Annotated in this window: 406 protein-coding genes, 13 pseudogenes and 1 riboswitch (2 of these 420 running past the window's edge); of the genes and pseudogenes, 211 read left to right on the top strand and 208 right to left on the bottom strand. The window is 59.4% G+C overall.

Annotation, left to right across the window (positions count from 1 at the left end):
* The 7 genes from uca to KQ933_RS33580 all read right to left on the bottom strand — a co-directional run.
* Positions 1-3499, bottom strand: partial view of an urea carboxylase gene (uca, locus tag KQ933_RS26300; protein WP_216760730.1) — the 5' portion only. Its footprint begins 41 nt before the window's first position; only the first 3499 of its 3540 coding nucleotides appear in the window; its start codon is at positions 3497-3499; its stop codon lies beyond the left edge, outside the window.
* Between the two features lie 2 nt (positions 3500-3501).
* Positions 3502-4152 (bottom strand): urea amidolyase associated protein UAAP2, encoded by a 651-nt coding sequence (locus KQ933_RS26295; protein WP_216760729.1) that lies wholly within the window; start codon positions 4150-4152, stop codon positions 3502-3504.
* 10 nt (positions 4153-4162) lie between these two features.
* A complete protein-coding gene (locus tag KQ933_RS26290) occupies positions 4163-4984 on the bottom strand; it encodes an urea amidolyase associated protein UAAP1 (protein WP_216760728.1) in 822 nt (273 codons plus the stop codon).
* Complete coding sequence (locus KQ933_RS26285; protein WP_216760727.1) at positions 4981-5805, bottom strand: ATP-binding cassette domain-containing protein; 825 nt, start codon at positions 5803-5805, stop codon at positions 4981-4983. The genes KQ933_RS26290 and KQ933_RS26285 overlap by 4 nt, the downstream gene beginning before the upstream one ends.
* Positions 5802-6620 carry an ABC transporter permease gene (locus KQ933_RS26280; protein ID WP_216760726.1) on the bottom strand — a complete coding sequence of 273 codons (819 nt, stop codon included), beginning with the start codon at positions 6618-6620 and terminating at the stop codon, positions 5802-5804. The genes KQ933_RS26285 and KQ933_RS26280 overlap by 4 nt, the downstream gene beginning before the upstream one ends.
* A 61-nt stretch (positions 6621-6681) precedes the next feature.
* The gene (locus KQ933_RS26275; protein WP_216760725.1) at positions 6682-7755 is read right to left on the bottom strand and encodes a putative urea ABC transporter substrate-binding protein; all 1074 of its coding nucleotides are present in this window, start codon (positions 7753-7755) and stop codon (positions 6682-6684) included.
* A 74-nt stretch (positions 7756-7829) separates the two neighbouring features.
* A riboswitch (guanidine-I (ykkC/yxkD leader) is annotated at positions 7830-7941 on the bottom strand.
* Positions 7942-8160: 219 nt separating this feature from the next.
* Positions 8161-8466 (bottom strand): hypothetical protein, encoded by a 306-nt coding sequence (locus tag KQ933_RS33580; RefSeq protein ID WP_253958430.1) that lies wholly within the window; start codon positions 8464-8466, stop codon positions 8161-8163.
* A 326-nt stretch (positions 8467-8792) separates the two neighbouring features.
* Between KQ933_RS33580 and KQ933_RS26270 the strand changes: the two genes are divergently transcribed.
* Positions 8793-9086 carry a DUF2934 domain-containing protein gene (locus KQ933_RS26270; RefSeq protein ID WP_216760724.1) on the top strand — a complete coding sequence of 98 codons (294 nt, stop codon included), beginning with the start codon at positions 8793-8795 and terminating at the stop codon, positions 9084-9086.
* A 114-nt stretch (positions 9087-9200) separates the two neighbouring features.
* Here the strand turns inward: KQ933_RS26270 and KQ933_RS26265 are convergent, their stop codons facing one another.
* Positions 9201-9404 carry a cold-shock protein gene (locus KQ933_RS26265; protein ID WP_216760723.1) on the bottom strand — a complete coding sequence of 68 codons (204 nt, stop codon included), beginning with the start codon at positions 9402-9404 and terminating at the stop codon, positions 9201-9203.
* Between the two features lie 109 nt (positions 9405-9513).
* On the opposite strand from KQ933_RS26265, the pseudogene KQ933_RS26260 reads away from it, so the two are divergent.
* Positions 9514-9720 (top strand): annotated as a pseudogene (locus KQ933_RS26260) (amino acid permease); the annotation flags it as partial.
* Positions 9721-9826: 106 nt separating this feature from the next.
* Here the strand turns inward: KQ933_RS26260 and KQ933_RS26255 are convergent.
* From KQ933_RS26255 to KQ933_RS26225, 7 genes are read right to left on the bottom strand one after another with little or no spacing between them, the layout of a single operon-like run.
* Positions 9827-10597: an SDR family NAD(P)-dependent oxidoreductase gene (locus KQ933_RS26255; RefSeq protein WP_216760722.1), complete on the bottom strand. Its 771-nt coding sequence runs from the start codon at positions 10595-10597 to the stop codon at positions 9827-9829.
* A 16-nt stretch (positions 10598-10613) separates the two neighbouring features.
* Complete coding sequence (locus KQ933_RS26250) at positions 10614-11588, bottom strand: NAD(P)-dependent oxidoreductase (protein WP_216760721.1); 975 nt, start codon at positions 11586-11588, stop codon at positions 10614-10616.
* On the bottom strand, positions 11585-12265 hold the full coding sequence (locus KQ933_RS26245; RefSeq protein WP_216760720.1) for an amino acid ABC transporter permease: 681 nt from the start codon (positions 12263-12265) through the stop codon (positions 11585-11587). Before KQ933_RS26245 ends, KQ933_RS26250 begins: the two co-directional genes overlap by 4 nt.
* Positions 12266-12274: 9 nt before the next feature.
* Complete coding sequence (locus KQ933_RS26240) at positions 12275-12946, bottom strand: amino acid ABC transporter permease (RefSeq protein WP_216760719.1); 672 nt, start codon at positions 12944-12946, stop codon at positions 12275-12277.
* Between the two features lie 51 nt (positions 12947-12997).
* Positions 12998-13861: an ABC transporter substrate-binding protein gene (locus KQ933_RS26235; protein WP_216760718.1), complete on the bottom strand. Its 864-nt coding sequence runs from the start codon at positions 13859-13861 to the stop codon at positions 12998-13000.
* 30 nt (positions 13862-13891) lie between these two features.
* Positions 13892-14800, bottom strand: a complete 909-nt coding sequence (locus KQ933_RS26230) for a polysaccharide deacetylase family protein (protein ID WP_216760717.1) — start codon at positions 14798-14800, stop codon at positions 13892-13894.
* Between the two features lie 2 nt (positions 14801-14802).
* Positions 14803-15282 (bottom strand): ureidoglycolate lyase, encoded by a 480-nt coding sequence (locus KQ933_RS26225; RefSeq protein WP_216760716.1) that lies wholly within the window; start codon positions 15280-15282, stop codon positions 14803-14805.
* Positions 15283-15471: 189 nt separating this feature from the next.
* On the opposite strand from KQ933_RS26225, the gene KQ933_RS26220 reads away from it, so the two are divergent.
* From KQ933_RS26220 to KQ933_RS26150, 15 genes are all read left to right on the top strand, one after another.
* On the top strand, positions 15472-16137 hold the full coding sequence (locus KQ933_RS26220) for a GntR family transcriptional regulator (protein ID WP_216760715.1): 666 nt from the start codon (positions 15472-15474) through the stop codon (positions 16135-16137).
* A 65-nt stretch (positions 16138-16202) separates the two neighbouring features.
* Positions 16203-17207, top strand: coding sequence for a GlxA family transcriptional regulator (locus KQ933_RS26215; RefSeq protein ID WP_216760714.1), 1005 nt, complete (start codon positions 16203-16205; stop codon positions 17205-17207).
* Positions 17208-17391: 184 nt separating this feature from the next.
* Positions 17392-19074, top strand: coding sequence for an ABC transporter substrate-binding protein (locus KQ933_RS26210; protein WP_253958424.1), 1683 nt, complete (start codon positions 17392-17394; stop codon positions 19072-19074).
* A gap of 67 nt (positions 19075-19141) precedes the next feature.
* Positions 19142-20155 carry an ABC transporter permease gene (locus KQ933_RS26205; protein WP_216760712.1) on the top strand — a complete coding sequence of 338 codons (1014 nt, stop codon included), beginning with the start codon at positions 19142-19144 and terminating at the stop codon, positions 20153-20155.
* Positions 20156-20157: 2 nt separating this feature from the next.
* Positions 20158-21030, top strand: a complete 873-nt coding sequence (locus KQ933_RS26200) for an ABC transporter permease (RefSeq protein WP_216760711.1) — start codon at positions 20158-20160, stop codon at positions 21028-21030.
* The gene (locus KQ933_RS26195; RefSeq protein ID WP_216760710.1) at positions 21027-23117 is read left to right on the top strand and encodes an ABC transporter ATP-binding protein; all 2091 of its coding nucleotides are present in this window, start codon (positions 21027-21029) and stop codon (positions 23115-23117) included. Before KQ933_RS26200 ends, KQ933_RS26195 begins: the two co-directional genes overlap by 4 nt.
* Before the next feature lie 3 nt (positions 23118-23120).
* Positions 23121-24383, top strand: coding sequence for an MFS transporter (locus KQ933_RS26190; protein ID WP_216760709.1), 1263 nt, complete (start codon positions 23121-23123; stop codon positions 24381-24383).
* Entirely contained in the window at positions 24383-25813 is a 1431-nt protein-coding gene (gene hydA, locus KQ933_RS26185) for a dihydropyrimidinase (protein WP_216760819.1), read from the top strand. Before KQ933_RS26190 ends, hydA begins: the two co-directional genes overlap by 1 nt.
* The gene (locus KQ933_RS26180; RefSeq protein ID WP_216760708.1) at positions 25810-26571 is read left to right on the top strand and encodes an SDR family NAD(P)-dependent oxidoreductase; all 762 of its coding nucleotides are present in this window, start codon (positions 25810-25812) and stop codon (positions 26569-26571) included. The genes hydA and KQ933_RS26180 overlap by 4 nt, the downstream gene beginning before the upstream one ends.
* 35 nt (positions 26572-26606) lie before the next feature.
* Positions 26607-27647 (top strand): NAD(P)-dependent oxidoreductase, encoded by a 1041-nt coding sequence (locus tag KQ933_RS26175; protein WP_216760707.1) that lies wholly within the window; start codon positions 26607-26609, stop codon positions 27645-27647.
* The gene (locus KQ933_RS26170) at positions 27644-28552 is read left to right on the top strand and encodes an allantoinase PuuE (protein WP_216760706.1); all 909 of its coding nucleotides are present in this window, start codon (positions 27644-27646) and stop codon (positions 28550-28552) included. Before KQ933_RS26175 ends, KQ933_RS26170 begins: the two co-directional genes overlap by 4 nt.
* Positions 28545-30236 carry a thiamine pyrophosphate-requiring protein gene (locus tag KQ933_RS26165; protein ID WP_216760705.1) on the top strand — a complete coding sequence of 564 codons (1692 nt, stop codon included), beginning with the start codon at positions 28545-28547 and terminating at the stop codon, positions 30234-30236. Before KQ933_RS26170 ends, KQ933_RS26165 begins: the two co-directional genes overlap by 8 nt.
* Before the next feature lie 14 nt (positions 30237-30250).
* Entirely contained in the window at positions 30251-31585 is a 1335-nt protein-coding gene (locus KQ933_RS26160; RefSeq protein WP_216760704.1) for a dihydroorotase family protein, read from the top strand.
* Positions 31586-31595: 10 nt separating this feature from the next.
* The gene (locus KQ933_RS26155) at positions 31596-32369 is read left to right on the top strand and encodes an SDR family NAD(P)-dependent oxidoreductase (RefSeq protein ID WP_216760703.1); all 774 of its coding nucleotides are present in this window, start codon (positions 31596-31598) and stop codon (positions 32367-32369) included.
* A 45-nt stretch (positions 32370-32414) separates the two neighbouring features.
* Positions 32415-33200 (top strand): SDR family oxidoreductase, encoded by a 786-nt coding sequence (locus KQ933_RS26150; RefSeq protein ID WP_216760702.1) that lies wholly within the window; start codon positions 32415-32417, stop codon positions 33198-33200.
* A 129-nt stretch (positions 33201-33329) separates the two neighbouring features.
* Here the strand turns inward: KQ933_RS26150 and betC are convergent, their stop codons facing one another.
* Positions 33330-34844 carry a choline-sulfatase gene (betC, locus tag KQ933_RS26145; protein WP_216760701.1) on the bottom strand — a complete coding sequence of 505 codons (1515 nt, stop codon included), beginning with the start codon at positions 34842-34844 and terminating at the stop codon, positions 33330-33332.
* A 410-nt stretch (positions 34845-35254) separates the two neighbouring features.
* Between betC and KQ933_RS26140 the strand changes: the two genes are divergently transcribed.
* Positions 35255-36169 (top strand): alpha/beta hydrolase, encoded by a 915-nt coding sequence (locus KQ933_RS26140; protein ID WP_216760700.1) that lies wholly within the window; start codon positions 35255-35257, stop codon positions 36167-36169.
* Positions 36170-36172: 3 nt separating this feature from the next.
* On the opposite strand, the gene KQ933_RS26135 is transcribed toward KQ933_RS26140, so the two are convergent.
* The 10 genes from KQ933_RS26135 to KQ933_RS26090 form a co-directional block, all read right to left on the bottom strand.
* Entirely contained in the window at positions 36173-38176 is a 2004-nt protein-coding gene (locus KQ933_RS26135) for a CocE/NonD family hydrolase (RefSeq protein ID WP_216760699.1), read from the bottom strand.
* A gap of 57 nt (positions 38177-38233) precedes the next feature.
* Positions 38234-39865 carry an ABC transporter ATP-binding protein gene (locus KQ933_RS26130; protein ID WP_216760698.1) on the bottom strand — a complete coding sequence of 544 codons (1632 nt, stop codon included), beginning with the start codon at positions 39863-39865 and terminating at the stop codon, positions 38234-38236.
* Positions 39858-40685 (bottom strand): ABC transporter permease, encoded by an 828-nt coding sequence (locus tag KQ933_RS26125; protein WP_216760697.1) that lies wholly within the window; start codon positions 40683-40685, stop codon positions 39858-39860. The genes KQ933_RS26130 and KQ933_RS26125 overlap by 8 nt, the downstream gene beginning before the upstream one ends.
* A complete protein-coding gene (locus KQ933_RS26120) occupies positions 40682-41689 on the bottom strand; it encodes an ABC transporter permease (protein ID WP_216760696.1) in 1008 nt (335 codons plus the stop codon). Before KQ933_RS26120 ends, KQ933_RS26125 begins: the two co-directional genes overlap by 4 nt.
* A gap of 91 nt (positions 41690-41780) precedes the next feature.
* Complete coding sequence (locus tag KQ933_RS26115; protein ID WP_216760695.1) at positions 41781-43370, bottom strand: ABC transporter substrate-binding protein; 1590 nt, start codon at positions 43368-43370, stop codon at positions 41781-41783.
* A 119-nt stretch (positions 43371-43489) separates the two neighbouring features.
* Entirely contained in the window at positions 43490-44272 is a 783-nt protein-coding gene (locus tag KQ933_RS26110) for a carnitinyl-CoA dehydratase (RefSeq protein WP_216760694.1), read from the bottom strand.
* A 6-nt stretch (positions 44273-44278) separates the two neighbouring features.
* Positions 44279-46333 (bottom strand): acetate--CoA ligase family protein, encoded by a 2055-nt coding sequence (locus KQ933_RS26105; RefSeq protein WP_216760693.1) that lies wholly within the window; start codon positions 46331-46333, stop codon positions 44279-44281.
* Positions 46334-46336: 3 nt separating this feature from the next.
* Positions 46337-47497 (bottom strand): acyl-CoA dehydrogenase family protein, encoded by a 1161-nt coding sequence (locus KQ933_RS26100; protein WP_216760817.1) that lies wholly within the window; start codon positions 47495-47497, stop codon positions 46337-46339.
* Positions 47498-47507: 10 nt separating this feature from the next.
* Positions 47508-48998 (bottom strand): carnitine 3-dehydrogenase, encoded by a 1491-nt coding sequence (locus KQ933_RS26095; RefSeq protein WP_216760692.1) that lies wholly within the window; start codon positions 48996-48998, stop codon positions 47508-47510.
* 7 nt (positions 48999-49005) lie between these two features.
* Complete coding sequence (locus tag KQ933_RS26090) at positions 49006-49908, bottom strand: 3-keto-5-aminohexanoate cleavage protein (RefSeq protein ID WP_216760691.1); 903 nt, start codon at positions 49906-49908, stop codon at positions 49006-49008.
* Positions 49909-50012: 104 nt separating this feature from the next.
* On the opposite strand from KQ933_RS26090, the gene KQ933_RS26085 reads away from it, so the two are divergent.
* Positions 50013-51011 carry a GlxA family transcriptional regulator gene (locus KQ933_RS26085; RefSeq protein ID WP_253958429.1) on the top strand — a complete coding sequence of 333 codons (999 nt, stop codon included), beginning with the start codon at positions 50013-50015 and terminating at the stop codon, positions 51009-51011.
* On the opposite strand, the gene KQ933_RS26080 is transcribed toward KQ933_RS26085, so the two are convergent.
* Positions 50986-51861 carry a LysR family transcriptional regulator gene (locus KQ933_RS26080; RefSeq protein ID WP_216760689.1) on the bottom strand — a complete coding sequence of 292 codons (876 nt, stop codon included), beginning with the start codon at positions 51859-51861 and terminating at the stop codon, positions 50986-50988. The two genes, KQ933_RS26085 and KQ933_RS26080, sit on opposite strands and share 26 nt — an antisense overlap.
* A 114-nt stretch (positions 51862-51975) precedes the next feature.
* Between KQ933_RS26080 and KQ933_RS26075 the strand changes: the two genes are divergently transcribed.
* Together KQ933_RS26075 and KQ933_RS26070 are read left to right on the top strand one after the other, a co-directional pair.
* Positions 51976-52881: a DMT family transporter gene (locus KQ933_RS26075; RefSeq protein WP_216760688.1), complete on the top strand. Its 906-nt coding sequence runs from the start codon at positions 51976-51978 to the stop codon at positions 52879-52881.
* 89 nt (positions 52882-52970) lie between these two features.
* A complete protein-coding gene (locus KQ933_RS26070; protein ID WP_216760687.1) occupies positions 52971-55013 on the top strand; it encodes an NADH:flavin oxidoreductase in 2043 nt (680 codons plus the stop codon).
* Positions 55014-55159: 146 nt separating this feature from the next.
* On the opposite strand, the gene KQ933_RS26065 is transcribed toward KQ933_RS26070, so the two are convergent.
* From KQ933_RS26065 to KQ933_RS26040, 6 genes are all read right to left on the bottom strand, one after another.
* Entirely contained in the window at positions 55160-55906 is a 747-nt protein-coding gene (locus KQ933_RS26065) for a ribonuclease activity regulator RraA (protein ID WP_216760686.1), read from the bottom strand.
* Positions 55907-55927: 21 nt separating this feature from the next.
* Positions 55928-57091 carry a mandelate racemase/muconate lactonizing enzyme family protein gene (locus KQ933_RS26060; protein WP_216760685.1) on the bottom strand — a complete coding sequence of 388 codons (1164 nt, stop codon included), beginning with the start codon at positions 57089-57091 and terminating at the stop codon, positions 55928-55930.
* 33 nt (positions 57092-57124) lie between these two features.
* Positions 57125-58222, bottom strand: a complete 1098-nt coding sequence (locus tag KQ933_RS26055) for an ABC transporter ATP-binding protein (RefSeq protein ID WP_216760684.1) — start codon at positions 58220-58222, stop codon at positions 57125-57127.
* An 11-nt stretch (positions 58223-58233) separates the two neighbouring features.
* Positions 58234-59124, bottom strand: coding sequence for a carbohydrate ABC transporter permease (locus KQ933_RS26050; protein WP_216760683.1), 891 nt, complete (start codon positions 59122-59124; stop codon positions 58234-58236).
* Positions 59121-60077: a carbohydrate ABC transporter permease gene (locus KQ933_RS26045; protein WP_216760816.1), complete on the bottom strand. Its 957-nt coding sequence runs from the start codon at positions 60075-60077 to the stop codon at positions 59121-59123. The genes KQ933_RS26050 and KQ933_RS26045 overlap by 4 nt, the downstream gene beginning before the upstream one ends.
* 79 nt (positions 60078-60156) lie before the next feature.
* Positions 60157-61635 carry a sugar ABC transporter substrate-binding protein gene (locus tag KQ933_RS26040; RefSeq protein ID WP_216760682.1) on the bottom strand — a complete coding sequence of 493 codons (1479 nt, stop codon included), beginning with the start codon at positions 61633-61635 and terminating at the stop codon, positions 60157-60159.
* 204 nt (positions 61636-61839) lie between these two features.
* Here KQ933_RS26040 and KQ933_RS26035 point away from each other — a divergent pair, with 204 nt between their 5' ends.
* The 6 genes from KQ933_RS26035 (at position 61840) to KQ933_RS26010 (ending at position 67904) form a co-directional block, all read left to right on the top strand.
* Complete coding sequence (locus tag KQ933_RS26035) at positions 61840-62550, top strand: GntR family transcriptional regulator (RefSeq protein WP_216760681.1); 711 nt, start codon at positions 61840-61842, stop codon at positions 62548-62550.
* Between the two features lie 54 nt (positions 62551-62604).
* The gene (locus KQ933_RS26030; protein ID WP_216760680.1) at positions 62605-63771 is read left to right on the top strand and encodes a mandelate racemase/muconate lactonizing enzyme family protein; all 1167 of its coding nucleotides are present in this window, start codon (positions 62605-62607) and stop codon (positions 63769-63771) included.
* 55 nt (positions 63772-63826) lie between these two features.
* Positions 63827-65188, top strand: coding sequence for a mandelate racemase/muconate lactonizing enzyme family protein (locus KQ933_RS26025; RefSeq protein ID WP_216760679.1), 1362 nt, complete (start codon positions 63827-63829; stop codon positions 65186-65188).
* An 18-nt stretch (positions 65189-65206) separates the two neighbouring features.
* The gene (locus tag KQ933_RS26020; protein ID WP_216760678.1) at positions 65207-66406 is read left to right on the top strand and encodes a mandelate racemase/muconate lactonizing enzyme family protein; all 1200 of its coding nucleotides are present in this window, start codon (positions 65207-65209) and stop codon (positions 66404-66406) included.
* A gap of 387 nt (positions 66407-66793) precedes the next feature.
* Positions 66794-67249 carry a transposase gene (locus KQ933_RS26015; protein WP_216760677.1) on the top strand — a complete coding sequence of 152 codons (456 nt, stop codon included), beginning with the start codon at positions 66794-66796 and terminating at the stop codon, positions 67247-67249.
* Between the two features lie 82 nt (positions 67250-67331).
* Complete coding sequence (locus tag KQ933_RS26010) at positions 67332-67904, top strand: hypothetical protein (RefSeq protein WP_216760676.1); 573 nt, start codon at positions 67332-67334, stop codon at positions 67902-67904.
* Here KQ933_RS26010 and KQ933_RS26005 read toward each other — a convergent pair.
* Positions 67853-68431 (bottom strand): ParB/Srx family N-terminal domain-containing protein, encoded by a 579-nt coding sequence (locus KQ933_RS26005; RefSeq protein ID WP_216760675.1) that lies wholly within the window; start codon positions 68429-68431, stop codon positions 67853-67855. The two genes, KQ933_RS26010 and KQ933_RS26005, sit on opposite strands and share 52 nt — an antisense overlap.
* Positions 68432-68756: 325 nt before the next feature.
* On the opposite strand from KQ933_RS26005, the gene KQ933_RS26000 reads away from it, so the two are divergent.
* From KQ933_RS26000 to KQ933_RS25955, 10 genes and pseudogenes are all read left to right on the top strand, one after another.
* A complete protein-coding gene (locus tag KQ933_RS26000; RefSeq protein WP_216760674.1) occupies positions 68757-69023 on the top strand; it encodes a hypothetical protein in 267 nt (88 codons plus the stop codon).
* Between the two features lie 26 nt (positions 69024-69049).
* On the top strand, positions 69050-69190 hold the full coding sequence (locus KQ933_RS25995) for a hypothetical protein (RefSeq protein ID WP_216760673.1): 141 nt from the start codon (positions 69050-69052) through the stop codon (positions 69188-69190).
* Between the two features lie 760 nt (positions 69191-69950).
* On the top strand, positions 69951-71033 hold the full coding sequence (locus tag KQ933_RS25990) for a hypothetical protein (RefSeq protein WP_216760672.1): 1083 nt from the start codon (positions 69951-69953) through the stop codon (positions 71031-71033).
* On the top strand, positions 71033-71389 hold the full coding sequence (locus KQ933_RS25985; protein ID WP_216760671.1) for a hypothetical protein: 357 nt from the start codon (positions 71033-71035) through the stop codon (positions 71387-71389). The genes KQ933_RS25990 and KQ933_RS25985 overlap by 1 nt, the downstream gene beginning before the upstream one ends.
* Positions 71390-71768: 379 nt before the next feature.
* A pseudogene (locus tag KQ933_RS25980) lies at positions 71769-71998 on the top strand (ISNCY family transposase); the annotation flags it as partial.
* A 131-nt stretch (positions 71999-72129) separates the two neighbouring features.
* A complete protein-coding gene (locus KQ933_RS25975) occupies positions 72130-73287 on the top strand; it encodes a Gfo/Idh/MocA family protein (protein ID WP_216760670.1) in 1158 nt (385 codons plus the stop codon).
* A gap of 13 nt (positions 73288-73300) precedes the next feature.
* Positions 73301-74185, top strand: a complete 885-nt coding sequence (locus tag KQ933_RS25970) for a carbohydrate ABC transporter permease (RefSeq protein WP_216760669.1) — start codon at positions 73301-73303, stop codon at positions 74183-74185.
* On the top strand, positions 74182-75042 hold the full coding sequence (locus tag KQ933_RS25965; protein WP_216760668.1) for a carbohydrate ABC transporter permease: 861 nt from the start codon (positions 74182-74184) through the stop codon (positions 75040-75042). Before KQ933_RS25970 ends, KQ933_RS25965 begins: the two co-directional genes overlap by 4 nt.
* Before the next feature lie 39 nt (positions 75043-75081).
* The gene (locus KQ933_RS25960; RefSeq protein ID WP_216760667.1) at positions 75082-76311 is read left to right on the top strand and encodes an ABC transporter substrate-binding protein; all 1230 of its coding nucleotides are present in this window, start codon (positions 75082-75084) and stop codon (positions 76309-76311) included.
* Positions 76312-76397: 86 nt separating this feature from the next.
* Positions 76398-77531, top strand: a complete 1134-nt coding sequence (locus KQ933_RS25955; protein WP_216760666.1) for an ABC transporter ATP-binding protein — start codon at positions 76398-76400, stop codon at positions 77529-77531.
* Between the two features lie 16 nt (positions 77532-77547).
* Here the strand turns inward: KQ933_RS25955 and KQ933_RS25950 are convergent, their stop codons facing one another.
* From KQ933_RS25950 to KQ933_RS25940, 3 genes are read right to left on the bottom strand one after another with little or no spacing between them, the layout of a single operon-like run.
* Positions 77548-78648: a D-TA family PLP-dependent enzyme gene (locus tag KQ933_RS25950; protein WP_216760665.1), complete on the bottom strand. Its 1101-nt coding sequence runs from the start codon at positions 78646-78648 to the stop codon at positions 77548-77550.
* A gap of 1 nt (position 78649) precedes the next feature.
* Positions 78650-80125, bottom strand: coding sequence for a M81 family metallopeptidase (locus KQ933_RS25945; protein ID WP_216760664.1), 1476 nt, complete (start codon positions 80123-80125; stop codon positions 78650-78652).
* 30 nt (positions 80126-80155) lie between these two features.
* Positions 80156-80641: a hypothetical protein gene (locus tag KQ933_RS25940; RefSeq protein WP_216760663.1), complete on the bottom strand. Its 486-nt coding sequence runs from the start codon at positions 80639-80641 to the stop codon at positions 80156-80158.
* 111 nt (positions 80642-80752) lie between these two features.
* On the opposite strand from KQ933_RS25940, the gene KQ933_RS25935 reads away from it, so the two are divergent.
* The 5 genes from KQ933_RS25935 to KQ933_RS25915 all read left to right on the top strand — a co-directional run bounded on the left by KQ933_RS25935 (position 80753) and on the right by KQ933_RS25915 (position 86217).
* Positions 80753-81139, top strand: a complete 387-nt coding sequence (locus tag KQ933_RS25935; protein ID WP_216760662.1) for a RidA family protein — start codon at positions 80753-80755, stop codon at positions 81137-81139.
* Positions 81140-81164: 25 nt separating this feature from the next.
* Positions 81165-82028: a MurR/RpiR family transcriptional regulator gene (locus KQ933_RS25930; protein ID WP_037108795.1), complete on the top strand. Its 864-nt coding sequence runs from the start codon at positions 81165-81167 to the stop codon at positions 82026-82028.
* A 19-nt stretch (positions 82029-82047) separates the two neighbouring features.
* Positions 82048-82824: an SDR family oxidoreductase gene (locus KQ933_RS25925; protein ID WP_216760661.1), complete on the top strand. Its 777-nt coding sequence runs from the start codon at positions 82048-82050 to the stop codon at positions 82822-82824.
* A 31-nt stretch (positions 82825-82855) separates the two neighbouring features.
* On the top strand, positions 82856-84772 hold the full coding sequence (locus KQ933_RS25920; protein ID WP_216760660.1) for a beta-N-acetylhexosaminidase: 1917 nt from the start codon (positions 82856-82858) through the stop codon (positions 84770-84772).
* A 251-nt stretch (positions 84773-85023) separates the two neighbouring features.
* Positions 85024-86217 carry an MFS transporter gene (locus tag KQ933_RS25915; protein WP_216760659.1) on the top strand — a complete coding sequence of 398 codons (1194 nt, stop codon included), beginning with the start codon at positions 85024-85026 and terminating at the stop codon, positions 86215-86217.
* A gap of 64 nt (positions 86218-86281) precedes the next feature.
* Here KQ933_RS25915 and KQ933_RS25910 read toward each other — a convergent pair whose 3' ends face one another.
* Positions 86282-88087 (bottom strand): hypothetical protein, encoded by a 1806-nt coding sequence (locus tag KQ933_RS25910; protein ID WP_216760658.1) that lies wholly within the window; start codon positions 88085-88087, stop codon positions 86282-86284.
* 263 nt (positions 88088-88350) lie between these two features.
* Between KQ933_RS25910 and KQ933_RS25905 the strand changes: the two genes are divergently transcribed.
* On the top strand, positions 88351-88818 hold the full coding sequence (locus KQ933_RS25905) for a hypothetical protein (protein ID WP_216760657.1): 468 nt from the start codon (positions 88351-88353) through the stop codon (positions 88816-88818).
* Positions 88819-89319: 501 nt separating this feature from the next.
* Here the strand turns inward: KQ933_RS25905 and KQ933_RS25900 are convergent.
* From KQ933_RS25900 to KQ933_RS25890, 3 genes are read right to left on the bottom strand one after another with little or no spacing between them, the layout of a single operon-like run.
* The gene (locus tag KQ933_RS25900) at positions 89320-90258 is read right to left on the bottom strand and encodes a DUF2950 family protein (RefSeq protein ID WP_216760656.1); all 939 of its coding nucleotides are present in this window, start codon (positions 90256-90258) and stop codon (positions 89320-89322) included.
* Positions 90259-90287: 29 nt separating this feature from the next.
* Positions 90288-91682 carry a DUF3300 domain-containing protein gene (locus KQ933_RS25895; protein ID WP_216760815.1) on the bottom strand — a complete coding sequence of 465 codons (1395 nt, stop codon included), beginning with the start codon at positions 91680-91682 and terminating at the stop codon, positions 90288-90290.
* A gap of 41 nt (positions 91683-91723) precedes the next feature.
* A complete protein-coding gene (locus KQ933_RS25890; RefSeq protein WP_216760655.1) occupies positions 91724-92038 on the bottom strand; it encodes a hypothetical protein in 315 nt (104 codons plus the stop codon).
* Between the two features lie 325 nt (positions 92039-92363).
* Here KQ933_RS25890 and KQ933_RS25885 point away from each other — a divergent pair.
* From KQ933_RS25885 to KQ933_RS25870, 4 genes and pseudogenes are all read left to right on the top strand, one after another.
* A pseudogene (locus KQ933_RS25885) lies at positions 92364-92474 on the top strand (DUF3302 domain-containing protein); the annotation flags it as partial.
* Between the two features lie 63 nt (positions 92475-92537).
* Positions 92538-94253, top strand: coding sequence for a SulP family inorganic anion transporter (locus KQ933_RS25880; RefSeq protein WP_216760654.1), 1716 nt, complete (start codon positions 92538-92540; stop codon positions 94251-94253).
* A gap of 20 nt (positions 94254-94273) precedes the next feature.
* Entirely contained in the window at positions 94274-95113 is an 840-nt protein-coding gene (gene ppk2, locus KQ933_RS25875; protein WP_216760653.1) for a polyphosphate kinase 2, read from the top strand.
* A 33-nt stretch (positions 95114-95146) separates the two neighbouring features.
* Entirely contained in the window at positions 95147-96265 is a 1119-nt protein-coding gene (locus KQ933_RS25870) for an AI-2E family transporter (RefSeq protein ID WP_216760652.1), read from the top strand.
* A gap of 12 nt (positions 96266-96277) precedes the next feature.
* On the opposite strand, the gene KQ933_RS25865 is transcribed toward KQ933_RS25870, so the two are convergent.
* Together KQ933_RS25865 and KQ933_RS25860 are read right to left on the bottom strand one after the other, a co-directional pair.
* On the bottom strand, positions 96278-96514 hold the full coding sequence (locus tag KQ933_RS25865) for a hypothetical protein (RefSeq protein ID WP_183732881.1): 237 nt from the start codon (positions 96512-96514) through the stop codon (positions 96278-96280).
* A gap of 141 nt (positions 96515-96655) precedes the next feature.
* On the bottom strand, positions 96656-96862 hold the full coding sequence (locus KQ933_RS25860) for a hypothetical protein (protein ID WP_216760651.1): 207 nt from the start codon (positions 96860-96862) through the stop codon (positions 96656-96658).
* 447 nt (positions 96863-97309) lie between these two features.
* Between KQ933_RS25860 and KQ933_RS25855 the strand changes: the two genes are divergently transcribed.
* From KQ933_RS25855 to KQ933_RS25845, 3 genes are all read left to right on the top strand, one after another.
* Positions 97310-98533, top strand: coding sequence for a sensor histidine kinase (locus KQ933_RS25855; RefSeq protein ID WP_216760650.1), 1224 nt, complete (start codon positions 97310-97312; stop codon positions 98531-98533).
* The gene (locus tag KQ933_RS25850) at positions 98523-99194 is read left to right on the top strand and encodes a response regulator transcription factor (RefSeq protein WP_216760649.1); all 672 of its coding nucleotides are present in this window, start codon (positions 98523-98525) and stop codon (positions 99192-99194) included. Before KQ933_RS25855 ends, KQ933_RS25850 begins: the two co-directional genes overlap by 11 nt.
* Before the next feature lie 85 nt (positions 99195-99279).
* Complete coding sequence (locus KQ933_RS25845; RefSeq protein ID WP_216760648.1) at positions 99280-101058, top strand: hypothetical protein; 1779 nt, start codon at positions 99280-99282, stop codon at positions 101056-101058.
* A gap of 6 nt (positions 101059-101064) precedes the next feature.
* On the opposite strand, the gene KQ933_RS25840 is transcribed toward KQ933_RS25845, so the two are convergent.
* Complete coding sequence (locus KQ933_RS25840) at positions 101065-102030, bottom strand: hypothetical protein (protein ID WP_216760647.1); 966 nt, start codon at positions 102028-102030, stop codon at positions 101065-101067.
* Between the two features lie 159 nt (positions 102031-102189).
* Between KQ933_RS25840 and KQ933_RS25835 the strand changes: the two genes are divergently transcribed.
* The 7 genes and pseudogenes from KQ933_RS25835 to KQ933_RS25805 all read left to right on the top strand — a co-directional run bounded on the left by KQ933_RS25835 (position 102190) and on the right by KQ933_RS25805 (position 108313).
* Complete coding sequence (locus tag KQ933_RS25835) at positions 102190-102834, top strand: helix-turn-helix domain-containing protein (protein ID WP_216760646.1); 645 nt, start codon at positions 102190-102192, stop codon at positions 102832-102834.
* 49 nt (positions 102835-102883) lie between these two features.
* A complete protein-coding gene (locus KQ933_RS25830) occupies positions 102884-103231 on the top strand; it encodes a hypothetical protein (RefSeq protein ID WP_216760645.1) in 348 nt (115 codons plus the stop codon).
* Positions 103232-103472: 241 nt separating this feature from the next.
* A pseudogene (locus KQ933_RS33855) lies at positions 103473-103942 on the top strand (enolase C-terminal domain-like protein); the annotation flags it as partial.
* A 208-nt stretch (positions 103943-104150) separates the two neighbouring features.
* Positions 104151-105026: a carbohydrate ABC transporter permease gene (locus KQ933_RS25820; protein ID WP_216760643.1), complete on the top strand. Its 876-nt coding sequence runs from the start codon at positions 104151-104153 to the stop codon at positions 105024-105026.
* A complete protein-coding gene (locus KQ933_RS25815; protein WP_216760642.1) occupies positions 105023-105931 on the top strand; it encodes a carbohydrate ABC transporter permease in 909 nt (302 codons plus the stop codon). The genes KQ933_RS25820 and KQ933_RS25815 overlap by 4 nt, the downstream gene beginning before the upstream one ends.
* A 4-nt stretch (positions 105932-105935) precedes the next feature.
* Positions 105936-107039: an ABC transporter ATP-binding protein gene (locus tag KQ933_RS25810; protein WP_216760641.1), complete on the top strand. Its 1104-nt coding sequence runs from the start codon at positions 105936-105938 to the stop codon at positions 107037-107039.
* 26 nt (positions 107040-107065) lie between these two features.
* Positions 107066-108313 carry an ABC transporter substrate-binding protein gene (locus KQ933_RS25805; protein WP_216760640.1) on the top strand — a complete coding sequence of 416 codons (1248 nt, stop codon included), beginning with the start codon at positions 107066-107068 and terminating at the stop codon, positions 108311-108313.
* A gap of 77 nt (positions 108314-108390) precedes the next feature.
* On the opposite strand, the gene KQ933_RS25800 is transcribed toward KQ933_RS25805, so the two are convergent.
* Entirely contained in the window at positions 108391-108834 is a 444-nt protein-coding gene (locus tag KQ933_RS25800; protein ID WP_216760639.1) for a VOC family protein, read from the bottom strand.
* 3 nt (positions 108835-108837) lie between these two features.
* Complete coding sequence (locus KQ933_RS25795; RefSeq protein WP_216760638.1) at positions 108838-109272, bottom strand: VOC family protein; 435 nt, start codon at positions 109270-109272, stop codon at positions 108838-108840.
* A gap of 258 nt (positions 109273-109530) precedes the next feature.
* Here KQ933_RS25795 and KQ933_RS25790 point away from each other — a divergent pair, with 258 nt between their 5' ends.
* Positions 109531-110391, top strand: a complete 861-nt coding sequence (locus tag KQ933_RS25790; RefSeq protein ID WP_216760637.1) for an IclR family transcriptional regulator — start codon at positions 109531-109533, stop codon at positions 110389-110391.
* A 116-nt stretch (positions 110392-110507) separates the two neighbouring features.
* Here the strand turns inward: KQ933_RS25790 and KQ933_RS25785 are convergent, their stop codons facing one another.
* The 3 genes from KQ933_RS25785 to KQ933_RS25775 all read right to left on the bottom strand — a co-directional run bounded on the left by KQ933_RS25785 (position 110508) and on the right by KQ933_RS25775 (position 113836).
* The gene (locus KQ933_RS25785; protein WP_216760636.1) at positions 110508-111632 is read right to left on the bottom strand and encodes a Gfo/Idh/MocA family protein; all 1125 of its coding nucleotides are present in this window, start codon (positions 111630-111632) and stop codon (positions 110508-110510) included.
* 9 nt (positions 111633-111641) lie between these two features.
* Positions 111642-112571: a sugar phosphate isomerase/epimerase gene (locus KQ933_RS25780; RefSeq protein ID WP_216760635.1), complete on the bottom strand. Its 930-nt coding sequence runs from the start codon at positions 112569-112571 to the stop codon at positions 111642-111644.
* Between the two features lie 206 nt (positions 112572-112777).
* A complete protein-coding gene (locus KQ933_RS25775) occupies positions 112778-113836 on the bottom strand; it encodes a substrate-binding domain-containing protein (RefSeq protein WP_216760634.1) in 1059 nt (352 codons plus the stop codon).
* 208 nt (positions 113837-114044) lie between these two features.
* Between KQ933_RS25775 and KQ933_RS25770 the strand changes: the two genes are divergently transcribed.
* A complete protein-coding gene (locus KQ933_RS25770; RefSeq protein ID WP_216760633.1) occupies positions 114045-114974 on the top strand; it encodes an aldo/keto reductase family oxidoreductase in 930 nt (309 codons plus the stop codon).
* A 94-nt stretch (positions 114975-115068) separates the two neighbouring features.
* Here KQ933_RS25770 and KQ933_RS25765 read toward each other — a convergent pair whose 3' ends face one another.
* From KQ933_RS25765 to KQ933_RS25735, 7 genes are all read right to left on the bottom strand, one after another.
* The gene (locus KQ933_RS25765; protein ID WP_216760632.1) at positions 115069-115812 is read right to left on the bottom strand and encodes a tyrosine-protein phosphatase; all 744 of its coding nucleotides are present in this window, start codon (positions 115810-115812) and stop codon (positions 115069-115071) included.
* A 2-nt stretch (positions 115813-115814) separates the two neighbouring features.
* Positions 115815-116675, bottom strand: a complete 861-nt coding sequence (locus KQ933_RS25760; RefSeq protein ID WP_216760631.1) for a carbohydrate ABC transporter permease — start codon at positions 116673-116675, stop codon at positions 115815-115817.
* Entirely contained in the window at positions 116665-117618 is a 954-nt protein-coding gene (locus KQ933_RS25755) for a carbohydrate ABC transporter permease (protein WP_216760630.1), read from the bottom strand. The genes KQ933_RS25760 and KQ933_RS25755 overlap by 11 nt, the downstream gene beginning before the upstream one ends.
* A gap of 79 nt (positions 117619-117697) precedes the next feature.
* Complete coding sequence (locus KQ933_RS25750; protein ID WP_216760629.1) at positions 117698-118993, bottom strand: ABC transporter substrate-binding protein; 1296 nt, start codon at positions 118991-118993, stop codon at positions 117698-117700.
* A gap of 16 nt (positions 118994-119009) precedes the next feature.
* Positions 119010-119852: a metallophosphoesterase gene (locus KQ933_RS25745; protein WP_216760628.1), complete on the bottom strand. Its 843-nt coding sequence runs from the start codon at positions 119850-119852 to the stop codon at positions 119010-119012.
* A gap of 110 nt (positions 119853-119962) precedes the next feature.
* Positions 119963-120604, bottom strand: coding sequence for a TetR/AcrR family transcriptional regulator (locus KQ933_RS25740; RefSeq protein ID WP_216760627.1), 642 nt, complete (start codon positions 120602-120604; stop codon positions 119963-119965).
* Between the two features lie 108 nt (positions 120605-120712).
* Entirely contained in the window at positions 120713-122437 is a 1725-nt protein-coding gene (locus tag KQ933_RS25735; RefSeq protein ID WP_183732905.1) for a penicillin-binding protein 2, read from the bottom strand.
* Between the two features lie 371 nt (positions 122438-122808).
* Between KQ933_RS25735 and KQ933_RS25730 the strand changes: the two genes are divergently transcribed.
* Positions 122809-122982, top strand: coding sequence for a hypothetical protein (locus tag KQ933_RS25730; RefSeq protein ID WP_183732908.1), 174 nt, complete (start codon positions 122809-122811; stop codon positions 122980-122982).
* Positions 122983-123024: 42 nt separating this feature from the next.
* Here the strand turns inward: KQ933_RS25730 and KQ933_RS25725 are convergent, their stop codons facing one another.
* The 6 genes from KQ933_RS25725 to KQ933_RS25700 all read right to left on the bottom strand — a co-directional run bounded on the left by KQ933_RS25725 (position 123025) and on the right by KQ933_RS25700 (position 131397).
* Positions 123025-124335 (bottom strand): HlyD family type I secretion periplasmic adaptor subunit, encoded by a 1311-nt coding sequence (locus tag KQ933_RS25725; RefSeq protein WP_216760626.1) that lies wholly within the window; start codon positions 124333-124335, stop codon positions 123025-123027.
* Entirely contained in the window at positions 124322-126169 is a 1848-nt protein-coding gene (locus KQ933_RS25720; protein WP_253958423.1) for a type I secretion system permease/ATPase, read from the bottom strand. Before KQ933_RS25720 ends, KQ933_RS25725 begins: the two co-directional genes overlap by 14 nt.
* A gap of 7 nt (positions 126170-126176) precedes the next feature.
* Entirely contained in the window at positions 126177-126914 is a 738-nt protein-coding gene (locus tag KQ933_RS25715) for a heme acquisition protein HasA (protein WP_216760625.1), read from the bottom strand.
* A gap of 75 nt (positions 126915-126989) precedes the next feature.
* Positions 126990-129389: a TonB-dependent receptor gene (locus KQ933_RS25710; protein WP_253958422.1), complete on the bottom strand. Its 2400-nt coding sequence runs from the start codon at positions 129387-129389 to the stop codon at positions 126990-126992.
* 374 nt (positions 129390-129763) lie between these two features.
* The gene (locus KQ933_RS25705) at positions 129764-130780 is read right to left on the bottom strand and encodes a FecR family protein (protein ID WP_216760624.1); all 1017 of its coding nucleotides are present in this window, start codon (positions 130778-130780) and stop codon (positions 129764-129766) included.
* 116 nt (positions 130781-130896) lie between these two features.
* Positions 130897-131397, bottom strand: coding sequence for an RNA polymerase sigma factor (locus tag KQ933_RS25700; protein ID WP_113296500.1), 501 nt, complete (start codon positions 131395-131397; stop codon positions 130897-130899).
* A gap of 419 nt (positions 131398-131816) precedes the next feature.
* On the opposite strand from KQ933_RS25700, the gene KQ933_RS25695 reads away from it, so the two are divergent.
* The 4 genes from KQ933_RS25695 (at position 131817) to KQ933_RS25680 (ending at position 136196) form a co-directional block, all read left to right on the top strand.
* Positions 131817-132488 carry a L,D-transpeptidase gene (locus tag KQ933_RS25695; protein ID WP_216760623.1) on the top strand — a complete coding sequence of 224 codons (672 nt, stop codon included), beginning with the start codon at positions 131817-131819 and terminating at the stop codon, positions 132486-132488.
* A complete protein-coding gene (locus KQ933_RS25690; protein ID WP_216760622.1) occupies positions 132485-133030 on the top strand; it encodes an OmpA family protein in 546 nt (181 codons plus the stop codon). The genes KQ933_RS25695 and KQ933_RS25690 overlap by 4 nt, the downstream gene beginning before the upstream one ends.
* 285 nt (positions 133031-133315) lie before the next feature.
* On the top strand, positions 133316-134629 hold the full coding sequence (locus KQ933_RS25685) for a polysaccharide biosynthesis/export family protein (protein ID WP_216760621.1): 1314 nt from the start codon (positions 133316-133318) through the stop codon (positions 134627-134629).
* Between the two features lie 58 nt (positions 134630-134687).
* Positions 134688-136196, top strand: coding sequence for an O-antigen translocase (locus KQ933_RS25680; RefSeq protein ID WP_216760620.1), 1509 nt, complete (start codon positions 134688-134690; stop codon positions 136194-136196).
* Positions 136197-136254: 58 nt separating this feature from the next.
* On the opposite strand, the gene KQ933_RS25675 is transcribed toward KQ933_RS25680, so the two are convergent.
* From KQ933_RS25675 to KQ933_RS25650, 6 genes are read right to left on the bottom strand one after another with little or no spacing between them, the layout of a single operon-like run.
* Positions 136255-137472, bottom strand: a complete 1218-nt coding sequence (locus tag KQ933_RS25675) for a DegT/DnrJ/EryC1/StrS aminotransferase family protein (RefSeq protein WP_216760619.1) — start codon at positions 137470-137472, stop codon at positions 136255-136257.
* Entirely contained in the window at positions 137469-138440 is a 972-nt protein-coding gene (locus KQ933_RS25670) for an NAD-dependent epimerase/dehydratase family protein (RefSeq protein ID WP_216760618.1), read from the bottom strand. The genes KQ933_RS25675 and KQ933_RS25670 overlap by 4 nt, the downstream gene beginning before the upstream one ends.
* Positions 138437-139156 carry a DapH/DapD/GlmU-related protein gene (locus KQ933_RS25665; RefSeq protein WP_216760617.1) on the bottom strand — a complete coding sequence of 240 codons (720 nt, stop codon included), beginning with the start codon at positions 139154-139156 and terminating at the stop codon, positions 138437-138439. Before KQ933_RS25665 ends, KQ933_RS25670 begins: the two co-directional genes overlap by 4 nt.
* Entirely contained in the window at positions 139146-140249 is a 1104-nt protein-coding gene (locus KQ933_RS25660) for a DegT/DnrJ/EryC1/StrS aminotransferase family protein (RefSeq protein WP_216760616.1), read from the bottom strand. The genes KQ933_RS25665 and KQ933_RS25660 overlap by 11 nt, the downstream gene beginning before the upstream one ends.
* Complete coding sequence (locus KQ933_RS25655) at positions 140246-141283, bottom strand: Gfo/Idh/MocA family protein (RefSeq protein WP_216760615.1); 1038 nt, start codon at positions 141281-141283, stop codon at positions 140246-140248. Before KQ933_RS25655 ends, KQ933_RS25660 begins: the two co-directional genes overlap by 4 nt.
* Positions 141280-141786, bottom strand: coding sequence for an acyltransferase (locus tag KQ933_RS25650; protein WP_216760614.1), 507 nt, complete (start codon positions 141784-141786; stop codon positions 141280-141282). Before KQ933_RS25650 ends, KQ933_RS25655 begins: the two co-directional genes overlap by 4 nt.
* A 555-nt stretch (positions 141787-142341) precedes the next feature.
* Between KQ933_RS25650 and KQ933_RS25645 the strand changes: the two genes are divergently transcribed.
* A complete protein-coding gene (locus KQ933_RS25645; protein WP_216760613.1) occupies positions 142342-143163 on the top strand; it encodes a response regulator transcription factor in 822 nt (273 codons plus the stop codon).
* A 367-nt stretch (positions 143164-143530) separates the two neighbouring features.
* On the opposite strand, the gene KQ933_RS25640 is transcribed toward KQ933_RS25645, so the two are convergent.
* From KQ933_RS25640 to KQ933_RS25625, 4 genes are all read right to left on the bottom strand, one after another.
* The gene (locus KQ933_RS25640; RefSeq protein WP_216760612.1) at positions 143531-144712 is read right to left on the bottom strand and encodes a glycosyltransferase family 4 protein; all 1182 of its coding nucleotides are present in this window, start codon (positions 144710-144712) and stop codon (positions 143531-143533) included.
* A gap of 157 nt (positions 144713-144869) precedes the next feature.
* Positions 144870-145922, bottom strand: coding sequence for a UDP-glucuronic acid decarboxylase family protein (locus tag KQ933_RS25635; RefSeq protein ID WP_216760611.1), 1053 nt, complete (start codon positions 145920-145922; stop codon positions 144870-144872).
* A gap of 44 nt (positions 145923-145966) precedes the next feature.
* A complete protein-coding gene (locus KQ933_RS25630) occupies positions 145967-147463 on the bottom strand; it encodes a sugar transferase (protein WP_216760610.1) in 1497 nt (498 codons plus the stop codon).
* 15 nt (positions 147464-147478) lie between these two features.
* The gene (locus tag KQ933_RS25625) at positions 147479-148336 is read right to left on the bottom strand and encodes a WecB/TagA/CpsF family glycosyltransferase (RefSeq protein WP_216760609.1); all 858 of its coding nucleotides are present in this window, start codon (positions 148334-148336) and stop codon (positions 147479-147481) included.
* Between the two features lie 297 nt (positions 148337-148633).
* Between KQ933_RS25625 and KQ933_RS25620 the strand changes: the two genes are divergently transcribed.
* Positions 148634-149545, top strand: coding sequence for a phytanoyl-CoA dioxygenase family protein (locus KQ933_RS25620; protein WP_216760608.1), 912 nt, complete (start codon positions 148634-148636; stop codon positions 149543-149545).
* A gap of 115 nt (positions 149546-149660) precedes the next feature.
* Here the strand turns inward: KQ933_RS25620 and KQ933_RS25615 are convergent, their stop codons facing one another.
* Positions 149661-151781, bottom strand: coding sequence for a nitrous oxide reductase family maturation protein NosD (locus KQ933_RS25615; RefSeq protein ID WP_216760607.1), 2121 nt, complete (start codon positions 151779-151781; stop codon positions 149661-149663).
* Positions 151778-153094: an O-antigen ligase gene (locus tag KQ933_RS25610; protein ID WP_216760606.1), complete on the bottom strand. Its 1317-nt coding sequence runs from the start codon at positions 153092-153094 to the stop codon at positions 151778-151780. The genes KQ933_RS25615 and KQ933_RS25610 overlap by 4 nt, the downstream gene beginning before the upstream one ends.
* Positions 153095-153732: 638 nt before the next feature.
* Here KQ933_RS25610 and KQ933_RS25605 point away from each other — a divergent pair.
* The 6 genes from KQ933_RS25605 to KQ933_RS25580 all read left to right on the top strand — a co-directional run bounded on the left by KQ933_RS25605 (position 153733) and on the right by KQ933_RS25580 (position 161284).
* Positions 153733-154683, top strand: a complete 951-nt coding sequence (locus KQ933_RS25605) for a glycosyltransferase (protein ID WP_216760605.1) — start codon at positions 153733-153735, stop codon at positions 154681-154683.
* On the top strand, positions 154680-155780 hold the full coding sequence (locus tag KQ933_RS25600) for a glycosyltransferase family 4 protein (RefSeq protein WP_216760604.1): 1101 nt from the start codon (positions 154680-154682) through the stop codon (positions 155778-155780). Before KQ933_RS25605 ends, KQ933_RS25600 begins: the two co-directional genes overlap by 4 nt.
* Positions 155774-156904, top strand: a complete 1131-nt coding sequence (locus KQ933_RS25595; protein ID WP_216760603.1) for a glycosyltransferase family 4 protein — start codon at positions 155774-155776, stop codon at positions 156902-156904. Before KQ933_RS25600 ends, KQ933_RS25595 begins: the two co-directional genes overlap by 7 nt.
* Positions 156901-159111 (top strand): polysaccharide biosynthesis tyrosine autokinase, encoded by a 2211-nt coding sequence (locus KQ933_RS25590; RefSeq protein ID WP_216760602.1) that lies wholly within the window; start codon positions 156901-156903, stop codon positions 159109-159111. The genes KQ933_RS25595 and KQ933_RS25590 overlap by 4 nt, the downstream gene beginning before the upstream one ends.
* Before the next feature lie 105 nt (positions 159112-159216).
* Entirely contained in the window at positions 159217-160320 is a 1104-nt protein-coding gene (gene gmd, locus KQ933_RS25585; RefSeq protein WP_216760601.1) for a GDP-mannose 4,6-dehydratase, read from the top strand.
* Positions 160313-161284 carry a GDP-L-fucose synthase gene (locus KQ933_RS25580; RefSeq protein ID WP_216760600.1) on the top strand — a complete coding sequence of 324 codons (972 nt, stop codon included), beginning with the start codon at positions 160313-160315 and terminating at the stop codon, positions 161282-161284. The genes gmd and KQ933_RS25580 overlap by 8 nt, the downstream gene beginning before the upstream one ends.
* A 98-nt stretch (positions 161285-161382) precedes the next feature.
* Here the strand turns inward: KQ933_RS25580 and KQ933_RS25575 are convergent, their stop codons facing one another.
* On the bottom strand, positions 161383-162498 hold the full coding sequence (locus tag KQ933_RS25575; protein ID WP_216755657.1) for an IS630 family transposase: 1116 nt from the start codon (positions 162496-162498) through the stop codon (positions 161383-161385).
* 40 nt (positions 162499-162538) lie between these two features.
* Between KQ933_RS25575 and KQ933_RS25570 the strand changes: the two genes are divergently transcribed.
* Complete coding sequence (locus KQ933_RS25570) at positions 162539-162811, top strand: LexA family transcriptional regulator (RefSeq protein ID WP_216755658.1); 273 nt, start codon at positions 162539-162541, stop codon at positions 162809-162811.
* 31 nt (positions 162812-162842) lie between these two features.
* Here KQ933_RS25570 and KQ933_RS25565 read toward each other — a convergent pair whose 3' ends face one another.
* The gene (locus KQ933_RS25565) at positions 162843-164642 is read right to left on the bottom strand and encodes a GGDEF domain-containing protein (protein WP_216760599.1); all 1800 of its coding nucleotides are present in this window, start codon (positions 164640-164642) and stop codon (positions 162843-162845) included.
* A gap of 372 nt (positions 164643-165014) precedes the next feature.
* On the opposite strand from KQ933_RS25565, the gene KQ933_RS25560 reads away from it, so the two are divergent.
* Entirely contained in the window at positions 165015-165392 is a 378-nt protein-coding gene (locus tag KQ933_RS25560) for a hypothetical protein (protein ID WP_216760598.1), read from the top strand.
* Between the two features lie 104 nt (positions 165393-165496).
* On the opposite strand, the gene KQ933_RS25555 is transcribed toward KQ933_RS25560, so the two are convergent.
* From KQ933_RS25555 to KQ933_RS25545, 3 genes are all read right to left on the bottom strand, one after another.
* Entirely contained in the window at positions 165497-165883 is a 387-nt protein-coding gene (locus tag KQ933_RS25555) for a hypothetical protein (RefSeq protein ID WP_253958421.1), read from the bottom strand.
* 9 nt (positions 165884-165892) lie between these two features.
* Positions 165893-166471 (bottom strand): DUF309 domain-containing protein, encoded by a 579-nt coding sequence (locus tag KQ933_RS25550; protein ID WP_253958420.1) that lies wholly within the window; start codon positions 166469-166471, stop codon positions 165893-165895.
* A 110-nt stretch (positions 166472-166581) separates the two neighbouring features.
* Positions 166582-167502 carry an MYG1 family protein gene (locus KQ933_RS25545; RefSeq protein ID WP_216760597.1) on the bottom strand — a complete coding sequence of 307 codons (921 nt, stop codon included), beginning with the start codon at positions 167500-167502 and terminating at the stop codon, positions 166582-166584.
* Between the two features lie 398 nt (positions 167503-167900).
* Here KQ933_RS25545 and KQ933_RS25540 point away from each other — a divergent pair, with 398 nt between their 5' ends.
* Together KQ933_RS25540 and KQ933_RS25535 are read left to right on the top strand one after the other, a co-directional pair.
* Positions 167901-168179, top strand: a complete 279-nt coding sequence (locus KQ933_RS25540) for a DUF4167 domain-containing protein (RefSeq protein WP_216760596.1) — start codon at positions 167901-167903, stop codon at positions 168177-168179.
* 8 nt (positions 168180-168187) lie between these two features.
* Positions 168188-169213 (top strand): fatty acid desaturase, encoded by a 1026-nt coding sequence (locus KQ933_RS25535; protein WP_216760595.1) that lies wholly within the window; start codon positions 168188-168190, stop codon positions 169211-169213.
* 22 nt (positions 169214-169235) lie between these two features.
* On the opposite strand, the gene KQ933_RS25530 is transcribed toward KQ933_RS25535, so the two are convergent.
* Complete coding sequence (locus KQ933_RS25530) at positions 169236-170039, bottom strand: helix-turn-helix transcriptional regulator (RefSeq protein WP_216760594.1); 804 nt, start codon at positions 170037-170039, stop codon at positions 169236-169238.
* A 191-nt stretch (positions 170040-170230) separates the two neighbouring features.
* On the opposite strand from KQ933_RS25530, the gene KQ933_RS25525 reads away from it, so the two are divergent.
* From KQ933_RS25525 to KQ933_RS25505, 5 genes are all read left to right on the top strand, one after another.
* Complete coding sequence (locus KQ933_RS25525) at positions 170231-171322, top strand: ABC transporter ATP-binding protein (RefSeq protein ID WP_216760593.1); 1092 nt, start codon at positions 170231-170233, stop codon at positions 171320-171322.
* Positions 171323-171344: 22 nt separating this feature from the next.
* Positions 171345-172508 (top strand): spermidine/putrescine ABC transporter substrate-binding protein, encoded by a 1164-nt coding sequence (locus tag KQ933_RS25520; protein WP_216760592.1) that lies wholly within the window; start codon positions 171345-171347, stop codon positions 172506-172508.
* A gap of 80 nt (positions 172509-172588) precedes the next feature.
* Positions 172589-173455 (top strand): ABC transporter permease, encoded by an 867-nt coding sequence (locus KQ933_RS25515; RefSeq protein WP_216760591.1) that lies wholly within the window; start codon positions 172589-172591, stop codon positions 173453-173455.
* Entirely contained in the window at positions 173455-174267 is an 813-nt protein-coding gene (locus tag KQ933_RS25510) for an ABC transporter permease (protein ID WP_216760590.1), read from the top strand. Before KQ933_RS25515 ends, KQ933_RS25510 begins: the two co-directional genes overlap by 1 nt.
* 13 nt (positions 174268-174280) lie before the next feature.
* The gene (locus tag KQ933_RS25505) at positions 174281-175042 is read left to right on the top strand and encodes an SDR family NAD(P)-dependent oxidoreductase (protein WP_216760589.1); all 762 of its coding nucleotides are present in this window, start codon (positions 174281-174283) and stop codon (positions 175040-175042) included.
* 4 nt (positions 175043-175046) lie between these two features.
* On the opposite strand, the gene KQ933_RS25500 is transcribed toward KQ933_RS25505, so the two are convergent.
* The 7 genes from KQ933_RS25500 to KQ933_RS25470 all read right to left on the bottom strand — a co-directional run bounded on the left by KQ933_RS25500 (position 175047) and on the right by KQ933_RS25470 (position 182028).
* Positions 175047-176081 carry an L-idonate 5-dehydrogenase gene (locus tag KQ933_RS25500; RefSeq protein WP_216760588.1) on the bottom strand — a complete coding sequence of 345 codons (1035 nt, stop codon included), beginning with the start codon at positions 176079-176081 and terminating at the stop codon, positions 175047-175049.
* 9 nt (positions 176082-176090) lie between these two features.
* A complete protein-coding gene (locus KQ933_RS25495; protein WP_216760587.1) occupies positions 176091-177497 on the bottom strand; it encodes a TRAP transporter large permease in 1407 nt (468 codons plus the stop codon).
* Positions 177498-177501: 4 nt separating this feature from the next.
* Positions 177502-178074: a TRAP transporter small permease gene (locus tag KQ933_RS25490; protein WP_216760810.1), complete on the bottom strand. Its 573-nt coding sequence runs from the start codon at positions 178072-178074 to the stop codon at positions 177502-177504.
* Positions 178075-178135: 61 nt separating this feature from the next.
* Positions 178136-179110 (bottom strand): sialic acid TRAP transporter substrate-binding protein SiaP, encoded by a 975-nt coding sequence (locus KQ933_RS25485; RefSeq protein WP_216760586.1) that lies wholly within the window; start codon positions 179108-179110, stop codon positions 178136-178138.
* A gap of 23 nt (positions 179111-179133) precedes the next feature.
* The gene (locus KQ933_RS25480; RefSeq protein WP_216760585.1) at positions 179134-179892 is read right to left on the bottom strand and encodes a FadR/GntR family transcriptional regulator; all 759 of its coding nucleotides are present in this window, start codon (positions 179890-179892) and stop codon (positions 179134-179136) included.
* A 107-nt stretch (positions 179893-179999) separates the two neighbouring features.
* Complete coding sequence (locus KQ933_RS25475; RefSeq protein ID WP_253958419.1) at positions 180000-181073, bottom strand: Ldh family oxidoreductase; 1074 nt, start codon at positions 181071-181073, stop codon at positions 180000-180002.
* A 100-nt stretch (positions 181074-181173) separates the two neighbouring features.
* Positions 181174-182028 (bottom strand): helix-turn-helix domain-containing protein, encoded by an 855-nt coding sequence (locus KQ933_RS25470; RefSeq protein ID WP_216760583.1) that lies wholly within the window; start codon positions 182026-182028, stop codon positions 181174-181176.
* Positions 182029-182132: 104 nt separating this feature from the next.
* On the opposite strand from KQ933_RS25470, the gene KQ933_RS25465 reads away from it, so the two are divergent.
* From KQ933_RS25465 to KQ933_RS25425, 9 genes are all read left to right on the top strand, one after another.
* Entirely contained in the window at positions 182133-183449 is a 1317-nt protein-coding gene (locus tag KQ933_RS25465; protein ID WP_216760582.1) for an alpha-glucosidase/alpha-galactosidase, read from the top strand.
* Positions 183450-183654: 205 nt separating this feature from the next.
* Complete coding sequence (locus KQ933_RS25460) at positions 183655-184449, top strand: DeoR/GlpR family DNA-binding transcription regulator (protein WP_183733063.1); 795 nt, start codon at positions 183655-183657, stop codon at positions 184447-184449.
* A complete protein-coding gene (locus tag KQ933_RS25455) occupies positions 184446-185408 on the top strand; it encodes an N-acetylglucosamine kinase (RefSeq protein WP_216760581.1) in 963 nt (320 codons plus the stop codon). Before KQ933_RS25460 ends, KQ933_RS25455 begins: the two co-directional genes overlap by 4 nt.
* 27 nt (positions 185409-185435) lie before the next feature.
* Positions 185436-186692, top strand: a complete 1257-nt coding sequence (locus KQ933_RS25450) for a sugar ABC transporter substrate-binding protein (protein WP_216760580.1) — start codon at positions 185436-185438, stop codon at positions 186690-186692.
* Positions 186689-187606 (top strand): carbohydrate ABC transporter permease, encoded by a 918-nt coding sequence (locus KQ933_RS25445; protein WP_216760579.1) that lies wholly within the window; start codon positions 186689-186691, stop codon positions 187604-187606. Before KQ933_RS25450 ends, KQ933_RS25445 begins: the two co-directional genes overlap by 4 nt.
* Positions 187606-188463: a carbohydrate ABC transporter permease gene (locus tag KQ933_RS25440; protein ID WP_216760578.1), complete on the top strand. Its 858-nt coding sequence runs from the start codon at positions 187606-187608 to the stop codon at positions 188461-188463. Before KQ933_RS25445 ends, KQ933_RS25440 begins: the two co-directional genes overlap by 1 nt.
* An 11-nt stretch (positions 188464-188474) precedes the next feature.
* Positions 188475-189431, top strand: coding sequence for an SIS domain-containing protein (locus tag KQ933_RS25435; RefSeq protein ID WP_216760577.1), 957 nt, complete (start codon positions 188475-188477; stop codon positions 189429-189431).
* Positions 189428-190729, top strand: coding sequence for a D-tagatose-bisphosphate aldolase, class II, non-catalytic subunit (locus KQ933_RS25430; RefSeq protein ID WP_216760576.1), 1302 nt, complete (start codon positions 189428-189430; stop codon positions 190727-190729). Before KQ933_RS25435 ends, KQ933_RS25430 begins: the two co-directional genes overlap by 4 nt.
* Positions 190730-190805: 76 nt before the next feature.
* A complete protein-coding gene (locus KQ933_RS25425; protein ID WP_216760575.1) occupies positions 190806-191876 on the top strand; it encodes an ABC transporter ATP-binding protein in 1071 nt (356 codons plus the stop codon).
* Between the two features lie 14 nt (positions 191877-191890).
* Here the strand turns inward: KQ933_RS25425 and KQ933_RS25420 are convergent.
* Both KQ933_RS25420 and KQ933_RS25415 read right to left on the bottom strand, forming a co-directional pair.
* Positions 191891-192100 (bottom strand): annotated as a pseudogene (locus tag KQ933_RS25420) (DUF2934 domain-containing protein); the annotation flags it as partial.
* Between the two features lie 361 nt (positions 192101-192461).
* A pseudogene (locus tag KQ933_RS25415) lies at positions 192462-193235 on the bottom strand (siderophore-interacting protein).
* Positions 193236-193554: 319 nt separating this feature from the next.
* On the opposite strand from KQ933_RS25415, the gene KQ933_RS25410 reads away from it, so the two are divergent.
* From KQ933_RS25410 to KQ933_RS25400, 3 genes are all read left to right on the top strand, one after another.
* Positions 193555-193818: a DUF982 domain-containing protein gene (locus KQ933_RS25410; protein ID WP_183725293.1), complete on the top strand. Its 264-nt coding sequence runs from the start codon at positions 193555-193557 to the stop codon at positions 193816-193818.
* A 109-nt stretch (positions 193819-193927) separates the two neighbouring features.
* Positions 193928-194833 carry a lytic transglycosylase domain-containing protein gene (locus KQ933_RS25405; protein ID WP_253958418.1) on the top strand — a complete coding sequence of 302 codons (906 nt, stop codon included), beginning with the start codon at positions 193928-193930 and terminating at the stop codon, positions 194831-194833.
* Positions 194834-194915: 82 nt separating this feature from the next.
* On the top strand, positions 194916-195083 hold the full coding sequence (locus KQ933_RS25400; RefSeq protein WP_216760574.1) for a hypothetical protein: 168 nt from the start codon (positions 194916-194918) through the stop codon (positions 195081-195083).
* Here KQ933_RS25400 and KQ933_RS25395 read toward each other — a convergent pair.
* Genes KQ933_RS25395 through KQ933_RS25375 form a run of 5 tightly spaced genes read right to left on the bottom strand, consistent with a single transcriptional unit; the run spans position 195080 to position 200019 of the window.
* Positions 195080-196144, bottom strand: coding sequence for a DUF2218 domain-containing protein (locus KQ933_RS25395; protein ID WP_216760573.1), 1065 nt, complete (start codon positions 196142-196144; stop codon positions 195080-195082). The genes KQ933_RS25400 and KQ933_RS25395 overlap by 4 nt on opposite strands.
* Positions 196141-196983, bottom strand: coding sequence for an ABC transporter ATP-binding protein (locus KQ933_RS25390; RefSeq protein WP_216760572.1), 843 nt, complete (start codon positions 196981-196983; stop codon positions 196141-196143). Before KQ933_RS25390 ends, KQ933_RS25395 begins: the two co-directional genes overlap by 4 nt.
* Positions 196980-198020 carry an iron chelate uptake ABC transporter family permease subunit gene (locus KQ933_RS25385; protein ID WP_216760571.1) on the bottom strand — a complete coding sequence of 347 codons (1041 nt, stop codon included), beginning with the start codon at positions 198018-198020 and terminating at the stop codon, positions 196980-196982. Before KQ933_RS25385 ends, KQ933_RS25390 begins: the two co-directional genes overlap by 4 nt.
* On the bottom strand, positions 198017-199060 hold the full coding sequence (locus tag KQ933_RS25380) for an iron ABC transporter permease (protein ID WP_216760570.1): 1044 nt from the start codon (positions 199058-199060) through the stop codon (positions 198017-198019). Before KQ933_RS25380 ends, KQ933_RS25385 begins: the two co-directional genes overlap by 4 nt.
* Complete coding sequence (locus KQ933_RS25375) at positions 199057-200019, bottom strand: iron-siderophore ABC transporter substrate-binding protein (RefSeq protein ID WP_253958428.1); 963 nt, start codon at positions 200017-200019, stop codon at positions 199057-199059. Before KQ933_RS25375 ends, KQ933_RS25380 begins: the two co-directional genes overlap by 4 nt.
* Positions 200020-200399: 380 nt before the next feature.
* Between KQ933_RS25375 and KQ933_RS25370 the strand changes: the two genes are divergently transcribed.
* Positions 200400-202529: a TonB-dependent siderophore receptor gene (locus tag KQ933_RS25370; protein WP_216760568.1), complete on the top strand. Its 2130-nt coding sequence runs from the start codon at positions 200400-200402 to the stop codon at positions 202527-202529.
* Between the two features lie 37 nt (positions 202530-202566).
* Here the strand turns inward: KQ933_RS25370 and KQ933_RS25365 are convergent, their stop codons facing one another.
* Both KQ933_RS25365 and KQ933_RS25360 read right to left on the bottom strand, forming a co-directional pair.
* Positions 202567-203463, bottom strand: coding sequence for an AraC family transcriptional regulator (locus KQ933_RS25365; protein WP_216760567.1), 897 nt, complete (start codon positions 203461-203463; stop codon positions 202567-202569).
* A 493-nt stretch (positions 203464-203956) separates the two neighbouring features.
* Complete coding sequence (locus KQ933_RS25360; RefSeq protein WP_113184802.1) at positions 203957-204103, bottom strand: DUF1127 domain-containing protein; 147 nt, start codon at positions 204101-204103, stop codon at positions 203957-203959.
* A gap of 648 nt (positions 204104-204751) precedes the next feature.
* Between KQ933_RS25360 and KQ933_RS25355 the strand changes: the two genes are divergently transcribed.
* Positions 204752-205681 carry a TIGR03571 family LLM class oxidoreductase gene (locus KQ933_RS25355; protein WP_216760566.1) on the top strand — a complete coding sequence of 310 codons (930 nt, stop codon included), beginning with the start codon at positions 204752-204754 and terminating at the stop codon, positions 205679-205681.
* A 4-nt stretch (positions 205682-205685) separates the two neighbouring features.
* On the opposite strand, the gene KQ933_RS25350 is transcribed toward KQ933_RS25355, so the two are convergent.
* Positions 205686-206462, bottom strand: coding sequence for a DUF1194 domain-containing protein (locus KQ933_RS25350; RefSeq protein ID WP_216760565.1), 777 nt, complete (start codon positions 206460-206462; stop codon positions 205686-205688).
* Between the two features lie 228 nt (positions 206463-206690).
* Here KQ933_RS25350 and KQ933_RS25345 point away from each other — a divergent pair, with 228 nt between their 5' ends.
* Positions 206691-206933: a DUF6074 family protein gene (locus tag KQ933_RS25345; RefSeq protein WP_216760564.1), complete on the top strand. Its 243-nt coding sequence runs from the start codon at positions 206691-206693 to the stop codon at positions 206931-206933.
* A gap of 6 nt (positions 206934-206939) precedes the next feature.
* Here KQ933_RS25345 and KQ933_RS25340 read toward each other — a convergent pair whose 3' ends face one another.
* Entirely contained in the window at positions 206940-207242 is a 303-nt protein-coding gene (locus tag KQ933_RS25340; RefSeq protein ID WP_216760563.1) for a hypothetical protein, read from the bottom strand.
* Positions 207243-207670: 428 nt separating this feature from the next.
* Between KQ933_RS25340 and KQ933_RS25335 the strand changes: the two genes are divergently transcribed.
* From KQ933_RS25335 to KQ933_RS25325, 3 genes are all read left to right on the top strand, one after another.
* Positions 207671-208702 carry an HlyD family secretion protein gene (locus KQ933_RS25335; protein ID WP_216760808.1) on the top strand — a complete coding sequence of 344 codons (1032 nt, stop codon included), beginning with the start codon at positions 207671-207673 and terminating at the stop codon, positions 208700-208702.
* A gap of 1 nt (position 208703) precedes the next feature.
* Positions 208704-210314: a DHA2 family efflux MFS transporter permease subunit gene (locus KQ933_RS25330; RefSeq protein WP_216760562.1), complete on the top strand. Its 1611-nt coding sequence runs from the start codon at positions 208704-208706 to the stop codon at positions 210312-210314.
* Between the two features lie 106 nt (positions 210315-210420).
* Positions 210421-210612 (top strand): hypothetical protein, encoded by a 192-nt coding sequence (locus KQ933_RS25325; protein ID WP_216760561.1) that lies wholly within the window; start codon positions 210421-210423, stop codon positions 210610-210612.
* Between the two features lie 57 nt (positions 210613-210669).
* Here KQ933_RS25325 and KQ933_RS25320 read toward each other — a convergent pair whose 3' ends face one another.
* From KQ933_RS25320 to KQ933_RS25295, 6 genes are all read right to left on the bottom strand, one after another.
* Positions 210670-211740 carry an ABC transporter ATP-binding protein gene (locus KQ933_RS25320; RefSeq protein ID WP_216760560.1) on the bottom strand — a complete coding sequence of 357 codons (1071 nt, stop codon included), beginning with the start codon at positions 211738-211740 and terminating at the stop codon, positions 210670-210672.
* Positions 211737-212564 carry a carbohydrate ABC transporter permease gene (locus tag KQ933_RS25315; RefSeq protein ID WP_216760559.1) on the bottom strand — a complete coding sequence of 276 codons (828 nt, stop codon included), beginning with the start codon at positions 212562-212564 and terminating at the stop codon, positions 211737-211739. The genes KQ933_RS25320 and KQ933_RS25315 overlap by 4 nt, the downstream gene beginning before the upstream one ends.
* The gene (locus KQ933_RS25310) at positions 212561-213463 is read right to left on the bottom strand and encodes a carbohydrate ABC transporter permease (RefSeq protein ID WP_183725325.1); all 903 of its coding nucleotides are present in this window, start codon (positions 213461-213463) and stop codon (positions 212561-212563) included. Before KQ933_RS25310 ends, KQ933_RS25315 begins: the two co-directional genes overlap by 4 nt.
* Before the next feature lie 104 nt (positions 213464-213567).
* Positions 213568-214800 (bottom strand): sugar ABC transporter substrate-binding protein, encoded by a 1233-nt coding sequence (locus KQ933_RS25305; protein WP_216760558.1) that lies wholly within the window; start codon positions 214798-214800, stop codon positions 213568-213570.
* Positions 214801-214866: 66 nt separating this feature from the next.
* On the bottom strand, positions 214867-215769 hold the full coding sequence (locus KQ933_RS25300) for a sugar phosphate isomerase/epimerase (protein WP_216760557.1): 903 nt from the start codon (positions 215767-215769) through the stop codon (positions 214867-214869).
* Between the two features lie 11 nt (positions 215770-215780).
* Entirely contained in the window at positions 215781-216815 is a 1035-nt protein-coding gene (locus KQ933_RS25295) for a Gfo/Idh/MocA family protein (protein ID WP_216760556.1), read from the bottom strand.
* A 284-nt stretch (positions 216816-217099) separates the two neighbouring features.
* Between KQ933_RS25295 and KQ933_RS25290 the strand changes: the two genes are divergently transcribed.
* Positions 217100-218140, top strand: a complete 1041-nt coding sequence (locus KQ933_RS25290) for a substrate-binding domain-containing protein (protein WP_216760555.1) — start codon at positions 217100-217102, stop codon at positions 218138-218140.
* Between the two features lie 77 nt (positions 218141-218217).
* Here the strand turns inward: KQ933_RS25290 and KQ933_RS25285 are convergent, their stop codons facing one another.
* The 4 genes from KQ933_RS25285 to KQ933_RS25270 all read right to left on the bottom strand — a co-directional run bounded on the left by KQ933_RS25285 (position 218218) and on the right by KQ933_RS25270 (position 223900).
* On the bottom strand, positions 218218-219180 hold the full coding sequence (locus KQ933_RS25285; protein ID WP_216760554.1) for a rhizobiocin: 963 nt from the start codon (positions 219178-219180) through the stop codon (positions 218218-218220).
* A 181-nt stretch (positions 219181-219361) separates the two neighbouring features.
* A complete protein-coding gene (locus tag KQ933_RS25280; protein WP_216760553.1) occupies positions 219362-220666 on the bottom strand; it encodes an HlyD family type I secretion periplasmic adaptor subunit in 1305 nt (434 codons plus the stop codon).
* Between the two features lie 10 nt (positions 220667-220676).
* Positions 220677-222350, bottom strand: a complete 1674-nt coding sequence (locus tag KQ933_RS25275; protein ID WP_253958427.1) for a type I secretion system permease/ATPase — start codon at positions 222348-222350, stop codon at positions 220677-220679.
* Between the two features lie 362 nt (positions 222351-222712).
* Positions 222713-223900 carry an IS701 family transposase gene (locus tag KQ933_RS25270; RefSeq protein WP_216755009.1) on the bottom strand — a complete coding sequence of 396 codons (1188 nt, stop codon included), beginning with the start codon at positions 223898-223900 and terminating at the stop codon, positions 222713-222715.
* Between the two features lie 335 nt (positions 223901-224235).
* Between KQ933_RS25270 and KQ933_RS25265 the strand changes: the two genes are divergently transcribed.
* The 7 genes from KQ933_RS25265 to KQ933_RS25235 all read left to right on the top strand — a co-directional run bounded on the left by KQ933_RS25265 (position 224236) and on the right by KQ933_RS25235 (position 230834).
* Positions 224236-225495 (top strand): ABC transporter substrate-binding protein, encoded by a 1260-nt coding sequence (locus tag KQ933_RS25265; RefSeq protein ID WP_216760552.1) that lies wholly within the window; start codon positions 224236-224238, stop codon positions 225493-225495.
* A gap of 61 nt (positions 225496-225556) precedes the next feature.
* Positions 225557-226426 (top strand): carbohydrate ABC transporter permease, encoded by an 870-nt coding sequence (locus tag KQ933_RS25260; protein ID WP_216760551.1) that lies wholly within the window; start codon positions 225557-225559, stop codon positions 226424-226426.
* Positions 226416-227225 (top strand): carbohydrate ABC transporter permease, encoded by an 810-nt coding sequence (locus KQ933_RS25255; RefSeq protein ID WP_216760550.1) that lies wholly within the window; start codon positions 226416-226418, stop codon positions 227223-227225. Before KQ933_RS25260 ends, KQ933_RS25255 begins: the two co-directional genes overlap by 11 nt.
* Before the next feature lie 24 nt (positions 227226-227249).
* Complete coding sequence (locus KQ933_RS25250; RefSeq protein WP_216760549.1) at positions 227250-227999, top strand: glycerophosphodiester phosphodiesterase family protein; 750 nt, start codon at positions 227250-227252, stop codon at positions 227997-227999.
* Positions 227996-229036, top strand: a complete 1041-nt coding sequence (locus tag KQ933_RS25245) for an ABC transporter ATP-binding protein (RefSeq protein WP_216760548.1) — start codon at positions 227996-227998, stop codon at positions 229034-229036. The genes KQ933_RS25250 and KQ933_RS25245 overlap by 4 nt, the downstream gene beginning before the upstream one ends.
* Before the next feature lie 56 nt (positions 229037-229092).
* On the top strand, positions 229093-229980 hold the full coding sequence (locus KQ933_RS25240; RefSeq protein ID WP_216760547.1) for a MurR/RpiR family transcriptional regulator: 888 nt from the start codon (positions 229093-229095) through the stop codon (positions 229978-229980).
* Positions 229981-230201: 221 nt separating this feature from the next.
* A complete protein-coding gene (locus KQ933_RS25235; RefSeq protein ID WP_216760546.1) occupies positions 230202-230834 on the top strand; it encodes a bifunctional 2-polyprenyl-6-hydroxyphenol methylase/3-demethylubiquinol 3-O-methyltransferase UbiG in 633 nt (210 codons plus the stop codon).
* A 165-nt stretch (positions 230835-230999) separates the two neighbouring features.
* On the opposite strand, the gene minE is transcribed toward KQ933_RS25235, so the two are convergent.
* The 3 genes from minE to minC are packed head-to-tail and all read right to left on the bottom strand — an operon-like array spanning position 231000 to position 232842.
* Positions 231000-231257, bottom strand: a complete 258-nt coding sequence (minE, locus tag KQ933_RS25230; RefSeq protein WP_216760545.1) for a cell division topological specificity factor MinE — start codon at positions 231255-231257, stop codon at positions 231000-231002.
* The gene (minD, locus tag KQ933_RS25225) at positions 231254-232069 is read right to left on the bottom strand and encodes a septum site-determining protein MinD (protein WP_216760544.1); all 816 of its coding nucleotides are present in this window, start codon (positions 232067-232069) and stop codon (positions 231254-231256) included. Before minD ends, minE begins: the two co-directional genes overlap by 4 nt.
* 29 nt (positions 232070-232098) lie before the next feature.
* Positions 232099-232842, bottom strand: a complete 744-nt coding sequence (minC, locus tag KQ933_RS25220; RefSeq protein ID WP_216760543.1) for a septum site-determining protein MinC — start codon at positions 232840-232842, stop codon at positions 232099-232101.
* Between the two features lie 268 nt (positions 232843-233110).
* Between minC and KQ933_RS33575 the strand changes: the two are divergent.
* From KQ933_RS33575 to KQ933_RS25210, 3 genes and pseudogenes are all read left to right on the top strand, one after another.
* Positions 233111-233315: pseudogene (locus KQ933_RS33575) on the top strand (transposase); the annotation flags it as partial.
* Positions 233316-233457: 142 nt separating this feature from the next.
* Complete coding sequence (locus KQ933_RS25215) at positions 233458-233649, top strand: hypothetical protein (RefSeq protein WP_216760542.1); 192 nt, start codon at positions 233458-233460, stop codon at positions 233647-233649.
* Positions 233650-234285: 636 nt separating this feature from the next.
* Positions 234286-235068 carry a metallophosphoesterase family protein gene (locus tag KQ933_RS25210; protein ID WP_253958417.1) on the top strand — a complete coding sequence of 261 codons (783 nt, stop codon included), beginning with the start codon at positions 234286-234288 and terminating at the stop codon, positions 235066-235068.
* Positions 235069-235088: 20 nt separating this feature from the next.
* Here the strand turns inward: KQ933_RS25210 and KQ933_RS25205 are convergent, their stop codons facing one another.
* From KQ933_RS25205 to KQ933_RS25190, 4 genes are all read right to left on the bottom strand, one after another.
* Positions 235089-235742 carry a hypothetical protein gene (locus KQ933_RS25205; RefSeq protein ID WP_216760541.1) on the bottom strand — a complete coding sequence of 218 codons (654 nt, stop codon included), beginning with the start codon at positions 235740-235742 and terminating at the stop codon, positions 235089-235091.
* Positions 235743-235914: 172 nt separating this feature from the next.
* A complete protein-coding gene (locus KQ933_RS25200) occupies positions 235915-236526 on the bottom strand; it encodes a hypothetical protein (RefSeq protein ID WP_216760540.1) in 612 nt (203 codons plus the stop codon).
* Positions 236527-236634: 108 nt separating this feature from the next.
* A complete protein-coding gene (locus tag KQ933_RS25195) occupies positions 236635-237834 on the bottom strand; it encodes a polysaccharide biosynthesis/export family protein (protein WP_216760539.1) in 1200 nt (399 codons plus the stop codon).
* A 244-nt stretch (positions 237835-238078) separates the two neighbouring features.
* A complete protein-coding gene (locus tag KQ933_RS25190) occupies positions 238079-239554 on the bottom strand; it encodes an O-antigen ligase (protein WP_216760538.1) in 1476 nt (491 codons plus the stop codon).
* Between the two features lie 226 nt (positions 239555-239780).
* Here KQ933_RS25190 and KQ933_RS25185 point away from each other — a divergent pair, with 226 nt between their 5' ends.
* Positions 239781-240380: a transglutaminase-like cysteine peptidase gene (locus KQ933_RS25185; RefSeq protein WP_216760537.1), complete on the top strand. Its 600-nt coding sequence runs from the start codon at positions 239781-239783 to the stop codon at positions 240378-240380.
* Positions 240381-240550: 170 nt separating this feature from the next.
* Here KQ933_RS25185 and KQ933_RS25180 read toward each other — a convergent pair whose 3' ends face one another.
* From KQ933_RS25180 to KQ933_RS25105, 16 genes are all read right to left on the bottom strand, one after another.
* The gene (locus KQ933_RS25180; RefSeq protein ID WP_216760536.1) at positions 240551-242803 is read right to left on the bottom strand and encodes a polysaccharide biosynthesis tyrosine autokinase; all 2253 of its coding nucleotides are present in this window, start codon (positions 242801-242803) and stop codon (positions 240551-240553) included.
* Between the two features lie 149 nt (positions 242804-242952).
* Positions 242953-243423, bottom strand: a complete 471-nt coding sequence (locus tag KQ933_RS25175; protein WP_216760535.1) for a glycosyltransferase — start codon at positions 243421-243423, stop codon at positions 242953-242955.
* The gene (locus tag KQ933_RS25170) at positions 243420-243896 is read right to left on the bottom strand and encodes a glucuronosyltransferase (protein WP_216760534.1); all 477 of its coding nucleotides are present in this window, start codon (positions 243894-243896) and stop codon (positions 243420-243422) included. Before KQ933_RS25170 ends, KQ933_RS25175 begins: the two co-directional genes overlap by 4 nt.
* Positions 243897-243898: 2 nt before the next feature.
* On the bottom strand, positions 243899-245230 hold the full coding sequence (locus KQ933_RS25165) for an O-antigen ligase family protein (RefSeq protein ID WP_253958416.1): 1332 nt from the start codon (positions 245228-245230) through the stop codon (positions 243899-243901).
* 11 nt (positions 245231-245241) lie between these two features.
* Positions 245242-246240, bottom strand: coding sequence for a glycosyltransferase (locus KQ933_RS25160; protein WP_253958415.1), 999 nt, complete (start codon positions 246238-246240; stop codon positions 245242-245244).
* A gap of 1 nt (position 246241) precedes the next feature.
* A complete protein-coding gene (locus KQ933_RS25155; RefSeq protein WP_216760804.1) occupies positions 246242-247141 on the bottom strand; it encodes a glycosyltransferase family 2 protein in 900 nt (299 codons plus the stop codon).
* A 10-nt stretch (positions 247142-247151) separates the two neighbouring features.
* Positions 247152-248057: a glycosyltransferase family 2 protein gene (locus KQ933_RS25150; protein WP_216760532.1), complete on the bottom strand. Its 906-nt coding sequence runs from the start codon at positions 248055-248057 to the stop codon at positions 247152-247154.
* Between the two features lie 15 nt (positions 248058-248072).
* On the bottom strand, positions 248073-249053 hold the full coding sequence (locus tag KQ933_RS25145; RefSeq protein ID WP_216760531.1) for a glycosyltransferase family 2 protein: 981 nt from the start codon (positions 249051-249053) through the stop codon (positions 248073-248075).
* Positions 249043-250590: a lipopolysaccharide biosynthesis protein gene (locus tag KQ933_RS25140; RefSeq protein ID WP_216760530.1), complete on the bottom strand. Its 1548-nt coding sequence runs from the start codon at positions 250588-250590 to the stop codon at positions 249043-249045. The genes KQ933_RS25145 and KQ933_RS25140 overlap by 11 nt, the downstream gene beginning before the upstream one ends.
* A 122-nt stretch (positions 250591-250712) precedes the next feature.
* Positions 250713-251726 (bottom strand): polysaccharide pyruvyl transferase family protein, encoded by a 1014-nt coding sequence (locus KQ933_RS25135; protein ID WP_216760529.1) that lies wholly within the window; start codon positions 251724-251726, stop codon positions 250713-250715.
* Positions 251723-252697 (bottom strand): glycosyltransferase family 2 protein, encoded by a 975-nt coding sequence (locus tag KQ933_RS25130; RefSeq protein WP_216760528.1) that lies wholly within the window; start codon positions 252695-252697, stop codon positions 251723-251725. Before KQ933_RS25130 ends, KQ933_RS25135 begins: the two co-directional genes overlap by 4 nt.
* Before the next feature lie 30 nt (positions 252698-252727).
* The gene (locus KQ933_RS25125; RefSeq protein ID WP_216760527.1) at positions 252728-254041 is read right to left on the bottom strand and encodes a glycosyltransferase; all 1314 of its coding nucleotides are present in this window, start codon (positions 254039-254041) and stop codon (positions 252728-252730) included.
* A gap of 83 nt (positions 254042-254124) precedes the next feature.
* A complete protein-coding gene (locus tag KQ933_RS25120) occupies positions 254125-254592 on the bottom strand; it encodes a DapH/DapD/GlmU-related protein (RefSeq protein ID WP_216760803.1) in 468 nt (155 codons plus the stop codon).
* Entirely contained in the window at positions 254592-255743 is a 1152-nt protein-coding gene (locus KQ933_RS25115; protein WP_216760526.1) for a glycosyltransferase, read from the bottom strand. Before KQ933_RS25115 ends, KQ933_RS25120 begins: the two co-directional genes overlap by 1 nt.
* Positions 255744-255775: 32 nt before the next feature.
* Positions 255776-256906 (bottom strand): endo-1,4-beta-xylanase, encoded by a 1131-nt coding sequence (locus KQ933_RS25110; RefSeq protein ID WP_253958414.1) that lies wholly within the window; start codon positions 256904-256906, stop codon positions 255776-255778.
* A 33-nt stretch (positions 256907-256939) separates the two neighbouring features.
* Entirely contained in the window at positions 256940-257545 is a 606-nt protein-coding gene (locus KQ933_RS25105) for an SGNH/GDSL hydrolase family protein (RefSeq protein ID WP_253958426.1), read from the bottom strand.
* 479 nt (positions 257546-258024) lie between these two features.
* Between KQ933_RS25105 and KQ933_RS25100 the strand changes: the two genes are divergently transcribed.
* On the top strand, positions 258025-260304 hold the full coding sequence (locus tag KQ933_RS25100) for a polysaccharide biosynthesis tyrosine autokinase (protein ID WP_216760524.1): 2280 nt from the start codon (positions 258025-258027) through the stop codon (positions 260302-260304).
* Positions 260305-260366: 62 nt separating this feature from the next.
* On the opposite strand, the gene KQ933_RS25095 is transcribed toward KQ933_RS25100, so the two are convergent.
* From KQ933_RS25095 to ung, 3 genes are all read right to left on the bottom strand, one after another.
* Positions 260367-260975, bottom strand: a complete 609-nt coding sequence (locus KQ933_RS25095; protein ID WP_216760523.1) for an alpha/beta hydrolase — start codon at positions 260973-260975, stop codon at positions 260367-260369.
* 14 nt (positions 260976-260989) lie between these two features.
* The gene (locus KQ933_RS25090) at positions 260990-261922 is read right to left on the bottom strand and encodes a VOC family protein (protein ID WP_216760522.1); all 933 of its coding nucleotides are present in this window, start codon (positions 261920-261922) and stop codon (positions 260990-260992) included.
* Between the two features lie 129 nt (positions 261923-262051).
* Positions 262052-262744 (bottom strand): uracil-DNA glycosylase, encoded by a 693-nt coding sequence (gene ung / locus KQ933_RS25085; protein ID WP_216760521.1) that lies wholly within the window; start codon positions 262742-262744, stop codon positions 262052-262054.
* 289 nt (positions 262745-263033) lie between these two features.
* Between ung and KQ933_RS25080 the strand changes: the two genes are divergently transcribed.
* From KQ933_RS25080 to KQ933_RS25055, 6 genes are all read left to right on the top strand, one after another.
* On the top strand, positions 263034-264458 hold the full coding sequence (locus tag KQ933_RS25080) for a phosphomannomutase (RefSeq protein WP_216760520.1): 1425 nt from the start codon (positions 263034-263036) through the stop codon (positions 264456-264458).
* Between the two features lie 43 nt (positions 264459-264501).
* Positions 264502-265929, top strand: a complete 1428-nt coding sequence (locus KQ933_RS25075; protein WP_216760519.1) for a mannose-1-phosphate guanylyltransferase/mannose-6-phosphate isomerase — start codon at positions 264502-264504, stop codon at positions 265927-265929.
* 84 nt (positions 265930-266013) lie between these two features.
* The gene (locus tag KQ933_RS25070) at positions 266014-267330 is read left to right on the top strand and encodes a UDP-glucose/GDP-mannose dehydrogenase family protein (protein WP_216760518.1); all 1317 of its coding nucleotides are present in this window, start codon (positions 266014-266016) and stop codon (positions 267328-267330) included.
* A 580-nt stretch (positions 267331-267910) separates the two neighbouring features.
* Positions 267911-268540: a class I SAM-dependent methyltransferase gene (locus tag KQ933_RS25065; RefSeq protein WP_253958413.1), complete on the top strand. Its 630-nt coding sequence runs from the start codon at positions 267911-267913 to the stop codon at positions 268538-268540.
* Positions 268537-269166, top strand: a complete 630-nt coding sequence (locus KQ933_RS25060) for an alpha/beta family hydrolase (RefSeq protein WP_216760517.1) — start codon at positions 268537-268539, stop codon at positions 269164-269166. Before KQ933_RS25065 ends, KQ933_RS25060 begins: the two co-directional genes overlap by 4 nt.
* A 192-nt stretch (positions 269167-269358) precedes the next feature.
* The gene (locus KQ933_RS25055; RefSeq protein ID WP_216760516.1) at positions 269359-270627 is read left to right on the top strand and encodes an acyltransferase; all 1269 of its coding nucleotides are present in this window, start codon (positions 269359-269361) and stop codon (positions 270625-270627) included.
* A gap of 64 nt (positions 270628-270691) precedes the next feature.
* Here the strand turns inward: KQ933_RS25055 and KQ933_RS25050 are convergent, their stop codons facing one another.
* Positions 270692-270886, bottom strand: coding sequence for a hypothetical protein (locus KQ933_RS25050; RefSeq protein WP_216760800.1), 195 nt, complete (start codon positions 270884-270886; stop codon positions 270692-270694).
* A 357-nt stretch (positions 270887-271243) separates the two neighbouring features.
* Positions 271244-272263, bottom strand: coding sequence for a LacI family DNA-binding transcriptional regulator (locus tag KQ933_RS25045; protein ID WP_216760515.1), 1020 nt, complete (start codon positions 272261-272263; stop codon positions 271244-271246).
* 140 nt (positions 272264-272403) lie between these two features.
* Here KQ933_RS25045 and KQ933_RS25040 point away from each other — a divergent pair, with 140 nt between their 5' ends.
* The 5 genes from KQ933_RS25040 to KQ933_RS25020 all read left to right on the top strand — a co-directional run bounded on the left by KQ933_RS25040 (position 272404) and on the right by KQ933_RS25020 (position 278819).
* Positions 272404-274737 (top strand): alpha-L-rhamnosidase, encoded by a 2334-nt coding sequence (locus KQ933_RS25040; RefSeq protein ID WP_216760514.1) that lies wholly within the window; start codon positions 272404-272406, stop codon positions 274735-274737.
* A gap of 75 nt (positions 274738-274812) precedes the next feature.
* A complete protein-coding gene (locus tag KQ933_RS25035) occupies positions 274813-276087 on the top strand; it encodes an ABC transporter substrate-binding protein (protein ID WP_216760513.1) in 1275 nt (424 codons plus the stop codon).
* Between the two features lie 63 nt (positions 276088-276150).
* Positions 276151-277014: a carbohydrate ABC transporter permease gene (locus KQ933_RS25030; protein WP_216760512.1), complete on the top strand. Its 864-nt coding sequence runs from the start codon at positions 276151-276153 to the stop codon at positions 277012-277014.
* Complete coding sequence (locus KQ933_RS25025) at positions 277011-277835, top strand: carbohydrate ABC transporter permease (RefSeq protein WP_216760511.1); 825 nt, start codon at positions 277011-277013, stop codon at positions 277833-277835. The genes KQ933_RS25030 and KQ933_RS25025 overlap by 4 nt, the downstream gene beginning before the upstream one ends.
* 3 nt (positions 277836-277838) lie before the next feature.
* The gene (locus tag KQ933_RS25020) at positions 277839-278819 is read left to right on the top strand and encodes an ABC transporter ATP-binding protein (RefSeq protein ID WP_216760510.1); all 981 of its coding nucleotides are present in this window, start codon (positions 277839-277841) and stop codon (positions 278817-278819) included.
* 2 nt (positions 278820-278821) lie between these two features.
* Here the strand turns inward: KQ933_RS25020 and KQ933_RS25015 are convergent, their stop codons facing one another.
* On the bottom strand, positions 278822-279106 hold the full coding sequence (locus tag KQ933_RS25015; RefSeq protein ID WP_216760509.1) for an acylphosphatase: 285 nt from the start codon (positions 279104-279106) through the stop codon (positions 278822-278824).
* A gap of 207 nt (positions 279107-279313) precedes the next feature.
* The gene (locus KQ933_RS25010; protein WP_253958412.1) at positions 279314-280147 is read right to left on the bottom strand and encodes a helix-turn-helix domain-containing protein; all 834 of its coding nucleotides are present in this window, start codon (positions 280145-280147) and stop codon (positions 279314-279316) included.
* 160 nt (positions 280148-280307) lie between these two features.
* Here KQ933_RS25010 and KQ933_RS25005 point away from each other — a divergent pair, with 160 nt between their 5' ends.
* From KQ933_RS25005 to KQ933_RS24975, 7 genes are all read left to right on the top strand, one after another.
* Complete coding sequence (locus KQ933_RS25005) at positions 280308-281582, top strand: extracellular solute-binding protein (protein ID WP_216760507.1); 1275 nt, start codon at positions 280308-280310, stop codon at positions 281580-281582.
* Between the two features lie 80 nt (positions 281583-281662).
* Positions 281663-282523, top strand: coding sequence for a carbohydrate ABC transporter permease (locus tag KQ933_RS25000; RefSeq protein WP_216760506.1), 861 nt, complete (start codon positions 281663-281665; stop codon positions 282521-282523).
* Positions 282520-283356: a carbohydrate ABC transporter permease gene (locus KQ933_RS24995; protein ID WP_216760505.1), complete on the top strand. Its 837-nt coding sequence runs from the start codon at positions 282520-282522 to the stop codon at positions 283354-283356. Before KQ933_RS25000 ends, KQ933_RS24995 begins: the two co-directional genes overlap by 4 nt.
* Before the next feature lie 11 nt (positions 283357-283367).
* Positions 283368-284453 (top strand): ABC transporter ATP-binding protein, encoded by a 1086-nt coding sequence (locus KQ933_RS24990; protein ID WP_216760504.1) that lies wholly within the window; start codon positions 283368-283370, stop codon positions 284451-284453.
* A 36-nt stretch (positions 284454-284489) separates the two neighbouring features.
* Complete coding sequence (locus tag KQ933_RS24985) at positions 284490-286493, top strand: aldo/keto reductase (protein ID WP_216760503.1); 2004 nt, start codon at positions 284490-284492, stop codon at positions 286491-286493.
* 170 nt (positions 286494-286663) lie between these two features.
* Complete coding sequence (locus KQ933_RS24980) at positions 286664-286882, top strand: hypothetical protein (RefSeq protein WP_216760502.1); 219 nt, start codon at positions 286664-286666, stop codon at positions 286880-286882.
* A gap of 64 nt (positions 286883-286946) precedes the next feature.
* Positions 286947-287321, top strand: a complete 375-nt coding sequence (locus KQ933_RS24975; protein ID WP_216760501.1) for a hypothetical protein — start codon at positions 286947-286949, stop codon at positions 287319-287321.
* A 113-nt stretch (positions 287322-287434) separates the two neighbouring features.
* On the opposite strand, the gene KQ933_RS24970 is transcribed toward KQ933_RS24975, so the two are convergent.
* Positions 287435-289663, bottom strand: a complete 2229-nt coding sequence (locus KQ933_RS24970; protein WP_216760500.1) for a methyl-accepting chemotaxis protein — start codon at positions 289661-289663, stop codon at positions 287435-287437.
* A 161-nt stretch (positions 289664-289824) separates the two neighbouring features.
* Here KQ933_RS24970 and KQ933_RS24965 point away from each other — a divergent pair, with 161 nt between their 5' ends.
* Complete coding sequence (locus KQ933_RS24965; RefSeq protein ID WP_216760499.1) at positions 289825-290145, top strand: hypothetical protein; 321 nt, start codon at positions 289825-289827, stop codon at positions 290143-290145.
* A gap of 39 nt (positions 290146-290184) precedes the next feature.
* Positions 290185-291375, top strand: a complete 1191-nt coding sequence (locus tag KQ933_RS24960) for an MFS transporter (RefSeq protein ID WP_216760498.1) — start codon at positions 290185-290187, stop codon at positions 291373-291375.
* 24 nt (positions 291376-291399) lie between these two features.
* Here the strand turns inward: KQ933_RS24960 and KQ933_RS24955 are convergent, their stop codons facing one another.
* On the bottom strand, positions 291400-292413 hold the full coding sequence (locus tag KQ933_RS24955; protein WP_216760799.1) for a LacI family DNA-binding transcriptional regulator: 1014 nt from the start codon (positions 292411-292413) through the stop codon (positions 291400-291402).
* A 180-nt stretch (positions 292414-292593) separates the two neighbouring features.
* On the opposite strand from KQ933_RS24955, the gene KQ933_RS24950 reads away from it, so the two are divergent.
* The 5 genes from KQ933_RS24950 (at position 292594) to KQ933_RS24930 (ending at position 298777) form a co-directional block, all read left to right on the top strand.
* Positions 292594-293838 carry a sugar ABC transporter substrate-binding protein gene (locus KQ933_RS24950; RefSeq protein WP_216760497.1) on the top strand — a complete coding sequence of 415 codons (1245 nt, stop codon included), beginning with the start codon at positions 292594-292596 and terminating at the stop codon, positions 293836-293838.
* A gap of 80 nt (positions 293839-293918) precedes the next feature.
* On the top strand, positions 293919-294839 hold the full coding sequence (locus tag KQ933_RS24945; protein WP_216760496.1) for a carbohydrate ABC transporter permease: 921 nt from the start codon (positions 293919-293921) through the stop codon (positions 294837-294839).
* Positions 294839-295708 (top strand): carbohydrate ABC transporter permease, encoded by an 870-nt coding sequence (locus tag KQ933_RS24940; RefSeq protein ID WP_216760495.1) that lies wholly within the window; start codon positions 294839-294841, stop codon positions 295706-295708. The genes KQ933_RS24945 and KQ933_RS24940 overlap by 1 nt, the downstream gene beginning before the upstream one ends.
* Before the next feature lie 29 nt (positions 295709-295737).
* On the top strand, positions 295738-297669 hold the full coding sequence (locus KQ933_RS24935) for a glycoside hydrolase family 127 protein (RefSeq protein WP_216760494.1): 1932 nt from the start codon (positions 295738-295740) through the stop codon (positions 297667-297669).
* A gap of 10 nt (positions 297670-297679) precedes the next feature.
* On the top strand, positions 297680-298777 hold the full coding sequence (locus KQ933_RS24930) for an ABC transporter ATP-binding protein (protein ID WP_216760493.1): 1098 nt from the start codon (positions 297680-297682) through the stop codon (positions 298775-298777).
* Between the two features lie 45 nt (positions 298778-298822).
* Here KQ933_RS24930 and KQ933_RS24925 read toward each other — a convergent pair whose 3' ends face one another.
* A complete protein-coding gene (locus KQ933_RS24925; protein ID WP_216760492.1) occupies positions 298823-300121 on the bottom strand; it encodes a S9 family peptidase in 1299 nt (432 codons plus the stop codon).
* Positions 300122-300217: 96 nt separating this feature from the next.
* Between KQ933_RS24925 and KQ933_RS24920 the strand changes: the two genes are divergently transcribed.
* The 3 genes from KQ933_RS24920 (at position 300218) to KQ933_RS24910 (ending at position 303954) form a co-directional block, all read left to right on the top strand.
* Positions 300218-301363, top strand: coding sequence for a Xaa-Pro peptidase family protein (locus KQ933_RS24920; RefSeq protein WP_216760491.1), 1146 nt, complete (start codon positions 300218-300220; stop codon positions 301361-301363).
* Between the two features lie 280 nt (positions 301364-301643).
* Entirely contained in the window at positions 301644-302828 is a 1185-nt protein-coding gene (locus KQ933_RS24915) for an alpha-D-ribose 1-methylphosphonate 5-triphosphate diphosphatase (RefSeq protein WP_216760798.1), read from the top strand.
* A gap of 166 nt (positions 302829-302994) precedes the next feature.
* A complete protein-coding gene (locus KQ933_RS24910; RefSeq protein ID WP_216760490.1) occupies positions 302995-303954 on the top strand; it encodes a S1C family serine protease in 960 nt (319 codons plus the stop codon).
* Between the two features lie 292 nt (positions 303955-304246).
* Here the strand turns inward: KQ933_RS24910 and KQ933_RS24905 are convergent, their stop codons facing one another.
* From KQ933_RS24905 to KQ933_RS24885, 5 genes are all read right to left on the bottom strand, one after another.
* Complete coding sequence (locus KQ933_RS24905) at positions 304247-304663, bottom strand: organic hydroperoxide resistance protein (RefSeq protein WP_216760489.1); 417 nt, start codon at positions 304661-304663, stop codon at positions 304247-304249.
* A 159-nt stretch (positions 304664-304822) separates the two neighbouring features.
* Positions 304823-306148, bottom strand: a complete 1326-nt coding sequence (locus KQ933_RS24900; protein ID WP_216760488.1) for an ATP-binding protein — start codon at positions 306146-306148, stop codon at positions 304823-304825.
* The gene (locus tag KQ933_RS24895; protein WP_216760487.1) at positions 306145-306885 is read right to left on the bottom strand and encodes a response regulator; all 741 of its coding nucleotides are present in this window, start codon (positions 306883-306885) and stop codon (positions 306145-306147) included. The genes KQ933_RS24900 and KQ933_RS24895 overlap by 4 nt, the downstream gene beginning before the upstream one ends.
* Before the next feature lie 140 nt (positions 306886-307025).
* Positions 307026-308069 (bottom strand): alpha/beta fold hydrolase, encoded by a 1044-nt coding sequence (locus KQ933_RS24890; protein ID WP_216760486.1) that lies wholly within the window; start codon positions 308067-308069, stop codon positions 307026-307028.
* A gap of 137 nt (positions 308070-308206) precedes the next feature.
* On the bottom strand, positions 308207-308575 hold the full coding sequence (locus KQ933_RS24885) for a DUF488 domain-containing protein (protein WP_216760485.1): 369 nt from the start codon (positions 308573-308575) through the stop codon (positions 308207-308209).
* A gap of 232 nt (positions 308576-308807) precedes the next feature.
* On the opposite strand from KQ933_RS24885, the gene KQ933_RS24880 reads away from it, so the two are divergent.
* On the top strand, positions 308808-310583 hold the full coding sequence (locus KQ933_RS24880; RefSeq protein ID WP_216760484.1) for a cytochrome c biogenesis protein DipZ: 1776 nt from the start codon (positions 308808-308810) through the stop codon (positions 310581-310583).
* A pseudogene (locus tag KQ933_RS24875) lies at positions 310583-310819 on the top strand (alpha/beta hydrolase); the annotation flags it as partial. The gene KQ933_RS24880 and the pseudogene KQ933_RS24875, both read left to right, overlap by 1 nt.
* 71 nt (positions 310820-310890) lie before the next feature.
* Here KQ933_RS24875 and dhaL (KQ933_RS24870) read toward each other — a convergent pair.
* From dhaL (KQ933_RS24870) to KQ933_RS24835, 8 genes are all read right to left on the bottom strand, one after another.
* Complete coding sequence (dhaL, locus tag KQ933_RS24870; RefSeq protein ID WP_216760483.1) at positions 310891-311547, bottom strand: dihydroxyacetone kinase subunit DhaL; 657 nt, start codon at positions 311545-311547, stop codon at positions 310891-310893.
* Between the two features lie 55 nt (positions 311548-311602).
* Complete coding sequence (locus KQ933_RS24865; protein WP_216760482.1) at positions 311603-313693, bottom strand: bifunctional sugar-binding transcriptional regulator/dihydroxyacetone kinase subunit DhaK; 2091 nt, start codon at positions 313691-313693, stop codon at positions 311603-311605.
* A 151-nt stretch (positions 313694-313844) separates the two neighbouring features.
* The gene (gene dhaL / locus KQ933_RS24860; protein WP_216760481.1) at positions 313845-314492 is read right to left on the bottom strand and encodes a dihydroxyacetone kinase subunit DhaL; all 648 of its coding nucleotides are present in this window, start codon (positions 314490-314492) and stop codon (positions 313845-313847) included.
* Between the two features lie 15 nt (positions 314493-314507).
* Positions 314508-315503: a dihydroxyacetone kinase subunit DhaK gene (locus KQ933_RS24855; protein WP_216760480.1), complete on the bottom strand. Its 996-nt coding sequence runs from the start codon at positions 315501-315503 to the stop codon at positions 314508-314510.
* Between the two features lie 22 nt (positions 315504-315525).
* Positions 315526-316296: an SDR family oxidoreductase gene (locus KQ933_RS24850; protein ID WP_216760479.1), complete on the bottom strand. Its 771-nt coding sequence runs from the start codon at positions 316294-316296 to the stop codon at positions 315526-315528.
* 60 nt (positions 316297-316356) lie between these two features.
* A complete protein-coding gene (locus KQ933_RS24845; RefSeq protein WP_216760478.1) occupies positions 316357-317343 on the bottom strand; it encodes a substrate-binding domain-containing protein in 987 nt (328 codons plus the stop codon).
* Between the two features lie 95 nt (positions 317344-317438).
* Positions 317439-318443: an ABC transporter permease gene (locus KQ933_RS24840; protein ID WP_216760477.1), complete on the bottom strand. Its 1005-nt coding sequence runs from the start codon at positions 318441-318443 to the stop codon at positions 317439-317441.
* A 40-nt stretch (positions 318444-318483) separates the two neighbouring features.
* Positions 318484-319962 (bottom strand): sugar ABC transporter ATP-binding protein, encoded by a 1479-nt coding sequence (locus KQ933_RS24835; RefSeq protein WP_216760476.1) that lies wholly within the window; start codon positions 319960-319962, stop codon positions 318484-318486.
* Positions 319963-320204: 242 nt separating this feature from the next.
* Between KQ933_RS24835 and KQ933_RS24830 the strand changes: the two are divergent.
* Positions 320205-320498, top strand: a pseudogene (locus tag KQ933_RS24830) (hypothetical protein).
* A gap of 6 nt (positions 320499-320504) precedes the next feature.
* Here KQ933_RS24830 and KQ933_RS24825 read toward each other — a convergent pair.
* The 4 genes from KQ933_RS24825 to KQ933_RS24810 form a co-directional block, all read right to left on the bottom strand.
* Positions 320505-321488 carry an ABC transporter permease gene (locus KQ933_RS24825; protein ID WP_216760475.1) on the bottom strand — a complete coding sequence of 328 codons (984 nt, stop codon included), beginning with the start codon at positions 321486-321488 and terminating at the stop codon, positions 320505-320507.
* The gene (locus tag KQ933_RS24820) at positions 321485-322480 is read right to left on the bottom strand and encodes an ABC transporter permease (protein WP_216760474.1); all 996 of its coding nucleotides are present in this window, start codon (positions 322478-322480) and stop codon (positions 321485-321487) included. Before KQ933_RS24820 ends, KQ933_RS24825 begins: the two co-directional genes overlap by 4 nt.
* Complete coding sequence (locus KQ933_RS24815; protein ID WP_216760473.1) at positions 322477-324015, bottom strand: sugar ABC transporter ATP-binding protein; 1539 nt, start codon at positions 324013-324015, stop codon at positions 322477-322479. The genes KQ933_RS24820 and KQ933_RS24815 overlap by 4 nt, the downstream gene beginning before the upstream one ends.
* Before the next feature lie 78 nt (positions 324016-324093).
* Positions 324094-325233 carry a sugar ABC transporter substrate-binding protein gene (locus KQ933_RS24810; protein WP_216760472.1) on the bottom strand — a complete coding sequence of 380 codons (1140 nt, stop codon included), beginning with the start codon at positions 325231-325233 and terminating at the stop codon, positions 324094-324096.
* Between the two features lie 235 nt (positions 325234-325468).
* On the opposite strand from KQ933_RS24810, the gene KQ933_RS24805 reads away from it, so the two are divergent.
* Positions 325469-326491: a LacI family DNA-binding transcriptional regulator gene (locus tag KQ933_RS24805; protein ID WP_216760471.1), complete on the top strand. Its 1023-nt coding sequence runs from the start codon at positions 325469-325471 to the stop codon at positions 326489-326491.
* Here the strand turns inward: KQ933_RS24805 and KQ933_RS24800 are convergent.
* Positions 326488-328791, bottom strand: a complete 2304-nt coding sequence (locus KQ933_RS24800; RefSeq protein WP_216760470.1) for an FdhF/YdeP family oxidoreductase — start codon at positions 328789-328791, stop codon at positions 326488-326490. The two genes, KQ933_RS24805 and KQ933_RS24800, sit on opposite strands and share 4 nt — an antisense overlap.
* Before the next feature lie 250 nt (positions 328792-329041).
* Between KQ933_RS24800 and KQ933_RS24795 the strand changes: the two genes are divergently transcribed.
* From KQ933_RS24795 to cysG, 9 genes are all read left to right on the top strand, one after another.
* Positions 329042-329629, top strand: coding sequence for an ANTAR domain-containing response regulator (locus tag KQ933_RS24795; protein ID WP_007816832.1), 588 nt, complete (start codon positions 329042-329044; stop codon positions 329627-329629).
* A 46-nt stretch (positions 329630-329675) separates the two neighbouring features.
* Positions 329676-330950, top strand: coding sequence for a CmpA/NrtA family ABC transporter substrate-binding protein (locus tag KQ933_RS24790; RefSeq protein WP_216760797.1), 1275 nt, complete (start codon positions 329676-329678; stop codon positions 330948-330950).
* 361 nt (positions 330951-331311) lie between these two features.
* Complete coding sequence (locus tag KQ933_RS24785; RefSeq protein ID WP_216760469.1) at positions 331312-332610, top strand: CmpA/NrtA family ABC transporter substrate-binding protein; 1299 nt, start codon at positions 331312-331314, stop codon at positions 332608-332610.
* A gap of 59 nt (positions 332611-332669) precedes the next feature.
* Entirely contained in the window at positions 332670-333560 is an 891-nt protein-coding gene (ntrB, locus tag KQ933_RS24780; protein WP_216760468.1) for a nitrate ABC transporter permease, read from the top strand.
* A gap of 11 nt (positions 333561-333571) precedes the next feature.
* Entirely contained in the window at positions 333572-334369 is a 798-nt protein-coding gene (locus tag KQ933_RS24775) for an ABC transporter ATP-binding protein (protein WP_007816841.1), read from the top strand.
* 3 nt (positions 334370-334372) lie between these two features.
* Positions 334373-336823, top strand: a complete 2451-nt coding sequence (gene nirB / locus KQ933_RS24770) for a nitrite reductase large subunit NirB (RefSeq protein WP_216760467.1) — start codon at positions 334373-334375, stop codon at positions 336821-336823.
* 11 nt (positions 336824-336834) lie between these two features.
* Positions 336835-337164 (top strand): nitrite reductase small subunit NirD, encoded by a 330-nt coding sequence (nirD, locus tag KQ933_RS24765; RefSeq protein WP_216760466.1) that lies wholly within the window; start codon positions 336835-336837, stop codon positions 337162-337164.
* Complete coding sequence (locus tag KQ933_RS24760; protein ID WP_216760796.1) at positions 337164-339821, top strand: nitrate reductase; 2658 nt, start codon at positions 337164-337166, stop codon at positions 339819-339821. Before nirD ends, KQ933_RS24760 begins: the two co-directional genes overlap by 1 nt.
* Complete coding sequence (cysG, locus tag KQ933_RS24755; RefSeq protein WP_216760465.1) at positions 339793-341268, top strand: siroheme synthase CysG; 1476 nt, start codon at positions 339793-339795, stop codon at positions 341266-341268. The genes KQ933_RS24760 and cysG overlap by 29 nt, the downstream gene beginning before the upstream one ends.
* Before the next feature lie 41 nt (positions 341269-341309).
* On the opposite strand, the gene KQ933_RS24750 is transcribed toward cysG, so the two are convergent.
* Positions 341310-342197: an AraC family transcriptional regulator gene (locus tag KQ933_RS24750; RefSeq protein ID WP_216760464.1), complete on the bottom strand. Its 888-nt coding sequence runs from the start codon at positions 342195-342197 to the stop codon at positions 341310-341312.
* A gap of 220 nt (positions 342198-342417) precedes the next feature.
* Here KQ933_RS24750 and KQ933_RS24745 point away from each other — a divergent pair, with 220 nt between their 5' ends.
* From KQ933_RS24745 to KQ933_RS24705, 9 genes are all read left to right on the top strand, one after another.
* A complete protein-coding gene (locus KQ933_RS24745; RefSeq protein WP_216760463.1) occupies positions 342418-343173 on the top strand; it encodes an SDR family NAD(P)-dependent oxidoreductase in 756 nt (251 codons plus the stop codon).
* 294 nt (positions 343174-343467) lie between these two features.
* Positions 343468-346755 carry a cellobiose phosphorylase gene (locus KQ933_RS24740; protein ID WP_216760462.1) on the top strand — a complete coding sequence of 1096 codons (3288 nt, stop codon included), beginning with the start codon at positions 343468-343470 and terminating at the stop codon, positions 346753-346755.
* A 308-nt stretch (positions 346756-347063) separates the two neighbouring features.
* The gene (locus tag KQ933_RS24735; RefSeq protein WP_216760461.1) at positions 347064-348371 is read left to right on the top strand and encodes an ABC transporter substrate-binding protein; all 1308 of its coding nucleotides are present in this window, start codon (positions 347064-347066) and stop codon (positions 348369-348371) included.
* Positions 348371-349330, top strand: coding sequence for a carbohydrate ABC transporter permease (locus KQ933_RS24730; RefSeq protein WP_216760460.1), 960 nt, complete (start codon positions 348371-348373; stop codon positions 349328-349330). Before KQ933_RS24735 ends, KQ933_RS24730 begins: the two co-directional genes overlap by 1 nt.
* A complete protein-coding gene (locus KQ933_RS24725; RefSeq protein WP_216760459.1) occupies positions 349327-350148 on the top strand; it encodes a carbohydrate ABC transporter permease in 822 nt (273 codons plus the stop codon). Before KQ933_RS24730 ends, KQ933_RS24725 begins: the two co-directional genes overlap by 4 nt.
* 4 nt (positions 350149-350152) lie before the next feature.
* A complete protein-coding gene (locus tag KQ933_RS24720; protein WP_216760458.1) occupies positions 350153-352204 on the top strand; it encodes an alpha-L-fucosidase in 2052 nt (683 codons plus the stop codon).
* A gap of 140 nt (positions 352205-352344) precedes the next feature.
* On the top strand, positions 352345-353379 hold the full coding sequence (locus KQ933_RS24715; RefSeq protein ID WP_216760457.1) for a LacI family DNA-binding transcriptional regulator: 1035 nt from the start codon (positions 352345-352347) through the stop codon (positions 353377-353379).
* Positions 353380-353416: 37 nt separating this feature from the next.
* On the top strand, positions 353417-354514 hold the full coding sequence (locus KQ933_RS24710) for an ABC transporter ATP-binding protein (protein ID WP_216760456.1): 1098 nt from the start codon (positions 353417-353419) through the stop codon (positions 354512-354514).
* 2 nt (positions 354515-354516) lie between these two features.
* Positions 354517-356754, top strand: a complete 2238-nt coding sequence (locus tag KQ933_RS24705) for a glycoside hydrolase N-terminal domain-containing protein (protein WP_216760455.1) — start codon at positions 354517-354519, stop codon at positions 356752-356754.
* Between the two features lie 21 nt (positions 356755-356775).
* Here KQ933_RS24705 and KQ933_RS33570 read toward each other — a convergent pair.
* Positions 356776-356880, bottom strand: a pseudogene (locus KQ933_RS33570) (LLM class flavin-dependent oxidoreductase); the annotation flags it as partial.
* A 426-nt stretch (positions 356881-357306) separates the two neighbouring features.
* Between KQ933_RS33570 and KQ933_RS24700 the strand changes: the two are divergent.
* From KQ933_RS24700 to KQ933_RS24665, 8 genes are all read left to right on the top strand, one after another.
* Positions 357307-358440: a transporter substrate-binding protein gene (locus KQ933_RS24700; RefSeq protein WP_216760454.1), complete on the top strand. Its 1134-nt coding sequence runs from the start codon at positions 357307-357309 to the stop codon at positions 358438-358440.
* On the top strand, positions 358437-359018 hold the full coding sequence (locus KQ933_RS24695; protein ID WP_216760453.1) for an ANTAR domain-containing response regulator: 582 nt from the start codon (positions 358437-358439) through the stop codon (positions 359016-359018). Before KQ933_RS24700 ends, KQ933_RS24695 begins: the two co-directional genes overlap by 4 nt.
* Positions 359018-359866, top strand: a complete 849-nt coding sequence (locus KQ933_RS24690) for an ABC transporter permease (RefSeq protein ID WP_216760452.1) — start codon at positions 359018-359020, stop codon at positions 359864-359866. Before KQ933_RS24695 ends, KQ933_RS24690 begins: the two co-directional genes overlap by 1 nt.
* Positions 359866-360786, top strand: a complete 921-nt coding sequence (locus KQ933_RS24685; protein WP_216760451.1) for an ABC transporter permease — start codon at positions 359866-359868, stop codon at positions 360784-360786. Before KQ933_RS24690 ends, KQ933_RS24685 begins: the two co-directional genes overlap by 1 nt.
* Before the next feature lie 25 nt (positions 360787-360811).
* Entirely contained in the window at positions 360812-362431 is a 1620-nt protein-coding gene (locus tag KQ933_RS24680; protein WP_216760450.1) for an ABC transporter substrate-binding protein, read from the top strand.
* A 66-nt stretch (positions 362432-362497) separates the two neighbouring features.
* Complete coding sequence (locus tag KQ933_RS24675; RefSeq protein ID WP_216760449.1) at positions 362498-363442, top strand: acetamidase/formamidase family protein; 945 nt, start codon at positions 362498-362500, stop codon at positions 363440-363442.
* Positions 363439-365115, top strand: a complete 1677-nt coding sequence (locus KQ933_RS24670; protein ID WP_216760448.1) for an ABC transporter ATP-binding protein — start codon at positions 363439-363441, stop codon at positions 365113-365115. The genes KQ933_RS24675 and KQ933_RS24670 overlap by 4 nt, the downstream gene beginning before the upstream one ends.
* Positions 365116-365628: 513 nt before the next feature.
* Positions 365629-366696 (top strand): porin, encoded by a 1068-nt coding sequence (locus KQ933_RS24665; protein WP_216760447.1) that lies wholly within the window; start codon positions 365629-365631, stop codon positions 366694-366696.
* Positions 366697-367089: 393 nt separating this feature from the next.
* On the opposite strand, the gene KQ933_RS24660 is transcribed toward KQ933_RS24665, so the two are convergent.
* Positions 367090-367464 carry a DoxX family protein gene (locus KQ933_RS24660; protein ID WP_216760446.1) on the bottom strand — a complete coding sequence of 125 codons (375 nt, stop codon included), beginning with the start codon at positions 367462-367464 and terminating at the stop codon, positions 367090-367092.
* A gap of 174 nt (positions 367465-367638) precedes the next feature.
* Positions 367639-368262 carry a GntR family transcriptional regulator gene (locus KQ933_RS24655; RefSeq protein WP_253958425.1) on the bottom strand — a complete coding sequence of 208 codons (624 nt, stop codon included), beginning with the start codon at positions 368260-368262 and terminating at the stop codon, positions 367639-367641.
* Positions 368263-368648: 386 nt separating this feature from the next.
* Between KQ933_RS24655 and KQ933_RS24650 the strand changes: the two genes are divergently transcribed.
* Genes KQ933_RS24650 through KQ933_RS24615 form a run of 8 tightly spaced genes read left to right on the top strand, consistent with a single transcriptional unit; the run spans position 368649 to position 376178 of the window.
* The gene (locus KQ933_RS24650) at positions 368649-369776 is read left to right on the top strand and encodes a BMP family ABC transporter substrate-binding protein (RefSeq protein WP_216760444.1); all 1128 of its coding nucleotides are present in this window, start codon (positions 368649-368651) and stop codon (positions 369774-369776) included.
* A gap of 19 nt (positions 369777-369795) precedes the next feature.
* Positions 369796-370926 (top strand): ABC transporter permease, encoded by a 1131-nt coding sequence (locus tag KQ933_RS24645; protein ID WP_216760443.1) that lies wholly within the window; start codon positions 369796-369798, stop codon positions 370924-370926.
* Positions 370926-371852, top strand: coding sequence for an ABC transporter permease (locus tag KQ933_RS24640; protein WP_216760442.1), 927 nt, complete (start codon positions 370926-370928; stop codon positions 371850-371852). The genes KQ933_RS24645 and KQ933_RS24640 overlap by 1 nt, the downstream gene beginning before the upstream one ends.
* Before the next feature lie 34 nt (positions 371853-371886).
* A complete protein-coding gene (locus KQ933_RS24635) occupies positions 371887-372903 on the top strand; it encodes a formamidase (protein ID WP_216760441.1) in 1017 nt (338 codons plus the stop codon).
* 12 nt (positions 372904-372915) lie between these two features.
* On the top strand, positions 372916-373617 hold the full coding sequence (locus tag KQ933_RS24630) for a cysteine hydrolase family protein (protein WP_216760440.1): 702 nt from the start codon (positions 372916-372918) through the stop codon (positions 373615-373617).
* Positions 373614-375164 (top strand): ABC transporter ATP-binding protein, encoded by a 1551-nt coding sequence (locus KQ933_RS24625; protein WP_216760439.1) that lies wholly within the window; start codon positions 373614-373616, stop codon positions 375162-375164. Before KQ933_RS24630 ends, KQ933_RS24625 begins: the two co-directional genes overlap by 4 nt.
* Positions 375164-375832 (top strand): cysteine hydrolase family protein, encoded by a 669-nt coding sequence (locus KQ933_RS24620; protein WP_216760438.1) that lies wholly within the window; start codon positions 375164-375166, stop codon positions 375830-375832. The genes KQ933_RS24625 and KQ933_RS24620 overlap by 1 nt, the downstream gene beginning before the upstream one ends.
* The gene (locus KQ933_RS24615; protein ID WP_216760437.1) at positions 375825-376178 is read left to right on the top strand and encodes a cupin domain-containing protein; all 354 of its coding nucleotides are present in this window, start codon (positions 375825-375827) and stop codon (positions 376176-376178) included. Before KQ933_RS24620 ends, KQ933_RS24615 begins: the two co-directional genes overlap by 8 nt.
* A 74-nt stretch (positions 376179-376252) precedes the next feature.
* On the opposite strand, the gene KQ933_RS24610 is transcribed toward KQ933_RS24615, so the two are convergent.
* From KQ933_RS24610 to KQ933_RS24600, 3 genes and pseudogenes are all read right to left on the bottom strand, one after another.
* Positions 376253-377251 carry a TRAP transporter substrate-binding protein gene (locus tag KQ933_RS24610; protein WP_216760436.1) on the bottom strand — a complete coding sequence of 333 codons (999 nt, stop codon included), beginning with the start codon at positions 377249-377251 and terminating at the stop codon, positions 376253-376255.
* Positions 377252-377268: 17 nt separating this feature from the next.
* The gene (locus KQ933_RS24605) at positions 377269-379098 is read right to left on the bottom strand and encodes a TRAP transporter large permease subunit (RefSeq protein ID WP_216760435.1); all 1830 of its coding nucleotides are present in this window, start codon (positions 379096-379098) and stop codon (positions 377269-377271) included.
* A gap of 24 nt (positions 379099-379122) precedes the next feature.
* A pseudogene (locus tag KQ933_RS24600) lies at positions 379123-379356 on the bottom strand (alkanesulfonate monooxygenase); the annotation flags it as partial.
* On the opposite strand from KQ933_RS24600, the gene KQ933_RS33565 reads away from it, so the two are divergent.
* Both KQ933_RS33565 and KQ933_RS33560 read left to right on the top strand, forming a co-directional pair.
* Positions 379340-379612 (top strand): hypothetical protein, encoded by a 273-nt coding sequence (locus KQ933_RS33565; RefSeq protein WP_253958463.1) that lies wholly within the window; start codon positions 379340-379342, stop codon positions 379610-379612. The pseudogene KQ933_RS24600 and the gene KQ933_RS33565 sit on opposite strands and share 17 nt — an antisense overlap.
* Before the next feature lie 60 nt (positions 379613-379672).
* Positions 379673-379762 carry a hypothetical protein gene (locus tag KQ933_RS33560; protein ID WP_253958411.1) on the top strand — a complete coding sequence of 30 codons (90 nt, stop codon included), beginning with the start codon at positions 379673-379675 and terminating at the stop codon, positions 379760-379762.
* 69 nt (positions 379763-379831) lie between these two features.
* Here KQ933_RS33560 and KQ933_RS24590 read toward each other — a convergent pair whose 3' ends face one another.
* The 6 genes from KQ933_RS24590 to KQ933_RS24565 form a co-directional block, all read right to left on the bottom strand.
* Positions 379832-380263, bottom strand: a complete 432-nt coding sequence (locus KQ933_RS24590) for a hypothetical protein (protein WP_216760434.1) — start codon at positions 380261-380263, stop codon at positions 379832-379834.
* Between the two features lie 123 nt (positions 380264-380386).
* Positions 380387-381952, bottom strand: a complete 1566-nt coding sequence (locus KQ933_RS24585; RefSeq protein WP_216760433.1) for a SpoVR family protein — start codon at positions 381950-381952, stop codon at positions 380387-380389.
* Complete coding sequence (locus KQ933_RS24580; protein WP_216760432.1) at positions 381949-383226, bottom strand: YeaH/YhbH family protein; 1278 nt, start codon at positions 383224-383226, stop codon at positions 381949-381951. Before KQ933_RS24580 ends, KQ933_RS24585 begins: the two co-directional genes overlap by 4 nt.
* 37 nt (positions 383227-383263) lie before the next feature.
* Positions 383264-385207 carry a PrkA family serine protein kinase gene (locus KQ933_RS24575; protein WP_216760431.1) on the bottom strand — a complete coding sequence of 648 codons (1944 nt, stop codon included), beginning with the start codon at positions 385205-385207 and terminating at the stop codon, positions 383264-383266.
* Positions 385208-386004: 797 nt separating this feature from the next.
* Entirely contained in the window at positions 386005-387372 is a 1368-nt protein-coding gene (locus tag KQ933_RS24570) for a sigma-54 dependent transcriptional regulator (RefSeq protein WP_216760430.1), read from the bottom strand.
* Positions 387369-389249, bottom strand: coding sequence for a sensor histidine kinase (locus KQ933_RS24565; protein WP_216760429.1), 1881 nt, complete (start codon positions 389247-389249; stop codon positions 387369-387371). The genes KQ933_RS24570 and KQ933_RS24565 overlap by 4 nt, the downstream gene beginning before the upstream one ends.
* A 207-nt stretch (positions 389250-389456) precedes the next feature.
* Here KQ933_RS24565 and KQ933_RS24560 point away from each other — a divergent pair, with 207 nt between their 5' ends.
* On the top strand, positions 389457-390791 hold the full coding sequence (locus KQ933_RS24560; protein ID WP_216760428.1) for a dicarboxylate/amino acid:cation symporter: 1335 nt from the start codon (positions 389457-389459) through the stop codon (positions 390789-390791).
* A gap of 101 nt (positions 390792-390892) precedes the next feature.
* Here KQ933_RS24560 and KQ933_RS24555 read toward each other — a convergent pair whose 3' ends face one another.
* The 4 genes from KQ933_RS24555 to KQ933_RS24540 form a co-directional block, all read right to left on the bottom strand.
* A complete protein-coding gene (locus KQ933_RS24555) occupies positions 390893-391966 on the bottom strand; it encodes an ABC transporter ATP-binding protein (protein ID WP_216760427.1) in 1074 nt (357 codons plus the stop codon).
* A 24-nt stretch (positions 391967-391990) separates the two neighbouring features.
* Positions 391991-392839, bottom strand: coding sequence for a carbohydrate ABC transporter permease (locus tag KQ933_RS24550; protein ID WP_216760426.1), 849 nt, complete (start codon positions 392837-392839; stop codon positions 391991-391993).
* Positions 392832-393770: a carbohydrate ABC transporter permease gene (locus KQ933_RS24545; RefSeq protein ID WP_216760425.1), complete on the bottom strand. Its 939-nt coding sequence runs from the start codon at positions 393768-393770 to the stop codon at positions 392832-392834. The genes KQ933_RS24550 and KQ933_RS24545 overlap by 8 nt, the downstream gene beginning before the upstream one ends.
* An 82-nt stretch (positions 393771-393852) precedes the next feature.
* A complete protein-coding gene (locus tag KQ933_RS24540; RefSeq protein WP_216760424.1) occupies positions 393853-395157 on the bottom strand; it encodes an extracellular solute-binding protein in 1305 nt (434 codons plus the stop codon).
* Positions 395158-395361: 204 nt separating this feature from the next.
* Here KQ933_RS24540 and KQ933_RS24535 point away from each other — a divergent pair, with 204 nt between their 5' ends.
* The 5 genes from KQ933_RS24535 (at position 395362) to KQ933_RS24515 (ending at position 398991) form a co-directional block, all read left to right on the top strand.
* Complete coding sequence (locus KQ933_RS24535; protein WP_216760423.1) at positions 395362-396561, top strand: ROK family transcriptional regulator; 1200 nt, start codon at positions 395362-395364, stop codon at positions 396559-396561.
* A 31-nt stretch (positions 396562-396592) separates the two neighbouring features.
* A complete protein-coding gene (locus KQ933_RS24530; protein WP_216760422.1) occupies positions 396593-397696 on the top strand; it encodes a Gfo/Idh/MocA family protein in 1104 nt (367 codons plus the stop codon).
* Positions 397697-397715: 19 nt separating this feature from the next.
* A complete protein-coding gene (locus tag KQ933_RS24525; RefSeq protein ID WP_216760421.1) occupies positions 397716-398357 on the top strand; it encodes a ThuA domain-containing protein in 642 nt (213 codons plus the stop codon).
* Between the two features lie 133 nt (positions 398358-398490).
* Positions 398491-398643, top strand: a complete 153-nt coding sequence (locus tag KQ933_RS24520; RefSeq protein ID WP_216760420.1) for a hypothetical protein — start codon at positions 398491-398493, stop codon at positions 398641-398643.
* A gap of 18 nt (positions 398644-398661) precedes the next feature.
* Positions 398662-398991, top strand: a complete 330-nt coding sequence (locus KQ933_RS24515; RefSeq protein ID WP_216760419.1) for a DUF6665 family protein — start codon at positions 398662-398664, stop codon at positions 398989-398991.
* Between the two features lie 91 nt (positions 398992-399082).
* Here KQ933_RS24515 and KQ933_RS24510 read toward each other — a convergent pair whose 3' ends face one another.
* Positions 399083-400411, bottom strand: a complete 1329-nt coding sequence (locus KQ933_RS24510) for an LLM class flavin-dependent oxidoreductase (RefSeq protein ID WP_216760418.1) — start codon at positions 400409-400411, stop codon at positions 399083-399085.
* Positions 400412-400790: 379 nt separating this feature from the next.
* Here KQ933_RS24510 and KQ933_RS24505 point away from each other — a divergent pair, with 379 nt between their 5' ends.
* The 7 genes from KQ933_RS24505 to KQ933_RS24475 all read left to right on the top strand — a co-directional run bounded on the left by KQ933_RS24505 (position 400791) and on the right by KQ933_RS24475 (position 408025).
* Positions 400791-402401 (top strand): ABC transporter substrate-binding protein, encoded by a 1611-nt coding sequence (locus KQ933_RS24505; RefSeq protein ID WP_216760417.1) that lies wholly within the window; start codon positions 400791-400793, stop codon positions 402399-402401.
* 40 nt (positions 402402-402441) lie between these two features.
* The gene (locus KQ933_RS24500; RefSeq protein ID WP_216760416.1) at positions 402442-403431 is read left to right on the top strand and encodes an ABC transporter permease; all 990 of its coding nucleotides are present in this window, start codon (positions 402442-402444) and stop codon (positions 403429-403431) included.
* Positions 403428-404258, top strand: a complete 831-nt coding sequence (locus KQ933_RS24495) for an ABC transporter permease (protein ID WP_216760415.1) — start codon at positions 403428-403430, stop codon at positions 404256-404258. Before KQ933_RS24500 ends, KQ933_RS24495 begins: the two co-directional genes overlap by 4 nt.
* Complete coding sequence (locus tag KQ933_RS24490; RefSeq protein ID WP_216760414.1) at positions 404255-405037, top strand: ABC transporter ATP-binding protein; 783 nt, start codon at positions 404255-404257, stop codon at positions 405035-405037. Before KQ933_RS24495 ends, KQ933_RS24490 begins: the two co-directional genes overlap by 4 nt.
* Entirely contained in the window at positions 405034-405813 is a 780-nt protein-coding gene (locus KQ933_RS24485) for an ABC transporter ATP-binding protein (RefSeq protein ID WP_216760413.1), read from the top strand. The genes KQ933_RS24490 and KQ933_RS24485 overlap by 4 nt, the downstream gene beginning before the upstream one ends.
* Positions 405814-405825: 12 nt before the next feature.
* On the top strand, positions 405826-406914 hold the full coding sequence (locus KQ933_RS24480) for an alanine--glyoxylate aminotransferase family protein (protein WP_216760412.1): 1089 nt from the start codon (positions 405826-405828) through the stop codon (positions 406912-406914).
* A gap of 256 nt (positions 406915-407170) precedes the next feature.
* Positions 407171-408025 (top strand): glycerophosphodiester phosphodiesterase family protein, encoded by an 855-nt coding sequence (locus KQ933_RS24475; protein WP_216760411.1) that lies wholly within the window; start codon positions 407171-407173, stop codon positions 408023-408025.
* On the opposite strand, the gene KQ933_RS24470 is transcribed toward KQ933_RS24475, so the two are convergent.
* From KQ933_RS24470 to KQ933_RS24440, 7 genes are all read right to left on the bottom strand, one after another.
* Entirely contained in the window at positions 408026-408841 is an 816-nt protein-coding gene (locus KQ933_RS24470) for an inositol monophosphatase family protein (protein WP_216760410.1), read from the bottom strand. It lies immediately after the preceding gene.
* Positions 408841-409848: a LacI family DNA-binding transcriptional regulator gene (locus KQ933_RS24465; RefSeq protein ID WP_216760409.1), complete on the bottom strand. Its 1008-nt coding sequence runs from the start codon at positions 409846-409848 to the stop codon at positions 408841-408843. The genes KQ933_RS24470 and KQ933_RS24465 overlap by 1 nt, the downstream gene beginning before the upstream one ends.
* A complete protein-coding gene (locus KQ933_RS24460) occupies positions 409832-410605 on the bottom strand; it encodes a glycerophosphodiester phosphodiesterase (protein WP_216760408.1) in 774 nt (257 codons plus the stop codon). Before KQ933_RS24460 ends, KQ933_RS24465 begins: the two co-directional genes overlap by 17 nt.
* A 3-nt stretch (positions 410606-410608) precedes the next feature.
* Positions 410609-411658, bottom strand: coding sequence for an ABC transporter ATP-binding protein (locus KQ933_RS24455; RefSeq protein ID WP_216760407.1), 1050 nt, complete (start codon positions 411656-411658; stop codon positions 410609-410611).
* Positions 411658-412500 carry a carbohydrate ABC transporter permease gene (locus KQ933_RS24450; RefSeq protein WP_216760406.1) on the bottom strand — a complete coding sequence of 281 codons (843 nt, stop codon included), beginning with the start codon at positions 412498-412500 and terminating at the stop codon, positions 411658-411660. The genes KQ933_RS24455 and KQ933_RS24450 overlap by 1 nt, the downstream gene beginning before the upstream one ends.
* Before the next feature lie 2 nt (positions 412501-412502).
* Positions 412503-413804 carry a carbohydrate ABC transporter permease gene (locus KQ933_RS24445; RefSeq protein ID WP_216760405.1) on the bottom strand — a complete coding sequence of 434 codons (1302 nt, stop codon included), beginning with the start codon at positions 413802-413804 and terminating at the stop codon, positions 412503-412505.
* 63 nt (positions 413805-413867) lie between these two features.
* Positions 413868-415214 (bottom strand): extracellular solute-binding protein, encoded by a 1347-nt coding sequence (locus KQ933_RS24440; RefSeq protein WP_216760404.1) that lies wholly within the window; start codon positions 415212-415214, stop codon positions 413868-413870.
* A 580-nt stretch (positions 415215-415794) separates the two neighbouring features.
* Here KQ933_RS24440 and KQ933_RS24435 point away from each other — a divergent pair.
* A complete protein-coding gene (locus tag KQ933_RS24435; RefSeq protein ID WP_216760403.1) occupies positions 415795-415983 on the top strand; it encodes a hypothetical protein in 189 nt (62 codons plus the stop codon).
* Positions 415984-416080: 97 nt separating this feature from the next.
* Here KQ933_RS24435 and KQ933_RS24430 read toward each other — a convergent pair.
* Positions 416081-416257 (bottom strand): annotated as a pseudogene (locus tag KQ933_RS24430) (sugar phosphate isomerase/epimerase); the annotation flags it as partial.
* Positions 416258-416453: 196 nt separating this feature from the next.
* Between KQ933_RS24430 and KQ933_RS24425 the strand changes: the two are divergent.
* Positions 416454-416912: a YbaK/EbsC family protein gene (locus tag KQ933_RS24425; protein WP_216760402.1), complete on the top strand. Its 459-nt coding sequence runs from the start codon at positions 416454-416456 to the stop codon at positions 416910-416912.
* Between the two features lie 80 nt (positions 416913-416992).
* Positions 416993-418006 (top strand): Tim44 domain-containing protein, encoded by a 1014-nt coding sequence (locus KQ933_RS24420; RefSeq protein ID WP_216760401.1) that lies wholly within the window; start codon positions 416993-416995, stop codon positions 418004-418006.
* Here the strand turns inward: KQ933_RS24420 and KQ933_RS24415 are convergent.
* Positions 418003-419034 carry a hydroxyacid dehydrogenase gene (locus KQ933_RS24415; protein WP_216760400.1) on the bottom strand — a complete coding sequence of 344 codons (1032 nt, stop codon included), beginning with the start codon at positions 419032-419034 and terminating at the stop codon, positions 418003-418005. The two genes, KQ933_RS24420 and KQ933_RS24415, sit on opposite strands and share 4 nt — an antisense overlap.
* Positions 419035-419279: 245 nt before the next feature.
* Between KQ933_RS24415 and KQ933_RS24410 the strand changes: the two genes are divergently transcribed.
* The 7 genes from KQ933_RS24410 to cydX all read left to right on the top strand — a co-directional run bounded on the left by KQ933_RS24410 (position 419280) and on the right by cydX (position 427060).
* On the top strand, positions 419280-419879 hold the full coding sequence (locus tag KQ933_RS24410) for a HupE/UreJ family protein (protein WP_216760399.1): 600 nt from the start codon (positions 419280-419282) through the stop codon (positions 419877-419879).
* Positions 419880-420131: 252 nt separating this feature from the next.
* Positions 420132-420707 (top strand): GbsR/MarR family transcriptional regulator, encoded by a 576-nt coding sequence (locus KQ933_RS24405; RefSeq protein ID WP_216760398.1) that lies wholly within the window; start codon positions 420132-420134, stop codon positions 420705-420707.
* 4 nt (positions 420708-420711) lie between these two features.
* Positions 420712-422418 (top strand): thiol reductant ABC exporter subunit CydD, encoded by a 1707-nt coding sequence (gene cydD / locus KQ933_RS24400; RefSeq protein ID WP_216760397.1) that lies wholly within the window; start codon positions 420712-420714, stop codon positions 422416-422418.
* A complete protein-coding gene (locus KQ933_RS24395; protein WP_216760396.1) occupies positions 422415-424106 on the top strand; it encodes an amino acid ABC transporter ATP-binding/permease protein in 1692 nt (563 codons plus the stop codon). The genes cydD and KQ933_RS24395 overlap by 4 nt, the downstream gene beginning before the upstream one ends.
* A gap of 77 nt (positions 424107-424183) precedes the next feature.
* Positions 424184-425764 (top strand): cytochrome ubiquinol oxidase subunit I, encoded by a 1581-nt coding sequence (locus tag KQ933_RS24390; protein WP_216760395.1) that lies wholly within the window; start codon positions 424184-424186, stop codon positions 425762-425764.
* Between the two features lie 6 nt (positions 425765-425770).
* On the top strand, positions 425771-426925 hold the full coding sequence (gene cydB / locus KQ933_RS24385) for a cytochrome d ubiquinol oxidase subunit II (protein WP_216760394.1): 1155 nt from the start codon (positions 425771-425773) through the stop codon (positions 426923-426925).
* A 12-nt stretch (positions 426926-426937) separates the two neighbouring features.
* Positions 426938-427060, top strand: a complete 123-nt coding sequence (gene cydX, locus KQ933_RS24380; protein ID WP_183748231.1) for a cytochrome bd-I oxidase subunit CydX — start codon at positions 426938-426940, stop codon at positions 427058-427060.
* Positions 427061-427124: 64 nt separating this feature from the next.
* Here the strand turns inward: cydX and KQ933_RS24375 are convergent, their stop codons facing one another.
* The 3 genes from KQ933_RS24375 to KQ933_RS24365 are packed head-to-tail and all read right to left on the bottom strand — an operon-like array spanning position 427125 to position 429664.
* Positions 427125-427535, bottom strand: a complete 411-nt coding sequence (locus KQ933_RS24375; protein ID WP_216760393.1) for a VOC family protein — start codon at positions 427533-427535, stop codon at positions 427125-427127.
* A 10-nt stretch (positions 427536-427545) separates the two neighbouring features.
* Positions 427546-428643 (bottom strand): Gfo/Idh/MocA family protein, encoded by a 1098-nt coding sequence (locus tag KQ933_RS24370; protein ID WP_216760392.1) that lies wholly within the window; start codon positions 428641-428643, stop codon positions 427546-427548.
* Positions 428644-428653: 10 nt separating this feature from the next.
* Complete coding sequence (locus KQ933_RS24365) at positions 428654-429664, bottom strand: Gfo/Idh/MocA family protein (protein WP_216760391.1); 1011 nt, start codon at positions 429662-429664, stop codon at positions 428654-428656.
* A 369-nt stretch (positions 429665-430033) separates the two neighbouring features.
* Here KQ933_RS24365 and KQ933_RS24360 point away from each other — a divergent pair, with 369 nt between their 5' ends.
* Complete coding sequence (locus tag KQ933_RS24360; protein ID WP_216760390.1) at positions 430034-431194, top strand: fumarylacetoacetate hydrolase family protein; 1161 nt, start codon at positions 430034-430036, stop codon at positions 431192-431194.
* A gap of 1 nt (position 431195) precedes the next feature.
* On the opposite strand, the gene scpA is transcribed toward KQ933_RS24360, so the two are convergent.
* The gene (gene scpA / locus KQ933_RS24355) at positions 431196-433331 is read right to left on the bottom strand and encodes a methylmalonyl-CoA mutase (protein ID WP_216760389.1); all 2136 of its coding nucleotides are present in this window, start codon (positions 433329-433331) and stop codon (positions 431196-431198) included.
* Between the two features lie 117 nt (positions 433332-433448).
* On the opposite strand from scpA, the gene KQ933_RS24350 reads away from it, so the two are divergent.
* Entirely contained in the window at positions 433449-434804 is a 1356-nt protein-coding gene (locus KQ933_RS24350; RefSeq protein ID WP_216760388.1) for an LLM class flavin-dependent oxidoreductase, read from the top strand.
* A gap of 98 nt (positions 434805-434902) precedes the next feature.
* Here the strand turns inward: KQ933_RS24350 and KQ933_RS24345 are convergent, their stop codons facing one another.
* The 5 genes from KQ933_RS24345 to KQ933_RS24325 all read right to left on the bottom strand — a co-directional run bounded on the left by KQ933_RS24345 (position 434903) and on the right by KQ933_RS24325 (position 439759).
* The gene (locus KQ933_RS24345; protein WP_216760387.1) at positions 434903-435562 is read right to left on the bottom strand and encodes a methionine ABC transporter permease; all 660 of its coding nucleotides are present in this window, start codon (positions 435560-435562) and stop codon (positions 434903-434905) included.
* Positions 435543-436625: a methionine ABC transporter ATP-binding protein gene (locus KQ933_RS24340; RefSeq protein ID WP_216760386.1), complete on the bottom strand. Its 1083-nt coding sequence runs from the start codon at positions 436623-436625 to the stop codon at positions 435543-435545. Before KQ933_RS24340 ends, KQ933_RS24345 begins: the two co-directional genes overlap by 20 nt.
* 87 nt (positions 436626-436712) lie before the next feature.
* Positions 436713-437549 (bottom strand): MetQ/NlpA family lipoprotein, encoded by an 837-nt coding sequence (locus KQ933_RS24335; RefSeq protein ID WP_216760385.1) that lies wholly within the window; start codon positions 437547-437549, stop codon positions 436713-436715.
* A 239-nt stretch (positions 437550-437788) separates the two neighbouring features.
* A complete protein-coding gene (msuE, locus tag KQ933_RS24330; protein WP_216760384.1) occupies positions 437789-438349 on the bottom strand; it encodes an FMN reductase in 561 nt (186 codons plus the stop codon).
* 207 nt (positions 438350-438556) lie between these two features.
* Positions 438557-439759: an MFS transporter gene (locus tag KQ933_RS24325; protein ID WP_216760383.1), complete on the bottom strand. Its 1203-nt coding sequence runs from the start codon at positions 439757-439759 to the stop codon at positions 438557-438559.
* A gap of 392 nt (positions 439760-440151) precedes the next feature.
* Here KQ933_RS24325 and KQ933_RS24320 point away from each other — a divergent pair, with 392 nt between their 5' ends.
* Positions 440152-440610 (top strand): helix-turn-helix domain-containing protein, encoded by a 459-nt coding sequence (locus KQ933_RS24320; RefSeq protein WP_216760382.1) that lies wholly within the window; start codon positions 440152-440154, stop codon positions 440608-440610.
* 130 nt (positions 440611-440740) lie between these two features.
* On the opposite strand, the gene KQ933_RS24315 is transcribed toward KQ933_RS24320, so the two are convergent.
* From KQ933_RS24315 to KQ933_RS24290, 6 genes are read right to left on the bottom strand one after another with little or no spacing between them, the layout of a single operon-like run.
* Positions 440741-441754: an ABC transporter ATP-binding protein gene (locus KQ933_RS24315; protein ID WP_216760381.1), complete on the bottom strand. Its 1014-nt coding sequence runs from the start codon at positions 441752-441754 to the stop codon at positions 440741-440743.
* A complete protein-coding gene (locus KQ933_RS24310) occupies positions 441751-442743 on the bottom strand; it encodes an ABC transporter ATP-binding protein (protein ID WP_216760380.1) in 993 nt (330 codons plus the stop codon). The genes KQ933_RS24315 and KQ933_RS24310 overlap by 4 nt, the downstream gene beginning before the upstream one ends.
* Positions 442740-443594, bottom strand: a complete 855-nt coding sequence (locus KQ933_RS24305) for an ABC transporter permease (RefSeq protein ID WP_216760379.1) — start codon at positions 443592-443594, stop codon at positions 442740-442742. Before KQ933_RS24305 ends, KQ933_RS24310 begins: the two co-directional genes overlap by 4 nt.
* Before the next feature lie 50 nt (positions 443595-443644).
* A complete protein-coding gene (locus tag KQ933_RS24300; RefSeq protein ID WP_216760378.1) occupies positions 443645-444583 on the bottom strand; it encodes an ABC transporter permease in 939 nt (312 codons plus the stop codon).
* Positions 444584-444615: 32 nt separating this feature from the next.
* Complete coding sequence (locus KQ933_RS24295; protein ID WP_216760377.1) at positions 444616-446214, bottom strand: ABC transporter substrate-binding protein; 1599 nt, start codon at positions 446212-446214, stop codon at positions 444616-444618.
* A gap of 27 nt (positions 446215-446241) precedes the next feature.
* Positions 446242-447348, bottom strand: coding sequence for a mandelate racemase/muconate lactonizing enzyme family protein (locus KQ933_RS24290; RefSeq protein WP_216760376.1), 1107 nt, complete (start codon positions 447346-447348; stop codon positions 446242-446244).
* Between the two features lie 342 nt (positions 447349-447690).
* Between KQ933_RS24290 and KQ933_RS24285 the strand changes: the two genes are divergently transcribed.
* Positions 447691-448758, top strand: coding sequence for a LacI family DNA-binding transcriptional regulator (locus tag KQ933_RS24285; RefSeq protein ID WP_216760375.1), 1068 nt, complete (start codon positions 447691-447693; stop codon positions 448756-448758).
* 18 nt (positions 448759-448776) lie between these two features.
* Here KQ933_RS24285 and lpdA read toward each other — a convergent pair whose 3' ends face one another.
* From lpdA to KQ933_RS24250, 7 genes are read right to left on the bottom strand one after another with little or no spacing between them, the layout of a single operon-like run.
* Positions 448777-450174 (bottom strand): dihydrolipoyl dehydrogenase, encoded by a 1398-nt coding sequence (lpdA, locus tag KQ933_RS24280; RefSeq protein WP_216760374.1) that lies wholly within the window; start codon positions 450172-450174, stop codon positions 448777-448779.
* Positions 450175-450177: 3 nt separating this feature from the next.
* Positions 450178-451419 (bottom strand): dihydrolipoamide acetyltransferase family protein, encoded by a 1242-nt coding sequence (locus KQ933_RS24275; protein WP_216760373.1) that lies wholly within the window; start codon positions 451417-451419, stop codon positions 450178-450180.
* 3 nt (positions 451420-451422) lie between these two features.
* A complete protein-coding gene (locus KQ933_RS24270; protein WP_216760372.1) occupies positions 451423-452436 on the bottom strand; it encodes an alpha-ketoacid dehydrogenase subunit beta in 1014 nt (337 codons plus the stop codon).
* A 1-nt stretch (position 452437) separates the two neighbouring features.
* Complete coding sequence (locus KQ933_RS24265; RefSeq protein WP_216760371.1) at positions 452438-453670, bottom strand: 3-methyl-2-oxobutanoate dehydrogenase (2-methylpropanoyl-transferring) subunit alpha; 1233 nt, start codon at positions 453668-453670, stop codon at positions 452438-452440.
* 59 nt (positions 453671-453729) lie between these two features.
* Positions 453730-454857, bottom strand: a complete 1128-nt coding sequence (locus KQ933_RS24260; protein ID WP_216760370.1) for an acyl-CoA dehydrogenase family protein — start codon at positions 454855-454857, stop codon at positions 453730-453732.
* Between the two features lie 16 nt (positions 454858-454873).
* Positions 454874-456061: an acetyl-CoA C-acyltransferase gene (locus tag KQ933_RS24255; protein ID WP_216760369.1), complete on the bottom strand. Its 1188-nt coding sequence runs from the start codon at positions 456059-456061 to the stop codon at positions 454874-454876.
* Between the two features lie 23 nt (positions 456062-456084).
* On the bottom strand, positions 456085-456852 hold the full coding sequence (locus KQ933_RS24250) for a 3-hydroxyacyl-CoA dehydrogenase (protein WP_216760368.1): 768 nt from the start codon (positions 456850-456852) through the stop codon (positions 456085-456087).
* Positions 456853-456933: 81 nt separating this feature from the next.
* Between KQ933_RS24250 and KQ933_RS24245 the strand changes: the two are divergent.
* The 4 genes and pseudogenes from KQ933_RS24245 to KQ933_RS24230 all read left to right on the top strand — a co-directional run.
* Positions 456934-458012: pseudogene (locus tag KQ933_RS24245) on the top strand (AraC family transcriptional regulator).
* Positions 458013-458077: 65 nt separating this feature from the next.
* A complete protein-coding gene (locus KQ933_RS24240) occupies positions 458078-459223 on the top strand; it encodes an isovaleryl-CoA dehydrogenase (RefSeq protein WP_216760366.1) in 1146 nt (381 codons plus the stop codon).
* Positions 459220-460830 carry a carboxyl transferase domain-containing protein gene (locus tag KQ933_RS24235; RefSeq protein WP_216760365.1) on the top strand — a complete coding sequence of 537 codons (1611 nt, stop codon included), beginning with the start codon at positions 459220-459222 and terminating at the stop codon, positions 460828-460830. The genes KQ933_RS24240 and KQ933_RS24235 overlap by 4 nt, the downstream gene beginning before the upstream one ends.
* Positions 460831-460839: 9 nt before the next feature.
* Positions 460840-461373, top strand: the beginning of a protein-coding gene (locus KQ933_RS24230; protein WP_216760364.1) for a biotin carboxylase N-terminal domain-containing protein. It continues 1332 nt past the right edge of the window; the window shows 534 of its 1866 coding nt (coding positions 1-534); its start codon is at positions 460840-460842; its stop codon lies beyond the right edge, outside the window.

The raw sequence follows: 461373 nt of genomic DNA, 5'->3' as shown, positions 1-461373 counted from the left end.
CGTTTCGTCCGGGCCCGGCGCGCAGGTCGCGGACACGGCCCGGCGCATGTGCGGTGACGTTGATTTCCATTTTCATGGATTCGATGATGGCAAGCGTGTCGCCGGCCGCGACCGGTACGCCCGGCTCGACCAGCAGTTTCCAGATATTGCCGGGTACGGCGCTGGCCACGCCGAAGCATCCCTCGGGAATATCCCCGTCCAGGCTTTCGACTGAGCCTTCGTCAGCGACGAAGCTGTCGAGGCCCGCCTCCTTCCAGCGTTGGCGCTCGGCATCGAAGGCCGCCTGCTGTCTCGTCTTGAAGCTGCCGATCGAGGCGGTATTCGCCAGCAGTTCGCTCTCATAGGCCGCATAGGAGAATTCCGTTTCCTCGATCGTGACGGGGTAGCCGCCATGCGGGAAGGCGCCGCGGGCTTCCGCCAGCTCCTGGTGGCTGACCGGGAAGAAGCGGATCTGATCGAAGTAATCGAGCAGCCACGGCTTGTCCTTGGCAAAGACCGGCGTCTGCCGCCACGTATTCCACATCTGGATGGTGCGGCCGAAGAGCTGGTAACCGCCAGGGCCTTCCATGCCATAGATGCACATATAGGCGCCGCCGATACCGACGGCATTTTCCGGTGTCCATGTGCGGGCCGGATTATATTTGGTCGTTACGAGCCGATGGCGCGGATCGATCGGAGTGGCGACCGGCGCGCCGAGATAGACGTCGCCGAGGCCGAGCACCAGGTAGCTGGCATCGAAGACGACATCGCGCACCGCCTGTTCATCCGCAAGACCATTGATGCGGCGGATGAACTCGATATTGGACGGGCACCATGGCGCGTTCGGCCGCACGAGCTCCTGATACTTGCGCATGGCAAGTTCCGCGTCCGGATCGTTCCAGGATAGCGGCAGATGCACGATGCGGCTCGGCACTTTGACGTCCTGGGCTGCCGGCAGGCCCGCCTCGATCTCGGCGAGCAAGCCAAGCAGGCGCTTGCGGGTCAAATTCGTACCGTCATAGTGAATCTGCAGCGAGCGGATGCCTGGCGTGAGATCGATAATCCCTGGCAGACGCGCTTTCGATACGGCCTGCATCAGGAGATGAACCCTGAGCCGCAGAGCGATATCGAGCGTCATCGGCCCATACTCGACCAGCAGGTTGTCGTCACCCTGCCGGCGGTAGACGACGGAGACGGGTCCATCGTCACGGTGGCCGACGATCGGTGTGCCCGCCTCCTCCTTGGCCCGATGCACCGCCGGGCCGGCAATCGGATCCTCAGAACGTGAAACGGGATGGAAGCGGATGCGGTCGCCCGGTTTGAACTGCCCCATCTTCCACTGCTCGTCGCGGGCGATCACCGCAGGGCAGACGAATCCACCGAGGCTCGGTCCGTCCGGACCCAGGATGATCGGCATGTCGCCGGTAAAATCGATCGCGCCGATGGCATAGGCGTTGTCATGCAGATTTGAGGGATGAAGGCCTGCCTCTCCACCGTCGCTACGTGCCCATTTCGGCGCCGGGCCGATCAGGCGCACGCCGGTGCGGGCGCTGTTGAAATGCACCTCGTAGCTCGTCGAAAACAGCGTCTCGATATCGCCGTCCTCAAAGAAATCGGGGGCACCATGCGGGCCATAGACAACGCCGACATCCCATTCACGGGTCAATTCTGCCGGCTCCGTCGCCGGTTTCGGCGGCCCGACAGCAACCTCTCTGGCAAGATGCAGTACATGGCCAGTCTTCAGCGTACCTGTAGCGTTGCCCCCGAACTGGCCGAGGCCGAAGGTGGCGCGTGAACCGAGCACGGCGGGAGCGGCAAAACCGCCTGCCACAGCCAGATAGGCCCGCTGCCCCGGCCCATCGATGCTGCCGATTGAGAGGATCTGGCCGGCGCGGATAATCACGGCTTCGCCATGCGGCAATTTCGCGCCATCAACGCTTATTGCCATTCTGGCACCGGCGAGCGCCACCACCGTATCGGTATGGAATTTCAGCACCGGACCGGAAACCGTCAGTTCCAGCGCCGCAACCATATCACCGTTGCCGACGAGGCGGTTGGCATGGCGGAACGAGCGCTCGTCCATCGGACCGCTCGGCGGCACGCCGACATGCCACAGGCCGAGGCGACCCGGCAGTTCCTGGATACTCGACTGCGCGCCCGGCGTAAGCACCTCGATGACCTCGGGTACGAAGGAAAAGTCACGCAACGCCGTTGTTGCCACCTTGCCGCTGGCGAGTAGATCCGAACCGGCGATGGCGCGAAGGTAATCCAGGTTGGTCTCGATGCCCGATATCGATGTGCTCGAAAGCGCGGCCTTCAGCTTCTCGATCGCTGCTGGGCGATCCTGAGCAGAGACGATGATCTTGGCGAGCATTGGATCGTAGAAAGGCGTCACCTCCGTGCCCGTCTCGACCCAACCGTCGATACGTGCATCATCAGGGAATGACACCTCCGTCAGCAGCCCGGCGCTTGGGCGGAAATCTGCATGCGGCATCTCCGCATAGACGCGCACCTCGATCGCTGCACCCTTCGGCTGCAGGGTCTCTGTGCCGGAGAGTACGTCTTCGCCCGCCGCTTGGCGGATCATCCATTCAACGAGATCTATGCCGAAGACGGCTTCCGTTACCGGATGCTCGACCTGCAGGCGAGTGTTGACCTCAAGGAAAAAGAACTCCTCACGCACGGGGTCGTAAATGAATTCGACGGTGCCGGCGGATTCGTAGGAGACCGACGAACCGAGATCGACGGCTGCCTTGTGCAGGCGAGCGCGGATTGCTGCGGAAAGACCGGGGGCAGGGGTCTCCTCGACCACCTTTTGATTCCGCCGCTGCAGCGAGCAGTCGCGCTCGCCGAGCGCGATGACCGTGCCTTTCCCGTCGCCGAAGATCTGCACTTCAACATGGCGGGCTTCGGCTACAAAACGTTCGATATAGACACGCGCATCACCGAAGCTCGCCCGCGCGGTTCGCTGCACGCTTTCGAACGAGGCCTTGAGGCTTTCCGGATCACCACAGAGCTGCATGCCGATGCCGCCGCCGCCTGCCGTGCTTTTCAGCATGACAGGATAGCCGATCGCTTCTGCAGCAGAGAGTGCTTCGTCGGTGCTCGATAGCAAGCCGGTACCGGGCAGGAGCGGCACACCGCTCGCCTTGGCGAGTTCGCGGGCCGTGTGCTTGAGTCCGAAGGCTGAGAGATGCTCGGGTCGCGGGCCGATGAAGGCGATGCCTTCAGCGGCCAGACGCTCGGCAAAGCCGATATTTTCCGACAGGAAGCCATAGCCGGGATGCACCGCCTCGGCACCGGTCGCCTTGCAGGCGGCAATCACGGCATCGACGTTGAGATAGCTTTCGCTGGCCGGCGCCGGGCCGAGGCGAACAGCTTCATCGGCCATCACGGCAGGCTTTGCGAAACGGTCGGCATCGGAATAGACGGCGACGGAAGCAATTCCCATGCGCCTCAGGGTCTTGATGACCCGGATGGCGATTTCGCCCCGGTTTGCGATCAGGACTTTCTTGAACATCCTCAGTCCTCGCCATCCCAGATCAGCACGCGGATCGGCGTCGGATCGAAGCCGTTGCACGGGTTGTTGATTTGCGGGCAGTTGGAGATGACACAGAGCACGTCCATCTCGGCGACGAGTTCGACATAATCGCCCGGCGCGGAGATGCCGTCGACGATCGTCATCTCGCCATTCGGCTTGATCGGCACGTTCATGAAGAAATTGATGTTCGGGACGATGTCGCGCTTGCCCATGCCGTGTTTCGAAACTTCGAGGACGAAGTTGTCGCGGCAGGCGTGCAGGTATTTCGTGCCATGGCCGAAGCGCACCGTATTGCTCTCGCAGGAGCAGGCGCCGGCCGACGTGTCATGACGGCCGCAGCTGTCTGCCGTCATGGTGAGCATGACATTGCCTTCGTTCGACATGATCTTCGTGCCGATGCCGACATAGGCGGCACCTTGCATGCGCATCGTATCCTGGTTGGAATAGCGCTCGGAAAAATCACCGGCACGATAGAAGAGCGTGTCGATAGCCTGTTGGCCGTAACTGTCCTCGATGCGGATCGTCTGGCCCTTGCGCACGATGCCGGACCATGGGGCTTCTGCTGGAATGAAGTGATCCTGCGCGGCATTTTCTATGGCGCGGGCTGGGGAGGTCTGGATGAAATCGGACATCGTCTTCTCCTCAGGCCTGCATCAAGGCGTTGTTTTCGAAGCCGCGCACGGCTTCAGCGGTTGCCGTCCGGCAAAGATCATCCGTGGCCGGAACCGCGGCCTTGTAGCGCGTAACGACGACCGGCTTCGGCTGATAGGCCGGTTCGGGATCAAGCGGATGCGGGCAATTGGAAAAGCCGACCAGCATGTCCATTTCTGCTCGCAGCTCCACATAGTCACCGCTGTTGGAGAGCTTCTTCTGCCAGCCGAAGCCACCGTCCTCGGTAAGGCGAACGGGTGCGAAGAGATTGAGGATGCCGGGTATGTCGCGGCGGTCAAGGCCGAGCTTGCCGGCGACGAGGACGAGGTTGTCACGAGTATTGCGCGTCTTCTCGCCGGGATATTTGTCTGCATTCGAGACGGCCGTCGAGCCACCCATCAGGCAGTCATGGGCACCGGAACTGTCCTCGATCATCGAGAACATGACGCGGCCCATGTCGGAGAAGATCACACGCCCCTTGCCGAGCGCCGTCGTCCACTGGACCTTGGCGGTATCGACCAGATTAATGCGCTCGCTGGTATCGGCCGCGTTCCAGGCGACGAGCGCTACCGTGGAATTGCCCTCTGCCTGATCGATGCGGATTGCTTCACCGCGTAGGAGCTTCGTGGACCAGTACCAACCGCCCGGAATGGTCTCCTGATGAACGATGGCGGCGGCATCGATGGCCGGCGCCGGCAGCGGGCTTGGGCCGGGCAGTGCCTTGGGGGCAAATTCCAGCCCCTTCTTCTGATGTTCATCGTAGCGCGCGCGGTTGGCGGCGATCTCTTCGGGCGAACGTCTCATATGCATCATAGCATCTCTCCTGACGGTGCCAGGTCGTCCCGGCCGTGCCCCAGGGAAGCGACCGGGCCGTCCCGGTCGGGGCTGAAAATCGATGACTGGCCGGCAAGGCGCGGTGGCCAGATGGAAATGTCCTTGGTGATGGTGGCGCCGTAACGCTCCTTCTCCTCCGGCCGGTCGCGGCGGCGTTCGAAGGCGACGACTCGGCTCGCAAGGGTGAAGGCTTCGCGCATGTCGTGCGTGACGATGACGACGGTCATCTGCGTCTCGTGCCAGAGCCGTTTCATCAACATGTGGATCTCGGCGCGGATGCCGGGATCGAGCGCGCCGAAAGGCTCGTCGAGCAGCAGCACCTTCGGCTTCATGATCAGCGCCTGGGCCAGCGCAAGGCGCTGCTGCATGCCTCCGGAAAGCTGGGCCGGATATTTGCCTTCGGAACCGGCGAGACCGACCTCGGCAATCAGCCGGCGCGCGTCTTCCAACGCGTTGCGGCGGGCTGCACCGAAGAGCCTCGCCCTGTAGCGTGCGGCGGTCAATTCCTTGCCGAGCAGCACATTGCCGAGCACGGTCAGGTGCGGGAAGACGGAATAGCGCTGGAAGACGACTCCACGATCTGGCCCAGGTTCCGGTGGCAGCGGCTCACCGTCGAGCAGGATCTTGCCCTTCGTCGGCCGTTCCTGACCAAGCAGCATGCGCAGAAATGTGGACTTGCCGCAGCCGGAAGGGCCGACCAGAGCGACGAAGGCCCGCGAGGCGACGGTCAGCGACACGTCCTCGAGCACGATCTGGTCTCCATATTCCTTCCAGACCTTTTCGATCTTCAGCTCGCTCATGCCTGCCTCTCCAGTTCCGACCAGGGGAAGACGGCGATGCGCAGGCGGTCGAGTAGATAATTCATCACGACGGCAAGCAGGGTGATCCAGACCACATAGGGAAAGATGATATCCATCGAGAGATAGCGGCGGACGAGGAAGATGCGGTAACCGAGGCCGGAATCCGAGGAGATCGCCTCCGCCGCGATCAGAAACAGCCATGCCGGGCCGAGCTGCAATCTGAGGCAGGTTATCAGCCGCGGCAGAATCTGCGGCAGCACGACACGCAGGCCGATCTGCCATGAGGAGCCGCCGAGCGTCTCGGCCTTGACGATCTGTTCGCGGGGCAGCTCCAGCGCCTTCAGTGCCAGGTCGCGGATCATCGTCGGCGCGACGCCGATCACGATGAGGGCAATCTTCGAGGTTTCGCCGAGCCCCATGACGATGAAGAGGATAGGCAGGAGTGCCAGCGGCGGCACCATGGAGATGACGGCAACGAAAGGGGAAAGCAGCGCTCTCAGATAAGGCAGCATGCCGATCAGCATGCCGACGACGAGCGCAATTGCGGTGGAGATCCCGAGGCCGGAGAGCAGCCGGATCAGGCTTGCTCCCGTATCCGACCAGAGCAGATATTCGCCTGTGCGCTGGTCGGCAACGAAGGCCAGGCGGTTGATCGCATCGGCAAAGCCAGCAAGGCTTGGCAGAAGCTTGTCATTGGCGTTATCCGCCAGTCGCGCGGCCGAACCGAACGCATAGGCGACGACGAGCAGCACGAATGGCAACGTCATCAAGGCAAACTGTGCGCCCCGGCTCGGCCTCGTGTTGATCCAACGCATGGGAAATGCTCCGCTGGTGAAGGAAAGGGACGGCGCGTGTGGGCCGCGCCGCCTGCTGCAATCAGAGCGAACCGTCGGCTGCGGCCTTCATGTAGGTTTCGGTGAAACGCAGCTTCACGTTGCCCGTGTCACCCAGCACCTTGCCGTCGGGCATTTCAATGCCGATGACATCGGCAGACGGGGCGCCGTTGCCGAGCAGACCCTTTTCGAAGAGGAAGGCGCGGACGAGGTCCATGGTCTTCGGCAGGCTCGGCGAGGCGGTGAATGCAACTGCATCAGCCGGCTTGTCGAAGAGCTTGGTGGCGGCGAGCTGGGCTTCGTAGCCGGCAAGATCGGTGCCGGATGCCGAACCCATGGCCTCGCGGGCTGCCTTGCCCTCAGCGGTGTCGGCCCTCAGCAGAGCGGCCGTCTCATACCAGATGCCGGCAAGCGCCTTGCCGAAATTCGGATTGTCTTTCAGTACGCCGGTATTGGCGACCATCAGGTCGATGATCTCGCCCGGCACCTGCGAGCTGTCGAAAACCTTCTTGGCGGTGGGATCTTCAAGGATGGAGGAGACCAGCGGGTTCCAGGTGACGACGGCGGTGACATCGGGCGTCTTGTAGGCGGCGACCATGTCGGCGTCTGAGGTATTGACCACCTTCACGTCCCGCTCCGTCAGTTTGATGCTTTCGAGCGCACGGGCCAGCAGGTAGTGCGAGACGGAGAATTCGACGAGGTTGACGTTTTGGCCCTTGATATCGGTGAGGTTCGCCTTGTCTTTCAGAATGACGGCATCATTGCCGTTCGAGAAGTCGCCGACAATGACCGCTGTCGTATCGACGCCGCCGGCGGCGGGGATCGACAGGCCGTCCATATTTGTCAGGGTCACGGCATCGAAGGCGCCGGCCGTGTACTGGTTCATTGACTCCACATAATCGTTGAACTGCGTGACATCGATCTTGATGCCGTATTTGTCGGCCCATTTCTTGACGATGCCGTGGTCAGCTGCATAGCCCCAGGGCATCCAGCCGACATAGATCGACCATGCGACCTTGAATTCGGTCTTCTGCTCGGCCTCGGCGATGGAGCCGAACCCGAGCGCCAGCGACACAGAGAGCGCGGTTACGGAAAGGATTTTCGAAAAAGTCTGCATTGAAATTCCCCTTTTGCTTTTCTTCAAAAGGGATCGGCAATGACCATCGTGCCGCCAATCCCTTGGCTTACGAGGTCTCCCGGGCTTTTGTCCCGCCGTGCACCCGGCGGGATTTCTCCCCCGCCGGTGGTGGCTCTCGGACCAGCCGCGCTCTCTAAGAGCGCCGGAACCCTAGCCACCAACTCTGCCTTTCTCAAAGCAAACACCATGCCAGGTGGTGTATCTATTTGATTTTATAGAGCTGACGTATGTTGCGCACTGGCAAGTGCCGAAAAAGTGCATACTAATGCCTATAAAATAGGCAATGTGCTGGGTGCGTCAGCGATATGCGTAAAAATTAACATTCCTAGAAAGTTGGCGGCTATGAAAAAATTGAGCTAGGAGATAATTCATTCGTTTGGCGATCTATGGGATATCTCTCGACTCCAGTTCCGGGCAGCTTGGCTCGTTTCCGAAGGTGATCTCCTTGCGATCTCCGTTAATCGTCAGCCCCCTGAAGGTCAGCACATTCTCGTCACGATAGACGATCTCGCTTCGGTAAATGCCCGCGCGTATCGCTCTGTTTCTGGCTCGACTGACGTTGCACTGCCCGATCGGCGGTGACACATGCCAATTGGACGTACCTTGCGTGTCGGTTTGCCATCCCTGAGCTGAAGCCAGCGTGGAACTGATGAGTAACGCAGATGCTGAAAGCAAAAATTTGGACGACAATCGAGATTTCACGACGTTACTCCGAGGCGATTCAGCTACCGATGCCTCTGCTATTATCTGAAATTGCTTGCTAGATCATCCAACGGCGCGCCAATCGGCTTTGACTTCTCAAGAGATGGTGAACAACGGCATTCGCAATCTGCAAATTGCGACGCCGGCCCGGAGAGTAGCCATCACCAACTGATCGCCGGCGCGGTCAGCGAGCCGGAGAACGAAGGCATGACCGCGCTGCCAACTATTCGCTGCCGGAAATGCGCGGTGGCACTTGCCTCTGATATGAGCCGCACCATGTGAGTGGTCTTAAGGTCTAGCTCAGGGAGGAACGGATGGCAGTGAACGAAGACCGTCTCAGACAACGCGCCTATGAGATCTGGGAGCAGGAGGGCCGGCCCCACGGGGAGGACATGAAGCACTGGCTGCAGGCATTTCAAGAAATCGCCGCGAGCACCGAAGCCAATGGTCAGCCGGTCAAGAAACCCCGGTCGAAGAAGGCTGGTAAGGCGGAGGTCGCTCCTAAGGTAAAAGCCGCAAGCAAGTCCAAAGGCGGTGCCCAGAGCGTTCCGACGACGGCTCCGCCGCCGAAGTCAACTAAGATTGCCACAGGCGTTACCAAGCACTAACCGGGCTGCTTCCTGGCGGTCCATGCAACCTGGTTGGATGGGTTGAAAAAGCGGGGCGCGTCGATGAGCGCCCTGCGATGAGTTCTGATTGTCGAAAAGGAGATTCCGCGCAGTTTAGAGCGGTCTGACGTTTTCGGCCTTCGACTTGCCAGTCTTCCGATCCTGGCCGATATCGAAGGACACGTTCTGGCCTTCCTTCAGTGCATCGCCGTATTGCAATGCGGACACGTGCACGAAAACGTCAGCTCCACCGTCGTCAGGTGTGATGAAGCCGAAACCCTTGTCGTTGTTGAAAAACTTTACTTTGCCAGTCGGCATGAGAATCCTCGTGTGCTTGCGGTTCAATCGCGCCTGCAATCTAGCGATTAGCTGTCGCGCGATCAACCCGATCTACCAGCGATGCAGAAGAGCCTCTTTGGCCGGCACCCTCGGCGCCGGCGCCAAGGTCTGGGGCGATGCCAATGCGCTCTGGGTCGGCTTCATCTTCGCAGCCCTCATCCTGCCGGTTTTCGCTTACCGCCTCTATGCGCGCGACGGCGGCAAGTTCCCCGCCGGCACTATAGAAGACCTCGCCCTCGCCGGCGGCCTCGCCATCGTGCTGATCGCCAACTGGATCTTCCAGCTGCCAGCGTAATGACTTCGTCTTCGGGACGTAATCCCCGTCGTGTGTAACGGGCAGTCCTCGCGTTTATGAGCGCGAGGAGTGCAAAATTGATAGGTCCTTCAGCGCAGGCACGCGTTCAGGCTGCCATCCAGCCGCCATCGACGAGCAAATTGTGCCCGGTAATGTACCTCGCCTCGTCACTGGCCAGGAACAATGCCGCATTGGCGACGTCGGAAGGCCGTCCCAGACGGGTCATCGGCGTTCGCCTGTGCGAGTAGTCCAGCATGTCAGGGGCTACAGCGCGTCCCGACTTGCCCGTCAGGATCTTTCCAGGGGCGACCGCGTTGCAGATGATGTTGTCCTTGGCGTAGTCGGCGGCAATCTGCTTTGTCATATAAACGAGGCCTGCCTTGCTGACGCCATAAGCGAAATCGCCGGGCGCCGAAATCATACCGTGCTGCGATGAGATATTGATGATGCGTCCGCGGGCCTCGTTGACGACATCCTGCTTGAGCATGATGCGGACCGCTGCCCGGCTGCAGAGGAAGGCGCCTTTCAGGTTGACATCCATGACGCGGTCCCAATCGGCTTCCTCGGTTTCGGCAAGCGGCGCTGGCGCATGGATCGCGGCATTGTTGACAAGGATGTCGAGCCGGCCGAAACGGGCCGCACTTTGTGCAAATACGTGTTCCACCTCGTCCGTCCTGGCGATGTCGGCCCTGATGAACATCGCATTCGAGCTGATGGCAAGAAGAGCGTCGAGCACCGGCGGGCCGCCCTCGACGACATCCGAGGTGATGTCGACGGCAACGATGTTGGCCCCTTCCTCGCAAAATCTGCGGGCGATCGAACGCCCGATACCCGAGGATGCGCCGGTGATGACGACGGTCTTGTTGTTCAGCCGCATGGCCTAGCCTCGCTTCTCATAGAGGGATACCGATTGCCGCAAGCCAGGACCGATAGTCATCAGCGGCAGTACGACCCGAAAAACGCGGATGGAAACCGACATCCCTGCCAATGCGGGCAATATCGAGTGCCGCGCGATCCTTCGCCAATCCGAATACCACATTGGGCTTTTCGGCCCCGCTGGCGATGTGCCATCCATGCGCCCAGGGCGCCGTTTCCAGCTGTTCGCACCAGTCGGCGACATCCGTCATCGATCCTCCGCCCAGATTATAGAGGCCGTTGCCCAGATGATCGGCGAGCAGCAGGGCCACAAGACCCAGTCCGGCATCGCGACTGTAGAGCCAGTCGCCGGTGAGCCGGCGTGGAAGCACGACATGCTCGCCTCGCCGCCAAAGGTCAACGACCTGGGCGTGCGGGCTCAGAAGCGGCCGCAGGCCCGTCTTGTATTCCCAGGGACCATAGACTGGTCCGAGCCGGGCGATCGTCAGATCGATGTCATAGAGGCCGGCAAGGCGGCGTGCTGCATCTTCGGCGGCAAGCTTGGTGATGCCGTAAAGGCTCTGCGGCGCCGGTACGGCCTCGTTTTCCCGATACGTGGCGCTTGCGGGCGGGATCTCGCCGTAGACCGCGACGCTGCTGGCGAGCAACACCTTCGGACGCCGCTTCAGTCGCGATAGTGCACGCATCAAGTTGGTCGTGCCGCCGATGTTCACGGCAACGATGGATGATGGATCGTCCATTTCGGCAGCCTGATCCGGCGTCACGGCGGCGAGATGAACGACCGCTTCTGGCTCCGTCGCGGCGAGCAGCGCTTCCAGCGCCTTGCCGTCGGTAATGTCGCCGCGGTGGAACGGTGGCCAACCCAGGACGCCAGCAAAGGCTTCCGGCATCGGATCCCGTCCGAACAGCACGACCTCTCGGCCGGCTGCTTGCAATGTCTCGGCAAGGGCAAGTCCGACGAAGCCTGTACCGCCGGTGATAATGACGCTCATCGATGGTTTCTCCCGATGATGGCGCGCCGCTCCATGCGGGAAACCCAATGAGAGAATGGCCACAGCATGATGAAGAAGATCACTGCTGCGGCCGTCAGCGGCGTCGGATTATAGGTCTGCTCCTGAGCGACGCGCGCTGAACGCAGAAGCTCCGGAAGTGCGACCATGGAGGCGATCGACGTCGTCTTGACGAGTTCGAGTGAATTGCTGGCGAGTGGCGCAAGCACCTTTCGAAGCACCTGGGGAAGGATGATCAGCATCATCGTATGGCCACGATGCAGGCCGAGGGCGGCCGCCGCCTCATGCTGCCCTCTATTTATCGACTGCAGCCCGGCACGAAAGATCTCGCCGAAATAGCCGGTATTGTTGATCACGAGCGCCACGACGACGGCGGTGAAATTTCCGAGCGTGATCCCGAAGAAAGGTAGGCTGTAGAAGATGAGGATCAGCAGGACGATGACAGGGAAGGATCGCAGCAGATCGATCAATACGATCACGACGCGACGGGTGAGCGAGCCGCCGAAGCTGTAGAGGATCGCAACGGCAAGGCCGGTCATGATCGACAGGGGCAGGGTGACGAGCGCCAGAAGGACGGTCAGCTCAAGGCCTTGCAGAAGCAGAGGATAGATCTGCAGGAAGGAGGCGGGGCTTGCAAAATTCTGAAGAAAGAGATCCATGGCTGCGCCTCACTGCGATCGGGAAAAACGCTTTTCCAGGACCCGGCTCAGCCAGACCAGCGGAATGAAGAACGCAAGATAGAAGCCGGCGGCAAGCGTCAAAGGCGAGGGATTGGCGTGGATCGACATGGCGCTTTGTGCGCTTCCCAGCGCTTCGGGAAGCGAAACGGCAGCGCCGAGCGCCGTGCCCTTGGTGATGGCGATGGCCCTGTTGGTGACGAGCGGAATGGCAAGACGGATCGCCTGCGGGAGGATCACCAGCCGCATGGTGACGAAACGGGAGATGCCCAGGGCCTGCGCTGCCTCCCATTGCCCCTTCGGCACCGCCATGATGGTCGCCCAGAAGATCTCGGCCGAAAAGGCGGCAAGCACTGCTGCAAGTGCGAGCGCAGTGGCGAGAAAGGGGGAGAGAACCACGCCCATATAAGGCAGGCCGAAATAGATGAATATGATGATGACCAACTGCGGCAGCGTCCGGAAGACCTCGACATAGATCGTGACCAGCGCGTTGAGGATGCGATTATGGGTGGAGCGAAGAAGCGCGAAAAACAGCCCAGTCGTCACGCCGATGACGATGACGCAGACCGCAACTTCGACCGTAACCAGAAAACCGCTGAAGACGTCAGGCAGCGCCTGCGCCATGATCGCGCGGTTGAAGTAGTTCTCAAGGATCTGATCCATCTACTCCTCGCAAGGAAACCCGACGCGGCAGCCGCCGCGCCGGTATTCAGGTCAATTGCAAGTCAGATCATGGGGCTTTTCATCATAGCCCTTGAAGCCCGGAGCGCCGTATCCGGGATAGATCGTCGTCAGCGACGTTCCGTCTGCCGGCTTTTCGCCGTACCATTTTTCGTAGAGCTGAGCCATCGTACCGTCTTTCTTGAGGCACTCGATGGCTGCCTCGACCTTGTCGCGATAGGCTTCGTCACCATAGCGGAAGGCATAGCCGAAGTTGCGCCCGTTGAAGTCCTTGAAGCCGACTTCGATCGCCGGGTTCTTGCTTGCGGCGTAGACGGTCGTCGGAATCTCGTTCAAGGCGGTGAAGGCCCGGCGGGTGATGACGGCCTGCACCGAGTCTGGGAAAGTCTCGTAGCGCTGCACTTCGAAGCCGTATTTTCCGGCATTCTCGGTCGCCCAAGTATCGGAGATCGTGCCGCGGTTGACGGCGACCGTCTTGCCTTTCAGCCCGTCGAAGCCATCGAGCTTCGTGCCCTTGGCGACGATGAAACCATTGCCCGTCGCAAAGAAGGGCTCGGTGTAGAGCATTTTTTCCGACCGCTCCTGGGTGATATTGAGCGGGTTGACGGTGAACTCGATCCGCTTCGAAAACAGCGCTGCAAACAAGCCGGAAAAATTGATGTCCTGGATGTCGACCGAAGGCCGGTCGATCTTTTTCGAGATCGCGTTGATGAGATCGACACCGAAACCTTCGGGGCCGTTGGCGCCGCGCACCATCCAGGGTGCGACGCCGAAATCCGAACCGACGACCAGAGGCTGGTCCTGCGGGTGATCGTCGGCAAGAGCGGGTGCGCCGGAAAACCCGATGGTTGCAAGCGCGGTCAGAAGTGCGATTGAGCTGATTGTTCTTATTGTCATTGCATTCCCCTTTTCTTCCGTTGGTGTTGATTATGACGGCTGGTGGTAGCGGTGCCAGTGCCTGGCAATGTCGGCGCGGCGGCAGATCCAGACGCCGTCGTGGCGAGAGACATGATCGAGAAAGCGCTGCAGCCCGGCGGCCCGACCGGGATGCCCGGCGATGCGCAAGTGCAGGCCGACCGACATCATTTTCGGCGCGTGTCGGCCCTCGGCATACAGGAAGTCGAATGCGTCGCGCAGGAACTGGAAGAACTGGTCGGCGGTCGCCATTGCACCGCGCATAAACTTGGCGTCGTTGTTTGTAAGACTGTAGGGAACGATTAGGTGGTTACGGTCGCCGACCCTGACCCAATAAGGCAGCTCCTCGTTGTAAGCGTCGCTGTCGTAGGAGAATCCACCATGTTCGACCAGCAGCTCGCGCGTATTGACGCTTGGACCGTATCGGCAATACCAGCCTTCCGGCGCCGTGCCGATCGAGCTCCTGATGCTTTGCGCGGTTCTGGCAATACGCGCGCGCTCCTCGTCCAGCGAAAGGCCGCGATGGTGCTCCCAGCGCCAGCCATGCGCGCAGACGTCGAACCGGCTCGCGCGCAGATAACCGGCGATCTCGGGATTTCGTTCGAGCGCCAAGGCGCATGCCATGACGGTCGCCGGCAGACTGCGCTCTTCCAGCAATCCCGCCAGCCGCCAGAATCCGACGCGGCTTCCATATTCGAACATCGATTCTGCGGCGAGATCACGGCCCGCAAACGAGCCTGAACCGCCTTCGGTCAGCGCAGCCTCGCTGGATGCATCGCCGTCTGGGATGGAAGGCTCGGAGCCTTCCTCGACGTTTAGGACGATGTTCAGCGCCAGACGGGCACCGTTCGGCCATTTGGGATCGTAGCCTTTTGCGCCGTAGCCGACAAAATCCCGCGTCAGGTGCCTCACAGGTTCCATCCCTAGGCCTCCCGCTTGATCGCGATAGGGGTCGGCAATTCGTAGAACTCGTCGTTCGCTGCCTTGTCGGTGATCCCCATCGTCACGAAAAACTCTGCAGGCGCGGTGAGGGCGGAAAGCGGGGCGTGCCAGACGTTACGCCTGTAGATCACGCCCTGACCGGGACCTGCCTCATAGGCATGGATTTGATCGAGGTTGGGGCTTCCGTCGGAATTACTCGGGCAAATGACGACGAGGAAGCGAGTATCGCGCAGCGGAACGAACGCCTGATCGGAAAAGGGATGCCGTTCCAGGAACCTGACCTGCGCCGGAAGGTCTGTCGCCTCGACCACCTTCGACACCCAGAAAGCCCGGCGCATATCGCCATGATCATGTGTGAAGTCGATCGAAAGGGCTCGCCTGCGCTGATCGCCTCGATGCTCGATGACATCGCCGAAATCCGAGAAATCGGCCTGATTAAGCAATTGGACAATCCTGCTCACATCAACTCCATATAAATCCCACTGGGATACCACTGGGGCACGGCGTGAAGTTAGCGACAAAAAAATATCTTTGTAAAGCGCAAATCCCGGAGACGAGCGATGAATAAACCAGCGGGATCCCGCTGGGATTGCATGGCGTGGTTTCATCGTCTATGAGAAGATGGGCGAGGAAATTCTCAAGGACGGAAAGTGGCGGACGAAACAAACCTCCCTGCGGGACGTGATCAGACAAAAATCTCCGAGCAGGCCTATCAATACCTGAGAAGCCTGATCCTCGCCCGTGAGCTCGGTCCCGGCGATGTGTTCACCGAGCGAAAACTTGCCGAACAAATCAATGCGTCACGCACGCCGTTGAGAGCGGCGATCAACCGCCTTGTCGGTGAAGGGCTGGTATCGCGTCTGTCGAATGGCAGCATCGTCATCAGGCAGGTGGCGATCGAAGAGTTGATGGAGATCCTCGTAATCCGCCGCCTTCTCGAAGGCGAGGCTGCTGCACAAGCTGCTCATCGCAGCACGCCCGGCAGTGTCGATGCCATATTGGAAAAGAGCCGGGCGATCGCCGCTGATCCGAGCTTGGACTTCGATCCGTTCTGGGAATATGACGACGAATTCCATCTGTTCATCGCGGATGCCAGCGGCAAGCCGCTGCTGGCGCAACATATCCGCAACCTTCGCGACAAAGCCCGGATGGCCCACGTCGTTCGCATGGAAAAGAATTTCGAGCAGCAGGCGCTTGAACACATTGCTGTCCTGGAGGCGGTTGCCGACAAGAAGCCCGAAGAGGCGCGTCAGGCCATGGCGATCCATATCGACCGCGTGCGCGAGCGCTTCATGCGCTGGCTGTTTACCGATTAGCCGCTCGCTGGGAAGCATCGGGAGATCCGACCGGCACCGATCGAGCGATGCGATGGAGCTTGTCGATGACGGAGCAAAGCTATTCACTGAAACAGCTGGCGCAGGGCCAACGCCCGATCCGGATCGGCTTTTACCTTGTGCCGGACTTCCCGCTCATGACCTTTGCCGCGGCGCTCGATTCGCTCAGACAGGGCAATCGTCTGGTGAAGCGAAAGGCGTTCGAGTGGATGATCCTGTCGGCCGATGGAAACCGCGTCAATTCGAGCAGTGGTCTCGGCTTCGACGCCGATGCGCCGATTGCCAGGGCGCCACGCTGCGACGTCGTCATCCTCTGCGCCGGCATCAATTATGCCGATGCCTATGATGCCAATGTCTTTGCCTGGCTGAGGCGCCTTCATTCCGAGGGCTGTGTACTTGGAGCCGTGAGTACCGCGGTCTTTTTCCTTGCCAAGGCCGGCCTGTTGGAGGGACGGCGTTGCGCTGTTCACTGGGAGTCGCTTGCAAGCTTCCGCAGCGAGTTTCCAAACTGTCTTGCCACGGACGACATTTTCGCGATCGACGGCCGTTTTCTGACCTCATCGGGCGGCACCGTCACGCTCGACATGATGCTCTACCTCATTGCCGCCGTCGAAGGCCGGGAACTCGCATCGCTGATTTCGGACCAGTTCAATCACGCACGCATCAGACGCCAAGACGACGTCCAGCGCATGTCGCCGGAAGACCGGTTCGGCATCAGGAACGCCAAGCTTGCCTTTGCGGTCCGCCGCATGGAGGCAAGTCTCGGCGATCCGCTCGACATTTCCGATCTCGCCGACAGCGTGGCATTGTCGCTGCGGCAGCTCGAACGGCTTTTTCATGCCAATCTCGGCAAGAGCCCGAGCAGTTTCTATATCGAGCTTCGCATGACCCGCGCCCGTGAGCTCTTGACCTATACGGAGCTTTCGGTCGGCGAGATCGCCGAGATCTGCGGCTATCAGTCGGCCTCGCATTTCGGCCGCTCATACCGGACACGCTTTGGCGAGAGCCCGGCAGCAGCCCGAAAGGCGGGCAGGGAGGTAACCATCACCTGAACAATGTCGGTTCACGCAGAAAACATGTCGGTTCACTGCATGTCACAGACATTCATCCCGTTCTAATTTTTAGGGAGACGGATGGATGACGGGCAAAAAGCCCGCTGCGGCTGGTTCTGGGAGCAAAGCTTGCCAGGCGGCCCGACCAACAAGAATTGGGAACAGTTAAAGCGCGAACCTGGAGATGACTACCGTGGACAAGACACAGCATTCCTATATCCCGACACTAGTCGAAGAAATGTCATCCGGCACGATCGGCCGACGCGACTTCCTGCGCAAGGCGACGTTGCTTGGCCTGTCAGCGGCAGCCGCCTATTCCATGGCCGGTGTTGCCATGCCTGGCGCCGGTGCGCAGGCCGAGGACATGCCCAAGGGCGGAAACCTGCGCATCGGCATGCGCTGCATGGAAATCAAGGATCCGCATCTGGCAGATTTCGCGGAAAAATCCAACGTTATCCGCCAGGTCTGCGAATATCTGACCTTTACCGACCGTAACAACATCACCCATCCCTATCTTCTGGAAAAGTGGGAGGCGAGCGACGACCTGAAAACCTGGACTCTCCACATCCGCAAGGACGTCAAGTGGCGCAAGGGCGGCAAGCCGCTGACGGCTGACGACGTCGTCTGGAACCTGAAGCGCGTCAGTGATCCGAACGTCGGCTCCTCGGTGCTCGGTCTCTTCACCGGCTATCTCGTGCAGGAATACGAGACAGGCGAGAAGGACGAAAAGGGCAATGCGAAGAAGTCGAGCAAGCTCTGGGCCGACAACGCGATCGAGAAGGTCGACGACTACACTGTGCGCCTGAACTGCTTCGCGCCGCAGATCGCCGTACCCGAGCATCTCTACCACTATCCGATGTTCATTCTCGATCCGGCCGATAACGGCGCCTTCGGCCCCGACGCCAACGGCACCGGTCCGTTCGAAATGACCGAATATACGGTCGGCAAGGGTGCCAAATACAAGGCGCGAACCGATTATTGGGGCACGGGTCCCTATCTCGACACCTTCGAATATGTCGACCTCGGCGACAATCCGGGCGCCGGTATCGCGGCGATGGCCTCCAAACAGGTCGATGGTCTGTCGGAAGCCGACGCCGTACAGATCAATTCGATGAAGAATTTCCCGCATGTCGCCGTCTACCAGGTCGAGACGACCCAGACCGTGGTCGCGCGCATGCACCCGGATATCGAGCAGTTCAAGGACAAGCGCGTGCGCCAGGCCATGCGTTATGCCATCGATCGCGACAAGGTGATCCAGACCGCCCTTCTCGGTGCCGGCGCGCCAGCCGAAGACCATCACGTGGCGCCGTCACATCCCGAATACGCCGCCCTTCCCAAATATCCGCGCGATATCGAAAAGGCCAAGAAACTGCTTGCCGATGCCGGTTATCCCGACGGCTTCGAATTCGACATGGTGACGCGCCCCGATCCGATCTGGGAACTCAACACCGCCCAGGTGCTTGCCCAGCAGTTCGCCGACATCGGCGTCAAGATCAACATCAAGGCGCTGCCGAGCGCCCAATATTGGGAAGTCTGGACGACGGCGCCTTTCAGCCTGACCGCCTGGGGCCACCGCCCGCTGGCGATCATGACGCTGTCTCTTGCCTACCGGTCGAATGCTGCATGGAACGAATCGAACTATTCCAATCCGGATTTCGATAAGCTCCTGACCGAGGCCGAGGGCATCCTCGATCCGAAGGAGCGCAGCAAGGTCATGGCCAAGATCGAGGCGATCATGCAGGATGACGGTCCGATCGTTCAGCCGTTCTGGCGAGTCTTCTCGACCGTCATGGACAAGAAGGTCAAGGGCTTCGAACTCCATCCTTCGCAATATATCTTCGCGCATCAATACGCGATCTCGGCCTAATCTTAAGCCGGAATCCGGCCGCGCTTGCGCGGTCGGGTGCCGGCGCAGACCTCGGATACCTTGGGCTATGGCGAATTTTCTCCTCCGACGACTGGCGATGATGATCCTGACGATGCTGTGCGCCTCGTTTCTCGTCTTTGCCGTCTGCGAATTTACGCCGGGCAGCGTGGCACGCAAATCGCTCGGTCCCTTCGCAACCCAGCAGCAGGTCGATCTGCTCACCGAGAAGCTCAAGGCAAACGATCCGCTTCTCGTGCGCTATGGCCGCTGGCTCGGCGTGCTTGTCGGCGCCATTCCCGATCCGCTTCAGGATCCTGCCACCGGCCTGAACTTCAAGGATCCGCGCGGTGCCCAGTATTTTGGCAATTTCGGCTATTCGACCTTGAACAAGCTTCCGGTCAACGACGTCATCTGGGATCGGCTTGGCAACACGGCGATCCTCGCAGGTCTTGCTTTCCTGCTGATCGTTCCGCTGTCGATCGTCTTCGGCGTCCTGTCGGGGCTCAGGGAAGGCGGCGTGCTCGACCGCACGCTCTCGGTTATCTGCATCACCTTCACCTCCATCCCGGAATTTGCTTCAGGCGTTTTCCTGGTGACACTTTTCGTCATCCTCTGGCCGATCCTGCCCGGAACGAGCCCGCTCAACAGCGATGGTGGATGGGCGGTTCCCTACCAGTTCGTCCTGCCGGTCGCTGTCCTTGTCATCTACGATTTCGGCTATGTCGCCCGCATGATCCGGGTCTCGATGATCGGCGTCATGGAACGGCCCTATATCCGCACGGCCATCCTCAAAGGCATGAGCACCCGCCGCATGGTGCTTTCCCATGCGCTGCGCAATGCGATGATCGCGCCGTTCACCGTGCTTCTCCTGCAGATCAACTTTCTGATCAGCGGCGTCGTGGTCACCGAACTCGTCTTTGCCTATCCGGGTTTCGGACGCCTCATCCTCGAAGCGAGCCTCTTTGGCGACATGGCCACGCTCGAGGCCGCCACGCTCATCACCGTCGCCGTCGCCGTCGTCACGCAGCTGCTCGGCGACCTTGGCTACATGCTGCTCGATCCTCGCATCCGGGTGAGATAATCATGGCCTTACAGGACGTTATTGCTCAAGTTACAGCACCCGCCAAACGCACCGCCCGTCCGAGCTGGATGCGTATTCTCCATTCGCGCACGGCACTTGTCGGTCTCGCACTCGTGCTCTTCTGGGTTTTGGCGGCACTTCTGGCGCCAATTTTGCCCTTGCCGTCGCCGACGGATTCCGACGTCATGGCCATGGCCAACCCCTATCCGTCGGCCGCCCACTGGCTTGGAACGGACATTCTCGGGCGCGATGTGCTGGCGCGGCTGATCTTCGGTGCCCGCACCGTGCTCTCCGTTGCGCCGCTGTCGGTTGCCGTGGCGATGGTCGTCGGCATCACGATCGGCATGATCGCCGGCTATTGCGGCGGCTGGATCGATGCCCTGATCAGCCGTTTCTCGGACATCATCCTGGCCTTCCCGGTCCTCGTCATCTACGTCATCCTGATCGCCAATATCGGGCCGTCGGTGTTCAATATCGTCATCGCGACGACGATCGCTTCGGCACCCGGCATTGGCCGCATCACCCGCGGCCTCGTGCTCGGCCTGAAGGAACAGGAATATATCTCGGCGGCGAAATTGCGCGGCGAGAGCACGATCTACATCATGCTCGTCGAGCTTCTGCCGAACTGCCGCAGCCTGCTCATCGTCGATGCCTGTCTGCGCATCGGTTACACGATCATCACCATCGGCATCCTCGGTTTCCTCGGGCTCGGCCTGCCGCCGCCGAACCCGGATTGGGGCGGCATGGTCAAGGAGAGCGTCACCGTTCTCAACGTCTGGCCGCACATGTCGCTTATTCCCTCCTTTGCTCTCGTCACCCTGGTCCTCGGCTTCAATCTCCTGGCCGACGGTATGCGGGAGGCCTGGAAGCCATGAACATTCTCGCCTCCCATCTTCAAGGAGCGGCCATGTCCATCACGCCCATGACCGATCAGGCACCCGTCCTCGATATCAGGAACCTGCGCATCGAGTTTCGCGGCAAGTCCGAGACGGTGGTCGCCATTCCCGACCTGTCCTTTTGCGTCAAGCCGGGCGAAAGTTATGGCCTTGTCGGTGAATCGGGCTGCGGCAAGAGCACGACGGCCATGGCGATCATGGGGTACCTCGGCAATACCGGCGTGATCGCCAATGGCAGCATCCGCTTCAATGGCAAGGAACTCGTCGGCGCCTCGGCCAGGGATCTGCGCTCGATCCGGGGGCGTCAGGTCGCCATGGTCTACCAGGACCCGATGAGCGCGCTGAACCCGGTCAAGACGATCGGAGCCCAGCTTGCCGAAGTGCCGCTCCTGCATCTCGGCGCTACGAAGGCCGAGGCGATCGCCATGGCCGAGGCGATGCTCGCCGATGTGCGCCTTCCCGATCCAGGCGACATGCTCAAGCGCTACCCGCACCAGCTGTCGGGTGGTCAACAGCAGCGCGTCGTCATCGCCATGGCGCTGCTTGCCAAACCTTCGCTCCTGCTTCTCGACGAGCCCACCACCGGCCTCGACGTGACCGTCGAAGCAGCGGTCATCGATCTCATAGCGGAGCTTCGCCAGCGCTATTCCACAAGCCTGCTCTTCATCTCCCACAATCTCGGCCTGATTGCCGAAAGCTGTGATCGCCTCGGCATCATGTATTCCGGCGAGATGGTCGAGGAGGGGACGACGGGCGAGGTATTCCGTCGGCCCCGACACCCCTATACTCGTGGCCTGATCGATTGCATTCCCGACATTGCCAGCGACAAGCGCAGCCGCGCGCTCGCCGCCATTCCCGGCCATATCCCGCTCCCCTCGGAGCGGCCCGTCGGCTGTCTCTTCGCTCCGCGCTGCGCCAGTTTTTCTGCCGGGCAGTGCGATCAGCTAGGATTGAGGCTCGAGGAGGCGGATGAGGGTCATCTGGTGCGCTGCCCGCGCTGGCAGGAGATCCCCGATGTGTCGCAGGCGCCGGCGCCCCGGCACAATGAACGTGGCGAGCCTGAGACCGCGATTGCGCTGTCCGAGGTCAGCCGGCTCTACGCAATCGGCTATCAGAAGACAGTCAAGGCCAATGAAGCGATCTCCTTCGATGCGGCCAGGGCCGAGATCGTCGCGCTTGTCGGCGAATCGGGTTGCGGCAAGTCGACGCTCGCACGCATCGTCACCGGGCTCGACAAGGCAACGTCTGGTGAGATCCGCATGGCGGGTGACAATATCGCCGAGCTGCAGGCTCGTGAGCGGCCCCGCAAGATGCTGCAGCAGATCCAGATGATCTTCCAAAACCCGGACAGCACGCTCAACCCGTCGCATCCGGCGGCATTTTCGATCCGCCGCTCGATCAAGAAATTCGGCATCCGCAAAGGCAAGGCCGAGATCGAGAAGAGGGTGCAGGAGCTTCTGGAAATGGTGCGTCTGTCACCTGCCGTCGCCGATCGCAAGCCGAGCCAGCTGTCGGGCGGCCAGAAGCAGCGTATCGCGATTGCGCGTGCATTCGCGGCCGATCCCAGCCTGATCGTCGCCGACGAACCGGTTTCCGCGCTCGACGTCTCGGTCCAGGCCGCCATCGTCACGCTGCTCCTCGACATCCAGCGGGAAAAACACGCGACGATGCTGTTCATCAGCCATGACTTGTCACTTGTGCGCCACGTCGCCGACAAGGTCGTGGTCATGTATCTCGGCAAGATCATGGAGCAGGGGAGGGTCGAGGAAGTCTTTGGTGAAGGCGCGCATCCCTATACGGAAGCGTTGCTGTCGGCGATCCGCAGCCCCCATCCGGACGAGGCGCCGCGCGAGCGGATCCGGCTTTCAGGTGAAACGCCGAGCCCGATCAACGTGCCGGCTGGCTGCCGCTTTGCAACGCGCTGCCACCGCAAGGTCGGCTCGATCTGCGATACCGTTGCCCCACCGTTGCGCAGGATGTCTGATACGCACGAAATTGCCTGCCACATCGACGAGGACGAGCTTGCAGCCCGTCCCTCGGTGCTGGTGCGCCCGGGAAAGGCGTGAGCAATGGTCCCTCCCGATAATGCGGTTGCCGGCCTCCAGCCGAAGACGGCAAGGTTTCGTGCGATCCTGCATGTCATGGCGAGCATCCTAATCGTCGCAACCGGCAACTCGCTTCTAACGACGACCGTCTCGTTGCATCTGAGCGACCCGGCGATCGATCCCCAGGTCGTGCAGCTCTTGCTGACGGCGTTCCCCATAGGCTTTCTCGCCGGATGCCTGTCTGCGCGCCTGCTGGTCGGCCGCTACGGCCACGAGCGCGCCTTTCTGGCTGTCGCCGCACTCGCAGCATTCGGTGCCTGCGGCTACATGCTGACGCAGGCACCAGCTGTCTGGTTCTGCCTGCGTCTGATCAACGGCTTTGCCATCGCCACGCTCTTCGTCGTCGCCGAGAGCTGGATCAACCTCTATGCTGACCAGAAGAACCGCGGAGCCTATTTCTCCCTCTACATGCTGATGACCTCGCTTGCGACCCTGTCTGCGCAATTACTCGTCGAGGCCACCGGACCGGGTTCTCCGCATCTGTTTGAGATCGTGCTCGGCGTCATCCTATGCGGGCTAGCCTACGCCCGCCTTGTCGGCGCACCCTGGCCAGCCTTGCGCGTGTCGGCGGCTGCAGAAACAGAGGGGACGGGAAGCGTCCAGTTGAGGCATTGCTTCGGCGTCTGGCAGCTGGCAGCCCTCGCGCCGGTCACCGTCGTCGGCGTGTTTCAGGCCGGCATGACGAACATGAATGTCTACACGATGACACCGATCTATGCCGAACGCGTCGGGATCGATGCGGCTTCGGCCGTCACGCTGGTGACGGCCTTCAGCCTCGGCGGCATGCTCGCGCAAGCGCCCGTCGGATGGCTTTCGGACCGCATCGACCGGCGCATCCTGCTGCTCGTTCAAGGCCTGGTCGCAGCCGGGCTCTGCGCCGCGATCGCCTGGCCCGGCTCGCATCCGCAGATCCTGCTTCTCGGACTGTTCTTCGCCTACGGGTCCGTCGCGCTGACAATCTACCCGGTCGCCATCGCCTATGCCAATTCGCAGCTCGACAGCCGCCACATGGTCTCGGCGTCCGGAGGGCTGCTGCTCCTTTATTCGATCGGTAACATCATGACACCCGGGGCTGCTGCAGGGCTGATGGACCGGTTTGCCCCGCAGGCGCTCTTCCTGCTACTCGGCGGCGGCGCATTTCTTGTCGCCGTCGCCGCCTGCCTCAACCTGTCGCGCCAGCGATCGGGCGGCACCAAACTCTGCCTCGAACCGGGAGGATGCGAATGATGTCCGAACACCCCTTTGATCTCGTTATCCGAGGCGGTCGTGTCGTGCTGCCTGATGCGACGAAGCAGATCGACATCGGCATTCGCGACGGGCTGATCGTTGCTCTCGATGAGGATCTTGGAGAAGCCAATCGCGAGGTCCGGGCCGAAGGCCGCCTCGTCCTGCCCGGCGGCGTCGACACACATTGCCACATGGACCAGCAGCCATGGGAGGGGAAGTCGACGGCCGACGATTTCAATACAGGCACGCTCTCGGCCCTTTGCGGCGGCACGACCACCGTCGTGCCCTTCGCCATGCAGATGCGCGGCCAGTCGCTGCGCGCGATCGTCGAGGACTACCATGAGCGCGCCGGCCCGAAGGCCCGTATCGATTATGGCTTTCACCTGATTGTCGGCGACCCGTCCGCCGAGGTCCTACGAGAAGAGATCCCCGGCCTGATCGCCAAGGGATGCACGTCGATCAAGATCTATCTGACCTATGACGGCCTAAAGCTCGACGACTACGAGGTACTGAACGTTCTCGATCTTGCCCGCGCTCAAGGCGCGATGGTGATGGTGCATGCCGAAAACGATGCCTGCATCCGCTGGCTGACGGAAAAATTCATCGCAGCACGCAAGACGCAGCTTCGCTATCATGAAAAGGCGCATTCGGAAATCGGCGACCGGGAGGCGACCTTCCGGGCGATCAGCCTTTCCGAGCTGATCGAGACGCCCATTCTCGTCAGCCACGTCGCGGCCGGCGGGGCCGTCGAGGAAATCCGCCGGGCCAAGGCACGTGGCCTGCCGATCTATGCGGAGACCTGCCCGCAATATCTTTTCCTGTCGGCAGACGATATCGACACGCATGACCTGTCGGGCGCCAAATGCGTCTGCACACCGCCACCGCGCGATAAATCCAACCAGCCCGCCATCTGGACCGGCATCCTGGACGGGACGCTTGAGGTTTTCACCTCCGACCACTCGCCCTGGCACTATGCGGACAAGATTGCCGGCGGCCCCAATACGCCTTTTCACCGGATCCCGAACGGCATTCCGGGCATCGAGACGCGCCTGCCGCTGCTGTTTTCGGCCGGTGTCAACGGTGGCCGGATGTCGCTTCAGAAATTTGCGGATCTGACGGCCGGCGCACCGGCCAGGCTTTTCGGCCTTCATCCCCGCAAGGGCCGCATTGCTCTCGGCGCCGATGCCGACCTCGCGATTTGGGATGCGGCCCGCTCGGTGACGATCACCAATTCGGCCCTGCACCACAATACCGATTACACACCCTATGAAGGGCAGACCATCAAGGGCTGGCCGATCATGACGATCTCGCGCGGCGATATCGTCTGGGACGACGGCAAGGTGCTCGCCGAGCCGGGCCGCGGGCAATTCATCGCGCGCGAACGTCCCTTCCCGCCGCAGCAGGCGCTTTCGAAGGTTCTCGCGTCATGAGCGGCTCCGCAGCCCGCCTTGGCGGCAAGGTCATGCTCATCACCGGAGCGGCAAGCGGTATCGGCACGGCAATCGCCCGGCGCTGTGTCGCCGAAGGCGCTTCGGTGATCTGCCTCGACCAAGCGAGCGCAGATGTTCTGGCGCTCGCCGAGGCGCTCGGCCGATCGGCGATCGGCGCCGCATGCGACGTGACCGACGCCCGGTCCGTCAAGGCAGCCGTCGAGATCGGGTTGGCGCGCTTCGGCCGCCTCGACGGGTTGGTGCACAACGCGGCAGCACCCTCGCGCGACGGCACCGTGATCGACCTTGCCGAGCAACAGTGGCAGCTGGAAATCGGCGTCAGCCTGACGGGCGCTTTTCTCGTCAGCAAATACGCGCTGCCGGCGATGATTGCGGCAGGCGGGGGTTCGGTCGTCTTCATCGCCTCGCAATTTGCCCATGTCGCCGTCGGCAAGGCGGTTGCCTATTGCGCGGCCAAGGCCGGGCTCGTGCATTTTGCCAAAGCGATGGCGGTCGATCACGCGGCCGACGGTATTCGCGTCAATTCCCTGTCGCCCGGTGCGGTCGCCACGCCGCGGCTGTTGCAGCGCTTTCCCGACCTCGACGCCGCCGGTGCTGCGCTCGGCCCGGCCCATCTTCTCGGCCGCATCGCTCAGCCGGATGAGATTGCCGCGTCTGCTGCCTTTCTCCTTTCGGCGGATGCTTCCTTCGTCACCGGCACCGATCTACTCGTGGACGGCGGCTATGCGACGCGCTGACATGCTGTTGTTGAGACCTTCGAACGGATCTTGAAATGACCCTACTGGTGACCGGCGGAACCGGATTTGTCATGAGCGTGCTTGCAAGAACGTGGCTGGAGCGTGACCCGACGGCGCGTGTCGTCATTCTCGACCGGGCCGGTCTTGATGCCATGGCGGAACGCTATTTTGCACCGGTGCGAGACCGGCTCGGCGTGATTACCGCCGATATCTGCGATCCGGCAGAGTGGCAGGCTGCCCTTGACATGTATGATATAACCCATGTCGTGCATGGCGCGACCGTCACACCGATCTCGCGCGGCAGTGCGGCGGAAGCCAGGCTCCAGCCGGAAGCGGAAGATCCCGCACGCATCATCGACGTCAATTTCATGGGCTCGGTGCGCATCCTGGAATGGGCTCGCACGCACAAGGGGCTGAAGCGTTTCGTCTATGTCAGCTCCGGTTCGGTCTACCGCCATCACGGACCCGACTGGAGCGGCGAACCGCTGCCGGAGGACGGTTATGTCGCGCCGCTGACGCTTTACGGCATTTCCAAATTCGCCGCCGAGATGGTCGTCAACCGCTATGCCGATCTTTTCGGGTTGTCGGCAGTCTCCGTCAGGCTTGCCTCGGTCTACGGGCCGATGGACCGCGCAACCGGCAGTCGCAACTTCCGCCATGTGCCGAACCGCGTCGCCCATATGGCGCTCACCGGCGAGGTTATAAGGCCTAATAGCCTGGAGCCGGTCGGCGACTATGTCCATTCGGCCGATGTCGCCGACGCGATCATGGCGCTGCTCTCGGCCGAGCGCCTGCACTATCGCCATTACAATATCGGCAGCGGGGAAACCGCGACGATCGGCGACGTGATCAACTGGGCAAGCGAACGCTCGCCTGGACTTCAGGTTGAGATCAGCCCCGTCGAGACGGCGAATATCATCCAGGACGTCGCTTTGAAGGACGGTATGTGGGGCGCCTACGACATCGCCCGCATCGTCCGCGATACCGCCTGGCGACCACGGCCCGCCAGGCAGGCATTCCACGACTACATGGACTGGATCAAGGACAACGAGATGCAGGGGGAGGAAAGACAATGAGCGTTTCCGCCAACGACCAGACGCGCGATTTCGTCGGCTATGGACCGATGCCACCATCCATCACCTGGCCTGGTGGCGTCAGGCTCGCGATCAACCTCGTCCTGAACTATGAGGAAGGCGCGGAATATTCCTGGCTGGACGACGGTCGTAACGACAATTGGGGCGAATACAATATCCCCAACAGCCCACCGGTCCGCGATCTCGGGACAGAGACCCATTTCGAATATGGCAGCCGCGCGGGCGTCTGGCGCCTGGCGCGTCTCTTTGACCGCTACGAGATCCCCGTGACGGTCTCGGCCTGTGCTGTGGCGCTCCAGAAAAACCCAGCAGTCGTTGAATGGATGGCAGCGCGCGGCCACGACCTCCTCGGACACGGCCTGCGCTGGAGCGAATATTCCACCATGCCGCGGGATGAGGAGGAGCGTCAGCTCCACGAGGCGATCGCGCTTTACAAGGAGCTTACCGGCAAACGGCCGCTCGGCTGGAACTGCCGCTCGTTTCCGAGCGTCAATACGCGCGACCTGATCGTCGAGGAGGGCGGGTTCCTCTATTATTCAGATCCTTGCAACGACGATCTTCCCTATTTTCTCGATCATCAGGGAACGCGCCTTCTTGTCGTGCCCTATTCGAAGACCTTGAACGATAGCCGCTATCTGATCGCACCGGGCTACAGCAATCCGCGCGACTTTGCCGAGGATTGCCGCTCGGCCATCGACTACATGATTGGCGAGGCCGAGGAGACGGGCGGGCGTATGCTGACGATTGGGGTGCATGCCCGCTGGATGGGACAACCCAATCGCGCGTCCGGCCTGCGTGACGTCATCGAACACGTCAGGAAAACGCCCGGTGCTGCCTTCATGCGGCGCGAGGACATTGCCCGCTACTGGATCGAACATCATGGCTGACGGCACGCATGCAATGGCCAATGACGACCTTCTGGCGAAGACGACAAGGATGAGCGGCGCCGACTATGTCGCAGGGGTCCTTAAGGAAGAAGGCGTCAAGCAGATCATCGGTTTTCCGGCAAGCGAGCTTTTCGATGCCTCGGCAGCACTCGACATTCCGCCGCTGATTGCCCGCACCCAGCGCGTTGCCGTCAATATCGCCGAAGGATATGCGCGCGCCACCGCCGGCAAGGAGCTCGCGGTCGTGACCGTCCAGTATGGTCCTGGCGCGGAAAGCGCATTTGCTGGCATTGCCCAGGCCTTTAACGACCGCGTGCCGATGCTGTTCCTGCCGACCGGCTATCCGCGCGGCTCGGAGGCGGTCTCTCCAAATTTCGAATCCCGCCGCAATTTTCGTCACATCACCAAATGGTGCGAGGCGGCAACACAGGTCACCCACTTGCCGAAGCTGATGCACGCGGCGATATCACGTGTCAGAAATGGGCCGCCGGCACCTGTCCTGCTCGAGCTGCCGGTCGATCTTCTGGCCGAAAGCCTCGACGCGCAGCCCTCCGATCACCGGCGCCCGCGCCGCAGCGTGCCACAGGCCAATGATGGTGAAGTGGCCGCTCTCGTCGAAACCCTGCTTGCGGCGGAAAACCCGATCATCTTGGCAGGGCAGGGGATCCTGTCGGCGTCGGCGACAAGAGATTTGGTCGAGTTTGCCGAACTTCTCCGCATCCCCGTCATGACGACGCCAAACGGCAAGAGTGGTTTTCCGGAGGACCACCCGCTGGCGCTAGGGACAGCCGGTCGGGCACGCCCGGCCCCCGTCGATCATTTTCTCGACAAGGCCGACGTGGTGCTTGCGCTCGGCAGCAGCCTGACGCGCTCCTATTACATCCTGCCCGTCCCGGACGATAAAATCATCCTGCAGGTAACGCTCGACGAGGCCGACCTCGGCAAGGACTACGCAGTCGCGCAAGGGGTGATCGGCGACGTCGGCTCGGTCCTCAAACAGATGATCGCCCATATCCGGCAGGAAGGCCTGGAGCTTGGCAAACGTCCCGACCCGACAGCGGAAATTGCTGAGGTGCGTGCGGCCTTCATGGCGAGATGGATGCCCCTGTTGACGTCGGAGAGCCGGCCGATTTCGCCCTATCGGGTGGTCTGGGAGTTGATGCAGGCGCTCGATCCGGTAACCTCGATCGTCACTCATGACGCCGGCAATCCGCGTGACCAGTTCTGCCCTTTTTATGTGGCGAGCGTGCCCGGCAGTTATATCGGCTGGGGCAAGACGACCCAGCTCGGCAGCGGCCTCGGCTTTGCGATCGGCGCCAAGCTCGCGCGGCCCGAGGCCACGGTCGTCAATCTGATGGGGGAATCCGCGTTCGGCATGGTCGGCATCGATTTCGAGACGGCTGTGCGCTGCGACCTGCCGGTGCTGACGATCGTCCTGCGCAACAATGTGCTCGGGGGCTACGCGAAAAGCATGCCGGTCGCGACGGAAAAATATGGCGCCAACCGGATAACCGGCAGTTATGCACCGATCGCCGAGGCGCTCGGCGGCTACGGGGCTTGCGTCAGCGAACCCGAAGACCTGCGCCCGGCGCTGCTTGACGCCCTCGACCGGGTCAAAGGCGGACAGGCATCCCTTCTGGAAGTCATCACCCATGAAGAGCCGCGTCTTGCGGGCTTGTGGTAGAGCGGGAGGCCGGCATGTTCGACCTACTGATCACCGGCGGGACGCTGATCAATGCCAACGGGCAAATATGCGCTGATATCGGCATCCGCAACGGCAGGATTGCTGCCCTGCTTGCTCCCGGCGACACCGCGATGGCGCGCTCCTTTGTCGATGCGAGCGGAATGCAGCTTCTGCCGGGGCTGATCGATGCCCATGCGCATCTGCGCGAACCCGGCCTGACGCAGAAGGAGGATTTTGAGAGCGGTACGCGTGCGGCAGCGCTTGGTGGCGTCACCACCATCCTCGACATGCCGACCGACGATCCATGGACGGCAACTGCCGCGCAACTGTCGCAGAAGATGGCGAGCGCTGCCGGACGGCTGAACGTCGATGTCGGATTTCAGGCCGTCGTCTCGAAGAGCAATCAGGCGCTGGAGGAACTGTTGCCGCTTTCGCCCGTCTCGCTGGAGCTATTCACGGCCGACGTGCCGAAGGAGTTTCGCTTCGATAGTCTCCACGCCGTGACTGAAATGCTGCGCCGGCTGGCGAAAGCCGGTCCGGTAATCGGCATTTCCCCGGGTGATCAGTCAATTCTGGAGGCAAGTGCAGGGCGGGGCGGAAAGGGCATTTCGGCCTTTCTCGATAGCAGGCCGCCGCTCGCGGAAGCCGGCGGCATTGCCCGTGCGGTTCTGGCTGCAGCAGAAACCGGTGCCCCTGTGCACGTGCGCCAGATCAATTCGAAACGCGGGATCGAAGTCTGGCGCCGGCTTCGCGATCTCGCTGACGTTTCCGTCGAAACGACCCCGCAGAACCTCTACTTCACGGCCGATGACTATGCGGGTCAGGCTGGTGCAGACCTCAAGGGATCGCCGCCCTTTCGCGACCGAGGAGATGTCGAGGCGCTGCGGCATGCGCTTTCGGAAGGATTGATCACCATCATGGCGACCGATCATGCCCCGCATGCCAGGGCCGAGAAGTCCGCTACCTATCCAGCCTTTGCCGATATTCCGGGCGGAATGCCGGGCCTGCAGACGCTGCTCTTCGTCATGCTCGATCTGGTGGCCGAGAAGCTGATCGATCTTTCGGCGCTTGTACGCCTTTGCGCCTACAATCCGGCCCGGCGCTTCGGGCTCGGCGGCTCGAAAGGATCGATTGCCGTCGGTTGCGATGCCGACATTCTCGTCGTCGACCTCAATCGCTCGACTTCGATCTCCAATGCCGATCAGGCGACCCGTGCCGGCTATACGCCCTTCAAAGGCCGGCGCACCGTCGGATACCTGACGGACGTCTTCCTGCGCGGCGAACGCATCGTGCGCGACGGTGCCCTTCTTTTGCCCAACCGCGGCCAAATCGTCCGTCATGCCGCCTGAAGGAATGTCCATGCCCATGTTGAACGAAAAGGTTGCCATCGTATCGGGTGCGAGTTCCGGTCTCGGGCGCGCGATCGCACTTCGCTACGCCGCGGAAGGTGCAGCGGTCGTGCTTGCCGATATCACCGAGATGCCGGTCGAAGGCGGCGAGCCGACGCTCTCCCTTATCCGCGCAGCCGGCGGCAAGGGGATCTTCGTCAAGACCGATATCTCCCTTTGGACTGAGGTCGATAGACTGGTTGCCGATACAGTCACCAATTTCGGCCGTCTCGATATCCTGGTCAATAATGCTGCGATCTACACCTCGACGAACCTTTTGGAGACGACGGCGCAGCAATGGGAACGGGTAATCGCGGTCAACGTCACCGGATTTTTCTACTGCTGCAAGCGGGCGGTCCAGCAATTCTTGACGCAGGAACCGGTCGCGGAAGCACGTGGCCGCATCATCAACATCTCGTCGCAACACGGCATGGTCGCCTGCCCCGGTGATTTTCCCTATGGCGTCAGTAAGGGGGCGATCGTCCAGATGACCCGGCAGATTGCCGTCGATCACGCTCACTCAGGTATCGTCTGCAATGCGATCGCCCCCGGCAAGATCATCACCGGCAAGCCGGGTGTCGCCAACGATCGTGACGCCCTCGACTATTCGCGCCGGCGCACCCCCTGGCCGCGGCTCGGCGAGCCGCGCGACGTTGCAGACGCGGCAGTTTTTCTCGCCAGCGACATGGCGAGCTACATCACCGGTGTCAATCTGATGGTCGACGGCGGCTGGATGGCCGGCTGATCGGGCGTCGAAAAAATCGACGATAATGGAAAGGAAAAACAGACCATGGATTTGGAATTGAAAGGCAAGACGGCTCTTGTTCTGGGGGCAGGCGGTGGGCTTGGTGGAGCGATAGCGAAAACGCTTGCCGCCGAGGGCGCACAGATTGCGGTCGCCGACATTAACGCGGAAGCGGCCGAAAAGACGGTTGCCGACATCCGCACGGCCGGCGGCTCGGCGATGGCTCTGGCGTGGGATCTCGCCAATCTCGATGTGATCGCACCCAATCTCGCTGCCATCGAAAAGCAACTCGGTTCGGTCGACGTCCTCGTCAACATTACCGGCGGCCCGCCGCCGACGCTCGTTGCCGGCCAGAGTGCTGACAGCTGGCGCAAATATTTCGACAGCATGGTACTGTCGATCATTGCCATCAGCGATGCCGTTCTTCCGAAGATGCGTGAAAAGAAGTGGGGCCGCATCATCACCTCGACATCCTCGGGCGTCGTTGCGCCCATTCCGAATCTCGGACTTTCCAACGCCTTGCGCATGTCGCTCCTCGGCTGGTCGAAAACGCTCGCAGGCGAAGTCGGCCGCGATGGCGTGACGGTCAATGTCGTGCTGCCTGGTCGTGTGGCCACGCAACGCATTACCTTCCTCGACGAGCAGAAGGCAAAGCGGGAGGGCAAGGCCGTCGAAGAAATCTCGGCGGCAAGCACCGCGTCAATCCCCGTTGGCCGCTACGGCGATCCTCAAGAATATGCCGATGTCGTCGTCTTCATGGCGAGCGCGCGCGCTTCCTATATGACAGGCTCTGTCATCAGGGTCGATGGTGGCCTCATCGCCAGCGTGTGAGACGGCAGCTAGGTGACGCCCACGACGTGGGGACCGTCGGCCCATGGAGGAGGAGCCTGAAAGCGACGACCGCTCAGGAGCCGGAGCGAAGGGGCAGTGTCCGGGCGTCGCGATTGTTCCTCCTGACCGTCATTCGCCGCGAGGAAATCGCTGGTTCTCCTCCAAGACGTTCAGATCCATATGATTGCGCATGTATCGCTCGGCGGCCTTCTGCAGAGGTTGATAGTCCCACGGATAGTAGGACCCTTCCCGCAAGGCGGGATAGACGACCCACCGACGGGCCTGACTTTCTCGGATCTGCGCATCAAAGCTTGATAGATTCCACCGGAGATGGACTTGAGAAAGCAGGGCGTCCAGCGTTTCCGCATAGTCTGGATCACCTGCGAGATTGGAGAGTTCGTGGGGATCGGCAAGGAGGTCAAAGAGCAAAGGCGGGTCCTTTTCGCAGACCGTCAGTTTGAAACGGTCGGCGCGAATGGCCACAAGCGGTGCAATCGATCCTTCAGCGGCATATTCCATCAGGACCGGACCATGTGCCTTGCTGCCGTGCAGGAGCTGTGCCAGATCCTCGCCATCCGTCCACTGGGCAATCGTAGAAATATCAAGCCCGGCAAGCCCGGCAAGCGTAGGCGTGACATCAAGCGTGGAGACGGGCTGATCGATTAGGCCAGGCTGCCAGCCCGGCGCCGATATCATCAGTGGCACGCGCGCGGAACCGTCGAAGAAGCACATCTTGAACCAGAGACCGCGTTCGCCCAGCATGTCGCCGTGGTCGGAGACGAACAGGATGGCGGTGTCCTCCCGCATCCGTGTGCGCTCCAATACGTCAAGGATCTCTCCGACCTTCTCGTCGATGTAGGAGATATTGGCGAAATAGCCGCGCCTTGCTTTGCGGATCTGCTCTGCAGTGATGTCGAAGGCCTTGTAGTCGCAGGCTTCCAGCAAGCGCTTCGAATGCGGATCCATCTCCTCGAACGGCAGGGCCGAAACGGTCGGGTCAAGGGCCGGGCAATCCTCATAGAGATCCCAGAATTTGCGCCTGGCGACATAGGGATCGTGAGGGTGGGTGAAACTGACGGTCAGGCACCAGGGACGCTCGTCTAGTCGCCGCGACAGGTCGTAGAGCTTGCGGGTTGCGTTATAGGCGACCTCGTCGTCATATTCGAGCTGGTTGGTGATTTCCGCAATGCCGGCGCCGGTCACCGATCCAAGATTATGGTACCACCAGTCGATGCGTTCACCGGGCTTGCGATAATCGGGAGTCCAGCCGAAATCGGCCGGGTAGATATCCGTCGTCAGACGTTCTTCGAAACCGTGCAGTTGGTCGGGTCCGACGAAATGCATCTTGCCCGACAGGCTAGTGTGATAGCCGGCTGCCCTGAGATGATGCGCATAGGTCGGAATGTCGGAGGCAAATTCGGCCGCATTGTCATAGACCCGCGTCCGGCTCGGCAATTGGCCCGACATGAAGGAGGCGCGCGCCGGCGCGCACAAAGGGCTTGCCGTGTAGCTGTTGGCGAAGCGGACCGAACGGGCAGCGAGTGCCTTGAGATGCGGCGCATGCAGGAAATCGGCCGGCCCGTCTGGAAACAGTGTACCGTTCAGTTGGTCGACCATAATGATGAGAATATTGGGACGGGCCATGATATTCGATGCTGCTCACGTTGGGGGGTGAAAAGAGGCTACGGATGTGTCCGCCACCAGTTCGCCTGAGAGAACCGGCTATCACCGATGGGTCCTAGTCTGGCTCGGCGAGCGCCGATCAGATCCATTATCCCTTTCAGAAGCGGCACTGGTCGTCGCATGAGTGATCCTCCGGGCGGCGTGGGTCGCGGTTATCGCTTCACGATAACCAGCTTGATGATTGCACGCTATCGCCTTGCCGACATCGGTTGTTCCGGGCGCTCACGCCGGCCTGTTTTTCGGGGGCGGACTTGCCGGCGACACCAGGGGTCGCAGCAAGACAGGCGTCGTGGCGGAGCGCGTGCATGATGCAGTATCGGCGAGCTTGTCGGCACCTCGACAGCATCTTGCGAGCACGCGGAAGGATCTTTATGTCGATCGACCGACCGATGCCCACAGAAGAGAGCATTTTAGAATTCCTTGATATTTGCGAAGGCTTTTATCCGCCGGATGCGGCCGAGGCATCGATCGAGCAGCAACGTCAATGGTATGACGCGCTCTGTGCGCGGTTTGACCATGCGCTGCCGCAGGGGATGGTCTATGCCGATGGCATGGTGCTGCGGATACCGATCCGCCGCTATCGGCCAAGGACAATAACCACCTCAACCGTTCTCCTCTATCTTCATGGCGGCGGCTTTGTTGTCGGCTCGCTCGAAAGCCATCACTCGATCTGCGCTGAAATCGCCGATTTTGCCGGCGCCGAACTCGTTTCCGTCGATTACCGGCTGGCGCCGGAGTTTCGCTGGCCGGCGCAGAGCGAGGATTGCTTCCTTGTCTTGAAGCATCTGCTGTCGTCCGCCGGTAGCAAGGTCGTCATCATCGGCGATAGCGCTGGCGCCAATCTGGCGGCGGGGCTCGCCATCAGGGCGCTGGAGGAGGCCCTGCCTGGTATCGCCGGCCAGATCCTCGTCTATCCGGCGCTGGGTGGCGACCTGCAGAAGGGTTCCTATGTTGAAATGGCAAATGCGCCGGGCCTGACCACGGCTGACGTCGCCTACTATCGCAGCGTTCTGCAGGCACCGCTGCGCCATCCTGTCGCCGCGCCGCTTCACGCGGTATCGGTCGAAGGGCTTGCGCCTGCCTTCATCACAGTGGCGAGGTTCGATCCGTTGCGAGACGACGGACGAGCCTACGCTGCCCGGCTTGCGGAGGCCGGCGTAGAGGTCTGGTTCCGGGAGGAACCGCAGATGGTGCATGCGTGGCTGCGCGCGCGCCACATGAGCGAAGGTGCCCGGGCAGGCTTCAAGGCGGTATGCGAGGCGGCGCGGCTCTTCGCATCGCGCTGACGGCTACATCAGATCACGGGCGATTGCCGTCTCGCCAAAATCCTTCTCAAAGATCTTTATCCCGCCTTCATGGGCGATCACTGAGGCGGCGATGATCCAGTGTGTTGCCGTGCAACGGATTGATGCTGTCGCAACCGTTGTGACGGACCAGCCAGGACGCTGCATGTCGCAGGTCCAGGTGGATCGGCCCGTCATCGATAGCGGATCGTTCGGCGCGATTGACCAGGTTTCCTCGCGAAACTGCCGAGTGGAAAGACCGGTGCGGGGATGCTCGAAAAGGCCGGTATCCTCATGGATTTCATAGCGCGTGACGCCGGCCTGGAGATCGCGCACCACCTGCCGTTTTGTGGAGGCGGGTGCGTGTTCGATATATTTCGGCAGGGGATCGGGATTGTCGGGTTGCTTGATGTCGATGATCTCATGCGCGCCGAGCATGGGCAAAGCTAGACCGATGGAGGCGATGTCGATCGTCAGCCCCGGATCTTCCGGCGGTGGCAGCACCATCGGCCAATAGGCCGTTGATAGCGACAGGCGGATACGGTGCCCCTTGCGGAAACGATAGCCGCAGGCATCGAGCGTGATGGTAATGGTTGTCAGTTCCCCCTTGTTCAGCGGCTCCGGTGCAGCATTGCCATTGCGATGAGCGAGATTGAGCACGCCAAAGGAGACGCGCGTTGCCGTGCCGTCTGGATGGACATCGACGAGCCTTGCGCAGAGATTGGCGGTTTCGGCGTCGCATCTGAGCGTCAATGTGACGGCCGGGCGTCCGAGATAATCATGGTCCTCGACCAGCGGAGCGGTCTGGAAGGTCAGCGATCCGGCGTCATCGAGGCGCTGGTCGATCGCCAGTTCCGCATCCGGCTTCAGAGTGAACCATTCGCCCGAGGCCGTGCCCGTATCGAGCGGCGAGCGCAGATAAACGGGATGTTCCGGCGCATGTGGGATCGGCATGCCTTCCATCAAGGAGCCGAACTGCTCGACATAGAAGCACTGCATGTCCGGCTGCTGCCAACTGCGCTTGGCGATCCAGAATCCGGGGTCGAATTCGCGGCGCATGGCGGGCTTTATGGCATCGAGAATATAGGCGCGTAAGGATGGCATGGTCTCGGCGCCGTTTCGCTCGCCGCGCAGCCAGCGGTTCCACCAGGCGGTGGCCTCGCCATGAAAATCGACCCGCGGCTTCGGCCAGGCGAAATGCGGATACTTGTGGATCCATGGGCCGATCAACGCCTTCGCCTTCTCGCCGAGACCCTCGACGGCGAGCAGCGGCGTGTTGCGATAGCCATCCGCCCAGCCGGCGATGACGATGGCGGGAATATCGAAGCCCGCGAAATCTTCGCAGATTGACCCATGCCGCCAGAAATCATCACGGCGCTGATGCTCCAGCCATTCTTCCATGAAGAAGGGTTCCTGCTCCAGGCGCTGCCACCACATATCGCGCCAGTCGTCGCCGACGATGCCCGGATCCGGCGGGCGGGACTGGTAGGCAAGCATGGTCGCCGCCCAGGAGAGCTGGGCGGAGAGATGGCAGCCGTTCTTGTAGTGGATGTCATCATTATAGCGGTCGACCGTGGAAGCGATTGAAATCACCGCCTTTAGCGCCGGGGGCTTCAGGGCTGCGACCTGCAGGCAGTTGAAGCCGCCCCAGGAAATACCCATCATGCCGACCGAGCCGTTCGACCAGGGTTGCGCTGCGATCCAGGCGATCAGCTCGCAGGCGTTGGCAAGCTCGAGCTCGGTATATTCGCCATCGATGATGCCGCTGGATTCGCCGGAGCCTCTGATGTCGACACGAACGCCGGCAATCCCGGCTGCAGCGAAGACCGGGTAGGTGGATTCATCACGCGGGCTTGTCCCGTCGCGCTTGCGATAGGGGAGGAATTCGAAGACGGCCGGCACGGGATCCTTCTCCGCGCCATCGGGCATCCAGATGCGTGCGGCGAGCCGCGTGCCGTCCTTCAAGGTGATCCACTGATTTTCGACGGTCGTGAAGGAGCGTTGGCTCATGGTTTTTCCTGGAGGCAATCATAGAGCCGGTCGAAAGCGGCCGGCGGCGTTGAAGGGTCAGTTGCCGGCACTTTCCATCCGTCGGGTGGTCAGCACCTTTTCAAGCCAGCCGATCTCCATTTCCGGAACGGATTTCAGCAGCAGGTCGGTGTAGTCGTCGAAGGGCGGCGAGAGCGCCTTCGACTTCGGTCCGAAACGCACGAGCCTGCCGCGATGCATGACTGCGACACTGTCGGCAATGGCCCTGACGATGGCGATGTCGTGGGTGATGAAGATGTAGGAGAGCTTTTCCTCTTCCTGCAGCTTCAGCAGCAGCTTCAGGATGCCTTCGGCAACCAGCGGGTCGAGGGCCGAGGTCGGCTCGTCGCAGAGGATGAGTTCCGGCTTGGCCGCGAGCGCGCGTGCGATGGCGACGCGCTGCTTCTGGCCGCCCGAGAGCTCTGCCGGGTAGCGGTTCAGGAAGCCGTTGCCCATCTCGATCTGGTCGAGCAATTCCTTCACGCGGTCCGTCTTCGCAGCTCCCCTAAGGCCATAGTAGAAGGTCAGCGGCCGACCGATGATGTCACGCACGGTCTGACGCGGGTTCATCGCCGTGTCAGCCATCTGGTAGATGAGCTGGATGCGGCGGAGATCATCGCGCGGCCTGTGTCGGACGTCGGGTGTCAATAGCTTGCCGGCAAAAGAGACCCTCCCTGATGTGGGTGACAAGAGCCCGGTGACGACGCGGGCGAGCGTCGATTTTCCAGAGCCCGATTCACCGACGATCGCCAATGTCTGTCCCATCGGCACGTGCAGACTGACATCGTTCAGAACCTTGAAGCCATTGGAATATTCCGCGCTGACGTTTTCGATCTTCAGCAGCGCATCGGACTGATCGACCGCTTCGTCCCTCAGCGTCTGGCGGACGTTGACGAGCGCGCGGGTATAGTCCTCCCGCGGCGCTTCGATGATCTGCTGTACACTGCCGTATTCCACTGTCTTTCCATGGCGCAGCACCATGATGTCGTCGGATATCTGGGCGACGACGGCGAGATCATGAGTGATATAGAGGGCCGCCGTATGGGTTGCCTCGATCGCATGCTTGATTGCCGCCAGCACATCGATCTGGGTGGTGACGTCAAGTGCCGTCGTCGGTTCGTCGAAGACGATCAGTTCCGGGTTGGAGCAGAGCGCCATGGCCGTCATGGCGCGCTGCAGCTGGCCGCCCGAGACCTGGTGGGGGAAACGTTCGCCAAAACTTTCGGGATGGGGAAGGCCAAGCACCTGAAACAGGTAGAGCGCTCGCTTTTTCGCCTCCTGTCTGCTCATGAGCCTGTGTTTGACGGAAGCCTCGATCACCTGGTCGCCGAGCCGGTGGGCGGGATTGAAGGCGGCGGCGGCTGACTGTGCGACGTAGCAGACACGGGCACCGCGGATCTGCCTGATGCCATTCCTGTCGAGGGCAAGGATATTGTCGCCATCGAGCCTCACCTCTCCGCCGGTGATCTCGGCACCGCCTCGGCCATAGGCAAGTGCCGAGAGCCCGATTGTCGACTTGCCGGCCCCGGACTCTCCGATCAGTCCGAGCACCCGGCCTTTCTGCAAATCAAAGGAAACGCCGTCGACGATGGTCACGCGTTTCGGCGCTTCACCCGGCGGATAGCTGGTGGCTTCGATCTTGAGATTGCGGACGGAAAGAAGATCAGGCATCGCCACGCCCTCCCTTGAGGCTCGAGGTTCGTTTCAAAAGCCAGTCGACGACGAGGTTGACGCAGACGGCGAGGATGGCGATCGCGCTGCCCGGCACCAGCGCTGCCGAAATGCCGAAGATGATGCCGTCCTTATTGTCCTTGACCATCCCGCCCCAGTCGGCCGATGGCGGCTGGATGCCGAGGCCGAGGAAGGACAATGTCGAGAGAAACAGAATCGAAAAAGCAAAACGCAGGCCAAACTCGGCCAGCAGCGGTGTCAGCGTATTCGGCAGGATCTCCCGGAAGATGATCCAGAGCTTTCCTTCGCCGCGAAGTTTGGCCGCCTCGACGAATTCCATGACAGCGACATCGAGCGCCACAGCACGGCCGAGACGATAGACACGTGTCGAATCGAGGATCGCCATGACGAGGATCAGGACGATGATGTTCTGTGGCAGGACGGCGAGCACCACAAGCGCGAAGATCAGCGTCGGGATCGACATCATCAGGTCGTTGAAGCGCGAGAAGACCATGTCGATCAGCCCGCGCGAGACGGCTGCCGTAAAGCTCAGGATGACGCCGAGCGAAAAGGAGATGACCGTTGCCGCAAGCGCCACGAAAAGCGTCGTGCGCGCGCCGTGGATCAGCCGGGAGAGGATGTCGCGGCCGAGATTGTCGAGGCCGAAGACATATTGCGCGTCGGGCATCTGCCAGACACTGCCGACGACCTCGGTCTCCCCGTAGGGAGCAATCAAAGGTGCAAAGAGCGCGAAGATGAAGGCGACGGCGATGCCGATCATGCCGATCCAGGCGGTGATGGGGATGTCTCTCAATCTCATCTTGGATGCCTCAGCCGGGGGTTGGCAATGATGGCGAGAATATCGGCCAGCATGTTGAGGAAGATATAGACGGCGGCAAAGATCAGGCCGCAGGCCTGCACCACCGGCATGTCGCGCACCGTCACGGCATCGACCATATACTGGCCCATGCCGGGATAGACGAAGACCACCTCGACGACGACCACCCCGACCACCAGATAGGCAAGGTTCAGCGCCACGACGTTGATGATCGGCGCAAGCGCGTTCGGTGCGGCATGCTTGACGATCGAGCGAAACGCCGAAAGGCCCTTCAGCTCTGCCGTCTCCATATAGGCCGACGACATGACCGAGAGGATTGCGGCCCGCGTCATGCGCATCATGTGGGCAAGCACGACGAGCACGAGGGTCGCCGTCGGCAGGGCAATCGCCTTCAAGCGATCGGCAAACCCCATGCTTTCGTAGACGGTTGCGGGAAAGGTGGCGACGCCGAACTTCACCGCGAAAAACATGATCAGCAGGTAGCCGATGAAGAATTCCGGTAATGAAATCGCCGCAAGCGAAATGATGTTGATGATCTTGTCCGGCAGGCGGCCCCGGAAATGTACCGAAACCATGCCGAGCCCGACGGCAAGCGGCACGGAAATCAGTGCAGCAAAGCCCGCCAGAAACAGCGAATTGCCGAGCCGCTTGCCGATCTGTTCGCTGACGGAATTCTTGCTGGCCCAGGATGTGCCGAAATCCCCTTGCACGGCATTGCCTAGCCACTCGATGTATCGCGTCGTCACCGGCCGGTCGAGGCCGAGATCCTTGCGGATATTGGCAACTGCCTGCGGCGTTGCCGACTGGCCGAGATAAGTCGTGGCGAAATCGCCGGGAAGGGCTTCCAGGCCGCCGAAAATGAGGATGGAGACGGCAAAGAGCAGGATGATGCTGAGCACGAAGCGCTCGAGAATAAGGGCAAGCAGCGGAAAACGCTGCCGGAACCTGAGACCGGGCAGGATATTGCCTGAGGTCGGACTGGACATGGTGATGGCCTCGCGCTGAAACGTCAGGAGGACCGCGGGTTTTGTCCCACGGTCCCAGCTTGCCTGGAGATTGGAAGGCAGACGCCCGGCGTCAGGCCTCCAGCCAGACGCGGGTTGCGACATAGCCGTTCGACATGTCGTTGCCGATGTCGTGGACATAGCCCTTGACCTGCTTGGTGGAGGCGTTCACGAAGTCGTTGAACATCGGCAGGATGACGCCACCCTCGTCGCGGACCATCATCGCCATGGCGCGATAGAGCTCCTTGCGCTTGGATTCATCAAGTTCGGAGCGGGCCTGCAGCAACAGCTTGTCGAAGTCAGGGCGCTTGAAGCGGGTGTCGTTCCAGTCGGCCGTCGAGAGATAGGCGGTGGAATACATCTGGTCCTGCGTCGGGCGGCCGCCCCAGTAGGAGGTCGAGAAGGGCTGGACGTTCCAGACGTTGGTCCAGTAACCGTCGCCCGGCTCACGCTTGACCTCGATCTCGATGCCGGCCTTCTTGCAGCTTTCCTGATAGAGGACGGCCGCGTCGACGCCGCCGGGGAAAGCGACTTCGGACGTGCGCAGAAGGACCGAGCCGCTATGGCCCGATTTCTTGTAGTGGAAGGCCGCCTTGTCGGGATCGTAGACGCGCTGCTCGATGCCTTCGGGGAAAAGCGCATAGGTACTGTTGATCGGGAAGTCGTTGCCGACCTTGCCGTAACCGCCGAGGATCTTCTCCACCATGGTCTCGCGGTCCATGGCGTATTTGAGCGCGAGACGCAGGTCGTTGTTGTCGAACGGCGCCTTGTCGCAATGCATGATGAAAACATAGTGGCCGCGCCCGGCAGTCGAAAGGATCTCGACATTCGGAGCACGCTTCAAGAGGTTGACGGTCTTCGGATCGACACGGTTGATGTAATGCACCTGGCCGGACGACAGCGCGGCGATGCGCGCCGTGGCGTCGTTCATGCCGATGATTTCGATGGAATCGACATAACCGCGGTCGGTGCGCCAGTCGTCCTTGTTCTTCTCGAAGGTGGCGCGCACGCCCGCCTCGAAGTTCGTCAACTTATAGGGACCCGTGCCGATCGAGGCGAGAGGATCGTCGTTACCGCCATTTGGCTGAATGACCAGATGATAGTCGGTCAACAGCAGCGGCATATCGGCATTGCCTTCGGAAAGCGTCAGCACGAGATTGCCGCCGTCCGCCTTGATTTCCTTGATCGAGCCGAGAACACCGAGCGCGCCGGATTCCGACGCCTTGTCGGTATGACGCTTAAGGGTCGCAACCACGTCATCGATCGTCAGTTCCTTGCCATTGTGGAACTTGACGCCCTTGCGGATCTTGAAGGTCCAGGTTGCCGCATCCTTCGACGGTTCCCAGGATTCAGCAAGCGCCGGTACGGCGGCGCCCGTCAGTGGATCGGATTCGACCAGCATGTCGCCCCAGCAGCGACCGACGCAGAACATGAATTGCGACAGAAATTTCGCCGGGTCCTTGGAATCGGTTGCAGCTCCGCCCTCCAGGCCAAGCTTCAGATGACCGCCGCGCTTCGGCTCGGCGGCTCTAGCACTTTCGGTAAAGAGCTTGTCGGCAACGGCAAGCGTCAGGCCGGCTGCCATGGCACGTCCCAGGAATTCGCGGCGGCTGAGGCCGCCGGCTGTCACCCGACTTGCAAGATATTTCGTGTAGTCGTTCATTCCCCTTCTCCTTCTTATGCTGCGTTGACTTCGATTTTTGGGCATGGTCCCGAACGGTTTCCTCTTCCGTTCGAGGTGCCCGCACGCTTGCGGGAAGATGATGCTGTTGTCGCCGCCTGTTACCGTCCTTTCCAGTTGGGGCTTCTTTTTTCGGCGAAAGCCCGTGCGCCTTCCAATTGGTCCTCGCTCGAATAAAGCTGGTCAACCGTTGCAAACTGCCGTTTGGTGATCTTGTTCATGGCAGTCTGGAAGGTCGAACCCTCCGATTCACGCACGATTTCCTTGATGGCCGCATAGACAAGCGGCGGCCCGCTTTCGAGCAGGCGGGCGAGATCCCAAGCCCGCTCCATCAGCCTGTCCGCTGGCAGGATTTCGTTGACGAAACCCCAGCGATGCGCCTCCTGGACGTCAAGCCAGCGGCCGGTCAAAAGCATGTCCATGGCGATGTGATAGGGGATGCGCTTCGGAAGCTTCACCGAGGCGGCGTCGGCAACCGTGCCGGAGCGGATTTCCGGAAGGGCGAAGGTCGCATGTTCGGCGGCGAGGATCAGGTCGGCCGCTAGCGCGATCTCCAGTCCGCCTCCACAACAGATGCCGTTGACGGCGCAGATGACAGGCTTGTTGAGATCGCGCAGCTCCTGCAACCCGCCGAAACCGCCAACACCATAATCGCCGTCGACCGCGTCGCCTGCTGCGGCAGCCTTCAGGTCCCATCCGGCACAGAAGAATTTCTCGCCTGCACCGGAGATGATTGCCACGCGCAGCGATGGATCGTCGCGGAAATCACGGAATATCAGTCCCATGGTGCGGCTGGTAGCAAGATCGATTGCGTTCGCCTTCGGCCGGTCGATGATGACTTCCAGCACTGCGCCAACCTGTCGGGTGCGAATGGGGTCGCTCAACCTATGCTACCTCCTCCGCCGGATCAGGGCATCGACTGCGGCCACGCCGTGACCTTCAGGAAGAACCATCAATGGATTAATGTCCAGTTCCTCCAGCCGTGCCGCATTCATTACGACATAATCTGCCGCCCGTGCGACAGCCGTTACGGTCGCTTCGAGGTCTCCTTTCGGACGCCCGCGATATCCCTCGATCAATTTTCCGATCTTCAGGCGTGAAATTGCCTCGGAAATTTCCGACCTCGTCGTCGGCAGCGGCAAAATGACGGAATCCTCCAGCAATTCGACGAAAATTCCGCCGGCGCCGAGCGTTAGCGATAATCCGAAGACCGGGTCGCGAGAGGCGCCGACGATCAGCTCGGCGACGGGCCGGTCGATCATCTGCTCGACCAGAAAACCGCGTGTCGCAGTCATCTTTGATGCGGCATCCGATACTGCCTTGGCATCCTTCAGGTTGAGTGCGACGGCGCCTGCTTCGGTCTTGTGCGGGACGCCAAGAGCTTTCAGGACAACAGGAAAGCCGAGCCGCGCGGCACAATCTGCCGCCTGAAGCGGCGAGCTTGCAACTCGGCCTTTGGGGATCCGAAGGCCGGCGAGATCGAGTTCGGTCTTTGCATCAGCCTCCGTTAGTGTTTCGATTGCGCCTTCGACTGGCGCCACATTGAGAAGCGGCAGGGAAGGCGGCTTGCGCCAGGCATGGCCGATGCCGGCTGCGATTTCTGCGGCAATCAGGGTTTCATCAATACCGCAGAAGGGGACGACGCCTTCAGCGATCAGACGGTCGGCGACGGCCTCCGGCATGTTTTCGGGGAGGGTCGCCATGATCCCGGCAAGCGCGCCTGTCGCAGACGCCGCAGCGGTGACCGCGTCAACCGTCGTCACCCAATCTGCCGCCTCGCATCGATCGCCGCGCGGAAAATCGAGGACGACGAGATTGAGGTCGTAGCTACCTTCGAACATGGCGGTGAAAGCCTCTGTCTGACGCGCGAGATCGCCCCACACGAACGTGTGGTAATCGAGCGGATTGGAGAGCGTCACCATGTCGCCGAGGATCTTTCTCAGGCGCGGCAGTTGCTTTTGTTCGAGATCTCGGAACGTGACAGCGCGTCCGATCGCAGCATCCGACATCAGCGAGGCTTCGCCACCCGAGCAACTCATCGAGGAGATCGAGGCACCTTGCAGCGGGCCTGCGACATGCAGGAGTTTCAGCGTTTCAAGCAGCGCCGGCAACGTCTCGACGCGGCCGAGGCCGAGGCGGGCATGCACCGCATCGGCCACGGCATCGCCGCCGGCAAGGGATGCTGTGTGGGAGAGCGTTGCCTGTCTTGCCTGTTCGGACTTGCCGACTTTCAAAACAACAACAGGCTTCTTCGTCAGGCGAGCTGTGGCGGCAAGGCGCTCAAGCGCGGTCTTGTCGCCAAAGCCTTCAACGTGGAGGCCGAGTGCCGTCACGCGCGGATCTTCAAGCAGGCCGCAGGCGAGATCGCAGAGCGAGGTTTGCGCCTGGTTGCCTGACGTCACGACATAGGCGATCGGCAGGCCGCGTGTCTGCATGGTCAGGTTGAGCGCTATGTTCGACGATTGGGTCAGGATCGCCACGCCGCGTTCGACGCGCTTCATGCCGTGCTGATCGGGCCAGAGCAGCGCGCCGTCGAGGCCGTTGATGAAGCCGTAGCAGTTTGGTCCAAGGATCGGCATGTCGCCCGCGGCGCCAACCAGCGCCCATTGCAGGTCACTGCCATCTGCGAGCTCCGCCACAGCTTCGCTGAAGCCGGAGGCATAACAGACCGCACCGCCGGCACCCGCTGCCGACAGGCTGCGCACGATCTCGATGGTCAATATCCTGTTGACCCCGACGAAGGCCGCGTCTGGTGGCGACGGCAGGTCGGAAACGCTTCTGTAGCACCGCCGCCCGAGGACCTCGTCGAGCGTCGGGTGAACGGGCCAGAGCTCACCCGCAAACCCCATCCGGTCGCACTGCTCGATCACCCGACGCGCTTCCCGGCCGCCGAAGACGGCGATCGTTTGCGGTCTGAACAGGCGATCGAGCGTGCGTGCTGGCATCGGCTACGCTCCCAGAGGCCGCAGGAGATCGCGGCTGATGATGTGGCGCTGGATTTCCGACGTGCCGTCCCAGATGCGTTCGACGCGCGCATCCCGCCAGAAGCGGGCAAGCGGCAGATCGTCCATCAGGCCCATTCCGCCATAGATCTGGATCGCTTCATCGGTGACGCGGGCAAGCATTTCGGAGGCGTAAAGCTTGGCCGAAGCGATTTCGCGATCGGAAGTCAGGCCTGCATCCAGCCGCCATGCCGCCGAGAGTGTCAGCCATTCGGCTGCGTCGATCTCGGTGATCATGTCGGCAAGCTTGAAGGAGACCCCCTGGTTGGCGCCGATCGGCCTGCCGAACTGCTTGCGCTCGGCAGCATAGGAAAGCGCCATGTCAAAGACGCGACGTGCCCGGCCGACGCAGGTGGCGGCGACAGTCAGCCGCGTGCCGTAGAGCCATTGATTGGCGAGTTCGAAACCGCGATGCACCTCTCCCAGCACTTGGGAGGCCGGAATCCGGCAATCGGCAAAGCTCAGGGTGCAGTTGCGATAGCCGCGGTGGGAGACGGAATCGTAACCCTTGAGGATTTCGAAGCCTGGCGTGCCGCGATCGACCAGAAACGCGGTGATCTTCTTCTTGAGACCTCTCGATGTTTCCTCCTCACCGGTTGCGGCAAAGACGATGATGAAATCGGCGACATCGGCATGCGAGATGAAATGCTTGGTGCCATTGAGAACGAAATCGCCGCCGTCGCTGCGAGCGGTGCATTTCATGCCGCGCATATCAGAACCGGCATCGGGCTCGGTAATCGCCAGCGCGTCGATCTTTTCTCCGCGGACGGCAGGAAGCAAATAGCGTTCGCGCTGCTCGCCCTCGCAGGCCATCAGAATGCCGGAGGGACGGCCGAAAAAGACCGTCAGCGCCATGGAGCCGTGGCCAAGTTCCCGCTCGACCAGCGTGAAGGTGACATGATCGAGGCCGGCGCCGCCTGCTTCTTCGGGGAAATTGCAGGCGTAGAAGCCGAGTTCGATGCATTTGCGCCTGATCTCCGCTGCGAGATCCGGCGGGACGGCACCTGTGCGCTCGACTTCGTTCTCATGCGGATGGATTTCGGTTTCGACGAAGCCGCGGACCGTCTCGACGATCATTTCCTGTTCTTCGCTGAGGCCGAAATCCATGTCGATCTCCCTATCGTTTCTGGCCGACATGGCGGCCAACCCCATCGGGGGGAGGCAGCTTTGCGTGAGCCGCGGCAATAGCATTCGCCTTGTCGAGTACGGCGGCAGGTGCCGGGGTCGCCTTGGCGGCTTCGGTATCGACATGCAGCAGCATCTGCTCGGCAGTGGCGAGCACGGCGCCGCTCTCATTGTCGCGGATCGTGTGGAAGAGGTGCAGCCGCTTGTCGTCGACTGCGAGGATCTGGCAAGTCGAATGGATCGCCTGCCCGAGTTTTGCTTCGCCAAGATGGCGGATATGGGTCTCGACCGTATAGTAGCTCTGTCCGGCCTCGACATAGGCAAGATCGACCCCGATCAGGCGCAAAAGCGCGTCGGACGTATCGCCGAAAACCTGCAGGTAGCGATGCTCTGTCATATGGCCGTTATAGTCGACCCAGGCTGGGCTCACCTTCGTCTCGACGAGCTTGAGGGGGCCTGCAGGATCAGCAGCAATGGTTTTCCCGCCGCCTGCGGCCCAGAGGGACCGTTCAAAATCCTTCAGCAACTCGCCGGCACCCCAGCCCTTGCCGTTGTTTCCGGTCTTCAGCGCCTGCAGGATGCCGACGAGATTTTCGTCGCGGATGCGCTCCAGTGCGCGGATTGAAAGGCCGGCAGCCTGTTCGTCGGACTGTTTTCCGATCTTCTCGATCAGCGCGTCGTCGAGATCGACGACATCGGTCAGCTTCGTCCAGGGCCAGGCAAGGCATGGCCCGAACTGGGCGAGGAAATGGCGCATTCCGGCCTCGCCCCCGGCGATGCGATAGGTCTGGAACAGGCCCATCTGCGCCCAGCGCAGTCCGAAAGAATAGCGGATGACGTCATCGAGCGTCTCGACGGTGCAGATATCGTCATGGATGAGCCAGAGCGCCTCGCGCCAGAGCGCTTCGAGCAGTCGGTCGCCGACGAAGGCCTCGATCTCCTTGGCAATATGAACGCCTTTCATGCCGATTGGAGCCAGGCGCTCCATCGCTGTCTCGATAGTCGCTTTCGAGGTCTTCTCGCCGCCGACGATTTCCACCAATGGCAGCAGGTAGACGGGATTGTAGGGATGGGCAACGAAGAGGCGCTCGGGATGCTTCATGTCGCGCTGCAGGTCGCTCGGCAGCAGGCCGGAGGTGGATGAGCCGATCAGCGCGTCTGGTCGTGCCGCAGCATCGATTTCCGTCAAGACGCGGCGCTTGAGGTCGAGCCGTTCCGGTACGCTTTCCTGGATCCAGTCCGCACCGGAGACGGCCTCTTGCAGCGACGTTTCGAAGGTAAGCCGGCCGCGCGGCGGCAACGGCGCGCCGGTCAGCATGGCATAGGCTTTTTCCGCATTGGCAAGGACTTCGCTGACGATGCGGCTTGCTTCCGGATGCGGATCGAAGACGCTGACATCGATGCCGGCAAGCAGAAAACGTGCAATCCATCCGCCGCCGATGACGCCGCCGCCGATACAGGCCGCTTTGGTAATCCTTGTCATGTCGTCCTCAGCGCTTCGTCAGATTCAGTTTCCTGCGGACGTCCTCAGGACCGATGATCCTGGCACCCATGCCTTCGACAACCTGCACGGCCTTTTCGACGAGCTGCGCATTGGTGGCGAGAGCGCCCTTGCCGATATAGAGATTATCCTCCAGGCCAACGCGGACATTGCCGCCCGCCAGAACCGCGGCAGCCGGATAGGCCATGGCGTTGCGACCGATCGAAAAGGCCGAGAAGGTCCAGCTGTCGGGCACGTTGTTGACCATGGCCATGAAGGTATTGAGGTCGTCTGGAGCACCCCAGGGAATGCCCATGCAGAGCTGGATCAGCACCGGATCTTCGATCAGGCCCTCTTCGGCGAGCTGTTTTGCAAACCAAAGATGCCCTGTGTCGAAGGCCTCAATCTCAGGGCGCACGCCGAGATCGGTCATCTTCTTCGCCATTGCCCGCAGCATGGCGGGCGTGTTGGTCATGACGTAATCGCCGAGATTGAAGTTCATCGTGCCGCAGTCGAGCGTGCAGATTTCGGGCAGGCATTCGGCGACATGGCTAACCCGCTCGGTTGCCCCTGCCATGTCCGTTCCAGCCGCCTTCAGGGGAAGCGGGCTTTCGACATCGCCGAAAATCAGGTCACCGCCCATGCCGGCCGTCAGGTTCAGCACCACGTCGACATCGGCCGATCGGATGCGGTCGGTGACCTCCCTGTAGAGGTCGTTGCGGCGGCTTGCGGCACCGGTTTCCGGATCGCGGACATGGCAGTGAACGACTGCCGCCCCAGCCTTGGCGGCATCGATCGCGGAGGCCGCGATCTGCTTGGGAGTAATGGGAACGTGGCTGGATTTCGAAACCGTATCGCCGGCACCGGTGACGGCACAGGTGATGAAGACATCGCGGTTCATCGCAAGAGGCATGTTTGTTGTTCTCCCTCGTCTTGAGGCCATTACGCGCCAGGATGAGCGAGGATGCTTTGCATTTTCGGAATCGATCGATACATTATCGGAACAGCAAGGAGTGACTGTGGGAGGGGACTGTGCTGGAGCGATCGACGGAACGGCTCGACATCGATCTTCTCGTCCTGCCGGACACCAATCTCATCCTCATTGCCTCCGTCATCGAACCGCTGCGCGGGGCAAACCGCATCTCCGGCAGCGAGCTCTATCGCTGGCACATCTTCACGCCTGATGGAGAAGCTGTTCCGACAACCAGCCACATTTCCATACCGGCTCAGGGGACGTTCCAGACGACGGCATCGGACACGCCGCTCTTCGTGCTGGCGAGCTACAACTGGCGGCAAAGCGCAACTGCTTCCCTGAAGATGCAGTTATCGCAGGCGGCACGTCACCGGACGATGATCGCCGGCATCGAATCCGGCACCTGGCTGCTTGCCGAAGCATGCCTGCTCGACGGCTTGTCGGCGACCGTGCATTGGGAGGATTACGAGGACTTCGCGCTCGCCTATCCGCAGGTGGCGGCCGTCAAGGACCGGTTCGTCATCGACGGCAAGCGGTTGACGACATCAGGCTCGCTGCCGACCGTCGACCTGATGCTGGAGATCATCCGGCGGCGCCAGAGCTATTCGCTGGCGCTCGAGGTCAGCCGGCTGTTCCGCTACGAGCAGCCATCCTTTCATGCCGACGAGGCGCTGTCGGCAGGCTTGCGCATGGATGATCCGCGGGTGGCCCACGCCGTGCGGCTGATGGAGGACAATATCGAGCAGCCGATCGTGCTGGCGCGTCTTGCCCGCAGGGTCGGGATCAGCGCCCGGCACCTGCAGGATCTCTTCCAGGCCTCGATCGGTGCGCCGCCCCATATCCACTATCTTGCGCTCAGATTGAACGCGGCGCGGCGCAAGGTGATCGAGACGACGGCGTCCTTCGCCGATATTGCGGCCGCAACCGGCTTCAATTCGGCCTCCGCCTTCGCGCGAAGCTATCGGGCAAGCTATTCCGAAAGCCCGTCGGAAACGCGGCGACGGCTGCGGCGTCCGGTCAGGCCATCGGAGGCCCGGCCATAGGCTGGAAGGCGTCGCGGACCATCTCGGCAAGCTCGCGAACCGCTTCGCTCGACCGGAAGGTGTTGCGACGCAGCACAACCTTGGAGGAATCGACCGGCGGAAAACCGTCCTCCGTCGTCAGTTCCCGGCAGCCGGGCGGGATGTTGCTGCGCGACAGCGTGGTGACGGCAAGACCGGCGGTCACGGCGTTCTTCAGCCCGGAGCTGGTGTCGGCAATGAAGGCGACCCGGTAGTTGCGTCCGAGCTGGTGCAGCGACTTCAATGCAAACTCGCGACACCAGCTCGAGTCTCTATAGGTGGCGATTGGCAGCGGATCGATGTCGTGCAGCCGGTGGACGATCGAGGTCACCCAGACGGTCGGGTCGATGCAGAGCACCTCGCCACTCATCTGATCGCTCCAGTCGAAGACGACGGCGAGATCGAGCTCGTCGCGTTCCAGGGCGGCGATGTTGCGGACAGTATAATCGCAGGAGATCGTGACCTCGACGGCCGGATGACGCACGGCGAAGGCTGCAAGTGCTGCGGGCAGCACGGTCTGGCTATATTCCTCGGGAATGCCGATGCGAACCGGTCCGCCGAGCGGTTTGCTGCGGATCGTCGCCGCTGCCTCGCTCAGGAGATCGATGACACGGCGGGCATAGGGGACGAGCTGGACGCCCTGACGTGTCAGCACCACCCCTCGGGCGCCGCGTTCGAACAATGTTTCGCCGATCGTGTCTTCGAGCTTCTTCATCGCCGCGCTGATCGCAGACTGCGTTCTGCCGACGCGTTGTGCGGCCGCCGAAAAATTGGTGGTCTCGACGACGACGAGGAAGGTCCGGAGTAGATCACTCTCGATGGGTTCGCGCATGGACAGCCATAGAAAAAATCGATGGCATCCATCTCTACTATTCGTTTGTCTGATGTCAATCGCGGGTGCAGAAAGGAGGTGCGTTCGACTTTTCCTCCTTCGAGACTAACTTGCGTGACCATTGACCATTCGGCCAGGCATCTCGGTGCCGGCGAGCGCGAGAAGGGCATCCTTCTCGTCATCGGGGCGACACTTGCCTGGAGCGCCAGCGGGGTCTACTCGCGGCTCCTGACGACAGATGTCTGGACGGCGATCGCCTGGCGTTCGCTGTTCGGCGGGCTGTTCCTGGTGATCCCCTGCCTGTTCCTCGAAGGCGGGATATCACGAAAGCAATGGCGTTCGGTCCTGCATCCGTCCGGCCTGGCGATGATTGTCTGCCAGACCGTCAGTCAGGGCTGCTTCATCGGGGCGCTCTATATGACCAGCGTCGCGAATGTGACAATGATCTATTCGACGGCACCCTTCATCGCCGCCCTGTTCGGATGGATCATCCTGAAAGAGGGCGTCGGACGGCGCACGCTGATTGCCGGGGGCATTTCTCTTCTGGGTGTCGTGGTCATCGTCGCCTCGTCGATCGGCGGTGGCACCGGGATCGGCGACCTCTTGGCGCTTGGCATGACGGTCTCCTTCGCCCTCGTCATCATCATCCCGCGCATCAATCCCGAGGTTCCGAGCCTGCCGCCGACTGTTGTCAGCGCCTTCCTGACACTCGTCATCTTCGCTCCATTCGGCTCGGTCGGCTCGCTTGATCTTCACAACTGGATCGTGCTTGCTGCTTTCGGTGCGACCAATTTTTCGCTGGCGCTTGTGCTTTTCCTGGCTGGGGCCAGACGCATGCCGCCGGCCGAAGCTGCGCTGATAGGGACGATGGAGATCGTGCTGACCCCGTTCTGGGTCTGGCTTCTGTTTTCCGAGCAACCGCCTGTCGCCACCTTCTTCGGCGGCGTCATCATCTTCGTAGCCGTTCTCTGGCATACCGCCGTCGACCTCAGCCGCAGCCGGCGGGCGCATGCCGGCTAGAAAGCGCCGCCGATCGGATCGTCATTTCAGGCGGCATGGGTCAGAATAGCGGTTCGATTGCCACTCCCACCCAAGCAACGAGTGCGGACATGTCCTCCAAAGATCCCCTGCTGCAGCCTTTCCAACTCAAGCACCTGACGCTGAAAAACCGCGTCATGTCGACCGCTCACGAGCCGGCCTATTCGGAAAACGGCATGCCGACGGATCGCTACAGGCTTTATCACAGGGAAAAGGCGAGAGGCGGCATCGCACTGACCATGACGGCAGGATCGGCGGTCGTCTCGCACGACTCTCCGCCATCCTTCGGCAATCTCCATGCCTACCGCGACGAGATCGTGCCGTGGTTGAAGAGACTTGCCGACGACTGTCATGAGTTCGGTGCGGCGGTCATGATCCAGCTTACGCATCTTGGCCGCCGCACAAGCTGGAACAAGGGCGACTGGCTGCCCGTCCTGGCGGCTTCGCCGATCCGCGAGCCGGCGCACCGGGCCTTCCCGAAAGAGGTGGAAGACTGGGACATCGAGCGTATCGTGGCCGATTATGCAAGAGCCGCGCAGCGCATGCAGGAAGCCGGCCTCGACGGTATCGAGATCGAAGCTTACGGCCATCTGCTCGATGGCTTCTGGTCGCCGGCAACCAACCGGCGTGAGGACGAATTTGGCGGCTCGCTCGACAATCGTATGCGTTTTTCTGTCATGGTCACGCAGGCGGTTCGCAAGGCGGTCGGGCCGGATTTCATCGTTGGCATGCGTCTCGTCGCAGACGAGGACTGGGAGAAGGGCTTGTCGCGACAGGAAGGCATAGAGATTGCATCACGATTTGCCCGATCCGGCGAAATCGATTTTCTCAACATCATTCGCGGCCATATCGACAGTGACGTTGCGCTCAACGAGGTCATCCCGATCCAGGGCATGGCATCTGCCCCGCATCTCGATTTTGCCGGCGAGGTGAGGGCGATCACCAAGTTTCCGGTCTTTCATGCCGCGCGCATCGGTGATGTAGCAACAGCCCGTCATGCGATCGCCGAGGGAAAGCTCGACATGGTTGGCATGACACGCGCCCATATCGCCGACCCGTATATCGTGCGCAAGATCGAGAGCGGCGAGGAGGCACGCATCCGGCCCTGCGTCGGCGCCACCTACTGCCTCGACCGGATCTACGAAGGCGGGGAGGCACTCTGTATCCACAATGCCGCGACCGGCCGCGAGGGACAGATCCCGCATGAGATCCAAAAGGCCGAGGTTCACCGCAAGGCCGTCGTGGTCGGTGCGGGACCGGCCGGCCTCGAGGCCGCCCGTGTGCTCGCCGAGCGCGGGCATGTGGTCGATGTCCTGGAAGCGACGGGAAAAGCCGGCGGACAGGTCAATCTACTCGTCCGCAATGTCAGACGCAAGGAGATGATAGGCATCATCGACTGGCGGCTGGCGGAACTCGAGCGGCTGGGTGTTCGCATGCATTATGATATCTATGCGGAGGCAAGCGATGTCCTTGCTCTTGAACCCGACCTCGTTGTCATTGCGACCGGCGGCATTGCGCAGCAGCCCGAACTCGTTGCAGGCGATGAACTCGTGACCTCTTCCTGGGACATCCTTTCAGGCGGCGTCAGGATTGCGGATGCGGTCCTGCTCTTCGATGACAATGGCGGACATCCGGGCATGTCGGCCGCCGAAGTGATCGCCAGAAGCGGCGCCGAGCTCGAGATTGTGTCACCCGAACGCTTTTTCGCGCCCGATATGGGAGGCATGAACCACGTGCCCTATGCCCGTACCTTCGCAGAACGGAACGTCAGGGTCACCATCAACACGCGGCTCAAATCCGTCCGGCGCGACGGCAATGCTCTTGTCGCCGCACTCGGATCGGATTTTGCAGACGGCGCACAATGGGAGCGGCGCGTCTCTCAGGTCGTTGTAGAGCATGGCACGCTTGCCAATGATGGGCTTTATCTCGAGCTGAAGCCGCTTTCGCGAAATCTTGGAGCCGTGGATTATGCCGCCTTGATCAATCGTCGGGCGCCATTGCCGAAGCTCGGTCGTCAGGGGCGTTTCGATCTCGTGCGAATCGGCGATGCGGTTTCCAGCCGCAACATCCATGCTGCCGTTTATGACGCTCTGAGATTATGTTCGTTGTTTTGACCTCTCGGCAATTGCCCTGCGTTTGTTCGACATGACCGGATGGAGTCATGTGATCGCCAGGACTGGACCATCGACGCTACGCGCCCGGGGCGATTTCCTTATCGACCGTATAAGATCGATTTGTGGTTGGTAGGGTAATCCCTTGGCTAAGTCTTTCCCGAGCGGTTAATTTTGCACCATTCTTCGTACTCTCCGCGGGCATCGTCATGCAGCGGATAGTAGCGCTGCAACGACCCGCCCCCCATGAGCTTCATGCGCGAGAACTCCTCCCAATCGTGATGCTTTTGCGATTCTTCGATCACCTTCGAGGCCATTGCGACTGGAAGCACCACCACCCCGTCATCGTCGGCGACGATGATGTCTCCGGGGATGACCGTGACACCGCCGCAGGCAATCGGAACGTTGACGGCGTTGGGATAAATGCTGGTCTGCACATGGTAGTTGGGTGTCCAGCCGCGCAGCCAGAGGGCGAGATCTAGCTTCTCGACATTGGGCCGATCGCGCATGCAGCCATCGATCACGATGCCGGCGCCGCCTCTACCCTTGAAATAGGTCGACATCATGTCGCCGAAGACGCCCGAGCTCATATCGGCCCGCGCGTCGACCACGACCACATCCCCCTCCTGCGCGTGATAGAGCACGTGCCGGTGCAACTGCGTCTCCGGATCTGCATATTCTCCCTCGGTGAAAAGATCCGGCCGCTGCGGCATGAATTGAAGCGTCAGCGCCGGGCCGACGATCGACTTGCCGCGGCTCTGCGATACCGGGCCGACCATATGCGGATTGCGGAAGCCCATGTGGCCGAGCGTACCTGCAATGGTCGCGGCGCCGATCTCCTTCAGCGCATCGATCAGCTCTCTGGGCGGTCGCGTAATATCGGGCGTATGCGTCATTTTAAGCTCCGGTGGATGAAACTACCAGTTTGTGACAGAACCGTCGCGGCGCTTCAGGTGAGGCGCTTCCCAGAAACGAAAGCTCTCCGCCTTGACAGCTTCTTCGTTGACCTCGACGCCGAGCCCCGGCAGGTCGCTCACCGGATAGTCAGGGCCGTCGAGCCGTGGTTGCACGGGGAAGAAGTCGGAATTGTCGAAGCCGAGCTTTGCTTCTGGCACCCTGGTCTCGAGCCAGGCGAAATTCGGCACCGCAGCAGCAAGATGGATGGTGGCGGCCGTGCAGACCGGGCCAAGGGGATTGTGCGGCATCAGGTCGACATAGTGCGCCTCGCTCCAGCCAGCGACCTTCATCGCTTCAGTGAGCCCGCCAACGTTGCAGACATCGAGCCGGTTGAACTGATGGATGCCGCGCTCGATATAGGGCAGGAACTGCCACTTGCTGGCAAATTCCTCGCCAATGGCGAAGGGGACGTCAGTCATCCTGCGCAGGGATTCGTAGGCTTCAGGTGTCTCGTCTCGTATCGGCTCCTCGAGGAAATCAAGCACGCCACGGCCGAGCTTGTTGCAGAAGCTCGCCGCCTCTGCCACCGACAATCGATGATGATAGTCGATGCCGAGGACGACGTCGTCGCCGAGCGCCTCGCGCGCCTTGTTCAGCATCCGTGCGGTGGGCCCGATCGACTCGCGCGGCTCGAAGATGTCGTTACTGCTTTGACCGATTGGGAAGAAGCGGATCGCCTGCCACCCTTGTACACGGAGTTCGCGGGCTCGTTCGATGGCAACATCGCCCTCGGCCTCGTCGCCGGTCGAGGCGAAGGTCGGAATGCGGTCGCGCTGCTTGCCGCCCAAGAGTTCGTAGGCCGGCACGCCCAGCGCCTTGCCCTTGATGTCGTGAAGCGCAATGTCGATCGCGGAAATCGCCGCCTGCAGAACGCGCCCGCCTTCGAAATATTGGCTGCGATAAATCTCCTGCCAGATCCGGCCAATCTGCATGGGGTCGCGGCCGATGAGGAACTCGCGATAGTGCTCGATCGCGCCGGTCACAGCCTTCTCGCGGCCGCTCAAACCGCTCTCGCCCCAGCCGAAGATGCCATTGTCGGTCTCCACCTTGACCAGCATCTGGTTGCGCGTTCCTACCCATACTGGATAGGGCTTGATCGCCGTGATTTTAAGTTTCGCAGTCATCCACGCCCTCGTTTCACGCGCATCCGCCTGGTCTCAGTTGGCCTTGAGCGCCATTTCCGTTTCGCCGTCGAACAGATGCATCCGCTCCTGATCGAACTCGAGCCAAATCTGTTCGTCGGGCGTGACGGCAATGGTCGGCGGCACGCTGACATTGACGATGGCGCCGGAGAGAAACGCCTGTACGAAGGTGACGTCTCCGGTCGGCTCCACCGTGTAGGCCTTGGCAGGGACGCTTCCAGGCACCGCACTTTTATGTAGCTTGATCGTCGAGTGGCGCGCGCCGAGCACGACTTTCTTGGTGGATGACCCTGCGACCTTCTGGGCGTTTTCTGGCGAAAGTTCGAGGCGCCAGCCCTCCGCGCTGGTCAACACGGTCTCGCCGCCTGCCGTTGACACCTCCAATGGGACGAGGCTCATCGCCGGGCTGCCGACGAAGCTGGCGACGAACATGTTCACCGGATGGGCAAAGACCTGCGCCGGAGTATCGTATTGCTGCAGGTAGCCTCCGTTCATCACCGCCATCCTGTCAGCCATGGTTACGGCTTCGAGCTGGTCGTGCGTCACGTAGATGATCGTCGCCTTGAGGTCCTGGTGGAAGCGCTTGATCTCCGAGCGCATCTGCACGCGCAGCTTTGCGTCGAGGTTGGAGAGCGGCTCATCCATCAGGAATACTGCCGGATCGCGAACGAGGGCACGGCCGAGCGCGACACGCTGCTGTTGGCCGCCCGAAAGTTCGCGTGGCTTGCGTTCGAGCAGCTGCGTCATGTCCAGCACGCGCGCTGCTTCCCTGACCTTCTTGTCGATCTCGTCTCGCGGCAGTTTGCGCATCTGCAGCGGGAAGGCCAGATTTTTGTAGACAGATTTCTGCGGATAGAGCGCATAGTTCTGGAACACCATTGCGATGTCCCGGTCCTTGGGGTCGAGGTCGTTGACCACCCGGTCGCCGATGACGATGTCCCCAGATGTGATGGGGATAAGCCCTGCCACAAGATTGAGCGTGGTTGTCTTCCCGCAGCCTGAAGGGCCGACAAGCGCAACGAATTCGCCGTCGTTGACCGTCAGCGAAACATCGTTGACAGCTTTGAAGGCGCCATAGGTCTTGACCAGATCTTTGAGGACCACGTGGGCCACAGGCAACTCCCCTAGTGCTTGACTGCGCCTTCGGTAAGGGCGCGTACGAAGTATCGTTGAAGAACGAGGAACAGGACCACGACGGGCACGCTCATCATGAAGCTTGCCGCCATCAGGCCCGGAAAGTCCGTCGTGTTTTCCGAGAAGAAGCGCTGGATGCCGACCGGCAGCGTCAATTGCTCGTTCTTGGAGAGGAAGGTGTAGGCGTAGATGTACTCGTTCCACGCACCGATGAAGGAATAGATCGCCGTGGCGATGATTCCTGGCGCCGAGAGCGGCATCACGATCAGGACAAAGGCCTGGAACCGCGTTGCCCCGTCGATGCGTGCGGCCTGCTCGAGCTGCACCGGGATGTTGTCGTAGAAGCCCTTCAGGAGCCAGATTGCCAGCGGCAGGCCGAATGTGAGGTAGGTGAGGACAAGCGACCCATGCGTATTCACCAGCCCGATCGCGCGCATCAGGATGAAGAGCGGCACGAGAAAGATCACTGCCGGGAACATGTTGCGAAGCAGGACGGCGAAGAACAGAAAGTTCCGGCCCGGGAATTTGAAGCGCGAAAACGCGTAGGCCGCAGGAACTGCGACGATCACCGAAAGGATGGTCGTGGCAGTGGAGACGAAAAGGCTGTTCCAGAAGAAGCGCAGGAAGTCCTGGCCGACGCTGTTTTGCGGATCGAGCAGCTTCTGGTAGCTGTCGAGGGTCGGTTGGTCCGGCCACCATTGCGGCGGGAATTGCATGGCGGCGAAGCCGGACTTGATCGAGGTGATCAGCATCCAGATCATCGGTAGCGCAGTGTAAAGGAGCATGAACACAAGGAAGATGCGTCCACCCCACCGCCATCCATCGATGCGTGTACGGCGACGCGCCTGATCTCGATGAGCAGTCTCGGCAATCGCGCTCATTCGCTTCCATCCTTTTCGTTGCCGCTCAGCGCACGGACGTAGAAGTAGCCGAGCGACATCAGGATCAGGAACAGCAGCACCGAATAGGCTGATGCCACCCCCCAGCGCTGGCGGCCGAAGGCGAGTTCATAAATGTGAGTGATCCAGATATGCGATGCATTCGACGGCCCGCCGCCGGTCATGATCCAGGGGATGATGAAGGAATTGAAATTGGCCACTGCAAGCAGAAGAACCGTCACCGTCGAGACGTTTCTTAAGTGCGGAAAGGTGACGTGCCAGAACCGCTGCCACGCATTGGCTCCGTCGACTTTCGCGGCGCGCAGCAACTGGTCGGGAACCGTCTGCAGGCCAGCCATCATCATGATCATGGCAAACGGAAACTCTCGCCAGATATTGACGACGATCAGCGAGGGCAGCACCGTGCTGACGCTGTCGATGAAGTTTGGCGGCCGATCGGCCAATCCGAGGCCGACCAGCACCGCGCCGATGATTCCGAAGTCCGAATGGTAGATCCACTTCCAGATATAGGACGCGGCGACCGCGCTGATGACCCAGGGAATGATCAGGATGGCGCGCAGGATGCCGCGGCCGACAAAGTCGCCATGGAGCGCGAGCGCGCAGGCAAACCCCAAGACAAATGAGATGAACGTGGATCCCAGTGTCCAGATAAGAGTGTTGGAGGTGACCTTCCAGAACACCGGACTTGTGAGGATGGCGGTGTAGTTGTCGAGGCCGACAAAAATCTTGTCCCGAAGCTGCAGGCCAGGCGGTGTATTGAAGAACGACAGCTCGATCGTATAATAGATAGGGTAGGCGATGACGATGAGCATGACGGCGATCGAAGGAAGCACATACGCATAGTCAGCGCGATGCTCCCAAATCTTTCGCAGCACGCCGGACCTGTCGGGTTGCAGTCCTCGGCGCGCATCGGCCTTATCAGTCAAGATCGTCACTGTGCCTGCCCTCGTTCTTCGGAAGAAACCGGCTGCAATCTCGGCGCAGCCGGTCAGATCGATCGTGGTCAGGCTTGGACTAGAGACCGCCATCCATCAGGTCTTTGACCTTTTTGGCCGCGTCGTCCGCTGCTTGGTCGACGGACATGGCTCCGGTCAGGGCATTCTGCAGCATGTCCGGTACGATGATATTCATGATCTCGGGCGACTGTGGCAGCGCCGGGAAGGGGATGCCATACGGCAGCATCGAGGTCGTGACATCGAGGAACTTGATGCTGTCAAGACGCTCCTTCATCCATTTGGTCTTGAAGCCATTAAGGTTTCCCGGGTTAGAGCCGGCATAGGCCATCTTCAGTGACCATTCGGGGCTCGTCCACATGCAGATGATAGCCTTTGCAGCCGGCTCGTCTACCTTGCCGCCCTCGACATATTCGGGCTTCAAGATGTGAATGTTGGAGCCGCCAAACACGACGGCACGCTTGCCGTCGGGGCCTGTCGGAATCAGGCCGTAGCGCATATTGTCGATGACGGTCTGCGCTTTTTCCTTGTCGCTGCCCGTCGTCTTCTTCTGTAGGTCGAGCATGACGTTATAGTCGGACGGGTGCGAGATCATCATGCCGAGCTGGCCAGCGAGAAAGAGGGGCTGGTTATCTGCCTGCTGATTGGTGAGCGCCGAGACCGGAACCGACTTGTCGCGAACATACATATCGTAGGAGGCCTGCAATGCCGCCTTGCTCTGCGGGCTGTTGAGCTCGACTTCCTTATAGGTCGGGTTGGCGGCAGCTTCGTCGAAGACGCCGCCGCCATAGGCCCACAGCTGCGGCATGAAACGGTACGGTGTATTACCGGCATTCTTGCGCGCCACGAGGCCGTAACCGGCAATGCCGAGCCTGTCGTGGATCTGCTTGGAATATTTGACGACGTCGTCCCAGGTTGCCGGAGCCTTGTCCGGATCGAGGCCTGCACGCTTGAAGATGTCGGCGTTCCAGATGAACGCCATCGTCTCATTATTGGTTGGGATGCCGTAGGTCACCCCCTCCCAGGTTACGGCCTTCATCGCACCGGGCCAGAAGTCGTCGGTCGAATACCCGATATCTTCGGGTTTGAGCGGTTCCAGATAGCCCTTAGAGGCGAATTCGGTGCCACCAAGGATTTGCAGGCGCACCGCCATGGGCGCTGCATTGCCCAGAAGCGCAGTCCGGAACTTGTCCAGAAGGTCATTATAGGTGAGGGCTTGTTCCTCAAGCTGGATGTTTGGATAGGTTTTGCGGAAGGTCTCGAAGAAGTCCTTGTAATACTGGCGCAGGAGGTCGGGGTCGCCCTCGAACACGCCCTGATACCAGAAAGTCAGTCGCCCCTTATAGTCGAGCGGAGTGACCTTGGCGCAATCGCCGGCCGTGTCAAAATCCTGTGTGCCGGCGATGGAGCGGACATATTCCGGCGACCACTTGCTCAGGTCGACCGGCGCACCCAGCGCAGACACGGACATCAACGATACCATCAAAGCAGTCGACACAGTGCCGCGCAAAACGGCACAGCCGAGTGAAATCCTCGTCATAGGTACCTCCCAGGTTCTCTCCCATGCCGCTCTGTGTCGAGGCGAGCGGTCTTCTCCCCGGTCGCAGGACTTCTCCTAATGTATCCCTTCGACCTGATCATACGTTTTCAGATCACAGATTGCCTGTCAATGAGAGAAATCGTACATTGTTTATGGAAAATTTGCGTGATATCCGAACAGTATGTGTATTTATTGGGGACAGTCTTGGCCGAAACAAGTGATTTCAGGGCGCAGCCACCCGAAGGGATCGACGCTATCGGGGCCTCCAGCGAGGGCGCCTCGCTTTATCAGCTGATCAGGGAAGACATCATCGAGGGTCGACTCGCGGCCAACGAGCGGCTTGTTGTCACGGATCTCGCCCGGCGCCACGGCACTTCAACCAACCCCGTGCGCGAGGCTCTGCAACTGTTGCGCGGGGAGGGCTTTGTCACCTTCGTTCCCAACCGCGGAGCGCGCGTGAGGCCCATAGATCAGGATTTCGTTCGGGACATCTACGAGATCGGCGTCCTGATCGAGCCGGCATTGACGAAATGGTTCGTGAATATGGCCACCGTCGAGGACATTGCTGAACTCGAACGCATCCAGGGCCTGATTGAAGAGAACAACTTCGCCGACCCGTTCAGGCACAGCGAGCTGGACACCGCCTTTCATACCGTCATGTACCAGAAGCACTACAACCGCCATGCCGCCGAGCTTTGGTGGAAGCATCGCGAAGTGCTGCGAGCCGTGAGCCGACGTTTCGACTTCACGCTCGCCCGGCGTGCCGCGATCCTCAGCGAGCATCGCGAGCTCATCGCGCATGTAAAAGCGGGACATGCGAACGAGGCAGCCGACCTCATTGCACGCCATGTCGAGGGCTCCGGCCGGCACATCCTCGAACATATGCGCGCGCGTAACGCCGCTCGGGCAGGATAGAATCCATCACCCTTAATATCGTTATCCCCACCACTTCAGTTAAAGGCAGTTGAGATGAAAATCACCAGCGTTCGGCCGTGGCTTATCAAATCCGATGCTTCTTATTGGGGGGAGTTCCTGTTCGTCGAAGTGACGACCGACGAGGGGGTGAGCGGCTGGGGCGAGATCACCACCACGACAAGGCTCGCCAATCGCGCCCTCTGTACGATCCTGCGGCAGATCGGCACCGCTATTGCCGGCGAAGACCCGGCGCGGATCGAGTATCTGTGGCACAAGATATTCCGCAGCTTCACCTACATGGGCAGTCGCGGCGCCGCAGTCGAATGCATAAGCGCCATCGACATCGCCCTCTGGGACATCCGCGGCAAAGTCCTTGGCAAGCCGATCTACGAACTGCTGGGCGGACCGGTGCGCGATGAAATTTCGCTCTACACCCATCCCGACCAGCGCAAGTTTACCAGCAAGGAGGCTGTGGTCCGGGAAATTCGAGACATCGTCGAGTCAGGCCACACTGCACTCAAGTTCGATCCCTTTCCCCACCAGGGCCGCACCGCCGGCGGACAGGCTCGCGAGCAGCGGGATGGCTATCTCGATGGCAGCATGACTCGCAAGGACGAGCGCGAAGCCGCCGAGCTTACCGCCCTGATCCGCGAAACGGCGGGGCCTGACATCGACATCCTCATCGATGCCCATGGCCGTTTCGACGTTCCGACCGCCATCCGCCTTTGCCGGAGCCTCGAGGAAGCCGGTCAGATCGACTGGTTTGAGGAGCCCTGTCCACCGGAGAGCCTCAACGCTCTCAAGCAGGTCCGTGAGAAGGTCAGCGCCGCTATCTCGTGGGGCGAGCGCGGCCACACGAAGTGGGATTTCGTGCCGGTGCTCGAAAACAAGCTCGCCGACTATATCATGCCTGATGTCACCTGGACCGGCGGCATTACCGAACTCAAGAAGATATCTGCCCTTTGCGAAGCCTACTACATTCCGGTCTCGCCGCATGACGCCGCAGGGCCGATCAACGTGGTTGCGGGAGCGCAGGTGATGATGACCGTTCCAAATTTCTACAAACTCGAAACGTCGGAATGGAATCTGGGCAAATATGATCACCTCATCGACAGACCACTCGATGTCTCGAACGGCAGCCTCAAGCTTACCTCCAAGCCCGGTCTCGGCGTCGAAATGAACCGCGACTATCTTCAAGATCACGAGATAGAGCTGGATTAGCTCGCCACGCTCGACGCCACCCCAAAGTGCCCTCCCACCAGAACGAGGATAAATCATGCTAGAGGCAGATGGAGCCGACGAAGCGCTCAATCGGGTGAATACGCATTCCAGGCCGTCCGATCTTCGCATCACCGACATGCGGGTGGCCGAAATCGTCGGCGCGCCGTTCACCTCAGTGCTACTCAAGATATACACCAACCAGGGCATCGTCGGGCTGGGCGAGGTGCGCGACGGTGCCAGCGCCACCTATGCGCTGATGCTGAAGAGCCGGTTGCTTGGCGAAAACCCTTGCGACATTGATCGCCTGTTTCGCCGGATCAAGCAGTTCGGCGGGCACGGGCGGCAAGGCGGCGGCGTGTCGGCGGTTGAAATCGCCTTGTGGGATCTTGCCGGCAAGGCCTATGGCGTTCCCATCTACCAGATGCTCGGCGGCCGGTTTCGGGACAAAGTGCGCGTCTATTGCGATACCGACGCCACCGTACCGAGCGGTACCGAGACCGGCAAGCGCCTCAGAGAACGCATGGCGCTCGGATACACCTTTCTCAAGATGGATCTGGGGCTGATGCAGATCGCGGATGTGCCCGGTGCGGTAGTGTTTCCGGCCGGCTCTCTGGAAGGATACCGCGACGATCCCCGTCGCGGGCCACTGAAGACCATTGAAGAGCGGCGACGCCGCAACGCAGCGTACGATTTGCACAATGTCCAGCACCCGTTTACCGGCCTGCATTTTTCCGACAAGGGCCTCGACCTGCTAGAGCAATATATCGCCGAGGTTCGTGAGGTCATCGGCATGGATGTGCCGCTTGCCATCGACCATATCGGCCATATCTCGATGCAGAACGGCATTCGCCTTGCCAGGCGAATTGAAAAATACGTGCCAGCCTGGCTCGAGGATGTGATCCCGTGGCAGTATACCGAGCAATACCGACAACTCCAGGACGCCACCACGGTGCCGATCTGCACCGGTGAGGATATATACCTGAAGGAGGGCTTCGAGCCTCTGCTCAACAGCGGCGGCGTCTCCGTTATCCACCCTGACCTGCTCACCAGCGGGGGCATCCTGGAGACCAAGAAGATCGGCGACATGGCGCAGGACCATGGCGTCGCCATGGCCATTCACATGGCGGAAAGTCCAATCGCCGCAATGGCCGCCGCACATGTCGCGACCGCGACCGAAAATTTCATGGCGCTCGAATACCATTCTGCCGATGTCGACTGGTGGGACGATATCGTCACGGGCCTTCCGAGGCCCCTGGTGAAGGACGGCTTTATCACCGTTTCGGACAAGCCGGGGCTCGGGATCGACGACATCGTCGACGAGGTGATCTCGCAGCATTTGCAGCCGGGTGTCACCGGCATTTGGCGGCCTACGGATCATTGGGACGACGAGTATTCCTGGGATCGCACCTGGAGCTGAGGTAAAAAAGGAACGAAGATGAAGATCACCGATCTCCGTTGCGCCGTCATCGGCAAGCACCCGATCGTGCGCATCGTGACCGACGAGGGCCTCTATGGCTTGGGCGAAGTCGAATTCACCAAGACCTATCTCAAGCCCTTTGTGCTGCATTTCCGCGAGGCGCTCATCGGCGAGGACCCGACCGACGTCGAAAGAGTCATGCTGAAGATCCGCCAACGCGGCTCTTTCAAGCCGTACGGCGCGGCGGTGAGCGCTATTGAGCATGCGCTGTGGGATATTGCCGGCAAGGCGGCGGGCGTACCCGTCTATAAACTGCTCGGCGGCAAGGTGCGGGACAAGGTGCGCGTCTACAACGGCTCGGTCCGCCAGAAACGCACGGGTGACCGGCCGGAGGATTACGCCGCTGACGTCAAATGGATGATGGAGCAGCCGCAGAACTTCTTCATGGTCAAGCAAGGAATCTCGTTCCACTCCAACATGAAGGATACCATTGAGGGCTTCCACTACGGCGTGACCCAGAAGAAGGCCGGCTATCACGGCGCCATGGATCAAGGCGTGATCAGCGAGCGCGGTTTCAATCACATGCTCGACTGCGTGATCGCGATGAAGGAAGTGCTGGGCGATAAAGTCAGTCTGGCGCTCGACTGCGGCCCGGGCTGGATGCTGCCCGATGCGATCAGGTTCGCTCGCGCGGTCGAGAAATACAATCTGATGTGGCTCGAGGATATGCTCACTGGCGACTACGTGCCGTGGGTCAATCCGCAGGCCTATCGGGAATTGACGACCTCCACCTCGACGCCAATCCACACGGGTGAGCAGATCTACCTGCGGCACAATTTCAAGGAACTGATCGAGACGCAGGCGGTACGCGTCATCGGCCCCGATCCAGCCGACATTGGCGGTATTGCCGAGCTCAAATGGGTCGCCGAGCACGCCTACATGCACTCGATCCTGATGGCACCGCACGGCACGGCCAACGGACTGCTGGGCCTCGGCGCGTTGATCAATGTCTGCGCCACGTTGCCGGCAAATTACATTGCGTTCGAATATCCGACCGCCTCCGACCCCTGGTGGGAGGATCTGGTAATCGGCTTGCCGTCGCAGATCGTGAAGGACAGCATGGTAGACCTACTGGAAGCGCCTGGCCTGGGCCTCGATATCGACGCTGAAGGAGCCAGGAGATACCTCAGCGAAGAGGATGCGGGCTTCTTCGACTGAAACCTCCCTCCCAATGTGGTCGTCGACATCACGATCGGCAGCGTTTCCGGCGGAGATGCGGCGGCAGGCGACCGTTGAAATCATGGTACAGTGCTTCGCGCGACCGGGGAGGTCTCGATCTTCAACCGAGCGGGCGGCGGAAAGTGTCCTCGGCACCGTTCATCGTGGGGCCGTTTGCCTGGACTGCAGGACAGCACGATAGTTCGTCATGCCGACACACTGACCCGCGAGACTCCGATGCGATCCATAACCTATGACGCTACAGAAAGGTCATCTGTTACAGGTCCTTCAGCGGATCCAATTTGATCGTGGGCGGCCTGTGAAGCGGCGACGTTGACTCCTGCAGCGACCTGGCCGAAAACGCTCGGAACAATATGAGGATCATCGATGGCTGACGACGAATTCCCAACATCGCTTGCTAGCACCGCCACAAAGCCTGAAGCGGAGAAGACCGCAACTGCCGTTGGTGCACAACGCTCAAATTCCAAGAAGAAAGGGGGGAAGGCTGACACGGTCGCTCAAAAGACGGCAAAGCCCAAGTCACGCGGTTTGAGCGACGAAGAAAAGCTCGTGAAGATCAAGCAGGTCGAAGCTGCCGTTGCCGGTGGCACGACATTGAAGGATGCCGTGAGTGCCGCGGCTATATCCGATCAGACCTACTACACATGGAAGAAAGCCTTTGCTGCGGCGAGTGGTGAGGCTCCCTCAGGTATGGTCGCATTTGACGATGAACTCGCCGAGTTCACCGAGCTTGAGGAAGAAAATCGTAGGCTGCGCACGCTGCTTGCCGAAAAACTTCGTGCCGAAAACGCCGCGTTGCGCAAGCGGCTGGGCATGAGTTAGACCAAGACACCAAATTTCAGATGACACAATCAATGATCCAGTGGTCACCGCGCTGCTGCAATCGATATGCATTGGATGAGCGATGAAGACACCACGGCGCAACTTCGTGGTCGAATACAAGACAAACCGGCGACAAGCCCAAACAAGGCCTCCATCCATTTGGGGCAATCTTGATCTGCAGGCGGTCGCGCGGCAGGTAGAGGCCGATGGCATCTTGGTTGATGCGGCTGCGCTCGATCCGCATCTCGCCAACAGCGGCAGAGCTCCGATCGCGGCGATTGCTCCTTCGCAGCATCCCCAAGCGCCAGTCGAGGACCATGCTCTCACTTCAATCGAACAGACGGTAGCTAGTAACGACGGTGTATCCCAGGAAGAGCTGCCACAGGAGCTTCCGACCATTGAGGCACAAACGGTGCGCGATTACGCACGGAATGCCGGTGAGGAGACCCGTTCTTCGATGCGCGATGAGCGCGTGTCCATTCAGGAGCGGACCGTCGTCGAAGGTAGCTCCGAAGTCTCCGCTCACCGCAATGGCGAGGACGACCTTGATGCGATCGAGAAAGAAAATCGCCGATTGAAGACTCTGATGATCATCAAGCTTCGTCAAGAAAATGCCGAGCTGAGATCGATGCTGAAGCGGTTCGACGCCGAGTAAAGATTATCTGAATACTGGTCTATGGGTCTGCGCTTGGTCGGAGCGACTGACGATCTTTCCTTTTTTCGCGTCGCCTTCCGGCAGTGCCAGCCTCCGTGTTTCGGGCCTCCTGTCGTGCCGAAGCGTACGGCGATATCGGCGGGCGCATGCCCCTCCTCGACGAGCGCAGAGAAGGCCGCCAATTCATCGGCGGGGTTCATCGCCTCGCGGATCGTGTTTTCGGCAAGACTGATTTCCATCGCCTCTCCAGCGTCGCGCAGCCAGCGTTCGACTGGAAGGTCGGCTGCGACATCTCCTGCCTCGACAAGCAGACGCAGGGCCGCAAGCCGCCGTCCGCCGGCGATGATGAAATAGCGTCCATTTTTCCCTGCACGCACCATCGAGTTTTGCAAGAGCCCGTTGGCCTTGATGCTGACGGCAAGCTCCCTGATGCCGCTCTCCGTATAGGTACGACGAACATTCTTCGGATCGGGATCGAACTTGCCCAGTCCGATCGCGATGCTTCCGGTCGACTTATTCACGCCCATTTTCGATTCCTCTCTTGATCTTCCGCGAAGCGGCTCGCCTGCGGAGCAGGAGCCTCGCTCCTGTACCGCGAGCTCGTGCGGAACAGCGCGGAAGAGGGGACAAGCGGACAAATCGGAGGGGCACATGCCGCCGGTCCTGCAGCGGCTCGAGCCGCGAAGGATGGGGAGACCGATTTTCCGCTTGTCGGGGAGAGGGGGGGAGCGCCCCTTTCCCCTTGGGACGGCCTTTGACCGCGCATGGTCTCAGCGAGCGATCGACGAGACAGAGCTGGACTGCGCTTAGTCCTTGCCGGCAGGCGACCGGTCCTGGCAACGGGGTTGCGCTTTGTCCCCGCGCCGCTCATGCCCACCCGTCGGGACAGGTCAGGCAGGGCGGCCAGCGGCACGCCAGCGGATTCTTGCCAAGGTCCTCGCTGATCGGACAAGCACCGTCATTGAGCAAGCGCCGCTGCATGTCGATCTGCAGCCGATGATCCTTGAAGTCGAGGCCGGCCTCGACCGCCTCGAACGCGCGCGTGCGGCGGTCACCTCGGATCCCGACATCCTTTCAGGAGAACCGGCCCTGACCGGAACGCGTATCCGCTCGGACTGATCGCGCTGAACACGGCCGCAGGCGTCATGACGCTCGAGCTGCAACGTAGGCTTCTTCTTGCGCTGGAAACGCTGGAAGGGAAGGAGCGTTGGAACGAGGTTCTGGAGATTTCAGTCACGGCCGACCGAACGTTCACTGTGGATCGGTACGACTTGCCTTCCATCTGAGTGGCATTCGCCTTCATAAGGCGTCAACGCTCTCTTACGTTGGAAAAACTGCGCACCTTTTGAACGCAGCCAATACCGTGATATTTGAACCGGATTGTGTCCGGCCTGACGCGTCGTGCATAGCGTCGCTCCAGACCCGTAACATGGAAGAATTTGTAAAACCGGAGTAAAGACCGGATTGAAAGCGCTGAAAACGCAAGCTTTTTACCGGATATTAGGAAGGATCTCCCGGATCAAACCTGCGATAGCGCCGGATCGTCTTTTCCTATGCAACTTACGAGCTGATTTCTTAGAATTTTGTTCCAGTTCCGTGCCCACTCGTGCGCGCGCGGTGCATCGGAAAGCGGCCCTCCGTTTGGGCCTTGGCAGCGATCACGGCTCCCGAGTGAGGACTTAGTCCGCAACTCGCCCCATCGCGGAAATGTCAAAGCTTGGGGGAATTATGCGACCACGACCTCTGCGCTTCGCGAGAGGGTCAGATCACCAAGCTGAAACTCATCAAGCGGCAGATGTACGGGCGCGGGAAGCTCGATTTCCTTGAGGCACGTATCGTGGGAGCGCCCTGATGTCATCGAGATTGCGTCAGACCCAATATTGGACGCCGATAAGGGGTCAGTCTTGTGCGCCGGTTGACATCACAAGATTCCGAAACTTCCCTCAAACGTAGTAGGCGGGCAAGTTGTGTGCGCAACGGTTTGAATATATTCTTTCCACGTCGCAATTCGTATGACTTCATCCAGTGATGTTAGAGGGAGTTGCTATGTATGATGCTCTACTAGCGCGATCATGTGAAAAGAAGATCGTTACCGCAGTCCTCTCAGTTGGCATTGCCGCACTTGTGACAGCCCTGCCGTTGCCGGTCGCTGCGCAAGTTCCATCCTTGAAGGCCGGATGTCCCGCAATCGGGCTGCAGCAAGGAATGGTGAACACGACGTCAGAGTTGCAGACGTTCAGTGCCGACCACTTCAGTTATCAAATGGAGTTGGCATCGGCTTTTTCAGCCAGAACGGCGAACCAGAGCACAACGTATTGCATGCTGTATGAGGCTGAGAACTTCTCAGCCAAGACTGGCTCGCTGCCTAATAACGGCCGAGTGGATATTTTCTATTGGGATGTTGTGGACTGGTCCATCGAGAAGCTGGAGTCTGGCTCGTCGTATCGGCAATCGCTTTATCAGACAGATGACGGGAAGCAGGTGCCCAGCATCCAGAGCACAACCGTCTATGCTTTCAAAAATTCCTCCTTTGCAGTCAACGCGTACAAGGCTGCGGCCCTTAAGCGCAGTAAGTCGCTCATCAGCACATTAGTTGCACTCAAGGCAAATGAGATTCAGACGCCTTCGAGTCCAGCCGATATGGAAAGTGTCGTTGCCCAGGGGGAGCCCACGGCTTTGGCGGAAGCGCCGATCACTCCCGTCGGCGCGGTTTGGGCAAGTGGGGATGCCGAACTATCAGTTGCGACGGTCGTTCATCCTAATTTGCCTTCAGGAACCATCGAAATCCTAGTTGAGAAGGGAAAGGGTTCGCAGTTTAAGCAAGTACTCATTCCGTATGCACGGGCCCTCGCCACAGCAAAGGAAACGAGTAGTATCCCCGCTCTGATTGGCGAATTCAGAAACTCCCCGATCGATTTTTCTGGCGGAGACATGACGAGCTACGCTTCCGTAGCGGAAATTGATGTTAAGTCCATGAATACGAGCCTGTACCCGATTAAGCAGCCGGTGGTTCTTACGTTGCCAACGGGCGGGAGGACATGTTTTCTTGCCGCAACATTCTCTCCGGTGCCTATGCCAAGAGAGCTGCAGACCTGCAATCCTCGAATCGTCTTCGGCATAGGTGATTGATGTGGGACAAGGTGCTGGGGTGGGGCCAACTGATCTTCTCACAGATCCCCGGACTCGTCGCGATTTTCATCGATCGCCGATGGTCGCTCTATCAGCCTGGCATTTACAAAGGCTATGAGGCCTTTCTCCTTCTTCCGTTCTTCGTTGCGGTTGTATCCACATGGAGTGTTCGGGTTTACAAGCGAAAAGCTATGTGGGGATTGGTGCCCGCTTTCGCTCTCATTTTTTGCACCGTTTACTGGATCTTCCGCAATGTTGACATCACCAACCCGATCCACACACTAAACTGGGCGCTATCGTATTGCTTGGTCGCGCTTCTGTTTGCATCGTTCTACGGTCTTGTCGCGGGGCCGTGAGGTTGACGGGCAAATTCGGCAGCCAGGCGCCACTAAACGAGTGGGAATAAATTCGCGTAGTAGATACCGATCCGGCTCTAGTTTCGGTTTTTTAGCGTTTCGTTCCTATAAATCCGGTCTTTGGTCCGGCGGTACAGAATTCCACGCAAACTATTCCCCTATGAGTTCCATAACGTATGTTATGCGATGTTCATGTGTAGCGGCTATTTAGTAATGCGACAGTTGGGCCAGTTAGAGATGCGACAGTCTCGCCTCTCGATGCACTGGTCAAAGCCAACGTTGGGAGCAAGGATGACGACCTTCAGCCTGGTCGAGATCAGGAGCGGTCGGAGTCGTCATGTCCTGTTTGATCACCATGTCGCAGAAAGAATTGCAATCTCGCTTTGCCGGATCGGAGAATACGTTCGACTATCTGCATGCGACGAAGGCGTATCTGCAGCAATGGGGCAGCCGCTGGCCTTCTGTAGCGACAAGCACGGCGTCTTTCGCTCCACCCATGCGCCAGAGAAAGACCGGACGCGCGGCCTGACGCAATTTGGCCGGCCGCTTTATGAGCTGAACATAGACATTATCTGCGCCAACATTTCGCGGGCCAAGAGCCGGGTGGAACATCGCCCACCAGCCAATCGTTGATGAAAATTAATTTCATCAATCCCCTTTGAAACCCGTTTCCAGTTGACGGCCTTCATTTTTTGTCCCAACCTGAAGAAAATAAATTACGAATTGGGAACATTGCTCGCATGAAAGTGGGAATCATAGGGCTGGGATTCCGGCTCGGGTATCTTGGCTATGTCTTCAAGGCTATCGACAGCAGCTTCGAGATCGTCGGTTACGTCGATCCGGACCCCGCAGGACTTCCCGGACTGACGGAAAAGGGCGTCTCTGTCGGCAAGGCTTATGGTTCGCCGCAAGAGCTCCTTGCTTCAGAAAAGCTCGATCTCTTGATGATCGGCTCTCCCAATCACATGCATCTCGATCATATCCGCCTCGGTCTCGAGGCTGGTCTTAAGGTCTTCTGCGAAAAGCCGATCGTGACGACGATCGCCGAGAGCATCGAACTTGCCCATCTGATGGCGAAGTTCGGCCATGAGCGGCTGATGGTCGGTCTCGTGCTGCGCTACTCCCCCCTTTATAAGGATCTGCGTGCCATCCAGGCCGAGGGCAAGCTCGGGCATATCGTTTCCATCGAAGCCTCCGAGCATATCGAGCCCTATCACGGCGCATTCTTCATGCGCGACTGGCGCCGCTACGAGCGCTATTCCGGCAGTTTCATGCTGGAAAAATGCTGCCACGACCTCGACCTCTATAATGGTGTGGTCGGCGCCCGTCCCGAACGTGTTGCAAGCTTCGGCGGCCGCAAGAGCTTTATCCCCGCCAACGACCCGGCGCGCGAAGGGATCAACGATCTGGAACTCTTCCACAGCAAGCCGAGCGGCTGGATGGGCTCGGACAAGGTGTTCGACAGCGATGCCGACATCATCGATTACCAGGTGGCGATCGTCGAATACGCAAATGGCGTCGGCATGAATTTTCATACCAACCTGAATGTTCCGGACCAGTTCCGCCGCTTCGCCATCATGGGCTCGCGCGGCATGGCTGAAGGCGACTTCGTCCGCGGTTATCTCGATGTCCACGAGCAGCTGACCGGCAACAAGATCGTCGGAAACAAATATGCCGCGACCGAGTTGTCGCAGCATTACGGCGCCGACGAGCAGATGGCGGCCGATATTCTGCAGAGCGTGCGCACCGGTTCGGAACTCCCGGTCTCCACGCTCAACGCGTTGGAGGCGGGTATTCTCGCCCTCGCCATGGACGAGGCTCGCATGAAGAAGGCCGTAATCGACCTTCGTCCCATATGGGACCGGTTCGACGAGGCGCTACACGCCAGAGCGGCCTGAGGAGAACGGCAAGATGAGTGCTCAGAAAAGTGCCGTCATCTTCGCCTGGATCCTTCTCCTTCCGGCTGTCCTCTACGTCACTGTGATCGTTGCCTATCCGCTACTCGACACCTTCATCCTGTCGTTCACTGACGCATCGCTGAAGAAGACCACCAACTGGGTGGGCTGGGTCAACTACGGCAAGATCTTCAATTCGACCTTCGCCGAGGTCATCATCCGGACCTTCATCTGGACGTTTTTCTCTGTCTCGATCAAGATGATCATCGGCGTCTTCGGCGCCACCATGCTGAACGCCGCCGTGCCCGGCCGCGCGCTCTTTCGCGTATTGACAATGCCACCATGGATCGTTCCGATGGCAATCGGCATCTTCATGTGGGGCTGGATGTATAATGGCCAGTTCGGGATGATTTCCGGCATGCTTCAGCGCTTTGGCCTCGTCTCCGGCCCAGTCGCCTTCCTTGCCGAAGGGTCGACTGCCTTCTGGGCGACGATCATCACCGATGTATGGATCGGCGTTCCGATGGTGACGCTCTATATGCTGGCCGCCATGCAGGCAATCCCGCAGGATCTCTATGAGGCAGCCTGGACGGATGGCGCCGGGCGCTTCTATCGTTTCCGTCGCATCACTCTGCCGCTGATCGTGCCCTCGATGATCACTATGTCGATGCTGTCGCTGATCTCCACTTTCAACTCCTTCGACATTATCTGGATCCTGACGCGGGGCGGCCCGAGCGGCGAGACCACGACGATGATCATCGATACCTATCGCACGGCGATCGGTTCGAACAAATATGGCGAAGGCGCCGCGCGCGCCGTGCTGATCTGCATCTTCCTTTCGATCTTCTGCGTCTGCTACTTCCGCATTACCAGCCACCTTGCTTCCGGAGACAAGCGATGAAGACACCCCATCTGCTGATCAATCGGTACAAATGGTATGAAGTCGTCGGCATCTATGCCGGTATCCTGGTGTTCCTCACCTTCGTTCTCGCCCCCTTCGTCGAGGGTTTTCTCGTCTCGCTGAAACCTCTGAGCCAGCTGTTTTCTTCCCCCTACCGGTTCATTCCCGAAAACGGCTCGTTTGAGGCCTACCGGACGATGTGGGTCAGCGTACCGGGCTTTGCACGATACATCTTCAATTCCTTCTTTATCTCGACCGTCGTCACCACCGCTGTGCTGATCCTCGTCGTTCCGGCTTCCTATGCCTTCGCGCGCTTCGAGTTCAAAGGCGCCGGGCTGCTGCTCGGCGCGTTCTTGGCGGTCAACATGTTTTCGGGCGCTGTATTGCTCATTCCTCTCTTCCGGCTGATGCGCTCCTTCGGCCTCTTGAATACCTATTTCGCCATCATGGTCCCGGGCATCGCCTTCCTGATCCCCTCGGCGATCTGGCTACTTCGCACCTATATGATGCGCATTCCGAGGGAATTGGATGAAGCGGCCTTTGTCGACGGCGCCAGCCATTTCTACACGCTGCGGCGCGTCATCCTGCCGATCGCCATGCCCGGCGTTACAGTGGTGGCGATCACCACCTTCATCGGATCCTACGCCCAGCAGTTCATCTACGCCCTGACCTTCAACTCCAAGACCGAATTCGCACCGCTGCCAGTTGGACTCTTCGCCTATTTCGGCCGTCAGGAAGTCGTTTGGAATGAGCTGATGGCCGCAAGTTTCGTTGGCATCGCGCCAGCAATGATCGTGATTTTCTTCCTTCAACGGTATCTCGTCAGCGGTCTGACCGCCGGCGCGGTGAAACAGTAAGACAAGACCAGAACCACCAGAGAAAACGGGAGCTAAAAAGTGACAATCCAATTCAAGACCGGGCTCATGGCCCTCGCCCTGCTCGGCTCCACCGCGCTCGGTACCATGACTGCTCATGCCGCTGACCAGGAAATCAGCTGGATCTATTGCGGCGACAAGATCGACCCCATCCATGAGAAGTACATCAAGGAATGGGAAGGCAAAAATGCCGGCTGGAAGGTCAAGCCGGAAGTTGTCGGCTGGGAACAGTGCCAGGACAAGGCGACGACGCTTGCTGCAGCAGGCACGCCGGTCGGCATGGCCTATGTTGGCTCGCGTACGCTCAAGGAATTCGCCCAGAACGAGTTGATCGTTCCGGTGCCCATGACCGACGAAGAGAAGAAAAGCTATTATCCCAACATCGTCGATACCGTCACCTTTAACGATACGCAGTGGGGCGTGCCGGTCGCATTCTCGACCAAGGCCCTCTACTGGAACAAGGACCTCTTCAAGCAGGCCGGCCTCGACCCGGAAACGCCGCCCAAGACCTGGGCCGAAGAAATCGCCGATGCCAAAGCCATCAAGGAAAAGACCGGTATCGCAGGCTACGGTCTTCCGGCCAAGACTTTCGACAACACCATGCATCAGTTCATGCATTGGGTTTACACGAATAACGGTAAGGTCATCGATGGCGACAAGATCGTCATGGACAGCCCGGAAGTGCTGGCTGCCCTGCAGGCCTACAAGGACATCATCCCCTACTCCGTCGAAGGCGCAACCGCCTACGAACAAAATGAAATCCGTGCCATTTTCCTCGACGGCAAGGTCGGCATGATACAGGCAGGTTCGGGCGCTGCTGCCCGCCTGAAAGACACCAAGATCAACTGGGGCGTCGCAGCGCTGCCGCTCGGACCTTCGGCCAAGGGTGAAGGCACGCTGCTGATTACCGACAGCCTCGTCGTATTCAAGGGCACGGGGGTCGAAGAAAAGGCGGCGGAATTTGCCAAGTACATCACCTCGCCGGGTCCGCAGGGTGAATACGAGCTCCAGGGCGGTGCGGGCCTCACCCCGCTGCGTCCGTCCGCCAAGGTCGACGAATTCGTCAAGGCCGACCCGTCGTGGAAGCCGTTCATCGACGGCATCGCCTTCGGTGGTCCCGAGCCGCTTTTCACCGATTACAAGGGCTTCCAGAATTCGATGATCGAGATGGTCCAGTCCGTCGTCACCGGCAAGGCCGAGCCTGAAGCCGCTCTGAAGAAGGCGGCCGGCGAGATCGAGGCCTTCAAGTAAATCGACGTCGAGGATCGCAGGTCGACGATCTGCGATCCTCGACGACCAAACTCTTGCGCATTCAGGCCGGGACCGGAGACAGATTTTTGGGACAGCTTCAGCTCAACAAGGTTCAGAAATTCTATGGCGACTACGAAGTTCTGAAAGGCGTCGAACTCGACGTCAGGGACGGCGAGTTCGTCGTCTTCGTCGGGCCTTCGGGATGCGGCAAGTCCACCCTCCTGCGCATGATCGCAGGTCTTGATGCGACGAGCAAAGGCGACATCATCATCAATGGCGTCAGGGTCAACGACCTGCCGCCGGTCAAGCGCGGCATCGCCATGGTCTTCCAGTCCTATGCGCTCTACCCGCACATGACGGTTTTCGAAAATATCGCCTTCCCTCTTCGTGTGGAAAAGATGGAGGAGGAAAAGCTCAAGGCCAAGGTCGAGAATGCCGCTCGTATCCTGCATCTCGAAACGCGGCTGCAGCAGAAACCCGGCATGCTCTCGGGCGGACAGCGCCAGCGCGTCGCGATCGGCCGCGCCATCGTCCGCGAGCCAAAGATCTTCCTGTTCGACGAGCCTCTTTCCAACCTTGATGCAGCCCTTCGCGCCGACATGCGCATCGAACTCGCCAAGCTGCACCGGCAGTTGAAGGCGACGATGATCTATGTGACCCACGACCAGGTGGAAGCCATGACGATGGCCGACCGCATCGTCGTCCTGGATGCCGGCAATATTTCACAGACCGGTGCGCCGCTCGAGCTCTACCATAAGCCCGCCAACCAGTTCGTCGCCGGCTTCATCGGCAATCCGAAAATGAATTTCCTGCCCGTGACCTGCACGTCGGCAAGCGAGGCAGGCGTCACCGTCGACTATCGCGGCCAGATGGCAACCCTGCCCGTAAAGCCGCGTGACGGTATGGTCGGTAAGATGATGACACTCGGTATCCGGCCGGAACATATCCAGCTCAGTTCCGGCGATATTTCGCTGACGGTTACGCCCAGCGTCATCGAGCGGCTTGGCGCGAACACCGTGGCCTATGCGGCGCTCGGCAGCGAAACGGAAAACTTCTGCGCCATGCTGCCCGGCAGTGTCGGTATCCGCACAGAGGCGCCGGTTGCCGTCGGCATCAACGCCGCGGATTGCCATCTCTTTGACGAGGACGGTGTCGCCTTCGAACGCCGCGTCGAACTCACCGATATCGACATGAGCCTGCTGGCTCCGGCAACGGCGTGAAGGGTCGATTGATCAGCTACCAGACAAATCCGCGCGCGGCGACGGCCTCGACGCGCGTGACGATGCCGTTGCGATGGAAGACCATCGTATCGAACAGGTTCGAAACCACGCATGTGTGGTTCGGGATGATGGAGAGCTTTTCGCCGATCTGAGGCCGTGCACCGGTACAGGCCGAAAGGTCGATAACGCCATGCTCTTCGGAGAGGCTGGCTATCTTCGCCTCGGGATATCCGACGACGAGGCCGAAATCGGTAAAGCCCTGAAGATCGGAGGTCAGCGCCTTCGAACCTGCATCGATAACGGCGCGGTCGGCATTCGGCCGTGACACCACTGTTGCCAAAACGTGCATCGCGCAATCGTCTTGCGTGCAATGTCCCATCCGGATCATCTGCCGGTCATTGTAGATATAGGTCCCGGCCCGGTGTTCGGTCGCCGACTTGACCAGGTGCGCTTGAAAGAGACTGGGTGTTCCGCCGTTGCTGACGATCGGACAGGCGATACCCTCTGCCGCTAATTGCTTCAATGTAGCCTGGATGAAGGCTTCGACGGCATCAGCCGACTGCGGCTTCGGATAGGTGAGGATACCACCGAATGACAGCCCGTCGGCGGCAAGGATACGTCTGGCGAGCGAGACCGCCTGCTCGGGTGTCTGCACACCGCAGCGCGCGCCGCCGGTGTCGCATTCCACGAGGACGGTGAGCGGTTTGCGGCCGGAAAAATGTGCAGACAGCCCGTCGACCGTGACTTGGCTGTCGGCGACGACCTTGAGACCGGAAATGCGATCGTTCAGCGCTGCGAGCCGTTCGAGCTTCGGGGCTCCGATAATATTGAAGGTGATCAGGATGTCTTCGAAACCGGCTTCGGCAAAGACCTCTGCCTCTGTCACCTTCTGGCAATTGATGCCCTTGGCGCCGGCCGCGACTTGCGCGGCTGCAAGTGCGGGTATCTTGTGCGTCTTGATATGCGGGCGGAAATTCAGCCCGTGCTCGTCCATGTAGGACTGAACCCTTGATATGTTGGCGGCCAGCTTGTCCTCGTCGATGATCGGGCGCGGCGTGGAAAGATCGGTGATCCTGTCTCCAGCCTTCGCGACCACGGCGAACCGGTTGTCATGCATCTCAGGCAGCTCCGCGTTCGGTTCCATGAGGGTCGGCCACGATCGGCCAGATGGTCTTCGGTGCCCGGCGATAGCGGGTCGTCGCCGGATTGTTGGGATAGGGAGTTCCCGCCGAACAGTACAGGATTTCAGCGGCGATCTTCGAGAAGGATGCGAAGAAATGGTTGGTCGATTTGATCACCAGGATCTTCTGCCTGGTCGGATCGATGCCCATCACGGAAAACAGGCTCGGATCGAAGCTCTGCGCCCGTGTCGAATTCAGGATGATGTCGATACCATCAAGCACGATAAGCGCCGCATCGCCGAAGGGGGCGAGGCTCTCGCCGAACTGCATCTCGGCGTTCTTCACCAGTTTGACGACCCTCACCATGCCATCGACGGGATTGCCGGTTCCGGGCGCCGATTTCGCGCCGAAGCGCAGCGGAATTTCAGCCCCCTCGCCTGCGGCAAAACAAATCTGAACGGCGACCGGATCCCAGATCGTGCCGACAGCAGCACTTGCCACACCGCGGGCCAGAAGCTCCTCGACAATGACAGTGGCATCGCCAGCCGTCCCACCGCCCGGATTGTCCCATACATCGGCAATGACGACCGGCCAGGCTTCGGCAGCCATCGCCCGGGAGACGGCTTCCTTCTCGTCGATCTGCGGCACCATGAAAGTGCCGCGCTTGGAAAATAGCTCCATGCCAAGCTCGCGCGCCAGGGCCGCACCCTTTTGCGGATTGTTGTCGGTGACGACAAGCAGCTTGGTCCCCATCTCCGGCACATCGCCGACCATGAAGCCGTGGACCACGGAGATCGACAGGATTTCAGGATCTTCCTTCTCGATCCGCATGATCTTGTCGACGAAGGAACGCATTGGATCGCGTGAGGTCGGGAAGACATCGATCATCCGGCAGTCGAATATCGAATTAACAGGCTTTACCCTGCCCTCAAGCGCGTCGACGGCGATGTGCCAGAGATCCTCGGCGCGGTCGACGAAATCCGTATGCGGAAATTCCTTGAAATAGACTGCGAAATTCAGCGCTTCGAGACGCTTCCTGGTCAAATGGCTATGTGGGTCGAGCTCGGCGCAGATCAGCACATCAGCCCCGACGATGTCGCGGATGCGGGTCAGGAGGTCGCCTTCCGTGTCCTCATATCCTGCAGCCACCATTGCCCCATGCAGGCCCATAACCACGGCATCGACAGGCATTGCGGCACGGAGCTGGTCGAGGATTTCGTCTCGCAGCCCTTCGTAGGCCTGGCGGTTGACGAGGCCGGCTGGGTCTGCCCAGGCTGCCGTGCCTTCGATCAGCTCCCAGCCCTTCTCAGCGGCGACACGGCGACCGACAGTGATCGGCGCGGTGCAGAGTGTGGGCGTTTCCGGATGCTGGCCGGGCGGGGCATAAAGAGACGCCTCGAACGCGCGGCGGTCCACACAGATCGGGGAAAACGTATTGGTTTCGGTCGCCAGTGCTGCCGTGAAAATACGCAAATGAGTTGGCCTCGTTTTTGCGGTCCCGCCTCAACCCATTGGGTTCGGCAGGTAGCCTGTAAATCCGCAGATCTTCCATCGTCCTTCGTGGAGCCTGCAATAATAGAGCGTCTGCCACTGCATGATATCGCGGGTGCCATCGCTCTTGGTGAGACTTCCGTCGAACTTCTTGCGGACAAGCGCCATGTCGCCCTCGATCTCGATGTCCTCGAGCGTCGTGGTGGTGAAGATCGCCGTTCGGGTGTCCTCGGCAAAGCTCTGCGTCGCAAAATCCTTTGCCTGTCTCAGCCACTCGTCGCGATAGGCGCTGAGTGCGGGGAATGCCAGGCGCCACTTGTCAGGGTTGACCTCTTTGCGGCCATCGATGCCGATGAAACCTTCCTCGACGAAATCATCTTCGACCATCGACCAGTCGGCTGCCAGAAATGCATCGATGTCGCGAGGCACGAGCATCTCCCAGATGGCGTGCCGTGCAGTATCGGAGGGCGGAAAAGGATTCTTGAAAGGATCACGCATCTTCGCCCCCGATTTAAATTCTTTTCATAAATGGTGTTTTTCACTGGTCAAAATCTGCTTTCTATGGTCCCTTGTCAACTTATCAAGAAAATAATTTGCAGGAATCCAAACATGCCCATCAAGCGATATGGCACTGTTCAGACCGGCGCCGGCGGCAAGCCGCTGCCTTTTGCGCGCGCCGTCGAGGCCGATGGCTGGCTCTATGTTTCCGGTCAGGTGGCGATGGAAAACGGCGAGATCATCGACGGCAATATCGTTGCCCAGACGCATAAGACGATCGCCAATGTGCTCGCCATTCTCGACGAAGCCGGATATGGCGTCGAGGACGTGGTGCGCGTCGGCGTCTGGCTGGACGATCCGCGCGACTTCTGGACATTCAACAAGATCTATCAGGATTATTTCGGCGCGCACCCGCCGGCTCGTGCCTGCGTCCAATCGTCGATGATGGTGGATTGCAAGGTCGAGATCGACTGCGTTGCCTATAAGAAGAAGAGTTGACTGACGGATCGGCGGGAGGATCGGCTTGGATATCTTTTCCACATTACAGGAAGACAGAAGCCGGCTTTCCGCCTCCGAGAGCCGCATCGCCGACATCATCGTCAATGATTTCGAATTCGCGGTGAATGCCTCGATCATCGAGCTTGCCGAACGCGCGGAAGTCTCGCCGCCAACGGTCACACGTTTCTGCCGCCGCCTCGGTTGCGACAGCTTTTCCGATTTCAAGGTGCAGCTTGCCCGCACCGCCCATGTCGGCGTGCGTTACCTGAAGCCGGAATCAAAGAGTAGCGATCCAGCCGATGTCGCTCAGGATATCATCACCAAGGCGCAGAATGCCCTTTTCCTCTTACATCGCTCGCTGGACCTCACCGCGATCGAAGCTGCGGTCGCGCAGATCGCCAAGGCGGAGATGATCTATGCCTTCGGATCGGGCGGCAATTCTTCGATGATCGCCGATGAGTTGCAGAATCGGCTCTTTCGGCTCGGTCTCAGGATCACCTCCAGTTCCGATCACAGCATGCAACTGATGATGGCGGCGGCAGCGAAGGCTGGCGATGTAATCATCGGCTCGTCCTTTTCAGGGCGCAATGCCGAGCTGGTGCGAGCCTTTGCACTGGCACGCGAGGCCAAGGTCAGGACCATTGCGCTGACGCAAACCGACAGCCCGGTCGCAAGGGCCGCGGGAATCGTCGTGCCGATCGATCTTCCGGAAGGAACGAACATCTTCCGCCCGACATCGACGCGTATCGCCTATATCGCAACCGTCGATATCCTGGCGAGCCTCGTCGCCTATGCGATCCAACCGAAGGCGACGACGACGCTGAGACGCATCAAGCAGCAGCTGGTCACACACCGCGACGGCGACGACAAGCAGCTGCTCGGAGACTGATCAACAAGAGGGAGCGACAATGACGCAATCGGTGGCCATTGTGACGGGAGCAGCAGGTGATATCGGCGCGGCGATTGCCGATCGACTTGCCGCCGATCATGACGTCATTCTGCTTGCGGATATCGATCTCGTCACTGCGGCAGCCGTTGCCGGCAGGCTTGGACCGGCTGATCGTTTCGTCGCCATCGAATGCGACGTGACCAGCGAGACAAGCGTTGCGGCTCTCGCCGGATCTGCGGCGGAGCTCGGCAGTCTTCGTACCCTCGTCAACAATGCGGGAGCAGCCCGCGCCGTCAGCCTGCATGATACGACGCCGGAGATCTGGCGCGCCGACAATGCGCTCAACCTCGAAGCCGCCTTTCTCTGCTTCCGGGCCGTCGAAGACCAGTTGAAGACCTCGCGGGGCTCTATGGTCAATATTGCCTCGGTCAATGGCATGAACGTGTTCGGACATCCGGCCTACAGCGCCGCCAAGGCCGGCCTTCTGCATTTCACCCGGCTGGTCGCCGTCGAATATGGAAAATTCGGCATCCGCGCGAATGCCGTTGCCCCCGGAACGGTAAAGACCCAGGCCTGGGAAGCCCGGGCGGCCGCCAATCCCAATGTCTTCGAGGACGCCCGTCGCTGGTATCCGCTGCAGCGCGTCGTCGATCCTAAGGACGTCGCCAATGCCGTGGCCTTCCTGGCTGGGCCGCAGGCTGCGGCGATCACCGGCGTCTGCCTGCCCGTCGACTGCGGCCTGACGGCCGGCCAGGCCGAGCTTGCCCGTACGTTTTCCCAGTCCGAGCACTACTGAGATTCATAGAACATAACGAGAGGAACGAGAGATGAAACCGGCAGACTATCGCCTGGAAAGCAGCTGGGACCCCAATGGCGGGCCTCATGGCGCGTTCACCTTCACGCTTTTCAATCTCTCCGGTGAGGCGCTTTCCGGTTTCAAGCTTGTCTACACCTCGCTCACGCGGGTCATTGATGCGGCCGCATGCGGCAATGCCACCTTTCTCAGACGCAATGCCAATTTTCATGAATTCGAGCCGCCGGCCGGGCTAACCCTCGCAGCCGGCGAAAGCTGGACCTTCACGGTCGCCGGCTTGCACCGCCCTGCGCGGCATTGCACTGACGGCGCCAAGTCCGCCTATCTGACGCTGTCGTCCGGAAAGCATGTACCGGTCGCCGTTTCCGATCTGCTTCTCGAAGGCCGAGTGAGCGAGCCTCCGCCTGCGCTCCTGCCTGAAGGCAGGATCGGCCTGCCCTTTGCGTTGCAGCCGTGGCCTGCCGAGATCGATGCGAAGCCGGGCGATAGTTTTCCGGTCGTCCTTTATCCGGAAGGTGCGAGCGCAGACGAATTGTCGGCAATATCAACATGCATTTCCCTGACGCGCCGCCTTTTCGAAAGCGATCATTCGGTTTTCAATCTGGTTGCCTCGCCGCAAGGCCGCGCACTCACCTTCAACAAGGACACCTCGCTCGACGCTGAAGCCTACCGGCTGACCTTCGCGGCCGATCGTGTGACACTTTCCTATTCCGGCTCCGCCGGGCGCCAGTACGGATTGACCTCGCTCGCGCAGATGCTGAACGGTGCGCGCGTCACCAAGGGCAAATTCTGCTTCCCGGTTTCGGGAACGATTTCCGATCGGCCCCGCTATAGCTGGCGCGGCTGCCATCTCGACGTTTCCAGGCAATTTTATCCGGTTGGCGACGTGAAGCGGCTGATCGACATTCTTGCCTGGTTTAAGCTCAACATCTTCCACTGGCATCTGACCGATGATGAGGCTTGGCGTCTGGAGATCAAGGCCTATCCGCAACTGACGACAACGGGCGTGTTGCGAGGCCCGGACGAACCGCTGCTGCCGCAACTGGGCAATGGCGCAGAGCCGGTCGGCGGCTTCTACTCGCAAGACGATGTCCGAGACATCGTTGCTCATGCGAGTTCCCTTCATGTCGAGGTGGTTCCGGAAATCGACATCCCCGGCCACAATGCGGCGACGTTGGTTGCCCTTCCCAATTTGACTGATGGCCAGGAGGCACCTGAAAGTTACCATTCTGTCCAGGGCTATCCGAACAATGCACTGAACCCGGCGGTGCCGCTGACCTACGAATTCCTGGAAAAGGTCTTCGACGAAATGGTCGAGCTGTTCCCCTCATCCTACATCCATATCGGCGGCGACGAAGTGGCGAACGGCTCCTGGCTGGCCTCGCCCCTTGCCCGGAAGCTGATGGCCGAAGAAGGCATTTCCGGCACGTTCGGGCTGCAGTCCCATTTTCTGAATCAGATCAAGTCGATGCTCGACAAGCGCGGCCGCAAGCTCGCCGGCTGGAACGAGGTCGCCCATGGCGGTGGAGTCGCGGCGAAGGATAGCCTCTTGATGGCCTGGGAAAATCCGCAGGTCGGCATCGAGCTTGCCGGACAAGGCTATGAGGTCGTCATGACGCCGGGGCAGGCTTACTATCTCGACATGGTCCAGGCCGAAGCCTTTCAGGAGCCGGGTGCGAGTTGGGCAGGCACTGTGCCGCCGGCCCACACCTATGCCTATGAGGCAGCTGGCGAATTCCCGGAGGAATTGAAGCATAAGCTGAAAGGCGTCCAGGCCTGCATCTGGTCGGAGCACTTCCTGTCGCGCGGTTATTTCAATCGACTCGTCTTCCCGCGTCTTCCGGCAATCGCAGAGGCTGCCTGGACCCCGAAGGCGTCGAAGGATTGGGACCGTTTCGCTGCGATCGTGACGCTTAGCCCGAGGCTCTGAGCTGTCAACGATGAAAATTGACATCGGAGCGATATTCGCCAGTCCTAACCCGGGGGCGGTCGATCGAGACATCGAATATCAGATGAGCGTCAGGCCTGCCGCTTTGTCTTTCCCCTGAATCAGGATTTCGGCTACACGCCGCATGCGCGCCTTCCCACCCTCAGGCGCGACCGAGATTGATCATGACAATCCTTGTGCGGAGCGGTTTCCCGGCCCGCACAAGGACGCCTCAAAGCCAACTGGCGACGATAATGAACCGCTTGATTCCCGACGTTTTCCGTAATCCTGCAATCCGGGTGAGCATGATCGCCATCTTCACGTTCGGATTTGCCGGAGCGACGACGGCCCCCTATCGGTCCGTGGTCGGTATCCGCGAGCTCGGGCTGTCGAATGAGCTCTATGCCACGCTGATCTTCACTGCCGCGGCAGTCAACGTGATCGTCAGCATTCTGCTCGGCAATCTTGCCGACCGGCTCGGTGAATACCGTAGGATGATGCTTGTAGCGGCGAGCTTCGGCGTTATCGGTTATGGCGCGGTGTTCTTCTTCCCGACGCAGGACATATTTGTCCTCAGCGCACTTCTGCTGCTTCCGGTCTATGGTTGCCTGAACTCGTTGCTCTTTGCCAATGTCCGGGCCGCGGCCCATGGACTGGCACCGGCTGACGTGGCGACCGTCAATTCCGGCGTGCGGGCGATGATCTCGCTTTCCTGGGTCCTGGTTCCCGGGCTCACGGGGGTTTTGCTCTCCCCCTCTTCGACCATGTTGCCAGCCTATCTCTTCGCCGCCATTTCCTGCCTTGTCTGTGTGGGACTCGTGGGTTTCTTTTTGCCCCGACAGAGCGGTACGGATCGTGCCGCCACCCACCATCTCTCCTATCTCGCCGCACTGGGCCAAGTGATTTCCCCGAAAATCTTCAGCCGGATCACGGCAATCGCGCTGATCAGCAGCACATTGCATGTGAACGACGCCATTTTCCCCCTCGTCGTAACCGGCGCCGCCCGCGGCACTGTCGCCGATATCGGCATTCTGGTCGGGATCGTCGCGCTCCTCGAGGTGGTCTTCATCATCGTCTGGTCACGCCTGTTGCGCCGCATCAGCCAACTCGCAGCCCTTGCAGCCGGGGCATTGATCTATGCTGTCTACCTGCTGCTTCTGGCTTTTGCCCATGAGCCCTGGCATGTCTATGCCCTCACCTTGATCAGTGGCATCGGCGCGGCGTCACTGATCTCCATTCCAATCACCTATCTGCAGGATTTGATCGCCGAGCGGCCCGGTCTCGGCAGCGCGCTGATTTCCGTCAACATCTTTCTCAGCGCCGGACTGAGCGCTCTTCTCTTTGCCGCCGGCACAGCCATCACCAGCTATTCCGGCACTGCGGTGGTCAGTGCCCTCTCCGGTCTTCTCGGGATCGCTTGGCTGCTGTGTCTCGACAGGCGCCGGTAGCCGAGGAGCGGCGGCGCTTGAGAAAGCTTCAGCGCCATCCGCATTTTGCATGGCTATCGCCACTTCAGTCCTTTGACGCCTCGTCATCCGACACAGGCAGGCCCGCAGCCTTAAGTCCCGCAAGAAAGCGCTCCTGGTCTTCGGTCCGCGCCAGCCGCCTGGCGACCTCCCGCCTGACGTTCGGGATCAATGCGGGTGACCTGAGCTCGATCCAGTCGAGCTGCTCCTTGGCCTCGGCCGTTTTTCCCAGCGTGCCGAGGATGGAGAGCAATACGAGGCGATGCATCGGATTGTAGTTCAGGTCCGACATGCGGGACCAGAGTTCCGCGGCTTGCGTGTCGCCCCGCATGAAGGCACAAAGCGCCATTCCAACCTCGTAATATCCGCGTGGTCCGGCATTCCGGCTGACCGCCTCGGAAACCAGTTCGCAACCCCTGGCCCATTTTCCCGACATCGACAGGCGCAAGCCGTATTCACCCGCCACTTCGGTGTCGTTCGGGTTGCTGGCATAGGCGGCCTCGCCGGCATTCAGGGCTCCGGTTGGGTCATTGCTGAAAAAATCGGCGAGCATTAGTGCTTGAAGCGCGCGCGCATTCTTCGGGTCGAGCCTTACTGCGCGTTCGGCAAGTTCCTTCGCAACGCGGAGCGTAGCGGCTGTCGGCTTGGTGTTCAGCTGGTACAGAAAGCGGAACTCGTCGAGATGGATCAGCGAAAGAAGAGCGATAGTATTGGAAACATCGGGTTTCTTTTCAACGGCCCGCCGCAGACATGATTTTGCTACCTCATGCGCCTGCGCAGTCATTTCGCTGCGATAGCTGTAGTATGACAGAATGCAGGAAAAAGTGTCGCCACTTCCGGCAATGCTGGCGGTGTCCGTTTCGAACATAACGCCGAACGGCCGTGCGACCGCCGTCGCGATATGTTCGGCAAGGCTCGACTGCGTTTTCAGAATGCCCTGCACTTTCGTGTCGGCATCGTAATTGTTTGCCCAGATGACAACTCCATCCGCCCGTCGCACCAGCCTTGCCGTTGAGCGCAGAGTGTTGCCTTCCAGCCGGACGCTTCCCTGGAGAGCGTAGAGCGGGTCCGACGAAGCCTGGCCTTCCCCATTGCGCGGCAGCACGGCGACGGCGATGGCGATGTCGTTGAAGGGGACGAGTTTTTCGATGATGTCGTCGGTAATGCCTCGGGAGATATCGGATGCAAGCCCTCCTTCAGAGGCACTTGCGAAGCGTTCGACGACGATGGTGGGGCGGCTGTCGGCCCCCGTCGCTGTCTCGGCTTCCATATCGAACAACTTTGCATGCAAAAGCATCGCCGCCGAGACGAGGAGGATCACTGCGCCCCCCGCAAGGAGCCAATATCGGGTTCGTGACAAGCGCCAGCTCGCCCTATCTCGGCCGACCGTATCTCCGATGATATTGGCCTGCCGCGATGCATCGCCTCCCCCTGATATCGGCTGATTGGAGAGCCTGAGTTTCGGCATATCTGCGGGCTCAGTGCCTTGCCTCACGTCGAAGACCGGCGCGTAGCCGCCCAGGGGAACTGTGATGATGATCCGGTCAGCGCCGCCGGCGGTGAGGTAATAGTGTTCCAGCTCCCTCCTCAGCCGCCCGGCTTCGATACGGACACATGGATCCTGTTGAGCATCGAAATTCGCATCCCTGCCGAAAACAGCTTGCGCGATGGTAAAGGCCTTCAGATACTCGCGACGGCCCTCAAGTGTTTCCGTCACGACGAATTCGAAGAATCTTCTCGCCCGCTCGGGAAGACGAAACTCCGGGCTGGAAAGAATGCGCTCAAGCTGCTGCCGCACCTCCTCCTGCGAAAAAGTGCTGTCGCCGGCCCTGTCAACGCCTGCATTTGCCATCGGCTCCCCCAAGAATCCGACTGATAACAACCTGCAGCATACTGCCTTGGACGATAGTCCGAAGTCGCCATGACGGCAATGTCATTTAGTAGAAAACGCTAATAAAACAAAGTTTGGGCAATGGATCACCTGATGGCCTAACACGTCTTCGCGGGCCATATGCCGGCGTAAGATACCGTATTCTACCGGATCGGACGTGTATTTTACTGCCTTCGGCTGCCTGCGCGCTCTATCATCGCCCATGCACTCTGGAGGAGACGGCGATGACATCACCTGAGACGTCCACAACCCAATCCATGGCAAGCGCAGAGGAGCTGCGCAAACGTGCTCTGGAACTCCAGCTTCTGGAAATGGAGCGCAACGAAAAGATCAAGGCGCGTGAAGCGAAGAAACATTCGGAATTCGTCGAGGATTTCTTCCGCAAACAGATCGGTGAAACGGAACGCGCCGTCATCAAGCGACTGGTGATGAAAGCCGCTGCAGACGGCAAATACGAGGCGCTGATCTACAGTTTCCCCTCGACCTTCTGCACGGATAGCGGCCGAGCCATCAACAACAACCTTCCTGGATGGCAGAAAACACTGCAGGGAAAGGCAAAGGAACTTCTCGAACTCTTCGAGACGGTCGCCAAGCCTCAAGGCTACGGGCTCAAGGCGATGATCATCAACTTTCCCGATGGCATGCCTGGGGATGTGGGCTTCTTCCTCACCTGGGAGCCGCCTGTCGACTGACCGGCAACGTCGGGCATGAGCGAGGGAATACCGAATTGAGAGCGACCGAGATCGAGTGAACGTTCCCGGTCCGCAACGGCCGTGGGCGCGTTTGCGCCGACGACCTGGACCTCCAGCAGGAGGCCTACCTTTACCGCCAGGATCAGAACTCCATCCGTGTCCGCTTGATGGACGGGCGTTCCGCGCGTCTGACGATCAGATTTCGCGCCGGCCTCGCCCGGACGAAAGGAATATGAGATTCCAGTCGAAGAGGCACGGAACCTCCTGCTCCACGCCGCCGACCATATTATTGCGACAGCGTTCTTCATGATGGCAGAAGCCGAGATTTGGACGCCTTTGGCGCGCGCGCGCCTATGAGGAACTGACGCCGCCGGGACCGAATGGCGAGCGAGGATGATCGGCCGAACCTGCCGCATGGATGGGAGCGAACGTTATTCTAACAGCGCCATGGCCGCTGTCTTGCGCATACCGCCGGCGATACCGGCAGCATGGACTAAGATCCTATTCGCTTACGACGGTCCAGTTGGCATCCGGATTGAAATCCTTGATCGCCGCCGCGCGCGCTTCCGTTTCCGGTCCCAGATCGCGCTGGTAGATGACGCTCGTCCCGTTGACCATAAATGTCTGCACGCCGGTGACCCGATATTTGACCGGCCAGGCGATGAGCGCAAAGCCGCCGGTCATATAACCGTTGATGATATAGCTTTGCTTGCCGCCAAGCACGTTGTCTCCCTGAGACGTCAGGATGCGGTAGCGATAGCCGTAATAGCCCTCCCCGCGTTTGGCGGCGCCGAAGGCAGCTGTCTCGACCAGCGCGCTTGCCGGGCTTTCCTCGGGATAAACGTTCGGATCCCAGTACAAGCCATCGAGCTTGCCTGGACTGCTGATCAATTTCTTTGCGAACTCATAGATGCCGTCGCCATCACGGTCCTCGGATGCAAATTGATACTGGGCCGCGACATATTCATGCATGGTGTCGATGGTGGCGAGTTCGTTTTCGCCAATGCGGCGATTGATGATCTCTTCGAGGCCGCGCTGAGTGTCAAAAGACCATTTGTCGTCCTTGCCCTCGGTCAGCGGAAACGGCAAGGGCCAAAGCCGATCCCCGATCGCAACGATCTTCATGCCTTCTGAATCCCGCAAAACCACCCGCCGCTCGGCGCCTTCGCGGATCAATCCGTAGGCGATCATCGCCTCATTGTTCGAGCGCAGCTTGTCCGGCTTCAAGCCGAGCAACGTGGCAAGATCGTCGATATTGTTCGAGCCCAGCACCGATTTGAGCTTATCGAGCGCAAGCTCAGGACTGTCGAATTTCGGCGATGGCGTTGCCGCCTTGTAGTCAGCAAGATCTGTCTGCTCCTGCGAAAGCACGGGCGGCGCCGGCATTGCGCAAAGTACTGTCGCGAACATAAGCGGAATTACGATCGATTGGCGTCCCATGAGGTTACTCCCTGAGCTGAAAAGAGGTCTCACCGCCGTCTGCCACCGCCACCGCCACCGCGACCGCCACCACCCTGCGGGCGTGGCCGATGCTGTGCGGGGCGAGCTGACTGGCGATTTGCGCCCATGCTCTGCGATCCGCGTTTCGAGGCAACCGCCTCACGACGACCGGACTGGACATTGCCGAGCGCGCTCGGTTGGCGTCCGCGATTATCGGGTCTGGCAGCCATCTGCGGTTTATTGGGCCTATTGACGGATTTCTGCGCAGGCTTGGACGGGCGATTGGCGGCCTTCTGAGGACGTGCCTCGGGCCGGGATGCGGTCGGCCGATTGGCCGCCGCCGGTCGATTTGCTGCCGTTGGCCTAGTTGCCTGCGGTCTGTCCTTTAGGCCCTGAGCCGTGCTCTTGCGGATATCTTCTGCACGCGCCGAATTAGCGCGATTGCCGGGCCGCTGGCTCGCCTGGATGTCGTTGGCCCTGTTGCGCAACTGGTTGCGATTGTCGGCCTGCAAGCCGGACTTGATCGCCGACCGGTCCATCTTCGCAAGCTGGTCCTTGCTGATGTTCAGCTTGCTCCGGTCGACCTTGCTCCAGTCGACGTCGTTCCACTTCATCTTTCCGTTGAAGTTGCGGTCGTTCAGGCAATTGTTGCAGTCAATGTCGATATCGCCATCCCAGCGGCCGCCCCACACGCCCCAGTCGTCCCAGTTGACAATGGCAGCCCAGGTCAACCCGGTGACCGCAGCGGCAAAGAACCCTGCCCCGGGATAATAATAGCTGTCGTAATAATCCGGATAATAGGAGATCGGTTCCGACGCATAGCCCGGTTCGTAGAGCATTTCCGGCGGATATTGCGGGATATAGATCTTCTCCGGATCGGTCGGCCGGATGATGATGTTGTCGTTTTCGGTGACGATCGTCACCTTGTCATCCGTCTTGATGATGTTCTTTTCCACCGCTTCGTCACGAAGCTGCTGGATGGCAATCAAGACATCCTTCTGCTGGTTGGCGAGCGCATCGGCGAGCGACTGCGTCCAATCGAGATCCTCACTCATCATCTTGACGATGTCTGGGTAGTTCAGCAGCGAAACGACGCTGCCGTCCCAATCGCTTTTGGGCTTGAGGTCGGAATTCTTCTTTTTCGCTTCGAGGAAGCGCTGTGCTTCAATGATCTGAAGAGGAAAGAGCGAAGCGGCGGAAATTACCGCGACCAATTCATCCGGATAGAGCGCGATCCGCGCTACGAGCACTTCAAGCTCATCATCGGACAGGAGTGCGGTTGCGGGCTGTTCTGTGCTTGTCTGCGCTGGTGCTGCTGTCGGTGCGGGGGTCTGCGTCTGCGCGCGCATTGGGAGCGCCGGCTGCAACGCAATAATTGCCAGTGCCGACAATCCGCCAAGCAGTTTGCGGGAAATTGCTTTCATCACGCACGGACCTCCCTTGAGTTCTTGAACGACAGATACTGCTACAGAGGCTTCGGGCCAGTCTGCGTTGACCGCCTGAGGACCACAATTTTCGATTGGGCGATGGCCTCCCCCATCTCTTTCAGGAGGGCATCGACGAGACCCGCGTATTCCAGCCGCCGTGCTTCCCTAACCGCCTCCGGTAACCGCTCGACATGCGCGAGCGCCTGTGCCGCAGCCGTGAGATCCTCGCACATGCTGTGAAAGGGTTCGTTTACATAGAAAAGCCGCTGCACCAGCCGCTTCTGATTGGGAAAATAAGTCTCCGCCGTCTCAAGGACGGACAAATATGTCGAACCTTGCTCTCCCGAGACCATCCCCGCCCCCGCCGTCAAACTGCGCCAAGCAGATGCAGAAACTATATATATCAAGCGGATCGGCAGCAGACGTAAAATACGCGATCTTACATTAGCCGGCTTCCAAAAAACCTGGCCAATTCGGTACGCGGAGACCGGAATGGCACCCGTCCCACCGATCCCGCCTTCTTCATTTTCCGCAGGGACGATCTGCTTAAGCGGGTCTGCTGCCGACGCGTGAATAGAGGTTACGCGATGCTACGGGCCTCCGCGCCAAAACGGGCCTAATATCCTGTTGTCGATAGCAATCGAAAGGCTCGGCCGAACCGGCCGGAGGGGAGCAGCCGTGTTTCTTGATTATTTTGCTCTGGGCGTGCCGGTCTTTGTCATCGATACCCTGTTTTACGCAGTGATTGCGATCCACGACATTCCTCATTTCATGGCCAAGCGCCAGTCCCGGCGATGCGAGTGGAATGCCAAGACGCAAATGCGCCAACGGTGAAAGCATAAGGAGCTAGCGGTGATAGGCAGTCTTCCGATGTTGCGAGGCTTGACTGGCTTCAACAGAGGCTGGCTCCGGAGCGATATCCCGGCCGGCCTGTCGATCGCCGCCGTCGGCCTGCCGAGCGCCATCGCCTATCCCGCTATCGCCGGCCTGCCGCCGGAGACCGGCATCTATGCGAGCATCGTCGCGCCGATCGCCTATGCGATTTTCGGGCCTTCCCGGCTGCTGATCGTGGGGCCCGACGCCGCGTCAATGTCGGTGCTGGCGGCTGCAATGGGCACTATCATAGCTGCCGATCCCACGGGCAGCGGCGACCGTGTGGCGATCGCGGCAGCCCTCGCCCTCGGCGTCGGCGTCTGCTATATCGCCGCCAAATTGTTGAGGCTTGGCGTCCTCGCAAACTTTCTTTCCCGCCCCATTCTGGTCGGGTTCTTTGCCGGCGTGTCCCTCTCGATCCTTGTGGGACAGATCGGCCGTTTCACGGGGATGAAGATCGAATCCGATGGGTTGATCCAGCCGCTCGTCGAATTTCTTGCCAAAAGCAGTCTGATCCACTGGCCGTCGCTCATTTTTGGCTTCAGCATGTTCGCGCTGCTGTGGATCCTCCGTTTTTTTCCTTTCAGAATTCCAGGTCCTGTCCTGGTCGTCGTTATCTCGGTCGTTCTTTCCGCGATTTTCGATTTTCGGGGCCAAGGCATTGCCGTCGTTGGGGACATACCGCGCGGACTTCCGAGTTTCTCCCTACCCCCGCTTCATGAGATGCCCCTAGACAAGATCGTCACCGGTTCGGTCGCGATCTTTCTTGTCAGCTTCGGCTCCGGCATTGTGGCGGCGCGCAGCTTCGCGTCGCGGACCGGTGACGAGGTCGATGCAAATCAGGAGTTGGTCGGGCTTGGCGCGGCCAATATAGCGCCCGGGCTTTTCGGTTCGTTTCCGGTCAGCGTATCGGATTCTCGAACCGCCATAAATCTGTCGACGGGCGGCGTGTCGCAGCTCGCAGGACTGGTCTCCGCGGCAGCACTGATCGCGGTGCTGGTTTTCCTCCATGCTGCGTTGCGCATCCTTCCCATTCCCGCGCTCGCCGCAATCCTTGCAATGGCTGCCATCAGCCTGATCGATCTTCCCGAGCTCAGGAAGATCTGGCGCATCAGCCGTATGGAATTCGTCTTCGCGCTGATCGCCATGTGGGGAGCGATCAGCTTCGGTGTCCTCAATGGCGTCATCGTCGCAATTGCCGCAACCTTCGTCTATCTCCTGCGGAAGACCATGTTTCCGCGCGACGGCCTTCTTGGCCGCATCGAGGGACGGCACGGTTTCTTCGATCTCAAGCGCTATCCGGAGGCCCGACCCGTCCCGGGCGCAGCCGTCTTCGCGGTGCAGGGCAGCATCCTGTTCTACAATGCTGATTACGTTCGCATCCGGCTGACATCGGTGGCAAAGGAGCTTCCCGCGGATACCAAATGTCTGGTGCTCGATGCCAGCGCCATCACACAAATCGACAGCACCGGCGCGACCGCGCTCGAGGCCGTCGCCGAAATCCTCGTGAATCGAAACATCATCTTCGCCTTTGCCGATCTCAGCGACGAAAGCCGGGTCATTCTCGAACGGGCCGGAGTCATCAAGATGGTCGGCGCCGAGAATATTTTTAACGGCAGAGAAGAAGCCCTGCGGACACTGATCGGCGATATCGACCAGATCGGTAGTGCCACGCCGGCGAGCAGTGCACTTTAGTGATAGAAGGAGGGAGAACCATGGACGAGAATTACAAGCCGAAGCAGGCCACCGGCGATGAGAGCCGCGGCAAGGATAAAAAGAAAAAGAAATCATGGGATTATGAGAAAGAAGTCGGCCGGCTGCAGGTCGAAATCGCTCATCTGCAGGCCTGGGTGAAGAAAGCCGGCGCAAGAATCGTCATCATCTTCGAGGGACGCGATGCCGCCGGAAAGGGAGGAATGATCAAGCGGATAACGGAAAAGGTCAGTCCGCGTGTCTTCCGCGTCGTGGCGCTGCCTGCGCCGACAGATCGGGAGAAATCGCAGAGCTATATGCAGCGTTACATCGCTCACCTGCCGGCGGCCGGCGAGGTCGTGATATTCGACCGCAGCTGGTATAATCGGGCGGGCGTCGATCGTGTCATGGGCTTCTGCAGCGATAAGAAAGCGCGGCGTTTTCTGGAGCTCGCGCCCCGCTTTGAAGCGGCCATCGTCGAAAGCGGCGTCATTCTGCTCAAATATTTCCTGACCGTCAGCGAGGAAGAACAGGAGCGGCGCTTCAGGCGGCGGATCGACGATCCGGTGCGGCAGTGGAAGCTCAGCCCCATGGATCTCGAATCCTATCAGCGCTGGTGGGATTATACGCGCGCCTATGACGAGATGCTGCGGATGACCGACACCAACCATGCACCATGGTGGATCGTGCCTTCGGACGACAAGAAGCGCGCGCGGATCAACTGCATCTCGCATATCCTGCAGTCCATTCCCTATGAGCGGGTGAAGTTTGACGAGCCCGATCTCGGAAAACGTCAGAAGCGTCCGGCCGACTTCATAGAGGATAGCAGCATCCGCCATATCGTGCCCGACATGACGTCGTAAGCACTGCCGGCCTGGAACGTGGCGGATATAACAATGGAGCAGATAGCCGATACGCCGGCGCGGAAAACCGATGCGGGCCAGATTTCGATAGAGGCGAGAGTAAGTGATCTGGTCCGGTTGGGCATCATCGGGCTTTTCGCCTACTGGACGATGGTTCTGATCGCGCCCTTCGCACTGATCGTCATCTGGTCGGCGATCCTCGCAGTGGCGCTGTTTCCGATGTTCCAGACTCTCTTGCGACTGATTGGAAACAGGCCGGTGATTGCGGCTGTTATCATCGTCGTCGGCTGCCTTGTGCTGATTATCGCACCGCTCGCACTCGTTGCGGTCAATTTTGCCGATGCGGTGCAGGCACTGATCGGCAAGTTGTGGACGGGAAACTTCACGCTACCCACAGCACCGGCCGCCATCAAGGAATGGCCTGTCGTCGGCGAGCGTGTCCATGACACCTGGAACCAGATTGCGGGCGATCTGGCCTCCACCATCATCAAGTTTCAGGCGCCGATCCGTGAGGTCATGGGTGTTGTCGTCGCAAAGCTCGCCTCGATCGGCGGCGGCGTCTTGAGCTTCGTCGCTTCGATCATACTCTCCGGGCTGTTTCTCACGTGGTCCGTGCGCCTGGCTGCGGCAATACAGGTGCTGGCGAGCCGGATCGCCGGCGAAAGGGGTGTCGGTTTTGCCCGGTTGGCAGGAACCACGGTGCGGAATGTTTCGCGAGGCGTGATCGGCGTTGCCTTCCTGCAGACCCTGCTCTGCGGAGTGTGCTTTGCCTTCTTTGACATTCCGGCACGCGGTGCCCTGACCTTTGCGGTCTTCATGCTTTGCGTGATGCAACTGGGTCCTGGGCTCGTGCTGCTGCCGGTCGTCATCTGGGCGTGGTTCTCCTGGCCATTCGCGACTGCCTTTATCTTTACCTGCCTTGCGGTGCCGATCACCGTCGTGGACAATATTCTGAAGCCCGTCCTGATGGCGAAAGGCCTCTCGACGCCGATGCCGGTTATTCTGATCGGCGTCATCGGCGGCACGCTCTCTCACGGGCTCCTGGGTTTGTTTCTTGGGCCGGTCGTCCTCAGCGTCTTCTACGAGTTGCTGAGAGCCTGGGCCTGGCCGCCGGCGACCTCAAATGGATCCGAAGCGGAACACATCGGATAGGTATCGGCAAGCTCATCGGCTGGTGCAGTAGACGACAACTTCCTGCTCTATTTCGCGGCAGAGCTGCTCATATTCTGTAATCAGCTTATCTTCCCTCGGTCTTTGAATCCGAAATCTGTCCAACGCATCGACGGCAAGATCATAGGCCTCGAACATCTCACCGAGTGTCTCGTTGGTTATCTCCGCTAGAAGATGACGGATATCGGGAAGCCGCAACATCAGTTTTCTGCGACCGCGTTCTAGGCTCATGGATCGCTCCGTATTCAAAGCACGTCTGCAATTGATACGAAGGCAGAAAGAGGTCGGAATGTTCCCGACCTAGCAAATATATGGTCCGATGTGAGAGCGAAAACTGTCGGGATCCGGCTGACGAGGCATTCGCAGTCCCTTTCAATGAAGATCGGACGGATCACATCGCTGAATTTGCCATGCGCGCCAATGGGTCGGGTGAATGTCAAGCATCTCGCCGGTCATGGCGTTGGCCCATCCGCCGGGCAGACGTTGGCAAGGAAAGACCAGGGCATGGGTACCTTCGTCGTCGATGACGGCGAGTTCTATGTCCTCTTCGAACGGAGCTTCAGCGACCAAGCGCCACATCACCGAACCCTCCCCGACGATGCACCGGCGTCGACCGGCAAGATGCTATCGTTTCGGCGTGCCAGTCACTCGTCCGGCATGGTTTTTCCTGCCTGTACGTCTGCGGATGTTGCATTTCGCCATGTCCTGCCTTGGCGTTGCACCAGCGATCGCGAGCCCTCCTCGCAGTGAACCAGCTCTCTCAAATAGCCATATACCCACGACGTCTCAGACTAGCGGAACAACGAGCCAGAGGCATTGAGTCGGATCAATGGAGGTGAGGCCGGGCCAAGGCGCTGGCTCGCTGGGCCTTCAGCAGGCCCGGTTGTAGGAGAAGACCAATAGAGTCTACGCGATATTACACCGATCCCCCATCCAAAGATGGTAAACTCGCGCCATTGTTGAGGAGGCCGTCGAGGCACTAGCGTCGAGGCACTGGATTGCTTCTCAAGGGCGGAGGAGACCACCATGTCCACCAAGATGGAGTCGCCGCATGCTACCGAATTCAGTTCCCCTGTCTCAAGCCTGGCGGCACGAACCTCGTTCATCGGAACGCGAATAGCACGGCGCGAACCCGTGCGTGCTGCGTCCAAGGGTGATAACCGGCCACAGGCGAACTGGATTCGGCAGCTCTATGAACACATACCGGACGCAGTGTTCTTCATGACCGGCAACAATAGAATTTCAGCCTGTAACAGGGCTGCGGTGGTCCTGTTCGGTTATGAGGAAGATGAATTGCTCGACCGCAAGATCGACCTCGTCTGGTCCGCGACGCCGGATGTCAAACTCAGGGGACGCTGGGCGGACCAGGGCGCGGCACGCGCCGGCCTAGCAACGACCAAGAGGGGCGTCCAGTTTCCAACTACGCTGACCATCATCCGAGAACAGGGCGAAAAAGAAACCTTCGCTGCGGCGATCTTTGAGGACTTCCGAACAGAGCGCGAGACATTGCAGCAGGTTCAGGAGCTTCAGTGTGAGCTGGCGCGTCTCGCAAGAGTAGCCGCGCTTGGAGAAATGACAACGACGCTGGCTCACGAACTGTCTCAGCCGCTCTCCTTGATCGCCGCTTACTCCGAGGGGTGCGGGCGCCTCATGACGAACGACCGCCGCCGGCACGGCGCGGAGCTTCGTGAAGCCTTGTCGGAAATTACACAGCACGCCTTGTGGGCGGGAACGATCGTCCAGAACATCAGGGAATTTGCAAAGCGCGGCACCGGCGAGAAACAACTGGAGGCGATGCACGCGTTGATCCACAAAGCGACGGCGCTTGGGCTTGCCGGATCACCCCGGAAAGGCCTTCACACCGATTTGCAACTCGAAGCAGAGCGGGACATCGTAGTCGCAGACCGTGTCCAGATCGTCCAGGTGCTGATGAACCTTCTTCACAATGCCGTGGACGCGACCGACGGCGTCGAGCGGCCGACGATCGCGATCCACTCGAGGACCGATGATTGCTCGCATCTGGTTGTCGACGTGTCCGATAATGGTTGCGGAATTGCCGTCGAGATCGAAGAGGCGCTGTTTCGTCCCTTCGTCACTAGTAAACCGCGCGGACTTGGCATGGGCCTGGCATTGTCCAAGCGTATCATTGAAGCGCATGGAGGCCGCATAAGCGCGCGCAAGGGAACACAGGGAGGCTCCATCCTCTCGTTTTCGCTGCCGCTGGCGGAGACCACAATCAATGGCGAATGACCTTACGATCCATCTCGTCGACGACGAAGAGTCGCTCCGGCGATCTCTGACGTTTCTGCTGGTGTCGGCCGGCTTTGCCGTTCGTGCACATAGCTGTGCGAAAGCCTTTCTGGAACTTCTGCCGCTGTCGGGGCGAAGTTGCCTTGTTACCGATCTATGCATGCCCGATATCAACGGCATCGAATTGCTTGAGCGGTTAAGGCGTGTCAGCACGGACGTGCCGGCGATCGTCATTACCGGTCAGGGCGATATCGCCGCCGCGGTTCAGGCGATGAAGGCGGGAGCATCCGATTTTCTGGAAAAACCGCTGAAGGAAGAAGCGCTGATCTCGGCCATTAACGGAGCAATGAGGCAAAGGCGGTGCGGCAGCGCCGTGGCCGATTGCGAAAGCGTTGCGGCGCGACTTCGTCAGCTCACGGACCGCGAACATCAGGTTCTCTCCGGCGTGCTCGATGGCTTACAGAACAAGATGATCGCCTATCATCTCGGCATCAGCTCGCGCACGGTGGAGGTCCATCGCGCCAATGTGATGGCCAAGATGGGCGCGCGCAATCTGGCAGAGCTCATGCGCATGGCCATTGCCATCGATGCGGCGCAACCGCTTGAAACCGCAAAGGCTTCGCCGATCGGCAGCTGGTCAGCTTATATTCGACAAGCCTAAAGCAGAACTTGCAACCCCAGGCTTGTGAGGTATGATGCGTTAGAAGTAACTTAAATAATTGCGTGATCTTGTCGTAGGGGCGATCATGAGAAGCGCAAAGATCAATGCTTTCAGTAGTCTTGGGCCAACAGCTGACGAAATCAGCCGGCAGGTCGAACGAATTCTCACAAGCGAGGAATTTCACGCACCGAAACGCGGGCGGAATTTCCTGGCATTCGTCGTCAATGAGACACTCGCCGGCCGATCGGACTTCCTGAAGGCATTTACGATAGCAAATGTGGTTTTTGGCCGGGAAGCTTCGTTCGACCCGCAGAACGATCCGGTTGTTCGAATCGAGGCCGGCCGAATACGAAAGGCGCTCGAGCGTTACTATCTCGTCGCAGGCCAGAGGGACGACATCGTCATCACTGTGCCCAAGGGTGGATATGTCCCGCATTTCGAATATGCGCGGGAGGCGCCGGCCCCGGCAGATCCCGCCGAAGTCTCGGATAATGCGCAAAATGCCGAACACGAAGATCAAGATCATTCGCTTCAGGAAACACGTCGTCCGGGGTTGGCCACCCTTATCGGTCTCGGAACTGCGCTGGCCGTCGTCGTCGCTCTTCTTCTTCTCGCTCTCACGTCCGCATTGTCCTTGCGTGATACTCCAACCGCAACGATGCCGCAGGGATCTCCCAAGCCAAAGGTGATCATCGAATTTTTTGCCGAAAGCAGCCCCGCTGACGCCGGTTCGGATATCGCGCGTGGTCTCAGGGACGACATTATCGGGCAGCTCGCCCAGTTCGATGACATCGTCGTGGTCGCCGATCCGCTGCGTGGTGAACACGCCACCGGTACCAACTACGCATTGCAGGGCAATGTCCAGCTCGATGGAAGCAGGCTGCGTGCCGTTGCCAGGCTGGTCCGCCAACTGGATGGAGCGGTCATCTGGGCCGATAATTTCGATGCGGATCTTCAAGATCAAAACGAGCTTGCGATTCAAAGCAATATCGCCCGGTTAATCGCCAATGCTGTCGCGCAGCCCTATGGCGCCCTCTTCCAAACCGACGCGGATATGGTAGCGCGACCGGCGCAGAGGGGAAACCAGAGTGCTTATGCCTGTACACTCGCCTATTCCAACTACCGCCAGACCATGACTGTGCAAAGTCTCAGTGCAGCACGCGAATGCCTGCAACAGGCGACCCAGCGCTTTCCCAATGACGCGGTGTCCTGGGCGCTGCTGTCCATGGCCTATCTCGACGAAATCAGATTCCGTTACACGCTCGGCACGTCATCGTCGACCCAGCCTCTCGCACTGGCGAGCGCTGCGGTGGAGCGGGCAACATCACTCGCACCGGACAATCCCCGCGTGCTGCAAGCGCAGATGCAGGTGAGCTTCTTCAGGGGAGATATTGACAAGGCCCTGAAGGCAGGCACCGCAGCCTACGATGCAGACCCTGATGATGTAGAACTCGCAGGCGAATACGGTTTTCGACTGGCGATGTCGGGGAAATGGCAATCGGGCTGCGAGTTGCTGTCGGTCGCCCTCAACAAGGGTGTCGGCACCAGAGGTTATTACGAGGTCGGCATGGCTTTGTGCGCATTCATGAAAGGAGATATCGGAAAGGCCGAGCAGTGGTCGAGACGGTCCGATCTCGACAATAATCCCATGCACCGCCTTGTGCTGCTATCCATTCTCGGAGCGGCCGGAAAGACTGATGAAGCCATGCTGGAACAGGATTGGCTCAAAATCCACGCGCCGGCTTTGATGACGAATATCCGTCAGGAAGTGTCGCTCCGCCTGCAGCGGCCGGAGGACCAGGAACGGTTCCTGAACGGGCTGCGCGCCTCAGGACTGGTCGTCGACCCCGTGTCGGCAAGATAAGATAAGCTATGGATCGGTGCCCGTGCCGTTCAGCCTCTGGCTGTTCGAAACCTCCATCGCGATCTGTGCGGCGATCTCGTCCTCAACATCGAGAATGGTCTGGCCGCGCAGGTCTCGATCATATTGATTTGCCCAGATAACCGTGCCGTCGGCGTCGTTTATCAGGCGGACATGCAGATGAAGGATCATGCCCTCGACGAGGGCGCTTCCCTGCAGGTTGAAAAGCGAACCGGTCGTTTCCGTCCTGGAACGGCCTGGAGCGAGCACGACAAGGTTTTCCACCTTCATCAGCTTTGCAATCAGCTGATCGGCCAATCCCTTCACGAAATCAGCTCCCTGCACGGTACCGCCGAGAGCGGCGAAGGGTTCGACAACAATCCTGATCTTGCTCGTCAATGATGATGTGGCAGGGGCCGGCAACGGTTTTGGTGGGGAGAGATAGGTTTCCAGCGGACGGACAAGGGCGAGTATAGCCACGACCCCGAACAGCGCGGGGATGCCGATCGGCAACAGGAGATCTCGATAACTCGCCGGCCGCTCCCGCCCGAGGGGGCGCCGCTTGTTCTCGCGGTTCTGCAGAACGGAGATTTCGCCCGCATCCGGACTGTCTTCCCCACGGGAAAAGTGCGGCGCATAGCCTCCTTTGGGGACGGTAATCCGGATCGGGTCACCGCGTCCGCAGACGAGGTAGTATCGTTCGAGCGCGCGACGGATCCGCCCCGCTTCGATGCGGACGACCGGATCACTCTGCGCATCGAAGGAGGCATCGCGGCCAAAAACCGCCTGTGCAATCGTATAGGCCTTAAGCTGCTCGCTGCGCCCTTCAAGCGTCTCTTCAACGATATATTGCAGGAAGCGGCGTCCGCGCTCAGGGACAAGGAATTCCGGACTGGCGAGTATAAGGTCAAGTTGTGCACGCACGCTTGCAGAGTCTTGAAATGCGCGACTGTCCCCTTCCTCTTCCGATGCCATCGAGACCTCCCGCGATATTCTCGTATCGCTCTCATCAAGGGGAATAGCTTTATACACCTGTCGATGGTCCCGGGCCTCCGTAACAATACGTAAGGGGTATCTCGAATACCGGGTCAGGCCGCGATTGCCTATTCTGCGATACGGATGGGGGCGACGCATATGCTTCAAGACCACGCGATGGTAAAGCAGACGATAGTTCCGGGGTACCGCTATGGCGCGACTGCTGGGACGGCCAAGGATCAGTCGATCAAGCTCAAGGCCGACGAGACGATCTATAGCGAAGGCGAATATGCACTTGCGATCTATCAGGTCGAAGCGGGTGCGGTGCGCATCTATCGCCTGACGGCCAGCGGGCAGCGATACATCCTGTCTTTCTGCGGCAAGGGTGAGTGGTTCGGTCTGGAAACGGGCAATGTTCGAACCGATTTCGCAGAAGCCGTATGCGAGACCTGTATCAGGCCCTTTCGCGCCAATCGGGACGCACTCGTCCCCATAGACCTTCTCCACATTGCGCTGACGAGCCTCGCAAAGGCACAGCACAAACAACTCGTCATCACCGAGCAAAGCGCACTGAAGCGCGTTGCCGCCTTTGTCTACGAAATGGCCGATCGTCATCCAGGAAGCTGCGAATTCGATATGATGATGTCGCGCAGCGATATCGCCGACTATCTCGGACTGACGGTCGAAACCGTCGCCCGCTGCTTCACGAAACTCCGCGGAAAGCGCATCCTCTGCCTGAACGGTAAACTGCAACGCATTGTTCGTCTTCTTGACCGCGATGCACTCATCGCAATGACGATCTAGCGGCAGCGGATTTCGGAAGAACTAATCGTGCAAAAGGAGGGATTGAGCAATGAAGTACGCATTCGGCCGAATATCGAACGGATTGACCAAAACGCTTCTTGCAAGTCTGGTCTCGCTAGCGGGGCTTCCACTCACCGCGCTCCAGGCGCAGGACGATCCGTTCGATCAATTTCCATTGCTCATCCAGTGCAAGTACAAAGACACCTATCATGCCTTCTTCATATCGCGCATCTCGCAGGACGGTGTCGCGACCTATGTGGCATCTGAGCGGATGGCCGGCACGATCACCCTGGACGGCCACGCGAAGGCAACCGGAGGCGCGGAGGGCGGCAGCTGCGTCGGCAAGACCTTGGCAGAGCTTCGTGCATCTCACCAGGCCTATGACCTGAAACGTTAGCGCCCTCCATGTGAAGCGGTTCACAGCTCGATCATTTCAGTTCCCCACCATCGTGACCGGCACGATAAGGACTGAGATGCGGAATGCATTCGGTTTTGCGGCGCCTTCGCCGTCATCATCTTTCTCTGTCTCAGCTACGGAGAAATGCCGGGAAGCTTCATATTTCGTGGGCTTCGAATGAACGAGCATATGAAAGTCGTCGAACTCAAAAATGCCCCTCGCCTGATCAACCACGGCCCAACTGTTCTGGATCGAGGCCCTGCTCTCCTGCGACTACACGCCATGGGTCAATGCCGGCGTCTATCGTGAGCTGACCCGTTCCAGCACGACGCCGATCCATCTCGGCGAACAGATCTATCTGCGCCAGAACTTCAAGGAATTGATCGAAGGTCACGCGGTTAATGTCGGCAGGATCGCCGAGCTTGAATGGATCGGCTAATATGTCCACCTTCATTCGATCCTGATGGCGCCGCATCGAACGGCGAGCGAGCTCCTCGGTCTGGCCGCACTCATCCGGGTCTGCGCCACCCTGCCCCACAACTTCATTGCATTCGCGTAGACGACTGGCGATCCGGACCGGTGGTACGACATCGTCGACGGGCTGCCGCAGACGATCGTCAAGGACGGCTCATCGACGTGATCGACCGGCCGAGCCTGGGCGTCGATCTCGTGCCCGAACCAGCAAGACGTTATCTGGCGGAAGATGACTAGACCGTCTTCGATTGATCGGCTGGCTGAACAGTCGTCGCGTTTCATCCAACTTCGGCGTGCATCCAGATCGCGGCGCGGCCAATTGTCATTTGACATCGCGTTCTTTTGATTCCTATATTTGGTCTATTATGAACTACATGCTGTTCATATAAGAAACAGGCGGCGGCCAACCGGAGGAGCGGAGGCTGGTGGCCTGAGGAGGAGGCTCATGGGAATCCGATGGAGCCGCGTCATCCCGCATCTGGCCGTTGCGCCTGCAGCGCTGTTGACGCTTGTCTTTTTCATTGGGGCGATAGGCTGGACCGTCTATCTCTCGTTTACGGCAAGCCGCCGCTTCCCCGACTATGAACTGGTCGGCTGGAAGCAATATTGGCGGCTTTTTCATGATCCGTCCTGGATGCTTTCGCTGCAAAACCTCGTCATCTTCGCCGTGGGCAGCCTGCTGTCGATCGTCATGGGCTTCATCCTTGCGGCGCTGATCGACAAGGAGGTGCATGGTGAAGGCATCTTCCGCACGGTTTTTCTCTATCCGCTTGCCGTTTCGCTGATCGTCACCGGGCTCGTCTGGCGCTGGCTTTTCAATCCGGGCCTCGGCGTCGAAAACGTTCTTCACTCGATGGGCTGGGAGAGCGCCTCCTTCAACTGGCTTGCAAGCCAGGACACGGTCATGTTCGGGGTCATTCTGGCGGCGGTCTGGCAATCGACCGGCTTCTTCATGGCCCTCATGCTCGCCGGCTTGAAATCGATCAACACCGAGATCTGGCAAGCTGCGCGCCTTGATGGCGTGCCCTTCTGGCGGCTCTATATCGAGGTCATCATTCCCATGATGAAGCTGACCTTCCTGACCTGCATCATCCTGCTCTGCATCGGTGTGGTGAAGGCTTATGACATTATCGTCGCCATGACCAACGGCGGTCCGGGCGGTGCGTCGGTCATGCCCGCTTATTTCGTTATCGACGCCTATTGGCAGAAGCAGAACCTCGGCTTCGCCTCTGCGGGCGCGACCGTCATGCTACTGACGACGCTCGTTCTCTTCCTGCCGCTCGTTATAATCACGGCCATCCGGCAGAGGAGAGCGGCATGACGGCTATCTCAGCGACATCCCAACCCCGCCGCGAAACGAAAGTGCGCAGGCGCCCGCTGATCCGGCCGAGCCGGGTGGTGATCTTCGTCTTCCTGCTGATGGCCGCCGCCTTCTTCGCAGTCCCGCTCTACGTCATTATCGTGACGTCCTTCAAGACGATGGATCAGATCCGCGAGGGGCAAATCTTCTCTCTGCCCTCACCCTGGACGACCGATGCGTGGTCCTATGCCTGGATGCAGGCCTGTTCCGGCATGAACTGCAACGGCGTGCGAATCGGCTTCCTCAACTCGCTCTATATCCTCGCCCCGAGCCTAGTCCTGACGATTTCGCTATCGATCATCACTGGCTACGGCTTGGCGCTCTGGAACATCAAATGGGCGAACGGTTTCCTGTTCATACTCTTCATCTGCGCTTTTGTGCCGTTCCAGATCATCATGTATCCGCTGATCAAGATCACCGGCTCGCTGCATATCTATGGTACGACGTTCGGCATCGCTGTCATCCACAGCGTCTTGTCGCTGCCCTTTTTGACGTTGATCTTTCGGAATTATTTTCGAGGCATGCCGCCGCAGATCATCGCCGCTGCCATGATCGATTCCGGCTCCTTCTGGCGGATCTTCTTCGAAATCGTCCTGCCGATGTCCGGCAATATCATGATCGTCGTGCTGATCCTGATGATCACGGGCATCTGGAACGACTTCCTGGTCGGCCTCACCTTCGGCGCGCAGGACACGCAGCCTATGACGGTCGTGCTCAACAACATCACGGTGACGACGACAGGCGCCAAGAACTATGCGGTCGACATGGCTTCGGCACTGCTCACCGCCCTGCCGCCGCTCGTCATCTATTTCGTTCTCGGCAGGTTCTTCGTGCAGGGCATCACTGCTGGCGCCATTAAGGGATAGAGGCATGCCTTCCATCGCATTCAACAATATCGTCAAGAAATTCGGTGCCCTGACGGTCATCGAGAACCTGAATCTCAGTATCGGTGACGGGGAATTTCTGGTGCTGCTCGGGCCATCCGGCTGTGGCAAGACAACGCTTCTTAATCTTCTCGCCGGTCTGCTCGAAATCGACGATGGAGAAATCCTCATTGACGAGCGGGATGTCAGTTACCTCGACCCCAAGGACCGGGGCCTTGCAATGGTCTTCCAGTCCTATGCGCTCTATCCCACCAAGACGGTGCGCGGAAACATGAATTTCGGGCTGTCCTCCCGCGGTATATCGCGCGAGGAGGCGGATAAGCGCATCGCATGGGCCGCCAAACTCTTACAGATCGAACACCTTCTCGACCGCAAGCCCTCCCAGCTTTCCGGCGGCCAGCGCCAGCGCGTTGCGATCGGCCGGGCACTGGTCAAGCAATATGGCGTCTGCCTGTTTGACGAGCCGCTTTCCAACCTCGATGCCAAACTGCGCAACGAGATGCGGATGGAGATCAAGAAGCTCCACAATCAGCTCAGAAACACCGTCGTCTACGTCACGCATGACCAGGTCGAAGCCATGACGATGGCGACCAAGATTGCCGTGATGAACAAGGGTGTCATCCAGCAATTCGGCACACCGGATGAAATCTACAACGAGCCGGCCAATCTGTTCGTTGCCGATTTCGTCGGGTCGCCGGCCATGAACCTGCTCGATTGCGTTGTCCGGCAGGAAGGCACTGACCTTGTCGCCGTGGATGAGAAGGACGGCGTCAGCATCAGCCTTGGCGAATACAAATGGAAGGCCAAGGCGGCCGAAGGCAAGCCCGTCAAGATCGGCTTCCGGGCGGAGGAACTGCTGATCGAGGAACGCGCGGATGCGGGAAACACCGTCCGCTTCGACTGCCCGGTCGAATATTTCGAGAAATCCGGACCCGATGCCTTCGCCTTCCTGACCATGTCGGGAAAGAGCATCGCCGTGCGTATCGATGGCCGCGATGCGAACCGCTACCGGGGCAGACCGGCCCTGCCCGTCTATCTGCCGCTCACCAAGTTGAACGTCTTTGACGGCCCGACCGGCCAACGGCTCTGATCAGATCTAAAAGGGAGGAATGTTGCATGACGAAATGGAAATCGCTGAAACGACTATCGCTGTTGCTTGCCGCGACCACTCTTGCCGCAAACGCCTGGGCAGATGAAGTCGTCGTCTATCACACCTGGTCGAAACCATCCGAGATTGCGGCGCTCACCGTCCTGCGGGAGGCTTGGGCCAAGGACGGTCACCAATGGAAGGACCTCTCGATAGCCCACGATTCCGGCGCCAATGTCAGCCTGATGAACATGATCACCGGCGGCAATCCGCCTGCGATCTTCATGAATTCCGATCCCGGCATCTATCGGGATCTGAACAAGCAGGGGCTCGGCGTGCCGTTGACCAAGTTGTTCGACAGCATCGGAGCGACGAATAATTTCCCGCCGTCTGTTCTGAAGAACATCACTGTCGACGGCGAGATCATGAAGGCCCCGGCCACGGTGCATATCGACGGGATGGTCTATTACAACAAGCATGTCGCCGAGGCGGCAGGCGTCGATCCGAAGTCCTGGAAGTCTCTCGACGATCTCTTTGCCGCCTTCGACAAGGTCAAGGCTGCTGGTTACATACCGATTGCGCAGGGTGGCGACCAGTTTCAGAAGGCCTATCTTCTTCAGGCCCTGATCGCTTCCGAGGAAGGCCCTGAAATCTACGATCGTTTCTACGGCGAAAAGCCTGATCGCGACGTGATCGACACCCCGGAAATGCGGGCAGCACTGAAGCGTTTCCGCCAAATCGCCGAGCACACGGATCCGGGATCCCCGAACCGCCAGTGGAATGACACGACCAATCTCGTCATCACTGGAAAGGCCCTACTGCAGATCCATGGCGACTGGATGAAAGGCGAGTTCGTCGCTGCGCAGAAGAAGCTGGGCACGGATTTCGACTGCATGAATATCCCGGGCACCAAGGCCGTCGTCGTGACCGTCGATTCCTGGGGCTTCCTCAACACGAATAACGCTGACACCGCCAAAGCCCAGGAGGACTTCGCCAAGCTTGATGTCGATCCGAAGCTGAACGCCGAATTTGTGCTGAAGAAGGGGGCAAGCCCCGTCCGCACCGATGCCGACACGACAAACCTTGATGCCTGCAACAAGCTCGTCCTGGAAACGCTGAAGGACCCGTCGAAGCAGGTGTCCAACCCCTTCAATACGGCGGACGCCGATTGGTATCGCACCATCTGGCAGGAGGCCGACAAATATTGGAGCGATCCGAGCCGCACCGAAGACGATTTCGTGCAGGCGATGCAGAACGCCTACGACCAGATCTTCTGAACCCCGACACGAAAGAACCCGGCAGAGTGCTGCCGGGTTCTTTCAATCACAGAGCCGATAGTCGAAATACAGTCCAGTCAGACTGATTCCGTCTGAAGTCTCTTGATGGCCTGCAACTGAATGCAATCTGGCGCCATTTCCATGACCTCGATCTGCGTGCCATCGGGATCCTCGATCCATGCGCCGCGATTGCCGTCGATGCCGATCTTTGTCGGTCTCGGTTTACTCGGCTGAATGCCGACTTTTGCAAGCTCTTCGAACGTCTTGTCGATGTCCTCAACGGTGAGGCAGATATGGAAGATGCCAATGGCGTCTGGGCCGGTTTCCGGCCGCTTTACGCCTTTCGGGAAAAGCTCCAGATACTGATCGTCGTTGATGCGCAGATAGACGATCCACGCCTCGCCCTGATCGTTGAACAGTCGCGTCATCTCGCGAAAGCCGAGTTTCTGATAAAAGGCCAGGGACTTGTCGAGGTCGTTGACGCGCAATGCGATGTGGCCGAGATGCTTGAAAAGATCCATGGCTCAGACCAGCCCCTTGATGCGGCGAACGGCGGCCGTCTGCATGGCGTCGGCACCAAGCTGCATCAGTTCGATGCGGTTGCCTTCGGGATCTGCGATCCAGGCCTGGTAGTTGTTGTCGACGCCGAGCTTCTTCTCGGCTGTCAGCACAACGCCGCGGCTGGTGATATCGGCGATCGCCTCATCGATGTTTTCGACCTCGAGGCAGAGATGATTGTAGCCGACATTGGCAAACGGCGGGGCGCTGTCGCCGACACCTTCTGGAAACAGCTCGATGAACTGGGTGTCAGTGATCCTGAGATAGACGATCCACAAGCGGCCGTCGCGTTCAAGCCGGAACATTTCGTCGAAGCCTAGCTTGTTGACATAAAAGTCGAGCGAGCGGTCGATGTTCTTCACACTGACAGCCACATGTCCGATCGATTTCACACTCTTCATTGCATCCTCCTCCGTATTTCCGTTGCACCCGCGCGTGCTGAAACAGTGCTCGCCGAGCCTCCGATCCGGCACTCTTTTTCGGAACGCCACGTCGGGAATAAATCGACGTGACGTTTCTTATTTGAACTGATATAAATTCATGTATGAATTTACCGGCATTCTCGTGCCGGAGTCAATCGAAAGGAGCCGCGATTGCGTGAACTCCACGCATTGCTTATGGAAGGCGAAGCGTTGCCTGATAGGCTTGGCAGGATTTGAATGACCGACATTAGTGAAGACGCCGCGCAGAAGTACCGCATCCCCGTCATCGAGCAGATGGTGGAGGTGTTCGCGCTGCTGGAACGCACGCCGGAGGGCGCGACGATCCGCGACGTGGTCAAGGCGGTGAAGCTGTCGCGTACGACCGTGTACCGCATGCTCAACACGCTGAGCGCTTACGATTTCGTGCATCGTTCACCGGCAGGAAGCTATACGCTCGGGCGCCGCCTTCTGACGCTTGCGGCCCATGTTGCTCCGACCGTTGCAAGTTATGACCTGCTGGCGATCGCGCAGCCGCATCTGAACAAAATCTCCGAGCTGTTGGGCGAAGGCAGCAAGCTGACGGTACCGTCAGGCGACAATATCCTGGTTGTCGCCTCGGCACAGGGGCACGGCCAATATGCACTGTCGGCCACCGCCGGCCAGCGGTTGCCGTTTCACGCAGGTGCTGCCGGCAAGATCCTGCTTGCCTTTTCATTGCAGGAGGACATCGAGCGGCGCCTGACCAAGCTCGAGCGCTTTACCAACCAGACGATTACGGATCCCAAGCAAATGCTTGAAGAGCTTGCGCTGATCCGCAAGCAGAATTGGGCGCGGGACATGGGAGAGCAGATGTCCGGTGTTCATGCGATCGCAGCTCCGGTAAGGGATCATCAAGACACGGTCATTGCGGCTGTCAGCGTTCCTTTCGTCACGGGGGTGGACGAAAAGCGTGTGGCAGATATCAGGCAGGCGGTGATCGCGGCAGCGCAGTCCATCACCAACGATATCCGGTCCGTGCCCCCCGAAATTCCGGCGGACCTGGCTGCTGGACCCAAGCGAGCGAATCAAAAGACGACCGCAAAACCGAAGCAGCGATAGATGCCCAACCGTTACGGGCTGCTCAAAGCCAGCCGCGTTCTAGGATATCAGACAGCCTCCCTCCCCGGGAGACGGACGGCGCATTTGCGCGTCGCCCGCTGGTCTGGGAGGAAACCCTATGTGAACTTGCCTTCCTTCAGGTGCTGCGGGATCGGGTCCGGGCGGCCGCAACTGCTGCGGATGGCGACCGGCCGCTTCGACTGGGCAGATCGTTCAAAGGCGGTCATGACCTCAAGCGCGTGGAAGGCGAGTTCTGACGAGACGCGATGTGGCCTGCCGGAGCGCAACGAATCCACCATCTCGGCAGCGCCTAGTCCCCTGAGGCCCAGATGGCCGGGAACGCCTTCGACATAAGGATGGTCGACGGCGACCTCTTCCCAGGTTTCGCCCCCCTCGGTGAAGATCTCGACCTTGCCCGTGAAATTGTTCGGGTCCGGCGTCACCATCGAGCCCTTGGAGCCATAGATCTCGATCTGGTTGTGCTTGTGTTTGATGACGTCGAAGCTGGTAGCGATCGTCACGGTCGCGCCGCTGTGGAATTCCATGACGCCGGTCAGATGCGTCGGCGTCAGCACCTTGATCGTTTCGCCGAACCGTGGCTGCGTCTTCACGGTTCGCTCTATGCGGGTGACCTTGGCAGCACCGAAGACTTCGCGGACCGGCCCCAGAAGGGCAATCAGATTGGTCACATAATAAGGCCCGACATCGAGCATCGGCCCTCCGCCACGACCGTAGAAGAAGGCCGGATTGGGATGCCAGTGCTCGTGGCCGGGCAGAAGCAACATCGCGGTCGCGGAAATCGCCGTGCCGATGCGTCCCTCATCATAAAGACGACGCGTCAACTGATGGCCACCGCCGAGGAACGTATCGGGGGCGCAGCCGAGCCGCAGATCGCCGGCGCGGGCGAGCGCCATCAGTTCTTCGGCCTCTTCCATCGAAACGCCGAGCGGCTTTTCCGAATAGACGTGTTTGCCGGCAAGCAGCGCCCTCTTGCTGATCGAATAATGGGCGGTCGGCGTGGTCAAGTTGATGATGAGGCCGATTTCGGGATCGGCGAGCATTGTAGCGAGCGACACCGATTGGACACCGAACTGCTCGGCGAGCTTGCGCGCCGGCTCCTCATAGAGGTCGTAGATCGACTTCACGCGAATGAAATCGAACATATGCAGTGTGGCGACGTAGGTGGCGCTGATGTTTCCAGCGCCAACGATGCCGACTTTCATGGGGCTGTTTCCGCTCATTCTGGTTCCTCAGGTAATAGTGATGTCGATTTCGGCGGCGCAGTCGCGCAGATAACGGATGCCGCGTTTCATTTCGGAATCGAATTCCGGCGTGGCTTCCCGAAAATGGGTCCAGTGCGATGCACCGGGCGCATCCTCAAGCTCCAGGGTGATCGGCCCGGAATAGCCTATTGTGCGCAGCGCCGCGAAAATCGCCGTCCAGTCGATCTTGCCGCGGCCAGGACGCCAATGAGCATTGGTGTGCCCTTCATTGTCGGAGAAATGCGTGTTGTAGATCCGGTCTGCAAGCGACAGCACCACGTAGTGCGGCATGTCACCAGCAGGGAAGAGATGGCTGGGGTCGAAATTGAGCCCGAGATTGGGAGCCCCGGTGCGCTCGATCAGCCGCAGCATGCCCTGCCCGGAACTGACCCAGCGATAGGGATGCGGCTCGATGGCGACGCGCAGCCCGGCATCCGCAGCAATGGCGCAGGCTGCAGCGAAACCTTCGACGACGACATCGTATTCCGCAGTCCAATCCCACTCGGGCCGAACGGCTGCCGACCATTCCTGAGCCGTCGGCCTCTGCAGGATCGGACGTACTTCGGATTGGAAGGGATAGGGAGTCATGCTTGTCATGATCGGTGTGCCGATCTTTGCCGCCAGCTCGACGCCACGTTTATATGCATCCAGGTCCACATGCGAAACCGGCGCACCGTCATCACGTGCGAATGGCAGATTGTAGAAGAAGTTGGTCAGCGTCAGCCCTTCACCGTCGGCAATTGATTTGAGCTCGCGGATCGTCTCGTCGGTGTAGTAACCGAGCATGTCGACCGACCATGCGGTCAGCTCGAATCCCTTGCAGCCGGTAGCTGCCAGCCGGCGCAGCGGCGCTGTATAAGGTGGGTTCCAGTTGAACGTCCAAATTGGCGAGCCGAAAAAAAGTGCTTGAGCACCCACGCCGTCCTCCCATCATTGTCGCAGTGGCTTGTCTTGGCTCTTAAAGCGCTCCAACCCGCTCCAAATGCCAATTCGTAACGTTACGAATGCATAGTGAGGCTTAAGCTGTCAACGGCTTCTGTCATGGAGCTTTTGCCGCATTGCGGCAAGGAAGGTGAATTCGTAACGTTACGAATAACTTACCTGTGCCGGATTTTTGGGGATTTTCAGCGAAGGCTGAATTCGCTGCGGCGTTCGACAAAACTTGCGTGGACGATCTCGGTCAGGCCGGATGCCGGCTCGCCCTGCATCGACCTGTAGAGAAGATCGCTCAGGCGCTGTCCGATGACGAAATTCGGAAAATAATAGGTGCTGAGCGGCGGATTGTAGAAGTCGTGAAGACGACTGCCGGAATAGGTCAGGATGGAAAAATCCTCGCCGACCTTTCGACCAAGATCGGCCAGAGCGGAAACGAAGCCGAGGGCCGCCTCGTCGCTTGCAACGAAGGCGCTGGTCACGTCTGGATATTTCGCAAGCGCATCCGCGGCAATCTTCTTGCCGCTATCAGGCGTGGTTGCGGTAAAGAACATCCTCTCGTCGGGAACGGTCAGGTTCCTGCGGTTGAATTCGCTCGTCCAGCCCTTGATAAATTGCAGGCTGTAGGTGAACTGGCTGGAGGGCGCGACGAGCAACGGCGCCTTGTGCCCGGCATCGAGCAGCCGCGCCGCCGCCGCCGCGCCGATCTCCTCATGCTCGATATCGATGCTCGGATGTTTGCTGAGCAGCTCAGTGCGGCCGAAGGTGACAAAGGGCATGCCGACTTCCAGCAGATATTTCACCCGATCGTCCTGCGGCCTCGTATGAGTAAGGATGACGCCGTCAACCGTTCCCTCTTCGACAAGATCCCGCACCGTTGCCAGCGGGTCGTCAGCCTGAAACTGCGGGGCGACTGTCGTGCGATACCCACGTTGCTTCATTGCACCGCAGAAGCCCTCGATCAGCGAGGCAACGACGATATTCATCTCGCCGTCTCGATGGAACGGCATGATGACGCCGACAGCATGGGTTTTTCCCGTTCTCAGATTGATGCCTCCGAGGTTGGGACGGTAGCCGAGGTCGGATGCCGCTTTCTTGACGAGGTCGATCGTCTCGCGGTTGACCTCGGGGCCATCCTTTAGCGCGCGACTGACGGTCGTGACGGACAGGCCAAGCAAGTTCGCCACCGTGCGCAGGGTCACCCGCTGGGCAGCCCTGCGGGATGCCGCCAGTTTTGCTTGATCCGCCACCCAGATTTCCTCCACTTCGACAATCGACGCCGCTACTGCAACACGGCAATCTCTAGCCTATCATGGGAGTTGCGTGCAAAGGGAGCAGCCATATCCGAAGCCGATCTCTGCGGACGCCTGGTAACAGTAGCTTCGGCTAGCCACCCGACCGCCGTTCCCGTAAAAGCGGATAACCATTTAGTTATTTGGCAACCCTGAGGTATTCATCATGAAACTCTATAAGCTTCCGCAGACGGACCTCGACGTGTCCAGCATCATCCTCGGGATGATGCGGATCGCCAAAATGACGAACGGCGAAATCCAACAGCTGGTCGGCGCCGCACGGGATGCCGGCGTGACGTTTTTCGACCATGCGGATATTTATGGCGGCGCGCCTCATCGCTGTGAGGCCCGTTTCGGCGAGGCGATTTCTCTTAACGCCTCCGAGCGTGAGAAGCTTGTCATCCAGAGCAAGGTCGGCATCCGCAAGGGATTTTTCGATTTCTCCGCCGAGCATATTCTGGCCTCGGTGGATCAGTCGCTCGCAGCCCTGCGAAGCGACTATCTGGACGTGCTTCTGCTGCATCGCCCTGACACGCTCGTCGAGCCCGAGGAAGTCGCAACAGCCTTCGACACGCTTAAAACGTCGGGCAAGGTCAGGCATTTCGGCGTCTCCAACCACACACCCGGCCAGATCGAACTGCTCAAGACCGCTGTCAAGCAACCGCTCATCGTCAACCAGGTGCAACTCAGCATCACCCATGCGCCGCTGATTGCATCAGGAGTTGCCGCCAATATGGCCGGGCTTGACCAGTCCGTCGATCGCGACAACGGCCTCCTCGACTATTCCCGGATCAACGGCATGATGCTGCAGGCGTGGTCGCCGTTCCAGAAGGGCTTCTTCGACGGCGTATTCCTCGGCGACCGTGAAAATTTCGCCGATTTGAACGACGCCATCGACGAGCTCGCGAAGGCCTATGGCGTCACCCCGACCGGCATTGCAGTCGCCTGGATCACCCGTCATCCGGCAAAGATCCAGGTCGTTCTCGGCACCACGAAGCCGGAACGTGTCATCGAAGCCGCGGCCGGCTCTTCTGTCTCGCTGACTCGCGAGGAATGGTACCGGCTGTTCAGGGCTGCAGGACATACGCTGCCTTGACCTGCCGCGATGATACGGCCGTCTGATTACCGGGCGGTCGCCACTGCAATTGCCGGCATCACAGCAAGTCGCTTTTAACGAGACAAGGCAAGGCTCAAACGCAGAGCCGCCGCTTGAGGCCGGTGATTTCCGATTGGTCCAAGCCTATCTGCGCGAGATAGGCGCCAACGCCGCCGTAACGTCTGGCAAGGTGCCCGAGTGTGCGGGCCATGCTGTGCGGCGCCGATGCGAGAACCACATCCGCGAGGCTCGAAGGCACGCCGCGTGCGACCGCCCGTACATGGAGGTCGGCAAGCAAGGGAACGGATATCGATCCGGTCAGGGCGTAATCTTCGATGATAACAGCTTCGTCGACGCCGGCATGGGCGAGCAGCAGAGCGGCAATGATACCGGTGCGATCCTTGCCGGCCGTGCAATGGAAAAGAACGATCCCGTCCGATGCGTGTGCGATCATCGTCAGCACCTTGGCGATCGCCGGCTGACAATTGTCGAGTGCTTGGCAGTAGCGGTCGCTCATATCGAAATCGGACGATTGCGCTGCCATCATTTCGACCGGCGCCAAAGCCGACAAGAGCGGGACGTTGTCGTAACGGACCCGCGCATCATCCGTAAAAGGATTGGCCTCCTGGGCGATTTCCTGCGGATTGCGCAAGTCGATCACCGTCTTGACCCCGTAAGCGATCAGCGCCTCGATATCGGCCGCACTCAACGCATGCAATGTGTCGCCACGCAGAACCGAACGCCAGCGCGTCAGTCCACCGTTGCCGGCCGGATAGCCACCAAGGTCGCGCACGTTGCGGGCGCCAGTGAGTGCGATGAGTCTTTCATAATTTTGCATGATCAGCGGATTCCGGATTTCATGAAGGATTCGATGACGTGTCGCTGGAGAACGAGATAGATCAGTAGGATCGGCAGGCTGGCGAGTGCCGCCGCCGCCATCAGCGGTCCCCAGAGGTTACCCTCCTGGGTCATGAACATCTGCAAGCCAATCTGCACGACGGAGTTCTCTGGCTTGCGCGACAGTAGCAGCGGCCAGAAATATTCGTTCCAGGCGGAAATGAAGGCGATGATCGATAAGGAGGCGATGGGGGCGCCCATATTCGGCGTGACGATCTGCCAGAGGATGCGGAAGCTCCGTGCGCCATCCATGCGCGCAGCCTCCAGCACTTCGGTCGGAAAGGCCCGCATGGCATGATAGAGGAGCAGGATCGCAAATGCGTGGGCGGCATTCGGCACAACGAGACCCGTCAATGTGTCGAGCAGCCCTATCCTGGAGGCGAGCACGTAGTTCGGGATCATCGTGACCTGGAAAGGCACGAGCCAGGACAAGGCAATCAGGCCATGGACGACAGACGATAGCCGCATGCGCCAGCGCACCAGCGCGTAGGCGGCAAACATGCCGGTCACGACCTGCAGCAACGCAGTCGCGGCTGATACGAGCGTCGTGTTGAAGAGCATCTGCAGCATCGGCACACGCGTCAACACGAAGAGGTAATTGTCGAAGGTCGGATGGGACGGCCAGAGCGCGGTGGAGAAGGTCTCGTTCTCAGGTCGCAACGATGTGACGATCATCCAGTAGATCGGAAAGATCGAAACGAACGAGAGCACGACCATGACGGCGTGCACGCCGAACTTGCGCCCGAACCCGCGGGTCGGCGCCGATCGGCTCGGCCGGTGGTCGTCGAGGGCATCAGTTGTCATAGAAGGCAAACCTCTTCGTCAGCCACATGCACATGGCGGCAAGCACAGCGAAGCCGGCAAAAGCGATCATGCCGGCGGCCGAACTCCAGCCGGCCGAAAGCGTTTGGAAGCCGTATTCCCAGAGCAGGTAAAAAATGTTGGTCGTCGACTTCAGCGGGCCGCCATTGGTCAGCACGTTGATATAGGCAAAGCTCCATTGCGCGCCGAAAAGGACCGTCATCATCGACAGCAGCAGGATCGTCGGCGAGAGCAACGGCAGGCGAATATCGCAAATGATGCGCCAGCGGCTGGCACCATCAATACGCGCGGCTTCGATATAGGACGGGTTGATGCCCGCATTGGCGGCGGAAAAGAGCAGCGTCGAAAAGCCGATCAGCTTCCAGCCGGTGATCCAGGTCAACGTCGGCAGGGCATAGAGAGGATCGGTCAGAAAGCCGACGCGGCCGAGCCCCAGACTATCGAGGGCAAGCGTTACAAGCCCCTGATCTTCGTTCAGCAGCCAGCGCCACAGGACGGCGGCAACGACGGGAGCGATGATCATCGGCACGAAGATCATCGACCGGTAGATCGTCCGGGCGCGACCGCCGAGATCCTGCGTCCAGATCGCTACGAATAGCGGAATGATCACCGACATCGGAAACAGGCCGATCGTGTAACAGAGCGTGTTCCAGAGGGCGTTGCGCATTTCCGGCAGTGCCAGCAGCCGCTGGTAGTTCAATAGCCCGACAAAGCGTTGCGGCGATGTCGGCAGCATGTTCCATTGATAGAAAGACAGACGAAACGTCTCGGCAAGCGGGATGTAGGTCCAGATCATCAGCAGGATGAGCGCGGGCGCCAGATACAACCAGGGTGAAATGGTAAAACCTTCGCGGGTCATTTTCGATCGTTCCGCAGCCTTTTTCGTTAACGCGGGGCCGGCCACCTCTGCCTGAATATCTGTCATTGGCGAAAGCTCCGATCGATTGCCGATGAGGGGCGGCAAATGTCGCCGCCCCTCACCTTCCTCGTGAAGACTAAGGGGCTTACGGCATCAGGTCCTGGCCCTGCTCCTGCGCGCCCTTCAGTGCTTCGATAGGGTCGCCGTTTCCGAAGACGGCTTCGCGAACGCCGTCCATCATCATCTTCTCGACCTGACGATAATTCGGTCCGGGAAAGGCGATATTGGCGGTCAGACGGTCGAGCTGTTTGATGTTGGCCCGGAACATCGGATTTTCCTTGAGCCAGGGGCCGAGGTAGTTGGGATCATCGACGATATCGAGGCGTAGCGGCAGGTAGCCGATCTTGCTGGTGATGATCGTATAGGCTTCCTTGCTCGTCAGATATTTGAGGAGTTCATAAGAGGCGCGCTGCTTGTCGGGATCCTTGCTGAAGACGAAGAGGGCGCTGCCGGAATTGGTCGGCGCCGTCGGCTTGTCGCCAAATGAAGGCATCGGAGCAAGGCGCAGGTCGAACTTGCCCTGGGCCGACTTTTTGACGCTGGAAAGCAATGCGCTTGTATAGAGGAACATGCCCATGTTACCGGCGGCAAACGTGTCGGACGCGCTGGCCGGATCGATCTTCGCATGCGCGCCGCTGTCGACCATGCCACGCAGCATCTTGACGGCGTCCGCCGAGTCCCCGTCGGCAAAGGTCAGCGTGTTGCCGTCGCGCACCTTGCCGCCGTTCGACATGACGATCGACTGATAGACGAAGGTGCCGTCGGTCGGGCCATAGGCGCCGGGGAAGAAGCCGTTCTTGCCGGTTTTTTCCTTGATGGCCTTGCCGGCAGCCGCGACATCGTCCCACGTTCTCGGCGGCTTGTCGGGATCGAGGCCCGCCTGCTTGAAGAGGTCGGCATTGTAAAACAGGATCGGCGTCGAGAAGGTGTAGGCAAGGCCATAGGTCTTGCCGTCGACCTTGCCGAGTTCGAGCCCCTGCGGGATCATGCCGGTGATCTGATCCTTCAGTTCGTTCGCATCGACCATGTCTTCGAGGGCATTGGCGCCGAGGTCGCTGGCGATGTAGATCAGGTCACGGAAGACCAATTGCGCCACGTCCGGCTGCTTGCCGGCGACGATATCGGCCTGCACACGCGACATGATCTCGTTGGACGGGACGGCAACGGTCTCCACCTTGATATTGGGGAATTTCTTTTCGAAACCGGCAATCAGTTCCTTGGTCGCATCGGCTCCGGCGCTCGCCGAAGCGAGATTGTAGTTGTAGAAGCTGATCGTCACCGGCTTGTCGGCGGATGCGGGCATTTCGGCAAATGCGCCTGATGGCAACAGCGAGGCGGCGGCGAGTGCTGCCGTGAACTTCAACGTGGTTCTGCGCAACATGTATGTCTCCTGACGTTCATTCGGCAGCGACGGGCACGGCACGCGCCAACAGCATTTCGAGCGGATAGGTGTTGAGTTCGGCGCGGTCGGACGGCAGCGGCACGAAGGCCATGGTGAGGCCGGACGGGCGGATGGTGCCGATACCGAAAGAGGCGCCACGCACCATGCGCAGAATGTCGGTGCGCAGAATATCGGTCGCCGCATGCTGTCCGGTGCCGACGACGACGAGGATGCCGTGCCAGACTGAAACGCGGTCATGATGGATATGTCCGCTGAGAATGCCGATGATGTTGCGGCCCTTGAGCAGCGCGCGGAACCGTTCGGACTGCGGGAAATGAATGGTCCGCCAGTGGGTTGTATCAGGTTCTTCACCCAGAGCCGGCGGATGATGAACGACGATGAGCTTCGGCAGGTCGGGATGCGTATCCAGCGTCGAGGCGAGCCAGTCGAACTGTTCCGGATCGATCGTGCCGCCGATCAGCCCGGGTTTCGAGGAGTCGATCGTGACGATATGGATGCCGTCGACGACGACATCGTGATCGTAGGGAGCGTCCGGATCGTCTGTTGTGACCTCCATGCCTTCATAAAAGCCAGGACGCGTGTCGTGATTGCCGAGTGCATAGATCACCGGCACGTCGAGCCGTGCATCCATGATTTCCTTCAGTCTGCGAAAGCTTTCCGCATCGCCACGATTGGTGAGGTCGCCGCTGGCGATCACGAATTGCGGCTTGGGCGTGACTGTGGCGACCAGATCGAGCACTTGGCTAAGCGTCTCGGTCGTATCGCTATAGAGATGGTCATCATCGGCGGTGCCGATGTGCAGGTCGGTCAGATGAATGAAAGTGGTATCGCGGCGCATCGGAAGGCTCCCTGACGGTTCTCTCATGGGACCGATAGAGGGGGCGTGTTTCGCAGGCGTGACGGATTTCGAATGCTGTTCGAAACGCGTCCGGACTTGATCTGCGCAGGTCAGGAAACCCGACGGAACATCGGCGCAATGACCTCCACGATTCGCGCGATGACGAGATCCGGATTGTCGAGATCCATCTGATGATTGGTGAGAACCTCGGTTCTCTGCCGGCTGCGGGTGACCTGCGAGCGGATGCCGAGCGCACAATTCAGACGCCAGCCGATATCCACTTCATCGAGCCAGGGCGCGATCCGCTTCAATTGCGGGATGAAAGCCCGGTGATGCTCGACGTCCTCGATGATGCGCCGGTAGTGAGGCGCTCCGTCACGATGGCTGTGTGCCATTGAGGTGAAGTGCGACAGCACGGGATAGCTCGACGTCGGATCCGTCGCCCAGCGGATCGATGGGCCGACGAGTGCTGCTATCACCTCGTCGATATCGGGAGGATTGGGCGCCCGCCGATCGACGGCTTTCTGCAACAGACTCAGTCGCTCGGCGTTCAGCCGGCGATAGACACGTTCGGCAACGGCGGTGATCAATTCTTCCTGGGACCCGAAATGATAGGCGATCGCCGAAGGCGTCGCCTGCGCCTGGATCGCAATCCGGCGCGCCGTCAGCTCTTCGAGGGCATGCGCCTCGCAAAGCAGCAGCTCGCAGGCGTCCATGAGGCGTTTTGCAGTGACGTTCGTTCGACTGGACATGAGGTGCGCACCTCCACCCAATGACCTAGGCCGCAAGTATGTAGCCCGGATGACGCAAAGTAGTGAAAGTCGGGTAGCCTGCGTTATCGGATAGCGTCTGGCACGGTCTCAATATGAGGCCAGCAGGTTCTGCCCGAAATCCGGCTCGACACCGAGGATCGGTGCGACGCGACTGATGATGTCATGCACCATCGGAGCTGCCGTGTTCGTCGCGAAGGTAAGACCGTGCTGGCCGGTCAATGGTTCGTCGATGAAGGACAGCACGACATATTTCGGGGCATCGATCGGGAAGGCCGCCAGATAGGCGTTGAAACTCAGCGTGTGCGAATAATGGCCGTTCACAACCTTATTCGCCGTGCCTGTCTTGCCGCCGACATGGAAGCCGGGCACGTCGGCGGTGCGCCCGGAGCCTTGTTCGCCATTCAGCTTGAAGAGATAACGAATTGTGTCGCTGGTGCTTTTCTTGACGATCTGCTGTTCGGTTTTCGCCGCCGCTTCCGCCGAGCGCGGCAGGAAGGTCGGCTCTATGAGCTCGCCGCCGTCGACGAGGGCGGCACCGGCAACCGCCGTCTGCAGTGGCGTGGTCGCGACACCATGGCCGAAGGAGATCGTGATCGAATTGATCTTCTTCCAGACTTTCGGCTGTGTCGGTGTTTTCACCTCCGGCAGCTCGGTCTGCATCTTTGTCAACAGGCCAAAGCGGGTCAGATAATCCTTCTGACGATCCATGCCGACCAGGTCCATCATCCTCGCCGTGCCGATATTGGAGGAATAGCGGAAGATCTCCGGAATGGTCAGCCAGCGGCGCGGCACATCATGGTCGTCATGGATTGTGAAGCCGCCGTAATGCAACGGCCCAGTGGCGTCGAAACTGTCGGAGAGTTTCACCGTGCCGCTGTCGAGTGCCAACGCCATCGAGAAGGTCTTGAATGTCGAGCCCATTTCGAAGGTGCCGTTCGACATGCGGTTCAGCCAGCCTTCGCTGCCTGTCGCCTGCGGGTCATTCGGATCGAAATCGGGAGCGGACGCCATGGCGAGCACCTCGCCGGTATGGACGTCGAGGATGACGGCGCCGGCAGCCTTGCCCTTGTATGTGGTGATCGCATCGGTGACGACGTCATGAACGACATTCTGCGCCCGGATGTCGATCGACAGCCGCACCGGCTCCAGATTCTCGCGCACTGCGAGCCCGGTGGATTCCAGATCCGAAAGGCCCTGCGTGTCGAGATACTTCTCCATGCCGGCCATGCCCTTGTTGTCGATATCGACATAGCCGAGAATGTGGGCCGCCGTGCGCCCGCCGGGATAGAAGCGCTTTACTTCCGGGCGGAAGCCGATGGCGGGAAGGCCGAGGGCCAGAACCTCGCTTTGCTGCTTCGGCGTCAGCTGGCGACGCAGCCATGTGAATTGCGAACGCTTGTCCGACAGTTTCTGATAGAGCGCCTTCCGGTCGAGCTCCGGGAAAAGCTGCGTGAGCTTCTCGACCGCTTCATCCACATCGACCATATGGCTCGGCTCGGCAAACATCGAAACCGTGCGGATATCGGTCGCCAGAAGCTCGCCGTTGCGGTCGAGAATATCAGGCCGGGAGGCCATGATCGGATTTGGCGGAATGCTCGATGTCGTCGTGTCGACGACAAGTCCATAGTAGATCAGCTTGCCGAACATCCCGGCGTAGACGATGCCGAGGACGCCTGCGAGAGTGACGATACGGCTTCTCGCCTGACGTGCCGTTCCCGTCGTTTTGCGAGCGGCCCGCGTGAAGGAGGCAGATTCGAAGGTGAGTTTCACCAGCCGACCGCTTCTTACGCTGATACTATGAATGATCGACATTGCCACACACCGAGAACAGAACGCACCAGCGCATAACCCACCTGTCGGCATCGGCTATCGAGGGGGATATGTGCGGATTTAAAGCCCCACGCGGCCGGAACGCATTCTCACCGCTCTGGCAGAACATTTAAACCTCTCTCCATCTGCGACCTGGATGGTTAACAAGGTCTTATCCAACTGCGTGTGATTTTGTCGCAGTTACCCGACGCACACCGCACCAATGGCAACTTCCCGATTTAAAACGATTTTAAAATGTATACTTCAAAAACTAATCGATTTTAATTTTATGGTTAAATTTTTCTTGTTGCAGCGCAAAAGGATTCACGCCTTAATCCCTGCGAACGGTCAATTTGCTCTGTCGAGGAACGCACATGACAGTGACATTTCCGCTAACAGAAAAGCGCAACGCCGATGAGCTGCTGAAGCACCTGATCCAGCACAATCTCTCCTATCCGGGAAACTGTGCCGTTTCGCTCAAGGCTCACGTCGCCCTCGTCACGTCCTCCCATACGTTCGCGCTAGGGACTGCCCGCACGGCATGGTAGCGCTCGAAAAGCCGGGCTCCGATTTGGGCGATCGCGTCGATCTTAATCCTCCCGAAAGGCGCGCCGGATCTGATCGGAGAGCGGCTTGACGAGATAGGAGAGTGCGGTGCGGTCACCCGTTTTGATCATCACTTCGGCCGGCATACCTGGAACGAGCGTGAGGCTCTTCAGCTTTGCCTTTTCGGCTTGCGGGATAGCCACACGCACCAAATAGTAGGACTGGCCGGACCGTTCGTCGGTGGTCAGATCGGCGGCAATTCGGCTGACGACGCCACTCAGCTCGGGTGTCGTGCGAAGATTAAAAGCGGTCATGCGCAACAAGGCGGCGTGCCCGATCTGAATCTGGTCCACATCCTTCGGTGCGATCTGAACTTCAAGGGCCAGATTATCCCCTTCCGGCACGATCAGCATGATCGGATCGGCAGGAGAGATTACCCCACCCACTGTATGGACCGCCAATTGATGCACGACGCCGGATTGCGGAGCGACGATATCGATGCGTTTCAGATCGTCCTCGGCTGCCACTTTGCGCTCGACATATTCGCCGATCTGCGCCTGGACCTCCCGCAATTCGCGGCCGACTTCGGTTCTGAGATCCTGATCGATCTGCAGGATCTGTAGCCGTGTTTCCGTGATCCGGCCGGCCGACTGGGCCTGGAAAGCAATCTTCTCGCCGCGTTCGCCGCCGAAGGTCGCAGCCTGGGTTTTGAGGCCGTTCAGCCGCTGATCGGAAACGATGCCCTGTTCGCGCAACCTGTTCAGAGCGGATATTTCTGTATTCAGAACCTCTATCCCCTCGCCATAGGCAACTTCCTGGGCCTTCAGCCCGGCGATTTCATGCTCGAACTGTTCGATGCGCTGATTGAGCTGGGCTTTCTGCCCTTCCCTCGCGTCCCGCCGAGATTGGAATAATCGAGATTCGCTATGGATGGCAGCAGCCACCTCAGGATCCTTGTCGGCGGCAAGCAGCCAGTCTGGAAAAGCGATCTCGTCAAGATCGTCACGTTCGGTTTCAAGCCGCGCAAGCCGCGCAGCCAATTCGTTCAGCCGCTTCGTGACGATCGCCAGGTTGGCGCGGGTCTGGGTGGCATCGAGGCGCATGAGCACGTCACCGGCCCTGACCTCATCCCCCTCTCCGACAAGGATTTCTCCAACGACCCCGCCCTTCGGATGCTGGACCTTCTTGACGTAGGAATCGACAACAAAACGCCCCGATGCCACGACCGCTCCGGCGAGATCCGTCACCGAGGCCCACGCCCCGGCACCTCCGACCATCGCGAGCGAAGCGATGACGCCCACCATCAGGTGGCGACGGATTGAACGGCTGACTTCGCGATCATCAATGTCGGACATCGGCATCCTCCTGACTATCCGCTATGGCGCCATTTGCTGCATCGGATGTCGCCTGGGCGACGTTTGCAATCACCCGCAGCGGTGCAGTGCTCACGCCGGTTGCTGGAAAGCCCCTGCCAGAGTGCAAGCCCGAGCCGCTCTTGAGAACTTTGGAAAGCACCTCGTCACGCAGACCGAAGGCCTTTTGCCTGCCACCTTCGATCATCAGCACATGATCGACGATCCCAAGTGCACTGGGTCTATGGGCAACGACGACGACGATACCCTTGCGATCGCGAACCGCGGCGATGGCCCTGACAACAGCGGCTTCACCTTCGGCGTCCAGATTGGCGTTGGGCTCATCGAGGACGACCAGAAACGGATCGCGATAAAGGGCACGCGCAAGGCCGATGCGCTGGCGCTGACCGGCCGAGAGCGCGGCTCCGCCTTCGCCGATTTGCGTCTCGTAGCCGAGTTCGAATTTCAAGATGAGTTCATGGGCACCGGCCGTGCGCGCCGCGGCGATGATCGCGTCTGCGTCAGGAGTTTCCTCGAATCTCGAAATGTTTTCGGCAATGGTTCCGTCGAACAGCTCCACGCCCTGCGGGAGATAGCCGATATGCTCACCGAGTGTGGCGCTGTCCCACTGGTCCAGGCTGGCGCCATCGATCCGGACCTTGCCCGCCGACGGCTGCCAGGCGCCGACCAGGATTCGCGACAAGGTCGACTTTCCCGATCCGGATGGACCGATCACGCCGAGTGCGTTTCCTGCGACCAGCGAGAAGCCGAGCCCGGCCAGCGTAGGTTTTCTTTCGCCCGGAGGCGCGACGGTCACCGCCTCGATGCGCAACTCACGTTCGGGGCGCGGCAGAGCCGTGACGGGCTTCACCTCAGGGATCTTGCCCAGCAGGTCCTGAAGCCTCGCCCAGCTCTGGCGTGCCATCAGAAACGGTTTCCAGTTGCCGATTGCGAGTTCGACGGGTGCGAGCGCCCTACCCATCATGATCGAGCTTGCGATCATGATCCCGCCCGTGGCCTGCTGAGTGATCACGAGATATGCGCCGACAGCGAGAATGGCGGACTGCAGCATCATGCGCAGCGATTTCGACAGGCCTCCCAAGCCACCGCCGATGTCGCCGGCCCGACGGTTGGCCGCAAGATAGGCGGCGTTGACCTTCAGCCATCGTTTGGCGAGCCGCGTTTCCAGTCCCATCGCGCGGACGACTTCCGCATTGCGACGGGTACCTTCCAGAAGACCGTTGCGGATCATGTTCTGGGCAATGGTTTCGCGGATAGGACCTTGCGACAGGGTGTTCGTGATCAGCGTCAGCGAGACAAGGATGATCGCGCCGACGAGCGCCGTTACACCGATCCAGATGTGGAAGAGGAAACATATGCCGAGATAAAGCGGCATCCACGGAAGGTCAAAAAAGGCCGTGGGGCCTGTGCCCGACAGGAAGCCGCGGACGTTGTCGAGATCCCGCAATGGCTGCAAGCCATCACCGTGGGGTCGACTGACCAATGGAAGGCGTATCACGGCCTCATGAACGCGGGCGCTGAGCTTTCCGTCAAATCGCTCGCCGATCCTCAGCAAGACACGGGTGCGGACGATATCGAGGATCGACTGGAATGCGTAGAGGCCTGCGGCAAGCACCGCCAGACCGATCAGCGTCGGAACGCTGCCGCTTGCGAGCACGCGATCATAGACCTGCAGCATGAACAGGGGCGACGTCAGGGCGAGCAGGTTGACGACCCCGCTGATGAGGGCAATGCTGACGACATTGCTCTTCAGCGGGAGGATCGTCGCCGCAGCAAAGGGCTGCGACGACGTCCGAACCAGAAATTGGTTCCTCATCGGCCGATCACGCGACGAAGATCAGATCGGAGCTGTCAAGCGTGCCGCCGCCTGCGAAAGCGACGTCAATGCTGTTGCCGGCGTAGGAGATCGTCGAGCCGGAAATACTGCCGCCAGCCGTGACGAAGTCGCTGTAATCATCCCAGCCATAACCATCGAGAACAATCAGGTCGTTGCCGTCAACGAAGTCGGTGATGGAATCATCGCCCCATCCGCCGGCATTCAGATCGGCGCGATAGTAGAAGGTGTCGAAGTCACTCGCACCGGCGCCCGTCAGCACGTCGTCACCGGCAAAGCTGTAGAGGGTCTCGCCGAGGCCGCCGCTATTGCCGGTCTGCGTCGTGCCCTGTTCGCCGAGATAGTCGTAGAGATGCGTCAGGTCGGCGAAGTTGGAGAGGTAGTAGATCGCATAGGTGAACGCCGTAGAGGCGGTCGCGTCCGACAGGTCCAGCGTCAGCACGGTGCTGAGATCATAGCCGGCCGCCGTGCTGCCGGTCAGATGCGAGCCGAATTCCAGCGTGTCGAGCGAGCCGACGAAGCCGCCCGGCGGAATGTAGCTGAAATCGCCGTTGAGAACCACGCCCGACTGGGCAGTACCGGCGTTGCCGGCGACCCACTGGTCGTAAGGCGCCGAGCCCGGGCTGAACGAGCCATGGCTGCGATATGAGAAGGAGTTGAGCCACGTGGTTTCGAGATAGTTGACCCAATCGGGCGCACCGGCGGGGACCTGAATTCCTACACTCATTGTCTTTCTCCATTGATGGTTGGTTGTCCGTCGGTCGACGAACCTCGGATCCGGGCCTGTCGGCCGGGAAATTGCTTAGAACTTGAAGTTGAGCGATGCCGTCGCCGTGCGTCCCGGTCCGGGCAGGCTGATTGTCCCGAGCGCCGGGACGTAGGCGACATCGGTCACGTTGTTGACGGCAAAGCGGAGCTTGACGGTGTCGTTGAAGGCGTAGGACCCGTATATGTCGTAGAGCGAATAGTCTTCGGTGACATAGTTGCTCGCCAGCACGCCGATATTGGGCGATGTGCCGCCGACATGGGTGGCGCGACCGCCGATCGTCAGCTTGTCGTCGAAAAGCCGCATGCCGGCATCGACGGTGAACTTGTTGCGCGGCGGCACGAAAATGATCGAGGGCTCGATCTCGTAGCTCGTGCCGTCGTAGCTATAGGTCGTGCCGAAATCCGTCTTCAGATAGGTATAGGAAAGGCCGGCATACCATTTGCCTGCATCGTAGCTCGCCTCCAGCTCGATGCCTTTCATGCGCGTCGTGCCGTCGACATTGACATAGGAGGCATAGTCGCGGCCCGTTTCGGCGCGATGAACTGTCCCGAGCGCGATATAGTTTTCGATCTCGCGGTAAAAGCCGACGGCCTTCAGGCGCACGCTGTCATCAGCGGACAAGAGCCCGTCGGTCGTGACATTCACACCAAGCTCGAACGTGTTGCCTTCTTCGGCCACGAGATCGGGATTGGGAGCGTTCTCCACGAGATTGACGCCGGGGTGACCGCCCGTCAGAAAGGTTTCCATGATCGTCGGAGGACGGAAGCTGCGCGAATATTTGGCGAAGGGCTGCAGCCAGTCGACGGGTTTGACGGCGAGCATGGCGGAGGGCAGCAGCGCGCCGTCCGAATTGTCGACCGGGATGACATTTTCCGGATAGACCGTTCCGCGATCGATAGTACCCGTCCAGATCCGGCAGGTCACGCCGTCGGGGAAGTACAAGCGGCATCTCCGGTTGTCGATGGTCTTGACTTCCAGACCGTAGAGCGATGCATCGCCCGACAGATTGTAATAGTCGTAGCGCAGGCCGGCCTGCGCCATCAGCCAATCATCATGTTCAAACGTAGCATTGGTAAAGGCGCTGTAGACGTCGCGATCACCTGACGGGGTCGTGCCGGTATAGGTGGCCGTCATATCGACGCCATTGAGAAAATAATCCTCGAGCGTCTCCGTCTTGCCGCGATCGAAGAAGGCTTCGACACCGTAGTTCAGCGAAAGTGAACCGGCCGAAGTTTCGAAGCGGCTGGTATTATCGATGCTGAAGCCCAGTGTGCCGAGAGCGTAATAGACGGGGAAACCATCGTCGTTGATGGCCGAGCCGTAGCGCTTCTCGCGGTTTCGCGTGTGGTTGTACCAGAGGCGGGCGTTGAGATCGATGAGCTTGCTGTCGGGATCCCAGTGAAGGCTGCTGGTGATCGTATCGTTCAGAACCTGCTGCGTATCTTCATCGAGGTCGCCATCGTTATTGTAGGAGCCCTGGCTGAAGTCGGAATCGTTGCGAAGCCAGGTCAGCGACGTATCGAGATCGTCGGTGAGCTCCGCCTCGGCCTTCAGCAGGTAGGAGTAGGAGTCCTGCCCCGTGAAGATTGCCGCTCCGTCATGCACGGAGCTGTCATAGAGCTTGATGTCGCCATTCTCGCCGATGTCATAGGCGCCAATCTTTTTGTGGCTGATGCCGCCGAGCACCGAGAAGCTGTCCGACAATCTGACCGCCGCCATGCTTGCGCCATCAAACTGGAACTCGTTGGTGCCAACGGTCGCGTTTGACTCGCCGCCCCACTGGCGGCCGTCTTCTATAAGATCATCGGCTTCGATGGTTCGGAAGTTGACCGAACCGCCGAGTGCGCCGGCTCCGCCAACGCCTGAGGTGCCGCTCTTTTCGACGTCGATTTCACGGATGAAGGCAGTTTCGACATAGGTTCGCTGCGTCGATCCATGACCGTTGCGCTGAAAATTCTGCCTTGCCCCGTCGATCATGGTGACGACGCGGTTCTGGTCCTGGAGGCCGCGAATATTGACCGTTACACCGGGGTTTTGCCCTTCGGAACGGTTGGCATAGACGCCGGCGGCGGTATCGAGCAGGTCACGTGCGTTACGGGCGGGAGAGCTTTGAATAGCCTCCCTGGAAATGACACTGACGCTTGCCGGCTCGTCGTAGACCCAGTCGGGCGTGCCGCGATAGCCCGCGCCGGAACTTGCACGCCGGCCGCCCTTGATGACGATCGGAGCAAGTTGGGTGACACCTTCCTCCTGCGGAATGGCATTCACAATCTCGGCGCTGCCGATCATCGCTGCGCCGCCATCTCCGGAAATATGGGCCGATATTCCCGTTCCCGACAGCATTCGATCAAGCGCGTCGGCAGGCGTCAATCGACCGACAACGGCGCTGGTGTTCACAGAGCCTGTCGGCGTCGACGACAAAGTGATCTGCATACCGGATTGACGCCCAAATGCACGGATTGCACTCGCTAAGGGCTGGGATGGGATGTTGAAGGGGAGGACGGTGGCCGCTTGCGCTTGTGTCTGATCGGCCGGAGCCGACTGCGCGTGAGCGTTGATCGCAACCGATAAAATCGCAAAAGCCGTTGTCGCCAACAACCGTGCTCGCCAGGCGTGCCCGCCCGCTTGGCGCGCGCCGTTGAGCCTCAGAACCCCTACCCTCACTCGCATGCTCACTCTCGTCTCTCCAGTCGTTTGCGCCGATGCCGTGCTCGGCGCTTTCAACGAAATGACGATTGGCTCTCAGAGTTTTTTCAGGGTTTTCGGCTGGGGTGAGCTAAATCTTGATAATTACAGTCAAATTTTTTCTAAAATCGGCTGACGATGCGCGCGAGCGAGGATATTGAGCGGACCTTGCCGCCATAGGGTTCGACCAAGGCGCGCAGCGCCTGATCGGGTTGCCTGAGATTGTAGAAGCCCGTGACCCGCTGATGAGCGAGTGTCGCGTCGGGAACCGATATCCAGGCAGGGTGATAGCGCTGGATCTGCTCGATGACCGAGGCAAGCGTCGCGTTCACGACGTAAAGTTCGCCATTGCGCCAGTTGGCGATCTGATCGACCGGGATCGTGTCCCTCGTCATGACGGCGCTATTTGGATCGACCGTCAACAGATCTCCGGGCATCAGCCGTTCGGGCGGGGTCGCCGATGAACCCGCAATGGAGGCTTGAACGGAACCGTGCGCAAGGGCAATGCTGGTCAGCCCATCGGCGAGCTGCACATCGAAGGCCGTGCCGAGCACCTCGACGCGGACGCCATTTGCCTCCACCGTAAAGGGCCTGTCCTTGTCCGGCGCCACCTCGAAATACGCCTCGCCGGCAAGAAGCTTGATGCCTCGCCGTCCGTCGCTGTAGTTCAAAGCAATCGAGGTCGCGGCAGCCATCGTTACCATACTACCGTCCTGAAGGGTGATCGTGCGGGTCTCCGCCGTAGACGTTGAATAGTCGGCGCTCAAGCGAAGCATCAGGCCGGGCGCAACGACAAGCCCGAGACAGAGTGCGGTCACAGCCGCCGCTGCCACGGCAACCCGCCGCCACGGCGCGCGATGCCGAGCCGCTGCCGGTTTTGGCATGACGGATCTGGCCGCCGATCTCGACGCATATTCCCACTGCGATTGCATGGCCGGAACGACCCGCCCCATCGCGGCCCATGCCTTCTCCGTGCGCTCCCAGGCCAGGCGGTGTTCACTATGGCTGCCCAGCCAGCGATCGAAGCGCGCTTTGAGCTCGGCGTCTTCGAGCCCTTCCCGCAGGAGAAGGAGCCAGTCGGCCGCCGCCGAGAGTGCCTCGTCCGAAACATCAGGCCTTTTATCCGGTTCGACGGCCATCGTTCCCAGTCTTTCCCGTAGCCAAACCACGTCGCATCCCCGCTGTTTTACCGCTTCACGAACAATGACGTTTATCTCGCTCGGTTTTTTCACACGGATTCGAGATTTTTGGCGGATCATCCCATTTTTTTGGCGAATTCTACAATTGCGGCCTTGATCAGCCTGTGGACGCCGGCCACTGAAATGTCGAGGTGGCTGGCGATGTCCTCCATGCGGTATCCGCCGAAGCGATGCATTTCGACAGCGATGCGTGCCTGGTCCGGCATTGCCGAAAGGATTGCGTCGACCTGTCTGACCTGATCGCAGAAGAGCGCGTTTTCCTCAGGCGTTCCCGTGTCCAGGGGAAGTCCCCACCACGGCGTATCTTCCGGGCGGGCGCGCAAATCGCGCTTCTGGCGCCTGCGCACGTCGAGCGCGAGGTTCCTCACCATGCGGAAGAGATAGGCCTTCAACTTCTGGGGTGTGGCCGCGTCTTCCGGCACGAATTTTATGAAGACCTCCTGGACGAGGTCTTCAGCTTCCTCTCGCGAACCGACGATGGGCGTAGCATATCGAATGAGGTCGGAGCGATGTGCCGCATAGACCGCGTAGCGCCGGTCGTCCTCCCTGATGCCCATAGCAATATCCATAAAGAAACGCGGAGATGAACAATCGACGGCAGGCTAAACGCCGGATTGCAAATTCCGCTTATTTCGCAACGTGAGAGGTAAACCAAAAAAACTTGACAATTTCCAGCATGTTTTTTCCAAGATTGAATTTGCAGGGCTTTCTAAATTGAACGAACGGTTCGATCAGCGACTCTATGCGCGGAACCAGGATTCGACTTCGCAGGCAACACAGTTCGCGGCGCCTTCGGTTGCCTTATGAAATTGGGTATAGTGCTGTTCTCGCCGAGTACCGATCAGAGCAACACAGACCCAGAGGCAGCAGCAACTCGACCTCAAGCTTTGGGGGATGAGAAGAATTTTGTGTTGTAGCAAATGAAAAATCTGATTTACTGGCGCGACGCTGCTTGGCTTTGAGGGGGATATGGCCGATGGTGTGGACCCGCAGGGATATTCTGCTCGGTGGATTGGCATTGCTTGGCACCAGCGCGGTACAAAAACCGGCTTTTGCCCAGGCTGCCTCCTATTTTACCGGCACGGCCGCCGATAATGGCGTGACGTTCAGAGCGACCAATTTCGCCAAGATCGACAGGCAGTGGCAGCGTCAGGTTGTCAAATATTTCAGCAGCGAGCCGATCGGCACCGTTGTTGTTGATACGCGGCATCACTTTCTCTATTTGATCATGGAGAATAAGACAGCCATCCGCTACGGCGTCGGCGTCGGCCGCGAGGGCTTCAAATGGTTCGGCCGCGCCACGATCGACGGTAAGTCTCTCTGGCCGCGCTGGACGCCGCCACCGGAAATGCGCAAGCGCCATCCTGAACTGCCCGAATTCGTGGCCGGGGGCTCACCGAAGAACCCGCTCGGCCCCCGGGCCATGTACCTGCATCGTGACGGTGTCGACACCGGCTATCGCTTCCACGGCACGTTGGAACCCTGGAGCATTGGCAAGGATGCCTCCAGTGGCTGCATCCGCATGTTCAACGAAGATGCCATCGATCTTTATCAGCGCTGCCCGATCGGCACCGCGGTTCAGGTCCTGCCGCACATTGCCGACCAGGCGCCGGCAGCTGAGGTCAGCCAGTCAACCCCGGTCGAATGAGGAATATCACGTTGATGTCTGAATATACGAGGCCTCTTGCCGCCGCGGCCATGCTTTTGGCGCTCACTGCCTGCGCCACCACCGATATCGCTTCCGTGGAAGAACCTCCCGCAGTGCCGTTGACTGGCCAGACCAACGATCCCGCGCCCGGTTTTGAAAGCGTCAAGGCCGGCAGCGAAGAGGATTTCATCCTCAATGTCGGCCGGCGTATCTACTTCACACAGGACTCCGCCAAACTCGACTCCGTCGCGATGACGACGCTGGACAACCAGGCAGCCTGGCTGAACAGGAACCCGGCCTGGCTGATCAAGCTGCAGGGATTTGCCGACGATTCCGGTTCCGTATCAAAAATGAAGAGCCTGTCGCAGCAACGCGCCGATGCGACGATGGCCTATCTGGCCTCGAAGGGTGTGGACCCAAAACGGATGTGGGCCAAGGGCTACGGCGAGGACCGAGAAGTGCGCGACTGCACAGAGCGTTCCTGCAAGGTGCAGAACCGGCGCGTCGTCGCCAATCTGCGCACTGAGCCTGATGCGACCTGATTGGACCCCGTCTGCTCGCGATCGCGCATGCGGAACGCCTAGCCTCTCCGCCTGAAATCGAGCGTTTATGAACCGGAGACATATCTTCCGGTTCTCTCGGGGTGAGGCGCCCTACCCCCTTTCATCAATAGTGATGAAGCGAAGCATCCGGCCTCCACCTTCCTCAAGGCCCCGTCAGATTGCACACTGGTGTTGCGGCGCTGGGCCCTGCGTCCGGCGCGCTCGCAACGCCTAAGGCATTGAATCTGTATCCGCTTGAGGATGCTTTGTAGGCTGGACACATAGATGAAGTTATCGTACCGCGTTCCTCACATCTTCTTTCGTGCGACGTTTGCCATGAGTGCGCTCGTCTTTCTTGCCGGACCTGTGTTGCCGGCTTTCGCCGACGACTCTCCTTTCGCTCCTCAAACGAAAATCCGTTTGACGATTGCGCAGTGGATGCCATCCAAAGGCCAGTATGAGCGATGGGAAGCGATCGGTGGCGAATACACCGTCTCGGATGACGGCGCGGTCTTCTTGCCCTTTCTTGGATCCCTTCCCGTCGGCAAGCTCGATAATGCCGGCCTCACAAACCAGATTGCCACGCGCCTGCAGGAAAAGATCGGGTTGATGCAGGCGCCTGTGGTGATGATCGAAATTCTCGAATACCCGCCGATCTATGTCGTGGGAGACGTAGCCAAGCCGGGAGAGTATAAATTCCGCCCCGGCCTTACCGTCCTGCAATCGCTCGCAATGGGCGGCGGCCCGGTCCGCGCCAAAAGCGAGCAACAAACGCAGTCGATCAGGCTCGCAGGCGAATTGCGCGAAACCGATCACGCGATCCTGCGCAGCGCCGCGAAACTGTCGCGGCTCCAGGCGGAGATGGACGGAGCGAAGGAAATTACCTTCGACCGGACGGATGGCAGCAACCAGCAATATGCGGCGGGGATCTATAACGAGGAACGGGTCATCTTTCAGGCCCGCGCAAGTGCGCTGGAGAGGCAGTCAAAGGCACTCGTGGAACTGCGTGATCTTCTGAATACCGAAATTTCGACGTTGGAAGAAAAGCTGGCGGGGGCAGACGACAATATCAAATCAGTCGAAGACCAACTGGTCAGTGTTAAGACGCTGGTTGCGAAGGGCCTTACGCTCTCGTCGCGGCAATTGGACCTGCAACGGCTGCTGACGACCTACCGCGCCGATAAGCTCGACCTCGTCACCGCGATCATGCGGGGCCGTCAGGCCATCAGCGAGACAACGCGGAATCTCGAGGGGCTTGCCGATACGCGCCGGAGCGAAATTGCAACCGAAGCGCAGTCCGAACGGGCAAATCTCGATCAGCTCAAGATGAAACGGGAGTTGACGCAGAAGCTGCTCATCGAGGGGCTCGCCACCGGCGACGATGCCAAAAACCCTGGCGATGAACTCCCGCTTACCTTTACCGTCAGCCGGCGGAATGACGGACAAATCAATCAATTCCCGGCCTCGGAGACGACGGCGTTGGAGCCTGGCGATGTGGTGAGAGTGGTCCAACCTCACATTTTGGGAAGCTCGTCCGATCCCGATTCCGCCGAGCCTTCCGAAGAAACCCAGGCGCTTGTAGATCGGGCCAGCCAGTGACCGGCGAAAGCATGTGTTGCGACGAGGTTTGCTGCGAGCCTATGACTAGGGATATCTGATGACCTTGCGCATGATCCCTCCTCCTGGCCAGACTTATACCCAGATTCTCAAATCGACGATGCTGATGGGCGGCTCCTCGCTGGTGAACGTCGCGCTCAGTATTATCAGAAATAAGGCCCTGGCTGTTCTGCTCGGGCCGGAAGGCGTGGGACTTATCGGCCTTTACGGGTCGATCATCGACATGGCGCAAGCGATCGCGGGTCTGGGGGTGAATGGCAGTGGCGTGCGCCAGATCGCCGAAGCTGCCGGCACTGGCGACACAGAGAAGATCGCGCGATCGGCGACAGCGCTCAGGCGCATATCGATGGTGCTCGGGCTCCTTGGGGCGCTCTTGCTTGCCGCACTGGCGTTTCCAGTCTCAAGTTTCACCTTTGGCGACTACCTGCATGCCGGCGGGATAGCACTTCTCTCTCTAGCCGTTTTTTTCCGGGTGGTCTCCGCCGGACAAACTGCATTGATTCAGGGCATGCGGAACATCGGAAACCTTGCCCTTATCAACGTGCTTTCGGGGCTCTTCGGAACGGCGGTCAGCATCCCGCTGATCTATCTGTTCGGCGCACAGGCCATCGCGCCGTCTCTCGTCGTGATCGCAGCTGCTTCACTCCTTCCTACCTGGTGGTACAGCCGAAAGATCTGCACCGATCGCCCGCCGATGTCGGCGCGCCAATTCGGTCAGGAAGCGACCGCGCTGCTCAGGCTCGGTTTCGCATTCATGGCAAGCGGACTTCTGACCTTCGGCGCCGCCTATGCCATCCGCATCATCGTGCTGAAGGAAGGGGGCGTAGCGGCGGCCGGACTGTATCAGGCGGCTTGGGCGCTTGGGGGACTTTATGCCGGTTTCATTCTGCAGGCGATGAGCACGGACTTCTATCCGCGCCTGACAGCAACCGCAGACAACAATACCGAGTGCAACCGACTGGTCAATGAGCAGGCGGAAATCAGCCTGCTGCTGGCCGGCCCTGGCCTGCTCGCTACTTTGACCTTGGCACCGCTCGTGATGAGTCTGTTCTATTCCGCTGAGTTTCATGGGGCTGTCGAGCTTTTGCGCTGGATCTGCCTTGGAATGATGCTCAGGATTGTCGCCTGGCCGATGGGTTTCATCGTTGTGGCGAAGGGGGCGCAGACGATCTTCTTCTGGACGGAAGTCGCAGCAACGCTGGTGCATGTGGGGCTGGCGTGGCTCTTTGTGTCAAAGTTCGGCACGCCAGGGGCGGGCATGGCGTTTTTCGGCCTTTATGTCTGGCATAGTATTCTGATTTACGTGATCGTACGGCGGTTTACCGGCTTCCGCTGGTCGGCCGCCAATCGCAGGCACGCGCTTCTTTTCCTGCCTGCCTCGGGATTGGTGTTTTCGGCCTTTTTGATCTTGCCGCCATGGCCGGCGATGGTGATTGGTTGCGTCGCCGTGGTCGTGAGCGGGCTTTACTCGCTGCGCATGTTGATCGAACTGCTTCCGCCGGAGTCAGTACCCGCAGTCGTTAGAGGATGGATCACGAAATCGGTGTAAAGAGACACGCGCATCAGATGATGCGCGTGTCTCTTTATGCTGTATTCGAAGGATCAGATCAGGCAGGCACGACGCCCCGCCCAGGCTGACGGATGACGCGTCCGGTGTTGGCGTCAGCAAGGGCCTGACGCAGTGTCTCGGCGACCCTGACGATGTCGAGCTCCGTCATCTGGGCATAAAGCGGCAGGATGATGGTTTGCTGCTGCGCCGACACGCTTCGCACCAGGCTGGTGGCAGCGCGATGGGAACTCTGATCGGCATAGGCGCCTTCCAGATGAATGTTCATCACACCGCGCCGGGTCGAGATCCCTTGATCGAGCAGCACCTGCATGACTGCCCGCTGGTCGATTTTATCAGTCAATCGCACACAGAAGCTTTGCCAGTTGCTGCGAGCCCAGCTAGGCTCGGTCGGAATCGACACACCGGAGATCGTGGACAGGCATTCGCAATACTGCTCGGCAAACCGCCTTCGCTGCGCAATCAGTCCGGGCAGCCGCCGTAACTGCTCTCGTCCGACGGCCGCCTGAAGGTCGGTCATGCGGTAGTTGTAGCCCAGTTCGTCATAGTCCTCGAAAATCACCTGTTTCGAGCCATGCCTGATGGTATCGGTGACGCTCATTCCATGCTGGCGCCAGAGGCGGAACTTCCTGTCATATTCGGGATTGGCTGTGGTCAGCATGCCGCCATCGCCCGTCGTGACGACCTTGCGGGGGTGGAAGGAGAAGCAGGCAATGTCGCCATGCGGCTTGCCGATCTTTTCCCAACGCCCCTCCCACAGGACTTCGCTTCCCGTTGCACAAGCGGCATCCTCGATAACCGGTATCGAATGGCGCTTGCCGATCTCCACAATCGAACGGAGATCGCAAGGCATGCCGAGCTGATGCACGCAGAGGATTGCCTTTGTGCGCGGCGTGATCGCCGTTTCGATCAGGCTGGGGTCGATATTGTAACCGTCAGGCTCGATGTCGACGAAGACGGGCAGCGCACCGCAATATCGAACAGCGTTCGCGGTGGCGATGAACGAATGGCTGACCGTGATGACTTCGTCACCTGAACCTACGCCGACCGCCATCAAGGCGAGATGAAGCGCCGTCGTGCAGTTGGAAACCGCACAAGCATGCACGGCGCCGACAAAAGCCGCGAATTCCTTTTCAAAAGCCGCGACTTCCGGCCCCTGCGTCACCCATCCCGACAGAATGACGCGACGCGCGGCCTCAGCCTCTTCCTCCCCGAGGACGGGCTTGGCGACGGGAATTGTGGATTGAGATGAGCTCATGCTGCCGCCCCTCCCGCCGTGGTCTGCTGCTGCCACCAGGCAACGAGATCGCGAAGCCCCTGTTCCATGGATATCTCCGCCTTGAACCCAAGGAGCCGTTCAGCCTTGCTGATATCGGCGAGACGACGGGTTACGCCGTTGACGGTCCGGGCCTCTTTGTGTTCTGGCGTGAGTGAAACGCCCATGACGCTGCTCAGCACCTGAGCGAGTTCTAGGAGGCTTATTTCCTGGCCGCTCGCTACATTGAATACTTCATCCGTGACATCGCTCTTCGCAGCCAGCAGGTTTGCCCGGGCGATGTCGCGTGCATCGACGAAGTCCATCGTCTGGCTACCGTCGCCATAGATGAGGGGCGGCATTCCGGCCGCCAGACGCTCCATCCAACGGATCAGCACTTCCGTATAGGCCCCGTAGACGTCCATTCGAGGCCCGTAGACGTTGAAATAGCGCAGCGCCACGTAGCGCAGGCCATACATGTCCGCGAAGCTCCGGAGCAATCCCTCGTTGAATGTCTTGGCCGCGCCGTAAATCGTCCTGTTGTTGTAGGGATGATGCGCTTCGGTGGTCGGAAAGCTCTCGGCCAAGCCCAGCACAGAGGCCGACGAAGCAGCAACCACCTTCGATACGCCCGCCTTGACGGCTGCTTCGAGAACATTGAACGTGCCCTCGGCCAGAACATCGAAGGCGAGCCGTGGCTCTTCCGCGCATTGTGTGATGCGAATGGCCGCCTGATGAAAGACGATGTCGACGCCTTCGAAGGTCTTCGCAAGCAGCGCTCTATCGCGAATATCTCCCTCGATGATGTTCACGGAGCCGCTGGCTATTGCCGTGCTGAGATTGTCACGGCGTCCACGGACGAAATTGTCGAGGATGATGATTTCGCGTGGCTTTTCCAAAGCAACCAGATCAGCGATATGCGACCCGATCAGGCCGGCTCCGCCCGTTATAAGAACTCGTTGATTTTTCATGATTTTACTCCACGCGAGATTTCCAGCACAGGATCTCCTTCCTTGCGCCAGCGTATGTGTTTCGCCGGCACACCCGCAGCAACCGAATACGCCGCCACGTCGGAAACAACGATTGCTCCGGCTCCAACGATCGCCCCTTCGCCGATGGTCACGCCGGGAAGAATGGTCGCATTCGTTCCGATATCGGCCCCTGCGCCGATGCGGACCGGTTTGATTTCAAGATCCGTGCGAATGATCGGCACGTCTACCGGCAGCGCCGTATGTGTCGAGCCCAGTACCTTGGCTCCCGGCCCCCAGCCGACGGAATCCCCGATCTCCAGGTCACGGGCATCGAAATAGGCCATCGGGCCGATCCAGACATTGTTGCCGATCTTGCAGGTGCCGTCGAAGCGCCCCTGGATATAGGACTGGGCGCCGATGAACACGCCGTTGCCGATTTCAAACGTTTCCGGATGCTTGAAACCGGCACCACCTGCAACCTGCAATCCGGTGCCGCAGCTCCGCGTGATGGCTTGCCAGATGGCCTTTCGCATAAGGCTGTCTACAACACCGTCCCCGGTTGCGAAGCGACCATAGAGATCGATCAGGCCAGCACGCCCATATGATTGCTTGAGCTCTTCGGCCAGACCAGCCTGATAGGCCGGATCTGCCGGCCGTTCATGGCGGCCATGCACCGCCTGCACGACCCTCGCCTCACCTGTCCGACTAGCTGACATAGGCATACTCCAGCGCGGCGGCCACCTGGTCGATATGCTGCGAAGGCATCTCAGGATAAATCGGCAGCGAGAGGACCTCTCTGGCGGCGGCTTCCGAGACGGGAAAATCGCCGGCTTGGTAGCCAAGGTCGGCATGAGCCTTCTGCAGATGAACGGGAATGGGGTAGTGCAATCCGGACGGAACGCCGTCAGCACTCAGCACACGCTGAAGCCCATCGCGATCGCGGGTCCTGATGGCATAGACGTGATAGACGTGACGCCGGTCGGCTGTTTCGACGGGTATCTTCAAATGCGGCGATCCAGCGAGCAGCGACGAGTAGCGGCGCGCATGAGTGCGACGCGCCTCTGTCCAGGCTTCCAGATGCCGGAGCTTCACGCGCAGGATCGCACCTTGAATGGCGTCCATGCGATAGTTGAAACCCTTCAGCAGATGATGATAACGCTGTTCCTGACCCCAGTCGCGCAGCATACGCATCGTCTTGGCCTGTTCGTCGCTGTTGGTGACGACCAAGCCTCCCTCACCGCAGGCGCCCAGATTTTTGCCTGGATAAAAGCTGAAGCATCCGGACACACCGATGCTGCCGGCCCGCTGCCCCTTGTACAGAGCCCCATGGGCCTGGCAGGCATCTTCGATGACGGGAATGCGATGATGATCAGCAATCGCCTTGATCGCGTCCATATCGGCCATCTGACCATAGATGTGGACGGGAATGATGGCCTTGGTCCGGGGGGTTATCTTCGCCTCGACCTCAGCCGGATCCATCGTAAGCGTCACGGGCTCGACATCGACGAACACCGGTCGCGCACCTGTATAGCAGATCGCCGACACAGTCGCGACGAAAGTGAATGGCACGGTGATGACCTCATCGCCGGGGCCAATGCCTGCGGCAAGGAGAGCCAGATGCAGGGCACTCGTTCCGGTATTGACGGCTATTGCATGCTTGACGCTGCAATAGTCTGCGAATTCCTGCTCGAAGCGCAGAACCTCTTCGCCCAGTACGTATTGCCCCGAGGCGAGAACGCCGAGCACGGCGGCGTCGATCTCGCCCTTGATGGATTGATATTGTGCCTTGATATCCAGGAACGGGATCATGCAATGCGCCTCGCCTCTTCGAGTTCGATGATACGACCGCGCTGGGCGAGCGACCGGCTTGCTGCTTCAAGCGTGCGAACGACACGCAGGCCGGCCTGGCCGTCCGTAATGGGGCGCGAATTCTGCTCGATGCACTCGACGAACTGATCGAGTTCGCGTTTCAATGCCTCGGTCATATCGAGCTTGGGCGCCCACATGTCGCCGCTGCGGTAACCGACCATCATCTGATGCACCTTCTCGCCGTAGGCCTGAGAATTTGGGTTCAGCGTGATGCCCTTGTCATAAACCTTGATCTTTTCGCTAGGCTCCAGATCGTCGTAGACGACCATCTTGTTGCTGCCGCCGATCAGTGTGCGACGCACCTTGACCGGCGCCAGCCAATTGACGTGGATGTGGGCAATAAGCTTGCTTTCGAAGAAGAGGGTCAGATAGGCGATGTTTTCCGGCTCGCCGAGCACATGGCTCATGCCCGTCGCTGAAACGGCCACCGGCCTTTCCTGCACAACATGGTCCAGGATGGAGAGATCATGCACCGCGAGGTCCCAGATGACGCTCACATCATGTTGGAAGAGCCCCAGATTGACCCGAACCGAGTCATAGTAATACATGTCGCCCAGACCGCTTTCGACCAGTTCGCGCATCTTGCGGACGGCGCCGGTGTGGACGAAGGTATGATCCACGGCCAGCACGAGCCGTCGGCGCGCGGCCTCCTCGACCATTCGCGAGGCTTCGTCCGCCGTCGATGCCATCGGCTTTTCGACGAGGACATGCTTTCCGGCCATCATAGCCTGCATTGCGAGCTTGAAATGGGTCGAGACCGGCGTTGCGATAGCGATTGCGTCCACTCTCGGATCGCGAAGGACTTCCTCAAAATTATCGGTGATCGTTATTGCGGGGTAGCGGCTTTTAACTGCCGCCAACCGTTCGACATTCAGATCACAAACTGAAACGAGATGCGCACCGGCGGCTTCCGAGATGTTACGAACCAGGTTCGGACCCCAATACCCATATCCAACAACGGCAATACCGATCATCGCATTCCTCCCAACGCTTGCATGTCAACTGATCGGTCGTGAACGTGACCGGTAATCCTGGCCGGAACGCCCGCGACAATGGCGCCCGCAGGCACATCCTTTGTTACAACTGCCCCGGCTCCGACCTGCGCGGCTTCTCCGATGGTCACCCCGGGCAGAATGGTCGCATTGCTGCCGATCGACGCGTGGCGCTTGACCAGCGTGGGGATGACAACCCAGTCTGCTTCGGTCTGCAGACCGCCATCCGCATTGACGGCGCGCGGGTACGTGTCATTGGTGAACATGACCCCGTGGCCGATAAAAACGCCGTCTTCCAGCGTCACGCCTTCGCAGAGGAAGGAATGGCTGGAGATCTTGCAGTCTTTTCCGACGAGGACGTTTTTCTGGATTTCAACGAAAGTGCCGATGCGCGTTCCGGCACCGATCGTGCAGCCGTAAAGATTTACGAGTTCTGGATGATGGATGACGCTGCTATCATCCAGCTTTACGTTCGATGCAATCATTACGCATGCACCTCTACTCTTGAACAAACCCTTATTTCTAAATGAAACCGACAATCAGGTGATTGCGCCCAAGATTTCATTTCGAGAGAACAAATATTGCTCTCCATTTAAAGAGAATTGTTTTCGTCATCCGAGTAAAGAAACAAAACGTCTAAGCTTATTCACCTAAAGACGTATATACTTATGACGACTTACGCCGAATTTCATAGCCAACGATCAACATTGGTGGTGGAACAATTCCAGGTCCGGCTCAATCATATGTCCGGCGCAGACATTGTTTTCATGCGTTTAGCCATTCGATCCGTAACCGAGGAGCAACGTAATCGACCACTCCCCGAGCGGCTTAATATCGCGTGAGTTTATACCAAGAATTAAGTCGTACTTACACCTTACGATGGAACTAATGTGCGCCTTTAGCCTATATTAGCTAGTTTGAGATCGCGGAAACTGTGGTATTTAATTCCTACTTTAGTGCTTCCAAACCCTCATATCTGAAGGGCTTGAGTGTTCGATTTTGTTGGGGCGTAGGGAAACTCGGCTGGGGAGGATGAAGCAGTGAATTCAGCGCTTATACCAAATTTTGACCTTAGGCAGGAAAATGTAACTCTGCCACTTAAGATAGAGAATAGTTCAACGGCATCGATTTTGCCGTCGAGGCCAAAGCACTCTCTCGTGATCCTCGATAACCGTGAACTTGATCGGCAATGCCTTGCGCAGTGCATGGCCGCCCACAAGACGGATTTACTTATCCTGGCATTTGGAACGGTTGAAGAGTGGAAGCAAAAACGCGACGAGTATCCGCCGCTTTCGGCAATCCTCTTGAACATTGGCGGCAAGAAAATCGACGAGCCTGCCGTTTCGGAGCAAATCAGGAGCCTTTCGTCGGAGTTCGGGACGATCCCTGTCATCGTTCTGGCTGATAGTGACGATTTCACTCAAATCGTGAAGGCGCTCGAATATGGAGCCAAGGGTTACATACCTGCCTCGGTCAGCGTCAGCGTCTGCATGGAACTGATCGCACTGTCAGTTGCGGGAGGCGTTTTTGTTCCCGCAAGCACCCTATTCGCCATGCGTCACTTGCTGGAGTCCAGCAACTCGACGGCGCGTCCGTTGGCGGGCATGTTCACGGATCGTCAGGCCGAAGTCGTAGAGGCGCTCCGGCGCGGAAAGGCGAACAAGATCATCGCCTATGAGCTCAATCTGCGAGAGAGCACCGTCAAGGTGCATGTTCGCAACATCATGAAGAAAGTCAAGGCGACCAATCGAACAGAGGTTGTATTCAAAATAAACGATCTCTTCGAAGGTATTACTTCAGCTGGCGCCAATAGAGATCGCATTGATACTGTCGGTCGTTCGACAGTCTCGTCACATCACTAACATGCTCTCATTTTGACAACCCTCGGTGGACGCAAGTGAACTGCGCCACCGAGGTTGCTCCTCGATGTTCGAGTTGCATAAGTCTGTGTCATTCCGTGACCAGACATAAGCTGGGAGTCCACTTGCAGCTCTATCCGCTGAGGACACAGGGTCCAGCCAGAGCGAGGTCTCGCAGAACGCCACACGCCCTCTCTCCATTCCCATCCAATCAGGTTCTATAGCTGCTGCTTCGCCGCCGGCGGATGTGGGCAGCAGCATGGTAAGCGAGGCCGCAAGGCTGGATAGTCTCTTCCCGATCACAGCTACCGAAATGCAGGCGTTCATGAACGGTTGTCTCAGGATTTTTAACGGTTCGCCTGGTTTTCTGTCAGCGCTCGCGAGAGGGGCAGGAGAATCTGCGCTCCCGCAGATACATGTACATCGTGCGGGCGGCATCGGATGCGGTAGCCGTGCTGCTCAATCTGCCCACGGCCGCGGAGCGGTAAACCCTGTCCAGAACTGCCCCTACCGCATCGAGCGAATAATGGCGCACCACGAAGTCACGGCCGAATACTCCTATCGCATCCCGGTCGACGCCATCCTGTGTCATCAGCGCGAGCTCGGATGCGAGCTGGCTTTCCTTCGAGGCAGGATCCCCCTGACCGAACATGCCGTTGTCGTAGAAATAGTCCCTGGTTTCCGGCAGGAATGCCTGCGCAAAGCCCTGCTCGCCAACCACGATGACAGGCTTGGCAAAGGCCATCCCCCGCAGCGCCGAGCCGCCCATGCCGATCACGATATCGGCTGCGGCGTAGGCCGGCCGCGGATCGACCATGGGGCCGGCAACAACGACGGCCTCCCGCTTCAAAAGCTCATTTGTCTGGCGCGCCAGCGCCTCCAGCCTTGCCCGCTCGGTTCCGTCGCCCACGATGATCAGCTTGAGTGCAACGCGCCCATTTAGCCGTTGAACGGCATCAATCGCTCTCAGCAAGCTATCAAGTTTCATCAATGCTGCGAGGCGCGCTACCGTCACCACCAGCACGGTGCCGGGCTCGCTATATTGCTGCCGGAAGGCGCTCGCGTCGACGGCGCCGGGGGCGTTGAACTCAACATCAACAGGCGGAAGCAACAGTTCCGCTCGCCGCCATCCGGCCGCTTTCGCGCTGCGGACGACAAAGGGAGTGCCAAAAGTTGTGGGGATCGTCTTCGGAAGGACCCTGCTCACCCCCATCATCATGTCAGTGATGACAAGTGGCTTTTTCCATGGGAGATGGACGGATAGGTAAACGTCGAGACCCTGCCACCAGTCCCAGGCATGAATGAGATCCGGAACCTCCTCGCGCACGATCGTACGGAGTGACTTCATTCTGGCCAGGGATGGATGCACCCTGGCGTCGGGCGCGGGGATGAATTTCAGACCTTTCGCTTCGACCAGTTTCAACATCGGCCCGGGCTGAGCCCAGAATACGATGTCGTGGCCATATCGGTCGCGCATATGAGCGGCCAGTTCTATGGAATTGACCTGCGTCCCACCAATCTCCAGGCGATGCGCGCTTACGAGAACCTTCATGATGATCGTCGACCCATTGTTTTATTTCGCGGCCGCCGGTCTGAAGCTGGCGGCCGTTTTCGAATGCGCATGATCGAACCGGTGCCATCAACCGGATGTCGGAGATATCGCGACATCCGGTTCGAAGGCGCCCAGCTAGGCTACGAGACGTTGAGCATCAGTTACCGAGCTGTGCGGCTTCCGGCACGGAAAGACCGGCGGCCGGAGAAGGCATATATGCCGTAACCGCCGTGCGAGATTTGGTGCCGGGCACGCTCCTTGCTCCGCCAGAAAGCTTCCACTCGAAGTAGGCGATTGTTTTATCGAGGCCCTCACGCAAGTTTATCGTCGGCTGCCAGCCAAGTTCCTGCCTTGCGCGGCTGATATCCGGCTTGCGCTGTGTCGGATCGTCCACCGGCAGAGGTTTGTAGACGATACCCGATTTAGAGCCCGTCATTTCGACGACCATTTCCGCCAGCTCGCGAACCTGGAATTCTCCCGGGTTGCCGAGGTTGATCGGACCGGTAACGCCAGCAGGCGTGCCCATAAGGCGGATGAAACCTTCGATCAGATCGTCCACATAGCAGAACGAGCGTGTCTGCGTACCATTCCCGAAGATGGTGATCGGCTCGTTTCGAAGCGCCTGAACGATGAAATTGGAGACGACGCGGCCGTCATTGGTCTGCATGCGCGGCCCGTAGGTATTGAAGATCCGCGCCACCCGGATTTCCACGCCATATTGACGGTGGTAGTCGAAGAACAGTGTTTCGGCGCAGCGCTTGCCTTCGTCATAGCATGCCCGCGGGCCGATGGGATTGACGCTGCCTCGATATTCCTCGGGCTGTGGATGAACTGCCGGATCGCCGTAAACTTCACTCGTCGATGCCTGGAAGATCTTCGCCTTGGTGCGCTTGGCGAGGCCAAGCATGTTGATGGCGCCGTGAACATTGGTCTTCACGGTCTGCACAGGATCGAACTGGTAGTGAACCGGGGATGCCGGGCAAGCGAGATTGTAGATCTCGTCGACCTCCACATAGAGCGGGAAGGTGATGTCGTGGCGCAGAATCTCAAAACGAGGATCGTCGAGAAGATGCAGCACATTGTCGCGTGAACCGGTGTAAAAATTGTCCACGCAAAGGACGTCGTTGCCCTCCCTCAAAAGCCTTTCGCACAGGAACGATCCCAGAAACCCGGTACCGCCAGTTACCATAATTCGCTTATGTCCGTGCATTGGTGTGCTCCGTTGTTGATGGTTGCCTCGCAGAACGAGGATGGTCAGTAAGCTCCCCTGCGTTTGAAAACCGCAGGGATTGTGCTGAGAAGAATTTGGCAGTCGAACCATAGGGACCGGTTGTCGATGTAGAACTCGTCGAGTTGCTGCTGCAGCTCGATATCCGCGTTGCTTCGTTCGGATATCTGCCAAAGGCCTGTAAGCCCCGGCGTTACGGAACGGCGCTTATCTCGAAATTCACCGTCCATAGCCAGGAGGTGATACTCCGGAAACGGACGCGGTCCGACGATCGCCATCTCGCCTGCGATGATGTTCGCCAATTGCGGGAGTTCGTCGAAGCTCGAAGAGCGCAGGAGATGGCCGATAACAGGCAGAACGCGGGGATCGTTCTTGAGCTTGAAGTGGGCCAACCATTCGGCCCGCATCGCAGGGTTCTCCCGGAACAATGCTTCGAGGCGCTGTTCGGCATCTTGGTACATCGTCCTCAATTTCAGGACGTGCACTGGTTTGCCGGACAGACCTTCCCTGGCATGGCGGAAGAAGACAGGGCCTGGATCGATGGCGTAGATCGCCGCGGCAGCAATCGCAATGAAGGGTGCAACAACGATCGTCGCAGGAATGGCGATCGCGAGATCGAGGATCCGGCGAACCAGGTCCGAATTGACCGAACTCCCACTGCTGGTGAGACGAACACCGATCTCTCCGCCGACATCCGCCGGTCGCAAGCCGTTTATCTTGAGGCTCGGCGTATCCGACAGAAGAATGACTTCGGAGTACTTTCGCCGCATCGCCGCCAGATCGGCAACAAGCGAGGAGGTGTCACCGGCAATCAGGGCAATGGATGGCGCGCTGTCGGACGACACTTCTGGCGCATCGGGGGAAAAGGGTTCCGGCCTGATGCCATATTTCCAGTGATCTTTGAAATGCGCCATGAGTGCTGGGGTAAGATTGCGGCCCCCTATGATTACCGCACGCTCTCCCCAGATTCCAAGTCTCCAGCACAAGCCTCGAGCGAGCCAATGCATGACAGGCTGGACAATCAGTCCGAGGCCGAGGAAGCCGATGACGGCGAGCAGCAGTCGTTCTCCTTCCGGCAGGAGGATTGCTCCGAGCGCCGCGAGAACGGCCACCTTGAAGGCGGCGATCGTGCGACGCCGCAGATGTTCGTGGTCATGAAGACGATAGCCGGGGTAGAGGCCGGCCGATACATAGAGAACGATGGTTGCCAGTGCCGCGAGGGCGAAAGCACGCTCCAATACCGTGCCCGCCGAACCATCGGGAAGGAAGGAAAGGAGAGCAAAATAGGCGATCAGATAGGCGGCAATGTCGCCGGCAACCAAGACCGACGATGTTGCAAGCCGAGAAAACCGGCGCCGTAGCGCAACTGGCATATTCAGCCCCGCCTGCCTTAGCGGTTCGACGGTCTTGGCGGCCGTTATGGGGGGAACAGAGCCTGCCGGCGCTGCTCGCGAGGATGCGTCATTCGTGTTGGCTACCTTCGACGGACCCGATGTCATTGCTGACGGCGCAAGTAAGGACATGGTGGGTTTACTCCTCTACAGCCTTTGTCCCGACGCACCCGACCCAGAAACAGGGTCTTCGAGCGGAAACTCCCGAATCCCCAGTCTCTGAAAGGCAGTCAGTGAGATGAAGGTCGGCACGACGAGCGCATAGCGCCGCCACAGCCGTCGCGGCTCACATAGGAGACGAAACGCCCATTCGAAGCCACTTCTCTGAATGAACCTTGGAGCCTGCCGCTTGAGGCCGGCGTGGAAATCGAAGGCAGCTCCGACTCCGATGAGAACCGAAGCGTCCAGACGGTCGCGCATACGCGCCATCCAGAGTTCCTGCTTGGGACTGCTCAGCCCGACCCAGATGATATCCGCGCCTGACAGATTGATCCGGTCAGCAATATCCGTTTCCTCTTGCCGCGAGAGGTCACGAAAGGGCGGCGCATAGGAGCCGACGATCCGGGCTTCCGGGAATTTTGCGATAAGTCGAGCCTCCAGCTGCTCCAGCGTCTGGGTCGTTGCGCCGTAGAGGAAGTGACGCAAGCCTTTCGATCTGCCGGCCTCGAAAACAGATAGCATCAGATCCGGCCCGTAGACCCTGTCGCTCTCCACGTGGCCAGCATGTCTTAACGCCCACACCAACGGCATGCCGTCGGGGGTCACGAGGAATGCACGATTATGGATAGATCGAAGTTCGGGATCTTTTTGACACCGCACGACACCGTGCGCGTCACGAACACACACATATTCTCTCTTGCCGTCTTCAATCGCCTTTTCGATCAGTCCGGTCGCACTCTTGAGATTGACTGCCGAAATTCGAACACCAAGGACATTCGTCCACTCCAGGGAGCCCTTTGGATGAAAGCCTGAAGTCTGGCCTCTGGCTGCTGCTGAATTTCTCATGATCTACGCTTTTGCCAACTGAAACTGTTTCTAGAATATGCTGGCAAGCCGCGTGTATCCATACTTTCAAGTCCAGCTATTGGACGTAGAAAGACTTCACATTTCTGCGTCAGATATAGAAATAAGTTACAATATTCGAAGTAAGTCGGTATCCCCAGGGTATGCCTCATTGCCCTTTTTGATAAGCGTTACCCCGAAAAGAGCAGTTTGACCTTCGCCGAGACATAGAAGACAGTCGCTCTAGCACAACCATAGCTAGTGGAGATTGGCGCGCGATAAAGTTAAAGGAGAGAGACAATGGTTAATTCAACAGCGGTGAATTCAACAGACGAATTACGGGTGCCGGCCAGAGAGCCTTCAAGGGTACCCGGCATGACCAGCCGACTGCAGGACGATTTGAGCGCTGATGGCTATATCGTCATCAGAGACGTCCTGACGCCTCAGCAGGTGGAAACATTACGGCGGGTCGCCAAACAGTATCTGAGGTCCGGCGGCAAGTATCTGTACGGTGGGAAATTTCAGCTTCATGCCATGTATGCCGTAGAGGAAGTCGCAAGCTTCATGACTTCCGACACGATCCTCAATCGTCTCAAGGAAATTACGCAACCGCTCGATGCCGTCCTTACAGGTGAATGCGATCTCATGATCAACACGACATCGTCGTGGCATAACGACGTACCTCACCATCCTCGCTGCGTTGATGGAAGTATCTTCTCGGACGAGAGTTTCAGGGTCTACAAGATCGCGTTCTACCTGCAGGATCAGGCCGAAAATTCGCGATTGACATTGAAGGTTCGACCAAGATCCCATCTCAAGGGCCTGACCCAGGGCTTGCCGGCGAAGAGCCTTGGTGTACGCGCGGGCGACGCCATCATCTTCGATGTGCGTATCGAACATGCGGGGCAAATGCCGACACTCGTTGACAGGGGTCTGCGCAAGCTATGTCAGCGGATCGGACCGTGGTTTCGCCTGGATGTTCAGCGGGCTTTCACTTCAACACGATCGATCATCCGACGGTTCGGCAGAACGCCTGACCGTATCGCGGTCTTCATGACATTTGGTCCGTCAGAGGCGGAGACCTATTCCTATGCCGAGGAAGGCCGCCATCGCCATCCCGGTGTTCGGGGCACGCTCAGCGCAGAGGTATTGGCGCAGCTCACGGTCAACAATATTGTCCCGCCCATTATCGGGATGCCCGTATCGCACTGAACCGCCGGGGCACGGCTTTCGCGGATCAGGAACGAGCGCATCGTCACCAGTTGCCGTATGCCGGCGCGCACCGCAGGTCATGCGGCTCCGTTGCCGGTCATCTCGGCGCTATCAATCATTGGGACGAGTGGAAAACACTGTCCCGGTCCGCACCGGCTCTCTGAAGATCAGCCAGGCTGCCAAAAACACCCCAGCGCATGATCGCCGGATCGATCCGAAAGCTCTTGTTGTTCAGATTGCCGCTGTAGCGGTTGCGCGCGAACTGTACGGATCCAGTCCCGTGATCAGGCGCGTAGACGAAGGCTGCGACCCCGTTGCTGTTATCGATCGAGACGATATTGTCCTCTATCCGGTTGGGGACGGCCCACGGCGGATGCCATCCCCAACCGGTGCCGTCGTCCACGCGGAAGGCCGCGCCCGAGCCGTTTGAGATGGTGTTTCCTGTCACCAGGTTATTCCAGCCGCCGTTGATGCCGATCGCACAGACATTGCCGGAAAGAGTGTTTCCTTCGATGCGCACGCCACTCGCCTTGCCATCAGTGTAGATCGCCCAGCTGATCGGAGACGGCCATTCATTGATATTTTCGTATCCCGCAGGCCAGAAAGTGCCATCGGCCCTGTTCATGAGGTGCCCTGTTCCGGTGACGAGATTGTAGCGGATGGTGCTGTTCAGCAGGTCGGCCTGCTCGCCCATCATCTTGATGGCGCCGCCGTCGGCTGTCTGCTGATTGGCGTTGCGCACGACATTGTGTTCGATGATCGCGTCGTGGACTGCATCCTGGGTGCCCCAAAGGGAGCCGCCGGCGATCCCGAATTGTGCGGTATTTTCGATCAGGTTATTGGCGATCCGGATACCGTCGCCTGCCTGGAACCATATGCCTGCAGTCTCGAAATAGACCTTTCCGATGTCATGGATATGGTTCGACAGAATTCTGACGTCGTTCGATTTGCCGAAGCTGCCATAGGTGGTGCCGACATAGATGCCGTTGCCGGCGATATCTCCGATCACATTAGCGGCAATCAGAACATCGCTGCTCTCAGACACATGGATGCCGACGCCGACATTTTCGACGAGATTTCCGAGCAGCCTGACACCGTTGGCGTTTTCAAGCCGTATGGCGCCGAACCCTCTGGTATCGGTATAGAACTTACCGCTGCCTTCAGGCGCTCCGTCACGAAACTGGAGCCCTGATACGACCATCTCATCGGCACTCTCCAGCCGGAAGAATGTCGGCAGCACACCGGCCACAACAGTAGAATGAGGTGACAGTCCCTCGGCCGGGATATAGTCGAGCTGGCCTGCTGCAACATTGTAGCGCCATTCTCCGGGCGCGTCGAGAAACGCTGCTCCTGTCAAGAAATAGCGGCTGCCTTCTGCAGTGAAGAAGTAGCTGGTGCCCTTGGTTTGAACGGTCCGCGTTGCAGCGTCGATCGAAACGACCGGCAGTGTGTCGCTGCCCCATTGGCTTCCAGGCTTGAAGCCACCGACAATGTTGACGACAAGCCCTGATGCGCCTTCAAGCGTCGGGACGTCGCCGGCATGATAGCAAAAGCGCGTATTGCCTTCCCATTGGTCAATCGCCGGATTGCATTTGGCGGCAAACAGCCATCCCTTGCGCGGATCTCCGTCGGAAGGAGCGTTCGGAAAACGGGCCAGGGTCTGGCGAACCCCGTTGACGAAGAGATCACCGACGGCCTCGTCCGTCGGCAAGCGCAATGGCGCCGTCCAGCGTCCGGCAGTCTGTGACACCCAGTTATTCACAAGTGGACCGCCATGCAGGACAGGTGTCTGGTTGCATCTCGCCGTGATGACCAGACCCTTGTCTCTGGCATCGAAGACAACGGGGCGGGCTAGATAATAATCTCCACCCTCCATGGCAATCATGCGCTGCCCCCCTGCTTCGCGCGCAGCATCGCGCGCGCGCTCGATGCTGGCAAAGGGGCCGTCCGTGGCATTTGGTTCGGGATGACGGCCGCTCCAAGTGTCTTTGCCGGCGGGCGACACATAGAATATCGTGCGTCCCGCGGCTGTGCCGGTCACCGCATCACCAGAGAGAATTCCCTTGAGTTCGTCCGACAATGCGCCTGGCGCGGCCTCGGCGCAGGTCGCTGCCTGGATTGCCTTACGCATGATGTCGGGCGCGTCTGCGTCCGAACTCAGCGACGAAGTATGACCCAGGCGCGGTGAGAGCGCTGCAAGCAGTACGCAACAGGACAGTGTGAAGCGAGGTCTCATGGGATTGATGGATCCGGCGCTGTCATGGGCATCTGCCACCCTTGATCGGCCTCTGCCGAGACGACGGGCACATGCAGCGAGAACATGATGAGAGCCGTGCTGAACAGAATGAAAATGGCATCATTCTGGATCAGAAAAATGCTCTCGGTCAGGTTCATCACCAAGATCATGACGGTGAAGACATTGAGCCAGAGCCAGCCATATTGCGGATCGCGGCATTGAAGAATCGCCCCCTGGCGCACTGCACGCAAAAGCAGCAGAACAAAGAAGGCCGTGCCGATGATGCCGAAACTGAGCATCGCGTCGCGGTAACCGTTATGGGCGTGAGGCGCCATCCACAGGATTTCGGACCAGATGGACCATGCTCCGGGGTTAGCTTCCGTCCAAAACGCCTGATAGCCGAAGCCGAACATCAAGTGGCTGGCAATCTGGCGGTCGACAAGCTCCCACAACGGTACGCGACCTGTCAAAGTGGCGTCCTTACCGAGCGCTTCGAGGAACGGAACCAGGAACTCGTGAAGCGAGATGAGAAGGCCAGCCGCGAGCTGAACGAACAGCAGGATGAGGAGGATGCGACCGATGCCGCTGCTTCTCTGCAGGGCTGAATAGAATCCGATCAGGCAAAATGCCGAGGCAGTCGCAATCGTCGCAGTCATCGATCCTGAAGCAACAAGACAAATCCCGCTCGCAGCCAGCAGAATAAATGCGGTTCGCCGCAAGCCGAGAGTGCCGTCGATCAGCACGACAGTCGCCGCCAGTATCATGATGCTCGAATACCAGCCGAGGCTGTTCTTGTTGATGAAGATGCCCCGCATCTCGCTGTCCATGGGCATACGGGCAAGATGAGGCGCCACTGCGAACATCGCCAGGCTCAGTACGATACACGTTCCCAAAGTCGCGAAGACCAGCAAAAGCAGCTGTCTCGGCGTGAAGCGCATTGCCAGCACGTAGGCAAGAAGCACGGTAAACAACAGGCCGACTGCGCGCCGCAGACTGAGCGATGGACTGATCGACCACAAGATGGACAAAAACGGCAGCAGGGTGATCAGGGGGAGGAGCAGATTGCGTCTCAGCGCCATGAGGAAGAGCGGTAGATTTCTTGTCAGGATCATTATTGTAAATGCATACACGGGTAGGCTGACGAGGCGCAGCAGCGACTTGGAGTGATCGCTCAACCCTCCGTCCGGATCTGATAGTAAAAGCGGAAAAAGCGCGCCCGTCTGCAGGAAGAGGCATATACCGGCTCCCCAGCATTCTATGCTTCGCCAAGTGATGGCCGGCCCGCTTGTAATTCTAAGACCGTATATGCTCATTGTCGGTCCTTGCCGAGCTGGCCAAAGGAGCGGCTGTTGATCGCGTCAGCCTGGAAAGGCATGTATCTCCTTTCACAGCTACGCTCCTCACAAGAACAACCATCCAGATATCCGCGCAGTCAACTCACGCAAATGACGACGCGGCTACGCCTAATGCAGGCACCCATCACCCAAAGACGTGGTTACGCTTAAGCAGGCGACTGGAACCTACCCCAAAGGATAGGCCCTAAGCCTGCGGGATTGCCCATAAGAGCAGATTTTACCCATCTCCATTCGCCGGTAGCTTGCAAAGGTGCAGACAGCAAAGCACGCCACGTTGCGCCACGTTTTTTTTGGCGAATTGAGGGTTCCGACGCAGGCTGTCCGCAGCGATGCTTGGAAGGTTGGGATTGCTATGGTTTCGCGTTATGATCCTGGTTCGGCATGCTCCACGACGAGAGCTTCACCGGTCGCGGCGGCGTCAACGCCTGCCTCACCGTCTCTACCCAAAAAAAACCAGATCGGGCACGTGAGCGCTCCTGATATAGCGATCCGCGAGACCCCAAGGGATGGGGGCGATGGCGGGGCCTGCCTCCCGGACGATATCACGACCATGCTGCTGCACCGCCTTGTCGTGCTGCAAGCCGCTTGAGGGCGTCATGGAGCAGTCAGGGATCAGCGTTCTCATCAACAATTACAACTATGGCCGTTTCGTCGGACGGGCGATCGACAGCGTCCTGAGCCAGGATATTCCCGACGTCGAAATCATCGTCGTCGATGATGGATCGAGCGACGGGTCGCGCGCCGTACTGGAAGCATATGATGACAGGGTGAAGGTACTCTTCCAGGAAAATTCGGGGCAGGCAGCCGCGATCAATGCTGCGGTAAAGCTTAGCAGCGGCGGTATCCTGTGTTTTCTGGACGCGGACGACTGGTGGGCTCCGGGCAAACTGTCGGCGACACGCGCTGCCTTCCAGTCGGATTCTGCGGTATCGCTTGTCTATCATCGACTTCAGCCGGTTTCGATCGATGGATCGTCAACCCTCAAGCCGATCCCCCGCACGCTATGTTCCGGAGATCTCTCGGCACTGCTGACGAGATCGGCCGGCTGGTGGCCCTTCCCGATGACCTCAGCCATCTCGGTTCGGCGCAGCGCGTGGGATGCTGCAGGACCGATCCCGGATCAGTTCCGTATTTCGGCCGATGCATGGCTCACGGGGATCTATCCGTTTCTCGGGGACGTCGCGTCTTTGCCGGATTCACTCGGCTTCTACCGGATCCACAACAACAACTGGTATCGGCCGGTCGATGATGCCGCGATGTTGCGACGGAGAATGGCCCATTGGCAGCGCACCGTCGAAGCGACAAACAGGTTTCTTTCAATCCACGAGATACCGGCACGGTTAAGCCTGACGGATCACTATCCCTACTGGGTGGCATCGGCGGAGCTGGCCGGCGCCGATGTGCGTACCCGCATCAAGCTTGCCTTCGAAGGGCTGTTTTTCGCTGGCGAGCCAAACGTGCTCAGACGCACACGCGACGCATTGCGTTCAGTCCGCAATCTCCCCCGGTTCGGCCGGGACATCGGCTTATCAGAGGCAGCGAAATGAAGGCGCTGCTGCTCGTTTCCGAACTGGAAGATTACACGATCGCCTTCGCCGGCGGCGTCGCGCGGCACCTTGATGTCGTACTCGGCGTCCCTCGCCGACGCTACGCGCATCTTGCGTCCTGGTTCGATCCGGCAATCGATCTGCACCTGCTGGACTGGCCGCGGCACCGTTCGCTCTCCAATCCCTGGTTCCTGCATCAGTTGACCCGACTCATCCGGAACGAAAAGCCGAACGTTATTCATCTGCTCAGCAATAGTACGCTCTGGCTGAATTTCGCCGCTCCGTTCTGGCGGCCGATCCCGCTCATCACCACCGTCCATGATGTCGATGTACATCCGGGAGATTCCGATACCCGCACCCTGCCTGGATGGGCGCCGGAGTTGATGGCGAGACAATCCGGACACCTCGTCGTTCATGGTGAAGAGCTGAAGCGGATGGCGCTCGATCGATATTCGAAATCTCCAGACTGCGTCCATGTGCTGTCGCACCCCGCCATACAGCGTTACGCAGAACTCGCCCGGCAGCAAAATCTGGCGCGAGGCCAAGCCGATGGAACTCTGCGCGTCCTGCTTTTCGGACGGATCTTTGCTTACAAAGGCCTGGAACATTTGATCCGCGCCGAAGCGATGCTCAAGGATGCGCTTCCGAACCTGCGCATTACGGTCGCGGGCCGCGGTGACAACCCCTGGCTGTTCCAACCACTGATGGGGGACGCCGGTCGCTATGATATCCGCAACCGATTCATTGAAGATGCTGAAGTTGCGCAGCTTTTCCTCGATGCCGATATCGTTGTGCTCCCTTATACGGAAGCTTCTCAAAGCGGGGTACTCAACCTTGCCGCTGCCTTCGGCAAACCTGTCATCGTCACCGACGTCGGCGAATTGCGCGCGACGGTTCAGCCGAATGGGCTTGGAATCGTGGTCTCGCCCGCAGATGCGGAAGACCTCGCAAAGGCCATCCGCACATTGGCCGAAAACAGCGAACTCAGAAACAATCTCGGCGCCAACGCGCTTGCCTGGGCCAGGGGACCGAATTCACCCGAGCAGGTTGGAGCCCAGGCTGCAGCCGTCTATCGCGAGGTCGTCCGATCATGCTGATGAAGGCATCGGCGGAAAGAGCTCAAATGGCAAGTGTACGCCACTATGTCCCGGGCGGCTGCGAGAATGGCGGTGGGATCGGCAGGCTGGTCGGTTATATAACCAGTTCTGCAAGACAAGCCGGCGCAACGCACTTCGTCACCGACACCAGAGGGCCTCGATGGTCCGCGGCGACATCGTCCCTGCGCCTGCTGGGCGCCATCCTGACGATGGCTAGGGATCGGATCGCTGCTCCCGCACGTATTCACCATATCCATGTCGCAGGTCGCGGCAGCACATCACGAAAGCTGATCCTGACGGAGGCCGCCCGTGTGCTGGGCTGCTCTCACATATTGCATTTGCACGACTATGATTACGCGAGCGATTTTGCTGCCCGTTCTCCACGCCAACAAGCGCTCATTCGGCGGATGTTTCAAAATGCCGATTGCGTGGTGGCGCTTGGCCAGCGTGATCACGTGACGCTGACGACGCTTCTCAGCGTAGACGGTCACCGCGTCGTCGTCATCCACAATTGTGTCCCCGATCCCGGCGAGCGGCGCAGGCTTCCTGCCGGCCAGACGCCACTCATCGTCTTTCTCGGCCGTTTGAGCGAACGCAAGGGCGTGCCGGAGCTGTTGCTGGCGCTCAGCCATCCGACGATGAAAGAGTTACAGTGGCGTGCCGTGCTGGCAGGCGACGGACCGGTCGAGGACTACCGCCGCCAAGCCGCCGCGATGGGGCTATCCGATCTGGTGGAGATGCCTGGTTGGCTTGGGGCCGACGAGATCAAGGACTTATGCGCCCGCGCCGATATTCTCGTCCTGCCTTCGCATGCCGAAGGCCTGGCTATGGCGGTCATTGAAGGACTGGCCCACGGCCTTGCCGTCGTCACCACGCGGGTTGGAGCGCATGAGGAGGTCATCTCCGACGGCAAAACCGGTGTCTTCGTCCCTGTCGGGGACCAGGATGCTCTGGCTGCGGCCCTCGCAAAGCTCGTTACGGACCCTGAAATGCGCGCTGAGCTCTCCAACAAAGGCCGCGTCCACTACCTCAACCATTTCAGTATGACAGCATATATGCGGTCGATCGAAAAACTCTACGAGGCCATCTCCACGCAACCTCAAGCAAGGGTTAGCGCATCATGACAATCTCGACTTTTCCGCCAGATCGGAATGTTCCTATCAGAACGATGCACTATGAACCCCGGTTTCAAGCAGAGACGAGATCGGATGATTTCGATCTGGCATCCGGTTTGCGCCTGCTCCGCCGCCGGATGGTGATGATCGTATGCCTGGTGGTGATGACGATGACGGTTGCCACCGTGATGATCCTGGGAATGCAGCCGAGCTATCATGCCGAGTCCCGGCTTATGATCCACGCGCCGCTGGCAAAATCGGTGAACAGCGACGACAGCGGCAATGACCCCTTGAATGTCGCATCGGAAGCCGAGCGGCTGCGGTCCAGGAGCGTGGCGGAACGTGTTATTCGGGATCTGCGGCTCGACGAGCGGTCGGAATTCAATCCGGCACTGCGTCAACCGTCCCTCATCAGCGAGATAAAGGCAAGTCTGCGGCAGTTGATCGACAGCGGTAAGCCGTCCGTGCCGCAGCAAGACAGGCTCGAGCCGGTTATCGAGGAATATTACAAGGCGCTCCAGGTGATCCGGGACGGCCCGGGCGGTGTTATCCGAATCGGATTCGATACGCATGAACCCGAATTGGCGGCCGCTGTGCCCAATCGCCTGATCGATATTTACCTTGAAGAGCGGGAAGAAAGCGCTCGCAATCGTCTGGATGCTGCAGAAGGGTGGCTTCGACAGCGTATAGCGGAGCAGCAGGGCCGCACCGATGCGGCGCGCAATGCCGCCGACGAATATCAAAAAACCACGGGCATCGTCCCGAATGACGATGCTCAGAGCGAACAGATCAAATCCATTATGGAACTGAGCGACCGGCAGGCAAAAATTGAACAGGACCGCGTCGATATAAAAGCAGTAATCACCACCCTGGAGGCGGCCGGAGACGCCTCGCTCGCCACGCAGAATGACTCCATCCCCGACAGTATCAGCGCAATGGAACGTGACCTTCGGGCACAGCAACAGGATCTCGAGCGTCTTCTCGACATATATGGTAGCGACGCCCAGCCGGTCGTCGATCTGCGTGCAAAGATTGTCAAATCACGCGCCGATCTCGGCACCGCCGTCGATCGCTATGTTCAATCGCTGCGCGCCAAGCTTGCTGCGCTTGATCGTGAAGACAGCACAGTCCGATCCGCGCTGGCGGCGGCTTACAATCTCCGGTCTCACTCCACACTTGATAAAATCGAGCTGGCGCGACTGGAGCGCGTCGCCGATAGGGAACAGACAGCCTTGGACAGGCTGGAGGAACAGCGTCGGGTATTTGCGGCACAAGCCATGCTGCCCGGCGCGGAAGTTGAAGTTCTGTCGCCGGCTACGGTACCACTCATGCCACAAGGACGAGGCCGGCTTTTCTATCTGATCGGTGCTCTTGTGGCTTCGTCCGCGATCGCTGCAACGGCCGCTTTCGCTGTAGAAATGATGGACAAATCTGTCCGCAGCTTCGACCAACTGGTCGGGATGGGACGCTTCGTGCCTGCCGGTTTCATACCACGTCTGAGTCAGGCAACCCGGCGAAATCCGTCGGTCCTCTTTGGACAAATTCAAGGCGGCATGTTCGACGAAGCAATTCGCACCGTCATGATTTCGCTCAAACAAACCAATGGCGGGAAGCTTCCGGCCAGCATTGTCGTCACGTCCGCCCATAGCGGCGAGGGCAAATCGCTTGTCGCCGGATCGCTGGCCATCGAACTCGCAGCCAACGGAACCCCCGTGCTGCTCGTCGATTGCGACCTTCGGCGCGGAAAACTCGACTCGCTTTTCAAGTCGGGACTCAAGCGCGGACTGAACGATTTCATGAGCGGACAGGCTGAGATCGACGACATCATCTATCATCATCCAAGCGGTATCGACTTCATTCCCGCCGGCAAACCCAGCCACCTACGGCATACCCGTCTGGCCGATCTTGCGGAACTGATCGAAATGGCCCGGGCAAATGGCCAGGTTGTGATCTTCGACAGTGCGCCCGTGCTTGCCTCCACCGATACGATGCATCTGACAGCGATCGCGGAGAGGACGCTCATGGTCGTCAGATGGGCAAAAACCAGCCGCCGAGCCGTCGATTTTTGCCTTCAGCAGTTGAGGGCTTCTTCACGCAGCCCGGAAATTTCCATCGCGATAAACGGCGTAAAGCCAAGAAAGCATGCCCTTTATACGTTCGGCGATTCTGAGTTGTTCTCGAGATCGCTGATGAAATACTACAAAACGACGATATAAATCAGCGAAAGAACGCCGGATGGCCAGAGAAATTCATCGGCGTTCGCGCCTTACCTACACCACCAGCATCCAAGATAGCGTTAGTATTCGAGTTGGAGAGCGACCATGGATACCGGAATGAGAAATAACAGGAAAGTTGCGCTGATTACCGGCGTGACCGGACAGGATGGCGCATACCTGGCCGAATTGCTCTTGGACAAGGGCTATATCGTTCACGGCATCAAGCGGCGCTCGTCGTCCTTCAATACCAATCGTATCGAGCACCTCTACGAGGATCCGCATGTCGAGAACCCTCGCTTTATCCTGCATTACGGGGATATGACCGATTCAACCAATCTCATCCGGGTCGTTCAGGAAACGCAGCCCGACGAGGTCTATAACCTTGCCGCACAAAGCCATGTCCAAGTCTCTTTCGAAACGCCGGAATATACGGCTAACGCGGATGGAACCGGAACGCTGCGGCTGCTTGAAGCAATTCGCCTTCTGGGCCTGACCAAGAAGACCCGCTTTTATCAGGCGTCCACCTCCGAGCTCTACGGCAAGGTGCAGGAAGTTCCCCAAAGCGAAACGACGCCATTCTATCCCCGATCCCCCTACGCGGCTGCCAAGCTCTATGGCTATTGGATCGTGGTCAATTATCGCGAGGCATATGGCATGCATGCCTCAAATGGCATCCTGTTCAACCATGAAAGCCCGATCCGCGGCGAAACGTTCGTGACCCGCAAGATCACCCGGGCGGCCGCTGCAATCCATCTTGGCCTGCAGGACCGGCTCTATCTCGGCAATTTGGACGCCAAGCGCGACTGGGGGCATGCACGAGAATATGTCCGCGGCATGTGGCTGATGCTGCAGCAGGACGAACCGGAGGACTATGTTCTTGCGACCGGCGAAACGCACTCGGTTCGCTCCTTTGTCGAAAAGGCGTTTGTCAGGGTGGGCATGCCGATCGATTGGCGTGGGGAGGGTGTCGAGGAAAAGGGATACGACACGATATCCGGCCGCTGTGTGGTGGAGATCGATCCGACCTATTTTCGCCCTACAGAGGTCGATCTTCTGCTCGGCGATCCGACGAAGGCGCATACGAAGCTTGGCTGGAAACATGAGACCAGTCTTGATCAACTGGTTTCGGAGATGGTTCGCGAAGACCTGAAAGTCATGGCACGAAATGTTCCGACGGTCGGTGCGAACAAGGGCTTGGTCCATGCCTGAGGTGATCTACGGCCTTGCCGGAAAGAGGGTCTATGTCGCAGGCCACCGCGGCATGGTGGGCTCCGCGATCGTGCGACGTCTCGCCTCCGAGGGCTGCGAGATTTTGACGGCCACGCGCGCCGAGGTCGACCTGAGACGACAGGATCAGGTGGAAGCCTGGATGGGACAGAACCGTCCCGACGCCGTCTTCCTGGCCGCCGCGAAGGTCGGCGGTATTCTCGCCAATGATACCTATCCGGCCGACTTCCTCTACGACAACCTGATCCTCCAGGCTAACGTCATCCACGCAGCTCATAGGGTTCGCGTCGAAAAACTGATGTTTCTGGGTTCGTCCTGCATCTATCCGAAGTTCGCCGATCAGCCGATCGTTGAGGAGGCACTTCTGAGCGGATCGCTCGAACCCACGAACGAATGGTATGCGATCGCCAAAATTGCCGGATTGAAGCTTTGCGCTGCCTATCGAAAACAGCATGGCAGTGATCTCATCTCGGCCATGCCCACCAATCTTTATGGACCGGGCGACAATTTTGATCTCGATTCGAGCCATGTCATGCCGGCGCTGATACGCAAGGCGCATGAGGCCAAGATGAGCGGTCAGAAAGACATGTGCATCTGGGGTACCGGAACACCGCAACGCGAATTCCTGCATGTCGACGATTGTGCCGACGCCTGCGTCTATCTCATGAAGACCTATTCCGCCGAAAGTCACGTGAATGTCGGCTCAGGCGAAGACATTACCATCCTCGAATTGGCAGAGCTCGTCGCGGAGGTCGTCGGCTTCGAAGGCGAAATCAGGCGAGACCTCACCAAACCGGATGGCACTCCACGTAAACTCATGAGTGTCGACAAACTCCGCGCTCTCGGCTGGTCGCCGAAGATAGGGCTGAGGGAGGGTATCGCAGGCGCCTACCGCTCCTTCCTGAATGGGCATTACCTCGAACGCAGCAACGAGGCTGCAGAGTAATGGCGGCACGACTGTTGTCGCGGTAATCGAGCTATCTGGCGCGTGTGATGGTCAGCGCGTCATCAAGGCCACGGGCTGCTAGTACCACACCACAGAGATTATGACTCTTTGACGGGGTAAGCTTTGCGGAGCTTTTGGCGAGCATTTTCGGTTGTGAACATCCATTGGATCTTTGCGCCATGGGTGTTGCGTTGCTGCTCCCAGGCTGCGACTTCGGCGATGATGGTTTCTTTGTTGTCGATACGACGGTCGAGGCATTGGCTACGCAGGACACCGATCTCGATCTCGACCATGTTGAGCCAACTGGCGTGCTTGGGCGTGTGGTGGAACTCCAGTCGCTTCAGCACCCTTCGAGCCTCCGGGGCGGGAAATGCGTCGTAAAGCGCGCCGGCGGAATGGGTGGAGAGGTTGTCCATCACCACGCGGATGATCGGGGCGTCGGGATAATCGACGTCGACCAGTTCGCGCATGCACTCGGCGAAGTCTTGGTTGGTTCGCCGATCAGTGACCTTGACCCTGCGCCAGGGCCGGTGGGCGTCCATGAAGACAAACAAATTGACCGTGCCGTTTCGGCGATACTCGCAGTCGTGGCGTTCAAGCTGGCCAGGCTTGGCCGCAATGGGTTCGCGCACTTCGCCGATGAGTTGGGTCGGGCTCTCGTCGAAGCAGACCACGGGCTTTTGTGGATCAGGCGTTTCTGCGTAGAGGTCGAGAACATCCTCCATGCGCGCGACGTATTCCCCATCGATCTTTGGGATGCACCACATGTCTTTGCGCCAAGGCTTGAGATGGTTCTCAGCCAGCCGGCGACGCACGGTCTCCGAGGACAACTCGTCATGGTCGGTGAGCCGGATCATCTCATCGGCCAGAAGCTCCAGGGTCCAGCGGGCTCGCCCGGGCGGCGGCTTTGAGCAAGCGGTCGCTACCAACAGCGCCTCCTCCTTGCTCGATAGCTTGCGCTCAACACCCGGACGCGGTTCTTCGCTGAGTGCCCCTTCCAGATTGGCTTCCACAAACCGGCGCTTGGTCCGGTAAATCGTCGATCCGCTGACGTTCAAGGTTGCCGCGATCACCTCGTCGCTGAAGCCTTCGTCCGCTGCGACCAGGATCTGGGCGCGCTTGATCTTGCGAGACCTGTGGCACCCCCCGCTCAACAAAGCGGCCAGTTGGTCACGTTCCGATTGGCTAAGCTCTATGTGAAACTTTATATTCATCGACACCTCCTTCAGCGTGGAGACGCAGATGAATCCCAAAATGAGTCCCCCACTTGACCCGCAAGCCGCAACGGCAAGACGGCGCCTTACGCAGATCCAAGGCCAGTACCTGGCCTTCATCTACGCCTACAGCCGCATCTTCAAACAGCCTCCGGCCGAAGCCGACATGCGGCGCCACTTCGGTGTTACGGCTCCGTCTGTTCACCAGATGGTGCTGACCCTCGAGAAGGCGGGCTTTATATCCCGCGTGCCAGGAGCCGCACGCAGCATCCAACTTCTCATCCCACCAGAAGCCCTGCCCATTCTACGATAAGACAAACCGTCATAATCTCTGTGGCGGGCTACTAGGCCTTTTGTCCCGCCTTGCTTGCCAGAGCGAAAGTATCAGCTCGCAACGCTTCGGTTGTCCTGTCGCGATCAACCGGACGGCCAAACAGATATCCCTGTACATAGGGGCATCCGAGGCGCCGAAGACGCTCCGCCTGATCTTCGGTTTCCACACCTTCGGCCACGATGCGGGTGCCGAGACCGGTCGACATGTCGAGAAGGGCTTTGACGATGACTGAGCCGGGTCCGTCTGACATCCGGTCGATGAAGGTCTTGTCGATCTTGATGATGTCGACCGGGAAATTCAGCAGGTGCGTGAGAGAGGCGTAACCCGTGCCGAAATCGTCGAGCGCCACAAGTAGCTCTTCCCTGCGAAGTTCCTCGATCGCCTGTGCGACCTTACCGTCCTTTTCGTCCATATAGACCGTTTCCGTCACCTCGAGCACAACGTGCTTGAGGGGCGTGCGGTGGTGGGCAAAAACGCTTTTGATACGCTCGCAGAGGTTTCCCTGATTGAAATCCGCCATCGACACGTTGACGCTGACATATTGAAACGACATCCCAAGATCGAGCCAGTATCTAATGTCGCGCGCGACCTGCTCCAGCATTCGATCCGTCAGGAGGTGGCCCATCGACAGATCCTGCAGCGCCTCGGCGAACGCGCCGGCTGAGAGGACCTGCCCTCCGTCCAGACGAATGCGGCAAAGCGCCTCAAGGCCGACAATTTCCTGCGTTGCGAGGCTGACGATCGGCTGATAGTGCGCCTCTATCCGATCTTCGGCCAAGGCGCTCGTCACGGTCTGCAGCACCCGGAACCGGTTTGCGATCGCCCCGGCAAGATCATCGCTGTACAGCACGAATCCGCCTCTGGCTGTCCGCTTGGCGTGGTGGAGTGCGAGATTTGCATGTTGCAGAAAAGTCGGGACGTCGGGTGGCTGGGACGGTTCGGAGATCGCGCCCCCGCAGGTGACCGTGATCGGCAGGAGATGTTCGTTGTGCCGTGGTGTCCGGTTCTCGATGGCGCGTAGAATTTCCGCCGAAACCGCGGACAATTCCGTCGCGGAACGATTTTCGATCAATACCGCGAACTCATCGGCGTCTACCCTAAAGGTGCCCGCCGGGGCTGCGATCCGCGCAACCGTTTGACCGACCTCCAGGATCAGCCTGTCACCGGTCGCATGCCCGAAAGCGTCATTGACCCGGCCGAGATGATCGATATCGATGAGCAGAACCGAAAGAGGGCCAGCACCGCCGTCGATGGCTGCTTCCAGCGTCTTGAGAAAATTGGCGCGATTGCCGAAGCCGGTGAGGTTGTCGAAGAAGGCCAGCCTTTGATTGTCGGCTTTCACCTCCTCGCGCTCAAGCACCAGTGAGCAAAGGTCGAGGTACTCGGCGACGATCATTCGTTCTTCGGGGGTTGGGCCGCGATTGTCCTTGTAATAAAACCCAAACGCCCCAAGCACGCGGCCATCACTGCGCAGGATGGGGCTTGACCAGCACGCCTTGACGCCATGTTCCGTTGCAAGGATGTCGGCTAGCGACCGATAGGGGATCCAAAGCGGGTCAGCAAAGATATCGGTGACGGCGATCGGCCTGCGAAAATGGGCAGCCGTGCCGCAAGAGCCGACATCAGGTCCAACCGGTATTCCATCGAGCGCGTCCGAATAGGTTTTGGCGATCGTTGGCCCCGCCAGGGGATGCAGGAGACCATCACGATCAACAGTCACGATTGAACAAAGGACGCCCGCCGCAAGCTGTTCAGCATGCTCACAAATGCGATCGCAGGCGTCCTCAAGGGAGGAACCCCGTGCCAGCATATCCAGAATTTCTTGCTGAAGCTGTCTTCGCATCCTGGCCTCGTCATGGTGCCTTGCGCTCAAACGGCCTCAAAGCCTGTTTGACCGATTACGATCGAAAACTAGCAGGTATCATGTTACGGGTTTGGAAATATATCGTCTACAATTCGAGCTCAAGATTGGGGCGTGTTGTCGCCTCATAGACAGTCGTAACGATGGCCGGCAGACATGAGATGCCATCGAATTTCCAGGCCGCGACGCCAGGCCCAATCGGACGTGATATTCTTGCTCGTAAAGTGGCACCTACATCGCTATTCGTGTGGCTGCGGGTGTCGCCATCGGCGAGCCCGACTTTAAAAAAATGATAGGATCGATTGCGAAGGAGAGGCAGCGATGGCCAAGCTTGCAGACATGACGAAGCACCGCGGCTTTCCATCTGGTATGCCGGGCAGCGGCATTCAGTTCACCATCCGCCGCGCGAACCCCAGGGGCGTGACGCCGATCAAAACCCTGCCTCGCCGTGCGCGGCCGGGCTCAGCGGAACACCGGGTCGATGCTGCCTTCCTGCATGCGCTTTGGCACCATTTCGGAGCGGAGCCTTTTGAGCGCGGCAATCTGGACGCCGCCCGACTAAACCTGCTCTTTGGGCGGGAAGTAGTGGCAGCGGACAAGGATTTCGATCCAACATCCTATGAGGCGATGCTTGTGATCAACGAGAAGGTGGCGCGCCAGACTTTCCCGGAATCGTTTGAAGACGTGATGGAGGTTTGAAGGTCATCGGGCATTGGCTCCATGGTGGCTCTCTTACGGGTCTTCTTCGCAACTAACCGCCGCTCTTTTCGTCAATACGCAATCGCTTCTCGACTACCGATGAGCTAGTTTCCCGTTTCGATGTTGACCTCATAGTCATCGAGCGATTGCTGGACGGCTTTATTTCCGGCGTAAATGCGCTTCAGTCGAGCAAGCTCGGCATCGGTTCCGATGCAGAGTCGTTGCAGTTCCCTGTCAATTTGCGCCCTGCGCTCCGCATCAGGGGAATCTTCACCACGGAAATGATCGCATCCATCACGACGCTCTATAAAGGTGCGGACATCCTCCGGCAGTCTGGGTCGATTTGTCTTCTGATCCGCGGCAAACGATGGCCCGCAGCAAGAACCGGCGAGCACGAGAAGCAAAAGGCCTTTTGCAATTGCACGTCTGTCTGACATCAGATTGAAGAATTCCATCATGATCGGAAAACCGAGCGAAGAACGATCGTCCATGTTACCGTCTCAAACGGACGTGCCTGTAAATCCCAATGGCGCAAAGCGTCGTGATTTCCCTAAAATGAAATCGTAGACCGGTTCAGGCTCTCCCGGCATGGTCACCCTCAAGACCGGTGGAGCGTTCACTGATGCTTCGGTTATATCAGCAAGCATCGCCAGCGACATTCCGAGTGCGTGTGAAAAGGCGTCATGCGGGATTTTCGACAGTTGACGAAACAGCCCGGCAGCGCGGCCGGCATGACGCATCGCCGGTGCGCGTTTGCCTTCTCGGATCTTCACACCGGCGGCAGAGAGCAGGATCAGGCCCTTGAGCAAGGCACGCAGTGCACTGCCTCTTTCCGCGACCTGCCAGATCTCCTCCCAGGCTTCATGCGCTTCCCAGTAATAGCCATGGTTGAAAAGGTCCGCCCCCCACGCAAATTCATCGGAATCGAGTGTCGGAAGAACCGGCACAGGCTCGACCTGGTAGCTATGCCCTGCCGGATCCCGTACGGGATGGGGCATCCGGCCGGGCAGATAGGCGTAGCGCGGAAAGCTCCTCTGCGGCAGTAAACGAGGACGCTGCATAACCTCAATAGTCTTCATGCCGGTGACCATGATCGCAAGCGAAGCGGTACGCAAGCCAGCCGACAAATTGCCCCCGGTCGACCCACTATCGGATCGGATGACATGACATCGCCACGTCCGCAGTCGTTTTAGGAAAGCGCTTCGTCTACGGCGATTTCTGCCATCGCAAGGGCTGCCTCCCGGGTCTTTGCGGCCGCGACGAAGCGTCCCTTATGGCAGAAGGTTGCTCCTTCGACACCACAGATGCGCTCAAGCTCGTGACCGGTAAGACCCGCCCAGGATGCCGGCAGGTCGGCGCGCAGTTCGAAACCCTCATCAGCACGGCGTATGCCCGTCAGGCACCAGTCGTTTTCCCTGGGGTGAACGACGAAAAGCAGATGGTCGGCCTTCGCCTTTACGATCGCCGCGCGAAAGGGCATTCCCATCGGCAGTTCGAGAACGTGCTCCTGGCCCGTCTCGTGAATTGCATTGAGAACAATGGCTTCCGCGCGTAGCTTGGCATCCTGCGTTAAGACACCTGCCTCTACGAAACTTCGCGCGATGGAAAGGGCGACATGGAACGCGCGGTCATCGGCTTCGGGATCCTTGGCATCAAAAACCGGCTTCAGGGTTTCCAGCAGAGCCGGCAGCGTGAGGCCAGCCAACTCGCCCGCAATGGAAGGATCAAGCGCGCCATTGTCGGTCAGATCGACTGGCAAGACGAACTTGGCGTCGAAGGACGCATGGACCGACGAAACATGCGCCTTGGGCACGCCCAATGCTGAGAGATAATCCGCCCCGTAATGTTTCCAGATCAGGCCGAAGGAACTGTAGGGCCGTCCGTCCTCGCGCGCGGGTGCGCCGCGCTGGTGGTGGTCGAAAATGCCTGCTGCGGGATCGTATTCCCCGCCCACATCATAAATGATGCGGTCGGTGCCAGGCGTGATCCATTCGACATTTCGGCTGCGAACGACCTTGGCCTGCGGGAACAGCCGGGTGAGGATGACGCTCGAAAGCAGCTCATCGGCGTGGAATCCGCCGGAATGCGTAACCAGGTATAACGGGATCATTTTGAGATGCGCCTCGGAGCCAATAATATGTTGCCCGTCCTGATAGCCCGCGTCGGTCGCCAGCTCAACAGTGGATGCGAAAGGCAGCCGCATGAATCTCTCGATCAGGATCGATTTGAAAGGCTGTTTGGACCTGATGCAGCCACAATGCTGCTGTAACGACCTCAACATCCGAGGGCGCTGCATCCTCAATGAAGCAGGCATTCGTCGTCCGATTGCCGACGCACGTTTGCAATCTTCCCATCAGCTATTTGTAATAGCCGCAGTCGAGGATTGCTTCTGCGCATGGATCCCCTGCAGATCACAATAACCCCATCTGTTGGCGGCAACGCCGCTTGGCCGATCGCTGACACACTCGCCTACAGCCTTCCAACACAAGGCATCAGTTGCAAGCTGTCATGGCGGATGATCGCCGAACAGAGCGCTCAAGTTATTTTCAGACGATCAGGAGCGAACCCTCGGGGTTCGGATTTATCATGAGAAAACACCATTTCGCCCGAGCCGATAGAAATGCTACATCATCGCGGCAGCGACTGCTGGATCGATACAAGCAGTACCTTCAGTTTGCCGAGCTGAGGTCTTTGGCCGGCGACCGGATCGGCGCAGAAAATGACTACCAGAATGCCGAACATTTCTTCCGCAGCGTTGCTGAACAGAAAGACGCCGACCGACCATGAACATGAACATGAACATGACAATAGCGGCCGGCCAAGACGCCGGTGCCGAAAAAGCCTGGCTTAAGATTCTCTCGAATTACCGGAAGCCAGATACAGGCCGAAGCCTGTACGAACTGGCCGTAACCCTGATCCCGTTTGTGCTTCTATGGGCAGCGGCGTGGATCGCGATCCACTTTGGATATTGGCTCGGCATGATCCTCGTTGTCCCGGCGGCCGGCTTCCTTTTGCGGCTCTTCATGCTGCAACATGATTGCGGGCATGGTTCTTTCTTCGGAAAGCGTCAGTGGGATGACTGGACGGGGCGCGCGATTGGCGTCCTCACGCTCACACCTTACGACTATTGGCGCCGTGCGCACGCGGAACACCATGCCTCAGCCGGCAATCTGGATGAGAGAGGGGTGGGCGACATCACCACGCTGACAGTCGCGGAATATCGCGCTCTGACAGGTCGAGGAAAACTCGCCTATCGCCTCTATCGGCATCCACTGGTCATGTTCGGCATTGGCCCCACCTATCTTTTTCTCTTCAAACAAAGACTGCCGTTCGGCATGATGCGCTCCGGGACGCTGCCCTGGGTTTCGACGATGGCGACCAACGCGGGCATCGCTGCGCTGGCTATTCTCCTCATCTGGGCCGTCGGGATCGTTCCCTTTCTGCTGATCCATTTACCAATCGTTCTGCTTGCCGGATCGGCTGGTGTCTGGCTGTTCTATGTTCAACATCAATTCGAAGACACCCACTGGTCCAAGCCTCCGGAATGGACGTTCCCCTATTCCGCCATGCATGGCGCCTCGCATTATGATCTACCGCGCCCACTGCGATGGATCACCGCGAATATCGGCATGCACCATATCCACCATCTGTCGAGCAGGGTGCCGTTTTACAGGTTGCCGGAAGTCCTGCGGGATTATCCGGAGCTGGCGAGCCTGGGGCGTATCAACATTCGTGACAGCCTCCGCTGCGTGAAACTCATCCTCTGGGACGAGACGGCACGACGGCTGATTTCGCTGCGTGAGGCGGAGGCACACCCATAACAGCAGGTCCGGCAGCAATCGGTCAGCTCAGATTTTTCAGATAGAGCGAGAGCAGTTGTGTCTGCGAGGAGATGCCGAGCTTGCGGTAGACGTTGCGGCGGTGGACTTTCACTGTTCCCGTCGAAATATTGAGTTTCAGACCGATCGATTCCGACGAATGGCCCTGCAGCACCAGTTCGACGATTGCCGTCTCTCGGCCCGTAAGGTTGAGATCGCTCCAGACAGTGTCAGCGCGCGGGATGATCTCGCTTTTGCGGCGGCTTTTACCTCTTACGGCAAGCTGCGCGTCGAATCTCGGCGCAAGTCCAGCCCAATAGTGTTTCACCATGTTTGCCACCAGCGGTTCGACCTTCTTCAGCGTCGCGAATTCTGCGGGCGGGAAAGCGCCGGTCTTCTCCTGTCGCATCAACGACAGGACGACTGTGATGTCGCCGTCCAGAGGCACGAAGAAGCCGATTTCCTCGGCAAGTCCGGTCTGGACGTAATAGGTGCGATAGTATTCGCTGGAGAAGAATCGGTCCGGCGCCAGTTCGCGCATCCGGAAGACGCCTTCGCGCCGCTCCCGAGCGGTATGATAAAATGGGTCGAGCAAGTAAGGCCCCGCCTGATAGAGCGTGACGAAAACGACGTGCTCCTCGCGGTCGAAGGTACTGTAGAGATCGATCGGCCGCGTCTTGCCGCGATAGGCGAAGACGACGACATAGTCGAAGCGCACGAGTGCGGCCATCATCTGGCGGAAGGTATCGCCGAAACCGGCATCCGGCATGGCCGGCTTACCGATCGTCGTATTGAAGGCGGCAAACAGCGTCTCCAGGTCGATGCTCATCTAGCCCTTTCCCTCCGTCGTTCCACGCAAATTCGCGCAGAGCGGATATACACCTTCCACGAAACATTATGCGCCTAAATACCTCTCTCGGGGTATATACCGCGCGGGAAGCTCAGGCTTACTCTTTCCTTAACGACGGTGGCAATGAGGCAGCAACAGACTGCCATTCCAACCAACCGCAGGGAACAGACGTGGCATCCGCTTCGACGAACGATATCGAATTCCGTTCGGTCACGAAAAACTATGGCGCCGTGACCGCCGTAACGGACATTAACCTTACTGTACCCAAGGGTGCGTTCCTGGCGCTGCTCGGGCCTTCCGGCTGCGGCAAGACGACCTGCCTGCGCATGATCGGCGGCTTCGAACAGCCGAGCGAAGGCACGGTGCTGATCGACGGGCGCGAGATGAATGGCGTTCCGGCCTATCGCCGGCCCGTCAACATGGTCTTCCAGCACTACGCCCTGTTCCCGCATTTCAATGTCGAGCAGAATGTCGCCTATGGGTTGAAGCAGATGCGTCCGAGGATCGGGGCGGCGGAGATCGACCGCCGTGTCGCCGAGGCGCTCGAATTGGTCCGGCTCGGCGGCTTTGCCAAGCGGCGGATCCATGAAATGTCGGGCGGCCAGCAGCAGCGCGTGGCACTCGCCCGCGCCATCGTCAACCGCCCTTCCGTTCTGCTGCTCGACGAACCTCTGGCCGCACTCGACAAGAAGCTGCGCTCGGCGATGCAGATCGAGTTGCAGACCCTGCAGCGAGAACTCGGCATCACCTTCGTCCTCGTCACCCACGACCAGGAAGAGGCGCTGTCGATGGCTGATGTCGTCTGCGTGATGAGTGTCGGACGCATCCGGCAGCTCGGCAGCCCGCAGGAAGTCTATGACCGGCCGGCCGATCTTTTCGTCGCCGATTTCGTCGGCAAGACGAACCGGATCACCGCTGCGATGGAAGCCGACGGCACGACGTTGCGGCTGGCGGATGGGTCGGCGATCGCCTTCGGCAAGCGGCTCGCCTCAGGCGACGTCATCGCTGCGCTTCGCCCTGAGGCAATCCATCTGACGCGCAAGCCGGTGGTATCAGGCGCGTCATTCAAGGGGACAGTGACGCACCGCATCTTCCTCGGCTCGTCGGCGGAATATGCCGTGAGCGTGCCGGGGCTCGGCGACTTCCTGATCACCGCCGATCGCCGCAGCATGAACGAGAGCGATCTCGTAGAGCCGGGCGAGGAGGTTTTCCTCGGCTTCGACCCTGCCGCGATCCATGTCTTTCCAGCATCGAATGCATAAGCCAAAACAAGGGAACAGCATCATGAGCAAGGACTATAAGGACAATCTCCCCATTTCCGCCGAAGGTTTCATGGACGAGTTCATGCGCCTGAAGCGCGGCTCTGTCAGCCGCCGCCACTTCCTCGGCATCACCGGCCTCGGCCTTGCAACGGCCGTGCTGTCACGCATCCCGGGCGCGCTTTCGACATCAGCCCATGCGGCGGACGATCTCGGCACGCAGATGTCGATCGCCACATGGCCCAACTATCATGACCCGGCGACCTTCGAGAACTTCAAGGCGGCGACCGGTGTCGCCGTCGAGGTCAACGTCTTCGGTTCGAACGAGGAGATGCTCGCCAAGCTGCAGGCCGGGGCTTCCGGCTGGTCGCTCTTCGTGCCGACCAACTATACGATCTCGACCCATCACAAGCTTGGCCTGATCGAGGAACTGGACCTTTCGAAGATCCCGAATTTCAGCCAGGCGAGCGAAAGCCCGCGCTTCACCAAGGAAGGTCAGATCGACGGCAAGACCTATGCCGTGCCGAAGAACTGGGGCACGACCGGCTTCTCCGTCAACACCTCCAAGATCAAGACCAAGCTTTCGAGCTGGAAGGATTTCTTCGAGATCGCCCAGACGGAAGCCGATGGCCGCGCCATGGTGCATGATTATCAGTTGACGACGATCGGCAGCGCGCTTGTCTCGCTCGGTTATGATTTCAATTCGATCAAGGCCGAAGAACTCGCCAAGGCTGAAGAACTGCTGATCAAGGTCAAGCCGCATCTGTTTGCGATCAATTCCGACTACCAGCCGTCGATGCGCTCCACCGATGCATGGCTGACCATGTGCTGGACCAATGACGGAGCACAGCTCAATCGCGACATGCCGGAACTTGCCTATATCCTCGGCACCGACGGCGGTGAAATCTGGACCGACTACTACGCGATCCCCAAGGATGCGCCGAACAAGGCTGCCGGTTATGCACTGCTCAACTATCTGATGGACCCGCAGAATGCGGCGAAGGAGCACATCGCCAACGGGGCGCCCACCACCGACAGCCGCGTCATCGCGCTGCTGCCGAAGGAGATCACGTCCAATAAGATCGTCTATCCGGACGAAGCCGCCCTCACCCCGCTGGAATTCGGCGCCGCCGTGACGCTTACCGATCCGGGCCGTGCCGAACTGATGGCGCGCTTCAAGTCAGCCTGACGCACTCTCCGAACTCCGGTCTCGCGCCATGTCGCGGGAGACCGGTCAAGCTCCAAGATCCGGCGGATGAGACTTAAGCCATGCCCCTGACCAACGCCACCAAGCGGCGCCTCATTACTGCTGCCCTTGTCGGCCCGGCCAGTGTCTGGCTGTTCGTGTTCCTGGTGCTACCCTTCATCGCCATCATCGTCTTCGCATTCGGAGAGCGAGCGCCGGAAGGCGGTTATCAGGCCGCCTTCACCTTCGAGCAGTTCGCCAATCTCGGTGCGCGCTCGGCAGCCTTCGTCAATACGCTGATTCTGGCGCCGATCGGAGCGACCGCCTGTCTCCTCGTCGCCTATCCGGTGGCCTACTACCTTGCGGTCAAGGCAAGTCCGCAGCGCCGGCTGCTGCTCGTCTCGCTTGTCGTCGTTCCCTTCTGGACCAGTCTTCTGGTGCGCACCTATGCCTGGATGTATCTGCTCGGCGCGCGCGGCATTCCGCATCTGCTCGAATTCGTCGGCATAGAGAACGTCCGGCTCATCAATACGCCCGGCGCCGTGCTGCTCGGCATCGTCTATGGCTATCTGCCGCTGATGATCATGCCGATCTATGTCAGCCTCGAAAAATTGGATCGCCGGCTTCTGGAGGCTTCGGCCGATCTCGGCGCGAAACCCATCTCGACCTTCTTCGGCATCACCCTGCCCTTGTCTCTGCCGGGCGTGATGACCGGCGTTGCGCTGGTGACGATCCTGCTGCTCGGTGAATATCTGATCCCGCAGCTTCTTGGCGGCGGCAAGGTATTCTTCATCGGCAATGCACTTGTCGACCTCTTCCTGCAATCCCGCAACTGGCCCTTTGGATCGGCAATCGCCGTCACTTTGGTTGCCGTCGTCGTCATCGTTCTGCTTGTCGCCATGCGGATCGCCTGGCGTGTCGCTGGCACACGGCAGGTGGATCTCATCTGATGCGCGCGCTCGTCACCTTCGTCTACCTGTTCCTCTACACGCCGATTGCGCTTGTCGTGCTGTTCTCCTTCAATGCGGGACGCAATGCCAGCGAATTCACTGGTTTTTCGACGCAATGGTATGGTCGGGCGTTCTCGAACACCTTTCTGATGGAAGCGCTGCGTAACAGCCTGATCATCGCCGTGACCAGCGCCGCGCTCGCGGCGATCTTCGGCACCATGGCCGCAATCGGCATGGAACGGCTCAGTGCCCGCACGCGCGCCGTCTTCGACGGGCTTTTTGCTGCAGCGATCGTCGTGCCGGGTGTCGTCATCGGCATTGCGACGCTGGTTGCCCTCGTCGAAGTCTTCGGCTTCATCAACCCCGTGATCGCCGCCCTCTGGCCGGGCGACCAGCCGCCCAAGCTTGCGCTCGGTTACGGCTCGATCATAGCCGCACACGGGCTCTTCACCATGGCGCTGGTGACGATGATCGTGAAGGCGCGTATCGCCAGCCTCGGGCGCGATATCGTCGAGGCCTCCAGCGATCTTTATGCCACGCCGTTCACCACCTTCCGGCAAATCGTGCTGCCGCAGATCATGCCGTCGATCCTTGCCGGCTTTCTGCTCGCCTTCACCTTCTCCTTCGATGATTTCATCATCGCCTTCTTCGTCGCGGGATCGAACACGACGCTGCCGATCTATGTTTTCGCCTCCATTCGCCGCGGCGTGACGCCGGAAATCAATGCGATCGCGACGATGGTGCTGATCGCCTCGCTCGCCCTCATTTTCATCGCGCGCTTCCTGATGCGCGAAAAGACAACGACAAACTGACCGGGGAAATATCATGATACTGAGGGATCGCGTTGCAATCGTCACGGGAGCAGGTTCGGGTATCGGACGTGCGGGTGCTGTGATCATGGCGCGCGAAGGCGCCCATGTCGTCGTCGCCGATATCAATATCGCCAACGCTGAAGAAACCGTTGGCCTGATTGCCGAGGCCGGCGGCAGCGCCGAAAGCCTTGTCGTCGACGTGACCGACGACAAGGCGCTTGAAGCGGGCATTGCGGCTATCGCCGCCCGTCACGGCCGGCTCGACATCCTCCACAATCACGCAGGCGCGCAGATTGCCGGCGATCTGGAGCAGGTTACGATCGACGGCTTCGACAAATCCTGGAGACTGAATGTACGGGCGCATTTCATGGCCGCCCGCTTTGCGATGCCGATCATGAAAAAAGCCGGCAAGGGCGTTATTCTCAACACGTCTTCATCGTCAGGCGTGCTCTACGACCGCGAGATGATCGCCTATACGACCACCAAACACGCCGTCATCGCCATGACCCGGCAGATGGCGGGCGATTATGCAAAATTCGGCATCCGCGTGAATGCACTTTGCCCTGGATGGGTCGACACCCCGTTCAACGAGCCGTTCATCGCGCAGATGGGCGGGCGCGGCGCGATCGAAGGCTATATCGCCGAGAAAGTGCCGCTCGGCCGTTGGGCTGACGTTTCGGAAATCGCCGAACCAATCCTGTTCCTGGTGTCGGACCGCTCCTCCTATATGACGGGGCAGATCCTCGTCGTCGATGGCGGAGAGACAATTGTCTGACCGACTAGAAGGTGAGCTGCACCTTGCAAGCCAGCGAACGGTCGCCGGCTATGGTAAAGGCTGAAACGGCATCCTCGAGCGGCAGGCTGTGACTGATAATCGGCCGTACATCGATCTTTCGGCGCGAGATCAGGTCGACGGCAACAGCGAATTCCTCGTGAAACCGCTGTGTTCCGTGGATATGCAACTCCTTGCCGACGATGGCGTTGAGGGGAAGAGGCACATCCCCGGTGACGCCGACCTGAACGATGGTGCCGCGAGGCCTGATCGCCGCAATGGCACTATGAATCGCCGGGGCGGCTGCAGAGCATTCAAAGACGAGATCGAAATATCCCTTTCCCGCCTGGAATTCGGCAAAGGAAGCTGGATCCCGTGCCACATTGATCGTGCGGCTGGCACCCATTGCCTTTGCGCGTTCGAGTGCCGCATCTGCAAGATCGGTGATGACGGTCTCGCTGGCATCAAAATGCCTGACAACCGCGGCCATCAGGGAGCCGATCGGTCCAGCGCCGGTCACGAGAACTTTCTTGCCGGCAACCTCAGACACGCGCGAAGCGGCGTGCAGGCAGACGGAGAGCGGCTCACTGCAAGCTGCTTCCGCTGGCGTTGTCGTAGCGCCGACCTCGACGCATTGCCTGGCCGGCACGACCAGCCATTCCCGGAACATGCCCTGCTCGTGCGGCAGACGCATCGCGCTGCCCATGAAGCGCATCTCCAGGCAGTGAATCGGCATGCCGATCCTGCAATATTCGCAGGACCCGCAAGGTTGGCTCGGATTGACGGCGACCAGCGTGCCGGCTCTCAGAGTAACACCCTCTCCTGCCAGCTCCACCGTTCCGGAGGCCTCGTGCCCGGGTATCATCGGCTCGCGAACCCGGACCGGCCCGAAACCGCCATCCTGGTAATAGTGCAGGTCGGAGCCGCAAATACCTGCGGCTGCCATTTTCAAAAGCACCTCGCCCGGACCGGGGACTGCGACCGGAGCCGTCTCGATCCGCAGGTCGCCCTTTGCATACAGCCTTGCCACACGGGTCTCCATCACACTCTCCTATTTCAGAAGCCCTAGCTGCTGCGGCAGCCACAGGGATACGGAGGGAATGAAGGTGATCAGGATCAGCGCGATGAAGAGCGGTGCCAGCCAGGGCAGAATCGCCATCGTGGTGCGTTCGACGGACAGTTTCGCCACCCGCGACAGCACGAAAAGTACCATGCCGAGCGGCGGGTGCAGCAGGCCGATCATCAGATTCAGCGTCATGATGAGACCGAATTGGATCGGGTCGATGCCGAATTTTGCGACGATCGGCAGAAGGATCGGCACAAGGATGGTGATTGCCGCGATCGTGTCCAGGAAGCAGCCGACGAAGAGCATCAACAGGTTCACCAAAATCAGGAAAACCCACTTATTGTCGGTGATGGACAGGATCGCATCGGAAAGAAGCTGGGCGGCCTGGCTCACCGTCAGCAACCATGCGAAGACCGAAGCAGCAGTGACGATGAAGAGAACAGAAGACGTCGTCTCGATCGTGTCGAAGCTTGCCTTGGCAAGCGTCGAGAGCGTCATCGTGCGGTAGCGCACCAGACCAAGAAACAGCGACCAGAGCACGGCCGCGACAGCAGCTTCCGTCGGCGTAAACCAGCCCATCGTCATGCCTCCGATGAGGATGACTGGCGTCATCAGCGCCATGACGGCGGAGAAGCGGAAATACCAGTCGGCCGCCAGAAGCGCGACAAGGGCAATGCCGGCCGCGGCATTCACCGATACGCCTGATCGTATCATCAGGTAGATCGCCAGCGGCACGAGCAGGACGACGACGATCTCCATGCCCGCCGAGATTAATTGCCGCAGATCGAACGGCGCGTCGGAGCCCCAGCGCTTCACATAAGCGAAGGCGGCGACGGTGATCATCATCAAGAGCGTCATGACGATGCCGGGCAGGATGCCGGCCATGAAAAGCGCACCGATCGAGACATTCGCCATCATGCCGTAAATGACGAAAGGCAGTGACGGCGGGAAGATCGGCCCGAGCGTGGCAGATGCCGCCGTCACGCCGACCGCTGCTTCGACCGGGTAGCCATGATCCTTCATCGCCTTGATCTCGATCGTGCCGATGCCGGCAGCATCGGCAAGGGCGGTACCGGACATGCCGGAAAAAATCACCGAGCCGATGATATTGACCTGCGCAAGACCGCCCTTCATCCAGCCGACGAGCGCGACCGCGAAGGAATAGATGCGGCCTGTGACACCCGCCGAGTTCATCAGGTTACCGGCAAGGATAAAGAAGGGAACGGCAAGCAGGGGAAAGCTCTCGACGCCGGCAATCATGCGCTGAGCGACGATGATATCGGGCGCCACGCCGTAAAGGACTATGTAGAGCACGGATGCGACGGCCATCGAGATTGCGACGGGCACACCGATCAGCATCAGAAGCAGAAACGAGCCAAGCAGGAGCAGCATCTGGTCAACCCTCGACAGCGTGGAATTCTTCAGGCCGCTCCAGAACGGAGTAGCCGCGGCGCATGTTGGCGATGAAGACGATCACCGCGCGGATCAGCATCAGCACGAAGGCTGCAAACACGCTGTAGAAGACGATGTTGCGCGGCAGGTCGACGGTGACCATCTGCTCGTCGGCAACGATCTGCACATAGCGCCACATCAGATAGCAGCCATAAGCGAAGAAGCCGATGCGCACGATGTCGACGAACGTTGCGAGCACCCGCGCAAGGCCTGCCGGCATATAGTGATAGAAGACGTCCACCTGGATGTGGCGCGAGGTGCGCACGCACATGACGGCGCCCAGAAAGACGACGCCGATCAGGCAGTTGACGGCGATTTCCTCAGTCCAGGCATAGCTGTTGTTGAGCACGTAGCGGGTGAAGAACTGCAAGAAGACGCAGCCGGCCATCAGCCAGAAGACGATCAGCGTAATCCAGTCTTCAATGGCATAGTCCGAGACGTTTGCGGTGGGCGCATGCCCTTCGAATTCATGGCCGATCTCCTCGGCGGTGACTTGCGTATGGACTTCTTGAGACATCATCGGCCTTATTCCGGTTGGGGAAGAAGGGCGCGCAGTGCTCCCGCGCGCCCTCGGGCTCTTACTGGATCGCGCGGATCGCTTCCCAATCGGCTTTCTCGTAGCCGAAGTCCTCGAACTTGACCTTTTCCGCAACAGTCTTCTCGAAGTCGGCCTTGTCGACCTCGGTGACGCTCAGACCCTTTTCCTTGAAGGTGGTGATCAGGCCGTTTTCCTTGCCTTCGATGGTCTTTGTCGTGCGCTCGGCGGCTTCCTGCATGACCTCGCCGAAGATCTTCTTGTCCTCGTCCGAAAGGCTCGACCAGAGCGTCTTCGAGATCACCGTATTCAGGTGATCGACGATGTGCCCGGTCAGAATGATGTTCTTCTGAACTTCGTAGAACTTCTTGGCCTCAATCGTCGTCAGAGGGTTTTCCTGAGCTTCGACCGTGCCGTTCTGCAGAGCGAGATAGACCTCGGCAAAGGCGATCGGCGTTGTGTTGGCGCCGCAGGCGCGCGGCATGGCGAGGTAGGCCGGAACGTCAGGCACGCGGATCTTCAGGCCTTGCATGTCGGCGCATTTGGCGATCGGCTTGTTGGCGGTCGTATGGCGTGTGCCGTAGTAGCTGACGGCGGCGATGTGGTTGCCGGTCTTGTCTTCATAACCCTTGGCGAGGCGCTTGAAGACGTCGCTCTTTGTATAGGCAATCAGGTGTTCCGGACTGCGGAAGATATAGGGGAAATAGGTGACGCCGATCGGCTTGTAGTCGCGGGCAGCAAAGCTTGATCCGGAAATGATGATGTCGACCGTTCCGAGCTTGAGGCCCTGGTTGATATCGGCTTCCTTGCCGAGCTGCGAGGCCGGATAGACTTCGATCTTGTAGCGACCGTTGGTGCGTTTGTTGATCTCTTCCGCGGCCCAGACGGAATCCGTGTGGAAGGGTTCCGAGGTCTCGTAGACATGCGCCCATTTCAGCACCGTCTGGGCATGGGCGATCGCCGTTGTCGCCATGATAGCGGCGGCGGTGCAGAGTATCGTTGTCAGTTTCAACTTCATCGCTCTCTCCTCCTGAGCTCTGGTTAGATGATTACTTTTCCCTTGTTTGGCCCGGCCACATGGCCGCGCCCATCCTCGCCCGAGAACTCCTCCCCGAAGCTCTCGGAAAACCTCTTCTGCGAATTCGTCAGATGCGTGCGCATGGCAGTCTTCGCCCCCGCCGCATCGCCGGCGGCGATCGCGTCGCGGATGACCCGGTGCTCTTCCAACGCGCTACGCCACGATACCGGTCCTTCGAAATGGCTGGCAAGCTGCTCGAAATATGGCGTCATCCGCATGTCGAACATTTCGCCGGCGACCCGGATCAAGGTCGCGTTGCCGATGATTGCGGCAATGCCGGTATGAAAGGCGCGGTCGGCAACAAGCACGGCCCGTGCATCGTCTACGACACCACTCATCGCACTCAGCGCCTCATCGAGAACGACAATGTCTTCCGGTCGGGCGCTCTTTGCGGCTTCCTCTGATATTGCGCATTCGATGATGGCACGCGCCTGCAGCAGCTCGAAAGGCCCTTCGACAGGTTCGCGCTCGTTGCCAGCCCCTTCGGCCGCATGTTTACGCGTGACGTAAATACCGGAGCCCATGCGGATATTGATGTAGCCCTCGACTTCCAGCACGATCAGCGCCTCGCGCAGCGTGGGGCGCGAAACCGAGAGTTGCTCCGCGAGCTCGCGCTCAGCCGGCAACCTTTGGCCGACAGCGAGTTCGCCCCGGATGATCATCATACGGATCTGGTCCGCCACCTGCCTGTAAAGGCGGCGTGATTCAACTGCCGAAAACATCGTGGCCTCCCGGCGCGCTTCTCCTCAAGCGCACAACTGGTCAACTGGCCTGACCAATTAATTCAAGCTATCATCGGGAAAGTTGCGCGTCAATCCGCCGCATTCATTCAAGCCGGGCTGACCAGTCGATAACGGGAGGCAAGCGTTCTGAAGGCGTCGACCGTCGCAGGGTCCAGCGTGACACCGTGTTTTTCCCGCTCGGCGGCGACAGCCCATTCCCGGTCACCGGGCGCGAGCACCTTGAAGCCGTTCCGCGCAGGGGAAGCCTTCAAGGTTTCGACGTAGCGTTTCATGGCAGCATCGAAGGTTTCAATGTCGAGGAAGGCTGCTGGATTGAGGGCGATGACGAAGGCACCGAGCCCACGCGGGGTCGAGAAATCCGGGCCGGGCATCGGAGCGATATCGAAACTCAGCTTCATGCCTGTAAGCACCGCGCTCAGGATCTCGGGAATGCCGGCAAGCCCCGCGCCCTTGAAGCCGAACTCGCCGCCGAGCGGCGCCAGCATGTCGGCCACATCGGGATCGGTCGTATCGTAACCCCGTTCATCCGATGCGACACCTTCCGGCAGTTTTCGGCCGAGGCTGCGATAGAGTTGCACGCGGTTATAGGGTACGGCGCTTGTCGCCATGTCGAAGAGCCAGGGATTGTCTCCCTTGACCGGCACGGCACAGGCAATCGGATTGGTGCCATGAAAGCGCATGGCGCCGTCATGCAGGCGAACGAAGCTATCGGAATTGCAGAAGGCGAAACCGATGAAACCACGTTCAGCGGCGTTGAGCGCATAGGCTCCTGCCGGGCCGAAATGTGAGGAATTGCGGATGGCGACGGCACCAATCCCGAACTCGCCGGCCAAGCGCGTCGCGCGATCCATGGCCGTATAAGTCGCAAGGGCGCCGTGGGCATTATCTGCATCAAGCGAGGCGATCGCACCGAAAGCATTTGCCAACGAGAGCGTTGGGCGTGGATTGAGGCGTCCCTCCGTCAACCCCTTTACGTAATGCGGAAGCAGACGCACACCGTGGCTGTCGATGCCATAGCGCGTGCCGTGCAGCATCCCCCGTGTCGCGGCGTCGGCGGTTGGCTGGTCAGCGCCGGCTGCAAGCAGGACCTGCCGGCAGAAATCCTCGATGACAGCCAGGGGCGCCAGAGCGCCGGTAAGGTTGGTGCTATCACTCGCCAAAGGTTCAATCCATTTCGTTCTATCGTTGGCAGGTCCAGGCATTCTGTCCCCTATAGCTTAGCGCGCTGGACAGGGGATTCGATAGCTGCCTAGTGCTCTGTCACGGCTTGCCGAGCGACAGGCGGAATTGCCGGGGCGTGGTGCCGGTCCGCTGCTTGAAGACATCGTAGAACCGGCTGCTGGAGCCGAAGCCGCAGTCCAGAGCAATTTCCAGGATCGACTCTTCGGTTTCGGCCAGCCGCTGCATTGCTCTCGCGAGACGATATCGCGTCAGGTATTCCATCACCGAAATGCCGAGCACATCGCGAAACGCCCGGTTGGCGGTGGTCGGATGGATATTGGCGCGCTTTCCGAGCAGCTCCAGACTGAGCGGCTCGGAAAAGTGCCTGTTTATCAGGTCGGTCAGTACTTCCGAATGGTGGATTGCCGGGCTGGCCGGCATCACGGGCGCCGCGACCGAAGAGCCCTGGCCATCGGCATGATCGAGGATAAGCCGGCGCAATCGGAGCTTGGCCTCCTCGGCAATCAGCTGACGCCGTACCGGATCACCCCTGCCCCATTCCTCGACCCATGCAGAGAGGATTAGCGGTGTCGTCTCATGGCGGTGGGGCTCGACCACGAAGGCGCCTTGCATGATCGCCTGCCTCGCCCTCTTGTCTATGGACAGAGCAAGAAAATCGACGAGCGGAAGATAGAGGCAGATGAGCGGCGCTTCCTGCGTCACCAGAATGGTCTGATGAGGAATGGCCGCCCAGAACAGGACAAGGCGGCCGGCCTCGACCTGCTCTTGCCGGCCATTGAAGAGATAGGTCATGGCTCCGTCGAGAAGCAGGTTGATTTCGACATGGTCGTGCCAATGCGCAGCGCTCATGGCATCTGCCGTGTGACGCTCGATCAGAAAGCCGCGTGGCGATCCCGTCCATTCGCCACTTGTGTCGGAATGATCGTCTTTCATGTCACTATCACGCTTCGATCCGGGAATACTAACGCCATTAAGCGGAAGAAATTCTGATTTGGAAGAGGCAAAGACAAGGCAACCTTGATTGACGGGAGATCAAAATGCCGAAGATTTGCCTCGTGGGTGCGGGCAGCACCGTTTTCGCGCAGAATATTCTGGGGGATGCGCTGTCGACGCCTTCCGGCAGCGACTATGCCATCAGCCTGTTCGATATCGATCCCGAGCGGCTGAAGACATCGGAGATTGTCGCAAGGCGCATCTGCGAGGCGCTCAATCTGCCCAACGTGACGATCGAAGCCACCCTCGATCGCCGCGAAGCGCTGCGCGGATCAGATTTCGTCATCTTGATGATGCAGGTCGGCGGCTATAGGCCGGCGACGGTGACGGACTTCGACGTGCCGAAGAAATATGGCCTGCGGCAGACCATCGCCGACACGCTCGGCATCGGCGGAATCTTCCGCGGGCTTCGCACCATACCGGTACTGGAAGCGATCTGCCGCGATATGGAAGAGGTCTGCCCCGGCGCGTTGCTCATGCAATATGTGAACCCGATGGCGATCAATTGCTGGGCCATCAAGGAGCTGGCGCCGTCCATCCGTACGGTCGGCCTTTGCCACAGCGTCCAGCATACAGCCGCTCATCTCGCGACGTGCCTTGGCGAAGACATCGCCGATATCAACTATATTTCGGCGGGCATCAATCATATCGCCTTCTTCCTGAAATACGAGAAGCTGCACGCCGATGGCAAACGTGAGGATCTTTATCCCCGCCTGATGGCGCTTGCTGGTGAGGGTCGCGAGCCAACCGACGACCGGGTCCGCTTTGACGTGCTGAAGCGGCTCGGCCATTTCGTGACGGAATCGAGCGAACATTTCTCGGAATATACGTCCTGGTACATCAAGGACCGCCGCCCCGAGCTCATCGACAAACTCAATATCCCGCTCGACGAATATATCAGCCGCTGCGAGAGGCAGATCTCCGAATGGCATACGCTGCGCCGCGATCTCGAGGGCAACAAGCCGATCGACGTCTGCCGCAGCAACGAATATGCTGCCGGCATCATTCACGCTGTCGTCACCGGCAAGCCGGCGCTGATCTACGGCAATGTTCCGAACAACGGCCTAATCGAGAATCTCCCGCCCGAATGTGTCGTGGAAGTGCCCTGCCATGTCGACAGAAATGGCATCCAACCAACCCGTATCGGCAGGATCCCGTCACAGCTTGCGGCAGTTATGAAGCTCAGCATTTCGGTTCAGGAACTCACCGTCGAGGCAGCGCTGACACGAAAGCGCGACCGTATCTACCAGGCGGCCCTACTCGATCCGCACACGTCGGCCGAACTGTCTCCGGACGAGATCTGGAGCCTCGTCGACGACCTGATCGAGGCGCATGGCGACCTTCTGCCAGGATATCACTAAGCCCGTTCCCACGCGGGTTCTCTCATAGAAGACGCTCTGCAGCCGGCGCGCCGTCTTTCGGGACGGTGCGCCTTTGTTTTTGATCATGAATAAGCAATCGCCCAATCTGGAAAAGATCATAAACGATCATAATTATGATTGACATTGATCGAATTGGGTGTGAACTTTGGCGCAAGAAGACAGGATTGCAGCAGGGGGATAGCCGGTGAACCAGAGTGGCGGAGTGAAGACCGATCGGCTCGATGCCATCAGAAGCCATCTCTATGCGAACGGTTTCTCGACCATTCAGGACCTCGCCGATGCTGTCGGCGCTTCGCTCGCGACCGTGCGGCGCGACCTGCAGGTCCTCGAACAGGATGGCGCTATCGATCGGGTTCATGGTGGCGCCCGCATCGCCGAGGGTTCTTCGGTCGAGCTCGCCTTCCAGGAGCGCGAAAAGCGTCATCTTTCGGCAAAGCGCGCTATCGCCAATGCGGCATATGAGATGCTCCTGCCCCGCACGGCGATCTTCCTCGACGCCGGCACGACGGTTCTTCAGCTCGCCCGGCTGATCCGCATCAATCCGATGCCGCTGCGCATCTTCACCAACGGCCTGATCGTCGCCCAGGAATTTCTCAATATTCCAAACCTTGAGGTCGTCCTTCTCGGCGGCCAGCTGCGCAGCGAAAACGCCTCGCTCGTCGGCCCGCAGGCCGAGGCGATGCTGGAAACGATCTGGTTCGATCAGCTGTTTCTGGGTGCCAGCGCCATCAGTCCTGATGGTGCGATCTACAGCGTGGACAGTGCGGAAGCGAGCCTGAACCGGCGCATGTTGTCACGTTCGGCCAACGGTTATGTGCTCGCGGACTCCTCGAAATTCGGGACGATGGCAACCTACAAGGTCGCGCCTTTGAATGCCGCAAAGCTCATCACCGATAAGGGTCTGACACCACAATGGCGCGCCGAGCTCGCCAATTTCGGCGTCGATACGACCTTCGCCGAACTCGGAGCAAAAGAATGAGCGAAGAGCTGATCCTCGGCATCGATGGCGGCGGAAGCAAGGTGCTCGTTACATTGGCCGATAGAGATGGCCATATTCTGCGCACCGCGCTCGGCGGCGGCGTCAATCCCATGGACAATCCGGACTGGCGCCACGAACTGGAGCGACATATCGAACCGTTCCGCAACGAGGAGGGGCTGACTGCCGTCGGCGCGGCCTTGCCGGCCTATGGTGAAGTCGCGCATCTCTCCGCTCTCCAGAAGCAATGCATCGACCAAGCCTTTCCGGACATCCGCAAAGCCGTGCTCAACGATGTCGACGCCGCCCATCTTGGTGCATTTGCCGGTCGTCCAGGCATCCTCGTCCTGTCGGGAACCGGCTCCATGTCCTGGGCGCGCAACGGCGCTGGGCTGTCAACGCGTGCAGGCGGCTGGGGCGATGTGATCGGCGACGAAGGCAGCAGCTACTGGATCGGTCGCAAAGCGCTCCAGCTCATCAGCCAGAGCCTTGATGGACGTGCCAAGCCGACGGCACTGGCGAAGGCAATTTACGATGATCTCCAGCTCGACATTTCCGATCCGATCAATGCTCTCGGCAGTTGGATCAACGGGCTTGCACGACCACGCGCGGCTATTGCCGCGCTCTCCATCCTTGTTGACCGAACCGCCCAGCAGGGCGACGAAACGTCGATCAGCCTGATCGAAAAGGCGGCCGACGAGCTTGCCAAGCATCATTGGGCGATATCAAGCCATTGCGAGGCCGGCACCGATTGGACTTATGCGGGCGGCACCTTTTCCAGCCGTCTCCTGCTCGAAGCCGTCGAACGGCGGATCGGCCGACGGGCGATTTTACCTGTACTTCCTCCTATTGGCGGCGCGCTTCTGGCCGCCGCCCAACTTCTCGACTGGCCGCTGGACGAAGGCTGGTTCGGGCAAATCGCGGTCGAGGCTGAAACCGTGATCGCGCGATCAAGACAATGAGTGTCAACGATAACGAAGGATGGGAACATGCGTAAATTTATATTGCCTTTGCTTGCCTCAGCAGCCTTGGTGATTGCCCTGCCTGCTTTGGCCGATGATGCCAAGCCGCTTGCCGGCCAGTCGATCACGGTCCTGATGCCATCGCCGCAGGGAGCCACGGTCGCTGCCGATTTTGAAGCCGAGACCGGCATTCATGTCGATCTTCAGACCCTGTCATGGGACGACATTCGCCCGAAACTCGTAACGGCGCTGGTCGCCGGCACGGCGCCGGCCGATGTCACTGAATTCGACTGGTCCTGGACGGGTCAGTTCAGCGCCGCCGGCTGGTACATGCCACTGAATGATGTGATCGATAAGGACACGGTCAACGACATCGGCGTTGCGAAGATCTTCACTGTCGACGGTCAGTTGCTCGGCGTGCCCTACACCAACGACTTCCGTGTCATGCTGGTCAACAAGAAGCACTTCACGGATGCCGGCGTTACCGAGATGCCCAAGACACTTGATGCGCTGGTCGCCGCGGCCAGGAAGATCAAGGAGAAGGGCATCTCCACCTATCCGATAGGCCTGCCGCTCTCGGCAACGGAAGGTGCTTCGACAAGCTGGTACCTGCTGACCAAGGCCTTCGGTGGCGAACTCTTCGACAAGGATTTCAAGCCGCTTTTCCTCACGCCGGATTCAGCCGGCTACAAGGCACTCGCCTTCGAACTATCGCTCTTGAAAGACGGTCTGGTCGATCCGGCCTCGACTGGCCTCAAGGACAGCCAGATCAACGAGAGCATGTTTGCCCAGGGACTGACCAGCATCATGATCTCGGGCGAACCCGGCCGCCTGGGTCAGATGAACGATCCGAAACAGTCCAAGGTCGCCGGCCAGGTGGAAGCGATCCTCGTGCCGACCGAAAGCGGCCAGACCCGCAGCTTCGGCCTTCCGGAAGCACTCGCCATTCCGAACGTGTCGCAGAACAAGGAAGCGGCGATCGCCTTCGTCAAATGGTTCACCAGCAAGGAGTTCCAGAAGAAGAACGCGGCAAACGGCTTCCTGCCGACACGCACATCGGCTCTTTCCGAACTCAATACGGAAGGCAAGCTGACCAGCGGCGACGCACTTGTCGCGCAGTCGAAGACCGTCGAGCCGTTGTTCCAGCAGGGAACGCCGCCGTGGTACCCGCAGTTTTCAAGCGCGGTAAATACGGCGATCAACAGCGCGGCGAAGGACCAGATGACGGTTGATCAGGCCATGCAGGCCATCGCTGATGCCGCCAAGCAGGCGATGGCGCAATGACAACAGCCACCGCTGAAGGTGTGGCAGCCAAGCGTAGTGTCGGCCTCAACGCCGACACCATGCTCGGACTGCTGCTGGTGCTGCCGATCCTTGTGACGATGGCAGCGCTGGTCTTCTATCCGATGGGACGAACGGTCTGGGACTCGCTGCACCGGGTTAATCCGATGCAGGCGGGAACACCCTTCGTTGGCTTGGAAAACTACATGCGCATGCTGTCGGACGGACAGTTGGCGTCGACCTGGACGAATACGCTCATTTACGTCGTCCTTGCCGTCGCTGCCGAAACCGTCTTTGGCGTGCTCGCCGCAGCGCTAATCAATCAGGTGAAAGTCGGGCGGCAATGGGTGCTTGCGGCCGTCATCCTGCCCTGGGCGCTTCCCGGCGTCGTCAACTCCGTCATCTGGCTGTGGATCTACCAGCCCGGCGCCGGCCTCTTGAACGGCATCCTCGTCGCACTTGGCCTGCCCTTCGAAAATCATGTCTGGTTCAACGACCGGACGAGCGCGATCATCGCAGTCACCGTCGTGCATGTCTGGCGCATGATGCCGCTGACGATCGTCATCGTGCTCGCCGCCATGCAGAGCATCCCGGCCCATCTTTACGAGGCCGCCCGTATCGACGGCGCGACGCGGGTGCAGATGTTCAGCCTGGTGACGCTTCCCCTCGTACGCAGCGCCATTGCCGTTGCCATGACGAACGCGACCGTCAACGCCTTCAACCTCTTCGACGAAGCCTGGGTATTGGCCGGGTCGAGCCTCGAAACGCGGCCGATCCTCGTCCAGATCTATCTCGAGACATTTCAGAACCTGCGCTTCTCCTACGGCATGGCGCTTTCGGTCGTCATCACGCTGGTGTCGCTGCTGGTCTCGCTCGTCTACGTCCTGCGCGTCTATCGCAACACACGGTTCGACTGATGAAACCAAGCTTTCTCCATCGCCTGATGATTTGGGCCGGTCTTGCCGTGCTGCTGATCTGGTCGCTCGGCCCGATCTATTGGACGCTCGCAAGCTCCGTGACGCCGACGGAAGATTTTTCGACGCGGCCGATCCGCTTCTTCCCGCAGCATTTCACGCTTGACCACTATTCGCGCCTGCTCGGCATCAACATTTCGCGGATCGGCGGGGTGGAGGTCTGGAAACAGTTCCGTGCCGCGCTGCTCAATAGTGTGATCACTTCGGTGGCTGCCACGCTGCTTTGCGTCGCAATCTCGGCACTCGGCGCCTACGCCTTCACCAGGATGCGCTTTCCCGCACGTCAGCTTCTGTTTGGCGCTGTCGTCGCGACACTGGCCATCCCTGCCTATGCGGTGCTGATCCCGCTCTATCAGATCATGATCAAGATGCACCTGGTTGATACCTATACCGGGGTCTCGCTGATCTATGTCTCGGCCTATCTGCCGCTCTCGCTCTGGCTATTGCGCAGTGTGTTCGAGCAGCTTCCGATCGCTCTCGAAGAGGCGGCACAGATCGATGGTGCCGGCCGCCTCTATATTTTCTTCAAGATCGTGCTGCCGCTTGCCGGTCCCGGCCTGACGGCGGCTGCCATCCTGACCTTCCTGGGGGCGTGGGGCCAGTATCTCGTCCCCCTCATCTTCTCGCCGCAGGCGACAAAACCCCTGACGGTTCTCATTCCCGAATTCGTCACCAAGAACTTCATCGACTACGGGCTGATCACGGCAAGCGGATCGATTGCGATCGTCATCCCTGCCCTCGTCGTCATCTTCCTCAACCGTTACCTCGTCAGCGGTCTGCTGGCTGGTTCGGTCAAATAATCGGAGACAACATGAACACGACCGAAAAGGTAATCTTCGAGCAGTTCCCTTATTGGGAAAAGGCTATCGGCTCGAATGCGGCCAGCGGCAAGGCAGACGATCTCCTCGTCTTTGTCGGCTGCGGCACCTCCTTCAACCTCGCTCTGTCTCTCGCCGCCCATGCCAATAGCCTCAAGCGCAAGGCGATCGCAGTTCCCGGCGCAGAATGGCTGAACCGACCCTCGTCCTTCTGGCCGGAATGGCAGAAGACGCATGTGGTTGCGCTCTCGCGAAGCGGCGAGACGACGGAAACGGTTGCCGCCGCCAAAGCGAGCCGCGCAGCCGGAGCCTTCGTGACTGCCGTGACGGTCGAGCCCGAAAGCGCGCTTGCGAAAAACTGCGACCGGTTGATCTGCTCGCCGACCCATCCCGACGAGGGCATCGTCATGACGGTATCGGCAAGCCTCATGGTGTTGCTGAGCCTGCAGATGATCGGCCAGATCGTCCCGGCCTCGGTGGTCACATCGGCTCAAAAGTTGGCGAACGCGCTCGATGCCGGGCTACCCGATATCATCAAGGACCGCTCGCACTTCGTCTTCCTGGGCAGCGGGCCGCTTTTCGGTATCGCACTCGAAGGCGCCCTCAAGCTGATGGAAATGAGCCAACTGATGACGCAGGCCTTTCATCCGCTAGAATATCGTCACGGGCCGATCAGCCTCGTCGACGAAAAGACGGCAGCCGTCATGCTTTACAGCTCGGACCAGAGACAAGCCGAGGCCAAGCTTGTCGGCGAACTGCGCGAGAAGGGGGCTGTCGTCATCGGTCTCGGCGGCCCCGGCGATCTGGAGGTTCCCGTCGATGTCGATCTGTCGCTCGCCGGTCTCGTCGTCCTGCCGGCCTTGCAGATCCTCGGCGAACGCGCCGCGCAGGCGCGCCACATCGATACCGTCTCGCCGCGCCACCTCACCAAGGTCGTGACACTGGTATGAGCGCCGCAATCGACCAGAACCGCCGGATCGCCCTGGCAAAACTGTTCGGCGGAAGGGGCCTGCCCCTGCCGCGCGGCATCACATCTGTCTGCTCCGCCCATCCGCTTGTGATCGAAGCCACGTTGCGACGTGCGGCCCTGCAGGGAGAAGCGGTCCTCATCGAGGCGACCTGCAACCAGGTCAATCAGGAAGGCGGCTATACTGGCATGACGCCGGCGGACTTCCGAGCCTTTATCGAGCAGATTGCAGGGAGTATCGGTTTTCCCACCAATCGCATCATACTCGGCGGCGACCATCTCGGCCCGAACCCGTGGAGAAAGCTCGGCGCCGAGGATGCCATGGCCCGAGCCGAAGCCATGGTGACGGCCTATGTCGAGGCCGGTTTCGAAAAACTGCATCTCGATACGTCGATGGGATGCGCCGGTGAGCCATCGGCACTTGCCGACGAGTTGACCGCCGCAAGGGCAGCGCGCCTGGCGAGGGCGGCGGAAGACGCTGCCCGCCGTATCGGTGCTCGTCTGCCGACCTATGTCATCGGCACCGAAGTGCCGCCGCCGGGCGGCGCAACGCATGCCTTGGCCGAACTCGACGTCACGCAACGGGAAGCCGCTTTGAGCACGCTTGATGTTCATCGCCAGGCTTTCATCAAAGCGGGCGTCGGTGCGGCACTGGAGCGCATTATCGCCATCGTCGTCCAACCGGGCGTCGAATTCGGCAACGCCAATGTCGCGCTCTACAAGCCGGATCGTGCAAAGACGCTGATCTCCGCGCTCGATGAGATGAAAGGTCTGCTGTTCGAAGCCCATTCCACTGACTATCAACCGGCCGCTTCGCTTTCGGCGCTCGTCGATGGCGGATTTGCAATCCTGAAAGTCGGCCCTGGGCTCACTTTCGCATTGCGCGAAGCCCTCTATGGCCTCGACGCGATCGCTGCCATTCTAGCCGGAGACAGACGCGCTGACGGGCTGAAAGCGACTATGGAAGAGATCATGCTCGCCGAGCCCGGCCACTGGGCCGGCCACTACGGCGGTACGCCCGACGAACAGCGCCTGCAACGACATTTCAGCTACAGCGACCGCATCCGCTATTACTGGCCCGATGCGCGTGCGGCGGCGGCGGTCGAACGCCTGTTTGCCCTACTTCCCGACATTATCCCGGAAACGCTGATCAGCCAGCATCTTGCTCGCCTCTATCCCGACGTGGTGGAGAAACGCATCGCACCGAATGCTCGCGAACTCTGCCTCGCCGCTATTGATGCAGCGCTGGCGCCTTACGCTGCCGCAACGGCGCCTCGATAGCAGGCGCGTTCATCACCGCATATCGCTCCGGGTGAGCGAGTGCAGATCGATATCAGTTTTCTAGCCGGAGACAGTTATGGCGTCCGTAAACGTGGCGAATGTCCGCAAGAGCTATGGTCACTTCGAGGTATTGCATGGGGTCGACATCGACATCCGCGACGGGGAATTCGTCATCCTCGTCGGCCCTTCCGGCTGCGGCAAGTCAACCTTGCTGCGCATGATCGCGGGGCTTGAAGAGATTTCTGGCGGCAAGGTGTCGATTGGCGGCCGGGTCGTCAATAATGTGGCGCCGAAGGAGCGCGACATCGCCATGGTCTTTCAGTCCTATGCGCTTTATCCGCATATGACCGTCGAGGCGAATATGGGATTTTCGCTGCGGCTGGCGAAGGCGCCGAAGGATGAGATCAGAGGTCGCGTCCGTGACGCCGCGCAGATCCTCGGTCTCGAACATCTGCTCGACCGCTACCCGAGAAATCTCTCCGGCGGCCAACGTCAGCGCGTCGCCATGGGCCGCGCGATCGTCCGCCAGCCGCAAGTCTTCCTCTTCGATGAGCCGCTGTCCAATCTCGATGCGAAGCTTCGCGTGCAGATGCGCTCGGAAATCAAGCAGTTGCACCAGCGACTGCAAACGACGACGGTCTACGTCACGCACGATCAGATCGAAGCCATGACGATGGCGGACCGGATCGTGGTGATGCGCGACGGCTACGTCGAACAGATCGGCTCGCCGCTCGATCTCTACGACCGGCCGGCCAATCTCTTCGTCGCCGGCTTCATCGGCTCACCGGGCATGAATGTCATCAGGGGCAAGATCAGCAGTTCGGGACCGTTGGAGTTCATTGCCGATGGTGGCGCGCGCCTGCCGCTGCCGGAAAGTGCTTCGTCAGCGCGAGGCTCGGAGGTGATCTATGGCATTCGCCCGGAACATCTATCCGTCAATTCGAACGGCGTGAGTGTCGAGGTGGCGGTGATCGAACCCACCGGAGCCGAAACCCAGATTAATGCCAGGCTCGGATTGGATCCGGTTGTCGCCACGGTGCGGGAGCGCCTGTCCCTGCAGGCCGGCGACACCGTCAGGATGATGCCGGATCTCGGCAAACTGCATCTCTTCGACGCCAAGACCGAAAAGCGCCTGTCGATCGACTAGCGACGAGAGTGAATATCGCCGCTCTCACCTGCACCCTGCAGCAGAGCGGCATCGTCGCGATCATCCTCGTCGATCAATTCCTGCAATGTCTCATGTTCCTCGTCTTCGCTGAATTCATCGGATGCCTGCAGCCAATGGCGAAGCGCATTCCCTTCCGGGCGACCTTCCTGCTCCCAGATCTCGTAGGCACGCTGACGAATTGCTTCTTCCTTGTCTCTGGCCATCGCGCTACCTCCAATCTCCGCATGGTCGCTGGCATGACTTCTCAGTGCTACGACGGGTCACTCGCTTTCATCCTTTGTGTCCGGCGGTCGGACCGTTGGCGGAGCAATTGGTCCGACGTCCTTCGCGCGGCGCTGTTCGGCTTGGGGGTTGGTGTGGTCTGCATCCATGGCCGTATCTCCTTTGCTTAGAAACACGGCCATCCGCCCGATGTTCCGCCGCACGGCAAAACGAGAATGAGCGGCTTCGCGCCGCACGGGCAGCAATGGTGAACACGATCGAGACGGAGCTCGGTGGCCCCTCCGCAGATGGGGCCATTCCCTGAGCGATGGGCGGAAGCTCCTAAACGCCATCAGTCCGCTGCTATCCGAACTTCTCGGTCGTATCGGCCTTGCCCTTGACCCAATAGCCCGATGCCTTGATCCAGCTAAGCGGATATCCGCGATCTTCGGTGAGATAAGAGCGGATTGCCCGCACCACTGACGCCTCAGCCGCGATCCAGACGAATGTCTGGGGAACGATGTCGATTCCTGCCAAAGCAGCGATCAGCGGTTCGGCATTCGTCGCATCGGAGAGAGGACGGTAAACCCAGCGCATCGTGAGCGTTGCACCTGTCTCAAACGACTGCTGCTCTTGCGGGTCTGCGACTGCGGCGATTGTCGTAATCGTCGTTTCAGCCCCGCTTTCCTCAATTCGCCGGCCAATGGCGGGCATAGCCGTCTCATCGCCGATCAGAAGCCACCTATTCACTGTACCGGCGACAACGGCCGAACCACGCGGGCCACCGATTTAAAGAGGCGTACCAACGCTAGCGTCGATTGCCCATTGCGTGGCAGGACCCGCCTCATGCAAAGCGAAGTCGATGGTCAGACGACGAGTTGCGTTGTCGTAGCGACGCGGGGTGTAATCCCGACGTTCCTCGGCGCCATCGGTACCGGACACGATGATCTTGATATGGTCGTCGGGTGCCAGGCTCGTGAAATCGGCGAGATCTTCACCCTTCAGCACGATGCGTCGCATGCCAGGCGTAATATCCGTCACGCTCTCGATCGTGAGGGAGCGGCGACGCAATTCATGGCGGACCCGCTCGATTGAGGGCGCAGGGAACGAGTGATCTGTGGATTGCTTGTTATCCATCATGTCCTTCCGGGGCTTCGGAAAACGATCCGCAGGACACAGTCGCGCAGATCGAAACCGCAAAGCCGTTCGATCATACGCGTTGAGTGACGTTAACGCTTACGTGGCCCGCTCGCATCCGGCCAATGACGATCTTTCTTTAGCGGAGGGTTGAATGCCGCGCAATGAAAACTTGAGTTTTAATATCCATTTTTCTAGCGTTGCCCGGCCGCCAAATCCGACCCGCAGCCCTAAAGTTGTCGGATGCACGATTTTCACACGCGATCGGTATGGTTCTTGCAACGTTACCAATATCCTTACGTTGGGGAGACCAAGTGTAATGGAATGGAACATATACGAGCGCTTTCCACCTCTGGTGCTGATGCTGGGTGGCCGAGAAAAATACAGGGTCCTCAGAACGTTGAGAGACGCCGCTGAGGTTTTGATTGCGGACTGGCCGTCCGAGGACGGCGAGGAATATGTTGTGGCCGTCAAGGCCTGCGTCGATGCCATCACCGGACAAATCGATGTCAGCGAACTGCAGGATGCCATTCGCCGTGCGGCTGCCGAAGCAGGCATTGCGATCCTGACGGTTGTGCACTGAAGCCCGCGGCCTTGGCCGCGGGCGAGGAAGGACGCTTGCCGTCTTGCTTGAAAACCGCGACGATGTCGTCAGGCAAGGTTTGGCGATGATGAGATGCGGCAGATTCTTAATGGCTGCGGTGCTGGTTTCCGCAGTATGGGCTGCGGCGGCGCCCGCGATCAGCACTGCCGAGCCGTCCGCTCCAGAAGCGGCTTGCCTTTACCAGGGTGACGCTGGTGACGGGCAAACGCTCTGCATCCGAAAAGATCACTTCAATGCCGATCTCTGCGCCGTCATGGACCGTTTCGCAGCGATTCACAACATTCCACCTGCCTTCTTCGCCCGCCTGATCTGGCGCGAAAGTCTGTTCCGTCCGGAAGCAGTCAGCCCCAAGGGCGCGGAAGGCATTGCGCAATTCATGCCGGGCACCGCCCGCTTGAGAGAGCTGGAAAACAGCTTCGATGTCGTTCAGGCGCTAAAAGCCTCTTCCCGCTATCTCGACGAACTTAGGCTTCGTTTTGGCAATCTCGGGCTTGCGGCAGCCGCCTATAATGCGGGCGAGTCCGGTCTCAGCCGGTTCCTCTCCTCCGGCCGCCTACCGATCGAGACCCGCGACTATGTTTTCGCAATTACCGGCCAGACCGTCGAAACCTGGCGGGACAGCCCTCCGGAGACCGCCGCTCCGGACCTGCGGGACGGAATGCCATTCCGGGAGGCATGTGTGGCGCTCGCCGAAACGCGGCAGATGAATGAGCCAGTCCTCACCGGATCGGCTGACTGGGCGCCCTGGGGCGTGCAGCTTGCCGCCCACTATAATCCGTCCGTCGCGGATCGGCTCTTCACGGTATCGGTGGCAAAGCTTCCCGAACCACTGAATGCGGAGCGCGCGGTGATCGTGCGGCAGAGAGGCGGAAATTTTGGCTACCGGCCACGCTATGCTGCAAGAATCGGTAGAGAGACGCGTGCCGAGGCGACCAAGCTCTGCAGCACGATACGCGCTGCCGGCGTCGCCTGCACGGTCTTCAGAAATCGCTGATTCCGAAACCTATCCGACTGTTTAGTAACGGAGCGCCATCCGGGCTGCTAGGTTTGAGAGGTTTGATGTAAAGGAGATTGAGATGATCAAGACAGCCGAGCCAGCCAACAAGCCTGCGGACACTGAAAGCGCTGAGCAGGAGCAGGACGATTTTCTTGAGGAGTCGCTCGAAGAGACATTTCCGGCAAGCGATCCGATAGCGCCCGGTCGACCGGTTCGGGAACCGTCAGAGGATGCATCCTCAAGCTAGTCGGCTTCCCGTTCCCAATACCAGGCGACATACATGTTCTTCCTATCGTGCCGGCGGGACTTCAGGTAGGTGCGCATGGCGCGCACATCCTCCTTCTCGCAGGCAAACCAAATGAAGGTTTCACCCTCGGTTGCGGCAATCGTCTGTTTGGCTTCTTCCAGCAGAACGCCCTTGGCGCCATTGGCATAATCCCGGCGGTACAACCAGCGCACGTCGAGCGAGCCTGCCGAGTATAGTGGCTGTTCTTCCGTTTCGTCAGCGACCTCGATGATTGCCTGCAGCCGCGCACCCGCTGGTACTTCCTCAGCGATACGGGCGATGGCCGGAAGCGCGCTTTCATCACCGGCGAGCAGGATGGACCGCGCCACCGGAAGACTGCCGCCGCCGGGGCCGAGCAGGGCCACCCGTTGCCCGGGCTCAGCATCGCGGGCGAAATCGGCGCCGGGCGTTTTGATGCCAGGGGCCGAATGCTGCAGGAAGTCGATCCAGAGTTCGCGCTTTTCGACATTGACGGTGCGGATCGTGTAGACGCGCACCAGAAGCTCGTCTTCGCCCTCGGGCCAGGCAACGCGGCCATCCGCGCGCAGGCCTGGCCAGACAGGTGCCCTGCCCTTTGGCGGCACGAGCAGGCGCACATGCATGTCGCCGCCCATGAACGGGGTGACATCGGCGCAGGCGAATTTCACCCGGCGCATGTGCGGCGTCACGTTCTCTGCGGAAATGACGGTCACCTCATGAATGTTCGGCAACACGGCAAGCGATGCGGGATGGGACCAGGCGAGCTCCAGCGGATCTTCGCCTGCGAAATAGAAGAGATGCTCGGCAAGCATCGTGCGGCTCATCTGCAACGCCTTCTCCGAGGGGCAGGAAAGCTCGATCAGCAGCTTGCGGTCCTCAATACGGATCTCGGCAGTGCCGGCCTTGCTCTTGAGAAGCGCGAGGTCGCCGCGCCGTTGCACCTCCGCATGTTCGACGAAGTGCTCGCAGATCTCGCCGAGCATGGCAGCCGCATCTCTGGGAAGCGCTACACCCGAGAGCTTGAATTCCTGAGCGATGGTCATCTGCCCTCCTTGTGGAATGCGTGTTGTGGGTCGGCCCTGCCCTCCGCCATTCGGTGGCGACCGATCGGCAGCATGATTGGCCGGCCGGATGTGGGATCGGTGATGATGCGGCTTTGAAGGCCGAAGACGTGCCGCACATTGTCTTCCGTCAGCACATCCTGCGGCAGACCGGACACGTGGATGCGGCCATCAGTCATGGCGACGAGGTGGTCTGCGTAGCGCGCCGCGAGATTGAGGTCATGCAGCACCATGACGACGGTGGTGCCGCGCGCATGGTTGAGATCGGTCAGGAGGTCCAGAACCTCAACCTGATGGCTGATGTCGAGAAAAGTCGTCGGCTCGTCGAGTAGCAGGATCTCCGTCTGCTGCGCCAGCGCCATCGCAATCCACACGCGCTGGCGCTGGCCGCCCGAGAGCTCGTCGACCGGCCTTTCGGCAAGTTCCGAAGTCTTTGTGGCGGTAAGCGCGGCGTCCACTGCTTCGTCATCTGCACGGGTCCAGCGTGAAAACAGGCTCTGATGCGGATGGCGCCCGCGGCTCACGAGATCTGCGACGGTAATGCCCTCGGGCGCGATCGGCGATTGCGGCAACAGCCCCAGCTTGCGCGCAAGGTCGCGCGGCGGCATGCGATGGATCGACTTGCCGTCGAGCAGCACTTGGCCCCTACGCGGCGAGAGCAGCCGCGACATAGCGCGCAGCAGCGTGGACTTGCCGCAGGCGTTCGCCCCGACGATGGCGGTTATCTTGCCGGGAGGTACGGCGAGATCAAGACCATGCAGGATCTCGTCTTCGCCATAACCTGCGGAAAGCCCGGTGACTGTGAGGGTATGAACGGTCATAGCGAGCCTCCGGTGCGGTTGACGCGCACGATCAGGAAAATCAGATAGGGGGCGCCGAGCGCGCCGGTGACGACACCGACCGGATAGCGGCTCGGCAGCAGAAACTGGCCCGCATAATCGCCCGCCAGTACCAACACCGCACCGACTAGGGCGGCGGGAATGAGGATCGAGCCGTTATTTCCGACGATGCGGGCGGCAATCGGCCCCGACAGGAAGGCGACGAAGGCGATCGGGCCTGTCACCGCCGTTGCCGAGGCGATCGTGCCGACGGCTGCGATGATGACCACGACGCGCGTGCGCGACACACCGACACCAAGGGCGGCAGCCATATCATCGCCGAGCCGCAACGCCTCCAGGTCGCGTGTGCGGCTGAGCAGCAGTCCGCCAAAGACGGCAAGCGCCAAAAGCAGGGGAGCCGCCTGGTCAAGCTGGGCACCGTTGACGCTGCCCGTCAGCCAGCGGATCGCTTCCTGCAGGCTCCAGGCCGGCGCCTGCGACAGGATGTAAGCGATGACGCTTTCCAGCATCGCGGATACGCCGATGCCGACGAGGATGAACCGTGTGCCCGCCACTCCGTTGCGGAATGACAGGCTATAGACCAGCAGCGCCACACTGAGGCCCGCAATGACGGCGACGACAGAAACGATCGGCCCCTTCAGCGACAAGACGACGATGACGAAGACCGCCGCCGCACTCGCCCCCGAACTGATGCCGATAATATCGGGGCTTGCGAGCGGATTGCGCAACATGATCTGGAAGGCGACGCCGCCGAGCCCGAAGCTCAGGCCGGCGAGTGCCGCAAGTACAGCTCGTGGCAGCCTCAGCTGTCCAACGGTGAAGGCCGCTCCCTGCACATTCTCACCGAGCAACACGCGGATGACATCGCTGGGCGAAGTGAAGGACTGGCCAAGCGACAGAGTGAGCGCAAAGAGTGCGACGACAAGGCAGAGCAACAGAAAAACCATGAGCGCATGCCGACGCGCTCTGCGGCGGCGGTTATCGATGATGCTATCGAGGGAAGAGACAAGCACGGTCATAATTCACGCACCCGCTGGCGCCGGACGATGGCAATGAAGAATGGTGCGCCGACAAGCGCTGTGACAATGCCGACATCGAGCTCAGCAGGTCTCGCAACGATGCGCCCGACGATATCGGCTGCGAGCAACAGGCTGGCGCCGCCGATCGCGGAAAAGGGCAAGAGCCAGCGGTGATCGATCCCGACCAGCAGGCGGCAGAGATGCGGCACGACGAGGCCGAGAAAGCCGATCGGACCGCAGACCGCCGTGGTCGCGCCGCAGAGAAGGATGGCGCCGAGTGCTGCAACGCCGCGGGCAAGCGCCACGCGTTCGCCAAGGCCGGCCGCCAGCTCATCGCCGAGCGCCAGCGAATTCAATTTTCGCGCCGACAGCAGGCTGATGAGGAAGCCGATCGCCAAAAATGGCAGAACAGGAAGGATGCGCTCAAAGGTCGCCCCGCCGACCCCGCCGATCTGCCAGGAGCGGATACCGCCGGCGATGTCATTGCGCGGCAGGACAACGGCAATGACCATGGAAGCGAAGGCGACCGAGGTCGCTGCGCCGGCAAGAGCCAGTTTCAAGGGCGTTGCGCCGCCGCGTCCGAGCGAGCCGATCGTATAGACGAAGACCGCCGAACATCCGGCGCCGAAGATCGCCGTCCAGATATAGGCCTCGTTCGAGGAGATATCGAACCACGCGACCGCAACGACGACTGCGAGCGATGCGCCCATGTTAACACCGAGAATGCCCGGATCAGCGAGCGGATTGCGTGTCACTCCCTGCATGATTGCGCCCGCAAGGGCCAGCGCTGCACCAGCGACGACGGCAAGCAGCGTGCGCGGAATGCGTACCGTCACCGCCGCCTGACCGATATTGTTCGCATGCCCGGCCAAGGCGGCGAAGATATCGACCCAGTCCACATCGCGCGTGCCGACCGTGACCGAGAGCGCACAGAGGCACGCAAGAGCCGCGGTGAGCCCGATAAGCCAGAGGCTGCGAGCCTGGTTCGACCGGGCGGATGCTGGCGGCCGGGACGATGATTTTCGGCTGCGCACGATCATTGAGACTTGTTAGGAGACTTTCCGGCGGCGTCTGTGAGCAGCGCCACATAATCTCTGAGAACCCAGGAGATCGACAGCGGCGTCGGATTGGCGGCAGTGCCGACCGGATCGCGGCCAAGTGTCACGAGCGCGCCCTTGGAGACAGCTGGCATTCTGGCCATCAGCGGGTTCTTCTCCAGCGCTTCGAGCAACTGCTGGCTTCCGTAGGTGACGACAATATCGACATCATCGAAGGAATCGATTCGTTCGGCGCTGATCGAGCCTGCGAACTTGCCCGGCACGGAGGCCTCGACGACGCTCTTTGGAGACTTCAATCCGAGATCGGCGAAGAATTTCACGCGCGTATCGTTCGTCGTGTAGAAGTTGACCATGCTGAGATCGGTCGCATTGAGATGCGTGATGAACATCGCCGACTTACCCTGCAATTCGGGATGGCCGGCGACGGTCTCTGATATTTCGCCCTCGATCATCTTGATCAACGCTTCGCCTTCTGCGGCCATGCCGAGCCCGGCACTGTCCAGTCGGATCATGTCGCGCCAGTCGGTCGACCAGGGCGCATCCGGATAGGCGACGACAGGAGCGATCTGGCTCAGCGTATCGTAATCGGACTGGCTGAGGCCGGAATAAGCCGCCAGAATCACATCCGGCCGGGTGGCAGCGACCGCCTCGAAATCGATGCCGTCACCTTCGTCGAACAGGACGGGCTTTTCGACGTGCAATTCCTTGAGCTTGTCGGCCACCCAGGGTAGCAGTCCGTCACCGTCATCATCACCGAAATTGGCAGCCGCAAAACCGACAGGCACGATGCCGAGCGCCAGCGGCACTTCATGATTGGCCCAGGCGACCGTCGCGACCCGCTCCGGCTTCTTGGTGATGACGGTCGTGCCGAAAGCATGCTTGATGATGACAGGATAGGACGTGCTCTCGTCAGCCCAAACGTTGCCGGGCGCAGTGGCCATAAGCCAGGTACACGTTACCGCCAGTTTCGCGGCCAGAAGCAAAAAGCGCAGCATCACGCAAACTCCGCCTGTTTTAAGTTGACCTCCACTTTCAGGTTAATCTACCTGCGTCAACGGTCATGCCAGCGCTTCAGGGCTGTGGCGTTGAGATTTCCGTGGGATCCTACAAAACACGGGAAATTTACAATACTGGACAACATTGCTCAAGTTAGTAGCCGTCGCAGGGACATCGAACCAACCATTGCGGCTGCCGATCCGGGCAAATCTCCCGTTCGCGCCGGCCGCTGACGTGCCGTTCGGACCGACCCTCAAACCGGCATTCCATTCGGCACCCCCTGTCGAAGGGCCGAAACGGCGACACCAACTTCTGGAACGTGAACATGGATATCGAAAGAACAGGCGCTCACTCGAGACAGACCCTCCTCCGCTACCGGAATGCGGTCCTTCTCGGTTGCACGGCGCTTGTCGCCCTTGCGCCGGGCGCGGTGCTCGGTCAGGAGAGCGGGAATTCCAATACCGTTACCAATCTCGCGCCTATCGTCATCCAGGGCAGCGGCCTCGATACCGACAATGATTCGAAATCGATCGTCGCGACCAAGACGATCAGCGGCAACGGTATGGCGACAGACATTCTCGACACGCCGGCCTCCGTCTCCGTCATCACCTCGAAGGAAATTCAGGAGCGCGGCGCGCAGGATACCGAGCAGGTGTTGCAATATACATCCGGCGTCACCACCGACTTCTATGGTTCGGACGACCGATTCGACTATTTCAAGATCCGCGGTTTCGATGCCTATACCTATCGCGACGGCCTGACGCTCGGCGACCCCTTCGGCGGCATTCGCGAAGAGCCCTTCGCTTTCGAGCGCGTCGAAGTGCTGAAGGGGGCCAATTCCACGACCTTCGGCGTTTCCGACCCTGGCGGCGCGGTCAACTTCGTGACCAAGCGGCCAAAGAGCGAGCGCTTCGGCGAGGCCTATGTCACCGGCGGCTCCTTCGATCATCGCGAGACGGGTGTCGATTTCGGCGACAACATCACCGAGGACGATACATTCTCCTACCGCATCACCGGCAAGGTAAAGCGCGCCGACGAGGAATATGATTACTCGCAGGACGACGAGAATTTCTTCATGGGCGGCCTGACCTGGCGCCCGAGCGCCGATACCAACCTGACCGTGGTCTATGACCATCTGGACAAGAACGGCGTGCCCGGCAGCGGCGGCCACCCGGTTGGCTCGGATTTTGCGAGAAGCCGCTTCTTCGGCGAGCCTGATTTCAACTATCGCGACGTCAACAGGAACACGCTGAGCGTCATGTTCGATCATGACTTCGGTTCGGGCCTGACCCTCAGCTCGAATGCGCGCTACAGCAATACCAAGAGCAATTTCGGCTATGCCTATATCTCGGCGACGCCGACGAACGGCTCGACCATCGCCGACCGCGCCTTCTTCGCCAATGACCAGGCGGTCGAAAACTTCATCATCGATACCCGCCTGCAATATGAGACGAACTTCGAGGACATCGACAGCCGCAGCCTCGTCGGCCTCCAATACAACAATCTGCAATCGGACAATGATGGATATTTCGGCGGAGCTCCTGGCATCGACTGGACGAACCCCGTCTATACAGGCGCACCGACCTCGGTTCCGCTCTACCAAAGCCTGACAAACAACCAGAAGACCACGGCCCTCTATTTGCAACAGGACCTGACCTTCTTCGACAAGCTGACCGCCTCCGTCGGCCTGCGCAACGACTGGCTTGACCTTCAGCAGCAGAACAACATGGTTGGCTCGACGACCGACGCCGATCTCAGCGAGTTCACCAAGCGCGCCGCGTTGAGCTACAAGGTCACTGATCAGGTAGCCACCTATGTCAGCTACGCGGAATCGGTACTGCCGGCCTCGCTGACACTTGATCCCGAGCGCGGCGAACAATGGGAGGTCGGCGTCAAATACCGGCCCGACGAATTCCCTGCCCTCTTCAGCGCAGCGGTCTACGACCTGACCAAGAACAACATCACCCGCACCAATCCGGCGACCGGCTTCCAGGAAACGATCGGCGAGGTGCGCGTGCGCGGTATCGATCTCGAAGCCAAGGCTGAAGTCACCGACAATATCAGTCTGACGGCCGCCTATTCCTATATGGTTTCCGACATCGTTGAGAACGGCACGCTTGGCAACGAGGGCAACGAAATGTCCTTCGTGCCCAACCATACTGCCTCGCTCTGGGTCAATTACGGCATTCCCGGCAACGGCTTCCGCGGCGACATGAACTTCGGCCTCGGTGCACGCTACACGGGCTCCTACTACTTTAACGACGCCAACACCCAGTCGACGGGCAGCAGCATCGCCTTCGATGCCGCCTTCAGCTACAAGATCCAGGAAAACACATCCTTCGATGTGAACGTCAGCAACCTCTTCGATGAAAAGCATGTCGCTTATGGCGGCTTCGGAGCGGATTTCTATAACCCGGGCCGTGCGATCTACGCGACGCTGCGCCAGACCTGGTAACCGGCCGGTCCCGCCTGCATCCTGCGGGCGGGACTGCTTACGAACGGATCTGCCGGATCCGCCGCCAGGCGGCAGGTGTATCGCCGACGATCTGGCGGAAGACCTTGGTCAGATGCGCCTGATCGGAAAAACCGAGCTGAGCGGCGATATCGGCGACAGCAAGTTCGCTTTCGATGAGCAGCGTCTTGGCATGGTCGATCCGTTTGCCGAGCTGCCATTGCAGCGGCGTCTTGCCCGTCGTCTGCTTGAAGACGTTGGAAAACCAGCTTTCAGACAGGCCGACTGTCTCTGCCATCTCGGCAACCGTCAGGCGGCAATCGCTCAACCGTTCGACGCGGGCGATCAGCTTATTCATCTGCGCCTGGGTCAGCCGGCCATTCGGTTGTTCGACACCCTGTCGAGGAATATCCAGCAGACCGCTGACGATACTGCCGACAAGGCTCTCGCCAAAGATCTCATGTTTCGACGGGCTGGAGACCTCGTCGACGACGAGGCGGGCAAGCGTTTCGATCGCTCCGGTGTCCTGCATCTCGACCGGATTGCGAAGTGCCGTCATCGCCGCGGAATTGCCGACCGAAGGCGCGAGATATCTCAGGAGCCGGTCCTTATGCATGTGCAGATTGAGATGCGAGAATCGGTGCGTCGTGCCGCTCGTCGTCCACATCGGCATGCCGGGCGGAACATAGACCGCCCGCGTCATGGGCCGGTAATGCTGCTGAAAATCACCGTCGCGATTCGACATGCGGATCTGAGACGAGACATCGCTGAAGAAGATCATGATGCGCGGATCGTCCGAGAGGTAATAGCCCCTGGCGCCCGACTGGCTTTCGGCTTCCCAGAAGACACTCACGAGCCCGTCGAACTGGCGCCACTTGACCGGCGCCATCACCCGGATGCCTTCGGTATGCCAGACCATGGAATGCCAGAAACTCAAACTATGGATCCATCCTTGCTCGGCATCGACGACATCGTGCTTTTCATCCCGGCTTCTAAGCCAAAATTAACATGAGTTCAATTATCATGTTTATGGAACGCGGCAAGCGGCGATAGAAGGCCGGTGTGTGATCGCTGTAAAAAATATGACTACGCTCTTGGAGATGACCGGCAGATGAGGCAAGCGCCAAAAAATAAGGCGTCTGCCGAGGGAGGAGATCCGGCAGACGCCTTTTATGACGCGTGGCGACGGGAGGAGGATGCCGCCACGTAGACGCTGGCTCGGGAGGAGGTAAGCCGCGCCTCGGACGAAGCGACAAGGGAGGAGTTTCATCGCTTCGTTGAAAGAAGATATACGCTGAGCCCTGCCATTCTTCTAGGCACATATTTGCAAGGCTGCCATGCGCTATGCGTCAGGCGAAAGGCTCGCCAAACAAAAAACACGCCCGCCTTGGGCAAGGCGGGCGTGTTTTTGAATTCATTCAGCAGCGATCTTAGCGGCCGACGGCTGCGCGCGCGACGTCGCGGATATCGCCACGTGCGATGCCCAGGTCATTCAGCTCGCGGCTCGACATACGGCCAAGCTCAGTAACGGTTTGACGATACTTGCGCCAGTTGTTGAAGGTGCGTGCGATGCTCATTTCAATCCCCTTTCCGTGGGTCTAGCGACAGCTGCCAGGTGGCGGCGCTTCGTTCGCTTCGATGAGAAATATATAATATGGGACTGCGAGAATGAGTAGCGTTTAGACTACAGCTCACCTATGCAGCTGATGCATGGCGGAATGAGACAACAGCCTATTCCGGCGCCGTTCCCCTATTCGCGAGTATAGTTGAAGGAAGACCGGCCAAACCCCACGTGAATTTACAATCCTCCAATGCCGGTCAAGGACACATCAGATGTCTAGCTCAGTCTGCGAAACCTATCCTGGAATATGTAGTAAATCCCGCCTCGCCCAACCTCGCCCTACCCGCCTCCTCCATCCAGCAAACGACAACAGCCGGACCGCCGCACGACCGCATATCGCTCCACCCACTGCGTCTCTCACATCGGTCAACAATCCCCTGTCAGTCATCGAAGCCGGATCGGTTATCTCGATGCTGGGATTGCTCATTTTTGCTGCTCATGAGGAGATCGTGGCGATTGCTCCGGCGCTCGCTTTCGCTCTCGATCAGTTTTTTGCAAGCGCGCCGGTCGCACTCTGGTAGTGACCGCCGGTCTATAGTGTTCCGGCTATTGCAAACCTCACTGGGATCACCCACGTGCGGGCAGGCAACGCAGGAAACGACGGATGCTCTTCGAAGATTCACGGCTGACGGTTGGTGTCGTTCTCCCCATGCAGGCGCGGCAACGGCAGGACATCGACTTCGGCCTTCAACTGGAGCTTGCCCGGCGCGCCGATGAGCTTGGCTTTGCAGCCATATGGGTTCGTGACGTCCCCTTGAACAGTCCGGCCTATCCGGATCCCGCAGGTCATTCCGACCCCTGGGTCCTGCTTGGCGCGCTCGCCGCGTCCACCCGATCGATCACGTTGGCGACAGGCGCGATTGTCCTGCCGTTTCGCCATCCCCTGCACGTCGCCAAGGCGGCCCTTTCGATGGACATACTTTCATCGGGCAGGTTCGTCCTCGGCCTCGGTTCCGGTGATCGTCCGTCGGAGTTTTCAGCATTTGACCGCAATGTCGACGACCGCCGGGAATTGTTTCGGGCGAACTGGGCCGCTCTCGAAGACGCGCTTGACGACCGCGTTGGCAACCAGACAGACGAGAACCAATTCGAAATCCGGCCGCGCAGCGGCCGCCGCATTCCCTTAGTCGCAGTCGGTTCATCCTCGCAGTCGCTCGAATGGATCGCCAGAAACGCTGGAGCCTGGATGACCTACCATCGACCGTTCGCCGCACAGAAAGACCGGATCGCTCTATGGCATGGGGCCGTGCAGCGCACGACCGACGAATTCCGCGGAATGGGCCAGGCCATGGCGCTCGAGCTCGTCGATACATCTGCCGACCGTCTCGAAGACATCAATCTCGGGTATCGGGCGGGGCCGAATGGATTGCTTGCCGCTCTTGTGGCCCTCCGCGAGCTCGGTGTGCATCACGTCGCGTTCAACCTGACTGCGGACAGTCGTAAGGCGTTCTCCGACCTCGAAACCATCGCAAGGAAGGTCCTGCCTCGGCTGGAGCAGGCTGGACCTGTCGCCGCAATTTCGAAAGCACGATGAGCACTCAGCGATCGAAGAAGTTCTGCCACAGTTTTTCGCCGACAAGACAGTCCGTTGTCGGTTGATTGGCCGCCTTGCGGATCTGTGATCGGGGCTCAAGGCCGCTGATTTCCCAAACCAGCTTCCTGCGGACCGCAACTGCGAAATCCTCGATCTTGTGAACCGGCAAAACGAAGGAGCCGGGGCCGCCGATGACGCAATCGGCATAGTATTTATCGAGCCCCTCCGGCACATCGGATGGTCTCAGCATAATGGCAAGGCCATTGATGACGGCGCCCGTCCTGAGCGCCGTGTCGCGGGCAGGCGTGACGGGGTCCCCCGAATTGTTGGGACCATCGCCGGAAACGTCGATCACTTCGCGATTGCTTTTGTAGGGGCTGGCGGCGAGCATCGAGACGCCTTGAACGATCGCTGCGGATATGGATGTGCGGCGCTGGGTGGCAATCGGCCTCGCTTCGAGTTTGTCGGCGAAATCCAGCGCATCCCTTTCCGTTTCGATCACCTGCCAGTCGAGGACGGAGCCCGGTACGACATAGCCGGCCCATTCAAAATAGCTGATGGCGATCCGTCCGGTCAGCCCTCCTTTCACGGCGTCGAGGAACTCCTTGTGCCTGAGCGCCTCGACATAACCCTCGCGCTGTATGCGGACTTCCTCGTAATCCATGGAGCGGGACGTATCGACGGCCAGCACCAGCTCGACGTCGACTTCATTTTGGCTTGATTGCGCGATCGTGGCGGCAGCGCCAGACAGGCTCGCGAGCATCGCAAGTGTTGTCAGCATCATCACTTCCCATCACTGCGTTATCTTCAGAACTCTAACATAGCTTGACGCGGCGGCGACCGCCGCCGCCGGAGTGTATTGTGTCAATTTTCGGTGATGTGGGGTGCCATCGAACGAAGGGGCAGCATTTGAGGAGCCATGTCTCCGCGATCGGCTTCACCACTTGTGAAGAACTCATAGCCATTCTGCGGGACACTTGGCGATTCGCCCAGCAATGACGGAGATAGCATGCCGCTTCTGCAGTTTCCCGCCGACCGACGCACAGCCGATATCAGGCGCTGCGCAGAGGCCCTTCAGAACCTTCACGGCGAGGCCGCCAACCGCTTCTGGCGGTCGGAGATGGCCGGGTTCGCGGCCAATTTGAAAGAACAAGGCTGCAGCGATGCTGAGCTCTCGAGGCAGGCCGCCCTGTTTATGGATGCGGTCCAGATGGAGCTTCAAGTCGTCTACGCCACAGCGGCCGAGCGATAGAAAACACTAATTGGGAAAGCGGTTGTAGAATGATTGCGGGTCATAAACGCACTCGTAGTCGAGCACGCACATTTCCCCGTTGGCCGCGCGCACTCTGGCCACGCTATATTTATCGCCTAACCGGCATCGCGCAGGCGGGTAACGGAAACTCCGGCCGCCGATGCCCATACGAACAAAGACGGCCTTTTTCTGCTGGATAATCTGCGCGAGCTCACGGCAGGAATGGTCGCGGGCATTGACCTCGACGGCCTCGACGGCAAAGGCAGCCGTGGGGAGCAGAGCAGCGGCCGCTAAAATCAAACGTCTCATAACACCTCCTTGGCGGGTCAGCAGCGCCTGCGGTCTTCAATCGCAACAGCAGTGCTGATGGCGCACGATAAAGGTAGGATTGGGGCGACTGACAAACCAGATCGGTCGATCCACATTGAAGACGCGCGGGCTTCAGATCTTGCCGCGGGAGGCTGAGCCCAGCGTCTTCAATTGCTCGTAAATACGCGCCCTGCCTTCACCACCTGGAATTGTCCCCCAGTTGCGAGCCCACAGGTACGTTGCGACATTTTCGACCGGAACCAAAGCCGATGATCCGGCGTTGGTTTCCGGTTTTCAAACTGAAAGACATTGTCGTGCCCCAGAACCAGCCCGCCTTTGCCGGGCAAGATCAGTCCGCCGATCCCGCAAAAAACGAAGCCCCGGCCAAGGCAATCGAGAAGGACAAGGAGGCCGAGAAGCGGCCTTCAATGATCAGGCGCCATCCGGTCGCGACGCTTCTCATCGTTCTTGCGCTGATTGTTCTTGCTGTCACCGGCTATTTCATCTGGCTCATCTATTTCCATCCCTACGAGACGACGGACGACGCCTTCGTCGATGCCCGCAGTTTCTCCGTCGCGGCCAAAGTGTCGGGTTATGTTTCGGATGTTCCCGTCTCCGACAACCAGCATGTCGACGCAGGCGCAGTCATCGCCAAGATCGATCCCCGCGACTACCAGATCGCGTTGGATCAGGCGCATGGCCAGGTCGGTGTCGCGAAGGCAGCGATTTCTAGCGCCGAAGCACAGATCGCCGCCGCAGCTGCAGCGATCGACGAGGCCAAGGCGCAGCAGACCTCCGCGGAAGCCGCCCTTCAGTATGCGCAGGATGAAAACGACCGGCAGCAGCAACTGGTGAAAAGCGGCGCCGGTTCAGAACAGGCCGCACAGCAGGCGGCATCCACGTTGCGGCAGGACAAGGCAAGTACCGCTCAAGCGCAGGCAAGCGTCACCTCGGCCATCAAGAACAAGGCGGCCGCGGAAGCGCAACGAGCAAGCGCTGTCGCCGGCCTGCATCAGGCCGAAGCCCAGGTCGAAGCCGCCGAACAGAACCTGAGCTACACGACGATCACGGCCGCCCAGCCCGGCCGCATCGTGAAGCTCAGCGGCTCGAAAGGGCAATATATTCAGGCGGGACAGGCAGTCTCCATGTTCGTACCCGATGAAATCTGGGTGACGGCCAATTTCAAGGAAACCCAATTGACGGATATGCGACCGGATCAGCCTGTGGATGTGACGATCGATGCCTATCCGGATCACGTCCTTCATGGTCGCGTCGATTCCGTTCAGCCCGGTTCGGGCACAGCCTTCTCGCTGCTTCCAGCGGAAAACGCCACCGGCAATTATGTGAAGGTGACCCAGCGCGTTCCGGTCAAGATCGTCATCGACAACTGGCCGAAGGATGTGGCGATCGGCCCCGGCATGTCCGTGGTGCCGACGGTAACCGTGCGCCCGAGGAACTGACATGAGTGATGCCGCAACAGCGGATGGCACCCCGACATCGGGTGCCAGGATTGCCAATCCATGGCTGATCGCACTTGTCGTTTCGCTCGCCACCTTCATGGAGGTTCTGGATACGACGATTGCCAATGTGGCGCTGCGCTACATCTCCGGCGGTCTTGCCGTCAGCGCCGACGAGGCATCATGGGTCATCACGACCTATCTCGTTTCCAACGCCATCATTCTCGTCGCCAGCAGCTTCATCGCCAAGCGTGACGGGGGGCGACGTTTCTACCTGCTCTGTCTTGCGACATTTACGGTTGCTTCCATCTGTTGCGGCCTTGCCTGGAACCTGCAATCCCTGCTGATATTCCGCATGATCCAAGGCTTCGCCGGCGGTGGCATGGTGCCGATCTCTCAATCGATCCTGGCCGACTCATTCCCGCCGTCGAAGCGTGGCCAGGCCTTTGCCCTTTTCGGCGTCGCCGTGGTCGTGGCCCCTGTCATCGGGCCAACGCTCGGCGGCTATCTCTCTGACAATTTCTCCTGGCACTGGTGCTTCCTGATCAATGGGCCGGTCGGCCTCTTCGCCTTCGTCCTCGTCTATTTCCTCGTCAACGAACCGGATTCACTGCGGCAGGAGCGGGCAAACATGCGCAAACAAGGCGTGCGGTTTGATATTGTCGGCTTCCTCCTGGTCGCGACCTTTCTCGGCGCATTGGAACTGGTTCTCGATCGCGGCCAGACGGAAGACTGGTTCGATTCCAATTTTGTTGTCACGATGACTGCAGTCTGCGTTGCCGCCCTTGCTCTCTCCATCCCATGGCTGATGAACACAACCAACCCGGTCGTTGACGTACGCTTGCTGGCAAGTCGGCAATTCGGCTCCTGTTTCATCGTCATGCTTGCGACCGGGGCGATCCTGATTGCCACGACCCAGTTCATTCCGCAGGTCCTGCAGCAGAATTTCGGTTATACGGCGACTTGGGCCGGGCTGGCACTTTCGCCCGGCGGCCTGGTCACGATGTTCATGATGTTCGTAGCGGGGCGGATCTCCAACAAGGTTCAGCCAAAATATCTGATCGCTATCGGCACTGCGATTATTGCGTTCGCTATGTATGATATGACGCGGCTCAATGCCGACCTGAACTTCGGCTTCTTCGTCTGGTCGCGCATCTATCTCGGCTTGGGTCTACCGCTGATCTTCATTCCGATGACTTCTGCCTCCTATGATGGCTTGAGGCCCGATCAGACGGATCAGGCTTCTGCTCTCATCAATGCGGCGCGCAACACCGGTGGCTCGATCGGCGTTTGCATCGCATCAAACGTGCTTGCCCATCGGGAGCAGTGGCACCAAAGCCGGCTGGTCGAACATATCATCCCCTCCGATCCGGCCTACAATCACGCATTGCAGGGCGCGACGCAATATTTTGCCGACAGAGGTGCGGGAGCCGTCGACGCACAATCGCAAGCCATGGGCTGGATCGGCCAGCAGGTGCAGATCCAGGCGAGCTATCTCGCCTATATCGACGTTTTCCACACGCTCATGTGGCTCTCGCTCGCCGTGCTGCCGCTCGCCTTCATCCTGCGCAAGATCAATCTCGATGAAGGATCGAGCGGACCAGCGGGCCATTGAACTGCTCTTTTTCAACAACCCTTTATATATCCCCTGATCTGGGGGTTCATTCGAATCGCCGGATACACTATATTCACGGCGTGATATTCACACGAGACAGGTACTGATGACCCCAGAAATGTCCGGCTTTGAATGCACCCGCGGCAATGCCGTTTCCGGCAAGCTCAGGCTTTCAAGCAAACTCCCCTACTTTATCGTCGCAGGACTTGCTGTCGCCATGTGGGCAAATTCCAGCGAACAGGCTCGTGATACAGAGGTGGCAGCCAAGCAAGCTACGCCGGCCTCGCTCGCTCGATAAGAACGGCAATATCCCGCAGCTAATCGCTGCGGGAACTGATCCGGCAGAAGCCGGATCTCAAATTCTGACGCCGCTCGCCTCATCGAAGAGATGCACCTGCACCGGATCGACTGTCATACCAATCGTCTGGCCCGGCTGAACCGTTCCCCTGCCTGTTTCGACGATAGTCAGTTCAGGGGTCGTTGCGGCGGTGATGAAGGTCGAAGACCCCGTGGATTCGACCACGTCAACCGGAACATCAAAACTCCCCTGCCCTTGACCGGTAATGCCGATATGCTCCGGGCGGATGCCGGCTGTGACGCTCCGGCTGGGCTGGAGCTGATGGTCTATAGAAATCTGCGGCCTCACCGAACCGAGATCGAGCGTCAGGCTCTTGCCATCCTCGCCGACGATTGCCGGTATGAAGTTCATTGCAGGTGAACCGATGAAACCGGCGACGAATTTGTTGACGGGCTTGTCGTAGAGGTCGAGCGGCCGGCCCTGCTGCTCGATGATCCCATCACGCATGACGACGACATGATCGGCCATGGTCATCGCCTCGATCTGGTCGTGCGTCACGTAAACCGAGGTCGCATGCAGACGATCGTGTAGCGAGCGGATCTCCTTACGCATATGGACACGTAGCGCCGCATCAAGGTTGGACAGAGGTTCGTCGAAGAGGAAGGCCTTTGGGTGGCGGATGATGGCGCGGCTCATGGCAACGCGTTGGCGCTGGCCACCGGAGAGTTCACGCGGATAGCGTTCCAGCAGATGCGAAAGGCCCGTGGTGGCCGCAACCTCCTCGGCCGCCTTCTTCGCCTCCGCTTTTGCAACACCCCGCATACGCAGGCTATAGGTGAGGTTTTCTTCCACGGTCATATGTGGATAGAGCGCATAGGACTGGAACACCATGGCGACATCGCGCTTGCGCGGAGGCACGCCGTTCATCAACTCGCCGGCGATCTTCAGGCTGCCGTCAGAAATGGTTTCCAGGCCGGCCAGCGAGCGCAGTAGGGTCGACTTTCCGCAGCCGGATGGGCCGACAAGTGCAACAAAGGTACCCTTGGCGATGGAGAGATCGATATTTTTCAGTGCGTGAAAGGCGCCGTAATATTTGTTGACGCCGGCAAGCTCGATCTGAGGGGTCATTTGAGGGCTCCCGAGGTGAGGCCGGACACGATGCGGCGCTGCAAGAGAACGAAGATGGCAAGGATCGGCGTCACATACATCGTGGCATAGGCCATGATGTTGTTCCACTCATTGGTATTCGGTCCCATGAAGGAATTGAGCCCGACGCTTGCCGGCTGAAGCTCGGCGGCCTGGATCATCGACTTGGAATAGACGAACTCGCCGAAGGCCTGCATGAAGATGAGGATGGCGCTGACCAGAATGCCGTTGCGGGCAAGCGGCAGCACGATGTTAAAGAAGGCGCCGACGCGCGAATTGCCGTCGACGAGGGCCGCCTCCTCCAGTTCCATCGGAACCGCCATGAAGGTGGCGCGCACCAGCACGACGAAGAAGGGCATGCTCTTTGCGGCAATCGCGATGATGACGGCAAGCCGAGGATAATTCAGCATACCGATCTGCGAGAAACCGACAAAGATCGGCGTAATCATCAGCGATGCCGGCAGAACCTGCAGCATGAGGATGAGGAAAAGACCGATATCCACCCAGATGTTGCGGTAGCGCGCCAGCACATAGGCGCAACCAACGCCAAGCACCGTGATGATGACGACCGCGCCGATCGCGATCACCAGCGAGTTCCAGAGATAGAGACCCATGTTCCGGCTTTCCCAGACATAGGCATAGGTGCCCCACTGCGGCGAGGTCGGCCAGAAGCTTGGCGGTGTGGCAAACATCTCCGAACCGCTCTTCAGCGCGGTGATGTACATCCAGTAGAGCGGGAAAAGATAGATCGCCGCCATGATAATGGCGATCATGAACATCAGGCGATTGCGTGCAGTCTCGCTCATCCGCGCACCTCGTGGCGGGTCGAGCGGACATAGACCACGGAGGCGAACATAACGAAGACGATCATGATGACGGAAATGGTCGCGCCCTTGGCGAAGTCATATTGGCGGAAAGACAAATCCCAGGCCCAGTATTGCGTGACGTTGGAGGAGTTGTTCGGCCCGCCCGAGGTGATGGCGGCAAAGAGGTCGAACTGCTGGAGTGTGAAGATTAGGCCGAGTGCGATGATGGCGCCGATCGTCGAACGCATCATCGGCAGCGTAATCGTCCAAAAGCGCTGCCAGGCGGTGGCGCCGTCGAGTTCGGCCGCCTCGTAGAGATCGCCCGGAATGCCCGAAAGGCCGACGGAAAGCAGGATCATGTTGAACGAGGTGCCGAGCCAGACATTCGCGATGATGACGGCATAGAGCGAATAGTGCGGGTCCGAACGCCAGAAGATATTGCCTGAGATGATGCCGCTTTCTTTCAGAATGAAGTTCAGCACGCCGAAGTCACCCGAGAGGATCCAGTTCCAGATAGCACCGACGACGAGGCCGGGCATGACCCAGGAGACGAGAAACAGACCGCGCAGCCAGGAGGCGCCGGGGAAGTTCACCCAGAAGAACAGCGCCAGACCGAAACCGATCAGGAATTGGCCGGCGATCGAGCCAACGACGAAGATCGCCGTATTGTACAGGATCGGCAGCGTTTCAGGCTGCGCAAAGAGATCCACGTAATTCTTGAAACCCACCCACGGGCGCGAGAAGGTGCCGAGGCTGAACATGTCAACCTCCTGGAAGCTCATCACCACATTGTAGATGAGCGGCAGGCCTGCCATCAGGAACAGAAAACCGAGCGGAAAGGCGACGAGCACGATATCGAAACCGCGGCCATCCCTGATGCTGGAAAAGGTCCTTCTCATGGGTCCTCCAATGCTCCGAACGGGGCTGCCTTGGCCGATGCCTGAGCAGCCCCTTCCGGGAGGAAAAGGGGGATGGCCGTCAGGCCATCCGGTGATGCGGGAGATCAGCCGAGAACCGCCTTGATCTTGTCGGCAGCCTGATCAAGCGCATCCTTCGGGCTCATCTGGCCGGTCAGTGCGGCCTGAATGGCGTCCTGAATCGCCTTGGAGATCTTCGGCCACTGCGGATGCGGGCCGCGCGGCTTGGCATATTTCAGCTGTTCGAGGAAAACCTTCAGCGCGGCATCCTTCAGCGGCTGGCCGGTCTCGGGGATGGAGATGTCGGAACGGGCCGGAAGCTGGCCGAAGTTCTTGAACATCTTGTCGTCCTGCGAGGCGAAATATTCGAGCGCCTTGAAGGCTTCGGCGGGATGCTTGCTGGTCGAGAAGATCGCCCAGTTGAAGTCACCCATGGCCGAAGAGCGTTCAGCGCCTTCCTTCGGAACCGGCAGCAGCGTGACACCCCAGTCGAACTTGGCTTCCTGAACCATGCGGTCCAGTTCCCAGGGTCCGGAAATCGCCATGGCGGCATTGCCGGAATTGAAGGTGCCGGTCGAATCCCACTGGCCGCGGGTCAGCGTATCGGGCGAGGCGAGCTTCTCGTCCATGATCGCCTTCCAGACTTCGAGTGCCTTGACCGCACCGTCGGCATTGATGTGCTCATAGCTGCCGCCGCCCATCTGCGCCCAGGGCAGGAACTGGAAAGTGCCTTCCTCATTGGCCTTGGCCGAGAAGGCAAGACCGTAGACGTTCTTTGCCGGGTCGGTGAGCTTACGGGCATCCTCGACGAGCTCGTCCCAGGTCTGCGGCGGCTTGTTCGGATCGAGGCCCTTCTCCTTGAACATGTCCTTATTGTAGTAAAGCGCGATCGTATTCGTCGCCTTCGGCACGCCGAAATATTTGCCATCCCATTCGACCGATTTCAGCGGCCCGGGGAAATAATTCTCGGGTTTGATGACCTTCGAATTCTTGATCATGTCGGTGAGATCAAGAAAGGCGCCACGCGAAGAAAACAGCGCATGCTCGGGATTGTCGACAGCGATAATATCGGGGGCCTGGCCGGTAGCATAGGCGCGCATCGCTTCGGTAACGACGTCATCGAATTGGATCAGGCGATATTCGATGGTGATGCCGTTGTGCTGGTCGTTGAATTCCTTGACCAGGGTCGGCGCCGGCTGGGTATCCTTGTCCAACGACCAGAGCGTCAGCTTGACGTCTTCCGCCTTGGCGGAAAGGCCGAAGAGCGACACGCCGGCAAGAGCCAGCACGCCCAGAACTGCAAATTTGCGGATAGCCATGGTTCTCCTCCTTTGTGGTTATCCTTGCGATGGCCGGCGATTTCCTCCACGCCGGGCCACATTCTCTCACACCGGATCGACGACGAAATCGCCGCCCCGGGCATGTTTCAGATGATTGAGTGCATAGACCTGACCGGTCATTTCAAGGGCGTCGCGATAGACCGGATCATGCCAGCCCTCGATGTCGATGGAGCCGGACCAGCCGGCAAGCCGCAGTTCGGAAATGACATCTGTCCAGTTGCTGTCGCCAAAGCCCGGCGTGCGCATGAAGACGAACTTTTCCTTGCCGAAGATGCCGTGCTCCTTGATGACATCCCAACGGATCGTCGCATCCTTGCCGTGGACATGGAAGATCTTGCTCGCCCATTTGCGGATCTGCGGCAGCGGTTCGATCAGATAGACCATCTGATGGCACGGCTCCCATTCGAGGCCGATATTGTCGTCGGGCGTCTCGTTGAAGATCAGTTCCCAGGCATCCGGATTATGGGCAATGTTCCAGTCACCGGTTGCCCAGTTGCCGTCCATGGCACAATTTTCGAAGGCGATCTTGATCCCCTTATCGGCGGCGCGCTTGGCGAGTTCGCTCCAGATCTGCTTGTAGCGCGGCAGGCTCTCGGTCAGCGGCTTGTTGCGGATGCGGCCAGTGAAGCCGGCAACGCAGGTGGCGCCGAAATGATGGGCGTTGTCGATGCAATCCTTCCAGCCCTGCAGTGTCTGCAGGTCCATCTCGGTCTCCTCGAGCGGATTGCCGAACATGCCGAGCGTTGAAATCGTGATGTCGCGATCGCCGATCGCCTCCACGCTGCGCTTGCCGAGTTCGGCAAGATCCTGACCGTTGGTCGTCTGCCAGAAGAAGGGCTCGAAGCTTTCGAAACCCATATCGGCGATCTGCGCTATGCGGTTGTCGGCGCCGCCCTTCGAGGCGCTGACCATGGTACCGATACGAATGGCTTTGGCGGGGTTGCTCACGTCATCTGTCCTTATGCTGAAATGTCGACGCGCCGCCCGGTCTTGGCGCTTTCGATCGCCCCGAAGACCATAGCGAGGCTTCTGATATTGTCGGAACTGACCGTCTCCGGCCGCTTTCCGGTGCGGATCGCCTCGACGAAGCTTGCGATCACGCTGGCGTGGCCGTGGGTTTCCTCGGCACGTTCAGGCGCCGGAACCTCGACGGGTGAAAAGCCGTGAAGCAGTCCTGGTTCATTGCCGGAGACAGCCGCCTTGAAACCATCCTCACCGTCCCAGGTCAGCATGCCGTTCGAGCCGACGATGCGCCACTGGCTTTCCCAGCTCGTGCGCTCGCCTTCCGCGCACCAGGAGCCGCGATAAGTGAAGACGACGTCGTCGGAGAATTCGAAGGTGGCATTGGCCGAAGCGCCGTGGCGATACCAGGAACCTTTGGGATTGCGTTCGACGCAATAGACTGCGAGTGGCTTCTTGCCGGCCACATAGCGGGCGGCATCGAACGTGTGGATCGCCATGTCCAGCAAAAGGACATTGTCCATCTCTTCACGGAACCCGCCGAAATGAGGAGCGATGAAGAAATCGCAATGAATGCCCGTCAGATCGCCGATCGCCCCGCTTTCGACGAAGCGACGCAGGCGGCGCACGCCGGCAATGAAGCGGCGGTTCTGGATGATCGCGTGGATCTTGCCGGTCTCGGCGGCGAGATCGATGAGTGCGGCCCCTTCGGCAAGCGAAGTCGCCATCGGCTTCTCGCTGAGCACATGGCAGTCGGCCCTCATGGCCGTCGAGACGATATCGAAACGGGCAGTCGGGATAACGACGTCGAAGACGACGTCGGCCTTGGTCTCGGCAATGACGGCAGCGAGATCGTTACCGATGCGAGCCGCGCTCAAGCCGAATTCGTCGGCGAGCTTCTCGGCGGCGGCACGGTTGACGTCGACAAGGCCGACGATCTCAATCGCCTCAGCAAGATCAGGCGTTTCCTTAATAGCGCGCAGCCAGCCTTTGGACATAGCTCCGCACCCGCACAGAACGGCATTCAATTTCACGATTTCCTCCAGCGGTGCGCTTCAGATTCCTCCCGAAACGCCTTCCGTAAACGTTTACGATACTAAGCGGAAACGTTTGCTACTGTCAATCCCGCCGTCGCTCGACAAAATATTGCGAAAAATCACAATGCGAACGGGCGTTTAGGCAAACCTTCGGCGATGCAGCAACAGATTTTTTTCAAATTGCGTAAAAATGCATTCCGCCTTCACGGCAAATGCTTTCCGTAAACGTTTTCCCATGGCAATAAGATGAGAGGATCTGCCTACCGGAAGAGAGATTGCAGATGAAGGGTATCCGCCAGCTCGCAGAACATCTCGATATATCGATCGGGACGGTTTCGCGTGCGCTGAACGGAAAGGCCGATGTCAATGAGGAGACCCGCAAGCGCGTGCTGGCTGCCGCCGAAGAATTCGGTTACGTGGCCAACCAATCCGGCCGCAGCCTTCGTCAGGGAACGACCAATGTTATCGGACTGATGATTGAATCCAGCAAGGAGACGGTCGAAAATAGCGACAACTTCTTCCTCGGCGTGACTGGGGGGCTGCAGAGCGTGTTATCGCGCCATAAGCTCGATCTCGTCATGCTCCCCTGCCCCAGCGACGAAGACCCTTACGAATATCTGAAGCGCATGGTGGCGCGCCGGGTCGTCGATGCCATGATCATCTCCGCAACGCAACGCATCGACAAACGTATCGATCTACTCATCAAGGCGAAGATTCCCTTCGTCGCTCTCGGCCGCAGCTCTTCCGGCGGCGGCAACTTCACCTGGATCGACCTTGATTTCGAAGGTGTCGCAACCTGCGCCGTCGACCGGCTCGTCGGCAAGGGGCATCGCCGCATTGCGATTGCCGCACCGTCAGGGGAGATCAATCTCGGTTATATCTTCGTGGATGCCTATCGGAAGGCTTTGGAACGGCACGGGATTAAATATGATCCGGAGCTGGTTATCCGTGTCAAGTCCAGCGAACAGGGCGGCTACCGGGCCGGCGACGAACTGCTGCGGATCAAGGACCGACCGACAGCGATTATCCTGATCTACGAACTGATGGCGATCGGCCTCTACCGCCGCCTGGTCGAAGCCGGCATCGTCCCCGGCCGCGATCTCGCCGTCATCGGCTTCCGCGAGGAACCCCGCGCCAAATTCCTGCAGCCGACGCTCACCTGCTTCCGCATGTCGCTGCCCGACCTCGGCGCAGCACTTGCCGAAACCTTGCTTGCGGGCATGCCTGCCTATTCGGAAACCTACCGCAACGGAGTGCGTAACCGCATCTGGCCGCTGGAACTCGTGCCCGGGGAAAGCGATGCTTTTAGTCTGAACGGTTGAATAATTCCCACTAAGGCCGCAAACAGACATGCCGCCTCGCAGCGGCATGTTCATCACCTCAAAGATGCTTCGGATCGTTACGCGGTGAACCAGTTATGGAACCCGCCAGCGTCGACGTTGCTGAGGATAATCTTCTCGCCCTGATGAGCGACTTCAGCGCCGATATACTTGATAATGGCGTCACCATCGACAGTCTGTGCTTGCCAGTCGGATTCCACCGTGCCCACAAGTTTAAGCTTATCCACTGCCGTGTTGAAGCCTTCGATAGTATCCGTGATGAAAGACTTGGCCATGTCGCCGAGATTGAATACGAACGTATCTGCACCGCCGCTTGCAATCATATGATCGACTCCGGTGCCACCGGTGACCGTCGAGGACTTCAGGTTGACGCCGTGAAGATCAATGGTGTCGTCTCCAGCACCTGCATTGATGATGACGGACGAATTACTACCATCCGTAATACCGTTGCCACCGTTAACGGCATTTGCCCCAGTGATGCCGCCAATGGCATTTAGGCCCTGGCCGGCCTTGATCGTAATCGTGTCGTTGCCAGCACCCGTGTCGACCGTAGCTGCGTTTACCCAGTTTTTGTCATTTGACAAAAGCGAGATGGTGACAGTGTCGTTGCCTGAGCCGGTCGAGACGTTTGCACGCTTGACGTTGAGAATTTCGACGGTCGAAGCGGTGGTACCGCCAAGATGGACGTCGGCCTGAACGAAATCCTTGAAGTAGACGTTTTCCGCACTGTCAGACTGCGCCAAAACGTTCTTAACTGAATTCCACTTGCCAACAACGTCAAAGTTGAAGGAATTCGTATTCGCGTCAAAATTGACGGCGACATCGCCGCCCGTACCGGAACCACTGACCGGTGCAACGCCTACATTGACAGAGCCGGACTGAAGGATCGATCCGTTTTGGTCGGTCACTTCCTGCTTCTGGGTGCTGTTGTCAAGGGCGCTGTTGTTCTGGGCATCAATGCTCTGAAGGTCGAAAACGGTGGAAGCCCCACCATTACCGAACGTGACTGTCAAACCTGCCATGAATGTTCTCCATTCCTTTGTTTGAATAAAGCTTTTCTCGTTGCGACGCTCGATACACTAACTCAACAGCGACAAACGCCTTTCTTTACTAATAGATAAGCATAATATTTTGGCAAGTCTGTAACAGCGCTGAAAGAGGTATTTAATTGAGCCCTTTTTGGGACAATATCCCGTTTCACTATCACTCTTCTCTGAACGCCAATCGCAACCTATCTTTGAAAGGCCTGACGAAATACGATATTACCGTGCGGTCCGCGATCTTGATAAATATTTCTGCGGGCATGCCGGGATAAAGGGAGCGTTCGGACAGGTTTTGCAGTGTGGCCATGTCAGGCGTTATGCGCAGCGTATAGAAAACCGCTCCCGTCCGTGGGTCCGTCTGAAGATCGGGCGAAATGACGGAAACCTCTCCAGCAATATCAGGCGTCGTTGTCTGATTGAAAGCCGTAAACCGGATATCGACCGGCTGCCCCTTGTAGATCTGATCAATATCCTTCGGGGCGATGGTTGCCTCGACCTGCAACTCATCATGCTCCGGGACGATGAGCATCAGAACCTCACCCGGCTGGACAACTGCATTGATATTGTGAACGCCGAGCTGGTAGATTCGGCCGGCAATCGGCGCGCGGATCTCCAGGCGAGCGAGCTGGTCCTTTGTCGCGGCCAGTCGTTCCTCATATTCTGCGATGCTGGCCTCGACAGAGGTCAGATCCTTGGAAACCTCCGACTGCCTATCTTCATCAAGTTGCAGGAGCTGAAGATCAAGCTCACCGATTTTGCCTTCGGTTTGTGCACGGGCGGCGATACCCTGCCCCATCTGCCCTTCGAGCTCGGACTTACGACGTTTGTAATCATTCAGCCGCTGTTGCGTCGTCAGGCCCTTTTGATAGAGCGTGTTTACCTTCTCAAGATCTTGATTAACAAGGTTAACCTGATCCCGTATAGCGTCAATCTGAACCGTCAGACCATTGACCTCGTCCGTCAACTGTTGCTTGCGTGTTGCAACCTGCCTCCTCATGCCTTCAAGCGCATTCTTTCGGCTGATAAACAGGTTCTGTTCGCTTGCAACCAGCGTTGCGGCCGACTTGGACGTTGTGAGCTCGGACAATTTTTCAGGAACTGTCAACTCGGGTGCGCGGGATGCCTCGGCTTGAAGCCTGGCGCGGCGTGCATAGAGTTGCGCAAGCGTATTTTCGGCGATGGAGAGATTAGCCTGTACGACGGTTCCGTTCAGGCGGACAAGCACCTGATCCGCGTCAACCCTATCGCCCTCTTTCACGTCGATTTCACTGACAATTCCGCCAGCGAGGTGCTGTATCTTCTTTGTATTGCCCTCGACGATGACACGCCCGGACGCAATGACCGCACTCGAAAGCTCGGTCGTCATCGCCCATCCAAAAACACCGACCACCAACCCGAATGCCAGCAGAACGACAGCCGCGACGTGCTTGGCAAGCGGTAATTTTGCTAGATTTCGCAAACGCATGGCGGCTCCATCACATATCGTTCGAAGCGACGGACGATCCGGCATCTTCAATCGCCCGCGGCTGATGGTCGGATGTGACCGGTCGGATATTCTGACGCAGCACCTGCCCGAAAATCTCTTCCTTCGTACCAAATCGCTGCAACCTGCCAGCGGCGATAACTGCGACCAAATCCACGTTGGCCAGCGCACTCGGCCGATGCGCGATTACGATCACAATCCCGCCCCTTGCCCTGATATTGGCGATCGCATTGCTGAGGGCATTTTCGCCTTCCGCGTCGAGATTGGAATTTGGTTCATCCAGCACAATCAGGAACGGATCCCCGTAAAGCGCGCGGGCCAGGGCAATGCGCTGCTTTTGTCCCGCAGAAAGAGCTTCGCCGTTAGAACCAATCTTGGTCTTGTAGCCATCCGGCAAGTTCAGGATAAGATCATGAACATTCGCCGCTTTAGCTGCATCGATAATCGACGCAGCAGTCGCGTCAGGCCGGAAACGAGCAATATTCTGCGCGACCGTGCCGGCCATCAATTCCACAGTTTGCGGGAGATAACCGAGATATTGGCCGAGCTCATCCATGTCCCATTGGTCAAGGCTCGCACCATCAAAGCGCACTTTGCCGTAACGTATTTGCCAAGCGCCGACAATAAGTCGGGCAAGCGTGGATTTTCCGGATGCACTCGGTCCAATCACTCCGAGTGCGCTTCCAGCCTGCAGTTCAAAGGAAACGTCCATTAGCGTAATTGCGGACCCGCCCGGCGGCGAGCCGGTTAGATTCTCGACCGAAAAGGTAAAGGCCGGCCGGGGCAAGGAAAGGGCGGCTTCCGTTTCGGGAGCGATCTCGAAAAATTTCTGAAGGCGCCTCCAACCCTGCCGGGCCGACGTAAAGCTGCGCCAGTTGCCGATTGCCTGCTCTACAGGCGCAAGAGCCTTTGCCGACAGGATCGATCCGGCGATGATACTGCCCGCCGTCGCATCGCCATTGACGACCAAGACAGCCCCCACCGCCATGACGCCGGACTGGATAATCATACGCGCCACGCGCGACGCAGCACCGTAGGCACCGATGATATCGGCACCCCGGCGACTCTGGCGTTTGTATTCGCCGTGAAGGTCACGCCACATCATCATCATGGTGCTCGACATGCCCATAGCCTGAATGGCTTCGGCATTGCGGACGCTGCCGCTCGCAAACATGTTACGCTGGCCGCGGGCACTCGCCGCGCTCTCGTTCAGTGACGCTGTGGACCAATTGGTCAGCACCGTTATGACGACCAGGATGACTGCACCGATCAGAACGCTGACGCCGATCCACGGGTGCAGCATGAAACAAATGAGCAGGTAAAATGGCAGCCACGGGAAATCGAACAACGCGTTAGGACCGTTGCTCGAAAGAAATCCGCGAATTTGGTCCAGATCGGAAAGGGCCTGGAGACCGTCACCCCTGACCTCGCCGGAGAAGGGCATTTTGAGAAGCGCCTTATACATGCGCCTTTCAAGTTGCTGGTCCAGAATGTCGGCGACCCGGGTCAACATCTGACCCCGAACCACATCGAATCCCATCTGAAACCCGTAAAGCAACAAGACAAGGACACATAAAGCAATCAGGGACGGGATGCTCTTGCTCGGCAGAATGCGGTCATAAACCTCAAGCATGAACAATGAACCGGTCAAATGCAGCAGATTAATGAACCCGCTTGCAACCGCAATCGCAAGGAACGCATGCCATGTTCGAGATAGAGACACTTCGCTATCGATTTGTTTACTAAGTTGAGCGTCATCAAGCACATTCTGATGCACAGATCAATCAATGCGTGAAATTATAGCGCGCCATTTTTGGGTATCTCTACGATTGAAATACAATCATTACTAGTACTACAGTTGCGTTTGATGCCTTGCTTTGTAGTGAGAAAGCATTGCGGATGCTTGATGCCTGCGTCGCCAGAGTGACCATGCCAAGATGAGGCGAACTCTAATCGGGGGCTGTAGCAGGAGGCGTTTGATCAGATAGCGGATCTCTGCGACGCTGGGCACGAAGGCCATGGTGTTGGTCAGGCGGCGATTGGCGGGTTTGGACTCGTTTCGTTCGGTTTGCCAGCAGCGGTGCGGCGTAGATCGGCGCCGAGTTTGGCGAGGAATGCAGCGGCTGCCATGACGAGCGTCATGTGCCGCTTCCAAGCATGCCAGGATCGCGCTTCGCAATGATCCAGGCCGAGATCGTCCTTCGCACGCTGGAAGCATTCTTCCACGGTCCAACGCAGCCCGGCAGCGCCCGCCAATTCGCTCAATTCGGTACCGGCGGGCGCAAAGACAAAGTAATAGGCGCGCGCATCGGGTTCGCGTCGGCTGCGCCGGATCAGAAGCCAGCGCTCCCATTGTGGATCCGGGCGAGAGCTGAGAGGAATACGGGCCCAATCATAAAGCCGAAGACCCTTGGCACCTTCGCCTGCTGCATGGCTCTGCCAAACCTCCGGTTTCAACTCATCAGCCATCGTTTCGGGATCGGTCTGCTCGATCCCTTGCTCACGCACAAAGCGCAGGCATTGATTGGAGCGCACTGCCAGAACATAAGGCTGGCCACGGCTTTCCAGCATCCGGCGCAGCTTGGAATCCGAACCATAAAGCGCATCCGCCAATACCCAGGCACAAGGCACGCCGGCATCCAGCGCATCGGCAATGAGCTTGGCTGCAATGGCCGGTTTGGTCGCGAAGGCTTGGGACTGGGGGACGTGAGCCGAAGCACGGCGGGCTTCATCCTCGGCCCACTCCTTCGGTAGATAAAGTTGCCGATCGATCAGGGTCTGACCGTAGCGGCTTGCATAGGCAAGGAAAACACCGATCTGACAGTTCTCGATCCGGCCGGCCGTGCCGGAATATTGTCGTGCGACACCGACTGAATGGGCGCCTTTCTTCAGGAAGCCGGTCTCATCGACCACAAGAACGCCGTCCGCGTCACCGAGAGACTCTATTGCATAAGCGCGAACCGTATCGCGCAATGCGTCAGCATCCCAATGGCTGCGCCCCAGCAGCGATTGCATCCGATAAGGGCGCTCCAGTCCTGCCTGTTCCGCCATCAGCCAGCCAGTCTTGCGCTCTACTCCCGACAACAACCCATCCAGAAAGGCACCGCACGATGCGCGCAATTCTCGGCGACCAAAGACCGAGCCCAACCGCACCTTCAAGGCATCGAGCTCACGATGCCACGCCAGAACCGACCCGGACCAACCCGCAACCGACATTGAACTTCCCTCCCGCCAAATGCGGGAAGTGAATCATGACTTCCGGTAAACCGCAACTGTAGTACTAGGTTTGGTAACCAGTAAATTCACAAATAATGCAACTTATGCTGAAATGATCTGAATCCGCTTTGGTTGTCTTTTTAAGACATAGGTACTTATGCGTGCGGCGTCATCGTAGAATATTGCCGCAGACGGGCGTTCCAGCACGGTGGATTCAAGTCGTTTGCGCGACCTCTTTTGTCACCAAAACTTCATACGGCTTTCAAGAAACTGTCTCCTGCGCGCGGTAATCCCTGCCAAAACGGAATGCAATTTTTTTTGCAGAGGAGAAAAATATGTTAGTTAAATTGCAGAACACAGTCGCAGCCGGCGTTGTCGCCCTGATGTCGATGGTCGGTTCGGCACATGCCGATACGACGGTGAAGTTCTGGCACAGCTTCAGCAAATCCTCAGGCGAGGCGCTCAACAAGATCATCGCCAATTTCGAAGCCGCCAATCCCGGTATTCATATCGACGGCGAGTTCGTCGGCGATTATAATGATATTGTTGCCAAACTGCAGGCCGCCATTCCCGCCAAACGTGGGCCTGATGCCGTCATCATGGAAGTCACCCGCTATGGTCTCTTCGCCGACCGCGGCGCCCTGATCGATCTCACGCCCTATTTCAACGCCGACCCGCTGAAGGACGACCTTTACGACTATGCGCGTGAAGTCGGCGTCTATAACGGCAAGAACTACATCGTACCGTTCAACTCCTCCACGCCTGTCCTCTACTACAACAAGGACATCCTTGCGCGCGCCGGCTTCACGACGGAGCCGTCGCTGAAGACTTTCGCAGATATTCTTGCCGTTTCGAAGACAATCACCGAGAAGCTCGGCTCGGAAGGCATCACCGGTATCGCGGCCCCCGGCCAGTTCGCCCGCTGGGGTCTCGTGATGTCCAATGACAGCGAACTGATCAATTCCAAGACCAACGATATCCTGCTCGACTCGCCGAACACGATCGAAGCCTATCAGTGGATGGCCTCGCTCGTGCATGACCAGAAGGTTGCCTCTCCGGACGGCGTCACCGATGAAGATGTCGGCCGTGATGCCTTCTTCGCCGGCAAGGTCGGTATCTCTCTGAATTCCACGGGCGATTACGGCGGCGCCAAGAAGGCGCTCGGCGACAAGCTCCAAGTGCGTCCGATGCCCTGCAACAAGGTCTGCTCAGTTCCGATCGGCGGCGCCGGTATCGGCATTCTCGCGACTTCGCAAAAGGACGTTCAGGACGCCGCCTACAAGTTCATCAGCTATGCCGCCTCGCCGGAAGCTAATGCGATCTGGTTTGCCGCAACCGGCTACCTGCCGATCAACAAGAAGAGCGCGACACAGCCAGTTGCCGCCGAAGCGCTTGCCAAGAAGCAGGGCATCGATGTTGCCATCAAGCAGCTCGATTTCGCTCATGGCCGTGCCCGTCCTCCCGTCGTTACCTGGATGCGGACGACCGAATACAAGATGTGGGAAGCCATGGCGCTCGGCCAGCGCGATGTCACCGAGACGATGAAGGACTTTGCCGCGCAGACGCGCGAAGAAGCCAAGCGCTCCAGCAACTGAGCCTCTCACTTCAGCAAGACGACGGCCTTGAACGGCTCGTCGTCTCAACTGTTTCGGTCCCATGCTGCACAAACTCACACCCTATCTTCTCGTTGCACCGCTGATCATCTTCATCACGGTCTTCACCTATATCCCCGTCATCACCAGCGTGAACCTTAGCTTGCGGCATTGGGACTTCCTGTCGCCGACCATGCCCTTCGTCGGCTTCGAGAATTATCGCCTGTTGCTGAATTCGCGAGATTTCTGGAATTCACTTCAGGTCACGGCGATCTTCGCGCTGATTTCGGTGCCGATACGGCTGGCACTGGCTCTTGCCGTTGCAAGCTATCTCGTCCGTGAGACATTGCCCTCGCGGCTCCTGCGCGGCGCACTCTTTCTTCCGTCGGTCACGTCTACAGTCTCGATCGCCGTCGTTTTCTCCTGGGTCTTTGCCACCGACTACGGCATGGTCAATGCCGCACTGACCTCACTCGGTCTCGGCAAGGTGCAATGGCTGCAAGATCCGCAGCTCGCCCTCTGGGTACTGATAACAGTCAATACGTGGAAACAACTCGGCTACGATATCGTCATCTATATTGCCGGCCTGCAGGCTGTACCGCAGGAACTCTATGATGCTGCTTCCGTCGACGGCGGACGGCGTTTCCATGTGTTCCGGCGAGTCACCGTGCCGCTCGTGATGCCGACCACCTATTTCCTGCTGGTGATTTCCGTCATCGAGGCATTCCAGGTCTTCACCATCGTCAACATCATGACCCATGGCGGCCCTGCGGGTGCTACCGACATGCTCGTCAACCTGCTCTACCGCGTGGGTTTCACCCTCTTTGATATCGGTAGAGGTTCGGCGCTCGCCGTCCTGCTCTTCATCTTCCTCATCGTGTTGGCGCTGATCAAATCCTTCGTCATCGGCCGGAGGGTCCATTATGAAGCTTGAGAACCCGATCGTTACCAGTCTCGCGCTTTTTGCGGGGCTGATCTTCCTGTCGCCGGTGCTCTATTCCATCTGGATGTCCTTCGAGACGGCGCAGTCCTATTATACAGGCCAATACGAGTTCACGTTGGACAACTACGTCCGTGCCGTCGCCGAATATAATTTCGCCCGTTATCTCATGAACAGCATCATCGTCTCGGGGCTTGTGACGCTGCTCGGCATCACGGTCGCGACAATGGCGGCCTTCGCCTTTGCCCGTTACCAGTTCCGCGGCGGCAACCTTCTCTTCGGGGCAACGGTCGCCACGTTGATGATCCCGAGCCATATCAGTCTGATCCCCAACTATCTGACGCTCGCCAAGGCGGGCCTGCTCGATACCTATGCCGGCCTCATCCTGCCGGCGATTTCGAATGGTTTTGCCGCCTTCTTCCTGCGCCAGTACATCAAGGGCATTCCGAAGGCGCTGGATGAAGCAGCCTATATGGATGGCGCAACGCCGCTACAGGTGTTGTGGCGGGTGATCGTACCAATCGCCCGGCCCGCCATCTTCTCGATGGGCCTCTACATCTTCATCACGGAGTGGAACAACTACATCTGGCCGCTTGTTGCCGTCGGCAGGGAAGACCTCTACACGCTGCAGATCGGCCTTGCCCGCCTCTACCGCATCAATCCTGGTGAGGGCCTCGTCGACTGGCCACTCGTCATGGCCGCCTGCACCCTCAGCATGCTGCCCGTGCTGCTCGGCTTCCTGCTGGTCGAGCGCCATCTCGTGCGCGGCATCACGCTCGGCGCGGTCAAATAAATCGTGAAGAAGGACAAGCATAGAATGACACGAATCGCTTCGCACCGCGGCGGCACTCTCGAGTTCGGCGACAGCACGCCGCAAGGCTTTGCGGCTACAGCAAGAATGCCGCTGGAAGAGGTGGAGTTCGATGTCCATCCCACAGCAGATGGTGCAATCATGGTCCATCACGACGCAATGCTGGACAGCACGACGGATCGCAGCGGCGCAATCGCCACCATGAGCGAGGCAGAGGTTCGCGCGGCCATCATCAACTATGGCGCCGGCGGACATCCGATCTCGCTTGTGGATCTCTGCGCCATCTACGCCGATAGTTCCGTGGATTTTCGCTGCGAGATCAAGCCTGGCGCCGATGGCCGTCCCTATGAGAATTTCGTGCCCCGCGTCGTCGAGACGCTGGCGCGCCACGGCATGCTCGAAAAGACGATCTTCTCCTCCTTTCTGGTCGAGTCGCTGGATGCTCTTTCCGCCGCTACTGGCCGGCCAAAACTCTGGCTCGTCAGCCCGCCGGTGCTGCGTCAGCTTGGAACCATTGCGGTGATCGAAGTCGCGAAGGCGCATCAGATCCGCGAAATCGGCGTCCACGTGGATACAGCCGATTCCGCGCTGATGGCCGAGGTCACGGCCGCCGGCCTCGATTTCGGCTGCTGGGCTGCCCATTCGCCCCGGCAGATCGAAAAGGTGCTGGCGCTCGGCGTCAAGGTCTTCACGACAGACCGGCCAAGTCTTGCCATCGCCATTCGCAATCGCCTCGAAGCGGAGACCGCGCAATGAGCGGCATTACCCTTCGGGACATCAGAAAATCCTATCCCGGTGGGCCGGAAGTCCTGCACGGCGTTTCCATGGATATCAGATCAGGCGAATTCATCGTCATCGTCGGCCCGTCAGGCTGCGGCAAGTCCACCCTGCTGCGCCTGATTGCCGGCCTGGAACGCTGCGAAGAGGGCGATATCGAGATCGGCGGCCAGCGTGCGAATGATCTTGTCCCGCAGGACCGAGACATCGCCATGATCTTCCAGAACTACGCGCTTTATCCGCACATGACGGTGCGCGAGAATATCGCGTTCGGCCTGGAACTGCGCGGCATGCCGAAGGCCGAGCGCAATGCTCGGGCCGAAGGCGTGGCCAAGACGCTCCAGCTCGAACCCTATCTTGACCGAAAGCCGGGCGCGCTTTCCGGCGGCCAACGCCAGCGTGTGGCGATGGGCCGCGCGATGGCGCGCAACAGCTCCATATTCCTGATGGACGAGCCGCTGTCGAACCTCGACAATGCTTTACGGGTCGCCATGCGCACCGAGATCAAGGAACTGCATCGCCAACTCGGCGCCACCATCGTTTATGTCACGCATGATCAGACCGAGGCGCTTTCGCTCGCCGATCGGATTGCGGTCATGAAGGACGGTGACCTGCTGCAGTTCGACACGCCGGAAGCAATTTACGATCAGCCGCAGAACCGTTTCGTCGCCGGTTTCCTCGGCGTTCCCTCAATGAATTTCCTGCCTGTCGAACATCTGCCCGACTGGCATGGCCGGCTCGGCCTGACGGCAGGACTCAGGCCCGAATCCATGGCGATATCAGCCGAAAAACCGCATAAGCCTGCCCTGCCTGTCCGCCTCATGCTGTCGGAGATGACGGGTTCTGATATTATACTGCATTGCGATAGCCCGGCCGGACGCATCACGCTCACCAGTCCACGCAAGGACGTGCCGCGCCATGCCGACAATTTCTGGGTCATGTGCGACCTTGACCAGGCGGTGTTTTTCGATAACCAGAGCGGGAGCCGCGTCGATCTTTCATCCGGAGATCGTTGAATTTAGAAGCCGCGGGCAAGGTCAGGTTCGCAAGCAGCGCCGCAAGAAGTGATGCAATGGAAAGACAGAACGAAATTCCGCAGCGTCTCGGCGATCTTATCAGCCGCAACTCGACAAAGCTGACCGAGGCCGATACCCGCCTTCTCGATGTGATGATGCAGGATCCGATCCGCGCGGCAATGGAGAACGGCAAGGCCGTCTCCTTCCGTGCTGGCGTGCATCCCGCTTCGGCCGTGCGGCTTGCACGCCGTCTCGGTTTCAAGGGTTATCCTGAATTCCGGACCTTCCTGCAGGCAAACCTCATCGAAGGCGGCGGCGATTTTGAAAGCCCGGCGGCTCGCATGGCCGCGCGCCTCGTCCGGGCGGAAGAAGGCGGCGCACTCTCTTCCGTACTCGACAGCGAGATTGCCGCACTCCAGCAGGTGCGAAACGCCGTCGCCGATGCCAATGTCAGAGGATTTTCGGAGATCCTGCGCGATAGCCGTCGCGTCCTCGTCTTCGGACGCGGCCACTCTGCCGCCCTCTCCTCGCTGATTGCCCTGAGGCTCAATCGCTCCGGCTATCCATCGGTCGATCTAGCAAGCCAGATGCATCTGATCGCCGAAGCACTGGCAACGTTGGGACCTGGTGATGTCGTCTGGCTGCTCGCCTTCCGTAACGCTTCACCGCTTATCCACCAGATCAGGAAGATCGCGGCCGCGCGAGGCGCCAAAGTCTTGGCGCTCACCGATCTGCTCAGCGCGCGCTTCGATCCTGTGCCCGATTGCCAAATTTCGGTTTCACGCGGTGAAGCGGGTGAATCCCAGTCGCTCGTCGTTCCGATGACGATCGCCAATGCGGTCATTCTCGATCTTGCAGCCATCGATGATGGACGTTCGCTACGCGCGCTCAGCGCCTTCAAGGCTTTTCGTGCTGATTGCGGTTTGTCGCCGGCGATTGTGTAGTGTCAAAACGCAGGCTCCAAGCGTCGGCGAACTGAAGGGTCTCGGCGGCGCTCACCTTTGATTGTGATTGCCTGGAGCCACGTTGTTCGACAACCCAATGTCCCGTGAAGAACAGATGTCACGATCTGGCTTTCAAAATCACATTAACAACACACTGCGATCAAACTCCAGTCCAACTGGTCGCTACGATGGTTGCCTGTGACTACGGTCAAGGAGGGAATATGTCTGTCGACCTTAACGCCAGCACCTATGTTCATTCGAAACCCGCCACAGCCCACAACTATCTTATGCCGACAGTTGTCGATGTACTTGGGGATAATTTCCAGGCAGTCGACGAAACAACAGTTTTCGACCTAGGTTGTGGTACTGGAGGCGCCGCAGCCCTGCTTTCTGACAAGGGCTATGAAGTTGCCGGGGTCGATCCGTCACGAGACGGCATAGCGAAGGCAAATTTCGCCTATCCAGATCTTTCGTTGGAAATCGGATCTGCCTACGACGATCTTGCCGACCGATACGGAACCTTCGACGCTGTCATCAGCCTTGAGGTCGTGGAACACGTCTACGATCCCAGGACTTTTTCATCGACCATGTTTGATCTGGTTAAACCTGGGGGGATAGCCGTCGTATCGACGCCATTTCATGGCTACTGGAAGAATCTGGCACTGGCGCTAACCGGCAGGATGGACAATCACCACATGCCCCTCAAGGATCATGGGCACATCAAATTCTGGTCTCCGGAAACTCTTAAGACCCTTCTGCTGGATACAGGATTTGAGAGTGTTGATTTCGAATATGTCGGACGAATTTCGCTTCTCGCAAAATCAATGATCGCCGTCGCCCACAAGCCTAATTGAGGTCACTCACCAGCCTGGTCTGGCTGTGTCGCAACCAGACGTTCGGCCCGGAAAGTGCAACCGGCAGTATTGGGGTGAGCATCGCAGTATTACATGGTGCTTGCGCAGACGTGGCGGGCTTCAGCCGAAAGACTTCCGCAGTCTTCCGGCTGACAGTCGCGATATTTATGCCGCCCGGGCGGCCTTGGCGGGAATTTCCACATCGATCTCGAGGATCGAGACGTGCTCGCCGCGGTCGATCCTGATCTGCAGGCGATCGCCTTCGATTTCCACGTGCTTGGCTATCACTGCAAGGATCTCCTCTCTGAGAAGAGATACGAGATCCGAACCGGGAGAGATACGCTCGTGTGCCAGAAGCAGTTGGAGGCGTTCGCGCGCGATCGGCGCGGTTTTCCTCTTCTGAAAGAAATCGAATACGCTCATGCTGCCCTCCGTCCGAAGATCTTGCCGAACAGACCACGCTTCTCGCCTGGTACCGTCACCGGGAGAACTTCACCGTTGAGGCGGCGGACCGCTTCGAAATAGGCCTTTGCCGGGGCGCTGTTCTGGTCTGCAAGCGTCACCGGAGCGCCGAGGTTTGAAGCGCGCAGCACATCCATGCTTTCAGGAATGATGCCGAGCAGCGGGATCGACAGGATCTCGAGCACGTCATCCACCTTCAGCATGTCACCGCGTTCGGCGCGCGTCACGTCGTAGCGGGTGAGAAGCAGGTGCTTTTCAATGCGCTCACCGCGCTCCGCCTTTTCCGTCTTGGCATCCAGAAGGCCGATGATGCGGTCGGAGTCGCGCACCGAGGAAACTTCCGGATTGGTGACGACGACGGCGATATCGGCGTGCCGCATCGCCAGCGTTGCACCGCGCTCGATACCAGCGGGACTGTCGCAGATGACCCAGTCGAAATGCTTCTTCAGCTCGGTGATGACGCGCTCGACGCCTTCTTCGGTGAGGCAATCCTTGTCGCGGGTCTGGGATGCCGGCAGAAGGAACAGCGTTTCCAGCCGCTTGTCGCGGATCAGCGCCTGGGTCAGCTTCGCATCGCCCTGAATGACATTGATCATGTCATAGACGACCCGACGTTCTGCCCCCATGACGAGATCGAGATTGCGAAGACCGACGTCGAAATCGACGACAACAACCTTCTCGTTCCTCTGCGCCAGCGCTGCCCCCAACGCTGCAGTCGAGGTTGTCTTGCCAACGCCACCTTTACCCGAGGTTACAACAATGACTTTTCCCATATCCCTCTCCTGTTTGAACCATTCACCTGTTAAATCAGTCGCGACGCCATGATCGCCTCGTTCTCAAGCCATAATTGCGCGGACTGACCGCGCAGTTCGGCCGGCAGGTCGTCGGCCGTCTTATAAATCCCGTCGATTGCCAGAAGCTCGGCTTCCAGCTTGCGGCAGAAAATTCGCGCCGCCGAGTTGCCGACCGATCCGGCAAGTGCGCGTCCACGAAGCGCGCCGTAGATATGGATCGAGCCGCCGGCGATCACTTCCGCTCCCGAGGCGATGGACCCGATGACCGTCACATCGCCTTCGGGAAAGATGATCGACTGGCCGGAACGCACCGGCTCATGCAGCACCAGCGACGACACAGGGGCGCGGACAATCGGCGCAGCAACCTCCTGCACCTCTGCCGGCTTCGCCTTATGCGGCGCCTTCCCTTCGGCCTTGACCTCTGCGGTCGGCACGTCCACATCCGCTGCCGGACGTCCGCCAGCCATGCCCGGCGGCATGCTGGCGTCGAGCTGCGACGGTCGCGCGCCTTCGATGCCCATCACCCTGACATTGCGCTCGCCGAGAGCTTGCACCATTGCCTTCAGCGCGGCACGGTCCAGCGAGAGCTCGGTGACGTCCAGAACAACTGGCCTTCCGAGGAAGAACCCGGCAGAGCGAGCAGCGAGATCGTCGAGACGAACGAGCCAGTCCTCAAACGGCAAATCGGGCGTCAGCACGACTGCAAGGAACGATCTGCCTTTGATGCGAATGGAGCGCGCTTCAGTTAACACGTTAGTAAACTTAGTTAATTTCGATTTAATAGCTTTAGCTGCTTCATGGTTAACAAATCGTTAACGATGGGGCGAGCCATCAAAAAAGCCTCTAGCAGCTGCTGAAACTGGCGCTGCGTTGCCGCAATCGAAGGCTTCGGGTGCGATTCTTTGAAGGATTGCGGTGAGATTTGAGCCTCAGGCAACACCTTAGATGCACTACTTTGGCAGATAAACTGGCCATTTACGATGATGGGCCATCTTGGGCACTTTCACAGGGGGGTGCGAGATGGTGGAACTGGATGTTGCACTGGCAGATTGGCAGCCGTTCGTTGAGAAGCTTGGCCACAAGAAGCGGCGACAGATGTGCCCGGTGTATATTTCGGGCTCATCTGACCTGCAATCGCAAGAGTATCGAGCCCATGGCAGAGCGCCTGGCACCTGATCGCTACGACCGCCTGCATCATTTTATCTCGGATGGGATTTGGGATGCACTTGTATCTGCTTGTTCGTCCGCGGAGCGTGTCGCAAAACACGACAGCCTTTGCCGATTTGGTTTGATTTGATTAAGTTTTTAACATAGAGTCGTCCCATTCTAGAACGTGAATTCCCTTCAGAATGGAGCGCGGCGGCTCGATGGATGGTCAGAGATTCAATTTCTTTCGTGCGTTTCTTTTAGCGGCTGTGATGCTGCCTTTCATGCTTGTGACTGTGGGTTACAGCCTTATATGTGGCGTTTTTGAGCGGCGCTTAGGTGTAGATCTGTGGTTGGGTCTTGTCAGCGATCCTGATGATAGCGAAACGATTGATTCGATTGCGCGAATTTGACAGGCTCTCGACTATGGTAGAGGGCGCTTGAGAGCAGCCCACCGGTTTTTGCTGATATGTTCACTCATCTGCTGACTGGTTCGCAATTGTTGCCCAATTCGATCCCGTGACAGGCTATGCACGCGACCAATTGGATTTGAAGCATTCGACAGTTGACTGAATTCTTGCTCTATATCCCGAAATGGTCAAAATTGAATGGTTAGCGCCGAGCGACGCAGTGTATAATATGATATTCTGAGACTACTAAAGAGAGCAACTTAGGCTTCGAACCTATGAGCCTGGCGCTATCTGCGCGGCGGCGCTGCTGTCTAAAACCACGCCCGCCAGCCGGAAAAGGCGATTTGTCCGATGGAGCACCGAGTACATTGTGCTTTTTTTAATCGGAATAGTGTGTAGTGCACAACATACTGTTTCCAAGCTTCAAGATTAATGGGCGTGATGAGATCGCGACCGAAGATGGTCGATAGCGTGTGCCGATTGGCGATGGTTGAAAATGCCGAATGGAATCTCGGTCTCTGGCGGAATTGATAGGGGCCGCATGACAACAAGTGGTATTTCGCTTCCGAAATGTGCGACGGTCGGGATACAGTTTGTGCCGTTGGCTTTTTCCGCTGCAACAGCGGGAGGAAAATGGCCTTGATTCGTACCATTCGTAGATTTGTCGGGCATCTTTCAAAAGATTCATCTGCTGGTCTTGCCCCTGCTCGCCCGCGACTTGTGATGGATCAGGCTGAATGGCCCCTTATCTATGCGATCGGCGATGTACACGGCTGCTACGAACAGCTCATGGATGCCGAAAGACGTATTTCCGAGGATTCGGGTGGTAGGCGCGCTTTGATGGTGCTGGTGGGCGATTACGTGGATCGCGGTGCACGATCCCGCGATGTCTTGGAACATCTGTGCCAACCTTCGCCGCGCAATATCCACAGGATTGCGCTTTGCGGCAATCACGATGACTGGTTTTCAAGATTTTTGAACAATGAGCTTTCCACCGCGGCGTGGCTACGGTTCGCTGGATACCAGACGCTGACCTCCTATGGTGTTGACGCTGCGCATATACTTCGTGTCGGCGATACGATGGGATTGCGAAACGCAGTGGATCAGGCAGTTCCAGCCAGCCATCGAATCCTGCTGGGAACGTTGCCCTCGATGTTGCAAATCGGAAATCTCATTTTTGTTCATGCAGGGATTCGTAATGGATTACCTCTGGAGCATCAAAGCGATGAGGACCTGATGTGGATCAGGGAGCCGTTCCTCACACGAGGGCCAGAGCTTCCAATCATTGTGGTCCATGGACATACCCCCCAGATCCGGCCCCACCTTGGTAATGGTCGAATTGGAATTGATACGGGTTGCTACGCCACAGGCAGGCTGACGGTGGTCAAAATCGCCAATGGTGCCGCAAAGATTCTTTCTTAGTTGCGCCTGCTGTGGCGCAGTCAAGGCAACTTGGCGATGTCCAGACCACTTCCGGCGAAAAGTTTCTTGCGAGAATCGGACAAGGATATCGAGGCGCGTTTGATGTAGGGTATCAAAGCCGGCTCAACATTCGGAATGCGCTGCGCAATCTGGAGAGGATCCCCCAATTGGAAGAGAACATCGAGATCCTGCTCGACCATAGGACTGGAAGATCTCAGTGTCGCTTCACTGAATCTGTTCCAAAAATAGAGACGCGCGAGAAGGGTTACCTGATCAGCTGGCGCCAACTTCACGGACTGTGCCATCAACTGCGCTGTAGCCTGCGGATCCTCCGCAATAACTGCTCGCACGACTGCGAGGCGAAGCCACAGGTTACTGTCAGTAGGCATGCAGCTCAGCGCATGCTGCAGGAATTTCTCAGCCATGGTAACGGCAGACAGCCAGCCTTCATAGTCACTGGTCTGGTTTGAGGTGTCTATCTGCGTCAGCACGATGGTCGTGGCAGCCAAGATGATATCAGAGCGGCAATAGCCTCCCTCGACAACTTCTGCGGGCATGCCAACGACCCGAGAAAGACTCTTGGTGCTGACTACACCGTCCTCCTCGATCTGCCTGGCCACGACAAACATATCAGCAAACTCAATCGAGCGATGGAGTTCGCTGGCGGCAAGCATCAGAAAGGCACCAAGAACCAAAATGAAGCAGCAAGACAAGAAGGGCGCACGACGAACCCCCAAAGAGATTGGGGCCACCCTTTCGTTTCTTTTTGAGCCCTTTTGAGTGCCGCGAACTTCTCCCCTGGTCAGCACAATTCGCCCACTAGCTCAAATTATTATATGCGTGCTGTCAGATACCGCTCGGGCTGACGGACTGGGTGGTGGTGGTGGTGAAATTGCCGGCGCTACTTGCCGAAGTCCGCAGCAGGTTGGCGGTCGAGTTCTGGGAACCATCAGTCGACCCACCGCCTTCACCGCCACCAATAATGGCGCCGGCAGGGCCGTTCGTAATGTCAGCAGCAGCGGCCGCGGCAGAGCCGGGGGATCCCAACGCCGCAGTTGCGGTCTGCCCGTTCAGCGCCTGCACAAAGGCTGTCTGAAGGCCGTCCAGCGTGGTATCGGCCAGCAATGCGTCGGCAATCGCCTTGGTGATCGCATCAGCCAGTTCCGGATGTTGAGGGCGGCATACGTTCGCAGCCCTTCCAAGACCGGCGCCGATCGCTGCTCTCTGCGCGGGCGTGCCAGCCTTTGCGAGGCCGATCATCTTTGCCGTGAGATCCGTTTCCGTTGCAGTATAAGACCGCACCTGATCAGACAGACCAATGACTGAGGCATTCGCAAACAAAAATGCCTCCGGAGATGCATTAAATGCGCTGACCATCTCCGGCGATGCCATTCCTGGCCCGGAAAGGCAATTTCCCGCGAAGGAAACCGACGAAAAAGAAAGGCTGGCAACGATCATAGTCGCGGCGCCGACAGCCGTCATAAAATATTTATTTGCCATTCTACTTAGTCCTTCGTTTTCCAAGCTGTATCGACTGAATTAATTTTCTGTTCTGCTGTCCCGGCCTTAGTCCAATTCTCGCACAGCGTCGCGAGTGTCAACAACGTCCGTAGATACGCCCCTTGCCGTAGACGTTATCGAGTTCAGGATATCAAGGAACTTGACCAGCTCGACGGAGCCCGCGTTCGATATATAAATGACGTCCTTGTCCTTCATCAGGAATTGCTGAATTGCAAACATCGTCGCTGGATCACGCAGGTTGGCTCGGAAGATCACCGGAACATCCGCTCCAGCAAACCGCGATACGTCAATGTTCAGCTTCTGCAAGGTTTTCTTGTCGACCTGACGGTAGAGGACGACTTCCCGCGGATCCGCCCGGTTATCCAGGACGCCGCCGGCCTTGGCGATGCCCTCGCCAAGTGTCAGGTTCGAATCCTCGAATTCGATACGGTTCTGCTGCCCTGTAGCACCGAGGGCAATATAGGTACGGCGTTCATGCTCAACAGAAACAGTGTCGCCTGGCGCAACGTAGATATTTTCAGAGGGATTGCGCAACAGGGTCTCGTAGGCAACCGTCGCCGTTCTTCCCCGCCTCTGCAACGTCACATTCGTTTCGATGTTGGGTGTCGTCAGACCGCCCGCTGTCGAGATCACATCCAGAATGCGATCGCCTGCCGGAGTGAGCTGCACCTTCTGCGGATCATTGACATCACCAACGACAGCAACCTCTGCAGACTTGGTCGTCGTCGTTGTCAGGACCACCTGCGGTTCGATTGCGCGGCTGGCAAGCCGGTCTTCGATATCGCGTTCCACCTCTTCTTTCAGCCTTCCGGAGGCGGGCACACGTCCTGCGTAGGGAACGCTGATCGTTCCATTCTTGTCGATGGTCTGAGCGGGGAGCGTAATGAAATTACCTGGACGGCTGCCAGCATCAGACGGGATAAAAAGACCGCCAGCCTGCGCTTCAAAAATAGAAATCTGAACGACGTCGCCAGCGCCGAGCGGAATATCGGGCGCGCCGCCTTTGCCGCCACCGAAACCGCCCAGCGAGCTGGACTTAACCTCGTTAAAGAAGGGAAGAATTGCCTTGTTCAGATCAATTAGCGCGTAATCAATCCCGACCTTCCTGTCCTTTGTCGTCACCTTCACCGAAGCGTCTTTATCGAAATCGGTGTGATCGGGACCGGATCGAGGCAATGAAGTGCAGCTCGACAGCGCGATTAGCGTCGCAGCGACGATAGAGGTGCGTCGAAAGTTGATGCTCATCTTATCCCTGTTAAGTTTTCCGTCTGGCAGGTTGGCGTCTATGCAAAGCATAAAACAGGGGCAATATCTGCTAGAACGGGGTCCATGATAGCCAATAAATCGTTAATGTGGCAACGGCGCAACATGGAGGCAGTGGAATTATGGTTAATTTCTGGCGATCTATGTCGGATTTCTAATTAACCAATCCGAATAAGCCGGAAACGTCTTCGAATATATTATCAGGTGTTTCATAATATATTCTCCATCAATATATTAATTCCAATTCAATTTCATCATTATTATACTTGTGCAACGCAGCATTTTTGCTGGCCGCCGGCTTTAGCGTGTGCTTGTAGCACACACATACGACACCGGAAAGGAAAGCGGCGTAAAAAACCGAAAAGCCCGGAATCTGGATGGAAAAGTCGACAAGCGCATGTCCCCAAACGAGAATAGTTGCCGCCAAACCCAGCACCGCATAGTGCCTATTGCGCCTTCTGTTGCGATAGCCGCGCCAGAAAATGAAAAGGAGGGCGGCAAGGACAAGCAATGCGACAACTGGAAATATGACCCCAAGCGTCAAAAAGCCTTCGAGATAAGTATTGTGGGCCCGATCAAAGATATTGAAGATACCACAGCGGGAATCCCTATAACCGGAAAATACAGTTCGGAACGTGCCAAATCCAGTGCCAAAGAGCCAGTTGTTGTATGTCGCCCTGACCACATCGGGCCAAATACAGAAGCGAGCATCCTCAAGCCCTTGAATATTTGCGCGTAACATCGCTTTCGACGCAAAAAGAAGAAAAAATCCCGTCCCCAGGCAGGCGGCGGCGATCACGACGGCTACACGAAGCCATCTGGAACCCAGTCGCACGAATGAATTTGGAAATATCCTGAGCCACTGGCTCGCCAGGAAAGGCGTATAGACCAGTATCGCAAAGGCGGTCAGAAAAACCCCGGCGCGTGACTGCGTCAGCATCAAAGCCGCAAAAGTAGCAAGGGATATGAAGCAATAGTAGAGACGTGGTAGCGTCGCATTACTTTGCAACTCAGCCGATGCTTTGTCGGTTTTGAAGAGAAAAGAATCAAATAGCAGCGTGAGCTGCATCAGCAATCCCAAGCCAAAAAAAGTGGCATTAGTGTTCCTGTTCACGAAGGTGGCCGTCAGGCTTTCCTGATAGGCTTTCTTTGTCTCGCCGAGCAGTGTGTCGGGAAGGAACAGGAACTGATAAAGACCATACATCGCCAGGATTCCTGCCGCCGAGGCCAGAAACCTGAGCATCGCTTGGTCATCCTTTGAGCGATCGGCGACGATAAGCCCCGTTAAAAACGTCACAGCGGGCAGCGCTATTTGCAACAGCGCTGCGAGCGTGTCCGCGGGTTCAACGGAGATCGTCTTCGCTGCTGCCGCCATCGTGCGTGCCTTGGCCCATACCAAGTCATCAGAGCGCGTAAAGGGAATCTCAACAGTCTGAAAGAGAATCCAAAGGGCCATGAGCGAAAAAATGGCGAGTGCGGTGCCGAATACCCATTGTCCGCGCTCGGGTGGGCCATAGAGAACAACGGCGACTCCGCCCAATATACACATAAGGATCAAGATCAGCGTTTGAGGCAAAATATCAACCAAGCCGAATGGTACGACCGACAGAACAATCAGGCCGCAGTAAATATAAAGCAGTAAATCTGGAGAAATTCGGAGCGAGGTCATTTGAAATAGAAAATGTGGCAGGTCATGCGCCATGCCTGCACCAACTGGCAGTCCTTTTCAAGGAGTTTTTACTGCAGAGACAACGTAAATTTCACGCCAATAGATAAAAGGAAAATCGCTAAAATTGTAACTATCGATTTAAGCCGATGAACAGCCTTGTTCTGTAGATTGGATCCCATCTCAGGCAAGACAAATTCCAACGAGATGTCAGTTAGTTGCATCCAAAGTGGCGATTTGTCATACACCGAATAGAGGCAACATGTCGGCTCGTAAATTTCTGGCTGCACTCGTCCTGGTTTCTTTAGCAGGTACTCAAGATCTGCAGGCCGGTGTACTGTCTGGTCTCACACGTGATTTGCACGAAACTCCATCGGTCAAATATATCCAGGCAAGAAAAAGGACCATGGCGCCCTTCGCGCATGTTATGTTTTGCGCCCGTCAACCGCAGGAATGTGAGGCGAAGAGTGGCTCAGCCGTTGTGGCACTCAGCGCCTATGCGGACAAGCAGCTGCGCGCGGTCAACGCATCGGTCAATCGCTCGATCGTTCCACGCAATGATGCAAGCGGAAAGATCGCTGACGATGTATGGGAAGTGAACGTCAAAAGCGGCGATTGCGAGGACTTCGCTCTGACTAAACGTGACCATCTTATCGCGATGGGCTGGTCTTCGAAGGCGCTCAGAATCGCGGTGGCAAGAACGCCCTACGGCGAAGGGCACGCGGTTTTGGTGGTGAAAACCAATGTTGGCGACTTAGTGCTAGACAATCGCACCAACGCTATAAAAACTTGGGATAAAACCGATCTGAATTGGGTAATGATCCAATCTGGAGATGATCCGCGGGTTTGGTACGAATTGTAAGAGCTCGATCATTCGATTCTTACTCCAAATCAGTGGCTTGCCAGTTCTTCACGGGCGACTCATTTTTTGATCAACCGCGGCTCCCAAGTCCACACCAAACTGCCAGACGGCGGTCATAAGTATGCCTGCGATCAATGGAGCCATTATGACTACCATCGATTCAACAGCCTCTAGTTTTCCTGATAGTAATTAGAATAACGGCTATAATAGTACTCACTTGAGCCGTGAGATCTGTAGAGCTTTATTTTCTCCAGATCGACTTTGTTAAGGATTACGCCTGCGCATCGCTTCCTTATCTCGGGTTGTTCAGCCATTATCGATTGCACAATCCGGCGCGAGGTCTTACCCCATTCTACTACCAGCAATACCGTGTCGAGTAGATGGCTGACTGCACGCGCATCGACGACAGGCCCAAGCGGGGGAAGATCTAGGATAATATAATCGAATCTCTTTGCGGCCTCGCTCAGGAGGTTGGCCATTGTCGCCGAAGCCAATACATCTGAGGAGTGCGGCACCCGATATTTGACCACAGCCGGCAGAAACGAAAGGGCAGTTGCCGGGTCGGTCAAAATGAGGTCATCCAAAGACCTGTCTTGAAGCAACGCCTCCAACAGTCCATTGGCTGCATGCTGCCCAAGGGCTCTCGTCGCGCCAGGATTTCTGAGGTCGCCATCGATGAGAAGTGTTCGGGCTCCTTGGTTTGAAAGGAGTTGTGCGAAATTGATGGCAAGCGTTGATTTCCCTTCGGACGGCAAGCAGGAGACCACACCGATGATCTTTGTCTGCCGCATGGGATTCTCGATATCCGCCGCCACCTTTGCATTGCGAAGCGTTTCAGCAAAAGCGGACAAAGGATGTTCAACGACATATTCATTGAGCCCGCTGATCCTTCGAACGTGTTGAGCGGACTGCTCCGAAGAAACCTTGAATTCTTCGGCAACCACCTTCGGAACATGCCCCAGATACTCAAGCCCCAGAATCTCTCGCACTTGGTCGCCTGTACGGAAGAAGCGATCACGGAATTCGCGAAAGGCCCCAATAGTGCTTCCCGCAGCAAGCCCAAGGAAAATCGCCACTGCTAAAACCAGTGGTTTTTTTGGTGCGCTTGGTTTGTTTGGGGTTTGCGCTCGGGTAATTACCCTGGCATCGGTTATGGGAAATGACTGTTGTTGTACCGCCTCTTGGAAACGGGTCAGGAAACTTTGGTATAGGTTTCGATACGAGTCCGCCTTGCGCTCGAGTTCGCGCAATTCGACCTGTGTTTCTCCAGCGGCAGCGCTAACCTGAGTTGCTCTTGTGACACTGTTCTCTAGTGATTTCTGCCTCGTCTGCGCGACGTCTAAATCGCTTTTATAGCTCTCAGCGATACGATTAAGTTCGTCGAACATCTGACGCTTATATTCTTCCATTTCGGCTTTAAGCCGAACCACCTGTTCATGGTTCGGCCCAAGACGGGCTGAAATCTCTGCCGCGAGCTTCGAATCTTCGAGATACTTCTTGCGAATGTCGTTCGACGGGGAATTGTCGAGTACATCGGTCACGATTGCGTCCATCTGACCGGAATCGATGATTTTACGGATGCGGTCAAACTTCGCCTGAGCGCGCGCAGTGTCTGCCTGCGCTTTAATGAGATTGCTGCTGAGCTCAGAAAGTTGCTGATCCGTCAGCAAATTTCCGTCCGTTGCAACAAGACCGTTGTCGGCCCTGAATTTTTGTACGGCCAAATCGGATTCAAGAGCTTTTTGCTTGAGCTCATCAATACGCTCCTGCAGCCAACCGCTTGCACGGCTCGTCGCTTCAAATTTTGAATTTAGCTTATCTACCAAATATGCATCAGCAATAGCATTCGCTATATCCGCTGCCTGGTCTGGCGAGCGCGACGTATACCCGATCGACAGCGCATATGATTTTCCAACGCGCTCGACGTCCATATTGTTGTTCAGCCGGCCGGCCGCAGCTTGTCGCCGATCTTCCGCAGCCGTCACCAGGTCCGCGCTGGCAAACCAAGAGTTGAAATTCAGGATTGATTTTAAGAGCTGCGTGGACGAAAAATCCGAAGCCATGAAGTCCGGATCATCGGCAAGCTTAAGATTGTCAACGACCGCGAGCGCGATTGTGTCAGATTGAAAAAGCTGAATTTCGCTCAGCAACGCGGTTTCGTCGTCTATCGGCGCACCCAGCGACGATAGTTGATTTATCAGTTCCGAATTGCCCCGATCGATCAAAACGCTGGTCGACGCAGTAAAATATGGAGCAGTAGTCAAAAGATAGACGACCGCTAATATGGCAAAAAACGCGACACAAATCCCAACGACACGCCATTGGCGGCGCGCTATCGCGAAAAGCTTCTCAAAATCGATCCTTTCGGATTGATCATCCATTTGAGATACCGCCAACACGGTAGGTGAATTCGGCGAAAGCATCCAGCCTCCTGTACAGCAATGTCGATGACAAACTTAGCGTGGGCTCATTTCAAGGCAGCGGCATCTACGGCGTACGACAAATCTCGCTAACAACCAATGACTTTTCGTATTCCTTGCGCCGTTATTGAACGATCTCGCTCGCCGGACCACTACCCAATAACGGATCGAAGATAGTCTACAAGTTTCGCCGCTGGCGCGGTGGTCAGGCCTAATTCCATCGTTTCAGTTGGAGGGCCAGTAATGAGCTCGCCCAATTCTGTTTCCGTATAGGCGACACGTATTCCCGGTCTCCCGTCAAGTTGACCAGCGGTCGCCAATTGGTGGTCATTCCTGTGTTCACCAAATGCGGCGCGCCGGGGAAACAAAATGATCGGCTTCTTGAACCTCTTGGCTGCAAGAACTGTCCCGGTTCCTGCATGGGACACAATCAATGATGTCCTCGCAAATACGCCGTCCATTTCCAGTGGTGCGATCGTCTCCACCCACTCGAAATTGCGGGGCTTGTATTCACCTTTCCCGATCTGAGCGAACATGGGAGTAGAAATGTTCGGAGCCATTTCGTCCAATGCCCTAACAAGGCGATCGAACGGCAATTGCGTGCCGACCGTAATCAAGATCAAAGTACCGCTCCCGCAAAATGAGGTCCGGATGGGCGAGCCAGATGTTGCCATTGGGTAAGCCACGTTGTTGCTACAAAACCGGCCAACTTTCCGGACATCGACAGCTCTTCGGCGTTGGCGATGCTATCTATCCAGATCGTTTTCTTGCCCATGATCCGCGCGGCCAGCAAGCAGAACAAGCCGGGAGCCGCGCCCGTCGAAATGACGACATCTGCCCTAGATCGAAAGACTAGGCTAAACGCTGAAAAAAAACAGCGGACAGACATCCAGACATCATTCCTGTTGCAATCAGGAAGGCAATAGCCGCCCGTGATGGAATATTTTTGCAAGAGCTCGGGAATGGTCGTCGCGAATACGACGTCCGCCTCATCGAATGCCCCGCGCAGAGCAATAAGCTCATCCCAATGGCCGCCGCCTGATGACACGGCAAGAACTTTGCGATTTTGGTTCGACTCGTATGTGCTTGCGCTCATCGTTATCGCCTTTTCGTTTTCAGGATGATTGGAGAGCAAGTTAGTGGCAGAGAGGCAACCATAATCGGCCATACCAGCGAAGGAGAAAGCATCATTGCGGCCTCTGTGAGACCACCAATAGCAATAAGAAACAGGATCACAGCCTCCTTCGATTGCGCCGCTCTCATCTGAATGGTGCTTTGCGTCATAACTGTCTTTAGGTACACGCGCGACAACACATAAACTGTCCACAACACTGTCGCCGGAACCCCAATACTCAGAGCAAGTTCCAGGTATGAATTGTGCGTAGACTTCGCCTCAAAGGTAACGTGGACATATTCTTTCACAATATCCGGCTGGCGAAACGTCGAAAATCCATACCCCAGAAAAGGACGCTCGTAGACGAGCGGTAACAACTGATCCCAGATATTCGAGCGGCCCGAAAACGTCAGATCCTTGCCAAAAGCACTTGCGATAGCTTCGGCAACGCCGAGATAGGCCAGAGACCCCAACAAGCCAAGCAAGATGCAAAAAAGAAGGACGAAAAGAGATTTTACGGTGATGTTTCCGACCGCGCTAATTGCTCTCAAACCAACGAGCATCGATGTGCCAACGCCAATCATCACAATGGCCGTCGACGATCGCGCTAAAACAACGAGGAGGACCGTCAGCAGAAGAGCTGCGTTACGAATTAGCATCTCGTAACTCAACCTCCTAAGCGGCGATTTCATATCCAGTATGATTATAAATGCGATAGCGCAGAACTGCCCCAACTCGTTCTTGTGATAAAAAAGCCCCTTGACCATACCGTCGTAGTCATTTCCCGACATTATCGCGAACTGAGGAAACGCGAAGGTGTAAAGGACGTTGGCGAAGATCGCGACAATGCAAAAATTTCTGGCCAATCTGAGTGTTTCAACGCTGCCGTATCTTAGACGAAACAGCAGAGGTGGCAGAGTAAGGACGGTTACGGCTACCATCCCTTTCAAAGAGGCGGATAGTTGAACAGACTGAGCTGCTGATGCAAGGCACAGCACAATGATTATCGTTAACAACGGCGGGATGCGCCGGAGGTAGGCAATAAACCGGTGCGGTTCAATGAGAGAATAAACAGCTATCAGTGGGATCAAGCTATAAAGAATGATCTGGTGGGGCAGAATATTTCCCGTACTGCCGTCGTTAAAGTTCGCAGGCAGGCCATACCACATGCCGGTACCTCGCCATAAAGCGATGTAGAACATTGCCGACAGAAGGATATAAACAAAAAGCTCCTTTCTGATCGCAAACCGCGAGATGGCGGCACCTCGTCGGGCGATCATCTGCGAGCTGTTATGGTATGGCGTATCTATGCTCATTACATTGTCGCCTAGCTAGCGGCCGAAGATTGAGCCTCTTTTGGTGGCTGATATTCCTGATAGAAATGACCAAACAGACCGGTCACAACGCCAGCCCCCCGCAGCAAATGCGTGAGCGCTCGCATACCGAGATAGGGCGATACCGCCAGTGTCGGCAACATGGCCACACCTAACCCGGTCCGAGTGATGCCGTATATCAGCCGGTAGAGCCGCTGTTTGCGATTTCCGTGCAACACCTCGCTCACCGCAAAGGTATTGCCAAGCCGGTACTGCCGCTGAAGCACCCACTTCCACGTCATCCGTTTCAGCGGAATAATATCATAGACCATCGCGCGCTCGGTCCAAACGATTTTCATCCCGAGTTTTACTGCCTGATTGAAGAAAAGGTAGTCTGTGCCCCCGGTATTCAGCATCTTTTCTTCAAAGCGAAGGTTCCACGATTTCACCAACTTGTAGTCAAACATGACATTGTTGGAAGCGGCATAATCAATGCGTCCGCCTTCCTGGTTCCGAGCGCTTTCAAATACGCGCGCCTTGACCCAGTATTCCGGTGCATTTTCCGGATAGACCGGCACGACGTAACCGTAAACGCAATCAGCTTTCTGCCTGAGGCAGGTATCCAGCATCGCATCCATCCAGCCCTCGGTTGCCCATTCGTCATCATCCAGAAAACAAAAATAGTCAGGATCCAGCAACTCGCCGGTTTCCGGCGAGGGTTGCGGCGCCTTATCCATGGCGTGATTGCGCGCGACGGGAATACCTTGGCGGGGTTCGACTGCATAAACGATATCGAAGACCCCTTTCGTGTCGAAACCTTCCACGATGTCGCGGCTGCTTTCGGTCGCATCGTTATCAACGACCAAAACCGTCATATGGTAAGGTCGGGCGGGGTGCCGCTCCTGGCGTGTCAACGAATCCAGAAGCTTTACGATGCCTTCCGGCCGCCGATATGTCAGCACAGCAACGGTTATACGCCAGACCTTGTTGTCAGCTGACTGCTTTGCGTCCATCTCATGTCCGGTTATCATTGCGGTAGCCTTTCAGTTTTCTGATCAGACGTTTGCGGGCGGCAGCCATCGCGATCTGCGATACTGCAGATTGCCCAAACGGACTATCGGCCAGAGCGCGCTGGGCCTCTGTTCGGAGCTGCGTGAATGGCGTGCCGGCCTCAGCAATACCTCCGGCTATCAGGCCTTTACCAAGGGCATGAAGCCCGGTGTAACGACGGGCCAATTCCAGGCCCGTGGCAATCATGATCTTGGGACGCAGGCTGCTCGCCCTGGATGTGCCAGTATACCGATTTGCCTGATGAATTCTCTGAAAGGTGAGCGGCGTCGAGACAATGGCACCCCGGCCGAGATAGACCGCCGCAAATTTCAGATAATTATCGCTCAACACGACATCCTTGGCCGTCTTCATCGGCAGGATCTGTTCAATAAGACCTCGTCGAAAGCTCAAACCGGACGTCGGTACCGGGATTGATGGATAATGTCCTCGACGGATCGCGTCACGCTGATCGTACATCTGGATCTCCAGGTCTTCTGACGGCCCCTCCCCCTCTATTGTCGTCACCCGATCGAAACACCAGTCCAGAGAGTCACGATCATACAGCCGGGCAATCTGACGAAGCTTTCCAGAGAGAAATGCATCATCGGAATCGAGCAAAAAGATAATCTCTCCACTCGCAGCGGCAAAGCCTGCATTGAAGCTCGAGGCTTGGCCGCCATTCTCTTTCAATACCGGCACAATTTGCGAGCCGTACGACGAAATGATGTCACGCGAGTCGTCCGTCGAACCGTCATCAACCACGACGATTTCAAGTTCAGCGTAATTCTGTACGAGAACGCTATCGATACAGGCACGCAAGTAGCGCCCGTAATTGTAGTTGTTGATAAGTACCGAGATTTTCATCATGAGCCTCTCATTTGCTAATGACAGGCTTGGTCGAAGCTTTGGCGATGGCGCCTCGAACCTGGTTAAACAAGCGCAATGCGGTACGCGGAGAAACCGATCCCGATATGGCAGCGATCGTTATCCATTTGATCGACCTATAAGCGCCCAGACGTGCAAAGGCAGGCGCTTGTCGTGCCAGAAATGCGCGATAAGCATTATTTCCTATATCGCCCCGGATGGTGTCTAGCCACGCAAGTGACCTGTCAAGGCGTTCAGGCGACAGGCTGACCCTGTCAGGACGATCATCCACACGCCAGATTGTCAAATGTTGGGGCACGTGCAGGAAGCGATATCCGCGCCGCTGAGCCCTGATCAGGAAATCCCAGTCCTGATGGATTCTGAGATCATCTCGAAAGCGTACAGCCCTCGCAACGCCTGCCGGCATCAGCCAAGAACTGGTCTGAACATGCGCCTGAGACCAGTTCAGAAATATGTAATCACCTATTTTCTGATCGGGCTGAAGCGGCATGTTGTTGAGCAGAGTTTGCGTCCGGCCGTCGTCGATGATGAGGTTCGTAAACGAGATCGTTTTATCGTCCGATCTGGTCAATAATGCGCTCAACTGAATTTCAAGCTTGCTCTTGGACCACTCGTCATCTGAATCTAGAAAGGCAACAAACGCACCCTTTGCATTATCGATACCAGTGTTGCGCGCGACCCCTCCCCCGCGATTTTGGCCAAGTGCTATCACCCGCAGCCGCGGATCTTCGATCTGCTTCAGGACTTCCAGAGTGTTGTCGGCAGATGCGTCATCGACGACAACTATTTCGATATTGTCGTAAGTCTGGGATAGGACCGATTTTACGGCCACCAAAGTCTTGGCAGCACGATTATAGGTCGGAATAACCACTGATATAAGCGCTTGCTCTGTCACGTGCCAACCCGCCTCTTATTTGTTGGTCAGTACGCTTTTCAGGCGCATGAGTGCACGGCGAGACTGCGGCAACTCGCCGCCGGGCACGGATAGACGGATAGCAAGCTTGGTGGCGTCAGTCAGGCGCACGCGTGAATCGCTCCAGCGTTGACGCAAGCCTTTTGCCGAAAGAAGTAACCCTGCCCCCAGACCTTTCAGTGTGCCAACATACAACCCTCGCTTCACACCGACCAAAATCGCAAGAAAAACGTTGAGGAACGCGCCTGATATTTTAAAATTATACTTGAACGCCAAATATACCACATTTCTGACGTGGTAATATATCCTGCCATCTGACCAAGAAACTCTTCTTTCGGCGGAAACTTTATGCCTAATACAAATGGCTGGCTGATAAATAATCTTCTGTCCCTGGTTCATGAGACGGTAGGCAAGATCAACCTCCTCATGCAGAAAGAACAGAACATCATCATATTCCCCAGCCTTCTCGAAAGTCGACCTGCGAAGAATGTGGCCCGCGCCAACAAAACGGGCTGTTTCGAAAGAACGATCTGACCAACTTTGGATGGGATGGGGAAAGGGCCAGCTACTTCTGTCGTCGACGCCTTCATCATATGTGACGATTCTGAAAGCCATCGCGGCGGCGCCCTCGTCACGCTCCATCAACTCCACAGCTCTCGCGGCCTGCTTATCGTCCATAAAGACTGCATCATTATCCAAGGCAATGATGTACGGGGCCGATCCAAGCCTCGATGCCTGATTGCGGCCGCCAGGCACCCCGCTGTTGTGTTCGTTCGCGACCAGCTTCACATTGGGATATTGCGCGCAGAATGCTGTCAATTTCTTCAGGCCATCGGCCTGAGAGCCTTGATCAACAACCTGAACGTGGACCGAGACATCGACTTGCTCAAGCGCACTGCGTATTGCCTCGATAGTATCATCTATTCTGTCCCAAGACAGGATAATGATATCAACTTCAGAAAGAGCATTAGCCGACATTTCCGCTCCTGTTGTTTGACATGACCAAAGACCGCCTTCCCAGGAACCTCTTAACGACTCCTACGATCTCCGCCTCGACCGTAGCATTCGGTCGTCCCGCGAAGATCCAAAGAAGCGCATGGGAAGAACAATAGATCAATGCACCGACAGCGGACATGACGAAGAGTGCCAACGTGGCGGTGTGGCTGCTATCGACCAGCGGGAGCGTCGCCTTTGTTGCAAGTACACTGAGCACCATTGCAACACCGCTGACCCAGCTACGCCAAGTGACGATGAGCTGATCCCAAATTCTCAAACCCGTCAACGAGCGCACAAGATAGAAATTGACAACGGATACCAACAGGCCGCCTGAAACTACACGTGCCACCAACAATCCTGTCATTCCAAAGAAGTACAACCCAATAAAAACAATCGGCACCCGCAGCACGAGAAGAACAATACCTCGATTGAAGAGATTTCGAGTAGCGCCAACTGCGTATGCAAGTGCATTTGCTGGACCAAACACAATCTGAATGCCCAAGACTGGCGCGATAAATTCAATAACTCGCGCAGCTACGGACCAGTTCGGTCCCAGCATCAGGTATACAAACGGTTCTGCAACAAGCGCCAAGCCCACGCCAAGCGGCATACCTATTGCGAAGAACGACGCCTGACTTTTCTGGTAAGCCTGCCGTAGCCGAGCGTTATCGTGAGTCATTTTCGCGAAACTGGGAAAAAGAACACGTTCTAACGGTTGAGCAGCGGACTGAGTAATCATCGCCGAAATGTTGTTGCCGACGTTGTAAGCGCCAAACGTAGATATTCCAAGCAAGCCACCGGCAAGGAAATTATCAAACCGGCTGCCGATAACGGATACAAACTGATTGAACGTCAGCCAAATTGAAAAATCCAAGATCTTTCGCCATGATGCGAAAGAGATGCTCGGGCGATAGGGTGCATAGATATACGAAACAACGATGCCCGAGCACGAGGCTGCCACCGCGCCGGCAACAATCGCCCAATAGCTATTGGTTGCCAATGCCAGCACAACGGAAACAAGCAACTGCGCCGTGTATTCCATCGCCTCCGAAAAAGCGACCGTTTTGAAGTCAAGCTCTTTCGAGTATTTGATGAAATGCGGGCTCTTCAGGCCATTCAAAAGAGGCCGCGACGATAGACCAAGACACACACCGATCAGGCGCGGATCGTTGTAGATGTCCGCCATCACGAAACCGCTGATAATCATTACGATCGCCAAACCCGCACCGCGGAGAGCGCTCAACGTAAAAGCCGTATCGAAATCCTGCTTGTCTGCGTCTTTATGATGAATAAGCGCGTTGGCGAGCGAGAGATCTGTAACTGTGGTAAGAATAGTCAGCAATGTGGTTCCGAGCGCGACAAGGCCGAAATCCGCTGGCAAAAGAATTCGGGCGAGGACAATGATCATCGCCAAGTTTACGACACGGCTATAGAAGACGCCCGTCAACAACCAAATAGACGCGAGAACAGTCTTGCGCCCAACGGATCCTGTTTCAGATTTTGACGACAATTCGCTCATCCCACTTCACGCGTACCATCTAGTTTTCCCGATGCGGCAAATTAAACATTGCGCGACGTTCAAGCAGACCGGAAACCTCGCGAAGGAACCGTTCGCATCACGCCACCACGCTCCACCGCGAATTATGCAAAGTGCTCCGAGGTGCGGCCAATGGCATCTCGCATTTGCTCAAGCCTCATGTCGAAGACCCGGTCGGGGCTCAAGAAAGGGTTCTTGGCCTTGACGACATTCAATGCACGAGTACAGCTTTTGATCGTCATAGGATCTGTAAACCTTCGAACCTTCCCTGCCACCCTACGAAGAAGTTTTGTTTTCTCGTCAATGTACCAAATATTCTGACTGCTTCCGAAGCGATGGTTCAGGTAGCCTTTGAGTGCCTGCGGAGTTTGATCGCCTTCCAAACTCCGATGCCCCACGATTCCGGACTTTCTCAAATTGCCTTTATAAGCCGAGAAGCGAAGCCTGCTGTCTAACGTAGGGAACGGAATCTCAACCGGTTGGTATTCAACCGACATCGACCTTGCCCAGTCCCTCCACTTAAACTCATCAACTTGTGGGTTGAGTACGACTGGGATCCAAGGGATACGCAAAGTGTCCGCGACAATTGCGCCATGCATCGCTTCGGTTACCACCAGCTGGGCGGTTCCATAATGCTTCAATACAGTCAGCGTATCTTGTTGGGGACTGACATAGACCATTCCCGCATCTTCGACTGCTTGTTGAAGTTCCGGACCATCGATCGAAGAGCGGTGCGGCATAAATAGTATTTTGTCTTGCTTTTCCGATTTCGGAACAAGATCGGTTGTGTCAGCAAGCAATATTGCACCATCCGTAACGCCAAGATCCGGCCGTTCGAGAATAGCAGCACTAAAAGGGCCCCTGACGGCAGCGATATACCAATCCGACATATTGCTCGGAGGCGTCCCATAAGAGATACCTGTTCCAACTACAGCAACACGCTTGGGGCCGCCTACATATTTCTCTAATCTCTCGCTCGTAAGAATACTGCCGATACCGACCAGAATGATATCATCCCGTGAAAGTAAACTTGCAGGGAGGACTCGTTGCCAAATATATTCATTAAGATCGTCGCCAAAATTCTTTTGCGGATCTCTGTAATAAAATATCTCGATCATATCGCGCGCCCCCGACGCAGAACCATAGATTTTATGAATTTTTTTAAATCGCGGACAATAAGCGGCAATAGAACCCGCGAACCTCCAATGTTCATTGTCAAGAATTTGAGCTTTTCGATGAAGATATTCCCAACCTCAATTGATCTATACCGTCTTTCTATCTGAAGTCTCTCAAGACTCACTTTTCTCATCCACATATGCTGACGGACATTAGGAAAAGACGAGAACTTTTCATCATTACACAGGTCATTTGCGACACGTATTTGCTTCGAGTAATCTATTTCTGTTCGGCTAAGACCAGAATTTCTCGTCGTGTAGGCATATCCAGGATATCGGGACAGGTAAAAGATCGCACCACTTGAGAGCACATCCAGATAGAATACAAAATCTTCTCCATGCCTGAGATCGGTCGGATACTTCAGACCTCGTTCCTCAAGAAATTGTCGGCGGAACATTGGCTTCAAAAGCCCATAGTCGGCTTCGTCTGCATATGGCCTCGATCTTTCGACGAAAACTTCCAGTGTGATCAGTTCACTCTCCGGAGACGTTTTCAAAGCGGGCTTTCCCATTTCGTCAGCCGCCAGGTCGAAGTAAAGAAAATTATCGGCGACGATATCTGCATTGTTTTCCCTGGCGAAGTTAAGCATTCGGAAAAGTCTGCCTGGCAAGTAAGCGTCATCAGCGTCAAGGACGGCTACCCAGTCACTGGTCGCAGCTTCAAATCCAGCATTTCTAGCTTTGCTAGGGCCACCATTCTTCGAAAGCGAAATAACGCGCACGCGATCATCCAACTTCGCAATAGCGTTTAGAACATTCAATGTTTCGTCTTTGGAGCAATCGTCCACGACAATTACCTCCAGGCTCACACCTTGTTGTGATAATGCAGAGTCAATTGCCCGCCGAACAAAGGACGCACATTGGAACGCTGCAATAACAACAGATATCTCGGGCTTATCAACGGGTTGAGACATGGTGAACTTCTATCTTTGAGACAACTCGCATCATTCAACGCCCGCCTTTGAGGCGAGTATGAGAAGCGTATCCATCAGCAAGCGAGCCTGTGTTTTCTCATTATACTCTTGCTCGACAATCAAACGGCCCATCCTACCCATTTCGATGAGACGCTCCGGTTGGCCCCCTAGGCGCTCCATCGCTGCGGACAAGGCATCTACGTCGCGCTCCCCGACAAGAATTCCAGAAAGCTCGTCCTTCACCAGCTCCGGGATTCCGCTATGCCAAGTGCTAATTACAGGCAATCCCATCGCCATCGCTTCCATAATCGAAACGGGGATCCCTTCCATGTCACCATTGCCCGCAACGACGCTCGGCAGGACGAAGATATGCGAACGATCCAGCAGCGCCCTCACCTCATGATGTGGCAACGCTCCATGCATTACGACCTTCCCATCAAGCGACGGGGCTGTTGAGAGCGAATGGATTGCAGGGAGTTCCGGACCGTCTCCGATTATATCAAGCGAAACGTTGAGATCTGGACGCCGCTCGACCAGGGCCTTGAAGGCTTGAATGGTGAAATAGTGCCCTTTCTTCTCGGTCATCCGACCAACAGTAACAAACCTCACCGGCTCAACGGGATCGGCGGTACGGGGTTTGTACTCGAAGGCATCGCAGTCGACACCGAGTCGGATCGTGGTCACTTTTTTCGGCGGCGCACCAAGATCGAGCAGGCGACGATGCCAATAGTCACTTATCGCAATCAGCAAATCGGCTTGTTCGAACAGCGTAGAATAAGGATTTTCCTGCTTTTCAGCTATGTATTGGGTGATGTCGTAACCATGAAACACCGTTGTCAGGGGTGATTTGATCAACCCGCGCTTCTTCAAATTGGCTATCACTCTGCCAGCCGGGCCAAAATGGCAGTGAATAACACTTGACGCATAGGGCTCTCGCTGCAGCTTCGCAGCAATCGCCAGCTTCAATGACACTGGGACGGAGGTGTCATTACCATTTGCGGCAGAAAGAACTTTAGGAAATAGAGTAATGTCATTGAGGAGTAATCGAGATGCGACCTTCAACGCCTGCGATGATCTGCGCAACCGGCTGGACCGCAGCGAACTGTCGACAATCGTGTCGACCTTATCGCCGAATCCATACTTGCCTGGCAAATCAGAATGAGCGCCGGTTGGCTGCCTGCACGCGAGGACACTGACATCTGCGCCAAGTTCCGCGACGCTTCGCATTTCATTAAACACGAAAGTCTGGCTCAGTTCGGGAAAAGACAAAGAAAAATAAACGATCGAAGCACGCTTTGATTGGTCCGAGCGCTCAGTCTCAATTATTTGTCTATGATGGTTCATATTTTTCTCTCACCCGACATCGGAGGACAACAATGAAGAGGAAACCTTCTTCTTCGTGCCGATCAAAAATCCCGTGCCCAACATCAATTTATGGGCTCGTCGACAGCCATGCGTCCGTAACGTGAAATAATCTTGATATCGCTTCTAATAATTTTGGCAGGATTGCCGACCACGAGCGACCGCGGAGGCACGCTCTTCGTTACAACAGCGCCGGAGCCGATAACACACTCGTCACCGATCTCAACTCCCGGCAAAATGATGCTTCTCGCACCGATGAAGCACCTCTTGCCGATCCGTGTGTCAAGAAAAAGACCACGTGTAAGATCGTGGGTCAGTATTGCGGCTTCAAACGCAACGTAAGTCTCTTCTCCAATATGCATGCCCTTCGGATTCGTCTTGTCGAAACGCACACTTAAGGAAAAGCTGGCGGTCGGATGGATATCCATGCCCCAGAATTTTGTGTAGTAGAGCCACTTCAATTTGACGATCGCATTGCGCCATCGACGAAATGAATAGAGACCCCATTTAGGCTGTTTTCCATTCTTAGCCATCACGCGCGCCTCGCCGCCGCATACTCATCGAGTACCGCGTCGTAATAGTCTTCAAGCAGCCGGGTCTGATAGAGGATGTCGAATTTTTCCGAGACCATCGCCGAGGCTCGAACGCTGAAAGCACTCCACATATCCGCATCGTTCAAGAGGCGCCCTATCGCATTCGACATGCCGGTGGTGTCTCGTTCTGCAACAAGAAAACCTGTTGCGCCATCTTCGACAGCCTCGCCGACCCCCCCTGAACGAAAGGCGACGACCGGCGTCCCGACAGCCTGAGCTTCCAAATTTGCGAGACCGAAAGCCTCTGCATGACCATTTTCCAAAGTCACACTCCCATGTAGATAGAGTTCGGCTTCGGCAAGCAGATTTCTTATGTGCAACTGCGAAAGGTTTTCATAAATCGTCACCTTTGGCAAGCTTTTGCGCGCCAAAGCCTCGATTTCCCCCCTTAATGGGCCGTCTCCAACCATGACGAATTCGATCGAATTACCTTGCGCTGCAGCATGAGACAGCGCCTCAATCATGTAGCGGTGCCCCTTGTACTCAATGAAGCGCGCAACCGAGACAACCAAGCCCTTGCGCCGTTTCGTGGGCGAGCCTTTGAACATCGTCAGGTCCAAGCCGATGTAGTGGCGCAATATTCGTTGTTCCGGAAAGCCGATCTCCAGCAACCGCTCGCGAATGAAGTCGGATACCGCGATATTCCAGCCGTTCCAGCCCGCCATCTGTTTGCGCCCATGCGAGAAGAAACGCACCTGGTTGAAGCCACCCGGTCCTTTAGGATCACCGGTGTATGTCGCATCAAAGCCATGAAAAGTCGTGATGAGTGGTAGTCTGGCAGCTTGTGCCAACGGCCCGATCACGTAACCATTCTTACCGAAATGGGCGTGGATGAGGTCCGCTTTTTTCGTGACCGGAAAAAGTGCTGGGATACCAATCCGAGGAATTTTCAAGAACAGTTCCCCGGCACGCATGCGGGGCGAACTTCTGATATCTTGGACCTCTACTTTCGCCTGCTGGGTATGGGCAGAGCTAACCCTTTCTCCTGCGAGAATTGTTGCATTATAGTTCCTGAAGGATTGCGCTTGATTGATAATGAACGACTGACTTGGAGGCAAAAAAGTTTCGACGTAGATGGCGACATTTTTCACGATAAACTTCCGGATGTTGCTGCTGGGCGGGTTTATAGACTGTTCAGGGCAGCCGTGAGACCCTCTACTGTACTTCTAGGTTCGTTATTGTCGTCATAGAGGTTAATGTACTTGCGGCATGCACCGACTGGCTTCGGCTCCAGCTCTCCGTACCTCTCGGCCAGACCCCAGACCGTTACACCCTTCAAGTTGGCGCTTTCCGCTACAGTCGTGACGAAAGACTCGAAGATTTTGCCGTAATCGGCTTCGTTGAACTTCTTGTCTGCATAGGTGAAGCGGCAAGAAGCATCGAGTTCCGTGATGAATACGGAAAGGCCCATATCCTTCAGTTCTCCACAGAACCGTGCAACAGCTGCCTCATCGAGCTTATCGATGCCCGGGCGAAAGTGCCCCTGGAGTCCAACTGCGTGAATCGGCGCACCCTTTGCGAGTTGCGCCTCTATCAGTTTCAGCAGCAAAATACGTCGTTGTTCAAAATTCGAGCCTACCTTTTCCAGATGAGCTTCATTGAGAACAAGGACCGCGTCTGGATCGGCCTCATGGGCGGCCAAGAAACTCTCTGTTACGTAGTCGTCTCCCAGCAGATTTTGAATTGTCCAAGAGCGCATCTCCGCCGTATCATATTCCATCGGCTCATTGACGACGTCCCAGGCATCGACTCGACCCTTGAAATGATCGACGACAGCGCGGACATGGCGCAACATAACTTTGCGGGCTTCCGCTGCATCTTTAATCTTCGATACCCAAGAGGGAACGTTCTTCCACACGAGCGTGTGACCATAGCTCTTCATGCCTTCAGCTTCCGCAAAGGCGACAATGGCATCCGCTTGACCGAAGGTAAATTTGCCGGGGGAGCGTTCAGTCCCTACCCATTTCATTGAATTTCGGGCGGTCAGTGAATTGCAATGTGTCCTATAGAGATCTTTGAGCCATTCGTCCTGTAGGTTCTGGTAGTCGATGGCACTGCCGAATCGAAAGCCTTTCCTGTCCGCCAGGTTTCTCAGAGAATCTTCAACTTGCGCGGATGCCTCATTGAGATATCCGTAGCTCATCAGGCCGACAGTTGCGCCAGCAGCAGCTTTCAGAAGCTCGCGTCTATACATTTGCAAAATCTCCGATGACTGCAATTCTGCTTCAAATTGCCATTGAATGAAGGAGTTCACGTCTCCGACAAGCGATAGTTCGAACGATGGCGACTACTGTTTGCACACTGAGTCCGAAATGCGATCGACGAGCTCGGGAATGATGATCCGCGCTGCAGCCTCCGGCTTTGGATGCGCACCGTCCGGTATTGCCTGCCCGCGCTCCGCAGGCGAAAGCTGCATCCAGAGACCACGAAAATCTACAAACTCCAGGTGTCTATTTTGCGCCTCCTGCTTGTGTGCCTCGATATAATCATCAACGAAAGGTCGGACGACTCCGCGAATCCCGGAAAAGGGGTTCATGGCCATGGCAATGATCCGGGCGTCGGGAAGCCTCTTGTGCAGTTCATCGAGAATATACGCCATGTTCTTTCGGCTGGCGGCCACGGAGACGAAACGATGGAGCGTCGCATCATTCGCATAAAACTCGATCAAAACGATGTCTGGCTTCTCCCTCACGACGCTGTCCAGATGCGCTTTCGCCCAATATGACGTGGCGCCGCTCATTGCGACTTTCGTCACCTTGACCTCTCGGTTCAGACAGGACGATAGCTGTTTCTGCAGGGCGGGTTGCCAACCGCCGATGTCCGTCAAAGACGTTCCGAAGCTTACGATCTTTAGTTCCGAAGCGGACGCCATCACGTCATGAGCACCGAACATAATTGCGACACCTAACAATATGCTGCGCATCTGATCCGCCGCTCCTGTTGCTCAATCATCGGTTTTTATCTGCGACCAAGCTGGGCGAGCTATGCGTTTTCTCCTCGGCCTAGCGGCTACGGCTACCCATTTCACTATTCAACAGGTTAACGTGTCAGAAACGCGAAACAATGGCAGCGCTGGATTTTTTTGCACTGCACACAGGCAAATCGCCGTCGGCGGCGAAATATTCCGCCGCCTCGTAGGTGGCGGCTTACTCAAGCAACCGTTTGATTTTTTGGAAAATTTGACGAAGGGGCACCAGATTTGCTGCAACCAGAAGAGCCCGAATTTAATAAATCGCCCGGAAAAGGCCGTTTCCGGTGGTATATTGAAAATCTAAAGTGTGTCGTGTAGCTGTTGCGCTGCACGACGAATTTTTTCCTCAAACGGGCGATACGGTTTGAAATAGTGCCATGGTTGCTCAGATGGAGGTAAGATTGCTCTCGCCCGAAAAAGCGATTCCGAACAGCGATTACGAACCGACCGGCGACACTCAGGAAGAGTTTATCGATTTCGAAAAACTGTTCTCGATCGCACGGCGGCAATGGCTGGTTGTGGCGGTTTCGGTATTCGTCTTCCTGCTATTTGGCATCGCCTATCTTCTCACCGCCGTCCCGCAATTTACTGCGACGACAAGCGTGCTGATCGATCGCGGTAACAGCGAGATTTTGAATCAACTGGCGAATATGGGCGTTCAAGTTGATGATGATGGCGCTATTCTGAGCGAAGTCGAGCTTTTTAAATCTGACACGGTTGGACTAGCCGTCGTTGATAAACTCAACTTGCTCGATAACCCGGTTTTCATGTCGGCCCCACCGTCGCTTTCACGCATGATAAGATCAGCGGTCGATTTTCGACGATGGTTTTCGGACGACGGCGGCGGCGCCGTTGATCAAGACCTGCGACGCATAAAAGCTGCCACCAACGTCGCAAACAACATGGATGTTGAAAGGACGGGCAAATCCTACGCCCTGTCGATCAGTTATACATCAACTTCACCAGAACTCGCAGCCAATATCGCTGATTCGATTGCGAATGCGTATCTTCTGGATAAGCTGAATTCAAAGTACGATGCGACCAGAAGAGCCAGTGATTGGTTACAGAAACGAATTGATGAACTCAGACAAAAAGCGCTGGATTCAGATCTGGCCGTTCAGAAATTCCGGTCCGAGCATGGGCTTGTCGCTGTGTCGACAAATGGCAGTTCATTGCTGCTCAGCGATCAACAGTTAACCGAACTCAACAGTGCCCTCATAACGGCGCAGTCGGATACTGCGAAGGCCCAGGCAAGATATGACCGCGTGAAGGCAATCATTGACTCTGGCAAAACGGACGCAATCGTCACTGATGTGCTGGATAGTTCCATCTCGAACGACCTTCGCAAAAAGTATCTCGAAGCTTCCAAGTTCGAATCGGAACTGGAGGCGCGTCTTGGCCCAGACCATATACAGGCGGTAAGATTGCGCGGTGAGATGGCGGAATACAAACGGCTGATGTTCGAAGAGCTGAATCGCATCGCCGAGAGTTACCAGAGCGAACTGGAAGTAGCCCAAACACGCGAGAAATCGTTAGCAGACAGCGTGGCGCATGCGACAGGCATTTCCAGTGCAGCGAACGAAACACAGGTGCAGCTACGCGAACTGGAGCGCAACGCGGATACATATAAGAACCTCTACCAGACGTTCTTGACACGTTTCCAGGAAGCAACTCAGCAGCAGTCATTCCCAATCACTGAATCTCGCATCATCACGAAGGCCCAAATTCCCACGCGTCCAAGCTCTCCGAAGAAGCCTTTGATAATCGCACTGGCGATCTTCGCTGGGGCAGCGTTTGGAGGCGGCATCGGGGCCTATCGAGAATTCCGTGACAGGTTCTTCCGCACGGGTGAGCAGGTCAGAGATGAGCTGGGTATGGAGTATATAGGCCATGTTCCGCTCATGTCTGAGACAGAGCTCGCCCCCCCGCCTGCCACTTCCGGCTCTCCACGCGACTTGAGCGATGTGAGTTTAGCGACGCGGTATGTAGTCAATCATCCACTTTCGGCCTTCGCCGAAACGCTCAGAAGCGCCAAGCTTGCTGTCGATATGGCCAACCCCGGGAAGAGGTGCAAAATCATCGGCATCATTTCGAGCTTGCCCGGCGAGGGAAAATCGACCGTTTCGATCAATTTCGCGCAACTGTTGGCGATGCAGGGATCTCGGACGCTTCTAGTAGATGGCGACCTGCGCAACCCCGGCGCAACCCGCGCAATAGGCAGGCATGCCGAAAACGGGATTATCGAAACGCTTCTCGATAAAAAACCAATCAGAGATTCAGTCCTTGTCGACAGCAAGACGAAGCTCGCCTTTGTCGCAGCGGTTGTCAAACGCCGCATTCCTCACTCATCTGACTTGCTGTCGTCGCCACTAATGGCAAACCTCCTAGAGGAGATGAGCGGCTTTTTCGATTATATCGTGATCGACCTGCCACCGCTTGGCCCTGTGGTGGATGCCAAGGCTGTTGGGCCGATGCTTGACGCGTCGCTCGCCGTCATCGAATGGGGCCATACGTCCCGACGGGTCGTTCGATCGACGTTCGGCAGCCACCCGGAATTGATACAGAAATGCCTTGGCGTAATACTGAACAAAGTCGATACGGCCAAACTGAAACTCTACCATTCATATGGCTCAGGCGAGTACTACTACAGCCGTTACTCGGCCTACTACCACGAAGCGTAAGACCGCTTTCCAACTGGACTCTGAAATGCATTATGCGGCGAAATTCGCCGCATAATTTTTGATCAGGCATATTCCGCAAAGAATTTACCGATCGCCTCTATTTCATTCGGCCGGATATCGTGACCGCCCGAATGCCATTCCAACAGCACTTCCGCCTGCTGGGCCCCGAAATAGTCGGAAAGCGCTTCGGTCAACGCGACCGGGGAGATCGGGTCGCGCTGGCCTGCCGTGATCAAGACCCTTCGACCGCCGAGATCGGGATTGGCGCGCGGCCGAAAAGGGATGAGCGGATGGAGCAGTGCTGCTGCGTCGAACAGGCCCTTTTCGATCAATATGTTCGCCAGAATGTTGGCGCCGTTCGAGAAGCCGAGCCCGAGAATTTCGGAGGCGTCGTGTGTCGCCGCCAGATCCCGGACATAGTCAGTCATCTTCGCAGTCGCCCGCGCGAGGTCGGCCAAGTCATAGACCCCTTCACCCGTGCGCTTGAAAAAACGGGCTGCCCCATATTCGGAAACATCGCCGCGCGGCGAAACGATTGTTGCTTCCGGCAGCAGTCGCCTGCCGAAGTCGAAGAACTGGTTCTCGTCGCCGCCGGTTCCGTGAAGCACGAAAAGGATGGGCTTGCCGGGCGCACCGGCATGCAGCCGGTGCACATAACCATTGTCAGTCATTGTCCTGCCTCCGCTTAGGCTTCAAGTGGCTGCAGATGCTGCTCGATAAGGGCGCGCAGATGAGCATGCTGTTGCGGCAACTTCAACGCCTCGCCGAGATGAGCCGTATCCTCGTCGCGGTCGAAACCTGGTTCGTTGGTTGCGATCTCGAACAACACGCCGCCGGGCGTGCGGAAATAGATCGCCCAGAAGTAATCGCGATCAATGACCGGGGTGACCTGATAGCCCGTATCCATCAGCGCCTTGCGCACCTCGAGCTGCTTTTCGCGGTTTTCGACGGCGAAGGCGACATGGTGGACAGAACCGGCGCCCGGGAGCGCACGAGCGATATTGGGCATGGTTTCGAGATCGACGAGATGCGCACCGTTGCCGCCGGGAATGACGAACCGCTTGACCCCGTCTTGTTCCTCCTGAACCTCATAACCCATGAACTTCAGGAGTTCGGCGGTGGCGCCATCATCCTTCAGCCGCATGGCGACCGAGTGGAAGCCTCTGATAGCCTGATCCTCGCTGATGCCGCCATGTGTCCAGGGAGCGCGGGTATCGTCCTTGACTTCGACGAGCGCGAAACCATCCCCGTCAGGGCCAGCAAAATTCAGGCGCTTTTCACCGAAGGTTTCCTCGGCTTTCAAACCGCCGACATTGAGTTTCGTCAGCCGATCGCTCCAGAACCCGAGCGAGCCCTGCGGAACCGAGTAGACCGTAGTGCCGACTTCACCGGTACCCGGGCGCCCCTGCGGCATCTTCGGGAACGGGAAGTAGGTCATGATCGTGCCCGGAGAACCGGTCTCGTCGCCGTAATAGAGGTGATACACGTCGGGAGCGTCGAAATTGACGGTCTTCTTGACGCGGCGCAGGCCCAGCGCATTGGTGAAGAACTGGTTGTTGGTGCGGGCGTCCTCCGCCATCGATGTGACGTGGTGCAGACCCTTGATTTGATCGAGCATTTGAGACCTCTTTCTGCCCGCATCGGGCGGGCTTTCGATGGGTCATAAATGAGCTCTTCCACCCGTTTCTCATAGACCGGCAAGCCGACACGCATTGTCTTCATTTTGTGAACGACAATGCGGAAGCGTTCATGGATTGGTGGGAAGCTGCCAGTCGATCGGCTCCCGACCGTGCGATTGCAGAAATGCATTCGCCTTGGAGAAATGCCGAGATCCGAAAAAACCGTTATGGGCCGAAAGCGGCGACGGATGCGGCGCCTTCAGCACCAAATGCCGCCTTGCATCGACAAAAGCCGCCTTCTTTTGAGCGTAAGAACCCCAGAGCATGAAAACGGCAGCGTCGCACTCATCGTTCACCTTGCGAATAACGGCGTCGGTAAACCGCTCCCAGCCCTTGCCCTGATGCGAGGCAGCCTGCGCCTCCTCCACAGTCAGCACGCTGTTGAGCAGCAGCACTCCCTGCTGAGCCCAATGTTCCAGGAAGCCGTGCCGCGCCGGCAGAATGCCGAGATCCGTCTCCATTTCCTTATAGATGTTGACGAGCGACGGTGGAATGCGCACGCCAGGCCGCACACTGAAACACAGCCCATGTGCCTGCCCCACACCGTGATACGGATCCTGTCCAAGGATCACGACCTTGACCTTCGCAAGCGGGGTCAGGTCGAGCGCGCGGAAATATTCACTGCCCTTGGGGAAAATCCGCCGTCCGAGTTCCTTCTGCTCCAGCAGGAAGGTCTTAAGCTGCTGCATATAAGGACTTGCGAACTCACCGGCGAGAGCCGCCTTCCAGCTCTCTTCTAGAGTAACCGACGTCTCGTTCACGACGCAAACCTCCGGGATCAACGCTCTTGATGTAGGACAGCGGTTCTAGCAAAAGTGTCTATACCCGCAATACGCAACGCTTGCAGCGGAATATTTTCAGTCTCGCAAAGGCGAGCAATCGTCATAAATCTGAAATTCAATAACATTAGCAAAAGCTCTGGTAACGACGCGTAAATGATGGCAATACTTAGTTATGCCGCCCGCCGGTTTAACTATGTCCTAATTTTGCTGTTTACCCAAGCAAATCAGCACAGTAGAAACGGTTGTTCACAACGCGAGGGTGTTTCGCATGAAGTTTGGGACAAGCGGCCTTCGCGGTCTGTCAGCGGATCTCAAAGGACGCTCATCGGCGCTCTATGCCACGGCTTTCGGCAAATATTTGCTACAGAGCAAGAAAGCAGAACAGGGCGATGTCATCCTGATCGGGCGTGACTACCGCGACTCCAGCCCGGAGATCGCCGGCAATTGCGCCGGTGCACTGTCAAGCCTCGGATTCAAGATTCTCGACTGCGGTACCGTTCCGACGCCGGCACTTGCACTTTATGGCATCGAGAGAAAGGCCGCATGCCTGATGATAACGGGTTCGCACATTCCAGCGGACCGCAACGGCATCAAGTTCTACCGTCCTGACGGCGAGATCGACAAAGCAGACGAAGCTGCCATTACCCGGTTTGCTGCCGAAATCGAAGCCTCCGGCGAAGCTGTCGTCAGCGCGCCCGCCACCTGCGAGGATCACTCTGCGCCGTGCCTGCAGTTCTTCTTCGAGCGCAATACGGCCCTCTTGCCTGAAGCCGCACTAGCCGGCATGAAGATCGGCGTCTATCAGCACAGCACCGTCGCCCGAGACCTGATGGTCGATATCCTCGCCTATTACGGTGCCGAGGTCGTCGCCCTTGGTCGGTCCGAAACCTTCATTCCCGTCGACACCGAAGCCGTTTCCGAAGAGACGATCGCCCTCCTGAAGGGCTGGGCTTCAACGCGTGGCCTTGATGCGATTGTTTCCACCGATGGCGATGGCGATCGTCCACTGGTTGCCGACGAGACCGGAATGCCGTTGCGCGGCGATCTTCTCGGGTTGATCGCGGCCAACTTCCTGGGCGCCGGGATCGTCGTCACGCCAGTCACCTCCAATTCCGGCATTGAAGCGGCCGGGCCCTTCAGCGTCATCCGCACTCGCGTCGGCTCCCCTTTCGTGATTGCCGGCATGGAAGAAGCGGTTGCCGCTGGCAAGGATCTCGTCATGGGCTTCGAGGCGAATGGTGGGATGCTGACGGCAACGCCTTTCGATATTAACGGCCGTAACGTGCGGGCATTGCCGACACGTGATTGTTTCCTGCCGATGCTGGCGACGCTTTCGCTTGCTGCGATCCGCAGGGAGCCGCTTTCGGCCGTTGCAGCCTCCTATAAGCTGCCCTTCGCCGCGGCCGACCGCCTTGAGAATTTCCCGGTCGAAACCAGCGCAGCCTTGATGAACTACCTGCGAGCATCCGATGCCAATCTTGCGGAGTTCCTGCACCCTATCGGGGAAGTTGGCTCGAAAAGCGATATTGACGGTTTGCGCGTGACGCTGCGTGATGGCCGCATCATACATTTCCGTCCGTCCGGCAACGCGCCGGAAATGCGGTGTTACGTAGAAGCCGAGGGCGAGACAGCCGCCTCAGACCTATTGAACGCCGGACTAACCCGAATTAAGCGCTGGGCAGAAGCCCGCTAAGCATGCGACAAACTTGGCCATACATTTCGAGGAAGAACATCCGATGACACAGAAAATCATCCCCGTGATCATGGCTGGTGGCAAGGGAACGCGCCTTTGGCCGCTCTCGCGTGCAACCGCGCCGAAGCAATTCATCCAATTCGTTGGGGATAGGACGCTGTTTCAGGAGACTTTGGTCCGCGTTGCCAATCCGGCCCTTTACGAGGCCCCCATCGTCGTAACGAATGAGGATTTTCGCTTCCTCGTTGCAGAACAGGCCCGCGAACTCGATATTAAGCCTGCCGCCGTCTTGCTGGAGCCTGTTGCCCGCAACACTGCTGCGGCAGTGGCAGCAGCAGCAACTCTGGCCTCCGAGCATTTCGGCAAAGACGCCATTATCCAGATGCTGGCATCTGATCACGAGATTCTTGCTGATGAAACCTATTTCGACGCCATCGGCGCGGCACGGGATGCAGCAGCCAAGGGCAAGCTTGTTACCTTCGGCATAACGCCGACCGAACCGGCGACCGGTTATGGTTATATAGAGGCCGGCAAGCAAGTTTCGGCCGGCACGCACGAGGTCAAGCGCTTTGTTGAAAAGCCAGTTCGCGAAAAAGCCGAGGAAATGTTGGCCGCCGGTGGTTTCTACTGGAATTCCGGCATCTTCATGTTCCCGGTCACTGAGCTGCTTTCCGAAATGCAGGACTATGCACCGGATGTTCTGAAGGCAGCCAGCAAGGCTGTTTCCGGAGCGACACGTGACCTGGACTTTACACGTCTCGACGCAGAGGAATTCGCGAAAAGTCCTGACATCTCCATCGATTACGCAATCATGGAAAAGACGTCCAAGGCTGTGGTCGTGCCGTCCGCCTTCAAATGGTCGGATCTGGGCAGTTGGGATGCGATATGGAAGACCGGCGTTCAGGACGAAAACGGGAACATTGCCGCTGCCAACACGACTGTTGTCAACACCCGCAACTCGCTCGTCATGACCCATGGCGTGCATCTCGCCGTTCAGGGCATGGACGATGTCGCAGTCATTGCCAGCGAGGATGCGGTCTATGTCGGTCCGCTGAAGGAAAGCCAGCAAGTCGGCAACCTCGTCAAGCTGCTTGCCGGCCAGAAGAAGACGTCGAAGCTGACGGAGACGCACCCCACCTCCTATCGTCCCTGGGGTGGCTACACGTCAATCTTCAACGGCGACCGCTTCCAGGTGAAGCGCATCTTCGTGACACCCGGCAAAAAACTGTCGCTACAAAGGCACCACCACCGCTCCGAGCACTGGGTTGTCGTGAAGGGAACGGCAGAAGTTACGATCGGAGAGAACGTGCAGATGCTGCGCGAAAACGAATCAGTCTATATCCCGCTCGGCGAGGTCCATCGTCTCGCGAATCCCGGCAAAATTGTCCTGGAACTCATCGAAGTCCAGACCGGCTCCTACCTCGGCGAAGACGACATTATTCGCATTGTCGACGAATTTGGTCGCTCTTAACATTTCCTTAAAACGCCATTTAGGCTTGATTTGTTGCGTTGCAGCATATAGCCCAAGTGGCGTTATTAACTTGGAGATAGCTTCATGCGTATCGTTATGATTGGTTCCGGCTATGTCGGCCTCGTTTCTGGCGCCTGCTTTGCCGACTTTGGTCACCACGTGACTTGCGTCGACAAGTCCGAAGCAAAAATTGCGGCGTTGGAAGCCGGTGAAGTGCCGATTTTTGAGCCTGGTCTCGAAGCCATTATTCAGCAGAACCGCGAAGCTGGACGCCTTGATTTCTCACAAGATCTTGCCCCCTCGGTCGGCGAAGCCGACGTCGTCTTCATCGCTGTTGGCACGCCATCACGGCGCGGCGATGGCCATGCCGACCTGAGCTATGTCTATGCTGCGGCGCGCGAAATCGCTGCCGCCGTCAAGGGATTTACGGTCGTTGTAACAAAATCCACCGTCCCGGTCGGCACCGGTGACGAAATTGAGCGCATCTTCCGCGAAGAGTTTCCGGAAAAGGATATTGCTGTCGTTTCCAATCCGGAGTTCCTGCGGGAAGGCGCGGCTATCACCGACTTCAAGCGTCCCGATCGCATCGTCATCGGTACCGAGGATGCGCGCGCCATCGAGGTCATGCGCGAGGTATACCGCCCGCTCTATCTCAATGAAGCGCCTCTCTACTTCTGCGAACGCCGGACGTCGGAGCTCATCAAGTACGCCGCCAACGCCTTCCTTGCGATGAAGATCACCTTCATCAACGAGATCGCTGACCTCTCCGAAAAGATCGGTGCGGACGTCCAGAAGGTTGCCAAGGGCATCGGCATGGATAAGCGCATCGGCGATAAGTTCCTGCATGCAGGCCCTGGTTACGGTGGCTCCTGCTTCCCGAAGGATACGCTCGCGCTCGTCAAGACCGCACAGGACTTCGACAGCCCGATACGCCTCATCGAAACGACGGTTGCGATTAATGACAACCGTAAGCGCGCTATGGGCCGCAAGGTCATCGCCGCCTGCAACGGCGATGTGCGCGGCAAGAAGATCGCCATCCTCGGCCTGACCTTCAAGCCAAACACCGACGACATGCGCGATGCGCCATCGATCACCATCGTTCAGGCTTTGCTCGATGGCGGCGCAGCAGTTCATGCTTTCGATCCGGAGGGCATGGAGGCCGCAAAGAGCATGCTCGGCCCGATCACTTACGGGAAGGATCCCTATGAGATCGCCGTTGATGCCGATGCAATCGTCATCGTCACCGAGTGGGAAGAGTTCCGTGCGCTTGATCTGAAGCGCCTTAAAACTATCATGAAGACTCCTGTGATCGTTGATCTGAGGAACATCTATTCGCTGAGCGACGTGACCAAACACGGCTTCGAATATTTTGCCATCGGCAAGAAGCCGGAGAAGAAGTAGGAATACGTTCCTCCAATAGCGGAGACGGCGGGGCTCATTGTCTGCATAGGCCCGCCGCCCGTTACACGACCGATATCGGCCGACCGGCTTTGCGTCTGAACCGTTGCAATGTCAGGCGGAAGAAGGCGCACGGTCCGGCGCTGGCCAAGTTTTCGCATCTCCTTGCTGAAAGACAAGGCGTATCGGAAGCTGCTATTTTCTTCGCAGGCCAGATGTCTCATGCATTCGACCTGCGAAAAAAGGAACGGCATCGAAATCCACGCTCGTCTACGTTCGATCCACGGTGCCGATAATGCCACTCACCGCTACGACTTCATTGCCCTGGCCACAATCTGAGACTATTACGTGCCAGATATTCCGAGCATTCAAATTGCCGATCGAGAAGTCGGGATGGTTCGAACAGTCTGTTAGTGAATTAGCGTAAGATTTACATCTACCTATGGTAGAATATTGCTTCCGCAGCAGTAACCGCACGAGATAAATCCAGCGTTACCTTCTTTCTTACTGCCCCCGCCCTTTACTTTCATTAATTTCCATATATCTAATACATAATGTAGTCGAGATATGCGGGGTACTCTCCTTGCGTAGCGCAGATGATAATGCTGACGATTACATCCACGAAAACCCGAATTTGGCGCAGGATTATATCTATCCCGCCGTCGTTCAAGAGTTAGAACGCAACACATCCATTCGCACGATTTTCGAGATCGGAGTTGGCACCGGCGATGTACTACAGCGCCTATCCGATAGTGGCTTCAAGGTCTTTGGTATCGATCCGTCGATAAACGGCATCAGCCAGGCAAGAGCGAAGTACCCGATGCTTCCGGTGGAAAACGCATCTGCTTATGATCCGCTTGCCGACAAGTACGGTACATGGGATGCGGTTTTGTCACTCGAAGTAATTGAACATCTTTATCGTCCTCATACCTTTGCCAGAACCGCCTTCGACCTCCTCCGTCCCGGAGGTCTATTCGTCCTATCGACCCCGTTTCACGGCTATTGGAAGAACCTTGCTCTCGCGGCAACCGGAATGATGGACCAGCATTTCATGGCTCTTCGGGAGCATGGACATATAAAGTTTTGGTCCGCAAAGACTATCTACGAACTCCTTGCAGATACAGGGTTCGGGCAGATAAAGATCGTCCGGACGGGCCGCGTGCCGGCTTTTGCAAAATCAATGGTGGTATTCGCGACCAAGCCTGACGGATGACCAGCTTTTTGATCACAGGGCCGGAAACGGCCACCTTCACAATCCTCCTGGCTCATGGCGCCGGTGGGGCGATGGATTCCGCGTCGATGACGGATCTATCGAAAGCACTCGCAGACGGCGGCTTCCGGGTAGCGCGCTTCGAGTTCGCCTATATGGCGCAGCGTCGCCTGACCGGAGCGGTCAAGCCTCCCCCGCGTGCCGACCACCTGCTCGATGAATATCGCACGGCGATCAGCGAACTAAACGCCGGCAAACTCATCATCGGTGGCAAGTCGATGGGAGGCCGCGTTGCAAGCATGATCGCTGATGAGAGTTTCGCGGCGAAAAAAGCCCGGGGCCTGGTTTGCCTCGGATATCCGTTTCACCCACCGGGAAAGCCGGACCAACTTCGCACCGCGCATCTGGAAAGCCTGCACATGCCCACACTGATCTGCCAGGGAACGCGTGATCCCTTCGGATCGAGGGAAGAGGTCGAATCCTATACGCTCTCAGGTGAGATTGATCTGCTCTGGCTGGAAGATGGCGACCACGATCTCAAGCCGCGAAAGAAGATCTCCGGATATTCCGTCGGCGACCATTTGCGGCGACTGTCCGACTATACGGTAGCTTGGGCAAGACGACTGTAGCGAACGGACCAACGCTCGCCGCACGCGACATTTCTCCCCATATCGGCCGCTTCTCAAAATTTGATCTTATTCAGTAAACACTTTTAAAAGTTTGCTTGGTCGAATGCCGCCGCGCGCATCAGCGCAGAAATCAGTTCTGAACAAAGCGGTTTCAATTGAACACACGCTTTGTCATCCGGCGGGAAATCAGTCATGAGCGCGATCGAAGGCAGGAAGATTGATGGCAATCTTTCCATCTATCTTGACCTGCTGCGACTAAGCGCAGCCGTCGTCGTATTTCTCTCCCATGCGCATGTTTTCCTGCTCCCCACGATCAGGATCGGACCTCTGGGTTGGGGACGGGAGGCTGTGGCGGTCTTCTTCGTTCTCTCGGGGTTCGTCATCAGCTATGTCGGACGGGTGAGCGAAAAGGAATGGCGCGCATACCTCGTCGCCCGCCTTGCTCGAATAATGCCTGTTGCTCTGCTGGCGATTGCGGTGATCTTCGCGGCCGACAGCATCGGAATGCACGTCAATGCCTCTTACTATGATGTCATCAACACCGGATTTTTCACTCAGGTATCAGTCGAAGCGGCACTGGCTTATGTGACCTTCACCAACCAATTGTGGTTCGCACATGCCGTTTTTGGCAGTGGCGAACCATACTGGTCGTTGGGTTTCGAAGTTCAATACTACCTGTTTTTCGGGCTGGTTGCCTTTTCGCCGCGGCACGCGAAAATACCTTTGCTGTGCCTCTGGGCCGCGGTCGCCGGCCCGAAAATCCTGATGTATATGCCGCTGTGGCTCATGGGCTGGTTGACGATGAAATGCGTCATCGAACGTCCGCCATTTCGGCGCCCCATCTCCATCGCGATGATCGTCGCATCGCTTTTGCTGTTCTTCAGCCTGAAATTTTTCGCCGATCGCACTGCGACCAACATGTACGAGACCTGGTCACTGTCTCAGGAAGTGATCAATTTCGTGTACTTCAATCTGATTGGCGTTGCCGTGGTCCTGCACCTCGTCGGCGCGGCATCGTTGCTTTACCAGGCTCCGGTATTGTTCGAGAAGACAGGCCCGGCGATCAGATGGCTGGCTGGCGGCAGTTTCACGCTCTATCTTGTCCACCAGCCGCTCATCCTCATGTTTGCGTCCTTCCTGCATCCAGTGGAGGAGCGCGTTCCGCTGGCCGCTACGCTGCTCGTCGCCTGCTTCATTCTTTGCTTCCTGCTGGCGGAAGTCGCCGAACGCCGAAAGAAGTTCTTCGCCTCACTCATCGTGAGCCTGCTACCGGTGCCATCGCGCACAGGCCAGAAAACACGCGTCAATATTGCTTCCGACGCCGCCTCCTCGGACGATACAGCGCCGGCGACCTCACAGCTCATTCGAGTTCTCGAGGAAATGCAAAACGCTCTCGATGGAGAGGAAAAAGTAGGCGGCCTTCATGATGCACAACCTAGTGAACGCGCATCGCGGGCTTGAGCGATCGAACCTTCAGCGCCTCTCGGATCTGGCTGATCTGATGCACTTGCAACCATCTTCCCCCTCAGTGAACGCTCGGAAGCTTCACCGCGGAGGCGAAGTCCTCCGCCACCAGTTCGCTAATCGCGATCAATGTTTCCTCGATCGTAAAACCGGAGGCGACAGTCGCCTCGATCAGATCCTGCAGATCCGGTCCGATAGCCTCGCGGCAATCGTCAACCCGATCATCGGAAACTGTCAGACTCCGCAACTCTTCCATGATGTCCCTTTCCAAAATAGTGGGCCGGAATAGCCGCCGACATCTTGCGGCGGCGCTGTTATTTAGCAGTCTGCGGACACGCGCGGCGTCTTTCGGCTGGCAGAAGCTCTTCGCTTCGGCTGGCATCTTTCGACATTCGTTCTGCGCGAATGACGTAATCGAAGGCAGCCTTAGGTGAAACGATCAGAGGATCGCTTGCGACCGCACTGCGCCAGCGCGGCGACATGCCGAACCAGTCAGTGGCCGATGTTTGTGAAAAACCAGTATAGCGTCGCCGATATGATAGAGTGGAAAGATGTGCTCAGGGCATTCTTTGCCGCCGCATGATCTGTGGATTTCCAGAAGGCCACATCCCCGTTAGGTGCTTCCGCGCATTTCCACATGCGGCTCGATCAGCAGATGCCGAGCCTCCTCGCGGCCATCAATCCTGCCAAGCAGCGTCTCGGCTGCAGTACTGCCAAGCCGGGCGGCGTTCTGGTCCACGCTGGTCAGGCCGACAAGCGGTATGGCCGCCATCGGCGAATTGTCGTAGCCGATAATCGCAAGGTCCTCCGGAACCCGTATGCCGCTCATGCGCGCGGCATTGATGAGCGGCACGGCATCGAGATCGGACCAGACGAAGACTGCACGCGGACGATCCTTCAAGGCCAGGAAATCATTGATCGCAGCGCGACGGTCGGTCCCCACCAGCGGCAGTCGGATGATGCGAGCCTCCAGACCCGCCGCCTGCATGCCGTCAAGATAACCCTTCTCGCGCTGGAGGGCGACGATGGTCGGCGGTGAATCGGCAAGATCATAGCCGAGCATCGCAATGTCTCGGTAGCCGGACCGCAATGCAGCCTCGACTGCCAAGTGAGCGCCCCTGCGATCATCGGAATTGACCGTGTCGTAGGTCTGGGCGTGCGGCTCGTGATGGGCAATGACGACGAGCGGAATCTGGCGCGCATAGCGCTCCAGCACCTTGCCTGATATGCGCGGTGCAATGATCAGCACGCCATCCATGCGATTATCGATCATTGATTCGATCATCGAGGCCTCGATCGGGCTTGTGGAACGGCCAATCCCGATCAACGCCTTGAAACCGCTTTCCGAAAGGGTTGCGTTGGCCTCTTCGATGACGCCCGCCAGGAACGGGTTCGACAATTCGATGACCAACACACCAACCGTCTGCGTGCGGCCGCGCATGGCGCGCGCTGCGACGGAAGGTCGGTAATTCAGCTTTTCGATCGAGATCTCCACCTTCGTTCGCAGGATTTCGCTGACGCCGTAGGCATTGCGCAGTACCTTCGATACCGCAGCGATGGAGACGCCAGCGTCCTGCGCCACATCACGGATCGTGACCCTGTCCCTCATCGCGTTAACGGTCTGATTTTTCATTCCAAATTGCCTCACTCTCAGGTGTCGTGAAAATTATAGGCACAAAACCTCTTGCGCGGCAATCGATAGTGTAGAATGATATACATAGAACGATACACACAGGTGGCCGCCGGAGGAATTGGCGGTTGAGGAGGTTCTAAATGAAGACTGTTTCGGCCCACGGCATCGCCGGGGAAGACGGGCTTGCCGGTTCTGCTTTCCAGTTTACAGCGTCGATGATCGCCCCGTCCTGCGACGGTGGGCAGGCGACGGCCGGCACCTTCGTGTCGCGTGAATTCACGCTCGAAGCGGTTCCGGCTGAAGCAACGTTGCGCATCTCGGCGCTCGGCCTCTACCGCGCCTTCATCAACGGAAAGCGCGTGGGCAGCGACCTCCTGACGCCGGGCTGGACCTGCTACGATGATCGCATCGCCTATCAGACCTATGAGGTCGCACAGCTTCTGCAGCCTGGCGGCAACCGTATCGAGATCTGGCTAGGTGATGGCTGGTACCGCAGCCAGCTCATGTGGGCTTCCAATCCGATCGTCAACTGCTGGGGTGACCGGACAGCGGCAATCGCAGAATTGCGCGCAGGCGGCGAACTGCTCCTGAAGACGGATGACGGCTGGAAGAGCGGCTTCACTCCTGTCGTGCGTAACGGGATCTATTTTGGCGAGGATTATGACGCCCGCATCCGTCCACAGGACAGCCACGGCGTCGATCTCCTTCCCTTCGATAAGGCCTTGCTCGTTCCGCACGAGACCGGTGCGGTTAAAGAACTGGACGCTCTCTCACCGATCGACAGCTGGACGGAGGCCGATGGCCGGACCGTCTATGATTTCGGCCAGAACGCCGGTGCCTATATCCGCCTGCGCCTGAAGGGTGCGGCCGGGGCGCAGGTGCGCGTCGAGCATTCCGAAGTGCTCGGCCCTGACCGCTTCTTCGACAACCGCAATTATCGCAGCGCGCGTGCCGAATTGACCTATACGCTTTCGGGGCAAGGCGAAGAGGATTATGCGCCGCTCTTTACCTTTTTTGGATTCCGCTATGCGCGCATCACTGTGATCGGCCAAACCGAGTTGGTCGCGGTCACCATGGTGCCGGTGACCTCAGTGCCAACAAGCGCCGGTGGTTTCACCTCTGGTGTTACGGCCGTCAACCGGCTCGTCGAAAATACCATCTGGTCGCAACGCTCAAACTTCATTGAAGTGCCGACCGATTGCCCGCAGCGCGACGAGCGCCTCGGCTGGACGGGCGATGCCCAAGTCTTTGCCGGAACGGCCTGCTGGCTTGCCGATAGCCAATCCTTCCTCAAGAAATATCTCCGCGATGTAATCCACGACCAGCGTGCCAACGGCGCGGTCTCGCACTTTTCGCCCGATCCGACGCGATTGCACCCGATCGACGGCCGCGGCGATTGGGCGGGCTCGACCGGTTGGGGCGATGCAATCGTCATTATCCCCTGGCAGCTTTACCTGCATTACGGCGACAGCGCTGCTCTAGAAGAGTGCTTCCCGGCAATGCTGCGCTGGCTCGATTACCTCTGGGGCATCTCGGATGGGCCGATCATCCGCCCGCCCGCCGTATGGGGCGCGCATGGCTTCACCTTCGGCGACTGGCTCCAGCCGGTCGGGGATAACCGCAAGCCGCGCCCGACCGTGGCAGACGATTGCGCCGCGACCCTTTATCACTTTATTTCAACGCAACTGACTGCAAAGATCGCTCGTATTCTTGGCGAAAACGTCGAGGCCGCGCGGCTCGACAAGCGCGCTGACGAGATCAGGGCCGCGTTCAAGCACGAGTTCTTCGCGCCCTCCGGCCGCATTGCGCATAACGACCAGACCTCATGGTCCCTGGCGTTCCTCTATGGCCTCGTTCCGCCGGAATATGAGCCGGCTGCCCGCGACTATTTCCGCAGGGTGGCCGAAGAGACCGATGGCGTCATCGGCACAGGCTTCATCGGCACTCCCGCCCTGCTGCCGGCACTGACCCGGCTCGGCATGCTGGACCTTGCCGAAAAGATGTTCCTCAACCGGAAGGTTCCGGGATGGCTTTACCAGGTCGAGCGCGGCGCGACATCGATCTGGGAGCGATGGGACGCGCTCGCCGAGGACGGCATGATCTATGATCCCGATATGAACAGCTACAACCACTATGCCTATGGCGCGGTATGCCAATGGCTCTTCGAAGATGTTGCCGGCATCAAGCCGCTGGAAGACAAGCCGGGCTTCGAGGAAGTCGTCTTCGATCCCGCCATCCTGCCTGCTCTCTCGCCGGTTGCAGCCTGGCATGACACGCACTTTGGCCGTATCGAAGCTGGGTGGACCCTGGAGGAGGGAGCCGTCACATGCCGTCTCGTGCTGCCGCAAGGCGTGACAGCGCGTCTGCAGGGCAAAGGCGACCGCAAGTCATTGAAGGCAGATGGCACCCTGATCGAGCAAGGTGAGGAGATCAAGCTCGGCGCAGGAGAACATACGATTACATTTTCTATCTGATGCGGTTGCTCGCGGATTTTCGATCCGCGGGCAAGCAGCCCAACGCATTCCGGTCTTCAAGAGGAGGAAATGACTATGCGAATGACGAAGTGCAGCATCCTTGCAGCCAGTATCATGGCTCTTGCCGCTGGAGTGGCGCATGCAGATGTGACCCTCAGCGTGCTGATCGACACCAATCCGGAGACGATTGCCTCGTTCGATGCCGTTTCCAAAGCCTATATGGAAAAGCATCCCGACGTCACATTTGACGTCGAGCAGCGTGCCGGAGGCTCGGAGGGCGATAACATCATCAAGACCCGGCTCGCCACAGGCGAAATGGCCGATATCTTCCTATATAATGGCGGCTCCCTCTTCCAGGCTCTGAAGCCGCAGGAAACGATCGCAGATCTTTCCGACCTTCCATCGGAAGCCGGTATTCTCGACAGCTTCAAGAAGGTCGTCACCAGCCCGGACGGCCATGTTCGCGGCCTTCCATTTGGTCCTGCCATGGGCGGCGGCATCTTCTATAATAGAAAGATCTATGCCGATCTCGGGCTGACGCCGCCGAAGACATGGGCGGAATTCATGAGCAACAACGAGAAGATCAAGGCAGCCGGCAAGGTCGCTGTGGCGCAGACCTATGGCACAACCTGGACCTCGCAGCTCTTTGTGCTTGCCGACTTCTATAACGTCCAGACCGAGGTTCCGAATTTCGCGGCTGACTATACCGCCAACAAGATCAAATATGTCACCACGCCTGCTGCCCTGCGCGGCTTCGAACATCTTGAGGAGGTCGCGAAGGGCAGTTTCCTCAACGCGGACTTCGGCGCGGCGACCTTTGACGACGGCATGCGCATGGTCGCCACAGGCGAGGCCGCGCACTATCCGAACCTCACCTTCGGTATCGGCAACATCCAGCAGAATTTCCCTGACAACCTGAAGGATCTGGGCTTCTTCGCTCAGCCTGGAACGGACGCTGCCAAGAACGGCCTGACCGTCTGGATGCCTTCGGCGCTCTATGCTTCCGCAAAGTCCGAAAACCTGGAAGAGGCCAAGAAATTTCTTGATTTCGTCGGCTCCAAGGAAGCCTGCGACCTGATGGCGAAGGCCGTTCCGTCAGGTCCCTACCTCGTCAAGGGATGCGAACTTCCCAAGGACATTCCGCCGGTTGTTTCCGACATGCTGCCGTATTTCGATACCGAGGGACGCAACGGTCCGGCGCTCGAATTCCTCTCGCCCGTCAAGGGGCCGGCGCTCGAGCAGATCACCGTCGAGGTCGGAACCGGCATACGCTCCGCCAAGGATGCGGCCGCCCTCTACGATCAGGATGTCGAAAAGCAGGCCAAGCAGCTCGGCCTGCCGAACTGGTAACCTTCCAGCCGATCCCCCACTCACCTCTTTGAGCCTGCGTGGGGGACGCTTCGCGGTGTCCGTATGATAAAACGCAAGTCACCCTATCCCTACTGGTTCGTCCTGCCGGCGGCGGTGATATTCACCGTCCTCTTTCTGGCTCCGACGGTCGCCTCCTTCTGGTTCAGCCTCACGCGCTGGGACCTGTTCACCACGCAGTTCATCGGCCTGGAAAACTACGAGCAATTTTTCCGCGAACCCTTCCTGGTCCAGGGCCTGGTCAACACCGTCATCTATGCGGTGCTGACCTCAGGCACGAAAACCGTTCTCGGTCTTCTGCTCGCGGTGCTATTGACCTCCGGCCTCTGGGGACAAGGGCTGCTACGCACCGTGATCTTCTTTCCGGTTCTGGTATCGACGATCGGTGTCGGCATCACCTTCTCGGTGCTCATGCATCCGACCCGCGGGCTGATCAACGTGGCGCTCGCCGCCATCGGCATTCATGGCCCCGGCTGGCTGACCGATCCGGCTCTCGCGCTCTATTCCATCGTCTTCGTCGACCTATGGAAGGGTATTGGGCTTGCGACCGTGATCTATATCGCCGGGCTCGCATCGATCAGCCCCGATTATTATGAGGCCGCCCGCATCGATGGCGCGACCCGCGCCCAGATGTTCTTCCGCGTGACCGTCCCGCTCGTCAAGCCCGCGACGGTGACGGTCGTGACGCTCTCGCTGATCGGTGGTCTCAGAAGCTTCGACCTGATCTGGGCAATGACGCGCGGCGGCCCCGGCTTTTCCTCGGATGTGCTGGCAAGCGTCATCTACAAGCAGTACCAGGCGGGCTTCTATGGCCTTTCAACGGCCGGAAACGTGATCCTCTTCCTCCTTATCGGCCTCATTGTTCTGCCGCTAACGGCCTGGTTCAATCGCAAGGAGGTGGATCTATGAGCCGCCGCCAACTCTATACCGGGATTGCGGCACTGGCCGCCTGCGGCGTGATCTTCGTGCTGCCTTTCCTCTTCATCTTTATCACTGCCGCCAAGACGAAACAGGATGCGGCAACGCTGAGATTCAGCTGGCCGGTCGAGTGGCAGCTCTGGCAGAATTTTATGGAGGTCGTGCAGACTCGCAATTACATGCTGCTGCTCGCCTACTTTAACTCGACCGTCATCACGGTCGTCGCCGTCACCCTGCTGGTACTGTTCGGCGCCATGGTCGGCTACGTGCTGCAGCGCCGCCCCTCGCGCTGGAATGCGGTCATCTATGGCTGCGTGCTCGCCGGCCTGATGATCCCGCCGGCGATTGTTCCGACCATATGGGTGCTGCAACTGCTCGGCCTCTTCAAGACCTTGTCCGGCATGGTGCTGATCCAGGTCGCCTATGGCCTCGGGTTCACGGTTCTCCTGTTTCGCAGCTTCATCGCAGCCATTCCGCGGGATCTCGACGAGGCGGCCATCATCGACGGGGCAAAGCCGTTCCAGATCTTCTTTCGCGTCATCCTGCCGCTTTTGAAGCCGGTCACCGTGACCGTCATCGTCGTTCAGTCGATCGCCATCTTCAACGACTTCACCAACCCGCTCTACTACCTGCCAGGCCGGGAAAACGTCACCGTCCAGCTCACGCTCTATAATTTCCAGGGGCAGTTCCAGACCCAGTTCAACCTGTTGTTCATGAACATCCTTCTAGTGACCATTCCGCCCCTGATCGTCTTCATTTTCTTCAACCGGCAGATCGTTGCAGGCATGACCGCCGGTGCAGTCAAGGGATAGACCATGACATCAGTTGTACTCGAAAGTATCCGCAAGAGCTTCGGCAGCCTGGAGGTGATGAAGGGCGTCGATCTCACCGTCGATGCCGGCGAATTCTGCGTCTTCGTCGGCCCGTCCGGTTGCGGGAAATCGACGCTGCTGCGCATCATCTCCGGACTGGAGACACAGACGTCGGGCAAGGTCTTCATCGACAGCAAGGACGTCACTTATGCCGAGCCGTCCGAGCGCGGTATCGCCATGGTCTTCCAATCCTATGCGCTTTATCCGCATCTGACTGTCGCAGAAAACATCGGCTTTGGCCTGTCGCTTGCCAAGCGGCCGAAGACGGAGATCGCCGAAAGGGTGAAGCAGACAGCTGATATCCTGCAGCTCTCGCATCTGCTCGATCGCAAGCCGAAGGCACTCTCCGGTGGTCAACGTCAGCGCGTCGCAATCGGTCGGGCGATCATCCGCAATCCGAAAGTCTTCCTGTTCGACGAGCCGTTGTCAAACCTTGACGCGTCACTTCGCTCGCAGATGCGCATCGAGTTGACCGACCTTCATGCCAAGCTCGGCGCGACCATGATCTACGTCACCCACGACCAGGTCGAGGCGATGACGATGGCCGACAAGATCGTCGTTCTGAACGGCGGTCAGATCGAGCAGGTCGGAACACCCATGACGCTCTACAACAATCCGGCCACTCCATTTGTCGCAGGCTTCATCGGTTCGCCAAAGATGAACCTGTTCGAGGGAGAGATTGCGGCGCGGGAAGGCTGCAAGACCTATGGTATCCGCCCTGAACACGTCGCGCTCTCATCCACTGAAGGGAAATGGCAGGGCAAAGTGCGTCACATCGAGCGGCTCGGTGCCGATACGGTGGTTTATCTCGATGTGCCGGAATTGCAGACACTTGTCGTACGCACGGACGGCGACCGGCCGGTCAAGATCGGTGAGACGCAATTCGCCTCGCCACTTACCGGGAAGGAACACAGGTTCTCCTGATATTATCGGACGATACGAAAGTCGCTCGGCACCTCGTCGAGCGCGGCCTCCTCGGCCTTCACCTCCGATACCGAGGAGCCGGCGGGACCGCTCCAGAAACGCTCAAGCATGGAACCGGTCGCGGTCGGAGAGCCGACAATCAGAGCGCTGACCGAGCCGTCGGCCTCATTCCGCACCCAGCCCGTCAAATCGAGCTGCAGGGCCTGACCGCGGGTCCAGGCGCGATAACCGACGCCCTGCACGCCGCCGGTAATGCGTACACGAAAAGCATCTAGGGTGACGGTCATTTGAAGTCCTCTCTGGCAACGAGATGAAGATGCCGCTGCTGGCCTTCATTGCAAGGGTCTTATTTCGACCAGCGGAAGACCCACGCATTCAAGACATCTTTTCATGCGGCATCTCTTGGCTCTTGGGCAGCTATGTCAGCGCCCGAGCGAGACTAGGCGATCGGCCTCCGTGATCAGGACCCATTTCGAAGACAAACCAAGGGCGTCTCAACCGGCGGCAGAGAGAGTGCTTATCACCGAGCGCATATCCCGCCGGAAATCGGATGGCGACATGCCGGCAATATTCCGGAAGGATTTGTTGAAAGCACTGATGGAGCCGAAGCCGCTATCCATCGCAATTTGAAGAACATTCGCCCCTTCGCCCATGAGTTGCGCCTGAGCATGTGAAAGACGCAGCAGATTGATATATTTGTTGATCGTCATGCCCGTCGTCTTCTTGAACAGGTTCATCGCATATTTCGGATGAAGATCGACCGCGCGAGCGATTTCGACGGTGTCGATGTCCTGCAGGAAATTGCTCGCAATAAAATCGCACATGCGCGCCACGCTGCGGGAAAGATGCGAATTGGGCTGCTCAAGTCCCTCGACGCCGGTGCCGGGCACCATCAGGTATGATTCCAGGGCAATCCGTTCGATGCGCAGAAGCAATTCATCGATGGCGTGCTGCGTTTTCCTAGGATCGTTGGATTTCGCATAGTCGTACCAGCGGGGGAAATTCGCCTCATCCGCCGCGTCGGTCGCCGATGTCAGCAGAATTTCTCCCTTCATCAGACGTGTGCCTATGGTCGGGGGCAGGCGCATTCGAAAAAAATAGACGAGCGGCAGATGCGCGCCCGCGTAAAGGGAATCATCCGAGGAGTCGTCCATCTGATGCGGCTGCCCTCCCCAGAAAAGGCACATCTGGCCGGCTTTGAGGGTAATATCATGGTCGTTCATCCGGTAGTGGACGCTGCCACGCATGATGTAATTGACCTCGACCTGAGCATGCCAGTGCGGCATCGCCATCACAGGCGGATGGGCATAAAACATCTGCAGCGCCATCGGCATGCCTTCAATGGTGCTCGCACCAGGCTGGTAAACAGGTTTGCCGACGACCTTACTTTCCGCCAATTCCGTATTCCCTTTTTATGAGACAGCCGTTCCCGCCGCGCTAGATTAGCCACGTTCGCTCAGCGACGGCAATTGAAAAGGGAGGATTTTCATGCGCTCTAAACTCATCACGGCAACGACAGCGCTTGTGCTGCTTGCATCCGGATCTGCCTATGCGCAATCCGCTACGCTTACCATCTGGAGCTGGAATGTCGCAGCTTCCGCTCTCAAATCGACGGTCGAAGGCTTCAACAAGCAGTTTCCCGACATCAAGGTCGATGTCCAGGATCTCGGCAACCAGCAGGTCTTCGACAAGACGCTTGCCGCCTGCGCCGCCGGCGGCGACGGGCTCCCCGATATCGTGACGATCGAGAATTTCGAGGCCGAGATCTTCTGGAGCCGTTTCCCGGATTGCTTCGCCAATCTGAAGGACCTCGGATACAACGCCGACATGCAGGCGAAATTCCCCGAGTTCAAGCGCACCGAACTTGAGATCGGCGATGTCGCCTATGCCATGCCCTGGGATTCCGGCCCCGTCACCGTCTTCTACCGCCGCGATTATTATGAAAAGGCCGGCGTCGATCCGAAGTCGATCGTAACTTGGGACGATTTCATTGCCGCCGGCAAGAAGGTCTCGGCCGCCAATCCCGGCGTCGTGATGGGTCAGGCCGATTTCAACGGTGACAGCGAATGGTTCCGCATGCTCGCCAATGAACAGGGCTGTGGTTATTTCTCGACCGATGGCCAGTCGATCACCATCAATCAGCCGGCTTGCGTGCAGACGCTGGAAAAAGTCAAGGCGATGAAGGATGCCGGCACCCTGACGGCGGCAAACTGGGATGAGAAGATCTCCTCCAACACCGCCGGCAAGGTCGCAAGCCAGGTCTTCGGTGGCTGGTACGAAGGCACGATCCGCTCCGGCTCCCCGGACCTTTCAGGCAAGTGGGGCGTCTACGCCATGCCTGGCATGACGGCAGAGAGCCCGCATGCGGCCAATCTCGGCGGCTCTTCGCTCGCGATCAATGCCAATTCACAGAACAAGGAAGCGGCCTTCAAATATTTGACCTATGCGCTCACCACCAATGAGGGCCAGGTCACCATGCTGAAATCGTTCGGCCTCGTGCCGTCGCTGCTGTCGGCCGTTCAGGATCCCTTCGTCAACGAGCCGCAGCCCTATTGGGGCGGCCAGAAGATCTGGGCCGACATCCTCGCCACCCTGCCGAAGATCGTGCCGAGCCGCGGCACGGCCTTCCAGACGGATGCAGATGCCATCTACAAGACGACGCAGACGAAATATTTCGCCGGCGGCTATCCCGATGCGAAGACGGCTCTCGACGATGCCGCCAAGCAGATCGCGTCAGCGACGGGTCTTCCGATCGCACAATGAATGGCAAGCCGGGCGCCTTGGCGCCCGGCTTCGCTTGCTGCAGGAGGCGGCAGGCACATTCGTTTCGGTAAGGAGGTACCATGCCGATCAGAAACCGGAGCGCCTATGCGTTCCTTGCGCCCTATCTTCTGGTCTTCGCCGTCTTCTGGGTCTGGCCGATCATCAATTCGTTCCTGATTTCCTTCCAGAACACGCGCATCAATCCGTGGAAATTCAGCTTTCAGGCCAATTGGGGGCGCCTCTTCGGCGACCCGGCCTTCTATAACGCCGTTTATAACACGCTCATCATCCTGGTCATCCAGGTCCCCGTCATGATCACGCTCGCGACTGTCATGGCGGTACTGTTGAACTCGCCGCTCTTGAAGGCACGCGCCTTGTTCCGCTTTGCTTTCTTCGCGCCCGTCGTCGTCGGCGAAGTCGCCTATGCCGCCGTCTTCCGTCTGATGTTCAATCTCGATTTCGGCATCATCAACAAGCTGATCGGCGCCGCCGGGCTCGCGCCCGTATCCTGGTTCGACAATGCCAACGCTGCCATGGTCGTCATCATCATCGCCGTCACCTGGCGGTGGGCAGGCTACAATGCGATCATCATTCTGGCCGGCCTGCAATCGATCCCAGAGGATGTCTATGAGGCGGCAACACTCGACCGCGTCAGCAAGCTGCAGCAGTTCTTCCACATTACTCTACCGCTTCTGAAACCCATCATTCTTTTCTGCGTGGTTCTGTCGGTCATCGGCACGATGCAGCTCTTCGCCGAACCCTTCCTGATCACCAACCGTGGTGGGCCGGGCGGCGGCACGGAGACGCTTGGCCTGCTTCTCTATCGCCAGGGCTTCACATCGCTGAACTTCGGCTATGCCTCGGCGATTGCCTATACGATGGCAGCGCTCGCAGTGGCCATCTCGCTTCTCAATCTTTGGGTCGGGAGGGATCCGAAATGAGATCCAAGTCGCAATCCCTTCTCATCCGCAAGATCGCCCTGCATGCTTTCCTGCTGCCGCTTGCAATCATCTGGCTCTTTCCGCTCTGGATGATGTTCGTTTTCTCGACCATGCCGGATTACGGCATCTTCAGCCCTGAGATCGTTCTCTGGCCCTCGACCAAATTCGTCGCGAATTTCCAGAACCTGCAGGCGGACACGAACTTCATCGGCGCGATGGTGATCTCGATTGTCGTTGCCACCGTCTATACCGTCTTGTCCGTGCTGCTGACCTCCATGGCCGGCTGGGCGCTCGCTCGCTATCGTTTCGTCGGCCGCTCGCTGGTCATCGCCATCATCCTCGGCACGATCACCCTGCCCTATTTCGTCGTGGTCATTCCGCAATTCATCATGGTAGCGCGTGAGTTCAAGCTCGCCAATACCTGGGTTGCACTCATCGTGCCACCGCTCTTCAATTCGCTCGGCGTGCTCTTCATGCGGCAATCCTTCTCCATGATGCCGAACGATCTTTTCGATGCGGCACGCGTCGAAGGCGTCAAGGAATGGCAGATCTTCCTGCGCATTGCCCTGCCGCTCGCCCGCCCGACCATGGCGGCACTCGCGATCATCCTCTTCCTCGCCTCCTGGAACAATTACCTCTGGCCGCTGCTCATCAATTCGAGGCCAGGCATGATGACGGCCCCAGTGGCGCTCGGCGTTCTGATCGGTCTCACCAAGGTTTCCTGGGGCGGCATCATGGCGGGCGCCGTACTGTTGACCGCGCCGATCCTTGTCATCTTCGTGGCTCTACAGCGCCACTTCATCGCCGGCATTGCGGCCGGCGCAATCAAATAATCGGGGAGCCCATGGCAGAGCTTTCACTCCACAACATCGTCAAACGCTACGGCGCATTGGAAATCATTCACGGCGCCAATCTCGACGTGAAGGACGGCGAGTTCGTCGTCTTCGTCGGTCCTTCCGGCTGCGGCAAGTCCACGCTGCTCCGCATGATCGCCGGCCTTGAAGATATCACCGGCGGCGAGCTGAAGATCGGCGGCCGCGTCGTCAACGACGTAGAGCCGGCCGATCGCGGCATTGCCATGGTTTTCCAGTCCTATGCGCTCTATCCGCATTTGACCGTCGAGGAGAACCTGAGTTTCGGCCTGCGCATGAACGGCAATCCGAAGGCCGATACCGAACAGCGGGTGGGCCGTGTCGCCGAGATCCTGCAGATCACCGAACTGATGAAGCGCCGGCCGAAACAACTGTCCGGCGGCCAACGCCAGCGCGTGGCGATCGGCCGGGCCATCGTGCGCGAACCACAGGTCTTCCTGTTCGACGAACCGCTCTCGAATCTCGATGCGGAACTGCGCGTGCAGATGCGCGTCGAAATCTCCAGGCTGCACAAGCAGCTCGGCACGACGATGATCTATGTCACGCACGATCAGACCGAAGCGATGACGCTCGCCGACAAGATCGTCGTTCTGCGGGCCGGCAATATCGAGCAGATCGGTGCGCCCCTGGACCTTTACGACGATCCAGCCAATCAGTTCGTCGCCGGCTTCGTCGGCTCGCCGAAAATGAATTTCCTCAAGGCCGAGGTAGTCGACGTGCACGCGGGCAAGGCAACGGTCGTGCTCACCGGCGATAAGACGGCTCGGCTGGAGGTACCACTTTCCGACCCGTCCGTAACATCAGGCGCGGCGGTAACGCTCGGCATCCGGCCCGAGCATTTCGGTGAGGCGGGCCAGGGCGAAGCGGATCTGACAGTTGCCGTCGACGTCGCAGAGCACCTCGGCAATACCAGCTACATCTATGCGAACTTCGGCGGCGACCAGCTCATCATCGAGCGGCCGGAATCCCGCAGCCTTGGCAAGACCGAGACGCTGACGGTGTCGCTGCCCACCACCCGCACCTTCCTGTTTGATGCCGCCGGCAAGCGGCTCCGCTAACGTAATCCCAGGACTGAAAGACGAAAGAGGATAGTCATGACTTCAGATAATCCAATCCGCTGGGGCATCATAGGCCCCGGCACCATCGCCCGCACCTTTGCCGATGGCGTTGCGCATTCGCGCACCGGCAAGCTGGTTGCAATCGCCACCCGCAATCCCGACAAGCCAGGTCTTGCCGAGGGTTTTCCCGGCGCACGTATCATCAACGGTTACGAGGCGCTGCTGACGGACCGGGAAGTCGATGCGATCTATATCGCCACCCCGCATACCGGCCATGCCGAATGGGCGATCAAGGCGATCCGCGCAGGTAAGCATGTGCTGGTCGAAAAGCCGATCGCTCTCTCGGCCTATGATGCCGAGGCGATCTATTATGAGGCGAAGAAGGCTGGCGTCTTTGCCGGCGAAGCCTTCATGTATCGTGTGCATCCGCAGACGGAAAAGCTGATCGAGCTGGTCAAGAGCGGCACGATCGGCGATATCCGCATTATCCGCTCCTCGTTCGGCTTCAACATGGGCACCTACAAGCCGGAACACCGCCTGTTTGCCAATGAAACGGCTGGCGGGGGCATTCTCGATGTCGGCGGTTATCCCGTTTCCATGGCCCGGCTGATTGCCGGTGCTGCGGCCGGAAAACCCTTCCTGGAGCCGCAAAAGGTGGCCGGTGTTGCCCATCTCGGCCAGTCCGGCGTCGATGAATGGGCCTCTGCCGTGCTGAAATTCCCAAACGATATCATTGCCGAAGTCTCATGTTCGATCATGGCGCAGCAGGACAATGTGTTGCGCATCATCGGCTCGCAGGGCCGTATCGAGGTCAAGGATTTCTGGTTTGCTTCCGGCCACAAGGGCGGTGTCGGCAGGATCGAAATCTTCAGGAACGGCGAGCAGGAAACGGTCGAGGTCAAGGAAGACCGCTGGCTCTACTCCTTCGAAGCAGATGCGGCCGGTGACGCGATCCGTGCCGGCGAGAAGGAATTCCGTTCACCCGGCATGAGCTGGGCGGATTCGATCGACAACCTCAAAGTGCTCGACCAATGGCGCGCTTCGGTCGGTCTCGAATATGGTGTCGAGAAAGCCGTCAAGCGCACTCTGAACATTGCCGGCGGCACCGTTCAACGCGGCAATTCTATTCCGAAACGGCAGATCCCCGGCATTTCGAAACCGGCTTCCGTCGTGACCCTCGGCTTCGAATTCTTCCCGAATTTCGCTGCCGCCTCCCTGACCCTCGACACGTTCTATGAAGCGGGCGGCAACGTCTTCGATACGGCCTTCGTCTACGGCGGAGGCAAGACGGAAAGCATTTTTGGCGACTGGCATACCAGCCGTCAGGTGCCGCGCGAAGAGATCGTACTGATCGGCAAGGGCGCCCACTCTCCGCTCTGCTATCCTGACATCATCAGCAAGCAGCTCGATCAATCGCTCAATCGGCTGAAGACCGATTATGTCGATATCTATTTCATGCATCGCGACAATACCGACGTGCCTGTCGGCGAATTCGTCGATGCCATGGATGCCGAGGTCAAACGCGGCCGCATCCGCGGTATTTTCGGTGGCTCGAACTGGACGCGCGAACGTTTCGATGAAGCGATTGCCTATGCGAAGAAGAACGACAAGGCCGCGCCTGCCACGCTTTCCAACAACTTCTCGCTGGCCGAAATGCTCGATCCGATCTGGGCCGGCTGCGTGGCCTCCTCTGACGAGGAGTGGAAGACGTGGCTGAACGAAAAGCAGATCCCGAACTTCGCATGGTCGAGCCAGGGCCGCGGTTTCTTCACCGACCGGGCCGGGCGCGACAAGCGTGACGACGAGGAGATCGTGCGTTGCTGGTATTCTGACCGCAACTTCGGACGGCGTGACCGGGCAATCGAGCTTGCCAAGCAGCTTGGCAGACATCCGATCCACATCGCGTTAGCCTATGTCATCGCCCAGCCCTTCCCGGTTATCCCGCTCATTGGACCACGCATGATCGCCGAGCTCGAAGACAGCCTCTCGGCACTGGATATCAAGCTGACACCCGAACAGGTGACGTGGCTGGAGGGCTGATTGCCTCCCTCAGAGAGTATGTGATGACAAGCGGCAGGCCTGCGTGCCTGCCGCTTTTCTGTTGCGCGACGGAGCAATGACGAACGCCAACTATTCCGTTAGTGTTGCATTCTCGCCATTGCGCTCAACCATAGGTCATCTACTGTGAGGCTGCATCAGGGAGCAAGGCGATGACGCGAACGGTTTGGCCGAAGGAAGCGCTGACGTCGGAGGTGATGAACTTTCTCGACGGCATTCACCGGCAATGGTGCTCGGCCGCTCGTTGCCGCCGTGACAGCGACTTGGGAATGGCAAGGGCGAAAGCGCTTATCGACTGGTTTGAATTCGGCGTGCGGGATCGCGACGAACTGCTGGGTCTGCTGTCACAAGATTTTTCCGGCGCTGCCTGAGGTCCCACTTGCTTTTACCGCATTGGCTCTACCTCATCCTGAACAATGTTCAGAGGAGAGACCTTTGCGTAAACGTTTAGTATTATTCGGTATTGTCCTTTTTCCGGCGGCAGCTTTCGGGCAATCCGCCGATCTCGAGGCGACCTGCCAGGCAGTTGCCAAGGGCTTTTTCATGACGGAACAGCTTTCGATCGGCGCCGTGCAGTCCTTTCCGGAACTCAAGCCACCAGGCGTGCGGATGACTTACTCCACCCGCGCGGGAACCGCTCCGGCTGACATGACGGATACATTTGAATGCGAATTCGACAAGGCCGACAAACCGCATCATCTGGCGCGGTTCTGTGTGTCGAATACCTGTTATTCGCCGAATGAAGACGATGGCGACCGGAAGCGCCGCTTCGAGGAGGCGCGCATTCTGCTTGAGCGAGCAGAAAAATAATCCACCTATACGCACCTAGCGGCTGCTTTGCGCTGCCGAATATCCGCGAAACCTCGGCACTGAAAGCGGTGCGGCGATGATCGCCGCACCTTGTCTTTTTGCCGGGGCGAGCCTCAGAACTCTTCCCAGTCGCCACCCTTCGTATCGAGTGCGGCATTTCCGGAGAATGCAGAGGCGATCTTGCGGCCGAGCGCTCGAACGGGCAACGGTGCCGGTGCATCGTTTCGCCCGACTGGACGAGGTTCAGCCGAACGCGAAGCGTAGCCTGCTTCGTTCAACTTGAACTGCGCCAGAAGCTGGTTGAGCGATGCGACCTCCTTCGCAAGATTGTAGCTTGCAGCGGTCGACTCTTCGACCATGGCAGCGTTTTTCTGCGTGTCCTGGTCCATCTGATTGACGGCCATATTGATCTGGTCGAGGCCCGACGATTGCTCCTGCGATGCTTCGACGATCGCAGCGATATGGCGGTTTATCTCCTGAACCTCCGAAACGATCGCCTGAAGCGCCTTGCCGGTATCGTCTACCAGTTGCACGCCTGCATGCACCTGCGCATTCGAGGCCGTGATCAGATCCTTGATCTCCCTGGCGGCAGTTGCAGAGCGCTGCGCCAATTCACGCACCTCCTGCGCGACGACGGCAAAACCCTTGCCCGCCTCGCCGGCGCGGGCTGCTTCGACACCGGCATTGAGCGCCAGCAGGTTCGTCTGGAAGGCGATGTCGTCGATCACACCGATGATGTTGCCGATCTCACCGGAAGACTTGGAGATCTGCTCCATGGCGAGCACGGCCTTGCGGACCACCTCGCCAGAATGTTCGGCGCCGGATTTGGCACGCGCCACGAGTTGGCCCACATCCTGGGCGCGGTTGCTGGAAGTCTTGACGGTCGTGGTGATTTCTTCGAGAGCCGCAGCCGTCTCTTCGAGAGCCGCCGCCTGCTGCTCTGTGCGCTTGGCAAGGTCGTCGGCCGCCGATTTGATCTCGTTTGCCCCGGAATCGATGCCGCGGGCATTCTGCGACACCCGGTTCAGCGTGGATTGCAGCTTCTCTGCGGAGTCATTGAAGTCGCTGCGTACGCCATCGAGCCTCGTGACGAAGGGCTGCACGATGCGGTAGGACAGATCCCCCTCAGCGAGCTTCGACAGGCCGGCAGCGAGATTGTCGACGGCAAACTGCACGTCGGCGGCGTCCTTCGCCTTTTCCTTCTCCCGCTCGATCTGCTCTCTTTCGCTCAAGCTGCGATTGGCTTCCGCCTCCTGCTCGAGGCGAACCCGCTCGATTGCATTCTGCTTGAAGACCTGAACGGCACGGGCCATCGCGCCGATTTCGTCAGGCCGGGCCTGACCTTCGACCTCTACATTGATATCGCCTGCGGCCAGACGCGCCATTGTGCCGGTCGTCTTCTTCATCACCGACGCAATCGAACGTGCAAAAATGAGGAAGCCGAGCAGTGAGATGAGCGAAACGACAACTGCACCGACCGCCGCCATCCAGAGCGCTTGCTGCGATGCTTCCACGATCTCCGTCACATCAGAACCGATTTCGAAAACACCGATCTTGCGGCCGGAGAAATCTTCGAAGGGAATAGCCGCGACCTCGTAATCCTTATCGCCGAGAACGGCATGAACACGGACGCGCTCGCCGTTGAAGGCTGCCTGCAACTGCTCCTGAGTGAGGATTGCCTTGTCCCCGAAAGTCGAAGCCTGCGGCACAAATTTCCCGTCCTGCAGGATATGGACCGCAACCTCGGCATCGACGGACTTTGCAAGCGGCGCAAAATAGGCATTCGTGAGCGAGGTGCCGACGTCGACGACGCCAACAGTCTTGCCATCCTTCATGACGGGAGCTGAGGCAAACATGCTGACGGCGGTCCGTCCAGGTTCAATGCCGGCATTCAGTTTGCCCTGCGTCAGCGCCGCAACGATCATCTTGCGGCGTGCCTTGAGGTCGTCGCCGAACGTATCAGGTGTGTGGATACGCGCGACCGCGAGGCCATCGGAATTGCTGAAGGTGATGAGCTGAAGGCCTTGCGCCTTAATTGCCGGCAAGCTGGCCGTGTATTTTGCGAAAATGGCCGCCCGGTCATTCTTGGCGATCAGATCGGCCGTATCGGGCTCGCCGGCAAGGGTAATGGCAAGCGCGGCAGCGGCGCGTTTCTGCGCATCCATGTCGGTCTGGATCACGTGCAGGTCCGCGGAGAGCTCCTTTTGAAGCGATTGATCGCTCATCGCGCTCTGACGATACCAGGCAAGTCCACCAATTGCTGCGCTCGCAAACAAAACGGCCGCAAACCCGTAGGCTGTGATGCGGATCCAAATCGGCCGCTTAATCTGTTCTTCACTCATATCGTCCCCCATGCGTCGAATACCCTAATTCTTGAGGGGAAAACTTGTTTTTTACTTAATTTTGAATGGCCAACATTATGCATGCGATCTGCAGGCAAATATCGCCGTCAGTGTTGGCAAGCCGGGATTTATCCCGCATAGATTGCGCCGATTTCCGTTGCTTGATCGACTTCGAAACCAGCTCCTTAGCGATGGATGCGCATCAGCAAGAGATCGAAGACATCCTGGGGCAGGGTGACGGCCTTTCCGTAACAAGGGTCAGCGCCAGCATGGCAGTGGTGATTGACCTGAGCATCGTACCCTTCTCCTGCGAGGCTCGCTCCGATCCCGACAGGCTGGCTCCCGCGCGGCTATCATCGCCATTGAAAGTCAGCCTAAAAATCTCTCGGAAACCAGTTAAGGTTGTTGTTGCGGTAATCCCCAACAAGATATATCTCGGAAATGCCACTCGAAATTGTCCTTTTCGCCGTCGTTGCGACTGAGGTCCAACTCCCGAACCGATCACATCCCGGAGCGATCGAATGCACATCCAGCCGCAACAACGGATCTATGTCTGCTTCTTTCTCTTCGCCATATCGATGGGAGCATTGCTCTCGCGATTGCCTGACCTTCAGGATGCGCTGGGCGTCAACAAGTCCGAACTCGGCCTCACGCTGATCGGTGCGGCGATCGGTGCGCTGATTTCCCTGACCTTCGCGTCCCCGCTCATTGCACAGTTCGGCGCACGCAAGACGGCGTTTCTGACCGTACTCGGTACGTCCGCTCTGTTGGCAACCATCCCCTGGGCCAACGCCGCCTGGTTGGTTTTCTTCATTCTTTTCTGCGAAGGCCTGCTGGCAGGCGCGTTGGAGATCAATCTTAATGTCGAGATCGATCGCATCGAAGCCCAGCTCGGTCGCGGCGTGATGAACAGGGCGCATGGCTTCTGGAGCCTTGGTTTCTTCCTGACCGCGCTCGTTGGCTCGGCCGTTCGTCAAGCAGGCGTGCCCATGCATCTCCACCTCGCACTGACATTCACCTTCGTTCTGATCGTCGGCACTATCGTTATTTCGGGCATCAAGAATGCGGCGGCTCGTGACGAGGGTGAACATGTAGAAGGTCCGAGCATCGCGTTGCCGACATGGGGGCTGATGCCGCTTTGCGTGATCGGTATTGCCGCCTTTCTCGTGGAAGGCGCTGGCATCGACTGGTCAGCCATTTATATGCGCGATGCCTTCGCAGCCGAGCCTTTTATCGGCGGCCTTGGGCTGACGCTGTTTACCTTCTTCATGGCCGTAGCGCGGCTGTTCGTCGATCCGCTGGTCGATCGATTTGGCGCGCGTGCTGTCGCGACCTTTCTGCTGATACTCTCCGTGGGGGGCCTCTGCGCCGTCTGGCTCGCGCCACACCCCTATGTCGCGCTGCTCGGCTTTGCGCTGATGGGCGGCGGCTGCAGCGCAGTCTACCCTCTGGCGGTTTCCGCGGCAGCCCAGAGGACCGATCGTCCGGCCCATCTGAATGTCGCGGCCCTCGGGCAGATGTCCTTCGTCGTCTTCTTTCTGGCACCCCCGCTGCTCGGGTTTGTCGCTGAACACGCGGGCATCAGGGTCGCCTATCTCGTCTGCTTGCCAGTTATCATTGCGGCTTTGTGCCTGACGAAAGCGCTGAAGTCGCGCGGAACTGACAACAAAGCCGGGATCAAGAGCGAGACCAATCAGGCAGCCCGCGTGTAGATGATCGGCTAGATCTGGTTGACCTCAGGCTTGGCCGGCTTGGCCAGCGGAACGGCGAATGACAAGCGTACAGGGCAATCTCTCAACACCGGGTGCGACCGTCTCGCCTTTCGATAGGCCTAGGATCGCAAGTCCCGCCCGGTGACCGAGCTCCTTGAGCTCCATATCGACCGTGGTCAAAGGCGGACGCGTCTGCCGTGAGACAACCTCCCAATTATCGAAACCGACGACCGCGATGTCGTCGGGGATGGAGATGTTTCTGTCGCGCAGCGCATCAATGACGCCGCGGGCGATCTCGTCGCTGCCGCAGAAGATCGCGTCCGGTTTTGCACCGGATCGCGAGAAGACGCTCTCGATCGCCGCATGTCCCCATTCTTCCGACCAGTCGCCGAACATGACCTCGGCCGCCGCTCCGACGAGCTCCCGGTAGGCCTCGGCGCGAATGCAGGCAGCGCGGTAGTTCTGCTCGCCAGTGATGTGCAGGATGCGCGACCGGCCGAGGCTCTGGAGATGTTCGACCGCAAGCCGCGCGCCCTGGGCATCATCGGGATGGAAACTGACGCTGTCCGACGGCCCCTGCGCGAAAACATAGACGACCGGGATACGCAGCTTGCTCAGTTCCGGCGGCGGCTCGAGGTCGATACGCGTCGCGGTGAAAATGATCCCGTCGACCTGCCGGTCGAGCAGTGCTTCGAGGTGTAGTTTCGCAAGCCTCGGATTGTTGTTGGTGGCGCAGAGGAAGAGCGAGACACCATGGTCGACCAGCACTTCCGACACGCCTGATGCCATCGGCAGTGTCAGACGTCCATAGGTATCGTTGGTCAGCATACCGATCGCGTGGCTGCGCTTCGTCAACAACCCACGCGCGAGCGCATTCGGGCGAAATCCGATTTCCTCGGCAATCTTCCTCACCCTTTCGCGCGTCTCGACATTGGTTCGCCCGGTACCGTTCAGCGCGTTCGAGGCCGTTGAAATACTCACGCCCGCAGCCTTCGCCACGTCACGGATCGTATGCCGGCCGCCGCCTGATTCCTTCAAAATCGCACCCATTCAACTGGCTTGTTAAAACCTTTTAGCAGAAATAATTTAGTTGCTAAAAGGTTTTAACAAAAACATGGCCTTTTGATGCATACAGACTGTCGACATGAAAAATTTTCTCCTTTAACGTCGTCTTTGTCTCGAGGCAGAGGAGCCTCGCATAAGAGAAGGGGAACCCGCATGTTACATTTGAAAACCACCATTGCCGCCGTTGCGCTGCTGGCGAGCTCTTCTCTCGCCAGCGCCGAAGAAATCACGCTATGGGTGCGGACGTCTTCGGGCGCCGTGCTTCAGGGCCTGGCCGAAAAATACAATGCCGCGCATTCCGACAAGGTTAACGTCACTCAGATTACCGCCGAGCAGATGGTTCCGAAGCTCGGTGCCGCGATTGCTGGCGGCGCGGCACCTGATGGCGCGGTCCTCGACCTGATCTACCTGCCGACTTTCGCGGCCAATGACAGCCTTGAGGACATCAGCGATTTCGTCAAGGGTCTGCCCTATTCGGCAGCATTGAGCCCGTCGCATATCCGCCTTGCCACCTATGACGGCAAGGTCTACGGCGTGCCGGCGCTGCCCGATGCCTCGATCGTCGCCTACAATACCGACCTCTTCAAGAAGGCCGGCCTCGATCCGGAGAAGGCACCGGCCTCACTCGAAGAGATCGCTGCCGACGCCAAGAAGATCCATGCGCTCGACAAGGAAACCTACGGCTTCTACTTCGTCGCCAATTCCGGCAGCTGGCTGATCTATGACTTCCTGCCGCATCTCTGGGCCGCCAATGCCGATGTGCTCTCCGATGACGGCCGCACCGCCACCGTCGACACCCCGGCGCTGCGCGACACCATCGCCGCCTATCGCGATATGTGGAAGGAAGGCGCAATCCATCCAACCTCGCGTTCGGGCAACGGTAACAACGCCGTCGAAGCCTTCGCCTCCGGCAAGGTCGGCATTCTCATGACCGGCTCCTACATCGTCAACCTGCTGACCAGCAAATATCCCGACGTCAAGTTCGCGGTCGCCCCGATCCCAGGCCCGAAGGGCGGCGCATCGAGCTTTGCCGGCGGCGATACGGTAGCCCTCATCAAGGGCATCAGCGAGGAGAAGAAGAAGGTCGCGCTCGACTTTGTCAAATTCTACATGGAGCCCGAGCAGCAGGTCTACATTACCCAGGAATCCGGCATGCCGTCGCGCACGGACCTCGCCAAGGAGGCCTATGCCAAGTTCGACCCGCGCAATCTCGTCGCCTACGACATCCTGGCCAAGGCGCGTACGCCCTACACCTTCTCCTCGGATGAGTTGTTCGTGAGCCGTACCGGCCCGTTCCTCAACCTGATCCAGGGCACGATCTTCGGCGACGATGTCGATGGTTCGATCAAGAAGGCGCAAGGTGACTTCACCAAGATCCTCGACCGCACCAATCCGTAATCCTGCCGAGGCGGGGCGGTTTTCCGCCCCGCACATCCCGGATTGCCGACACGCGGTTTTGAAATCTTCGAGGAAAAATAGTGGTCGACACGCCGACAACTCATATCAACCAGCCGATCTCCGGTGAGCCGGAGCCGAAGGGCTGGCTGGGGCTCGCCTTCATCCTGCCCGGCTTCCTCTTCATCCTGGTGCTGTTTCTTATTCCGCTCGCCATGACCATATGGATGAGCTTCTACAACTGGCCGCTGCTCGGCCGGAAGAAATTCATCGGTCTCGCCAACTACGGCGAGCTCTTGGGCGACACGCAGCTCTGGCATTCGCTGGGCTTCACGATGCTCTACACCGTGCTCGTAACGGCGGCGATTTTCGTGGTGGCCTTTCCGCTGGCATTGCTCGTCGATCGCCCGCTGCGCTCGGCAGGCTTCTTTCGCACGATTTTCTTCATGCCTGTCGTGATCGGCTTCGGCGCAGCCTCCACCCTCTGGATGTGGTTACTCAACCCTGACAGCGGCGTCTTCGCGCAGGTTCTGCGCGGTATTGGGCTGATCAGCTCGGCGCCACGCCCGCTCGAGAGTTTCTGGCCGGCGATGGCCGTGGTCGTCCTGATGGTCGTCTGGAAGACCGCCGGCTTCACCATGGTCATTCTGCTGACTGGGCTGCAGGGCATTTCCAACGATGTCATCGAGGCCGCCAAGATCGATGGCGCCAGCGTCTTCAGCCGCTTTCGCCGCATTACTCTGCCGCTGATGCGCAATTCGCTGGTACTGGCGCTGGTGCTCAACATCACCTCCTCCATGCTTGCTTTCGACCAGTTCTTCATCATCACCCAGGGTGGGCCGGAAAACAGCACGATCTCTGCGGTATTTTCGATCTACCTGGCGTCCTTCTCGTCCTATCGGCTTGGCTACGGTTCGGCGCTCTCCTTTGCGCTGCTGATCGTGCTGGTCGCCATCAGCGCCATTCAATTCGTGCTGTTGCGCGAGCGCCCGGAGGAAGGCTAATGACCTCGATCCAATCCAATACGAATAATAAGCCGCGCGACGGCCAGGCTGGCTACCTGCTCTTCCTGCTCGTATCGATCCTGCTCGCGATCTTCTTCATCATGCCGATCGTCTGGTCGCTGGCGAATTCCTTCAAGCCGGCTGCCGAGGCGCTCGCCAATCCGGCTGCGCTGTTTTCCAAGACCTTCTCGCTGGAGAATTACCGGCGGCTCGAGAATGTCGGCGCCGGCTGGTATGTTTACGCCGCCAATTCGGTGATGATCGCCTTCGGCACGGTCGTGCTGACGGTCGTCGTCTCGGTGCCGGCCGGCTATGGCTTCTCCAAATTCAGGTTTCCCGGTCAGTCGATCCTTTTTGTGCTGATCATGGCAACGATGATGATCCCGTTCCAGTCGATCCTGACGCCGCTGTTCCTCATCCTGAAGGTGCTCGGCCTGCAGAACAACCTGTTCGGCCTGGTGCTGATCTATGTCACCTTCCAGCTGCCTTTTTCCGTCTTCATGATGCGCAATGCCTTTGATGCCGTGCCGAAGGCGCTGATCGAGGCGGCCCGCATCGACGGCGCCTCGCAGACGACGATTCTTCGCCGCATCATGCTGCCGATTGCGCTGCCCGGCGTGGCGACGGTGGCGATGTTTGCCTTCCTCAATTCGTGGAACGAATTCCTGGCGGCGCTCATCTTCCTGTCGGACCAGAACAAGTTCACGCTGCCGATCATGCTGGTAAACGTGTCGTCGGGTCTCTACGGCATCATCGACTGGGGTGCGCTGCAGGCGGGTATCGCGGTCACCATGATCCCCTGCATCATCCTCTTCCTTCTTCTTCAACGCTACTATGTGCGCGGCCTGACGGCCGGCGCCGTGAAATGAGAAGCGGCCCGCCCGCTCAAGGAGTTTCCATGCCCATCGTTCAGAAATCCCCGTCACGATCCCCGATCGACCGATACGTGCCGGCCGACCACACCCGCGTCGCCTTCAATGGCGGCTTCTGGAAGAGCTGGACGGAGACCGTCCGCGACGTGACCATTCCAACCCAGCACATGCGGCTCGATGAGGAAGGCTTCCTCGAAGTGCTCGACTTCGACAAGCCGGCCGGCCCGTTGGCGCGGCCGATCCAGCCGAGCGGCCTGTCGATGCAGCATTTCTTCGATTCCGATTTCGGCAAATGGATCGAGGCAGCGAGCTACACGCTGAAGAACAGTCCTAACCCTGACATCGAGGCGAAGATCGACGCGATCGTCGAAAAGCTCGAACGCGGCCAGATGGCCGACGGTTACCTCAACAGCTGGTTCATCCGCCGCGAGCCGGAAAAGCGCTGGACCAACCTGCGCGATCTGCATGAAATGTACTCGATGGGGCATCTGCTGGAAGGCGCCGTCGCCTATTTCGAGGCGACAGGCAAGCGTCGCTTCCTTGACGTGATGATCCGCGCCGTCGATCACATCATCGACACCTTCGGCCGCGAGCCGGGCAAGCTGCGCGGCTATGATGCGCATGAGGAAATCGAGCTGGCGCTGGTCAAGCTCTACCGCGTGACGAGGGACCCCCGGCATCTAAAGCTTGCCACCTATTTCGTCGACGAGCGCGGTCAGATGCCCTCCTATTACGACGAAGAGGCGCGCAAGCGCGGCGAAGACCCGGCCGGCTACGTCTTTCAGACCTATGCCTACAGCCAGGCCCATATGCCGGTGCGCGAGCAGACACAGGTCGTCGGCCACGCGGTGCGCGCCATGTACCTGTTCTCCGCCATGGCCGACCTTGCCTTCGAGAATGACGACGAGAGCCTGAAAAGCGCGTGCGACCGGCTCTTCGATAATTTGGTGGGACGCCAGCTCTATGTCACCGGTGGCCTCGGCCCTTCGGCTTCGAACGAGGGCTTTACCCGCGAATACGACCTGCCGAACGAGACGGCCTATGCCGAAACCTGCGCAGCCGTTGCGCTCGGTTTCTTCAGCCATCGCATGGCGCAGATCGAGCTCGACAGCAAGTTTACCGACAAGCTCGAAACCGTACTCTACAACGGCGCGCTGTCAGGCATCTCCCGCGATGGCGAACATTATTTCTATGAGAACGTGCTCGAAAGCCACGGCCAGAACCGCCGCTGGAAATGGCACTACTGCCCGTGCTGCCCGACCAACATCGCCCGCTTCATCACCTCGCTCGGCCAGTACTTCTACTCGACCAAAGCCGATGAGGTGGCCATCCATCTCTACGGTGAAAACGCCGCCGAGCTCTCGGTCGGCAACACTTTCCTGCGCCTGACGCAGAAGACGTTATATCCGTGGAACGGCGACGTCGGGATCTCGCTTGGCCTCGAGCGGCCGAAGCATTTCACCCTGCGACTGCGCATTCCGGGCTGGTGCCGCGATGCCAGGGCTTTCGTCAATGGCGAGGTGCTCATGCTCGATATCACCAGGGGCTATGCAGCGATCGAACGCGAATGGAAGGATGGCGACGAGGTTCGCCTCTCCTTCGATATGCCTGTCGACCGGCTCTATGCCCATCCGGCCGCAACCGAAGACAATGGCCGTTTTGCGCTGCGGCGCGGCCCGGTGATCTTCTGCGTCGAGGAAGCCGATCTCGGCACGGAGCCGCAACGGCTGAGGCTGCCTTCGCAGGGCGAGATTGCCGCGAGCTTCGACGAAACGCTTCTCGGCGGGGCCACGATTCTTGAAGGCGATGCGCTGGAAGCCGATGCATCCGACTGGCGGGAAACGCTCTATCGCACAGAGCCGCCGGCGCTGAAGCCGACACGGTTCAGGGCAATCCCCTATCATCTTTGGGCAAACCGAGAGCCGGGCGCGATGGTCGTCTGGCTGCACGAGAAGTAGGGAGATCGCAATGGCACGCCTTGAACTGCGCAACGTGGTCAAATCCTACGGCATCTACGAAGCCGTGCGCGGCATCAACCTCAATATCGAAGACAACGAATTCGTCGTCTTCGTCGGCCCGTCCGGCTGCGGCAAATCGACGACGCTGCGCATGATCGCCGGACTGGAGCATATCACCGGCGGCGATATCGTCATCGGCGATCAGGTCGTCAACCGGCTCGGCCCCGGCAAGCGCGACATTGCGATGGTGTTCCAGAACTACGCGCTCTATCCGCATATGAGCGTCAGGGAAAACATCTCCTTCTGCCTTGAGCAGCAGAAGCTGCCGAAAGCGGAGATCGACGAGCGCATCAGCCGTGCCGCCGAGACGCTGCATATTACCGAACTCCTGTCGCGGCGCCCCGGCCAGCTCTCGGGCGGGCAGCGCCAGCGTGTCGCCATGGGCCGTGCCATCGTGCGCAATCCCAAGGTCTTCCTGTTCGACGAACCCCTTTCCAACCTCGATGCCAAGCTGCGGGTGCAGATGCGTACCGAGATCAAGCGCCTGCACCAATTGCTGCCGACCACGACCGTCTATGTCACCCACGACCAGGTCGAGGCGATGACCATGGCCGATCGCGTCGTCGTCATGAATGGCGGCATTATCGAGCAGGCCGGGCCGCCGCAGGAACTCTACCATAATCCTGTCAGTCAGTTCGTGGCCGGTTTCATCGGCTCGCCGTCGATGAACTTCCTCAACGCAACGCTCGAGGCCGACGGCAATGGACTGGTCGTCATCCTGGAAGACGGCAGCCGGCTTGCGGTTCCAGTGACGCGGGCTCAGGAATACCTGGCGCATGCCGGCAAACCGGTCATCTTCGGAATCCGGCCTGAATCGATATCAAGCCTGACGCCGAAACCCGGCTTCGAAACCATTGAGGCGAATGTCGATCTGGTGGAGCCGCTGGGGCCGGAGACAATGATCTATTTCGACATCGGTTCGGCCAGCATGTGCGCTAATGTCGATCCGGAGAGCGATCCGCGTCCGCGCACGAAAATGCCGCTCTCCTTCAACATGAACCGTATGCACCTCTTCGATCCCATCGGCGGCAGGTCGCTTTCGGCCTGACGTCTGGCAGGCCCGCGAACGCACCCGAGATGAAGGCCCCTCGGATTATCCGAGGGGACCCCCGCGATCACGCACCATCTGCCTGAGACGTGTGAAGACGGCTGGGGACTGGCGCACGCCGTCATGTTCGAATTCATTCGTCACCCAGGTCCTGATATTGCCGACGTTACGGGCGGTGGCGAGCGACAGCTCGGCATCGACATACATGTCGTCGAAATAGACCGCCGCAGCGACCGGGATCTCGCTCGATGACAGCCGCGCAGGATCGTAGAGCGGTTCGAACCCGTCGCAACGCGCCAGTTCCTCCACGGCATCACGGAACGGCCGCAGCGAGCGGATTTCCTCAAACATCCACGGATACATCATCTCGCCGGTCAGATAGAGCGGCCGGCTCCCTTCATCGAATTCGGCAAATTCCGATCGGATGCGCTCCGCGGCCCAGCCCGTTGCACCCCTGCCCTGCCCGTAAATGCTCTCCTGCAGCACGGCGAACATCGGATTTCCGTCATAAGAGGTCAGCGACATGACCGAGGCCAGGAAGGCATCTGAAAACCGTGTCTCTTCCTGATCGGAAAAGGCCTCGTCCACCAGCCAGTGCACATTCTCGTAACCCGGCGCCATGCCGAAATCGATGCCGATCGTCTGCAGGCGGCGCACCGTCAGGCGATCGCCATCCGGAAGGCGGATGTCATTGGCGGCAATGCGCTCGGCGATGCGGGCGATGCGATCGCGATCAGCCGGATATCGCTGATAATATTCCCGGTTCTTGGCCGCAACCCGCGGATAGGTGCGGCGATAGACGTCATCGCCTGTTGCCGAAAGCCCGGCCAGTCCGCCGGTGACATAACAGGCGGCCAGTCCCTCCGGGGCCTGTGACAGATAGGTCAATGTCAGGAAGCCGCCATAACTCTGGCCAAGCGTCTCCCAGCGCACCCCGCCGAACACGCTCTTCCGAATATGCTCGCAATCGGCAATGATGCTGCCTGCGCGGAAACAGCTGAGATAATCGGCCCCTGCCTTCCCATCCGCAAAGGCGGCCATGGTGGCACTCTCGATGCGTGTGCTTCGTCCGGTGCCGCGCTGATCGAGCAGCACGACGCGATAGTTTTTGAGCGCTTCACCCAGCCAGGAGGGGCCGCCGCCGACCGGACGCGGTGATTTGCCGCCAGGACCACCCTGCAGGAACAGCAGGACGGGCAATTTTTCTTGTTTGCGCGTGGGATCGCAGACTTCGCGCGCAAAGACCTTGATCGATACGCCATCCGGCTTTTTCCAGTCGAGCGGCACGTCGACGAGATGGTCGCGAACATGGACGCCGGGGATCGTGTATTCGCTGACGAGCATGGTCAGATCCTGTAGATTGTTTGTCGACACAGTGCCTACAATTGCCCTATGTTGGAATCAAGCATCTAATTTCGGCAAAAATCACGGATATATAGCGTGTCTCTCCCAGCCTGGTCCCATCCCGTCGCAGCCATCACAGACGAAGAAAGGCAGAGCCGCCTGTCGCGCCTGCGCGAAAGCATGCAGGCGCAAGGCATCGCTGCCACCTTGCTCGGCCCGACTGAGAGCTTACGCTATTTCACCGGCCTCGTCTGGCACCTGAGCGAACGCCTGCTCGGCGCGCTCGTGACTGACGATAAGCTGATTTATATCGTGCCCGGTTTCGAGCGCAGCCGTGTCGAGACGCTGCCGCATCTGCCGGGTGAGATCGCCGTCTGGGAAGAAGAGGAAAGCCCGGCGGCGCTCGTCTCGCGGCTAGCCGGGCCAACAGGCAAACTCGCCCTCGACGACGCACTGCCGCTTGCCTTCTATCATGCCTTTACCGAACAGATGGGCGCTGCGCGTCTCGTCGACGGCGGACCTCTCATCCGCGCGCTGCGTGCCATCAAATCGCCGGCGGAAATCGCCCTCATCCATCATGCGATGGGCATCACGCTGGATATTCACCGCAAGGTCCGCGATACGCTCGCACCCGGCACAGCGGCTTCGGAGGTGATTCGCTTTATCGATCAGCAGCATCGGGCGGCAGGCGCCGACGGCGGCTCGACCTTCTGCATCGTCTCCTTCGGTGAGGCAACCGCGCTGCCGCATGGCGCAGATGGCGAACAGATCCTGCAGGCGGGCGATGTCATTCTCGTCGACACCGGTTGCCGCCTCGACGGCTATCATTCGGATCTGACACGCACCTATATGCTCGACGAGGGTAATGGCGAATTCGAACGCGCCTGGGCGGTCGAGCGCGGGGGCCAGCAGGCCGTTTTCGATGCGGCAAAACTCGGCGCACCCTGCGAAGGCCTGGATACGGCTGCCCGCAACAATTTTGCGCGCCATGGCCTCGGCCCTGACTACCGCCTGCCCGGCCTGCCGCATCGCGCCGGTCATGGTCTCGGCCTCGAAATCCACGAGGCGCCCTATATCGTGCGGGGTAACAGAACTCCGCTGGCCCCAGGCATGTGCTTTTCTAACGAACCAATGATTGTCTTCCCCGGTACGTTCGGTGTCCGCCTCGAAGATCATATCTACATGGCCGAAGACGGACCACACTGGTTCACGACGCCGGCTGCGAACCCTTGCGCAGTCTAAGTTCCATCCAGCAAACAGGCGAAAAGCCTATTCATATCGGCCGTAATCGCCCTGATTTGCAGCCATCACATCGAGCCGCTCGTTTTTGATGAGGCCTCTCCGGATCGAAGATCTTGCTGACACATTTTGTCATCGCAGCAGCGTAACAGGTTAGCTCACGAGTGAATTGTCGTGGATGGAGGCTCTTCGAGCTTCCGACACTGCGGCGTCGGCCACATACGCGAGCAGATGATGAGGCCGTCGTATCTGCAGACCAGACAAATCTACGATGGAGCAGATGATGTGGCTGAGTGATTTCGAAGTCGTACTGCGCGATAGGGTCATACCTCGCGGCGCAGTCAGGGTCGAAGGCGGCATGATCACGGAAATCAGGGAACAGCCAGCGGCCTCCGCCGACATCAATGGCGACGGCAGGCTTCTGCTTCCCGGCTTCGTCGACATGCATGGAGACATGATCGAGCGTGAGATCGAGCCGCGCCTGAATGTACGCTTTCCTTTGGAGCTCGGCCTCTTCGAACTCGACAAGAAACTCGCCGGCAATGGCATCACCACCGCCTTTGCGGCGCTTTCCTTCCACGGTAACAACGGCTACGGCCACCTGCGCTCGGAAGAACATTCGCGTTCGATTATCCAGACCCTGATCGAGCTCCGAAAAAATGATCTTCTTGTCGACCACAGGGTCCATGCGCGCTTCGAAATCACCTTCACTCATGCCCGCGCCGTGATCGAAGATCTGCTGCGGGCCGGCGCCCTCGACCTCGTGTCGCTGATGGACCACACGCCGGGACAGGGCCAGTATCGCGATGTCGAGCGGCATATCGAGACGATTGCCCGCAACAACAAAATCACGCTTGAACAGGCAGCGCGCCGCGTGCGAGAGCGCATCGAATACCGAGCCCAAAACAATGATGCGGCCGACAATCTGGAGGGAATTGCTGCCACCGCGCGCGATCATGGCGTCATCATCGCCTCCCACGACGATGACAGCATCGAAAAAGTTGCGATCGTCGAGGGACTGGGTGCACGCATCAGCGAATTTCCAGTGACGATGGCCGCAGCACAGGAAGCTCGCAAACTCGGACTGGCAACAGCCATGGGGGCGCCGAACGCGCTTCGCGGCCTGTCCTATTCGGGAAATCTGTCTGCCCGAGAGGCCTACGAGCACGGCGTCCTCGACATTCTGGCGAGCGATTACCACCCCTCCGCCATGCTGCCGGCCGCCATCGCGCTTGCAGAAGCCGGATCGGGCGGGCTGCCGGCATCCGTGGCGCTCGTCAGCGCTAACCCAGCGACGGCGCTCGGGCTTACAGATCGTGGCGCGATCGACGTTGGCCTGCGTGCCGATCTTGTCATCGCTGAGCGCGGTCGTCTGCCACGGCTGAGGGCAACCTTCTGCCGCGGAAAACTGGTCTACTCGGATGGAACTGTTCAGGGATTGTCGACACCATACGCGATCTCATGCTGAAGGCGCCCAACGCCTTTCGCGGGGCGTTTCGGCGCGTCTCTTGAAAGACGAGCCCGCGAGCCTCACCTGATATCTCCATTGTTCACCTGTCGAACTGACAGCCCTTTGCCATCAGCAGTCGCTGCCGGTCCTCAACGTCGACGCCTCTCGCGTCGGAGGAGATTTCATGGGATTCATTGATCGTGACATTCAGCCGTCATCAGATGCCGGACTGCTGGATGCCTATTCTGAAACGGTGTCAAACGCCGTCGACACCGTCGGTCCGGCCGTCAGCCGGATCGAACGCGTCGGTGGACGGGCGGGACATGGTTCCGGCTTCGCCATCTCGCCCGATGGTCTCGTCGTTACCAACAATCATGTCGTCGGCGATGCAAGGGCCGTTACCATCAAGACGCCAGATGGCGCAGTCGTCGAAGGCCGGGTGCTTGGCCGCGATGAAGACACCGACCTTGCCTTGATCCGAGCCAATGACTGGTCCGGCGCATGGGCGCAGCTTGCCGATTCGAAGAAGCTGAAGCGCGGCCACATCGCTGTTGCCATCGGCAACCCGCTCGGCTTTGAATGGACTGTCACGGCTGGCGTGGTTTCCGCGCTCGGACGCTCGATGCGTGCTGCCAGTGGCCGGCTGATGGAAGATATCATCCAGACCGATGCGGCACTTAATCCCGGCAATTCGGGCGGTCCCCTCGTTTCTTCGACCGGCGAGGTCATAGGCGTCAACACCGCCGTCATCCAAGGCGCGCAGAGCATTGCCTTTGCGGTCGCCTCGAATACCGCCAAACATGTCGTCTCCGAAATTCTGCGTTTTGGCGAAGTCCGCCGCGGATATATCGGCATTGCCGCCGATACGGTCGACCTGCATCGGCGCATTGCGCTTAAGGCCGGTGTTCCGCAGCGGACAACGGTGCGCCTGCGTCGCGTCGAAAACGGCGGTCCGGCTGCCATGGCCGGTCTTCGCGAAGGTGATTACCTGCTCGCCATCAGCGGGCATCCCGTATCGGGAATAGACGACGTTGTTCGGCTTCTTGACGGCGCGACGGTAGATGCCGACATCGATGTGCTGATCTTCTCCGTCGCTGGCCGGATCGAACAGCGCACCGTCCGTCCAACGAAAAGAGCGAATTAGCTGGTCGCACCATGGCGTGCCTGGAAATCAGCCGTTCAGGTAATGAGGCACCCGTCTTTCGGCGGGCGCCTTGTCTGTTTGCCTTTCGCGACATGGAATCGCGATGATTATAAGGATTCGGGCGCAAGAGCGGCTGCGGCAAGCAAACCCAGCAAAGGCGATGGTTCATTAGAGAACACGTCGTAGATGCAAGGTGCAGCAAAAACGCTTACGGCCAGAATACAGATGACGATCCTTTTCATCGAAGCCTCCGGGGACGCAATAAGTCTGCGTCCCGTTTATCCTTGATGCCTTAGACGAGGTTCAACTCGACATTGATGTTGCCGCGCGTCGCCTTCGAATAGGGGCAAGTCTGATGGGCTTCCTCGACGAGAGCGCGGGCAACTTCCGGTTCCAGACCCGGCAGGCTGATGTTCAGGCGCGCCTGCAGGAAATAGGCGTCGCCGGTCATGCCGAGATCGACTTCAGCATCGACCGCGCTATCAGCGGGAAGCTTCAGCTTGCGCTTGCCGGCGGCCAGGCCCATCGCGCCGATGAAGCAGGCCGACCAGCCGGCTGCGAAGAGCTGTTCTGGATTGGTGCCGGCATGGGCGCTGCCTGGAGGCGAAAGCTTGATGTCGAGCTGTGCATCGCTGCTGCGGGCCGAACCGCCGCGGCCGCCGGTGGTATGAGTCTTGCCGGTGTAGAGAACCTTTTCAATCGTCGTCATTTGAGCACTCCTTCGTTTCCTGTCGCTGCTTGCGACATCTGGTGACGGAGTGGTTTTTGACGGCCTGACGTATCCCGTATGTTTCTCAAATCGGCCGAAATGTATCAAAGCGTAGCACCAGCCGATCCAGACATTTTCATATACAAATCAGTGAAAAGCTCAGTTGGCGCGGATGGTGATTTCGGCCGCCAGCCCGCCGCCTTCGCGGTTATAGAGGCGCACCGATCCGCCGATCGCTGCGGCCAGCTGCTGGGCGATGGCAAGGCCGAGCCCCGTGCCGCCGGTCTCCCGGTTGCGCGATTGCTCCAGCCGGAAGAAAGGCTGCATGGCAGCTTCCAGCATGGCATCCGGAATGCCCGGGCCACGATCCATCACGGTGATGGCGATAGCCCCCTCGTCTTTCCGCTCGACGCCGATTTCGGCGGCGCCGGCAAATTTCAGAGCATTATCGATGAAGTTCGTCAGAATGCGTCGAAGCGCATGGGGTTTTGTCGATGCGACACCCTGCACGAGGCCTATAACGGCGACGGCTTTGTCCATGTCCTGATAATCATAGGCGATGCTGTCGATGAAGGATGACAGGTCAATGCGCGAAAACTTCTCGCCATTGCCATGGGCGCTGCGGGCATAGGCGATCCCGTCCTGCACCAGCCGCTCGATCTCACCGAGATCACGCACCAGCTTGTCCTTCTCGGGAGAATCGTCGGCCATATCGGCGCGCAGGCGCATGCGGGTGATCGGCGTCTGCAGGTCGTGGGAAATTGCCGCCAGAATCTGCACGCGCTCTTCGAGATAATGTGCAATTCGCTCCCGCATGGTGTTGAAGGCGCGCGCCGCATGCGCAACTTCGCTCGGGCCGCGCTCGCTGAGCGGCGGCCCTTTCTTGTTGGGATCGAGCGCATCGGCCGCGGCAGCAAGCGCGCCAAGCGGACGGATCGCCTGACGGACGGCAAACCATGTGCAAAGCACGAGCAGCACCATCTGGATGGCGAGCACATAGGGCAGCCATGCCGCAATCGGCATGGGAGGTCGGGGCGTAATGTCGATTGTCAGGGGGCTTCCGTCGCTCAGCGTCAGATGCGCCTGCAACCGGCTGATATCGCCGGGAATGGTTTCCATTCGAATCGGATAGGTGCCGCCGATCGCCTCCTCGATCCTGCCGCCGATTTCCCTGCCCTTGCTGGAATTGTCTGGCACGCCGGGAAGACCTGGTCCGAGCACGAAGCGATAATTGCCACGGCTCAAGCGGTCGAGCAGGCCGGCCCGCTGGTCTGCCGGCAGGCGGTCGAGAACAGCGATCGAGGTCGCGACGTCACTTTCCAGCGTACCAAGCATGACGGCCTTGGCGGACATGGATCGCTCGACGAAGAGTACGGTGAACGACAGGCCATAGGCAATCGCCAGACCCAACAGGAGGATAAGGAAAAGCCGAGCCTTGAGTGTGTTCGGCCAAAATCTGGAGCGAATAACAGCTCCGACACTCATGACCTGGCCTCTTCAATCTCCACAGGAACGGAAAAGACGTAACCTTCGCTGCGCACCGTCTTGATATAGGTCGGCTCGCGGGCATCATCCCCCAGCCGCTGACGCACGCGGCTGACCAAAAGGTCTATCGAGCGGTCGAAGAGTTCCGCATCACGGCCCTGCGTCAGGTTCAGAAGCTGGTCGCGGTTGAGCACCCGCTGCGGATGGTCGATGAAGACACGCAGCAGGCGGTATTCCGCACCACTGAGGGCAATTTCGGTTCCCTCCTTGTCGAGGAGGTGCCTGCCGACCGTATCGAGGCGCCAGTCGCCGAAGCGCAGCCACTGCCCGGCCTCGGATATCTGCAGGTTCGGCGGCAGGGCACGGGTGCGGCGCAAGACGGCCTTGATGCGCGCCAGAAGTTCGCGGGCGGCAAACGGTTTCGGCAGATAGTCGTCGGCGCCCATTTCGAGCCCGATAATACGGTCCATCTCGTCGCTGCGGGCCGTCAGCATCAGGATCGGTGTCGCCTTGTGTTTTCCGGCGCGCAGCTCACGGCAAAGTACCAGCCCATCATCGCCGGGCATCATGACATCGAGCACGATGAGGTCGACCGTATTGGCCTCGAGAAAACTGCGCATCTGGCGGCCATCGGCAGCAACGCTCGTGCGGAGACCGTTCTTCGTCAGGTAGCTCGAAACCAGCTCTCGGATTTCACGATCGTCATCGACGATCAGGATATGGTCGACATGCTCCATCTCTAGACTTCGGATCCTCTATCGGTCGGTGCAAAGCAGGCCCGCTGCTCCCGGGGACAGACTCGCTGTCCCCCTTTTTGACTCTGAATTGGTTGCCGCGAAACAGGAATTCCGTTCGCGGCGGCGACAGTAGCTTTCATTCAGAAGCGATCAACATCGAGGATGGCCTGGGCGAAGGCTTGCGGTGCCTCCTGCGGCAGGTTGTGCCCAATGCCGCCGGTGATGGTGCGGTGTTCGTATTTTCCGGTGAACCTCTTGGCATAGGCCGATGGCTCCGGATGCGGGGCGCCATTGGCATCGCCTTCCATGGTGATGGTCGGCACTGTAATGATCGGGAAGGCGGCAAGCTTCTTTTCCAGCGCGTCGTACTTCTTTTCGCCCTTGGCAAGGTCAAGCCGCCAGCGGTAGTTGTGGATGGTAATGGCCACGTGGTCGGGGTTTTCAAAAGCCTTGGCCGAGCGGTCGAAGGTCGCGTCGTCGAAATTCCATTGCGGCGAGGCGAGCTTCCAGATCAGCTTGGCGAAATCGTGCCGGTTGGCCTCATAGCCGGCGCGGCCGCGCTCGGTGGCGAAATAGAACTGATACCACCAGGACAGCTCGGCCTGCGGCGGAAGGGGCTTCCTGTTGGCTTCCTGGCTACCGATCAGATAGCCGCTGACGGAGACCAGGCCCTTGCAGCGTTCCGGCCAGACAGCAGCCATGATGTCTGCGGTGCGACCGCCCCAATCGTAGCCACCGATCACGGCGCGCTCGATATCAAGAGCATCCATGAAGTCGATCATATCGGTCGCGATGGCGGCCTGCTGGCCGTTACGAGGGGTCTTCGCAGAGAGAAACTCGGTCGTGCCATAGCCGCGAAGATACGGGATGATGACGCGATATCCGGCATCTGCAAGGATAGGTGCGACATCGACAAAGCTGTAGATGTCGTAGGGCCAGCCATGCAGCAGAAGCACAACCGGGCCGTCTGCCGGACCGGCTTCGGCATAGCCAACGTTGAGCACGCCAGCCTTGACCTGCTTCAGCGCCTGAAACGAAGTGTATGTCCCAGCCTTAACCGTCGGCGCGGTAGCTTGCATCGATTGGGCGCTGGCGGCGCCGGTCAGGCCGAATTCGGCCGCTGCCATCGTCATGGCAGCCACACCGAGAAAATGACGACGCTGAAGATTGATTTCGTTGGACATTGGCTCTCTCCGTTTTCAAGTTGATGACAGGAAAAAACAGCCGGCATGTATCCCGGATGTTTCGGGCATCCGGCTCTATTGCATGCGGATGTAGCATCCGGCCTACTGGATACGTTCTGATACAATTCTCCGCTGTCTCATTCGGACTTCCGGTGCATGAGGAAGTCACGAAGCACGACGGCATTGTTGTGCTCATCATCTTGAGCGGCATAGAGCAGCGTAACAGGACCCTTCTTCGCGAAATCTGCCACGAGCTTCACTTCCTCTTCCTTGTGCCGAAGCTCCTCCGTGTAGCGCCTGTGGAACTCCTCCCAACGATCCGGCTCATGATTGAACCAGTGACGCAGTTCCGTGCTCGGCGCGACATCTTTCACCCAGGCGTCGAGAGCGGCGCGCTCCTTGCTGAGGCCGCGCGGCCAGATCCGATCGACCAGCAGGCGGGCGCCATCCGTGCCTGCCTTGGCCGCATAGACACGTTTGAGCTTGATGGCTTCCACTTTGATCATCTCCACATCCTTCGTGCCTGAACGACGATCTCGGCCGGGATGATTCCGGCCAGATAGAGCAACAATGGAGGAAGGATAGCGCAGCCACGATCGTGGCGCTTCCTACACTTCGGTACAGTTCGCCGCAAAACCGGACACATCCGGGATACATCGCCTCGACCAGATTGGCCCCGTTGCTGGTCGAGCCGCATCGCCGTCCAGAGCCCGTAACCCGGTTTCAAAGGAAACGATGATGACGCTACTTATCATTGCCTATCTCGGAGGGGCGCTGACCATATTCAGCCCATGCATCCTCCCCATCCTTCCCTTCGTCTTTGCTCGCGCCGGACAGCCTTTCGTACGCAGCACGCTACCGATGCTAATCGGCATGGCCGCCACCTTCGCGCTTGTGGCAACACTTGCTGCCGTCGGCGGAAGCTGGGCGATCAGCGCCAATGAATATGGCCGCCTTGCCGCACTGGCCCTGCTTGCCGTCTTCGGCGTCAGCCTGCTTTCGCCACGCATCGCTGCTTTCATCACTCAGCCGGTCGTCGATTTCGGCAACCGCCTGCTGAATGCGTCCGGCAAGACCGGTTCTGCCCCGACAGCGGCAAGCGCGCTCATTCTGGGCATCGCGACCGGTCTGCTCTGGGCACCCTGCGCCGGGCCTATCCTGGGTCTGGTCCTGACAGGGGCAGCTCTCCAGGGCGCCAATCTCGAGACGACTTTCCTGCTGATTGCCTATGCCGCAGGTGCCGCCACCTCGCTCGCGGCGGCCCTTTCCGTCGGCGGAAAGATTTTTGCCGGCATGAAGAAGTCGCTTGGCGTCAGCGAGCGGATTCGCCAAGGGCTGGGAGCCGCCGTGCTTGCAGGCGTCGTCGTCATCGCACTCGGTCTCGACACCGGTCTACTGTCGCAGCTTTCCTATGCCAGCACGGCGTCCTTCGAGCAGGCCGTGCTCGACAAACTCAACGTGAAGCCGACCGACAGCGTGCCGTCCGAGGTTGCAAGCAATGACAAGATGATCGGCCTCGCCGATACCAAGACGCATTTCCACAGCGACCTTCCAGTCGAAGGCTCTGCTCCGCCGCTCGATGGCGCCGTCGAATGGCTGAATTCGCAGCCACTGACCATGGAACAGCTCCGCGGCAAGGTCGTGCTCGTCGATTTCTGGACCTATTCCTGCATCAACTGCATCCGCACCATCCCCTACGTCCGTGCCTGGGCTGAAAAGTACAAGGACCAGGGCCTGGTGGTGATCGGCGTGCATGCCCCGGAATTTGCCTTCGAGAAGAAGATCGACAATGTCAAAAAGGCCATTGGCGACTTCAAGATCGGCTACCCGGTCGCAATCGACAACGACTACAAGATCTGGCGTGCCTTCGATAACAGCTACTGGCCGGCTCACTACCTGATAGACGCCAAGGGCCAGATCCGCGAACATCACTTCGGCGAAGGCAACTACCGCAAGACCGAACAGGCAATCCAGGATCTGCTACGCGAGGCCGGCAGTGAAATGGCCGAAGGCGCGCCGGTGACACCGGATGCAAAGGGCGCCGAGGCAAGCCCGGACCTGAAGCATATCGGCTCGGGCGAAACTTACATCGGCTACAAGCAAGCGACCGGCTTTGCCTCCAACGAGAGCATGCGCGCCGATGCGGCCAACGACTATTCGGTCAAGCAGCAGGGTCTCAACCAGTGGGGTCTCGCGGGCCAATGGACCGTCGGTGCCGAAGAGGCGACCCTCGAACAGCCGGGTGGCAGCATTGCCTACCGCTTCAGTGCCCGCGACCTGCACCTCGTCCTCGGTCCAGATGCTAACGGCAAGCCCGTTCGCTTCCAGGTGACGATCGACGGCAAGGCGCCTGGTGCCGATCACGGAAGCGATATCGATGCCGATGGAAACGGCACGGTGACTTCGACGAAGCTCTACCAACTGGTGCGCCAGTCCGGCGACATCGAAGCCCGCAACTTCGAGATCCGCTTCCTCGATCCTGGCGTCCAGGCCTATGCCTTTACGTTCGGCTGAACGCCACCATCGTCCAGGAGCCGATCACTTCGCTCGCCGATGACGTCGCCGCGACCAACTGCGTGCTCGATCTACAGGACGGCCCGACCCTGCTCGTCGGCCACAGCCATGGCGGCATGAATATCCATGAGACGAAGACGGCAAGTATCTCTATCTCGACCCAGCCACCTTATAACTTCGCCGCTGACCTGCCGAAAGACGAAGCGGCCTTCCTGGCAAAAGCGCAGGTTTTCGCGGACATCATAGAGAAGGCTGCCGAGGCAGAAGGCAAGCAATCAAGCCGAAAGCGGTAACTGGAGCCGGTGGATCACTCCGCCGGCTCATTCTCCGTGAACGTGTCCTTCATTGCCTTGATGATGACAACGGCCGATGCGGCGCCGGGATCAATATGGCCGAGCGATCGTTCGCCGAGGCGGGCGGCGCGGCCGCGGGTGGCGACCATGGAGCGTGTCGAGCGGGCGCCGGCATCGGCGGCGTCGACAATCTCCGCCCACATGGTCGAAACGCTCGCCTGCCGGTCGCGTGCGGCGGCTGCCGCTTCGGTTGCCGGGATCCAGGCATCCAGCATCGTCTTGTCGCCGCGCTGTCCCTTGCCGCGTTCCCTGATACCTGATGTCATCGCCTCGACGATCGCCGCCTGGCCGGCAACCGAGAGCGCTTCGTCCTGCTTCAGGACCTGCGCCGCCTTGCGAAAAGCCGTCGCATAGAGAGGTCCCGTCGACGCACCGACGGCATCGAGAAAGGCCGAGGCGGCAATTGAAAACACCTCTGAGGGCGGCATCTCATCGAGATCGCGCTTTGCCAGTTCGCCATTCACCGCCTGGAAACCGAGTGCCATTGTGATGCCGTGATCGGCATCGCCGATCGCGCCATCCAGATCGGAGAGATGGTCCTTCTCAGCCGAAATTGCGACCGAGATCCGGTGAAACATCCTGCTGAGGCGGCGGGCTGCGTTTGCCGACATGCGTATCCTCCCAATTCCATGCAGCCCAGCCCCTGGGATGCTGTCTTCTCTTTTTTCAGTCTACGACCCTGAGGAATGCCGTATCGCAAGGATGATGCAGCATATCCGTCAGTTCCTGATCGAGATGCAGGACCGATATGGATGCGCCGACCATGTCGAGCGATGTGCAATAATGCCCCACCCAATTCGCCTCGATCTTGATGCCCTTTGCACTCAGCCGCTGTTCCACGCGCCTGAAGAGAATGTAGAGCTCCATCAGAGGCGTGCCGCCGAAGGAATTGACCAGCACGGCGACACGATCTCCCGAGACCGCTTTCATCTCCGAGAAAATCCTGTCCATGACGACATCGACGACGGCATCGGCGCTCATCATCCTCTCCCGCATCACGCCGGGCTCGCCATGGATACCCATACCGATCTCGATGTCATCAGGTCCGATCTCGAAATTATGGCGACGCGTCTGCGGCAGCGAACTGGGTTCAAGCGCGACACCCATGGTGAAGGTCCGTGCATTGGCCTTGCGGGTTACGGCTTCGCAGGCATCGAGCGACAGGCCGCGGTCGCAGGCTGCACCGGCGATCTTGAAGATGAAGAAATTGCCGGCAACACCGCGGCGACCATCCCGGTCCTCCAAGGGCGAGGAAGAGATATCGTCGGTCGTCACGACCGTGCGGACCTCGATATTCTCCTCCGCGGCCATCTCGGCGGCCATCTCGAAGTTCATCACATCACCGGCGTAATTGCCATAGACGAAGAGTACCCCCGCTCCGCCCGATGCCGCCTTGGCGCATTGCAGGATCGGCCCCGGTGGCGGCGAGGAAAAGATGTTGCCGACCGCGACCGCATCGGCAAGCCCCTTGCCGACATAGCCGAGAAAGGCCGGCTCATGCCCCGTGCCACCCCCGACGACCAGACCGACCTTGCCGGCTCGCGGACCTGAACGGGCAACGAGCGCACGGTGGGAACTGTCGACCGGGCGAAGGTAGCTCGCATGTGCCTTGACGACGCCATCGAGCATTTCTTCCACGACATCGTCGGGGTTGTTCAGGAACTTCTTGATATGAGTGCGGAAGCCAGTCGGCGGTGTGGTGATCTCGCTGTCCACCTTCGGGCGTTGCGAGAGCTTCTGATCGACCTCCGTCACGCCATCGGCATTGAGAATGCCGCGGCCGGTCGCGGCATCGGTGATGAGCACATTGACATAGCCACCACGGAGTGCAGCAAGAATGGCCGGCACTTTGTCGAAACCGCCGGCAACGGCGATGCGCGTGTTGATTTTCTTCAACAGATCGAGCGATATGCCGACCGTGCGGTCGTCCAGCGGTCCCGCGACAGGGCGTCCGTGACCGTCGATAAAACGGCCCGCCACCACACCGGTCGCATCCTTGGCCAGATAGTCCTGCAGCGATACGGAATCGAAAAAGCCGCTTGTATGGATGGTGGAATTCGGCCGCATGGAGGCGATGCCGAAGATCACCTTGTTCGCCCGTGAAAGCGCCTCGAACTGCCCGTCGATCAGCGGCTCGCGCAGGAACACATCGCGGACCGCGGAGCTGGAGACGATGGCAGGTGCTGCAATATTGATGAGCTTGGCATCGACCGCATCGGCAAAAGCCGCGGCACAGAGTTCCGGCGTATAGGCGAAAGTCGCGCTCGTTCCGCCCGTCGCCTGCACGACGGTCATATCCTGAAGCCCCGGAATGGAAGCCTGCTCGCCGACCGCCATGATCGTACGCCCCCAGACAACCGCCAGCGTGTCGCCGGATTTGAGGATCTTCTGCAGGGCCTGGGCGCCTGCTGAGCCGAGCCGCTCGATCAATGGACGGGTATTGTCGTCGCTCGGCACGACAAGACAGTCGTGCAGGCCAAAATGCCGCTTCAGCTCCTGGGCGATGGTCAGTGAGCTTAACCGCGCGGGTTCGATGGAAATATTGACGATGCCGCGGGCACGCGCATCGGCGAGGTAGCTGTTCACCGTCGCGCGCGAAATGCCCATCGTTTCGGCGATATCGCCCTGAGTCATGCCGTCTTCATAGTAGAGCCAGCACGCCCATACATAGGGGTCGTCTCCGTAGCGCAACGGAATGGGCTCGGCCGCGATATCAGCCGTACCATTCCTTCGTGCCGATGATGTCTTAGCGGTCATCCTGCCTGGTTTCCCTCATCCAAATCGACGGCGAAGATGAGCGCAAAAGCTGCAGTTTTCAACGTGCCCTCGCCCGATTGTGCCCGGCCGCCGCAGCGGCCGGGGCGGTGATGCAAGGGAGGATCACGGGCTCTCACCAAAGCCCGGTCTGTCAGGCGGGCTGGAGCCTTGTCTCTACGCCATCAGCCAGCGACTTCAGGATCAATGCGCAAGAGGTTGCGCCCGCATCGAGCACGCCGAGCGACCGTTCGCCAAGGCGGCTGGCGCGACCGATCTTGGCGACGAGATCGCGCGTGCTGTCCCTTCCGGCTTCAGCGGCCGCAACGAGCCCCGTAAGCGCCTCGCCAAAGGATCTGCCGCTGCCGACCGCCGTATCGAATGCCGTGATTGCCGGCACGAGCGTATCGAGCAGCGTCTTGTCGCCGACCTTGGCCGAGCCGATCGCCTTGACACCGTCGAGGCCATTGCGCAGCATGGTGCTGAAGGTCGCGGCGTCGATCGCGTCAGACTTTTCAATGGTTTCGGCGAATTGGGTGAACATCACGCCATAGAGCGGCCCCATCGAACCGCCGATCTCTGTCATCAGGACCGTGCCAAGTGTGTCGAAGGCTTGCGCCAGCGACATGTCCGCCCCCTTGATGCGTTCGGCAGCCATGCCGAACCCCTTGGCCATGTTGACGCCGTGGTCACCGTCGCCGATCTTGCCGTCGATTTCGCTGAGATAGGCGCGGTTTTCGATGATCTTGTCCGCCAGCGAGAGAACGATATCGCCCGACCCGGCATTCTGAAATTGCTGCATTCCGCCTGCCTCCCTTCAGAGCATCGCCGGGCATTGGACGTCGATATCCAGAAGCCGTTTCAGCTCGTCGTCCAGTGCCATCACGGTCAGCGTTGCGCCGACCATTTCCAGCGATGTGAAATAATTGCCGATATAGACCTTGTGGATCTTCAGGCCGCGTCCAGTGATCTCGGATTCGATCGTATCATGAAGAATATAGAGCTCGTTGAGCGGCGTGGCGCCGAGACCGGAGACGATGACGGCGACCTCGGTTCCAGCCGCAAGCTGATGGTCGTCGAGAACGATCTTCGCCATCTCTTCGGCAACTTCCTTGGCCGATTTCAGCGGTTCGACACGCACGCCGGGCTCGCCGTGATGGCCGATGCCGACCTCCATCGTACCCGGTTCGATGGCGAAATTCGGATGGCCGACAGAGGGCAGCGTGCAGGGGCCGAGGCCGACACCGATCGATCGGCAATTGTCGATCGCCTTCTGTGCCGTCGCACGGACTTCCTCGAGGCTCGCGCCCTCGGCAGCCTTCGCCGCTCCGCACTTCCACATGAAGATTTCGCCGGCAACGCCGCGGCGTTTTTCGCGCTCCTCGGGGCCTGCCGAACATACATCGTCATTGGCAACGACCGTGGCGATCTCGATGCCTTCCTTCGCCGCAAGCTTGATCGCCATATTCACATTCATGTTGTCGCCGGCGTAATTGCCATAGAGGCAGACGACACCCTTGCCGCCATTGGCCGCGCGAGCTGCATCCAGGAAGCTTTTTGCGGTTGGCGAAGAGAAGAGTTCGCCGACAGCGACAGCATCCAGCATGTTGCGGCCCGTATAGCCGATGAAGGCGGGCTCATGACCCGAACCACCGCCGGTAATGACGCCGACCTTGCCGGAGACCGGCGCATGACGGGCGGCGATGACACGGGGATTGTCCGAAGACAGCCTGACGATATCGGCATGGGCCTTGACGAAGCCCTTCACGGTATCCTCGACGACCTCATCCGGATTGTTGATAAACCGCTGCATTATAACTCCTATCTACCGCGCATCAGATAATGGTGTAGCCACCGTCAACCAAAAGGTCCGCGCCATTGATCATATCGGCGCCGTTGGAGGCGAGGAACACCGCCGCCGCCGCAATCTCCTCCGGGAATGCGAAGCGTCCGGACGGGATGCGCTGTTTCAGCGCCTCACCGCGCGGGCCATCCCATGCCTTTCTGCCGAGATCGGTCAGGACGACAGTTGGAGAGATCGTGTTGACGTTGATGCCATGCTTTCCCCACTCGGCAGCAAGCGTCTTGGAAAGACCGATCACGCCAAACTTCGATGCGCAATAGGCAACGTGCTGATCGATGGCGACCGTGCCGGCCTGGGACGCCATGTTGATGATCTTGCCGCCCCGGCCCGCCTTGATCATGGCGCGGCCGGCAGCCTGGGACACCAGGAACGTGCCCTTCAGATTGATGGCGATGGTCTTGTCCCATGCATCGAGGCTGAGTTCTTCTGCAGGGGCGAGCATGACGACGCCGGCGCTGTTGACGGCGATATCGATGTGGCCGAACGCAGTCTCGACATCGGCAACGACTTTTTCGACGGAGTGCGGATTGGACACGTCACAGACGAAGGATTTCGCACCATTGCCGAGTTCTTCGGCCTTGGCCTGCGCCACCGATTCATTGATGTCGATGACGGCAACGACGGCGCCTTTGGCAACCATGGCGGATGCAATGGCGCTGCCGATACCGGATGCGCCGCCCGTGACCAGAGCGACCTTGCCGCTCAGCGAAAAGTTCAGGTCAACCTGTTTGGAGTCAGTCATGGCTCTGTTCTCGATCTGTCTGGGATATGGGGCGGGATCTTCATCCCGCCCCAGCGAGGATTATTTGCGCGTGGAGAGCAGCTTGTCGACGTTTTCAGCCGTCACCGGGGTCCACGGAACATTATAGGTCTTATCCTTGCCGTCGTTCCACGGCATGTCCTTATAAGTGGTCCAGATATCGGATTCGGGCTTGTAGTTGCCTTTCTTGGCGTTGAAGATCGCCAGATCCAAAGCACCCTGCGCCTGGGCGCGGGCATCCTGAAGGATCGAGGTCATCTCGCCGGCCTTGGCCGCACGCAGCGCATCGGTGACGCCGTCGATGCCGGCAATGGCAAAGCTCTTGACGTCGAGGCCGGCGGCCTTGATCGCCTCGATTGCGCCGAGCGCCATTTCATCGTTCTGGCCGATAATGCCGTTGATCTGGTTCGGGTGCGACGTCAGCCAGTTTTCCATCAGCGTCTGGGCTTCGGCACGTGACCAGTTTGCAGTCTGGTCTTCGAGAACCTTCACATCTGGGCACTCGGCAAGCGCCTTCTTGTTGCCTTGCAGGCGCTGGATCTGCGCAGACTGGCCGACTGGGCCTTCGATGATGACGACATTGCCCTTGCAACCGATCTTGTCCAGAACGCTCTTGGCTTCGAGATAGCCCGACACCGTATCGTCGGAACCGACGTAGGAGGTCAGCTGGTCGGAATTAACGCGGGTGTTGGAGCCGATGACCGGAATGCCGGCATCGACCGCAGACTGAACGGCAGATGCACCTGCATCGACGTCGATCGGTGCAAAGATGATGGCGTTGTACTTCTGCGTGATCATCGTCTTGAACTGATCCTGCTGGACCAATGCGTCATAGCGGCCATCGAAAACCGTCAGTTCGACTTCACCGCTCTTGACGGCCGGGTGATCCTGCAGTGCTGCGGTCCAGATCTGCATGAACTCCGCGTTCAGGCCGTAAGGTGCTGCACCGATCTTGATCTTTTCCTGGGCTGCGGCAGACGTCGCCAGCAGCGCCGTTGCCGAAGCAAGCACAATCAGAAGCTTTTTCATTTTCAGTTTCCTCCACTTTGGGTTTAGGCTGCCGGCATGGCTTGCCTATCGGACGGGGCGAACGAAGCGCCTGCCCCGAATTTCTGCTGATAAGCTCAGACTCCGAAATTTCGTTTCTGGTCGAGCATGACGGCGCCGACGATGAGGGCGCCCTTCAGGACCTGCTGGTAGTAGGACTGGATACCCATCAGATCGAGACCGTTGTTCATGACGCCGATGATGAGCGCGCCGATCAATGTTCCTGTTACGCGGCCAACACCGCCAGAAAGGCTCGTGCCACCGATGACCACAGCGGCAATCGCGTCCAGCTCATAGGCAACGCCGGCCTGCGGCAGGCCTGAACCGGTGCGGGCGCTGAGCAGGATGCCCGCAAGCCCTGCCAGGCCGCCGGAAATGACGTAGACGGTGAAGCGGATACGATCGGTATTGATGCCCGAGGTCTTGGCCGCATGCGGATTGCCGCCAACGGCATAGATATAGCGACCGAACCGCGTACGGTTGAGGATCCACCAGGAGACCGCAAAGACGACCGCGAGCACAATGACCGGCGCGGGAATGCCGAACACATCGCCGGTGCCGATCCAGCGGAAGGCAGGTGTAAGCGCAGGTACCGGACGGCCGCCGCCATAGATCAGCGTCATGCCGCGGGCAGCCGAAAGCATGCCGAGTGTCGCGACGAAGGCCGGCACAGAAAAGCGCGAGACGATCGCCCCCGAGATCGAGCCGCAGATGATGCCGACGAGCACGCCGACCAGCAGGCCGAAGGCGACTGGATAGGGCGAGCCGACGACCCCCGCCGTCGCCGAAGTCGTCGCAAAACTGGCGCTGACGATGCCGGCGAGAGCCACGACAGAACCGACCGACAGGTCGATGCCGCGTGTGAGGATCACGAAGGTCATGCCGATCGCCAGCACGCCGTTGATCGACGTCTGTAGCAGCACGTTGGAAATATTGCCGCCGGTTAGGAAGAACTCGTTCGAGAACGACAGGATAACGACCAGCAACAGGAAGGCGAGGAAGATCCCGTATTCCTGCACGATCAGGCGTCGCTGCTCTGTCTTGAACCAGCCGCCCGCACTCTTGTTCTCACTCACTGACACTGCCTGCTCCTCTGCCGCCGGACGAACGCCCTGACCCCGGTCAGGTCGATAAGTGGACGAGTGATTGGGCATTCGTCTCCTCCCGGCTGTATATTCCGGCGCTCTTGCCGCCACGCATCACCATGATGCGGTCCGACATGCCAAGAACTTCGTCGATTTCCGATGAGATCATCACCACGGTGCCGCCGCCTTCGGCGAAGTCGCAGATGATGCGATAGATTTCCCGCTTGGCGCCGACATCGACGCCGCGTGTCGGCTCATCCAGCAGCAGGACCTTAGGGTTGCGCAGGAACCATTTGCCGAGAACGACCTTCTGCTGGTTGCCGCCGGAAAGGCCCGACACCGGCATGGTGTCACGCGCTGCCTTGATCTGAAACTGTTCGCGCATGCGCTTACTGGCATCCACTTCCTTCGCATGGTCCATGGAAAAGGCCGGGCTCAGTTCAGGCAGGCTCGCCATGCAGATATTGGCGCGAACGGAATCCGAGAGATTGAGGCCTGTCTGCTTGCGATCTTCAGTGACGAGCGCCAGACCATGGGCCATCGCATCCGATGGCTTTGCAACCGAGATCGCCGCACCATCGACCGAGATGCGCCCTGCGGACGGTTTGTCGAGTCCGAAAAGGCAGTTGAAAATCTCCGTGCGGCCAGAGCCCATGAGCCCGTAAATGCCGAAGATCTCGCCCTTATGGGCGGCAAAGGAAATATCCTCGATCTTGTTAGGGCAGGAGAGTGCGCTGACCTCGAGACCGATATCCGACGTCGGTGTATTGGTCTTGATATATTCTTCGGCAAGTTCCCGTCCGACGATCATGCGGATCAGGCTCGGCCGGTCGATCTCCGACAGCGCGCCAGCACCGACGAAGGAGCCGTCGCGAAAGACCGTGTAGGAATCGGCAATCTGGAAGATCTCCGACAGCCGATGGGAAACGTAGACGATGCCGCGTCCCTGCGCCTGCAGGCGGCGGATCGCCGCAAAGAGCTGCTGGGCTTCACGCTCGCCGATGGCCGATGTCGGCTCGTCCATGAAGATGACTTCGGCATCGTGGCTGAGCGCCTTGGCGATCTCCACCAGCTGCATCTGCGCGACCGAAAGGTTCATCATGTATTGGGTGGCGCGGATATCGAATTCCAGCTCGTCGAGCAGCTTCTGCGCCGCCCGGTTCATGCTGCGAAAATCGATGCCGCCGAACCGGGCTGGCGGTTCTCGACCGAGGTAGATGTTCTCGGCGACGGTCATATGCGGAACCGGGCTCAGCTCCTGCTCGATGATGGCAATGCCGGAGGCAAGCGCGTCAGCCGGGCTGGCGAAATCCACCTCCTGGCCGCGGCGGCGGATCGAGCCGGCATCACACTTGTGAATGCCCATCAGGATCTTGAGGAAGGTCGACTTGCCGGCGCCATTGCCGCCACACAGCGCATGGACCGAGCCGGCGCGTAGCTGGAAGCGGCCGTCACGCAGGGCTGCGACACCGCCAAAGGACTTCTTGAGCCCCTCCACTTCCAGCAGAAATTCCACGTCCGTCTCCTCCGCGCATGCATTGGCGAGCGCAATACAGCGCGCCAGTCGACACCTGAAAACCTCCGCCCGATGTCGGTGCTGACAATATTCGATTTCTATTCGACAAATGTCAAGTGATGCGCGATCATATAAATGGCAGGACACATTGAGAGCTGGAACGACACCGAAAAAGCCCGTATTGACGGGCTCAAGGGCGACGTAGCCGCACGATTGAGGCCGACAGAAAATCGAAAAGCCGAATGGAAGCACGCACTGAAAATAGCATCGCGGCCGACAGCACCGGCAAACCGCCGGTGGATGTCATCACCTCTCACCAACCGGAAAGATCAGCATCACGGTCACGGATCTGAGCGAGCCGGGTTCTATGTCTACGCGTCGCAAAAGGAAGGTTGTCGATAGCGAATATGGGCGCGATAGGCCCCGAACGCGCCAAGGCGGTCATCGACACCTGCCTTGCCTCCAGCGTCTACCCGAACGGGCCTTCGGCTGAAAACGTCAACGCAATCAGACGCCTGGACAAAGCCAAAAGCTGAGTTTCGTCACGAGACCTTCTGCCGCCCGTAGAGCAGCAGCATGCCAATGATGACAGCACCATAGATCAGCTGGCGACCAGCCTCTTCGATCTGCATGACTGAGAGGATCGACTGCAGCAGCGTGATCAGGATGACGCCGGCAACGGTTCCGAGATAGGAGCCCTTGCCGCCAAGAACATGCGTGCCGCCGAGCACCACGGCGGCAATTGAGGGTAGGAGGTATGCGTCGCCCATGGACTGGGAGGCTTTCGAAGCATAACCGGCAAGAAGCACACCGCCGAGCGCACTAAGGCCGCCTGAAATGATGAAGGCCAGAAGGGTGATCCTGCGCGTATTGATGCCGGACATGTAGGCGGCGCGTTCTCGGTTGCCGATCGCATAGAGCGCCCGGCCGAAGGTCGTGCGCGTCAAAAGGAACACGGCGAACAGACCGACGAGGAGCCACACCAGAACTCCGTTCGGAAGCCCCGGTATGGTATAGCCCGTTGCCAGGAAGCGCATGGCAGCGGAAGCCGAATCCTGCGGCGAGAAGCCGCCCGTATAGACCACCATCAGACCTTGAGCGACCGCATTGGTGGCGAGCGTGATGATCATCGAGGGGATGCGCAGATAGGCGACTGCAATGCCGTTGACGAGGCCGATTGCAGCACCACAGAGAATGCCGAAGGGAATTGCGAGAACCGCGCCTGTCGTTCCGTAAGCGGTGGCGGCGCATGCCATCATCGCCCCCGTCGTCACCACCCAGGGCACCGACAGGTCGATCTGTCCAAGCAAGATGACCGCCATCATGCCGGTTGCAATGACGCCGAGAAAAGAGGCCACCTTCAACTGCTGCAGCAGGTAATCCGGGGACAGAAAATTGGAGGAATAGAGCGAGCCGCCGAGAAGCAAGAGGATGATGCAGCCGAAGGCGATCGCTACCGCCGGGTCGATACCGCGCAGCCGGGCGGGTAAGGGAATTTGCCGCATGGCGGAAGCGTCCTCACTCATTGGAACCACTCCAGACGATTGCGAACCCGCGACAGGCCGATGCAGCCGATGCTGACCGCCAGCATCAGCACCACGCCCTGGAAGAGCGGCTGCCAGAGCGGATCGAGATCGAAGACGAACAGAAGGTCGCCGATGGTGCGGAAGGCCAGCGCGCCGAAAACGGCGCCGACAGCGCTTCCCTTGCCGCCCGCCAGAGAAACGCCGCCGAGCACCACCGCCGCGATCGAATAGAGCGTATAGGCGTTGCCGCTCGCAAAAGCCGCCTCGCCCGTATAGGAGAAGAAAGTCAGATAAAGCCCGCCGATCGCTGATAGTAGGCCGGCCAGCGCGTAAGCCGCAAGCTTTGCCCGCTTCACCGGCATGGCGGACATGTAGGCGGCATTTTCTGCCGATCCGACGGCATAGGCGGTGCGGCCGAGGACCGATCGGCTGAAGGGTACCCAGATCACCAGGACGACGAGGGCGAGCACCACGAGGCTTGTCGGTATCAGAGCGAAAAGCTTCGAGGTGAAAGCATCGGCGAGATCCTCATTCACCGAGCCGCCGGGCGTCGGCCTCAGCAACAATGCCAGACCGTAGAAAACCGCGCTGGTCGCAATCGTGGTGACGATCGGCTGCAACCTGCCGAAGATGATGACGAGCCCGTTCAGCAGACCGCAGGCGAGCCCCGTCAGCAACACGGCAATTATGCCAAGCCCGGTCTGCAGCGGCGTGCCGACCACAAGCCATGAGGCGAGGCAATTGCACAGGACGAGGATCATGCCGACCGACAGATCGATGCCTGAGGTAATGACCACGAAACACTGCGCCATCGCCACGAAAGCGAGCAACGTCGCCTTGTTGGCGGCCGTCTGCACCACATTGGGCGTGAAGCCGGCCGGATGGTTCGAGACATAGAGAATGAACATCAAGATGAAGAGAAGCGCCGCAAAGAGCGTGCCCTTCTGCTGAACGTACCAGTAACGCCATTCACCGGTCGCCTGCCTGCTCATTGGGCTATCCTTTGCTGCACTTCACCAGCGCCGATGTTGAGGGCGGCGCTGACCAGCTCATGCTCGTTGATCTCGTCTCCCTCGAGGACGCGGATGATGCTGCCGTCGTACATGACAAGCACACGGTCACAGCAGCCGACCAATTCGTCATAGTCGGTCGAATAGAAGATGATGGCCGCACCCGCGTCGGCAAGCTTGCGCAGCAAAGCGTAGATCTCCTGCTTGGTACCGACATCGATGCCGCGGGTCGGGTCGTTGAGCAGAATGATGCGTGGGCGGTTCATCAGCCATTTGGCGATCACGACTTTCTGCTGGTTGCCGCCGGACAGCGAAGCCACCGGCATGTCGATCGTTGCCGCCTTGATGGCCAGAAGCTTCAACAGCTCGTCGATCTCCCGAAGCTCTGCTGCCCGGTCGATCACGCCATTGCGCGAAACGCGGTCGAGCGCGGCGATCGACAGGTTCTCCCGCACCGTCATCGGCAGCATCAACCCCTCGGTCTTCCGGTCCTCCGGGATCAACGCCATGGAGATATCGCCGGATTTTGCCGCACCGGGGCTCTTCAACCTTACCGGCCGGCCATCGACTGCGACTTCGCCCTTCAGGTCACGCAGCACGCCGAAAAGCGCCAGCAGCAATTCGCGCTGCCCCTGCCCATCCAGCCCACCGAAACCGATGATTTCACCAGGCCGGACATCGAAGTCGATTCCGGAAAGCCGGTCTCCCCAGGAGAGGTCCCGGCAGGACAGAACCGGCGCGTCTGCCTTCGATCGCAGCGGCTTGGGTGGAAAGACATGGGTATATTCGCGTCCGATCATCAGCTCCACGACCTGCTGATCGGTCTTGGTACCGGCGGGATAGGATTCGATGCTGCGGCCATTTCGGAAAACCGTGCAGTCATCGGCCAGTTGCGCAATCTCATGCATGCGATGGGAAATATAGATCAGCGCCATGCCCTCGGCACGCAGCTGTTTCAGCACCCCGAAAACCTTCTCGACATCCGATTGAGTGAGCGCCGAGGTCGCCTCGTCGAGGATCATCAGCCGCGGCTTGCGGGCAAGCGCCTTGGCGATCTCCACCATCTGCCGGCGGGAAAGGGGCAGGTCCTTGACGAGCGACGACGGATGGATATCGGCGGCTCCAGCGCGGGCAAGTGCCGCCACTGCAATCTGGCGCTGTCTTTTACGATCGATCATGCCGAAACGAAGTGGCGGATTGCTGATGACGATGTTGTCGGCCACCGAAAGATCGGGAATGAGAGACAGCTCCTGGAAAACACAGACGATACCGGCGGCATTGGCGGCTGCCGGCGAGGCGAAGGAAACCTCGTTCCCATCGAGCAGCATGCGTCCCTCGTCCGGCGCAACCACCCCTGCCATGATCTTGATGAGGGTCGATTTGCCGGCGCCGTTTTCGCCAAGCACGGCATGGATCGCGCCCGGCCGGATCGCGATACTGGCCTCCTTCAGCGCTATCGCGCCGCCATAACGTTTCGATATGCCTTCCAGGCGCAGAAGCGGTTCGGAAAGGATCATGCAGCCAGCCTCCATTCGGTCGCGTCGAGGTCGAGACTGCGGGCGCGAACGCCCGCAGTCAGGTCCGGATGGTGGCGTCTACTGGTTTTCCTTGGTCTGTCCCATGATTTCCTGTGCGGAGAAGTTGATGCCGCAGGTCGGGAAGGAATTGCCGACGAAAAAGTTGTCGGATTCCTTGGGATAGTAGTCCTCGCCTTCCTTGAAATCAGGATCGGAAACGAGTGCCGTCGGCAGCTTGACGGCCTGAGGAACGACCTGACCTTCGAGAGCCGCGATGGCAGTCTTGATGGCAACCGCAACCTGCGCCGGGCCGGTACCCGCTGAAGAGCATTTCAGGCCATCGGCCGCATGGGCGGCGCAGAATTTGCGGAAGCCGTTCTCCGTCTCACCGCCGAACGGCACGAAGGGGTGCTTCGCGTCGATCATCGCCTGCACGACGCCGGTGTCACCGCCCTGCGCGGTAATGCCATCGAACGGGCCATTGGTGGCAATCGCATCGGCCGCTGCCTTCTGCGCTACACCATCATCCCACTTGCCAACGACTTCAGTGACGGTGAATTTCTTGCCGGAAGCATCCAGAGCCTCATGAATACCGTTATGGCGATCGGTATCGACGGAGGTGCCGGCGACGCCGCGCACTTCCAGGATCTTGCCGCCCTGCGGCAGGTGCTTCACCAGCCAGTTGGCCCAGATGACGCCCAAGCCTTTCTGATCGACATTGACGTTGATCGCATCCTTGGTGTCGAGGATATTGTCGAAGGCGACGAGAACGACGCCGGCTTCCTTGGCGCGCTTGATGACCGGTCCGAAGGCTGTCGGGTTCTGAGCGTTGACGACGATGGCATCATAGCCGGCATCGATGAAATTGTTGATCGCCGAAATCTGGGCCGGAACGTCCTCGCCAGTCGACACGACCTTGAATTCTTTCAGCTTGGCGGCGACATCCGGCTGGGCGGCATAGGCCTTTGCCGTCTGCACCATCTGGATGCGCCAGGTATTAGCAATATAGCCATTGGCAAGCGCGATGCGGTAAGGACCATCCTTCTTCGGATATTGCAGGAACTGGGTCTCGGCCGACCATGGAACCATGCAGTTCGGATCGGCGGCGGGGCCGGATACCACCTTCGGTTCCGCCATGGCTGTGCTGCAGAGCAGAGCAAACGCCGACGCGGAAAACGCGGCGATACCGGCCATCTTCGCTTTCTTCACCTTGAGCATTGAATGTCTCCTCCTCAGGCGGACCAGGCCGCCCCTCCATAAATTCTGATTGGCATACTGATCCCGGAAGGCTCCATCCCATCCTTTTCCGGTACAATTTGAGCCTAACATAGTTGACAGCGCTGTCAAATCGGATTTGCTAGCGCTGTCAACTATAAGTACCGAGAAGAAATATTTCGCAATTGCGAGATAAATTACGGATCGGCACGACTTTGCTGTATGGAGTGAGACGGCAATGCGAAGAATAACCTTGGATGACGTGGCAAATCTGGCCGGCGTCAGCCCGATCACAGTTTCACGCGTACTTCGCAAGCCCGATGCGGTCTCGGAGGCGCTGCGGCGGCGCGTCAATGCTGCCGTCCAGGAACTCGGCTATGTGCCGAACATCGCGGCCAGCCGCCTCGCCTCTTCGCGTACGCATGCGATCGGCGTCATCGTCCCGACCCTCTACAATGTCATCTTTGCCGAATATCTCTTCGCACTGCACGATGTGCTTGTCGGGGCGGGCTTTCAGGTCGTCGTCGTCAACAGCCGGTATTCCGAGCTGGAAGAGGAAAACGCCATCAAAGTGTTGCTCGGCCAACGCGTCGAAGCAATCATCATCGCCGGCATCCATCATACGCCGCTTTCCCATCATCTTCTGACGCGGGCACACTTGCCAGTTGTCGAGACATTCGAGTTGTCGCCAGATCCGATCGACCTCAATATCGGCATGCTGCAAGACCGCGCCGGGCAGGCGGCGACGCAGCATCTCATCGACCGCGGCTTCCATCGTATCGCCTTCCTGGCGGGCAACCTCGACCATCGTTCCCAGTCCCGCTTCGACGGCTATCGCCTGGCGATGCAGGAAGCAGGCCTGGAGAACCTTGAGATCGTCACCCAGCGGCCGCGGCACAGCTCGGTTGCGCTCGGCTCCGATCTCCTAGCCCTGATGCATGAACGCGGCGACCGCCCCGAGGCGATCTTCTGCACCGACGACAACGTGGCGCTCGGCGCCATGCAGGAATGTCGCAAGCGCGGCATCCGCGTGCCTGACGATATCGCCATCATCGGTTTTCATGATCTGGAATTTTCCGCCTGTGCGTCACCGTCCCTCTCATCGATCATGACGAGACGTTTCGAGACCGGCAGGCTTTCCGCCGAAAAGGTACTGGCTGCCCTCAATTCGACGAGCCGCCAGCCACCGAACCAGATCGATCTTGGCTTCGAGGTCATCGCCCGCGAAAGTACGGGCGTGACCGTCGCGGCTTCTGGCTAAGCCGCAGCCTGAACCTTGCTCTTAGCGATCGTGACGGGAACGCCTTTGTAGCTGGGTGTGCCTGACTTGCGATCGTAGTGACCGAGCGCGATCACCGCATTCATTTCCGGATAATAGCCCGCCACCGAACCGACGGGGATACTATACTCGACAGCCGTGAAACCGATGACGGTTTTCCCGCCGCCGTTGCCGGTGGCTGAACGGATATCGATCCGGTCTCCATCGCGCAGGCCTCGTTCAGCAAGATCCTGACTGTTCATGAAGATGACGTCACGGCGGCCGAAGATACCGCGATAGCGATCGTCGAGACCATAAACGGTCGTGTTATACTGATCGTGGCTTCGCAGCGTCGTCAGCACGAGCGTCGTAGGGTCCTTCAAGCGGGGATCTTCATCGAGGCCGGGGGCGACGAGGAAGTTTGCCTTTCCGCTGGCCGTCCTCCAGACGCGGTAAGAAGCCGGAACATCGAGCCGGAAACCGCCGCGAACGCGAACACGGCTGTTGAATTCGCGAAAATCGGGGAAGACCACTTCGATCTTGTCGCGGATGCGGTCGTAATTGGCGATCAGCCCCGTCCAGTCGATGCCATATTTTGTACCCAGCGTCGCCATCGCTATACCTGCGATGATGGCAGGCTCGGACTTCAGCAATTCGCTCGGCGGCTTCAGGAAGCCGCGCGATGCATGCACCATCGACATGGAATCCTCCACCGTCACCGCCTGCGGGCCTGATGCCTGGGTGTCGAGGTCAGTTCTTCCGAGGCAGGGAAGAATGATCGAGGTCTTTGCCGTCAGCAGATGTGAGCGATTGAGCTTGGTCGCAATATGGACGGCAAGATCGAGCTTGCGCATCGCTTCGAAAGTGACATCCGGATCGGACATGGCAACGGCCAGATTCCCGCCGAGGCAGACCAGCGCCTTGGACCGGCCGGCTGCAATCGCTTCGATGGACTCGACCGCATTATGGCCCTTCTCTGCAGAAGGACGGAAGCCGAAGGCGCGCTCCATGCCGTCGATCAACGCCTTGTTTGGAATTTCGGTGATGCCGACGGTTCTGTCGCCCTGAACGTTGGAGTGACCACGCAGAGGGCAGAGACCGGCGCCGGGGCGGCCGACATTGCCGCGCAGCATCAGGAAATTGGCAAGCTGCTGAACATTGGCCGTACCGTTGGCATGCTGGGTAATGCCCATGCCGTAGCAGAGGATGACGTTTCGGGCATTGAGGTAGACATCGACGGCGCTCGCCAGCGCTTCCATTGTCAGGCCGGAGACGCTGAGAATATCGCTCCAGCTGGTATTGGCGAGATCAGCCTTCAGATCCTCGATACCGGCGGTATGCTCGGCAATGAAGGCCCGGTCGAGAACCCCCTCGCCGCCAGCAGCGATATCAGCCTCGTCACGCTCGAAGATCAGCTTCATGAGACCCTTGAGGGCGGCGAGATCACCGCCAGTGCGGAGCTGGTGATAGGCTGATGCGATCGGCGTCGAGGAGAAGGTCACCATCTCCACCGGGTTCTGCGGCGCGGCGAAACGCTCCAGCGCCCGCTCCTTCAGCGGATTGAAGACGATGATCGGAACGCCGCGGCGCGATGCCTCGTGCAGCGTCGTCATCATGCGCGGATGGTTTGTTCCGGGATTGTGGCCGAAGCTGAAAATGGCATCGGCATGGTCGAAATCCTCAAGCGTCACCGTGCCCTTGCCGACGCCAAGAGACAACGGCAGGCCGACGCTGGTCGCTTCGTGGCACATGTTCGAACAATCGGGGAAATTATTGGTGCCATAGGCGCGCACGAAAAGCTGATAAAGAAAAGCCGCCTCGTTTGAAGCACGGCCGGATGTGTAAAATTCGGCCTCATCCGGGCTTGCGAGCTTGTTGAGCTCAGCGCCGATCAGGCTGAAAGCGTCGTCCCAGTCGATGGCCTCATATTTGTCGGTGAGGCAGTTGTATTTCAGCGGATGCGTCAGGCGCCCCTGATCCTCGAGCTTGTGATCGATCCATTCCCAAAGTTCGGAGACGGTATGCTCGGCAAAGAATTCCGGCGGGACGCGACGAGCGGTCGATTCCCAGGTGATCGCCTTTGCGCCGTTTTCGCAAAATTCAAACGAGGATGTGTGCTTGGGATCGGGCCAGGCGCAGCCCGGGCAATCAAAACCTTCCGGCTGGTTTGCCTTGAGCAGGGTGGCGCTGCCCTGCGCGACGATCTGCTGATGCTTCAGCGTCTCCGCCACCGCCTTCAGCGCGTCCCATCCCCCTGCGGGACGCCCGTATTCCTCAACACCATCAGGACGTTCGTCGCTCATCTTCGTTCTCCGTCTTCAAGGTCGCCCGACGATAACAGCGATAGATCGGGCCGTGCATTATACTGAGGCATAGGTAGCGCAGTGGCCCCCAAAGGCATGGATGTTGCGGCCTCTTCTCAAAGACCCATACGCAGATCGGATATTGCACAGATATACAGCAAAATGATCAATTTTTGGTCATTTTGTATTTATGCCTAAAATTTTGCCTTTTTGGCTTGTGCGCCTTGCTGCGCTGCGTCATAAATGCTCAATGAGCCGGCTCGATCTGACCATTCTAGTGATCGATGAAAATACCATTCGCGCCTCCATCATTGAAGAGGGGCTGCGGGAGGCTGGCCATGCGCGGGTGACTGTCATTCACGAGGTTCAGGGCGTGGCGCGCATCATCGATACGTTAAGGCCCGACGTGATCATCATCGATATCGAAAACCCCAATCGCGACATGATGGAGCATCTGTTCCAGCTCACCCGCACGGTTGGCCGGCCGATCGCCATGTTCGTCGACCGCTCCGACACGGCCTCGATCGAAGCCGCAGTGGATGCCGGCGTTTCGGCCTACATTGTCGACGGGTTGAAGAAAGAGCGCGTCAAACCCATTCTTGATATGGCAGTCAGCCGCTTTAATGCCTTCAGCCGGCTGCAGCGCGAACTTGCCGATGCCAAATCGGCTCTCGAAGAGCGCAAGGTGGTGGAACGCGCAAAGGGCATTTTGATGAAGATGCGCGGCCTGTCTGAGGAGGAAGCATTTGCACTGCTTCGCCAGACAGCCATGAACGAGAAGAAGAAAATGTCCGACATCGCCCAGAGCGTCGTCACCGCGGCGGGGCTTTTGATGTGATGGCGGCTCCGTGTGCTGATGTCGGGAGGAAGCCGGAGTGAATATGATGACGACAAATCTCGGTCCCGGCGCCAGCCTGCCCGCCCCCGCACGGCTCAATGGCGAGGGCGACAGAACATTGAGAGCCGGGTTCATCCCGCTTGTCGATGCCTCCGTACTGATCGCTGCCTCCGAATTCGGTTTCGCCCGGAAGGAAGGCCTGACGCTCGATCTCGTCAAGGATGTCTCCTGGGCCAATGTCCGCGATCGCCTTGCCTTCCGGCAGTTCGATATTGCTCACATGCTCTCGCCAATGCCCGTTGCCTCCATGCTCGGCCTCGGCTCCAACCCATCCCCGACGATTACGCCCTTCTCTCTCGGGCGCGGCGGCAATGCGATCACGCTTTCGATCCGCCTGTTCGACAGGATGCGGAATGCGACCGGGCTTTCTGAAACTGCCAGTGCGCTGGAAAACGCCAAGGCGCTCTCAACGGTGCTGGCGGAAATGAAGGCAAGCGGCGAGCCACTGCCGACTTTCGGCGTCACCTATCCCTTTTCCTCGCATAATTACGAATTCCGTTACTGGCTTGCCGCCGGCGGCATCGATCCGGACAAGGACGTCAAACTCGTCGTCGTGCCGCCCCCGCTGACCCCGGATGCACTGGCTGCCGGCGCGATCGACGGTTTCTGCGTCGGCGCACCATGGAACATGGTAGCGTCAGAGCGCGGTGCCGGGCGTATCGTCGCTGCCAAACAGGATATCTGGCCATCTGCACCGGAAAAGGTGATCGGCATGCGCCCGGAATGGGCGGACAGCCATCCGGAAACAGTCTCCCGGCTGATTGTCGCTCTCGACGCAGCGGCTCGCTGGTGCGACCAGCCAGAAAACCACGATGCGCTTGCCGAGGCTCTCGCGGATGCCCGCTATATCGCAGCGCCGGTTCACATCATCCGTCACGTGCTGGCCGGCGAGTTCAGCCTTGATGCAAAGGGCAACCGCCGCATCATCGATAATTACTTCATGTTCCATTCAGGTTTTGCCAACTATCCTCGCACGAGCCAAGCGCTCTGGATCTACAGTCAGATGATCCGCTGGGGACAGGCCGAACTTGGACTCAACCCCGCACGCGCAGCCGCTTCCGCCTATCGCCCGGACCTTTATCGTGCAGCCCTTGGCGAGGGCAGCGCGCCCATCGATGCCGACGTACGCATCGAAGGCGCCGACGAAAACGACCGCTTCATGGACGGTCACGTTTTCGATCCATCGAAACTGCCGGATTATATTGCGGGCTTTGAAGTGAAGAGCGACCTGCCCTTCATTCCGTACTCTGACGAGACCTGAAAGGGTTGCTGCATTGCATAAATCACTTGCAGCATTTTCGATCTGCGACTGAGCAATCGCACAAAATTTTTGCAGAGTGATTTCGTGCTTCAGAAAGCAGCAGCAGCTTTTGTCCGAAGTAATCTCCTTTAATTTCAACAGCCTGCAGAGATGCCTACAAACTGGCACACTGCTTGCATAACTAAAACCGCACCGGTCAATGGCGATCGGACGCAGGATGGGCGCGTAATAAGCGCTCACAAAAGACATCGACGTCGCAAGGTTTTTGCTGTCCGGGACTTCTCCCTTCCCCGAGGACGCAATCTCCGAGCGGCGTTTTTTTATTTCGAAAATTCCGGCAGCCACCCAGAGGAGCCCGCGCATGACCAAGATTTTCACGACCGCGATCAGCCGTCGCAGCATGCTGAAGACCACCGCAGCAGCAGCCCTCGTGAGCGCTGTTCGGACGGCATTTCCTTCGGGCGCCTTCGCCGCTTCAGCCGCACCTGAAGTGACCGGCGTCAAGCTTGGTTTCATAGCCCTGACAGATGCAGCGCCACTTATCGTCGCCAAAGAAAAGGGTCTGTTCGAAAAACACGGCCTTCCTGAAGTCGATGTGGCGAAGCAGGCATCCTGGGGGGCAACGCGTGACAATCTGGTTCTCGGCGGCGCGGCCAACGGCATCGATGGCGCCCATATCCTCTCGCCGCTGCCCTATCTCATGCACACCGGCAAAGTGACCCAGAACAACCAGCCGGTGCCGATGGCATTGCTGGCGCGTCTGAACTACGACAGCCAGGGCATCTCGGTCGCCAAGGAATATGCCGATACCGGTGTCCAGCTCGACTCCTCCAAGCTGAAGGCCGCTTTCGAAAAGAAGAAGGCCGAAGGCAAGGAGGTGAAAGCCGCCATGACCTTCCCCGGTGGTACCCATGATCTCTGGATCCGCTACTGGCTCGCCGCCGGCGGCATCGATCCGGACAAGGACGTCTCGACCGTCGTCGTGCCGCCCCCGCAGATGGTGGCGAACATGAAGGTCGGCAACATGGACGTCTTCTGTGTCGGCGAACCCTGGAATGAGCAGCTTGTCAACCAGGGCATCGGCTTCACAGCGGCAACGACCGGCGAATTGTGGAAAGGCCATCCGGAAAAGGCGTTCGGCATGCGCGCCGACTGGGTGGAAAAGAACCCGAATGCCGCCAAGGCCCTGCTGATGGCCACTATGGAAGCCCAGCAATGGTGCGACAGCATGGACAACAAGGAGGAAATGGCGACCATCCTCGGCAAGCGGCAATGGTTCAACGTGCCGCCGAAGGATGTGCTTGGCCGCCTGAAGGGCGACATCAACTATGGCAATGGCCGGGTTACCCATGGAACCGATCTCTACATGAAATTCTGGGCTGGCGGCGTCTCCTACCCCTTCAAGAGCCACGATACCTGGTTCATTGCGGAGAACATCCGCTGGGGCAAACTCGCGCCCGATACGGACATCAAGGCGCTGGTCGACAAGGTCAACCGTGAGGACATCTGGCGCGAGGCCGCAAAGGACCTCGGCATTGCGACGACCGACATTCCGGCCTCGACGTCGCGCGGCAAGGAGACCTTCTTCGACGGCAAGGTCTTCGATCCGGAGAACCCGTCTGCCTATCTCGACAGCCTTTCCATCAAGGCTGCTTCGTAATCCCCGCCTCCGGCGCGTGGGGCGCGCGCCGGCCTTTTATTCCATCAAGGAGCGAACGCATGTCAGCGCTTGCAAAGAATGAAACCATCAAGGCGGCTGTAGCGCCGAAAACGGCCAATGTCGTCCATCTCGCAAAGAAGCCGGCGCGCAAGATCGATCTGCAGCTCCTTTCGGTGGCCGCCGCCCGCAATATCGTGCCGCCGCTGATCGTTCTCGCGATCATTCTCGGCCTCTGGCAGATCCTCTGTTCTTCGCCGAACGCTTCGCTGCCATCGCCGCACCAGGTCTGGCAGGAAAGCTATGATCTCATCGCCTATCCCTTCTTCAACTACGGCTCGCAGGATATCGGTCTCGGCTGGCGCGTGCTGGTTTCGCTGCAGCGGGTTGCCTATGGCTTCGGCCTTGCAGCCATAGCCGGCATCGTCATCGGTGCCGTTATCGGCCAGTCGGTCTGGGCTATGCGCGGCCTCGATCCGATCTTCCAGGTGCTGCGCACAGTGCCGCCGCTAGCCTGGCTGCCGCTGTCGCTCGCAGCCTTCCAGGACAGCAATCCTTCGGCGATCTTCGTGATCTTCATCACCTCGATCTGGCCGGTCATCATCAATACCGCCGTCGGCGTGCGCAACATCCCGCAGGATTATCGCAACGTCGCCGAGGTGCTGCGACTCAACCAGTTCGAGTTCTTCTTCAAGATCATGCTGCCCTCGGCAGCCCCCTACATCTTCACTGGCCTGCGCATCGGCGTCGGCCTGTCATGGCTGGCGATCGTCGCCGCCGAGATGCTGACCGGTGGTGTCGGCATCGGCTTCTTCATCTGGGATGCGTGGAACTCCTCCCGCCTGCCCGACATCATCGTGGCCCTGGCCTATATCGGCGTCGTCGGCTTCGCCCTCGACAAGCTCGTGGCAGCCATCGGCAAACTCGTCACGCGCGGCGCCTCGGCCAATTGAGGGGATCGACCATGAACGCCTATCTGAAGCTCGACCATATCGACAAGCATTTCGACCGGGCCGGCGCCCGTACAGAGGTCCTGAAGGACATCAACCTCGTCATCGACAAGGGCGAATTCGTCTCGATCATCGGCCATTCCGGCTGCGGCAAGTCCACGCTCCTCAACCTGATCGCCGGCCTGACGCCTGTCTCGAAGGGAGCCGTGCTGCTCGAAAACCGTGAGGTCAACGAGCCTGGCCCCGAACGTGCCGTCGTCTTCCAGAACCATTCGCTGCTGCCCTGGCTGACGGTCTATGAAAACGTCAATCTCGCCGTCTCGAAGGTCTTCAGCAATAAGAAGAGCAAGGCCGAGCGCCACGACTGGGTCATGGCCAATCTCGACCTTGTGCAGATGGCTCACGCGAAAGACAGACGCCCCTCCGAAATATCAGGCGGCATGAAGCAGCGCGTCGGCATCGCCCGCGCCCTCTCGATGGAGCCGAAGATCCTGCTGCTCGACGAGCCCTTCGGCGCGCTCGATGCCCTGACCCGTGCGCATCTGCAGGACGCCGTGATGGAGATCCACGCCCGGCTCGGCAACACGATGGTCATGATCACCCACGACGTCGACGAGGCCGTGCTGCTCTCCGACCGCATCGTGATGATGACGAATGGGCCGGCAGCCCGCATCGGCGAAGTGCTCGACGTGCCGATTGCCCGTCCCCGCAACCGGATCGAACTCGCCTCCGACCGAACCTATCTCAAATGCCGCGAAGCCGTGCTGAAGTTCCTCTACGAACGTCACCGCTTCGTCGAAGCCGCGGAGTAAACCATGACCGAAAAACTCGTCATCATTGGTAACGGCATGGCGCCTGGGCGCATGCTGGAGCACCTCTTCGAACAGGCGCCGGGCCGCTATCAGGTCACGATCTTCAACGCCGAGCCGCGCGTCAATTACGATCGCATCATGCTCTCGCCGGTCCTCTCGGGCGAAAAGACCTACGAGCAGATCGTCATTCACGGCGACGGCTGGTACATCGACCATGGCATCACCCTCTACAAGGGCCACAAGATCGTTTCGATAGACCGCGACAGGAAGACGGTCACGTCGGATCACGGTGTGACCGAGAGCTACGACAAGCTCGTCATCGCCACGGGCTCCGTTCCGTTCATCATTCCCGTTCCCGGCAAGGATCTGCCCGGCGTCATCACTTATCGCGATCTCGACGACGTGCAGGCCATGCTGCTCGCCGCCCAGTCGCGGCAAAAGGCCATCGTCATCGGCGGCGGCCTGCTCGGGTTGGAAGCGGCTGCCGGCCTTGCACAACGCGGCATGGATGTCACCGTGCTGCACGTCATGCCAACGCTGATGGAGCGCCAGCTCGATCCCGCCGCAGGCTACCTCTTACAGAAGGCGGTCGAGGACCGCGGCATCAAGGTCATCTGCAAGGCCAACACCAAGCAGATCATCGGCAACGGCAAGGTGGAAGGCGTCGAGCTCGACAACGGCACGATCATCCCTGCCACGCTCGTCGTCATGGCGGTCGGCATTCGACCGAACGTCAATCTCGCCAAGGACGCCGGACTTGCCGTCAACCGCGGCATCGTCGTCGATGCCGGCATGCAGACCTCCGATGGTGACATCTACTCCCTCGGCGAATGCGCCGAAGTCGGCGGTATGGTCTATGGTCTTGTCGCACCCCTCTACGAGATGGCCCGCGTGGCGGCCGCCCATCTGGCGGGCGATACAAAGCCGGGCTTCGTGCATTCCGATACGCCGACCAAGCTCAAGGTTACCGGCATCGATCTCTACTCGCTCGGAGATTTCGCCGACGGCGACGACCGGCAGGAGATCGTGCTGCGCGATGCGACCGCGGGCGTCTACAAGCGTCTTGTACTGAAGGACAACCGCATTATCGGCACGGTGCTCTACGGCGAGACCTCAGACGGCGCCTGGTTCAACGACCTCAAGAAAAAGGCGGTCGACATTTCCGAGATGCGCGACACATTGATCTTCGGCCAGGCCTATCAGGGAGGATCCCCGCTGGACCCTATGGCGGCCGTTGCAGCCTTGCCGGATGATGCGGAAATCTGCGGCTGCAACGGCGTTTGCAAGGGCAAGATCACGTCCACAATCACAGCCAAGGGGCTGACATCGCTCGATGATGTGCGCGCCCATACCAAGGCTTCTGCCTCCTGTGGCTCCTGCACCGGCCTTGTCGAGCAGCTCATGTCCTTGACGCTGGGTGATGCCTATAACCCGAAGGCCGTGCAGCCGATGTGCACCTGCACGGAACTCGGCCATGACGATGTGCGCCGTCTCATCAAGGCGAAGAAGCTGAAGACCATTCCCGCCGTCATGCAGGAACTGGAATGGAAGACATCGGGCGGCTGTGCCAAATGTCGTCCGGCGCTGAACTATTACCTCGTTTGCGACTGGCCGGACGAATATGCCGACGACTACCAGTCGCGCTACATCAACGAGCGCGTCCACGCCAATATCCAGAAGGATGGCACCTATTCTGTCGTGCCGCGCATGTGGGGCGGAGTGACCAATTCCGGCGAGCTGCGCGCTATCGCCGACGTGGTCGACAAGTTCGCCATTCCGATGGTCAAGGTCACTGGTGGGCAACGCATCGACCTGCTCGGCGTCGAAAAGGAAGACCTGCCGGCCGTCTGGGCCGAGCTCGGCAAAGCCGGCTTCGTCTCCGGCCAGGCCTATGCCAAGGGCCTTCGCACGGTAAAGACCTGCGTCGGCTCCGACTGGTGCCGCTTCGGCACGCAGGATTCCACCGGCCTCGGCATCCGCATCGAGAAATTCATGTGGGGCTCCTGGACACCGGCGAAACTGAAGATGGCAGTCTCCGGATGTCCGCGAAACTGCGCCGAGGCGACCTGCAAGGATATCGGCGTCATCTGCGTCGATTCCGGTTTCGAGATCCATTTCGCCGGTGCTGCAGGTCTCGACATCAAGGGCACCGAGGTGCTCGGCCTGGTGAAGACCGAAGACGAAGCGCTCGAACATATCGTAGCGCTGACGCAAATGTACCGCGAACAGGCCCGCTATCTCGAACGCATTTACAAATGGGCCAAGCGCATCGGCCTCGACGAGATCCGCAGGCAGATCATGGGGGATCACGACAAACGCAAGGTCTATTACGAGCGCTTCGTCTTTTCCCAGAAATTTGCACAGGTCGATCCCTGGTCGGAGCGCGTCTCCGGCAAGGACAAGCATGAATTCCGGCCGATGGCGACCATCGGTTTCAGCCAGGCAGCCGAGTGAGGAGAACCATCATGAACTGGCACCCGATCGGCGATATCTCCGATATTCCGCTGCGCGGCTCTCGCTGCGTGAAGACCCCGCATATGAACATCGCCGTCTTCCGCACCAGCGAGAAAGAAGTCTATGCGATCGAAAACCGCTGCCCACACAAGGGCGGGCCGCTTTCGGAAGGCATCGTGCACGGCAATGCCGTCACTTGCCCGTTGCACAATTGGGTGATTTCGCTGGAGACCGGCAAAGCGCTCGGTGCCGATGACGGCGCGGTGCGCAGGATCCCCCTCAGGAACGAGGGCGGCACGCTCTATATCGCGCTCGAGAGCCTTATCATGGCAGCCGAATGATGGGAGCGGAGGTCAAGACCACCTGTCCCTATTGCGGCGTCGGCTGCGGTGTGATCGCCCGTGTGGACGAGGCCGGTACGGTGACCGTGAAGGGAGATCCGGAACATCCGGCCAATTTCGGCCGGCTCTGTTCGAAGGGGTCGGCGCTTGCCGAAACGATCGATCTCGATGGCCGCCTCCTCCATCCTGAAATCAATGGCAGACAGGCAGGCTGGGATGAGGCGCTCGATCTCGTCGCCAGCAGGTTTTTCGAGACCATTGCTGAACATGGCCCTGATGCCATCGCTTTTTATGTCTCGGGTCAGCTTCTGACCGAGGATTACTACGTCGCCAACAAGCTGATGAAAGGCTTCATCGGTTCGGCCAATATCGACACGAATTCCCGTCTCTGCATGTCTTCCTCAGTCGCCGGTCACCGGCGCGCTTTCGGTTCGGATACGGTGCCGGTCCTGTATGAAGATATTGAGCTTGCCGATCTCGTCATACTGACCGGCTCCAACCTGGCCTGGTGCCATCCCGTCATCTACCAGCGGCTCGCTGCCGCCAAGGCTGCCCGGCCGGGCCTGAAGATCGTCGTCATCGATCCGCGCCGGACGATGACATGCGATATCGCCGACCTGCATCTCGCCATCCGGCCCGATGGCGACGTGGCGCTCTTCATGGGGCTGCTCGCCCATCTCGCGGCAGGCCCCGCGATCGACCAGAACTATATCGGCGCCTATACCGAAGGTTTTGGCACTGCCTTCGCCGCTGCCGCCGCACTAACCATAGACGACCTGCTTGAGCGCACCGGTCTGCCGGCCATGCAGGTGACAGAGTTCTTTCGACTGTTCGAGACGACCGAGAAGGTCGTCACCTGCTACAGCCAGGGCGTCAATCAGTCCGTTTCCGGCACCGACAAGGTCAATGCCATCATCAATTGCCACCTGGCGACAGGGCGCATCGGTAGACCCGGCATGGGACCGTTTTCGCTGACGGGCCAGCCGAATGCGATGGGCGGGCGCGAGGTCGGCGGGCTCGCGAATATGCTCGCCGCTCACATGGCGATCGAAAGCGCTGATGATCGCGACCGGGTGCAGCGCTTCTGGAATGCGCCCGACATTGCCGCCAGACCCGGTCTGAAAGCCGTCGACTTGTTCCGCGCCGTCGAGGGGGGGCGTATCAAGGCACTCTGGATCATGGCGACCAATCCCGTCGTTTCACTGCCCGATACCACCAGGGTCGAGGCAGCGATTGCTGCCTGCCCCTTCGTCGTGGTGTCCGATATCCTGCACAAGACGGACACGACACGGCACGCACATGTGCTCCTGCCGTCGCTCGGCTGGGGCGAGAAGGATGGTACGGTCACCAATTCGGAGCGTCGCATATCCAGGCAGCGCCCCTTTTTCGATTTGCCGGGAGAGGCACGTGCCGACTGGTGGCAGTTGGCAGAAGTCGGACGCAGGATGGGTTTTGCCGCCGCCTTCGATTATCCATCGCCGGCGGTCATCTTTGCCGAACACGCGGCCCTTTCCGCGTTCGAGAATGACGGCAGCCGCGACTTCGATATCGGCGCCTATGCCGAAACGCGGACTCCGGCATATGACGCGTTGAAACCGTTCCAGTGGCCTCAGCCTTCCGGGACGGACAGCCAAGAAACGCGGTTCTTCGCCGAAGGTGGTTTTTTTCACCCCGATCGCAAGGCGCGCTTCATAGCGGTCGAGGCGCCGGCAACCGACAAAACCGATGGCGCCTATCCCTTTACGCTAAACACCGGCCGCATCCGCGACCAGTGGCACACAATGACACGCACGGGAAAGAGCGCGCGGCTATCATCCCACATTGCCGAGCCCTTCGCGGAAATCCATCCGCGCGATGCGATGGAACTCGGCATAGCCGATGCCGCCTTGGTCCAGGTCGAAAGCCCCTACGGAAAGGCCGTCATCCGCGCACTTGTAACTGACCGGCAGGCACGCGGCAGCGTCTTCGTGCCGATGCACTGGAGCGACCAGAATTCCGCACGGGGACGTATCGGAGCTGTCGTAAAGCCGGCGACCGATCCCGTTTCAGGGCAACCCGCCTCCAAGAATGTCGCAGTCGCCGTCAGCCGTTATCGCGCAGACCACTATGGCTTTGCCGTCAGCATAGCGAGGCCCAAGGCTCCCAATGCGGACTATTGGGCACTTGCAAAGGCGGAGGGTGGCTGGAGGCTGGAGCTTGCTTTCAACGACAACCTCGAAGATTGGACGGCATGGTGCCGGCAGACCTTCGCCATCCCTGACCATGTCGAACCACTAGGTTATGCCGACCGTCAATCCGGTGACCGGCGCCTTGCCTTCTTCGATGGAGAGAAACTGCTTTCCGCGCTCTTCCTTGCACGAGAGCCGGTTGCCGTCGCCCGCAATTGGGCGGTGTCGCAGTTGACCGCCGACCACCGCAACCTAGGCCGCCGCTTTGCCATCATCGCCGGCCGCCCGGGTGCTGACGTGCCCGATCCGGGCGCGACGGTCTGTTCCTGCTTCAGCGTCGGCGTCAACCAGGTCGTTGCCGCCGTGCGCTCCGGCTGCCGCAGCGTCGAAGCGATCGGCAGCGAAATCAAGGCCGGTACCAATTGCGGTTCCTGCCGCGCCGAAATCAGGGGGATCATCAATGCCTGTGTTGCAGACGCTGCAGAATGAGATTGCCGTGCGGACGCCGGCACGCATGGCCCCGCTCGCCAAACTGCCGGTTTTCTGGTCGCTTGCCGGACAGCGTGTCATCGTCGCCGGCGGCTCGGACGCCTGCGCCTGGAAAGCGGAACTGCTCGCTGCCTCCGGCGCGAAGGTCGAGATCTATGCTGAACAGCTCAGCGAGGCCTGTGCGGCTCTCGTCGAACAAGGATCCACGCATCCGAAAGGCGCACTCAGCCATCGCCCTGCAGCATGGCACGAGGATGCCTTTGCGGGGTCAGCCATTGCTGTGGCCGACTGCGATGACGAGACCGAGGCCAGGCTATTTTTCGAGGCCGCGCAGCGGGCCGGGGTTCCGGTCAACGTGATCGACAAGCCAGCTTTCTGCCAGTTCCAGTTCGGCTCCATCGTCAACCGCTCGCCCGTCGTGGTATCAATCTCGACGGATGGCGCAGCCCCCATCCTCGCGCAGGCCATTCGTCGCCGCATCGAAACGCTGCTGCCGGCATCGCTCAAATCCTGGGCAGCCCTTGCCCAGTCGCTGCGTGAGGAGATTGCCCTTCGTTTGAAACCCGGAGCAGAGCGTCGCGCCTTCTGGGAGCGTTTCGTCGATCGCGCTTTTGGAGCTGAGCCGACTGAGGTGTGCGTACGCGATCTGCTTGTCGATATGGAACGGCCAGCACCGACACGCCCCGTTGGACGAGTAACGCTCGTCGGCGCCGGCCCCGGCGATGCGGAATATCTGACGCTGAAGGCTGTGCGGGCATTACAGGCCGCCGATGTCATTCTGTTCGACGATCTCGTATCGGACGAGGTTCTTGAACTTGCGCGGCGCGAGGCAAAACGTCTGCTCGTCGGCAAGCGCGGCGGCCGAACAAGTTGCCGGCAGGAGGATATCAACGAAATGATGCTGACCTTCGCCAAGGCCGGCAAGAATGTCGCCCGGCTGAAATCCGGCGATCCGATGATCTTCGGCCGTGCCGGCGAGGAAATCGCCTACCTGAAGCAGCATAATATCTCGGTCGAAGTCATACCCGGCATCACGGCCGCAAGCGCCATGGCGTCACGGCTCGGCGTTTCACTCACCCATCGCGATCACGCGCAAGCCGTACAGTTCGTCACCGGCCATTCGCGCCATGGCGACCTGCCCGAGACGATCGACTGGCAGGCGCTCGCAGACACAAGAAAAACGACGATCTTCTACATGGGTGGACGGACAGCCGGAGCAATCCAGAACAGGCTGATCGAGGCTGGCCTCGATGCAGGAACGCCTGTTGTGATCGTCAGCTCTGTTGCCAATACCGACGAGCGGCGCTGGGCCGGCAGTCTGGACGGCCTTTCTTCGGCCATGGCGGAAATCGGCCTCGACCGGCCCGTACTGATCGGCGTCGGGGAGGTTTTTGCCGCTTGCCACCTGATGGCTGAAGTCAATCTGCCGTTGTTTGCCCGGGCTTAGGGAAACACCGGGACGCTGAACAAAAGCTTGTCTTGTCAAATTCACGCAGCGGTTACGCCATTTTCCAGCAACGCCTTGAGATCACGAACGGGCGGTGCCCCAAACTGGCGGGCATATTCCCTCGTGAACTGCGTGATGCTCTCATAGCCGACGGAATACGCAGCCGAACTCGCCGGAACGCCTTCCGAGATCATCTGCCTTCGCGCCTCGATCAGGCGCAACTGCTTCTGGAACTGAAGTGGTGACAATGTGGTCACTGTGCGGAAATGCTGATGAAATGACGAAAGGCTCATGCCCGCCGTCTCGGCGAGCTCGTTCACCCGTAAGGGACGAGCGAAGCCTTCGCGGATGATGGCAATAGCGCGACCAATTCTCTCCGCCTGGCTATCTGTCTGACCGAGCGCCCGGATTGCGGCTCCGTGCTTGCCGGCCATCAGCCAGAAGTGCATTTCCCTTAGATGCTGCCTCGCAAGGATCGGCATGACTGCGGGCCGATCGACGAGGCCCATGAGCCTTGCGGCGATGTCCGCGACCTCAGTTTCCGTCGGGTCTAGGTTAACGGGTTTCGACGTCGAAACTGTCATTGGACCAATTTCCGAACCCAGTTCGCGGATCATGGCGAGGTCGAGTTCGAGAACGAGAGAATAGTAGGGAGCAACGCGGCTTGCCGTTGTGATCTGGCTCACCGTGGGGACGTCAGCGGTGATCAGGAGGCTATCCCCTGCGCCGAAGTCGAACGTTTCCGGCCCGATGCTCACTCTCTTTCGGCCCTGTAGAACCAGTGCAACCAGAGGCCTGTTGATCGCAAACTGGATTTCGCTTGGGGTCAGGGCGCGGATAGCCGTCAGACCGGGGATCGGAGTTGCTGCCGCTCCGAAGCGATCGACGTTGATGTCTGCATGACGGCGGACGATCTCCAGCAAACTCATCAGAACTCCTATAGTAATGGAGAAAAAGGCAAGTCGATATTCTCTGCCTGCCTTGAATGACGCTAGATTAGCAGGCCTTTGAGTCATGCCGCAAGCGCGTGAGGCGATGCCACTCTTCGGTTTTGGATAAATAGGCAATTCGTTTGGAGAAATAGGCAGCAGTTCCCATCGGCTTGGGGGCATTGTGTTGATCAGCAATCAGCACAAAAGGAGTTGACCTATGACGACAATCTCAATCGTAACCGGCGGCAGCCGTGGCCTTGGACGTAACACGGCCATCAGCATCGCCAAGCATGGTGGCGATGTTGTTTTGACCTACCGAAATGGCGCAGAAGAAGCCAAGGCTGTCGTGGCCGAAATAGAAGCTCTCGGCCGCAAGGCAGTGGCGCTGCAGCTCGACGTCGGCACCATATCGGCGTTCCCGGCCTTCGCGGAAGCCGTTCGATCCGCTCTGAAGGCTACCTGGTCGCGCACCAATTTCGATCACCTCATCAACAATGCCGGTCACGGTGAGATGGCGGGTTTCGCGGAGACCACCGAAGCGCAGTTCGACAATCTCTTCAATGTCCACGTCAAGGGTGTCTTCTTCCTGACTCAGACCCTGCTCCCGCTCCTTGTCGATGGCGGCCGTATCGTCAATTTCTCGTCCGGCCTCACCCGCGTTTCCTATCCGGGATTTTCCGCCTATTCTGCAGCTAAGGGAGCGGTCGAAATCCTCACGCTCTACATGGCGAAAGAGCTTGGAAGTCGCGGTATCACGGCGAACACGGTCGCTCCAGGTGCGATCGCGACAGATTTCCTGGGCGGCGCGGTTCGCGATACGCCAGCCTATAACGAGGCATTTGCAAACATGATCGCCCTCGGCCGCGTCGGGTTGCCCGACGATATCGGCCCGATGATCGCCAGCCTGATTGGCCCTGACAACGGCTGGGTCACGGCGCAGCGCATTGAAGTGTCTGGCGGTCAGAATATCTAGTCAGCCAGGCCGGTTCGGCGTTACGCCGGACCGGCCTCGGATGTCTTCGATGCATCTGCCCTCCCCGAGAAAATCTTGTTCCTCGACGTTCGGAAGGTGATCGCTTCAATACTCCGTCGTCGAGGCGCCAAGGCGGATTGGTTCTGCTGTCCTCGATTTTGAGCCAATGTTTATTGCGCTTTAATGCGAGTTCGTCAGCACGTCACTGATCTAACTCAGTGACAACGGATATTATTTGGCTCAAACATTTTTGCGTCATTCTCCGATTCCCTGTTAGGCGACACGAGATCTCACATGTCTTCGAGACTGAATCGCAAGTTGCAAATGCCCCGCCGTGACGACCTTGGCCTTCTGACAATCGCCAATGGCTCCGGCCTCTCCATATCCGCACTGCCGAACGGCGCGCTCTTTTCCATCGACTATGTCGATAGCCTCGGATCGGTGCAGATCAACCAGATCCAGGGATCGCCGCTTTCCGGCGGCGTGGGGCGTCTTTACCTGCGGATCGGCGGCAAGAAGCCCGCGGTTGCAGAGATCGTCGGGCCTCGGGCGCGAGGTCGCTTCGGCCACGGTGAGACGGGCTTTTTCTGGAGCGGCGATGTCGCAGATGTCCACTATCAGGTGAGCCTCGTGCTCACCCCCGCCGAGACGACGTGGTTCTGGCAGGTTACGCTGACGCATACCGGCAAGGAGACGCTGCCGGCCGATCTCGTGCTGGTTCAGGATATCGGCCTTGGCGATCGTGGCTTCCTGATGAACAGCGAGGCCTACGCCTCGCAATATGTCGACCACCATATTGCCGAGCATCCGGCATTCGGTTTTGTCGTGATGAACAGGCAGAACCTGAAGCAAGGTGGCGGGCGCAATCCATGGCTCGCGCAGGGCTGCCTCGAAGGCGTCGCCGCCTATGCCACCGACGCAATCCAGCTCGTGCAATCGGCCGCCCGGAGCGACGATCTGCTGGTTGGCCCCTTCGGCACGGACCTGCCGAGCCAGCGCCGTCAGCATGAAATGGCCTGTCCTGCACTTCAATCAAAGCCGCTCTCCGTATCTGCCGAGGGCGTGACGGCGACTTTCTTCGGCTTGTTCCTTAATGATCATCAGGCGGCATCTGATGATGCCGATCTTTCCCGCCTCAACCATCTGACCACGATCGAAAAGAACGGCTCCAGACCGGCAGAGCGAACGCCGCCGCGCAGCATCCTGCAGGATGCCGCGCTTCTTGATGTCGACGCGCTTGACGACAAGGCGATCGCCCGCCTCTATCCCGAGCGCATGCTCGAAGAGCGTGTGGATGGAAAGCTCCTCTCGTTTTTCGTGCCCGAGGGTTCACTCAACCGCCACGTCGTACTTCAGGAGAAAGAACTGCTGGTCGCACGCCGCCACGGCGCGATCGTGCGCAGCGGGCAGAATATGCTACTCGACGATGCGACACTGGCCTCTACCTGCTGGATGCAGGGCATCTTCGCGGCACAGTTGACGATCGGCAATACCTCCTTCCACAAGCTGTTTTCCGTCTCCCGCGATCCCTATAACCTGACGCGGACCACCGGATTGCGCATCCTGACCGACGCAGGCCAGGGCTGGCAGCTTCTCGCTGTTCCTTCCGTCTTCGAGATCGGCCTCAGCGACTGCCGCTGGATCTATCGTCTTGCCGATCGCACCATCACCGTGACAGCCGCGGCGTCCGGGGAGGATGCCGCGATGCAATGGGCGGTTTCGGTCGAGGGAAAGCCCTGCCGGTTCCTCGTCTTCGGCCATCTTGTTCTCGGAGAGCGAGAATATGATACGAGCGGCCATGTCGAATTCGACAATGATGCCAAACGCATTCTCTTCCGTCCGGATCCGCACTGGCTCTGGGGCGAACGGTATCCCGATGCCAGCTACTGGCTGGTGAGCCCGACACCCGATGTCCTGGAGGCAATCGGCGGAGACGAGCTTCTCTATGAGGATGGCATTGCCCGCAACGGCGCTTTCATCGCCCTGCGGTCGAAGGAAACACAATCGTTTTCCTTCGCTGTCGTCGGCTCGATGACAGATAAGGCGGAGGCTGAGCGCCTGGCCGAACGCTACGCAAGCGGCGTAACGCAGGAAGCGATGCTGACACCGGCATCGCGCTTCTGGCAGCACACCATCCGCGGCCTGACGTTCGACAAGCCCAAAGCCGAGGCTCAAGCGCATGCGGCAATGCTGCCATGGCTTGCGCATGATGCGATCGTGCATCTGAGTGTGCCCCATGGGCTCGAACAATATACCGGGGCAGCCTGGGGTACGCGTGACGCCTGCCAGGGGCCGATTGAATTCCTGCTTGCCTACGAGCACGATAGCGAAGCCAAGGAAGTGGTGAAGACGGTCTTCAGCGAACAGTTTCTCGAAAAGGGCGACTGGCCGCAATGGTTCATGCTGGAGCCCTATTCCAACATCCGCTCCGGCGACAGCCATGGCGATATCGTCGTCTGGCCGCTGAAAGCGCTCTGCGACTATATCGAAGCGACCGGAGACCTTGCCATCCTCGATGAAAAAGTCTCCTGGCGCGATGACAAGACCATGGGCAAGGCACGGGCCGATACGATCGCCGTGCATGTCGACAAGCTTCTCGATACCGTTCGCGAGCGTTTCATCCCCGGCACGCATCTGATCCGCTATGGCGAGGGCGACTGGAACGATTCCCTGCAGCCGGCCGATCCGCATCTGCGCGACTGGATGGTGAGCAGTTGGACCGTTTCCCTGCTCTATGAGCAGCTCGTGCGCTACTCCGCCATCCTGCGCCGCATCGGCCAGGGCGCGAACGCAACCGGCTTGCGCAAGATCGCCACCGCCATGCGGCGCGACTTCAACAGGCACCTAATCCGCGATGGCGTTGTTGCCGGCTACGGCATCTTCGATCCCGCCCACGATGGCGTCGAACTGTTGCTGCATCCTGACGACCAACGCACGGGGCTGCACTACTCGCTGATCTCGATGACGCAGGCGATGCTCGGCAAGCTCTTCACGCCGGAGCAGCGGCAACAGCACATGAAGCTGATCGAGAAGCACTTGCTCTTCCCCGACGGCGTGCGCCTGATGGAGAGGCCCGCGACATATGCCGGCGGCCCGGAAACGCTGTTCCGGCGCGCAGAATCCTCGTCCTTCTTCGGCCGCGAGATCGGCCTCATGTATGTGCATGCGCATCTGCGCTACTGCGAAACGCTTGCCATCGCCGAGGATGCAAAGGCCCTGTGGAAGACGATCGGCGTCGCCAACCCGATCGCTGTCACGGACGCCCTGCCGCATGCGTCACTGCGCCAGCGCAACACCTACTTCAGCAGCAGCGACGCCGCTTTCCCTGATCGTTATCGGGCGACAAGCGACTGGGATCAGGTCAAGAAGGGCGAGATCGACGTCGATGGCGGCTGGCGCATCTATTCCAGCGGCCCGGGCCTCTTTACCCGGAGCTTCGTCGAAAACATCCTCGGCTTCAAACGCCACTTCGGACGCCGAAAGCGTGTTCCGCTGCTGCCGTCTTCCGCATCGATCACAATCAAGACGGATCATGCACCCTGGCGCCGGCTGAAGGCTCCGTCGAAGGCACCGAAACGCTAGAATTCGATCGATATTGCCCTATGAGTTATGTGCGGCAGGCCTTATCGGCCTGCCGTTATCTTTCGTGCGACTGCGCAACGGGAGAATGTCTGTCAAACATGTCAATTGGCGCTCCGACAGACGCGCTTATAGTTTGACGCGCGTGCGAAATTGGGCGAGGCCGTTCATAATCATTCGTTATATTCCAGTGGCTTATGCGCATTCTGTTTGTTTATCGATAAAAAGACTTGTTCGCAGAAAAATAGATGATAACGTTTCAATTAAATTGAATGCATGACGGCAACAGTCAACGTTTGGGAGGACGTGGCATGACCAGCAGCAGTAAATTTAACTCCGAGATTCGTCGCCGCACGCTGCTCGCGGGAGCAGGAAGCACCGCCCTATTGGCCATGACCGGGGCGACACGGGCACAGGACGCAGTGAGTGGTGAACTCGTCGTTCTAAACTGGCTCGGCGGCTCAGAACTCGACATGATGCATTCGATCCAGAAGGCCTTTCTGGCGAAATACCCCAATGTGACGATCCGCGAAGTCGCCATCACTGGCCAGGGTGACATGCGCGGCGGCATCCGCACCGCGCTGATGGGCGGCGAGGTCGTCGACGTGCTCTTCAACACATGGCCGGCCTTCCGCAAGGAACTTGTCGATGCCGGCATGCTCCGGCCGATCGACGATCAGTGGAAATCCTTCGGTTGGGACAAGCTCGTCAGCCAGTCCTGGAAGGATCTCGGATCCATCGACGGCAAGACTTACGGCCTGACCTATACGTTCGGCGACCGCTCCGGCATCTGGTACAAGAAGGAGCATCTCGCCAAGGCCGGTATTGCCGAACCGCCGAAGACCTGGGACGAATTTGTCGCCTCCTTCGCGAAGCTTACAAAGGCGGGCTATGCCGCCCCGATCGCGATCCCCGGCAAATACTGGGCGCATGCCGAATGGTTTGAAACGCTGTTGCTCAGAACCGCAGGTGTGGAGACGGCGGCGAAGCTTGGCGCTCATGAAATCCCGTGGACCGATCCAGCTGTGAAGACAGCGCTGACAAAATACGCCGAGATGCTGACGTCCGGCTGCTGCGGGGCGCCGAACACCATGCTTGCCAACGACTGGGACGGCGAGGCCGATCAGGTCTTCCAGGCCAATGCCAAGAACTACCTGCTGATCGGCATGTGGATGAACAATCGTGCCAAGAACGACTACAAACTCACCGAAGGCAGGGATTACGGTCTGTTCCAGTTCCCGTCTCTCGGCATGGGCCATGACGATACATCGAGCGTCGACGCCAAGGAGTTGCTGGTGACGACGAATGGCCCCAATCCCAAGGCGGCAGATGCCTTCCTCGATTTCTGGACGAGTGCCGAGGCCGCCAACATTCTCGCCAAGGCCGGTTATGCCTCGCCAAGCAGCAACGTCGATGCTTCGCTCTATGGCGAAGTACAGAAAGTGGCGACGCAGGCCGTTGCAAGCTCGAAGCTGCAATTCGTGCTCGGCGACCTTCTGCCGGGTGATCTCGTCGACGAGTATCGCGTTCAGCTTCAGAAATTCCTGCAGGATCCGTCCGATGCCAATATCGATACGGTTCTTGCCGCTATCGAGACCAAGGCCAAGGGTTCCTACTGATGGCTGATACCTCCGCTTCCCCGGTGCGGGAAGCGGCGGGCGTGATGCAGGGTTCTCCGCTGGCGGCTGGCACCAAAAGCCGTCGGCGTCTGCTCAGGGACACGCCCGCCGCACTGATCCTGATTGCCCCGGTTCTCGTGCTGTTTGCGATTGCCGTGATCTATCCGCTGGCAGAAACGATCCGGCTGAGCTTCTGGGATATCCAGGGGCTCAGAAAGCCTGTTTTCATCGGCTTCGGCAATTATGTGCGGCTCTTTGCCGACGCGGCCTTCCGCAACACGCTGCTGACAACCTTGATCTTCACCATCGGCACGACTGTGATCTCGGTGACGATCGGTTGGGTTCTGGCGATGCTGTGTGCTTTCGCACCACGACAGACCCTGCCCTTCCGCGTGATGATCTTCGCTGCCTTCGGCATTTCGGAAGCGGTGTCCGGTTATATGTGGATCGGCATCTATCGGCCGGATGCGGGTGGTCTGCTAAATTCGTTGATCCAGCTTCTGGGCTTTCCCGGCTTCGCGCATGCCTGGCTGGGCGATGCCAATACTGCCCTCTGGGCTCTGATTATTGCCGCCTCCTGGAGCGGTGTCGGCCTGCCCCTGATGCTGATCTTCGCCGCCATTCAGGCAATACCGAAATCCGTGCTCGAAGCCGCCTACATGGATGGCGCCAAACCGGTCTCGACCATGCGGCACATCATGATGCCACTGTCGATGCCGGGTGTACGCGTCGCCGTCTTCATCAACCTGCTCACGGCACTGCGCGCCTTCGACATCATCTATATTCTCACCGGCGGCGGGCCGGTGCGCTCCACGGAAACCGTCGGCTACTTCATGTATCGGGAATCCATGACCCAGTTCAAGCTGGGCTATGGGGCTGCCGCCACCGTCATCCTGCTCCTTGCGGTTCTCATCGTTTCGATCCCGGCCATCATCCAGCGAACGGCAGGTGCGAAATGATCGGAAAGGCTCCCCGCTGGATTATCGTCGTCGTCGGCATCGTCGCCTTCATCTGGGTGATCCCGATCATCGGCATCGTCGTTACCTCGTTGCGCCCGCCCGAGGGTGTCTCGCTCGGCTGGTGGCGCTTCGATCATTTCGATCTTACGCTGGATGCCTGGCGCCGCGTCTGGGACAAATATCCGCTCGCAGACTCCATGTGGGTCACGATGAAGACGGCTTGCATTGCGACGGCGCTGACCATGCTGCTGACGCCGGCTGCCGCCTATGCCTTCCACTTCCTGACATTTCCCTTCCGCCGAGTGCTATTGATCATCATCATCAATGCATTCGTGTTGCCGCAGCAGGTCGTTATCATTCCGCTCTTCACGCTCTGGCGCGATATGGGGCTGATCGACAACATCCTCTCTGTGCTCATCCCCTATGTCGGGCTGTCATTCGCCTGGTCGATCTTCCTCGTCAAAAACTTCTTCGAGGATTTCCCTAGGGAATTGGTGGAAGCCGCCAAGATTGACGGCTGCGGGCCGCTCGCAACCTTCCGCCATGTGGTGCTGCCGAACAGCCTGTCACCGATCTTCGCCGCCGGCATCCTGCAGTTCCTGTGGACATGGAATGCGCTCCTGCTGCCCATGCTCCTTCTGCGCAGCGATGTACCCCTTCCCGTGCTGCTCGCCCGCATTTCCGGCAGCTACGAGATCAACTGGGACCTGAGATCGGTGGCGGCCATCTTCACCACCATCGTCCCCCTGCTTGTCTTCCTCATTTTCCAACGTCAGTTCGCCGCCGGTTCGCAGACACGCACCGGCGCAAAGGAATAGGACCATGCCCAAGACCACGAACAAGCCGCTACGCTACCGCCAGATCCATCTCGATTTTCATACGTCGGAACATATCCCCGGGATCGGCGCCGATTTCGATCCGGATGCCTTCGTCTCGACGTTGAAGGCGGCCCATGTCGATTCCATCACCATCTTCGCCAAGTGCCATCACGGCTGGTCCTATTATCCAACCAAGGTCGGCAAGCCGCATCCGAAACTTGCCCGCCCGGACCTGCTCGGCGACATGGTGAAGGCGCTGGCGGCGGCTGATATCGAAAGCCCGATCTATATTTCCGTACAATGGGACGAGCTGACGGCCCGCGAACATCCCGAATGGCGTGCAATGAGCGCCTCGAACCGCTACCACCACGACCGGCCGGCCGATCCCTCCGCCGGCAAGCAGCTTAGCCCCGCCTGGCATACGCTCTGCCTCAACCATGCAGGCCTGCGGCACTATATTCTCGAACAGGCGCGCGAGGTGGCGCAGAGCTATCCGACACAGGGGCTCTTCTTCGATATCATTCTGACACCTGACTGCGTCTGCCCCGCCTGCGTCGAACGCATGCTGTGCGAGGGCCTCGACCCTGAAAATCCGGCCGACCGCCTGAAGAATGACGAGGCCGTCAACGAGCAGTTCCGTCGCGAGACCAGCGAGGCGTTGTTTGCGGAATTTCCAGGCCTGCGCGTCTTCTACAATTGCGGTCACATCCACAAGCAGGGACCGGAACGCTTCTCGACCTATTCGCATCTCGAGCTCGAAAGCCTGCCGACCGGCGGCTGGGGTTACGACCACTTCCCTTCGAGCGCGCGCTACGCGGCCACATTGGGCATGGATTTCCTTGCCCATACCGGCAAGTTCCATACGTCCTGGGGCGAATTTGGCGGCTTCAAACATCCGGATGCGCTGGAATATGAATGCGCCCAGATGATTGCGCTCGGTTCCAAATGCCTGGTCGGCGACCAGTTGCATCCGAATGGCGCGATCAATCCCGATACCTATGCGTCGATCGCACCGGCCTATCACCGCGTCGAAAAGCTCGAACCCTTCCTGGAAGGAGCAAAACAAATCTCCGAGATCGCCATCCTCTCAGCCGAACATATGAACCCCAGGGGAGCACGCAATCATCCAAGCGATGATGGTGCCGCGCAGATGCTGCAGGAGTTGAAACGCCCCTTCGATGTCCTCGATATATCGGGCCGCTTTGAACAATATCGCCTGCTTATCCTGCCCGACGAGATCCCCGTCGATACGGCGCTCGCCGCACGTCTGAAGTCGTATTTGGCCGGCGGCGGCAAGATCATCGCCTCCTGGCATTCCGGGCTCGACGAGAACGGTAAATTCGCTATTGATTTCGGCATCGAAAGGGGCGTGGCACCCGTCGCTTTCAAGCCGAGCTATGTAAGGGCGGGCAAAGACCTCGATGCCTCCATGCCGGAAACGGCTTTCGTCTTTTATGACGACGCGGAAACCGTCCGTTCGGTCGGTGCGACTGTTCTGGCAGGTATCTTTCCATCCTACTTCAATCGGTCCTATAAGCATTTCTGCTCGCACCAGCACGCGCCCGACGACCCGGATGCCGATATGCTGGGCGCGGCAGTTACCGAACACAAGGGTGCGGCCTACATCGCGTATCCGATCTTCCGGCTCTACCGGGCGATGGGCCAGCCGCTCTACAAATATCTGGTTCGCGGCCTTCTTGACCGGCTTGTCCCCAACCCGGCAATGGTGACCGACCTGCCGTCGTCCGGTCGGGCAACTCTGACGCGCCAGATCGAACATGACCGTCACATCCTGCATCTGCTCTATGGTCCGCCGCAGATCCGCGGCAAGGACGTGCGCGGCGATGACGGCTCGACCCGCGTGATGGAGATGATCGAGGACATTCCGGCGATCGGCCCGGTCAATGCCACAGTGCGCCTGCCGGCAAAGCCGAAGCGCGTCTTCGACGCGATGACGGGTGAGGATCTGGCGTGGAATGCCGGCGACGACGGCGCCATCAGCATCACGGTGCCGCGGCTGCGCATCCATAGCGCCGTCGTCTTCGAAGGCGCGTAATGCAGATTGACGTCAGGGAGCCGTCGGACTTTGCGCATGCTGCCCGCAATACTGGTGGGCGGCGGAGCGCTGGGCTATACGACGGAAGGGCGCCTGATCGGGCGCCATTTCCCGTGAATGAGTGCAGGAGCCTGCTCGAAATGCGACAAGCGGACCAGACGGCCGGAAGGAGGCGCGGAGCCACGATCATCGACGTTGCCAAGGTGGCAAATGTCGCTGTTGGTACCGTGTCCCGCTATCTCAACGGCCAGACGATCCGCCGCTCCAACCGGGAGCAGATCGAGAGGGCGATCCAGGACCTCGGTTACCGACGCAACGCCGCTGCCGCCTCGATCCGCACCGACCTTACCCATATGATCGGCTTCCTGGTGCCGACCTTCGACGAATTCCATGCTCGTATGCTGGAGCATCTCGCCCATTCGGTGCGCCAGACCGGCCGAGCACTTCTGACCTACTGCCACGGCGGCGATCCGCGTGTGGTTGCGGAAGCCCTGGATTTCTTCGCAGCGCAGCGCGTCGATGCGCTGGTGATGGACGGTACGGCGGAAGTCTACGACCGCGTTGACGACCTGATCCACCATGACATTCCGATCATCTTCTACAACAACGACGTCCGTGGGCTGGCAGCAGACCGGGTGATGGTGGAGAACCATCGCGCGAGCTACCGCATCGTCAGCCACCTCATCGATCTCGGCCACACCCGCATCGGAATCCTGACGGGCGATCCGCGCAATTCCTCCGGCATCGAGCGGCTGGCAGGTTATGAACAGGCGCTGCGTGACCGGGGCATAACGATCGATCCGACACTGGCGGCCCGCGGCAACTGGCGTATGGATGGCGGTTATGAGGCGACCAAGCGGTTGATGTCGCTCGAAAATCCGCCCACAGCGATCTTTTCGGCCAACTACGGCATGGCAGTCGGAGGGCTGAGTTGGCTGAAGGAGAACGGCCGGCATGTGCCCGAGGATATTTCGCTTGCGAGCTTCGACGATGTGGCAATCTTCCGGCTCTATGAAGCCGGCATCACCGCCGTCGCCCAACCGGTGGCAAGCATCGCAGAAACCATCACGGACATTCTTGTGGAACGCCTGACGGAACCGTTGGGAGGAGCGACGCGCAGCGTCGTACTCGAATGCGACATCATTTTGCGGGGCTCGACGCGACGGATCACCTGACGCGTTCTGCCCGCCAGGCGGTTAAAGGGAGGAAGCTTTGGCCAGCGTAGAATTGCATGATATCGACAAGTCCTACGGCAGCTTTCAGGCGATCGAGGGGCTTAACCTGAGCGTGGACGATGGCTCATTCACGGTCTTCGTCGGTCCCTCCGGCTGCGGAAAATCGACGCTTCTACGCATGATCGCCGGCCTGGAAAGGATCACCGCCGGCGACCTCACGATCGGCGGACGACGCATGAACGAAGCAGATCCGATAGAACGCGGCGTCGCCATGGTCTTCCAGAACTATGCGCTCTATCCGCATATGACAGTCGAACAGAATATCGGCTTCTCGCTGCGCATGGCCGGCATGGGCAAGGCCGATATCGACAAGAGCGTTGCCGCCGCTGCCGCGACCTTGCAGATCGAGCCGCTGCTCAAGCGCAAGCCCGCTCAACTCTCCGGTGGCCAGCGCCAGCGCGTCGCGATCGGCCGGGCGATCGTCCGCAACCCGGCCGTTTTCCTGTTTGACGAACCGCTGTCGAACCTCGATGCGGAACTGCGCGTCTCCATGCGCGTCGAGATCGCCAAGCTGCATCGGCGCATCGGCGCAACGATGATCTATGTCACCCACGACCAGACCGAAGCGATGACGCTCGCCGACAAGATCGTCGTCATGCGCGCCGGCAAGATCGAGCAGGCGGGCACGCCGGACGCGCTCTATAACGATCCGGACAATTTCTTCGTCGCCGGTTTCATCGGCTCGCCGCGCATGAATTTCCTTGATGGCACGCTCGGTGCGGATGGGGTGATCAGGCTCGATTGCGGCACGGTTTTCAGAGCGGGCATCGTCAGCATGGGTAAGGAAATGCCGGTCAAGGTCGGTATCCGCCCGGAGCATTTCACGGGGCATGATGAAGGCGGCGGCGCGATCGACGTCAAGGTCGATGTGGTGGAAAACCTCGGCGGAACCCGTTTCATCTATGGCACGCTCACCTCAGGCCAATCGGTGATCGTCGAGGACCGCTCGGAGAGGGCTCTGCGCCCCGGCGAAACGGTAAGCGCCGGCTTTTCGGCCAGGAAAGCGCTGCTCTTCAGTGTCGACGGTAAGCGCGTGCGCGATATCAAGCCGGCCAACAGCATTCCCGCAGAATGACCATGGCGGACAATCTTCTCTGGTACGACACGCCGGCCCGGCTCTGGACGGACGCACTGCCGCTCGGCAACGGCCGGCTCGGCGCCATGGTGTTTGGCGATCCCATTTCAGAAAGGCTGCAGATCAATGAATCCACATTCTGGGCAGGTGGCCCTTACCGGCCGGTCAATCCCGATGCCTACGGCCATCTCGGAAAAGTACGTGAGCTGATATTCGCCGGGCACTATGCGCAAGCGGAAGCAATGGCCGAAGAACATCTGATGGCCCAGCCGATCAAGCAGATGTCCTACCAGCCGATCGGCGATCTCCTAATTGATTTCCCGCATTCAAGGACCGTCACCAACTATCGCCGCACGCTTGATCTCGACGCAGCAATCGCGACGACCTCTTATGTCGCCGATGGCACGACCTTCTTTCGCGAAGCCTTCGTTTCCGCGCTCGACGGTGTGCTTGTGTTGCGCCTTTCGGCCGATCGACCCCGCTCCATTAAATGCCGGATATCGCTCGACAGCCCGCAACAAGGCCAACTGGTCGGAGGACGAGCCTCGCAACTGACCTTCTCCGGTACCGGCAAGGCCGAATGGGGCATTGCCGGTGCCCTGCGCTTCGCCCTTGGCATCCGAGTGATCAACAAGGGAGGAATGCTGGGCCTCTCCAATGGCATCTCCGTAGACGATGCCGACGAGCTTGTGATCCTGCTCGATGCAGCGACGAGTTTCCGACGTTATGACGATGTCTCGGGCGATCCGGACGGCACCATCTCGGCGCGTCTTTCAAAGGCCTCTGCGCGCAGCCACGAGATCATGCGTCGGGACCATATGGCGGAACATCAAAAGCTGTTCCGTTCCTTCGCCATCGATCTCGGCACGACGCCGGCCGCCATCGAGACCACCGATCGCCGCATTGCGGGTTTTGCCGGGGGACGTGATCCCGCACTTGCCGCCCTCTATGTCCAGTTCGGCCGCTATCTGATGATCGCCTCTTCGCGCCCCGGCACACAACCCGCCAACCTGCAGGGCATCTGGAACGATGAAACCGATCCGCCCTGGGGCAGCAAATATACGGCCAACATCAATCTGCAGATGAACTACTGGCTGCCGGCTCCGGCCAACCTGCCGGAATGCATCGAACCGCTTGTCGCAATGGCGGAAGAGCTTGCCGAAACTGGCCGCGAGACGGCGCAGGTGCATTATCGCGCCCGTGGCTGGGTCATGCACCACAACACTGATCTCTGGCGCGCGACCGGACCGATCGACGGTGCCAAATGGGGCCTGTGGCCGACCGGCGGCGCCTGGCTCATGGCCCAACTGCTCGATCTTGCGGACTATCTTGATGATGCCGATGGCCTGCGCCGGCGGCTCTTTCCGCTTGCCAAGGGGGCTGCGGAGTTTGTCTTCGATGTGCTTGTGCCGCTTCCGGGCACGGACTATCTGGTGACGAACCCCTCGCTTTCACCTGAGAATGTCCACCGGCACGGCGCCTCGCTCTGTGCGGGGCCAACCATGGATAACCAGATCATCCGGGATTTTCTCAATCTGCTTCGGCCCGTCGCCATCTCAATCGGCGGCGAGGATGCGCTCGTCTCGGAGATCGACCGCATACTGCCCCGCCTGCCGCCCGACAGGATCGGCTCGGCGGGCCAGTTGCAGGAATGGCTGGAAGACTGGGACCTGCAGGCGCCGGAGATGCACCACCGCCATGTCTCGCATCTCTACGGCCTCTATCCAAGCTGGCAGATCGACATGGACAAGACACCGGAGCTTGCCGCGGCCGCCCGCCGTTCGCTGGAAATCCGCGGTGACGATGCTACGGGCTGGGGTATCGGCTGGCGCATCAATCTCTGGGCGCGGCTACGCGACGGCGATCATGCGCTCGATGTGATCAAGCTGCTCATCAGCCCCGAGCGAACCTACACCAATCTCTTCGACGCCCACCCACCCTTCCAGATCGATGGCAATTTCGGTGGGGCAGCCGGCATCCTCGAAATGCTGGTGCAGTCGCGCCCAGGCGAAATTCACCTGCTCCCAGCCTTGCCCAAGGCATGGCCGCGCGGCAGGATCCGCGGTCTGCGCTTGCGTGGCGGCATGCTGCTCGATCTCGACTGGGAGAACAGCAGGCCGGTGAAGATCGGCCTCACGGCATCCCGCAATGTGGGCACGGTTCTTTGCTTCGGTGAGGCGAGACATAAGATCGACCTCACCGTCGGAGAGAGTTTCGCCGACGGAAGCGTTCTTTTTTAAAGGACAGCTTACGGCTTATCTCTGGCGATATTCATCATGCTCGAACTCATAGGGCAGTTCCAGCTTGAGCTCGCGGACATGCGGCAGAATGGGGTCGGCATATAGACGCTCCAGTGAGCGATCAGCCGGCGGTTCCCGACCTCGCTCAGCTGACAATCGAATGTATTGGAGGAATATCGCGAGCTGATCGCCTGCATCAAGGCACAGGATGTCGAAGAGCCGCTCAGGCCGTCGCCAAACATGTCCGGGGCTCCGGCCGTCACATCATTGAGCGTATGCGCGTATCGCGCCACGCCAAGCCTGGATCAGGCTAATATACTGGCTGATTTCCAGGGCTGGTTGCGCGCAGTCGTTGATCTTGCCCGACTGCCCAGAATTCGCTTGAGGCGCGCTTGACAAAACAGGAGTGCCTGTATTTTATTCAAGCCTGCGGATTAGGCAGAGAGCCCCGCATTTTTACATGACTTCGATAGTCGCTGGGCAGTTTCGCCCCATGACGGCCCCGTCGCTGACGGGACGCCCTCATGGGGTTTTTGGTTTTTTGGCTTACAAATGAATGATGCTTTGAAAATCGGCATTCTTTACTCGACCACGGGTCCATACGGCTCGATGGGGCGGGATGCACGCGACGGCGCGGAATTCGCAATCGCCGAATTTGCCGCAGCGAGCGGCTGTTCGGTCGAACCGGTTTTCTTCGATCCGCAGGCCGATCTTGCTGCCTATCTAGAGGGCGCCCGGCATCTATTACGCGCCGGTTGCCGCCACATCGTCGGCACGATCACCTCCGCCGCCCGCAAGGAAGTCATCCCGCTGATCGAGAAGCATGACGGTTTGCTGTGGTACATGTGCCCCTACGAAGGTTTCGAGGCAAACGAGAACGTCATCTACGTCGGCGGCTGCCCGAACCAGCATCTGCTGCCGCTCTTCGAACATCTGATCCCGCGTTATGGCAACCGTCCCTACCTCGTCGGCGCCAACTATGTCTGGGGCTGGGAGATGAACCGGCTCGCCCGCGAACTGACTGCCAATGCAGGCGGAGAAGTGCTCGGCGAACGCTACCTGCCGCTCGAAGAGACCGCGGTCGAGCGCATCGTCTCCGATATCGAGCAGCGCCGCCCGAGCTTCATCCTAAACAATCTGATCGGCCCATCGAGCTATGCCTTCCATGAGGCAATCCGTCGGCTTGCCGATCGAGATGCCGCCTTCCGGCCTGAAAACTGCCCTGTCGTCAGTTGCGACCTGATGGAGTGTGAGCTTGACGATATCGCGCCGGGCGCTGCGATCGGCCAGCTTTGTGCAGCTTCCTACTTTGACAACGTTGCGACCTCCGAGAATACCGATTTCAAGCAGCGCATCGTCGCTCATTATGGCGCGCCTCGCCGCGTCTCGAGCGTCTTTGCCAGCGCCTACACGGCTATGCGTCTCTGCGTCGATGCGATTGTGGCTGCCGGTGGGGACGAACCTTCCGCCGTGCGTCGGGAACTCCACGGCAAGAGCTGGGCGACCCCCTTCGGCGCGCTCAACATCGACCAGGAGACGAACCACGCCGCCCTGCCCTTCCATCTCGGCCGCATCAATACCCAGAACGGTTTCGATGTGATCGCGTCCCGCCCGCCTCTTGCCGCAGATCCCTATTTGACCGGCCGCAATAAGCCGGCTTTGCCGAAATTGCGGGTAGTATCATGAAGGAGACACCCAATTTCACCGGTTGGCATGCCGTCGTCCTGCATCGTGAGGACGGCAATACGGAAAAGCTGATACGCCAGCTCCGGCTTCTCGGCCTCTCAGCCACCCTGCAATGGGCGCCGCTTTCTGCAGCAAGCGTGCCCGACATCGTCATCGTCGATGCCGACCAGGGGTTTGACGATCTCATGCCATGGAGTGGCAGCACCCCGACATGCCCCGTCGTTGCGCTGCTCGGTTCGGAAGCGCCGGGTCGCATTGCCTGGGCGCTTGCTCAGGGAGCCGGCGCGATCGTCGCCAAGCCGATTGCCGCCTCTGCCGTCTATCCGGCCCTCGTCATGGCCGTCTCCATTCATCAGGAGCGCAAGAGCGCGGCTGAACGCCTGCAATATCTCGAAGAGCGCGTGCGCCTGCGTCCGCTCGTCCATGCCGCCGTCGAAAAACTGATGCAGGCGCATGGGGTGGATGAGGAACGCGCCTATTCGATCCTGCGCAACTGCGCCATGCGTCGCCGCCTGCCGATGGAACAGATCTCCGCCTTCATCATCGGCGGCATAGAACCCCTGCCGGAGGCCGGTTGATGCGTGTGATCAAAGCCATGCTGCGGCAGCCCACAGCCCTTTTCGGCCTCATCATTGTGCTGGTCGTCATCGCCCTTGCGGTGGCCGCACCCTGGGTCGCCCCATTCAACCCCGATGAGCAGATGTTCGACGGCCTGTCGCTGGAAGGCGCGCCGCTGCCGCCGGGCGGCCCCTATCTGCTCGGGACGGATACGCTCGGCCGCGATCTCTTTTCGCGCATGCTCTTCGGTGCGCGGACCTCACTCGTCATCGGCCTTGTCGCCAATGGCATCGCGGTGGCGATCGGCCTCTTCATCGGCATCCTCGCAGGTTACATGCGCGGTCTGGTCAGCAATATCCTCATGCGCTTCACCGATCTGATGATGGCCTTCCCCGCTTTGCTGCTGGCGATCGTGCTCGCCGCGCTGCTGCGGCCGAGCCTCTGGATCGTCGCCATGGTGATTGCACTCGTCAATTGGGTGCAGGTCGCCCGTATCGTCTATACGGAGACACGCGGGCTCGTGGAGCGCGACTTCATCATGGCCGAGCGCTCCCTCGGTGCCGGCCATATGCGTGTGCTCTTCCTGCATATCCTGCCGCATCTCGTTCCAACGGCAATTGTCTGGGGCACGCTTGGCATCGCAACGACCGTCCTGCTTGAAGCAACCCTTTCCTTCCTCGGCATCGGCGTGCAGCCGCCGCAGCCGTCCTGGGGCAACATCATCTTTGAAAGCCAGAGCTACTTTCAGGCCGCCCCCTGGCTGGTCTTCTTCCCCGGCGCAATCATCCTCTTGACGGCGCTCTCCTTCAATCTTGTCGGAGATGCGCTGCGCGATATTATCGATCCGACTCAGCGCGGGAGAGGCTGATGGTCTTCCTCACTCTCCGTCGGCTGGTACAGGCTGCCCTCATTCTTCTCGGCGTTGCCGCCATCACTTTCGTCTTACTCTATGCACTGCCGGCCGATCCGGCGCGCATGATCGCCGGTCGCAGCGCCACGGCGCAGACGGTCGCAAACATTCGTCACGAACTCGGCCTCGACCAGCCACTTCTGGTGCAGTTCGACACCTATCTCGCCAATCTCGTGCACGGCAATCTCGGTCGTTCCTACGCACAGAAGACCGAGGTCTGGACGCTGATCATCGCTCGCCTGCCGGCAACATTGGTGCTGATGCTCACCGGCATCCTGGTGGAAGTGATACTCGGGCTGGCGCTCGGCACGATCGCTGCCGTGCGCCGCGGTGGGTTCGTTGACAGGCTCGTCATGATGGCTTCCTTCGTCGGCGTTTCGGCGCCGCAATTTGTCGTCGCCCTGCTCCTTCTTTATGTCTTTGCCGTAACGCTCGGATGGCTGCCCATGAGTGGTTATGGCACATTCGCCCATGTCGTGCTGCCAGCTTCCACCCTCGGCGTCCTCGGCGCCGGCTGGTATGCGCGCATGGTGCGATCGGCCATGATCGACGTGCTCAATCAGGACTATGTCCGCACCGCCCGCGCCAAGGGCTTGTCCTCGCACCGCATCATCTTCCGCCACGCCCTGCCGAACGCCATCCTGCCGATCATCGCCATGATCGGCATCGATATCGGCCAGTTCATGGGTGGCGTGGTCGTCGTCGAGGCCGTCTACGGCTGGCCGGGCATCGGCCAGCTCGCCTGGCAGGCAATCCAGCAGGTCGACATACCGATCATCATGGGCGTCACGCTGACGTCGGCACTCGCCATCGTCATCGGCAATCTGCTTGCCGATCTCGTGGCCCCATTCATCGATCCACGCATCCGCACACGTTGACAGCAACCAAAGAAGGGGAACCCTAATGTTCAAACGCTGGCTTCGACCCACGACCATGGCAGCGATGGTGGCGCTCGCGCCGCTCGCCGCCATGGCACAGGAAACGCCCAAACAGGGCGGCGATATTGTCGTCACCTATAAGGACGATATCACCACGCTCGACCCGGCCATCGGCTATGACTGGGTCAACTGGTCGATGATCAAGAGCCTTTATTCCCGCCTGATGGACTACGAGCCGGGCACGCCGAACCTCGTTCCGTCGCTTGCCGAGAGCTTTACCGTTTCGCCTGACGGCCTCACCTATACATTCAAGCTGCGCAAGGGCGTGAAGTTTTCGAACGGTCGCGAAGTTGTCGCTTCGGACGTGAAGTACTCGATCGAGCGGGCCGTCAATCCGAAGACCCAGGGACCGGGTGCAGGCTTCTTCGGCGCTATCAAGGGCTTCGATGATGAGACAGGCGGCAAGACCGAGACACTCTCGGGCATCGAAACGCCCGACGACGGCACGGTGATTTTCCACCTCTCGCGTCCCGACGCGACCTTTCTGCATGTTCTCGCCATCAACTTCGCATCGGTCGTGCCGAAGGAAGCCGTGGATGCCGCTGGCGGCGATTTCGGCAAAAAGCCTGTCGGCTCCGGCACCTTCGTCTTGAAGGACTGGACGATCGGCCAGCAGCTCGTGTTCGAGCGCAACAAGGATTACTTCGTCAAGGACATGCCGCATATCGACAGCTTCAAGGTCGAAGTGGGCCAGGAGCCGCTGGTCGCGCTGCTGCGCCTGCAGAAGGGTGAAGTCGATATCGCTGGCGACGGCATCCCGCCAGCGAAATTCCTGGAAATCAAGAACTCCGCCGACGGCCCGCAGATGATCGTCGATGGTGAACAGCTTCACACCGGCTACATCACCCTGAACACCAAGGTGAAGCCTTTCGACAATGTGAAGGTGCGCCAGGCCGTCAATATGGCCATCAATAAGGAACGCGTCACCCGCATCCTGAACGGCCGCGCCACCCCTGCCAACCAGCCGCTGCCGCCGCTGATGCCCGGCTACGACAAGTCCTTCACCGGCTATGCCTATGATGTCGCCAAGGCCAAGGCGCTGCTCGCCGAAGCAGGCTTCCCGGATGGCTTTGAAACAGTTCTCTACTCGACCAACACTGATCCGCAGCCGCGTATCGCCCAGGCGATCCAGCAGGATCTCGCCGCCATCGGCGTCAAGGCCGAAATTCGTGCTCTCGCACAGGCCAATGTCATCTCGGCCGGCGGCACGGAAGGCGAGGCGCCGATGATCTGGTCGGGCGGCATGGCCTGGATTGCCGATTTCCCGGATCCGTCGAACTTCTACGGCCCGATCCTTGGTTGTGCCGGCGCGGTTCAGGGCGGTTGGAACTGGTCCTGGTACTGCAACGCCGATCTCGACAAGCGTGCTGTAGCGGCCGACTCCATGTCCGATCCGGCAAAGTCCGCTGAACGCACCGCTGCCTGGGGCAAAATCTTCACCGATATCATGGCCGATGCGCCGTGGGTTCCCGTCATCAACGAACGCCGCGTCGTCGCCAAGTCGCTGCGCATGGGCGGCGCCGACAACATCTACATCGATCCGACACGCGTCATCAATTACGACGCGATCTATGTGAAGCAATAAGCCTTAAGGAAACAATGCCTTCCCGGTTCCGCCGGGAAGGCTCCATAAAATCGAGGGAGACACCTTATGTGCATTGCCTGCACCCACACGATTCACCGCGCCCAGCATAATTTCGGCTGGAACAAGGATTTCGCACCCGCCGTCGTCGCCAAACCAGGCGAGACCATTCATTTCGAATGCCTGGATTCCTCTGGCGGCCAGCTCGGCGGCGATGCAACGCTGGATACGCTGAACAATCTGGATTTCGGCAAGATCAATCCGGTTTCCGGCCCGATCTATGTGGAGGGGGCGCAGCCCGGTGATGCGCTGAAAGTGACGCTGCGCAAATTCATTCCCTCGGGCACCGGCTGGACGGCCAATATTCCGGGTTTCGGCCTGCTCGCCGACCAGTTCAAGGATCCGGCGCTGCATGTCTGGTCCTATGACGCCAACAGCATGACACCAGCCCTCTACGGCCCTGGCGGCCGTGTGCCGCTGAAACCCTTTGCCGGCACGATCGGCGTTGCCCCTGCCGAACCCGGCACGCATTCCGTCGTGCCGCCGCGCCGCGTCGGCGGCAACATGGATATCCGCGACCTGACGGCTGGCGTCACTCTTTATCTACCAATCGAGGTTGAGGGCGCGCTCTTTTCCATCGGCGACACACACGCCGCCCAGGGTGACGGCGAGGTCTGCGGTACGGCGATCGAAAGCCAGATGAATGTCGAGGCAACGATCGAGCTCGTCAAGGATGCACGCCTGCAGACGCCTCGCTTTACGACGACAGAACCTGTCACCCGCCATCTCGACGGCGCCGGCTACGAAGTCACCACCGGCATCGGCCCCGATCTGATGACAAGCGCGCGTGAAAGCGTGATGCGCATGATCGATCTTCTGACGGCGGCGCACGGAATGAGCGCAGTGGACGCCTATCTGCTCTGCTCGGTCTGCGGCGATCTGCGCATCAGCGAAATCGTCGACATGCCGAACTGGGTCGTTTCCTTCTACTTCCCGAGGATCGTATTCGCGTGATTGAAGCCATGCCCGCCGCGCCCGTCCTCAGCGTTCGCAATCTTAATGTCGATGCGCGAACGCCCGAGGGCCGCAAACCGGTTCTGAAAGATATCAGCTTCGATCTCGCCAGCGGCGAAACACTCTGCCTGGCCGGGGAATCCGGCTCGGGCAAGTCCGTGACGTCGCTATCGGTCATGGGATTGCTGCCGAAGACCTCGCTCCAGGTTTCCTCCGGCAGCATCATGCTCGGCGAGCGCGATCTGCTGAAACTTTCCGACCGGGCCATGCGCAGCGTGCGCGGCGGCGATATCGCCATGGTCTTCCAGGAACCGATGACGTCGCTCAACCCTGTCATGTCGATCGGCGCGCAGTTGACGGAAGCGATCCGCGAACATCAAGGCAGCGAGAATGCCGAGACGACCGCGCTGCGGATGCTCGATGCCGTTCAGATCACCGATCCGGCCCGGCGGCTGAAGCAATATCCACATGAGCTCTCGGGCGGCATGCGTCAGCGCGTGATGATCGCCATGGCGCTGTCCTGCCGTCCCAAGGTGCTGATCGCCGATGAGCCGACGACGGCGCTCGACGTGACGGTGCAGGCGCAGATCCTCAAACTCATGCGCGAGCTGAAGTCGGAATTCGGCACCTCGATCATCCTGATCACCCACGACATGGGCGTCGTCGCCGAGATGGCCGACCGCGTCATCATCATGCAGAATGGCGGTATCGTCGAGCAGGGCCCGGCAATCGCCATTTTCCGTGCACCGCGCCAGACCTATACGCAGCAGTTGCTCTCGGCCGTGCCGCGCCTTGGTGCCTTTGCCGGCACGGACAGTCCGCCGCGCATCACGTCACGCAGCGTCGAAACCCTGCATCCCGACCGCACCCCGGTGCTGAATGTGCGTGGACTCAATGTCACCTATGGCGTTGCGGCAAGCCTTCTCCTCAAGGGCAAGGCACCGGCTGCAGCCGTCAGCGACGTCTCCTTCGATATCCTGCCGGGCGAAACGCTCGGTCTGGTCGGCGAAAGCGGATCGGGAAAATCGACGACCGGCAAGGCTGTACTCGGCCTCATCCCCTTCACGGGCGATGTGATCATCAACGGCCGCAATATTGCAAGCCTCAGCCATCGCGCAATGCAGCCGATACGCCGCACTGCGCAGATGATCTTTCAGGATCCCTATGCCTCGCTCGACCCGCGCATGGCGGTTGGCGCAGCAATCGCAGAGCCGCTGGTCATCCATGGCATTGCCAACAAGTCCGAACGCCGGGACAGGGTCGCAGAACTCCTGCGCCGCGTCGGCCTGACGGCGGATGCCGCCACGCGCTATCCGCATGAATTTTCCGGTGGCCAGCGCCAACGCATCTGCATTGCCCGCGCCCTCGCGCTCGAGCCGAAACTGATCGTCGCCGACGAAAGCGTTGCCGCACTCGACGTGTCCGTCCGCGCCCGCGTGCTCGACCTCATGCTGGAACTGCAGGAAAGCATGGGGCTCTCCTACCTCTTCATCTCGCATGACATGGCGGTTGTCGAGCGCATGTCCCATAAGGTTGCCGTCATGCGCAGCGGCAAGATCGTTGAAACAGGCACCCGCCGCCAAATCTTCGAACACCCTCTAGAAGACTACACAAAGGCCCTGATGGCCGCAGTGCCAATTCCTGACCCGGAGGCACGGCGCGTACAGGTCTAAGTTTCCTAGACGCGGAACAGAAACGCCTCCTTTGGAGTCGTGCGTGTTGGTAAGGCTCGCCTCGGCGGGCTGCGAATCATCGCTCAGAATCGCATTACGGCACGGTCTGATGGCGGCACCGCCTGCCAGCCAATGCCTATTTTCCAGCCGCATTTTCTCACGGCAGCCCGTCCAGATGGGCAAATAAAGGCTCGCCGCAGCGGGATATTCGATGAATTCAGCGTTCAGCGACAACCACCCTTGCCCCCATTTGCGCTCGGCCAATCCGGCTAAGTCGTCCTAATATAGCAATATTTCGCCATTCTACTTTACCTCTCGTTAATACCCGTCCAAGGGGTGTTGTACTTCTGTCACACACATGGCGGTTTAGTTAGAATTCGCTGCAAAATGAGAGCATTCATTGTTGAGCCCTCCCGTCTTTCGGTTATTTTAGGCCTTACCGAATTGATCGGGCTTTAATTGGAGGGGACGTTCTTTCGTGGAACGCACTCGAACTTAGGAGATTGGCTTTCCATGAACATTCGTATGATGTTGCTTGGTTCTGCAGCTGCCCTCATCGCTGCACCGGCATTCGCAGCAGACGCAATCGTTGCTGCCGAGCCGGAACCGGTTGAATACGTTCGCGTCTGCGACGCTTACGGCACCGGCTACTTCTACATCCCAGGCACGGAAACCTGCCTGAAGATCGAAGGTTACATCCGTTTCCAGGTTAACGTTGGCGAAAACCAGGGCGGTGACAACGACTCTGACTGGGATGCTGTAACCCGCGGTCAGGTTCAGTTCACGGCCAAGAGCGACACCGAATACGGTCCGCTCACCGGCGTGATCGTTCTCCAGGCAAACGCTGACAACGCGACGGACCAGGACACAATCCTCGACTCCGCTTACCTCGACGTCGCGGGCTTCCGCGCTGGTCTCTTCTACTCCTGGTGGGACGATGGTCTCTCCGGCGAAACGGACGACATCGGTTCCGTCGTAACGCTGCATAACTCGATCCGTTATCAGTACGAAACCGGCACCTTCTACGCCGGCATCAGCGTCGACGAACTGGAAGACGGCGTCTACCAGGGTGATGAGGATCCCGTCACCGGCGACCTCATTGCGAACGACGGCCCGAACAATGTCGGCGTTGCCTTCGGCATCGGCGGCACGGCTGGCGCCTTCAGCTACCAGATCACCGGCGGATGGGACTTCGACAACGAAGACGGCGCAATCCGCGCTATGGGTACGGCTGAACTCGGCCCGGGCACGCTCGGCCTCGCTGTTGTCTACTCCAGCGGCCCGAACTCCTACTACTCGACGGCTGAATGGGCAGTTGCTGCCGAATACGCCATCAAGGCAACAGACAAGCTGAAGATCACCCCCGGCGTTCAGTACTACGGCAACTACATCGGCGGTGCTGACCCGTTCGACACTGTTCCGGATAGCTTCGACGGTACCGGCGATGCTTGGAAGGCTGGTCTGACGGTTGATTACCAGATCGTCGACAACTTCTACGCCAAGGCTTCCGTCCAGTACCTGGATCCGGAAGATGGCGACGACTCCACGACGGGTTACTTCCGCCTGCAGCGTTCGTTCTAATCTGACCATTGAAGACCCCGGGATCGTATCTCGGGGTTTTTCATCACGAGCTTCTGGTTTGGTGACCTCCAATTCAGAAGAAAGAGGCCGGTCCGGTTCCCTGCCGGATCGGCCTCACCCATCGATACAGAATTCCACTCCTGTAGATGGTATTGGCTCGCCCTCACCCTGAGGGCGAGCTTTTTACTTGACGGGACTGGATTGTTCGACGGACGAGGTCTCTGTCGGCGGCTGAGAGTCTGCAGAACCCAGCCGCCGATTTCCTGCGGAAGAAATCCAGCCGGTAAGCATGGCTATCGTCGTGGTCGCAGATCGCTCACGCGCGCCTGTTCTTGAACAAGGACAGCGCGATTGCCCGCCGCTTTGATACTCCGGGACGAGATCGCTACGCGCTCAGACCATATTCAGCGGAATCAACTGGCGCAGTCTCGGATCGCGCAGATAAAGGCCACCCCAAGCGGCAATGCCGAGAAGAAGGCTGACGATCTGTGGAGGCGTAAAAAACTCGCCCAGGCGGAAATGCGTGCAGATAGCGCCGCCGAGAAAACCGGTTATCAGTATCGCACCAAGGAAGGCCGTTTTCGGAACGGCATAGAGGATCGCGCAGAGCGCGATGATAATGCCGAGTGCCGGGGCCAGATTGACGGGGAAACCGGTCGCTTCCATTTCCGCCCTTATGAAACCGGGTGCAAAAAGATTAGTGGCCGCATCGGCGAGAAGCAGAATAACGACCGCCGCTGACAGAACTCGCCCAATCCAGATCGACATTATAATGCCTCTTCAATTGCTGGTCACAATTCGGCTTATGGCGTGGTCCGGATGCTGTCAATTCCACTGCACCCTCATAACCGGGGATTTGATTATCCGAGTCTGATGACATCTGCAGTTCCAGACGTTGCGGCTGAGGACTGTCGCTTTGCACAGCCATGCCGGCCGTGGCAGCTATTTTTCTCTCGCGGACGCAAAGACGACGCTGGCATCGCTGACGATTTCCACATGCGAATAGGCCGCCTTTGCAGCGGCTGCGCCATCTGCTCGCATGATCGCGGTTACGATCATGTCGTGCTCGTCATAGGATTTCGCGAGCCGACCCGGCAGCCGGAACTGCGCACGGCGGAAAGGCGCAAGCCTGGCCCGGCTCTGGGTTACCAGTTCATAGATATGCTCGTTATGTGCACCGCGATAGAGCCGCGTGTGGAACTCGGTATTGTGGACGGCGTAGTCCTCTTTCGCACCCTGATGCACAAGGCGAGCGGAAGCACGGTGTTCCATTTCCAGCATGCGCCGCTCGTCAACCGTCATCCGCTCGGCGGCAAGCCGCGCGCAGACCCCTTCAAGTTCCGCCATAGCCTCGAACATCGAGTGCAGATAGGACTCTGTCACGTTGGTGACGACAGCGCTGCGGTTGGGCTCCCGGTCTATAAGCCCCATCGCTCCGAGTTCACGAAGTGCCTCGCGTACCGGTGTACGCGATACCTCGAAACGGGCGGCAAGCGAGATTTCGTCAAGCTTGTCGCCCGGCAGCATCTGCCCGGTCACGATCATGTCGGCAATTGCCCGCACCATCTGCTCGACGGTCGTTCCTGCCCGGATGATCTCTCTGCGCCTGACCTGCTTCAAGGGATGATTCCGCCGTTGCCTGATGCATACACATGCATCGCCCAGGAATCAAAGTCAAATCTAGCAATAATATATTGTTTTAAATAAGAAATTCCACCATTCAGCATCTGTATTTACTAAGGCGGGCATGTGGGGACGTCACAACCAGCCTACTTCATAGACAATGCACAGTTTTTGATCTCATTGAGCTTAAAAATGCATACACTTTTTATGCATCTTCGAGTATCTTTAAATATTTACTGAAAAATCAATCGGATAAAACTTGGCACAGCCATTGCATACACTTTTCTGTAGCCAATTGAACCGGCGAAACCGCCGCAAGGAGCATTCCGATGACCAAACTCCTTTCCATGAACCGCCGCCATTTCCTCCAAGCTTCTGCCGCCACCGCCCTTGTCGGCGCAACTCCAGGCCTCCTCTCATCGCGCGCTCTTGCGCAGACCGCGCTCACCGTCGGTTTCATCTATGTCGGCCCCAAGGACGACTACGGCTACAACCAGTCGCATGCCGAGGGTGCCGCTGCCGTGAAGGCGCTGCCGGGTGTCACCGTCGTCGAAGAAGAGAATGTCCCCGAGACTGTCGATGTCCAGAAGACGATGGAATCGATGATCAACCTCGATGGCGCGACCCTGCTCTTCCCCACCTCCTTCGGTTATTTCGACCCGCATATGCTGGCGATAGCCGCGAAGTACCCCGATATCCAGTTTCGCCATTGCGGCGGCCTCTGGCAGGAGGGCAAGAACCCGCCCAATACCGGCTCCTATTTCGGTTATATCTTCCAGGGCCAGTATCTGAACGGCATAGCCGCGGGCCATGCAACGAAGAGCAAGAAGATCGGCTTTGTCGCCGCCAAGCCGATCCCGCAGGTTCTGCAGAACATCAACGCTTACCTGCTCGGCGCCCGCACGGTCGATCCGACTATTACCTGCCAAGTCATCTTCACCGGTGAATGGTCGCTTGCCGTCAAAGAGGCCGAAGCCACCAACGCACTGATCGATCAGGGCGCCGATGTCATTACCTGCCACGTCGACAGCCCGAAGGTCGTCGTCGAGACGGCTGCCGGCCGCGGTGCCTTCGTCTGCGGCTATCACGCCAACCAGAGCCCGCTTGCCCCCGAAAAATACCTCACCGGTGCCGAATGGGCCTGGGGCAACGTCTACAGCGATTTCGTCAAGAAGGCACAAGCCGGCGAGAAGCTCGGCAACTTCGTGCGCGGCGGCCTGAAGGACGGTTTCGTCAAGATGAGCGCGCTCGGCCCTGGCGTTTCTGCCGAAGGTCGCAAGGCTTTCGAAGCCACGCAGGCGGAGATGATGAAGGGCGGCTTCTCGGTCTTCAAGGGTCCGCTGAAGGACAACAAGGGCAACACGGTCGTAACCGCCGACAAGAACTACGCCGAAGACGCGATCGAGCTCGAAAGCATGAATTATCTGGTTGAGGGCGTCGTCGGGTCCACGGCGTAACCGTGAAGGGAGAAGCGCCATGACTGTTCAGGCCAATGATCCCGCAATATCAGTCGTTTCCGAAAAACCAGCTTCGCTCCGTCCCATCCTCGAATGGATGGCGCGGCGGGCGGAACCCATCGCCATCGGCCTTGCGGCCATCCTGATCGGTCTTGCGCTCTTCTCTCTTTTCATCCTGGCGATCGGCAAATCGCCAGCGGTACTTTTCCAGCTCATGTACACCGGCGGCTTTGGCAGCTGGTTTTCGATGCAGAACAGCTTAAGCCGTGCCGCACCCCTTCTCCTGACGGCACTCTGCGTCGCCCTGCCCGCTCGCCTCGGCCTCGTCATTATCGGCGGGGAAGGAGCGGTCGTGCTGGGCGGCGTCGCCGCCGCGGCGATGGCCATGCCGCTTGCCGGCTTTGCCCCCGTCTTCCCGACCCTCATTCTCATGGGGCTTGCCGCAATGGTCATCGGTGGCATCTGGATCGGCCTTGCCGGTTTCCTGCGCCACTACCGCGGTGTCAACGAGACGATCTCGTCGCTGCTGCTCTCCTATATCGCAATCGCCCTGATGAACCAGTTCGTCGAAGGACCGCTGCGCGATCCCGCCAGTCTCAACAAACCCTCGACCAGGCCGCTGCCGGCTGACTATATGCTCGGCAACATTCCCGGCATGGACGTGCATTGGGGCCTCCTTATCGGCATCATCGCCTGCATCCTCTCCTGGGTCCTGATCGAGGTGACGAGCTTCGGCTTTGCCGCCCGCATCGCAGGCGGCAATGTGCGCGCCGCCCAGATCCAGGGCCTACCGGTCGGCAAGCTGATTGCCGGCTTCACCGCGATCGCCGGCAGTTTCGCGGGTCTCGCTGGCATGATCGAAGTAGCAGCGGTGCAAGGCAGCGCAAATGCCTCGCTCGCAGCAGGTTACGGCTATACCGGCATCCTCGTCGCTTTCCTCGCCCGCCACAATCCGCTGGCGATCATCCCGGTCGCAATCCTGCTTGGCGGGATCGATGCCTCCGGCGGCCTCATCCAGCGCCGCATGGGCCTGCCTGACGCCACAGTTCTCGTGCTGCAAGGCACGCTTTTCATCGTCATCCTCTTCTGCGAGACCTTCTACGGCCGCTTCAGGATCTTCAATCCCGACCTCTGGAAAAGGAGCCTCTGATGGAAGAGACAGGCATCGGCATCTGGGGTGTTCCCCTCGCCATCCTTGCGGGCGCCATTCGCGTTTCCACACCCTTCATCTTCGTCAGCCTCGGCGAGACGATCACCGAACGTTCCGGCCGCATCAATCTCGGGCTCGAGGGCACACTCGTCTTCGGCGCCATGACGGCCTACGCCGTTGCCGTCATGACCAATTCGCCCTGGCTCGGCGTGCTCGCGGCCATGGCGACAGGCGCGGTCTTCGGTCTGGTTCATGGCTGGATCTGCAAATGGCCGAAAGTCAACGATATCGCAATCGGCATCGCCATGATGCAGTTCGGGCTCGGTCTTGCCTTCTTCCTCGGTAAATCCTTCATCCAGCCGGCCGCTCCGCATCTGCCGGCAATCCCGCTTGGCTTCTGGTCGAGCATGCCGCAGATCCAGGCGGCGCTGAATATCAACGCGCTCTTCATCCTCGGGGCTGCGCTCGCCTTTGTCCTCTGGTGGGCCTTCCGCAACACCCGCGTCGGCCTGATCCTGCGAGTCGTCGGCGACAGTACCGATGCTGCACGCGCCATGGGCATCGATCCGGATCGCGTGCGGCTGCTTGCCACCGCCGTCGGCGGCTCGTTGGCGGCGGTCGGCGGCGCCTATCTCTCGCTCTATTATCCTGGCTCTTGGAACGAGGGCATTTCCTCCGGCCAAGGCCTGATGGCCGTAGCACTTGTCATCTTCGCCCGCTGGAACCCGATCGGCTGCTTCCTCGCCGCTCTTCTCTTCGGGGGCGCCGGCGCACTCGGCCCGGCACTGCAATCGGTCGGCGTGACCCAGGGTTACTACCTCTTCTACGCTGCCCCTTACATGCTGACCCTCATCATCATGATCGCGACCTCGTCGCCGACACGCTCGCTCGCCGGTGCGCCCGGCGCGCTTTCCCTGACGAAATGAGCCCGAACAGAATAAGCATGAAAGGAGCCAAGCCATGAATGGCCTCGGCGGATTGAACAAGTCGGAACATGGCGTCGGCATCGGTCTCGTGCAACTGCAGCTTCCCGTGACCGTCACGAGGGAAGATCTCGCCCGCCAGACGCAGGTCATCATCGATCTCATCGGCAAGGCGCGGCGCAATCAGCCGGGCATGGACCTCGTCGTTTTCCCGGAATATGCCCTGCATGGCTTGTCGATGGACACCAATCCCGAGATCATGTGCACGCTCGACGGGCCGGAGGTCGCAGCCTTCAAGAAGGCGTGCAGGGAGAATGCGATCTGGGGCTGCTTCTCGATCATGGAACTGAACCCCGATGGTATGCCCTACAATTCGGGCATCATCATCGACGACAAGGGCGAGCTGAAGCTCTATTACCGCAAGATGCACCCCTGGGTGCCGGTCGAGCCTTGGGAGCCAGGCAATTTCGGCATTCCCGTCATCGACGGGCCGAAGGGCGCAAAGCTGGCGCTCATCATCTGCCATGACGGCATGTTCCCGGAGATGGCGCGCGAATGCGCCTATAAGGGTGCGGAGATCATGATCCGCACCGCCGGTTATACGGCGCCAATCCGCGAAAGCTGGAAATTCACCAACCAGTCGAACGCCTTCTGCAACCTCATGGTCACGGCGAGCGTCTGCATGTGCGGCTCGGACGGCATCTTCGATTCGATGGGCGAAGGCATGATCTGCAATTTCGACGGCTCGATCATCGCTCACGGAACATCGGGCCGCGTCAACGAGATCATCACCGCCGAAGTCCGCCCCGATCTCGTGCGCGAAGCCCGCCTCGGTTGGGGTGTCGAAAACAACATCTACCAGTTCGGCCACCGCGGCTATGTCGCCGTGGCCGGCGGCGCTGATGATGCGCCCTACACCTACATGCACGATCTCATCGCCGGCAAATACCGTCTTCCCTGGGAAGATCAGGTGAAGGTCACAGACGGTACGTCCTGCGGTTTCGACAAGCCGACGCGCCGCTACGGCGAAACATTCAAACTCGCGGGTGAATAGGAGAAGAAGACGATGGACGCCATGGTCGAGAGCAAAGGACATTATATCGACGCCGATCCCTATGCCTGGCCCTATAACGGCGCCCTGCGGCCGGACAATACCGCCCTCATCATCATCGACATGCAGACCGATTTCTGCGGCAAGGGCGGTTATGTCGACCACATGGGCTACGACCTGTCACTGGTCCAGGCACCCATCGGACCGATCAGACGCGTGCTCGCCGCCATGCGCGCCAAGGGCTACCACATCATTCACACCCGCGAGGGCCATCGCCCCGATCTGGCCGACCTGCCGGCCAACAAGCGCTGGCGCTCGCAGCGCATTGGCGCAGGGATCGGCGATCCTGGGCCTTGTGGGCGCATCCTGACCCGCGGCGAACCGGGCTGGGACATCATTCCCGAACTCTACCCGATCGAGGGTGAGACGATCATTGACAAGCCCGGCAAGGGCTCCTTTTGTGCCACCGATCTGGAGCTGATCCTCAACCAGAAGCGCATCGAGAACATCATCCTCACCGGCATCACCACCGATGTCTGCGTCTCGACCACCATGCGCGAGGCAAACGATCGCGGCTTCGAATGCCTCCTTTTGGAAGACTGCTGCGGGGCTACCGATTACGGTAACCACCTCGCCGCCATCAAGATGGTCAAGATGCAGGGCGGCGTCTTCGGCTCCGTCTCCAATTCCGAGACGTTTGTGAGCCAGCTGCCATGAGCACTGTCCGCGACACTCCCCTCCCGCAAGCCGGCAAAGCCGTCGGCATCGACACGATCGACATGACGATGCGATTCGGCAACTTCACCGCACTCGACCACGTCTCGATCAAGGTGCCTTCCGGCAGCTTTCATGCTCTGCTCGGCGAAAACGGCGCCGGCAAGTCAACGCTCGTCAAATGTATCATGGGCTTCTATCACGCGACATCGGGCTCGCTTTCCGTCGACGGCCGCGAAGTGGCGGTCGCTTCACCCAAGGATGCAGCGACCTATGGCCTCGGCATGGTTTACCAGCATTTCACCCTGGTCCCGTCGCTGACGGGTGCTGAAAACCTCGTCATCAGCCGTGCGGAAGTCCCGGCCATCATCAACTGGGCGAAAGAGCGGAGAGAACTTGCGACCTTCATAGAGCGCATGCCGTTCAAGATCCCGCTTGATCGTCCGGTGAGCGAGCTTGCCGCCGGCGAAAAGCAGAAGCTGGAGATCGTCAAGCAGCTCTATCTCGGCCGCTCCTTCCTGGTGCTCGACGAGCCGACCTCCGTACTGACGCCCGCCGAAGCCGATGAGATGCTCGGCCTCGTGCGTGGCATGACCGAGCGCGGAGAATTGACCGTGCTGATGATCTCCCACAAATTTCACGAGGTGACGAAATTCGCCGATGCCGTGTCGATCCTGCGGCGCGGCAGGCTGGTCGGCACCGGCAAGGTCGGCGAGCTCTCCACCGCCGATATGGCGGCAATGATGATCGGCGACGTCAAGCTTGCTGAACTCGACACCCGCGTTCCGGTTTCAGAGACCGCCAAGCCTGTCCTGACCGTCGAGCAGGTCAAGGCACCGGACCGCTCGGGCCTCAAGACCATCGAGATAGATAATCTCACGGTCCGCTCGGGCGAGATCGTCGGCATCGCCGGCATATCGGGCAACGGCCAGAAGGAGCTGACGGAAATCCTGGCCGGACAGCGGACGACCGATACCGGCCGTGTGAGCGTCAATGGCGAGATTTATGGCGCGACACGTCCCGAGACCCGCAGGAACAATGTCCGTTTCATCCCGGAGGAGCCGCTGCAGAATGCCTGTGCCCCGCGCATGACGGTCAGCGAGAACCTCGCCTTCCGGACCTTCGATCTGAGGGCCGACGGCAAGGACGCGATCTGGCTTAGCAAGGGCAGGATGAAGAAACGCGCCACGGCGCTGATTTCTGACTTCAAGGTGAAGACGGCCTCTTCTTCATCGCCGATCGCGGCACTTTCAGGCGGCAATGTGCAGCGCGCCGTGCTCGCCCGCGAGCTGACCGGCGAGGTGGATCTGCTGATTGTCTCGAACCCCTGTTTCGGCCTCGACTTCTCAGCCGTCGCCGAGATCCGGGCCCGCATCATGAAGGCCCGCAATTCCGGGGCGGCTGTACTGCTGCTCTCCGAAGACCTCGACGAACTGCTCGAAATGTCCGACCGCATCATGGTGATTTCCGAGGGCAGGCTGGTTTACGAGACACCGGCCCTCTCCGCCAATATCGGCATCATCGGCGCCCACATGGCGGGGCATCACTGATGGCGGAGATCAAGGCAGAACCCTTCGCCTTTCCGGTGAAGCACGACCGGCTCGCCCTCATCGTCATCGACATGCAGCGCGACTTCGCCGAGCCCGGCGGCTTCGGCGCCAGCCTCGGCAATGATGTCAGTCGCATCACCAGGATCGTGCCCGATGTCAAGCGCCTCATCCAGGGCTTCCGTAATGCCGGCCTGCCGGTCATCCATACGATGGAATGTCATAGGCCCGACCTCTCGGACCTGCCGCCGGCAAAACGCGATCGCGGCAGCCCGATGCTCCGGATCGGCGACGAAGGCCCTATGGGCCGGATCCTGATTTCGGGCGAGCCCGGTACGGCAATCCTGCCGGAACTTGCGCCCGTCAAGGGCGAAGTGGTCATTGAAAAGCCCGGCAAGGGCGCCTTCTATGCCACTGAGCTTGGCGATATCTTGCAGGAAAAGGGTATTGAACAGCTCGTCTTCGCCGGTGTGACGACGGAAGTCTGTGTGCAGACGACCATGCGGGAGGCAAATGACCGCGGCTACGAATGCCTGCTCGCCGAAGAGGCGACGGAAAGCTATTTCCCCGAATTCAAGGCGGCCGCCATCGCCATGATCCGTGCCCAAGGCGCGATCGTCGGCTGGACGGCCCATGTCGACGATATCTTGGAAAGCATCGCTCATGCCTGAAACGACCCGCGAACTGCTCACATCCGGCGGCTGGAAGGATCTGGAATTCGGCCCCTTCCGCGACGACGTAACCATCCATTGGATCCGCCGCTTCGAAGGTGATCAGCCAGGCGTCGCATTGTTGAAATACGAGGCCGGCGCCAGCGTCCCCCGCCATCGTCATGAGGGGCTGGAAACCATCCTTGTGCTTGACGGCGTCCAATCCGATGAAGCGGGCGATTACGGCCGCGGCAGTTACATCGTCAATGCACCTGGCACCGAACATTCGGTATGGAGCGATACGGGCTGTGTCGTGCTCATCCAGTGGGACCGGCCGGTGAAAATACTGGAAGAGGAGCCGGCGTGAACTCGACGGCATCAGCGTCGCCCCAAAAGGTGAGCAAGGCTGGCTGACAAGCCAGCCTTGCGGTCAGAATTTCTTCAGGCCGACTGGACGGCCTTGATGCGGTCCAGCCCGCCGACGATGGAAGCGAAATCGTCCCAAACGCCCTTGGCACCCTTCTGCCATTCCTCGAAAGCTTCCGGCTTCAGCAGCTTGCCGCCGTTCTTCAGCGAGACTTCGACGGATGCCGCCTCGTCATCGACGATGAGCTGGTTGAAATAGGCTGCACCTTCGCTGGACGCCTGCTGGAAGACGGTCTTCTGCTCGTCGTTGAGGCCACCCCAAAAGGTCGAGGAATAATAGATGATGCCCGACGCCCAGATGTGGCCGGTCTCGGTCATGTAGGGCACGACCTCGTAGAGCTTGAAGCCGGCGTAGGCGGACTTGGTGAGGTCCATCGCGTCGGCAACACCGGTTGCCAGCGAATTATAGGTTTCGGTGATCGGGATACCGATCGGCGTCGTGCCGAAGGCGCTCCAGAGCTTGGTGTGCAGCGGGCTCTGAATAACGCGGATGCGCTTGCCCTTGAGCTGTTCCGGGCGCATCACTGGCTCCTTGGTCAGGAGATGACGGGCGCCATAATTGATGAAATCGCCGACGACGAAATTCTGCGCCTGCAGCTTGCCCCTCAGATCGGTGCCGATATCGCCGCTGACGGTACGGCGCACATGATCGGCATCGCGGAACAGGAAGGGAAGATCAAGGATCTGCAGTTCCGGCGCCCAGCCGGAGAGCGATGAGACCGTCGAAAGGCTGGCGTGGATGGAGCCAAGACGAACGCCCTCCGCCACCTCCTTTTCGCCGCCAAGCGCGCCGTTCTTGACGATGTTGAATTTGAACTGACCAGGCAGCTTGGCTTCGACCAACTCGCTGATCTTCACCCAGATCTTGGTCTCCGGCTTGTCGTCGCCGAGGAGTGAGGCGATGGTGATCGTCGTCGTGCGGGCAGACGCCGTGCGAACGAAGGCCGGTGCGGCAAGGGCAGTGCCGGCAATCGCGGCGGTCTTCAGGAAATTGCGCCGGTTGAGATTGTCCATGAATGAGGTCCTGTCGGTTAGAAGATGATCGCCCAGGCGCAAAGGATTGCGAGCGAGACGAGAAGGGCAAGCAGATAGGGAACGACTGCCTTGAACAGGGCGGAGGCTGGAATGCGGGTCACGCCGCTGACGACGAAGATCAGCATGCCGAGCGGTGGTGTCAGCCCGTGGATCATCAGATTGACCACGATGATGACGCCGAAATGGATGGGATCGATGCCGGCGGCGACGGCGGCTGGCAGCAGGATCGGCCCGAACAGCAGGATCGCAGCGCCGATATCGAGAACCAGCCCGACGACGAGGAGGATGATGTTGGAGAGCAGGATCACGGCGAGACCACTACCGCCAAGCGCCGTCGTCAGGTTGGAGATCAGGCCGGAGACATCATCGACGGCAAGCAGGAAGGCGAAGGGACCGGCCGCGCCGATCAGCAAGCCGATCGCCGCAGCCTCGATAGCCGCCTGCCGGAAGGCGGCATAGAGCGAGAGGACGCCAAGACGCGCACCGATGCCGAGCAGGAAGGTGTAGAAGGCGGCAAGTGCAGCAGCTTCCGTCGTCGTGACGATGCCGATGCGGATGCCGACCACGACGATGACACCGAGACCGAAGGCCGGGATCGCCTGGACGGACGACTGCCAGCGCTGCGCTGCTGTGGCACGCGGCAACGGTGCCTGATCGCGGACAGTCAGATGAATGGCAACGGCAAGGCAGATGGCCATGAGCCCGCCGGCAAAGAAACCGCCGACCAACAGGGAGCCTACCGAAAGATTGGTGGCGGTCGCCAGGATCAGGAAGGCGATCGACGGCGGGATGACGTTGTCGAGCACCGAGGTCGCGGCGATGATCGCCGCAGCCTTCGCCGGCGGATAACCGTGGCGAACGAGTTCCGGCTGGAAGGTCGACGCGCCGAAGGCGGCATTGGCCACCGAAGAGCCGGAGGCACCGGAAAAAAGCACACTGGTCAACAGCGTCGTTTGGGCAAGTCCGGCGCGACGATGGCCCACCATGGCAGCAGCAAAGCGAACGAGCTGATTCGCGACGCCCGATACCGTTAACAATCCGCCGGCGAGCAGAAAGAAGGGTATGGCGAGCAGCAGGAATTTCGAGACGCCCGTGACGGTCGAAGAGACGATCGCCGGTTCTGGCAGGCTGCTGCCGAAGGCGATGACGATATAGGCGGCGGCCAGGAACGCGTGCGGCAGCGGGGCGGCGAGGACCAGGCCGATTGCCGCGATCAGGCCAAGATAGATACTGGGCGGCCAGTCAAGCTCGATGGTGAACTGCGGGATACCGGCATAGAGTGCCGCCCCTATCGCGAAGGCGACCAGGACCGGCAACGCCTTCCCTTCAGCGATGCGCTGCAGCAGAAGGACGATGAGGATCAGCGTGCCGCCGGCGCCAAGGAAACCGAAGCGGATCCATTCCGGCACGCCGAGCGTTGGGGACGTGCCGCCGAGCATGGTCATGATCTCGCTGCCGCCGAAGCTCAGGATCAAGCCGGACAGCACGGTAAAAACATCGGCCGCGATCTGTGTTGCCGGACGCAGCTGCTCCGGCAGCATGTTGACGAAGACATCGAGACGCATGGCGAGCGCACTGTTGAGGCTAAGCGGGGCACCGAGCCCGATCAGCAGCACATGTAGCCAGATGCCGAGATCTTCCGCACCGATAAAACCGGCAGCAAAGAAGTAGCGCATGCAGACCGTGACCAGCACCATGACGAGCAGCACGGCAAGCACAGACGCAGCTGCCACGCCGAGCACGGCTTCGATCGCCCTCAGAATGCGGGCTGCAAGCCCGTCGCCTCTTGCCTCCTGTTCGGCTGAATGAAATTCGCTTGCTATCACTGAACATGCTTTCTTGCCGTGTTGTCAGCCGCTCTTGACGGTCGACAGGTCGCGATCGAAGAGCGTCGACCAGGTGTAATTGCGCGCCTTTGACACTTCCCTGCTGACGTCGAGACGCGGCAAAACCTTTTCGCCGAAACGATCGGCTTCCTCAAGCAGTGGCATGCCGGAAAGAATGAAAGTTTCGACACTGGCCCTCTCATAGGCCTCCAGTGCGCGCAGCACGGTATCGGGGGAGCCGATGATTGCCATGCCTGGCATCACGCTTGCCCAGCCTGGAGCTGTTCTTCTCTATCTCGCCGAAAAACGGCCGATTCCTGCCGAACGACGGCGCTGCCCGCCATCACACCATCGAACGGCTGATGTGGCAGATGGACAGGTTCGGGTGACGCTCGGCCATGCGCGTTATTTCCTGACCTATAATGAAAGCTGCGCACCCTTTGCAGAGGCGCTTTTCCGCAGGGACACTATCAGGCTTTATGAGAGACTCGATACACGACTCCAGGGCCGGTAGTATCTCGTTGGCGACTATTCCATCGCCGATATGGCCGTCTGGCCCTGGGTTTCGCGCTTTATGCGCCGCAAGATCGACCTCAGCGACGTCCCGAATGTCCGCCACTGGTATCTGCAGCTTGCCGCCCGGCCGCAGGTGAAACGCGGCTAAGACGTGCCGCACTTCACCAGCCCGGTTCCGCTGCCCGGTCTCTAGTCGCCAAAATTGTATGGCCGCAGCCTATCGCGTGAAAAGCAGCCGCATGCGTGCCAGGATACCCTTCACACCTGGCATGGCGGCTGCCCTCAGATGGCGGGCGACGACACCTGCATCGACCTGTGCTCCAAAATGGCAGGAGCAGACGAGCCCGTGCAGCTGTCGATCGTTGAGATCGAAAAAGCTCTGGGCGTCCCCATAGGTATCACCCTCGAGACCTGCGGCACGCAGAACCGGATCGGCATAGGCTACGGATATGGGCGACCCGGCGATCCTCATCATCACCCGCTGGTCACGGGGCAGATATTCGGTTTCCCGAAGGGTAACGAGCGAACGCGCGGGATCGCTTTCCAGGAGCTCCGCCCACCGGTCCAGGCGCTCGGCGCGAGACAGTTGCGGAGTGGTGCGGCTGACCCTGGCTATAGCTTTGAGCTGATCGACTGCGTATTGTTCCATAGCGGCCTCCTATTGGGAATAATAGACTGCACGCCCCCACCAGAAGGTTGATCCCAACTGCGTCGCCTGTCCAATCACGTTTGAAGAATCACGTCTCTTGAATGCAGACAGGATCCCGCCCGCTCAGGCGAATTCGCTTTGTCGCGAAAAGCTACGCGCATGGGCGACATGCTTCCGCACGATACTGTCCTTGCTGTCGAGCTCTTCCAGAAGAACGTCATAGCTCCAGAGATCGGCAAGGTGCTGCAGAACGAGCTTCAGGTCGTCCTCTTCCAGGAACTCGTCATTGGTGGCCCGGTGCTGCAGCAGCAGTCTGCGGTCGCCGGCGAGGTCGACATCGATGATCTCAATCGCCGGATCGGTATGACCTATGTCGTAGTCGCGTGAGAGCTGCCGGCGGATGCGCCGATAACCGCGCTCGTCATGGATTGCCGAAACCAGAATACCCTCCTCAATCTCCGGATCGTCGTGGAGCTGGAACATGCGCCACTGCCGCATGAGGCGGGGGCTAAGGAACTGGCTGACGAAACTCTCGTCGCGGTAATTGGCCCAGATATCGCGCAGGACAGCCATGGCATCGCCTCGTCCGGCGATATCAGGAAACCACTCGCGATCCTCGTCTGTCGGCTCCTTCACGATGCGTTCGATATCCTGCATCATCGCAAAACCGAGCGCATAGGGATTGAAGCCGGAAAAGCGACGGTCGTCGAACATGGGCTGGAAAACGACATTCGTGTGCGATTTCAGAAACTCGAAATAGCTGCCGTCGCTGATCTGTCCGCGCTCATGCAGACGCTTCATGATGTTATAGTGGACGTAGGTGGCGGTTCCCTCGTTCATCACCTTGGTCTGGCGCTGGGGATGAAAATACTGGGCGACGTGGCGGACGATGCGCAATATCTCGCGCTGCCAGGAATGGAGCCGGGGCGCCGATTTTTCGAGAAAGTAGAGGATATTGTCCTGCGGTAAACCGAGTGCGGCTCGTCTGTGCTCCAGATCGCGGTCCGACTTGTTGCGCTTCTGACCGACAGGCACCGTCCGCCAGAGATCGTTGAAGATCTTCTCTTCATGGGCGCGGCGTTCCTGCTGCCGCTTTTCCTCCTGCCTCAAGTCCACCTGCGTCTTGCCGGCATAGCGGTGTACGCCGTGCGACATCAGCGCATGGGCGGCATCCAACGTTCGCTCGACGGCTACCTCTCCATAGCGTTCCTCGCAGCGGGAAATATAACCCTTGGCGAAGTCGAGATAATCGAGGATGCCCTCGGCATCGGTCCACAGCTTGAAAAGATAGTTGTTCTTGAAGAAGTGGTTGTGGCCGAAGGCCGCATGCGCAATGACCAGCGTCTGCATGGTCGCTGTATTCTCCTCCATAAGGTAGGAGATGCAGGGCGAGCTGTTGATGACGATCTCATAGGCGAGGTCGCGCATCCCGCGGCGGTAGAATGCTTCGTGGTGGGCAAAGTGCTTGCCGAAGGACCAGTGGCGATAGAAGAGCGGCATGCCGGTCGAAGAATAGGCATCGAGCATCTGTTCGGACGTGATGACCTCGATCTGGTTCGGATAGACATCCAGTCCCAGTTCCCCAAGCGCGATCTCCTCGCAGGCATCGTGAATGCGCTGCAAGGCCGGGAAATCCCAATCAGCGCCTTCAAACAGCAGCTTTCCCTTATGCCCTGCGCTGGCTTTCATGGTGCTGCTCCCGCCTTGGCGCTCTTCTTCTGAAACAAGTCATGGAAGACTGGAAATATCTCGTTCCTGCGGCAGACCTTGCGCATCGCAAGGGGAAGTGCCTCAGAGCGGATCTCATCATAAAGCGTCCAGAGCGGTGACCGGGAGATCGAAGAGTCCCCGCCTTCCTCTCCAACCTCGATATAGGCGAAATACTGGCAGACCGGCAGGATCTCCTGCTGAAGCAGCCGGCCGGTCAAAGTGCCGTCGGAATAGGAATTGTCGCCATCCGAAGCCTGGGCCGCATAGATGTTCCATTCCGTCGGATCGAAGCGCGCGGCAACGATCGAACGCATGGCGGCCAGCGCGCTGGAGACCAGGGTTCCGCCTGTCGCCGGGCTGTAGAAGAAGGTCTCCTCGTCGACCTCCTCCGCCTTCTCCGTATGGCGGATGAAGACGATCTCGACCTTTTCATAGCGTTGCGACAGGAAGAGATAGAGCAGCAGATAAAAGCGCTTGGCGAGATCCTTCATATGTTCGCTCATGGAGCCGGAAACGTCCATGAGGCAGAACATCACCGCCTTGACGACAGGTTTCGGCGTGTTTTCGAAGCGCCGGTAGCGCACGTCGAGAGGATCGATATAGGGAATGCGCCTGCTCTTGGTCGTCAGCGTCCTCAGTTCCTCCTCAAGAAGCAGGCGCTCTTCCTCGCTGTCGCATTCGTCGATCTGCTTCTGAAGCGCTTCGATTTCCTCCGCTTTCGGGCGGTGAAGCGCAAGACGCCGCATCATGGCAAGGCGGGTCGTGCGTCCAACGGCGATGTTAGAGGGGGAGCCGGAAACGGAGAAGCCGGCCCGTTGCGGCGTCACCTCCTCGGTCTCGCTCAGCTTGCGTTTGGCGAGGTCGGGCAACTCCAGATCTTCGAGGAAGATATTGAGAAATTCCTTCCGCGTGAGCACGAAACGGAAGCCGTCCTCGCCATCGCCCTCTCCTGCCTCCTTCGACCGGCCACGGCCCGATGCCGGTGGCCGCTTGATAAAATCGCCCTCGACGAATTCCTGATTGCCTGGAAGGATGCGGTCCTGAATTCCGCCTCCACCCCGGTGGAAGCCCGGTTCGGCCATGCCGCCGATCGGAAGAGTGACTTCGCCGCCATCAAGCACATCGCGGATGGAGCGGTTCTGCAAAGATTGTTTCACCGCCTGCTCCACGGCGTCCTTGGCACGCCGTAGAAACCTTTGTCGATTTTCCAAACTTTTACCGCGCGGATTAAGCCGCCGGTCTATGATGTGCATGTTTGCTCCTACATGGGTACTCGCTCGGACAGCCTACCTAACTCGCCTGCTTGACGCGCATGTACCATTCCACCAGCCGGCGAACCTGCCGTTCCGTGTAGCCCCGCGCCACCATGCGCGAGACGAATTCGCTGTGTTTCTTTTCGGTCTCACTATCCTTCTTCGATCCGAATGAGATGACCGGCAGAAGATCCTCGACCTGCGAGAACATCCGCTTTTCAATCACCTCCCGGATCTTTTCGTAACTCGTCCAGGAAGGATTCTTGCCGCCATTGGCAGCACGCGACCTGAGCGAAAACTTGACGATCTCGTTGCGGAAATCCTTGGGATTGGCGATGCCCGCAGGCTTTTCGATCTTCGTCAGTTCCTGGTTCAGAAGTTCGCGGTCGAGCATCTGACCGGTATCCGGGTCCTTGAAATCGACGTCTTCGATCCAGGCATCGGCATAATCCACATAACGGTCGAACAGGTTCTGGCCGTAGTCGGAGTAGGATTCCAGATAGGCCTTCTGGATCTCGTTGCCAATGAATTCCGCATAACGCGGCGCCAACTCCGCCTTGATAAACTCCATGTAGCGTTTTTCCGTCTCCTCGGAAAACTGCTCGCGGCGGATGGCCTGTTCCAGGTCATACATCAGATGAACGGGATCGGCGCCGATATCCGTCGCGTCGTGGTTGAAGGTCGACGCAAGAACCTTGAACGCGAAACGTGTCGATATTCCGTCCATGCCTTCATCGACGCCAGCGGCATCGCGATATTCCTGCACGCTCCTGGCGCGCGGATCGGTTTCCTTCAGACTTTCGCCGTCATAGGCGCGCATCTTGGAGAAGAGATTGGAATTCTCATGCTTGCGAAGCCGTGACAGGACGGAGAAGCGAGCCAGCATTTCCAGTGTTGCCGGCGCGCAGGCCGCATTCGCAAGTTCCGATCCTTCGATCAGCTTTTCATAGATCTTTTGTTCCTCCGTGACCCTGAGGCAATAGGGAACCTTGATGACGCAGATACGGTCGATAAAGGCTTCATTGTTCCTGTTGGCCTTGAAGCTTTGCCATTCCGCTTCGTTCGAATGGGCAAGGATGATACCCGAAAAGGGGATCGCACCGATATTCTCGGTGCCCATATAGTTGCCTTCCTGAGTCGCCGTCAGCAGCGGATGCAGCATCTTGATCGGCGCCTTGAACATCTCGACGAATTCCAGCACGCCCTGGTTGGCGCGGTTGAGACCACCGGAATAGCTGTAGGCATCGGGATCGCTCTGCGAATAGTGCTCGAGCTTGCGAATATCGACCTTGCCGACCAGCGATGAGACATCCTGGTTGTTCTCGTCGCCCGGTTCGGTCTTGGAAATCGCGATCTGGCGCAGTCTCGATGGTTGGATTCTCACCACGCGGAAGCGTGAGATATCGCCGTCGAATTCATCAAGGCGCTTGAGGCACCACGGGCTCATCAGGCCGGTGAGGCGGCGGGTCGGAATGCCGTATTGCTCAAGCAGCAACGGCCCCATGGTCAAGGGATCGAAGAGGTTAAGAGGGCTTTCAAAGACCGGGCTCAAGTCGTCGCCGGCCTTCAGCACATAGATCGGATTGACCTCCATCAGCTGCTTCAAGCGCTCCGCAAGCGAGGACTTACCACCGCCGACCGGGCCGAGCAGGTAGAGGATCTGCTTACGCTCTTCGAGGCCTTGGGCCGCATGCCGGAAAAAGGAAACGATGCGCTCGATCGTCTCTTCCATACCGAAAAAACCTGAGAAGGCCGGGTAGGTTCGGATGGTTCTGTTCATGAACACCCGACCGCGCCGCGAATCCTTGGCTGTATCGACGATCTCAGGTTCGCCGATTGCCGCCAGCAGCCGCTCGGTGGCATTGGCATAGGCCATCGGATCCTCCTTGCACAAAGCAAGATATTCCGCGATAGACATATCCGTCTCGCGGCGAGACTCGTAGTTACGGGTGAACGCATCAAATAGGGAGTTGTTCAGCATAGGCCCTCCTATAAAGGTCTGCCTCAGCGATTTTCGCCTTCGCTAAGTAAGATGGTGCGCCAATGTTTTGAAAGATCAAGATCCTCAGAGGCGGAAATAAGACATGGCTGGCATTCCGGCATCGCTACACAAAAAAGTGCACGCAACCCACCGAATTGATCCTCGAAAATTGACCATCTCTATAGCTTTGCGACAGCGCCGGGAGTATCATTCGCGCGCGGTTTTGATGAGAGCGCCGCGCACCTTCACGCCAATGACGTGAACATGTGCTGATGCCGTGAGGGCTGCGTGATTCGCTGGAGCGAGGATTCCTCGCCGTCCGCATTTGAGATGTGGCTCCAGGAGACCTCAGCGAGAGAAGTAATGCCTGATCGAAAACACGCTGGCGGTTCAACCCATGCGATTGAGGCTTTAGGTCTTTCTCACGTTATTATCTGTGCAGCGACCTGTTCTGCCTGACCCTGATATCGGGAACGGCGGTAATTTCCCAGAATTGACAGGCCGTCAATGCGCCCACTGCATAGAGGTTCGATTGCACCACGCCTTCTGAATTCAGCGCGTGCGTCTCCCGGTGGACCGAAATTCCGAACCCGAGTGGATCCGCAGCGGCAAAACCCTGCCGGCACATTCCATGCCCCTGCAATTGACAATCCAGTCGACCGGGAAAGCGATCGTCTCACGGCTTCCTCTCTTGCGGTATTCGATACCGATCCTGTCGCCGGCATCGCTGAGCGTTGTGAGATAGCCGGCATGAAATTGACGATGCCCTGGTGCCGCAAATGCTCGAACCAGTCATCTCAACTATCCGCCTTCGAAGGGCGGAAAGCGGCCCGCTCGATGCCGTGCCGCTGCAGCTTGTCATAAAAGGTCTTGCGCGGGATCCCGAGTGTCTCGATGGTCCGGCGCACGTTCCCCTCGTTGCGGGTCAGCGTCTCGCGAATGATATCGGCCTCGTAGCGGTCGATCATCGCCGGCAGAGGGAGGGAGGCCTCTTTGTCATCCGTCCTGTTCTGCTTCGATTCCTCCGGCGTGATCTCGAGGCCAAGCACGAAGCGCTCGGCGAAATGCGAGAGCTCGCGCACGTTGCCCGGCCAGTCATGGCTTTTCAAGTCGCAGTAAAGTTCAGGTGAAGCCGAGCGAATGGGGCGCTTAAAGCGGTTGGCAGCGCGTTCCGTGAAATGGGCGAAAAGAAGCGGGATGTCATCTGGTCGGTCGCGGAGCGGCGGGATGCTGATCGTCACCACATTGAGGCGATAGTAAAGATCCTCGCGAAAACCGCCGCGCTCGCGCGGATCGGCAAGATCGATCTTGGCGGCGGCAACGACACGCAGGTCGACGGGCCGCACCTCGTTGGTGCCGAGCGGCATGACTTCACGCATTTCCAGGACGCGCAGCATCTGCACCTGTGCGGAGGCCGGCATGCTTTCGATCTCGTCGAGAAACAGCGTTCCGCCGCTCGAATGCTCGATGCGGCCGACACGCCTCTTCTGGGCGCCGGTAAAGGCGCCGGCCTCATGGCCGAAGAGTTCGCTCTCAATCACCGTTTCCGGCAAGGCGCCGCAGTTCAGGGCGACGAAATTTCCCTTGGCGCGGCGGCTCCAGCGGTGCAGCAGGCTTGCCACAACTTCCTTGCCGCTGCCGGTTTCGCCGGTCACCAGCACATCGACATCGGTATCGGCGATTTGCCGAAGTGTCCGCCGCAGGCGTTCCATGGCCGGCGTCTGGCCGATCAGCGGCAGATCGCCCTGCGCCTGTTCGGCAGCCTCGCGCAGCGATCGGTTGTCCAGCACCAGCCGGCGCTTTTCCGCTGCCCGATGCACGCTCTGCACCAGCCGGTCGGCTGCGAAAGGCTTGGTGATGAAGTCATAGGCTCCGTCCTGGATCGCCTTGACGGCCATCGGAATATCGCCGTGCCCGGTGATCAGGATCACCGGAAGGTCCTCATCCAGCCGGCGGATACGGTCGAAGAGCTGCAGCCCGTCGACATGCGGCATGCGAATATCCGAGACCACGACCCCGGAAAATTCTGACCTGAGTGCCTTCAGCGCTTCTGAGGCGGCAGAAAAGGTCGAGACTTCAAAGCCGGCAAGCTCCAGCGTCTGCTTCGTCGCCTTCAGGAGATCCTTGTCGTCATCGATAAGGAAGACCGGGATCATGTCACTCATGCCTGTGCTTTCTGCAGATAGACGGTAAAGCAGGTGCCGCTCTCGTTGCTCTCGACCTCGATACGACCGCCGTAATCGGCAATAATATCCTTGGAGATGACGAGCCCGAGGCCGAGGCCCTTTTCCTTCGAGGTGTTGAAAGGAGAAAAGAGCGAACCAAGAATGTCTTTCGATATGCCGGGGCCGTTATCGGCGACAGTCACGGCCACCTCGCTGTCAGCCTCGTCGCAGAAGATGTCTACCTTTGCTCCCTCCCTGCCCTCAAGCGCTTCCAGCGCATTCTGGAAGAGATTGATCAGCACCTGCTCCAGGCGAATGCGGTTTCCGCTCACCTTCAGATCGGGAGATGGCAGCCTGATATTCAACGCATCCAGCCGACCGGCAAAGCGGCTTCGCAGCAGCACAACAGCCCCTTCGATCGCGGCACGCAGTTCCACCGGTTCGGCTGCAGTGCGGCCCTTGCGGGCGAAGGCCTTCAGTTCCTCGGTGATCGTGCCGATACGTTCCGTCAGGCTGGCAATGGCATCGAGATTGTCGTCGGCCGATTGCGGCTGCTGGCGCTTGAGGAAGGTGCGGGCATTGTCGGCATAGGCGCGGATGGTCGCCACCGGCTGGTTGATCTCGTGTGCCACACCGGCGGCGACTTGGCCAAGGATCGCCAGTCGGTTTGCCTGCACGAGTTCCTGCTGCACCACCTGCAGCCTTGCCTCAGTCGCGCGGTGATCGGATATCTCCTCCTGCAGCCGGTCGCGAGCACGGCTCAGGTCCTCGGTCCGCTCCAGCACCCGGCGTTCCAACAGCTCACGCGCAGCGCGTTCGGTTGCAATACGCATGACGACGATTTGGCGGCGGCGCAGCAGGAAGGTCATGATTGCCAGCACCGGAAGGAGCCCGGCCAGTGTCAGCAGCCGCCACTCGCGCACCGAAGAGGCAATGGGCACTTCGGTCGGTACGAGATATTCCAGTTGCCAGGACGTCGACGGCACCTCCGTGCGCAATCGCAGGAACTCGCCTTCCCCGCCGCCCCCCGGCAGGATGGCATGCACGATCGCGGCTCCTGGCCGCAGCACCTGCCGTTGATTGATCGGCAGAGGCAACAGCGGCGCCTCGCCGAATTGCAGGCTGTTCCTGATCGCTGCCAGGTTTTCCTGCGGCAAGGGCGTGGCCGTCATGAAACGCCAGGACGGCAGGCTGGTAATCAGCACAACACCATGCTCGTCAGTGACATAGGCCGGCCGGGCTGCATCGCGCCAGTCGGATTCCAGCTGATCGAATTCCATTTTAACGACGACCACGCCGAGCGGAGCCGCATCATCCCCCACTCGCCGGGATATATAAAGGCCAGGCCGGTTGCTGACATTGCCGAGCGCGAAATGCTCAGCCGTACCCGTTTCCATCGCGCGGCGGAAATAGTCACGGAAGGAATAGTCGTTGCCGACAAAGCTCAGAGGCTCCTGCCAATTGCTGGACGCGATCGCGATGCCGTTCTTGCCGGTGACATAGAGAACCGAGGCCCGCGTGCCGGCAACGAGGCTTTGAAGCTTACGGTCAAGCCCCATGACGGCCTCGCCCTGCCCTGAAGCGAGAGCGTCCCGCACCTGTTGATCATCAGCGAGAAGCAGCGGCAGGGCTCGCGGCCCCTCAAGCACGGCGCGCAGCAGCGCCACCTTGAGATTGGCGTCTGTCTGCCCCTGCTCCTCCAACGCCGCGATCGCCTGCAGGCGACCATAGATGCCGGCGCCGTAAAGCGCCGTACCGATCAGGATGGCAGCAAGTACGGCAAATATCAGCCAGACCAACCGGGAGCGCCGGCCGAGCTGTTCGGGCGTCAGGAAACGTTCGCATGCGGTCCGCTGGAGCATGAGAGCATTGTGCATATATTCGCACGGAGCGCAAATCACTTTGTGCGAAAATCCGCACATGCCTGCTGATGATCGCGCGCGACAGCTATAAATATCAATAGGTTAAGTCGCAACGGAAACTGGCATGCGTGTTGCAAACCATACCCTCAACAGTCGGGAGGCTGTTTGACCATCATGACTTGCCCGCCCGCCGCATCGGCGTCCGGCACAGTGGAGGACACTATGGATATTGCTATGAACGCCGCCACACCGCGCGGCAAAACTCCCCTTTACCAGCACCTCTATGTGCAGGTTCTCACGGCTATCGCCGCCGGCATTCTGCTTGGCCACTTCTACCCTTCTCTAGGCGCTTCGCTGCAGCCTCTTGGAGATGCCTTCATCAAGCTCGTGCGCATGGTGATCGCGCCCGTCATCTTCCTGACAGTGACAACCGGCATTGCCGGCATGGCGGACCTCAAGAAGTTCGGCCGCGTGGTTGGCAAGGCGCTCGGCTACTTCCTCGTCTTCTCGACGCTGGCGCTCGTCGTCGGCCTCGTTGTCTCAAACGTGCTGCAGCCCGGTGCCGGCATGCATATCGATCCGGCAACTCTGGATACGAAGGCCGTCAACAATTATGCCGCCCAGGCTCATGACGCGACGATCGTCGGCTTCCTGATGAACATCATCCCGGACACGATCGTCGGCGCCTTCGCCAAGGGCGACATCCTGCAGGTGCTGTTCTTCTCCGTCGTTTTCGGCATTGCGCTCGGCTCCGTCGGCGAACGCGGCAAGCCTGTACTGGATTTCTTCCAGGTCCTGACGGCTCCGGTCTTCCGTCTCGTCGCAATCCTGATGAAGTTCGCGCCGATCGGCGCCTTCGGTGCCATGGCGTTTACCATCGGCAAATACGGCATTGGCGCGATCGCCAACCTCGCCTTCCTGATCGGCACCTTCTACCTGACGTCGCTGCTCTTCGTGTTGGTCGTGCTCGGTGCAGTCGCCCGCTACAACGGCTTCTCCATCCTGGCGCTGCTCCGCTATATCAAGGAAGAGCTACTGCTGGTGCTCGGCACGTCGTCATCCGAAGCCGCCCTGCCCGGCCTGATGAACAAGATGGAACGCGCCGGCTGCAAGCGTTCCGTCGTCGGCCTCGTCATCCCGACCGGCTATTCGTTCAATCTCGACGGCACCAACATCTACATGACGCTGGCGGCGCTCTTCATCGCCCAGGCAACGGATACGCATCTGAGCTTCGGCGACCAGATCCTGCTGCTGCTCGTGGCCATGCTCAGTTCCAAGGGTGCCGCCGGCATCACCGGCGCCGGCTTCATCACGCTTGCCGCAACACTCTCGGTCGTCCCCTCGGTTCCGATCGCCGGGATGGCGCTCATCCTCGGCATCGACCGCTTCATGTCGGAATGCCGTGCGCTCACCAACCTCGTCGGCAATGCGGTTGCCACGATCGTCGTGGCCCGCTGGGAAAACGAACTCGACCAGACCCGCTTCGCCGCCGCAATGAACGGAAATTTGCGCGACGACAGCGATCTCCTGGCACCGGTCGCACAGCCTGCAGAATAAGCGCTGACAGAAATAAATCCGCCGCCAATCATACGACTGGCGGCGGATTTCATTTGATATCGACGGCAAAATCACCCCGGCCGATCAGCACCTTTTCAAAATCAGAGCGCCAGACCAGTATTGCGGTCAAAAATATGGACCTGTTCGCTGGCGATATTGGCCTCGAAGCGGGTGCCGTAGCGGACAGCATAATCCCCATCCACCACGGCCGTGACCGGCTGGCCGGCCAGATCGAAGACGACATGCGTCTGGGCACCGGTCGGCTCGACAAGCAGGGTCTGCCCGGCAAGCGCATTTCCATCCCTGCCGCCCGGCGTCAAATGCTCTGGACGCAGGCCGATCGTCACTGCCTGACCGGGGCGGACCCTGCGGTCGGCAGTGATGCGGATCGCAGTGCCATCCGAAAGACGCGCGGCCGGCTTACCGTCCTCGCCATCCACCGTACCCTCAAGCATATTCATCGCCGGCGATCCGATGAACGCAGCCACGAAGAGATTGGCTGGTTTCCTGTAGAGTTCGAGCGGCGTACCCTGTTGCTCCACCCTGCCGTGATTGAGCACGACGATGCGGTCGGCAAGCGTCATCGCCTCGATCTGATCATGTGTGACATAGATCGAGGTGGTCTTGACCTTCTGGTGCAACGTCTTGATTTCCGAACGCATCTGCACTCGCAGCTTGGCATCGAGGTTGGACAGCGGCTCGTCGAACAGGAAGACGGCGGGATTTCGCACGATAGCGCGGCCCATGGCGACACGCTGGCGCTGGCCGCCCGAAAGCTGGGCCGGCTTGCGCTGGAGAAGCGGCGCGAGATCCAGCATCCGGGCGGCCTCGGCCACGCGCGCCTCGATTTGCGGTTTTGCGACACCGGCGAGCTTCAGGTTGAAGCCCATGTTTTCCGCGACGGTCATATGCGGATAGAGCGCGTAGGACTGGAAGACCATGGCGATGTTGCGCTCGCGCGGCGTCATGCCGTTGACGACGTTGCCGTTGATGGCGATCTCGCCGTCGGTGATCTCTTCGAGGCCGGCGATCATGCGCAGAAGGGTCGATTTTCCACAGCCGGACGGCCCGACGAGGGCGACGAATTCCCCATCTTCGATATTGAGCGAAATGCCGTGAATGACGTCGATGGCACCATAGGCTTTGCGAATATCGTTTAGTGAAACGGATGCCATGATTGCACCTCCAATGGCTCGGGCTCAGGACTTCACGGCGCCGGCGGTCAATCCGGCGATGATGTGCCTCTGGGCGATGAAAAAGACGATGATGGTGGGCAGGATCGTCAGCGTGATGAAGGCCAGCACCAACTGCCATTCCGTCCCGTATTCGCCGCGATAAACCATGATGCCAAGCGGCCAGGGATATTTGGACTCCGAATTCAGCATGATCAGCGGCAGAATATAACTGTTCCAGCTGCCGACGAAGGAGATGATGCTGACGGTGGCGACGATCGGGCGGGAAAGCGGCAGCGATATATGCCAGAAAAAGCGCAGATAACCGCAGCCATCGACGAACGCCGCCTGAAACAATTCTTCGGGAAGATTGCGGAAATAGTTGCGAAACAACAGGATGCTCATGCCGAGACCGAAGGCTACCTGCGGCAGCACCACGCCCCAATAGGTGTTCAGGAGGCCAAGATCGCGAATGCGGATGAAGAGCGGCAGAATCGCAGTCGCCGCCGGAAACATCAGGCCGAGCAGGAAATAATTGAGCAGGAACGACGAGCCGAAGAACCGGACATGGGCAAAGGCAAAAGCCGCCATGGACGAAACGATCAGCGTCAGGAGCACCGTGAGCGCCGCGATGACAAGCGAATTGCCGATCTGCAACCAGTAACGATCGCCGAAGAGAATGTCGGTATAATTCGCCCATTGCCATTCCGTTGGCAGGCCGAAAGGGTTGGTGCGCAGGTCGCCCAGCGTCTTGAAGCCGCCGAGCGCCGTCGTCACCAGCGGCACGAGCACGATCGCGGCAATCAGGCTCAGCGACACGTAAAGATAAATGCGTGTGGACACGCTCGTGCGGATGGAAGAGCTCATATCAGTCATGACGCATAAAGATCCTTTTGTAACCGAAGGCGAGCGTGACGCAGATGATGAAGAGCACCACGCCAACGGCGCTGCCCAAGCCCACCTGCATACGCATGACGCCATAGGTGTAGAGGAAGGTGACCATCGTCTGCGTGGAATTGGACGGCCCGCCGCCGGTCAGCGGCATGATCATGTCGAAGAGCTGCAGCGAGCCGACGACGGCGAAGAAAATCGAAAGGCGCAAGGTTGAGCCGAGCAGCGGCAGCGTGACGTAACGAAATTTCTGCCAGCCGGTGGCGCCATCGATTTCGGCCGCCTCCAATACGTTCTTGTCGACCGATTGCAGGCCGGCGATGAACAGCATCATGTGAAATCCGAAATATTTCCAGACGATGACCCCGAGTATCGCATAGATTGCCACGTCCTTGTCGGCGAGCACATAAGGATTGGCGAAACCGAAGAAATTGGAAACGGCTGCAAACAGGCCGTAATCGCCGTCATAGACGAAGCGCCAGATGAGGCCCGCTGCAACATCCGCCAGCACATAGGGCAGGAAAAAGACCAGACGGAAGCCGACGACGCCGGGAATACGATGTGCAAGCATCGTCGCCAGCCAAATGGCGAGCGGCACTTGGATGCAGATCGAGATGACGATGATCAGGCCGTTATTGACCAGCGCCTGGGTGAAAGCCGCGTTGCGGAACAGGACCTGGAAATTGCGAAGCGCGATGAATTCGGTCGGTGTGCCGTAGCCGTTCCACTTATAGAGGCTGTACCAGGCCGCCTCGCCCATCGGCATGATGACGAAGAGCGTGAACAGGAGTAGCGCCGGTGGCAGGAAGAGCAACAGCACCGTCAGCCGGTCGTGCGCGACCGAACTCCTGCTGTTTGCGGCTCGTCTAGCCGGCCTTGCGGCACTCGGTGTCGATAGGACTGAAATATTCGCCATGGTTCCTGCTTTCGTATCTCGCCGGCAGCAATGCCGGCGCTCCGCTTCTGGCGAGAGCGCCGGGAAGCTCCGCGGGCGCTGACTATTGCTCCAGTTCGAAAGCGTCCTGGATCATCTGGGCGCCGTCCTTGGAAGTCATCTGTCCGGAGACGATTTCCACCGACCCGTCGTTGACGACACGGCCGACGGCCGCACCGAGATCCTGGTCGAAGAAATTCTGATGCCAGCTCGAACCCGCAAGCTGTTTTGCCGATTCGGCGAGCAGCGGGTTGACGACGCCATCATCGGCGCCGGTTGCAACAGGCAGGAGCATACCGGCCTTTGCCATCATGCGCTCGTTGTCCGCATTCGTCAGGAAAGCAAGAAAATCGATTGCTTCCTTGGAGGCCTTCTTGGTGACGGCCCAGCCGTTCAGGCCGCCGAGCGTATCCGTTGGCTTGCCGGCGCCACCTTCGACCGTCGGAAAAACGAAACGGCCGATATTGTCGGGTGCCAGACCCTTGCCGTCGCCGGCGTTCTTGCGCTGGTTGGCCTCCGTATTTTCGAAGCCCAGGATCATCGCGGCCTTGCCGTCACCGAAGACGCCGAGCGTCTGCGGCCAGGTCGCGCCGAGATATCCAGGCTGGAAAGGTTCGAGCTTGCCGAGTTCGGCGAGATCGTCGCCGGCCTTGATGACGGCAGGATCGAGGAAACCTTCGCCCTCGCCGTTCTTGGCGGCTTCGAAGACCTTCTGGCCGCCTTCGCGCATGACGAGATAGCTCCAGTAGAAGTGGATAGGCCATTTGTCGCCGCCACCGCCCGCAATCGGCACGATGCCGGCAGCCTTGATCTTCTTGACCGCCTCAAGGAAATCGGTCCAGGTCCTGATATCCTCGGCTTTGACGCCGGCCTTGGCAAACAGCGCCTTGTTATAGAAGAAACTGACCAGGCCCACCTTGTATGGGATGGCCCAGGTCTTGCCGTCGAAGGTCAGGCCGTCGACTGAGGCCGGCGTATAGGCCTTGCGCAGTTTGCCGCCATCCGCATCGAGGGCTGCCGTCACATCCTGGAGAGCTCCCGTCTCCGACTGCTGCTTCAGGACGCCGCCGCCCCAGCTGTAGAAGAAATCAGGAACGTCGTCCGACTGCAGCAAAGTCGGAAGTTTAGCCTTGAAGGCCTCGTTTTCGAGAAACTGCATCTGGATGTCGACGTCTGGATGTTGGGCCTCATACTTCTTGACGATCTCTTCCCACACCGCGACAAATTTCGGATCGAGCTCGAGATGCAGCCACTTAACCACAGTCGCGGCCGAGGCAGCCCCAGCACCGGCCAGCAACATGCCGGCTGCCGCGGCCATGGATACGATGCGCCTGCCGGCAAAGGCGGCGCTCTTCAGCATGAAATTCATGATTTTCCTCCCAGGGGACCTATCCTCACAATTTTTCCCCTATGCGGATTAATTCAACGAAGCTTTTGCCCAATGTCAAGTCAATCGCCGTATTTTTCACCAAATTCCCTTGACAGCGCCCGGCCTTTGGCTGCTATTTATTTCGTAATCCGTTAAAAATACGAGACGGATCGCACCAACAGACCGATTGCCTGGCTAATTTTCATGAAGACTGCGGATCCCGAATTAATGCGTGCGATCAACCGCTTGAACGTGCTCGACACGATCCGGCGCCATGGTCCGATTTCTCGTATCCAGATCAGTGAGCGTACGGAGCTCTCGACCACGACGGTTTCGGCCATCACCGCTTCGCTGCTCGACGATGGGCTGATCCTGCCGCGCCATGAGGGCGATATCCGCAACGAGGCCGTGCGTGGAAGACCCCGCGTCATGCTGGAGCTCAATCCGGATGCCGCCAGTGTGGTCGGCGCCAAGATTGCCCCCAGCCGCATGATCTTCGTCGTCACCAATTTCCGCGGGGACGTGCTCTCCAGGCTGACATTGCCGATCCGCATCGATCGTCAGCCGATCGCCGTCATTGCCGATCTCGTCGAAGACGGCGTACGACGTTGTGTCGTCGATATCGGCTTGTCGCTCGGTGATATAGACAGCATCTGTCTGGCACTTCCCGGCGTCATTGAGCATCGCACGGGCTACATCCGCTCAAGCCCGATATTCCGCGAAGTCAACGTTGATTTTGCGAAGGAAATGTCGGCCCGCCTATCGACGCCGACGATCATCGAGAGCGATGCTCATGCCATCACCCTTGGCCATCACTGGTTCGGCAAGGCCCGCGACCTCGAAGACATGGTTCTGATCTCGCTGGAGCAGACGCTGGGTCTCGGCGTGCTTCATGACAACCAGCTTTTCCGCGGCGCCGGCGGCCTCAGCCACAATCTCGGCGACCTCGTCCTCGGGATGGGCCAACAGGGCGTGGTCCGTCTTTCGAGCCAGGCCGGCGAAAGCGCCATTCTCGGCGACCAGCAGACCGATGGACGTTTCGCCGAAGCGGTGCGTCTCGGCCGCGGCATGACGCACGTGCAGGCAATGATCCAGGCCGATGACGACCAACTGATCGGTGCAGCGGCACGGGCCGGCGAGGCGGTCGGGCTGACGATCGCCAATATCGTCACGCTGTTTGCACCGCCGCGCGTCATTCTCGTCGGTTCGTCGCTCGCGCTGGGTGAGCCCTTCCTCAACAGTCTGAGGGATGCCTATGCGCTGGCCATCCCGCCATCCCTGCAAGGCGTCAGCGAACTCGTTTTCGATGATTCGACCGACGATTTCTGGGCACGGGGTGCAGCGGCCGTCGCGCTCTACGAACTCTATGAATCGCCCTGGAGTACCACCGGGCCAGCGCTTTGACGCGCAAAAACCTGTATTGTTGGAGGACATGATGGAAAAAGTCGGTATCGGCATCATTGGATGCGGCAATATTTCGGGCGCCTATCTGAAGGCGATGACATCGGCATTTCCGATCCTCGATATCCGCGGACTGGCCGACCTCAATCGCGAACTTGCAGAGGCAAAGGCCTCTGAATTCAACCTTCAAGCACGCACGGTCGACGAGTTTCTCGCCGACCCGAAAGTCGAGATCATCGTCAACCTGACCATTCCGAAGGCCCATGTGGCCGTCGGGCTGCAAGCACTGGAAGCCGGCAAGCATACCTATTCAGAAAAGCCACTCGGGATTAATTTCGCAGAAGGGAAAAAATTGGCGGATGCCGCCAAGGCCAAGGGCCTGCGCATCGGCGCGGCCCCCGATACTTTCCTCGGTGGCGGCCATCAGACTGCCCGCGCCCTGATCGACGAGGGTGTCATCGGCATCCCGGTCGGCGGTACCGCGACCTTCATGTGCCCTGGCCACGAGCGCTGGCATCCCAACCCGGCCTTCTACTATGAAGTCGGCGGCGGACCGATGCTCGACATGGGTCCTTATTACATCACCGATCTCGTCAATCTGCTGGGACCGATCGCCAAGGTTGCCGGCTTTGCGGTGACCCCGCGCAAAGAGCGCATCATCACCAGCGAGCCCCGCAATGGCGAACGCATCCCGGTTCATATCCCGACCCATGTCGCCGGCGTCATGGCTTTCGCCAATGGCGCAGTCGTGCAGATCGGCATGAGCTTCGATGTGGCCGGCCACAAGCATGTTCCGCTCGAAGTCTACGGTACCGAGGGCACGCTGATCGTGCCGGATCCCAACCGCTTCGCCGGCCCGGTCGAATATCTGAAGAAGGGCGGCGAGTTCGAGGACCAGCCGGTGACCCTACCCTATGCCGACGGCAACTATCGCTCTCTCGGCGTCGCCGATCTCGCCCATGCCATCCGGTCGAACCGGCCGCATCGCGCAAACGGCGATCTGGCGCTGCACGTGCTCGAAGTGATGGAAGCCTTTCAGAAGGCGTCCGATACCGGCAGCACGGTGACACTCACCACGACAACGGAGCGTCCCGCTCCGCTTTTTCAATCCCTCGTCGACGGACTGCTCGGCAAGTAATTTTCAGGAGGAATACACGATGCGTGAAGCACTGATCGTCTGGGGCGGCTGGGCCGGCCACGAACCGGAACAATGCGCCGCAATCATCAAGGACATGCTCGAGGAAGACGGTTTCAAGGTCTATGTGGAGCACAGCACGGAAGCGTTCGCCGATCCGTCGATTCACGATCTGAGCCTTATCGTCCCCGTCATCACCATGTCGAAGATCGAGAAGGAAGAGGTGAAGAACCTCGCTGCCGCCATCGAAAGCGGCGTTGGCATTGCCGGCTATCATGGCGGCGCCGGCGACAGCTTCCGCGAATCGACCGACTACCAGTTCATCATCGGAGGCCAGTGGGTTGCCCATCCTGGCAACATCATCAACTACACCGTCAACATCACCCGACCGGATGACCCGCTGATGGAGGGGATTACCGATTTCCCCTACAATTCCGAGCAGTATTACATGCATGTCGACCCCTCGAACGAGGTGCTGGCAACAACCACATTCACCGGCGAACATGCCTACTGGATCGATGGGGTGACCATGCCGGTCGTCTGGAAGCGCAAATACGGCAAGGGTCGCGTCTTCTATTCGTCCCTTGGCCATGTCGCCAAGGAATTCGACGTGCCGCAGATGAAGACGATCTTCCGTCGCGGCGCCAACTGGGCGGCGCGCTGATCCGGCTCGACCTTGAGCTGCCGGTGTCCACCGGCAGCTCTCACATAAAAGCGCATATTTGGACAGGACACGGGTGCCAAAGCCCGTCGATATGCGTTACTGCTGTGAGAAGAACGAACCGAACAGCAAGACAATGAGCGACAACGTTATCAAGTTTCGCAAGCCGAAGCCCCCGCCGAAAGCACCCAATCCCATGCTTCGCAAGCTGATGATCATCGCCGTGGTGGTTCTCGTGTTTGCCGCTGCCTGGGCCTATTTTCAGGTCACGGGCAGGCCGGCGCCGTAACCAGCGAGAGCAAGTCCAATGAGCGTTCGCCCGCCGCAATCCTTCAGGCAGTCCTTTTCGGCCGAAGGCGGGGTGAACGTACTTGAATATGAGCTTATGTCGGAACGAGCGAGTTCGCTCGGGCGCAATGGCCTGAAGGTCGAATCGGCGCTCGCTGCGCTGAAGGCCTGGAATCCCGATCGCCATGGCGCCGAGCAGCGCGAGACCCTGGTCAACAACGCCTCCGATGCAGTCTGGGCGCTCTTCGTCCAGCGCGAGATCTGTGGGCTTCGCAACAACAAGGACGTTATCCAGCGCTACGCCATTCCCGGCGAAGTGCTGGCAAGGGTCGGTGTTATCAGGAAATAGCCTCCGGTCAGGCGGTCGCCTCCGCCTCTCCGCACCAGCCCTCTTCGAAGGGTCGCTCCGCCTGATCGTTGCCCGGCCCTGGCGGTTTTCTTCAGCTGAAGAAGCGGTTTTCCGGCCGTGGCAGGCCAAGATGTTCTCGCAGCGTCGTGCCCTCATAGTCCCTGCGGAACAGGCCCCGGCGCTGCAATTCCGGAACCAGGCGTGTCGTGACGTCGTCGAGACCCTGCGGCAGGTAGGGGAAGACGATGTTGAAGCCATCCGAACCTTCCTCATCCAGCCAGCGTTCCATCTCATCGGCAATGCTCTCAGGCGTGCCGACGAAGGCAAGGCCCGAATAGCCGCCATAACGCTGGGCAAGCTGGCGCACGGTCAGGTTTTCCTCCTGCGCCAGCTTGATGACCTGGGCGCGGCCGGTCTTGCTGGCATTGGTATCGGGAATATCATCGGGCAGTGGCGCATCCGGGTCAAAGCTGGAGGCATCATGGCCAAGCGCGATCGAAAGCGATGCGATGGCGCTATCGTAGTGAACGAGGCTGTCGAGGGCGAGACGCTTGGCGCGCGCCTCCTCGATGCTGTCGCCGATGACGACGAAGGCGGCGGGCAGCATTTTGAGATGGTCGCGATTGCGGCCGATGGCCTGCATCCGGCCCTTGATGTCGGCATAAAGTGCCTTGCCACCGTCAAGATCGCGCGGCGAACAGAAAACCACTTCCGCGGTTTCGGCCGCAAGCTGGCGACCCGGATCCGATTGGCCGGCCTGCACGATGACGGGCCAGCCCTGAACCGGTCGGGCAATGTTCAACGGCCCGCGCACGCTCAACTCCTCGCCCTTGTGGTCGAGCACATGCATTTTGTCGGGATCGAAATAAATGCCGCTGTCGCGATCGCGGATGAAGGCATCGTCGGCGAAGCTGTCCCAGAGGCCGGTGACGACATCGTAGAATTCACGCGCCCGCTTATAGCGCTCACCGTGTTCCACGTGCTCGTCCAGACCGAAATTGAGGGCTGCATCGGGGTTGGAGGTGGTCACGATGTTCCAGGCGGCGCGGCCATTGCTGATGTGATCGAGCGAGGCGAAACGACGGGCGATATGGTAGGGCTCGTCGAAGGTCGTCGACGCCGTCGCAGCGAGACCGATCCTCTCGGTGACGGCGGCGAGCGCCGAAAGCAGCGTGAACGGCTCGAAGGAGGTCACGGTATGGCTGCGCTTCAGCGCCTCGACCGGCATGTTGAGCACAGCCAGGTGATCGGCCATGAAGAAGGCGTCGAACTTCGCGGCCTCGAGCTTCTGCGCGAATGACTTCAGATGGGCGAAGTTGAAATTGGCATCCGGATAGGACCCCGGATAGCGCCATGCGCCGGTATGCAGGCTGACGGGACGCATAAAGGCGCCAAGGCGCAACTGCCGGGAACGGGTCATGTATTTCCTCATGGATCGGGCGAAGCGGTCGCCTGCCCTCTGCAGAATGCGGATACCGGAATGACGTATCGGTCCACGGTTACGTAGGAACTGGAGGCCAGCAATAGAAGATCGACCATGTCGATTTTCGGCGACACGTCCGCCACCAAACCGGTCACTTCCAGGTGAGATCAGCAGAGGTGCACATTAGACGCCGGGCCAGCCAGCCTACCGCAGTCTCGGCGCCGAAGCGCCCCGGCTTGCCGTTGGCAGCCGTTGAAAATAATGGCTGGGTGACAAAAAATATCTCGCCTGGCCATCCTGTTCGAATTTAATTCCTGTCACACTTACGGTTTCAGCTCGAATATAGGCCATTGAATTTTTAAGGATTGGAAGGGGCATGACTATTGCGGATATCTCTCGGCGCAGCCTGCTGCAAGGCACCGCGCTGCTGCTCGGCTCGACCGCACTTTCGCGCATTGCTCTGGCACAGGACGTGCCGGCCGGCGGACGCCTGATCGTCGCAGCCGACTCCGAGCCGAAGAACCTGAATCCCGCCATTGTTGCCTCGAACGGCGTCTTCTTCGTTGCAAGCAAGGTGATCGAACCGCTGGCCGAAGCCTCCTACGAGGGCGCGGATGGTCTCGCACCGCGGCTCGCCACCTCCTGGGAAGGCTCGCCCGACGGACTTTCCGTGACCTTCAAGCTGCGTGAAAACGCCACCTGGCACGACGGCAAGCCGTTCACCTCGGCCGACGTAGCCTTCTCCGCGCTCAACGTCTGGAAGCCGCTTCAGAATCTCGGGCGCCTGGTCTTCGCCAATCTGCAGACGGTCGATACGCCCGATGACCATACGGCGATCTTCCGCTTTTCGAAGCCGACGCCCTTCCAGCTCATCCGCAATGCGCTGCCGGCTGTCACCAGCGTCGTCGCCAAGCATATTTTCGAAGGCACGGACATCGCCAAGAATCCTGCCAACAACACGCTTGTCGGTACCGGCCCGTTCAAGTTCGCCGAACATAAGCCCGGCGAATATTACCGGCTGACGCGCAACGAGAACTACTGGCAGAAGGGCGAACCGAAGCTCAACGAGATCGTCTACCGCGTGCTGCCCGACCGTGAATCGGCCGGCGCGGCACTGGAAGCCCAAGAAATCCATCTTGCTGCCTTCTCGGCCGTGCCGCTCGCCGATCTCGACCGCATCTCCAAGGTCGACGGCATCAAGGTCATCTCCAAGGGCTACGAGGCGCTGACCTATCAGCTCGTCATCGAAATCAACCATCGCCGCAAGGAACTCTCCGATCTCAGAGTCCGCCAGGCGATCGCCCATGCGATCGACAAGGAATTCGTCGTCGACACGATCTTCCTCGGTTATGCGACGGAATCGACCGGCCCCATCCCGAAGAATTCCAAGGAGTTCTACACGGCCGACGTTGCGAACTATAATTTCGACGTGCAGGTGGCAAACGATCTTCTGGACCAGGGCGGCTATACAAGAGGACCTGACGGTAATCGTTTCCAGCTCAAGCTGCGGCCGGCACCCTATTTTAACGAGACGCGCCAGTTCGGCGACTATCTGCGTCAGGCGCTTGCTGCCGTCGGTATCGACGCAGTCATCGTCAATGCCGATGCGGCCGCGCACCAGAAGGCCGTCTATACGGATCATGATTTCGATATTGCTGTCGGTCCGCCGGTCTTCCGTGGCGATCCGGCTATCTCGACCACCATCCTCGTCCAGTCCGGAACGCCTGACGGCGTGCCCTTCTCCAACCAGGGCGGCTATGTCAGCGCCGAGCTCGACAAGATCATCGCACAGGCTGCCGTGACAGTGGATACCGCTGTTCGTACCGATCTCTACTACAAATTCCAGCAACTCGTGGTGGCCGAACTGCCGCTGATCAACGTCGCCGAATGGGGCTTCATCACGGTCGCCCGCGACACGGTGCTGAACGTCTCGGACAATCCACGCTGGGCGGTCTCGAACTGGGGCGATACCGCGCTGCAATCGTGATAGGGTTGAAGGCGCAATTGCTTCAGGGGCCTCGTCCGGCGTGAAACGTGCACTTCTCCTCCTGAGACGCAGGATCATCAGCAGCATTCCGGTGCTGATGATCGTCGTGATCTTCAGCTTCTTCCTGCTCGAATCCGCCTCCGGCGATGCCGTCGATGCCTATCTCGGCTCTATCGGCGGTGGTGATGCGGCACTGATCAAGTCGCTGCGAGAGAGTTATGGGCTCGATCAATCGGTCTTCGCCCGGCTCTGGCTCTATCTGTCATCGCTCGCTCGTCTCGACCTCGGCTGGTCGGTGGCCTTCAACCGGCCGGTGCGGGATCTCATCGCCGAGCGGCTGCCAAACACGCTGCTCTTGATGGGAAGCGCGACGGCGCTGTCATTCGGGCTTGGCGCAGCGCTTGGCATCCTGGCAGGCGCGAAGCCGGGCAGCCTGCGTGATCGTTTTCTCTCGATCGGTTCACTGATCATCTATGCTATTCCGAGCTTCTGGCTGGGACTGGTGTTTAGCATCCTCTTTTCGGTCAAACTGCGCTGGCTGCCGATCGCCGGTATCGAGACGATCGCTTCCGGCAAAACGGGCCTTTCCCGAGCGTTTGATATCGCGGAACACCTGGCCCTGCCGGTCGGTGCTCTCGCCTTGATCTATCTTGCGCTGTTCCTGCGCGTCATGCGCGCGGGCATGGCGGAGGCGTGGAAGCTCGATTTCGTGCTGTTTGCCCGGACAAAGGGTCTGTCGCGCAGCCGCATCGTGCTTCGCCATGTGGCGCGCAATGCGCTGCTGCCGCTCGTCACCATGCTCGGTCTGCAGTCCGCCGCCATGCTTGGCGGCAGCGTCGTCATCGAGAGCGTCTTTGCCATTCCAGGCTTCGGCAGGCTGGCCCAGGAGGCCGTCAACGGCCGTGACGCGCCGCTCCTGATGGGCATCATCGTCACCAGCGCCTTTCTCGTCATCTGCATCAATTTCATCGTCGATCTCGTCTATGCCGCTCTCGATCCGCGCATTGGCTCATCGGAGGGCCGCGCATGACCCTGCTCAAGCGTCTCCTAAGGACCCCGGAGGGGGCGATCGGCCTTGTCATTCTCGCAGCCCTGCTTATTGCCAGCCTGCTGGCCCCGGCGATATCGCCGGGAGATCCGCTGCGGATCGCCGGCAGGGCGCTGCTCTCGCCCTTCTCTGATCCAAGCCTACCGCTCGGCACGGACCGGCTGGGTCGCGATGTCCTCGCCGGCCTGCTCTATGGCGCTCGGACCTCGCTGGCCGTCGGGATTGCCGCAGCCCTTTCCGCCATGCTGCTCGGGCTTTTTGTCGGCATGGCTGCCGGCTTTGCCGGCGGCGCGGTTGACGAGGCATTAATGCGCGTCGTCGATGCCTTCCAGATCGTTCCAGGCTTCCTGCTGGCGCTCGCCTTTGTCAGCATCATCGGTGTGTCGACGCCGGTCGTCGTCTTCGCGATCGCCCTCGGCACCTGGGCCGATCCGGCACGGCTGACGCGAGCGCAGGTGCTGTCCATCCGCGAGCGGGATTATGTCGCAGCCGCGCGGGTGATCGGCATGCATCCGGCCGAGATCGCCTTCAAGGAAATTCTGCCGAACGCCTTGCCGCCGGTTCTGGCGCTGTCGGCCACCATCGTCGCCGGCGCGATCCTGACCGAAGCGGCCCTCTCCTTTCTCGGTCTCGGCAATCCCAATCTCGCCACCTGGGGCTCGATGATCGCCGAAGGCCGCAGCGTATTGCGCTCCGCCGCCTATCTTTCGGTTCTTCCCGGTCTGGCGCTGGCGATCACCGTGCTCGGCGTCCACCTTTTCAGCGAGGGCCTGACGAGGGCACTTGGTCATGAGGGAGGCTCCCGATGAGCCCGCCCTTCTGCAGCGTAAGAAACCTGTCGGTCCGCTACGGACTGGAGGCAGCGCTGAAATCCGTCGACCTCGATATTATCAGGGGCGAGAGGCTGGCGATCATTGGCGAAAGCGGTTCGGGTAAAAGCACGCTTGCCCGGACACTTGCCGGCATTTTAGCGGAGCAGGCCAGGATCGAGGGCGAAATAACCTGGCCGGCGCTCGGCCACGCGCCGCTCCCCGGCCGTGATTTCGGTTTTGTCTTTCAGGACCCCGGCACCAGCCTCAATCCGGTGCTGACCATCGGCGAGCAGGTTGCCGAAGTCGCCAGAAGACACCTCCGCCTCGGCTGGCGGCAAGCCTATGTGCATGCCGAGGAGCTCCTGGATCGCGTCCGCATACCGCAACCCGCAAGCACCATGCGCGCCTTCCCGCATCAGCTTTCGGGCGGCCAGCGGCAACGCGTGGCGATTGCCGCAGCAATAGCGGCCAAGCCCGCCTTGCTGATCGCCGATGAGGCGACCAGTGCGCTCGATGTCGTGGTTCAGGCAGAAATCGTCAGACTGCTCGACGGGCTGGTTCGTGAGGAAGGCATGACGCTGCTCTTCATCACCCATGATATCGCACTCGCCTCTGGCTTCGTCGATCGCGTCGCCGTCTTCCGCAACGGTGAACTGGTCGAGGCCGGTCCCGTCCGGTCGGTTCTGTCATCGCCAGCCGAGAGCTATACTGCCGCCCTCATCGCCAACCATCGCGATCTTTCCACGCAGCCACTGACTACCGAGGTGGTGTCATGAATGGGCTTCTGACCGTGGAGGCATTGTCCAAGGCCTATTCCAGCTCCGGCCGCCAGGTTGCGGCTCTCGACAATATTTCCCTGACAATCACGGCCGGCGAAACCCTGGGCCTGGTAGGAGCCTCGGGCAGCGGAAAATCGACGCTATCGCGCGTCCTTCTCCGTTTGCTGGAGCCTGATACCGGCTCCATCCGGTTCGAAGGAGAGGATTGGCTCGCACGTCGCGGCGTCGACCTGCGGCGCAGGCGCGCGCATATGCAGATGGTATTTCAGGATCCGCTCGGCGCCTTCAATCCGTTGGCCTCCGTCGCCTCGGTTCTCGACGATCCGCTGCGCATTCACGATATCGCGGACAGGAAACAGCGGCCGGCCGAAATCGCCGCCCTGCTGGAGCGCGTCGGCCTGCCCACCGCCCTTGCCTCCCGCCCAGTCCGTACGCTGTCGGGCGGCCAACGGCAGCGCGTCGCCATTGCCCGCGCCATCGCGACGCGGCCCTCCCTGCTGGTGCTGGATGAGGCCGTCTCCGCACTCGATGTGACCGTTCGCGGCCGCATCCTTCAATTGCTGGTCGAGTTGCAGCGCGAGCGTGGCCTTGCCTATCTCTTCATATCCCACGACCTCGCGGTGGTGCGGGCGATCTCGCATCGCATCGCCGTCATGGATGCCGGCCGCATCGTCGAGGAAGGACCGGCAGCCGATGTCGTCACCGCACCGCGATCCGATGCAGCGCGCCGGCTCATTGCGGCCGTGCCGCGCCTCGTTACCGAACCCACTTGAAGGAAGCTGCCCATGACCGAAGCCTGGAACCCGCTCTACGCGCCGGCCTATCCGGCAGAACGTTACGCCATTCTTGCCCGCCGTATCGGCGCGATCCTGATGACGGATAACGATGTGCTGCTGGTGCAGGCCGAGGCCGTCGTGGCGCTTGAGGCCGTTGCGACCAGCCTTGCCAGACCCGGCCTTTCTGCGTTGAACATCGTCACCAGTTCCTATGGCGGCTGGTTCGGGCAGTGGCTGCGGCGTGGCGGCGCTGAGGTCATCGAAATCGTCGCCCGACCCGGCCGGCAGATCGAAGCCGAGACGATTGCCACGGCGCTGGATGCCAATCCCGGTGTCCGTGCGCTGGCGCTCGTTCACGCGGAATCGGCAAGCGGCATCCTCAATCCACTGCCCGAAATCGTCGCGCTGGCGCAGGCACGAGGCATCGTAACGGTGGTCGATGCCGTAGCGTCCGTTGGCGGTCATGCGCTCGATGTCACCGGATTGGGCATCGATATTGCCGTCATCGGCCCACAGAAGGCGCTTGGCGGACCTGCCGGCGTTTCCGCACTATCGGTCAGTCCGCGAGCCTGGGAGCTGATCATGCATGATAATGCACCGCGCAACTCCATCCTGTCACTCGCCGACCAGAAAGCCCGGGTGGATGGCGGCCGCGGCGCTTTGCCCGGAACGCCCGCGCCGCTGGAATTTTTCGCCTTGGAGGCGGCCCTCGACCGGGTCGAGGCGGACGGCGTCGAACAGACCGTCGCTCGTCACGAGAAGGCCGCTTCCGCCACCCGAGCCGGTTTGTCGGCGCTGGGAGCAAGCCTTTGGGTGCCCGCCGAACAGGCGTCAAACCTGGTGACAACGATCTCCGCACCGACAGACGTGGAGCCCACATCGGTCATGCGTTTTGCTGGGGGGCTGGCTGTCGATCTGACGGCCGGTGTCGGCACCGGTCTGTCGCATCTCATACGATTGAACCACACGGGCCCACGAGCGACGTTCCAGACCGTGCTCGCAAGTGTCGTGACCTATGGCGAAGCGCTGCGGCAAGCCGGTTTGGCAGCGGATGTCGGCGCTGCATCGGAGGCGGTTGTCAGGGCTTATAGCGGCTGATCTTCAATACCCGGAGAGTGGCGTCGGTCGCCAGAAGAAGAGCACTTCCTCCCGCAGACCGTGCATGCGGCGCCAGGATATATTGCCTATAAGAATAGTATTCTATTTTGCGGAGCCGCGCTGCAGGAGAGACCGCAGGAAGATTGGCCTGCGAAAAGGCCTCCTCTCAGCGTAGCGCCAATCTTCTGGCGCCTCTTGAGAATCGAGCCTTTCCGATGCACGAAGGGAAAATGAAAAACATGCCAAGGATGACGGAATGGCAGACGCTCGCGGACTTCGGATCGAGTTTGAGAACCATGCGACCCTGCTGAAATGGCACCGGCTGCGCCGGCGAATGGCGGATCCGCTGTTCTCGGCTGAGGTGATGGCCGAAGGCTTCAAGGCTGGCGCATCGATGGAGCTCGATCTTCGAGTGCGCGCCGATGGCGGCTTTGTCGTGCTGCATGACAAGGAGCTGGAAGGCGAGACGACCGGGCACGGCATCATTGCCCAAAAGAGCCTGACGGAACTGCGAGACCTGCGGATGAAGGACGGCAATCGCCCCCTCCTCTACAGCGAAGATCTGGCCGCCATGCTGCAATCGGCCCATCCAGACGCGTTGCTGCAGTTCGACATGAAGGACGATTACGAGGTGATCGGCGAAAAGGGGATCGCCCATCTGGCCGAACATCTGAAGAAGATTTCCGCCTCGGTCATCGTCAGCGCCGGTAGTCTAGATCTGATCCTGGCCGTCAAGGAGAAGCTGCCGCATCTGCGCCGTGGTATCGACCCCAGCGACAGGCTTGGCGACGTCTACAGGACCGAAGGCTGGAAAGCGGTTGAAAAGGAACTGCTTGCCGATCTGCGCGGCCCGACGGAGCCGGAAACAATCTATCTCTACTGGCCGATGCTGCTCGATGCAGCAAAGGCAGGCCTCGATATGATCGCGCTCTGCCACAGCGAGGGCAAGCTCGTCGATGCCTGGACTTTCACGCTGAAGGATCCCGACGGCGGTTTCAGCAATTCCGAATGGACGAACTTCTCGGCACTGGTCGCTTTGAAGCCGGATCAGATCACTACAGACGAAGCACCGGCGACCGAACGGGCATGGCTGAAGCGCATGGCGGGCTGATCAGCCCGCCAATCCCTCGAACTCGACGAGGAAAGCGAATTCCTCTGCCAATCCCGGCGAATGGGCGATGATCGGGCCGCCATCTTTCAGCAGTCTATCGACTGATGGAATGGCAACTTTCGCGCCAGCCTCGGCGGCGATCAGTGCACCGGCAAGCATATCCCAGGCATTCAGATGCCGTTCGTAAAAGAGGTCGGAAACACCTTCCGCCACACGCACGAGATCGACTGCCGCTGCCCCCATGCGGCGATAGTCCATGCCACGTTCGTAAAGCCGCTTGGAGAGCGCCGCATAGTCGTCAAAGCTCGTCTTGCGCGAATGGCCGAGAACGACGATCGCATTGGCGGGATCGGTGGTCGGGGCGGCGTGGATCGGCTGGCCCTCCTTGAAGGCGCCGCAGCCGCGGATAGCGGAAAAGACCTGATCATTGGCCGCATCATAGATCACGCCGATCCCCACCTTGCCATCGACGACGAAGGCGATGGAAACACCCCAGTGGCGGAAGCCACGGATATAATTGGTCGTCCCGTCAATGGGATCGACGACCCAGGTTCCTGCCGAGCCGGACTCACCGCCGGTTTCCTCGCCCATGAAGGTATCCTCAGGGAAGCGCGCCAGCAGTCCCGCGCGGATCGCCTGCTCTGCCTGCCTGTCTGCGATAGTGACGAAATCCTGCAATCCCTTATTCTGGACGTTGAGCGCGCCCGGCTTTCCTTCACGCCTGAAGCGCGCAGCCTCGCGTCCAACGTTGCGGGCCACGTCGATTGCGACCTCCGCCCGCGCGGTCAGATCGGAGGCATCGAATGCGGAACTCATCAAGCAGTCCTTCTTTTGATCAGCGTCACGGGGGTAAATTCGACGCGGGCGGTCATATCCGGTTCGGCCATCCTGGACATCAGCAGATTGACCGTTTGTTCAGCCTGGACATCGCACGGCTGGCGGATGGTCGTGAGGTCGTAGGCCGCCCAGCTTGCCTGGGGAATGTCATCATGGCCAATGATGCGGATCGGTGGCTGCTCCTCGCGGCCATGCTCCCTCATCATCCGGTCGAGAACGCCGCAAGCCATGTAGTCATTGGCGCAGAACAGGCCGTCGATGCCGAGCAAGGCAAGACTGGCGGCGGCGTCATAACCGTTCCGATAGTCATTGACCTTCAGCTCCACCATGCGTGGATCGAGGCCGCGTTGACGGCAGGTCATCATAAAGGCTTCGCTGCGTCGCCTTGCCGTATAAGAGATGGCAGGTGCGGCCATGACCGCCGGCACCTTGACGCCGCTTTCGATGAGATGCGTGGCGGCAAGATGCCCGGCCATGCGATCGTCGGAGATGATGCGATCGACGAAGGGAATATCATCGCCCTTGTTGATCAGCACGATCGGCACGCCTTCTGCAGCGCATTGCTCGCAGATCTCCGTCGGCGGTGCATCCGACGTGACGATGACGCCCGAGACGGCATAGTGCAGCAACTGGCCAATGACGGTCGAGGTGTCGGCTTCCTTTGAGGTCGGCAGCAGGATCGGACGAAAGTTGCGGGCGAGCAGGACACGTGCCAGATGCTCGATCTGCAGCGTACGGAACGGATTGTCGAGACCGGCGGCGACAACGCCGACGAGATCGGAGCGCTTATTGGTCAGGCTGCGGGCGAGATAGTTCACCCGATAGCCGAGATCCTTCGCCGCCTGATAGACCTTTTCGCGCGTTTTCGGCGAAACGCTGGCATCCGGCGTGAAGGCGCGCGAAACGGCGGCACGCGAGACGCCTGCCACACGCGCCACGTCGAAGGAGGTGACCTTTCTCGGCCCCTTGTTATCCTTGTCTGCCATGTCTCTCACCCCCAGCGGCCGGGCGCATTAGATCGGGCAGGTCTGTACAGATGCCGAGCACCGGAAGCTTTATGATGTCGGAAAGAATGGCCGGCCTCTCCTCATGCCACAACACGATCTCACGGCCCTCGCCGAATGCCCGCTGCATCAGCTCTTCGCTCACGAGATCCTGCGGCCGTTCGCCGGCCCGTTCCCAGCAGAGATGCAGGATATTGGCACCGGCCTCGTCACCCGCCGCATGCGGATCGTGGCCGACGCGGATCAACACCGAGAGCGGATAGTCGCAACCGGCATCGCGAAGCTCGCGCACCTGTGCCGTATCGAAGGAGCCGAGGCAGGCGAAGCGCTGGTTCTTTTCGTGAAGTTGCTTCCAGCACAGAAGCCCCGTGCCCGGCGCCTTAAGCTCGATGTAAAGGCCCGTATTGGTCCGCCGGCCGAGAGCCGCGACCGCCTCGAAGGTCGGAACATCGACGCCTTCGAGGGCAGCAAGTTCGGTGGCCGTCATCTCGGAAATGCGTCGATCGATGCCGAAGACACGTTCCAGATGGTCGTCGTGGGAGACCACGACCACGCCGTCCCTGGTCAGCTGTGTGTCGAGTTCCCACATTTCCGCGCCAAGTTCGGCAGCGCGCTGGAAGGCTTCGAGCGTATTCTCCCGCTCATGGCCGCTCGCGCCGCGATGGCCGATGCAGAAAGGCAGATATCCTTTGTTCGAGGGCCAGCCGTAGCGTTCGAAGAAAGTCGAGAAGTCACGCATCGCTCAGAGCCTCCGACCTTCTTCGTCGAATACGAACACGCCCTTGCTGTCGATCGCCCACCTCACCTCATCACCGACGGTGATGTCATTGCGGACCGGCTGGATGGAACGCAGCAGCGAGCCGCCGGCAAGCCGTACGTCGTAAAGGTTCTCGCGACCCTGCGTTTCGGCGAAGGTGACTTTGCCCGTAACGGCGATATCGCCGGCCGGATTGAAATGTTCAGGGCGCACGCCGAGCGTCAGCTTGGTGCCCTCGGCAGCCTGGACCGAAACCGGCACGCGGATCTCGCTTTCAGGCATGGCAAAAGTGCCGTCGTTCATCACGCCACGCAGGAAGGTAATCGGCGGATTGCCGAGGAAACCGGCAACGAAGGCGGTGCGTGGATCACTATACATTTCGGACGGCGTGGCGATCTGCACGATCTCGCCTTCCTTCATGATGGCGATGCGGTCGCACATGCTCATCGCTTCCACCTGATCATGGGTGACGAGGATCGCGGTGATGCCTGTCTCGCGCTGGATGCGGCGAATTTCCGAGCGCATTTCGAGACGGAGCTTGGCATCGAGGTTGGCGAGCGGCTCGTCGAGCAGCAGCACGTCCGGTTTGCGGATCAGCGCGCGGGCAAGGGCCACACGCTGCTGCTGGCCGCCGGAGAGCTGTGCCGGACGGCGTTCCATCAGGTTGCCGATGTGTACGAGGCCGGAAATCCGCTCGACCTCCTTGCGGATGTCGGCGGTATTGACGCCCTTGACCTTCAGCGGAAAGCCGATGTTTTCGGCAACCGTCATGTGCGGATAGAGCGCGTAGGATTGGAAGACCACGCCGACATTGCGCATTTGGCTCGGCAGGTCGGTTACGTCGCGATCACCGAAGAGGATGCGGCCACCAGTCGGCCGGTGGATGCCGCAGACGGCAAACAGCGTCGTCGATTTGCCGCAGCCCGAGGGGCCGAGCAGCGCTAGCATCTCGCCGCTGCCGACTTCGAGCGTCATGTTCTCGATGACCTTGGTGGAGCCGAAGCTCTTCGAGAAATTGTCGAGGAGGATGCGCATCAGCCTTTGCTCCCGCCGCCATAGATGTTCATGAGGTATTTGTTGAAGAGTGCGTAGGCGATCAGCACCGGAATGAGGTAGAAGAGGCCAACCGCCTTGAACATGTTGAAATCGTAGTTGTTGTCGTCGGCAAGGAAGCCGGCGAGATAGACCGACAGCACCTGCACCTGATTGCCCGGCGCCAGCACCTGCGGCAGGATGAACTCGCCCCAGCCGGCAAGGAAAGAGAACAGGCCGAGCGCCATGATGCCGGGTTTGACCTGCGGCAGCACGAGGCTGCGCCAGACCCGGAACCGCGAAGCGCCGTCGACGACGCCGGCCATTTCGATTTCCCAGGGCACCGTGTCGTAGAAACCCTTCATCAACCAGATACCGAGCGGCAGATCGATCGCCGCCTTCACCAGGATCACGCCGATCAACGAATTGTAGAGACCGATCATCTGCAGCACGATGAAGATGGCGATGATCAGCGTCACCGACGGGAAAGCGTGCAGCACCATGACACCGGCAAGGAAGAAGCCGCGCGCAGGGACATTGAGGCGCGAGAGCACATAGCCCGCCATCGACGAGACGATGAGCACCAGGCTGGTGGTGCAGGCCGAAAACAGCAGCGTGTTCAACGTCACCTGCCAGATGTTCGCCTTGCCCGCCGTCGTCTGCCACAGGAAGCGCCAGTGATCGAGCGTCAGGCCGGAAGGCAGCAAGGCATCCGGCTGCTTCACCGTCACGGTGTCGAGGAAGAGATAGACATACATCAGGAGCAGCGGCAGGCTGACGATGGTCAGTGCCGTTATGACAGGCCAGCTGCGATAATTTGCCGAGGGCTGCGAGCGTTCGGCCATGGTCAATCCTCGATCAGGGGCTTGGCGACAAGCGTGCCGTAGTTGAAAACGCGCAGATAGAGAAGCGACAGCGTCACGCCGATGACGACGAGCACCAGCGCCATGGCGGCACCCAGCCCGTATTCGAGATTGCCGGCATAGTTCCTGAGCGCGGTGTGATAGGCGGAGAGCGCCCAGACCTCGGTCGCGTTGCCCGGACCGCCATTGGTGGCGAGCAGGATTTCATTGAAGGAGGCAAGCAGCGACAGGGTCTGATAGCAGGTGACGAAGAGGATCGGCCAGCGCATCTGCGGCAGGATGATGTAACGGATCTGCTGCCAGCGCGAGGCGCCGTCGACCTCGCTCGCATAGAACTGACTCTTCGGAATGGCCTTCATCGCCGACGAGAACACCAGCATGCCCATCGATGCGCCGATAAAGCCGTTGATCAGCACGACGAAGAACCAGGCATTATAAGCGGTATCGAGCAGGTAGTTCTTCGGGGGGTAGCCGAACTTGCCCATCAGGATCGAAATGAAGCCGCTGTCCCAGGCGAGCCACTTCCACAGCATGACGTAGATGACGACAGGCGTGATGCGCGGCAGGAGCCAGATGCCGCGAAAGATCGAGGCTGGCGTCGGCGGCATGTAATGTGTCCAGATGGCGAGCAGCAGCGCATAACCGACGTTGAAGAGCATCAGCACCAGCGCAACATAAAGTCCGGTATTGAAAAGCACGCGCGCCATGTCGGGCGAGTTGGCCATGCGTGAGAAATTGTCGGTCGTCCAGGTCCAGCCGGTAAAGGTGGTCTTAGCCACGGTCTCCTTCTGCTCCGGGGTCAGCTTGAAACCAAGCGTATCGAGAGCGGAGAAGAGCTGGTCCTTGCTGTCGAAGCGGGTGTTAAGGACGGAGCGGTTGAACTGTTCCGAGATCTGCTTGACCTCGCGTGTCGAAGGTCGCTCGGTGAGATCCTTGATCATGCGCTCGACGTCGCGGCGTGCCGGGAAAACCTCGCCTATATGTTTGGCGCGCAATTCCGCAGCAATCCCCGGCGCCATCCCGAGGCCCTCGACGGCCGTGAGGCCCGCCTCGTCGATTGTGTAGCGCGGTTTGGCCATCTCGGCGGCGATGTCGGGCATCGCCGATTTCAGTGCGATCAGGGAGTTGGGTGCGATTTGGTAGACACCGCCTGATATGCCGGTCGCGGTCGTCATGTTGGTCATCGAGAAGACCGCCGTCAGAACCACCGGCATCAGGAAGAACAGGACAATCATGATCGCCGCAGGCGCGATCATCACCAGTCCGAGCGTTCTGGACGATTTCATGGAAGCCTCTTATCGCGAACCGACCGGGCGGCGGTGGCCGCCGCCCGGAAGAGTGCTTCGATCTTAGCGGATGACGATCTTGTCGCCGAGCGTGCTCTTCAGCTCGCCCTCTGCATCGCTGACCGCGGCGTCTACGGTCTTGGCGCCGGTCCAGGATGCTTCGAGGTTCTTCCACATGATGTTCCAATATTTGCCGAAATCGGAATTGTTCGGCATCGCATTGGCATGCGGCAGCAGGCGCTCGGTGGCTTCGCGGGTCCAGCGGTCGGCCGCGTAGAAGTCGACGGTGGATTCCGACTTGGAGATGCCGAGATGGGCTGATTTGACCGCATGCAGCGCGTTGGTGCGTGGCTCGGAGGCGATCTTGACCAGCTGAGCGGCGATCTCGGTGTCTTCCTGATCGTGACCTGCGGTCAGGAGGTAGACGAGCGGGTGGGTCAGCGTGTTGGCCTTGCCGCCTTCGCCGGCCGGGATCAGCGTGAAGACGATATTGCCGAAGAAGTCCTTCAGTCCTTCCTGATTGACCATGCGGGCATAGTGCCAGGTGCCGGCGTCCCAGATGCCGGCCTTGCCCGTGGAAACTTCCTTCCACCACTGGTCGCCCGGCATGCCGATATGGTTCTTCTTGGTAACGCCGGTTTTAACGGCATCGGCGAAGAACTGATAGGTACGGGTCATCGCCGCCTTGTCGAAGACAAGCTTGCCGTTTTCTTCCATAGTGCCGCCGAAGGACGTGTAGAACTGCCAGTAGTCAGGGCCGTTGCTGGTGCGCGGATAGAAGCCGTAGCCGGGCTGGACGAGGCCCTTGTCCTGCATCTTTTTGGCGTCTTCGAGCAGGTTCTTCATCGTGTATTTGCCGTCCTGGACACTCTGCGGCAAGGCATCGAGATCGGCATCGCTGTAGCCGATCGCCTTCATGTAGGGCTTCCAGAAGAACATCGGCCGGGATTCGGCATCCTGCGGAATGCCGTAGACGGCGCCGTTATAGGAGGCGATCTGCATCAGGTTTTCATAGATGTCGCTGAGCGGCCAGGAGTCGAGATCGACATAGTCCTCGATCGGGACGATGAGACCCGCCTGCGACCAGGGCGCGATGTCTTCATGGCCGCTGACGACGATGTTCGGAGCGGTCTTGGCTTCTGCGGCAAGGGTCAGCGCCTGCTTGAAATCCTCCCAGGCGGAATAGGGCTTCTTCTCGACGGTGATTTTCAGGTCTTCACCCTTCAGCGCAGCTTCGCGCTGCAGCTGCTGGGCTGCGATCTCGATGGCGTCGAGGCGATAGACGTCGTTCGGGCCGGTACCGCCGGCCCAGACGCTGATGTGAACGTCCTTGGCAAGCGCGAGAGCGGAAGTCGAAGCCAGGATGGCGGCTGCGACGGTGAGGGATTTCAGTGTCGGCAAAAGAGTCATTTTCTTCATCTCCCCAGAAGAGCAGTGTGAGGCCTCTTGACGGGTCATCACTGGTGTTGACGGCCGTTCCGATAACCCCACGAAAACGTGGCGTATCCCGCTCTAGGGGGCGAACGTAACGGCCGAATGACAAAATTGAGCACGTGTGCAAAATTATTATGACGATGTTCTCGGCGCGGTCAATTGCCGATCAAAAGACGGGGCCAGTTGCCAGTGAAAATCGTCATCGAAGGGTGCTGAGGCAACGTCGACAGCCGCGACATGGCCTCGTCACGACCACGCTGTCAGCTCTTCGCATCGTTTAAAATCGCGCGCTTGCCTGTATTTTCTTAATCGGCTAATAATTGCGCCGGAGCCGTTCAACAATGGAGGCGTGCAATGGCAGATATTTCTTCGTCCAACGCCTCTTTGGCATAGGCCTTCGAAGCTCTCAATTCTCGATCATATCCGAGATCTTTCAAGCTTCCCCATCCAAAGATGGCATTCGTTTCGCACGCAGCGTTTGGGCGCGGTGATGTCCGCGCTATGTCGCTGTGCACTTTCAGCTTGAAAGAAGGGCGGCTCATAATTCTGACCGCTGATGATCATGACCAATCAACGCGCCGGCGAAAGCCTGTCGGCATCCATGCGCGAGCTTTGCTCGCGGTTCAGTTTCAGAGAGATTCTCGTCGCAACAATCGTTGCCCGGTTGAGACGTCGTCGCATGGTGAACAGCGTCGACACCTTCCCATCCTGGTTGCGCCGCGACCTCGCTTTGTCCGATGAATAGATCGGACTCCTCGCTGAATTGCCAGGGGAATATCCGGCAGGGAATGGTTTCAAGACGAGATCATCCCTGCCGGCTTTCGGCCAATGCGATATGGCCATCAAATCCCGGCCCAGAGATCACGAAGCATCTGCCGAAGCAGTAGCGCCTCCGCCCACCGATCGGTGGTATCGTTGCCGTTTCGCCCAATGATGGCATAGGGCTTCGGCCCGAGCTCGCAGCTGAAGACCAGCTCGGCATTCGAAGCCGCACGACTGCGCCAATCGCGCATGCCGTAGCCCCAACAATATCCATGACTTAGGCATCGGGAGCAATCCAGATCGCCTTTCGAGACGCACAGAAATGCTCTCTCGGAAACTACGCGATTGAATTTTCTGAAATCTAAATATTAAGTTGGACCGCAAATACATGAATCCCACGTCGCATTCTCATGCGACTCCAGATTGACCGTTCATCCAAAAGTATCCCATCCCATGAGCCTTGAATCCGTCCGCGCCTTCTTCGCCGCCAACGCTCCCGACATCGCCATCATCGAAACGGCCGGAAGCTCTTCGACCGTCGCGCTCGCGGCCGCGGCGCACGGCGTCGAGCCCGCGCAGATCGCCAAGACGATCTGCCTGCGCGTGGGCGACCGCACCATGCTGATTGTGGCGAGCGGCACTTCGCGTCTCGACAACAGGAAGTTCAAGGATGCCTTCGGCGGCAAGGGGCGCATGCTCGATGCCGAGGAAGTGCTGGCGGTGACGAGCCATCCGGTCGGCGGGGTCTGCCCCTTCGGCCTGCCTGCGCAGTTGCCTGTCTATTGCGATGTGTCGCTGAAGCAGTTCGAGGAAGTCGTGCCGGCCGCCGGTTCGACCAATTCTGCAGTGCGTATTTCGACCGGCCGGCTGGCGGAAATCACCGGAGCCGAATGGGTCGACGTCTGCCAGTAGCAACGCACAACTTCACAGAGCGGAAAGAATACCTATATTAGGCCGTGACATGCCGTTGAGCGCATGACAGGAGGTTTGAAATGCCCAGTGCCGTTTCGCGTTTTGCCAGGATCGCGGGGATTGCCGTTCTTGCAGGCGCTACCGTTTTTGCTTCGATCGGTGATGCCGATGCGCGCCGCGCAGGCAGCTTTGGCGGATTCGGAAGCCGCGGCACGCGCACCTTCAGTGCGCCTCCTGCCACCAGCACCGCCCCCACCCCGGCTGCGCCCATCGAGCGCTCGATGACACCGCGCCCGCAGACGACCGCGCCCTATAACACGCAGCAGCCCGGTTATGCCCAGCAGCGCCCCGGTTTGTTCGGCGGCTTCGGCCGTTCAATGATCGGCGGCCTGATTGCTGGTGGCCTTCTCGGCATGCTGCTCGGCCACGGCTTCGGCGGCGGCTTCGGTTTCCTCGGCATGCTCTTGCAGATCGCGCTGATCTTCGGTGCGATCACGCTTGCCATGCGCTTCTTCGCCAATCGCCGCCAACTGTCCTACGGCGCAGGTGGCCAGAGCTATAGCGGGCCGCAGTCCTACAACATGTCGCCGGCCAATGGCGGTTCGACCTTCCATATTCCGGCCATCGGTTCGGGCTCCGGCTCCCAGCAGCGGAGCAATGCGCGCCCACGCGATGAGATCGGCCTTGCCCAGGCGGATCTCGATCAGTTCGAGGAATTGCTGACCAAGGTTCAGACCGCCTATGGTGCGGAGGACTATGGTGCGCTGCGCCGCCTGACGACGCCGGAAGCCATGTCCTACCTTGCCGAAGAGCTTGGCGAGAACGCCACCAACGGCGTCCGCAACCAGGTTACCGACGTCAAGCTGCTGCAGGGCGACATCGCCGAAGCCTGGCGTGAGAACGGTCAGGAATATGCGACGCTGGCGATGCGCTATTCCTCGATCGACGCGATAGTCGAGCGCGACAGTGGCCGCCTCGTCTCGGGCGACGACCGCCGCGCGAGCGAAAGCACCGAGATCTGGACCTTCGTGCGCAAGTCCGGCGCCGACTGGAAGCTTGCCGCCATCCAGGGCACCGGCCAGCGCGCCGCTTAGTTCACAGAGACGGGTTTGGAGCGCATACGGGACACAGTTTCGCGCTCCGCCCGCTTGCAGCGCATCGGCGGCAGGCCGCGATCCATCAGATCCATATCCTCCAGCACCATATCGCCCATTTTCTTGAAGGCGCTATCGAGCGCACCGGCGCGATGGGCCGAGCGGATAAAACCCTTGAGGCTGCGCACAGCATGGTCTGACGGCAGCGGCTCCTGCGGATAGACATCGCTTGCCGCAACGATATGACCGGAGGAAACGGCCGCCATCAGCGCATCGAAATCCACCACATCGGCACGGCTGAGCAGGATGAAGGCAGCCCCCCTTCGCATGCTGGCGAAGGCATCCGCGCCGAGAAAGCCCCTGTTTTCACTGGTGACGGCGGCGACGACAAAAACAAAGTCGCTCTGCGTCAGCACGTCGCTCAGGCTCGCCGGTTGCACGTCGTTTTCCTCCAGGATCGAACGTGGCATCCAGGGATCGAACACCCTGATCCTGGCCTTGAAGCCATACAGGATCCGCCGCAATGCCTTGCCGAGATCTCCAAAACCGACGATCCCGATCTCGGAGCCCGATATCAGCCGCGCGCTGGTATTGCCTTCGCCGCCCCAAAGTTCACTTCCCTCCCGGAACGCCGCATCGGCATCGACGATACCGCGCGCAAGGCTCAGCGCAAAGCCGAGGCCGATTTCCGCCACCGGCTCTGCAAACACCTGCCCGGTCGTCACCACATGGATGCCGCGCTGGAAGAGGATGTCGTAGGGCATGTTGTTGAGGAGGTTGCTCTCGACATTGAGGATCGAGCGAAGCTGCGGCATATGATCAAGCGTCTCCGCCGACAGCGGAGGCTGGCCGATGATGTAGCGCGTCCTGCGGAGGATATCATCGCCAAGGCCGGCGATATCATCGGCATCGGCCTCCACGATCTCGTATTTCGCGTTGAGTTCGGCGCGCGCCTTGTCGCTGAAAATCAGGTCCAGCGTGCGCGGCTCCGGCGCGCTGATCGCCAGCGGCCTTTCGGTATTCGTCATGGGATCCTCCTCAAGATGCGGCGGCTCTCGCCTTCGCAAGATGATTGATAATCCGGTTGAGCGACCCTTGTGAAGTCGCCTTTCAAAAAGGCAATTGCATAGGATATAAGCAATTGAAATTCCTATCTATTCCTGTACTTTCCGTTGACGGGAAAATCTCGGTGGACTAGCTTGGTGACGCGACTTGAAACCGTGCCTGAGGTGTCGGCAGCCGCGGGATCTAAAAACTCAGAGGGAATTCCATAATGAAATCAATCTTCAAAAGCGGCGCTCTTGCGCTTGCCGCCGCGGCGCTTCCGGCAGTCGCCTATGCCCATACCGGCATCGGCGAAACGGCTGGCTTTGTGCATGGTTTCAGCCATCCGATTTCCGGCCTCGATCATATCCTTGCCATGATCATGGTCGGTGTCCTCGCTTTCCAGCTTGGTGGCCGGGCCGTCTGGGCCGTGCCGACGACCTTCGTGCTCGTCATGGCACTTGGCGGCGCTCTTGGCATCGCCGGCATCAATGTACCATTCGTTGAAATGGGCATCGCGCTTTCCGTCATCGTGCTCGGCACGATCGTTGCCCTGAACATCCACGCCTCCACGGCTGTCGCGATGGGTATCGTCGGCCTGTTTGCGATCTTCCATGGCCATGCGCACGGCGCCGAAATGCCTGAAAACGCCGGAGGTGCTGCCTATGCCGCGGGCTTCATGATCGCCACTGCCCTGCTGCACATGGCAGGTCTCGGTCTCGGCTTCCTGATTGCCCGCTTCGGCGAGCGTCAGGGCGCCTTCGTCATTCGCACCGCAGGCAGCCTTGCTGCCGTTGCCGGCGTCGGCATCCTGACCGGCCTGATTTGAAGGCTCGCACCCCTTTCGACTAATTTATCCGAGCTTGAACGCCCGGCAGACACCCGTCTGCCGGGCGTTCTGTCTTTACGCAATTTGACTTAAATCAATTCCAGGCGTGCGGTGTCCGTCTACTAAAAAGGCGGACCATCGAAGCATGCATCCAAATTGCCGCAGCCCCGCCTGCTCAATTGCGGCACAAACGCGAAAGTCTGTATAGTGATTTCAGAAATTTCTGAAATCACAGACGCAACGGAAACGACAATGAACCTTCCGCCTCTCGTTCAGTCCTTCGTTCTGCACTTCGGTGAAATGGGCTCCCGCTGGGGAATCAACCGCACGGTCGGCCAGATCTACGCCCTGCTTTACGTCTCGCCCTCACCGCTTTGCGCCGAGGAGATCGTCGATGCACTCGGAATATCGCGCTCGAACGTCTCCATGAGTCTGCGCGAACTGCAGGCCTGGAACCTGGTGCTGCTGCGCCACAAGCCGGATGACCGGCGCGACTTCTTCACGACACCCGACGATGTCTGGCTAATCCTCAGAACACTTGCCGAAGAGCGCAAGAAGCGCGAGGTCGATCCGACGCTGTCGATGCTGCGCGAGATCCTCATGCAGCGCCCGGCAAGCGAGGCCGAACGCCATGCGCAGGAGCGCATGAGCGAGATGCATACGCTCATCGAACAGCTGACGCACTGGTATGAAGACGTAAAACAACTTGAAACAGAAAGACTTGCAACGTTACTCTCGCTTGGCGCGAAGGTGACCAAACTTCTGGAGGCCAAGGACAAGGTCGTTTCGCTTGGCCGCCGCCGTCCCAATCCTGCCAACAAGAGCTAGCGCCATGAGCAGTGCTTTCTTCGACGCGAGAGACCGGCAAATGGCGGGGGCGCCCGCCCGCGAGGCCGCGGCGCACAAGCCGAGCGGGACCAGAAGCCGACTGCGCAGCGCCGCAATGTTACAGGCATTCGCGGCCGCGCTCTGGATTCCGCAGGCAGGTCTGCTTGCATGGTCCATCGGCCGCCTCGCCGATGGCGGCGGCCTTGTCGATACCCTCTGGCCAGCGGTCTTCGTATTGCTGCTCGGCGTCGTCAAAAGCTGTCTCGATGCGGCGGGCGGCCGCATTGCCTTCCGCGCAGCACGAGCCGAACTCAGTAAAAAGCGCGTTGCCGCAGTGGAGCTGCTTGCCCGTCTTTCGCCAGTCGATGCCGGCCGCCCTGCATCCGGCGAGGCGGCCAGTGTGCTCGGCGAACAGGCCGAGCTGATCGTGCCCTATCTCTCCCGTTTCCAGCCGGCGCGGATGAAGGCGAGCCTCGTGCCCTTTGTCATCCTCGCCTGCATTTTTCCGATCTCCTGGATCGCGGCACTCGTCCTGCTGTTTGCAGCGCCGCTCATTCCGATCTTCATGGCATTGATTGGTTGGCGGGCGCAGGCTGCAAGCGAAAAGCAGCTTGTCGCAACAGGCAGCCTGAACGCTTTCCTGCTCGATCGCCTGCGCGGACTTGCAACGATCCGCTCGTTCGATGCAGTCGATGCCACGGCGCTCCGGCTTCGCGCGGAGGCAGAATCACAGCGCACGCGCACCATGGCCGTGCTGAAGATCGCCTTCCTATCTTCCGCCGTGCTCGAACTCTTCTCAGCGCTCGGCGTGGCGATGACCGCCGTCTATGTCGGCTTCAGCCTGCTCGGCGAAATCCGGTTCGGCGCCTGGTCCGGCGGTCTCAACCTTTCGCAGGGCCTGTTCGTATTACTGCTCGCACCTGCCTTCTTCGAGCCGCTGCGTGAGCTCTCGGCCGTCTGGCATGATCGCGCCTCGGGCGAGGCTGCCCTGAAGGCGCTGGATGGGCTAGCCGCCGGCGGGTTGGTGCTTCCCGTTCAGCAGAATGCCCAGGTTACCGCCGTTTCAGAAGCCTTCGATATACGCCTGGAAAATGTCGGCTTCCGCTATAGACCTGAGCAGGGACCGATCTTCGACACATTCAACCTCGGTATCGCCGCCGGCGAACACGTGGCACTGCTCGGCGCCAGTGGCACCGGCAAGTCGACCCTCCTGTCGCTGATCGCCGGCCTGGCACCCTGCAATCAAGGCCGGGTTCTGATCGGCGGCGCGAACGCGGGTCGCGGCAAAATGGCCTGGATCGGCCAGAAGCCGCATATTTTCGCGGGCACCATTGCCAGCAATATTGCGCTCGGCCGACCCGGTATCAAAGAGACAGACGTCTCCAGGGCACTTGATCTCGCAAAGCTTGGCGGTGTCGCACAGTGCTATGGCCATCGCCCGCTCGGCGAGGCCGGCATCGGTCTTTCGGGCGGCGAGGCACTGCGGCTTGCTATCGCGCGGGCTGCCTGCGATCCCAATATCCGCATCATCCTTGCCGACGAACCGACCGCCCATCTCGATGCCCAGACGGCTGCCGAGATCACAGAGAGCCTGCTCGCGCTCGCAAAAGGGCGCACACTGATCGTCGCGACACACGATCCGCTGCTTGCAGCACGCATGCACCGCGCCATCCGCCTTGATGCGGATCGTGTTCAGGAGGCTGCCGAATGAGCTCTTTCTTCAACGATATCAAGCCTGTCTTGCGTCTCTTCATGCAGACGCGCAGCAGGGAGCTTCTGCTCGGCGCCGCATTGTCGGCTGCGACCGTCACGGCTGGCATTGCGCTGCTCGGCCTTTCCGGCTGGTTCATAACCGCGACCGCGCTTGCAGGTCTTTCGGCAACCGTTGCCGTCACCTTTGACGTCTTTGCACCATCGGCCAGCATTCGTTTCCTGGCGATCCTGCGCACGTTGGCGCGTTACGGCGAACGTCTGACAACGCATAATGCAACGCTTGCCGTGCTTGCTGCCCTTCGCGAGCATCTGTTCCGCGGCTGGGCCGCCGCCGGCGCAACACGCACGCTTCTCAATCGACCGGCCCGGCTGCTTTTCCGCCTGACGGCCGATATTGATGCGCTGGATTCACTCTATCTTCGTGTTCTTGTGCCGGCGGCCGTGGCAGTCGGCGCGGAACTCGTTGCCAGCGTCGCGCTCGGGCTGATGCATCCGCTCTTCGGCCTCCTCTTCGGCGCTTGTCTCGTTTTGGTGGGGCTTGGCCTGCCGCTCGCTGCCGGCCGACTGGCGTTGAAGTACGCGCGCCGCCGCGCTTACGGCATCGAAATCATCCGGTCCAGGACCATCGATCTCGTTGCCGGGCAGACCGATCTTCTCATGGCGAACCGGCTTACCGCACAGCAGCAAGCCATCGCCGCTGCTGACGCCTATACCGCAAAGGCCGACGACCGGTTAAACCGCATCGAGAGCGGCGTCACCTTCGGCTTCGGCCTTTTCTCCACCGCGCTTCTGGTCGCGTCTCTGCTGATCGTGGCCTTGCTGATGCGGACCGGCGCGATCACCGCGCCTGTTGCCGCGCTCGGCGTGCTCGTCGCATTTGCCGCAACCGAACCTTTCGCCGCACTGCGCCGCGGCGCCCTGGAATTCGGCAGGACGATGCTGGCGTCCAAACGCATCGCACCACGTCTTTCGGCCGTCGAAGCAGACCTCACGCCAAAAGCTCCGGCCCATGAGCTTGCTTTCGCGCTCCAGGATATCACCGTCGCACATGACGGGGCGACACGGCCTGCATTGCGCAACGTGACGCTCGAGTTGCGGCGCGGCGAGCACATCGCCGTGGTCGGCAGCAGCGGCGCCGGCAAATCGACCCTGCTCTCGCTGCTTTCAGGCGAATTGCCGCCGGCTGCCGGCGTGGCCGCAGCACTGGATACAACCTTGCTCACCCAGCGGACCGAGCTTTTCCAGGATACGCTGCGCGGCAACCTGCTGCTCGCGGCAGCCGGTGCCGATGACGATCACCTGCGCGGCGCGCTCGCCGCAGCCGGCCTGCTTGCCGATGTCGACGCGTTGCAATCAGGTCTCGATACGCCGCTCGGCGAAGGCGGCATAGGACTTTCCGGCGGCCAGTCACGCCGGCTGGCGCTCGCGCGTCTCTTCCTGCGCGATACGCCGCTCTGGCTGCTCGACGAGCCGACCGAGGGGCTTGATGGCCGCACCGCGCGTGACGTGTTGCATCGCCTCGCGCTGAGAGCCGAAGGCCGCGCGCTTGTCATCGCCACGCATATGCGCCGTGAGGCGGCGCTCGCAGACCGCATCGCCGTCATCGCGGACGGCCGCATCACAGAGGTTTCGCGCCGTGGGGAGGCGGCGTTCGAAAAGGCGCTCGACCGGCTTCGGCCAGATTGAGCGAACAGGCATGCCCTGCATGGCCGGCCGGCCACGCAGAAACTCATGATACCCCGTGGGACCGTGGGAGAAAGACAATGGAACTAGACATCGTAGCGCTATCGCGCTTCCAATTCGCGCTGACCGCGCTTTACCACTTCCTGTTCGTGCCCCTGACGCTCGGCCTTTCCGTGCTGCTTGCCATCATGGAAACGACCTATGTCATGACGGGTCGCCAGATCTGGCGACAGATGACGAAATTCTGGGGCACGCTGTTCGGCATCAACTTCGTGCTCGGCGTCGCAACCGGCATCGTCATGGAATTCCAGTTCGGCATGAACTGGAGCTATTACAGCTATTATGTCGGCGATATCTTCGGTGCGCCGCTGGCGATCGAGGGCCTGATGGCCTTCTTCCTCGAAGCGACTTTCGTCGGCCTTTTCTTCTTCGGCTGGGACAGGCTGTCGAAGGTCGGCCATCTGGTCGCCACCTGGGCGGTGGCCCTTGGGTCGAATTTCTCGGCGCTCTGGATCCTTGTTGCCAATGGCTGGATGCAAAACCCTGTCGGTTCGGCGCTCAATCCGCAGACGATGCGTATGGAGATAACAAGCTTCTTCGACGTGGTCTTCAACCCCGTCGCCCAGGCGAAGTTTGTCCACACGGTTTCGGCCGGTTATGTCTGTGCCTCGATCTTCGTGCTTGGCGTTTCTGCCTGGTACCTGCTCAAGGGCCGGCACGTCGAACTTGCCAAACGCTCGATGACGGTTGCCGCCTCCTTCGGCCTCGCTTCGGCCCTGTCGGTGGTCGTTCTCGGTGACGAAAGCGGTTATCTCGCCACCGAAAACCAGAAGATGAAGCTCGCTGCGATCGAAGCCATGTGGAAGACAGAACCGGCTCCGGCTGCCTTCACCGCCTTCGGCTTTCCGGATCAGGAAGCACGCGAGACGCATTTCGCCGTTCATATCCCCTGGGTCATGGGCCTCATCGGCACCCGCTCGCTGACGACGGAAATCCCTGGTATCGATCAGCTGGAACAACAGGCAGAAACCCGCATTCGCGACGGCATCAAGGCCTATGATGCGCTGATGCAGATCCGCGCAGCACCTGCCCAGGATCAGGTTGCCCAGGAAGTCCGCAGCTCCTTCGAAGATCTCGGCCACGACCTCGGCTATGCCCTGCTCTTGAAGCGCTATGTCGACGATCCGCGTCAGGCAACCGACGAACAGATCGCTCAGGCCGCACGCGACACCATCCCGCATGTGCCAACGCTCTTCTGGTCGTTCCGCATCATGGTCGGCCTTGGCATGTTCTTCATCGTGCTGACGGCAACCTTCTTCTGGCTGTCGGCCCGCCGGCATTTGGACAAATATCCGCTGCTCCTGCGCATCGCGGTATTTGCCATCCCGCTGCCGTGGGTGGCGATCGAACTCGGCTGGATCGTTGCCGAGTTCGGCCGTCAGCCCTGGGTGATCGAAGGGGTGCTGCCGACGGCCGTCGCCGTCTCCAGCCTCGGCGCCAGCACGGTGCTGCTGACGATCTGCGGCTTTGCCGTACTCTACACAACGCTGATCGTCATCGAGATGAAGCTGATGCTGAAGGCAATCCAGCAAGGACCGGAACCGGACCACGAGCCGGAAGCAAAGCTTGTTTCCGAAACCCTCGTTCCAGCCGCGGAGTGAACCGTCATGATCCTTCACCAACTTATCGACTATGAAACCCTGCGCATCATCTGGTGGGTGCTGCTCGGCGTGCTCCTGATAGCCTTCGCCACCACCGACGGCTTCGACCTTGGCGTCGGTGCGCTCCTGCCCTTCGTTGCCAAGAACGATGCGGAACGCCGTGTCGCTATCAATACGATCGGCGCCACCTGGGAAGGCAACCAAGTGTGGCTCATCCTCGGCGGCGGCGCCATCTTCGCCGCCTGGCCGCCGCTCTATGCGGTCTCCTTCTCGGGCTTTTATCTGGCGATGTTCGCAATTCTGCTTGCGCTCATCCTGCGCCCGGTCGCTTTCAAATACCGCTCCAAGCGCGAGAGCCCTCGGTGGCGCAGCAATTGGGACTGGGCACTCTTCGTCGGCGGTTTCGTGCCGTCGCTGATCTTCGGCGTTGCCGTCGGCAATGTGCTGCAGGGCGTGCCCTTCCGCTTCGCGAACGACATGCGCATCTTCTACGAAGGCTCATTCTTCGCGCTTCTGAACCCCTATGCCCTGCTCTGCGGCCTGCTCTCCGTCGCCATGCTCGTCATGCACGGCGGCGCATGGCTGGTGCTGAAGGCAACGGGACCGGTTGCCGAGCGCAGTCGTCGCTACGGCAGTATCGCGGCACTCGCCGTCATCGTGCTCTTCGCGCTCGGCGGCCTGTTCCTCTGGATGGGTGTCGACGGTTATCGCATCACCAGCGATATCAACCCGATCGGCCCGTCGAACCCGCTTTTGAAGACCGTGACGCCGGAAGGCGGTGCATGGCTTGCCAATTACCACACCTATCCCTGGATGATCGCAGCACCGATCCTCGGCTTCCTGGGCGCAGGCGCGGCATTCCTTGCCATGCGGGTCCGCCGCGAGGTCGCAGCGCTGCTCTTCAGCGACCTCGCGATAACAGGCATCATCTCGACGGTCGGTCTTTCGATGTTCCCGTTCATCCTGCCCTCCTCGCTCGATCCAAGGTCAAGCCTGACGGTCTGGGATGCGTCGTCCAGCCACCTGACGCTGTTCATCATGCTGGTGGCCACGATCATCTTCCTGCCGATCATCTTTGCCTACACCGCCTGGGTCTACAAGGTGCTGTGGGGCAAGGTCGACGAGAAGAGCGTAACCGACAAGAACAGCCACGCTTATTGAGGAGACGAAACGATGTGGTATTTCGCATGGATTCTCGGCCTGCCGCTGGCAGCCGCTTTCGCCGTCCTCAACGCCATGTGGTACGAACTGGTGGATGACGAAGCCAAGAAAAAGGCGTCGGGAGAACGCAGGTAAAAGTAAAGGGCGCGGTTCACATCGCGCCCTTTCCTTTCAGCTCATCGCGATCGGCATGTCGCCGTCAGGCAAGCCGGTTCTGCGACCGCTCGGCAAGCTCGACGATAATGCCGTCCGGATCACGGACAAACGCAATCCTGTTCAGCATCTCGGAATGGACCGCAAAACGCGGCCGTTCCTTGATGTCCACGCCCGCCGCTTCCAGCCGGGCGAACGTTTCTTCAACGTTTTCGAAATGGAAGGTTATGTGCTTGACGCCGGCCGTTCCATCTTGAAGATCGACAGCTCTGGCGGCACCGCCAGGCGGCGCAAAAACCTCCAGCATGCCACCGCCGGCGTCGAGAAAGGCGACCTGCATGCCGTCGGGCATCTTTTTGCGCAGATGCAGTTTCAGGCCGAGCAGACCGCAATAGAATTCGATCGCACGGTCCATATTGCTGACCGTCATGCCGATATGTTCGAATGATCTCAGCATGATCCTTGCCCTAAACTCCGGCGGCAGGACGCCGTTCTTCTGCCGGAAGCCAGGAACGGTAAAGCGGATGATCGGCCGCAATGGGCATCGGCGTCGGCTGGCCGGTACGCTGCGAGTGATAGGCGGCAGTCACCAGTTCCAGGGAGTTGCGCGCATCCTGCAAGGTCACCGGCGGATCGCGATCTTCGACGATCGCCTGATGGAAGAGCTCAAACTGGCGCGTGTAGCCGTCTTCCTTTACTTCATAGCCGGCAAGCGCGGCGTCGATACGGGCCTGATGCTCGTCTGTCCCGGCGATGAAGGTCCAGGGGTCGCGGCCCATCGTGTAGGGTTCCAGAATGCTTTCGGCGACGAGATCGCTGAAACAGAAGCGCAGCCTGGAGATTTCCTTGCGGGAGCCGAGCGTCATGGAGAGCGTGGCGAGCGAGCCGTTTTTCATCTTCACCGAGAGCGACGCAGTATCCTCGACCTCGATCGGGTTGACGAGCGTCGCACCGTAGGAAAACACCTCGGCGCAGGGACCGTGCACATAGTTCAACATGTCATGGGCGTGGATCGCATGGCCGAGCAGGCCGCCGCCGAGTTCCGTCGCCCATTTGCCGCGCCACGGCACCGCATAATAATCCGGTCCACGCCACCAATGCGTTTCGATTGTGGTGAGGAACGGCTTGCCGGCGAGGCCGCGCTCGATCAGGAGCTTCAGCTTCTGCAGGCCGCTGCCATAGCGATACTGGAAGATCGGCATCAGCTTGCGGCCGTTCGACCGAGCGAGGATGCGCGCCATCTCATCCACTTCGGCAATCGAACCGAAGAGCGGCTTTTCGCAGATCACATGCTTGCCGCGCTCGATCGCCTTTCTGCACAGGTCGAAATGCGAACTCGGCGGTGTGGCGATATCGATGACATCGAGATCGTCGCGAGCAAAGAGCAAATCCGTATCCTGCGTATATTCGGGAATCCTGTGCTCCTCGCAGAGCGCCTTGCCGCGATCCGCATCGAGGGAGCAGAGAACGGGAACCTCGAAGAGATCGCTGTTCCAACTGAAGCCTGTCAGGTGCCGTTCGGCAATGCCAGCGCCGAGAACGCCGACGCGCAGTTTCCGTATCATGATGTTTTCCTCAGCGGGTACCGATGCGGGCGGCCTTCGTCTGTGCTTCGAGCGACAGGCGGCAGACTTCGTAAACGTGGTTCTGTGTCATTGCCGTTTCGCTGCGGTCGCGTACATCGGCTGCGAAAGCATCGAAATAGTCGAGCTTCTCGCTGCTGCAATCGATGTGCGTCATCTCCTTGCCGTTGACGAGGAAGAGGTGATCCTTACCCGGCCGGCCGGCGATGTCGATATATTTGCGCAATTCAATATAGCCCTCGGTGCCGAGGATAGTCAGGCGTCCGTCACCCCAGGTCGGCAGCGCCTCCGGCGTGAACCAATCGACGCGGATGTAACCGGTTGCCGTGTCGGAACGCAGCAACACGTCGCCGAAATCTTGGAAAGCCGGTTTCTCCGGCATGCCGAAATTGCCGATCGAGCTGGCGACCACCTCGCCCGTCGTCGAGCCGGTATAGAAAAGGAACTGGTCGATCTGGTGCGAGGCAATATCGACGATGATGCCGCCGAAGGCTTCCGGATCGAAGAACCAGTCCGGCCGCGTCGGCAACTGCAGCCGATGCGGTCCCGTGCCCAGCGTCTGAATGACCTTGCCGATCGCCCCTTCCTTCACCAGCTTGCCGGCCTTGACGGCGGAGCGCACGCAATGGCGCTCGGAGAAGCAGATGGAGAAGATCTTGCCGGTTTCTGCAACGGTACGTTTGACCTCTTCCAGCTGGGCGAAGGTCGTGACACCCGGCTTGTCGGTCATGACGTCCTTGCCGGCCTTCATGGCGCGGATCGCCAAGCCTGCGCGGTCGCGCGGAATGGCGGCAATGCAGATGACGTCGATCGAGGGATCGGCGAAGATCTTTTCCCGGTCGATCTGCGGCGCATCCGGATAGGTCTTCTCGAACATTTCGCGGATCGCGGGCACTGATGTCTGCGGGCAATAGCCGCCGAATTCGGCGCCCGCGGCCAGCAATCCCTTCACATGATCGAACGTGTGCCCATGGTCGATCCCGACGACGGCAAATCTCAGCATCGCAGTATTATCCTCCCGGGAAAACTTTCGCAGGTCGGCATCCGCCGACCCTCCTCCATGGTGCAAAACAGATAACGAAAGAGAGGCCCTGTCAAGGCAAGATCTGCGGCAAAAGAGTTTTGCCTCCTTGGTAAATATATGAAATAGAAAGATTATTTTGTATCTAAATAGTTATAAGTTATGGCGAAATGCCGCTTCGATGCTTTGTTATTTTGCACGCACACAAAACAAACACGAACCGCTTTCGGTCTGTTGAGACTTGCTCTTGCCCGATGAATGTGCTCGATTTTCTCCGCCGTCGGGTAGGAGGACGGCAGCTATCCCATTCTGCAGGAGCGCTCCCCGCTCCGCCTGTGACGGAAGATCACCATGTCCCATTTCCCCCTCGATGCTGCCGCTTCGGGCGGTCTCTTTGTCGGTCGCGCCTGGAACCCTGACGTAGCCGGGCCAAGCATCGTGACACTGCGCGATGGCGCCCTCGTCGACATCACCTCTGCCGAGGCCCCGACCCTGAGCGCACTGCTGGAGCGAGCCGATGCGGCGGAGTTCGTCCGAGCCGCAACCGGCAAGCCGCTTGGCACGCTGGAGGAGATCGCAGCCAACAGCACCGGCAGGCCGGATGCGAGTAAGACCTATCTTCTGGCGCCGGCCGACCTGCAGGCGATCAAAGCCTGCGGCGTGACCTTTGCGCAGTCGATGATCGAACGCGTCATCGAAGAAAAGGCCGCCGGCAATGCGGATCGGGCCGCGTCCATCCGCGAGCGCGTCAGCACGCTGATCGGCGGCAGCCTCACCAATATCAAGGCTGGTTCGCCGGAAGCCGCCAAGGTCAAGCAGGCGCTGATCGAGGAAGGCATCTGGTCGCAATATCTGGAAGTCGGCATCGGCCCGGATGCGGAAGTCTTCACCAAGTCGCCGGTTCTCTCATCGGTCGGCTGGGGTTCCGATATCGGTCTTCACCCGATCTCGACCTGGAACAATCCGGAACCGGAAATCGTGCTGGCGGTCAACAGCCGCGGCGAGATCAAGGGCGTCACACTCGGCAACGACGTGAACCTGCGTGACGTCGAGGGCCGCTCCGCGCTGCTGCTCGGCAAGGCGAAGGATAACAACGCCTCCTGCTCCATCGGTCCCTTTGTCCGGCTCTTCGATGCGGGCTACAGCCTTGATGACGTTCGCAGGGCCGAGCTCGATCTCAAGGTCACCGGCAAGGATGGTTTCGTCCTGCATGGCAAGAGCTCCATGTCGCAGATCAGCCGCGATCCGACCGATCTCGTCAAGCAGACGGTCGGCGCTCACCATCAGTATCCCGATGGTTTCATGCTGTTCCTCGGCACGCTCTTTGCGCCGACGCAGGATCGCGACGCAAAGAACCAGGGTTTCACGCACAAGATCGGCGATGTCGTGGAAATTTCGTCCGCCGGCCTCGGCGCGCTGGTCAATACGGTCCGGCTTTCCACCGAATGCCCACCCTGGACCTTCGGCATCTCATCCCTGATGGGCAATCTCGCAAAGCGCGGACTGCTCTAAGCTACTGGTTCCGCCGGATACCCTGCAGGAGGTCGAGAACTGAATTCGCGGCCTCCAGTACATTGGTACCCGGACCGAAGACGGCGGCCACACCGTGTTCATGCAGGAATTCGTAATCCTGTCGCGGGATGACGCCGCCGCAGACGACGATGATATCGCCACCGCCCCGCTCCTTCAGCTGCTCGATCAGCTGCGGCAGCAGGGTCCTGTGACCGGCCGCCAGCGATGAGACGCCGACGACGTTGACCTTCTCGCCGACCGCCATGCCGGCTGCCTCTTCAGGCGTCTGGAACAGCGGGCCGGCGAGAACGTCGAAACCGACATCGCCGAAGGCCGAGGCGATTACCTTGGCGCCACGGTCGTGCCCGTCCTGGCCAAGCTTGGCCACCATGATCTTCGGCTTGCGGCCCATGGCCTCGGTCACGTCTGCCATGCGGGTTTTCAGGACGTCGAGCTCGGGTTCGTCGCGATACGCGCTGCCATAGATACCGCTGATAACTTTGGGTGTGGCGAAATGGTCGCCGAAGACTTCGCGCATCGCATCGGAGATTTCACCGACGGTGGCGCGTGCCCGGGCAGCTTCGACGGCTGCTGCAAGCATGTTGCCGTCACCGCTTCGGGCGACCTCAGACAACGTCGCCAGCGCTTCCTTCACCTTCACGCCATCGCGTCGTCGTTTGGTGTCCTCGATGCGGCGGATCTGCGCGGCACGCACCGCACTGTTGTCGATCTCAAGAATATCGATCGGATGTTCGGCCTCCAGCCGGTACTTGTTGACGCCGACGATGACCTCGTCGCCTTTATCGACGGCGGCCTGACGACGGGCGGCGGCTTCCTCGATCAGGCGCTTAGGAAGGCCTTCGTTGACTGCCTTCGTCATGCCGCCGAGCGCCTCGACCTCCTCGATCAGCGCCCAGGCCTTGTCGGCCAATTCCTTCGTCAGGCTCTCTACGTAATAAGAGCCGGCAAGCGGATCGACGACCTTGGTGACGCCGGTCTCGTGCTGCAGGATGAGCTGGGTGTTGCGGGCAATGCGGGCGGAAAATTCCGTCGGCAGCGCGATCGCCTCGTCGAAGGAATTGGTGTGCAGCGACTGCGTGCCGCCGAGCACGGCCGACATCGCCTCGAAAGCCGTGCGAATGATATTGTTGTAAGGATCCTGCTCCTGCAGCGACACGCCCGAGGTCTGGCAATGGGTGCGCAGCATCAGCGACGAGGCCTTCTTCGGCTGGAACTCCTCCATGATACGGGTCCAGAGCAGCCGGGCAGCGCGAAGCTTGGCTGCTTCCATGAAGAAGTTCATGCCGATTGCGAAGAAGAAGGATAACCGCCCGGCGAAATCATCGACATTCAGCCCCTTGGCGATCGCCGCACGCACATATTCGCGCCCATCGGCCAGCGTGAAGGCAAGCTCCTGCACCAGCGTCGCGCCCGCCTCCTGCATGTGATAGCCAGAGATCGAGATCGAATTGAATTTCGGCATCTCCTTTGCCGTATATTCGATGATATCGGCAACGATGCGCATCGAGGGTTCCGGCGGGTAGATATAGGTGTTGCGGACCATGAACTCCTTGAGAATGTCGTTCTGGATGGTCCCCGACAATTCCGCCTTCGAAACGCCCTGCTCTTCGCCGGCGACGATGAAATTCGCGAGGATCGGGATGACCGCACCGTTCATGGTCATGGAGACGGACATGTCCTGCAGCGGAATGCCATCAAAGAGGATCTTCATATCCTCGACGCTGTCGATCGCCACGCCTGCCTTGCCGACATCGCCGACGACACGCGGATGGTCGCTGTCATAACCGCGATGGGTGGCGAGATCGAAGGCGACGGAAAGCCCCTTCTGGCCCGCGGCAAGATTGCGGCGATAAAAGGCGTTGGATTCTTCGGCGGTCGAAAAGCCGGCATATTGCCGGATCGTCCAGGGCCGGCCGGCATACATGGTGGCGCGCGGACCGCGAGTGAAAGGTGCGAAGCCGGGAAGAGTGTCCGCGTCGGCGCCGTCAAGATCGGCGGCCGTATAGAGCGGCTTGACGTCGATGCCTTCTGGCGTGTGCCAGGTCAGCGTTTCCGGCGGTGCACGCAGCTCCTTTTCCGCCAGTGCTTCCCAGTCCGACAGCGTCTTCTTCGTCATTTCATCCTCCGCCTTTTCGTCTCCACCCTACTATCCTCCAGCCTGTCCGTGCTACTGGCTTAGGATATTTTGCGACACAAAACATTGATTTCTATCCACGGTCCTGGGGCCATTCCTATGAAGAAAATGCAGATCTACGCCTTCGACATGAACTGCGTCGGCCATATAAACCACGGCATGTGGACACATCCGCGCGATCGCTCGGTAAACTATACCGACATCGACTATTGGGCGGATTTTGCGCGCACAGCAGAACGCGGCAAGCTGGACGGCATATTTCTTGCCGATATTGTCGGCGTCTACGATGTCTACAAGAACAGCCCGGCCCCGGTTATCGAAACGGGCGCGCAGATCCCCGTCAATGATCCGCTGATGCCGATTTCGGCGATGGCCTACGTTACGAAGAATCTGGGCTTCGGCGTGACAGTCAATACGACCTATGAGCCGCCCTTCCTTCTGGCTCGACGCATGTCGACGCTGGACCATCTGACCAAGGGGCGGATCGGCTGGAACATCGTGACGGGCTATCTTGATAGTGCAGCCCGCAGCATGGGCTTTGACAAACTGCCGGAGCATGATGCGCGCTACGACGCCGCCGAGGAATATCTCGAAATCCTCTACAAACTCTGGGAGGGAAGCTGGGACGACGATGCCGTGCTGCGCGACCGGGAGCGCGGCGTCTTTGCCGATGCCTCCAAGGTCCGCGCCGTCCGCCATCAGGGACAATATTACAAGATGGAGGGCATCCATCTCTCGGAGCCCTCGCCACAGCGAACGCCCCTGCTCTTCCAGGCCGGCGCGTCCGCGCACGGGCAGGATTTCGCTGCCCGTCATGCCGAATGCGTCTTCATCGCAGGGCCGACACCGCAATCGGCGCGCCCGACTGTCGATGCGCTTCGCGCCAAGACGCTGGCGAACGGTCGCGGCGCGGATGCGATAAAGATCCTGAGCCTGATAACTGTCGTCGTCGGAAAGACGGAAAGCCAGGCACAAGAAAAGCTCGCGGAATATCGCCGACATACGAGCGTCGAGGCCTCGCTGGCGCATTATTCCGCCTCCGTCGGCGTCGATTTTTCGAAATACGACCTCGATGACGTGATCGACCAAAGCTCGACGAATGCCAATCAGTCGGCGCTGGCGGCGATCACCAAGCAGGCGGCAAAACCGGTGACGAAGCGGCAAATAATCGACCAGATGGTGCTCGGCAGCCGGATGAAGCCGATCGTCGGTTCGCCGGAGCAGATTGCCGACATCCTGCAGCATTGGATCGAAGAGGGCGGTATCGACGGCTTCAATCTGGCGCGCACCGTGGCGCCGGAAAGCCTCAATGATTTTGTCGATCTCGCGGTGCCCGTGCTGCAGGAGCGCGGCCTGTTCAAGGCAGATTATGCGGAAGGATCGCTGCGCCGGAAGCTCTTCGGCGGAAACGGCAGGCTGCCAGCCGGCCATCCCGCCGCACGGTTCAGGCGATAGAGCATTTCCGTTTATCTTCGAATCACGGAAGTGCTCTATCTCTTTGTTTTCACGCAATTCCGGACGCAAAACCGCTACGCACTTTTGCTGGAATTGCTCTAGGCCGAGCGATGATCAAGGCGGGCAACCAGCCGGTCGCCCAGCCATTGAATGCCGCATACGAGAACGATAAGGACGACCACGACTGCAATCATCACGTTGGTTTCGAACCGCTGGTAACCGTAGCGTATGGCGAGGTCGCCGAGACCGCCAGCACCAATGGCGCCAGCCATGGCCGATGCGCCGATCAGCGTCACCAGCGTGACCGTGAAGCCGGCGACGATGCCCGGCAATGCCTCAGGCACCAGAACCTCACGAATGATCGTCCAGCGATTGCCGCCCATGGCCCGCACGGCATCGATCAGGCCACGATCGACCTCGCGCAGCGACACTTCGGCGATGCGCGCATAATAGGGCGTGGCAGCGATGGCGAGCGGAACGATGGCAGCCCACGTGCCGATCGCCGTGCCGACGATCACTCGCGTCAGCGGGATCAGTGCCACCAGGAGGATGATGAAGGGTACGGAACGGAAACCGTTGATGACGGCGCCGAGGATGCGGTTGATCCAGGGATTTTCGGCAATGCCGCCGCGGTTCGTCAATACCAGCGCCAGCCCGAGTGGCAAGCCGGCAACAAGCGATATCACACCGGAAGCCGCCGTCATCAGCACGGTCTCCCAGAGGGAGCGCAAAAGCAGATTAATCATGATCGGTGTCATAACCAAGCACCTCCACCCGGGCGGACCGGGCCTTCAGAAATTGTTCGACCTTTTCGGCAAGCGCAGGATCGCGCGTTGGAATGGCGATGAAGAACCGCGCCACAGGCTGGTTCTGGATGTGGTCGATGCCGCCGTGTACGAGGCGGAAGGAATGCGGCAGCGTTGCCGACAGATCGGCAAAGAGAGCGCCCTGTGCCTCCGGCCCGGCGAGATCGATGCTGAGAATCGCTTCCGTGCCGCCGGCCTGCGACAGGCGCGCGGCGATATGTTCGGGAAGCTGCGGGCGGATGCCGCCGAGCAGGCTCCTGGTGATCGCCGTCTGCGGATCGCCGAAGATCGACCAGACCTGCCCCTCTTCCACAATGCGACCGGCATCGATGACGGCGACGCGATCGGCTATGCCGCGCACCACTTCCATCTCATGAGTGATCAACAGGATCGTAAGCCCGAGCTTACTGTTGATATCCTTCAGAAGCGCGAGGATCGAGCGTGTCGTTTCCGGGTCAAGCGCCGAGGTCGCCTCATCCGAGAGCAGCAAGGCCGGGCGGGCGGCGAGTGCGCGGGCAATGCCGACGCGCTGCTTCTGGCCGCCGGATAGCGAAGACGGATAGGCCTTGGCCTTGTCGGAAAGGCCGACGAGTTCCAGCAATTCATGCGCCCGCCTCAGCCGCTCGGCCCTGGCGAGGCCTTCAATCTTCAGCGGCAGTGCGACATTCTCCTCGACGGTCTTGGCCGACAGCAGATTGAAATGCTGGAAAATCATGCCGATGCGACGGCGCAAAGGCTGCAGTTCCTGCTCGGCAAGACCCGTGATGTTGCGGCCCTCGATGACGATCTCGCCGCTATCGGCGCGCTCGAGACCGTTGAGACAGCGGATCAGCGTCGACTTTCCGGCGCCGCTGCGGCCGATAATGCCGAGGATTTCACCCTTCTTCACACTCAACGAAATGCCATCGAGCGCTGGTGTCGCGCCGAACCTGCGCCTGACATCTTTCAGCCGCACGACCTCTTCAGCATCAGCCGGTCGCGTCTCGATCCTCGAGGCGGAGACAATTGAATTCATGCTCGTTCCTTCACAAATGCTGAAGGCGGCCCTGGCAGAAAGACCCGGGCCGCCTCTGTTGTTGACGCCCTGCGGAGGGCGTGTGGATCAGTAGGCGCTGAGGCCGGTACCCTTATACACCTTGTCGAACTCGGCCTTGACCGTGTCGTTCTGATAGGAGGAGACGAGGGTCTTCACCCAATCGGCATCCTTGTTCTCTTCCTTCACGGCAATGAAGTTGCGATAGGGATTGTCGGCGATCGGCTCCTGCGCGACGCGTTCTGCCGGCGAAAGACCGCTCTTCAGCGCCCAGTCGGTGTTGACGACGCCGGCGTCAAGATCATCGATCGAGCGTCCGACGATACCGGCATCCAGCTCCTTGATCTCGATATTCTTCGGGTTTTCAGCGACATCGGCGATCGTCGCAAGAATGCCCGTGCCATCCTTCAGCTTGATCAGTCCTTCGTTTTGCAGAACGCGCAAAGCACGGCCTTCGTTGGACGGGTCATTCGGCACGCCGATCACGGCACTCTCGGGCAGTTCGGCAACGGACTTGTGCTTCTTGCTGTAGAGGCCGATCGGCCAGACGCCGGTATAACCAACGCGGACGATATGGTAGCCGTTCTGCTTGATCTGGTTGTCGAGATAAGGCTGGTGCTGGAAAGCGTTCGCGTCGATTTCGCCGCGCTCCAGCGCTTCGTTCGGCTGGGTATAGTCGTTGAAGGTGATCGTCTCGATCTTGAGACCCTTCTTGGCGGCTTCGCTGGTGACGACACGCCAGACATCCTCATCCTCACCGCTCATGATGCCGACCTTGATCGACTTGTCTTCTGCAAAGGAAGGAGCCGGCGCAGCAAAGGCGATGAGTGCTGCCACAGAGGCGGCAACAGCGAGGGCCGCGCGGCGCGAAAGCGAAATGGCGCTGAAATTCTTGTTCTTGGTCATTTTATATCCCGTCTGACTGATGAGGCCGAGCCCCGAGCAGGCGGATAATTGCAAATGCGCTCATTGCGAGCGAAGCACGAACGTCCGATGTCTTCTCATCGCCGGAAAAACTCTTGCCGCCTTGTCGATACCGGCAGGATAAAAATTCTATCAAATTTGTGGATTAATGTCAGCCTAAAATAACGCTCAAGCGAAAGCGGCGCCCAATGGCGCCGCTGAAATCAGTCTCGGGATGGCATTCATTCCGCTGCGATCAGCGTGGAACTTCTGCCCGGAAAGAAGGCGGTGAGCTCACCGATGACCTCCCTTATACGCTTGGAAAGCTGTTCGGAGGAAACGCGATAGTCGGTGAAGTCGCGTTCAGAGGCATAGACGGCCGTCGGCAGGGTATGGGCCATGAAGAAGCCGAAGAGCGGGCGAAGCTGATGCTCGACCATCAGTGCATGGCGGTCGCCGCCGCCGGTGGCGGTGATGACGATCGGCTTGGCGCGCAGTTCATGCGGATCGATGAGATCGATCAGGTGCTTGAAGAGACCCGGATAGCTGCCCTTGAAGGTCGGCGCGCCAATGACGAGGACGTCGGCATTGGCGATATCGGCGATGATTTCCCTGGCACGATTGTCGAGGTCGTCACGGCGCAGCGCCTGGCCGAGCGAGGGACCGACATCCGTCAGGTCGTAGATCGTGTTGTCGAAGCCATATTTTTCGGCGGCGAGACCGGCAATATTCTCGACCAGCGCAAAGGTCTTCGAGGGACGATTGAAGCTGCCGGCAAGACCGACCAGTTTGGGTGCAGACATGTCACTTCCTTCCACTATCGCGCCGTTACGGGCTGCATCATAAGATGGATATTATCCATCAAAATAGTAGATTAAAGAAATGACGATCCGTCTTCGCCAAAGGCCGGGGAAAATATGTTCATTCGAACGCAACACCACGCCGTGCGCTTGCCCGGATACCAAAGAGGCACCGAAACGCTTCTCGGTGCCTCTTTCTGAGCGCGAAACTTAAACCGCTCGGTTCTTCGGGATGCGCGGCAGGAAGATGGTAAACAGGCCGAGCAGCGGCAGGTAGGAGCAGATACGATAGACGAAGGCGATACCGCGCGAGTCGGCAAAACCGCCGAGCAAGGCCGCACCGAGGCCGCCCGCACCGAAGGCGAAACCGAAGAAAACGCCGGCGATCAGGCCGACGCGACCCGGCACCAGCTCTTGCGCGAAGACGACGATGGCCGAAAAGGCAGAGGCGAAGATCAGGCCGATGACGACGCTGAGCACGCCCGTCCAGAAAAGGTTCGCATAGGGCAGCAGCAGCGCGAAGGGGATGACGCCGAGGATCGAGAACCAGATGACGAAGCGGGCGCCGAAACGATCGCCGATCGGGCCGCCCAGGAAAGTGCCGGTGGCAACAGACCCCAAGAACAGGAAGAGCATGAGCTGTGCCTGCTGCACATCGAGCTGGAAACGGTCGATGACGTAGAAGGTGAAGTAGCTCGAGACGCTTGCCATATAGACGTTCTTCGTGGCAGTCAGCAGCACGAGAATGAGCAGTGCCCAGACGACCTTGCTCTGAGGCAGAGGCAGCGTGCGGCTCGGGGCCGCCTTGCTGGCGTTCTGGCGGCGGTGGCTCATATACCAGTTGCCGACCCAGCTCAGGACCACGATGCCGACCATGGCGATGGCGGAAAGCCAGGACACGCTGTGCTGACCGTTCGGCAGCACGATGAAGGCGGCCAGCAGCGGACCGATTGCCTGGCCGGCATTGCCGCCCACCTGGAAGAAGGACTGGGCAAAACCGTGGCGGCCGCCGGAAGCAAGACGCGCGACACGCGAAGATTCCGGATGGAAGACGGCCGAACCGAAGCCGATGAGGCTTGCGGCAACGAGCAGCAGCTCGAAACTGCCGGCATTGCCGAGCAGGATCAGTCCGCAAAAGGTGCTCGCCATGCCGACTGGCAGCGAATAAGGCATCGGCCAACGGTCCGTGACGATGCCGACGAGCGGCTGGAGCAGCGAAGCCGTGACCTGGAAGGTCATGGTCAGAAGGCCGATCTGCACGAAATCGAGGTTGTAATTGGCCTTGAAGAGCGGATAGAGCGAGGCAAGCAGCGACTGCATGATGTCGTTGAGCATGTGGCAGAAGCTGACTGCCACCAGGATGGACATTGCTGTCTTTTCAAAGTGGGGGGCGCTCTCGGCAACAGACGCCATGGGTCTTCCTCCTGCGCGGCCGGAAACATGCCGGGCCGTCGTCGATTTTCTTGCGGGCTGTTATTAGGGCGATCGGGGCTTGGGAAGTGTATTGTCGGCGGCGGTCGCTGAAAGTGCATTTATCGTATGAAGAGCAACAATTACAGCCCAGTTTCACGCAGATCGGTACGCAGTTTTAAGATTCTTGTTCAGGATCCTGCAATTCGGTCACCCACGCACCGATCCCGTATTAGTGATGGTTCCGGGCCATATGCCACAGTCCCGCGCAATTCTTAGATGTGTAATATTGCAATTCTTGGATGTCTAATATGATATCAAAAACACGTAGAAAAGCGGCGCGATGCCGTCTACAAGGCAATGGACTGAAATGCGAAAGAGACAGAAGGTAGGCCATGAACGTCAAGACACCGAACGCGATTGATACCTATGTCGGCATGCGCATGCGCAGGCGCAGGCAGCTTCTCGGCATGAGCCAGGAGCGGCTTGCCGAACAGATCGGCGTTACGTTTCAGCAGGTGCAGAAATACGAAAAGGGCATCAACCGCATCGGCGCAAGCCGTCTGCAGAAAATCGCCGAAGCGCTGCGCACCTCACCGGCCTTCTTTTTCGAACAGGATGATTCGGAAGCGCCGATCTTTGCCGGCCTCGACCTTTCCGCCTCCATCGATCCGGTCGCAGAATTTCTGCGGTCGAAGGAAGGCCTCGTCCTCAACAAGGCCTTCGTAAAGATCGAGGACCGTCGTATCCGCGAAACGATCATCTCGCTCGTCAAAGCGATGGCGCAGGCCGAAAGCAGCGACATTCCGCTGGACGCACTGAGGATGGACGAGCCGGAATCCCGTACAGAGTGAAAGCGGACGATACCGGTCCATGACCTTCAGGCTCGAGTCATTTATGCCGATACGCTGCGGCATGGACTTGCCGGTCGAGGGAACGAACGAAGAATCACCGGCGGGCCTGGTGCACTGAAGGCCGATCGTTTTACCCTGCCTGCGTCAGCGGATTGGGTGTGGCGAAATGACAGGCCGAGAACTGGTTGGGCGAGACTTCGCGAAGCAACGGCCGATCGACCTTGCAGATGTCCTTTGCAATCGGACAGCGGGTGTGGAAGCTGCAGCCCGGCGGGACGCGTGACGGGCTCGGCACGTCGCCCTGCAGTACGATGCGGTTCGCCTTGCGATCCGGATCGGGCTCGGGAGCAGCCGACAGCAGCGCCTGTGTATAGGGATGCTGCGGCAGGGCATAGACCGATTTCTTCGGTCCGATCTCGACGATCCTGCCGAGATACATCACCGCCACACGGTCTGCGATATGCCGCACGACCGCGAGATCATGGGCAATGAAGAGGTAGGAGAATTTTCGCTCGGCCTGCAGATCCTGCAAGAGGTTGACGATCTGCGCCTGCACGGAGACATCGAGCGCAGAGACTGGCTCGTCGGCGACGATGAACTGGGGGTTGACCGAGATGGCGCGGGCAATGCCGATGCGCTGGCGCTGGCCGCCGGAAAACTGACGCGGATAACGGTCCATGAAGCTCGGCGACAGACCGACCTGCACCAGCAGTTCCGCCACGCGCTCGCGCCGTTCTCTCGAAGATCTCGCCAGCCCAAAGACTTCGAGCGGTTCGGAAATGATCTGCGCAATCGAACGGCGCGGGCTGAGCGATCCATAGGGGTCCTGGAAGACCATCTGCATCTTGGCGCGCATCATGCGCATTTCGGCAGCATTGAGGGCGGTGATATCGCGGCCCTCGAAGAGCACCTCGCCATCGGTCGGCTGGATCAGCCGCAACAGAAGACGGCCGAGCGTAGACTTGCCGCAGCCGGATTCACCGACAAGCGCCAGCGTCTCGCCCGGTTTGACGGAAAAGGATGCGCCGTCCACGGCGCGCACACCGCCCGAAGAAGAACCAAAGGAAAGCCCGCTCGCATCAGGAAAGGTCTTGCCAAGATTGCGGACGGTCAACAGGTCGTCGACGCTGCTCATCTCTGTCATGCTGTTGCTCCGGCGGTAACCCAGCAGGCCGCCTTGTGGCGTTCTGAAACGGTGAAGATGGGCGGCATCTCGACCGCGCATTTGTCAATCCGGTCGCTGCAGCGGGTATAGAAGGGACAGCCCTGCTTGATCGTGCCGGCGAGCGGCACGGAACCGGGGATCTGGTAGAGGCGCTTCCGATCGTCATCGAGACGCGGAATGGATTGCAGCAAGCCGCGGGTATAGGGATGGCTGGGAGTGCTGAAGATCGAGCGGACATCCGCATCCTCGACGACACGGCCGGCATACATGACGATCACCCGGTCGCAGACCTCGGCGATGACGCCAAGATCATGCGAGATCAGCAGCACGGCGGTGTTCAGCGTTTTTCTCACCCTCGCCATCAGGTCGAGGACCTGGGCCTGGATGGTGACGTCGAGTGCCGTCGTCGGTTCATCGGCAATCAAGAGCTTCGGATTGCAGGCGACCGCCATGGCGATCATCACGCGCTGGCGCATGCCGCCGGAAAACTGGTGCGGATAGGCATCGAGACGCCCTTCCGGATTGGGGATGCCGACGAGCTTCAGAAGTTCGATGATGCGGGCGCGGCGCTCTCCGCGGCTCATCTTCTCATGCAGCTTGATCGCTTCGCCGATCTGGTCGCCGATCGTCATCACCGGGTTCAGCGAGCTCATCGGCTCCTGAAAGATCATCGCGATGTCTCGGCCGCGAATCTCGGGCAATTTCGTTTTCGGCAGATCGAGGAGGTTGACGCCTTCCAGCTCGATGCGACCCTGAGCGATACGGCCGGGAGGGTTTGGGATCAGCCCCATGATTGCGAGTGACGTGATCGACTTGCCCGAACCGGATTCGCCGACAATGCCGACCGAACCGCCAGCCTCGATTTCGAAAGAAACGCCGTTCACAACGCGAATCGGCGCATCCTTATGGCCGAACTCGACGGCGAGGTTCTCGACCTTGAGCAGCGGGCTCTGTGATTTCGACGTCATTGGCTCGTCTCCGGATCCAGCATGTCACGCACCGCATCGCCGATCAGGTTGAAGGACAATACCACGCAGGTGATGGCAAAACCGGCAGCAATGATCGGCCAGGGCGAACCGAAAAGATTATTGAGGCCGTCACGGATGATATTGCCCCAGCTCGGATTGGGGGCACGGGTGCCGATACCGAGGAAGCTCAGCGACGCCTCAAGACGAATGGCCGAGGCGACCCAGAGCGTCATCAGCACGACGATTGGTGCCGCAATGTTCGGAATGATGTGCCGAAAGATGATGACGGGCGTGCGCACGCCAACGGCAATTGCGGCTTCTACATAGGGTTCCTGTTTCACCGAAAGCGTCGAGGCGCGCGCCACACGGGCAAAACCGGGAATGAAGGCGACGGTGATGACGGCGATGATGTTCCAGAAGGCGCCGCCGAGCACGGCCGCAATCATGATCGCCAGCAGCAGTTCCGGGAAGGCAAGCAACAGATCGATGAGGCGGCTGATGATGCGATCGACCAGCCCGCCGAAATAGCCGGCGGTTACGCCGAGCGCGGTGCCAAACAGCGCGGCCAGCGCAGGCGAGATCAGGCCGAAGAGCAGCGAATTGCGCGAACCGTGGATCATGCGCGAGAGGACATCGCGCCCGAACTGGTCCGTACCCAACCAGTGCGCGGCCGATGGAGCCTTGTTGATCGAGAGGATGCTCTGCGCCAACGGATCATAGGGCGCGAGCCACGGGGCGAAAAGCGCGACCAGAAGGAAGATGAGCGCGATTGTCAGCGCGAAGATAGCCGATGGTCGTCGCAGCAGGGTTCTGGACAGAAGCGACAGCAGGCCGGGCGCGGGAGCCATCATGGGCTGCTCAGAGGCCTGCAAAGGTGACCCTGACGTTTGAGTGATGGTGCTCATGATTTCACCCGGATGCGAGGATCGATGACGATATAGAGAAGATCCATCACCAGATTGATGAGGAGGACGAGAAGCGCGAAGACAACAACGCCGCCCTGAATGATGCCGTAATCACGCTCGTTGATCGCCTGTATGAGGAGGCGTCCGAGACCAGGCCTGTTGAAGACCAGCTCGACGGCGACCGAGCCGGAGAGCGTGGCAAGCAGGCTCAAGCCCATACCGGTCGAGAGCGGCAGCAACGCATTACGCAGACCGTGCCGGTAGATGACGCGTGGTTCGCGGGCACCCTTGGCGCGAGCGGTGCGGACATAATCCTTGCCGAGCGTTTCCAGAAGTGCGGTTCGCGTCAGCCGGCCGATGAAAGCGGCCTTTACCAGTGCGAGCGTCAGCGCCGGAAGGACGATATGGTACATGCGGTCCATGAAACCATCGCCACCACCATTAATCGGGAACCAGCCGAGGTTCAGCGCAAAGCCGATCAGCAGCAGTGCGCCGAGATAGAAATCCGGAATGGCATAACCGAGCAGCGAGAAAACACGCATGCCGGAATCCGGCAGCCGGTCGCGGTGGGTTGCGGCCAGCACGCCGAAGGGCACACCCGCACCGACGCCGATGATCATCGCCGCAACGGTGAGTTCGATCGTGTAGGGCAGATTGGCGGCGATCAGGTTCAGCACCGGCTCGTCGTTCATATAGGACTGGCCGAAATCGAGGCTGAGCACGCCGATGAGGAAGTTGATGTATTGCTGCCAGAGCGGCACATCGAGCCCCATCTTATGACGGAAGGCTGCCAGCTGCTCCGGGAGAGCCATGTCTCCCAGAGCAGCGATCGCCGGATCGCCAGGCAGGATACGCATCGCGATGAACACGAGCGTGAGCACCAGCCAGATTGTCGGAATGGCATCCGCCAGCCGGAGGAGAAAATATCTAGCCATTGTCATTCACTCGTATTCATCACGACCTGTGATCAGGCCTTCTTGGTGGCGTGATGGAAGCGCCAGCGCGCATAGCCGCTCTGTACCTTGTAGCCGAGGTCAAGGCGTGCGTTGCGGGCGACTGTGAAGGAGAGCGTCGACATGCCAATCAGCGGCAGATCACGGAGGACCTGAAGTTCGATCTGCCTGCAATAGTCGACATAGGCCTTGTAATCGGTTGCCTGCAGCGCCTTGGCAAGCAGGTCGTCGATACCGGGCATGGCTACGCCGTAGTGGCTGTAATTGATGCCGCCCGTTCCGTCCGGCTTGACTTCCGCTTTCGTCGAAAGCTGCTGAACGTAAAGCTGGGTCGGGATCGGCGGGTAGCTGGACGAATGCAGGGCGAGCGTATTCTTGTCGTGCTGATTGTCAGCGTGATAGGCGGTGTGATCGCCGATGTGCAGGTTCATGCGCATGCCGACAGCACGCAGTTGCTCCTGTACGATCAACATGATCGATGCATAGTCCTCGCGCTGGCTGACATTGCTGTCGAAGTCGAAGCCATCAGGGAAACCGGCTTCGGCGAGCAGAGCCTTTGCCTTCTCCGGATCGTAATTGTACTGAAGATCGGGCGGCAAATCTTCGGTCTTGAAGCCACCCGGGAAAGACTCGGGTTGCAGGTCGGCGGTAAAGCCCCCCATCGGCTTCATGGCCTCGGCAACCGCATGGCGATCGACAGCATACATGATCGCCTGACGCACCTTGATATTGTCGAAGGGCTTGCGTTTGAGGTTGATATGCAGCGTGTTGAACGAACCCGGCGACGTCATGTCGAACTGAAGGGTCGAGTCGCGCTGCAACATGGAGTCGACCCAGCCCGGTGCGCGGACGGCTTCGATCATATCGACATCACCTGCCAGCAGCGCCAGCGTGCGCGCCGTCGTGTCGGCGATGTAGACGGATTCGACCTTGGCGACCTTCGCCTTTTCGCCCCAATAACCTTCATGGCGCTTCAGTGCCGTGCCCCACTTGCTGTCAAAGCGGGTGAGTTCGTAGGGACCGGTGCCGACCGCATCGGTCTTGAACTTCTCCGCACCCATCTGATCGACAGCTTTCTTGGACACGACCGCGGTGTTGTTGAGGAAGATCGACGTACCCAGCAGGTTCACGTCGGAATTCTTCAGCGTGATGACGACCTCATAGGGACCGGTAGCGACGACATCGGCGATATTCGACAGGATCGGCTTGTTCGTGCCGTCGGCCATGGCACGCTTGAAGGAGAAGACGACGTCTTCGGACGTCATTTCACCAAAACCCTTGTGGAACTGCACGCCCTGACGGAGTTTGAAGGTCCAGGTCTTGGCATCCGACGAGGCAGACCATTCGGTGGCGAGCGTGGGTCGGTACTGGTCCGGCGTGGTGGCGAACGTGCCGTCATCCGGGCGAACGAGCTGTTCGTACATCTGCTCGGTCGCCCAGTTGTCGCCGCCCTGCGTCGTGTAGTTCGGATCGCTGGTGCGCGGGCCGTTAGCGGCAATGCCGATGCGGATCGTATCGGGATCGCTCGCCGCACGGGCGAGAGCGGGGCCAAGCATGCTCATCGCAGCTGTGGCTGCGCTCAATTCCAGAAATTGGCGTCTTCTCAAGTTCATGTCATTTCCTCCCATGTGTCAGAATATTCAGCTTCGCCGCTTGTCGAGCTCGGCATCGTTGACGGTCAGGCCAAGGCCCGGGCCGGACGGCACCTTGAACTTGCCGTCTTCCGGAATCGGCGGATTGGCGAAGCCGACATGCATGCGCGTCGACGGATCGGAAAATTCGGCGGGCTTGGTGTTGTGCATCAGCGTCGCAAGCACATGCAGGTTTGCCACATGAGCAATGGTCGGCTGCGTCTGGTGCGGAACCAGTTCGACACCATGGGCAAAGCAGATCGCAGCGCACTGCATGAGGCCGGTGATGCCGCCCATCTTGACGATGTCAGGCTGCACCATGCGCACGCCCGCATTGATCATGTCGACGACGGCCTGCGTCGTATAGGACTGCTCGGCAGCCGAAACCGTGATGTCGAGGCGCTGGGCGACCTCCCCCATGGCACGGACGTTATAGTGCTGGACCGGTTCTTCGAACCAGATATAGCCGAGCTCTTCGAGCGCACGCCCAACGCGGATAGCGCCGCCGACGGAATATTGGTTATTGGCGTCGAAGGCGAGCGGGAAGTCGTCGCCCACCAGCTTACGCACGGCCTTGGCCTTGGCTATGTCGCCCCGAATGTCATAGTCTTGGCGCGTGCGGTCGCCATCCCAGCGGATCTTGATCGCCGCGGGCTTTTCGGCCCTCCAGCGCTGCTCGACCACGCGAACCGTTTCATCGACGGTGCGGCCGGCATTGTTGCCAATCGAGGCATAGAAAGGCAGTTCCGTGCGCCAGGCACCGCCAAGCAGCTTGTAGACGGGCTGATTGAAGTGCTTGCCCTTGATGTCCCAGAGGGCGATATCGAGAGCGGCAAGCGCACCGGTGACGGCGCCTTCCGGGCCAAGCTTCACATATTTATGCAGCAAACGGTCGTAGAGCACCGCCTGGTCGAGCGCATCGGCACCGGCGAGCGAGGCCGCAAAATCCCCGACGACGCCGAGCGAGTGTTCGCCCCCCATCATCGGCGAGGCCTCGCCGTGGCCGACGACGCCGTCCTCGGTCGTCACCCGCACGAAAGCCGTGCGGCGGCCCGGCGGCTCGCCGGGCTCCCATTTCACCTGAAAAGCTTCCACGGACTTGATGATCGTACCCACTGGCATTCCCTCGGAGAACAGACGTTTTCAGCGCCGGTGTTGTTGTTGAGAGAAGCATCTTCCAATTTGCATCCGTATGCAACACAGCGGTTGAATTGGAATCGGAACAGGTTTTATGTCAAAATCTGCAAAAATATCGGTTTCTGGATATCCAATATAAGAAAGCCGGATATCTCCTTATTTCATGCGATTTTCTGCTACTGCAACGCAACGCATTCATCTCTTTTCGAAAGCGAAAAGCTATCAAAGGAAGAATCGGCAGCCATGCGCAGGAAGCGGTTGAAATTATTGCATCCGAATGCAACAAGGATAGGAAGATAGGGAGCAACCGGGGAATGGAGCATGCGCAAACAGGGATCACCGTCCTTGCAGGGGGAGCCGTCCAGTGAAGCGCTGAGCCGCAAGCCGATGACGGCTCGTGAATTGGCACGTATGCTCGGCGTAAGCCAGTCGGCCGTCTCGCGCGCATTTACCCCGGGCGCGAGCATCGCGGCGGATCTGCGTGAGCGGATCCTGAAATATGCGGCTGAGGTTGACTATCAGCCGAACGCAATCGCCAGCATGCTGTCGAAGAGCCGGACGAACATCATCGGCATCGTCGTCTCCGATATGCAGAACCCCTTCTATCCGGGCCTGATCGAGAAACTCTCCCGGTCGCTGCAGCGCATCGGCCTGCAGAGCCTTCTCTTCAACATCACCAAGGGCTCCAACCTCGAGGAGCAGCTTTCGGCGCTGCGCCGCTATAACGTGGACGCCGTCATCGTCATTTCTGCCACGATCCTCTCGGGTTCTACATTGAGCTGGGCAACGGAAGGCCGTCCTGCCATCCTGATCAACCGCGTCATCGAAGATACCAACCTCAGCTGTGTTGCCTGCAACAATGTCGAGGGTGCCCGGGCGCTGGCCGATCATTTCTATCAGCAGGGCGCTCGCAGGGTCGCCTATGTCGCCGGCCTTAGCCACACGACCACCAACCGTGAACGGCAGAGCGGTTTCGTCACGCGGATTGCGGAGCTTGGCATGACGCTGAGCGCCCGGATCGAAGGACAGGAATACAGCTATTATGCCGGCCGCAAGGCCGCACTCGAAATCGCGGCCAAGAAGAGCACCGACGCGATTTTCTTTGCCAACGACATCCTGGCAATCGGCGGCATCGATGCGCTGCGGGAAGAAGCCGGCTGCCGCGTTCCCGACGACATCTTCGTTGCAGGTTTCGACGACATTCCGATGGCCGGCTGGCCGCATTACAACCTCACCACTTTTCGCCAGCCGGTCGACGAGATTGTCCGGGTTGTCGTTGAAATGATCGAGGGAGATACGTCGGCGCTGCTGCGGGCAGCGACGATCATCCGCTTGTCGGGAGAATTCGTCGCAAGACGCTCGACCGGCGCGGAGCCGGAAGCGCAGTAAGACAGCCTGCACTCAAGCTCACATATGCAGCGCGTTCCCCAAGGCTTTGAGTGCGGCTTCCATGACCGCCTCGCTGCGGGTTGGATGAGCATGGATCGTGCCGGCGATATCTTCCAGCCGGGCGCCCATTTCGATGGCGAGCGCAAAGGCGGCCGAAAGTTCCGAGACACCAGCGCCCACCGCCTGCAGGCCGAGCACGAGATTGGTATCTGCCCTTGCCACCACCCGCACGAACCCCTCTTCCGAAAGCATCGTCATCGCCCGCCCATTGGCGCTGAAGGGAAACTGGCCGGTCCTGATATCATAGCCCTGGGCGCGCGCCTCCGCCGGTGACAGGCCGGCGCTGACGATCTCCGGATCTGTGAAACAAATCGCCGGGATGCAGCGCTTGTCCCAGGCGCGTTTCCTGCCCGCAACGATTTCCGCGACCATCTCCCCTTGGGCCATGGCCCGATGCGCCAGCATCGGCTCGCCGGTGACATCGCCGATGGCATAGATGCCGCGCATGGAGGTGCGGCAACGATCATCGATCCTGAGATAGGGGCCGGCGCGATCGAGGTCGAGCTCTTCAAGGCCCGAACCCGCCGTTCTCGGACGGCGGCCGACCGTCACGAGAATGCGGTCCGCGGCAAGTGCCTGCTGCCGACCGTCGGGCGTTTCTATGACAAGTCCTTCGCCGGTATCGGACAGGCCGATTGCCTTGGCACCGGTCAGCACGCGAATGCCCCGCTCGGTCAATTTGCGCATGACAGGCCGCACCAAGTCCGCGTCATATAACGGCAGCACCTGCTGCGTGGCCTCGACCACCGTTACCTGAGATCCCATCTTCGCAAAGGCTGTCCCGAGCTCCAGTCCGATATAGCCGCCGCCGACGACGACGAGATTTTTCGGCACCTCTCCCAACGACAGAGCCTCGGCCGAGGAGATGACGCGGCCGCCAAAAGGCAGGTTCGGGAGTTCCACCGGATCGGAGCCTGTCGCAATCACCACGGTCTCGGCGCGGATGATCTGCTGGCCGGTCTCCGTCTCCACCTCCACGGTCTTGCCGTCCCGGAAGTGCGCGCGACCGTGCACGATCTTGACCCGTGCTCTCTGCATGAGGCCGGAGACACCGCTGGTCAGCCGGCCGACAATGCCATCCTTCCAGGCGACTGTTCGTGCGAGGTCGATGGAGACGCCTTCAACACGGATACCCATCGGGTTCTTGCCCGCCAGCATGCTTTGCGCAGCATCGAATTCCGCTGCTGCATGAATGAGTGCCTTGGAGGGAATGCAGCCGACCGTCAGGCAGGTGCCGCCGGGCTTGCCGGCCTCGACGATGACGGTATCGATGCCGAGCTGGCCGGCACGGATGGCGCAGACATAACCACCGGGGCCAGCACCGATGACGAGGAGCTTGCAGACAATCTCTTTCATGGCTCAGCCTTCGATGAAAATGAGCGCCGGCGTTTCGAGCAGCGTGCGAATACGCTGCACGAAGTTCGCCGCATCCCAGCCGTCGATGATGCGGTGATCGAAGCTGGAGGAGAGGTTCATCATCTTGCGGGGCACGAATTGTGTGCCGTCCCAGACCGGCCGTGTGGCAATCTTGTTGACGCCGATGATCGCCACTTCCGGATGATTGATGACCGGCGTTGAGACGATACCGCCAAGCGCGCCGAGCGAGCTGATGGTGATGGTCGATCCCGACAGTTCGTCGCGCGTCGCCGTGCCTGATCGAGCCGCGCCCGCCAACCGGTTCATTTCGATAGCGCAGTCGAAGATGCCGCGCGCCTCGGCGTGACGCACGACAGGCACGGTCAGACCCGCCGGGGTCTGCGTTGCGATGCCGATATGCACCGCGCTAGAGCGCGTGATGATGCCGGCATCGTCGTCAAAGGTGGCGTTGACATCGGGCTGCTCGGAGATCGCTTTGACCAAAGCCCGCATCAGGAAGGGCAACACCGTCAACTTGGGATGATCGGCCTTGCGATCGGTATTCATGGTTGCGCGCAGTTCCTCCAGCGCGCTCATATCCACCTCCTCCACATAGGTGATGTGGGGAATGCGCGACGTCGAGAGCGCCATCTTCTCTGCGATACGGCGGCGAAGGCCGGTCAGCTTGATCTCCTCGGTCGCCGTCTTCTTCGCCAAACCGGCTCGCACCGAAACGGGCGCTGCACCCTGGTTGAGGAACTGCTCGACATCCTCGCGAAGGATACGGCCGGCCGGCCCGGTGCCTTGCACTTGCCTCAGGTCCACGCCGCTCTCGCGCGCAAAGAGCCGTACGGATGGCGCGGCAAGCGGCTTTTCTGCAGGTGAGGATGGGGATGGGGTTGCGGGTGCGGGCGGCTTCGGAGCGGGTTTCAGCGCCTCCACTTTCACCGGCTCGGCAAGCAGCGGCTGCGAGGGTGCTTCAAGCTTCGTTGCGCCGATCTCCTCCGATGTCTCGATGCGCACGAGCGGCGCCTTGACGGCGATGCGGTCACCGATCTCTCCGGCAAGCCAGGTCACCGTGCCGCTGACAGGCGATGGGATCTCGACGGTGGCCTTGTCTGTCATGACCGCGGCGATCACCATGTCCTCACGCACCGGATCGCCCGTCTTCACATGCCATTCCACGAGCTCGGCCTCGGCGACGCCTTCGCCGACATCGGGCATCTTGATGGTGAATTCGCCCATGGCTCAGGCCTCCATGACTTCGGCGAGTGCCCGCCCGACGCGGCCGGGTCCAGGGAAATAATCCCACTCCTGCGCATGCGGATAGGGCGTGTCCCAGCCGGCGACGCGCACGACCGGGGCTTCGAGCTGATAGAAGCAATGTTCCTGCACCAGCGACACGACCTCGGCCCCGAAACCAGAGGTCAGCGTGGCTTCGTGGATGACGACGCAGCGCCCGGTCTTGGCGACGGATTTGACGATCGTATCGAGATCAAGCGGCAGGAGGCTTCTGAGATCGATCACCTCGGCGTCGATGCCGGCATCCTCGGCGGCGGCAAGCGCCACATGCACCATTGTGCCGTAGGCGACGACAGTCACGGCCGAGCCCGTGCGCCGCACCTCGGCCTTGCCGATCGGGATCGTATAGTGCCCCTCCGGCACTTCGCCGAGATCATGCTTCGACCATGGTGTCACCGGTCTTTCGTGGTGACCGTCGAAGGGTCCGTTATAGAGGCGCTTCGGCTCCAGGAACATGACGGGATCGGGATCCTCGATGGCTGATATCAGCAGGCCCTTGGCGTCGTGAGGATTGGAGGGCACGACCACTTTCAGGCCGCAGACATGGGTGAAAAGCGCTTCCGGGCTCTGGCTGTGCGTCTGGCCGCCGAAGATGCCGCCGCCGGTCGGCATGCGCACGACGATCGGGCAAGTGAAATCGCCGTTGGAACGATAGCGGATACGCGCCGCCTCCTGCGTCAGTTGATCGTAAGCCGGATACATGTAGTCGGCGAACTGGATCTCGACGCAGGGCTTCAGCCCATAGGCAGCCATGCCGATTGCCGTGCCGACGATACCGGATTCGCTGATCGGCGTGTCGAAACAGCGCGTCTTGCCGTATTTTGCCTGCAGGCCCTGCGTGCAGCGGAAGACGCCGCCGAAATAGCCGACATCCTCACCGAAGACCACGACATTGTCGTCGCGCGCCATCGAGACGTCCATGGCGCTGCGCACGGCCTCAATCATCGTCATCCGGGCCATATCAGTACCCCGCCTTCTGCCGCTGACGACGAATGTGCGGCGGCATCTCGGCATAGACGCCCTCGAATATATCGCGCACCGAAGGTTTGCCGCCATCATGCAGCGTACCGTGCGCCTCGGCTTGGCGTTGCGCCTCGATCACCTCGTCCATGATCTCCGCTTCGGCCTGGGTATGGCGCGCATCCGACCAAACGCCTCTGACGATCAGGTGCTTCTTCAGCCGCAGGACAGGATCGCCGAGCGGCCAGGCTTCGGATTCCGTCTTCGGCCGGTAGGCGCTTGGATCATCCGATGTCGAGTGGGCTCCGACGCGATAGGTGACATATTCGATCAGCGTCGGGCCGAGATTGCGGCGTGCCCGCTCCGCCGCCCAGCGGGCGACAGCGTGAACAGCGAGATAGTCGTTGCCATCGACGCGCAGCGCCGGAATGCCGAAACCGAGGCCCCGGGCGGCAAAGGTGCCGGAGCCGCCGCGGGCAATGCCCTGGAAGGTGGAGATCGCCCACTGATTGTTGACGATGTTGAGGATGACCGGTGCCTTGTAGGTGGAGGCAAAGACCAGCGCCGAATGGAAGTCCGATTCCGCCGTCGAGCCGTCGCCGATCCAGCCGGCGGCTATGCGGCTGTCATTCTTGATCGCCGAAGCCATGGCCCAGCCAACCGCCTGCACATATTGCGTGGCGAGATTGCCCGAGATCGTGAAGAAGCCGTGTTCCTTGGACGAGTACATGATGGGCAATTGCCGGCCGTGCAGCGGATCGCTCTCGTTCGAATAGATCTGGTTCATCATCTCGACCATCGGATAGTCGTCGGCAATGAGCAGGCCAGCCTGCCGGTAGGTCGGGAAGTTCATGTCGCCCTTCCGCAGCGCCTTGCGGAAGCCGCAGCTGACGGCCTCCTCGCCGAGATGCTGCATGTAGAAGGAGGTCTTGCCCTGCCGCTGCGCCATCAGCATGCGGGCATCGAAGGCGCGAAGCTTCATCATGTTGCGAAGCCCAGTCAGCAACTCCTCGTCGCTCAGCGACCCTGCCCAGGGACCAACGGCCTCCCCATCGCGATTGAGCACACGGATGATCGAAAAGGCGAGGTCGCGGATATCCTCGGATGCAACATCGACCTCCGGTCGAGGCACGGCCCCGGCCTTTGCAATCTTGACGTTGGAAAAATCGGGTTGGCCGCCCGGACGGACGGCAGGTTCGGGGACATGCAGGCTCAAACGAGCAGATTCCTCCATGTAGTCTCTTTCCTCCTTTTATCGGCTCCGCCTCTCTCCTCCAGAAGCAGGCCTCGTTCTTATAAGTTGCGGGCAATCACCATGCGCTGCACGTCGCTTGTTCCCTCGTAGATCTGGCAGATACGTACGTCGCGATAGATGCGCTCCACCGGATAGTCGGCCATGTAGCCATAGCCACCATGGATCTGGATCGCATCGGAGCAGACACGTTCGGCCATTTCGGAGGCAAAGAGCTTGGCCATCGAAGCCTCCGACAGACATGGCAATCCGGCCTCCCGGAGCCAGGCAGCATGGAAGACGAGTTGCCGGGCCGCCTCGATGCGCGTTGCCATATCGGCAAGCCGAAAGGCGACAGCCTGATGTTCGGCAATCGGTTTGCCAAAGGCGCTGCGCTCGCGGGCATAATCGCGTGCCGCCTCGAACGCAGCCTTCGCCATGCCGACGGCCTGCGCAGCAATACCGATCCGCCCGCCCTCAAGATTGGCAAGTGCGATCCGGTAGCCTTCCCCTTCCTCGCCGAGCCGAAGCTCGGCTGGAATACGCATGCCATTGAAGGCGATCTGGCAGGTATCGGAGGAATGCAGGCCAAGCTTCTCCTCGACCCGTATCACCTCGTAACCTGGCGTATTGGTCGGCACGATGAAGGCAGTGATGCCCTTCTTGCCGGCATCGGGATCGGTGACGGCAAAGACGATGATAACCTGTCCGTTCTTGCCCGAAGTGATGAACTGCTTGGCGCCGTCGAGCACATAGTGATCGCCGTCGCGCCGCGCCCGCGTCCTGAGGTTCGAGGCATCGGAGCCCGCCTGTGGCTCGGTCAGCGCAAAACCGCCGATCCATTCGCCGCTGGCAAGCTTCGGCAGGAAACGTTGGCGCTGCTCCTCATTGCCGAATTTCAGGATGGGCACGCAGCCGACCGAACTGTGCACGCTCATGATGGTGGAGCAGGGACCGTCGCCGGCTGCTATCTCCTCGAGGGCCGCGGCATAGGCAATGAGACCAGTATCCGATCCACCATAAGCCTCGGGTACCAGCATGCCGAGAAGCCCGAGTTCACCCATTTCCTTCAGTTCTTCGCGAGGGAAGAGAGATTCCCGGTCGCGTTTTGCCGCTCCGGGCGCCAGACGTTCCCGAGCGAAATCACGAGCCAGATCGCAGATTTGCTGCTGAAGTTCGGAAAGGATCATCTGCCCTCCCCCTTCCCTAATGCCGCTCGATTGCAACAGCGGTCGCCTCGCCACCGCCGATGCAAAGTGCTGCCATACCCCGCTTCACGTCATAACGCTCCAGCGCTGCCAATAACGTCACCAGAATACGGGCGCCGGAAGCCCCGATCGGATGGCCGAGCGCACAGGCGCCGCCATGCACATTGACCTTGTCATGCGGCAGGTCGAGGTCGCGCATCGCCGCCATGGCAACGACGGCGAATGCCTCGTTGATCTCAAAGATATCAACCTCGGAAAGCGGCAGGCCGGTGCGGTCAGAGAGTTTCTGCAGGGCGCCGATCGGCGCGGTGGCGAAGAGACTAGGTTCCTGCGAATGCGTGGCGTGACCGAGAATGGTGGCGAGCGGCTTCAGCCCGCGACGATCCGCCTCCGAACGACGCATCAGCACGAGCGCGGCTGCTCCATCAGAGATCGAACTGGAATTGGCGGCCGTGACCGTACCGCCGTCGCGGAAAGCCGGCTTCAGGGTCGGGATCTTGTCAGGCCTCGCCTTGCCCGGCTGTTCGTCACGGCTTGCCACCGGCTCGCCCTTGCCGGATTTCACCGTCACGGGCACGATTTCTCTGTCAAAATAGCCTTCGGCAATCGCCTTCTGCGCCCGCGTCAGCGAGGTCACCGCATAGGCGTCCTGCGCCTCGCGCGTAAACTGATAGGCTTCGGCGCAATCCTCCGCGAAGCTGCCCATCAAGCGCCCCTTGTCATAAGCATCCTCCAGCCCGTCGAGGAACATATGATCCACGACCCGCCCATGGCCGAGCCTGTAACCCGCACGGGCACGATCAAGGAGATAGGGCGCATTGGTCATGCTTTCCATGCCGCCTGCGATCGCCAGTGAAGCGCTGCCGGCAGCAATCAGATCATGAGCGATCATGACCGCCTTCATGCCGGAACCACACATCTTGTTGACGGTGCTGGCGCCGGTCGCAAAAGGCAGTCCGGCATGGATCGCAGCTTGGCGGGCCGGCGCCTGTCCCTGACCGGCCGGCAATACACAACCGAAGACCACTTCCTCGACTGCATCGGCCGCAACGCCGCTGCGCTGAAGTGCTGCACGGATTGCCATCGCGCCAAGCTCAGGGGCCGAGGCATCTTTAAGTTCGCCCTGGAAACTGCCGATCGGTGTACGAGCCGCTCCTACGATGACGATGGGATCCTGCAAGGCCATTTGTCCTCCTTCGGGCCAGACGCTCAGCGCGCACCCATGCGCAATGCCCCGTCGAGGCGGATGACCTCGCCGTTCAGCATGCTGTTTTCCAGGATATGGCGCACCAGCGCGGCAAACTCCGCCGGATGCCCGAGGCGTGGCGGGAAAGGCACGCTCTTTCCAAGCGCTTCCCGCACCTCCGCCGGCATGCCTGCCATCATCGGTGTTTCGAAAATGCCGGGCGCAATCGACACGGTACGAATGCCATGACGCGCAAGCTCGCGAGCGATCGGCAACGTCATTGCCGCGACACCGCCCTTGGAGGCAGCATAGGCGGCCTGACCGATCTGCCCGTCGAAAGCAGCCGCCGAAGCCGTATTAATGATCACACCACGCTCACCTTCCGCATCCGGCTCAGCATTCTGGATGGCAGCGGCAGCAAGCCGGATCATATTGAAGGTGCCGATGAGATTGATGGTAATGGTGCGGGCAAAACTTTCCAGCCGATGCGGGCCATCACGGCCGATCACCTTTTCGGCGGGCGCCACACCGGCACAATTGATGAGCCCGCGAAGCGTACCGAAGGCATCCATTGCAGCGGCGATTGCTGCACCACCATCTTGATCATCGGTCACGTCAGCCCGAACGAAGTGTACATCCTGCCCGAGCTCGCGCGCGACGGCCTCGCCTGCATCCACGTTGAGATCGGCGATCGTCACGCGTCCGCCGGCTTCGATAAGCATGCGTGCTGTTGCTGCTCCGAGGCCGGAGCCGCCGCCGGTGACGATGAAACTTGCGCCGCTGATCTGCACGGATCGTTCCTCCCTGCCAGGCAGACATCTCCTCCAGAGCCCGCCGAAACCGGATTCTATTCCTTCGGCCTATTGCAAGCGATGACGCAACTGCTCCATTATTTCGGCCAGTTTTGCCATTTTTAATATGTCATGATGGAGCGGCTATGGCCGAAATCGAGCGACGTATGATCGCATCGGGGTTTGTCGAGGAAGCTCTCGACAGCCTGCGCCGGCTCGGCAAACCGGTGGCGCCTCTTCTGGCCAAGCTCGGGCTCCCGCCGGCAATCGATCAGCCGGTGTCGGCCGAGACCTATGGCGCATTGTGGCTGGCAATTGCCGCAGAACTCGACGACGAATTCTTCGGCATGGGCGCCCGGCCGATGCGCAGCGGCAGCTTCACGCTGCTCTGCCATTGTGTGCTGCATGCACCGACTCTCGGCCACGCCTTGCGGCGGGCCTTGCGCTTCCTCGATGTCGTTCTGGACGATCCGCGCGGTACGCTCGTCATCAGTGACGGGCTCGCGCAGATCGAACTTCGGGACGCCGGCGAGCCGCGTTCGGCCTTTGCCTATCGCACCTATTGGATCATCCTGCATGGCATTATCTGCTGGCTGGTCGGACGTCGCATCCCGATCCGCCTCGTCGATTTCCGTTGCCCGGAACCAAGCCAGGGCGCTGATTACCGGCTCTTCTTTGGCGCGCCGGTGCGCTTCTCGCAACCGATAAGTCGGCTCGGCTTCGACAGCTCTCTGCTCGATCTGCCGATTTCGCGCAGCGAACAGGCCTTGAAGCAATTCCTGCGGGGCGCTCCAGCCAATATTCTCGTGCGTTACCGTTACGATGCCGGCATCGCTGCCGCTGTCCGCCGCCGCCTCTCACAGGCCTCGCCCGCCGCCTGGACGAGCTTCCAACTACTCGCTGCCGACATGCGCATGCCGTCCTCGACGCTGCGGCACCGCCTGCATGACGAGGGCCAGAGCTATGCCGGCATCAAGGACGATATCCGCCGTGATCTCGCCGTCGACATGCTGATGAACACGTCGAAGACCATCGGCGAGATCGCCGTGCAGCTTGGCTATTCCGAACCCAGCGCCTTCTTCCGCGCGTTCCGGAAATGGATGGGCAAGAGCCCCGAGGCTTTTCGGCGCGAGGAGACAAAATCAGCCGGTTGGGAATAGGCTTCGATCAAGGGAGCTTTGAACCGGGCGCAACCCGCGCTACATATTTTAGCGGGAGGAGTGCCATGTTTGATTTTTCGCTCGGCGAAACCGCGGACGCGATCCGCGAAGCGACGGCGCGATTTGCCGCCGACACCATTGCTCCGCTGGCCGCGGAGATCGACGAAAGCAACACATTCCCACGCCAGCTCTGGCCGCAGATGGGGGCGCTTGGCCTGCACGGCATTACCGTCGAGGAGGAGTTCGGTGGCGCAGGTCTCGGCTATCTCGAACATGTCGTCGCCATGGAGGAGGTCTCGCGCGCGTCGGCCTCCGTGGGCTTAAGCTATGGCGCCCATTCCAATCTCTGCGTCAACCAGATCCGACGCTGGGCGACACCAGAGCAGAAGCAACGCTATCTGCCAAGGCTGATTTCCGGCGAGCATGTCGGCTCGCTTGCCATGTCCGAAGCCGGCTCCGGTTCGGATGTTGTTTCCATGCGGCTCAAGGCCGAGCGCAAGGGCGACCGCTACATTCTCAACGGAACGAAATTCTGGATCACCAATGCGCCGCATGCCGATGTGCTCGTCGTCTATGCCAAGACTGATCCAACGGCCGGTCCGAAAGGTATTTCAGCCTTCATCATCGAGAAGGCAACGCCCGGCTTCAGTGTTTCGAAGAAGCTCTCCAAGCTCGGCATGCGCGGCAGCGACACGGCCGAGCTGGTTTTTCAAGATTGCGAGGTGCCGGCCGAAGCGCTGATGGGCCGGGAAGGCCAGGGCGTGAAAATCCTGATGTCGGGCCTCGACTATGAGCGCGCAGTGCTTGCCGCCGGCCCGCTCGGCATCATGCAGGCCTGTCTCGACGTGGTGCTGCCCTATGTGCGGGAGCGCAAACAGTTCGGCAAGGCGATCGGCGACTTCCAGCTGATGCAAGGCAAGATCGCCGACATGTATGTCGCCCTGAATTCGGCGCGTGCCTATGTCTATTCCGTGGCGCGGGCCTGCGACGCCGGCCGCACGACGCGCTCGGATGCGGCAGCCGCCATTCTCTTTGCCAGCGAGAATGCCGTGAAAGTGTCTCTGGAGGCGATCCAGGCGCTTGGCGGCGCGGGATATACTAGGGAATGGCCGGTCGAGCGTTTCCTGCGTGATGCCAAGCTCTACGACATCGGCGCCGGCACCAACGAGATCCGCCGCTACCTGATCGGCCGGGAGCTCATCGCATCATGACGGTGATTTCCTCTGCCATCGATCGCGACAGCGAAACCTTCAAGGCCAATGCAAGCAAGAACGGAAGCCTGATCGACGAACTCTATGAGCGTTCGGCGAAAACCCGGGAGGGTGGTTCGCAGACGGCGCGTGAGCGCCACACCGGCAAGGGAAAGCTCCTGCCGCGCGACCGCATTCAGCTGCTGCTCGATGCCGGTAGCCCGTTTCTGGAAATCGGCACACTGGCGGCGAACGGCATGTATAGCGACGAGGCGCCGGGGGCCGGCATCATCACAGGCATCGGCCGCGTTTGCGGCCGCGAGGTGATGATCGTTGCCAATGACGCCACGGTCAAAGGCGGCGCTTATTTTCCCCTCACGGCGAAAAAGCACCTGCGGGCGCAGGAAATCGCCATGCAGAACCGGCTGCCTTGCATCTATCTAGTTGATAGCGGCGGTGCCAATCTTCCACATCAGGCCGAGGTCTTTCCCGACCGCGATCATTTCGGAGCGATCTTCTACAATCAGGCGCAGATGTCGGCTGAAGGCATTCCGCAGATCGCCTGCGTCATGGGAAGCTGCACGGCCGGCGGCGCCTATGTGCCTGCCATGTCCGACGAGACGGTCATCGTGCGCAATCAGGGCACGATCTTCCTTGCCGGCCCGCCATTGGTGAAGGCTGCAACCGGCGAGATCATTTCGGCCGAAGAACTCGGCGGCGCCGAGACCCATGGCCGCCGCTCCGGTGTCGTCGATCACGTCGCCGAAAACGACGAGCATGCGCTGCTTCTCGTCCGCGATATCGTCGCCAGCCTCAACAGCGTAAAATCGGTCGATATCGACATTCAGGCCCCGCGCCCGCCGAAACTCGATCCGCAAGATCTTGGTGGCATCATCCCCGAGGACGTTCGTTCGCCCTATGATGTGCGCGAAGTCATCGGCCGTATCATCGACGGTTCGGAACTGCATGAGTTCAAGCCGCTCTACGGCACGACGCTGGTCTGCGGCTTTGCCCGCATCTGGGGCATGCCGGTCGCCATCATCGCCAATAATGGCGTGCTCTTTTCCGAGAGTGCGCTGAAGGGGGCGCATTTCATCGAGCTCGCCTGCCAGCGCCGCGTCCCGCTGCTGTTCCTGCAAAACATCTCCGGCTTCATGGTCGGCGGCCGTTATGAGGCCGGCGGCATCGCCAAGGACGGGGCGAAGCTGGTCACTGCGGTTGCGACTGCGATCGTGCCGAAAGTCACCGTCATCATTGGCGGCAGTTTCGGCGCCGGCAATTACGGCATGTGCGGCCGCGCCTATCGGCCGCGCTTCCTCTTCACCTGGCCGAACAGCCGCATCAGCGTCATGGGCGGCGAACAGGCCGCCTCAGTGCTCGCGACCATCCGCCGTGACGCGATGGAGGCACGCGGCGAAAGCTGGCCCGCGGCAGAAGAGGAGGCCTTCAAAGTGCCGATCCGGGCTGGTTATGAGGCGGAGGGCAATCCCTATTACGCCACCGCCCGCCTGTGGGACGACGGCATCATCGACCCGCGCCAGACGCGCGATGTGCTGGGCCTTGCCCTTTTCGCCTGCCTGAATGCGCCGATCCCGAAAGGGCCGCGCTTCGGTCTCTTCCGGATGTGAGGTCGTGCAATGATGGAAAGCCTGCTCATTGCCAATAGGGGCGAGATCGCCCGCCGCATCATCCGCACGGCGAAAGCCCTCGGCATTCGAACCATCGCCGTCTATTCCGAAGCCGATGCCGGCCTACCCTTCGTGAGGGAAGCAGATGAGGCGGTCGCCATCGGCCCGCCCCCGGCGCGCGAAAGCTATCTTTCGCAGGAGCGCATTCTGGAGGCTGCCCACAGGACCGGGGCTGCCGCAATTCACCCCGGTTACGGCTTCCTCTCGGAGAATGCCGATTTTGCGGAAGCGGTCGAGAATGCCGGCATCATCTGGGTTGGTGCACCACCTGCCGCAATCCGCGCCATGGGGCTCAAGGATGCCGCCAAGCAACTGATGCAGGCAGCCGGCGTGCCGGTCACGCCGGGCTATATGGGAGAGGATCAGAGCGACGAACGGCTCGCTGCCGAGGCGGATGCGACAGGTTATCCCGTACTCGTCAAGGCCGTCGCCGGTGGCGGCGGCAAAGGCATGCGCCGGGTCGACCGTCGAGAAGACTTTACT

The sequence above is a fragment of the Rhizobium sp. WYJ-E13 genome (assembly GCF_018987265.1).
GTDB lineage: Bacteria > Pseudomonadota > Alphaproteobacteria > Rhizobiales > Rhizobiaceae > Rhizobium.
Note: the sequence above shows the minus strand (reverse complement) of the source record. Positions and strands in the feature narration are given on the sequence as shown.

What these genes read in the sequence shown, in the direction of transcription:
- KQ933_RS26295 (WP_216760729.1), bottom strand. Translation starts at nt 4,152, where the DNA reads ATGTCCGATTTCATCCAGACCTCCCCAGCCCGCGCCATAGAAAATGCC.
- KQ933_RS26290 (WP_216760728.1), bottom strand. Translation starts at nt 4,984, where the DNA reads ATGATGCATATGAGACGTTCGCCCGAAGAGATCGCCGCCAACCGCGCG.
- KQ933_RS26285 (WP_216760727.1), bottom strand. Translation starts at nt 5,805, where the DNA reads ATGAGCGAGCTGAAGATCGAAAAGGTCTGGAAGGAATATGGAGACCAG.
- KQ933_RS26280 (WP_216760726.1), bottom strand. Translation starts at nt 6,620, where the DNA reads ATGCGTTGGATCAACACGAGGCCGAGCCGGGGCGCACAGTTTGCCTTG.
- KQ933_RS26275 (WP_216760725.1), bottom strand. Translation starts at nt 7,755, where the DNA reads ATGCAGACTTTTTCGAAAATCCTTTCCGTAACCGCGCTCTCTGTGTCG.
- KQ933_RS26270 (WP_216760724.1), top strand. Translation starts at nt 8,793, where the DNA reads ATGGCAGTGAACGAAGACCGTCTCAGACAACGCGCCTATGAGATCTGG.
- KQ933_RS26265 (WP_216760723.1), bottom strand. Translation starts at nt 9,404, where the DNA reads ATGCCGACTGGCAAAGTAAAGTTTTTCAACAACGACAAGGGTTTCGGC.
- KQ933_RS26255 (WP_216760722.1), bottom strand. Translation starts at nt 10,597, where the DNA reads ATGCGGCTGAACAACAAGACCGTCGTCATCACCGGCGCATCCTCGGGT.
- KQ933_RS26250 (WP_216760721.1), bottom strand. Translation starts at nt 11,588, where the DNA reads ATGAGCGTCATTATCACCGGCGGTACAGGCTTCGTCGGACTTGCCCTT.
- KQ933_RS26245 (WP_216760720.1), bottom strand. Translation starts at nt 12,265, where the DNA reads ATGGATCTCTTTCTTCAGAATTTTGCAAGCCCCGCCTCCTTCCTGCAG.
- KQ933_RS26240 (WP_216760719.1), bottom strand. Translation starts at nt 12,946, where the DNA reads ATGGATCAGATCCTTGAGAACTACTTCAACCGCGCGATCATGGCGCAG.
- KQ933_RS26235 (WP_216760718.1), bottom strand. Translation starts at nt 13,861, where the DNA reads ATGACAATAAGAACAATCAGCTCAATCGCACTTCTGACCGCGCTTGCA.
- KQ933_RS26230 (WP_216760717.1), bottom strand. Translation starts at nt 14,800, where the DNA reads ATGGAACCTGTGAGGCACCTGACGCGGGATTTTGTCGGCTACGGCGCA.
- KQ933_RS26215 (WP_216760714.1), top strand. Translation starts at nt 16,203, where the DNA reads ATGACGGAGCAAAGCTATTCACTGAAACAGCTGGCGCAGGGCCAACGC.
- KQ933_RS26210 (WP_253958424.1), top strand. Translation starts at nt 17,392, where the DNA reads ATGACTACCGTGGACAAGACACAGCATTCCTATATCCCGACACTAGTC.
- KQ933_RS26205 (WP_216760712.1), top strand. Translation starts at nt 19,142, where the DNA reads ATGGCGAATTTTCTCCTCCGACGACTGGCGATGATGATCCTGACGATG.
- KQ933_RS26200 (WP_216760711.1), top strand. Translation starts at nt 20,158, where the DNA reads ATGGCCTTACAGGACGTTATTGCTCAAGTTACAGCACCCGCCAAACGC.
- KQ933_RS26195 (WP_216760710.1), top strand. Translation starts at nt 21,027, where the DNA reads ATGAACATTCTCGCCTCCCATCTTCAAGGAGCGGCCATGTCCATCACG.
- KQ933_RS26190 (WP_216760709.1), top strand. Translation starts at nt 23,121, where the DNA reads ATGGTCCCTCCCGATAATGCGGTTGCCGGCCTCCAGCCGAAGACGGCA.
- hydA (WP_216760819.1), top strand. Translation starts at nt 24,383, where the DNA reads ATGTCCGAACACCCCTTTGATCTCGTTATCCGAGGCGGTCGTGTCGTG.
- KQ933_RS26180 (WP_216760708.1), top strand. Translation starts at nt 25,810, where the DNA reads ATGAGCGGCTCCGCAGCCCGCCTTGGCGGCAAGGTCATGCTCATCACC.
- KQ933_RS26175 (WP_216760707.1), top strand. Translation starts at nt 26,607, where the DNA reads ATGACCCTACTGGTGACCGGCGGAACCGGATTTGTCATGAGCGTGCTT.
- KQ933_RS26170 (WP_216760706.1), top strand. Translation starts at nt 27,644, where the DNA reads ATGAGCGTTTCCGCCAACGACCAGACGCGCGATTTCGTCGGCTATGGA.
- KQ933_RS26165 (WP_216760705.1), top strand. Translation starts at nt 28,545, where the DNA reads ATGGCTGACGGCACGCATGCAATGGCCAATGACGACCTTCTGGCGAAG.
- KQ933_RS26160 (WP_216760704.1), top strand. Translation starts at nt 30,251, where the DNA reads ATGTTCGACCTACTGATCACCGGCGGGACGCTGATCAATGCCAACGGG.
- KQ933_RS26155 (WP_216760703.1), top strand. Translation starts at nt 31,596, where the DNA reads ATGCCCATGTTGAACGAAAAGGTTGCCATCGTATCGGGTGCGAGTTCC.
- KQ933_RS26150 (WP_216760702.1), top strand. Translation starts at nt 32,415, where the DNA reads ATGGATTTGGAATTGAAAGGCAAGACGGCTCTTGTTCTGGGGGCAGGC.
- betC (WP_216760701.1), bottom strand. Translation starts at nt 34,844, where the DNA reads ATGGCCCGTCCCAATATTCTCATCATTATGGTCGACCAACTGAACGGT.
- KQ933_RS26140 (WP_216760700.1), top strand. Translation starts at nt 35,255, where the DNA reads ATGTCGATCGACCGACCGATGCCCACAGAAGAGAGCATTTTAGAATTC.
- KQ933_RS26135 (WP_216760699.1), bottom strand. Translation starts at nt 38,176, where the DNA reads ATGAGCCAACGCTCCTTCACGACCGTCGAAAATCAGTGGATCACCTTG.
- KQ933_RS26130 (WP_216760698.1), bottom strand. Translation starts at nt 39,865, where the DNA reads ATGCCTGATCTTCTTTCCGTCCGCAATCTCAAGATCGAAGCCACCAGC.
- KQ933_RS26125 (WP_216760697.1), bottom strand. Translation starts at nt 40,685, where the DNA reads ATGAGATTGAGAGACATCCCCATCACCGCCTGGATCGGCATGATCGGC.
- KQ933_RS26120 (WP_216760696.1), bottom strand. Translation starts at nt 41,689, where the DNA reads ATGTCCAGTCCGACCTCAGGCAATATCCTGCCCGGTCTCAGGTTCCGG.
- KQ933_RS26115 (WP_216760695.1), bottom strand. Translation starts at nt 43,370, where the DNA reads ATGAACGACTACACGAAATATCTTGCAAGTCGGGTGACAGCCGGCGGC.
- KQ933_RS26105 (WP_216760693.1), bottom strand. Translation starts at nt 46,333, where the DNA reads ATGCCAGCACGCACGCTCGATCGCCTGTTCAGACCGCAAACGATCGCC.
- KQ933_RS26100 (WP_216760817.1), bottom strand. Translation starts at nt 47,497, where the DNA reads ATGGATTTCGGCCTCAGCGAAGAACAGGAAATGATCGTCGAGACGGTC.
- KQ933_RS26095 (WP_216760692.1), bottom strand. Translation starts at nt 48,998, where the DNA reads ATGACAAGGATTACCAAAGCGGCCTGTATCGGCGGCGGCGTCATCGGC.
- KQ933_RS26090 (WP_216760691.1), bottom strand. Translation starts at nt 49,908, where the DNA reads ATGCCTCTTGCGATGAACCGCGATGTCTTCATCACCTGTGCCGTCACC.
- KQ933_RS26080 (WP_216760689.1), bottom strand. Translation starts at nt 51,861, where the DNA reads ATGCGCGAACCCATCGAGAGTGATCTACTCCGGACCTTCCTCGTCGTC.
- KQ933_RS26070 (WP_216760687.1), top strand. Translation starts at nt 52,971, where the DNA reads ATGTCCTCCAAAGATCCCCTGCTGCAGCCTTTCCAACTCAAGCACCTG.
- KQ933_RS26065 (WP_216760686.1), bottom strand. Translation starts at nt 55,906, where the DNA reads ATGACGCATACGCCCGATATTACGCGACCGCCCAGAGAGCTGATCGAT.
- KQ933_RS26060 (WP_216760685.1), bottom strand. Translation starts at nt 57,091, where the DNA reads ATGACTGCGAAACTTAAAATCACGGCGATCAAGCCCTATCCAGTATGG.
- KQ933_RS26050 (WP_216760683.1), bottom strand. Translation starts at nt 59,124, where the DNA reads ATGAGCGCGATTGCCGAGACTGCTCATCGAGATCAGGCGCGTCGCCGT.
- KQ933_RS26040 (WP_216760682.1), bottom strand. Translation starts at nt 61,635, where the DNA reads ATGACGAGGATTTCACTCGGCTGTGCCGTTTTGCGCGGCACTGTGTCG.
- KQ933_RS26030 (WP_216760680.1), top strand. Translation starts at nt 62,605, where the DNA reads ATGAAAATCACCAGCGTTCGGCCGTGGCTTATCAAATCCGATGCTTCT.
- KQ933_RS26025 (WP_216760679.1), top strand. Translation starts at nt 63,827, where the DNA reads ATGCTAGAGGCAGATGGAGCCGACGAAGCGCTCAATCGGGTGAATACG.
- KQ933_RS26020 (WP_216760678.1), top strand. Translation starts at nt 65,207, where the DNA reads ATGAAGATCACCGATCTCCGTTGCGCCGTCATCGGCAAGCACCCGATC.
- KQ933_RS26015 (WP_216760677.1), top strand. Translation starts at nt 66,794, where the DNA reads ATGGCTGACGACGAATTCCCAACATCGCTTGCTAGCACCGCCACAAAG.
- KQ933_RS26010 (WP_216760676.1), top strand. Translation starts at nt 67,332, where the DNA reads ATGAAGACACCACGGCGCAACTTCGTGGTCGAATACAAGACAAACCGG.
- KQ933_RS26005 (WP_216760675.1), bottom strand. Translation starts at nt 68,431, where the DNA reads ATGGGCGTGAATAAGTCGACCGGAAGCATCGCGATCGGACTGGGCAAG.
- KQ933_RS25995 (WP_216760673.1), top strand. Translation starts at nt 69,050, where the DNA reads ATGACGCTCGAGCTGCAACGTAGGCTTCTTCTTGCGCTGGAAACGCTG.
- KQ933_RS25990 (WP_216760672.1), top strand. Translation starts at nt 69,951, where the DNA reads ATGTATGATGCTCTACTAGCGCGATCATGTGAAAAGAAGATCGTTACC.
- KQ933_RS25985 (WP_216760671.1), top strand. Translation starts at nt 71,033, where the DNA reads ATGTGGGACAAGGTGCTGGGGTGGGGCCAACTGATCTTCTCACAGATC.
- KQ933_RS25975 (WP_216760670.1), top strand. Translation starts at nt 72,130, where the DNA reads ATGAAAGTGGGAATCATAGGGCTGGGATTCCGGCTCGGGTATCTTGGC.
- KQ933_RS25970 (WP_216760669.1), top strand. Translation starts at nt 73,301, where the DNA reads ATGAGTGCTCAGAAAAGTGCCGTCATCTTCGCCTGGATCCTTCTCCTT.
- KQ933_RS25965 (WP_216760668.1), top strand. Translation starts at nt 74,182, where the DNA reads ATGAAGACACCCCATCTGCTGATCAATCGGTACAAATGGTATGAAGTC.
- KQ933_RS25950 (WP_216760665.1), bottom strand. Translation starts at nt 78,648, where the DNA reads ATGCATGACAACCGGTTCGCCGTGGTCGCGAAGGCTGGAGACAGGATC.
- KQ933_RS25940 (WP_216760663.1), bottom strand. Translation starts at nt 80,641, where the DNA reads ATGCGTGATCCTTTCAAGAATCCTTTTCCGCCCTCCGATACTGCACGG.
- KQ933_RS25935 (WP_216760662.1), top strand. Translation starts at nt 80,753, where the DNA reads ATGCCCATCAAGCGATATGGCACTGTTCAGACCGGCGCCGGCGGCAAG.
- KQ933_RS25925 (WP_216760661.1), top strand. Translation starts at nt 82,048, where the DNA reads ATGACGCAATCGGTGGCCATTGTGACGGGAGCAGCAGGTGATATCGGC.
- KQ933_RS25920 (WP_216760660.1), top strand. Translation starts at nt 82,856, where the DNA reads ATGAAACCGGCAGACTATCGCCTGGAAAGCAGCTGGGACCCCAATGGC.
- KQ933_RS25915 (WP_216760659.1), top strand. Translation starts at nt 85,024, where the DNA reads ATGAACCGCTTGATTCCCGACGTTTTCCGTAATCCTGCAATCCGGGTG.
- KQ933_RS25910 (WP_216760658.1), bottom strand. Translation starts at nt 88,087, where the DNA reads ATGGCAAATGCAGGCGTTGACAGGGCCGGCGACAGCACTTTTTCGCAG.
- KQ933_RS25905 (WP_216760657.1), top strand. Translation starts at nt 88,351, where the DNA reads ATGACATCACCTGAGACGTCCACAACCCAATCCATGGCAAGCGCAGAG.
- KQ933_RS25900 (WP_216760656.1), bottom strand. Translation starts at nt 90,258, where the DNA reads ATGGGACGCCAATCGATCGTAATTCCGCTTATGTTCGCGACAGTACTT.
- KQ933_RS25895 (WP_216760815.1), bottom strand. Translation starts at nt 91,682, where the DNA reads ATGAAAGCAATTTCCCGCAAACTGCTTGGCGGATTGTCGGCACTGGCA.
- KQ933_RS25890 (WP_216760655.1), bottom strand. Translation starts at nt 92,038, where the DNA reads ATGGTCTCGGGAGAGCAAGGTTCGACATATTTGTCCGTCCTTGAGACG.
- ppk2 (WP_216760653.1), top strand. Translation starts at nt 94,274, where the DNA reads ATGGACGAGAATTACAAGCCGAAGCAGGCCACCGGCGATGAGAGCCGC.
- KQ933_RS25870 (WP_216760652.1), top strand. Translation starts at nt 95,147, where the DNA reads ATGGAGCAGATAGCCGATACGCCGGCGCGGAAAACCGATGCGGGCCAG.
- KQ933_RS25865 (WP_183732881.1), bottom strand. Translation starts at nt 96,514, where the DNA reads ATGAGCCTAGAACGCGGTCGCAGAAAACTGATGTTGCGGCTTCCCGAT.
- KQ933_RS25860 (WP_216760651.1), bottom strand. Translation starts at nt 96,862, where the DNA reads ATGTGGCGCTTGGTCGCTGAAGCTCCGTTCGAAGAGGACATAGAACTC.
- KQ933_RS25855 (WP_216760650.1), top strand. Translation starts at nt 97,310, where the DNA reads ATGTCCACCAAGATGGAGTCGCCGCATGCTACCGAATTCAGTTCCCCT.
- KQ933_RS25850 (WP_216760649.1), top strand. Translation starts at nt 98,523, where the DNA reads ATGGCGAATGACCTTACGATCCATCTCGTCGACGACGAAGAGTCGCTC.
- KQ933_RS25845 (WP_216760648.1), top strand. Translation starts at nt 99,280, where the DNA reads ATGAGAAGCGCAAAGATCAATGCTTTCAGTAGTCTTGGGCCAACAGCT.
- KQ933_RS25840 (WP_216760647.1), bottom strand. Translation starts at nt 102,030, where the DNA reads ATGGCATCGGAAGAGGAAGGGGACAGTCGCGCATTTCAAGACTCTGCA.
- KQ933_RS25835 (WP_216760646.1), top strand. Translation starts at nt 102,190, where the DNA reads ATGCTTCAAGACCACGCGATGGTAAAGCAGACGATAGTTCCGGGGTAC.
- KQ933_RS25830 (WP_216760645.1), top strand. Translation starts at nt 102,884, where the DNA reads ATGAAGTACGCATTCGGCCGAATATCGAACGGATTGACCAAAACGCTT.
- KQ933_RS25820 (WP_216760643.1), top strand. Translation starts at nt 104,151, where the DNA reads ATGGGAATCCGATGGAGCCGCGTCATCCCGCATCTGGCCGTTGCGCCT.
- KQ933_RS25815 (WP_216760642.1), top strand. Translation starts at nt 105,023, where the DNA reads ATGACGGCTATCTCAGCGACATCCCAACCCCGCCGCGAAACGAAAGTG.
- KQ933_RS25810 (WP_216760641.1), top strand. Translation starts at nt 105,936, where the DNA reads ATGCCTTCCATCGCATTCAACAATATCGTCAAGAAATTCGGTGCCCTG.
- KQ933_RS25805 (WP_216760640.1), top strand. Translation starts at nt 107,066, where the DNA reads ATGACGAAATGGAAATCGCTGAAACGACTATCGCTGTTGCTTGCCGCG.
- KQ933_RS25800 (WP_216760639.1), bottom strand. Translation starts at nt 108,834, where the DNA reads ATGGATCTTTTCAAGCATCTCGGCCACATCGCATTGCGCGTCAACGAC.
- KQ933_RS25795 (WP_216760638.1), bottom strand. Translation starts at nt 109,272, where the DNA reads ATGAAGAGTGTGAAATCGATCGGACATGTGGCTGTCAGTGTGAAGAAC.
- KQ933_RS25790 (WP_216760637.1), top strand. Translation starts at nt 109,531, where the DNA reads ATGACCGACATTAGTGAAGACGCCGCGCAGAAGTACCGCATCCCCGTC.
- KQ933_RS25785 (WP_216760636.1), bottom strand. Translation starts at nt 111,632, where the DNA reads ATGAGCGGAAACAGCCCCATGAAAGTCGGCATCGTTGGCGCTGGAAAC.
- KQ933_RS25770 (WP_216760633.1), top strand. Translation starts at nt 114,045, where the DNA reads ATGAAACTCTATAAGCTTCCGCAGACGGACCTCGACGTGTCCAGCATC.
- KQ933_RS25765 (WP_216760632.1), bottom strand. Translation starts at nt 115,812, where the DNA reads ATGCAAAATTATGAAAGACTCATCGCACTCACTGGCGCCCGCAACGTG.
- KQ933_RS25760 (WP_216760631.1), bottom strand. Translation starts at nt 116,675, where the DNA reads ATGACAACTGATGCCCTCGACGACCACCGGCCGAGCCGATCGGCGCCG.
- KQ933_RS25755 (WP_216760630.1), bottom strand. Translation starts at nt 117,618, where the DNA reads ATGACAGATATTCAGGCAGAGGTGGCCGGCCCCGCGTTAACGAAAAAG.
- KQ933_RS25750 (WP_216760629.1), bottom strand. Translation starts at nt 118,993, where the DNA reads ATGTTGCGCAGAACCACGTTGAAGTTCACGGCAGCACTCGCCGCCGCC.
- KQ933_RS25745 (WP_216760628.1), bottom strand. Translation starts at nt 119,852, where the DNA reads ATGCGCCGCGATACCACTTTCATTCATCTGACCGACCTGCACATCGGC.
- KQ933_RS25740 (WP_216760627.1), bottom strand. Translation starts at nt 120,604, where the DNA reads ATGTCCAGTCGAACGAACGTCACTGCAAAACGCCTCATGGACGCCTGC.
- KQ933_RS25735 (WP_183732905.1), bottom strand. Translation starts at nt 122,437, where the DNA reads ATGTCGATCATTCATAGTATCAGCGTAAGAAGCGGTCGGCTGGTGAAA.
- KQ933_RS25730 (WP_183732908.1), top strand. Translation starts at nt 122,809, where the DNA reads ATGACAGTGACATTTCCGCTAACAGAAAAGCGCAACGCCGATGAGCTG.
- KQ933_RS25725 (WP_216760626.1), bottom strand. Translation starts at nt 124,335, where the DNA reads ATGTCCGACATTGATGATCGCGAAGTCAGCCGTTCAATCCGTCGCCAC.
- KQ933_RS25720 (WP_253958423.1), bottom strand. Translation starts at nt 126,169, where the DNA reads ATGAGGAACCAATTTCTGGTTCGGACGTCGTCGCAGCCCTTTGCTGCG.
- KQ933_RS25715 (WP_216760625.1), bottom strand. Translation starts at nt 126,914, where the DNA reads ATGAGTGTAGGAATTCAGGTCCCCGCCGGTGCGCCCGATTGGGTCAAC.
- KQ933_RS25710 (WP_253958422.1), bottom strand. Translation starts at nt 129,389, where the DNA reads ATGCAGATCACTTTGTCGTCGACGCCGACAGGCTCTGTGAACACCAGC.
- KQ933_RS25705 (WP_216760624.1), bottom strand. Translation starts at nt 130,780, where the DNA reads ATGGCCGTCGAACCGGATAAAAGGCCTGATGTTTCGGACGAGGCACTC.
- KQ933_RS25700 (WP_113296500.1), bottom strand. Translation starts at nt 131,397, where the DNA reads ATGGGCATCAGGGAGGACGACCGGCGCTACGCGGTCTATGCGGCACAT.
- KQ933_RS25695 (WP_216760623.1), top strand. Translation starts at nt 131,817, where the DNA reads ATGGTGTGGACCCGCAGGGATATTCTGCTCGGTGGATTGGCATTGCTT.
- KQ933_RS25690 (WP_216760622.1), top strand. Translation starts at nt 132,485, where the DNA reads ATGAGGAATATCACGTTGATGTCTGAATATACGAGGCCTCTTGCCGCC.
- KQ933_RS25685 (WP_216760621.1), top strand. Translation starts at nt 133,316, where the DNA reads ATGAAGTTATCGTACCGCGTTCCTCACATCTTCTTTCGTGCGACGTTT.
- KQ933_RS25680 (WP_216760620.1), top strand. Translation starts at nt 134,688, where the DNA reads ATGACCTTGCGCATGATCCCTCCTCCTGGCCAGACTTATACCCAGATT.
- KQ933_RS25675 (WP_216760619.1), bottom strand. Translation starts at nt 137,472, where the DNA reads ATGAGCTCATCTCAATCCACAATTCCCGTCGCCAAGCCCGTCCTCGGG.
- KQ933_RS25670 (WP_216760618.1), bottom strand. Translation starts at nt 138,440, where the DNA reads ATGAAAAATCAACGAGTTCTTATAACGGGCGGAGCCGGCCTGATCGGG.
- KQ933_RS25665 (WP_216760617.1), bottom strand. Translation starts at nt 139,156, where the DNA reads ATGTCAGCTAGTCGGACAGGTGAGGCGAGGGTCGTGCAGGCGGTGCAT.
- KQ933_RS25660 (WP_216760616.1), bottom strand. Translation starts at nt 140,249, where the DNA reads ATGATCCCGTTCCTGGATATCAAGGCACAATATCAATCCATCAAGGGC.
- KQ933_RS25655 (WP_216760615.1), bottom strand. Translation starts at nt 141,283, where the DNA reads ATGATCGGTATTGCCGTTGTTGGATATGGGTATTGGGGTCCGAACCTG.
- KQ933_RS25650 (WP_216760614.1), bottom strand. Translation starts at nt 141,786, where the DNA reads ATGATTGCATCGAACGTAAAGCTGGATGATAGCAGCGTCATCCATCAT.
- KQ933_RS25640 (WP_216760612.1), bottom strand. Translation starts at nt 144,712, where the DNA reads ATGAAGGTTCTCGTAAGCGCGCATCGCCTGGAGATTGGTGGGACGCAG.
- KQ933_RS25635 (WP_216760611.1), bottom strand. Translation starts at nt 145,922, where the DNA reads ATGCACGGACATAAGCGAATTATGGTAACTGGCGGTACCGGGTTTCTG.
- KQ933_RS25630 (WP_216760610.1), bottom strand. Translation starts at nt 147,463, where the DNA reads ATGTCCTTACTTGCGCCGTCAGCAATGACATCGGGTCCGTCGAAGGTA.
- KQ933_RS25625 (WP_216760609.1), bottom strand. Translation starts at nt 148,336, where the DNA reads ATGAGAAATTCAGCAGCAGCCAGAGGCCAGACTTCAGGCTTTCATCCA.
- KQ933_RS25620 (WP_216760608.1), top strand. Translation starts at nt 148,634, where the DNA reads ATGGTTAATTCAACAGCGGTGAATTCAACAGACGAATTACGGGTGCCG.
- KQ933_RS25615 (WP_216760607.1), bottom strand. Translation starts at nt 151,781, where the DNA reads ATGAGACCTCGCTTCACACTGTCCTGTTGCGTACTGCTTGCAGCGCTC.
- KQ933_RS25610 (WP_216760606.1), bottom strand. Translation starts at nt 153,094, where the DNA reads ATGAGCATATACGGTCTTAGAATTACAAGCGGGCCGGCCATCACTTGG.
- KQ933_RS25605 (WP_216760605.1), top strand. Translation starts at nt 153,733, where the DNA reads ATGGAGCAGTCAGGGATCAGCGTTCTCATCAACAATTACAACTATGGC.
- KQ933_RS25600 (WP_216760604.1), top strand. Translation starts at nt 154,680, where the DNA reads ATGAAGGCGCTGCTGCTCGTTTCCGAACTGGAAGATTACACGATCGCC.
- KQ933_RS25595 (WP_216760603.1), top strand. Translation starts at nt 155,774, where the DNA reads ATGCTGATGAAGGCATCGGCGGAAAGAGCTCAAATGGCAAGTGTACGC.
- KQ933_RS25590 (WP_216760602.1), top strand. Translation starts at nt 156,901, where the DNA reads ATGACAATCTCGACTTTTCCGCCAGATCGGAATGTTCCTATCAGAACG.
- gmd (WP_216760601.1), top strand. Translation starts at nt 159,217, where the DNA reads ATGGATACCGGAATGAGAAATAACAGGAAAGTTGCGCTGATTACCGGC.
- KQ933_RS25580 (WP_216760600.1), top strand. Translation starts at nt 160,313, where the DNA reads ATGCCTGAGGTGATCTACGGCCTTGCCGGAAAGAGGGTCTATGTCGCA.
- KQ933_RS25575 (WP_216755657.1), bottom strand. Translation starts at nt 162,498, where the DNA reads ATGAATATAAAGTTTCACATAGAGCTTAGCCAATCGGAACGTGACCAA.
- KQ933_RS25570 (WP_216755658.1), top strand. Translation starts at nt 162,539, where the DNA reads ATGAGTCCCCCACTTGACCCGCAAGCCGCAACGGCAAGACGGCGCCTT.
- KQ933_RS25565 (WP_216760599.1), bottom strand. Translation starts at nt 164,642, where the DNA reads ATGCTGGCACGGGGTTCCTCCCTTGAGGACGCCTGCGATCGCATTTGT.
- KQ933_RS25560 (WP_216760598.1), top strand. Translation starts at nt 165,015, where the DNA reads ATGGCCAAGCTTGCAGACATGACGAAGCACCGCGGCTTTCCATCTGGT.
- KQ933_RS25555 (WP_253958421.1), bottom strand. Translation starts at nt 165,883, where the DNA reads ATGGACGATCGTTCTTCGCTCGGTTTTCCGATCATGATGGAATTCTTC.
- KQ933_RS25550 (WP_253958420.1), bottom strand. Translation starts at nt 166,471, where the DNA reads ATGAAGACTATTGAGGTTATGCAGCGTCCTCGTTTACTGCCGCAGAGG.
- KQ933_RS25545 (WP_216760597.1), bottom strand. Translation starts at nt 167,502, where the DNA reads ATGATCCCGTTATACCTGGTTACGCATTCCGGCGGATTCCACGCCGAT.
- KQ933_RS25540 (WP_216760596.1), top strand. Translation starts at nt 167,901, where the DNA reads ATGGCGGATGATCGCCGAACAGAGCGCTCAAGTTATTTTCAGACGATC.
- KQ933_RS25535 (WP_216760595.1), top strand. Translation starts at nt 168,188, where the DNA reads ATGAACATGACAATAGCGGCCGGCCAAGACGCCGGTGCCGAAAAAGCC.
- KQ933_RS25530 (WP_216760594.1), bottom strand. Translation starts at nt 170,039, where the DNA reads ATGAGCATCGACCTGGAGACGCTGTTTGCCGCCTTCAATACGACGATC.
- KQ933_RS25520 (WP_216760592.1), top strand. Translation starts at nt 171,345, where the DNA reads ATGAGCAAGGACTATAAGGACAATCTCCCCATTTCCGCCGAAGGTTTC.
- KQ933_RS25515 (WP_216760591.1), top strand. Translation starts at nt 172,589, where the DNA reads ATGCCCCTGACCAACGCCACCAAGCGGCGCCTCATTACTGCTGCCCTT.
- KQ933_RS25510 (WP_216760590.1), top strand. Translation starts at nt 173,455, where the DNA reads ATGCGCGCGCTCGTCACCTTCGTCTACCTGTTCCTCTACACGCCGATT.
- KQ933_RS25505 (WP_216760589.1), top strand. Translation starts at nt 174,281, where the DNA reads ATGATACTGAGGGATCGCGTTGCAATCGTCACGGGAGCAGGTTCGGGT.
- KQ933_RS25500 (WP_216760588.1), bottom strand. Translation starts at nt 176,081, where the DNA reads ATGGAGACCCGTGTGGCAAGGCTGTATGCAAAGGGCGACCTGCGGATC.
- KQ933_RS25495 (WP_216760587.1), bottom strand. Translation starts at nt 177,497, where the DNA reads ATGCTGCTCCTGCTTGGCTCGTTTCTGCTTCTGATGCTGATCGGTGTG.
- KQ933_RS25490 (WP_216760810.1), bottom strand. Translation starts at nt 178,074, where the DNA reads ATGTCTCAAGAAGTCCATACGCAAGTCACCGCCGAGGAGATCGGCCAT.
- KQ933_RS25485 (WP_216760586.1), bottom strand. Translation starts at nt 179,110, where the DNA reads ATGAAGTTGAAACTGACAACGATACTCTGCACCGCCGCCGCTATCATG.
- KQ933_RS25480 (WP_216760585.1), bottom strand. Translation starts at nt 179,892, where the DNA reads ATGTTTTCGGCAGTTGAATCACGCCGCCTTTACAGGCAGGTGGCGGAC.
- KQ933_RS25470 (WP_216760583.1), bottom strand. Translation starts at nt 182,028, where the DNA reads ATGAAAGACGATCATTCCGACACAAGTGGCGAATGGACGGGATCGCCA.
- KQ933_RS25465 (WP_216760582.1), top strand. Translation starts at nt 182,133, where the DNA reads ATGCCGAAGATTTGCCTCGTGGGTGCGGGCAGCACCGTTTTCGCGCAG.
- KQ933_RS25455 (WP_216760581.1), top strand. Translation starts at nt 184,446, where the DNA reads ATGAGCGAAGAGCTGATCCTCGGCATCGATGGCGGCGGAAGCAAGGTG.
- KQ933_RS25450 (WP_216760580.1), top strand. Translation starts at nt 185,436, where the DNA reads ATGCGTAAATTTATATTGCCTTTGCTTGCCTCAGCAGCCTTGGTGATT.
- KQ933_RS25445 (WP_216760579.1), top strand. Translation starts at nt 186,689, where the DNA reads ATGACAACAGCCACCGCTGAAGGTGTGGCAGCCAAGCGTAGTGTCGGC.
- KQ933_RS25440 (WP_216760578.1), top strand. Translation starts at nt 187,606, where the DNA reads ATGAAACCAAGCTTTCTCCATCGCCTGATGATTTGGGCCGGTCTTGCC.
- KQ933_RS25435 (WP_216760577.1), top strand. Translation starts at nt 188,475, where the DNA reads ATGAACACGACCGAAAAGGTAATCTTCGAGCAGTTCCCTTATTGGGAA.
- KQ933_RS25430 (WP_216760576.1), top strand. Translation starts at nt 189,428, where the DNA reads ATGAGCGCCGCAATCGACCAGAACCGCCGGATCGCCCTGGCAAAACTG.
- KQ933_RS25425 (WP_216760575.1), top strand. Translation starts at nt 190,806, where the DNA reads ATGGCGTCCGTAAACGTGGCGAATGTCCGCAAGAGCTATGGTCACTTC.
- KQ933_RS25410 (WP_183725293.1), top strand. Translation starts at nt 193,555, where the DNA reads ATGGAATGGAACATATACGAGCGCTTTCCACCTCTGGTGCTGATGCTG.
- KQ933_RS25405 (WP_253958418.1), top strand. Translation starts at nt 193,928, where the DNA reads ATGGCTGCGGTGCTGGTTTCCGCAGTATGGGCTGCGGCGGCGCCCGCG.
- KQ933_RS25400 (WP_216760574.1), top strand. Translation starts at nt 194,916, where the DNA reads ATGATCAAGACAGCCGAGCCAGCCAACAAGCCTGCGGACACTGAAAGC.
- KQ933_RS25395 (WP_216760573.1), bottom strand. Translation starts at nt 196,144, where the DNA reads ATGACCATCGCTCAGGAATTCAAGCTCTCGGGTGTAGCGCTTCCCAGA.
- KQ933_RS25390 (WP_216760572.1), bottom strand. Translation starts at nt 196,983, where the DNA reads ATGACCGTTCATACCCTCACAGTCACCGGGCTTTCCGCAGGTTATGGC.
- KQ933_RS25385 (WP_216760571.1), bottom strand. Translation starts at nt 198,020, where the DNA reads ATGACCGTGCTTGTCTCTTCCCTCGATAGCATCATCGATAACCGCCGC.
- KQ933_RS25380 (WP_216760570.1), bottom strand. Translation starts at nt 199,060, where the DNA reads ATGATCGTGCGCAGCCGAAAATCATCGTCCCGGCCGCCAGCATCCGCC.
- KQ933_RS25375 (WP_253958428.1), bottom strand. Translation starts at nt 200,019, where the DNA reads ATGGCCACTGCGCCCGGCAACGTTTGGGCTGACGAGAGCACGTCCTAT.
- KQ933_RS25370 (WP_216760568.1), top strand. Translation starts at nt 200,400, where the DNA reads ATGGATATCGAAAGAACAGGCGCTCACTCGAGACAGACCCTCCTCCGC.
- KQ933_RS25360 (WP_113184802.1), bottom strand. Translation starts at nt 204,103, where the DNA reads ATGAGCATCGCACGCACCTTCAACAACTGGCGCAAGTATCGTCAAACC.
- KQ933_RS25355 (WP_216760566.1), top strand. Translation starts at nt 204,752, where the DNA reads ATGCTCTTCGAAGATTCACGGCTGACGGTTGGTGTCGTTCTCCCCATG.
- KQ933_RS25350 (WP_216760565.1), bottom strand. Translation starts at nt 206,462, where the DNA reads ATGCTGACAACACTTGCGATGCTCGCGAGCCTGTCTGGCGCTGCCGCC.
- KQ933_RS25345 (WP_216760564.1), top strand. Translation starts at nt 206,691, where the DNA reads ATGCCGCTTCTGCAGTTTCCCGCCGACCGACGCACAGCCGATATCAGG.
- KQ933_RS25340 (WP_216760563.1), bottom strand. Translation starts at nt 207,242, where the DNA reads ATGAGACGTTTGATTTTAGCGGCCGCTGCTCTGCTCCCCACGGCTGCC.
- KQ933_RS25335 (WP_216760808.1), top strand. Translation starts at nt 207,671, where the DNA reads ATGATCAGGCGCCATCCGGTCGCGACGCTTCTCATCGTTCTTGCGCTG.
- KQ933_RS25330 (WP_216760562.1), top strand. Translation starts at nt 208,704, where the DNA reads ATGAGTGATGCCGCAACAGCGGATGGCACCCCGACATCGGGTGCCAGG.
- KQ933_RS25325 (WP_216760561.1), top strand. Translation starts at nt 210,421, where the DNA reads ATGACCCCAGAAATGTCCGGCTTTGAATGCACCCGCGGCAATGCCGTT.
- KQ933_RS25320 (WP_216760560.1), bottom strand. Translation starts at nt 211,740, where the DNA reads ATGACCCCTCAGATCGAGCTTGCCGGCGTCAACAAATATTACGGCGCC.
- KQ933_RS25315 (WP_216760559.1), bottom strand. Translation starts at nt 212,564, where the DNA reads ATGAGCGAGACTGCACGCAATCGCCTGATGTTCATGATCGCCATTATC.
- KQ933_RS25310 (WP_183725325.1), bottom strand. Translation starts at nt 213,463, where the DNA reads ATGAGAAGGACCTTTTCCAGCATCAGGGATGGCCGCGGTTTCGATATC.
- KQ933_RS25305 (WP_216760558.1), bottom strand. Translation starts at nt 214,800, where the DNA reads ATGGCTATCCGCAAATTTGCAGTTCTGGGCGTGCTGGCTCTTGCCGGC.
- KQ933_RS25290 (WP_216760555.1), top strand. Translation starts at nt 217,100, where the DNA reads ATGAAGGGTATCCGCCAGCTCGCAGAACATCTCGATATATCGATCGGG.
- KQ933_RS25285 (WP_216760554.1), bottom strand. Translation starts at nt 219,180, where the DNA reads ATGGCAGGTTTGACAGTCACGTTCGGTAATGGTGGGGCTTCCACCGTT.
- KQ933_RS25280 (WP_216760553.1), bottom strand. Translation starts at nt 220,666, where the DNA reads ATGCGTTTGCGAAATCTAGCAAAATTACCGCTTGCCAAGCACGTCGCG.
- KQ933_RS25270 (WP_216755009.1), bottom strand. Translation starts at nt 223,900, where the DNA reads ATGTCGGTTGCGGGTTGGTCCGGGTCGGTTCTGGCGTGGCATCGTGAG.
- KQ933_RS25265 (WP_216760552.1), top strand. Translation starts at nt 224,236, where the DNA reads ATGTTAGTTAAATTGCAGAACACAGTCGCAGCCGGCGTTGTCGCCCTG.
- KQ933_RS25260 (WP_216760551.1), top strand. Translation starts at nt 225,557, where the DNA reads ATGCTGCACAAACTCACACCCTATCTTCTCGTTGCACCGCTGATCATC.
- KQ933_RS25255 (WP_216760550.1), top strand. Translation starts at nt 226,416, where the DNA reads ATGAAGCTTGAGAACCCGATCGTTACCAGTCTCGCGCTTTTTGCGGGG.
- KQ933_RS25250 (WP_216760549.1), top strand. Translation starts at nt 227,250, where the DNA reads ATGACACGAATCGCTTCGCACCGCGGCGGCACTCTCGAGTTCGGCGAC.
- KQ933_RS25245 (WP_216760548.1), top strand. Translation starts at nt 227,996, where the DNA reads ATGAGCGGCATTACCCTTCGGGACATCAGAAAATCCTATCCCGGTGGG.
- KQ933_RS25240 (WP_216760547.1), top strand. Translation starts at nt 229,093, where the DNA reads ATGGAAAGACAGAACGAAATTCCGCAGCGTCTCGGCGATCTTATCAGC.
- KQ933_RS25235 (WP_216760546.1), top strand. Translation starts at nt 230,202, where the DNA reads ATGTCTGTCGACCTTAACGCCAGCACCTATGTTCATTCGAAACCCGCC.
- minE (WP_216760545.1), bottom strand. Translation starts at nt 231,257, where the DNA reads ATGAGCGTATTCGATTTCTTTCAGAAGAGGAAAACCGCGCCGATCGCG.
- minD (WP_216760544.1), bottom strand. Translation starts at nt 232,069, where the DNA reads ATGGGAAAAGTCATTGTTGTAACCTCGGGTAAAGGTGGCGTTGGCAAG.
- KQ933_RS25215 (WP_216760542.1), top strand. Translation starts at nt 233,458, where the DNA reads ATGGATGGTCAGAGATTCAATTTCTTTCGTGCGTTTCTTTTAGCGGCT.
- KQ933_RS25205 (WP_216760541.1), bottom strand. Translation starts at nt 235,742, where the DNA reads ATGCTTGCCGCCAGCGAACTCCATCGCTCGATTGAGTTTGCTGATATG.
- KQ933_RS25200 (WP_216760540.1), bottom strand. Translation starts at nt 236,526, where the DNA reads ATGATCGTTGCCAGCCTTTCTTTTTCGTCGGTTTCCTTCGCGGGAAAT.
- KQ933_RS25195 (WP_216760539.1), bottom strand. Translation starts at nt 237,834, where the DNA reads ATGAGCATCAACTTTCGACGCACCTCTATCGTCGCTGCGACGCTAATC.
- KQ933_RS25190 (WP_216760538.1), bottom strand. Translation starts at nt 239,554, where the DNA reads ATGGCGCATGACCTGCCACATTTTCTATTTCAAATGACCTCGCTCCGA.
- KQ933_RS25185 (WP_216760537.1), top strand. Translation starts at nt 239,781, where the DNA reads ATGTCGGCTCGTAAATTTCTGGCTGCACTCGTCCTGGTTTCTTTAGCA.
- KQ933_RS25180 (WP_216760536.1), bottom strand. Translation starts at nt 242,803, where the DNA reads ATGCTTTCGCCGAATTCACCTACCGTGTTGGCGGTATCTCAAATGGAT.
- KQ933_RS25170 (WP_216760534.1), bottom strand. Translation starts at nt 243,896, where the DNA reads ATGAGCGCAAGCACATACGAGTCGAACCAAAATCGCAAAGTTCTTGCC.
- KQ933_RS25165 (WP_253958416.1), bottom strand. Translation starts at nt 245,230, where the DNA reads ATGAGCATAGATACGCCATACCATAACAGCTCGCAGATGATCGCCCGA.
- KQ933_RS25160 (WP_253958415.1), bottom strand. Translation starts at nt 246,240, where the DNA reads ATGGACGCAAAGCAGTCAGCTGACAACAAGGTCTGGCGTATAACCGTT.
- KQ933_RS25155 (WP_216760804.1), bottom strand. Translation starts at nt 247,141, where the DNA reads ATGAAAATCTCGGTACTTATCAACAACTACAATTACGGGCGCTACTTG.
- KQ933_RS25145 (WP_216760531.1), bottom strand. Translation starts at nt 249,053, where the DNA reads ATGTCGGCTAATGCTCTTTCTGAAGTTGATATCATTATCCTGTCTTGG.
- KQ933_RS25140 (WP_216760530.1), bottom strand. Translation starts at nt 250,590, where the DNA reads ATGAGCGAATTGTCGTCAAAATCTGAAACAGGATCCGTTGGGCGCAAG.
- KQ933_RS25135 (WP_216760529.1), bottom strand. Translation starts at nt 251,726, where the DNA reads ATGATCGAGATATTTTATTACAGAGATCCGCAAAAGAATTTTGGCGAC.
- KQ933_RS25130 (WP_216760528.1), bottom strand. Translation starts at nt 252,697, where the DNA reads ATGTCTCAACCCGTTGATAAGCCCGAGATATCTGTTGTTATTGCAGCG.
- KQ933_RS25125 (WP_216760527.1), bottom strand. Translation starts at nt 254,041, where the DNA reads ATGAACCATCATAGACAAATAATTGAGACTGAGCGCTCGGACCAATCA.
- KQ933_RS25120 (WP_216760803.1), bottom strand. Translation starts at nt 254,592, where the DNA reads ATGGCTAAGAATGGAAAACAGCCTAAATGGGGTCTCTATTCATTTCGT.
- KQ933_RS25105 (WP_253958426.1), bottom strand. Translation starts at nt 257,545, where the DNA reads ATGTTCGGTGCTCATGACGTGATGGCGTCCGCTTCGGAACTAAAGATC.
- KQ933_RS25095 (WP_216760523.1), bottom strand. Translation starts at nt 260,975, where the DNA reads ATGACTGACAATGGTTATGTGCACCGGCTGCATGCCGGTGCGCCCGGC.
- KQ933_RS25090 (WP_216760522.1), bottom strand. Translation starts at nt 261,922, where the DNA reads ATGCTCGATCAAATCAAGGGTCTGCACCACGTCACATCGATGGCGGAG.
- KQ933_RS25080 (WP_216760520.1), top strand. Translation starts at nt 263,034, where the DNA reads ATGAAGTTTGGGACAAGCGGCCTTCGCGGTCTGTCAGCGGATCTCAAA.
- KQ933_RS25075 (WP_216760519.1), top strand. Translation starts at nt 264,502, where the DNA reads ATGACACAGAAAATCATCCCCGTGATCATGGCTGGTGGCAAGGGAACG.
- KQ933_RS25070 (WP_216760518.1), top strand. Translation starts at nt 266,014, where the DNA reads ATGCGTATCGTTATGATTGGTTCCGGCTATGTCGGCCTCGTTTCTGGC.
- KQ933_RS25060 (WP_216760517.1), top strand. Translation starts at nt 268,537, where the DNA reads ATGACCAGCTTTTTGATCACAGGGCCGGAAACGGCCACCTTCACAATC.
- KQ933_RS25055 (WP_216760516.1), top strand. Translation starts at nt 269,359, where the DNA reads ATGAGCGCGATCGAAGGCAGGAAGATTGATGGCAATCTTTCCATCTAT.
- KQ933_RS25050 (WP_216760800.1), bottom strand. Translation starts at nt 270,886, where the DNA reads ATGGAAGAGTTGCGGAGTCTGACAGTTTCCGATGATCGGGTTGACGAT.
- KQ933_RS25045 (WP_216760515.1), bottom strand. Translation starts at nt 272,263, where the DNA reads ATGAAAAATCAGACCGTTAACGCGATGAGGGACAGGGTCACGATCCGT.
- KQ933_RS25040 (WP_216760514.1), top strand. Translation starts at nt 272,404, where the DNA reads ATGAAGACTGTTTCGGCCCACGGCATCGCCGGGGAAGACGGGCTTGCC.
- KQ933_RS25035 (WP_216760513.1), top strand. Translation starts at nt 274,813, where the DNA reads ATGCGAATGACGAAGTGCAGCATCCTTGCAGCCAGTATCATGGCTCTT.
- KQ933_RS25030 (WP_216760512.1), top strand. Translation starts at nt 276,151, where the DNA reads ATGATAAAACGCAAGTCACCCTATCCCTACTGGTTCGTCCTGCCGGCG.
- KQ933_RS25025 (WP_216760511.1), top strand. Translation starts at nt 277,011, where the DNA reads ATGAGCCGCCGCCAACTCTATACCGGGATTGCGGCACTGGCCGCCTGC.
- KQ933_RS25020 (WP_216760510.1), top strand. Translation starts at nt 277,839, where the DNA reads ATGACATCAGTTGTACTCGAAAGTATCCGCAAGAGCTTCGGCAGCCTG.
- KQ933_RS25015 (WP_216760509.1), bottom strand. Translation starts at nt 279,106, where the DNA reads ATGACCGTCACCCTAGATGCTTTTCGTGTACGCATTACCGGCGGCGTG.
- KQ933_RS25010 (WP_253958412.1), bottom strand. Translation starts at nt 280,147, where the DNA reads ATGGCGCTGCAGATGTTTTATGCCCATCCGCCTGTGATGGCGATGCCG.
- KQ933_RS25005 (WP_216760507.1), top strand. Translation starts at nt 280,308, where the DNA reads ATGCGCTCTAAACTCATCACGGCAACGACAGCGCTTGTGCTGCTTGCA.
- KQ933_RS25000 (WP_216760506.1), top strand. Translation starts at nt 281,663, where the DNA reads ATGCCGATCAGAAACCGGAGCGCCTATGCGTTCCTTGCGCCCTATCTT.
- KQ933_RS24995 (WP_216760505.1), top strand. Translation starts at nt 282,520, where the DNA reads ATGAGATCCAAGTCGCAATCCCTTCTCATCCGCAAGATCGCCCTGCAT.
- KQ933_RS24990 (WP_216760504.1), top strand. Translation starts at nt 283,368, where the DNA reads ATGGCAGAGCTTTCACTCCACAACATCGTCAAACGCTACGGCGCATTG.
- KQ933_RS24985 (WP_216760503.1), top strand. Translation starts at nt 284,490, where the DNA reads ATGACTTCAGATAATCCAATCCGCTGGGGCATCATAGGCCCCGGCACC.
- KQ933_RS24980 (WP_216760502.1), top strand. Translation starts at nt 286,664, where the DNA reads ATGACGCGAACGGTTTGGCCGAAGGAAGCGCTGACGTCGGAGGTGATG.
- KQ933_RS24970 (WP_216760500.1), bottom strand. Translation starts at nt 289,663, where the DNA reads ATGAGTGAAGAACAGATTAAGCGGCCGATTTGGATCCGCATCACAGCC.
- KQ933_RS24960 (WP_216760498.1), top strand. Translation starts at nt 290,185, where the DNA reads ATGCACATCCAGCCGCAACAACGGATCTATGTCTGCTTCTTTCTCTTC.
- KQ933_RS24950 (WP_216760497.1), top strand. Translation starts at nt 292,594, where the DNA reads ATGTTACATTTGAAAACCACCATTGCCGCCGTTGCGCTGCTGGCGAGC.
- KQ933_RS24940 (WP_216760495.1), top strand. Translation starts at nt 294,839, where the DNA reads ATGACCTCGATCCAATCCAATACGAATAATAAGCCGCGCGACGGCCAG.
- KQ933_RS24935 (WP_216760494.1), top strand. Translation starts at nt 295,738, where the DNA reads ATGCCCATCGTTCAGAAATCCCCGTCACGATCCCCGATCGACCGATAC.
- KQ933_RS24930 (WP_216760493.1), top strand. Translation starts at nt 297,680, where the DNA reads ATGGCACGCCTTGAACTGCGCAACGTGGTCAAATCCTACGGCATCTAC.
- KQ933_RS24925 (WP_216760492.1), bottom strand. Translation starts at nt 300,121, where the DNA reads ATGCTCGTCAGCGAATACACGATCCCCGGCGTCCATGTTCGCGACCAT.
- KQ933_RS24915 (WP_216760798.1), top strand. Translation starts at nt 301,644, where the DNA reads ATGTGGCTGAGTGATTTCGAAGTCGTACTGCGCGATAGGGTCATACCT.
- KQ933_RS24910 (WP_216760490.1), top strand. Translation starts at nt 302,995, where the DNA reads ATGGGATTCATTGATCGTGACATTCAGCCGTCATCAGATGCCGGACTG.
- KQ933_RS24905 (WP_216760489.1), bottom strand. Translation starts at nt 304,663, where the DNA reads ATGACGACGATTGAAAAGGTTCTCTACACCGGCAAGACTCATACCACC.
- KQ933_RS24900 (WP_216760488.1), bottom strand. Translation starts at nt 306,148, where the DNA reads ATGAGTGTCGGAGCTGTTATTCGCTCCAGATTTTGGCCGAACACACTC.
- KQ933_RS24895 (WP_216760487.1), bottom strand. Translation starts at nt 306,885, where the DNA reads ATGGAGCATGTCGACCATATCCTGATCGTCGATGACGATCGTGAAATC.
- KQ933_RS24890 (WP_216760486.1), bottom strand. Translation starts at nt 308,069, where the DNA reads ATGTCCAACGAAATCAATCTTCAGCGTCGTCATTTTCTCGGTGTGGCT.
- KQ933_RS24885 (WP_216760485.1), bottom strand. Translation starts at nt 308,575, where the DNA reads ATGATCAAAGTGGAAGCCATCAAGCTCAAACGTGTCTATGCGGCCAAG.
- KQ933_RS24880 (WP_216760484.1), top strand. Translation starts at nt 308,808, where the DNA reads ATGACGCTACTTATCATTGCCTATCTCGGAGGGGCGCTGACCATATTC.
- dhaL (WP_216760483.1), bottom strand. Translation starts at nt 311,547, where the DNA reads ATGTCGGCAAACGCAGCCCGCCGCCTCAGCAGGATGTTTCACCGGATC.
- KQ933_RS24865 (WP_216760482.1), bottom strand. Translation starts at nt 313,693, where the DNA reads ATGACCGCTAAGACATCATCGGCACGAAGGAATGGTACGGCTGATATC.
- dhaL (WP_216760481.1), bottom strand. Translation starts at nt 314,492, where the DNA reads ATGCAGCAATTTCAGAATGCCGGGTCGGGCGATATCGTTCTCTCGCTG.
- KQ933_RS24855 (WP_216760480.1), bottom strand. Translation starts at nt 315,503, where the DNA reads ATGCAGCGGTTTATCAACAATCCGGATGAGGTCGTCGAGGATACCGTG.
- KQ933_RS24850 (WP_216760479.1), bottom strand. Translation starts at nt 316,296, where the DNA reads ATGACTGACTCCAAACAGGTTGACCTGAACTTTTCGCTGAGCGGCAAG.
- KQ933_RS24845 (WP_216760478.1), bottom strand. Translation starts at nt 317,343, where the DNA reads ATGAAAAAGCTTCTGATTGTGCTTGCTTCGGCAACGGCGCTGCTGGCG.
- KQ933_RS24825 (WP_216760475.1), bottom strand. Translation starts at nt 321,488, where the DNA reads ATGAGTGAGGACGCTTCCGCCATGCGGCAAATTCCCTTACCCGCCCGG.
- KQ933_RS24820 (WP_216760474.1), bottom strand. Translation starts at nt 322,480, where the DNA reads ATGAGCAGGCAGGCGACCGGTGAATGGCGTTACTGGTACGTTCAGCAG.
- KQ933_RS24815 (WP_216760473.1), bottom strand. Translation starts at nt 324,015, where the DNA reads ATGATCCTTTCCGAACCGCTTCTGCGCCTGGAAGGCATATCGAAACGT.
- KQ933_RS24810 (WP_216760472.1), bottom strand. Translation starts at nt 325,233, where the DNA reads ATGCTCAAGGTGAAGAAAGCGAAGATGGCCGGTATCGCCGCGTTTTCC.
- KQ933_RS24805 (WP_216760471.1), top strand. Translation starts at nt 325,469, where the DNA reads ATGCGAAGAATAACCTTGGATGACGTGGCAAATCTGGCCGGCGTCAGC.
- KQ933_RS24800 (WP_216760470.1), bottom strand. Translation starts at nt 328,791, where the DNA reads ATGAGCGACGAACGTCCTGATGGTGTTGAGGAATACGGGCGTCCCGCA.
- KQ933_RS24795 (WP_007816832.1), top strand. Translation starts at nt 329,042, where the DNA reads ATGAGCCGGCTCGATCTGACCATTCTAGTGATCGATGAAAATACCATT.
- KQ933_RS24790 (WP_216760797.1), top strand. Translation starts at nt 329,676, where the DNA reads ATGACGACAAATCTCGGTCCCGGCGCCAGCCTGCCCGCCCCCGCACGG.
- KQ933_RS24785 (WP_216760469.1), top strand. Translation starts at nt 331,312, where the DNA reads ATGACCAAGATTTTCACGACCGCGATCAGCCGTCGCAGCATGCTGAAG.
- ntrB (WP_216760468.1), top strand. Translation starts at nt 332,670, where the DNA reads ATGTCAGCGCTTGCAAAGAATGAAACCATCAAGGCGGCTGTAGCGCCG.
- KQ933_RS24775 (WP_007816841.1), top strand. Translation starts at nt 333,572, where the DNA reads ATGAACGCCTATCTGAAGCTCGACCATATCGACAAGCATTTCGACCGG.
- nirB (WP_216760467.1), top strand. Translation starts at nt 334,373, where the DNA reads ATGACCGAAAAACTCGTCATCATTGGTAACGGCATGGCGCCTGGGCGC.
- nirD (WP_216760466.1), top strand. Translation starts at nt 336,835, where the DNA reads ATGAACTGGCACCCGATCGGCGATATCTCCGATATTCCGCTGCGCGGC.
- KQ933_RS24760 (WP_216760796.1), top strand. Translation starts at nt 337,164, where the DNA reads ATGGGAGCGGAGGTCAAGACCACCTGTCCCTATTGCGGCGTCGGCTGC.
- cysG (WP_216760465.1), top strand. Translation starts at nt 339,793, where the DNA reads ATGCCTGTGTTGCAGACGCTGCAGAATGAGATTGCCGTGCGGACGCCG.
- KQ933_RS24750 (WP_216760464.1), bottom strand. Translation starts at nt 342,197, where the DNA reads ATGAGTTTGCTGGAGATCGTCCGCCGTCATGCAGACATCAACGTCGAT.
- KQ933_RS24745 (WP_216760463.1), top strand. Translation starts at nt 342,418, where the DNA reads ATGACGACAATCTCAATCGTAACCGGCGGCAGCCGTGGCCTTGGACGT.
- KQ933_RS24740 (WP_216760462.1), top strand. Translation starts at nt 343,468, where the DNA reads ATGTCTTCGAGACTGAATCGCAAGTTGCAAATGCCCCGCCGTGACGAC.
- KQ933_RS24735 (WP_216760461.1), top strand. Translation starts at nt 347,064, where the DNA reads ATGACCAGCAGCAGTAAATTTAACTCCGAGATTCGTCGCCGCACGCTG.
- KQ933_RS24730 (WP_216760460.1), top strand. Translation starts at nt 348,371, where the DNA reads ATGGCTGATACCTCCGCTTCCCCGGTGCGGGAAGCGGCGGGCGTGATG.
- KQ933_RS24725 (WP_216760459.1), top strand. Translation starts at nt 349,327, where the DNA reads ATGATCGGAAAGGCTCCCCGCTGGATTATCGTCGTCGTCGGCATCGTC.
- KQ933_RS24720 (WP_216760458.1), top strand. Translation starts at nt 350,153, where the DNA reads ATGCCCAAGACCACGAACAAGCCGCTACGCTACCGCCAGATCCATCTC.
- KQ933_RS24715 (WP_216760457.1), top strand. Translation starts at nt 352,345, where the DNA reads ATGCGACAAGCGGACCAGACGGCCGGAAGGAGGCGCGGAGCCACGATC.
- KQ933_RS24705 (WP_216760455.1), top strand. Translation starts at nt 354,517, where the DNA reads ATGGCGGACAATCTTCTCTGGTACGACACGCCGGCCCGGCTCTGGACG.
- KQ933_RS24700 (WP_216760454.1), top strand. Translation starts at nt 357,307, where the DNA reads ATGAATGATGCTTTGAAAATCGGCATTCTTTACTCGACCACGGGTCCA.
- KQ933_RS24695 (WP_216760453.1), top strand. Translation starts at nt 358,437, where the DNA reads ATGAAGGAGACACCCAATTTCACCGGTTGGCATGCCGTCGTCCTGCAT.
- KQ933_RS24690 (WP_216760452.1), top strand. Translation starts at nt 359,018, where the DNA reads ATGCGTGTGATCAAAGCCATGCTGCGGCAGCCCACAGCCCTTTTCGGC.
- KQ933_RS24685 (WP_216760451.1), top strand. Translation starts at nt 359,866, where the DNA reads ATGGTCTTCCTCACTCTCCGTCGGCTGGTACAGGCTGCCCTCATTCTT.
- KQ933_RS24680 (WP_216760450.1), top strand. Translation starts at nt 360,812, where the DNA reads ATGTTCAAACGCTGGCTTCGACCCACGACCATGGCAGCGATGGTGGCG.
- KQ933_RS24675 (WP_216760449.1), top strand. Translation starts at nt 362,498, where the DNA reads ATGTGCATTGCCTGCACCCACACGATTCACCGCGCCCAGCATAATTTC.
- KQ933_RS24665 (WP_216760447.1), top strand. Translation starts at nt 365,629, where the DNA reads ATGAACATTCGTATGATGTTGCTTGGTTCTGCAGCTGCCCTCATCGCT.
- KQ933_RS24660 (WP_216760446.1), bottom strand. Translation starts at nt 367,464, where the DNA reads ATGTCGATCTGGATTGGGCGAGTTCTGTCAGCGGCGGTCGTTATTCTG.
- KQ933_RS24655 (WP_253958425.1), bottom strand. Translation starts at nt 368,262, where the DNA reads ATGGTGCGGGCAATTGCCGACATGATCGTGACCGGGCAGATGCTGCCG.
- KQ933_RS24650 (WP_216760444.1), top strand. Translation starts at nt 368,649, where the DNA reads ATGACCAAACTCCTTTCCATGAACCGCCGCCATTTCCTCCAAGCTTCT.
- KQ933_RS24645 (WP_216760443.1), top strand. Translation starts at nt 369,796, where the DNA reads ATGACTGTTCAGGCCAATGATCCCGCAATATCAGTCGTTTCCGAAAAA.
- KQ933_RS24640 (WP_216760442.1), top strand. Translation starts at nt 370,926, where the DNA reads ATGGAAGAGACAGGCATCGGCATCTGGGGTGTTCCCCTCGCCATCCTT.
- KQ933_RS24635 (WP_216760441.1), top strand. Translation starts at nt 371,887, where the DNA reads ATGAATGGCCTCGGCGGATTGAACAAGTCGGAACATGGCGTCGGCATC.
- KQ933_RS24630 (WP_216760440.1), top strand. Translation starts at nt 372,916, where the DNA reads ATGGACGCCATGGTCGAGAGCAAAGGACATTATATCGACGCCGATCCC.
- KQ933_RS24625 (WP_216760439.1), top strand. Translation starts at nt 373,614, where the DNA reads ATGAGCACTGTCCGCGACACTCCCCTCCCGCAAGCCGGCAAAGCCGTC.
- KQ933_RS24620 (WP_216760438.1), top strand. Translation starts at nt 375,164, where the DNA reads ATGGCGGAGATCAAGGCAGAACCCTTCGCCTTTCCGGTGAAGCACGAC.
- KQ933_RS24615 (WP_216760437.1), top strand. Translation starts at nt 375,825, where the DNA reads ATGCCTGAAACGACCCGCGAACTGCTCACATCCGGCGGCTGGAAGGAT.
- KQ933_RS24610 (WP_216760436.1), bottom strand. Translation starts at nt 377,251, where the DNA reads ATGGACAATCTCAACCGGCGCAATTTCCTGAAGACCGCCGCGATTGCC.
- KQ933_RS33565 (WP_253958463.1), top strand. Translation starts at nt 379,340, where the DNA reads ATGATTGCCATGCCTGGCATCACGCTTGCCCAGCCTGGAGCTGTTCTT.
- KQ933_RS33560 (WP_253958411.1), top strand. Translation starts at nt 379,673, where the DNA reads ATGCGCCGCAAGATCGACCTCAGCGACGTCCCGAATGTCCGCCACTGG.
- KQ933_RS24590 (WP_216760434.1), bottom strand. Translation starts at nt 380,263, where the DNA reads ATGGAACAATACGCAGTCGATCAGCTCAAAGCTATAGCCAGGGTCAGC.
- KQ933_RS24585 (WP_216760433.1), bottom strand. Translation starts at nt 381,952, where the DNA reads ATGAAAGCCAGCGCAGGGCATAAGGGAAAGCTGCTGTTTGAAGGCGCT.
- KQ933_RS24580 (WP_216760432.1), bottom strand. Translation starts at nt 383,226, where the DNA reads ATGCACATCATAGACCGGCGGCTTAATCCGCGCGGTAAAAGTTTGGAA.
- KQ933_RS24575 (WP_216760431.1), bottom strand. Translation starts at nt 385,207, where the DNA reads ATGCTGAACAACTCCCTATTTGATGCGTTCACCCGTAACTACGAGTCT.
- KQ933_RS24570 (WP_216760430.1), bottom strand. Translation starts at nt 387,372, where the DNA reads ATGAGTGACATGATCCCGGTCTTCCTTATCGATGACGACAAGGATCTC.
- KQ933_RS24565 (WP_216760429.1), bottom strand. Translation starts at nt 389,249, where the DNA reads ATGCACAATGCTCTCATGCTCCAGCGGACCGCATGCGAACGTTTCCTG.
- KQ933_RS24560 (WP_216760428.1), top strand. Translation starts at nt 389,457, where the DNA reads ATGGATATTGCTATGAACGCCGCCACACCGCGCGGCAAAACTCCCCTT.
- KQ933_RS24555 (WP_216760427.1), bottom strand. Translation starts at nt 391,966, where the DNA reads ATGGCATCCGTTTCACTAAACGATATTCGCAAAGCCTATGGTGCCATC.
- KQ933_RS24550 (WP_216760426.1), bottom strand. Translation starts at nt 392,839, where the DNA reads ATGACTGATATGAGCTCTTCCATCCGCACGAGCGTGTCCACACGCATT.
- KQ933_RS24545 (WP_216760425.1), bottom strand. Translation starts at nt 393,770, where the DNA reads ATGGCGAATATTTCAGTCCTATCGACACCGAGTGCCGCAAGGCCGGCT.
- KQ933_RS24540 (WP_216760424.1), bottom strand. Translation starts at nt 395,157, where the DNA reads ATGAATTTCATGCTGAAGAGCGCCGCCTTTGCCGGCAGGCGCATCGTA.
- KQ933_RS24535 (WP_216760423.1), top strand. Translation starts at nt 395,362, where the DNA reads ATGAAGACTGCGGATCCCGAATTAATGCGTGCGATCAACCGCTTGAAC.
- KQ933_RS24530 (WP_216760422.1), top strand. Translation starts at nt 396,593, where the DNA reads ATGGAAAAAGTCGGTATCGGCATCATTGGATGCGGCAATATTTCGGGC.
- KQ933_RS24525 (WP_216760421.1), top strand. Translation starts at nt 397,716, where the DNA reads ATGCGTGAAGCACTGATCGTCTGGGGCGGCTGGGCCGGCCACGAACCG.
- KQ933_RS24520 (WP_216760420.1), top strand. Translation starts at nt 398,491, where the DNA reads ATGAGCGACAACGTTATCAAGTTTCGCAAGCCGAAGCCCCCGCCGAAA.
- KQ933_RS24515 (WP_216760419.1), top strand. Translation starts at nt 398,662, where the DNA reads ATGAGCGTTCGCCCGCCGCAATCCTTCAGGCAGTCCTTTTCGGCCGAA.
- KQ933_RS24510 (WP_216760418.1), bottom strand. Translation starts at nt 400,411, where the DNA reads ATGACCCGTTCCCGGCAGTTGCGCCTTGGCGCCTTTATGCGTCCCGTC.
- KQ933_RS24505 (WP_216760417.1), top strand. Translation starts at nt 400,791, where the DNA reads ATGACTATTGCGGATATCTCTCGGCGCAGCCTGCTGCAAGGCACCGCG.
- KQ933_RS24495 (WP_216760415.1), top strand. Translation starts at nt 403,428, where the DNA reads ATGACCCTGCTCAAGCGTCTCCTAAGGACCCCGGAGGGGGCGATCGGC.
- KQ933_RS24490 (WP_216760414.1), top strand. Translation starts at nt 404,255, where the DNA reads ATGAGCCCGCCCTTCTGCAGCGTAAGAAACCTGTCGGTCCGCTACGGA.
- KQ933_RS24485 (WP_216760413.1), top strand. Translation starts at nt 405,034, where the DNA reads ATGAATGGGCTTCTGACCGTGGAGGCATTGTCCAAGGCCTATTCCAGC.
- KQ933_RS24480 (WP_216760412.1), top strand. Translation starts at nt 405,826, where the DNA reads ATGACCGAAGCCTGGAACCCGCTCTACGCGCCGGCCTATCCGGCAGAA.
- KQ933_RS24475 (WP_216760411.1), top strand. Translation starts at nt 407,171, where the DNA reads ATGGCAGACGCTCGCGGACTTCGGATCGAGTTTGAGAACCATGCGACC.
- KQ933_RS24470 (WP_216760410.1), bottom strand. Translation starts at nt 408,841, where the DNA reads ATGAGTTCCGCATTCGATGCCTCCGATCTGACCGCGCGGGCGGAGGTC.
- KQ933_RS24465 (WP_216760409.1), bottom strand. Translation starts at nt 409,848, where the DNA reads ATGGCAGACAAGGATAACAAGGGGCCGAGAAAGGTCACCTCCTTCGAC.
- KQ933_RS24460 (WP_216760408.1), bottom strand. Translation starts at nt 410,605, where the DNA reads ATGCGTGACTTCTCGACTTTCTTCGAACGCTACGGCTGGCCCTCGAAC.
- KQ933_RS24455 (WP_216760407.1), bottom strand. Translation starts at nt 411,658, where the DNA reads ATGCGCATCCTCCTCGACAATTTCTCGAAGAGCTTCGGCTCCACCAAG.
- KQ933_RS24450 (WP_216760406.1), bottom strand. Translation starts at nt 412,500, where the DNA reads ATGGCCGAACGCTCGCAGCCCTCGGCAAATTATCGCAGCTGGCCTGTC.
- KQ933_RS24445 (WP_216760405.1), bottom strand. Translation starts at nt 413,804, where the DNA reads ATGAAATCGTCCAGAACGCTCGGACTGGTGATGATCGCGCCTGCGGCG.
- KQ933_RS24440 (WP_216760404.1), bottom strand. Translation starts at nt 415,214, where the DNA reads ATGACTCTTTTGCCGACACTGAAATCCCTCACCGTCGCAGCCGCCATC.
- KQ933_RS24435 (WP_216760403.1), top strand. Translation starts at nt 415,795, where the DNA reads ATGATCATGACCAATCAACGCGCCGGCGAAAGCCTGTCGGCATCCATG.
- KQ933_RS24425 (WP_216760402.1), top strand. Translation starts at nt 416,454, where the DNA reads ATGAGCCTTGAATCCGTCCGCGCCTTCTTCGCCGCCAACGCTCCCGAC.
- KQ933_RS24420 (WP_216760401.1), top strand. Translation starts at nt 416,993, where the DNA reads ATGCCCAGTGCCGTTTCGCGTTTTGCCAGGATCGCGGGGATTGCCGTT.
- KQ933_RS24415 (WP_216760400.1), bottom strand. Translation starts at nt 419,034, where the DNA reads ATGACGAATACCGAAAGGCCGCTGGCGATCAGCGCGCCGGAGCCGCGC.
- KQ933_RS24410 (WP_216760399.1), top strand. Translation starts at nt 419,280, where the DNA reads ATGAAATCAATCTTCAAAAGCGGCGCTCTTGCGCTTGCCGCCGCGGCG.
- KQ933_RS24405 (WP_216760398.1), top strand. Translation starts at nt 420,132, where the DNA reads ATGAACCTTCCGCCTCTCGTTCAGTCCTTCGTTCTGCACTTCGGTGAA.
- cydD (WP_216760397.1), top strand. Translation starts at nt 420,712, where the DNA reads ATGAGCAGTGCTTTCTTCGACGCGAGAGACCGGCAAATGGCGGGGGCG.
- KQ933_RS24395 (WP_216760396.1), top strand. Translation starts at nt 422,415, where the DNA reads ATGAGCTCTTTCTTCAACGATATCAAGCCTGTCTTGCGTCTCTTCATG.
- KQ933_RS24390 (WP_216760395.1), top strand. Translation starts at nt 424,184, where the DNA reads ATGGAACTAGACATCGTAGCGCTATCGCGCTTCCAATTCGCGCTGACC.
- cydB (WP_216760394.1), top strand. Translation starts at nt 425,771, where the DNA reads ATGATCCTTCACCAACTTATCGACTATGAAACCCTGCGCATCATCTGG.
- cydX (WP_183748231.1), top strand. Translation starts at nt 426,938, where the DNA reads ATGTGGTATTTCGCATGGATTCTCGGCCTGCCGCTGGCAGCCGCTTTC.
- KQ933_RS24375 (WP_216760393.1), bottom strand. Translation starts at nt 427,535, where the DNA reads ATGCTGAGATCATTCGAACATATCGGCATGACGGTCAGCAATATGGAC.
- KQ933_RS24370 (WP_216760392.1), bottom strand. Translation starts at nt 428,643, where the DNA reads ATGATACGGAAACTGCGCGTCGGCGTTCTCGGCGCTGGCATTGCCGAA.
- KQ933_RS24365 (WP_216760391.1), bottom strand. Translation starts at nt 429,664, where the DNA reads ATGCTGAGATTTGCCGTCGTCGGGATCGACCATGGGCACACGTTCGAT.
- KQ933_RS24360 (WP_216760390.1), top strand. Translation starts at nt 430,034, where the DNA reads ATGTCCCATTTCCCCCTCGATGCTGCCGCTTCGGGCGGTCTCTTTGTC.
- scpA (WP_216760389.1), bottom strand. Translation starts at nt 433,331, where the DNA reads ATGACGAAGAAGACGCTGTCGGACTGGGAAGCACTGGCGGAAAAGGAG.
- KQ933_RS24350 (WP_216760388.1), top strand. Translation starts at nt 433,449, where the DNA reads ATGAAGAAAATGCAGATCTACGCCTTCGACATGAACTGCGTCGGCCAT.
- KQ933_RS24345 (WP_216760387.1), bottom strand. Translation starts at nt 435,562, where the DNA reads ATGACACCGATCATGATTAATCTGCTTTTGCGCTCCCTCTGGGAGACC.
- KQ933_RS24340 (WP_216760386.1), bottom strand. Translation starts at nt 436,625, where the DNA reads ATGAATTCAATTGTCTCCGCCTCGAGGATCGAGACGCGACCGGCTGAT.
- KQ933_RS24335 (WP_216760385.1), bottom strand. Translation starts at nt 437,549, where the DNA reads ATGACCAAGAACAAGAATTTCAGCGCCATTTCGCTTTCGCGCCGCGCG.
- msuE (WP_216760384.1), bottom strand. Translation starts at nt 438,349, where the DNA reads ATGTCTGCACCCAAACTGGTCGGTCTTGCCGGCAGCTTCAATCGTCCC.
- KQ933_RS24325 (WP_216760383.1), bottom strand. Translation starts at nt 439,759, where the DNA reads ATGGCGTCTGTTGCCGAGAGCGCCCCCCACTTTGAAAAGACAGCAATG.
- KQ933_RS24320 (WP_216760382.1), top strand. Translation starts at nt 440,152, where the DNA reads ATGAACGTCAAGACACCGAACGCGATTGATACCTATGTCGGCATGCGC.
- KQ933_RS24315 (WP_216760381.1), bottom strand. Translation starts at nt 441,754, where the DNA reads ATGACAGAGATGAGCAGCGTCGACGACCTGTTGACCGTCCGCAATCTT.
- KQ933_RS24310 (WP_216760380.1), bottom strand. Translation starts at nt 442,743, where the DNA reads ATGACGTCGAAATCACAGAGCCCGCTGCTCAAGGTCGAGAACCTCGCC.
- KQ933_RS24305 (WP_216760379.1), bottom strand. Translation starts at nt 443,594, where the DNA reads ATGATGGCTCCCGCGCCCGGCCTGCTGTCGCTTCTGTCCAGAACCCTG.
- KQ933_RS24300 (WP_216760378.1), bottom strand. Translation starts at nt 444,583, where the DNA reads ATGGCTAGATATTTTCTCCTCCGGCTGGCGGATGCCATTCCGACAATC.
- KQ933_RS24295 (WP_216760377.1), bottom strand. Translation starts at nt 446,214, where the DNA reads ATGAACTTGAGAAGACGCCAATTTCTGGAATTGAGCGCAGCCACAGCT.
- KQ933_RS24285 (WP_216760375.1), top strand. Translation starts at nt 447,691, where the DNA reads ATGCGCAAACAGGGATCACCGTCCTTGCAGGGGGAGCCGTCCAGTGAA.
- lpdA (WP_216760374.1), bottom strand. Translation starts at nt 450,174, where the DNA reads ATGAAAGAGATTGTCTGCAAGCTCCTCGTCATCGGTGCTGGCCCCGGT.
- KQ933_RS24275 (WP_216760373.1), bottom strand. Translation starts at nt 451,419, where the DNA reads ATGGGCGAATTCACCATCAAGATGCCCGATGTCGGCGAAGGCGTCGCC.
- KQ933_RS24270 (WP_216760372.1), bottom strand. Translation starts at nt 452,436, where the DNA reads ATGGCCCGGATGACGATGATTGAGGCCGTGCGCAGCGCCATGGACGTC.
- KQ933_RS24265 (WP_216760371.1), bottom strand. Translation starts at nt 453,670, where the DNA reads ATGGAGGAATCTGCTCGTTTGAGCCTGCATGTCCCCGAACCTGCCGTC.
- KQ933_RS24260 (WP_216760370.1), bottom strand. Translation starts at nt 454,857, where the DNA reads ATGATCCTTTCCGAACTTCAGCAGCAAATCTGCGATCTGGCTCGTGAT.
- KQ933_RS24255 (WP_216760369.1), bottom strand. Translation starts at nt 456,061, where the DNA reads ATGGCCTTGCAGGATCCCATCGTCATCGTAGGAGCGGCTCGTACACCG.
- KQ933_RS24240 (WP_216760366.1), top strand. Translation starts at nt 458,078, where the DNA reads ATGTTTGATTTTTCGCTCGGCGAAACCGCGGACGCGATCCGCGAAGCG.
- KQ933_RS24235 (WP_216760365.1), top strand. Translation starts at nt 459,220, where the DNA reads ATGACGGTGATTTCCTCTGCCATCGATCGCGACAGCGAAACCTTCAAG.